This is a genomic window from Candidatus Obscuribacterales bacterium, assembly GCA_019744775.1.
Taxonomy (GTDB): domain Bacteria; phylum Cyanobacteriota; class Vampirovibrionia; order Obscuribacterales; family Obscuribacteraceae; genus SBAT01.
In genome coordinates, this window is the sequence record JAIETZ010000001.1 from 288,358 (window position 1) to 749,730 (window position 461,373).

Sequence of the window (461,373 nt, forward strand, 5' to 3'; positions counted from 1 at the left end):
TTAATACGAAACAACAAAAGTCCCGATATCATCACAGCAGCAAGAACATCAAGCAAAATTCCCATTTCCACGATCATGGGCATACCTTGTGCTTGCGTTAGGGCAAACAAATAAATACCGTTTTCCAAAACAAGAAACCCAATTATTTGACTTAGGGCAATTTTTCTTGTCAGCATAATAAGCACGCCGGTGAAGATGAGCGACATAGCCCCAGTGGCAGCCAGACGACCATCTATGTCACTAGTCATCCCCGGCAACTGCGAGGCTAGAAGATAACTGACGCCTAACATCATAATACCTGCGTGCATGGAAATGGGCGGCGCCATGATACCTGAATCACTGCGTACATCAATACGTTTCATTATCCAATTGAGAAACAGAGGAACGCCAACCACCTTAATGACCAAGATACCAATTGCCACAAAGAATAGATGTACTTCTTTCTGCAGAAAAGAAACGAGAATCGTCTCCAGAACGATCATAAACGTACATAAGGCATAAAAGGCAAGAGCCGGGCGCAAATGGCGCATTCCCAACATCATCACCGCCACTACAGCAGCGCCTAAAGCCAATATTTCATATTCGTCAAGCACCATGGAAAATTACCTACGGTCCTCTACCGATAACCATCAAGACACACAAAAGACTCATCGCCACAGGGTAAGCAATAAACTCGGGAATTCTTGTCCAACGCAACTTAACACTTGTTGCCTCCAAAAGAGCAATTATCGATCCAAGAACAAACACCAAAGCCAGACTTACAATTCCATAAAGCCATCCCCATTGCCAAACTGTGTCTGAGGCAGCAAGAAAGCATTGAGCAGAAATTGCCAATAAAATGAACATCTTCAATTGATGCGCATACTCAACAAAGGCCAAGTTTCTTCCGGAATTTTCTAGAATCATCGCCTCGTGCACCATGGTCAACTCCAAATGCGTAGTCGGATCATCAATCGGCATGCGAGATAATTCCACCAGACTTGCCAAAAACAATGAGAGTCCTGCAGTTACACACAAAACAGGATGCGATACCAGGGCATGATTACCGGCGGAAAAAATTACACTAAGATCAGAGCTTCGGCAAACAACGCCGAGCGATACTAAAGCTAGAATAATTGCCGGCTCAATTAAAAACGACAGCGTTACTTCACGACTCGCTCCGAAACCACCAAAAGCTGATCCAGCATCAAGTGCCGACAGAACCACCATAAATCTGGCAAAAGCAAATAAATAGATAACAAGGAAAACATCTCCTCCTTCAGATACTGGTTTATAGGGGAGGCATGGCGTGGTAAGCGCAATTAGAATGAGCAAAGCCAAATTCATGCTAACACTCGATCGAAAAATCCAGGTCGTAACAGAACTGACCGTTTCACCCTTATTGACCAGTTTAGCCAAATCAAATAGTGGCTGTAATATTGATGCACCAATACGATTTTGCAGGCGAGCTTTGATTTTACGAATTAGCCCCAGCAAAAGTGGCGGCGCAATGACCAAACTTAGAATATAAGGCAGCCAAGCAAGCAAAGCAGCAATCACAAGCGTGTACCTATCCCCAGTAAAATTAATAACGTGAGAAATACATAGAGTAAATGAATATGTATGCTGCCCGTCTGTAATGCCAGCAGACGTCTTGAGAAGCTGGAGGACAAATTTATGATTGGCCGATAAATTCGCTTTTCCAATAGCGAGGTCATACTAATATCAAAATGAATTCGCTCGGGAAAGTGACGCCTATCTTTACCTTCTATCTCGGTTGTTGTCTTTGCTTGCAAAAGAAAACCAAATATTTGCCCGATAGGTTGTGAAAAACTCGAACCTGTTTCTTCAGCGCGCGCAGGTAAGTCACCGAATCCGCAATCCCAAGTTATGTACTGTTTCAATAGAAATCCTCTATTAAGGACAAGGGATGTAACAAGAAAAGCAATACCCACTCCCATCAAAGTGAGAATAGTCAATGGCAGGTTGAAGAATTGCTCAACAGGCACAGTTCTATTGAGCGTCTCAGCGACTATCGGACTAAAAGCAACCAATACCTGCCTGACAGCAATGCCTGCTGCAAAACAAAGCAATGCCAAAACCATCTGTGCTCCTATCATTAAGTAAGATACTTCAGAGGCATGTTCAACAGTTTGACTGCGCGCCCGTCCCAAAAACGTAATTCCAAATGCCTTAGCAAAACAAGCAAGCGATAGCGCACCAACAGCGGACAGCACACCTATTAATATCATCGACACGCACCGCTGCCAATCGGACAAACCCAAATAAGAATACTGGAAGAGACTTTGATAGATGAGCCACTTGCTAGCAAAACCATTTAACGGCGGCATTGCACAAATAGAAAGTGAACCTATAAAAAATGAAACCATTGTCCAAGGCATCTTTTTGCCGAGCCCACCAAGCAAACTCAAATCACGGGTTCCTGTCTGACAATTAACAGCCCCGGCTCCCAGAAATAAAAGACCCTTAAAAAAAGCATGATTGAGTATATGAAAGAGGGCGGCAGAAAAGGCTAGTGACGAAATTACAAAAAGTCCGGATTTGCCGGCCAGAATAGTTATGGCTAAGGCAACAAGAATAAGTCCGACATTTTCCACCGTACTGTAGGCTAAAAGTCGTTTTAAATCGCGCTGCACCAGCGCAAATAGTACGCCCCAACCGGTCGAAACCGCTCCTAAAATCAAAGCCAAACAACCAAGAAGATCCGAGTTGGCACCGCCTTCTATTAGTAGGCGAATCATTCCATAGATAGCCACCTTCACCATTACACCGCTCATTAAGGCCGAAACAGGAGCTGGTGCTTCCGGATGTGCATAAGGCAACCAAATATGAAAAGGCCAAACTCCGGCCTTTATCGCCAGCCCTAAAAAAATGAGAATCACGGGCAGCCATGCGCCGTGATAGCTATAGGACCAGTCAACAAAACTCCACGAGTGGAATCTACTGAAGTTGAGCACAAATCCCAGAGTGAGAAATGCAGTAGAAAATCGCGTAGCTGCCAGATAAATAATTCCTGCTTGTTGCGCTTTATGCTTGGTTGTATCTAGAACTACAAGACATGCTGAGGAAAGTGACATTACTTCCCAAAACAATAAAAATGTAATGGCATTGGCCGCTAAAACAACTTCAGCCATCGAAAACAGAAACAACAAAAGGCAAAGCCAATACATCGGCTCATAAATTTCATGTTCTACATGTTTAAGATAGCCTGGTGAAAAAAGTACTGCTGCAATTCCTACAATTGAAAGCACAATGAGGAAAAATGCAGAGATTGGATCAAAGCGACAAGCCCAGGGAGCTATACCTAAGTAAAACGGTGGCGATGCAGTCCATATAATTGTTTTAGTCCAAGACAAAGCAGTGAGAACCAAAGTCAAGGTTAGGCAAAACAACGTAATAGTGGCAAATATATATCGTCCAAGTTTGACCATTTCAGAGTTATTGTAGAGCATTTCCCAGAACATCAAAAATCCCCATCTAGCTTGAACATTTAATTGTGAGGACTGTATGTTGACTTGTCCTGTTACCATTATTGCTTCAGCAAGAAAAGGTAGTCATGAGTACGAATATGCACTTTACAGGGCAAACAGCAATTATCACCGGTGGCTCAACCGGCTTAGGCAAAGCCATTGCCGAAGAGCTGGGTAAATCGGGCGCACAAGTTGTAATTGCCAGCCGCAACGAGAAGAATTTGTCTTCTGCTAAAGAAGACCTTAAATCCAAAGGAATTGAAGCGACAACAATTCAAACAGACGTTCGCCATCCGGAACAAGTAGAAAAAATGGTGGCACAAACAATGGAGCGTTTTGGCCGCATTGATATGCTCATTAATAACGCTGCCGGCAACTTCGCTGTGCCTTCAGAGGAGCTGACCGTAAATGGCTGGAATGCTGTTGTCGGCATAGTTTTAAACGGCACCTGGTATTGCACAAGCGCTGTGGCAAAAGTCATGCTCGAGCAAAAGAAAGGCACAATACTAAATATTATCGCTACTTACGCCTGGGCAGGCGCCCCAGGCGTCGTACATTCCGCAGCAGCTAAAGCAGGTGTGCTTGCCATGACTCGCACGCTTGCTGTTGAATGGGGTCATCGCGGCATCCGCGTAAATGCATTTGCCCCAGGTCCGATGATTACAGAAGCCGCATCAAAGAATCTATTATTCGACAACGCTGAAGCCAAGCAAAAGGTCATAGACCGCATTCCGGCAAGAAGATTTGCCGAACTTGATGAAATGGCCAAAATTGCCGGCTTCCTTCTCTCAGACCAAGCAGCCTATATAAATGGCGATGTTCTAACAGCGGACGGTGGCGCCTGTCTCGGTCGCGGATTTATGGATTTGATGGAAAATTCACAAAGCCTGCGTGCCAATAAATAATTTCAGAGACTGCAGTTTCTCAATAACTTCAAAAAATTCCAACAAGGCATCTTGTGGATTGCTTGCTTTGCTGTAAGAAATTGCCAGTGTTGCCAAATCAGCATAAGAAGTAGGTGCGCTTTGAGCCTGCTCAATTACGCAAGCAATCCCGGGCGTTACTTCGACATAACGGCCCATATGAGTTTCCGGATCACGATAAACTGCAACCATAATTTCGCGCGGTGTTATATTGCGGGGCATTTCACCGTCACGCAGATATTCAACAATAACCGGTACCTGATAATTGTAGTTACGCAAAGATAGTACCGGATTAACAATAGGTGCCGATTTTTCAAATTGCTCCGGCCGGCTAAGCGGCTCATAAGGTTCAGGACTTGCTTGCCTCTTATCTTCCATTAGTTGCAATTCGATCCATTCATAATCAGCAAGATCGCTTAAGTAGGGAAATGCTTGCAAAAGGTCCGCGCGATTATCTTTCAGGTATTGACTGAAATTGGCTGCAGACATATTCAGGCGGTAATGCTTAGGCGGACAGGTCTCAAAGTAATCGTCTAATGTCTCTTTCCATTTCTTATTGAGCAAGCGCGCACAACCAGGATACACAGAAAGCATTAGGTCATTGCGCCCAATTGCAATGAGTTCTGCATAGGTACGCACGCCACGCTCATCAATTGCCTCTGTAATTGATTTGGAAAATTCCCCATCGGGTAATCGCCCGTCTTTCAAATACTTTGAGCGGGCGGACTCATTTGTCCATAGCACGCTGAGTGTTTTTTCCAAATTAGTGAGCGCGGACAAGTTCATCACCTCTAACTAATTCCGGCTGCGCTTTCTCAGCAACTTTTCTTATCTCGGCAAGCTCCGTCAAAATTTCATCAAAATCAGGGAAATTTTGATCGCGTTCTAAAAGCACACCGCATACAGATGTCTTTCTAAGCACTGTGTCCAAGAGCTTAAAAACAGGCTCTATAACTGGGGCACCGTGAGTATCGATAATTAGTTCCTTGCCCATTTTGTGACCGGCAATATGGATTTGCACAACTCTTTCCAGAGGAAGAGTGTCTAAAAACTTATGAGCGTCAAAGCCGTGATTCACGGCATTGACGTAGACATTGTTTACATCAAGCAGCAAGCCGCAGTCAGCCTGTTCGAGAATTTCTGTTGTGAATTCACCTTCGGTCATGTCTTGACCGGGCAAGTACATGTAATAGGAAATATTTTCCAAAAGAAAGGGACGACCAACAAAATCTTGCACGCGTTTTACGCGCTCAACAATATGTTTAACGGTGCTCTTAGAAAACGGCACCGGCAACAAATCATGCAAGTAACCACCTTCAACACTAGTAAAGCAAAGATGATCGGAAAACCAAGCAATGTTGTATTCATCAAGCAAAGCTTTTAGTTCTTTTAAATAGTCAAAGTTCAACTCATCGGTTGATCCAATGGAAAGATTTACTCCATGAGAGATGAGGGGAAAAGCGGAGGCTGCTTTTGAAAGCACTTCACGCGCTTTGCCCCCCACACCCATGTAGTTTTCCGGAACAAGTTCCAAGAAGCCTATTTGTGCTCTATGCTCAAGTGTTTCTTTGGCCATGTCACGACGTAAGCCCAAGCCGATTCCTAGCTTTGGCAGTTGCCGTTTTAGCTTCAAAAACCCTGTAGGCACAACTACTTCCTATTACTTGCTTTCGCCGCCGTGGCAACCACCTTCACCACCCTTGCAAGCGCCTTCCTTACCCTTGCAGGAGCCTTCTTTGCCCTTCTTCTCTTTCTTTTCCTTTTTGGCGGTCTTTTCCGATTTTTCGCTGGTCTTCTCAGCGTTCTTGTCGGAGCCTTCTGCCTTAGATTCCGTTGTCGATTCGGCTTTCTTCTCCTTCTTGGCAAGCTTCAATGCTGACTTGCTGTGAGAGATTTGTGAAGGTGAGTTCTTCTCGCTTACGCCGAGTCCGGCATTGTCAGCAGCGGAAGCGGAACCTTGCGAAGCAATTCCCAAAGCGGCAACCAACGCTGCAGCAAGTTGAACTTTATTGAGGTTATTCATTCGTTTCTCCTAAATTACCTAATTAGTACACGGTTTCAATTACACCCGGGAGATGACAGATAAGGTCATTCCGCAGGACAAACCACAATACACCATGGAATTAAAAGCTAAAATCCTTTATTACTTCCCTCTTAATAAGCTTAGAAGTCACTGGTAATGACAGCTCCACGTTACCAAGCGGTGATAATCTTGCTGCCGTGGAATATTACTTAGAGATACTGTTCTTAACTTCCAGGAATTACCTTGAGCACAAAAACTAACGAACAAAAGGTAAGCGCTGTCGGTGAAGTGATTTCATCCTCAATTACGGACTTTACTACTGAATTGTGGTCAAAAGACAAAGACGGCAATCAGGTGGAAATGTTGCGTCCAAATTTCGGCAGTTTTTTGCGAGTCGAGTCAATTGAAGACGGGCTTAAATCTTACGCCGTGGTCTATAACATCATTACAGGTCCTTATGACACGCAACATAAACCGTCGGCGCTTGGTTTAAGCCGACAGGAATTAAGAGTCGAACAACCGCATATCTTTTCACTTCTACAAACACAAATTCATGCAAGCATTATTGGTTTTGAACAAGATGGAAATATGCACATGTATCTGCCGCCGAAGCCACCGGATGTGCATGATTTTGTCTATCTTGCTCAAGCAGATGAAGTTGTGCGACTAACAGAAGATCTGACATTTTTGCGCCTGTTAACAAATGTCGTAAGTGTTCCTACTGATGAACTTTTAGCAGCGACGATTAGACAGGCGGAGTTATTTCAAAGCAACTCTCACGCGTTTTTAGTAGAAGCGGGCAAGGCTCTGTCTCACCTCATTCGCGATGACTATGATAGGCTCGTTTCACTTCTAAAAAAAATCAGGCCTTGCTGAAATCCGTATCGGCGTATTTCAAATAAACAAAAACAGCAAAAGCAACAATAATAATGAGCACCGTTGAAACAGCTGAGCCAAAAGCCCAGTCGCGTACGGTTAAAAACTGATTCTGAATAAGATTGCCGATAAACATAGTCTTTGCCCCGCCCAAAAGATCAGGCGTTACATAGTCGCCCAGACTCGGAATGAAAACCATAATCACACCGGCAACTATACCGCGTGCAGACAAGGGCAAGGTTATTTTGCAAAAAGACTGCCATGGTGTAGCTCCTAGATCTGCGCCTGCTTCCAGAAGTTTTAAATCCAATTTTTCAAAGGCGGCAAACACAGGCAGGATCATATACGGCAAATAGTTGTATACCATGCCGAGCATAATTGCCCATGGCGTATAGAGAATAGTAGGCATCTGGATGCCGAATAACAGCCCAAATTCACTCAAGAGTCCAGTCGGTCTCAAGATGATCATCCATGCATAAATCCGCAACAAAAAAGACGTCCACATTGGCATGAGCAACAACATCATGAACAAGTTCTGCCTATTTTTAGGCACACAAAAGGCTAGCCACAAAGAAAGCAAAAATCCCAGAATAAGACAGACAACGGTGGTTGACCCTGCCAATATCAGGGATCGCCACAAAGTACCCAAATAAGGTCCGGCAAAAAAGCGAACGTAATTGGCAAAGCTGAATCCGAGGCAAATTCGTCCAAGTTCATCTCGATAGCCAAGAGAGAATACAAGGAGAATGCAAAGGGGCACAACCATGAAAACCGCCAGGTAAATCCCGGCAGGGACTAGTGTCAAAAGCCCTGGGCGCCACTTGACCTGCAATTAGCTAACTCCTCGCTAATAAGACTGGGGAATCCAGCAGAATAATATAGATAGCGGCGTTTTCATTCGTTAGTATTTTTTGATCATATTCAAATTTAGGCTAAATACAGAAGATAATGGAGCCAGCTCTTCCAGGCCCAGGCCAAGAGTTTCCAATATCCACGGTAGGGTGATAAATGTCGCAAGTGATTACCAAGAAATTTAACGGATTGAATGTTCCAGCCGGTGAAAAAATCGTTTTTGTAAACGGCAAGCCGGTTACACCAGCTAAACCAATCATCCCTTTCATTGAAGGCGATGGCACAGGCGCAGATATCTGGCGCGCCTCCAAGCGTGTGTTTGACGCTGCTGTTGATAAAGCCTACGGCAAAGCCCGCTCGGTTGCCTGGTTTGAAGTTTTTGCCGGTGAAAAGGCTAATGAGAATTTCGGCAACTGGTTGCCTGAAGACACCCTAGCTGCCTTGAAGGAATTCGGTGTCGGGATAAAAGGTCCTTTGACCACACCAGTAGGCGGTGGTATTCGCAGCCTAAACGTAACCTTGCGTCAGATTTTTGACTTGTATTGCTGCGTGCGTCCAGTGCGCTACTTCCAAGGCGTTCCTTCGCCGGTTGTTGCCCCACAAAAACTCGATGTGGTTATCTTCCGTGAAAACACAGAAGACGTTTATGCCGGCATTGAATACCCAATGGGTTCAGAAGAAGCCAAAAAGCTCATCAACTTCATTGAGGGCTTGGGCAAGAAAATTCGCCCGGATTCAGGCATTGGCATCAAGCCCATTTCCAAATTCGGCTCCCAGCGCCTAATTAAGCGTGCCCTCGAATACGCTATCGCCAACAAGCGCAAGAGCGTAACCATGATGCACAAAGGCAACATCATGAAGTTCACCGAAGGTGCTTTCAGAGACTGGGGCTATGAACTGGCTAATGCTGAATTCAAAAACGGCGTCGTTTCCGAAGACACTCTTTGGTCGGAATTTGAAGGCAAAATGCCTGAGAACAAAGTTCTCTTGCAGGACCGCATTGCCGACTCCATGTTCCAGCAAGTGCTCACACGTCCGGATGAGTACTCAGTAATTGCCACAACCAACTTGAACGGCGATTACCTCTCTGATGCTTGTGCCGCCCAAGTAGGCGGATTGGGCATTGCACCAGGAGCCAATATTGGCGACGACTGTGCCATCTTCGAAGCTACTCACGGTACAGCACCAAAGTATGCCGGCAAAGATGTAATCAACCCAGGTTCTGTAATTCTTTCCGGCGCCATGATGTTTGAATACCTCGGTTGGACCGAAGTTCGCGACATCATCCACAACGCTTTCGGCAAGACCATCCAGAAGAAGCTTGTTACTTACGATCTCGAGCGCTTGATGCCTGGTGCAACAAAACTCAAGACATCAGAATTTGCTTCAGCAATTATCGAAAACATGTAAGAAGTCTCGACAAAAGGAATCCCCAATGACACAAACACAGATTGCCAAAGAAAAACTCGTCTACTTGCGCCAATGGGTTGGCGAACGAGTAGTCGTCAGCTCCGTGCAAGACAAAAATTTCACGGGCACTTTGACCAATATTGTTTTTGACGGTACACGCCTTATGTACATAATGATCGATGATCGCGTATGCGTTAACTTCGATCATATTGTCGAAGTCCGCATCGAAAAATAGTGCGCATCATCTTCCTCGGGACGCCTCAGATAGCTGTTCCTACACTAGAAAAGCTAATTGATTGGCCAAAAGGGGAAGTTGTTGCTGTTGTCACACAGCCCGATAAACCATCGGGCCGTGGCAAGCACTTGCACATGCCGCCAACTAAAGTTGTCGCAGAAGAGTTCGGCATACCTGTTTTTCAGCCTACAAAGCTATCCAAATCACCAGAAACGGTGGAAGCCATGAAGGCTCTTAATCCGGAAGTTCTGGTGATGGTTGCTTTTGGGCAAATCCTCAAGCAGCCGGTATTAGAAATGGCTCCTTATGGCGTTGTTAATTTGCACGCTTCACTGTTGCCCAAGCTACGAGGGCCGGCTCCTATTAATTGGGCGATTATAAATGGTGAGTCATCAACAGGTATAACAACCATGTTTACAGACGCCGGAGTAGACACCGGTGATATGCTGCTTAAGCGAGAAGTACCAATTGAAAAAGACATGAATGCCGAAGAATTGGGTACTGTATTAGCAAAAGCCGGAGCAAACTTGATAATTGAAACTCTTGAGCACATGCTTTTAGGCTCCCTGCGCCCGGAAAAACAAGACGACAGTCTATCTACGCACGCGCCAATGATGTCCAAGGAATTAGGCAACATAGACTGGACTAAGCCTGCCCAGGATATTCATAATCTCGTGCGCGGCTTAGTGCCATGGCCTGGTACATCAACAACCTTTCAGGAAAAACCACTAAAAATCATCAAGACCAGACTGCCTTATCGGCTGGTGGATATTGACGAAGTACAAAGAAAGCCCGGTGAGATTGTAAAAATAGACGATGTCTTAACAGTCGCTTGCGGAGACGGCAACGACAGACTGGAAATCCTTGATGTGCAACCTGCAAACAAGGCACGCATGCATGCCAAAGACTGGGCTAACGGCGTACATCTAAAACCCGGTCAGACATTAGGCTAACCATGGCAGAACCTCCATCGAAAGAAAATACAGGACTTGCCTCAAGAAAATTGGCTCTTGAGGCGTTAATCAAAATTGATAGCGAAGGCGCCTATGCCAATCTGGCTCTCAATGCTGCTTTTAAGCGCAAAGCTTTGCCCGAGCGCGACAGAGCCTTTGTGACAGCCCTTGTCCAAGGTGTTACTCGTCATCGCCAAACTATTGATCAAGAAATTTCCAAGCTTTCAAAAAAGCCATTGGAGAAAATGCCTGCTTCTCTACGCAATATATTGCGCCTGTCATTTTTTCAATTGCAATTCATGCCGGATATTCCGGCATCTGCAGTAATTAATACAGCCTGCAACCTGGCTAAAAAAACCGGACACGTAGGGCAAGTCGCCTTTGCCAATGGCATTTTAAGAAACTTCGCCAAACAAGAAAAATCAGATACGCAGGCAGGTGGCAATGTCCCTGAATGGCTTGTAGAAAAATGGCAGAAAAATTGGGGCAATGAAGAAGCAGAAAAACTCATAGCCTATACAACTGAAATCCCAGAATTGACACTAAGAACTTGTGAGATGTCGATCACGCCTGAAGGTCTAATTGAGATTCTCAGAGGTAAGGGCATCGTCTGCAGACAAGGCGAACTTGTGCCTGCTTGCATCATTATTGAAGATCGCGGCAGTATCAAAGGACCCATAAACAAATTGCCTGGTTATAACGAAGGGCTCTTTTCCGTTCAAGACGAAGCAGCGTCCTTTGTCGGATTGGTTGTCGAACCCAAAGCAGGTGAAGTCATCCTTGATCTTTGTGCCGCACCGGGCGGCAAAAGCGTGCACATGGCTGAAATGATGGAAAACAAGGGACGCGTTATCGCCTCTGATAGTCACGCAAATCGCCTGAAGTTGCTCAAAGAAACTCGCAATAGGTTGGGCTTGACCAATATCGAGATACAAACAGCCGACGGCTCAGAACTTACACTAAACGAACGCATAGACAGGATTTTAATAGATGCACCCTGCTCAGGCACAGGCGTAATGAACAGGCGCTCGGATTTGGCATTGCACAGACAAGCACCAGATATGGTGGCACTAACCGATTTGCAAAAAAAACTCATGCAAAACGCCGCAACTCTTCTCAAGCCGGGCGGCATCCTTGTCTATTCCACATGCTCGATAGAGCCCGAGGAAAACGAGGAGCTGATAAAGTGGTTCCTCGAAGCGCACAAAGACTTCGAGCCGGAGGACCTGAGCCGTTTTATTAATCCGAATCTTCTCAAAAAATGGCAGGGCGCCGACAAGGATCTATCGCTAAGTTCAGGTATGTTACAGCTATTGCCCTCAAGACATGGCTTATCCGGTTTCTTCATTGCCCGCCTGCGTAAAAATGTCCATCCGGAATAGACCCGTCAGGGGATAAGAATTAATAACAAATAGCCTGGATTTAGCCTACTGCAACCTGCCGGTGGTACACATAACTTGGCGAGTCTAAGGAGCAGGTTATGTTTGAGTTACTTTCTGTATTAGGAGTTATTGGCGGTCTTATATGCCTATCCGGCATAAAGTTTGTCAAAGAGTATGATCGCTTGGTCGTGTTCAGCTTCGGCAGAGTTACAGGCGTTCGTGGTCCAGGACCTGTAGTAATTATTCCTCTGGTTGAACAAACCAAGAAAGTGGACACAAGAATAATAACCATGGCTATACCGATGCAGGAGATTATCACCAAGGACAATGTCTCAGCCAAAACTGCAGCCGTCTGCTTCTTCCAAGTAGTTGATCCGTATAAAGTCGTCACTAAAGTAGAAGATCCTGTCATGGCAACCAGCCAAATCGCGCAGACAACTTTGCGAAGCGTGCTTGGTCAACATGACCTTGATCACCTGCTTTCCGAACGTGACACCATCAATGCAAAGCTACAAGCAATAATTGACCGTCAAACAGAAGGCTGGGGCATTAAGGTCATAGGCGTTGAAGTTAAGGATGTGGAAATTCCTGAGCAAATGCAGCGGGCAATGGCAAGACAAGCAGAAGCCGAAAGAGAAAGAAGAGCAAAAATTGTTTCTGCCGAAGGTGAATTGCAAGCAGCCGAGAAACTCGCTATGGCAGCTGAGGTAATTTCCAACCAACCAGGAGCTATGCAGTTACGTCAACTGCAAACGATGGTGGAGGTTTCTGCAGAGAAAAATTCAACGCTCATATTTCCAATCCCCATTGAACTCTTGGAACTAGGAAAGAGTCTGGGCAGCACAATTAAGATTCCGCAGAAAGAAAAGCAAAACGAGAAAGCCTAATCAGCTTCTTGCGTTCTCAATTCCCTTCAAGAACTCCAGAAGCGTCAATTCTTTAGGACGGCTGAGTATCCACGTACATGCTTCAACTACAGCATTGCCTAACTCCACATGCGGATCGTCGGCGACATCTGCTGAATAAATGAGCTTGTAGTGCGCTAAATTTTCTCCATACCAGAGAAACACCTGAGGATTATCATCGTTGCCGAAATTCATCAGCAGGTGATCAAGTTCAGCCGGCGGTGACACATCAAAATGGCGCTGATACTCTGTAACCGTATCAAGACCATAAGGCACAGCCAACCCCGCTCTAAATTTGCCCCCGAATAATCCACCCTCGGCAAATGCTTGTCCCCGGCAAATTATTAGGCAGTCGCCATTGCGTTTATAAGTTAGCCAGCCGCGCCAATCTGAGGGCACTTTGTCAGCCAGTGAAACTTCAACTTCCTTAGCCACATATTCAATTAGCTCCTTGCACTCAGGGGACAAAGTCTTAAGTCCCTTGCTGGACTGCTCTTTGGCTATTAACTCTGATTCAAGCTCAAGAAGTTTCAGGTGAAACATAAGCTCAATATTCCCTTAAAGCCGAGCAATTACCCTGAAGTAAAAAGCGAATGAATTTCCTTCAAGGCAAAAACAATTGAGACAACCAATAAGAGGACACCGAAGGCACGTTTTATGACGGAATCCTTCAAACGCAAGGAAATAGATGCGCCAATGCGTGCTCCAGGTATTGATCCCACGATCATAGCTGATGCCACGCCCAAATTCACATGATCATGTATTGCATGAACAATGGCTCCGGGAACTGCAACAGCAGCTACAGTTAGTAATGATGTGCCTATGGCTTCTTTTATTGGTACACGAAAGATATAGACAAAAGCAGGCACCAGAATAAAGCCGCCGCCAATGCCAACGAGTCCGGACAAAAATCCTGTTGTTAGTCCCACGACAGAAGCAACATATGTCAATTTGCCAACAGGAGCCAAGCTGGCCAATTTAGCCTCTTGCTTTTTAAACTTGCCCAAAACCAATCCTACTATTCCAGTTGCAAAATCAAGACCGCTCATAGCTATTAGAAGAGCAACAACCATCATCAAGACATGACCGTTGAGATAACGACAAACGAAAGAACCAATTACCGTGCCGATGATGGCCGGCACTAGGCACGCGCGAGACAAGAATTTTGAATAAATGCCCTCTTTGACGTAACGCATAGCCCCGGAAATTGCTGTGGGTGCAACCAATACAAGGGCCGTCCCTATTGCCTTGTAAGGATCTAGTTGCAGCCACATTCGGGTCATTGGTGTTGCCACCATGCCGCCACCAATACCGAAAGCACCTGAAAGCAGACCTGCCACCACGCCAAGGAAAGTCGCTTTACCTAGATAGACGAAATCCAAGTTCACATGTGACCTGTTATAAACCGTCCAAGATCCGGATTTTCTACAATCATTTGATTGAACATCGGATGCTTGGAAAGAATTCTGGCGATTTTAGGATTCTTCTGCACCGCACGATAAATTCCCTCCGGGTCTCTTGTAATTACAGGACCGGCATTTGGATTTTTCACAAGATAAAGTGTTGCCTTTTTCCATTGAGTAAGGCGACGACAAAGATAAGGATCGGCTTGAGCAATTGCATCAATGTGCGGATGTTTAGCCAACAACTTAGCGGGTCCCGGATGAGCGCAAATAGCCTCAGGCAATCCAGGATCAGCTAAACAAGCTCTATCTATCCAAGGATCTTTGGCCATCCGCCAGGCAATCCATTTATCACGGCGAATTTTTTCCAGATGTATAGTTTGCGTAGTTTGAGTTTCGCTACGTTTTTCATGAGGCGCCGGTTCTGCATGAATGACAGTGGTATCAGTAACAGCTGGCGTCGTAGTGGTTGTTGTTACAGGCGGGCGCAATGACGGCTCTTCTGTTTTAGCCGGCTCAGTTCCCCAGTTGGCATAAGCCGGTTGCGTAACGAGCAAGAGGGCAAAAGCAAATAGCGTTCTTTTCATAGTTTTGCTCTCCTCGGCTTATTAAGCCATCTCCTGACAAGGGTTAAATCCAGCCAAAGCCTCAGCTTGTCAGCGATTCTAACATAAATAGTCCTTAAGGGGAGAGTACAATGGACTAAGGACAATCGGCTTGGAGAGCGCATCGTGTCCAATCCCCATACACCGAAAGATTCACCAGGCGACTTAGGCAAAGACAAGCCGGACGAGGCTGAACAAAAGCCTGATTCACTTTCCTTTTCCGACCTCCTGTCCGATAAGGCGCAACCCGGGGGCGGTTCGGCATCAAGTTCGGCTACGCCGACAAACTTTTCTTACATGGGCGACAAACCCTTTTTCCAGGCGCGCAAATCGGAATTTGCCCACGAGACAAAAGGTGAAATCAAGCCCTTAATTGACAAGTTTCTCAAGGGGACAGAGCCTTCAGACAAGGACGAAATGACCGAAACTGAAAGGCAAGCCATACTCAACACGCGAGAGGATTTGGTGAAGGCGACAACGGCCGCCGACGGCGTCTTACATGCCCTTCATTTAGCCCGACTTTATCAGCAGTTACGGTATATTGAGGAGGCAAAGCAAGCTACACTTTTGTCTTTGGGCTTGAGTCCCGACGACCATTCAAGCAGGGAATTATTTAAGGAATTGGAAAGAATGCATCCACCTGATCTAGCTGTTTCTCAAGCCCGCACAAACTTACATGAGCTTAGCAAAACAAAGCTGCGCGAACGCATCAAACAATTATCTTCAGGGCGTGTAATTGTCTTTGGAGACTTACTAATTGATGAGTACGTTGAAGGAAAACCGGAACGTATTTCTCGCGAAGCACCAGTTCTTATTCTTGAACATGTGGATACTGAACTTATCTTAGGCGGGGCCGCCAACACTGCCAATAATGTCGCAGCTCTTGGGGCAACTTGCCATGCAATTGGCGTCTGCGGTAGAGACGATTACGCAGTCAAATTGACACGCATGTTTGAATCAACTGGTATCACTCACGGCCTCGTGCAAGATGTTTCAAGACCAACACCTGTAAAGACACGAATTCTCTCTAAGTCACATTCGCATCTGCAACAATTGCTTAGAATGGACCGCATTTCACACGAGGAAATTTCCAGTTCGATTGAATCGAAGCTCATTGAAAAGGTCAAACAAGCAGCAGGACAATACCAGGCAATTGTTCTTTCCGATTACCGCGGCGGCATTATGACTTCGGCTGTTATAAAAGCATGCCGTCAAATTGCCCAAGAGAAAAACATTCTCCTTATAGTCGATGCTCAAGATCACTTTGAGCGTTTTCAGGACGTCACACTTATTACACCCAATCAAACAGACACCGAAAAAGCCGTCGGTTTTGCTATAAATTCCACTGAATCTTTGAAAGAAGCCGGCAAAAAGCTCATGCTCATCACAGGCAGCAAAGCATTGCTCATTACTCGCGGTGCAGAGGGCATGGTTCTTTTTGAAAAAGGGCAGGAAATGGTTGAATTGCCGGCCTTCAATGTAAGTGAAGTTTTCGATGTAAGCGGAGCCGGCGACACGGTAGCTGCTACTATGGCGCTGGCCATTGTAACCGGAGCTAGTTTTGTGGAAGCCATGGCTTTAGGTAATTTAGCAGCAAGTATTGTTGTTAAAAAACCAGGCACTGCCGTCACTAGCCAAAAAGAAATGCTGCAGGCACTAGATCACGTGGCGATGCCTGAAGACTAGTACTAAAAATTAGAAGTGCCGTAAAGTAGCTTGGCTTTCTCTTGAACCTGAAGCAAACAGTTTCACCAGCACGACTCCTGCTATGAAACCACCCACGTGCGCCCAAAAGGCTATACCGCCTGTCTTGGCCCCTGCCAAATTCATGCTGGCTAGTGCCGGCAAAAATTGCATCATGAACCAGATGACAATGAAAAATACAGCCGGCACCCAAATACTTGTATAAGTGCCGATATATGTTCTTACTCTAGCACCGGGGAAAAGAATTAAGTACGCACCTAAAACACCTGAAATTGCTCCGCTTGCGCCTATTCCTGGAATAGTTGTGTTTATGTCTGAGTAGACCTGAGCAAGTGAGGCTGCAATGCCACAGATCAAATAGAAAAGCAGATATTTGAAATGTCCCATGCGGTCTTCGACATTGTCGCCAAAAATATGCAAAAACCACATATTGCCTATGAGGTGAGACCAACCGCCATGCAAAAACATGGACGTAAACAAGGTCAGATACTCGCCCGTGCCTGGACTATGCGTCAGCTTCGAAGGAACCGTACCCCAGACATCGAGAAAGCTGTTGAGCGCACCTTCCGGCATCGTCACTTCGTTTACAAAGACAAATACGTTAATGACGATAAGGACCCAGGTGACTATGGGCTTGCTGGAAGATTGATTGTCATCATATACAGGAAACATTGACTCAATTATGCCATTAGCTTAAGACAATAGCTTTTGTCCTGTATTATTGATTTAAATTTGACGCGAGGACTACCAGTGAATAACGAATTCAAGTTGTTTGGACGACTTAATGCAATTGATTCCTGCTTGATTGCCATCATACTCTTGTCAGCCCTCGGTTTTGGCATGGCCAGAGCCGGACATGCCGGAGTAGACAAGGTAATTAAAGGCGTTGAGCAAGTAGCAATTGATGTTTACATAACGGGCTTGAAAACAGAAGATCAAGATCTTTTCAAAGTCGGTGACACAGCCTCCATTACTATTCGCAACCAACCGGTAAAGCCACCAATGGCCATAGCAGCTGTTAAACACTGGGCTAAGCAAGTGTCCTTCATGGCTCCTGATGGAAAAAAAGCTGTTGCTTTTGCTGATCCTGCCCAACCGTTAGCCCATGATTTTCTAGTAACTGTAGTAGATCAGGCTGAAGTAACTGACGACGGTTATGTGATTCGAGGCAACAAAATAAAAGTAGGCAACCAGGTTGAACTGGAATCCTTTAAGTATCGCGCCCAAGGCGTTGTTGTCGACATTCACAAGTACAACAAATAAAAACTAAATGATCACAGCCATACAAAAAAGATGTGATGCCATGGCCTCTATTGTGTCCCTGGAAAAGGCCGATGCCGGCTGGCAGACAACTTTTGAAAATTCGCTTTTCGGAAACCTAATTAAGTCAGTAAATAGTTTTCTTGCCAAACTGACTCAATCCAAATTTCAGTCCTTGGGCACGACTCTTCAATGGTTTAGTTTTCTAGCTGTAATTCTGCTTGCCTTTATGTTGCCCCTGCCGCAGTTTGCCAGCGATAAGGAAGGTCTTGCCGTAATTGTCCTCGCCGCGCTTGCAATGAGAATTTTGGGCACGTTTTTAGGCGGTAAGGAAAAATACTCGGCAACAACGCTCGACGCGCTCATTGTTGCTCTTTTGGCTGCAAATGTCGTAGCGACATTTGCCTCCCGTTACTTTGCAGACAGTGTTATTGGACTTGCTAAAGTAGTCGTCTATACAGCTAGTTATTTTCTTTTTTCCGCAGGTCTTAACAGGCAACCTAAAAAGATAATTTTAGTAATAAGTTCCCTTGTCTTGTCGGGTCTCCTAATTTCACTCTATGGTCTCTACCAGTACAAGATAGGCGTGGCGCCATTAGCTACTTGGGAGGATCCTACTCTCGAGTCAAAAGCAACACGAATTTATGCAACGCTCAACAATCCTAATTTGTTAGCCGGATATTTGGTACCACTATTACCGCTATCCTTTGCCTTAACAGCAGTTTCGATTGCTGCCAGGAAATTCATTCTGGCAATTTTGCCGGCCGGCGCAACAGCAATTATTTTTGCAGCTCTTTTGCTAACAGGAAGCAGGGGAGGCTTCATCGCACTTGGCGCTATTGCCTTTGTCTTAGGCGTCGTTATCTTTGAATGGCTCTTTGTAGAAAAACCAAAAACACGTCTGCTTCTGATGTCCGCGGTAGTTCTTCTTCCCCTAATTGCTTATGCTTCTCTGCAGTTTGTACCGAGTTTCAATCAGCGAATCACTTCTATTTTTGCCGGACGCGAACACTCATCTAATTCGTACCGCATGAATGTCTGGGAGTCTTCCTGGCAAATGTTTTTGGACAACTGGTGGATTGGCATAGGACCCGGCAACAAAACTTTCAGACTTGCTTATGGACTCTATATGCGCAGCGGTTTTGATGCTTTAGGTACCTATTGCGTGCCTTTGGAAGTAGCAGTTGAAACAGGTATCATAGGATTTCTTTTATTTGTTGCAATAATCATTGTTTCCCTGACGCGAGCGCATCTGACTTTTTGGCAAGCAAAAGATGCGTATGTCCGTTGGCTTGCCGCCGGTATCGCTGCAGCAATCGTGGGCGTAATGGCACACGGCTTAGTCGACACAGTCTTTTTCCGCCCGCAAGTACAGTTGATATTTTGGTTCTTGCTTGCTGCTTCCGTTGCGCTAAGACAATACTGCCGGAAATCAGAATCTAATTGAGAAAGTCGTAAGCCGGAAGAGTCGTAAGTCTTGGATCAAATACTGCTTCACCAACGGTGAAGTTATAGACGACTTCTTGCCCATCTGGCAACGGCAAATAAGTGTTTATCTCATCATCAAGGAAGCAGCCAATTCCTGTTGCCTGATAGTTAAGCGCAGTAGAGGCTAAATAAAGCCACTGACCAATAAGACCAGCCTCGTAGTGCGCATAGCGATAACAACGATTACCAAACAACTCATATCCTAAATTGAAGTTGGCTACCATTGAAACAGCAAAACAACCATCGGCTGCAATGTCCTGAAAGCAACTGACAAATTTGGCGACTTGCTTTTGATCGCCTATTGCCAGAGGCTGAAGCTTCTCAGTCTGTCTTCTCCAGTAATAAACACCCGGTGCCAGCCCATCCACGCGGTGAACGTAAAAGTACAAATCAATCAAATGAAAACCACGCTGTCCATTAGTTTGAAAGTCAGCACTAAATCCTCTGCCCAAAGTTTTTAGTATAAGCTCAAATTCAGCTTGGGGCATTGAACGTATTCCGTCCATATCGACAGCCGATCTGCGCATGCGAATTATTTTGTGAACAGACTCATCAAGTTCTTTTGCTACAGCCGCGTCCGTCTTAAATGCCGTTTCCTTCAGATCCTCGAAAATCGCTCCTACAGTCAATTCTGGAAGATCCTGCGCAAATCGGGCGCGCCATGTATTTTTGTCAATTACGGTTGAATCATATACGGCGTCAATTGCAGGATACTTAATTTCCTCTTGAGACAAAACATTAGGCACGCCTCTAAATTCAATGTCATTTACGCAAGGAAAGTCGAAGCTAGAGCAACTAACTTGTTGCTCACCTGCCGGAAAAGCTCCAATAATTAGAAACGGTTTCTCATCGTTGCCTTCTAGTCCCAGCAGTTGAATGACTTCTGCATCAGGAAATTCACCAATTGCATGCACCTTCCAACCAAGAATATTAGCCGACAACATAATTGAAGCCAGCGCATGCCCCAAATCATGATTGCAATAGCGAAATGCGCGACTTTGATACTTCCATGATTCGCGCCAGAATATGGAAGTCAGACAAATTACTAATTTCGGCGAAACGTCTTGACCGCTCACTGCTCGCCAGAGCTGTGGTCCCAAATTGGCTTCAGATCTATGTTCCAGAGAGTGTCGCGGCACGTAGTAGTGATAGGCGCCATCAGGCAGTCCCTCAATGCCGTTTAAAAGCAAATGAGTGTCTGTCGGATGCAAATTACCTGATGATGGATTGACTCTTAACGCCCAACGATGATCGGTGCCTCGTATCTCTTTCCAGGCGCTAATAGCCATTGAGTAAAACAACAGATTAGATACAAAGGTAGAATCCGCCTTGTGTGGCTCAGGATACTTTTCCGAGAAGAGATTGTCCATCGACTCAAAGAACGTCCTAGGCACAACAAGTAACTCGTGCGGCAAGGCAATTTCCGGTGCACCGTCATAAAAACGAAACGGATTAGGCTGATTTGCCCAATCTAGAAAATGTCTATTTGAACTGAGCTTTTCAACAGTATGTTTTGTCTGATGATGGTACTTATAAAATGGCGAATCAATTATCATCATCAAAAATCCAGTAAAAACCCTAGGTTCAATATCGGGAAGAGCGCTTAATGTGAAATTAGTGCGCTGCCCTCACATTTGCTGAGTTGATTAACCATCGGCAGCCACTAAAATTGCGACCTATAGGTCAACAAATCCAACGGCTCGACACGGAGCGGCGCTGGCACCAACTAGTTTCAGGGGGAAAAAGGCGACCTTAAAATTAGAAGCCGGCAGCTTGTCTAAATTGACTAGTTGCTGGACAACATAGACTTCCGCATCACGATAGGCATAGTGCGCATCCCAAATGTGCTTTTTATCTCCTGATGTTTTGTAGTCGTTTACCATGACAGGAAAAGGTCTATCCCAGCCGGTGGCATCCGTGCCGCCAACCTTAATACCTTTTTCGGCCAACCACAAAGCCGACTCTCGTGTAAGTCCGGGATAGAAGTAGCGCATCGGATCATTCAATGCAAATTTGTCATGATCAGTGCGGATCAATGCTGCATCTCCAGGCTTTATCTCATAAGGAATTTTGGCAAGCGCAGCTTTTAGATCATCAATCGATATTCCTTTTCCTGTTCCTTTCAAATGGGAAAGATCAAGGACGACGCCATCACAAAAAAGATCTGACAGCGGAATTTGATCCACAGTTTTAGCAGGGGCACCATTGCAAGTACTGCCATAATGCCACGGTGCATCGACATGCGTGCCCAGATGGCTCGATATGCTGAGGTTGTCTTCCGCCCAACCTTCTCCATTGGGAAGATCTGTTGTCGGACAGGAAAAAATTTCCTGCATGATTTTGGCACCTTGTGCATGATCGACAAAATCTATCTCCGGACAAATGATGCGATAGAGAGGCATCAGCATTGCTGGAAATTCCTTTTTGTCGACGATTTCCAATGGACGAGTGAGATCAATTAGCGTTGTCATCTTTCAAATTCCAGTCAGAGAATGCCTGATAAGGCGCCGTCAGCAAAAGATCTTTACACATTCGCGCAAATTTTGTTGTTGTTTGGTGGCACTTCTCTCTCTGGTTATCAGACCGCCTTGATTACTTGCCTCGTCTCAAACAAGTTCAATATCTCGAGGATTTTCAACGCATTTGTGATTGAAACGCGATAAGCGGGTACAAGAAAAATGTACAGCCTGAAAGGACTATTCAAGAGCCCTTCGCATGAAGCATGCAATCTCAGGACCTGTTACACTGGGTTTTAATGATCGGTATCTATTATAGGTATCATCATGACCCAAACATAGAGGCCTTATATACGCTCATCAGGCTTGTATAAAGCATCTTGATTTCCCCAAATGTGACTCTTAGGTAAAGGTGAACACGCATGAAGAAACAGATAGTAACCAGTATTTGCAGTGCCTTGCTCCTGAGCATGGTAGCAATTACCGGACCGGCTTTCGCTCAGAAGGCAGCCACGCCAACAACAGTGAAGCTCGGCTATTACAACTACAACATGGTCAAGACGTCTTTCCCAGAAGCTGCTGGCTCAGACTCGTTGAGACAACAAGCGGAAAGCCAACTAAGAGCTTTCCAAGAAGATGCCAACAAGCGTCTGCAAAAGGCTCAAGACGATAAGAAGCCCAAAGAAGAAATCGAAAAGCTGAAGAACGAATTGCAAGCTGAATACAATGGCAGATTGCAAGCACTTTCTCAATTGGTTTCAACTCAAGTAGCAATTGCCAACCAGAATATTGCCCAAGCCTTGAACTTAGTAATGAAGGACAAGGGTCTGGATTTGGTAGTTGATACCAGCACAATTTTGGCAGGCGGCGACAAGCTGGTTAATAACGGCATTGACGTTACCGACGAAGTTGTTAAGAAGCTCAATCCAGCACGTGGATTAACGAGCGGTGGCGGCGGTGGTTCTGCTCCAGCACCAAAAACTGGTGCCGGCGGTGGTGCTGCTCCACAGTAATTAATCAACGAACGTAAATTCGTAAATGCAAACAGGCAGGGAGAATTCCCTGCCTGTTTTGTTTTTTGCCTTCGCTGGAACTTGCACTTGCAAAACGAAGTGGTACTATTTCAATACTTAAAAGATATACCCTTTATCAGCCTAATATATCCATTTTGCTGATAACCCAAATAACCAAACTAATTCCGGAACGCACCGGCTAGACAAGGGTCCTAATTGCTTCTTAAAAAGGAGAGCGTCAGCTCCTCCTCACGAGCATTTAGATTGGCCAAGTTGATGGCAGCCTCGCAGGCGCTCGCTTTGGCATTGACCCCTGCTTTGCAGTTGTCTTCTTACGCTCAACCTGGTGCCGGCACCTTTACAGGTATCGAGAACGCCAACATAAGATCCGACGTTCGTGCCTTACCTGGCTCAATTATTCCAACCGATGTGGTACCACTACCGGCTGCTGAAGAACGTTTGTCTTTCGGCGAAAATTTGCAATTGAGAATTTTGCAAAGGCTGCCCGCTCGTCTATATTTCAACGGCTCTTGTGAATCAACGTTCCGTATTGAAACCAACCCGTTTCAGTTTCCCAAGAAATCCACTTTTATAAAAAAGAACTTTCCGCCGCCACCTGTTTTTGCGCAGTTAAACGCATTCCAGCAAAACGACTTTTTCAGGCAGCTTAGTTTCATTAACGCTTTTGACGTTGTTTTCCGTGTCCTGCCCAACGTAACTATAGGTTGGACTTTGACACCACGTACAAGAGTTTTCGGAAACTTCTTTATGATCCGTGACTCGTTGATGCACGAAGTTCGCTTGAACACAACAATATTTTCCGTTGCCTACGGCATTCAGCAAGACGTTCCTATTACCAGACGAGGCAACCTGCAGATAGAGTGCCAAGCCCGTGAGTTAATGCAGCAAAACGGCACGCCTGTATTTGACTTGTTGCCTGCTTTGACTTTCTCCTACATTCTCACTCCCCGCATGGTGCTCTTTGCCAACACGCTTTTGCAGGCAAGAGGCAGAGGCTACTTCAAACCGGCAACACGTGAACTTGATCCGTTCTTTACTTTCGGCGGTCTTTATCAGCGTGGCGGTTGGTCGGTTTCCGCAACAGGTACATATGTACAGAACTGGCGTGAAATGTATGGCGCTAACGCCTCAATTCCTATCAATAACCAATCGTGGATTTGTGACTTTGAAGTAGCAAGAAGACTATTCAAAGAATTATCCGGATTGCAGGCTTTTGTAAGAGCTGAACCAATCTGGAACTTCGGCTCACACAACACTGCCGGACTAGCTGGATTTGACTACCGCTTTTTCTGGGGATTGCGTATGGCAATGGGCAAACCGCCATTGACTGCAGCTCTCAATCAAATTAGACAACAGCTGGAGGAAACAGAGGGCGAACCACCACCACCGTCTGCTCCAGGCACATCACCTGGCGCACCACGTCCTTCTGCTTATCTTATGCCTTACGAGATATCAGCGATAAAGCCGCAACCTATTCACGGCTTCATTTGCAAGGACACAGACAACCTGGCGCCAGTGCATACCATCAAAGACGAAATTGCTAATGTACCAACTAAGTATTTCTTCCCGCCGCAAGTCGATGAAACAATTGGCTACTACGACGACATAACTCCTATTATCGCCGGTGATTTAGAAGCACCTGTAGAGAAAAACGCTGCCTCTTCTATGATGTCGGCGCATCCTGAACTGGCTTCCAACCCTGACATCGACAATGAAGTTATGGATCCATCAGTTGAGTTTGCGGATCAACAATTGCCTGATTCACGTCTTGTTGCCATGCTCACGCCTGACGAACTGGATATAGTCATCCCGGAAGCTGACGGTGGCGCCGCTACAAATCCTGATAGCGAAGATGCCATTGTTGAAAAGGCCGCTCAAAAAGCACAAGCCGGTCAAGACACAAGACGCACTCGAAAAATTGGCAAACCCGCGACTAAACGGATAGCACAAGTACCGACTGACACTAAGGCAAAGAAACACCTGCCCATGGTCATCATGCCTCCTCTACCAAGCGTCAATATTGAATCGGATAATCCGCTTACTGGCACCGGCCTAGATGTAAGCCGTCCGATCATGTTCAACGTAGTGAGATAAAAAGGTCTTTTAAAACTCGGCGACGAGTCCGAAGCAGGCAATCAATACGATGCAGGCAAAGTAAAAGGCGAAGAACCATCCCCAGCGGATGATCATTTCAATTTCGCTTACTTTTGGTTGTGCAGCAGCCATTTACTTAGCCTCCGTTATGCTATTTAGGGTTTGCAGATGTCCGACAAACTCCTTAGCTTCCGAAATAAAACGCTTGGTTTGCAATCTGGATAACCAGAGAGCGACAACACGTCTTCTATCGACAGTTTTCTTCAAACCTGGTGGACGCTCGCCCAAAAGGCGTTCGCGAATCATCTTATTGCCTTCGCGATAATAGCAATCGCCAATCTGGCAGCCACAAACAATTACGCCCTCAGCACCGGCTTTCAGAGCTGCTTCAATCATCAAAGGTTGAATCATGCCGCTGCAGGGGAACTTAATGACCGTAACGTCAGGTGCATCTTTCAGGATACCCTTCTCATCCATCTCGCGATCAAGATCAACTGCTCTTTCACAGATGAGGGTGATTACTGTCTTCTTTTTTGTCTCGACCATGATAAGACCGACTCCTGAAATAACTAAGACTGAGCTGCTGCTTTGATTTGGTTGGAAACATCGCTATCGAGCAAATTGGGTAAATCAATTGCATCGAAGGCACAGGCGCCAACGCAAAGTCCGCAGCCGGAACAACGATATGACTTAACTGTCGCCAGAAGTTTGAAACGACTGCCGGCAGGTGCCGGCACCATATCAATTGCTTCATAGGGGCAATCTTTATCGCAAAGCGAACAACCGGTACATTTTGTAAGGACTACTTCTGCTGTTTCCACAGGCTTGGTTCTTACAAACCAAGGAACTGCCGTGAACAGGATTACACCGCCAATCATCAACGCCCAGAAGAATCCTAAGGACATCTTGGTCATCATCCAGTAAGGCCAGAGGAAGAACCAATCTATTTCAAAGGATGTTGGGGTTTGAGTTAACTGAGCCATTGTTCCGCTTTGAATTGGGAACATGGCGACAACAGCCAGAATAATAGCTACAAGGATGTAGTTAATTACAGGCGGTGGTGTCAAAACCGGACGTGCCATACGCACATAGTGAACCCACAAGCCGAAAAGGAGCATGAAGGACAAACCGATGTGAATAAAGAGGTAGTTGGATAAGGTGAGGTTGGTTATTTCCTTGCCGTTGATAAACCAATCTTTCAATGGCTGACCAATAATAGGCAAAGCCTCAAATGCCGACACTGTCATACGAGTAAGCAAGAGTGAGCGTTCATCCCAAACAAGGTAATAGCCTGTTTGACCAATGAAGAGCACAGCTAATAGAAGAACTACTCCTGATACCCACTGCACCCAACGATACTGTCTATAGCGGTCGGTAAACCAAACTCTTAACACGTGCAAGATGATAGTGAGTACCATAGCGTCACCGGCATAACGGTGCAAACCGCGAAACACAGCTCCAAATGGAATTGTCTTGGTTATGTAATCAACTGATGTCCAAGCGTTAATAAGTCTTTCAGACGCATAAGCATTATCAATGGTTGGAATGTAGTAAGCGAAAAGCAAAAGACCCGACAAAAAGAGCACCCACAGATAAAACTGTGGCAGCGCACCGTGGTAATAAAACGGGTTGTACTTGCTTGTTGCTATAACGTTAGTCCAGTGCTCAAGCCACAAGGTAGCCTTGTTTAGCGGATCTGTGTATAGCTTATGCATCACCATATTGTTTGTTCCTATTTACTTACTCACCAGATAGGCTGAACGCCCCTACAAAACCAAAAATTATTTCAACGGTAGAACTGTTTTTTCCTCTGCGTCTTCACGACCGATTACGGCTATGCCAATCGCAGCAGAAATTAGAGCTAATGCCATGAAAAAGCCGTAGACGTAATATGGAGCATTTACGTCATCTTTGAGATACGAAAAATTGTTGTTCACGAAGGCAATTGCCGGTTGAAGCAGTCCGGAAATTCCCAGGGTATCGGCAAATTGCTTACCCCAATCGGAGCCGGGAATAGATGGAGTCAAAAGTCCGAATTCGGCCCAGGGCATCATAAAGGTCATGCCCAGACAACCGGCGGCGAAGATAAGGACCAAAACTATCGGCAAAAATCTGTCGCGAGCGCTCATCGAATACCTCCGCTAGCCTGACTGTTAACCCGTCTCATTAAACGCACCTGCATTTTCTCGAAAAGCTCGATGCGCTTTTTCAAAGTACCTTTGTCTTTTTCCTCAAAGTAAATCCAGTATGACTGGACACCCAAAAGAAGAATCGTAAACACTGTTCCTGAAGCGAGCAAAAGCCAATCGGCAAATACCGCGGTTTCATGAATTTGTCGCCATCCGGCAAAGAACCAGGAAAGCGTAATGACGGAGGCTACAAAGGCAGTAAGACGAAATGCCCAGTGGACTTTTCGTGGATTTATTGCTTGGACTTCCTTCTGACTCACGATTTCTCCAATTGCAATGCTACGACGCTTGTGCCGAAGCTTGTGTTTGTGTTGCTTGAACCTGACTGGATTTCTTACACCACCACATGGTGCCGAAACCAGCGACCATAACAACAGCGCCGGCAATCATCCAAACCCAATCAAGATCGGGCACCGGCATAGGATATGGCGGGTTGCCTGGAATTGGTTGGGCCAAAACTGACGTGCCGATACCTTCCATGCGATCGACATAAGTGGCGTAGTCAAAACACCAGCGGTTGGAGACCATGAAGTCAATCAAGCCGTTGTACTTGATACCTTCAATAAATGTCGGCGCAGCGGCAAAAATGCCGTCAAGTGGTGTCGACTGTTTGCAGATGTCGGCAATCTTAGTTACAACTGCTGGAATATCTCCACCTTTGGCGATTATTTCGTGGTAGTTCCAGTAAGGAATACTGCCTTTAACTCCTTCACGTACAAGCTCCTCGGCAGCTTTAGCATTGTCGCCCATAAATGGTCTGAATGCTGCGTACGTCCAAGCTTGTGTGATTGGCGACATGAACATTTCTGTTCTCGCCATGAAGAAATAAACAATGGCAACAACAGTCTGAACAAGTCCAACTATGCCCATAACCATGGCAGCAAATGCACCTTTGGCCCTTTGAACCAAATTGGTTTCTTTCCAGATGAGCGCTAATTGCAAAAGAACGCCGATATCGATCATTAGGTAAAGACTGTCACGCCAGTACGGCGGATCATTGTGGATGTTGGCGATGTTGACAATGATGAGGAACGAGAAAACAATCCAGTTAACAAGTCCCATAAGTGCCACCCAGAAAATAACCGGTCGTTTGTTGATGTCCTTTTCCGGTCCTGTCAGCCAAACATCAATGAACGGCAAAAGAACAACAGACAATGGAATTAACATCGTAATTTCTGTAGCTACAACCGGCTCGAGGTACTTATACATTTGATACAAGCCCAAGAAGTACCAGTCAGACAAAATAGGCAATGGCGTTACATCTGGATTGGAACGTCCACCAAGAGCCGCCGGCAAAATAATTGCCACAACCGCAATCATCAAAGTGACAATAATGCGCTTGGTCCAATTGATATTAATACGCTTGTAACCTGTCTTATAGAAATACAGCTCAACAAAGATGAGCGGTATTAATGAGAAGGCTAAGTGCAATGAGAAAAAGCGCGTAATTGTTTCTTGAGTAATAGCGCCGCCGGCACCCAATAGAAATTCAGCCGTATTCCAACCCATGTGCATGGACTTAACCAGAGGCAAGTAGAAATCACCCATGCCCGGGAATTGGTCCATATAGGTTGGGAATGTGGCGAACACTTTTGTAGCCCAAAATGCGCGCTGGTTCCAGATGAGCAGATACCCAGTCAAACCGGAATACATAGATAGTAAGAGCGTTACAAGACCAATAGCAATGTTGAATTCCTTGCCTGGTTTGTAGTCTGCATTGATAAACATACGGAACATACGGATAGTGGCTGCAATAATCATCGCGTCCGCGCCGTATTTGTGCATGCCTCTCACGACGTTACCGAAAAGGATGCCGTGCTGAATGTTCAAGATTGAGTCATAGGCAGCCGCTTTGGTCGGGATGTACCACATAATCAAAACGAGTCCGGTGAACATAACGATCATCCAGACCAGGTAGAAAATTGAACCGATGGCATAAAACGGGTTGGTCTTTGCCTCGAGTTGGTAATGTTCGTCAAAGAGATCAATGTTGGCTATGCGTGTTTTAAGCCAATCGTTGGTTGCAACTAATGCCCCCATTAGCCCCGCATTTTTAGTTGTACTAGGCAATTCCCCCGGCCTCCAGTGATAAGACTGCTATCTTGTCTCCGTCCTTTTTCAGCTCAAAGCGTCTTGGTGGTCTAGGAGCAGGACCCGATACCACCTTGCCGCCCTGGGCAATATCATAAACGCTCAAGTGACACGGACAAGCAAATACTGGTCCGTTTGGCTTATAGTTATAGCCTTTAGCGCACTCTTCAGGATCTTTGACGAAGTTGAACACGCAGCCTAGGTGCGGGCAAATGCGGCTGTAAGCAACCTTTTCACCATCAGGTAGGCTGACGATAAATCCTGGAATCTTACGAACTTCCTGACCTTCCGGGTTGTATTCCTTGTAGGTCTGTTCAAACATGAAGGGGATACATGTCCAAGCATCCGGAAAATCTGAATCCTTGAACTCAACTTCCTTCTTCGGCTTTGGTTGATCGGATGGACCGAGCAAATCCAACGGCTTAATCGTCGGTCTCAAAAAGCGCAATAGCGGTGAAGCTACCAAACCAAAGGTAAATGCCAATGGAATGGCGGCTGCTGTCTTGAGAATAAGTCTTCTTGATGTTCCCTCGGTCATTTTCATCACATCCTTTGAGCACGTTACTATTGCTACTCTATCCCTATTTCTTTTCAATTGCTGATGGGTTCTGCTGCGAAGCCGGCACATTTAAGCCAACCGCTACCGTAGGCTCGTTGGAGCTATGGAAGTGGCGTACAAATTGCACAAGCTTCTTGATGTAAGCCTCATCAAACTTCACGTTCTTGGCTCTGTCTTGCTTATTCAAGAAGTTGGGCATGCCTTCCCATTTAATGCCATTGGCGATGTGATCCCAAAGGACATCATCAGTTCTGTCGAAGAATCTATTGAACTGGTGGAAGTTAGCAGGCACCGGCTGAAGAGCAAAGTTCTTAGTAAGAGGTCCATCTCCGTGTCCACGCTTACCGTGGCAAACGGCACAGTTGGCGCCAAATACTGCGTCCATATCGTCAATTTCTTTCTGAGCCAACGGCGGCACAGCGATTGAACGTGTGTAGAAAACCAAATCCCATACTTGCTTACGCGAACAGGCGTCCTTCAAAGATGGGTGGTTGACCTCATGTCCGGCGACAATTGCCGAACCTTCAGCCATTGGTTTGCCATAAGTCAAGAAATAGTAAAGATCTAAAGGCTTTTGCTTGTGGACCATAACTTCGTTGCTCAAATCAACGGTAGTTTTGTTGGCCACGCCTTTACCGTCAGCCCCATGGCAGGCAGCACACTGTTGTTTTTCATAGACGACCTTACCATCCGGAATGGACGGGTTATCATCCGGGAAAATGACCACATCGGCAGCTTCTGTAACCTGACGGCTGGCAATTTTGTCATCTGCGCCTTTGAGAGTTACTTGTTCAGTACAACTGGACAAGGAAATAGCTGCCGGCAAGGCAACTAAAAGGCTTAGTGTTTTCCACGAAAAGGTCTTGTTCAACATCTTAATATCCAAAGAAAGGTATCCATGAAATAGAAGCCCAAATGACGATGATGGCAAAAGCCACAATCAAGAAGAGAGGCGGTGGTCCTTCGCCGATTCGATATTCGGCGACTTCTTCGTAGTGTTCAGTTGGTTGTACAGCATCTGCTGCTGCGCCTTCTGGCTTTTTCTTTTCTGCCATTTTTTCCCGCCTAGCTACTTAACTGAGTTTGACCATGAGTTGCTGTCGGCTCATCGGTCATCATGTCGTACTTAACTGATTCCATGTCTTCGAACTCGCCGTTACGGAAAGCCCACCACATGGCTGCAATTCCCACCACAAAGAACAAGAAGCAGACGCCAAAGGCCACATAGAGACCTGGTGAAATGCCGACTTGATTCAAGATGCAATTAGGACACATGCTTAGTTACCACCTGAATGAGGTTCCCACTCTTGTTCTGTCAACTTGGGTAAGTGTACTTGTCCAACTTTGTTCAATTGATCAAGTTTGTCGACAGTGATTTCCTGGTTTTGCGGCAGAGTCTTCAAATATGCCACCAGGTACCAGCGCTCTTCTTCAGTCAAAATTTCGTTGAAGCGCGGCATGCGAGTACCAGCCACACCTTCGCTCACGCGATAGAACCAGAACGCATCCGGATACTGCTTGTAAAACGCTCTTGTGAAGTTAGCAGGCTTTTTCTCCAGTGAAATGGAGTTTGGTCCGTTGCCTTCACCTTCAAGTCCGTGGCAAGCAGCGCAGTTTTGCGTGTAGATACCGCGACCGGCATTAGCTGCCGCATCAGAATTGGTATCAACGGTCTTTTTCGGTAAGTAAACAAGTTCGTATTCAGCCGGTGCTTCCACATATGCATGAACTGTTCTCTGGTTACCCAATGTTTGAATGTAGGAAACCAAGTCGTTCATGTCACGATTGGACAAGTGGCTGAAACTCGGCATGATTGAACCGGGCTTAACAGCACGCGGGTTAATCAAGTGAGCCTTTTGCCATTCCGAGGGAAACTTGCCGCCCTCGTTGGTCAGATCCGGACCGGTTCTGGCTGTGCCTAATTGGTGCGGTGTTTCCCACACATAGTCACCAGCTTTAACAAGCGGTCCATATCCTCTATCTTGCAAACGCGTAAATTGCGTGTGGCAATAGAAGCAACCTTCACGCACGTAAATTTGACGACCTCTAGCCGGGTTGACCTCAGAGGTTTTTACGTATTTGTTGTAACTCTTAGACGGTACCGGATTAAAGAGCACCATCGGCAGAAGTACAGTAGCTGTAATAATCGTAAAAAAGGTAATTACGATACCAATTGCACCAAGGCGATAGCCGTTCATTAGGCCTTCACCTCCGCCGTCTTAGCATCGGCTGCTTTTGCTGCCGGTGTGTACAACGACTTGAATGCATTGTAGGCAAATATACATTGTCCGAGCACAATCATGACTCCACTGACTGCTCTTAGTCCCCAGTAAGGACGAATCTGCAGTCCCCATTGATCAACTGGCACACCGAATGCCCAACCTGCTGATTGAATCAAACCGGCAATGGTGAGTGACACCATCATCAGCAAGAATCCTAAAAACTTCAGCCAGTAGTGAGCACGAATAAGACCTTGGCTGTGCCAGTCGCGCCCAGTAATTCTAGGCAGACCGTAATAAATAGCCGAGGTCAAAATAAAGGAAAACGTTCCAAGCAATGCCAAGTGAGCGTGTCCGACTACCCACTGAGTAAAGTGCAGGTACCAGTTGACCCAACGTGTTGCTTGAAATGGTCCTTGCACGCAAGTAACTAAATAGAACATGCAAGAAGTAACGGCAAAACGCAATGGCATATCTGTGACAACCTGTTGCCACTTGCCCTTCATGGTCATGAAGAAGTTTGTCAACACGGTTAAAACAGGTACCAAAAGAAATACCGATGAGATAACGGCAATTGCTTTGAGCCATTCAGGTACAGGCGATTGCAAAATGTGGTGAGTACCAGTCGGTGCATAGAAAAGTGCAATACCCCAGAAGCCCAACATGGAAAGACCGTGGCTATATAAAGGAGCATTGGTCAGTCTTGGCAAGAGGTAATACATCATGCCGACACCAACTGTCGTGAACCACATACCAAGGATGTTGTGTCCGTAGAACCAACCGACAATAGCATCGTTCAAACCAGGCAAGGCAACGAAAGTACGCTGACCGATGATGTAAACCAGTGGAAACCAAAATAGTGCGCCCAGGAAATACCAGAGCGATACATATAGTTTCTTGACCTTTCTGTTTACGACGGTCATATAAACGTTGGCGGCAATTGTGACAAGCGCAATTGCTACAAGCACATCGAGTACGGCGCCTAGTTCGGCGTATTCACGACCTTCTGTCGAACCATTGATCAAAGTACAAAAGGCACCAACCATCACGGCATTCCATGCCCACATAGTAAAGTTGCCCAGGCGCTCCGACCAGAGCTTTGTCTTGGCCAGAGACGGCACCATGTAATACATGGCCCCAACATAACCCATGGACAGCCAGCCTACGGCGACTGCGTTAACGTGCCACATGCGCAAGTGTGGAAAAGACAGTTGTGGAATGTTGTGGATGAGGTCTGGCATGGAGAATTCGAGTCCCCCAAGCATCCCTGCTCCCATTCCTAAAATTGACCACCAGATGGCGGACAGTATGAAGTTTCTGGCAGCGCTGCCTTCACGATTGCTTAAAACGGCGTCTAGTAACATTGTTGCCCCGCTTGGCTTCTTGTTTTATCAACGGCAAATTTTAACGTACTTACAACTATCTAAAAGCGTTGGAAGCTAAGGGCGTTTTTGAAGATTACTCTAAACAAATTGCAAAAACCCTTGTTAAGAGATGAATTCTTTGCATGCGTAATATAAGCAACTGCGCTATCTCAAAACAGCTAGCTTAGCCAACTTGGCCAACTTGCCAGTAGATCCAAAATGCTTTGCCGACAAGGTATCAGCTCGCTTGATTTGAGTGTCGTCAGCTACATCTTTGCAGCAACAAATTGATACAAAAATAACTTACGAGGAGATTATTTTTTCCAGCCTGCAACCCACTCAGATCCATTTCGATATCCACTGAAAATCTCTTTGCTTCTACTGAATTTCAGAGGCAGCCAAATCAAGTCCATTGAATTTGTTGGCTGCTTCCACGGCACCTACTGTCAGCCAACCATTTGCTGCCTGAGCGGCATACTTTATGCAGCGGTTATAAAGATGGGAATTTGGTTCTACTTGCAAAACATATTTGCCGCGCACATCGCCACCAGGGTCAGGTCCAACGCCAACTTTTATTCTGTCAAAACCTTGTCCGCCTAATTGTTGAATTATGGATTCCACTCCATGTTGCCCACCGGCACCACCTTGAGCCTGCACGCGAATGCGACCAAGCGGCAATGAAACATCGTCATGAATAACCAACAAATCCTTTGGTTCAAGCTTGAACCAGTTAAGAACTGCTCGTACCGACTTGCCGGAATCATTCATATAGGTAACTGGTTTAACAAGAAGAACTTCGACTCCTGACAAATCGATTTTGGCCATGTCACAGTACAAATTCTTCTTGTTGGCAAATTGCGCGCCAACTGAATCTTTCAATCGGCCGACTTCATCAATGACGGCAAAACCGGCATTGTGTCTTGTGAAGTAGTATTCAAGCCCTGGATTGCCAAGCCCAACAATAACTTTCATGCGACCATATTATGATGAATGTATGGCTCAAGATAGCTGGTTTCCAAGTTTGATGTAAAAAGAAACTAACGGCGAGCCTACCGCCTAATGTATTAATGTAACTTTGTATTTGGTTTTAGAGATATAGCTAAAAGCTAGGACAACTGAGGACAACAAATGAGTGAGAGCCAGAACGTCCCCTATTTGCCGCACACAACAAAAGATCGGCAAGAAATGCTCAAAACAATTGGCGTTAATAGCTTTGAGGAATTGATAAAACATATTCCCAAAGAAATTCGCATCAAGGAATTGGCTCTTCAAGACAGTCTTTCCGAAATTGAAGTACGCGAAACAATTACTCAGTTAGCTGCTAAAAACACACCAGCATCAAGGCAAGCTTCCTTCCTTGGTGGCGGCTCATACCGCCGTTATACTCCAGCTGCTCTAGAATCAATTGTTTCTCGCTCTGAATTTGCCACTGCTTACACGCCTTACCAACCGGAAGTAAGTCAAGGCACGCTCCAGACAATCTATGAATTTCAAACTGCCATTTGCCTTTTAACAGGAATGGATGTTGCTAACGCTTCATTGTATGACGGACCAACAGCCTGCGCCGAAGCTGCTCTTATGGCTTGCCGTCTAACTGACAGACAGCATATCTATGTTGCTCAATCGGTCAATCCTGAATACCAGAAAGTGACCAAGACTTATGCCCAATCTTGCGGACTGCAGTTTGACACACTTGCGACACCGGATGGCTACTTGTCCGACAAGTTTGAAATTGCTGACGATGCATCCTGCGTGATTGTGCAATACAGCAATTACTTCGGCATTTTGGAAGATCTTCAAGCAATAAGCAAAAAGGCCAAGGAAAAAGGAGCCCTGCTTGTTGTCGTAAGCGAACCAATCTCACTTGGACTTCTGACGCCACCATCAGAGTTTGGTGCCGATATAGTTATTGGCGATGCGCAACCATGCGGTAATTTCTTATCATTTGGCGGTCCGTCTGCCGGATATCTAGCTTGCCGTAAGGATTTTGTCAGACAGCTACCCGGAAGAATTTGCGGCATGACCGTTGATTCGGAAGGAAAGCGCGCTTATACGCTGACATTGCAGACCCGCGAACAACATATTCGCCGTGCTAAGGCAACTTCAAACATTTGCACCAACCAGGCACTAAATGCTCTTTCCATGCTCGTCTATCTTGTCTTGATGGGACCAATTGGACTTAGGCAGTTGTCGGAAATAAGCGTAAGACGCGCGCATTATTTGCAAGAGCTGCTTACAGCAATTGATGGAGTAAAACTTTCTTTTGCCAAACCGTTCTTCAATGAATTTCTCATTGAGACAACAAAACCGGCCACACTAATTCTGCAGCAATTGCAGAAGAAGGGTGTGCTTGGAGGCATTGCCGTAAGCCTAAACTATCCGCATCTGGAAAAGGCAATTCTCATCACTGTCACTGAAATGAATAGCGTAAAAGACTTGCACAAATACGCCGACGCTCTCAAAGAAATCCTGTCCAATGGACAAGACAAAATGATTACAGCCAATAGCGGAAAAACTGCTGCAACCAATTTAACCAAGTAAAACTATCAAAATAACTAGTTGAGGTACAAACTCGTTTTATGGAACCCGTAGAACCAACGGCAAAGACTCAGACCGAATCTCAAAAGGTCTCCAGCCAAAAAATAGAAGCTCGTAAAGCCGGTGGTCTTAAAGGCTTCATCAAGGAAATGGTAGAACTGGTTGTTGTCACCCTTGTTTTGCTCATTGTTATTCGTTGGTTGTTTGCAGAAGCTCGCTACATTCCGTCTTCTTCGATGGAGCCGACCCTGCAAATTGAAGACCGCTTACTTGTGGAAAAACTTTCCGGCCACCTGGGCAAACCAATTCAGCGTGGCGACATTTTGGTTTTCTATCCGCCACCAATTGAAATGGGCGGACGCGATTTAAGTAATGACCCTCGCTATATTCTGGGTCGCTTAACGGGTCTGCCCTTTTTGCCAAACGAGCCGGCTTTTATTAAACGAGTAATTGGTCTGCCGGGAGACAGTTTAAGAATTCAAAGAGGGGTCGGCGTCTTCATTAACGGCGAACTCTTGGATGAGTCGTCTTATATCAAAGAAAAGCCCAATTATGACTTGACGACGATGGAAGACATTGGCGGACGCTCGTCCACAGGTGGTGCAATACGTCCATATGGTCAGAGCAAAGACCAAATTGTCGTGCCTGCCGGCCAACTATTTATGATGGGCGACAACCGCAACAATTCCGAAGACAGCCACGTATGGGGCTTCCTGGATGAAAAGCGGGTGATCGGTCGCGCCTGGCTTCTCTTCTGGCGCCGGCTTGATCTAGGAATTCCGCACTACCCGCGCTTCCCACAAGATGGCGAAGACTAGTCCGGATTAAATCCTGAGTAAAGGCCTGTTCACATTCTTAAAAAAGCGTATATTAGTGGCAACTAAGTTACTTGTATGGGCTTGATAGCCCGCCAAGCCCGCTTAGCCGAGAGTTGAGCACCTGAGAATTCCCCTCTCAGCTTGAGAACTAAGCTCTCACTGGGTATATAGCTCCCAGGGCTAAACCCACTGTATTGGCACTTACTACAGGAAAGCCAAAATGGCCAAAGAGCCTGCCGCTAACGATCCCACAAGAAGACAGGGTCAAAACGCAAACAATCCTGTCAATCTTGATGCGCGTAGGCGTTTGTTTCAGTCTGAGCCCAGACAAGTAAATGAAAAATCCAAGAAAAATAACCGTCCAAAGATAAACGAGGCTCCTGCCGCATCTGACCTTGCCGGGCGCGAAGTGGAATTGATTGAAAGAGAAATCAAAATTCTATCCTTGCAGCAAGAAGTCGAACATTTGCGCCCCGTATCCGGTCTCTACAGACTGGTTAGAGCAATGGCATCCGAGCGCAATCTTGATTCGCTCTTATCTCTCATTAGTCGCGAAACAAAGGCAATTTTGAAATGCGACCGTGCTTCTTTGTATGTTTTAGATAACGAAAATGGTGAACTCTGGACAACACACTACGATGACGGTCCTAACCACGAACCAACTGTAGTTAAGCTGCCTTTGTCCTCGACAAGCGTAGTTGGGCTGTGTGCAAGAAATGCCGAAACGGTAAAAATAGATACGGCATACAGCGACAACCGTTTTGACCCTGAATTTGACAGGCAATCAGGCATGCTTACAAGAAATGTCCTGGCAGTGCCGATGCTCAATCCGGGCGGCGAAGTATTGGGAGTTTTTGAGGCAGTAAACAAAGCAGGCGGTCCTTTCGCTGCAGAAGATTTAGAGTGGTTGCAAGGGCTATCTGTTGTAGCCGGTGGCTTAATTGAACAAACCAAAGCGTACAGTGAAATGGAACGCTTTATGGACAAGACCCTGGAGATGCTGGCACGCACAATTGATAAGCGTGACCCGCTAACAGCCGGACACTCCATGCGTGTCACCAAATACAGCCTATTAATCGCCGAAGCATTAACTATAGGACAACCAAATATTGACGTATTGCGCTATTCAGCAATGATGCATGACTATGGAAAAATTGGTGTGCCGGAGTCAATTTTGTGGAAAAACGGAAGATTGACACCCGAAGAATATTCCTGCGTGCAACAGCATGCCAAATTCACCTACGACCTTTTAATTACTTTGCCATTTACCAAGCGACTGGCTTCAGTTCCTTTTGTAGCCTCCTGCCACCACGAAAAACTTGATGGTTCGGGCTATTACCGTGGACTTAAAGGCGATGAAATTCCTTACCTGACTCGCATCATTACAGTTGCCGATGTCTTCGATGCTCTAACTTCAGTCAGACACTATCGCAATCGCATGGCAATTACCAAAGTTACTGAAATTATGGAATCAGGTCGCGACAATCATTTTGATGCGCAGATGGTCGACACTTTCTATTCCCTGCCTGCTGATTTCGTACTCAAGGTAATGGAGTCAGAGCGCGGTCAAGCACAGCTTGCAGATTTAGATCAGTTCTCGGCTCTAAGCTTAAGGAGACTAGTTGAGTTATGCGCCGGCGCCAAAGGAAGTCCTGAAGAAATAGTACTCAAAGATGCCTTTGAACAGATTTACTATGCCGGGCTGCCTTCTGATTATCAAGCTCTGGATTAGTCGAAAAATTCAAACTAGAAAGTCAATAAATGAGCGAATTTACAACCATGCTTAGAGAGCTGGAAGGCTTCATCAAGGAAGCTGGTTCCAGTGCCTACAAAAAATTCGACAAAGCAACTTACCGCATGCTTATAGATGGGCTGAAAGGCGAAGACCCTGATTCGGTCAAAGTAGTCATTGACCAATTAAAAAATGAAAGACACGCACTTGCCATCCCGCCGATGTTCATCGTCGCTAATGCCCACCCCATCGAATGGGTACGCAAGCAAGCCCAAAACGCACTTTTAGATTTGGCCGGCGCCAACGAAATAGAAGGACTGACAGCCGGTAAAACCTTTAAAGAGCAAGTGCATGTTTTGCTGGAGCACTACGGCAATTACCGCGATTAGCCACCTACTTGTCACTAATACCGTTTTCTATTAAGGTTGTAGGGGCGCATTGCATGCGCCCTTCTGGTAAAGGCCATGGTAATCAACACGCAAAGTGCCAATGAAACTGTCGATGGAAGCGCAATATCAATTGCCGACCTGTCGTTTCAGTATCCTCTAAGGCGTTATCAGCAAGAAATTCTTGAACTGGTCAAAATAAAGCTCAAGCGTGGTGAAAACAAGCTGCACATTGTGGCACCACCAGGAGCCGGCAAAACCATTATTGGCTTGCAGCTTGTCTCCGAGTTTAAGTGTCCCAGTTTGATAGTCAGTCCCAACACCACCATTCAGTCGCAGTGGGGACAAAAACTTGAACTCTTCATGCCACCACATCTAAAGTCTTACGGCCTGGATGATTTGATAGGCACTCATGAAGACATGCCGCTTAAGCCGATAACCACCCTAACCTATCAAGTCTTATCCACTCCCGGTCGCGAACAGGAATATTTAGAGCGCCTGGCACGCAAATCCTGGCTTGAAGAAATCTGCAGGGCTCAAAGTCTTTCAGCAGGGAATGCCGAATTGCGCATGATTGAACTCATGCAAAACAATCCTCGTGAATATCAAAACGAAGTCTCTCGGCACTTAAGCCGTTTAAGAAGACGACTTACAGAAGTGCTGGATTTAAAAGAAGTACTGCACGACAATGCGCTGGAACTTCTGCAATCTTTGCGCCGGCAAAAATTTGCGCTTGTGATTTTTGATGAATGCCACCACTTAACCGACTACTGGGCCGCTGTGATGACGCACTTAGTTAAGCGCCTAGACAATGCCGTCGTCATAGGTCTTACAGGAACTCCGCCTGAAGGCAAATCCAATCAGCAAGAAAATCGCTATCTAACTTTAGTTGGTGAAATTGACTACCAAGTACCCACACCGGCTCTTGTTAAAGAAGGCGGATTGGCTCCCTTTCAGGATCTGGTGCATATTACTCAACCAACAGAAACCGAATATTCATTTTTGGAGTTACAACACGAAGACTTCCATACTCTAGTTGATGAGCTGACAAAGCGAAGAAGCGAGGAAAAACAATCGCCTTTAACTGCTTGGGTTCAAGCAAGGCTGGATGAGTTTTTGTCCTCGGATGAGAAAAATATGCCTGAATGGCAACGAGAACTAACTACTGCCTGCATAAGATATCTCTGGCGTCTGGAGAAGCCCTTACCCAAAGGCATTGAATTGTCCGAACAACTTTGCCAGTCTCCATTACTGGATGACTGGATGAACATCCTGGAAGACTATGCACTGCGCAAATTGAAGATAAGTTCAGAAGCAAGCGACCATGAGATGTACCAGGTAATTAAATCAGCAGTACGCAAACTTGGTTATGCTCTAACAGAACAAGGCATTCGCAAACAAGCATCGCCTGTGGACAGGGTGCTTGCTTTCAGCAAGAACAAGGCTCATGCGGTTGCGGAAATATTGAACCTGGAATACAGAAGTCTGGATGACCGCTTGCGTGCAGCTGTCGTCACTGACTTTGAGCGCATGTCCGCGCTTGAGACAAAGAGTCTAAAAGGCGTCCTCACTGCCGAATCAGGCGGCGCAATCGGTGTCTTCCATGAATTACTCAAGGAGCCTATTGCTGAATTTGTAAATCCTTGTCTGGTTACCGGCTCACTTCTTCTTGTAGATAAGCGTATTGGCGAGCAATTTCTGACAGCAGCTGAGCAATACGTAAAACAAGAAGGTCTTAAACTAGCACTCTCAAAAATAGACAATGATGAATTTGGTTACTGTGAAATAACAGGTAATTCCAGCGCTTGGGAAACAAGGCTTTACGTAGGTCTGGCCACAGAATTGTTTGAGCGTGGATTATCCAAATGTCTTATAGGCACGCGTGGCTTATTTGGCGAAGGATGGGACAGTCAGGCGTTAAATACACTGATTGATCTGACAACAACAACTTCCCCTGTATCAGTCAAACAATTGCGTGGTCGTTCATTGCGTATCAACACTAACGATCCTCTAGGTGGGCGCAAAGTAGCCAACAACTGGGATGTTGTCTGTGTGGCGCCGCAACTGGAAAAAGGACTAAACGACTACAGCCGCTTTGTGCGCAAGCACGATGGCTATTTTGGTATTGCCGACGACGGACAAATTGAATGCGGTGTAGGCCACGTGCATCCGGCATTTTCCGAACTAACACCAGCTGATGTTTTTGCCTCTTCAGAAGAACTAAATACCGAGATGAATTTGCGCGCTCTTGCCCGCGATGGTATTTATGATCTCTGGAAAGTTGGACAACCTTATGCCAACAAATCGCTTGGCTGTGTCGAGCTTACTCGATTGAAGAAAATGGCTCTCACTCCGCCTCACATAAGACAAGACTTGCCCTACAAAGAACACATCAAGTACCTGCGCTCACATTTAAACGGCATCTGGCTGGAATATCTAGGCATTGGCAGCGCAGTCTCCGCTATTCTTGCTTATATGCTTACCTCGTATGGCATTCTTGTGTTTGCCGCCGCCTTGCCTTTAGTCTTTTCTTTGGTAATAGCAATAAGAAAACACTCGTCTTTATACGATAGGCTCAAAGCACAAGTCTGCCAACCAAACACGCAAGAATCTTCTCTTAAGGACATGGCATTAGCTGTATTTTCTGCGCTGCAGCAGATGCGCCTGCTGCCCAATTACCTGGAGCATAAAGCAGTCACAGTCACTAGAAGATCTGACGGCTCGTTTCGCGTATTTTTAGATGAGGCAGAAGAAGTACATGCAGATATTTTCGCCGCTGCATTTGAAGAGACTATGGCACCTCTCAATAATCAGCCTTACATTATGCCCAAATACGAGTACTCACTTGAACCTGTCGAACCAATCGAAGTCCTGGAAAAACAAGAAGAGTCTTCAGATGGAACGAAAGAAATTCCCAAGCCAATTTCCACACAAACAAAGGACCCGGTAGAAAGATTTTTCAAATCATACTTGGCAGGCAAATGCGAGCCCTATATTGCCTCCTACCATGCCATTCCCAAGGTGCTTGCCCGCTCAGAAAAAGGGCGTGAAACCTTTGAAGCAGCCTGGAATAAGTATGTAAGCCCTGGTTTTATCATCGAAACAGAGACAAAGCCGCATCTCTTAAAACGCTATTTCGGCATTGGCCCAAGTCTGGCTCATAAGCTCATCTGGGAGTAGCCACCGAGGCTATTGGTTAAATCAGTCGACTGGATAGCAGCAAATGTCCTTGCTAGGATAAGCCTTCTATCCAAGTGAGGGCGACCATGAACTTTGCAAGCGGCGTAAAAGAAATCTCTGCCAAGGCTCTTCAAGAGCGCATTAAAACCAATCCGGATCTTTTGTTATTGGATGTCCGTGAAGCAAATGAACTTGCCGTCTGCAAACTATCAAATATCAAACATATTCCTCTAGGCGAATTACCTGCCCGAGTAAACGAGTTATCCAACAAAGACTCTGAGATTGTTGTTTATTGCCGCTCAGGCAAGCGCTCAGAACGTGCCTGCCAATTCCTTACTGCCTCCGGCTACAAAGACGTGGCAAACCTAGATGGCGGCATTCTTGCCTGGGCCAAAGACATAGATCCAAGCATGCCGAATTACTAGAATTCTTCCCAGCTGACAGTTGTAAGACCGTTAACTACATAATTGCTACCCGAGCCGCTAGCAGGCACATAGCCAATCGTATTGACTGCAGCATAGGAAGAATCTTTCAAAGCTAGATCAAAATGGATATTGCCATTACCGGAAGAGGTAATTGATTTGCCAACTATCGAGCCATAAACGGTGCCATTTCCGCTCACAGAGATGCTGGCTGATGGCGCATAGATTACACCTTTAAAGTCCGCATTTCCCGATAATGAAACACTTTTGGAACTATTAGTAAATATTTGAAATTTCGCCGGAATATTTGTGGCATTACTCATTCCATTTCCAGCAATCTGAACGACTGTCGAGCCGGCGGAGTTCCCTTCTAAATAAACAACAGTATTGGTTGAGACATTGCTTTCAATTTGCAACTGTCCATTACCAGTAACACTAAATGAACTTGCTTTATATTTGCCAGGCGGGATATAGAGCGTGTTATTAGCACTGACATTAATCGAACTTACCGGCGCAACACCATTTCTTACTATTACTTTCCCATTGCCAGAAATATTAACAGCACCGACATTATATGAACCATCAGGCGAACTAGGAGCTACAGTCAAGCTGACCTGATCCTGACTTAGAGACTTATCAATTGGTGTTGTATAATCACCGCTGCGAGGAGTGCCTGCTTCAAGAGCTTTAACATTATCGCTGCCACCAGGTGCTGGTCCGACAGTGGCTGTAAAACCGCTGGTCATCCCATTAGCCTTGATTTGATTTTCAACAATAGCATTACCGCTTCTAGTTGCAACAGTAGCTGTTGTGCTTCCCTTTGGCAAAGAAGCGACAATCAAATTGCCCCCAATATGGGTATTACCAGACAGATTAACGCTGGTATTAGAACCAACATCACCTAGATAATTATTATGATTACTCGCACCATATGCACCATTTCTAGAATCATAAGCATCCGTAATCATATTACCGGAAGCGCTGAGAGCATTTTGAGAGTAAAGAGCATAGGAAAAAAATGGTGTGGTAGCAGGTACCGTAGTTACTTGTTTCAACATAGGTGCAATGACTATGCGTACGGTTGAAGTCAGCCCAGCATAATTAGAAGTAGCTGCAATCACTCTGAAACAGTTGGTATTTGATACCACATTGCCGGCCAATTGATCATCAAGCTGACTTTTCCAAACAGAGGCCGTAGATGGTGCTCTTACATTATTCACCGACACAGTTACAAGAGCTGCACTACCTACCACACTGGCGGGCACCTGCGATACGTGCGGCGCGCCATCAAGGCTTACATCATCATAGTTTGAAATCGTACCGTTCTTAAATGCGGTATCCAGCTGAGAGACCACGTAATCCAGACCAGCCTCCGCAGAACTCCTAACTATGGACCAATATCCAAGCTCGGATCCCTTCTGATACGTAGGGATAACGATGCTGGCCGTAGCCATTAGCCAGGTGGCTACCACAATAGAAAATACGGACACCGCTACTAAACTATATCCATTCTGAGCCCGTCTATTGCGCCTGTCAAACAAGAACTGCATACGCATATGCCACCGCTTAGTCTGATACAAAAAAATGGCCGGTCGCAACCGCGCACGACCCTTTCATTCAGCCCCTATCTGAATGAAAAACGATTGCGACCGCCTACTTCATCAGTACTTCCAGCATAGATCAGCAGTTCACTGGAAGCGTCCCCCCTAAGAGTTACCACTTGCTTAGATAAGCGGTAATTTAGAACTCTCTGCCTTAGCGCTCTTCCCAACTAACAGTTTTGAGCGAATTCACAAGAGTGGGTGTAGTAGTAGTAATGGTTATCTCTTGACCAGGAATGGTCACGGTGGCACCCAAGTTGTGGGTATTAGCATACGTACCATCAGCTAGAGCTAAATCAAAATGAACAGTGGCATTACCAGTTGATGTAACTTGTTTTCCAACTATTGCGCCATATACGCTACCATTGCCACCTATGGTTATCGGAGAAGAGGGTGCATAAATGACACCACGAAAATCGGCATTGCCGGTGATACTGGTACTTTTGGAGCTATTTGTGACAACTTGAAATTTAGAAGGAATTTGCGTCGCATTAGAAACACCATTACCACCCAGCGAGATAACCGTGCTGCCGGCCGTATTACCTTCGAGGCTAATAACCACATCCGTACTGACATTACTTTCCAACTGAATTTGTCCGTTGCCTGAAATTGACAACGATGTAGCCTTATAGTTACCCGGAGGAATATAAATAGTGTTATTCGCTGACACATTTATTGAACTGACCGGGGCGGCGTTATTGCGAACAATAACCTTGCCGTTACCAGAGACATTGATTGCTCCTACATTGTACGCGCCGGATGGCGCGCTGGGCGCAGGTGACAGGGTAATCTGATTTGAAGTTAAAGACTTATCTATGGGGGTTGTGTAGTCGCCGGATCTTGGTGTGCCAAATTCAAGAGCTTTAACAGTATCACTACCGCCCGGTGTAGGTCCATTTGTACCAGTAAATCCACTTGTAACGCCATTCACCTTCAATTGATTTTGCACCACTGCGTTGGCAGATCTGGTTGCCACGACTGCAGTGGTACTTCCTTTGGGCAATGAGGTGACTACTAAATTGCCGCCAATATTCGAATTAGCACCAATTGTGGCACTTGTGTTGGAGCCTACGTCGCCCCTATAGTTATTTCTATTTGTCCCACCATAGGCCCCGTTTCTTGAGTCGTAAGCATCAGTACTCATATTACCGGAAGCCAACATGGCGCCATCTGAAAAAATCGCATAATTAAAAAACGGCATAGTACTCGTACTCGTAGGACCTGTTGTTGTTGTCGTTGTCGTTGTCGTAGCAGGTAAGCCATTCAAATCAGGTCTGACAATAATTCTCACAGTTGAACTTAATCCAGCATATGTAGCAGTTGATGAAATAACCCTGTACCGGTTCACACTCCCGACAGAATTGTTTGTCAGCGTATCATCAAAAGCAGTATTGTAAACAGACGAAGTCGTCGGTGGTCGCACATTATTGACTGAGACATTTACGGTTGCATATGTTCCAATGACACTTGCCGGCACAGCACTGACTTTGGCCGTACCATCGACAGTGGTATCATCAAACGACGAAACTGTACCTGCTTTGAAATTTGAATCCAATTGAGCAGCTACATAATCCAACCCAGCCTCGGCAGAGCTACGGACAGTTGACCAATAGCGGAATTCTGCCGCTTTTTGTATGACTGGTAATGACACCGACGCAGTCATAAGCATCCACGCACCAGCTACAACGCTAAAAACAGTGACAGCGACTATCGAATAACCGTCATCTCGATTCGAACCTTTCACCCTCTTAGGTTTGGCATTCGGATTATGCTCTGAAGCTTGCATTAAAGCAGAGACCTTTCTACAAATGTCCCCCGCTTTATTATTGAGCCGTTTCAGAACTGTTCTCACCGGTCCCCTCTCCTGGCTTCCCAAGACATCAACCGTCTACTTCCAGCCTATTACACATACCTCTTGTCAACTTATAATTGCTCTCATAATAAGCAAACTATAATGAGCTAGATCCCTGCAGATCGCCTTACTACTGGTTTCAACATCACTAACTGACCCATTTTGTTTGTTATCTCAACCCTCCTAGATTGTTGTAAGAGTGTTGTTGCGCAAGAAAATCTCGCTCTTGATTCCAATCGTGCTTCGATTTCTCGCTTGCACTGACTCATGCCGCCGTAATTCAAAATTGACTATTACTCCTGTGTAATTCGACATTTGATCGGCTAGCACCGTGTCTTGCGGTATACCAGCACTGGTCAAAAACTGAAACGTCTTGGGGGTTTCGGTCGCATTATCCATAGGACCAATTATTCCCCGCAAAAGCGTTCTTGGTGGATTCAACACTGGTCTGGTTGAGTTATTGCCGGGAAAGCTGGCCACCTGCAACATAAACGTGCCTGGATCAGTGCTATCAGGTAAAACTTGATAGACGTAGGTATCCGTATTATCCAGCGTTCCAATTTTTTGGGGAAAACCATTCGAGTCAAAAATTGGAACCTGTATTATCAAACAGGTGTTGGAAATGGTATATGGATGACTGGGCCAAGGCGAGCCTGGCCATCCGCCAGCTGGAGCCTGCCCAGCACCATATATGGGATTACTTGGAGTGGCAGGAAAGTAGCCGACGCTAATTTCCGGATTGTCGCCAGGCTCGCGCGTAATATCACCGATATTGCGGCCCATTCTCACGTCACCAGCAATTCTATCGATAGCTAATCTGGCTGCATTCAGACTGTCCACCTTGTTGAATAATTTCCACGAGCCTTGACTGTTCATGAACAAAAGTTCGGCTGTTCCTGCAGAAATGATGCCAATGATCATTACTGATACCAGCATCTCTACCAGCGAGAGCCCGCTTGTCCTCTGTCTTGCATTATTTAGTGCTAAAAATGTACTCATAAAAACCTCTCAATTATGAATACCGTTTCGCGAGATAAACGTGCTGACTGTATAGGTCTTATTCATCTTAATTTCGGTCCAATTGACCGTAATATCTACTTTGACACCATTAGGAAGAACCGCTCCTGCAGCGTCGGTATAGCTACCCCAACCAGCATTGGTTAGCATTTCTGTTACGGTGCCGACAAACTTGTTATTTTCCGCGTCCGTTGACCAGTCCAAATTAGTCAAGTCCAGCATTAGAGGTCTGGTATTTACCGGATTTCCAGAATTCGAGCTGTTGATATTTAGCGTATAAGTACTGCCAACCAAACCAGACAAAACCGCATAGTCAGTGTTTCTGGCGTTATCTATAAGTTCCTGTCCAATAGCTGCCGCAACAATCTGATTTTGTCCGCTGCTTGTCAGCTTGAGCGTCTGAGACATATTTTCTGCCAGCGCTGCTGCTAATAGGCTTGAAATAAAAACCGCTACTAAAAGCTCAACCAAATAGATACCAGAATTCGACCGGACATTTCCAGCATTCAAACGTACAGACTGTAGATTACGTCCCATACGCATATTCGCCTTAACAATCAAGGTCCGGCGCAACATCCGTACCCCATACCCAATATTCCACAAAATCGCTTGAAAACCATCACGCACAAGGGTTATTGGATTATTATTGAAGGATATTAATCTTTAGGGGATGGAAATCAGACCCTGCTCGCTAACTAGAACATGCTTCGTGGTGAGCCCATGGCGAATTGTAAATGAGACTTGCCCGTCCGGTACCCCTTGCGGATCAATACGAACTGCACCCGACAACGTCAGTCCTTTGGGCATAAATATCCGACTATCACCGCCACTGGGGGGTAAATATCTAACCACGTAGGAAGCTGGAAATCTTTGATCAGGTAATCGAGCTTCTAATATCGCGCAAGTGTTCGTTTTATGCGCCCGTTCTTTTATCTGACGCAAGGTAGCGGCAAGTTTGGCTGATTCGGAAACCATCGCCAATTGAGATGTAATCTCATCACAGGCAGAGTAGACCGCAAATGGGAGAAGCAACAGAACAATCAAAATCATTAACCGCTCAAAATACCAGGTAGTACGCCAGTAATTTAAGGCCTTCTGACGCCAGGTAATTTTGACAATCGGCTTGGCAAGTTTTGTATATGAGCCGCTTTGCCGAATGTCTGTCACTTATCACCTAGGCAGTTGTTACTGAGGCAGCCGATTCCAACTTGAGTTCGGCAATCATCTGATCGCGCATAACAAACTTTTGAATCTTGCCTGTCACAGTCTTGGGATATGAACTGACAAATTTCACATAGCGTGGCACCTTAAAATGGGCAACGCGCGTCTTAAGCCAGGTTTTTATCTCATTTCCCTCAGCAACAACTCCTTCTTTGAGTTGAATCCAGGCGCAGACTTCTTCACCAAAATGCTTGTCCGGCACTCCAAAAATCTGTGCTTGCGCAATCTTTTCATGCACATGCAAGACTTCTTCAATTTCGCGCGGATAGATATTTTCGCCGCCACGAATAATCATATCTTTCTTACGGCCGGTGATGTTCAGATGACCGGCTTCATTGAGCACACCTAAATCACCTGTGTGCAACCAGCGTCCTGCATCTATGGCATCGTCTGTCGCTTGCTTGTTGTGCCAATAACCAAGCATGACGTTATAACCACGTGTGCAAACTTCACCTTGTTGCCCGCGCGGCAATAATGCACCTGTTTCAGCATCGACAACCTTGCACTCAACATGCGGTAAAACGCTGCCCACGGTTGTTGTTCTGACTTCAAGCGAATCAGTAGCCGATGTCACTGTAATTAAGGGCGAAGCTTCTGTCAGTCCGTAGAAGATAACGACTTTCGTCATATGCATTTTGTCGGCAACTTCTTCCATTAGTTTGACTGGGCAAGGAGCCCCTGCCATAAAGCCGCCGACAAGACTAGTTAAATCAAACTGGGTAAACTGCGGATGCTCGAGCTGATCGATGTACATCGTCGGCACACCGCATAAGTGCGTGCATCTTTCAGCAGCTACAGCAGTAAGAGTAGCTTCCGGATCAAAATGTGGATTAGGCACAACTACACAGCCGCCACGAATAAGCGTCATTATGGTGCCTGTAACCATGCCACCACAATGATAAAAAGGCATAGCTACGCAATAGCGAGTTTTGTTGTTTAGCTCCAGTGCGCGGCCTGCAAACCAGGCATTGTTGAGCAAATTATGGTGCGACAGCGTTACACCTTTTGGAAAACCGGTTGTGCCCGATGTGTATTGGATATTGACGGCATCATCGAACTGCAATGACTCACTTCTTGCCTCCAACTCAGCTTGAGGCAAATCTTCGCCAATTTTCAAAACTTCCTCAAAACCAAGCGCCGGTCCTTCTATTTTTTTAGTTGAGCAAATAACAACAACTTGCTCGAGAGGCAGAATATCGTCGGCTTTTTCACTGTCCTGTCCGGCACCTAAAAGAGACGGCTTCAGGGCTTTTACCATCTCTAAATACTCATGGTCTTTAAACCCGGGGCGGCAGATGAGCAACTTCATTTGCGATTGCTTCAAAACATACTGCAATTCTTCTTTGCGGTATGCCGGATTTATATTGACCAGGATGGCTCCGACTTTTGCCAGAGCAAATTGACAGATAACCCATTCGGCACAGTTGGTTGACCAGATGCCGACGCGGTCTCCTTTGGCTATTCCCAGCTTCATAAGTCCACGGGCAAACAGGTCCACTTGAACCTTCAACTGCTTGAAGGTAAAGCGTAAGTCTTGCTTGGGGCTTACTAGAGCCTCACCCTGAGCATTTTCGCAGACTACCTTATCCAGCCAGGCGCCCAAAGTATGTCCAAGCAAGGGCTCATCGCAAGCCCCGTGCTCATAGCTCAATTTCGAATCTGCAATTATGTCCGCCACTTGAATCTTCAGGTCTAATTTCTAAATTACATGGGAAACGCTTCAGCGCCACCCAATATTAATACCTTATCGAGATCCTTGTGCGCCCGCTTGGCAGCTTTGGGCTTACCGGCAACCACTTGGCGACGTACTACTTTCTTATAGGTCTTGTTGTTATAGGTCCCGTTGAGGGTTTCTAATGCCTTGCTCAGTGCCGGGTCAACAATCGACGCCTTACCAACTTCAGCGGAGGCTGCCGTTACGCTTATTAGGCTTAGAGCTATTGCCAGGTTTATTACCTTAATCACAATTTTTCCCCTCGTTGGGTCCAGTTCCGGTAGTCTGTGAGGAGTATAGATTGGAAGCAACCAAAAGAAAAGGGAAAAAACACGTATGCGGCTTAAACAATTTTCCTTAGACTGCCTGTCACACTTCTCCTACCTAGTTGCCGATAATACAGAGGGTATCGCTTGTGTAATTGATCCCCAACGTGATATCGACATTTATCTGGAAGAGGCCCAAAAGGCTAACCTAACTATTAAGTACGTCGTTTTGACCCACTGTCACGCTGACTTTGCTTCCGGTCATCTAGAGCTTGCCGCAAAGACCAAGGCGACTGTCGCCATGGGTGCTAAATCCGACGCAAAGTTCCCATTCCAAGGGCTTTTTGAAGGAAACTTATTGGAATTAGGCAAAAATGTAACACTGAAGGTACTTGAGACACCCGGTCACACCCCTGAATCCATCTGCATTTTGGCTTACGACAAGAGCGAATCAGACAAACCATATGCTGTTTTTACAGGTGACACACTCTTTTTAGGCGATGTAGGCCGTCCGGATTTGCTAGCTTCTAAAGGTCTAAAAGCAGATGATCTAGCTTCAATGCTCTACGATTCATTGCAGACAAAGCTCTTGAATCTGCCTGATGAGACTATCGTCTATCCCGCTCACGGAGCCGGTTCTGCCTGTGGGAAAAATCTGAGCAAGGATTCTTTCTCGACGATGGCTGTGCAGAAACTTACAAACTGGGCACTTAAGGAGAAGAACAAAGACGCCTTCATAAAAGAGCTCGTTAGCTGCCAAACAAGCCCGCCTAAGTACTTCTCTTTCACTGCTTCATACAACAAAACCAATCACGAGCTTTTAGACAACTCATTGGCAGGCAAGCTGAGACCCTTAAGCCTCAAGGAGCTATTAGCTGTAAAAGACGCTCAAATACTCGATGTGCGCACAGCTAATGAATTTGCTCAAGGTCATATAAAGGACAGTATCAATGTCGGACTGGGAGGAAAATACGCCAACTGGTGTGGCGCTATTTTGTCTCCCGAATTACCCATAGTAATAATTGCCAATAAAGGTGATGAGCGGCAAGCCGCCATGCGTCTTGGTCGCATAGGCTTCGACAATGTCGCCGGCTTCTTAAATGACCTATCTGAAATACCGGCAAGTGATGTTTGTCGGTCAGTTACGCGTCTAGGTTCACACGAGCTTCAGCAAGCAGTAGCCGATGGCTCTCATACAGTGCTGGATGTAAGAACTGAATCCGAGTATTACGGTGGTCATATTGAAGGCTCAGTTCATGTCCCCTTAGCCGAACTAAAAGAGCGACTGAGCCATGTCCCCCAAAATAAAAGGCTGGCAGTCGTTTGCGCCGGCGGTTATCGTTCTTCAATAGCAGCCAGTTATCTGCGTAAACACGGCTTCACGCAAATAACCGACTTAATTGGTGGCATGGGCGCCTACGTCAAAGACGTCGGCTTAAGACCAAAGACCTAACCTTGCGGTTTATCCTCTGACTTGACCATTTCTACATCCAGTGTAATCTTCACGTCGTCGCCAACCATAGCTCCGCCGTTATCTAAAGCAGCATTGTAAGAAATTCCGAAGTCCTTACGATTTAGTTTGGCTGTGGCAGATGTTCCGGTGCGAGTTTTGCCGTGCGCATTTACTATGGGACCCATTGCTTCCGCATCAAGTGTCACCTCTTTAGAAACACCATGCATGGTCAAAGTGCCGAGAATTTTGAAACCATCTTTTGTTTGAGTGATTTTCCTCGACTTAAAAGTAATTGTCGGATATTTATCTACTTCAAAAAAATCTTTGCTCTTTAAGTGCTCATCACGTTTCGGCTCGTTGGTATCGATGCTGTTCACGTCAATCACAGCTTCAACAGTGGCTTTCGGCAGGTTCTTTCCATCGTATTGAACATTGCCTGATACTTTGCCGAATGAACCATTGACGTTGGAAATCATCATGTGTTTAATAGAAAATCTTGCCGATGAATGCGCCGGATCAATTGTCCAACCATTCGCTGTGGCAATTTGTTCCTTAGCAGCAACAGGTAGGCTGAGACCTACAAGCATGGCAGAGACAATAAGAGTTCTAGTAATGTTCGTCATTTCATTCTCCAATTAAGTAGTGAGATCGAGATCCTAATTTAGTAATGGGTCACCTAGACTTTTAATAGAGATCTGCCTTCAATAAGTACAGGCAGTCCGCGAATAATACAAAAGACGCACGAAACATAAACAAGTGCCATGGCGATTTCCGGCACGGCAGTTGTCTCACATTTTTCCGTATGGGCGGCAATCACCAAGCAAAAGGCAGCGGCTTTAGCAATTGCATAGCTAAAGCGACTGAAATTAGACGCCACAAGAAACTTGCCTAGACCTGATTGCATCATGGTTGTTTTACCAAATGCAGTAAAGCCTTGTTCGCTTGCTACTTGTCTTATCGCATCGACAAAAGTTCCTCTAATCAAATAGAGCAGTGGCACCCAAACAGGAATCCAGGAAAGCGCAGAAAAGGCTATCCAGTAAGCCATTTCCACAGCCCTGTCGCCGACTATATCAAGCATCGCGCCAAACTTGGATGTTTGATTCAGTTTGCGCGCAAAATAACCATCAAGGCCATCACCCCAAATAACCAATGCCGTCAAAACAAAGGCTATCCACCGCCAAGTATCACCGGGCAGCCAAAGCAAGGCAAGGGTCCCCAGTGCTAAAAACACTCTGGATACTGTTATTACATTGGCTACGTTAATCACGTTTTTTAAACGTCCAGGTTGCCCACTAAGTGCGCATTACGCTCAATGAATTCACGACGCGGTCCTACAGCTTCACCCATCAAAAGGTCAAAGACGTGGTCGGCTTCAGAAGCATCTTCAATGGTTACCTTCTTCAGGGTGCGTGTTTCCGGATTCATTGTTGTATCCCAGAGCTGCTCGGGCATCATTTCGCCCAAACCTTTGAATCGCTGGATAACTGCTTTATCGCCCAACTCAGCTAAAACTGCTTCCAGTTTATGCTCGTTGTAGCAATACTCAATACGCTTACCTTTTTCTACTTTATAGAGTGGCGGCTGGGCGATGTATACATAGCCTTGCTCAACCATCGGCTTGGCATAACGGAAGAAGAATGTCAAAAGCAATGTTCGGATGTGGCTACCGTCGACATCAGCATCGGTCATGATAATCACTTTGTGATATCTGAGCTTGCCGAGATCAAGGTTTTCTGCGTTCGGACGCAAAAGACCGGAACCCTTACCACCACCATTTTCTTCGTCTTCCTTAACGGATAGTCCAAGTCCCTGAATCATCGCTTGCACTTCAGCGTTTTCGTAAATTCTTGTTGGCTGAACACGTTCAACGTTCAAGATTTTGCCGCGCAGAGGAAGAATAGCTTGGAACTGCCTATTGCGACCTTGCTTAGCAGAGCCACCGGCGGAATCACCTTCTACAAGGTAGATTTCACACTTAGCCGGATCTCTGTCTGAACAGTCGGCTAGTTTGCCCGGCAACGAGGAATTTTCCAAAGCCGACTGACGGCGAACAAGAATTTTAGCCTTGTGCGCTGCTTCGCGCGCAGTGCGCGCTTGAATGGCTTTGCCGATAATTTCCTTGCTTTGCTTCGGATTTAATTCCAGCCAATCAGAAAGGTTGTCTGTCGTCACCGATTGAGTAATACCTTGCACTTCTCGGTTGCCCAAACGTTCTTTTGTTTGACCTTCAAATTGTGGTTCAGGCACTTTGACGCTGACGATAGCCGTCAAGCCTTCGCGAACATCTTCACCGCTAAAGTTGGAATCGGATTCTTTAACAAGTCCGCTCTTCCGTGCGTAATCGTTAATGACGCGAGTGAGCGCATTGCGGAAACCGGTTAAGTGCGTGCCACCATCGTGAGTATTGATATTATTCACGAATGTATAAATGGATTCTGAGTACATATCAGTCCATTGCAACGCGCACTCGACGACAACATTGTCTTTGGCAATTTCAAAGTAAACAGGAGGTTTGTGCAATGCGGTACGAGTATCATTGAGGTATTCAACGTAACTGGCAATACCACCTTCGTAGTAGAAGGTATCGCTCTTGTCGGAGCGCTTATCGGAAAGAGTCATGCGCAGTCCCTTGTTAAGGAACGACATTTCCCTAAGACGAGTAACCAACACATCATGGTCCATGACAATTTTTGTGCGCTCGCCTTCTTCATTGACGTCATGGAAAATCTGATCGTCCGGCCAGAAGGTAACTTTGGTGCCTGTCTTATCAGTCGAGCCGATTACTTCCAGTCCGCCGGAAGCATTACCACGCTTGTATTCTTGTCTATAGACTTTGTTGTCGCGTGAAACTTCAACAACAAGACGCTCCGACAACGCGTTTACAACTGAGGCTCCAACGCCGTGCAAACCACCTGATACTTTGTAGACGCCACCGCCGAATTTGCCGCCGGCGTGCAAGACGGTAAATACTGTTTCGACACCGCTCTTGCCTGTCTTTGCTACTTTATCGACAGGGATACCGCGTCCATCGTCGGTTACGGTTACGGAGTTGTCTTCGTTGATTGTGACTTCAATGTTCTTACAAAAACCGGCAAGCGCTTCGTCAACCGAGTTGTCTACAATTTCATAGACAAGGTGGTGCAAGCCACGTGGTCCTGTCGAACCGATGTACATACCAGGACGCTTTCTGACTGCTTCCAAACCTTCCAAAACATCGATTGTAGCGGCTGTATAATCGCCACCACCTTTGCCCTTGGATTTGCTTTCTGTTTCAGCTGCCATATCTTCCACTTCTTTGGTTTTTGCCATTTGAATTTCACACTTGATTCGATAGTCAATTTATGTATTCGCTCAGGGCACATCACGCGCGTTGAGCGCAAACTGGAAACTGCCCTCAAAAAGGGTTCGTCCAGCTCACGGGGATATTTTAACACCAAATGAGTCTAAATTTGAGTCCTAGAAATAGATAGCAGAAACGATATCTACGGATATATAGCCACTGAGATACAATATTAACTTGTCTATAGGTAAAGCCGCCCGACAAGGCGCTGGAAGCCCCAATTCATGGAAGTTTTCTACGATTTTAAACCCGGCCTCATAAAGCAATCGGCACTTGCCTTGGGTTTCTTTGACGGTGTTCATCCAGGACATCAAGTAGTCATCAAAAAAGCCTTAGAAGAAGCACGCCGACTAAAAGTCACGCCGGCAATTGTCACCTTTACCGATCATCCGCGCTCACTGACAACAGGCAGCGCGCCTAAACTTCTCACACTTGTTGAACAAAGGCTGAAATTATTTGAAGAACTGGGAATCGAAGCCGCTTTAGCGCTGACCTTCCGCGAAGAGATATGCAAAATGACGCCTCAAGAATATGTGCAGAAGGTGCTTGTAGAAGCAATGGGTGCCAAGTCAATTTCTGTCGGCGTCAATCATCGTTTCGGACGCAATCGAGAAGGCAACCCGGACTTACTGGCTGAGCTGGGCAAAGTTCACGACTTTTCCGTGCACACTCAGAAGATGGTAATGGAGGACAACCTCGATGTATCCAGCTCGGTAATACGCCAGGCAATCATGGAAGGAAACGTAGAATTGGCGCAAAAACTCATGCAACGCCCGCATGCCATTCTAGCCCAAGTCGTCAGAGGCGATCAAAGAGGCAGACTGCTGGGATTCCCCACAGCCAACTTAGCTGTTTCTGCCGTGCAGGTAATTCCCAAGACAGGTGTTTATGCCGGCTTCTACAAAGACGATTCAGGCATTCATCCCTCAGTCATAAATATCGGCTATCGTCCAACTGTGACAAATGACTCGAAGCTGACAATAGAAGCGCACATTCTTGATTTCGATAAGGATATTTACGACAAGGAAGTTGCCTTTGAGTTTTGTCACCGCTTACGTGACGAAATGAAGTTTAATGGAATTGAAGAGCTTAAGGCTCAGATACAGGCTGACTGTCAAAAGGCACGTCAATTACTCACAACTCAATGCAAGTAAAAGAAGTCACCCTAAATAATTACCGCAACTACAAACAAGTAGAAGTTCAACTTGCCCCCGGCAAGAACATACTTATCGGTGACAATGCGCAAGGCAAAAGCAACTTCCTGGAAGCAATAGAAGTTTCCTCTCGCGGCAAATCCGCGCGAACAAGTGATGACTTTGAACTAATTGCCTGGAAAAAATCGCCCATGCAATTAAAAGTCGTCTTTGAGCGCGGCGGCTATGACGAGGAAATTGCCATTAGCCTAAACAGGCCGGATACGGCAAGCCGTTTGGAAAAGCGCGTCACAATTAACGGAGTCAAGCCTCCTTCAACAAAAGCACTTTTCGGCAAACTTGTAAGCGTGACATTTTCCACGCAAGACTTGTCCATGCTGCGTGACGGTCCCAAATTTCGCCGTGATTGGATTGACACCATTCTCTTCAGCCTGACGCCCAGCTATCAGGACACTTTGAGTAATTATCAAAAGGTAGTCACTCAGCGCAACAGACTGCTTAAGACAATATTTGAAAAAGGCCGTGTCACAGTTTCCGATCAAGATCAATTAATTGTTTGGGACAAGCAGTTAGCTCACTATGGCTCAACTATTATTAGAAGCCGCATAAAGCTTTTAAAAGAACTTTTGCCTCTAGCAGAAAAATACCAGTCACACCTGTCAAAAGAAAGTGAGCTGCTCACAGCCGATTATCTTTCTACGGCTGCTTCTTTTGATGAGTCAAGTGAAGCAGAAATTGCCGATACGTTAATGACTATCTTGAAAAAATGCCGGGCAGAAGAAATTGCCCGCAAGCAAACGGTTGTAGGCCCGCACAGAGACGATATTACATTCAACTTGAACGGCGCGTCAGCCCTTGCCTTTGCCAGCCAAGGACAACAACGAAGCCTCGTGCTTTCCCTTAAACTAGCTGAATTGGATTTGATCAAAAACAAACTAAACGAGTCTCCGGTGCTTTTACTCGATGATGTCCTGGCAGAATTAGACGTTGACCGCCAGGGACTCTTAATGTCGGCGCTTAATGGCGATATGCAGACAATAATTACCACGACCCACTTGTCTAAATTTGAGCCGGAATGGCTTAATGAAGCCAATATCTTCTCTGTTACAGCCGGTCAAGTCGAGAAAGCCCAGGCGATAGTTTAATACGCTGCTCGGGTAAAACCAAGGTAGTTAAAAAGAACCCGATAAGGTAAGATTATCGGCCCTAAAGGGTGTCTTAAGTGCTGGAAGACTTACAAGGACAGTTGACGAAGCGCTGCGTCACTTGCGATCGCAAGTTCAGTGACACGCACGCCAATTGCCCTTCTGACGGCACGGTCCTTATCCCTATAGCCCAGGACCCCTGGGTAGGCAAAAAGCTCACCGAGCACTATGAAGTCTTATCCTTAGTCGGTCATGGTGGCATGGGCGTTGTCTACAAAGCCAAACACGACTTGATGGAAAGATATGTCGCCATCAAAATGCTTTTGGCCCAGCACATAACTGACTCTCAAAGCGTTCGCCGCTTTCAGCATGAAGCAAAAGCAGCCAGCAAGTTAAGTCATCCAAACATCATTACCCTCTATGACTATGGTGTGTCGCCAACCGGTCAACCCTACTTGGTTATGGATTACCTGGAAGGCATAAGTCTTGCCGACATAATAAAGTCCGACGGGCAAATCGGCTGTGAGCGCGGCGTAAAAATCTTTTTGCAGGTTTGCGATGCCCTTGAACACGCTCACAATCAAAAACTTGTGCACCGTGACTTAAAACCGGGCAACGTAATGCTCATCAACAACGAAGACTTGAAAGACTTTGTCAAAGTAGTTGATTTTGGCGTTTCCAAAATAATGGGCAGCGACGAAGCGCAAAGACTTACGCAAACAGGAGAAATTTGCGGCAGCCCCGTATACATGAGTCCTGAGCAGTGCGAGGGCAAAAAACTTGATCCTCGCTCGGATGTTTATTCAATGGGAGTGCTCATGTATGAAGCGCTTACCGGCGAATTGCCTCTTATGGGCAAGACTATGGTTGAAACCATGTCCAAACATTTGGGCGAAAAGCCTCCTCGTTTTGCTTCCGTTAGAGAAGATCTCTACATACCGGAAAGACTGGAAAATGTAGTCTTTCACTGCCTGGAGAAAAACCCCGCCGACCGACCGCAATCAATGGCTGCCCTCAAGGAAGAATTGATCTACTCAATTCCGCAGACAAGACCACCAGGCGAAGAACCACCATCTGTCAGAGACACACCAAGGCTAACTTACGCAATGAGCAAGCCCATTGGAAAAGGTCGCTACATAACCATCTACATTCTTCTTGCGTTGGTTCTTATGGCACTTTGTTTTGCCATTGCACGCTACCAACAAATAAAGCCTCAGAAGAAGCCTACGGTCGCAGCTCCTTTAGTGAAACCTTCTGCGGTCAAGCCAACGGTTGAAAAACCTCCTGCTGCGCCGCCTGAAGTTGTCGCGCCGCCCAAGACCGAAGCGCCAAAGACAGAAATACCCAAGATCGAAGCACCTAAGGCCGAAGCACCCAAGCCGATTAAAACAGCTCGACTAAAAATCAAATCCCCGGTAGCCAAATCCAAAATTAAAAAGCCGGCAGCTAAGCCGGCTGATCCCTGGGGCAACCTGGAATTAGAAAGCAGTGGTCGCAAGTACGCCGATTGATTTACTTTCTCTTTTATTCTTCTTGGTCAGACTGCGTTGGACCTTCAGATGGGTAATCGCCAACCTTTACATTGGCAGGAATTAGTTTTCCGCTTCGTAAAATGAGCATGTTTACTGATTCGCCTACTTTGTGCGCGCGAACTAGACCCTGTACTTCCTTAGATGTTTTAACAGACTGCCCATCAACGCGTTCAATCAGATCACCTTGCTGCAACCCTGCTTGATCAGCAGGTGAATTTGTTGCCACTTGAGCAACAACTACTCCTTGCGCACCGTTTGACAGACCGAGAGAGCGAGCCAATTTTTCATCGAGCTCTTGCATATAGACACCTATATAAGGTCTTTGAATACTGCCTCCTGCCAGAAGTTGGCTTATCACGTCCTTAGCACTGTCGATGGGAATGGCAAAACCAATGTTTTGCGCATCACTGCGAATAGCCGTGTTGATACCAATAACTTCTCCATGAATATTAAGCAATGGGCCACCTGAATTGCCTGGGTTAATGGCGGCATCGGTTTGAATAAGTTCAACATTGTTATTTAAGTCGGCAAGTGAGCGACCAAGAGCCGAAACAATTCCTAATGTCACCGTATGATCCAGTCCCAACGGACTGCCTATGGCAATAGCCCAATCGCCCGGACGCAATGCTTTACTGGAACCAAAGCGCGCAACCGGCAAATCTTGAGCGTCAATTTTAACAAGAGCCAGATCGGTGAAACTATCGCGCCCTACAACTTTGCCTTTAAAGACTTGTTTATCATTAAGCGTCACCTTAATAGCGGTTGCATTTTTTACAACGTGATTATTAGTCAGAATATAACCGTCCTTGCGCACGATCACACCAGAACCTGATCCGCGACTTTCAAAACGTCTGGGTTCCTGGGGCAAACCCTGAAATCCCGGTCCAAAGAAAAATTCAAAATTGCCGAAGCCGCGCCCATTATGAAAAACATCACGCGGCATGGACACAGACATTTGCGTATCGATATTAACGACACTGGGAGCAGCTGACTCAGCGATATCAGCAATGGCGTTGTCACCAATTTTAAGTGTGATAGCCGGTCCGCCTGATTCAGTAACTGTTGCCGATACTTTTGGCGCAGTATTTTTGACACTCTTATTAGGCAAAATAAAATAGCCCAAGCCGATGCCGATTATGAGCGTTAAAAGCACTGTGATAAACCACAAGATAGGACCATTCGATTTGTCAGTCTTATCCATTTCTGTGTTTTCTCCTTAAGACCCGCGGCCGTATAAAAGCCCATCATAGCAATGCTGACAATTTTCAGCATGGCTTTTATAACTTAATGCAAAACCTATTCTTGACATTAACAAAAGACTCAACATTTAGCGCACATATATAATTGCCCTGAACTTGAGGTGAACCATGTCCGGCATACTGAAAATCCTGAACTCGAAAAAACTGGCAATTTGTCTTGTGACACTAGCCTGTTTAGCCCTTTACTTGCCTTTTCTAAATGCGCCGGCACATTTAGACGACCAGTTTCTAATTAACTGGCTCACTCATCTGAAAGATGACGGCTCGGCATTTATGCAATGGGCAGGACCTGATAAGCCTGACGCCTGGGGCCCGTTTATGCACTTTTGGTTTTTCGCCAAAGCTGTCTTTATCAAAAAATCAATTTGGCTGTGGCGTTTTACCGGACTGCTAATACATGTCCTGGCAAGTCTTAGCGTCTATTTAATTGTCAAACGAATAACGAAGGAAAATTCCACACTAGTAGCTATATCGGCCGCACTTTTATTTGCTGTTTATCCTCTGCATCCGGAAGCTGTCTTCTGGATAAGCGGCAAGGCTTCTGAATTAAGTGCTCTGTTTTTCCTCATCTCCACCTATGCTTTTTTGAGAGGGAAGGAAAACAAAATATGGTTGGCAGGCGCGCTTCTCCTCTTAATTTTAGGCTTCACCGCGCAGGCTTATTTTGCCGTTTCCAGCCATGTCTTTTCGTTCAGCGAGTGGTATCAATTACTGCGCAATTTATTTTTCCCGATAAACAATGAAATTGTGCCGAAGTATCCACGCGAATACCGCTTTATGTATTTCCTTATTGCACCGGCACTTGTAGGATTTGTCGCAGCTATTTGGAAAAACAAACGATTCGGCATATATGCACTTATAACATTCATTGTGCTTGTAGTTCTTGTTTTGCCCTATGTAGGTGTTGCTGCCGACCTGCGCAACCTATACGGCAGCCGCTGGCTTTACCTGGCGTCTTTTCCTGCTTGCTTGCTCCTAACCTATATCCTCACAAGCTTTACTTTTATCGCAAAGAAATTTCAGCCCGTGACAGTGACAGTAAGCTCCATCTTTGTTCTCTTGCTTGTCCTATTCTTTTGCCGCCTGACCTGGCAACAAAACTCTTCTTACAGAGCCAATACTCACGTATTGCAAAGCATTCAAAAATCAGTGCAAGTAGTTGTTGCCAAAGAGGGTTCACCCTACGTATTCATCAGGGATTTACCTAGAAATGTATCTGTCGTACCTGCACCGGAAGAATATTCTGTTGCCGCACTTGATGGACAATCAGAATTACTGTCAGCCTGGGTTGTACCTTCTGAAAGACTCAAGCGCAGCCTGCAAGAAGGAAAAAACATTGGCTCAAGTTTGCGCTGGGACAAAGATTTTCTAAGTCTTGTCGGATTCGACTTAACACCTGACAAAAATAGCCTGCAAGAACTCGATGGCCCATCAATTGTGGCGCGCATGATGCCCGGACTAATCTTTTACCGCACAGCTTCTTATGACGAACCAAATAAATTGCTTGTTTTAGAATCCAATTCCACAGTAAGCGGACCTGCCGTAAGGTTGTCTGCAGACGGTCTGAGTCCAATAGACAGCGATGTATTTTACATAGAAGCACGCATCAATGCGCCTGCTGTTTCAGCCAATCAAGAAGTAGAACTTTATTGGACAACAAGATTATTAGATGACTACAACCGACAAGACAGACGGAGTTTTACCCAGGCTTTTACAAATGACGGGCAGTTTCATCGTTACTATCTGCCTTTGAGCGCAGCAGGCTATTTTACTAACGGCACCATAGCAGCTCTCACGCTAGGTTTTCCAGCAGGATCCAAAGTTTGGATTAAGAATATTGGTGTGACCACAACAGAAAAGCTGAAGGCTCAATTGTCCATTGATCCGCTATCTATCAAGCCTGGAGCCGACTTTGTAAGCCCCTATTATAAATATCCGCAAACTGCTGAATTAGGCTTAGTGCAAATTGGTCCGCAAGACGACCTTGTCCTCAATTACTCTGTATCAAACATTGAAGGAGCAACGGGAGCCATAGTTGAAATATCTCAACCCAATGAATTTTTCCAAAACCCCAACGGCAATAAATTATCAGCCGCCTGCTTTAAGCAAATCCCTGTTAGCGGGTTAGAGGGCAAATGGACGCTCAAAAGAAGCGACCTTAAGTCCTCTGGTGTTTACAGTATTCGCTTGATTGCCACAGCCGCCAATAACCTACCGGCAGGCAATTTTTCAGACTCTATTAACTGCCTTGCCAGATAGTTACTAGGCTTGTATTCTCGAGACATGCAACCTGAAATCGACATGAAATATCTCATCTTTGCCTGGCAAGATGAATCACCGGATCACAATTACTACCTGGATATTGAGCTAGGCAGCGTGCAATTCTTGCAACGCGACTTAAAAGACTTGCGGGACCTAACTGATGAGTTGGAAACACATAGCCGACGATTTTTATATCTGCCCAAGCCCAAATTGTCCGAATTAAAAGCCGACATTTCCGATTTTATTGAAACCATGAGCGATACACACTTAAAAAACATCGCTACAATAGCTTTTGAGAGCCCGGATCTTTCAGGAGCCTTTAAGAAGATTCTTGCAAGCAATAAAGACGAACTTAACCGCTGGCTGGAATTTCGAGACAACCGCGTAAGGGAGCGCATTGAAGAGTGGTTAAAAGCAAATTTCGTACAAACGTAATTCTTCTTGTAGGAATGCTGGCAACACTACTAACCGGTTGTGGCGACCTATCGCAGCTGACAGGCGGTCTATTAGGAGGCAATAAAGAGCCGCTGACAGGCGAATGGACTATGGGTTATCAAAACAATGATCAGGTAACAAAGGCCAAAGTCCGCTTGAAGCAGAAAGGCGAAAAGTTTGTCGGCGTCGGACAAGAAGAGCAAGGTCGCAAATTTAAAATCCTCGACGGCTCTATTAATAAAGACGGGCAACTCACCTTCAATAAAGCATACGTTGATCAAAAACCTAGTGAGGTCAATCTGGTTGTCACCTACACAGGCGTAATGCAAATGCTCAACGATCCTGATTACAAAGGACCTTATTTAACTGGTCAATACCAATCAGTCTCGCAAGCAGGAACTCTTTCAGGCGAATGGGAAGCACAACTGACAAATGCACCCAAGGGCGATGCCGCACCGACACCACCTGCCGAGCCCACGCAACAACAAGCACCAGACAGCACCATATCTGATACCAAAGCGCCGGACTTATCCGGCAAATGGAATATTGCTTTCCGCCACAATTTCAAGATTATTAAGTCGACAATGTTCATTGAACAAGACGGAGACAAATTGCATGGACATGGTGTCGATACCAATACCAATGAAAGATTTGTCATAGAAAAGGGCTGGTATAACTTTCCTAAAGTTACGATCGTTAGGAAATATACAAAAGGTAAGGATGCGGCAAGCACGCGCTCCTGGACCTACAAGGGCGAGGTTTCTATTGTTAAGGATGCCGATTATCAAGGCCCTTACATGAAAGGCGAATTTCAGGGTGGCGGCGACTGGGAAGGCCAACAAGTCAAGTGACAGTTTCCAAGAGAAGCGCTGAGAAACCTTTTAGGTCACGCCAAGATCCTGCCATTTGATATCTGCTAACCTAGTTCGGCTGTCAGTAACTACTGGCATCACACAGATGCATGGCTATTGCCTACAGCCAATGCGAGTCATGGATTTTCTTTGGATTTTCAATACATATGCCTTCGGTATCTCGTGCTTTTTTAGCAGTCTCACTTATCTTGTCAGCTTATTTGCCACTGCCGGCTCAATCTGCCGATCCGGCACCGGATGAAAACGGCAATATGCGCATGAGCGGTTTGCTCATGCCTGTTTTTGATCAGCTGGAAGAAGAAAAGACATTACAGACGGCTCAAGCAACACAATCAACGCAAATTAACGACGAAATAGAAGATGTAAACGAAGCAAGTTGTGTCTTCAACTTGCGCGCTATGAAATCTGAGGGTGATTCTCGTTGGTCACTGCCTATTTATGGTCAGTTAAGCAAAGCAACATCGCTTATTCGCACAGCCAAGCGCGTCATTTTAAATGAACCAGCCAAGCAGGAAATTCCGCAACTGGAAATAGGCATATCTCTTTCAGATCAACACACAAAGATAAGCCAGAGTATCGACAACTTACTTGACTGTGCACTCAACAATGACGATAAGACAAGTTCGCTAAATAAGGCTGTCTATCACTACAACAAGCCTTTGCAAAAGGCTTTTGCCGAAGTAAAAGACGGTGCTGACTACTTAGTGCCTTATCGCGGCTTTGGACCGTCTGCTGAAGCCGGCAACATCATCCTTGGTGAGAAGATAAAAGTTAAAAGCCGCGCATCGGCCGAATACGCCAAGCAAAAGCATATCGATGAAAAACATTTGGAAGTAGTAAGCAACATCTCACAAATTGCTATGGGGCTGGGCATGTCCGACAAAGTACGCGGCGCCCAAGTTGTTGAATCCGGAAAGACTTCCCTTGTTGCTTTGGTCGGGCAAGATGAAGCCGACAAGACAATTGCCATGCTCAAGAGTTGGGCAAAAGACATAGATGTGCCTCAAGAAGTATTTGCGCAAGGTCCATGGGACGTACAGGCTCGTCAGGAAAAACTAAAAACTGTTGTCTCGACATCACTAGATAATGATCCTGTTGTCGGCGAAATTAAACGCCGCCTGCACAAATACAATCAGAAAAGCAAATTCTCCATGGTAACTTCGCAAGTTGTGCAGACGACTCTAGGTGTTGCTGCCATGACGCCGACATTTATTGGTCCGGCGGCAAAAGTAGCCTTGCTTTCTTTTGTCATGGCCACAGGCGGTCCTGAGTCTTGCAAGCTAATGAAAGAGCTTTACTTGGACAAGCGCTTTGAAAGCCGCTGCCAGGTCACAACAGAAGAAGCGCATTTGGCAGTGGAAAACTATCACATTGCAGTGCTCACAAAAAATCCTGTCTTGTTGGCATTTTCTGAATCCATGATTGCCGATATGGCAGGGCGTGCCTCAGTCAAGAAAGTCCTTGGCTTGGAAGTACTGGCTTACGCAACTGAAGTCAGTCCGGATAAAGGTCCGGAAATAGTACAATCATCAGCAGTCAAAACCCAATAGAGTCAAGATATGAGTCTTAAAGAACAAATTTCCAGCGATCTAAAACAAGCAATGAAGGATCGCGACCAGTTGCGTATAGACACATTGCGCTCGATTCTTTCAGCCTTTACCTATAAAAGAGTGGAAACGGGCAAAGAAGAGTTAACAGCAGATGAAGAATTGGCTGTCGTCGCCAAGCAAGTAAAGCAGCGTACTGATGCCATTACCGAATTTTCCAAAGCGCAAAGGGCAGATTTGCTCGAAAAAGAGCAGAAGGAAAAGGACATCTTGGTGAAATATCTACCTGCTCAAAAATCCGACGCTGAAATTAGAGAAATAGTACGCGGAATAATTTCGGCAATACCTGAAGGCGAGCGCAATCAAGGCAATGCCATGAAACTAGTCATGCCGCAATTAAAAGGTCTTGCCGACGGCAATTTGGTCAGACAAATAGTAACTGAAGAACTTTCTTAGTCGCGCAAGCGCACAGCGAAAGCCTACATCAGATCGGTGCAAAGATATGAGCCGCCTTTTTGCACTCTTTTAGGTGTGTTAGGTTCATCGGGATCAAGACTTGTTTGAGAACCTTGAGGATTTTTTGCCACAACACCTCTGAATTGCCAGTAAGCCATAGCCATTGGGCTTAAAATTGGCTATAGGAGAACTTGTCACAAAGCCATCTTTAATTGTCTTGCAGCCTGTAGCTTTAACAAAGCGCGAGAACTCGTGACTAGTTACTTCCGTTCCGGTAAAGACTTCTCGTTTGCTCCCATCGTAAACAAGCCGGGCTTAAGCCAAATCATGTCCGAATCTGTCCCAGCTAGAAAACGTATGCAACACAGCAACAACTTCATTTGCGACGCCAAATGGTTGCCAGAGACACAATGTATTGATACTTTCTCTTGTGCTCTCGTATTAGAAGCGGCATGTCTTCTCTATGCACAAGTTCAAAATTTTCTGAGAGCGCTTCTTTTAATGCTTCTTCTGAAAGCTTGGCGTCGCCCTTCTCATCGTAATAGCCACCCAACCAGACATCTTTCGGTGTAAATTGCTCCATCCATGTAAATGGAGTTGTGAGCATAAGCAGTCCGCCTTTGCGCACAACTGCAAGTTCGCCTGCCATGCGCGAAAGCAAAGCACTTGGGCTAGGCAGACGACAAAGGACATTAGCTATGAGAACAGCATCAAAGTCAACATATTCAGGCGGCAAAGAGCAGGCATCCGCACGCCTGAAATTGATATTACGAACCTTGTCTTTTTCTACTTGGGCAGTTCTTTGTTCATATAGCTCGCCCTCTGCCAGCACGCGATAAGCGTAATGCCCCTCACTCTGCAGAATTTTTGCAGTGTCAATAAAGGCTTCGCTTAAATCAATTGCCTCGACATGTTTAAAACTGCGAGCCAAAGCAAATGCCGAACCGCCAACTGCACAACCAATGTCTAAGACCTTGTCGTGAGAAATAGCCAACTTGTCAGTCCACGTCGCTAAAAGGTCAGCACAACGTTTTGGGAAATTCAAAGCTGTCTTAGGTCCTAGTCCAAACGGCATTTGGTCATCATCGTCTCCAAAATGCAAGAGCATGTATTGATCAACAAGCATCTGTGTTTCATATTGGCTGGAAACCGTATTGGCATTTTCAACATGCTGCACTGAACCGTCGTCGCCATCCGGACAATATGCAAGACGGAATCCCGCGTGCTGGAAAAAGTGCGGGCGAAAATGAAAACGCGCCCAAGGCGTATCTTCATCACCCAGGCTGACAAAGGAGCCACCCATGATCATCTTATGCTCACCATCAAAGCAAGGCGTGCTGAAATCATCGTAATAACGATGCACCTTGAAGCCAGGCAATGGATTGAAATCGTCTTCCAGCCATTGCCAGACATTACCAAAAACATCACTACAAGCAAGTCCAAAAGCATCAAGCGCATTAACGGATGACTCTGAGCCGTAATGCAAATTGGTGTTGTGTAACGGAGCAATTGCTAAATGCTCATCTTTGTCATCAATACCTACAAGCTCACGCAAACGATGATGTTCGGCTTCAGTTATTAGCCTATAAGGCACTTTCGTTTTGTCCTTTAGTCCAAGCCAATTGGCATAAGCATGCGCCTCGTGGTAATTGACTATTGCCGGCCATGACCATTGCATAGGCACAAGCTCAAATATTGTGCGCAAGAGATAATCATGTGAACCTGATGGACCATTTTGATACCAAAAGGTCGGCCACTTGGCGTTGCGAAAAACACGCCACTGCCAGCCTTCTGCCGACCAGTATTGTTCATCGGTATAGCCACCATCGGCAACGAATTGCCAGAATTCTCCATTGCTTATTAGATGCTTGGTTGCCTTAAATTGGTGGACGTTGACACTGCGCTTACCATACTCGTTGTCCCAACCATAAGTCGGCCAATCTTTCGGCTTACCGATGTCGACTGAAGCAAAGGGCACATCAATAAATTCATTTGCCGGAAATTGTCTTTCGTAGCCTTCAGCCTCATAACTTTCATGAAAGTCGGGCCACTGCTGAGGTTTATGCACGAGATGCACAGGCAATTCTCTAACTAGAACAGATGAAGTCTCAAAATGAATGCGCTCATGTTCAAAGCCCATAAATAATGCCCACAATGGACTATCTTGATTAATCAAGTCATGACCTGGATTTAGCCCTTCATTTGTTGCAATGACATGCACAACCGTCTTATAGACTTCTTTTCTGTATTGCCACATTTGATCAATTGAAGGCCATTCAATTTCATTTTTAGACATGTCGTCCCACGACATCTCATCAACACCTGTTTCAAACAGTCTTTCGTAGTAGGAGTTAATAGGCTCAGCGATTAGACCGCTTACTTGCAATTTGTTTATATAAAGTGAGGCAGGATGCCCATAATAAAACACCAGCGGATGTCTGAGCCCATGATACGGCGGTCTGTAGAAAGCCTCTTCTCCTAATAGTGATGAAAAGAGCACTTCTGTCAGTGTCCAACCATTATCGAAGTAATCGAGTACTTCTTGTCTTGTGCAAGTTTTCAAATTAGGAATAGGCAGCGCCTTCATTTTGCCATTGGGACAAACTCCCGGACACTGGCCAAAAAGAGGTGGCTTGCCTGTCCACCAGCTTTCTTGACGTGGATAATTCAAATCAATTACAGACTTACCCAAATTAAGCTGCCAGCCCTGTGAGCTGTCTTCGACAGATTTACTCAAAAGCCCTAAATTTGGATTTCTACTTAAGCTCATTAGCTATCATCCTACTTCAATATACTCTAAAGTTGTCTATCAATTGCCGGATAGGCTTTCCTATTCAAAATCTTTCTGACAGATGGACCCGGTCTGGTACCTTCTAAAGCTTGGCGCAGTAATCGCCAATCGGTATTGGTTAAATAAACATCCGAATATTGACGAATAACCTTTTGGGCTCGCACGAATGCCGCTTCCATGATGAAACTAGAAACTGTCTTCTGCTTAATAAGAGCTGCTTGTTCAATAAGAGCCTTCTGCTCTTCGGTAACTCTTAAGCCTATCCGTTCTTTTCTCAATCGAGCCAAAGTAATCTCCTCCAGCTAATCATCCATTGTCGATGGCATACGTCTTACAGCACTCCGCCCTCACTTCGTCATTCTCACATCTCGACTTTGTCATTCTAGCGTCTCGACTTCGCTATCTCGACATCTTTGACCCTTCGACTAATTCCAAGCCCTAGCTGTCAAGCACAAACTTCTCGCTCCAACTACTTTCTGTCCGGAGTATATCTTGCTTTTTCTACTTTTTCTTGTACGTACAATGTACGTACAAGAAAAACATCAAAACAAAAGATAAGCCCCAGCGGTTAATGTGAAACGAATTCGGCCGCGACCCCCATGCTTGAAAAGGCCTCCTAGATCTGTGCTGAATAGGAAAATGGACTGATCGCCACCGATTGCCGCATTGCGAGCACGCAGGTGGCAGACCGGCAGATTCCGAACTACTTAGGTGGGTTCTTTTAGCTTGGTTCTTTCGAATTCAATTGACCGGCGTTCTTTTCTTTCCACCTTTTATATTGATTCTCGTAATGCCTCAGGTACTTTGGATTTGACGGCAATCCACTAAGAACCTGCCAAATGCGGTCAGGGTCAAATTCGCATTCGATCCATTTCTCATTGGCTGAATACACTTTGATACCAGACGCAGCAAAAAGATCTGCCGCCTCATTTAGTGTTGGTGGAACACCCGGGCGTCTCCACCACCTGGCTACCCGAGGTGCAGTAACATTGAATCTACCGGTTTTCCTGTTGAGCAAAGATTTTCTCAGAGATACTTAAATGACAGAAAGTTTTTTGCCGACTTTTTGGAAGGCAGCCAACGCGCGGTCCAATTGTTCTTTTGTGTGCGCTGCGGAAATCTGTACACGTAGTCTGGCTTCGCCTTTTGGTACAACCGGGTACCAGAGACCACGTACATAGACGCCTTCATCTAAAAGCACTCGGCTCATATCTTGTGCAACTGCCGCTTCACCAAGCATTACAGGCACAATTGGATGATCTCCTGGCAATATCGTGAAGCCCAAACGCACTATTTCTTTGCGGAAATAGGCGGTGCTCTCACGTGATTTGGCAACCAAGCTATTGTCTTCTTGCAATAGATTAATAGCTTCAATCGCAGCAGCAACAATTGGTGGTGGAACTGTATTTGAAAATGTGTATGGACGAGATTTTTGTCTCAGATAATCAATCAATTCCTTTTTACCGGCAATATAGCCGCCGGCTGCTCCGCCCAAGGCTTTCCCTAAAGTACCTGTGTAGACATCAATTTGTCCAAATACGCCTTGGTGTTCAGCTGTACCGCGACCAGTTGTGCCAAGCACACCTGTTGAGTGTGAGTCATCAACAAATAGAAGTGCGCCGTATTTCTGAGACAGGGCAATGAGTTCAGGCAATGGCGCTACATCGCCTTCCATGCTGAATACGCCATCAGTGGCAATAACTTTTATGCGATAGTCTTTGCTTGCGTCTTCTTCAAGCATGGCGGTCAGACCATTAATATCATTGTGTTCGTATGGTCTTGCATCAGTTGTTTTAACGGCAATTCGGCTCAAGCGCACGCCATCAATGATGCTTGCATGGTTTAGTTTATCGCTGTAAATTACATCGCGATAATTGGTCATGCCTAGATCGCCTGAGAAAAGCGCTGTAAAAAATGCTTCGTTGGCAGCAAAGCATGACGAGTGCAAAATGGCATCTTCCACACCTAGAAACGCCGCCAGCTTTTCTTCCAATCGTTTGTGGATTGTTTGTGTTCCACAGATAAAACGCACAGATGCCATGCCGAAGCCATATTTATCAAGTCCCTTGCGAGCGGCTTCTCTAATGCGCGGGTGATTGGCCAAGCCCAAATAGTTATTGGAAGCAAGCATCACGACGCGGCGACCGTTAACGGTTACTTCACCGCCTTGTTCGTCCTCAATTGGCACTTCAATTTTGTAAGTCCTTGCTTCCTTGACCTTTTCCAAATCGGCACCAAGGGCTTTGTATAAAGTCTCTTGATTGAGTGATACTGCTGACTTTGTTTGCGCGGTCATGAAAGCTCCTATTTCTTACTTATGGTGTAAATGCCAGATTGTTTATTTGGTTCGGGACAAAAGATGGTGCATACTCTGCCGATGGCTGAAAGACAAGTTTCATTTCCGAGCCTTTGGTTAAAGCATCAAATGCCTCTTCAAATTCTGAAAGTTTGTACTGACGCTCAGCAACAAGTTTTCCTAGTTGTGAGCGCATATCGAATTTGTCAGAATTCAAAAGGCGCAGAAGTGTTTCCCATGTGGAGAACATCTTGCGTCCAAAAATTCCTTGGACGGTAACACCTTTCCAGATAACACCATTAGCAATGTCGAAATTGCTCAGTGGCTGGCGCGGTATACCTAGAAGCACAACTTTGCCGCCGTTACGTACTATCTTGAAAGCGTCTTGATACGCAGTAGGCGAACCGGACATTTCTAATACAACATCTACGCCATTGGCTTGTTTTTCCCATTTCTCAACGGCTGTATAAAGTTCGCTGCCACCTGAGGCAACATCAAAGCAAAGATCAGCACCAAATTCTTGCCCGAGAGCAAATCGACGTTCGATATCAGTAGCTTCTGTCAAATAAATGCGCGTAGCACCAAAAGCTTTGCAGAGAAAAACAGCCATTAGACCCAGTGGTCCTGCTCCTAGAATGGCTACAGACTTGCCTCTTACATCTGCTTCTTCAACGGTATGCACGGCATTACCGAAAGCATCAAGCATGGCGCCAATGCGCGGCGGAATTTTAGATGTATCGCCCTTTTTGCCCAGCATAATTACATTGTGTTGCGGCACAACAACGGATTCGGCAAAGCAGCCATCCAAATGCAGACCCTTCACTTTGAAAGATGTGCAAATGTGTTCGTTGCCTGTGCGACATTGGTAGCAACGCCCGCATCCTAAGTGCATTTCGGCTGTTACATAGTCGCCTTTTTGTAAGCGCAAATGATCCGGCAAATTCTGCCATTCACCTTTGGTGACAGATGCGCCCACTTCTTCGATAATGCCGCAGAATTCATGGCCTATGACCATCGGCTTAAAAGTTTGGCCGGGGGCTAAATAGCGCTGCATCTCGCGCCTTATGCCTTCTGACTTGCCGCTGTTATAAATGCTTTTGTCGGTACCGCAAACAGCCGTTGATAAGACTTTGATTTTGACTTCATCGAAGCCTAGCTCAGGCTCCTTGTAGCTGCTCTTAAAGGACAAGCCGTCCTTATTGACGTCTTCTTTGACTAAGCACTTCATGGCAATGTTTCCAAAAGAAATACAAGAGAACTTTACTAGAATTGCAATTTCAATTTGTTAGCTTTTCTTAAGTTGCCAAGCATGCCAACAACGCCTAAATTCATGGCTGAGAAAAGGCTAGTGAATTGAACTTCGATCCCGATAGTTTTGGTTTAGATTTCCGCCCGCCGCTTCAGAGTCCATCTGTGAGCGGGGCTCCGGCTACTCTTTTGAACGCCATGGCCGAAGAGTCAATAGTCCAGGCAATCACGTCAAAATCTTCAGCTGGACTGCGCATCATTCGCTATCTGATGTCCAGGATGGCAAGTAACAGCCTACCTGATTTCAATAATTCGGAAACCATAAGACTGCTTGCCCGCCAGTTCATTAACGAAGCCGGCAACGGCATGTATGCAATTGAATTTATGAATGCGGCAGACTAAGTAACTTCAGTTACATAGCCATGATGTTGTAGCCGCAGTCAACAAATATTGTCTCGCCGGTAACACCTGAGGAAAGATCGCTCAAGAGATAGAGTGCAGTCTTGCCGACTTCTTCAGCTGTTACGTTACGCTTCAAAGGAGCGCGCGATGCTACAAACTTGAGCATGTCGCGGAACCCGGCAATACCCATAGCAGCGAGTGTTCTTACAGGACCAGCTGAGATGGCGTTGACGCGAATATTCTTTTCACCAAGATCGGCTGCCAAATAACGCACGCTTGATTCAAGTGCTGCTTTTGCTACACCCATAACGTTGTAGTTCGGCAATACTTTGTCGGCGCCGTAATAGGTCATTGTGATGAGGCTACCGCCATTTGGCATAAGTTTGGCTGCTTCGCGAGCAACTGCGGTCATTGTAAAAGCGCTTACATCAAGAGCTTTTTGGAAACCTGTACGCTTGGTGTCGACATAGTGCCCTTCCAAGTCTTCCTTATTAGCAAATGCGACAGCGTGAATTACAAAATCAATTGTGCCGAATTCTTTTTTGACTTTGGCAAAGAATTCTTCAATTGCTTTGTCGTCTGAAAGATCGCATGGTTCGATAATTTTTGCCTTTACCGACTCCGCCAACGGACGGACTCTTCTTTCAAGTACTTCGCCTTGATAATTGAATGCCAGAGAAGCTCCTTGCTCACAAGCCAGCTTGGCACATGCCCAAGCAATGCTGTGATCGTTTGCTACTCCAAAGACAACGCCTTTTTTGCCCAGCAACATATCTTTGCCGGTAAATTGGCTTTTCTCGGAAACTTCTACAGATGCTACTTCCTGAACCATTTCTACACCTTACTTTGCAATTGACAGACGACAAATTATGCCACAGACCACTTACTGTGACCGCGGCTTAGCTAGGCTTAAGCTACATAGTTACATTGGTGTATTTGGTTGCAAGCCGGCAGCTTTGGCTAATTCGGCAGGAAATTCATTAGGCTTGCGATAGCCGTAGAACATGCCTTTTACTTGACCATTGCTATCAAGAACTACGGTACAGGGATACCCACGTATTTCGTGCTTGCGAGCAAACTCTTGCCCTTCGCCACCGTCTTCTGCGTCCATTTTCAACGGCACAAACTGGCTGTCGACATATTGGGCAATTCTGGCATTTGAGTAAACATCTCTATCCAGTCTTTTGCACCAGCCGCACCAATCGGTATAGACATCAATTAAGACTAATTTTTGTTCACGCTTGGCCTTGCTGAGACTTGTGCGCAAATCGTGCTGCCAGGTAAGCCTGGTCATATTGGCAGCCAAGGCAGGCGATCCATCCATAACGTAGCCATTGCCATAAGACTCTTCGTACATTTGAGGCGTTGCCTCAGGCATCTCTAAAGTTTCTTGCCAGTTTGCACCTTCAGCTGGCGGCATCTGTCCTGCAACTGGGACTGCATCCTGGCAGTAACCAAGCGGAGCGAGCCCTGCCAAGCAGATGGTGACCAAAAGAGCTCTTAACATATTGCTTATCCTCTCGCCAAGGTCGAATAATGAGTTGCGCGCACGCTGTTGTCATTCTACTCTGAATGGCTTATTGCAGATGAACCTTAGTTAAATGGAAAGAACAATTATCAACAAGGTAATTAGATCTAAACTATATGCAAATCTAGCGCGAAAGTTTTGGGTATCACCATGGCTGGGCCATACGAAATCTTTGTCCTTATAAAACAAGTACCGGATCAGGGTTCAAAAGCCGGTCTTAATCCGGACGGAACAATTGATCGAGCTAAAGCAAAACGCATGCTCAATCCATTTGACCGCTATGCATTGCAGGCCGCCTTACATGTTAAGCGCACATACGGTGGGCGCGTAACGGCCATATCTATGGGACCACCACCGGCCGTGGAAATCCTTTTAGAAGCCCTTGAACATGGCGTCGACCGGGGCTATTTGCTTTCCGACAGACGCTTGGCTGCTTCCGACACCTTAGCCACGGCTTACGCGCTTTTCAAAACAGTGACGCATGTCGGCAAGTTTGACCTTATTTTCTGCGGACTGCAAACAACAGACGGCGACACTGCCCAAGTCGGCCCGCAACTTGCAGAACGACTCTCCTTGCCGCAAGTTACTTACTGCGAAGACTTCCACTTAGATGATGGTCGTTTGCATGCCAGACGAATAATTGAAGGCGGCGTGCAATTTGTCGACTGTGTTACACCGGCATTAATTACTGTCGCCAACTCCTACCACCCGCTTGCCTATAAGTCATTTAGAGGGGCTTGGCGCGTTCAGCAACTGCAACGCAACCCGGAAGAATTAGGCAAATACATCCGCACTGTCGATCTGGACATAATTCAAGCAGACCCGGAACGCTGTGGTCTTAAGGGTTCACCGACAATTGTTGCCGCGACAGAAAAGGTCGGCGAATTGGGTGGCAATTGCTCCATGTACGAAGGGCACGCACCAGATGAGCTGGTCGGCGAGCTTATTGAAAAAAGCAATCTTAAGGAGTTCTTGGTGGCATGAGCGAGTCAGTTAATTTAGCTCCACCATCAGATGGAGAAGTGTTAGTCATTGCCGAGCAAATTCTCGGTGAATTGCAGCCTGTCACTTTGGAATTGCTTGGTGCCGGTCGCTACTTAGCAGACAAATTGGGCGGCAAATTGTCCACGGTTATTATTGGTCACAATCTAGGCGATATTCCCCAAAAGCTCATTGAATACGGCGCAGATACAGTCTATGTAGCAGACGATCCGGAATTGCAAGATTACAGAACACTTTCCTACAGACGCGTTGTTTGTGATTTGCTGGAGACTTTTAAATTACCACCGCATATTGTCCTTTTAGGCTCAACTACTACAGGACGCGACTTGGCTCCCCGTATTGCCGCCAACTTCGAGACAGGGCTAACAGCTGACTGCACTGAATTAGATATCGGTCCTTACGAGCACAAAAGCAAAGTTGACCCAAGCAAAGTCGGTTTATATGAAGGCTGTCTCTATGCCATTCGTCCAAGTTTTGGCGAAAGCTTGAAGGCACGTATTTTAGGACCGTGGAAAAACCCGCAGATGGCTACAACGCGTCCTGGTCAAATGACACCACTTGCACCAGACGCTAATCGCATAGGCAAGATCGTAAACATTCCAGTTAAACTGCAAAAAGAAGACTTGCGTTTAGTTGTGGCAGAAACAGTGCGCGAAGTATCCAAAGGCGTGCGCCTGGCAGAAGCTGACGTAATTGTCGCGGGTGGTTATGGTTTAGGTTCAAAAGAAGGTTTTGAGCTTATGCATGAGCTGGCTAAATGCTTTGAAAATTCAGCAGTCGGCGCTTCACGTAAAGTAGTTGACTTAGGCTGGATACCCTATGAGCATCAAGTAGGACAAACAGGCAAAACCGTGCGTCCCAAAGTCTACATAGCTTGCGGTATATCAGGAGCCATTCAGCACAGAGTCGGCATGTCCAAATCGGGCACGATAATTGCCATCAACAAAGACCCTGATGCGCCAATTTTCAAGTTTGCTCATCACGGCATAGTCGGTGATGTTTACCAAATCGTTCCTGAACTGATAAGACAGTTCAAGGAGAAATTAACTACCAAGGGAGAAAAGACCGTTGTCCACACGCATTGAGTATGATGTCCTCCTCGTTGGCGGATCGCCTTCCAATTTGACCCTTGCCTATCATCTTCTGGACTTAGCCAAAGCAAGCGGCAAAGAACTTTCCATTTGTATTTTGGAAAAGGGCAAGGAATTCGGCAGCCATGTAATGAGTGGAGCTGTGTCCAATCCCCACGTTTTGCAAAAGATTTGGCCAAACTATAAAGAAATCGGCTTCCCAATTGAAGCTACTTGCACAGAGAGCAATTTCTCAGTGCTCGGCACAAACAAAAAATGGGACATGCCGTCTTTTGCCTATCCAAAGTCTTTGGATAAAACAGGCTATTTAGTTTTGACCTTGAGCTATGTCACCGGCTGGATGGCCATGCAAGTGCAAGAAAAGGCTAAAGAAGTACCAAATGTCACGGTTGACTTATTCACCGGCTTTGCTGCTCACAAAGTAGTCTTTGAAGATGGACGCGTAGCAGGTGTTGCCGTTACCGAAAATCCAAAATCCGAAGAGGATTACGTCTACGGCAAATTCACCACATTTGGCGATAAGGGTTTTATTTCCCGCGATGTAATTGACCACTACAAACTGCGCGACTGTCCGCAAATCTGGTCGGTCGGCGTTAAGGAAGTCTGGCAATGCAATGAGTCATATGAAGGCAAAGTCTGGCACACGCTTGGTTGGCCGCTTTTAGACGGCACCTTTGGTGGCGGCTTTGTCTACGGCATGAAGGACAACAAAATTACTATAGGCATGGTTATCAGCCTCGATAGCCATGACCCGAATATGAACCCGCAGCAGAAATTGCAAGAGTATAAAAAGCATCCCTGGATTCAATCAATGATCAAAGGCGGCAAATTACTCAAGTATGGCGCAGCGCTTTTACCGGAAGGCGGCTATTACAGCTTGCCCAAGAAGTTTGCTGTACCAGGAGCACTATTGTTAGGTGATGCTTTAGGCGTTCTTGATGTAAAACACTTGGCCGGTATCGACCGCTCTATGGAATGCGGCTATGTAGCAGCGGAAGTCCTCCATGATGCCCTGGTCAAAGGTGATTTGAGCGAAGAAGCACTCGCTGCCTATCAGCAAAGACTAACAGACTCTTTTGTCATCAAAGAGTCGTACAACGACAGATATTTCCGTTGGGCTTTCATGGAAAACCCGAGACTCTTGTCGGACTATGTGCCGACAATTGCCAAATCAATCGACAACTCATCTCCGTTTATGGGCATGCTGCAGATTGGCTTAAAAAATCCATTCCGGGCAATTGGCGACGGCATAAAATCGCTTTCTCTAATTGAAGGCATGAAAGACATCGGCCCAATTAAATACAAGCCTGACTACCAGCACATCATTCCTGACTATGTCACACCTAAATATGATGAGCCGCCTTACGACAAGGCAACAATCTATTCGCGCCCTGATGCTGTGTTTTACGCATCAACCAAATACCACGAAGGCAATCAACATATTGATGAATTCAATGCCGACGTTTGCGTAAAGTGCATCGGGAAATACGAAGGCTTAGGAAAAACCACGCCATGCGTAGCTGATTGCACGGCAGAAGTGCACAGAATTGACATCATTGCAGACGTTCGCCGCCACGGCATGTCGCTGGAAAACTGCGTCCACTGCCGCACTTGCGAAATAGTCTGCCCCGAAGTCAACCTGCGCGTCAAACCAACAGAACAAGGCTCCGGCCCCGACTTCATGGGTCTCTAATACGCCCCACTTAGTAAAAACCGCCCAGATGCGCCCACAAAGGCTAGTCTGAGTGGGATTTTTCCCGGCTAAAGCCGTTGTTCCAAAACCCGTTGCGTCATACAATCGTTGTCATGGTAACAACAGCAGACTACGATCAAAAGACAACGCCCTCCTTTAAGTCTCCCTTTCAGGAGCCTATGTGTGCCGGCGTCATAATAAGCAAAGGCAAAAAGCTTCTCTTCAGTCTTGGTGATGAAAACCGCTGGCGCGAAGTAAATGGCGTTCTGCAAATTCCACTTGGTGGCATAGGTGGCGGTCAAGAAATAGACGAAAGCTTTATCGATTGTGCGCTGCGTGAAGCCGCAGAAGCAATTGGCTGCACGGTAAGCCTTTTACATTCACCTGTCACTTACATGCAGGACGAATTAGGCTACATAAGTGAAGCACGATTGGAAGAACTGCCGGCACCACTTTTTTATCATCGCAAGAAAAGAAAATCATCCGAGCCTAACATTTTGCATATTTGTAATTTCCGCGCGCGAGCAATAGGACAACCGGAACCCAAAGATGTGCCGGGCATAGTTTATGTAAGCCCTAAATGTCTTCAGCCTTTTCAAAACGGCATAGCTATTAAAGATTTAGAACAAGTAGAAGCTCTAATTACATTGCGCGACAAAATTTCCGACACCGCTCAATTGGTTATTGATCCGGATAGCCACGAAGAGTTCATCATGAGATGCTACGAACAATTTGCTATTCAATGGTAGGTTCTGGGAACATTTAACGCCTTGAAGCGCTCTTAAGCGCTTTCTCCTTCGGCCATTATGTCTATGGAAGGGAGCCGGCTATGATCCAACAAACGCTACTTACTGTAACCACCTGTATAGCAGTTCTCGTCTTGACGGGCTGCCAAATAGAAAAGGTATCTGATGGTCTCTATCGAGGACCGTACGTAAACAAAAAGCGTCTTGTCGAATTGAAAAAATTAGGCATAAAAACGATCGTCAACGTGCGTCTCAATCCCCACAAAGACAGCGAAAAAATGGCTAAGGAAATGGGCATTAAGTGGGCGCATATTCCCAGTGGCGTTTTCATTGCCCCAAGAGAAAAAGAATGGGATCAGTTTTTAGCCATTATTGAAGATCCCAAAAACCAACCTGTCTACTTAACCTGCACAATTGGTGCAGACAGGACAGGTTTTTATGTTGCTCTATATCGACTTGCAGTACAGCACTGGCAGCGTAATGAAGCAGTTGCTGAATTGCAAAACGGATTTAGCCCGTGGTGGCGAGCTTGGTACGCATTCTATTACTATCCAAAAGAATTAAAGAATTGGGAATTGCTGCAATCTTCAGTAAGCCGGTCCGATATCATCCCAAACGAACGCACAGCTAAAGGCCTCTTTAAATTAAAACCTGGTGTAGATCTTGATACAAAGAGGCTCAGCGTCGACGTTGATTGATTTGGTTTAGTTAGAGCACTCAGCCGGCTGAGCATCCACTTCTCTGACGGCTTCGTCAAGATCGGCATCAGTTTGACCTTTGAAAGCACGCACCAAGCGCACAATGGCATTTCCAACAGCAGCATCGAGTTCATCTACGTCAGATTCTTCGTCGACATTAATGGCATCGCGTAAGTCTTCAACAAGCCATGTACCGGCAATGCAAGCTCTCTTTTCATCAATTGACATTTGATCCCAGCTAAACATAGAGTTCTCCTCTTATAACCTCAATCACTCGGCTTATTTTCGCATAACTAAAACAACCTTTGATGAAAAGTTGGATTCTCAACAAAAAGCGGGCGACGAGTCTCGAACTCGCGACCTATAGCTTGGGAAGCTATCGCTCTACCAACTGAGCTACACCCGCATTTGTTCTACCAGTGACCGCTTGCTTGCACTTTGGCAGCTTGCGTCTTAAGCACTTTAGCTAAGTCTTCTTTGGGCAAGGCTTGAGCAATGTTATAGCGCTTGAACAAGCTGAAGAAGTGATAGGGGAATACTTGCATTTGCATACCGTCAGCCAACTTATGAGAAGAAAGCATTTTGGTGGCAATAGGCAAAGTCTTAGATTCTTTTTCTTCTGCCGGGCGAACTTCGGCAATTTCACCAATACTTACGTATACGGAATGAAATTGACCGGGTTTAGCACCCGGCACATAGGCGGTACAGGCACCACAACAAAGATCTGTCAGATTGGCAATTGTCAGTCTGTTGTCCATCGTTGAAACAAGAGACAAAACATTGCCGTGAATGCGTGTGCGAATTTTCTGGCCACCTACATTTGTAGTGACATAAAAAGGACGATTGCCGGCACGCAGCAAAACAGCGCCATCAGCAAGTTCCAACTCATCCGGTCCAACTTTATGTATATGCGCATTGCTTGTCGGCATGAATGCGGGCTCTTTGCCTTTGGCAGGTACAGTCCTAGCAGTATGCACAACTTTTCCCATATGCAATTGTTCAATCACCGGACGAATAGGCTCATTATCAACAATGCCATCGTTGTCGGCGACTAATTCTTCAGCCGTAAATGTTGTCCACTCACGACCAAAGTCATAGCGCTTATCACGCTCGACCATTTTCATGGCTTCTTTGAAGGAAAGTCCTTCGCCTTGTCCTGGCGCTACAACATTATTACCAAGTCCTTGAGCGCGACCTAAGCCTCCGCCAATACCCGTGGCGTCAGTTGGCAGCATGACACCATTAGGAGGCATCGTCACCGGCAAACGCGCAGAATTCGCCGCGTTATTTATTATGTTGGTAAACAACGTCACTGCCGGATTGATAGGAGCCGGAGCTTGCATAGCCGGCAGACTCATTACAGGAGCTGGAGGAGGCGGCGGCGGAGCCGGTGCAGGCGTTGGTGATGGTCCATGATCGTGACCATGGTGAGCAAAAATAGCCGGACTATTGAGAGCAAAAATAGTAGCCGACAAAAAACTGGCAGCCACAAAGGCCCGCTTACGATTTATGCGCATTGGCTTTTCATCCTTAAAAAGCGTTAATAGAACCATTCTAGCAGAGATGAGACCGCGCTCATATTTGCAGCTTGACATTTCAATGTTAACTTCGGACAGAAGGCTTCAAATCAGGCTGGGTTGGGCTTTTCCAGGGAATTCAGCCAGGACTCGACGTTGTCGCAGTTTTTCGCGTAGTCGAAAAGTACAGTATCGGATTCAGACCTGCTTATACAAGTAACCAGCCAACATTTATCGTTGCCAGTCTTGGGCTCGATCTTTACACGCATCTCCTCGCCTGACGATCGCCAACTTGAACCAATTTTTGCTGTGATTGTACTTTTCGCAACATCATCAGAAACAGCCATTACATAAGGCACGCTCAACAAAGCAAGGCGGCAACGCGTAATAACTTCATGCAAGGTGCCGGTAAGCTCTATATCGCGCCTTTGTTCAAGCTCCCAAATTTCTGCATAGTAATTTTTACCGGCAAACATGTGCGCGGTTAAATCCATCGGTAGTAGAACGCCTAAAAGTAAAACTGCAAATACACTGCCGATAGCAAGTCCGGCATTAATGCCATATTGAAAAGCATGAGGATCGCCCTTAAAAACCAAAGCAATGATCATTACAAGCAAACCAATGCCACCGCCAAAGCCCAGGCAGCTAACAATCAGCGCTCGCATTACACGACCGAAGTATCGGCTCATTCAAGTTCCGGTTCTTGGGCGTCTTTCAAGTACCAGCGTATATAGCGAAAAACAACCAAAACAGGTGGCAAAAATAGTAACAACTGAACAAGTCTGGCAATTACACGAAAGATGTTTGTCATAAGTCCTCATCGCTTAGTGCGTCTAATGATTCTACCGGCTCATCAACAGGGATTCCATCTGTATTTATATCTGCAACTTCTGTAGCTTCCAACTCCAACTCTTCAACATCAATTACTTGAGTCGTCTCGTTATCTAAAGGCGATTCGCTTGTTTCTAATTGCGCCATCTTTGCTTCCTGAGCGGCAATGCGTGCCTTTAATTTTTCTGCTTGAGTGCGCCTGGGATAAAGCCGCGCTCGACACTTAGTGCAAAAGCAAAAGCTGCCTTCAGATAAGTGCGCTAAATCTGCTTGTTTAAAACCTACAGGCAAATATGCACGAGTAGCAACCAGGCGTCTTTCCAATCCCTTCAAGCGACGCTGGATGATTTTTACGTATTCATGCCGGCAAGACTCTGTCTCTGTCATATCGCTCCTTTAACTGCCAAGTCTACCAGCTCTGTCAGCGATACTTAACTACAGGCAACTCTTTTAAAACATGCCCATGCCAACTGATGAGGACAACCAACTGATGATCAGGAGCTACCGTTGTCGGACAGGAGAAATACAAAGTGCGCTCAGTCTGAGAGGGCATCGGCGGGGAATTCACAGTTGCTACAGGCAAGCTGACTGCTCCACAGGAACGCCTGGTTGTCTTATCGAAAAATACAACACTCAAACTTAGATCGGAAGCGGGATTAGCGCTTATGTTTTTGATATTGACTTCCCCTTCCGGCGTCAAGCTTCCTCGGGCAAGCCAGATGCGTGAACTCAAAAGGGCAACTTTTGGTCCTTGCGGATCATTTAAGAACTCAGCAGGTTCTTTTTTTCCTTGGGCTTTTAGAACAAGAGCAATCATTTCGCCTACGCGCTCAGCATGCCCTTTTACTGAAGCTGCTTCATCCACTTTGCCTTGTTGACTTAACTCATGGCTCCAAGACAAAAGCACTTCTTTCAACTTCGACAATAGATGCAAATCATTGTCACGCATCGCACAAGCATCTTCTAAGGCTCGAACTGCTCCTGCTTTGTTGTTCAACTTCAATTGCAGTGCCGCTAGCAATTGGAAATTTTCCACACTTCCTTCTTGCGCGGTCAATTCAATTAAGGCGTCTCTAGCCTTTTCGTAATCCTTGCGAAGTACATACAGCTCCACAAGACGGTGCCGTGCCTCTAGGTTATTGGGATCAGTTGCCACCACATGCCTGTAATTATCTACAGCCAAATCCCACTTCTTCTGACGAACGTAAATGGTCGCTAAATCCATGTGTGTTACCGGATCGTCTTCAGCCTCAAGTGATCTATTGAGAAGAGCGACGGCTTTATCCATATCTTGATCTTTCAATTCGGCATTCGCTGCAAGCTCTCGAAGGTACTCCCCCAGTCGCCTATTGATAAGGTTTTTTCTTTGCTCTTTGAGATTCGGCTCAAGCTTAAGCACGGTTTCCAATCTTTCCACAGCACGTTGCATGTCGCCTCTTACCGCCTCGGCATGAGCCCAACTTATATAAAGTTCTCCGCGCGCATCAGCCAACTCATTGTCGGTTTGAGCATCAGCACCTAAAAGATCAAATAATTTGCCGGCTTCGGCATAGTCATTATGCCGTTTGTAGTATTCCGAAAATGCCAAGATCATCGGAGCCAACTTGTAAGCAGGCAGATGCAAATGCAGAGCGGTATCCAGTGCAGTACGTCCTTCGGCAATACGATCGCAACTTAGATATCCCTGCGCCAACCAAGGTAAAAGCGACGGATCATCGGGATTATTTCTGGCAAGTTCTTCCAGAATAGGTAAAGCTCTTGCCGCTTTACCGGCATGAATGTCCTTGATAGCCTTGTTTAAAGGGGTATCTTGAGCCTTTTGATAAAGGAAAAATAGAACCGCCGCCAATAGCAAAACGATAAGGACTACAGATCCTCCTTTTAGATATGCTTTCTTGGCAGCTAACGGATACACAGAAATTAGATTCCCAAATTTGGTTATAATAACGCTTTGTTATGAAACCTGAAATAAACCTGACACCTACTTGCTCCTTTTTCGAATTGAACCATAAGGATGGTCCAATTACCGGACGAACCTGGGGAACAGCTTCAGACAGCCCGGCAATTGTGCTTTTAGTGCACGGACTGGGTGCGCACAGTGGTTGGTTTGAAGCAATCGGCAGACGCCTGAAAGTCCGCGGCTTGTTTGCCGTCTCTTACGATCAAGTTGGTTTTGGCAAAAGAGCCTCCCAGGAATTTCAAGGTTATGAGCAATGGCTTAACGACTTAGAATTCGTCTACAACCATCTAAGATATCAGCATAAGGACAAGCCAATCTTCATCATGGGTAACAGCATGGGCGGAGTCGTGGCAATGGCCGGCGGCCCCAAACTCAACCCTCAAGGAATAATTCTTGTTGCGCCGGGTTTTGACGGTTATCCGGAAACTTTCAAATTAGGCTTTCGTTTAAAAGCCATGGCGACAGCCCTTTTATCTCCAAATTCGTTAGTGGACTTGCCCTATAGATCAGACCTTGTCGCTCGCGAGGAATCAGCACGTACTTTTATGGACACAGACCCTGATGGTCGTTTTTCGCTACCGGCAAAGATGCTTCTCGGTCTTTTGAAATTGACTATCTACAGCGGTAAAAATGCAAAGTCCTCTCCTGCACCTGTACTTATGCTGACAGCAGGTGTTGATCGCATCGTCAACAACGAAGTCTCGACAAAAGTGTTTGATTCACTTATTGCCCCGGCAAAGAAAAGACGCCACTTCAAAGAAGCCTGGCATGACTTGCTCTTTGATCCTGTTATTGATGAGGTCGCTGACGAGGTGACAAGCTTCGTTAACGCCAATCTTACACAAAGTGCCGTAAGTACTTAAGTCAGCTTTCCAAGGTAGTTATGCCGGCATGCGACTAAAATTTTTATCACAATAGCCATTTAATCGAAAAGCTGTAAATTACCCTGTACTAATTCAGGCAAACATGTATATCTTGGCCCTAGGTCACGGGGCTATAATACCTGTGGGTCAAAACCCCATGCATATGTCACCAGTAGAGGGATCAACGTGCCTCAGAATATTGCCAGCATTTTTTACGAACGGGCCGCCTCGCAAGGCGCCTTGCCTATTGTTCGCTTTAAGGAGGGCAAAGGTCCTTACCGCGACACGAGTTGGGCAGATTTTGCCCGCATGGTCAACGAAATGGCTTTCGGACTTGCTTCCCTTGGTCTTGAATCAAAAACTTCAGCAGCTATATTTTCGCCAACCTCGCACTTGTGGGTGGCAGCCGATATGGCTATTATTTCCAACGGTGCATTCTCCATCCCGCTTTATCCAACTTGTTCGGATGCCGATGCTGAATTCATCCTCAATAATTCAGAAGCTCAGTTTCTGTTTGTAGCCAACGAAAGCTTGCTTAAAAGATCACTGGCGATTCGAGAAAATCTACCGAACCTAAAAAAGGTCATTCTTATGGCGGCACCGTCTCGCGGGCGCTCTCTATCGGACTTGAATTTGTCCGATGAAGACAGAGCCTTAGTGATTGGCTTAGAAGAGCTGCAGGAATTGGGCAGACAGTTAAAGGATGAAAAACCAACGCTTATCGAAGAGCGCATTGCAGCAACCGGTCCAGACGATCTAGCCACAGTTATCTACACATCCGGCACAACCGGCACACCTAAAGGTGCCATGATTACCCACGGTAATATTGCCGCAATTCTGGAAGATCTCAAAGTAATTATTCCAGTAGGCGCTGCTGATGTTTATTTAGCTTACCTGCCGCTTTCACATGTATTTGAGCGCATTTGCGGTGAGTTTTATTGCATGCAGTCAGGAGGGGTTTACTCCTTTGCTGAAGGCATTGAACACATGTCCAAAAATCTCGCCGAAGTACAACCGACAATGGTCCTTGTTGTGCCACGCGTTTTGGAACGCATCTACAACAAGGTAAAAGCCGGAATCGATGCTTCACCCAAAAACAAAAAAGCACTGGCCGAATGGGCAATCAACGTCGGCAAAGAAATGCTTCAATACCGCTCAAACGCTCAAGAGCCAGGTCTCATGCTGAAGGCTAAACACTATGTTGCGACGCGCCTGGTATTAACCAAGATCAAAGAGAAGATAGGCTCGCGTCTGACTTGCATTATCTCTGGTGGAGCACCGGCAACTAAGGAAATCTTGGAATTCTTCAATGCCTTAGGCATCCCCACACTGGAAGGTTATGGTCTAACAGAGACAACAGCACCTTTGACTGTTAACCGCTTCGACAGAATAAAACTAGGCACAGTAGGAACAGCGTTGCCTTGTGTCGAGTTGAAACTTGCCGAAGATGGCGAAATCCTTGCCAAAGGGGCCTCCGTATTCAAAGGCTATTACAGAGCTGAGGAAGCAACCAAAGAAGTCTTCGACGAAGAAGGTTATTTCAGGACAGGTGATATCGGTCAACTTGATGCTGACGGCTATGTAAAAATTACCGACCGCAAGAAGGACATCATCGTCAATTCATCAGGCAAAAACATTGCCCCGCAAAAGATTGAAGCGATGCTGCGCACAATCCCACATGTCAGTCAGGCAGTCATTTTCGGCGACAAGAAAAAGACACTGGTGGCTTTATTGACTTTGGACGAGCAAGCTATAAGCGACTACGGTCGCAACAATGGCTGGCATTTCGTCAACTTTGAACAGTTGTCTAATTTGCCGGAATTGAAAAAATACCTGCGCAAAGAAATTCAGGCACGCTCAAACAAGCTTGCCGACTACGAAAGAGTTCGCAACTTTGCCATACTCAAGCACGACTTTTCCATTGATGGCGGTGAACTGACTGCTTCAATGAAAATCCGCCGCAACGTAGTGCGCGATAAGTACAAGAAAACAATTGAGACCCTGTACAAAGACGAGGCAGAAGATACTGCCTTCTCAACTCCTGCACCAGGCGTAGCAACAGTAGTATAAATTCCACTCTAGCTCAAAGCTGTAGCTGAAGCAGTTCTGTCTGCTTTATCCAAAGCGGCTACACGCAAGACGCGCGAGCGTCCGGCTTCAAGCACGAATAAAGAGCCGTCACCGGCAAAAGCAATGCCTGTCGGATTGATAAGTCCTGATAAAAATGTCTCAGCGCGACCGTCGCGGCTGACTCTATAAACAGCGCCTGCCCGACCGGCTGTTACGTAGATGCGGGCAAAACTGTCCATAGCAAGGTTACCGTCATAACCATCGGCAAAGTTGAAGCTTTCCGGCTCGGTAACCGTGACGCGAGAAATCTCTCTGCCATCAAGCGAGCGTTTAACAACGGCTCCTGTTGCATGTTCAAGAGCCCAGAGGAAACCATCCGGATCAATTAAGAGTCCTTGCGTGCCATGGCCGGGACCACCCACGAGAACTTCATATTCACCCAGGCGATCTATTTTAAATATGCCGCCTGTATTAGATGGGAAATTCGATACGAAAACATCTTCTCTTGTGCCGATCACAACGTCAGCTAAGAATGTGCCGCCGCCTGTAAGCGCTCCATCAACTTGTGAGAGAACTCGACCAGATTTATTAGGATCGATCTTATATACGGTGCCTTGAATGGTCGCCACGTACAAAACGCCTTTGCGATCGAAGCACAATCCGGAAATTGTACTGTTGCCTCTTATGCGAGCATATTCTGTTAAGTGTCCTGATTGATCAACAAACCAAACACTTCCATCAACGGCAAAATAAATGCCTCCCGGGCCGGAACGCATTCGCGAGAAGCGATTGGAATAGGAAGCATTCAACTGAGATAAAACTTTTACTGCATAACCCTTGGGTGCATCCGGCAAATCAATAATATTTGTCGGTTGAATCTTTGCCGGAGCATCTTCTTTGCTGAAGTCCTCTTCGGCTTCTTCCAAAAGGTCGCTTGAGGTAATATCAATATGCAAAATCAGGTGCAGTGGAACAAGCAGTCTTCTGACATGGATTTGTCCGTCACTTTCATGCGAATAGGTCTCAAGATCAATATGATCATGGTCGACGCTTAAAACACGCCCCGTAACGGTATTGTGGCAACCCATGCCATACCAAATTTGAATTTTTTGACGTGTCTCAGAAAACGTTTGAAGTCTTGTTCTAAAGCTCATTATATAAAAACCACGTGATGAGTCTTACCGTTCCCAACTACTTCTATCCACCACAAGTGCTTGATTCCAAAACTGTTCAAGCTTGTAATAATTTCTTTCCTGTTCCTTTAGTACGTGCACAATAATTGATCCAAAATCCAACAACACCCAGCGACCGTCTTTTTTTCCTTCGACTGCTAAAGGTGATTGTCCAAGTTTTGCAAGAGCGTCAACGATTGCATCTGCAATTGCATTTACCTGGTTAACCGAATCGCCTCCTGTAATTACAAAGAAATCGGCCAGTGGTGTTATCTGCCCAACTTCTAAAACCAGGGTGCCGGCTCCCTTTTTTTCCTCCGCTTGTTGAGCAGCCAATTTGGCCATCGAAAATGAATCCAGGTCTTTTGTGCTAGATGCTTTGGAGAATGCTGGCGTTCCCAAGCGGCTTGGACTCCCTTTTCCGGTACTATAGTTGTTCCCAGTTTTGCCAAACTTTCACAGGGCCCTTTCGAGAAATTTTCCTCATACAAAAAACCCCGAAATCAAGCCGGAATCAGGGTTTCCAGGCAATGTCATACACCCGAAAGGCTGTTTCTTGGCAATGGGTGAGGCTTTCGGGCATTTGCAATTCTTTATCAAGTGGCACTTTTTATGCGCGAACCCTTGCCGAAGCCTCACTGGGTGCGCTATTCTAGCCTCTTACGTGGTTTTTACTCGTTTGAAGTCCTTAGGGACAGGAGGAATCTCAGTGAACAAAGCAGAATTAGCTGCCGAAGTAGCCGCCCGCACAAATAACACCAAAAAAGCCGTTGAAGAAATGCTTGCTGCTTTCTGCGATGTAGTTGCCGAAATCGTCTCCAAAGGCGATCGCGTAACATTGGTTGGTTTCGGTACATTTGAGCGTCGTGAGCGCCAAGCACGCGAAACAAACAACCCGCAAAAGCCTGGCCAAAAAATCAAAGTGCCAGCAAAGAAAGTACCAGCTTTCTCAGCCGGTAAAGAATTCAAAGAAAGAGTCGCCAAGAAATAGGCAACTCTTGAAGCTGAGCAAGAGCGCCGATGAGGCGTTCGCCGGCGAAGCGTTCGGCTAATGCTGGATAGCAAGCGAAGGTGTAGCGAAGCGAAACCGGAGCATATAAAAAGGGCGAGTTGTTACTCGCCCTTTTTGTTTAGGGCAATTCCAGATCTTTGCTATTGGCTGCCGGCAAATTGTTCTCTTCCGGCTCAACAACTTTGCCGTCGGGATTATCGGATGTACCTTTTACTCCGGCCAATCCATATGTAGTGACAAAATCTCTGGCCTTTGTTTTGAACTTTTCAGCTTCAACAAGTTGTCCCTGTTTTTCCAAAATAAGTCCATAAATAAGATTGGCTCTTGGATCATCCGTCCGCAGATCCAATGCTTTCCGCACAGCATCTGATCCTTCTTGCCACTTGCCCATGCGTCCATACAACTGAGCAAGTCCAAGATAGCCATCGAAAAATCCTGTGTGAGCAAGACTTCTGTTATAAGACGTGATTGCCTCATCCAATTTGCCAGCACCTTCTTGTGCCAAAGCCAAGTCATAAAAGAAAGTGCCTTGCTGCGGCAAATTATTGCCATAGGTGGCTGAGAAAATTTGTGAGGCTTGTCCTAAATGGTCGGCTGCCATGCCATAGTCGCCCACCAGATATTCGTTCAAGCCAACGTCATATAGCGCATAGGCTCTTCCAAGCGAATTTACATCTTGGAAAAATTGCTTACTAGTATCTACTCCAGGTTCTTTTGCCACCGGCTTTGTTGGAAGCGTTTTCTTCAACCTGCTTGATTTGGTTGAACGCACGTGCGACTTTCCGGCATAAGCTGGAAAGCTTAGGGCATCGACTAAGAGGTTAAAAGCAGCGATGAGAGAAAGGCAGATAATAAATCTGCCCTGGTATGAGCCGAATCTATTTCTCGAACTCTGCACGCTCTTCCGGGCTTACCCCTTTCATGGTCAGGTTGACCCTGCCACGTTCGTCAATTTCGCGCACCTTTACAATTACCTTTTGCCCAACTGAAACCACATCCTCAACCTTTTCCACACGGCGGTTTTCCAGTTGTGAAATATGCACCATGCCTTCTTTGCCTGGCAGGATTTCAACGAAGGCGCCCATGGCAATAATTCTTGTCACGTTACCTTCATATACTCCACCGGATTCGACACGCTTGACCAATTTCAAGATCCAGTCACGAGCAGCTTCCCCACCTTCAGCTTCCACTGAACCAATGAGAATTGTGCCGTCATCGGAAATATCAATTGTGGCCCCTGTCTCTTCAATAATGCGACGAATCATTTTGCCGCCAGGTCCAATTACTGTTCCGATATCGTTAGTATCTATCTGGACGGTCAGAATTCTTGGAGCCCAACGTGAAAGCTCAGGACGTGGAGCTTCCAAGCAAGATTCCATTTTTTCAATAATATGGATGCGACCTTTGCGGGCTTGCTCAAGAGCAACTCTCATAATCTCAAGCGAAATGCCTTCAATTTTGATGTCCATCTGCAAGGCGGTAATGCCGTCCTTGCTGCCTGTGACTTTGAAGTCCATGTCACCCAAGAAGTCTTCCAAACCTTGAATGTCAGACAAGATGGCGAAGCGATCACCCTCAAGAATGAGTCCCATAGCGATACCGCCGACGATTGCCTTAATAGGTACACCGGCATCCATCAAGCACATGGTCGAGCCACAGGTAGAAGCCATTGATGTTGAACCATTAGATTCAAGCACTTCAGACACTACGCGCATAACATAAGGGAACTCTTCCTTCGACGGCAAAACCGGAATTAGAGCACGCTCTGCCAGCGCACCGTGACCAATTTCACGACGTCCTGGTCCGCGGCTTGGCTTTACTTCGCCGACGGAGAATCCAGGGAAATTGTAGTGATGCATGTAAGTCTTTTCTTTTTGCGGATCAATTGCATCCAGCTTCTGAGCATCACCACCTGTACCCAAAGTAGCAATCGAGAGAACTTGCGTTGTGCCGCGGGTAAAGAGACCTGAGCCGTGAGCTCTCGGCAAAATGCCTGCATCAACTGTAATTGGACGAATTTCGTCACAACGTCTGCCATCTGCACGAACACCGGAATCAAGAACTTGTGCGCGCATCAAATCTGCTTCTTTAAGTTCTAGATATTCGCCCAAGTGCTTCTCTGCGTACTTTCTAAACTCATCATCTTCAGGCAACTGTTCAATGGATTCAATAACAGCTGCTTCTGCTTCGTCGAGCAACCTCTGACGTGTGGCTTTATCCTTGACGCCGTTCATCGAAGCTAAAAGTTTGTCGGTTGCTTTTTCTGCAATTAAACCAGCAAGTCTTTCGTTCTTCTCAGGAGCAACGAATTCCCTTTTCTGAATGCCTAGTTCGGCAAGGAATTGTTTTTGTACTTCGCACTGCTTTTTGATTTGCTGGTGAGCGTAATCAATGGCAGCAAGAATGTCTTTTTCGGAGACCAAATCACAGCCCGCTTCAACCATCATGATGGAAGATTCGGTACCGGCAACAACTAGATCGATATCCGATTCTTCCATTTGAGAATAGGTCGGGTTAGCAATCATCTTGCCGGCAATGCGTCCTACGCGCACAGCACCAATTGGTCCAGAGAAAGGCAGTCCACCTATGCCTATTGCAAAAGATGCACCAAGCATAGCCAGCGTGTCCGGTTGATTTTCACCATCGCACGACATGCATGTTGCCACTATTTGCACATCTTGCCTGTAGCCTTCTTTAAAGAGTGGTCTAATTGGTCTATCGATTAATCGGCTAATCAAAATAGCCTTATCTGATGGTTTGGCTTCACGTCTGCCGAAGCTTCCCGGCACGCGTCCTACGGCATAAAGCTTCTCTTCGTAGTCAACCAATAGTGGGAAATAGTCAATTCCTTCTCTGACGTTTTTAGATTCGGTACAAGAAACCAGAACAAAAGTCCCGTCACATATAACTTCAACGGCTCCGCTTGCTTGTTTAGCCAAGCGACCCGTTCTTATGGTTACTGTCTTACCATCAATTTGTAGGCTTATTTCTTTTACGCCTTCTTTCAATTCCGTTTGCATCTTCTTCCTTCTTTCTTACAACTAACTATGAGCCTAAGTAGACCGCAAAGGTCTTACTTGGCAAAACTAAAAAAGAAGGCAGGAAAACCTGCCTTCTTGAAACTACCTTCTTAAACCAAGCTTCTCAATTATTGCGTGGTAGCGCTCCGGACTTTCGTGGTTCAGGTAACGCAATAGTCTGCGTCTTTTACCAACCATCATCAGCAGCCCGCGGCGGCTATGAAAGTCCTTGCTGTGTGTACGCAAATGCTCGGTCAATTGATTGATGCGTTCGGTCAAAAGAGCAATCTGCACTTCTGGCGAACCTGTGTCTTTCGCATGGATTCTGTGCGACTCGACGACTTCTACTTTCTTTTCTTGAACTAGTGACATGTCTTTTCTATATCCGTTTGAGTATTTATCAATTACTTGGTTTGGGGATTAATGATAACACAGATCCTAGGCTGGACGAGCCTTTGCGGTGACTGACAACCTTTATTTAGCTTAGTTTTTGTATACCTTGGGATCCCTAATTTATAGGCAGCCCGCAAATTAAGGCCAATAAGCCGTTTTCGGCATTGCCCCCGTTGTCAGGAAATAGAAAAAGCTGCCCCGAAAGGCAGCTTTTCGCTACAAATTCCGTTACTTGAACGAAAATTAGGACTTTTGAAGCTCAGGCTTCCACTCGTCAAGAATTGCGCCTTCAATTGGGCAAACCGACAAGCAGGCTCCGCAATCGATGCAGGTTGAGTCATCAATATAGGTGAACTTTGTGCCCTTAGTATTGGTTTTGCCTTCGGCCCAATGAATGCACTCTACTGGACATACTGGAATGCAATCGCCAACGCCTTCGCAAATATCGGCAACAATGGTATAGGACATCTCGAACTCCTCATTTAACTAGTAAATTCTGAACTTTTTTCGTAGTGATATTTTCTACTAAATCACTTTCAGTTTCATCGGTCGACACTGTTCAAACTGAATCTCTTAATTCTTAACATATTTACGGCGTAAAACATAGATGATCCAACTAGATTTAGAATTGCTCTGAAAATCAGATACATAGAGGCTTTTAGAAGAGTCCGAATTGAGAAAGATTCTCAATTGCAGAAGTGCAAACCCCTGAAGCAAAAACTGAGGAATCCATAATGATGAGCGAACGAAAAATTGTAGTCCTAACACCTGCCGGAGAAGAAGCAGGTTATTTCGTCGATCCAAAAATAGAGATGATTTTGCCGCACCACTACAAACTAACAGGCACGTTTTACGACCACGATGGTGGCATGCCGCATCGCATAGAATTCAACCCGGAAGTATTGCCTTATCACCTGGATTTAAGTGGTGTTGCTTCCTGCAAACACGAAAAACTAGAATCAGTCTATGTGCAAAGAAGCAGACAACCAGTTGAAATGGTTGGTAAATGCAAAACTCAAGAACTAGTTCTTAATTATTAGGCTCCGGTTGAGCTTCGCTCCACCTTCGCTTGCTATCCAGCTTATCCACGCCTCACAGCGACCTGCTCATCGCAGCTCTTGTTCGGCTGATCATCATTTTTAATAAGGGAAAAAATCTTATTCCAAGACAACTTTGCCGGAGACAAAATCCAAGCTGAGTTTGCGTCCGGATAGGAGTCTTTTGCCTATGAGAGCCGGCTTGGAAATGCCGCCCAATACAACCATGTTTTGCAGATCACTGCCTAGTGCGACCATGCCTATATAGTGATCCATCAAGTGCGTTTGTTCACCGACAACTACGCGACGGGCGCCTAGACAACGCCAGCCTAATTCTTGAGCCAGTGCTTCATCAACTGCAAGCGCGCCGTCAAATTCCAGAGAAAGATGTGCTTCCACTTCGACTTCAAAGCCATCGGAAGCAACCAAGCTTACAGGCAACAGTACGTGTCCTTCCTCATCGATACGACCATTCACAACAACTGCCTGCACGTTTTTCTCCATAATCAGCAAAGATAGTCCACGGCTGGATTTTCACTAAGCCTGTAGGCAAAAAATTGTCCTGAGGGATGTTTTTTCCTGGCACGTGCGAGCACTTCAAGGTCATCCTGACCAAGGAAGTATTCTTGTGTCGTAGGCTCTATCACAACAAGCCAATTGCGATAGCGGTCAATAAGCTCAGTCATCAAGCGTTCAAAGATGGGATAGCATCTCCGATCAAGCTCTTCTCGCGATGAATTGTCAGCCATTTAATCTGTCTCTTGCGCCCGATAATCATGCGTCGGCAAGGAAATTATTCCCCACAATTAAATATTACCCGGCTAAATGGTAAATCCACCACTTGGCGGCTCTTATCCAGTGTGATAGCCTGTGCAGCTAGGCATCCTCCGTAAAGGAGATGCGGCTAATCTCTGTTAGGGTCTTCTGGCAGCAAAGAGCTTTCAAAGGGAACCTGGCGGAACAAATGGCAGTCCAAGAACATGTGCAAGGCATGAATCCAAGCCGTGTAGCGCGTAAATGGATTCAGGGATAGTTAGTGTTAAATCTTCCCCTTAAGTCACCCCCGAAAGGCAGAGAGTTAGACAAACGCCCCAGAAAGGCGTTGTACAGCCTTTTTGTTACTAGGTTCTTGTTGGGTTGGGTTGCCTCAATGGCAATTCTCGTTTTTGTTGCCGCTACAGTCGATATCAACTGGGCTAAGCCCCACATTTCTCAGATGCTCGCTGAAGTTCTGCATCGCAAGGTACAACTAGGCAAGTTGAAATGGCAATTCGGCTTTTCCGGACTAGCAATCTCAACAGACAAAATGAGCATTGTCGAAAAGGATAATCTGCCGCTTTTAACAACCAAACAAAGTGAGATTGGTATCGCCTTTACTCCACTCTTGCAGGGCAAACTTGAGTTTCGCTATCTGAAATTCAAAGAACCCGAACTCTGGGCAATTTATCTGGGCAAAGGTCGTTGGAATTTCACCGATCTTTTGGAGGCGGTAATTGACTTGCACTTGGCGGAAATCAAGAAAGGTCGCATTCACTTCCGTGATTTCTCACAGCCGCTGGTTTTGGTAGACAGACAAGACGACAATTTGTTTGGACCAATGGATTTGGAAAATGTCGAACTAACATTTGTCTTGCCGAGAAAAGGTAAGCGCTGGCCCTTGAACCTATCCTACGAGTTACCTAGAGAAGGCTACCGCACAAAAGTCAAACTAACAGGCGTTGGCAACGGAGCCATGCGCGACTGGGAAACAAGTCATTATCGCTTCGAATTCAATGTGGAGGATTTGAAACCTCGCGATTTGGGTCCAATTATTCGTCTCAAGCCGATGGACGATGCATTAGTTGATTTGAACATCAAACTAGACGGCAGTTTGGCCAAGCTTGTCAAACTCGATACAAAATTTTCTATCTGGGGTATCAAAGCCGGCAATGGACCGAAAGCTGAAAGACTGCCCGCTACAAGCGGTTCCGGTACTTTATTAGTAGATACGAAAAAAGCCAGCTGGAATAATCTGGCAATAAACGTTGGCGATTTGACCTTTAACTCCAAAGGAGAATTGGACAACTGGCGAGGACACTCAGCTGTTTTTGGCGGAGACGCAGAAGGCAGTTTGGGTCCTATTGCACGCTTGTTTGCACGCCATGTTTTAGCTTTAAAGAAAGGTAATGTCGGCTTAAACAAGACCTACACCGTTGATTTAAACGCTGACGGAGCCGGACAAAAGCCCGCAGCCAAAATTGAATTCACAGTTAAACTCAACCCCAAGAGCAAACAAATTCAAGAAATGCTGGCAGATACTCCTTTAGCCGGTTTTCTATCAAAAAACACGCAGACAAGTCTTACTGGACAAATAGTCACAACAGGCGCCAGTCGCATTGAGATACCCAAAGCCCATCTCACAATAAACAATGCCGATGTTACAGTCGGAGGCTTCTTCGATCAAGCAAAACACCAATCGTCAGTCAAGTTTTCTGCTCTGCAATTCCCACTTGCAGGACTCATGCAGAGTCTTAAAAACGAACATCATTTAAAAACCAAATTGCCCGATTTAAAACTATCCGGTTTTGTGGATGTTCAGGGTCAAATCGACTCACAGAACAAAACAAACAAAACTGTAGGCACGATTGTTTTCAAAAATGTCGGTGTGTCATACGGTGACGGACAGCCGCTTTTAAGCAAATTGTACGGTCAGGTTACCTTCGACAATCACTTCTTATCCTTCAACAATTTACATGGTGAAATTGCCGGTGGTCCATTGACCATGGACGGTAAATTGCCCATTGGCTCAGCGCACGGCTCAACCAATGTAAATATAAAAGCATCCCACACCGATTTGGCAAAGGTTATGCAAGCACTGGCCATTATTAATGTCCCACTGCCTAAAGAACTGGCTGATTTAAAACCAACAGGCAGCATAAAAGAAGTAAGAGCCAGTTTGTCCGGTTCTTTGGAAAAACCAACTCTCAGTTTCTATGCCATCCCCGACAAAATAAAACTAACTGCCGGACCTTCAACAGTAATGCAAATTGTTGATGGAAAAGTAGAGCTGAAAGGCAACGCTTTAGCCTTGCAAAATGTCAAAGTGACAACGGGCGACAATCACTTTGATCTTTCACTGACAATTGATGACTGGCAGGATCCTTCAAGTCTGCAAGCTATAAAAGTATCCAGCCCCAATCTGCGTTTGGAAGAGCTCCATTCGATTCTAACCAGCTTGCCTGATACTTCTTTTGCCGAGCGTGCCTACAGGCAGCTACTAGACCAGTACCACATCTCTGAGCTGAAGGGTAACCTTTCCGGCCATCTTGAATGGATTGAGCAGGAAAACAACCTGAATGGCGAAGCAAGCCTGACAGAAGTCGCCTGCAAAATCTACAATGAAGCTATTGAGGATTTTTCGGGCAAATTAGTTGTTTCAAGCGATAAAATAATTCTGGAAAAGGCGTCTGCATTAATTGGCAACAGCCGTTGCACAATAAGCGGACAACTAATTGATCATCAAACTGCCACGCCGCATTGGAATGCATCGCTTAAAGCTAATGCCTATCCGCAAGATTTTCTGCCGATGATGTCCAACTGGGACGGTCCTAGTCGCCCCAACCAAATCTCAATTACATCGGAAGAGCCGATTGGTCTTGTAATTGAAGCGCACGGCAACCAGGCTTCCTGCCAAGTACACATAGCCAGCCACGTTCGTCCTGATGGCGATTTTAAGATCAAGTCCAAGCACTTAACTTGGGTCAAACCACGTCATGAAGCCATCCATATAACAAGCAATATCGCAATGGCCAAAGTTGGCGAAGAAGGCGCTGCCACTGCCGAGTTGAAAGACTTTGAAATACAACTGGGACAATCCAAGATGCACGGCTCAGGCAAATTTCATGGTCTGGAATTTGAAACAACCATTGAAACCGACCAAGATTTCAATGCTCATGATGTGACAAAAACCATTTCATTGAACGATAAATCAATGTCAAAGCTGGAACGCGCCATTAAAGGAACACGTGGCCAATTGCGCGGCATGGTCACGCTTACAGGCTCATTGGACAATTTGCGTATATCAGGACATTTGAACTTCAAGGATATGGACCTGCCACTTATGAGTTTGGCAGACGCAACCGGCTCAGTTAAATCAAGTGGATGGCAATTATTTGCCTATGATCCGGATACTTTGACTCCTGAGGAAAAAGCTTCAACAGCTTCATTGGCTGTGGAGAAGGCTAAGATTGGGCGCGTTGATACCTTTGATGTAGAAGCAGAAATTGCTCAGGCCGGCACCCCAGGCAGCCACAACAATGAGACATGGCTCTTGGTCATTCCAGCTTTGCGAGCCAAATTATCCAACGGTCAATTAAATTTAAGAGGCAGCTTCGAACCATTTACCGGTAAGTTGTTGATGGACACCAAACTTTCAAAGATTGACATCAACAAATTCTTCTATCAGCTAACCGGCAACAAAGACGAAATAACAGGAATAGCATCCGGTCATATCATTTTGGAAAGCGTGTTCGGCAACAACAAAGAATTCCTCAAGCATACAAACGGCTCCGGCGAGATAACCATTGAGAATGGCAAGGTGACTCGCTTCGGCAACCTCCAAGCAAAAATCACACAAGCCAATTTGCTGGCCCAAGGACTTCTGGGTTTCAACTTGAATAATCTTCTCCAAAGCGTGGTCCCGGTTAGGACCGGCGAATTCAAAAAATTCTTCGCCATCTTTGATGTGAAAAATGGCGTCATTGATTTTGACGAATTGCGTTATACCGGAGACGACATGCGCCTTTGGGGAGACGGTGAAATTGATTTACCGAATGAACAGATAAAGCTTTCCATCGCCGGCAACGTACCGCGCGTGTTCTCCAGCGTTATAGGCGGCAAGCTAGGTCAAGTTTCACGAATCATCACTATTCAAAGATTGCTTGATACAGTCACCCTCCACAAGTTTGACGGCATGCCCACATTACCGGTCATTGGCGATATTGCTTCTGATAAACCAAGAGCCTTTTCTTTCCATGTGGTGGCACCTTCAAATCAACCACAAACAATTGCAAAGTCGATTATCAAGTCATTCGGCTGGCTGCAGTCCCAACCAAAAGCCACCGCCCACCCTGTTCCTCAAATTTGATATTGATACATATCGAATAGGGTCTTAATATATAGCCAATGAATATTGGCCAATCTGAACTCAATAATTATCTGCAGTATTTACTGGCAGAGCGCGGACTCTCCGCCAACACTTTGGCGGCGTATCAACGCGACCTGTCAGGCTTTCTTGATTGGCTTAAAAGCAATGGTGAACGCCAGGAAAAAATCATTGAGCGTCAAGACGTAGTGGCCTTCATTACTGAGTTACGCAAACGCGGTAATAAGCCGGCAACAATAACGCGTCAGCTAGCCAGTTTGCGCAGTTTCTTTGCCTTTCTCAAAACCTACACAGGATTCGCCTCAGACCCATTAGACGGCTTCCAAAACCCGCATAAAGCCAAGCGTTTACCACAGACTCTCAGCCCACAAGAAGTGGCAATAATGATTGAAGCGGCAGACAACAGTCGTGATCGTCTTATTATGGAATTGCTCTATGGCTGTGGACTGCGTGTGTCTGAACTTACGAGTCTGAAAATCTCCGATCTCGATTTGAAACAGGGTCTGTTGAAGTGCTTCGGCAAAGGCTCAAAAGAACGCCTTGTGCCGATGGGACAGCCGGCAATGAAAGCTATCGAAGAGTATCTTACAGAAAATCCTCACAAAACAGGATCGCTATTAAGAAGTCGCGAAAACAAGAAACTCTCGCGCCTTGTCGTCTGGCAAGTAGTTAAAAGGCTAGCGGAAAAAGCCGGTATTCAAAAATCACTGTCTCCACATACATTGCGCCATAGTTTCGCCACGCATCTTTTGGAAAATGGTGCGGATCTGCGTTCCGTTCAAGAGCTTTTGGGACATGCCAACGTCGTCACCACACAGCTCTATACTCACATCAGCCGTTCGCATTTGCGCAAAGTCTACGAACAAGCACAAAATTCTTACAGGCAGCAAGAAAGCTAGTTACGCTGTTTCCATCGCATCTTGCTCTGGCTCTGTCTGCCCGTCTTACTTATGTTGCTTCGCAACAGGTATCTTCAAAACGATCTGCTGATTATCTGCTTTGGTAACACCAAAGTTGTATTCTTGTCCCTGGCAAGCAAAAGTTATATGCATTGGTTCAGAAAGACTCGTTGGATCTTCGCGGATAATCAAATAGCCACCATCTTTAGGCATCTTCAAATTGGGCCTAAAACCAGCCTTGCGCCCAAGATGAAGTTCGGCCAATTTTAGAATTCCCGGCTTGTCGTCAGGCATTTCGTATCCGAATCTTTTTGCTAATCGTGCCGCTATATCCCAACAATTGTTTTCCGTTTGCTCATAACGGCCATTTTTTGCCAGTTTTACAAGCCCATCTTTTTCTAAATCTCTGCCTATTTCTGCTTCGGAAGGCATTTTAGGAACAAATGGTTGTGCCGGCTCACCCTCTTCTGGAATTCGTTCTCCTGGTCCGCTGGCAATGGGTTTTTCAAAAGATGTTTTAGTTGTTCCATCCGCCTTAACCAAGACTTTTCTACCGTCCTTATATGTTGTTTCCACTGAACCATCTGCTCTTTCGTGCACTTTTTTGTCAGCTTTGTACTGTGTTACTTTGTTGCCTTCCCATTCCGTAACAGTTTTGTCGACACTCTTTGTCTGAGTGATCTCAACTTCCTTACCAGCTTTCATATCCCTAAACTTACGTTGAATTGATCCATCTGCGAGCTTGGTCTCAATGGCATCGATTTCACGACCACTATTCAGCGTCATCTTCACGGGATGTCCATGCATAGGCTCCACATGAGACGCTGTCTTTAAGAAGGCAAACTGGTTATGCGCTTGCTCTTCCAAGTGACTGACGTTGCTAATTTCCTTTGCTCCACCTAAAGCCTTCAACTCGCCTGCTGCTTTAGCTTTATTTCCGAAGGGCAATTCAAACTGGGTGACAGCGAACAAAATCCCACCAAGAATCGAGCCTAATCCCTCAGGCTTTTTTGCTTGCTCGATAACGTCATGAGCTTTGACTTCAGACATTGCCTGCGCAATTTTAGGTACCGAACCGATAACTTCACCAACAGGCTTCAGCGGGTTAGCATTCTTGAGTGCCAGATCGACATCATGCTTTCTAGCAGCATCCATCTGTTGACCGACAAATTTGATTCCGTCAGTGGCAATTTGTGTTACTGATTCAACTATCTTTCCAACGGAAGCTTTGTAATATACCTGCGCAAATTTTGATTGGCTCTCAACCTGGCGTTTTGTGTCACTTTCCGTTGGATGCACAAAATGCCCAAGCGCATCCTGCCAGTTATTGACGGTTTGTTTTATTTGTTTTTCGAGGTCGGCATGCTCTTTATAGGCGCTTTTAGGATCCTGGTGGAATTTATCTTCCCCAGCAGCCTTTTCCTCACCAGTCTCTTTCTCAATTGAATGGTGCTTCGAATTGTCGATTCCAGCCATAGTCCAACCCAGACTTGCCCATCTCCGATATACCCCAGTAATTGGCTCTTTTGCCGCCCCAGTTTGCTAAATACGCTGAAAGTTCACACAATTCATGACAACCACTGATTAATTTTTAATATGGGAGATGATCGAAAGCCTCGAATCTAACCTAATATTTGGTGTGCATGATTTTGTTTGAAATCATGGCAAACGTGGTGAGTAACAGTTAGACTTACTTTGTCGCCGCTCAATTAAACGACCTGGCAGTCTCAATGAGAAGCCGAGTCAAAGCGAACAGTAAAACTAACTCCACTAGAAAAGACGTGGCGGGTGCCATGTCGTCACAACTAAAGGCAAGAACAACACAATATGAGTAAAACATCCTCCACTGAGGGCACGAAGATTGCCCAAGCAGCAAAGGAATTGAACGTCACTTCAGTAACCATTCGTCGTTACATTGCAGAATTTGATATCGAGACAGAAACAGACGAAAACGGCATCAAAGTATTGCCGGAAGCAGCAATTACCGAATTGCAAGAAATTCGCAAACTCAAGGAAGACGGCACAAGCAATCCACAAGTGATGGAACGCCTTGAAGAATTGCGCACCGAAAGAGGCGCAGTTAAAAAGCCTAAGACCAAAGCCAAAGACGAAGACGAGACATCTGAAGTGTCCACTGAGTCGGAAAGCGAAGGCGAAGAAGAAAAGCCAGCTCGCACAAGAAGACCAAGAAGAGTAGCGAAAAGCGAAGGCGAAGCAGCCGAAGCCGGTGAAGAAACAGTGGAAGTTGCCTCCGAAGAAGCAACTGAAGAAGGTGCCGAAGGACAAGAAGGCGGCGGTCGCGTTAAGCACTCACTGACTTGCCAAACTTGCTCTAAAGTATTCGAACACATGAATCCGCGTTTGCGTGATTGCTTGGAGTGCTACCGCGCCAAGCGCAAAGAGCGCCGTCGTGGTGGTGACAGACAAAAGAATGTCATTCAGCACCCGTTGGCTGCTCAAGTTGCTTCAAAATCAAGTATTACTGCTCAAAGTAGTGCACCGCAGACAATGGTTTCAGAAGTGCGCAAGGCACCTGTACGCAGTTACAGAAAAGCTATTGAAGATACAAGACACATTACATCCAACATCAAGCGCCGCTTAGAGCGTCCTGATTTGGGCGAAGGTGAGCGTCGTTGGCTAGAGCAAATCTATGCCTACCAGCTCATCCTGCACCAAGGATGGCGTCATTTAGCCGAATACAAGTCCGGCAGCAAAGAACAAGCTTCGACAGAAGTCTAATTACGGGCCGACGTTGTAGAAATCGCTCACGACCACATTTGGCGTGTGCGGTCCTGTAATCGAGCCGCCTTGCTCTTGGTCGCGCGAATTGCCTGCTGAGTCTTCTTCATAGCCAACTTCGTAGGTTGAGTCACCCTCTTCCGAGCGAAACTTTGACCTGCCTACAATTCGCATGAGCCAAAGAACAAACAACAAATTCAATGCGCTAAACACATAGAATCCAACTACCCAAAATGTTGTATTGTCTAATAGCATTTAAAAAGGGTCTGAGGTGTCGGACATCATCTGTGGTTTCACAGTCATCGGTTGAGTCGGAGCGGTTGTCATCAACCCAGGTACACCGGAAGATGTGTAATTGGGTTTCCTATTAACAGGTTGATTGCCATAAGGCACCTGCATCTGTCCTGGTCCATGCATTTGGTGCACAGGCTGCTGTCCTTGCGGAATTGGTTCCGGTTGACCATAAGGGACAAGTACAGGCTGTCCATAAGGAATATGTCCATCTGCAGTTGTCTGCGGATTGAGAGCTATCTCAGGTACAACTAGCGTGCGATTGAGACGCACAGGCACAATTTCACCTTTCTCAAGTACATATTCATTACCTTGATTCATCGAACGCATGTAGGCACCTTTGCCCAATGAATAGCCGCCCATTCCCATTGGCAATGAGCCCATCCAACCCATGAATGATCCAGGAACATCACTAAATCCATAACCAGCCTGTTTAACAGGCGGTGGCTCGTTTTGCTCCATATTGTGATTACGAGCTATAAAGCCAAAAAATGGAATATTGGTGCCGTCAGGCAACACTAGTGATTGCAATGATATTTGTATACTGCCGGGATTGCCGTGATTTTGGGTCACAGAGGGAGTGACATTCAAGACTTTGCCGACTATGCGGCATCCTTTTGGCAGAATGACTTTGTTATTTGATGCCACAAAACCATCACTGAGAGTGATGGAAAAGATGTCGCCGACTTTGCTGGACGCAGAAGATATTGTGTCGTCTATGACACCTGTTAAAACCGTCCCGACAGGCACTCTGTCGAGCACATGCTGCCCCTGCCAGAACTCAGGCGTAAAAGACTCCGGTCCTGTGATGCTCATCGCCTTGGGGTTGACGTTGCCCATGTAATTACTGCCCATTGATACAGGAGCAGTCGGCGGTGTGCCGGGCGGATGAGTCATGGCCCATTGCTCGCGGCAGTTGCCTGCAATGTTTGAGCTAAGGGCAAAAGCCACGGCGAGGAGGGTGAAAATGCGGCATTTATGATTAAACATGAGGAATAAATTAACTTTCCCAAGCCATTAATTTGCTCAATGTAACTGTAGGGCAGCCTTTTGCCTATGTGGGGAATACGCAAGTATGCTAATATTTCCAGCCCGGTACCTAATTGGGGTACCGCCCTTGCCTGCTTGCCAGGCCATCCGCCCACGAGGGAGAAAAAATTGGCTACTCTAACAAAAACAAAACTAAAACCCTACGAGACCATGTACATCGTTCGTCCTAACTTGGACGAAGAAGCTACAGATCGCGTCGTTGCTCAAGTCGAAGAGTTCATCAAGACTCACGGCGGGCAAAAGATTACAACCGACAAGAAAGGTCGCAAGCGTCTGGCATATGAAGTCAACAAAATGCGTGACGGCTTCTATGTTTTGACCACATTCGATGCACCGGCCGAATCAGTTGCTCAAATTAAGCGCATGATGACCCTTTCCGAAGACATCATTCGTTCAATTGTGGTAGTTGCTGAGCCCGAGAGTGCTACCTACTAAGCGCTTTCTCTAGCGAGGGTTAAACCATGAGTTTAAGCAAAATAGTCGTTTCAGGACGCGTCATTCGTGAGCCGGAAAAGAGATTCACACCAAATACCAATGTGGCTGTAAGCGAATTTGCTATTGCTGTTGAATCCAACCCCGGTCCTGACGGTAATGCTCAATCAACGCCAGTCAAAATTACGACATGGCGCGATTTAGCAGAGCGTGTCAGCCACGAGATCAAAAAGGGTGACCTGGTAATTGTTGATGGCCGTTTGCAAATCAACAATTTCACTAACTCTGAAGGTCAGAAGCGCCGCGAAGCGGAAATTCAAGCAATTTCAGTCGAGAACGTCGCCAACATTGCCAACAAGCAAAGCCATGCCGGCATTGAAGAAGCTGCCCAGTCCAACCAGAAGGTTGCAGCTGCTGTAGCGAAAGCTCCAAGCAATAGCGAAGATCTCGATGCGATATTTGCAAACGAAGACGAGATTCCATTTTAAGAAATCGTTTTCGCGTTAACGGGCGCAGGCAATGCGCCCCTATAAAAGTCATTATCCAAAACACTTACATTTCCTGGAGGAAACAATGGGTCGCCAAATGAATAACGATGGACCACCAAGACGTCGCAAGAGCTGCATTTTCTGTGCGGACAAGGTGGAGTCTATTGATTACAAGGATCCAAACAAACTCAAGAAATTTGTCACTGAAAGAGGCAAAATTCTTCCACGCCGCATTTCCGGCAGCTGCGCACATCATCAGCGCATTTTGACAACCGCCATCAAGCGTTCGCGCGAAATTGCGCTTATGCCTTATACAGCTGACGGTTAAGAAAAGCCAAGAGCTAGTTATTACGCTGTGCCTATTGTAAAATTCTCATCATCGTGCCGAAGTGGTGAAATGGCAAACACGCTACGTTCAGGTCGTAGTGAGCGCAAGCTCTTGTGGGTTCAACTCCCACCTTCGGCAGATTATCAATCCCAACAGATGAGGAAAGTTTGAGCACACCCATAAAAGGCAATCCAAGCCGCCCCGAACCAAGACGGGACATGCCACTTTTGAATGAGCGTATTCGCGACCGCGAAGTTCGTTTAATTGACGAAGAAGGAGCCCAACTTGGCGTCATGCCTACCAGAGAGGCACTTGCTACTGCCCGTGAAAGAGGATTAGACCTCTTTTTGGTCCAACCGGATTCGAGTCCTCCAGTGGCCCGTATCATGGATTATGGCCGTTTTAAGTTTGAGCAAGAAAAGCGCGCTCGGGAAGCCAAACGCAAGCACCACATAGTCGACGTCAAAGAAATTAAGATGCGCTACAGCATCGAAGTGCACGACTATCAGGTGAAAGTTAAGAGTGCTATCAAATTTCTTAATGAAGGCGACAAAATAAAAGTCCTCACAATCTTAAGAGGACGTGAAGTTCAGCACGCCGATATGGCGCTAAAGCTCATGAATAAGTTCTTTGATGACCTGAAAGATTTAGCAATGATTGAGCGTGAGGCTAGATTGGAAGGGAAGGCTGTTATAATGATTCTTTCGCCGATTCCCGGCAAGGGCAAACCGCCTCTTCCGGATGCTAAAGCTCCGGGTGAAGAATAAGCCCCAGTTAAGAATCGGACGTAGAAGAAGCGAAGCAAGAGTTGCGATAGAGCAATTCGCGGCTGAGCGAACGACGGATGCCGAAAGGCAAGCAAAGGTGGAGCAATGAGAAGACACTAAATGTGTCTTCGAAGCGAAACCGGAGCGTTACGAACGGACATCAACCATGCCTAAAATGAAAACAAATAAGGCTGCTGCCCGCCGCTTCAAGATCACTGCCACAGGCAAAGTCTTGGCGCGTCAAGGTGGTAAGCGTCACATCAACGAATGGAAGGCCGCTAAAGTCAAACGCAAACTTCGTGGATTCAAGGAAGTATCCGATGACCACAAAGCAAGCGTACTCGCTATGTTTCCCTACAAGAAATATTTGCGCTAAACGCATTTAGATCAAACGAAACAAGCCTAAGGGTAATTCTCCTCTCCGATGGCTTTAAGCAAACGACTTTCGCGACTCAAACTCTATAAAGAAGGAGCACTAAAATGCCTAGAGTAAAACGTGGCAACGTTCTTCAAAAACGCCACAAAAAAGTAATCAAATACGCCAAGGGTTTCCGCGGCTCCAAGTCCCGGCTCTTCATAGCCGCCAACCAAGCAGTCATGCGGGCATGGAGAAATGCCTACCGTGATCGTAAGTTCAAGAAGCGTGCATACCGCAGCCTCTGGATTACACGCCTCAACGCTGCTTGCCGCATGAACGGTATTTCGTATAGCCGCTTCATGGATGGCTTGAACAAAGCCGGCATCACACTTAACCGCCAATCACTTTCAGAACTCGCCATCAAAGACAGAGATGCCTTTGGTCGCTTGATCGAAATTGCCAAAGGTAAAGTGGCCGTCAAGGCGTAGTCCATCAAATCATCAAAGGGGCGCATTACATGCGCCCCTTTTTCTTTGCGGTAAAAACCAGTGAAAGTAGACGCAATTACAAGCAATACCAACCCGCTTCTTAAGAAGATAAGGTCTCTGCATCAGCGCAGCTTTCGAGAGAAGTATGCCGCTTACATCCTCGAAGGTGAGCGCCTTCTTGAAGAAGCTCTTCTAAAAGGCGTTGAACTCGAGGAAATAATTGCCAGCGAAACCTTTTTCAAACAGGGCTTGGGCAGACTTTCCGATGCTAATTTAGCGAGGCTTCTAACCGTCCCAGACAAGATTTTTGCCGAGTTGGCGACAACAACCAACCCATCCGGCATTTTAGCTATAGCCAAAATCAAAACCGTAAATCCAAAGAAGTTGTTTTCAGGCACGCCACTTGTAGTAATCGCTGATGCGATTCAAGACCCCGGCAACTTAGGAACCTTGATTCGCACCAGCTTAGCTGCATCCGCCTCCGGTCTAATAATGACAAAAGGAACAGTTGACCCATACAATCCCAAAGTTGTTCGATCAGCCATGGGAGCTAGTTTCCAATTGCCCTGTCTTTGGGATATGGATACCAACGAAGCAATAAAACTCTGCCGAGACAACGGACTGCAAGTAGTTGCTTCAGCCGCTGAAGGCACAAAATATTTCTGGCAAGCAAATATGACTAAACCAACAGCCATCATTGTCGGCAACGAAGGACAAGGACTGTCGCAAAACGTGCTCGACGCGGCTGATGAAATAATTGCGATACCGATGTCTGACAAAAGCGAATCTTTGAATGCAGCTCAGGCTGCGACAATATTCTTGTTCGAAGCAGTCAGACAACGACATCAGTATTAGTCGTCAGTCTCTATTTTTACTGCTGGTTGTTTTACTTCAACAGGTTGCTCAGAATGTATTTCGCCATCCGGTGCAACAGCTGAAGAAACCCGAAAAGCCAAGCCTGGTGGTATTTTTCCAATTTGTTTTAGCAATCAGATAGAATTGCTACAGTAAAGTAAAATTTTCAACCATATGGACACCTTGGACACCAATTTAGAAAATCAAGAAAGCAAACACGACGCAGTCGGCGACGACAAGCTGATGACCGTAGTCGAGCATTTAGACGAATTACGCAATCGCATAATTCGCTGCCTGCTTGTCATTGGTATAGCTTTCCTAATTGCTCTCTGGCTTGCTAAGGACGCGGTGCGCATTCTTGAAGCACCTGCAGGAAATATTACTTTTCAGGCGCTCTCCCTTGAAGAACCATTACTTGTCTACTTCAAAGTAGCGTTTTACATCGCAATTGTTCTTGCCTTGCCCTATGTACTTTTCGAAGCAAGCTTATTCATAGCACCTGGACTTAGAAAAGAAGAGCGCAGAATGCTTGTGCCCATTGTCATAGGCGGGCCTATTTTGTTTGTTGCCGGTGCAGCTTTTGCCTACAATCTTGTATTACCACCAATGCTTCATTTCTTTGGCTCATTCGGACAAGGCATAAGCCCTATCAACCAGAGACTAGATTTCTATGTATCCCTGGTCAGTTCAATACTTTTATATATGGGGCTCTGCTTTCAATTACCAATAGTATTATTCGCACTTTCCTTCACTGGACTAGTTTCATCGAGTCAACTCATAAAAGTCTGGCGCTATGCGATTTTTGCTGCAGCGCTTGTTGCCGCCATCATTACACCTGATCCAACAGCGGTATCGATGCTCATAGTCATGGCCGCCTTGACCGGACTTTATTTCCTTTCAGTTGGACTTCTGAAAGTATTTGGTCGTTGAGATAAAAAATGATATTGCCGTCACTTCAGCTAGATCTTCTAAATTTGATCTATTTGCCTTTGATGGTAATTACCATCAAAGATTTGATAACTAATTGGAAATCTGTTTGGGATGATCATTTAAGTGGAAAAGACAGATTCATTCTGCAGAAGGTGGTCATATTCCTTCTAATGCCTATTGTTGTCTATTGCCATGAAATGGGACACGCATTATCCATTGAATATTTTGGCGGCAAAGTTGCTGAATTCCACTTTGGCTTGTTCTGGGGTTTTGTCGTGCCATCAGGCACATTCACATCAGATCAAACAGTAATTACATACTTAGCCGGCAATGCCGTGCAAATTGCCATTGGACTTTTAGCTGGATTTGCAGCACTCTTTATCTCTTCTCCGCCTGTTGTAGCAATGCTTGTCTATTTGGCTCTCTGGTCAGTCGGAGGCACTGTTGTAATTTACGCACTTATGTCGGCCACAGGCTATTACGGTGACTGGATAGCTATTTACACTGCGCCCACGCCAGTTTTAAAAACAATCATCGGCGCCGTACACGCAGCACTAGTAGTGCTAGTTGCTTACTGTATTTATGGTGCGACACCACGACTGTGGTTTGCCATGCGCACAAAACCTAAATGGGCACAAAGAATAGGTCTGCTTGTCATTCAAGCAGAAGCAGAACCAACTCCAATAAACGCTCTGGCTGTCGCCTGGTGTTATGCAGAAGCGAGTCTCTTTGGTCAATCTGACAAATGGTTGAAAAAAGCCATTACGGTAGGAGCTGCAGCATCCGACGCACAAATGTTGTCCGGCTACATTTCAATGAATAGAGGACAGACTCAAAAAGCAGCGAAGACTTACGACGAAGTTGGTTCAGACGATAACGCGCCGGCGCAAACACGCGTCAAAGCTTACTTAGGACTTGCCGATTGCTACGTCAGACAAAACGATTTTCCAAAAGCTATTGAGACATATACAAAAGCTATCGACATTGATCACAATCTTGGCGATGCTCGCCTTTACAAGCTGCTTCTACTGAAACAGATAGGAAAGAAATTGGAATCAGAAAAGGAACTTTTGGACCTCAAAGAAATCCCGGATGCGCAATGTCACTGGATTGATTCAGCGCTTGACGAGTACTATCAAAAGAACTTCAAAGACGCTTGACAATAAAATCTTTTCACACCGATTACAAACACCGGTAGCAAAGTCCAATTTATAATACTTGTTACTTTCTGTTACAGGGATGTCGGACTATGAATGAGATATACCTCTGGTCTGTGACGGGCATGGCATGCCTCATATCCCTCAACACCATTTGGCGTCTATTCATCGACCGCAGAAGACTCGGTAATGAAGATTTAAACGAATCCGATCGCGCATTTGCTTGGCGGACGGTTGTATTTCTAGTATTTCCGCTTCTCAACTTGCTTGATCTAAAAGCAACCGAGAAAGCAGCTGAATTACTTGGCGGTCATGTAACCAACTGGGCATATGGTCTCTTGTGGTATCACATCCATCCAGTGGGACTAACAAGTCACCTCGACTTGTCTATAACTCTTTTCGCCGGTGTTGTCGCACAAATAGTGCTGGCATTGTTGCTAATACCGGCTCTGGTGTTCCGCCCCCATCCATTCCTCGCGACAGTGCTCGGGTACACCATCAGTTTTATCTTTGCGCTAAATCTAATTTTCGATCCGCTCCTGTCTTTCTTCGGTATGGGTAGCCCACGCTGGCAATTCATATACACAACAGGCTCTCTCGACTCCAAATTATTCGTACTAGCCTTGCACGCCTCAAGCGTCATCGCTTATCTAGCTGTAGTGCTCAACCACAAGTGCCGTCTCTGGTTTTCCGAATTGTCTCGCCCCAAAGCTGCAGACGAACTCAAAGAAGCACTCATCAAAGCCAAAGCACAAACAGACAACGCTCGTCTTGCTTGCAGACTTGGACTACTCTATGACAAAGCAGGCTTAAGACGTCGTGCACGTAAGCAACTCAAAACACTAAAATCCAAGCACCCCCACTCACTCTATTCGTTGCTATTAAGCGCCGTCCTCTACTACCGCAAACACGAATACAAACAAGCACTAACCTCTTTCGCTCAAGCCGCAGAAGCACCAAACGTAATGGGCCAACTAAAAGCCAGCCTATTAGCCGCTGCCGGCTGCGCTGCCTTCGCTGATGGCGAAATCACCAAAGCACTCAACTACTGCGAACGCGCCCTCGAATTCGACGACAACTGCTTAGTTGCCCGCATGGTCAAAGTAGACGTTTTCCTCCACCAGGGAAAGAAAGAAACCGCCGCCGAAGAAATCCTCCAATCAATGCGCCGCGGTCTATCACTCAATTTAGAAAACAAAATCCCAGTCGACTGCGAAGAAGTACTAGAAGCAATCGCCCGCATGGAAGAGACGCAAGTCAAACCTGTGGCAACTTCCGGCAAGTGGCGCAACTAATTTACCTGCCCTTTTGTCAACGAATGATTCCGGATCAGAACAATCCGGTTAAGACCTGGCTGCCTAAGACAATCAGATTCTTTCCGATTAGCCAAGGAAGAGTTATTGCCAAAGTGGCGATGCCTACAAGACGACTATGTCCAGCCCGCAATAGTGACGGCAGACAGAAGAAGCCAAAGTACAAACAAATTAGCCATGCCTCAATAAGAAGTGGTACTACAAAGATATTTGCAGAAGCTTTGAAGTGGGCTAATTGTGCGCATTGTTGCGACAGTACTACTTGATTTACAGATAGTAAAAAGATGCCGGCCCATTGTCCAAATCGACCAAGGGCATAAAATGCACAGACGTTGAAAACATAGGCCACAAGCCACGCTGCAGCAGCCCAGGCAAAGATATCGTAAAAGAAGTCTTCTTCTAGGGCGGTGGAAAATATGGAGCCAATTTCCTCTGTGCGTATGACAAAAGGCGCCACCCAGAATATTGAAACAACGAAGCTAGCTATTGCCATGGCTCCCGTGAAAATTGCCGGACGCCTCAGCGCCATCAGCTGATTCTTAATTTGGTTGTCAATTTGTGTCACAAAAATAAAGCCTTAGTAAGAGTGATCAACAAAGGGCAAATGTTAACAACTTTTCTCTTTTCATCTCTTAGAAAACTATTATTATTTAGTCTGGAAACTGATTTCACGATTACTTTGTACATACCCTTTAAAATACAGGGTTAAGGTGAACATCAAATCGCCACTGCGCTCATTGAAGCGCCTGAATATTCGCTCTCGGCTTTTACTTCTTTGTTTAGCCGTGGCCACTCCGCTTTTAGTCATAAGCGGCTTTACTATACTGCGCGAATATCAGGCTCTAAACAACGAAGCTAAACAGGCTACGACCTTCCAGGCGGCCATTGCTTCTCGGACTTTGGCGCAATGGATTACCGGTCAGGAAGACGCTTTGAAGGCTCTGGCTAATTTGCCGGCTGTCCGAAAGCTAGCTCCCAACGATGTTTACGGCATTTTGAAAACCGCTGTGCAAGCGGAAAAGAATTGGTATGGCGTTGCTCTCGTGAGTCCCGATGGCAAGCTTATAGCTACGGATAAGCCTGCGAATAAGCCGTGTTTGTCGTACTTAAAAACCGAGCCATTCTTCCAGAAGACTCTGCGCTCGCATAAGCCTGTAATGTCCAATTACTCGTATTGCCCGGTTACAGGAAAGCCCTCATTACAAGTAGCTGCGCCGGTTATAGACCAGGGCAAAGTGAAAGCCGTGCTTATTGCCTCCGTCCAGCCTCAAGCAGTCTTATCCCTGTTCTCAGGTCTAGGGCAGATTAAAGGCTCGGTAATAGCCGTTGTAGACGCCAATCACAGGGTATTGGCTCGTACTTTGGACAACACCCACTGGGTAGGCAAAGACTTTTCTAAGGCACGCACGGTAAAAGCGGCAGCTAAACAGTTCCGCGGCACGCTTGAAGCAATCGGCATCGCCGATCCTGTATCGCGTGCATATGCTTTCGATCACGTTCCAGAGACGATGTGGCTTGTAGTAATTGGCGTGCCAACTCAAGCAATTTATGGACCAGCTCAAGAATGGCTGGCGATGATGCTTCTTTTAACAGGCTGCGGAATTGGTTTGTCGATTGTTTTGGCTTACGCAGCAACCGGTCACTTCACCGGACCAATTTACGCGCTAGTGCGTGAAGCTCTTGCAATTGGTCGTGGCGATTTATCGAAGCGAGTTAACGTAAGAAGCGAAGACGAATTAGGTTTGCTTGCTCAATCGTTTAACCAAATGGCGATTAACTTGGAGTTGAATTCCGAACACAACCTCATGGTTGAACGTATTTCCGAGTCGATTCGCCAATCACTCGATATCAACGAAATTCTCAACATCACAGTTTCTGAATTGGGCAAGTCTCTTTCGGCTAACAGATGCTGCTTGGCACTAATCCAGAGCGACAAAGCCGCTAATGAAACAAGTGAGTCTATCAAGACAATTGAATTCGCCTATAGCTGGAACGACGACAAATCAAAAGGCATTCCGCTCACCAACAGATCGCTTGTTGTTACCAAAAACAGCATTTTGAAGCGCATCCTAGAACAAGGTTCGGTAATTGCACTCGATGTGCTTGAGCCGCATACACTTACACCGCTATTTGAAGGTGGCGCATTCGATCCAATTCCTTATGACTGGCAAGCAATTAAGTCACTGATTGCGTGTCCTATCACTATGCACAACAAAGTGCTGGGGCTTATTTTGGTTCAGCAACTAGACCAAGTTCGCACCTGGATCGAGCCTGAATTGAAAATGGTGGAAGCAGTTGCCAGACACGTAGCACTTGCCATGGATCAAGCTCACTTATATGGCATGACCAAACAATTGGCTGAGCAAGAGCTTCTCGTTAACCACATCGTAAAAGCTGTTCGCTCATCGCTTGATTTAGACACGATTCTAACTACCGTCAGCCGTGAGCTGGGTGAAGCAATTGAAGCTGACCGCTGTCAGATTGCCTTGCCTCGTGCTGAAGGTCCTCTTTACGTAAGTCACGAGTTCCACATTGACCAACTAGAGCCAATGAAGGGACTGAATATCTACAGTCAGAAGCTGGACTTCCATCCTGTTGAAACTTACGCTTCCGGATTGCGCTCATTGCTGGGCATTGATCTCACCTCGTTGAATATTGCGGAGCAAGACGAGATGGTTGTTCACGAAACACCGCTTGCAGTAATAACCAATGTTGCTGTTGATGAAAGAGCTAAGCCGTTTACGGACTTCCTGGCGCTCGTGCAGACAAAGTCCTTAATTGCAGCGCCGCTTCTAGAAGACAATCGCTTACTTGGTGTATTGATTGTTCACCAGTGTTTAAACCCACGCCTCTGGTCCGCTAGTGAGCTATCACTTGTTGCTGCGGTTGCCGACCAAGTGGCAGTCGCTATTAGTCACGCACGATTGTTTGCGCAAGTGAAGTACCAGTCAATTACTGATGGTCTGACTGGACTATACAACCACGTATATTTGAAAAACCGACTCACCGAAGAGTTGCGCAAGGCACAAAGAAAAGACGTGCCGTGTTCGCTGCTCATGCTTGATCTTGACTGGTTGAAGCAAATTAACGACAACTTCGGACATCCAGTTGGCGACAACGCAATTCGCCAAGTTGCTTGGACATTGAAGAATCTTCTTCGTTCCGGCGACACTGCCGCTCGTTATGGTGGTGAAGAATTCTCAGTTATTCTTCCTGAGACTCCTTTGTCTGAAGCTCACTTGATCGCTGAGCGTCTCTGCCGCCAGGTCAACAACTGCTTCATCCCCGGACTGGGCAAGATATCAGTTTCGGTTGGATGCGCTACTTATCCAATTCATGCCGATTCGCCAGAATCGCTTATCGACAAAGCCGACAAGGCTCTTTATTCGGCTAAGCGCAATGGTCGTAACCAGGTAGCAATATGGAAAGATGGTGATGGTGAAGTACACTCTCAACCGCAATCGCCTGTATCTGTATTGGACAAATAGTGGCACGTCTAGTTTTATTTGATATCGACGGCACCATACTGAGCACGCAAGGCGTGGGCAGACGAGCGCTTGCACGCGCGGTTTCAGAAGCGTTTGAAATTGCTATCGCCTGCGATCATATGGACTTATCAGGTAAAACAGATCCACAAATATGCCGCGAGATGCTCACCGACTCCGGCTACCTCGACGACATAAATTCCGAGAAACTAGCAAAAGCATTTGAAATTTACCTGCCCATACTAAAAACAGAAATTGAGTTGTGCAAAGAATTCGCACTGCTCAAAGGGATTCACGAGTTGATAGACGCATTGAATAAAACAGGTGATGCCTATTTGGCATTGCTCACCGGCAACATTGAGCCAGGTGCGCGCATCAAGCTAGAGCCTTTCAATCTCAATCAAAGCTTTGCGATAGGTGCATATGGCTCCGACTCCGCCAATCGCATGGAATTGCCGGCAATTGCCAGTCAAAGAGCAACAAAACATTTTGAACGTGCATTTGAGCCTAAAGAAATTGTCGTCATCGGTGACAGCACTCGAGATGTCACTTGCGCTAAAGGCTTTGGCGCAAAAGCCCTGGCAGTTTCAACCGGCAAAACAAGCGTCGCTGAATTGCAGGCAGAAGATCCGGACTTTCTCTTTTCTTCTCTTGAAGACACTGATTCGGTTGTTGAAGCCATCTTCGCCAAATAAAAAAATTCGATAAACTCGCTATAATTGGCAGCTCGTAAGCAGGCTGGTCAACGAGGATGCCAGGTGGCAAGCACTGAGCCAAAAACTGCAAAAACCACTAGAGCCTATGTCGGCATGGGTTCTAATGAGGGCGACAGAGTAGGCTACGTGCAACAAGCCATGCAGTTGCTCAAAGATATTCCCGGCGTAGAAATTGTTGAATGCTCCAGCCTTTACGAAACAGAACCAGTCGGTGGGCAATATAGCCGCTGGTTTGTAAATGCCGTTGCCGCTATCGATACAAGCCTGCAAGCCGTTGATTTATTGGATGTCTGCCGAGACATAGAAGCCAGACTCAATGAAATGCATGGAAATCAAAAGTCACAGCGCGGTTCCAAAGAACGCACGCGGATTATTGATTTGGATATTTTGTTTTACGGCTCCACCGTCGTTAAAGATGATTACCTGGTAGTACCGCACCCTCATTTACATGAGCGGGCGTACGCGCTTGTTCCGTTGCTGGAAATCGCGCCCGATTTTAATCATCCAAGTTTAGACAAAACAATTACGGAACTACACGAAGAATTACCCGAACCTGAACTTGTCTACTTATATGGAACAAGACAAGAAGACGAGGAAGAATCTTAAATCGGTAATGAAAGATGAACTCAACATCCGCGTGGGGACAGACATCTGCTCGGTTAAACGAGTTGCAGAGGCTTATGAGCGTTTTGGTGAGCGATTCCTGGCTCGCATTTTGACGGACGCCGAACGTGAATACGCACTGGCTTCAAGCGCCCACACAGTAGCCCGCATTGCCGGAAGGTTTGCCGTGAAAGAGGCGACATCCAAAGCCCTGGGCGTCGGCTGGCGCGGCTTGAGTTTCAAGGAAATTGAAGTCGTTAAAGATAAGAGTGGTAAACCTGGACTTAAATTTCACGGAAGGGCAGCACAAATTGCCCATGACCAGAATCTCTCGCATTGGGAGATAAGCATTAGTCATGAACATGAATTTGCCGTCGCCTTTGTTCTTGCCCACAATGGAAGATAAACAGACCAAAAATAAAGGGACAGTAAGCCACGACAAAAAATGGCTGTTTCTACTTGTCGTGCTTGGCTTAATCGGCATGATCGCCTACTGCTTTAAAGCAGATGAAGTATTTCCGGCAGCTTCGATTGACTTGCAGTTAGGGCAAAGCAAAGTTCAGGCAATTGCCAAAACTTGGGCGCAAGAAGCCGGTTATATCAAGGAAAAACCAAAAGTCTCAACAGTCTTTGACTACGACAATGAATCAAAGACTTTTCTCGAATATGAGCTCGGCTCCAAAGAAGCCAACAATTTAATGAGAGGCGATCTGCCTGTCTGGTATTGGGCAACGCGTATGTGCGAGCCACTACAGATGGAGCAATTTCTCTGTCAGGTAAGTCCAAGTGGCAAGCTTGTCGCCTTCAACCGCCAATTGCCCAATGACTTTGCCTTACCTTCAATCAGTCACGATGAAGCATTTGCCTTAGCCAAAACTTTTGTCGAAACAAAAGTAGGCATGCCATTAACTAAATTCACCAGAATTAAACATGGCACGACATCGCAAGTTAAGCGATCGGATCATTTCTTCACCTGGGAAAACAAACAAGATAGTTACTCCGGTGCCCATTTAAGAATTGACGTAAATGTTTCCGGAAATCAAGTAACGTCATTCGACAACTACTTGCACGTGCCGGAAGCATGGGAGCGCAAGTTCAGCAAGCTGCGCTCTTACAACGAATTGCTCACCGACGTGGCCAGTGTTTTCCTTTCCATGTTGAATGTTGCAACCGTATTTATATTCCTTTGGGCATTTTCCGGAGGGTTAATCCGTTGGCGCTTTGCTGTTTTTGCCGGACTTTTTGTCAGCCTCGTTAGCCTCGGTGAATCACTCAATTCCTTGCCGCGCGCCATACACAGCTATTCAACAACAATTGCTTACGACGCCTTTCTTACCGATTACTACGTAAATACGCTGACCAGCGCCGCTACTACATTTCTGCAATCTACTGTATTGGCTGGTGCCGCCGAAGCACTTTACCGGCTTAGTTTTCCCAAGGCTATTGCTCTTGAACATCTGTTCACCAAAGCTTCGCTGGCTATGCAGCAGACATTTAGAGGACTTGTTGCCGGTCATGGACTTTTCGGAATACACCTTGGCTGGGTTGTCTTCTACTATTTATTTGGCCGTGGTCTGGGATTTTGGTCACCGCTGGATGTACAAAATGCCGAGACACTTAGCTCGTATTTTCCTTCCTTTTCCGCTGCCTACATAGGTGTATGGGCAGCTTTCACTGAAGAATTTCTCTACCGCATTCTTGGCACAACAATTCTCACCAAAGTCTTCAAGAATTTCTGGATAGCAAATATCCTGCAAGCAGCCGCCTGGGCTTTCATGCACAGCAACTACCCACAAGAGCCGCCATATGCTCGTGGTCTTGAGTTAACGGTTGTAGGCTTCACTTACGGTCTAATTCTCAAATACTTTGGAATATTGCCCTGCCTAATTTCCCACTATGTCTTCGACACTTTCTTAGGTGTCGTACCGCTATTGAGTTCAAGCTTGTTGGCATTGAAGGCACAAGCAGTGATTGTTGTGCTGCCATTTGCCATAGCCCTGGCAGTCAGCGCTTACTTAATGTACAAGGTGGCAAAAGAAGGAAGAGACGTTGACCAGGACAAATTACTAAATGCCGCCATCGAGAAGAAGGAGCAGTCGGTAATCCTCAATGAAATATTGCCTGAATCCAGCTTCAATTACCAACCGCTGAAGCGCGGTACGCGCATCGTGCTCTTTGCACTTTTATCACTATTTACTCTCATCCAATTTTCCTTTTATCCAGTCCAAATAGGCTCAGGAAGCAAACTTTCCATATCACGTGATGAAGCAATAGTAATAGCCCAAGACTATTTGACGAAAAAGAATCTGGACATAACAGGCAGATCCATTGTTGCCTGGGTTGGCGAAGATATAAACGGTCACGAAATGCAGTACGCAATGGAAAAGATCAAATTCCAGAAAACTCTAGATCTTTCGCGAAGCGTATATAAAGGACTGCTCTGGCGCGTGCGTTTCTTCCGTCCTCTAGATCCTCAAGTCTACCTGGTTAGCATCGACGGACAAGGTGATCCTGTCTCATTCTCAGTTGCCCTTGATGAAGACGCTGAAGGACAAAAACTTACTCGCGAGCAAGCACAGAACTTATCCGAGAAATATCTGAAAAGCGAACAACGCGAATACTTGCCTCTAACTCAATTGGATGTATTTGACTCAGCCCGCCCTAAACGCAACGACTACAGCTTGAGATACAAATCGGAAAGACTTTCCTTACCTGACGCCGAATTTCGCATCAACGTCAGTTGTTTGGGCAATCTAGCTTGCAATTTCACAAAAAACTGGCAGTTGCCGGATAAATGGTTATTTGAAAAAGCTCGCCGCACAACAAAAGATCAAATAAGCCAATATCTCGCTATCGGACTGAATCTCATTACCCTTGTATTAGTCATTTGGTGGTTAAAAGGTCTCGCTGCTACAGGTCCAATTCACTGGCGACCAGCCATCCTTCTGTCTGTTCCTATAGTCCTGACTCTCATACCGCAGTCCTTAAATGACTTACCTGAATTGTTTCTGGGTTATGACACAAGCAACCCGGTTGACACTTTCCTCACAGGACAATTCGTCAGGCAAATACTGACCTACATCTCCTGGCTGGCCGTGACTTGCGCAACCGCTGCCTTTTCGCTTGCGGCGTTCCGAATTCTTTCACCACACTCCCCGGTCAACACAATCATCAAAGCAACAATTAGCCAGAAGGAAGACGACCGACCGGGCAATCAAAAAGATCTCTGGATTGATGCCATATTGGTGGGTTACACATTTGGTATCGGCTGGCAGGCATTGGATGTGCTGCGCGTTTATCTTCAAACACTCTTTTCACCTTCCGTCATGATTGCGCCACTCGACGCTTTTACAAAGCTTGCAGGCGTCATAAGTCCATCGATAGAAACAATTACAGACGCCTTTATCACAGGAACATTTACTGCTCTTACAGCCGCCAGTCTGGCAGGACTCTACGCTAAGTATGTGGACAAACGCAGTCACTATTTCATCGCAAGTCTTGCCATTGCTCTTGCCTTGAACGTGAGTTATCGCTACTACCAAGACATAGTCATCGGCACCTTATTCTATTTTGTCGGTGCAATTGTGCTCTGGTTTCTCATTGCACGTTTTGCCAAAACCAACGCTCTTGCTTATTTCTTATTAGGAGCAAGCTACGTCATGTCCTATGCATTAAGGTTGCTCATAGGCTACAGCCCAGGCTTATTCGCCAATGACATAGCAATCATTGCCTTGATATTTTTAAGTCCGGTTATTTACCTACTGTTGCTCAAAGTTAAGCGCAAGAGAAGCAACTAGCCTTCCTGCGTTGCTTCTTCGATATTTACAAGTTCATCAGGCAATACTGGGCGGCCTATGGACATAGCCACCATCAGGCATTGATCCACCTTTTCCATTATGTCCTGGGGAAAGACACCAATTTTGTTTACCAGAAGTGTTTTCGGAATGGTGGCAATAACAGTACAGTCAATTACGCTATCAAGTCGCAGTCCGGCGCTTTGCCCTTCCGGCGTATTCATGCGTACAACAACTTGAGTGGGTTCGCGAGTAGCGCGCGTGGTGTTGCTCGTTAAAGGGACCAACAAGACATCATCAAGGCGCGCATTATTTGCATCAGCAGAAATAATCACAGCAGGTCTTCGCTTAGTCTGCGTCGATCCCTCATCTGTCGTGTAAGGGAATGAAACTAAGACCACATCGCCTTTTCTGTATAACGGCGGTTTGCTGGACATATTTTCTCTAATTCGTGAACTAGTAAGTACTATCCATTATAAAGCTCTTGGAAATGGTCCATCAAAAAGGGCGCATGCAATGCGCCCCTACAAAAAACCAATTCACAAGGTAATTAGGCGTCGTAGACTTCCAACGAGGCGTCATGCTCGGAAAGTCTAACAAGAGCCGCAGTGCCTGCTTGGTGCACAACACGCTGGGCTGCCCGCTTGGAGAACAAACGGTCGACATAAGGCTTAACCCTATGCTGCATAACTGAATTCATAACCAAACCGGCAATCTCAAGCAGTGCAGGTTCTAACGCCTGTACCTTTTGATTAGCCTCGTTGGGCTCGCCTTTCTTTGATCCACGGGACATTTAGCTTCTCCTAACAGCCCCTAATTCAATTAAACGCGAAGTATAACATGGGTTGCAAGTAAGTGACTTATATTTTTAATCTTGGAAATGCCAGATTTTATCTGGCACTGCCTCATTTCCCTATATTCCCCGCCAGTACGGTTTTCAGACAATCAGCTGGTTGAGTTTTCTGTTATTTGTTGTTGTGCTTGGAGTTAAAGCGCTCCTTGAGAAACCCAATAGTCCGCTGGGTTGCTCCACCCGGCACAAATATCTCAAAAACGCCTTGTCTTAAAAGTTCTTGTCTGTCTTCTTCCGGGATAATGCCGCCACCGAATACAACAATGTCATCGGCTCCCTGCTCCTTTAAAAGCTTGACCACTTTAGGGAATACGGTCATATGGGCTCCGGACAACACCGACAGTCCAATCGCATCCACATCTTCCTGAATAGCCGTCTCAACTATCTCTTCAGGAGAGCGGTGCAGCCCCGTGTAAATAACCTCCATGCCCGCATCTCTTAATGCACGGGCCACTACCTTGGCACCTCTATCGTGCCCATCAAGACCTGGCTTGCCAATTAATACACGAATTTTCCCTGACACTGGCTGCATTCCTAATTGATTGCTTACTACTACCATTTCGATATATCCGAAACCTATCTTTTAGCCGAAGAACTTCTCTCGTCCTGTCTTTTCGACAATTTTCTCCACAAGCATATCAAACGGTTGCAGATCCTTCCTATGTAGAAGGTAAATGACATGCTTCTTTCGCAGGATCAAAAACTTAGACCACATGGGCAGACGTACATCGACAATTTCGCCGTAGGGAACTTTTGTCCGCCACAACAGTGTCTTTAAAACCAGCTTGTCGGCTAAGACCCACACTGTGTCTGCTTCAAAGAGCAAGGGCAGAAGAATCGTCAGATCGAAAAAGAAAACTACCAGATATGTGCAAACGACAATCGGCAGCTCCTGGGGTCTACCTTCCAGGTTTTGCGAAACCGTGCCGGCAACTAGGGCAAAGTTCAAAAATGCAAGAAGCAGGAAAATGAACCAGCGAAAGAGAACCTTCCATATCGACAGTTTGAAGGTAAAAGTCTGTTCAGCAAAATTCTCTTTTTTAGGCATGCCAATTCCTTCTAGCGCGCTTATTATAAAGCCTTGGAACCCAAAATCGATTTAGATGTCAGATAGCGTTCAAAACACCGCCAAAACAACAAAAGCCGCGCCACTTGTGGAAGGCAGTCTCTGGCGCGCTATCTGGATTATGTCCTGGCCGCTGATGATTACAACGGTGACTAGCTCTGTTGTCGGTGCAGTCGATATACAAGTAGCCGGCATTTTAGGATCCGCTGCCCAAGCCGCTGTCGGCTTAGCCGAGCAAGTCTTGTTTCTCTTCCAAGTCCTTATTATGTCTGTAGGTGTCGGCACTACAGCCATAGTCTCAAGAGCTATTGGTGCAGGCCAAACCGAAGAAGCGACTATCGCCACAGCTCAGTCTCTAGCGCTATCCGTAATGCTTGGAATAACGCTTGTATTCGTGGCTATCGGCGCCGCCAATTTCTTAGTGCCCTTATTCAGCAATGGTCAGGAAGTTGTCTCAATGGGCCGGACGTATCTGACCATCATTTGTTTTTTGCTTTTCCCTTTCAGTGTCACCGCATTAATCAACGCCACATTTCGAGCCATCGGTGATGCCAAAATACCTTTGATGGTGATGTGCGTAATCGCGGTGATTAACATTGTCGGCGATTACATAACTGTTGTAGGCAACTGGCCGGTACCAGGTCTCGGTATAAAAGGCATAGCTTTATCCGGCGTCATTGCGTCTTGTTTCGGCAGCGTGATTGCCTTATGGGCATTGAAAAGATCAACACTCAAGGAAAGTTTCAAACACTTCTTTCCTCTTTCCGGCAAGCAAATGATGCGCGTGCTGCACATAGGCATTCCTTCGACACTGCAACGCATTAGCTGGATCGGCGGCACATTCGTCCTCTTCCTTATTCTCGCTCGCTGCAATAATCCTACTAATGCATTAGCTTCGTGGAGTATCGGTATGCGCGTGGAAAGCTTTGTTTTTATGCCGTTGATGGCATTATCGATGGCAGTAGCCTCAATCGTTGGTCAGTCACTAGGAGCCAAGGAAATCAAACGGGCTTTTAAGGCGGGATGGCATGTTACCAACTTAGGAATAGGACTTATGTTGTGTCTTGCCACATTGCTATTTGTTTTCGCCAGACCTTTTGCGGAAACCATGAGTCATGATGCCAAAACAATTGAATACACAATTGATTACCTGCGCATCAACGCGATAAGCGAGCCATTCTTATCGGTGGGCATGGTTTTAGCAGGAGCATTGCAAGGGGCTGGTGAGACTCGCGTGCCGATGTGGATTAGCATATTCTGCAGTTGGTGCATTCGCTTGCCGCTAGCGGCGTTTTTAGCACTGGGATTGAATATGGGTCCTGTAGGTATTTGGTGGGCAATGACGAGCTCTGTAATTATCCAAGCGGGATTAATGGCCTGGCGATTTCAATCAGGCACCTGGCTCAAAGTAAGAGTTTAAAATAACACTCTAAATAACCAAAGGCGGCGGTTCAGGATATGCACCGGAGGTCTGCGACAGCCTGCCGCTAGTTAGCCACCAATCACTTTGCCAGCGCTTTTCTTGCCACCATTCACGACTAATCTGCCTTTCGGATAGTGCTCCTTTGTATTGCCCTAAAGCGGTGCCATCCGGCACATAAATTGACGGCTGCCAACCACTTTCTACACTGAGTAATTGATTGGACAATGAATCCGACACGACAGATGGCGCCAACCAGTTGGACCAGAGAACAATATTAGTTGAGTGATCCGGCATGGGCGCCTTGACTAAAGGACAAAGAATAGAAAATTCCGAAACCAACGGCGGGCAAACACCACGCAACGGCGAAGTCTTACATGCCTGACCGTTGTAACTATTCAAATCCATATCAGCGAAGTACGAAGCAGCTTCTTCATCTTGCCCACGCAAATCGGCATCCATACCGGCGAAGTGATTAACATTCATATCGCGAGCTTGAACTTGCCAGCAAATTTTGTAAGCGTTGTTTTTTGTGGCATTGGTAATAAGCGCACAGGTGTTTTGATAATGCACCTGTCCTTTCAATATCGGCACCGACGCATAAGGTGAAGAATCCAGGCGGTGCATAAGTATCTCGCCCTGATAAGGCTTGGACGGCGCTCTTAAATCCAGATGGAAGAGAAACTTATTCCAGTTGGAGTATGCAAGTGATGTGGCGGATGCTTGTTGTAAAAAGTCCGGCTGTCGAATAGAAGAACCTATCTGAACAATCTTTGTATCCGCTATAAAAGTCGGCTTACTGCCGCACCAGTCTCTGTTATTTAGAATTACACCTTGCCCTGTTGCGCAAGGGTTATTCGAAAGCAATTCAGACACGGTAGGTGCTTTAGTTGGCGGGTAAAAATCGGCAGCACCCAGAGCATAGTGGGCGTTGTTAACCTTGCGCAGACCGTTAGCCGTCAGCAGTTTCAAGTTTTTCTTCATCGCTAACGAAACCGCCATGCAGTACTGCGCGTTCTGCAGCGCATTAGCCAAGCGGGGATTCTCTCGAATTACAGCGTTGGTAACAGCAACAGCAGGAGCTTGTTGTTGCTTTAGTGCTTCAAACCTAGATGCCATTTTTTCATCAAGCGCTTTCAGAGTATTGACATACGTCTGCCAGCCAATATGGTTCATGGAAATAATTTCTTTCATGAGACCTTCTGCCTGATCAATGGAATTACCATCGACTGTTGTCACAGATCCGTCGTCATTTATTCTCACGAGCATGGCGTCGCTTGGATAAGCCGACATTGGACCGGCATAACTCCACATGCGAGCTTGTTGGCGCATGTACAAATGTGGATTCTTAGCCCAGTTGGTCAAATTACGTGGATCAGTTTTGCCTGTTGTATCCACATTGAGAATGGCACTGATGATGGAGTCGTTCTCGCCAAATGCGGCGCGAGCGGGTTGTACATCCGGCAACAAAGAGAGACTGGAAAACTCAATTGTTGGATTGTGTCTATAATGCCAGTAAGTGCGTAAATCAAAAGTAAGCGCCTTCACGACAGATTCAACGTTTGGCTTTAGTCCGAGACTGGAAATCCAGTCATAAACGAGAAAAGAAAGTGCCACTGACGGATCGTCACTACTGCGTCCTTTGATGTCTAGATAAGGCTTTTCCACAAGTGCTCCGTTACCAGGCACAGGCCCATTTTGTGCAACGCGCCAGACTCCGGCTGATTCACTGTTCCAATATTTATATGGACTTTTCGACTCAGCACTTTGCGGATCGAGCATCGAGGCATTCATTATGCTTATCAGCGAATAGAAATTGAATGCGCCTTGCTCAGGAACACTGGGAAAGCCCTGAGGAAAAGTCAAAAGAAATGCTCCGGACGGACTTGCTTCCAATTGATTGTTAGCACCGTCGGCTGGTCCTGCAGGTAATTGTGCAGTTGCCTTAAAGTGAGTCTTTGTTGTTTGCGGTTTATCATCTCCGGCAGGAGCAATCACAGTAACTATTTCATCGCCTTCGATTTGCACAGCACAAGGAAAATCATCCGAATTACCTAACGGTAAAAATGTCGCGTTATTGACCAGGCGGGCTTTTGAGCAATCAGGGACAAACTGAACAGTTTCCCCTAAAAGTCCCGGCAATTTGTAGGGTCTATATGCCCTATAAAATCCATCATCGTTTTCAGTTTCCGGATCGCAATCATGCGGTCTAGGTGTCTGCAGTGTATCTATGCTGCTGTTGTGCAGGCTGCTGATTGTCCCCAACTGATAAGTAAGATTTTCCAGTCGGCAATAGATACGTCCTAATTTCTGCTGATTTCTATTGTAAGCATTAACTGCATCGTTTTGGACGTTTAGCTCGTTTCCTGTTTTGTCGTAGACAGGCATTCTGTTGGACAGAGTATTTACAAGTCTGTATTTCAAGGCGTTCATGCTATTGCGAGCCAAATGCAGATCAGCATTCACCCTGTAAGTCATCGTCGTATTTACAATTTCCGGCTGATTGGCAATTAGCGCACGAAGACGAATTTCAGCCAGAAGCGTATTAATGCTCTTTATCTGGCGGACTTCCTCAGCTCTTGGCGAAGCTTTAGGAGTCGCCCCGGAATAAACATCACGATTTGGTATATAAGGTCTTTTTACCGGCAAATCATCGACAAGACTTATTCTGCCTAGTGGTCCATCAACAACAACAGCAGCTAAATCTTTAGCCGCCTGTAAACAGGCAGCCTCAACAGCAGTGTGAGTATCCTGCTCCATACTCATCATGCGAATGTAATTGACGGCAAAAAAGACTACCAAAACAACGATGACGGTAACGCATGCCACCATGCGCACACCAACATTACCCACCTGTTTACTTGAGCCCCTAGCCATTGAGGTCTTTTCGTAGTAAGAAAACGCCTAATTATATTAAATAGCAGGTTAATGGTAACTTACCGAGATCGGTTAGTCAATTTTCAAGGTGCGGTTCTTTCCGGCATACATAGAAAGCAAGAACCATTGAGCCAGGCGGACTTGGGCAGTACCGAAGTTATATTCGAAAAGACCCGATATCAATAAAGCCACAGTAGCCGCAAACAGTCCCAGCAAAAGCGATCGCTCGGGTAATTCGCCACTAGATGTGGTATCACCAAGGGCAAAGTAACTGCGACCCAAACTTACAACAACCCAGAGCCAGAGCAGTAAATAGGCTGCAGTTCCCACTATGCCAAGGCAGGTCAACATCTGGAAGTAGTTGCTGTGAGCGTGATTGAGATCCTTAGAACGCCCGGGCACAATGGCTTCCGGAATATCAAAGCGTGGAAAGTGTGTGATACCCACTCCAAACACCGGAGAGGACTGCCAAACCTCAATTGATTTCTGCCAGATTTGCAGGCGCACTCGCGTGCTTACATCCTGTTGCCAATTAGTAAGAGGAGCAAGTCTTTGTTTAACGACAGGGACAAACATGTAGCTAAGCAGACCAATCAAAGCTACAACCACAGCCGACTTCAAGAAAAAGCGAACAGACTTGAGACTGGCTAAGGAGGCAACGCCGGCAAGAAATCCCAACCAAGCACTTCGCTCTGCGGCAAACAAAACGCCCAAGCAGTTAAAGACGGCTGTGATATACGGATTGAACCAGACTTTCGGCGAAAGCTTCTTTTGATCGACAGCAAATGCAAGCGATACAAGTGCAAATAACTGCATTTGTCCTGCATAAGCCATGGGAGCACTTAAAAAGCCTGTGCCCTGCAACCACTGGTAACCAAAAGGATGAAAATTGAAAAGTTGCTGAATAGCGCTCCAGATTCCAGACACCGCTGTGATTGCCAGCAACACTTTGAGCGAATTGAAGACCAGCTGTCTTCTCGTGCGAAACAGCTGATAGCCCCAGAAGTAGACAATAAGCGATCTCAATGTCCAAACCGACTTGCCTGCTTCACCAATGCCGCCATTTGCTAAGCCCGATACAAATACAGCGGCAATGAAAATCAAAAGCGGAATAGCAAACGGTGCTTCTGGAAGCGAAGACAAAGCCTGCTTGTCTTTACCAATTACGCACTTAGCCAACCAGACAACTAGGCCGATTACAAGAATCACCCAAGAGCCGGATAACGTCAGCGGCAAACTTGCTGCATAAGCGTAAGCCAGCACCGTTTCGACAAGCAGTAAATTGTTCAACATTACTTGTGCCAGTCGACAAGCTTCATTATTTCGCGTACCTCAGCCAATGTTTGCTTCGCTACGAGGCGCGCCTTTTTGTTACCATGCTCTAGTTTTTTGCGTACACCGTCAGGATCTTTGGCAAGTCTTTCTCTCTTTTCTCTTATCGGTGCAAAAAATTCGTTGACCATTTCAGCCAATCTGACTTTGCAGTCTACGCAACCGATGAGGGCATTCTCACACTGTTTTTTGACATCAGACAAAAAGAGTTGAGGATTTTCCATAGACATGTTATTCGCAAACAGATTGTAATAGGGCCATGGCACCTCACACAAATCCGTGTGACCAGGATCAGTCTTCGCTATACGAGTGCGATCCGTAATCATTTGCTTGACTTTCTTGATGGTATCATCTTCGGTATCAGCAATCTTAATGTCATTGTTGTATGACTTGCCCATTTTCTGCCCATCTACACCCTTCAACAACGGAGTTGATGTGTATTTTGGTTGAGGCTCAGGGAAACAATCCACACCGTAAAGCGTGTTAAATTTCCGAGCTACGTCACGAGCAAATTCTAAATGTGACTCTTGATCTTTTCCGACAGGCACAAGGTTGCCCTTCATTGCCAAAATATCGCAAGTCATCAAAACAGGATAACCAATGAGTCCGTAAGTAGCCTTTTGTCTAGCTTCTTCTTCGTCATTGGCCAACATGCGAATCATGTCTTTGAGTCCCGGCTCACCTTCAACCCAGCTTTGCGGACTTATCATCGACAGCAAAACATGCAACTCTGCTATTTCAGGTACTGCAGACTGCACATAGACCGCGGCACGATCAGGGTCGATGCCGCAAGCAAACCAATCAAGGGCAATTTCCCAGATGCTATTTGTAATCTGAGAAGTGTCCTGGTATTTTGTGGTCAATGCATGCCAATCAGCAATCATGAAGAAAGCATCATAGCTTTGCTGCAATTCAAGCCAATTCGTCAAAGCACCAAAATAATGCCCAATGTGCAAGCGTCCTGTTGGACGCATTCCGGACATAATTCTCATTGCCTTCGGTTTAACATCGGCAATGAGACTACCGCCTGAAGCTGGTTCAGGGGCAGTACCCGTGGACGGGTGTAATTTCGTTCGCTGAGTCAATTTGTTTCAACTGCCTACTTGTTTTGAGCTTTGGCGATTTTTTCTCTGACTTCGGCCTTCTGTCTGTCTTTCTTGGCCAAACGGCGGCGTTTTTTCTCGCGAGCATTGTATTTGCGCGTCATAAGAGCTCCTTGCTTCTGTATGGGAAACAACGATTTTACAAGCAATTGCGGCGTTCCAGCCCGCGTGTTAACAAGATGACAATTTACAAACCTTAATCTTTCTCTTGACTGCTAGATACTTGTTTGAAATGGGTAGAAACAATTAGACACCCTCATTAGTAAGGAGCCTTCATGGCTGCACGAGTAACCGAAGAAGTGACCGAGGACTGGTCAGAACAGCCACTCTTTGAAGAGGCTGCGGACGCTGCTGCAGAGGAAGAAGAGGAAACTCCTGAGGTTCCTGAGGCTGCCTTTACCGAGGATTCAGTCAGACTTTATTTGAGAGAAATCGGGCGCGTCAAAATGGTTAAGCCCGATGAAGAGATTGAATTGGCTCGCCAGATTGCCAAGGGCGACGAAAAAGCAAAGAAAAAGCTTATCCAAGCCAATCTTCGTTTGGTCATCTCAATAGCAAAGAAGTACGTCAATCGCGGACTACCTTTCCAAGACCTTATTCAGGAAGGGAATGTCGGCTTAATTCGCGCTGCTGAAAAATTCGACCACACCAAAGGTTTTAAATTCTCGACTTACGCCACCTGGTGGATTCGCCAGGCAATTAGCCGCGGTTTGGCTGATAAATCCAGAACCATCCGCGTACCTGTGCACATGGTTGAATCCATAAATAAGATGAAGAAGACAAGCGCCCGCCTGGCTCAGGAATTGGGACGCAAACCAACAGAGGCTGAGCTGTCTTCCGCCATGGATTTGCCGGTCAACAAAATCAAAGAAATCATCCAGGCAGATAGAGAACCTATCTCCATGGAAATGCCCTTAAATAGGGACGAAGAGACTTATTTAGGTGACCTCATCGAGGACAACGAATCGGCTCGCCCCGATTCGACAACAGAAGAAGAACTCATGCGGCAGGATCTCAATCGCATGCTTTCGCAATTGACTCCTCGTGAACGCGACATTATGCACTTGCGCTATGGCTTGGAAGATGGTCGCCAGAGAACTCTTGAAGAAGTCGGACGCTTATTCAACATTACTCGTGAACGCGTCAGACAAATCGAGCACAAAGCCTTTAGAAAACTGCGCCAGCCGGCCTGGTCATCCAAGCTTGCCGGATATCTCGAAGACTAGTTCGTTTCATGCATTTCACAAGCTAGCAATGCAAGAGCGGCGATGAGCCGGTCGTTAGCATTGCGGTAAGTTGTGCCGGAGGCAAGCAGAGGTGGAGTGAAACGCAACCGGAGCGTTATAATATGACCTTTCGGGTGATAGGCGTTGATAACCGAGCAAACCGAATTGAGTGTCGAAACCATTCGTTCGTTGTTAGAAGCTTCGGACAGGCAGCGGCTTAGGCTGGTTTTGAATGATCAGCACCCAGCTGACATTGCAGTCTTAATAGCAGAATTGAACAAAGAAGAGAGACTTTCTTGTTTCCGCATACTCGACCTTGATAACGCATCTGAAGTCTTGGCCGAATTAGAAGCAGATATATCTCGCGAACTATTGCACGAATTAGGCAATAGAGGCGTTGTACCTATCATCATGCGCATGGCACCTGACGAAGCTGCCGACTTGCTGTCGGAATTGCCGGAAGCGGAAGCAACATCAATCATCAGCCAAATTGGCGATGACGAAAGCGCGCAAGACATCAAAGAGCTTATGTCTTTTGAAGAAGACTCCGCCGGCGGCATCATGTCCAACGACTATCTTGCTTTGGAAAGCTCGATGACTGCAAGTGACGCCTTGGCACGATTACGAGAAACGTACGAAGAACTAGATGAAGAAATTTACGACGTATATGTTGTCGACGAAAACGATCATCTTGTCGGTCGCGTGTCCGTACGCGAACTTTTAACAGCAGATCCGGACATTCCTGTCGAAAGCATCATGGATGCTGATGTATTTTCTGTAAATACCGACACAGACCAAGAAGAAGCTGCCGACAAATTAAGTCACTATGACGTATTGTCACTGCCCGTTGTCGACAAAGAAGGCAAACTCAAAGGTATCATCACCGCAGACGACGTCCTCGACGTTTTAGAAGAAGAAGCAACTGAGGACATTTACGAATCATCCGGTATTAACGTACCCGAGATGGAGACAAGTGAGGCTTTAACCTACAACTTGCCTCTGGCATTTCGCGCTAGGCTGCCTTGGCTTGTCGTTACCTTATTGATTGAAACAGGCTCAGTACTCGTCATCACTCACTTTGATCACATGATTCAACAAACAGTAGCAGCCGCCTCTTTCATGCCACTGCTATCAGGTGTAACCGGTTCAGTTGCCACTCAAAGTACTTGCATCATGATTCGCGGAACGGCAACAGGGCATTTCAACTGGAGCTTAGCCTGGCGAAACACTTGGCACGAAGCCCGTGTGGGTGCGCTTTTAGGCTTAGCTTGCGGATTTATTGCCTGGTCGGTAAGTGTAATTATGCATGCCGGTCATCCAACGGCACTGGGCGTCATAGTCGGTTTTTCGTTGTGCCTAACGATGACAGTTGGCGTGTTAATAGGCACAGTAACGCCGATGATGTTTCACCGCTTAGGCATTGACCCGGCGCATGCATCCGGTCCTCTTATAACCAGTATTCTCGACGTTTGCACAATGACTATTTATTTGAGCATCGTGCACATTTGTCTAACTCAACTCCTCTAAAACAAGCGAGTAAATCATGGAAACGACAAAACTTGAGCCCAACCAAGAATTACTAGAACGCCGCAAGCAGGCGGGGCACATAAGCAAAGAAGCTGAAAAGAAACGCCATCAAGAAGGCAAATTAACAGCGAAGGAACGCATTGAGAAATTGGTTGACCCAGGCTCCTTTGTCGAACTCGATAGATTCGCCGTGCACCAGGCAACGCACTTCGGTATGGAGCGCAAGAAAGCCGTCGGCGACGGAGTAATAACCGGACAAGCAACGATAGACGGACGTCCTGTTTATCTTTTTGCGCACGACTCCACATTTTTAGGTGGAGCATTAGGACAAGCATTTGCCCGCAAAGTCTGCAAAATAATGGATTTGGCGGTACAAGCAGGCGTGCCTGTAATTGGTCTTAATGAAAGCGGCGGCGCGCGCATTCAAGAAGGTGTCGCCAGTCTTGCAGGCTACGCTGATATCTTCTATCGCAATGTGCAAGCCTCCGGAGTCGTACCACAAATATCTGCAATTTACGGCTCGTGTGCAGGCGGCGCTGTCTATAGTCCGGCGGTGACAGATTTCACCCTCATGGTGCGCGATAAAGGCTTTATGTTTATCACCGGCCCGGAAGTCGTCAAAGCTGTTACTGGCGAAGAAGTTACTTTCGAAGAATTAGGTGGAGCACTGGTACACAACACGAAATCAGGTGTTGCACAGTTGCTTGCAGACAACGAGGAAAACTCCTTTTTCCTAATTCGCAAATTGCTTTCCTATTTGCCCAGCAATAACTTAGACAGCCCTCCGGCATTGCCTTTAATAGGCGATGAGACACCGGCAGGGTTGAAAGAGCTGGACAACTTTGTACCGGCGGATACAACCAAGCCTTATGACATGCATGAGGTCATCACAAGAATTTTCGACCGCGGCGAATTTTTCGAAATTGCCCCGCACCACGCCGCAAATATCATTACCGGATTTGCTCGACTGGATGGGCAAGTTGTGGCACTGGTTGCCAATCAACCAAAAGTGCTCGCCGGTACTTTGGATATCGACGCATCAGTAAAAGCTGCCCGCTTTATTCGTTTTTGCGATGCCTTCAACATTCCACTCATTACGTTTGTCGATGTGCCTGGTTATTTGCCTGGCAAAAATCTCGAACACAACGGAATAATTAGACACGGAGCCAAGCTTCTCTACGCTTACTGCGAAGCGACTGTTCCTAAATTGACAGTTATCACTCGCAAAGCATATGGCGGCGCATTCGATGTGATGGGCTCCAAAAATGTCGGCGGAGACTTGAACCTTGCCTGGCCGACTGCAGAGATTGCCGTTATGGGTGCCGATGGCGCAGTCAAAATTCTCTATCGCAAAGAATTGGAGACCGCCGATAAAGGTCGCGCGCAAGAGTTATCCGCACAGTACAAAGCCCGCTTCAACAATCCCTACATCGCCGCTGAATTAGGCTATGTAGATGATGTTTGCTTGCCGTCTGAAACGAGGGACATTTTGATCAAGGCATTATCTGTACAACAAAACAAACGCGCCAAAAGACCCGCCCGGAAGCACGGTAATATACCTTTGTAACGCTCCGGTTTCGCTTCGCTTCACCTTCGCTTGCCGTCCGGCTTCCGCTGCGTGCCTCACTGGCGACCGGCTCAATCGCCGCTCTTGTTCGGCACCGTGTTACTGAACAACCTACGTAAGCGCGTTCTTTTTAGCCGGTTTCACCAAATTCGGGTGAATCAAGTTTGTTTCTGGAATACCTTCAGCACCCAATCTGAATTCAAATAAGTCAATTGGAATAGACAACGGCGCTGGGAGAAGTGACTCATATTTGGCGACGGGGTCTACAGAGTTTGTAGCCTTGCAGATTTTTTCCAGCAAAATAGGCGACATTGCCTGCGGTACAAAAACAGCAAGTCCTGTGACTCCAGGCGTCCTTTTAGCTTTTGCCATTAGTTCTGATAAAGCAAATTCAGCCAACTTCTTCTGATCTCCATTTTGAGCAGCAATTACCGATGCCAAAATAAGCGTCCGCTCTCTAAAGTCAAAGAAGCTTACTTGATACACAGGCACCGGCTTTGGCGAAAATATGCCCGTCGATAGCTGCTCAACAGTCAAATGGCTAATCTTGGACAGCGTCTCCCAAAATGTCAGCTGGCGATTGTAGAGCCCGGTGCGGTGAGCCAAGGCAAAAAAGTCGGTCAACAAATATCTGATCACATGCTCAATAAGAGCCGGACAGTTGTCATTAGCTCTAACTACTGATAAATTGCGCGCCGCCAATTCCAAGTCAGCCGGTTTGGCTGTTCTCGGCGACTCAACAATCTTGTGCAGGGTTGCCCCTTCAGGGTTTGGGCAGGTAACGGTTAGCTTGTAGGGGGTTTGCTCTTTCATGTCTATATTTTAGGCTGCCTTTGCCCGTGGTACATCTAAATTAAGTCTTGAAGTCCTCAATTTACGGCTTTATTTGCCAATTATTGGGGAATAAATAGGTAGACCAGACGGGCTGAGCGGTCATTTTATAAATTCTGTAAACTGAGTTGGGTGGCGTACACATTTAATCTATGGCAATTCTTCCGACACGAGGCTATTCTCCCCAAGCATTGAACGTCTTGACTGAGGTCAAGAAAGGCAATAAGCAAGCGCTTGGCGAATTTGTTTGGCAAAACCAAGAGCGGTTTTTCGCAATTGCACTTATCGCTTCAGGCAATCCTGACGTAGCAGTTGATTTGACTATCAATGCATTCGGCCGAGCCAATCAAGCAATTTCCCATTTAAATCCAAAAAACATGCAGGGTGCAGTTTGGCCCTGGCTATGTCAATTCATCATCGAATCATGCGCTGATTATCATCATCAGATGGGCGGACAGCCTGCAAGAGGCGGACATCCGGATCCAAGCATGGACGGCTCGGGTGATCTCAATTGGATGGAGCAAGCAAACATAAGCTCACAGCGTTTGAAGCGCTGCCTGAGCATGATTCCACAACAAGAACGAAATACATTTATTTTGCGTCAACAACTAGGACTTACGTACGAACAGATAGCAATCGTTTTAAACAGAAGCATGGAAGAAGTTATGGGAGACCTGTTCAGATCAAGGGTTCTCTTATTCAAATGCTTATGCCAGCGTGCATCTTGATGGAAGTGAGAAATAATGGCTTGTGAACAGTTTCGATTTCTAATTCAGCAACAGTTCGATGTTGAACTGCCGCCTCAAGACGAAAACCAGTTGTCTCAACACCTTTCGCAGTGCGAGGCATGTGAGCGCTTTCATTTCCAAATGGACCAAATTATTCGCACGGCATCCGATCTTGATTTGCCTGACGACACAACTCCGGAAAATCTTGAATCACTTGCCCGCATAGTCATCCAGCAATTACCAAAACCCAGTGGCGGCCCACTTTCTTTCATCACGAATTTATTTGGCGGTGGCAAGAAACAAGCAAAAGAGCCTCCGAAAGCGTCGCATACACCAAAGAGCTCAAGTCGCTTTCCTCACGTCAAACGCAATCAGTCAACGACAAATCAAAACATCACTGCTGAAGACAATACAGGTCATGTAGAAGATCACTCACAGTCCATGAGCACGACTTTGAGTGGCCGATTTGGTCGTGCTGTCCCCGAAGCTCCTGCCGAAGAAGGACCTTTGACACTGGCAGATACAATTCGCCGCAAAGTACAAGAAGAAAAGCAAACTCTGGCCCAGCAAGAAACTCCAGAGCCGCCACCACCAACCTCATGGCCGAGCGCTGAAGCAAATGCACCTGCAATGCCTCAAGATCAACAATTTGCACAGCCTAACTTCCAGGAAGACAACCGTTATGCTCCAGCAGGCGGAGCCTGGGAAGAACCAGCGTGGTCTCAACCACCGCCCGTGCCAACAGCGCCTTCAGAGCCTCCAGCGCCTACTCCACTTGCATCAATTGACTTGATGGGACAAACAGCAGATGCACAGTCCAATGCGTGGGGTGCACCTCCGCCACCACCTCCTCCGCCAATGCCGGACGAGAGAGCGCCTAATGATTTGGAAAAAGGATTATGGCAAGCTCAACAAGAGCAAAAAGCATGGAATGAGGAAGCTGAACAATTAGAAACCGGCTTCTGGCAAGCGTTTACTTCAGAGCAAGATAGTGGTCTAAGTGGACCGGGCGGCATGACTCAGCAGCCAGCCCCTACGCAGTCCGCACCTCCACCACCTCTGCCAACAGCAATGCCACCACTTCCTGGTGCGGTGCCACCGCCGCCTCCAATGCCGGAACTGTCAGCACCGCCACCTCCACCGATACCGGCGCTGTCAGTGCCGCCACCTGCACCTCTTGCAGCACCAAGTGCTCCAGCAGCTAACGACGAGCAAGTAATCAGCCGTTTTGACATACCGATTCAAGAGCGCATGGCGATGGCTCAAGCGCCGCAACAACCTGCAGCTCCACCTCCGCCTCCTCCTGTGCCTCAGAGTATAGCTCCGGCACCAGCGCAACCGGCAGAGAGCGATTCAGCCACTGAACCACAGTCGATAATCAGCAGACTATCAAGCATTCTCGGTGATAATCCGGGACAAGCTGCATCACCTCAATTGATGTCTGATCAAAATGCAGACTTGGGTGTTGCTCCAATGGAGCCTCCTATGCCGGTACCTGCTGCTCCTGCTTTTCCTTCGGCTCCGCCTGCTCCAGTTGCACCTCAACAAGTTGCACAACCAGTCGCGGCACCAAGTCCACCTCCAGCACCAATTCCTGTACCGGCTGCTGCTGCACCTCAGCCACAAGCACAACCAGCTGCTGCTCCTGTCGCTGCTTCAAATCCGTCAGGACTATTCAATGTTGATGAAAGTACAATCGACAAAATCTTCTCAGAGAATCTAGGCATTGTTGATGCAGGCACCGCTGTAAATCCAGGGCAAACACCACCAGTTGCTCAAGCGCCACCTGTAATTCAGACGCCACCACCAGCTCCAGCTACTCCTGTGCAGCCTCCACCGGTTCCACAACCGGCAGCTCAAGTACAAACTCCACCATCGCCGCCACCACAACCAGCAAAACAATCAGGTCTCTTTGCTGACATGGATGATGCTGCTATTGATCAACTCTTCTCCAGCAATTTAGGTATAAGCGACAAATCTCCAGTGCAGTCAAACGCACAGCCAATTCCACAACCTATTCCTGCTGCACCGCCTTTGCCACCTCCAGTCCCGCAGCAAGCAGCACCACCGCCGCAACCAATTCCGGTTGCACCGCCACCACCACCTCCTCCACCGGTAGTCGAACCTCCAGTCGTTGAGGCACCACCAGTGCCCCAGGTCATCACGCCACCGCCGCCGCCACCTGTCGTTGCAGAAGCACCTCCGCCAGTTGAATTCCATGCTCCACCGGCACCCGAACCACAGCCAGTGCCAGAGCCAATTGCCGCAGCACCACCAATTCCACAGGCCGCTCCGGCAGCAGCAGCTCCACCACCTGCCAACGACGGCATCTTAAACGTATCGGAGTCCGATCTCGATAAACTCTTCAGCGAAAACTTGGGCGTCAGCGAATCAGCATTATCATCCGCACCAAAAGTCAATTTGACTCAAGCGGTTGAAACAATTCGCCAAGCTACAGGCAGTACACAAGCACCACCACCTAAAATTGAAGGTGTCGGACGCTTATCCAAAAACGTTGACACAACTCAAGACACAACTTCCGGCAAAATTTCCTCGATCGGTAAATTCTTGCTAGATCAAAAAGACTTAGCCAAATTAGGAAAAGTCGCATCCAGCAATCTCTCATCAACAGACATGCGCGTCCTAACAATGGAAGCCGCTCAAGAATTGCAGAATTTGCTTGGACACATAGGCAGCCAACCAGGCGTTGCCGGCTCAGTAATTGTCGGTCACGACGGCATTCTCATTGCCAACAACCTCCCAGCAGGACACGACGCAGAATCAGTCGGCGTCTGGGCATTAGGTATTTTCCTCAACACGGAAAACACCATCAAAATGCTCGGTCACAACCACGTATTCCAAATGGTTGCTAGAACACCACAGGGCTTTTTAGTAATAGCTGATTTCGGCGGCGGCATTCTAGTCACCGTTAGCCAATCAAATCAAACCAATGAACTCATCCCATTGATGAGAACAATTACTCAGTTGGTTGCTCAAACAGCACACTAGTTTTGTGAATTAAGCACGTGATAGCAAAGCGTTCTCACACTGAATGCTGTACCGCCCTTATTACACTCGTCTTTGTCTTTATCTAGCCAGCTTGGACCAGCTACGTCCATGTGTGCCCAAGGACGTGAGTCGACAAATTCCTTGAGGAACATTGCAGCGGATGATGTGCCGGCTTCACCGCGTGATCCGGCATTTTTCAAGTCGGCAATGTCGCTCTTGAGGCTGTCTTTGTATTCGTCGTACATTGGCAATTGCCAGAATTTTTCACCGGCTTCAGCACCACGTGCAATGAGTTTATCGATTAGCTCTTGCGAATTGCCCATGATGCCGGCGGCAACGCGTCCTAAAGCTGTCACGCAAGCACCTGTGAGGGTGGCAACGTCAACAATCTCATCAGCACCTTCTTGCATGGCATAGCAAAGCGCGTCAGCCAAAACAAGACGTCCTTCGGCATCGGTGTTATTTACTTCAATTGTCTTGCCGTTCATTGCTGTGACAACATCGCCTGGATGCAGGGCTTGTCCACCAGGCATGTTTTCAGTGGCACCGACAACAACAAGTACGTTGACCTTTGGTTTCAATCTGGCTAATGCCAACGCGCTGGCGATGACGCAAGCAGCACCGGACATGTCGTATTTCATGTGTTCCATGCTGTTCGCAGGTTTGAGAGACAAGCCGCCTGAATCGAAGGTGATTCCTTTACCGACAAGACCAATAGTCTTTTTAGCTTCGTCATGCTTGTAGCGCATAACAATGAGTCTCGGCAGTTCCTTGGCGCCTTTGGCTACGCCCAAGAAAGAGCCCATTCCCAGCTTTTCAATTTGTGGTTGCTCGAGAATTTCCACAACCAAGCCTAACTCTTGCCCTTTTGTGCGAGCTTCTTCAGCAAGACGAGACGGCGTCAAATGATTGGCAGGTTCAGCGATTAGTTGGCGAGCAAAGTTTACTGATTCAGCAATTGCTTCGCCACGCTCACATGCCTTTTCAAAATCACCGGCACTTAGCTTTGATCCGCCAATGGCAATTTCAGTTAAGCTCGACTGTTTCTTCTCGTCCTTGCCTGATCTGTATTTGTTGAAAGTGTAAGAGCCTAGAATTGCTCCTTCAATAACGGCTTGGACAAAAGTGCGTTCGCCCTCTTTGCTCGGCAAGAAGAAGCATATTTTCTCTGTCTTGGCGTTGACAGAAAAGCGACGAGCAATGTTGGCAGCAAGCTTTCGTGCTTGTTGAATTGAATAATCAGCGGATTTGCCTAGCCCTGCAAATACAAGCTTTCTGGATGGTAATTCGCCATAAGTAGGCAGAATAAGAATCTGGTCGGACGAGCCCTTGAAAGTTTCTTCCTGCGTAGCCTGAGTAATTTTCTCGAGAAACGCCGGCGGAAAATCAGCTTGAAAGGACTTTATCGCATCAGTTATCGACTGGTCTTGAAAAATGCCCAACACTAATAGACCGCTGTCCACTTGAGCCGGCGGTCTCGTCTCTAATTTGTATTCCATTGGAGTTTCCTTTCTCGGATTCTATCTACTTAAATTACTTAATTGTGGAGCGCGTTGCGGCGACGGACTTCTTATCTGCCGGCTCTTCTAATTGATCTGGTTGCAATGATTGAGCAGTCGCTGTTGTCTCTTCGATGTCGGCATTCAAACGAGCAAATGTCGAACGATCAAGGGTCGGCAAATTGCGAGCAAATTTCTGCAATGCCGGATCAGCAGGTGCAACGAAAATTGCTTTTATCACCCATTGAATCTGCTTGGTTCTTGGATCATTTCTGCGACCCACATCGAAAATCAAATCATCTCGTCCGTATGTGACTAGACGAAAACGCTGGCAACCGTTCAATGGATTCGGCATAGCAACCAAGCGCAGCTGTCCGTCTGTGCGTGATTGAAGTCCTATGTATTTCGGAATGCTTGCCAGCTTGGGATCAGTTACCCATGCCTTGGCCATTTCAAGTCGGCCTTCACGCTCAGCTCTAAGGAATTGGAAGATGACGCTATGGATACTGTCATCAACAGCACTGCCTTCCATGACATATTTGCCGCCATTCAGGTGGAAGACTAATTTGTAGGCTGAAGCATCAGGCTTACCATAACTAGTTGTTGTACCAACGCTTGGGGTTACGGTTACAACCAGGTCTGAGCCGGACAAGCTGACTTTTCCTTGAATGCTATTCAAGGAAGCAGGAATACTAGCCATCAAATCAGATGCCGGTACCCAACCAGTGCTGGTGAATTTATAAGAGCTCCACCAAACTGTTTTGGCTGTTTTGTCATTACCTGTTAAGACAAGAAACTTAGTCCCTGGGACTTTCGCTACCGGAGCTGCGGTCTTTGCTGGCGCTTTAGCGCCTTTGGCTACTGCCGGTTTAACAGCTACAGCACCCGTGGGAACGCTTACGACTTTCGCTTCATTGATAAACACATCAGGAATGGTTATCAATTGAGTATGGGCAATTACTGCCTTGGAGGCAACTTTGGCTCCGGCAACCTTAACAGCCTTAACTTCGCGCCACTCAACTATGATTTCGCGGCTCTGAGTAATTTGCGGGAAGCTCCAGATACGTGCTTGTCCGCCATCATATACTTTGAGACCCAACTGGGTCAGCTGAGGTATGAGAGTCTGCAACTTAGTCAAATCAGCTTGAGTTGCTTGCGAATCATTTAGAAGAGACTGTAAGAAAGTTACTACCGGTACCCAAGTTGTATCACTTGGACTAGCCTTGTAGTCATCGATTGCCTTAGCCAAATTGCTTACGAGCACAGGCGGAATTTGATTAGCACTGGTCTCGGCTAATGGCTCTTCCTTCTTACCTGGCACAGCCGGTGTTGCTTGGGCAATGTAGAGAAGCTCTGCCTGACTCGCTTGAGCTTGCGGTTGAGCCTTTGTCACCTTGGCGGCTAAGCCTGGCTGAATCGCAGCCAGAGACAAAATGGACAAGACCGTCAACTTTTGTATTCTCGTCAAACTCATTACGTCTTACCTCTACTTGATTCTAACGTGTATCTAGGAAACAGTTGATGCCAGGCTTAATTGAGGAGCCTTACTCAAAGCCGTTTCGTCCGAAAATAGCTCGTAAATTTTTCTTGTATCCGTCACAATTTTCTCCAGCTCGACTGGAGTAATTGCTTGGGCAGCGTCACTCATTGCGCACGCAGGCTGTGGATGCACTTCGATAATTAGACCATCAGCACCGGCAGCAATTGCCGCTCGCGACATTGAGCGTATAAGGTCTTTTCTGCCTGTGCCGTGACTGGGGTCGACAATCACAGGCAAATTGGTCAGTGTCTTCAAGGCAGCAACAGCGCTTAGGTCAAGCGTGTTGCGCGTGTATGTCTCAAACGTGCGAATACCGCGTTCACAAAGAATGACTTGTGAATTGCCGGCAAGCATGATGTATTCGGCTGCTTGCAATAAATCATTTATGGTGGCAGACATGCCGCGTTTCAAAAGCACCGGCAATTGAGTCTTACCGACAGCACTCAACAGCTCGTAGTTGTACATGTTGCGTGCGCCGATTTGCAGCACATCAACATAGTCCAATGCAATTTCCAACTGCTCAACAGACATAACTTCACTAACAACAGGAAGTCCTGTCTGGCGTCTTGCTTGCGCTAAATACTCGAGAGCCTGTTTTCCAAGTCCGCGGAAATCATAAGGACTTGTCCGTGGCTTGAATGCTCCACCGCGCAACATAACTGCTCCGGCAACTTTTACTGCGTGCGCAGTTTGCAAAAGCATTTCTTCGTTTTCCACTGAGCATGGTCCGGCTATTACGACAGGCTTTGCGCCATAGCCAATTTTTATGTTCCCAACTACGACGGGCTTGCCTTCCGAATTATCCACACGCGGACAAGCCGGACCTAACTTCATGACCTTTTCCACACCGGCAATATTGCTGAACAAGTGCGAAGGCACAACTTTGACGTCGCCTGAGACAAATACCAGCGGATTTGGCTGGTTCAAAACTACTTGCGCAGCAAAACCAAGACGTTCAATTTCCGACACAACGCCGGTAATTTCCGCTTCAGGCAAATTTTTGTTCAAGACCAGAATCACAGAAGATTTCCTTGCCGATGGAAAGCCATTTCTCTTGACTACCTTTTCCGGCTGAGATCAAGACAGAAAATAGTAGCAAATTTTGTCAAGAAGCTGCATTTGGTAAGCTTAGTTTCAAGTTCATTTGTTACCTTCGATTTCCCCTAAAGTTGCCTCGGCGCCTAATCTCAGAGAGCGTGGTCAATGTCACCCAATGATAAATCTCAATTAAGCTCTCCTCTGTCCCTTTTTAGAGACGTAAATTGGTGGAAAACAGCCCTTTCCGACTCTCTGCTGTTCCTGCCTTTTTGCATTTTTCCGGCGTTACTTTTGGCTCTTGCCAATATCACCCTTGTCATTTGTGTGAATACCCTGTCCGACACTTCGGCACTGGAATCAATCACTGTTGACGCTCTTATGCAGAAACTAGCAATTGGTTTGACCACCACTTTTCTTGGTATTGGTCTTACAGTTTGGTCACTTACGATTTGGCTCGACAGACTGGCGGCATTTTGTCGCTTGCGTCTTTCTCAAGACACGCACGATAGAAAGACTCAAGTGCAGTCAGCACTGGCTGCAATTAAAGAAAACAAGAAAACACTATTCAAGTTTTGGTTTATTTTTTCACTCTATCTTTTGATACCAATTAGTCCGCTTACAATTCTCATAAGCGTGCAGACTCTTGCAGCTTCGCCCAGTCTTAAAGCTCTGAATATGGTTGCAATTCCACCAGAGCTGGCTCTTCTCAATAATGTCGGCATTGCAGTTTTCACAGTTATAACTTTAGCTATGACAATGGCAGGTACGGCCGTTGCCGGCAAATTGAGTTCTACCGCTCAAACTATGGCTGCACAATCGGTCAAACTATTTCTCAATCGAGCGCTTGCTCTTTGTCTAATTGCAGCAGCAGTTGTCTTTGTAAACGCAATTGTTTCTGCACCACAGGTCATCCTCACCGGCGGACAAATTGCGGCAAAATCAGATCTACTTCCGGGCATACTTGCACAAGTCTGGCTTTGTCTAACTAGTTCAATTCTATGGACACTTTCACTGTGTCCGGCAGTCGAATACTTACGCCGAGACCTTGTTGCCGCCTGAAGACTTTGCGCGTTGCAGCGCGTGTTTGGCATCGCGAAGAATTGTCTCTGGATTCAAATCTTCCATATTGAATCCGGCGCAACCGATGCTGACAGTTATCTTCGGTCCTTTTTTCTGACCAGGAAGAACAAAATTCATTGTCGGCATCTCCAGACGAATTTTTTCCGCCAGGACTCTTGCACCTGCTAAATCCGCATTCGGCATCACAACTGCAAACTCATCACCACCATATCGAGCAATTAAATCCGAAGCGCGAGTCATCGCAAGCATCTTGTTTGCCATTCTCGACAAAACCAAATCGCCTACTTGATAGCCGAATTCATCATTGATTGCCTTAAGATTATCCACATCGACGATAAGCAGTCCCACAGGGGCTTTTTGTCTATAGGAAAAGAGCAATTGCTGTTGCAAAAATCCGACGAGAAATTCAAGATTGTAGAGCCCGGTTGATGCATCGGTTGATGATCGATACATCTCCTTTTGATACAGCACTTCAATTTCTTGACTGGCCAGCACAAGACGCATGACAGGCAAAATCATCTTGTTGAGATGACGCATGGCCAATTTGCTTGCCTCGTCGAAGCCCTTCTTGTCGGCAGTGCCGAAAATAAGCGCGCCGATATTTGTTTTGTCGGCAACTACAGGCAAAATTTCAAAAGCACCAATGGCATCGCCGCTTGCTTGCACATCACCAAGCAATTCCACTTTTAGATCTTTTGGAGCACCAAGTTGTTTTGCAGCAGTGTCCTTTAGCATCTCCAATGCCTTGCGACTGACCGGCAAGTTGGCTTTTAGGCTGAGCCAAGGATGATTTGAACTTAAAACAGAAATGCCGACCACTTCGCAATCAAATACGTTCGTAAGCAAACGAAAATATTGCTCCAAAAACTGATTGCGCGGTTCGACTATTTCAATAAGCAATCTAGCAATTTGTCCCATCAATCGTTCAATCAACAAATCATCAATGAGGTTGAGGTATTTGTCCGCCGCTTTGTCCGATGGAACAATCGGATACCAATCGGCTGCTTGTGCTTCACCTGACTTTTCGGTTTCATCAATAAGCAAGTTCAATTTAGCAATCAGGTTGTCAACTGAATCTTTTCCATCGGCGAGAGAAATCTTGAGATCTGCCAATTTGGCATTGGTCCAAAACCCCGAATGCCCGTTCTTGCTATCCAGAACTACAACAGGCAATTGTGGATCTTTACTTCCTGACTTAATGAGACAGGCTAGCTGATAACTTTTCAGGTCTTCCAAGTCGGAGCCTACAACAACGGCGCTGGGCTTGGATTTAGCCAGCTCAGCCAGCGTCTCAAAGGCACTACCAGTGACACTTGAGCCAAATCCAGCCTTCTTAAGAGCCGCCTCAATAGGTTCAAGCTGAGCCTTATTACCAGCTAAAAGGACTTGCCTTTTTTTCATTTCTAAGCACCTGAGGGGAGGTCACACTCTTTCAGTACCCAGGATGTATATGTTTTTAGTGCGGGTTTTAGAAAGTTTCACCTTTATTGACGAAGCCAAGCTCCTAAGCTGCAATTGCCCTGGTGCTATGATCTATTCCCGTGTCATGGTGCGGTCTCGAAAGGTTTTGACGTACACAATGATTATGGAAGCCTGTAAGAAAGATAACGAAATTACTTTTGATTTCTCCGAGGAGCAGATCCTCATCAAGGAGATGGTTGCCGACCTAGCGAAGCATGAGTTCGCTCCCAAAGCTGCCGAAATAGACAAGTTGCATCGATTCCCCAAGGAAAACTGGCAGTTGCTCGCCGCATCTGATCTCTGCGGACTTGTTTTTCCGGAAAAATACGGCGGAGCCGGTCTGGATGCCGTGTCTTATGCGATTGTTGTTGAAGAGTTGGCCAAGAATTGTGCCACCACGTCAGTAATGTATTCGGCACACGTTTCGCTTTGCGCCAAGCCAATTTACCTATTTGGTTCAGAAGAGCAGAAGGAAAGAATTTTGACGCCGATGTGCAAAGGCGAAAAAATGGGTGCGTTTGCTTTGTCAGAACCCGGTTCCGGCTCCGATTCTGCTGCCGCTACTTGTACCGCTGTCGACAAAGGCGATCACTTTATTTTGAACGGTTCAAAAAACTGGATCACCAACGGTGTTGAAGCTGACTACTATTTGGTAATTGCGCAAACCGACAAACAATTGAAGCACAAAGGTCTTGTTGCCTTAATCGTAGAAAAAGGGTCGGAAGGCTTCACTTTCGGAAAACTCGAAGATAAGCTTGGAATCAGGGGTTCATCCACCTGCGAGCTCAATTTCGACAACACGAAAGTACCAAAAGCAAATATGCTCGGGCAATTAGGTGAAGGCTTCAAGGTAGCAATGGCTACTCTTGATGGTGGGCGTATTGGTATTGCCGCACAAGCAGTCGGTATTGCTCAAGGCGCTTGGGACCACGCATTTGCTTATTCGAAAGAGCGTGTCGCATTTGGTCAAACAATCAACAAACTGCAAGCCATTCAATTTATGCTCACTGAAATGGCCGTAGAAATTGATACTGCCAGACTTTTGACTCTGCATGCCAGCCGCGCGCAAGACACAGGTAAGCGTTTCACAAAAGAAGCAGCTCACGCCAAGCTCTACGCATCAGAAATGGCTATGCGCTCAACCGTGAAGTGCGTACAAATCTTTGGTGGTTATGGTTACGTGACAGACTACCCAGTCGAGCGTTATATGCGCGATGCGAAAATCACGGAAATATATGAAGGCACTTCAGAAATCCAACGTTTGGTTATTGCAAGCAATCTCCTGAAAGGACAATAAACTATGTCATGGCAGCCGCCACCACCTCCACCCAGACCGCAGCCGGGTCAACAGCCTGGCCAACCCGGAGCACAACCGGCGCAGCCATTAAACGCACAAAACTACTACAAGCTTTTGCAAGTAGATACTGAAGCTCATCCGACAGTAATTCGCTACGCGTACAGATTTTTGGCTGCTCAATATCACCCGGACAATGCCGAATCCGGTGATGCAGAAAAGTTTCGCATGGTCAGTGAAGCATGGCGCACACTTTCCGATAGAGGAAGACGCCAGGCATACGATATGCAATTAGGCGTGCAAAAACAGGCGCAGCCTGCTCAGCCGGGACAAGCAGCCAAACCGGACATTCCTAAGATGTCGCTTTCTTTTTCGGAAGTTGAGTTGCGGCTTGCCGTATTGCAGGTATTGCTCGAAGCACGCAGAAAGCGCCCGCAAACAGGCGGCGCATCAGCCAAAATGCTTATGGATTGCTTGAACTGCAACATGCAAGATATTGAATGGACACTTTGGTATTTGCGCGAAAAAGGCCATATCACAAGAACAGAAGCTGCTTTCATGATTACCGTAGCCGGTGTCGACTACCTGGTTGATGTGCTTTCACGCACGCAGCCAATGACATCAAGAGACGAACCAACAACTCTCGATCACTCAAACTTGCCGGCTACTCTGTAAAAATTACTGGATATGCTCTTCGTCGATTGATCGTGAAGCGGTCTTGTTTTTCGCTTCACGCATTGCTTTCTTCGCTTCGCGCTTTTCTTTGCGACTCAGCTTCTTGCGCTTTGGCTCTTCGCCTTCGACAGTGATGTCTTCATCCTTAACTGGTTTTTGCGCAACAAAAGTGCCACCTGAAAGCACGTTATTGACGTTCGCATCTCCACCCATGCGCTTAATTAGAGAGCGGCTGCACTGCAACAATGCAGGATTCTTTGTCATCAATGACATTTGATAAGACTCAATAGCAATATTGGCCTTTTCGGAAATGGCTTTGCTGCGGCACTCCAGGCTCTTGCCTAAATAGACTTCTTTCAACAATTTATCTTCTTCAGAGCCGCCGGAAGCCATTACCCAGGCGAAAATCGCGGCTTGAGCTGCCGGGGCTACAAGTGTCGGACTCAATGAAGCAAGGCTAAGCGTTGTTCTTACAAGCTTTTGCGAGCCACGGTTCAACTTAGAGACATTATTATATTTATGCAAATAACCTACGATTTGCTGAGACACAGGATCTGTTTCCACCGAAACATCGGCAAGGTATTTTTCTCTGTCAGATTTTTGACTGATACTCCAGGGCTTCTGCTGCCAGGTATCCTCAGCAACAGGATTTTGCTCAACTACCTTTTTCAAAAAATCTACAGTCTCAGCGGTCTTTTGTTCACCCACCAGCTTATTCAAACGATTGCTTGCTGACTTAATTTCCTCAGCGCCTGAGTTTGCATCCGAATTGCCCAAGCCCATAGCCAATTCTAAAACTGCTTTGGTTATATCAATATCGGTTTTATCAATAAGCTTTTGTCTCAAGTACTCAGCAGAGCTGCGGCCTTTAAGCTTTTGTTTTTCATCGAGAATAATATCGCTGGCTTCCGATGACTGCGATACGCCCTTATAAAGGAAGACATAGTTCAAAGCATCTTTAGAGCGGTGGACAAGACTGTGTTTGAATCCCTTGAATCTCTCAACATATTTGTTGATCTTCGCCATATTCTGATCTTGATTGAGTGCAGCATCAGTTAAATCATTGATGTACTTTGTTATCGGATCAGGAGAAGCATCAAGACTGACTTCACCACGCAAAGTGTTAGGTGATGCATCAATAGCCTTTAAAGACGCAGATTCATGAGCAAAAGCAGATACGGAAAGGTAGCACGAAACCGCAATGAGGATACCTACGCGCTGTGCAGATTTCACTCTCATACCAAATTCTCTGCTGCCGCCGCTCGTACCAAGCTCGCATCAAATGCAGGATCGCAAAGTGGAACAGCAGGCATTGTTTTTGTCAGTGACGTATAAACTCGGAATGCTTGTTCTAAAGCTATCTTGTGAATAGCACTTCCCGGCACGATACTTTGAGCCGTTACAACAAATTTTCCAACAAATGGATCGGTCTCTGCTCTTTTACCGAACATGAGGTTGTTGAAAACATTTCCTAGTAAATTTCCGCAATCTTGAGCAATTGAAAACGCATCGTTGACAAGAGACTCGATTAGATCCTGCTCTTGTACGTCTTCGAGCATAAGGGGAACCATCATTATTGGTTCGTCATCGCTCTTCACTACTATGCAGAGATAGTCGCCATCGGCAGGCAATGAACGAGCTATCGATTTAGGCTCTGTCTGATCAGAAAAATATGCCTGCCACTCACTTTCGGTTAGTGGATTAATCGTTGGGTGAAGATCTACGGTCAAGCCATACTGCATGTTTGTGCCACCTTATTTCTGTCGGCCGCTATTCGTGCAATAAAGTCCCCAACCAATTGCGCCACTTTCTCTTTTTTAAGATCCAATGTCAAAACATGGTCGCAATCAGTCAAATACTGGATGACTTTATCTCTACTTTGCAATCTCGAATAAAGCTCCGACGCGTTGTCGATGCTAGTCATTGTATCTTCTAAACTGTGAATAATCACCGTCGGACATGTAACAGCTTGAGCTTTTCTGCGAACTTCATGAACCAAATGGCTCATTTGTCTTACAGAGCCGGCATACGTCCGGAAAAGTCCGAAATCACTTGTCTCACCATTTTTGGCACGCTCAACCGAGCGGGTGATAATGCGTTGCAGCCGCTCATCTTTCAATCCATAAGGCGGACTTTCCGTCCAATAGCAGTTAGTGCCCAGAAATGGAAATATATCGACTAACGGCAGGAGAACTTCTGTTAAAGGCACCGTTTCGCCATCAAATCTAAGCGTTGTAGAAAGCGAAATAAATCCGGCAACTTTTGGATCATCAGCAGCCAAAATACAGGCTATGGAAGAGCCCATCGAAAGTCCACCTACAAATACATGCGCATTACGGCTATGCAAGTCATTAAGAGCACGGCGCGCTCCTGCCACCCAATCTTGCCAGCTTGTGTCCAGTAACTCCTGATGTCCGGCGCCATGTCCTTCCAACATCGGCACTGATACTTCACAGCCGAGTTTTTCCAAATGCTTCGCCAAGGGACGCATTTCCGCCGGCACACCGGTCAAACCATGCAGCAGCAAAACGCCTACATTAGATAGCTGGTTGTTCTCCGAGTCTGACACCTTCTCCACCTTCTTCAAAGCGGTTCAAATTTTCCCCAAACATTTTAGTAAGGGCGGACTGAATTTGATTGAAATCAACAAATTCAATATGAGCAATCTGATTTTCCACGCAGTACTTTACGAGCTTGTTTTTAGCGAACAGAACATCCGCTTTGTTTGCGCAGCAAAAATCACTGCGTCCATCACCAATGAAAATTCTCTTGTCGAGCCCAATATTGGCTTTTCCTTTTTCCAGAATTTCGCATTTACAAACGCCCGACGCACAACCGCCTGTACGAGATGCAAAAGGAAATTCAAGCGAAACCGTGGTGCTGTCTTCTTCCACCAATGCATTGGCCGTAACGGATGTTACTTTTACGCCTTCGCGTGCCATGATGAAATCAATTGTGCGATCAATTCCATCGCTTACAACATGAAGATCAATGCAATTCTCTTCGCACCACAAAGCAAAGTTTTTGAATGTGGGATCGACAACTATGCCGGCGAGTGCTTTTTCCATGGCTGCCCAGCCGCCTTCAAATAAGCGTACTTGTTGCGCCATGCACTCGCGAGAACCAATTTCGCCGCGCTCCCACTTTTCTTCAAGTTGTTTCCAACCTTCGCCTGCAACATGTTCGAGCAAAAAATCAACGCTGTCGCGTGTGGTTATTGTCCCGTCAAAGTCACAATAGATTGAAAGGCGGCCTTTCATCAGTTACTTCTTTTTGCACTCCGTGATCAGCATATCCAGCAATTCATGAGCTAGATCCATCTCTTCTTTGCTTATTTCAAGCGATGGCGCCAATGTCACGACGTTTTTGCAGTAACCGCCGATATCGAGAATGAGACCGACTTGCTTGCCGTTGACTTTGAGATTACCTTCAAGTCCTCTCTGGAACATGCGATCAGCGAGTTCTCTTGATGGTGTATAACCATCGGCTTCGCACATTTCCATTCTCAGAGCCAGACCCAAACCATCAACATCACCAACTTCAGGGTGCTTGCGCTTCAGGTCTTGCAGAATATTGAGGAAGTATTTGCCTTTTTCAGCAACTGTCTTTTCGTAGTTGCCGTCTTCAAATATCTTCATCACTTCCAAGCCGGTTGCAGTACCTAGTGAGTTGGAAGAGAAGGTCGAGTGAGTTGAACCAGGACCGAACTTATCCGGGCTGATTAGATTCTCTTTTGCCCAAATACCGGACAGAGGATTCATACCATTGGTCAATGCCTTACCGAAGACAATGATATCCGGTTTGACATTGAAATGTTCCATCGACCAGAGTTTGCCTGTGCGATAGAAGCCCATTTGGATTTCATCGTCGACCATCATAATGCCGTGGTCTTCGCAAACTTTCGCCAGTCTCTCAAAGTAGCCTTGTGGTGGTATCACATAACCGCCGGTACCTTGAATCGGCTCTACAAAGAATGCGCCGAATTCAGAACGCTTGGATTTTGGATTCCACACACTTGTGTATTCATGCTCGAAGAGTCTTTCAATTTGCTGAACGCAATAGAGTTCGCATGAATCAGGCTTCTTGCCGTAAGGGCAGCGGAAGCAGTAAGGATAAGGAATGAATTGAGCGCGATCACCGAATTCACCGTAGCTTTCGCGATAACGATAAGACGAAGTGATAGATGATGCTGCAAGAGTTCTACCGTGATAGCCGCCTTCAAAAGCAAACATGCGGCTCTTGCCTGTGGTCTTACGTACGAGCTTCAAAGCATCTTCTACAGCTTGTGCGCCGCCGACGTTGAAGTGCACGCGTCCGCCCTGACCAAAACCTTCTTTGACGGATTCAACAATCTTGTCGGCCAATTCAATTTTTTCTTTGTGCAAGTACTGGCAGGCCAATTGCGGCAAAGTGTCGATTTGCTTCTTCAAAGCGTCGTTGACGCGCTGATTGGAATAACCGAGGTTAACGGCCGAATACCACATCTGCAAATCGAGATACGGTGTCTCGTCGCCGTCATAGAGATAGCTGCCGTCGCAGTGAGCGAAAATCTTCGGACGCTCAGCGTAGTGAACGGTATCCCCGTACGAACACACGCGGCTTTCCAACTCCAACAAGGCTTCTTCTTCAGCCAGCCTCGTCTCTCTATCAGCTACGTTTGCAGCAGCAGCTGCGGAAGCGGAATTTGTACCAGCAAAAACATTCGAGCTCATTTCTGTTACCTGCTCAGTCCTATATTAATGGCCAAAGGAATTATATTGAAATTGCCTGGTAAGTTCCTTATAGAAACCTCTCCCTTGGCAACTATTTTCGTTTAGACAAATTCCTCAAAAACCTGGAGCGACCAGCCTTTCAGCAGATCGCTCCAAATGTGGTTTCTCTTATTTGTCTAGCGACGTCTCATTTAGCGAGCGACAAACTTGACAAGCAGAAGGGCTACGATGTTCAAAATCTTGATCATCGGGTTGATAGCCGGACCTGCAGTGTCCTTGTAAGGATCACCAACTGTATCGCCAGTCACGGCCGCTTTGTGGGCTTCAGAACCCTTGCCGCCGTGATGACCTTCTTCAATGTACTTCTTGGCATTATCCCAAGCGCCACCACCCGAGGTCATCGAGATGGCAACGAAGATACCGGTGACAATTGAGCCTACAAGTACGCCGCCCAATAGTTTGGCTGCTGCGTATTCGCCAGGCATCGCATTGCTCAACCAGACAACACCAAGGAAAGCCAAAACGACAGGCGTCAATACTGGAAGAAGCGCCGGCAAAACCATTTGCTTGATGGCGCTGCGTGTAACGATGTCCACGCAAGCGGCATAGTCAGGTTTAGCGGTGCCTTCCATGATGCCTGGAATGGCTTTGAACTGGCGTCTAACTTCTTCAACTACCAAACCACCTGCGCGGCCGACAGCTTCCATAGCTAGAGCACCAAACAAGAACGGAATCAAACCACCAAGGAAGAGTCCAGCCAATACGAATGGATTGGACAAATCAAAAGTGATGATTGCATTGCTGCCTGCTTCAGTAATTGCGTGTTGCAAATCTTGTGTATAAGAGTTGAACAACACAATTGCCGCCAAACCTGCAGATCCAATTGCATAGCCTTTGGTTACAGCTTTGGTTGTATTACCTACAGCATCTAATGGATCTGTAATTGCACGAACTTCTTTTGGCAGTTCGGACATTTCAGCAATACCACCAGCGTTATCTGTAATAGGACCATATGAGTCAATGGCGACGATAATGCCTGCCATAGACAACATGGACATTGCAGCAAGAGCTACACCATAGATATCAGCAAGTGCGTATGAGATAAGGATACCGCCGATGATCACGATTACCGGCAATGCTGTTGAACGCATCGAAACAGCCAAGCCGGCAATGATATTGGTGGCATGTCCTGTTTCAGAAGCTTTCGCAATGCTCTTAACCGGACCGAAAGCGGTCGAAGTGTAGTACTCGGTAATCCATACAAGTAAACCTGTTACACCAAGACCAACCAAGGTCGAGAACCAGAAGTTAATTGGATTGGCTTCAGCACCACGAATGGTCAAGCCGGTCATCATCTGCATTGTGATTGGGTAGAAGATACCTGCAGCCAATACGCCTGCCACCACGAGACCCTTATAGAGAGCACCCATGATGTTTTGGCTCTTGCCCAGCTTCACGAAGAAAGCACCAATTACTGATGTAATGATTGAGACACCGCCTAATACCAGCGGATAAAGCAGGATGGATGTGTGTCCAGCTGCAATTTGTTCCTTGAAGGTAATCGATGCAAGAAGCATTGTAGCGATAGCAGTAACTGCGTAAGTTTCGAACAAGTCGGCAGCCATACCTGCGCAATCACCTACGTTGTCACCGACGTTGTCGGCGATAACTGCGGGGTTGCGTGGATCGTCTTCAGGAATCCCTGCTTCAACTTTACCGACCAAGTCGGCGCCTACGTCAGCAGCTTTGGTGTAGATACCGCCTCCAAGACGGGCAAATACTGAAATCAAACTGGCGCCGAAGCCCAATCCGATAAGAGCATTAACGTCATTGGTTACAGCGTAAAATCCGGCAACTCCTAAAAGTCCCAGACCAACAACCAAAAGACCTGTAACCGAACCGCCTTTGAAAGCAACATCAAGAGCTTTGCTCAAACCTTCAGTTGCAGCTTGAGCAGTACGCACATTGGCTCTCACCGACACAAACATGCCGATATAACCAGCCAATCCGGAAAGAATTGCGCCGGTTGCAAAACCAAATGCTGTTGTCCAGCCAAGCACCAAACCGATGATTACGAAAAGCACCGCACCAACAATTGCCACTGTTGTGTATTGGCGATTCATGTAAGCATTTGCGCCTTCTTGAATGGCGCCGGCGATTGCTTGCATTCTTTCGTTGCCTGCATTGAGTTTCAAAACCCAGAGGCTAACAAATAACCCATAGAGAATGGCGACGAAAGCACATCCAATCGGCACCATGATGTTGTTCAGGTCCACGGTAAAAACTCCCTTTGTATTTACTAACGCTCCGGCTTAAACACAAGCCTTCGCGGCTTCTTGCTAAACACAAGAACTTCAAAATTAAAGATATCGTAGTAGGGAACGTTTTCCCTTATCAAAAGTCAACCTTCTTACAACTCGGCGACCGTGTTAGAATCAAGCCGTTACTAGAAGGTTAAGGTTGCTTCATGTCCAAACTGACAGCAGCATTAGCAATTGCAATTACATTGTCGGCAACACTGTCGATTGGTCCAAGCGCTCACTGCGAGCCGCTTAAGCTCAATCGCGTTGTTTCTGTTGTGCCGGATGCATCAGGAAAATTTCTAGTCATAAACACAAGCTTGCCAAGGCCTATTTCAGCGCCGATTATTCAGTATTTTCCAAGCCCTGACGGCAATACGATTATGGTGGCAGACTTTTTTGGTCTGACTTTTCCGCAGCCCTATGGCGTAATCAATCATCCATCAAGTGACCCGTCTATTAAGCAGATAAGGTACGGACAATTTCAGGAAAACCCGCCGACCTTTCGAATTTCTGTAATTACAAATAATCCAAATATTTTGCGCCAACTGACTTTTAAATCGACTCCGGGTACCTTAATAGTCAAGTGGCCAGGTGCGTCATTGCCGCACAGAGACGTTGCTGCAGCTCCAACAATTGGCACAAGTTTTGGACGCGGCACGAGTCTAAGCACAACGATGCCTCAGCCTGCACCGAATTATCAGACGTCGCATACATCTATATCGCAAATTCCGACGGCACCGCCTTCTGTCAAACCAGTTCAAGTTGCAGTCGCACCACAATCTGCAACTCGCACCACTGCATTGCCACCACTAAAGACACTTACGCAACCAAATAAAAGTCCTGTAGTCGAGGCACCAAAAGTCCCAGAACGAAAAGTTCAAGAAACAAAAACGCCGACAAAAGTTGCACAAACAAAACCGCCCGAGCAAGTAGCAAAACCAGTGGCGGAAATGCCGAATCCGGTTAAGGCTGCCCAGGCAACAACGGCAGCTTCCTTCAATCCCGTATCAAACAATGCGCGCAAGTTGATTTTCACATCGTTATCTCGTCTAAGAGATTTGGACAGCAACGGCAATATACCGATATCACCAGTGGAGGCAACACTTACAGGCAACAGTGCTGTCATCAAAGTGCATGCAAATCCATCCTTAGCTTATCGCGCATTTCGTCTGCATGATCCTGAAAGGTACGTGCTTGATATTGACGGCATGCCGGAATTGCTCACGACAGAAGCACCAATTCTTGATGCCAATCCATTTCTCAATTCCATTCGCGTAGGTGCTCCTTCTACAGGCGAAAATCTGGCAAGAATTGTTCTTGATTTGAGCAATTCTAATGTGACCGTAAAAGAGAAACTTTTCAATGGAGAAAATCTGCTTACACTGACAGTGAGCACGAAAGAAAATCTCATCGATAATTTGTCTGTTGTACCGGGAGCAAAAGTTGTTCTTGATGCCGGTCACGGCGGCACAGATCCGGGAGCACAGAGATCTGCCGTTCAAGAAAAAGAATTGACGTTGGCTATTACCGAAAAACTCAAATCTGCTCTCTTACAAAAAGGCGTCAAAGTAGAAATGACTCGCTCGGATGATACCTTCGTTTCGTTGGAAGACAGAGTAAAAATTACAAATTCCACAAGGCCCGATGCCTTTGTAAGCGTGCATATCAATTCGCTTGAAGCATCATCCAACATTCAAGGAATCGAGACTTACTACCAAACAGAACAAAGCAAGGCTCTAGCCGACGTTGTCCACCATAGCCTTGTCGGGGGTTTACAAGTACCGGACAGGTCGGTTCGTAAAGCTCGTTTTTACGTAATCAATCACACCGATGTACCGGCAGTCCTTGCGGAGGTTGGCTACATCACTAATAAGGATGAGAGAGAAAAATTAATCTCTACTGATTACCAAAATCAAATTGCCGATGCGATAGCAAGAGGTGTTATCCTCTATCTGAATAAACATTATCAGGCAAACGCGGGCGAGAAAGCCGGCAGGCTCAATTAGAGGTAGACATTACTTTGGGTAAACGGCAAACCACCATCGGTCTCTTCGATTCAGGAGTGGGTGGGCTTTCAGTTCTGCGTCAGCTCGAAAGCTACTTTACAACCAGGGGTGAATCGGAATCGTATCGTTTCCTTTATTTAGGCGATACGGCTCGACTTCCGTACGGCAATCGCTCGGCTCAGGAAATCAAAACCTTCGTAGAAGAAATTGTTGCCTGGCTTGTCGGCAAAGGTGCCGATCAAATCATTATGGCTTGCAACACGAGTGCAGCTCTTGCGTATTCAGTTGCTTGCGCGCAGTCAAAAGTACCTGTCTTTGATCTAATTAGACCAACCGCTGAGCACCTTGCAAAATCCGCTAGCGGCAAACAAAAAATCGGTGTTTTAGCTACAAACGCAACAGCGAAATCTCAAGCATTTTCAAAAGCAATCAAAGAATTCGCCAACGACTTGGAAGTTGTTGAAATTGGTTGTCCTGAACTTGTTGGCATTGTTGAATCTGGTGATATAGATTCTGATGCAACAAAGAAGGTTCTCTCGAAATACGCATCACAACTGGAAAAAGCAGGGGTAGATAGCGTTGTTCTTGGTTGTACACATTATCCATTTTTGGCAGGACCACTAAGTTCACTTTTGCCGGAAAATGTACAGCTAGTTGATCCGGCAGCACTTATGGTCAGATCGCTGAGCAAGAACAAAACATCGACTCAATTGCTCGATGATTCAAACGAAGCAGAAATCACAAAAGAGATTTATGTAACTGGTCCGCTGGCGGATTTTGCTGCAAGCGCGCAAGTTTGTTTGGGGCAAGCTCCTGGTACCATATACGGTATCACTGTTCAGGACTTACAGACTGCTCGCGCTGAGGATCTACAACCGGTTTTGCCGGTGGCGGATATATCTACAGCACTGTCCTGATTAGCCTTATCTAATTGACACCCGTGCTAGTATTTTGAGTTGATGAAGGATTCATCGCCTCAAGCAACTTGCGGACCTTAGAAGTCCCTAAGGTGCTTGCAGAAGGATATTATGCCGAGCAAATCAAAAGAAAAATCGACAAATTTGAGCATCTTCGACATTAGCAATAGAGCTGCCGAGCAATTTTCCAGCCTGGAAGAAGTACACAAAGCAGCACTTGCCTGTAAGGCATGCGATCTTTGCCAAACAAGAAACAACGTCGTGTTTTTCGATGGAAATCCAAAAGCCAAGTTGATGATAATTGGTGAAGGGCCTGGTCAAAACGAGGATGAGACCGGCATTCCATTTGTTGGACGTGCAGGAAAATTACTCGACAAAATACTCGAGTCCGTTGAAATAGATCGCAAAAAAGATACATATATCTGCAACATCGTTAAGTGCCGCCCGCCGGCAAATCGTGTGCCCACTCCGGAAGAAAGACAGTTGTGCAGTCGCTTTTTAGAGGCACAAATCGCGTTTGTTAAACCAAAACTCATACTACTTGCCGGAACAACCGCTGTACAAGCCATTCTTAACGTAAAGGATCCGATAAGTAGGTTACGAGGTAAATGGATCGATTGGAAAAACGGTGCTAAAGTAATGCCCGTATTTCATCCTTCGTATCTGCTGCGCAACGACACCAAACAGGTCGGCAGCCCTAAATGGCTTATGTGGCAGGACATCAAAGAAGTTAGAAAACAACTGGACTTACTGAACGCGAAATAGTGTTTCTGAATTCGTAATTCAAGTGGGGTAACAAACAAATGGGTAGAAGAGCTGACGCATTTTTTGACGAAATTCTGGATCAACAACTTGTTGAGGCCGTCAATAATGATTTTGGCAAAGCTATTCAACGCTTGCCGAACCTCGGTCATGGTGAAGTCAGAGACGAAGTATTCGTTTACTTCTCCGCAGTAGCAATGCAACAGATAAATGCATTAGCAGTTAAGCATGGAATAGATGATCCAGTTGCATTGAACGAACTCTATCAACTAACACGTAGCAACCTCATCCACGGTTTCCGCTTAGGCCAAAGCATCAAAAGCGGCACGTGGCAGTGTAGTTAAGTAAACGCACACGCTACAGCGAGAGCGAAAGATTGCGAGGAGCAATCTGAAGCGGAGCGTGTATAGCCAGTAGCAAGCGAAGGTGGAGCGCAGCGTAACCGAAGCGTTACTTTAAGGCCCCTTGTAGATCTATTTGAATCTTCGTTCCAACAGCGGGATGTCCGAATTCGGATGCAGCTGATCCGCCACGCTGGAAAAATTCCCAGAAGCGTCTGTCGTAGCCGGAGCTTCCCGGCGCAAATGCTAAATCGCCTTCCATTACGTTGAAGCTTCCTGTAGCAACAGTTGCTGTTCTCACAACGTGACCAATAACGACTTTTATACGTTCACCAGGCGCAAAGGCTGTAGTTAGCGGATCACCAGATCGAATCGTTGTTTTTAAATTTCCAAAAGAATCGACATAACCAATCACACGCGAAGGTGGTTCCGGAATAAGTTCAATTGGATCAAGTCTGTGCCTTTTGAATGAAAGATCGCGAGCTGCAGCTTGTCCTAAAATACGCGGATAATAGTCGCGTGAGCGAAATTGTGAGCCCTCATTTTTCACATCCACACTCCAGAGTTCATCGAAGTCCGATCTGACAAACGAGAGTGAATAACCGCTGTTAACAGCAATTACTTGGACGCCATTTTTCAAGACGCCATACAAAAGCCCTTCACCTTCATTGTCCGCACGTGCATCGCGCCTATCTTTTCTCGGCGCGCAATTAGCAAACAAAATAAGTTGTTCAGGACGCAATTCTTTGTCCGCGAGACCTAATTGAGCAACTACAAATCCCGTTGCAACAGTTTCGAAAGAACCCACTGTCGTTAAGTGTGTTCGAACCCCATTCGGCAATCTCGCACTCACAGAGGCCATAATTTCAGCCCAAGCCAAATCATTCGGCGCATAATCACAAATCAGATGTACGAGATCGGACATATTTAACGCTCCACTTCCGCTTTTTCGGTAGATCCGACGACACATTTAGTGTCGTCTCCTTACTGCGCATTGCTCCTCGCAACGCTTGCTGCGCTTCTGCAATTACTAATTACCCTTTTGTGTCTTATCTCACACGAAGTTTCCGATAATTGATTAGCAAAACAGCAAAATTCTTGATACGTCTAAAAAAGCGGGTAAAAGTATAGGTAAGGAGACCCGTGCATGACGCTTTATGCGGATTTACATAGACATTTGGGTGGTGCTCTCCACCCACGCATTATCTATAAATTTCTGCAGCGTCAGGACCATCCCGTATTGGGTTATTTCCCGGATTACGAAGGCTTTTACAACTGGTTTACGCGCCCATGTCGAACGTTGGAAGAATTCGTAAAAATCCACACCCTGGTTGAAGAATTACAGTCGGTTGAACACTTACCTTATTTCTGTTTTCGACTTTGCCGCGGTGCTTACACATTTGAAAATTTGCAGTACATGGAAATTCGATACAACCCATATTTCCGTACTGATCACAAACAATCAACCGAGAATCGCCTTGGTCAAATGGACGAAGTTGTAGAAGTAATTACGGCAAATGTGCGTCCAGCAGAATATCCAATTACAGTTCGCCAAATTCTTTGTTTGGATAGACGATTACCAGAAGACTTGAACCGAAAAATATTGGAAGTGGCGAAAAAACACTTAGGTCCGGTAGTTGGAATAGATTTAGCCGGTCCGGAAATTGATCCGGGCAAATGGGAAGTCTGGGTCAAATTAATGGGCGAAGCGCGCGCATCCGGACTAAAAACTACCGCTCATTTGGGCGAAACAAGCATTGAAAACGTCCACTCGCAATATTTTCCAGTGCTTGACCGCATTGGTCACGGTATTCACATTCCTCTTCTCAAACCAGAGCTTTTGCCGGAATTAGCCAAACGACAAATATCGCTTGAAGTATGTCCGACAAGTTACCGCCAAACAGGTGTTTTGCAGGATTTCACTCGCTTAAAAGCGGTCTTTAGCCGATGCAAAGCCGCCGGAGTGCCGATTGCTGTTTGCACAGACAACCCTGGTCGTAATCCGGCACCTTGCACGCTACCTGGAGAATATGAACGGCTAATTGACCATGATGTTATTGAATTTCATGAGCTGAAAGAGATTCAAAACGAAGCATTTCGTTCGGCATTTGGATTTGTCGGCACACCAAGAATCTAATTGCCGTTCAAATTGAAAATGAGTAATTCCGAACGGTCAAAATCCACATAAAAGCTCAAATCCCTGAAGAAATTTAGACCCAATAGCGGCTTATTATGGCTTGGTTTATCGTGAACCTGAGCTTGCACATTGGATTTCTGAATTGGTCCCAATTGAACAGTATCCAGGTTCATCTTCTTGAATTGTGCTTTGCCGACCATTGTGTTGGTCGTGCCAGTAGTCGCTTCTTCAGGAACACTTATTCCCAACATATCCAACTCCGACCGCGTAAAAACAGTCATCGAAGCTCCAAGATCAACGATCATTTCACAAGGAAGCCCATTTACTTTCGCATCAACAATCATCAAGTCATTTTCGGTTAGCCGAAAAGGTATTTTGTAAGAAAAAGACTCCAAATCTTTCTCAAATGACTTATCGCCGCCTCTCTTGACAAAATGGATTCTCTTTCGTCGAGCATCAACCAAAAAGTTGTATCGCGTGATGAAATTCTGCCCAAGGGATGGGTAAAGAGTGGGCATATTCTCGGTAACATACATTCGGAAATTTCGAAAATTTTGCCCATTGATGTCCAAATCAACAGTTATTTTCCAAACCGGATTTTTTCCCAAAACATTGAGCACATAAGCGCTGGTTTCCCAATTTGGAATCGGCAAACCTAATTGACGCAAGTGATTTTTGCCGATCATCGAATGATTTGCGCCGGTATCAAGAATCATCTGCCAATTTTTGTTGTTAATCTCAACAGGAAGGGTCAAATTTCGTTCGTTAAGACAAAAATCGACGCTTAAAGTGTCGTTCGGCAACGAAATCGGCTGACGATTCGCGTTATTTTGGTATTGTCTGCTTTCAATTGCTTCGATGAGCGCAATTGAATCACTTGCATACGAACTCTTTGGGAATTTTTCGACTATTTCTTCGTAAATTGCCTTCGCTTTTACTAAATTGCCGGCCTTTTCGTTGGATTTTGCGGCGAAAAAGAACGCTTCTTTGTCATTTGGGCTTTCGTTTGCACATTGTTCGAAAATTTCTGCTGATTCTTGGTACTTACCATGCAAAAAACACTCCATTCCGAATCCAAAATCAGCGTTTGCACATGCCGGATCACATAAAAAACACGAATAAACGACTATAATTGCTAAAAATATGCGCGAGTCTGCTGATAAAACCACTTGTATTCCGACCTTTTGCAAAAATTTTTTCGTTGCACAAATTCACTGATCAAATGCTATTCCAAATCGTTCAAATACACTCATCATGCAGATTTCAATTAGTATGCACTGCTTGAATCAACTCAATAAATTGCATACCACAGACCCATATATTTAATTCTTCTATTGCATTTTTCGGCAGTTGCCAGTATTCTATCTTGTGTGGTGTGTTAAATGAGAGTATCTCAAAAAACATGCTCTCGTTGGTGGGTAGTGGTGGCATAAGGCTCATCCCTTACAAAAGAGATGGATCTGAGAAAACAAACGTTATTCGAAGATTTGCCCTTGTGAAACCGTTAAATCAATAAGGAGGAACGTAATGGCCACAGTTAAACGCGAGGAGATTGCTGGAATCAATCCCCAAGCAGCTAAAAGAAAGACGGCTAAGAAAAGCGTAGCTAAGAAAGCTCCAGCCAAAAAGGCTCCAGCTAAAAAGCGCACAGCTAAGAAAGCAGTCGCCAAAAAAGCAGTCAAAAAAGCTGCTCCAAAGCGTAAAGTAGCTAAGAAAGCTACAGCTAAAAAGGCTACAGCCAAGAAAACTGTTAAGAAAGCCGCTCCGAAGCGTGCAGCCAAAAAGCGCACAGCTAAGAGAAAGACCAAGAAAAAATAATCGCTCTATAGCGATATGTAATTCGAAGAAGAGCCCCGGAATCCTCTGGGGCTCTTCTTTTACGTGGATTTGCTTGTTTGAATAGTGGTATCGTATTTGATATCACTCATAGTGGCAAAAGCGCCGCATAAGCAGACGCAATTTACGGCACAGAACGCAAGTCAAGTGGGCTATAAAGAACCGCGCTGGATGTCCGATAATAATTACCAATTCAGCACCCGTTTAGGTTTCGGGCGTTATAAATCCATGCTTTATAAGAAATGCTTGGCACATATCCCACATTTGGGGCAGTGGTCCTTGCAATTGATGATCCGAATCAAGCAAATGCAACTCAACGTAGTCAGGATTGATTGACTTGAATGTCTCACTTACTTTTACCGAAACAACGTCATCATTAACGCCATGAAAAACAAGCACTGGAACATTCACTTTCAAGTTGGATGTCTCATATTTTTGACCATCCACAACAAAGTCAAAATTGAATAGCATCTCTCTATTAAATGCGTAATGAAAGACGCTTATCTCGCCGTCAGAGGACCATTTCTCATATCGAGCTTGTCCTCCTACCAATGCATCAAAGTGATTGCCTAGATCGAAGCCTGGAGCAAACAAAACTATTGCCTTAACTCTGGAGTTTTGTTGCGCTTTCAACGTTGCAATCAAACCACCCATACTCGACCCAAATAAAACAACAGGTTTTCCTTCCGGCACACGAGCCAAACACTCATCTACTGCTTTTAGCTGGCTGGATAACGTCATACGCTGAAAATCCGGCGTATTTAAATCAGGAACTTCAACACTTTGTCCGATATCTGCAATTTTTCCGGCAAAAAAACCAGCTTTGCCTGATTGAGGGCTCGATGCAAATCCATGCAAGTAAATGCAGTGGACAGTGTCTTTACGTTTTTCAGTCATCATCTTTTACTCTTGACAAATTTAAATGTGCTTCATCTACAGTTTGATTTATATCAATCGGGGATGTTTCCTTCAAAGTCCAGCGAACTAAAAACTCAATATTGCCCGATGGTCCTTTAATTGGCGAATAAGTAAGCGCATTGGCATACAAGTTGAGTTTTTCAGCATAAGCAATCACCTTCGACAGTATTTCTTTATGCTGATCAGCGGAACGGATAACTCCACCCTTGCCAACATTTTCCTTGCCGGCTTCGAATTGTGGTTTTATCAAGGCAACGATATCCAGATTGTCTTTGTCGAGGACATTCAAACACGACGGAAGAATCTTATCCAATGAGATAAATGACACGTCCATGACGGCCATATCGGCCCATTTGTCCTCTCCATAAATTGCTCCAGCATCTAGATTGCGTGCGTTTATTCTTTCCAGAACAACCACACGCCCATCAGTTCGCAAAGACCAGGCAATTTGTCCATAACCGACATCAACCGCATAAACTTTTGCAGCTCCATGGGTAAGCAAACAATCAGTAAAGCCGCCTGTGGAAGCGCCGACATCCAAGCAAATGCGATTGTTCACATCAATCTGAAATTGCTCAAGCGCCTTTTCCAATTTCAGTCCGCCACGGCTAACATATTTGCGTGGCTGCCAATCAGATGTCACCTCAATTTTGGCATCGGCAGCAATACTTGTGCCGGCTTTTGTTATCTTGTGTCCATTAACGATAATGCCACCATCCATGATGGCAGCTTGCGCAGCTTCCCGCGATGGAAAAAGCCCCTTTTCCACAAGCAGCAAATCTAATCGTTGTCCTTTAGGCATCTTTCATTCTCACCGTGCTTAACAGTAAAGCAGAACCACGCGCAATTTCTGTTAAACGTTTAGTACAATTGTCGGATACGCATCCTATGGCTTGGAGCAGACCTGGCTGGATGAAGAAACCGCCTTGAAAGCGGCTGCCCTGAAAGGGGTTGGGGGTTCGAGTCCCTCCTGCTCCGCCAATTATATATATGAAGGCCTCTTTAGAACCTTGCTCGCTTGGCAGGGTTCTATTTTTTCTTGGGGGTTTTATCGGACACTTACCAAGAGGTCTAAATCCTGCTATAAACAAACCATGCAAATTCGTGTCGGCATAACCACCAATAACCTAAAAGACTGGTTGCATGATTCAGTTTCCGTCTTTTGCCCGCAAGCAATCGTCATCGATCAAGATTCGCAAAAGCAGATGTCTACATCTTCCGAAATTCAGGTACAAGCCAAAGGCAACCAACTGATTTTAAAGACAGAAAATCAAACCCTGCAGGCAAATTCGTTTCTCATCAAATCCAATAACAACGAAACAATTCACATCCGCAGTTTAAGCCGCGAAGGACATCTACAGCCAAATTATCATGGCGAACTAGAACTCATCGCCAAGAAAAACAAGATTCAAGTCCTTGTCCACTGCGATTTGGAGACTTACTTAAGAGGCGTTCTTTCGTCAGAAATTCCTGCCAGCTATAACCTGGAAGCAGTTAAGGCGCAAGCTGTTGCCGCTCGAACTTATGGACTAAAACCACGCATTGACCATACTCCTGATGGTTTCAATGTCTGCGACTCCTATCTTTGTTGCCAGTATTTTGCCGGATACCCGAAAAGTATTGCCGAGCGTCACGAGAGTGCCATAACACAAACAAAAAATCAGATCCTCACTTTCAACAACGAACCAATTCTTGCTTTGTTTAGCGCATGTGCAGGCGGTCATACCGAAAACTACGAGAATTGCTTTTCGGACCCAATAACAGGCGCATTCCCGCCACAGCCACTGCCATATCTAAAAGGTGTTACGGAAGGCAAATTACCGAACGGATATCCTTCCGAAAATGCTCTGCGTGAACTTTATCACGAAACTAAACCGGATACCTGTGACAGCTTCTCTAATAAGTTTCGCTGGCATCTCACCTTTAGTGCAGACCAACTAGAAGCGCACATGCATCATGTCGCCGAAACAATGCTGGATGATAAATTAACCGCACCGTTTATTTTTCCTCCACCCTCTAAAAAATTTGGGCACATCGAAAAATTTGAGATAACAAAGCGCGGCGTTGCCGGAACAGCAATATCAATGACGGTTCACACATCCACAGGTCCCTGGATTATCAAAAAGGAACTTATTATTCGTAGTTTATTCAAGAATCCAGAGCTGAATGTTGCCCGCTTAATGAGTGCACGCATTTTCTTTGACCATAAGCGCAATAATCTAAATCTTCTCACCGACCTAATCGTCTATGGCTTTGGTTGGGGACACGGAGTAGGACTGCAACAAAATGGCGCTCAGGGGTTAGCTTTACAAGGAAAGACATACAAACAAATTCTCGCCCACTATTTTCCAGGCAGCGCCATTAGCGAGGCAAACTAACGAATGAAAGCAATTGTGATTACCAAACCGGGTGGTCCGGAAGTCCTCAAGTATGACAATGTCCCAACTCCAGAGCCGCAAGGCAATGAAGTTCGCATTGCTGTGAAAGCTACAGCAGTAAATCAAGCCGACATCTTGCAGCGCCGTGGACAATATCCTGCACCGCCGACTTGTCCGGCAGATATCCCAGGGTTGGAATATTCCGGCGTCATTGAAAAAATCGGTCCTGATGTCAAAGAATTGGCTATAGGACAAAACGTCTTCGGATTGGTAGCCGGCGGATCATATGCTGAATTCATCATCACTGATGCCCGAACTGTTGCTCCCATGCCTTCCAACTTATCTTTCGAAGAAGCGGCAGCAATTCCTGAAGCGTACATAACCGCTTACGACGCCATGGTTAGTCAATGTAAATTAGCAGCGGGCGAAACAGTACTAATAAACGCCGTGGGCAGCGGTGTCGGCAGTGCTGCCGTGCAAATTGCTTCTGTAATAGGAGCCACATCCATCGGCAGCAGCCGGACAGCAGAGAAACTTGAGCCAGCAATCAAATTAGGCTTGAACAAAGGTATTTTAGTAAAAGACAAATCCCTATCTAAGCTGGTCCTCGAAGCAACTAACAACAAAGGCGTCGATGTTGTCCTGGAATTAGTAGGCGGAGACTATGTCACTGAAGATGTCGCTTGCATGACCTACAAGGGACGCATTGTTGTGGTTGGTCTTTTAGCCGGAGCTAAAGCTGACTTGAATCTTGCAGCATTGTTGAGCAAACGGCTGCAAATTAGAGGAACCACGCTCAGAGCTAGACCATTAGAAGAAAAGATCGAAGTGAATAAGACATTTATCCGTGAGCTAGTGCCACACATAGCAGACGGTTGCTTAAAACCGGTAATTGATTGCATCATGAATCTCGATCAAGCTGCCAAGGCACATGAATATGTAAGCTCAGGCGATCATTTCGGCAAAGTTGTATTGAAAGTCTAAGTTATTCAGCAGGTGCTTTTGAGACATCATCTGTTTTTTCAGTACTTGGCTCAGCGACAGGCTCTGCCGGAGTTTCCGACTCACTTGCTTTTTTCTCAGAAGCCTTACCTTCATGCTGAGTCATGCTATCGATCAACCAGAGACTGGTTCTAAAATCGAAATTGCCTTCCTTAACATAAGGGCGAGCGAAAATCACAATGGCTTTTGTTGAATCCTTCGGATGTCTATAAGCACCGATCAGCATCATCTCATTGATTTTCCTGTCGTCAGCATGAGTGTAGCGACCGACAAACCATTGCATAGTGTCGCTTTCAACATACGACTGTCCTCTTTCAACTTTTACTCTGTCCATTTCCTCCGGAACAACAAAGTCTGCGTAAGGAACTCTTCTCAGCAATAGATTTAGATCCTTTACCGGACCTGTATTGTTCCAGACAACAACCATTACTCTTTGGTTCTGTCGTTGCGAAACTAGAGCAAATGAAGGCAGCGCCCCTGTAATCTTGCTCGTATTTTCAAAAGTAAAACCTGGCGGTGGAAACTTGCTGAAGTTAGCATCGTTTACAGCAATTTCGGCAGCCTTTTTCTCGTCATCTGCAGAATTTGCAACTTCGTCTGTTTTCTGTTCAGTCTGTGCCGGTTCTTCGGTAGCTTGTTTAGGTGCCTCGGACGGCTTCATTGAACCAAAAATCATCATTAGCAAACCAATGAGAGCCAACGCAATTCCACCGATGAGAATTTGCTTCTTGCCTATTTTATTTGGAGCGGACATTCCTCTCAACTTGGAGCCGTCCATCTCCGGCTCATTTATTTGATCCGCATCTTCCGACATGCGCTTGCGCATTGAGCTACGCGCAAGTGCCGCTGTTGGCTCTTTCTCCATAGGTGGAGCTGCTGCAACTTCAACAGGCTCCGGTGGTTCCAGCATTTCCCGCTTTCCACCAATTTCAGCCAGCAAATTAAATGAGGTCATTTGATGCAATTTCATAGGCGGTGGTGCTTGTCCTGGTTGCAGAACCCACACCCCGTTGTGCACACCAACGAGTTTATTGTCTTTCAGTAAAACAGCACCCTGACACCTGTTGGGAAACGCAACCGTATGCAGCATTACTTGTGCATCTTTGAGAGGACTCAAACCAAAGAAATTTCCATCTTGAACTATCGGTCTGCCTGAAAGCGGGTCCAAATAAAAACCAAATATTTGATCCCAAACATTTACGCCAGGTGCGCCTACTAGCGGTGCACCCAATTGACCACTCATACTAAATTGCCGCGCTTGTGTCGGCTGCACATAGACAAGACTGTGCAACTCATGCAATCCCCAAAGCGCAGTATATGTGTCAGACCCAATACGTTCACCAAGTTTGTCGATAGTTATGTAGCTGTCCAACGACTGCCAAATCCTTTCGACAACCCAATGCAAACTCGGGTTTATCCTTCCTGGGTCATATTGTCCCACCGAGCGTATATAGCGAGTCTCAGTGCCACCATGTGCAGAAATAATTTGTGGAAGCTCCTGCGCGCGACGTTTGGCTTCCGCCAACATTGCGTTTGTATCCATCTGAGTATCAGGAATGCCTTCGAAAGGAAAATCGCTTTGAGCTTGGAAGAGAAAACTGCCAGGTCGTCCCCTATAGACAGCCTCAAACAGTCCCATTTCGCCTATCAATTGCTCATAGACAACTTTTTCTATTCGACCAGGAGCATAAAGCAAGCGTGCAATTGGTCTATTGCGCAAATCAAACAAGGTAAGAGTGCCTGTTTTGCCTGTAGCTAAAACAACTTCCAGCACAGAGGCCACATCATTGGGCGAAACTGTCCCCGAGACGTCCGTACCTGTGACCGATAATGGCACAACCAGATTGGAATTAAGTTGCGCCAACTTTTCCGAACTAAACGGCTTAATTTCCGGATCAAGAGTCAAACTTGCTATGTCATTGGGCAATAGCAGCGGCTTGTCTAACGGCAAGCTGGACAACGAAAGATAATTATTATAAGCGTCTCGCTGATTAAAGCCTGGGTGCAAGTGCACAAACTTGACGCCCATTCTTACGCCGGGATGTGGGAATCTGACTTCAAGAGCACCGGGAAAATCCACATACTGAAAAACAGCACCGGCAGAAGTTGCCGCCTGATTCGGCGCGATTAAGCTTATGAGCCCGAGATATTTTTCAGGCTTGGTTGTGCGGTCATAAACAAAACCAACGGAGTCTCTGACAAAATCGAGAATTATCGTTGCTGATTTATCAGTAGCCATGAAAGTCCCTTTCTTGCCACGATATACCACTGAAATTAGATGACATACTGAATTGTAACGGGTATATAGAAATTACCGCCAATATTCCCTTGGAGTTGAGAAATGGGTGAAGGACACGGACAGCAAGTCATTGAAAAAAAGCCTGGCATAGGCGACACAGAGACATATCCGAATTATCGAGTCATTCTACTCAACGATGATCACAATACATTCGAACACGTAGCAAGTTGCCTGATGAAACACATTCCAGCAATGAGCTCTGACAAGGCTTGGGGTCTGACTAATCAAGTCCACTTCGAAGGTGCCGCCACAGTTTGGTGCGGACCAAGAGAAGTTGCCGAACTCTACTATGAATTGCTCAAACAAGAAGGACTAACTGCAACTATTGAGCCGGATGCCTAATTAGGCATCACCTGTGCGCAACCACTTCTTCATCGGTGTTTCAGTAAACTTATCTATAAGTCGTCCCAAGGTGTGACTAGCAACAAGGCTCAAACCTTTGCTCCACCAAGTGTTCAACAGTGGCGCCTTACTCAAGATAATTCTTGGACCCAAAATGTCTGCGACAATGCGCGCTGTTTGAAATTCGTTTTTGTCCAATCCCGTGACTGCGTCAATGCCAATTTCGGTCACGATTGCGCCAGCAGCAAGTGCTGGTGACCAGCTAGCCAAATTGTTGAAGTTTGCCACGAGACCGTTATTTTTCAGCGGAAACACTGGCAACATTGGAAACATGTGCGGCATCTTTGGATATGGATAAAGCTTGTAAGCATTCCAGGCAAATTGAGCAGTATCGATATTGTTATTCCAATAACGACCGGATTCAGCATGCACTTGCGCCGCAGTCGGAAATTCACCGCGCAACGTACTTGGAGTCGAAATAGGCTGATCAAATTTGTTGATCACAGGTCCAGGATGATTGAATTGCTCAGATACATCAAGTCCTTGCTCATTCGGCGCATCCGGAATTTGAGGAAGAACAGTCCTTGGTCGCTCACCTGGATAAAGTGGCTCATGACGGGCATCAAGCGGGTTGTTTGGCTCGCCGTACTGACCGTATCGTCTGGGCACTGACAGTGGCTCATCTTGCGGCCACGGCGATTCGGGCACTTGGCGATACTTGCGCTCGCCCTCACCTGCAGTAATATTCGGTCCGTCACCCATTTGAGCAAGGCTCCATAACTTTATTGGTAATTAGAATATGGCGAGCTGTGCACTTGGTCAATTCGTAAAACTACGATAATCACTCACTAAAAGCCGCCCTTCCAGATGCTTCCAGCGTTTCGGCAAGCACCAGCAACACGGCTTATAGCCGGCTTCTTCCGCTTCTTTTCGATAGTGAAAATTGCGTTTTCGCCGCCAATACATAACCTCAGCAAAGGGGCACGATGGTATATGAAACTTGCTGGAATAGGCATTGCCGACGTACTTCACAGGTAACGGCTCTAAATCCTGCCCATACGCCTGCCCACAGCCATAGAAAGCTGCGAAAAGCCAGATTAAAGCAACCCCAAAACGACTCATACCTTTAATACGGAAAAGACGGCAAAAAGTTCAATAAATAGATTAAATCTGCCCTCTTATCTTCTAAGAGCGACAACCTGACCGGTTGAGCGTTCCATCAGGCGATTTTCAATAGAGCCAACCCAAACTGAAAGTAGCTCAAGGTGTTCAATGCCTCTAAGAGAGAGCTTTTCCTTGTTTTCTTTCAGTTGGCTGTAATACTTAAGCAGCGCAGAAAATAGTCTAAATGCCGCTTCCGGCTCGCTGTCTCCATAGCAATGAAGACCTAGCTCAGGGACACCAACAACGACTTTGCCCTGGACTTTATCCGAGCGCCAAAGCTTCGCAGAGAGAAGCCCCTTACCAAAAGGCAACTCGACTTCTTTGATGAGAGTAAGTCCTGGTTTTGTCATCAGACTATCAACTATTCTCCTGCCAAACCAGAGAAGTATACATCGGAAAACAGTATTGTCTACGCTATCCTACGTGGAAATCCTCAATTAGAACCTAGTCATAATCGGGATTTGACGTAATTCACCACATTCTCTGTCATCTGATTGAAGTCTTCGTCTATAGCAAACCACTTAATTGCTTCATTCGCGCGAAACCAAATAAGTTGCTTGCGCGCAAGCTGACAATTGTGTCGCAATGCTTTTTCCAATGCTTCTTCTTTGGTCATTTCGCCTTTCAAATACAGCATAATTTCACTGTAGTTAACTGTGCTTGTTAGTGCGCGCGCATCGCCCCACTTTGCACGCAAAGCCTCAACTTCTTCCACCATGCCAAGTTTTACTTGCTCGGCAAATCTATCTGTAATTCTCTGATAAAGATTTGCGCGATCATTAGCATTGAGTCCAATCCAGATAGTGTCATAGGGAGGATCGACACGACTTGCTGCCTCTGAAAATGGCTTACCTAATACCTTAAACACCTCAAGCGCACGCACCACGCGAAATCTATCATTAACATTCAACTTCTCCGCTGTCTGCGGATCAACTTCTTTCAGCTTTTCCCAAAGTGCATCGTTGCCTTTGCTCTCAGCAAGCTCGGTCAATTCTTGTCTTAACTCTGACTGCGGTGAGACGTCCGGCATCTCCAGTCCTTCCAAAAGCGCTCGGGCATAAAAACCAGTACCACCACAAACAACAGGCAAGTGACCACGCCGAATGACACCATCCATAATGTCTGCGGCTTCTTGTCTGAATTGAGAGACTGTATATTTGTCGTCCGGATTAACAAGATCAATCATATGATGTCTTGCCTTGGCACACTCTTCAGCTGTCGGCTTAGCAGTACCAATATCCATGTGCTTATATACAGTACGTGAATCACAAGCAATTACTTCAATGGGCATTGCTTCAGCCAATTCCAACGCTAAAGCCGTCTTCCCCGACCCCGTTGGTCCGACGAGCGCCACTAGTTTTTCTTTTTTGGGGAGCAACTCTCTCACGAAATACTTGCCTTCAGGATTTCAGAGACAAATGGCCAAATCCAAAACAATTGCGTAAAGAAGAATAGGCTTGGCACAGCAAAAACCAAGCAGTACATCTCCATACCGCGAAGCTTATATGTCTCTTGGATAGCAATCCATTCAAGCGCAATTACCCAGAGCAAAATAGAAATAGAAAGAACCGGATAGAGAGGCCCAAGAAGCAGTCTATAACAGCCAAGCGGCGCTAGAAGTATCCCCGGTAGAAATGCCCAACCCGTTGTTATCAAACAGACGGCAATACGCGACATATGAGCGCCAAATAGTGTGACTGTCAATGCAGCCAACGCCGCTAAGAAAAACCAACGAGCGAAACCTACTATTAGTGAGACAAAAAGCGAAAAGAACATCCATCCAGGATCAACTACTGACGGAACCGTAAGCCCGTCAATGAGTGAAGCTAGGGTGACAACGGCAACCGCACCCCAAAAATATTGCCTATCGAATTCCGGATGCTCAAGTATTTCGCGAAAGGCTTTCCGGGGTTGAGTAAAGATTCCCCAGATTGTATCTGTAATCAAATCTAGTTGGTTCATTTCTGCTACCAAACTATTGCATGAGCCAAAGCGGTTGCTTTTGATACGAAAAGCGCATCGATTCAGGCATCAGTTGATCAACTAAGGACGTAACACCTGCATTGCTCGATGCTGATTCCATCAGCACCGACAATATTGTCGGCATACGTTTGTCTATTACTTTCAAATCGCCTGAATGACCAAACTTCTGACGGCTCAAATCCTGCAAACTTGCCACGGCTTCTTCATAGCCGCCTAGCTGATCAACAAGACCGGCTGCCAATGCCTGTCTGCCACTGATAATTCTGCCATCGGCAATCTTTTTAACTGCCGCAACATCCATATGACGTCCCTCACTAACAGCAGTGACGAATTGATCATATGTGTCGGCAATAATTCCTTGCAGTAATTCACGTTCTTCAGCCGTCATTGGTCGACTAAATGAGCCGATATCTTTGAATTTTCCGGATTTAACAACATTGGACTCAATGCCCAATTTGTGTTCGGCACCTTCTAAGTTGTACAGATTCATGATCACGCCAATTGAGCCCGTAATAGTCCCTGGTAAAGCAACAATCTTGTCCGCCGCACAAGCGACATAGTAACCGCCGGAAGCGGCTACATCTATCATCGATACAACAATTGGCTTGCCTGATTTACGAAATGCCAAAACCGACTGTTGAATTTCCTGACTTGTCGCAACAGTTCCACCAGGCGAATTTATTCTGAGCAACACACCTTTGACGTGGTTATCCTTCTGCGCCCGTCTCAACTGGCGATTCAACCATCCGGCAGTACCAACTTTTGCAAAAGCGGACTCATCACCACCACTAGCAATCATGCCCTTCAACTCTAATACAAGCAAATGATCAATAACCGGACGAAACGGCGAAGAATCAAACTCCGCATCAGCATTTTTAGATGCTGTCACATATGAACTTATAAGCCCGACTGGAATAGCCAGCAGAGAAAGTCCAACGAGTATCCAAATAATTAGTTGCTTGCTTGGACGAAAAGTCGTCATGGTAATTGATTACATTACCTTTTCTTTTTGAGCATCAACTGGCGGAGAGGCAACTTCTACTGCTTTTTGCTCTTCGTCCAATTGCTTGTCCAATTTGGAGACGGCTTCTGCTCCTGATAGATCTATGAGACTTTGTCTGTGGTGTTTGACGTTATTCGCAACCACATCGACATCACGTTGTGCTTTGCGCAACGTGTATTCCATTTCAATTTGCTTGGCGGCGTCTTGTGTAGCACGCGCTTCGCTGATCATTGCTTGCAAGTCTGACAAATCAGTAAGTGAGCGCGAAAGCGCAATCATGTCTCTTTTGTAGTTGCGATAGTTGTCGACCATTCTGTCTGCAACACCGCGCACCATTTGATAAAGCATGATTTGCTGTTCTTGAGAAATTTGTGCTTTCTTGGCATTTTTTGATTCCATGCCATTGATGAGATTCATCATCATAGAAGCACCAACGCTTGTACCAGCGTAAGTTGCAGCACCCGGCATAACCATGGTTGCGGCATTCATACCACCATATACAAGTGTGGAAAGCATTTTCATCATTACAGTTGCTGCGTGTCCCGGATCGGAACTCGGCATCAACTTTTGAATAACAAATTGAATATCAGGCGATCTGCTAAGCGCTGCTTCCCAAAGATCAGCTAACTGAGTTTTTTCAGCATTCTCAACGAGATCTGTTTTGTCAGCAGTTTCCTCAGCAGAATCCATCAATGGAATCGGCACTAAGTTAACGTCTTTGGCGTCTTTCATTAGACCACGACGCCCAAACCAGCCCTTTTTCTTTCCGCCTTCAGCTGAATTGGTGGCAGTCAAATCATTGAGACTTGCGTCTTTTGTTTGAGAGTCCTGTGTTTTTGGAACAAAGTCTTGTTTGGTAACAGTCGACTTCAAATAATTACCGTCGCTGCCGGTTGACTCAACCGGTGCTGCGCCGTCTAAAGACATTGGTGAAAGATCAACAGGTTTTGAACTCTGTCCTTCCGGAATTTGTGTTTCTGGTTCGCCATCTTCCGACAACTTTTCATTCGGTTGATTAATGAAGTTGCTAAGCACATTTTGCCGGCGCCCCAATCCGAGGGACCAGCAAGGAGATATTTGACTGATAGTCAGGGCTAGAAGAAGCCAGGCTGTGATTCGAACCTTAAACACCTAATGACCTCTAACGCAGATTCTGAGTCAATATACCATGCGGTTGACACTTGCCAAGTTACGTTTTTCAAAATCTCTTTTGAGTCGGATAGTTTATCGCAACTAATATAAGAAAAGCGATCACAACTATGTGCGACAACTCGCCGGCAATGACTGGCGGTGAAAGCATTCCGCCGGCCGCATATTCAGCCATTACCCATAATCTGACGCAGGCTGCCAAAGCTAAAGGCCAAACAAACATACGAATAACGCTTGACATGCCTGCATCTTGGTGCTGTTCGGGCGGAGGAGCATAACGTGAAGATTCGTATTCCTCTTCCTCTTGAGAACCTAATAATGATGATCTCAACCCAGTTGGTCCACCTACGCCCAATTTAGTTGGATGTGGCAATTGACCAACACCTGCTGTTGGAAAACGACTTGCAGATTCAAGCGGTGAAGACAACGGCGTATTCATTGAAGGAGTCTGACTTGGCGCGCTTGGCGTTGGAGTTGCCACGGGCATCGGTGATGATGTTGGTGGCACACTTACTGGAGAACTAATTGGCGGATTCATTGATGCCGGTGGTGCAACAGGTGGAGTCACCGGAGGCGGTGCTGCTGGAGTCGGAGCCGGCGTCTCTTCTTTTGGCTCATGGGAATGTGTGTGCATCGGAACTTTTGCAGCAAGCAAAGGCGAGCGCAAAACGTTTGGATCTTCAACTGTTTCAAAGTCATCGATGAAATCATCATATTCATCATATGTAGAATCCAAAAGCGGTGAATGCAAATGACCCGGCCTTGTATGACTCGGCTCTGCCGCAAAGCGATGTTGCGGTTGCTCAACTTCACTACCACCTAACAATGGAGATCTCAGTCCTTTATGTTTGGAGGCAAACTCATCTTGCTCGGATTCATATTCGTATGATGGTTCTGAGCCACCCAAAATTGGTGATCTTAACGCGCGACCTTTCTTTCCGGTTGTGTGGATTGGTGGCTCCTCTTCTTCTTCGTACTCATCCGGCTTGAGCAAAGGCGAGTGCAATTTCTTCATTGGTTTTGGTGGCGTTGGTCTTTTAGCCTCTTCAATTGCCGATATAGCTTCCGGAGTGACTGCCGGCTGTGTCGGCACAATCTCAGGCGCTGCCTGAACTGGCGGCGGGGCGGCGATTTCCGGCTCTTTTGCCGGCATTTGGGTGGCTACGGGAGCCGGATCAGGCTGAAGGCGCTGCCCACATTCAGCACAAAAACGGGCTGCGTCATCGTTAACCACACTACATATTGGGCAATTAATCACTTTCACTTCTCCGGCTACTGCCAAGTCATCCTACTATCTAGTTTAAACTTGTATTTTTCTTAACGATAGAGGTCTTTTTCAGAAAACGGTAATTTGCTTGCCAATAGGTCACATGTTAAACTGTCGAGTCGCTGGAAAGAGCAGCTCTTGAAAATCACAACAATGAAACTGAAGTCCTTATCTGCACTAGCAAGCGCCCTGGCGGTTTTAGCGACCTGCGCGCCCGGTTACGCCGAAAATGCCCCTGCCAATTCCGGCAATGGGCTTAACTTCAAGTTCTTTACAGAAGAGCCGCCCGAATCCCAAGAATCGACTCAGGCAGCTCCGGCAGCCCCCAGCAATCCGGATAAAGAGACAGAAACTACCGCTGCCACACCTGCCAAAGAAGAAGTAGCTCATTCATCTATTGATGATGAGGCACCTGCCGATGGCACACAAATAGCCAGCCGTAAACTGACAGGTTATATTCGCGTGGTTCCGGTTGGAACAAAAATTCCAATCATTATGGATAGCGCTGTTGACAGTGATACCAGTCAGGAAGGCGATGAATTTACAGCTAGATCATCTGAAGATCTATCAATTGATGGATCAACAGTATTGCCGGCTGGTTCAATCATCAAAGGACGTATCGCTAAAATAAGTCCGCCAAAGACAATGGGCAGATCCGGTGCGGTCAGCCTGAAATTCGACACAGTTACAACTCCAGACGATCGTCAAATTCCAATTGTGGCCAATCTGGTGGCACATGGTGGTGTTGTGCACGCACGTCGTGGATTGAAAGATATTGCTATTGATGGTGCCACCATTACTCTGCCGACGGCAGCCGGTTTAGGAATTGGTCTTCTTGCCGGTGGAACAGGACAAGGACGCGTAAGTCCGGGAGTCGGCGCTGGTATCGGTGCCGGTGTCGGTGTTGCAGTTGGTGCAGCAATTCTTCTAATTAAAAAAGGCAAGCGTGTTGATGTGCGTCCAGGCGACGAGTTAAAAATCGAACTCGGCGAAGACCTGCGCATGCCTGTAATGTAATTTCCAATTGAATCTGCCCTCGTAGGGGCGCATTGCATGCGCCCGCACAAAACCCCAGGGTAAATACTAGTATCCACTCCAGGCAAAGCCCGTCGATACCGCGCATCCTTGACATTACACTTAGCGTACCAGCAACGCAGGTGAATCATGTCGAAATACGATCACGCCGGAAGAGCGGCCTTGTTGTCTTTGATTCCTGGTCTCGGGCATATATATGAAGGACAAAACAGAAAGGGAATTCTATTTCTTGTTGTCGGTGCAATAAATTTTTTGCTCTTTCTAGTCATTGTGCTGAACGATCAAATGATCCTCAACATGACACAACTTGGCGCGGCTTATCACATCGAACCAAATGATCAACTCATCGAAGTGTTGAAACAAGTTACATTCGGCAGCACCGTATCCATTATGTTTGGCGGAATGTTCTTGAGTTTTCTTGCCTACACCATTCAAGATGCATACGATCAAGCTTCCTTCACCAAACGCAGACGCATTTATCCCGAGCACATCTGGGAAATGCCTGAAGCAACTTCAAGCTCTTACATCATTCATTTCGCGCTCATGGCCAGTTGTTTCATTCTGGCAATGTTTTTTCTTGTTCCGCCCAAACCAAAACAACAAGTAACAGACATCATGTTTATTGAAAATTTCAAGAAGGAAAAACCCGTCAAAACAATTACACACATTCAGTCGACAAATGCGTCAAAACCATCAGGCAAACATAATCCCAACAAAGAGATAGCAAAAGCCGGCTCTTCGGCTAGCGCACCATCAAAACCGCAAAAGAAAGTCATGCCGATTGCAAAGCCCAATTTGCCGGTTTACGCTGCTCACGCACCACAACCAGCTTCAAGAACAGTAATGCTCACTTCTGCACCATTACCGGCACAACCGCAATTGGCGCAAAAAGCATCGGTCCCTGTGCCCACACTTTCGCAACATCTAGCATCTACCCCACCAACTCCTATTTCGCGCGTAGGACAAAACAGTCAATTTGTCACAGCTCCGGAAGCAAGACAAGTTAATTTAGCGCCCGAAAATATGGGAACGTCGACAAACTTTGCCAGATCAAATGCGGGCAATGTAAATTCGCATGCGCCACAATCAACATCACCGATTGCATCCGCCAATTCATTTGGTCAAGGAAACTTGCCCATGCCGAAATCCAGCACAAATTTCGGATCAAATGGAGGCGGAACAACTACTGCGCCTCAGCCAATGAGGGCCAATACTGGTGGACCAACAAATGGAAATGGATTTGTTCCTATTGCACCAAGTCTTCCTCTCCCCGGCATAGCACCAGGAATAGGACGCGAAGCTAATTCGGATGCAAATCATTCAGGCGATCGTTCAAGTCCTGGAAGTACTCAAAGTCCGGATTTCGGTCCATATATGGACGAACTACAAAGGAGAATTAAGCGCGCATGGATTCCACCAGTGGATCAAGAAACAAAACGCGTCGTAGTAAATTTCAAGATTCACAGTGACGGACATGTTTCGAATTTGCGAATAGAAAAATCTTCCGGCTCATCGCGTGCCGATCAAGCAGCGCTTGTAGCTGTGGAAAATGCACAACCGTTTAAGCAACTTCCCAAATATGCTCCTAACGATGTCGACATTCAATTCACGTTTGACTACAACGTTTTTGGAGGACATAGACAATAAGACTGATAATTCAGGAAAAACACTAGAGCCCGACGAGTGCGCCTATTTTAAAATCTAATATTAAGTGACTTAACATTTGAATAAAGCAAGTAAAAAGAGCAATAAAAGGCACACGCCGGGTACAACACGATTACAAGGCATAGTTAGGGGGGACGCATTTTCAAATTGGCAAAAGGCGGTACTGGCCAGTGGTAGGCATACGTACTGTGTTATACTTAACACGGCGTTAATAATAAAACTTACTACTCAAAATGACCTGGACCGCTACGCCGAGAACGTCTTTCCATCTTCGTAGCAGCAAGAAATGACTAGTACATCTTTCCGTCCAAGCAATTTTTCACAGCCACCACGCGATCCAAGCGTTGCGGCTATGCTTTCGATCATTCCCGGACTGGGACAGCTGTATAACGGTCAGACACGCAAAGGTTTTCTATTCCTCGGCGTAAGCGCCATCAACTTCATAATTTTCCTGGTGATAATCTTCACCGATCCTATCTTGTCCTTCCTTCTGGGAATGGGACAAAGTTTTCACGTCAAACCAAATCACTTGCTGGTTGAAGTAGTTAGCCAAGCTCACTTCGGCAGCGCAGTGTCCATAATGTTTATCGGACTCGTTTTGAGTTTCATTTCGTTTGCAGTGCGTGATGCTTACGATCACGCAGCAACAATTCAAAGAAAACACATTTATCCTGAGTATGTTGTGGAAATGCCGGAAGCAACTTCCGGTTCGTACATTGTGCACTTCACCATGATGATGACTTGCTTCATCCTGGCGTTTTTCTTCTTAGTGCCACCACCACCAAAAACTCAAGTAACCGATATTGAGTTCATTCAAGATCAGCCGATCACACAGAAAAAGATTCAGTCGAAAAGACGCGCTCAACATGCATCCGAATCATCCGGACAGCATCGCAAAGAGCCCGTTGAAGCTCCATCGCCTGCACCAAAGGCAGCAAGCAAAGCAAATGCACCGTCTGCAAAGCCAAGTCCGGCAAAACCGTCGGAACATAACACACCGACACCAAAACCGGCTCAACCTTCACCGACACCAAGACCAGCTCAGCCGACACCAACTCGTCAGGCTCCGGCTCCAACTCCTACACCGGCTCCGCGTCCATCGCCGACGCCAACACCGCATCCATCTCCGGCGCCAACGCCGACACCTGCAGCGCGTCCAACTCCGACTAGAGCAATGCCGACTCCAACTGCACGTCCGACACCTTCACCGATGGCTCATCCTTCACCAAGTCCATCACCAAGACCGAGTCCATCACCGACTCCTAATCCTTCACCGAGCCCGTCACCTTCTCCTTCGGCGCATCCAAGCCCGAGTCCGGCTCCATTCCCATTGCCATTTTTCAAACCATCAGGCGCACCTTCACCAAGCCCAAGTCCATCGCCTACACCAACTGCTCGTCCAGGCGGTGGAGCACCGATGCCAATGGCTAGATCAGCCGGTGGCCCGGCTGGCGGTGGTGCAGCACCTTCGCCACATCCATCACCAATTTCTTTGTCTCAAGGTGGTGGTGGCATTCCATCATTCTTCCCGGCACCTAAAGCCGGTGGTGGTGGTTCTCAATCAGGTTTTGCTCCAGGATCTACTGCTCCAATGGCTTCCAATAGTCGTGGCGGTGGCGGCGGTTTTGCCGGCAACCCCATGCCTAAGGCTCAAATGGGCGGTGGACCAACCTCTTTAGGTGGCGGCGGCGGTCCTTCAGGCGGCGCACCGGCACCAATTAGAGCCGGAGGCGGTGGCGCTCCAGGCGGATCATCTGGTGGACCAGCTATTGCAGTTGCCCCGTCTATTCCACGCGCTTCAGGCGGTGGAGCCGGTAGTCCGGCAGGTGGGGGCGGCGGCGAAGGTGCTCGCGGCAACCCGGATGCCAATAACAATCCCAACGGACGTCCATCACTTGATGCTCAAAAAGATGTTGACTTCGGTCCTTATATGGCCGATTTGCAAAGACGCATTAAGCGCGCTTGGTTCCCACCAAAAGGTCAAGAATCAAGACGCGTGGTCGTAATTTTCAAGATTCACTCTGACGGATCACTTTCTCACTTGCGCCTGGATCACACGTCTGGCATGGCTATTGCCGACCAGGCTGCGCTAAAGGCTGTGGAAAATGCCGCACCATTTAGACCCTTGCCAGCCGGTGCGCCGACAGATGTCGACATTCAATTTACCTTTGACTACAACGTATTTGGCGGTGGTGGACGTGGAACGTTCCGTCAGTTCTGATACACTCTTGTAGATAATCTTTAAAGTAGCGCTTAGCAGGTTGCCAACTAACCAGGAGAGACCATGGAAAACAAATTCTTCACCTTCTTCATGGAGTTCATGATCCGGGACTGGTTTGCCTCCATTCCCATTACCATTTGCTCCATCTTGACGGTTGCGGTAGTTATCGAGAGATATCTTTACTACCAAAAAAATCGCCGCGATGTATCCGCCTTCATTCACCAACTGCAGCGTGAGCTGGAGCGTGGTCAATTGCAAGCAGCTCAAGCAACTTGCAGCCGCCTCGGTGGTGTAATCGGCGAAGTAGCTGAAGAAGGCGTGCGTTTGATGGCTGAACAGAAGGAAGACTTCTCCAAAGCTTTCGACATTACCGTAGGTCTTGTTACACGCAAACTGGAAAAGAACCTGGCTATTCTTGGAACAATTGGAGCGACTGCACCATTTATTGGATTGTTCGGAACAGTGGTCGGCGTTGTATTTACACTTGACCAATTGGGCGTCGGCGGTGGTGGCACCCCGGTAGTTGTTACCGGTGTGGCTAAAGCGCTTATCGCTACAGGTTACGGTCTTATCGTCGCCATCCTCGCTGTTATTTTCAACAACGTCTACACCAACACAGTGAAGCGTTTTGATGATGACTTCTTGCTCCTCAAGCTCTTGTTCTTGAGCTTCGTCGGAACAGAAGCAGCAGGACACACACGGTAATTTAGGGACTACAAATGGGGCGCATCGCATGCGCCCGGATATTAAGGAAAGGGGGGTGATCGTTTATGGCAATGGGTCAAACAGGCCAGAACTTTGAGGATATAAACGTCACTCCTCTTACCGACGTATTCCTTGTACTTCTGGTAATCATGATCTTGATTGCGCCCCTTATCGACAAATCAGATCTGAAAATCAAACCACCAGAAACTCGCAACGCTAAAAAAGATGATGCGAGCAAAGCTATTTTTATTGACGTGGACAAGACAGGCAAAATTGCTATCAACAGCAAAGAGCTTCCTGCAGGCGCCACCACTGAAGAAATTCAAGCGAAAATAAAAGACTTACAAGTACGCGCCGGTCGTGATGATGTGCCGGTCACAGTCAATGCCGACGGTGATGCTAAACAGCGCGATGTGGTCGCTATCATGACGGCCGCTGCTGCTGCCGGCATCAAACGCATGCGCGTCGCCACTGTACAAGAATCTCAGTACTAAGGACTTCATCATGAAGCAACAGCGAGAATGGAGCATTGCGAGGAGCAATGCAAGGAGACGACACTAAATGTGTCGTCGGGGGAGCGTGGGTAGCCGGAAGGCAAGCAAAGGCACTGGCTCTGCAGCGCCGGAGCGCTAAATATGTCTCGGTACTACCGACTCGGTCTCATTGGGCATCCGGTAGCCCATTCGCTTTCGCCTACGCTGCATAAGGCTGCGCTAGATCACTTCGGATTATCAGGAACGTACGATCTAATAGATATTCGTCCGGAAGATCTCAAAGTTCGAGTCACGGAACTAATCGCAAATGGTTTCATCGGACTCAATGTCACGGTTCCCTACAAGCAAGAGTTGTTCAGTCTCGCTGACAGCCTCACGGAAGAAGCGCAATTAACCAGAGCAATTAATTGCATGAAGGTTTTACCGTCAGGCACTATCGTTGCCCACAATACGGATCTTGGTGGCTTCATGCAGTCTTTAACGACTCTTACTGCCGGTAAGCCAGGACAAGGCAGTGCTTATATTCTTGGCACTGGAGGCGCAGCAAGAGCCGCTGCTCACGGTCTTATTAAGCTTGAATATCCGCAGGTAGTAATTGTCGGACGCAATAAGGAAAAGGCAGAAGAACTCATTCAACAGCTTGGTAAACCCAAGAATGTCTCTATCAGTTTGGTTGACAGTCTTAAGAGCAAAGACAAGCCCTCATTAATCGTTAACGCTACAGATATAGGGGTTAAAGACAAAGAATTGCCCGCTTGGGCAAAAGACCTCATGTCGTTTGCAGCACCCGAAGCGCTTTTATTCGATATGGTCTACGCAAAAGCACCAGATCTGACACCTTTTATGAGACACGCGAAGGTCTTAGGTATGACAGGCATTGACGGACTGGACATGCTCATCGAGCAAGCCGTTTTATCATTCGCTTTTTGGACCGCAATGATCTGCCCGCAGGATATAATGCGAAAAGCGGTGGATGCAAAAATTGTGGGGGATAGGCTATGTTCTGGGACGGATTAACAGCAGTCTTAGCTATTGGACTATTCATTGCCGGCTGGAAGCGCGGATTTCTGGCATCGCTTCCAAGCCCTATCGCAATAGTAGCCGCAACTCTTATCACGCAGCATATTTACATTGACTTTGCGCAATGGCTCTCGCAGCAGTTAAGACTTGATCCGCTACCAGCAGTTGGCACCGGCTACGTAATGTGTTGGTTGACTATTGATACAGCAGTTGAACTAATCATCAGCATGTTTCTCAAAGGAAGATTTGCCGAACATACCCCGATTGTTTTGAATCAAATAGCCGGTGGATTTTGGGGCGTAGCAAAAGCCGCAATTATCATTATTCTTCCCTTGATGGCACTTTCCGTAGACATAAAAATTCCCGTGCCACCAAAAGACGTATCTGGATTAATAGCACCAGAAATTCCCACTCACAGTGATTCCACCGTTATGCCTATACTGCACAAAGCGGCAGAAGCTTTACTGCCCACTGTCGGAAATTATGTGGTATCAACCAACGCTCCAAGTTTCGAACCTAAGTACGAAAATATAGAAGCTAAATAATAGTAAGGACTGTCAGCCTGAACCCATTCGACTAACGCTCAGGGCAGGCTCCGCTAAGAATTTCGTATGTTATAGACGTGAGATTCTACGGCAAGGGCGCATGCAATGCGCCCCTACAAAACAGAATAAAGATACAGACGTCTTAGAACAAGCTTGCTTGTTGTCCGAAGAAAATTGGCACTAATTGCATTGCCAATCCAAGCTCACCATCTATGCTGAGCACACCGGACAAAGCTGCAGTCATAGCTGACATGCGTCCGCTCATGATCATATCGAGATCATAGGCATTAACGGAAATTGTGCAATCCGGCTTAGCCGTTGGCGCGCCATTTACTGGGACGAATTCACAGGTGCCGTTGTTGATCTTGGTCAACCATTGAGTTGCACCGTTGTCGCTTTTGACGGAAAACATAAAAGTAGCCGAGACATCCTTAGCCGCCTGTGGGTTGAATCTCTTCTTGAGTTCTTCAATCATTTTTTCAGCGCTCACTGACATTTCCTCGCGACAGATTTCGAATAAATATATAGAGGGAGATTATAACGCATCAAACTTATGGGCAACTGGAAAGATAAGGATTTCTTCGTTGCTACAAAAGCCTGAATTCATCAGAATATACACAGATTGGTTAGACAAAGAAGTTTTCAAGATAGACCCATGTTCACAGGACCAGGATCAGCCAAACGAAAAGCACTGTCGCGTGTCGACGGCGTCTTGAGCCGAGTCGTGCACAATCTAGGACTAGACAAACGTCTCAAAGAGCGCACCCTGATGGATCTCTGGCCCACGATTGCAGGCGGTGTACTGGGTGAGCGCTCACGCGGACTATTTATTGACTATCAAGGCACTCTGGTCGTCTCGGTAAGAAACGCAGCAACCGGGCATGAATTGTCACTTCTAAAGCCTCAATTGTTCAAGAAAATTCAAGCCGCAGGACGTGGCTTGTCTATCGAGTTGACAGGGCTTCGCTTTGATTTAAAACACTTCCACAAACATGAATCAGATCACACCTTGCTGGAAGCCGCACCACCACTGCCGGAACCAACTCTAGAGGACTTGGCAAACGTGGTTCTTGGCGAAGCGGAATTGAATGAGCTTAAGGAAGCAGTGGCTGAATTTGAGCATTCTCATTCACGGGCGATTCCTGATTTGCCCGCGCGCTTAACGGCACTTTTTGAGAGACAATTAAGACTCAAACAATGGCGAAAAAAGCATGGATATCCTCTATGTCCAAAATGTAAAGACATAGCCGCGCAATTACACGGCACAGACGCACTTTGCAGCGCCTGCTATTTCCAAAGCCAGAAAAGTGTTGCTCAAGACACTGGTGAACAAAATTTCAGCTAAACACTTTTGTCACCTACTGAGGTGCCCTCTCCTGCTGACTTCCATGCTATGATCGAGTGCTCTAAAAGGCTTGCGGTGACCGGCTTCTATGATGTTCCACTACAAAATGACCACAAGCAATAGCGGAGCAAAGAATTGCGATAGAGCAATTCGCAGCGAAGCGTGGTAGAGCTGGATAGCTAGCGAAGACGAGGGCTCGCCATCGCCGGAGCGTTAAGAATGATAAGACTTCAAAACGTCAATAAAGACTACGGCGGCAGACCTGCCCTAGTTAACGCAAATTTGAACATTGGACTCGGTGAGTTCGCGTTTTTAGTTGGTCCTTCCGGCGCGGGCAAGTCTACGCTCATGCGTCTTTTGTATCGTGAAGAAGTTCCATCTTCCGGCAAAGTTTTTATTGGCGGCGTTGATATCACGCGCATTCACGCAAGACAAGTTCCGCTCTTGCGCAGACGTTTGGGAATTGTTTTCCAAGACTATAAATTACTGCCGCGTCAAACAGTATTCGATAACGTTGCTTACATTTTGCGCGCATTAGGTGTTGATCAAAGTTCAATCAACAGACGTGTAACAAGTGCTCTTTGTGTAGTAAATCTAGAAGACAAAGCAAAAGCTTATCCGGATGAATTGTCCGGCGGTGAACAACAGCGTGTTGGCATTGCGCGAGCAATCGTCAACGGACCGCCAGTGCTTCTTGCGGACGAACCAACAGGTAATCTTGATCCACAAACATCGTTGGAAATTGTTCAATTGCTTGAACGTATTTCTTCACGTGGAACAACCGTACTTATTTCCACACACGATCAATTCATCGTCAACTCATTGCGTCGCCGCGTTATTAGTTTGCGCAACGGAGAAATTGTCTCTGACGTAGACAGCGGCACATACGAGATGGAGGTCAAAGTAGCGACTCCATGAGACAGCTTCGTATCCTAGCTAGAGTTGGTATGGAAACAATTTTGGGCATGCGTAAAAGCGGCTGGTCCAACTGGCTCGTCATAGGCATTTTGGCTGTTGCACTCACCATCTTCGGTGGTGTCTTGCAATTGACCATGACCTTAAAAAATGTCGTTAATGCCTGGGGTTCGCAACTGGAAATTTCTGCCTACTTAAAAGATGGCTATGACCCTAAAGCAATTGCTCGCGAGATAAGCCAGTTGCCACAAGTATCGCTGGTAGAAATCGTTCCAAAAGATGTCGCCTGGCGCGATATGCAATCAAGCTTCCGTGTAGCAGGGGTCAACAACCCATTGCCTAATACTTTGCACGTAAGACTCAACTCAATGCAAGTTGTGGAAAAGACCGCCAACAAATTGCAGAAAATCAAAGCCGTTGAGCACGTTCGCTATCCGCTAAAAGTAGCGCGCAACATCAATCGCTTGCGCCACTTCTTGGAATTAGCCGGCATTATCGTGACAGGCGCATTGACCGCTGCCACTCTAATCGTGATAGGCAACACCATTCACCTTGTAATCGAAGCCAGACAGCGTGAAATTGAAATTCTTTCCTTGATGGGCGTAAGTCCCTGGTACATCAAAGGGCCTCTAGTATTGCAAGGCGCAGCCTACGGAATGGGCGCCGCATTTCTTTCATTGATAATTCTCTTCGGCGTCAACATCTATGCCGACTCATACGTCCGCGAGCAGCTGTTGAGCTTCCTGCCTCTTCTGCCCAACAACATGGAATACGGCTTGTTACCGACATTCATCATTCTGCTTCTAGTCGGCGTAGCCGTAGGAGCAGGCGGCAGCGCCTGGACATCCGGACGTTACATCAAGGTTTAGTTAGTCAGCCAGAATAGCGACTATCGTTTCGACGGATTTGGCTTGCATCTCGACTGAAGTCAGGTTGGCAATGCCCGGTACAGGGACTGGCAAGTTGCAGACGGCTGATGTTTTGGCAGAGACCATGCCGGATGAAGGATCGTATTCGAAGTCAAACATCTTCGGTGATGTAAAAATCTGCGATGCTTGTGTGTTTTTGACGATTTCTTCGGCGGACTTTTTAGCTTCGACTGAAGTATCTTTTTCAGAAGCGGCGCGCACGGCGTTTTTGCACATGCGTTCGTTGTTTGTTTGGCAGGTTACAACTGCACCGACGTCGATGAAAAACAGCACTAGAATCACAACGAATACTATGCCCAGCACTGACTCAATTATGCTGGTTCCTTTGGCATCACGCCTGACGCAGTTTCTTGTCACCATTTTCTTATCCCCTGATAAAAACTAATCCAGACCCTTTTCTTCTAAGGGTTGTTCTTCTGTAAAACTAAAAGTCAAATCTGCTCCCAAGCCAGGCACATCGGCAAACGCTTGCATCGGCACTAGTGGTTTGACCTTCACTTCTGAAGTCAAACGCACAAAATCCGGGTTTTGGCTTGGCGTGTATGTCAAATCTTTGTTGGTTACCTTAGTGCTGTAGTTCGCCGGTGTTATACCGATGAGACTTGCCAGTCCGGTATTGGCCCAATTTTGCCCAATTCGATCTTCAGCAGCTTCAACAGCATCTTTATCCTTTGGATTGGTCAATGCTAATTCGCGAACCATGATGTGGTTCAAAAACCAGGAAGCGCCATAAGCACATCCGATGTATGCGAAGTTGATTAGCGGAAATACAATGAGCAGAATGAAAATACCCATTGCCGGTCCGAATTCAGCTAACTGACTGCCTCTTTGTCCCCTGCCATTTCTCATGTTACCTGCGCTCCTTCGACTCGTCGCTTGATTCGTCGACGCCATCAATAGCGACTGCTTTGACGATGCGATACTCGATCATTACAGTTGAGCGCATGTCACCCATACCGGTGGGACTAACGTGCACTCGCACTAAATTGCCGTTTTTCTTCGAGCCGTCAATTCTTCCATTGCCTGCTTTTGTATCAACTACCCATTTCTCGCCACGTAATACATCTGCATACCAGTCATAAACCATTTGTGGTGTCTCACGACACGCAAAGGAAATGCCGTATGTGGCTCCGCCCCATGACTGTGGCATAACCACAGCACGCAGGACTTTGTAATTGCCGGTGTACTGCGGAAAATCAGGCAGCTGAGGCAAGTAATTAATTACCTGGTAGCTTGTTTCTGAATTAGCTGAAGCTGGTATGCTTGCTCCTCCAATTACAAGAGTCATCATCAGCGCTGCGTAAACATATTTTTTAAATGTGCATTTCATTGGACACCCCCGTGCCATCCTAGTTAGGATCAGAAAATACGCCGGTATTAGAACCCGGCACACCACCGAATCCTGCTTGGTGTGACATATTGAGTTCTCCAAGCAAATTATTATGACCTGACGATGGCGTGAAAGTAACTTGGTCATCACCATAAAGCTCCGGCGAAGAGTGCATGTATGGATAGACAGGAGCCCCACCATCACCGGCCGCATCAACTGATCTGAAAAGAGTTGAATAGGTCACATGTGAGAATTGCGGATTGCCATCGGGCACTGCATTACTGTTGACCCATGGCGGCGGAGTTGAGGTCATGGTCAAAGCACCGGCAAGGTTCTTGTAGATGTACATAACTGCACCCATCGGTATTGTTCTGCCGTTCAGCACGCTGTTAATTTCAGCCGCAGTTGCCTCCGGCTTCATCTGGTACATGCGCTGAGCAATTTGCTCCATGATGTTGTTGGCACCAGCTTGCGGCAACAACTGACTCAAAGTGCCTGGTTTGGCAAAATCAGGAATATTGGAATAGGCTTGGTTGTGATTGAAGTATTCCAATCCCGACGGTCCAGGAACGCTAGCCGTAAAGCTGTACCAAGGATCCGTTGGATCGTGAACACGCTTTACGTGTTGGAAAGCGGCCATCACCTGTGTCTTAACGTTTTCAATTGCCATCTGGCTGCTTGAGCTGAATTGCACGCCAGGTGAACTCAAATATTTTGTGCCATAAGTATCAAAGAATTTCGGCAGCATTTGGTTATACAGCGAACTGCCGGCATCCATGTAAGTAAGCATCGTCGCTGCCGACTTAATTGAACTCGGGCTCGCTCCATAAATACCTGCAGATGACGGCGCTGGCCCTGTTGGTTTACCGGCAGCAAGATTTTGATTGTAAGTTAACCACTGGTTGTACTGCGTTGGATTAGTTGTGTAAGCGCGATTACCGGAACCATCGTTTGGTCCAACAAAAATTCCGGTGTTCAACTCTTGAGCAAAGATATTTTGGTTATCACCGAGCGTGCCGGAAAACGAATGACCGCCACCGTTGGAAATTACAATGTAGCCGCGTGGAATGGACGCTGTGTAGTCAGCACCAAGACAACCGACAATGGCACCAGCTGCGGCCGACAAATCCTTAGCTGCACCACTTGCCTTGAAAGCATTTGGTGGAACCGTGCCTAAATTAGCCGGTCTTTCCGATGCAGCATTGAAGTCAGTCATTGAAACTAAGTGCGGAGCACTTCCCGGTCTCAATGGCACAAATGATAACGGGCGACCAATGCCCTGAATATTCATATTCACATAGCCGGACATGTAATTGAATTTACGGGATGACTGTTTGTTTGTAAGTACATTTCCTACAAAAGGAATACGTCTGTTGGTACCTGGATATAAAGGCAAGCAATTTGGATTGCAGTCCACGTTACTGGCCGCACCGGACTTCATATAACCAGTTGCATATTTACCTTCCAAGTGCGACGTGGATGCACCGGCACCCATCATGCGTACGAAGTTAGCGGACGCCACATCGGCAAAGTACTGTCCCATATCAGAACCATTAGAAAGCGATTTGGCCAAGCGTCCGCCGATACTAGCGTCGCCCGTGCAAACCATATCAATTGCTTGTTGCGCATTGGCTAGTGCTCGCGGAGTACCTTCTGTTGAAGCATTCATTGCCACCAACAGTGCTTGTCCGACGCAACGGTTGTATGTAAGAAGATCTACTTGTCCGTTATTAGTCAAACCGCCAAAGTATGTTTGCTCCAATCCATTGAGGGTTACTTTGGGTCTTTTCAAAGCTTGTTTGGCGACGTTAAGTCCGCCGGCATCGGTGGCGTTTTGTAATTCTCTATCACCGCCGATGAGTTTGCCGAATAAGAAGAAAAAGCCTGCCAGCAATGCAAAGACAATAACAAAGGCAAGCGTCAAAGTCAGGACTGCGCCCTTCTCTTTTCTGTTCATGGACTCGGACCCCCTAGTAAGCTGCTGTCAGAGCTTGTCATCCAACGGACAACAATTAACTCACTCTAATGTCAAGATTATAGATTAGCGCAGCTTAATGTCAAGCGGTTTTTAATGATTGACAGATTAAAAGCAGCCTGGGTGCCCAAAAAAGCAGTAGGGGCACATCGAAATGCGCCCCTACATATATAAATGGAAGCAGTTCAGCCTATTTAACAGCTGGCTCCATTACGGTGACCTTGGTCATTTTGTCGCCAGCGCGGAGGCTTTCAACTACCTTCATGCCATCGATAACTTTGCCGAAAACGGCATATTGCATATCGAGGAATGGGGTTGCAGCCAGCGTGAAGTAGAACTGTGAGCTAGCTGAATTAGGATCGTTTGTTCTTGCCATAGCAATAGCACCTGCTTCATGCTTCAAGTTCGGCTTTACTTCCAATGGAATGTTGCGCTCTTTTTTGGTTGTTGGATCGATAAATCCACCGGTGCCGGTTCCCTTCGGGTCGCCACCTTGAATTACAAAGCCCGGCTCATAGCGGTGAAAGCCGAGACCGTTGTAGAAGCCACGCTTCACCAAGTCCAAGAAGTTGTGGCTGGTGATTGGAGCTTCAGCTTCGTAAATCTGAACCTTAATTACACCTTTGTTGGTTTCCATTACGACAACTGGATTGTTCATAGGTTTCTTATTAATACCAATAAGCGTACGGTTATGGTCAGGGGCAGCACCTGCAACTTGACTCAAGCATACGAAGGTAAACAAAACGAGTGCCACCACCGGTAGCATCATGGTCAAAAGCGGGCTGTTAGTCCGATGACAATTGCGCATCACCTTGATATCTCCTCCTTTGTAAGAAGTCTAACCGCATCATTTTAGCAATGATGTCTGAACCTCTACCTGTCCGGCAACTTGATCAGGCGCTTTAGTTACAACAGGTATCGTTATTTTAACGTCCAGGCTGTCAGGCGTAGTTGGCACTGAGAAACAAAGAAGTCCGACAGTCTTATCGCCCGGAAGTAAAATCCGTTTGCCGAGCCGAATTTCTTCAATTTGCAACCTGACTTCATCGTATCCACAGGGTATACCTAAAGCCTCATTCTTCTTGGCTATTTCACTAGCAATAGGTGCTGCCAATCCGGCAGATGCCACACCAACAACAGCAACCATTGCTTTGGCAAATGCTGAGGGATCGCAGCCTGAGCCGTCCGTCAATTCTTTCTGAGTCGCTTGATTGAAAGACTGCGAGCCGGAAACAGCTTGCGCTTGATCGCCATCTACAAGTATCGGCGTAGATAGCTCATTGGATATTTCAACTTTTACGCAACGAAAATTAGTTGGTCTGCACTGCGTAAAAAGCTTAGAGCCAATTGGATTTGCCTTTACGGCGACCTGCTGGAATTCTGCAATTCCACGAAGCTGAGGCTCCTGACTGATTGCAGGCAAAGTCGACATCATAAGAGCAAGAACCAAGCTACCACTATTACGAAATTGCATAGCAGCAGAATAGCACCTTTTCAATGATGGTGTTCACACCTAGCGCGGCGGGAATTGAAAGTCGAATGTGCCGTTGCCGACAGGTATTTGCAAGTCGATATTTTGCGTTTGATTGATATCGAAATACAGGTATCCGCCAAGCGTATGCCCTGGAGCAACAGTTGTTGACCCGAGCATGTGATTACGAATTGCATCGGCATTTTGTCTTGCTTTGCTTGTGATGTCTGCGGCTTTCTGCAATGCACGCTGTTGAGCGGCATAGTCAGGCACTTGCGTTGTAATAGTGCTCATATTGCCGTAGTTGTTGATGATAGGCATTGAGCCGCCGTATCCCCAGACAGGCGGATACCAGCCACCATTTCCCATTACAGTAGTCGTCACTGATTGCGTGGCATTCTGCCCCCAGAATTTCACCCAAGCTGCTTGCCTGTCTCCCTTCTTCTCGATGGTATCTGCCATCTTCGATGGATCAACCATATTGGCATAAAGCATCTTTGGCGACATCGTCATAAATATTGGGGGGCGAGGCAAGAATTGCACTGGATGTCCGCTGTCATTTTTGATAAACAACTCTACACGTACAGCTTTCGGCACATCGGGAGAAGGCGGCAAAATTGAAGCTGCTACAGTCAATCCATCAGCAGAAGTGATGAGCTGATCTTGTCCCTGATTATTCCGACGCATGCAGTTTGGTGCGCCGTTGTAGAAGCTATAAATTACATCTTGCCAATATGGATGCGGCGCGTATGGCGAAGCTGGTCCTCGGAAATTAGCTTTAACTTGCAGTGCTTCTTGAAAGAGCCCTGCTGCTTCCTGTTGCTTTCCTTGACGCCAGTAGATTGAAGCTAGCTGCTCAACAGTGTCAGCCACGTTCAAGTCACGCCTTTTCGCATCCTGTCCTATTTTAAGTAATGCTTGCTTGTATAAATTAGCCGCTTCTTCAAGGCGTCCATTTTGGTCAACCAAATAAGCCAAGTGAGTCATACTGGCGATAAGATCGGAGTCATCATCATCCTTTTGCTCAGCACGGATATTGAGCGCGTCTTTGCAGTACTGCTCAGCATCGCTCAGATTGCCCTTAGCCTGGCTAAGCCACGAAAGATCATCGAGCAGTTGAGACTGCAGTCTTGGATTCTGCACTGACTTGCTTATACTTTGCGCTTTAGCAAATTCCTTAGCGGCTTTGTCATTCTTGCCCTGCCAAAGAAGTGCTTCGCCAAGTCCTATGTGCAAAGCCATATCGTCATCGGAATTTTTAGCCGCAGACCCAAGAGCTGCGCTGTATATTGACTCGGCGCGGGCATAGTCGCCTATATCGAGAGCATTTTGTCCATCAGGGTTAGCGACATGGTAGCTGACCGTGCCGGCCATCCCAGGCTGTGCGTCGCAATAGCCAGGCAACCCAATAAGAGCCGTTAGTACTAACGAAAGGCTTGCAGCGCGAATCATATTTGTCTCCTAATAATGCTCAATAATTTTCCGCTATCGGCCATAATCCTGTCATCGGGATTTCCCACACTGAAGCCTATAAAACGAGAAATTAGCGAGATTAAAGTGAAGAGGGGGAAGCTTTAGCCTCCCCCTCTGTCATTTACTTACTTGCGGTCTGTTTTATCTTGGTCCCTTTGGCGACTCCTGTAGCAGCGTCCTTCTTATAAAGACGCTTGCCCATCACCCAGGTCTCATCAATTGCACGATCATCGCCAACTGCCATGACGCCGAAGAGCAATTGCTCTGCTTGCTTCATGTTTGTTGGTTTGTCGCAAATCAATGATTGGTGCCAGGCTGTAGCCATTGGTCCACCATTCCAATCGATGACAACAAAGTCAGCTTCTTTGCCAGGCTTGAAATTGCCGATTAATTCGTCAAGATAAAGTCCCTGAGCGCCGCCTAGTGTCAACGAATAGAAAGCGCGATAAGCATTGAGCTTGTTGCGCTCGGATTGAGCTTCATCATGCCAACGCGGATCGATACTACCGTCAAGCATCGTGTTGTTGCACATGCCGACTTTGTATGCCTGATTCAATACGTTGATCATGGAGAAGCTGTTACCGCCACCCATGTCTGATCCGAAGGTCATGCGAACACGATTGATGGGATCGGTTGCTTTACCCAGACGGAAGAGTCCACTACCAAGGAATGTATTGGAATTCGGACAGAACGAAATTGAAGCACCTGCTTTAGACAGACGTTCCATTTCGCCGTCAGACAACCACACACCGTGTCCGGCAGTAAACTTCGGACCAACCAAGCCGTACTTTTCATAACAACCTAGGTAGTCGGCACAATCATGCTCTCTAGCAGCATTTCTTGTCTCTGTCGGATTTTCCGAAACGTGAGTGTTAATCCAGCAATCCGGAAATTCTTTGTGCAACTGTTGGCACTTCTCCAACAAATCAGCCGAATCACCATAAGCAAATCTTGGTGTGATGGCAAAAAGATTTCTGCCCTTGCGGTGATACTTCTGAATTAGTCTCTTGCATTCAGAATAGAACTGATCTGGCGGTGTTGCAAAATCTTTCGGCACATTGCGATCGATACCTGCAATACCACAAATCACGCGCATGTTGCGAGCACTTGCTTCATCGAAAAATGCTTCAACAGCAGATGACGATGATGTGCCGAAATCTTGCACGGTTGTTGTTCCATTAGCCAACAAGTTATCGAAATAGCGTCTCACGCCTTCACGTGCATATTCCGGATTTTTGTATTTAATTTCTTCAGGGAATATCCACTCTTGCAACCAAGGCAACAATTGCAAACCGTATTCACCCAACACACGTGTTTGTGGGAAGTGAACGTGTCCGTCAACAAAACCCGGCATAATAATGCGGTTTTGAATTGTTGTAGTTGCAATACCTGGATATTTTGAAGCGAGATCGGCATATGGTCCGAAATCTACAATGGTGCCTTTGTCCATAACGAGAAGTCCATCAGGCAAAAAGCGAGCTGATTCTTCTTCGTGTCCAACGTGTTTCCAGGGATCATCGACGAAGTCGAAGAATGTCCCTCTAACAGCGGTCATCTTATTATCAGCAGCCATAGACGGCAAACTGCCTGTTGACAAACAAGCAATGAGACCGAGCATGGATGCTATTAGTTTTTTGGCGCTATTGCGCTTTAGCATGTGTTGTCTCCTCAGAGTAATTGAAGGCAAGTTCACTTTACCCTGTGGATCTTGCTAAAAACCAAGGAGGCATATTAAACGCGTCATTTGTGAACACATGGTTACAACATCTTCAATCTTGCGGCCCATCAGACTCATTAGCGGACACAACAGACGGTTGCAAGTATTTAGCAAACCAATTGGCAGCGTATTCACTAACCAAATCAAGAGCACCTGCTTCTTCAAATAAATGTGTTGCACCAGGCACAACTATTAGTTCGCTTTTGCAACGCATTTTTTCCATTGCTACTTTGTTCAGATCAATTACCGCCAAGTCTGCTTCACCAACAATGAGTAAAGTTGGTGCGCGTAAAAGATTTAGATGCGAACAAGCCAAATCCGGTCTGCCACCGCGCGAGACTACAGCTTTTACAACATTTTGTTTTACCGCGCCGGCAATAATTGCGGAAGCACCGCCAGTGCTGGCACCAAATAGTCCTATAGGAAGCGAGCATGTCGCGCTATTTTTCTGCGACCAATCAATTGCAATTAGTAGCCGTCTGGACAAAAGACCAATATCAAATCGAAACTGTCGCGTAAATTGATCAAGCTCTTCTTCTTTGTCCGTCAACAGGTCAATGAGCAGTGCGGCCAAACTTGATTTATTCAATCGGCTTGCAACGAATTGATTACGCGGACTGAAACGACTGCTACCACTTCCGTGCGCAAAGAGCACCAGTCCGGCAGGATTTGCCAACATGGTTAGATCGCCAATTAGGGAACCAGCCGCCCCTAAGTCAATGGCAATGGATTGGGAGTCTTGCAGCATGACTAGCCCACCTTAGTAGAAATATTAAAGACAAAGTTTTCGCCGAGAAAGCATCACAAAGCAAGATGCACTATTTGAGGAATGGTTCCCGAAAAGCGCGTCTACACCAAGGTAGAGGCGAATAGTGTTGCCCATTGTCCACCGAAATTTGCAGGGTGACATTCTGTAATGAACCGGTCATAGAACCGGTCTTTTTATCGGTCTTTTTATCAACAAAATGGCTTAAACTAGTGGTATAGTAAGGCTTATGGCAAATAAGAAACCGGACAATAAAGCGGACTTTTTAACGGACTCAGATGGAGGTGAGAACTCCAACCTGATGGAGCCGCTGCTCCTAGCTTCAGATTCACGTCACAGACCGGCAATAACCGATTTAGCAATCTCGCTAGCAGCAAAATCGTCAGCCTTACGCAGCAGCCTACCAATTGGCATACGGACAGCACTGGCAGCATTGGTTCGCAATATGAATTGCTATTACAGCAATTTGATTGAGGGGCACAATACTCATCCAATTGATATTGAACGTGCACTGAATAATGACTACAGCAAAGACGCAACGAAGCGCAATCTTCAGTTAGAAGCCAAAGCACATGTACAAGTACAAAGCTGGATAGACCAAGGCGGACTATCTACAGCCGCAAATACAAAAGAAGCACTGCTGACCATTCACCGAAAGTTTTGTGAGCACTTGCCTGCCGAATTGCTCGCCTTGGAAGGCGTACCGATAATTCCAGGAGAGATACGTAGGCACGCCGTTGGAGTTGGCAGCCATATTCCTATTAGTCCAGGAGCCGTGAGTCGCTTCTTGGATCGCTATGAGGAAGTCTATGCAAGTCTCGGATCCAGCGAATCACTTATTGCAGCTGCTGCTGCGCATCACCGATTACTATGGATACACCCCTTTATCGACGCCAACGGGCGCGTTGCCCGCCTAGTATCACATGCGCAGTTATTGAATACACTAGACACCCAAAGCATCTGGTCAATTGCCCGCGGTTTAGCCAGAAACGAACAAGCCTACAAGCAACATCTTGCGGCCTGCGATCAAACACGCAGGAATAGCCTCGATGGACGGGGCAATCTAAGCGAAGAAGCTCTGGCTGAATTCACCAAATTCTTTTTGCGAGTTTGCATAGATCAAGTAGAGTTTATGGAAAGTCTCGTACAACCCGAAAAGCTGCGCGGACGAATTTTGTCTTGGGCGCACAGCGAAACAAACAAGGACAAGTTATTGCCTAATTCAGGAGCTATTTTGGAGGCAATCTTGTACAGAGGGGAATTACCCAGGAGTGATGTACCAAGAATCCTCGGACTTGGCGATCGTCAAGCAAGAAGGGTTGTATCCGGATTAGCAAATGAAGGCGTTCTCGTTTCTCAAAGCGACCGCGCTCCACTACATTTGGCTTTCCCCGCCGCACTTGCTCCAAGCTGGATGCCGGGACTCTTCCCGGATAGACCGACAGACTAATTCCAGGGTCGGGCTTAAAAAAAGCGCTGCCTCTGTGATTCTCTGACTATAGTTAGCGATTAACACCTTGTTTAAGGTGCCTGGCAAGGTAAGGAGCAGTGCAGCTTTGGCGCGACTTTGCCACCTTGTCCGGTGTTCCGGCGGCAATAACCAGACCGCCCTTTGATCCTGCTCCTGGACCAAGGTCGATTATCCAGTCCGAGCGCGTAAGTACGTCCATGTCGTGTTCGACGACAATTACCGTGTTTCCGGATTCGACAAGAGCGTGCAAGAGTAGCATGAGCTTCTCCACGTCCTGCGGGTGCAGTCCTGTAGTTGGTTCGTCGAGAATATAGATGGTCTCTCCATGTTGTTCTCGTTGTAATTCCGTGGCAAGTTTTATGCGCTGCGCTTCACCACCAGAAAGCTCTGTGGCAGGCTGACCCAGGTGCAAATAACCAAGCCCGACGCTTTGCAGAGTCTCCAGCGCGCGATAAGCAGAAGGAAGTTCGCGAAAAAAGTCACATGCAGCATCTACCGTCATATCGAGCACTTGAGCTATGTTCTTTTTACGATAGGTAACTTCAAGTGTTTCTGCATTATACCGATCACCATGACAGGCAGAACAAGGTGCGTATACACTGGGCAAGAAGAGCAATTCGATGGATACCTGTCCCTCGCCTTCGCAGGTTGTGCAGCGACCACCTGCCACGTTGAAGGAAAAACGCCCGGCGTTATAACCACGCTTTTTGGCCTCGGCTGTTGCCGCAAAGCACTTGCGAATGGAATCGAACAAGCCAGTATAAGTAGCAAGATTGGATCGCGGCGTTCTGCCGATTGGCTTTTGATCCACACATACAAGTCGTTTAATTGAATCGATTCCTGCCAGTGATACCAGTTCCTTTCCATTCGACTGATACTCCTCGGAATCTTCACTAGTGTCTTCTTCCTCTTCTGCTTCTTGCGTTTTCACCCCTAACCTTTCTTTCACAGCATCGGCAAGCACCTGGCCTATCAAAGTTGATTTGCCTGATCCGGAAACACCCGAAACGGACGTAAGAACAGCCAGCGGAATATCTACATCTAAGTTGTTGAGATTGTGTTTACTCACTCCTTGCAGGCTGAGCCATGCTGACGGTTTGCGCCGTTTGTGGTCAAGAATTTTATTTGTGCAATTATCGTCAAACAGAAAACGACGCGTTGCCGAATCCTCGACACCGGACAGTCCTTGTACCGGACCGCTATAGAGGAGTGTGCCGCCGCCTTCTCCTGCGCCCGGACCTATATCAACTACCCAGTCAGCCTGGCGGACCAAATCCATTTCGTGCTCGACTACAAACAATGTGTTGCCTGAGTCTTTTAGTTTATTGAGCACGGCAAACAAGGCTTCCATATCTGCCGGGTGCAGTCCGGCCGATGGTTCATCTAACACGTAGATGACACCAAAAAGACCGGATCTCAATTGATTGGTTAGGCGCAGTCGCTGCAATTCTCCTGCAGAAAGAGTCTGAACGGAGCGATCTAAGCTGAGATATTCCAAACCAAGCTCGCGAATAAGATCAATGCGGGCGACCAAATCACCAGTGATAAGGCAGGTGGCCTCAGCTTTGACAGTTGCCTTATCCGGATTGCTGCTCTTGCTGAAATTTTCGTCATGTGCTTTACGAAGAAGAGCACCAAGTTCAAAGAGCGGCATTTCCGACAGCTCGGCAATGTCACAACCGGCAAATTTCACGGCCAGAGATTCTGCTTTCAGGCGTTTACCGTTGCAATCGGAACAGTCTGCCCTGTCCATGAATTTAAGAACGCGCTTGCGCAGTGTAGGACTTTCCGTGGTGGCAAAAGTATGACGCACGTAAGCCGATGCGCTCATGTAAGTCCCCTGATAGGGACGCTGGATGCGGTGCGCTTCTCTTTGCGCTTGTACGGTGACCACTGGCTTTTCGTCAGTGAATAGAATCCATTTCCTATCTTTTGCTCGAAGATCCTTCCATGGCTTGTCCACATCATAGCCAAGCGCGTCTAGGATATCCCGGTAATTCTTGCCTTGCCAGGCTCCCGGCCAAGCGGCAACGGCGCCTTCTCGAATACTAAGCGTGGAATCGGGAACGAGCGAGTCTTCACTTACAGTGTGCACGACTCCCATTCCATGACAGGTTGGGCAGGCACCCTCCGGATTATTTGGAGAAAAGGCGTCCGAATCAAGAACGGCTGCACCTTTCGGATAGTTACCGGCACGCGAAAATAGCATACGCAATAGATTTGAAATTGTAGTTAGCGTACCCACCGTAGAGCGGGCAGTCGGTTCGCCACGCCGCTGCTGCAAAGCAACAGCTGGCGGCAACCCAGTTATTTCATTTACGTGAGGTGCCGGCAATTGCGTGATCAAACGCCTGGCATAGGGAGCTACAGATTCAAAATAACGACGCTGCGCTTCTGCATAAATTGTCCCGAAAGCAATTGAAGACTTGCCGGAACCGGATACGCCGGTAAAAGCGACAAAAGCATTGCGAGGCAAATCCACGTCGATGTTACGCAGATTATTCTGCCGTGCCCCGCGCACTCCTACAAAGCCGTCTTTAAGTACCTTTGCCACGGAAAAAACCCTGATCTAAATCGACATCATTGAGAGCGATAACATTCGAGAGACATACCTTCCAACACTATTTGATCCTCCAAACAGAAATCAGGAACCCAATACTTTACCTAAATCACGTTTTCCATGCACAATCCGAACTATAACCAACTCATCCTCATGAAACAACCTGTAAAAAATGACATATTTGCCTTCAGTTACACTTCGATAACCCCTTCGAACCTCATCTCGTTTTCTGCCGACAGCGGGAAACGGTAACAAGTCCGCACAGCGCTGCCGCAGTCGCTCAACGAAATCAATGGCGGCATCGAGGTTGTCCTTAGCTATGAAGTCAGCGATCTCTCTTAGATCTTCTTCTGCTTGCGGAGAGATAGATATCCGCATTATGGCGATTGCTTCCTGCTCTCATAGCGATCTTTCAGTTCGGAGAAGACCTCATCTACTGGTCTGGCTCCATATTGGTTTATGGATTGCTCCCCATCTTCAAGTGCATGGCGCAACCATTTCAGCTTCATCTCTTCCATAAGCTGGTCCTGTTCCCGGGGGGAAAGCTGATTGACCAGCTTTAATACCTGCTCAAGATTGACTTTGTCTTCGGGTTTCTGCTGAGCCATAATTCTATTGACCTCTGAATTCAATTATAGCGAATCCAGAAAACGCTCTACAGTCCTGAAAAAATTGGTGGCTCCAACTGGATTCGAACTTGTTTGGAATAATTCCTCAAAAGCCCTACCAGTCGGCTTTTTCGGCGATTTTTTGACTTTTTGAAATCGTTTTCAGATTGCCGTCCCTTGGCGGTTTCCAGCCTCGCTTGACAATGCATTTGCCGCGGTTTTGCCGCGGTTGTCATTCGGCTCTTTTTTGCAAAAGCTGTAAGGCAATCCATTGGAACAAAACTCATCGCCTTTCGTCCCCAGATTCAATAAAACACAGTCCGAGTAAAGGAGACATTTTGATAGAGGTATCCACACTTATATGCACAAACAACGCCCAAACCAAACAGGAGAGGCAGAGCCGCCTTACTATTTCACCGTTAACGAATTGTCCGAATATTCACGCATCGGCATAAATACTCTATACAGAGCAATGCGGAACAGAGAACTTAAGCACTCTTCTGTCGGACAAAAGAAAATCATTGCCCGTAAGGACTTCGAGTCCTGGCTCAAGAAAAGAACAAAAAACAGCACCGAAGACTTTACACCAACGCCATTCTCAGTAACGACTGCACCTACGACAAGTCAGTTTGTTTTATAGCCATCCTTAGCTGAAGGAACTGGATAAGAACATCCCGATCAATGACACTCTAAAGGTAATCTTCCACGAGGAGACCGAATGTCGAACCTTCATTCGTGGATTATAATTGTGCATGGTAGAACGTGTGCAACTAACCGTATTTCAAGCGCGATAAAGGAAGTTTAGAGTGGCAACATACAAATACGAGAAATATCTCAAAAAGGTCGATGAAAAGGCATTCGATAGTCTCTTCAAACCTGGTGAAACTTGCATAAATTCTGGAATTTATACGTGTGAAGGGTGTGGCGATGAAATCGCATCGAACAAAAACAATCCGTTTCCACCACAAAACCACCATCAGCACAAAGACACAGCTGTTCCGATTCAATGGAAACTAATTGTGTTTGCCCAGCAGAAAAAGTAAGCTGGAAACTTTGGCAACTCTTACATTGACCGAACTTAGTGCTTCCTATCTGACAAGTTTTTAAATGCGGTTCGGACAGGGTCCAAATTGGGCTAGCAGAAGCTCAATTTGACGGCCGTCCTGCCCCCGCCAAATTTCTATTAAGCGGGTGTCCGTTTTGCTATACCGAGACGATAAGTACTCTTGATATTTCATGGTAAGTAAACGGTCCTCAGGCGGTGTTACTGTTGTCAGAGCAAAGTCTGTTTTGCATGTGCCTTCTTCCCAACCACGTGGAGTTAGGTGCCATTCAGTCCATTCATTGCTAGCCGACATTATTTACCGTCCTCTTCCCAGTGAAACTTTCATACGATCCGTTTTCGGCACACCCATGAAATCAAACGCTGTCGTTATTGCAGGCTTTGTCGCAGAGCCGGTCTTGCGAACAGCAAGCTGTACTGCCACCATATGCAATATCAGTTTGCGGGAAGCTTCGTAGCCTTGCTTGTTTAAGAATCGGTCACACAAAACGATTCTCTTGCGGTCAAAGTCAGGATATGCATAAATTTTTGGCTTTCCTTCGGAAAGCTCAAAATCCCAACCGTCGCCGAGAAATTTACGTACTATGCTAGATAACTCTTCCGTCTCCTGTGGCTGTAACTCTATTTTCGTCGACGTCATGACCGATCCTCCAATTTCGCTAACAGTTCCTGTAGTTTCTCAATGTCTGCCTTCAACATCTTGATTGCACAGTCTCTACAGAAGTGTTCATCAGAACGATCCTCCGTGACCTTCAACCGAGTTTGTCCTTTGAATACTTCATGACACTTATTGTGATGACATTGATGTTTCCTGCCAGCGGTGTCAATCTCCAGGCGCAGTGTTGTTGACTTAAGAGGCGGCATTGACTACCTCGTTAACAGCTTCATCCAAGATGCCAGGTAGCGCTTGCTTGATTTGTTCCAGTTCTTGCATTGAATATTCATGGCGCTGTCCGCGCTCACGGCCAATTAAGGTAAAAATCTTGGTATCAACGGCTGCCTTGATTAGTTGCCAGTTTGTACGACCGATCCTCTTTTTGTCTAAATCCTTGCCGACTGGGTTTAACCCACGGTCATGTAGAATCTTGCCTATCGAGTTTTTCACCCGATCGTCAAGCCATTCGCGGGCCGCCTGTCTTTTATGTAGCTTTGTAGATACGACAGGTCTGAGGATGGCTTCTGCGTACTGTTCTGCCGTCAATCCTTTACTCCGCAAAAGTTCGATGGCTGCTGCGGCTTCCTCATCATTTTCTAGAAGCGGAATGGTTTCCGCACTCAGTCCGGTCTGCTGAGTAACTTGCACCATCTCTGGTGTTGTGTCGCCCGTTCCGGGATCTAAGTCTCTGCACGGCTCGTCGCCAAGATCAATGCCTTCGATTGGCAACAATTTAGCATAAAAGTCCTGGTCCCGAACGCTAAACCGCTGAAAGTCGGACCATCTGCTATGAATGTTTGTTCCAGCATGGAAAATTACAACGCCTTGATTATTGAGACTCGCAGGGTTTCGCTCGTCAACAACTCGCATGATGCGGCCAACAAACTGCACAAATGGCGATAAGGCGGTGAATACGCTGAATATAGCTGCCACCGACAAATGCCGGTGATTAAAGCCTTCTCCGAGTTTACGCACTTGCACAATCACATCAAGGTCGTGATTCTTCAGACGTTCGAGGGTAGCATCATCTCGCTCAGACTCCCGGCTGTGAATATATTCAACTCTAAGACCTTTAGCTGCGTATGCCTCCTTAACCTGAATGCAATGTTCGTAGTTAAGACAGCAAGCGATGATCTTATGACGATCATCGCTACTTTCCTGTCTAATCCTGCGCATTTCATTAATCGAAGCGTCAACAATAGTTTGAAGAGTCTCTGTAGCTGTGACAATGCTGCGCCGGAAACCAGCGTCCTGCTCACCCAGCCTTACCACTTCGTCCAAACTAACTTCGACTTCCTGATTGTCCTCTCGCCGTATATATTTCAATGTTCGTGGATTGAGTACAACCGCTTTCAGGCGTTTACAGAAGCCTTCTCTAATGGCTTCCTGGACGGGAAAGTTATAGATAATATCGCCGGCCATGCGCCCACCATCAGCTCTTTCAGGTGTTGCGCTGAAATTGACAATTCGCGCTTGAGGAAACTTCTCACGTAGAATTTGCCAACTGTTTGCGGTGTTGTGGTGCCCTTCATCGAAGATGATCAAATCGAAGAAATCATCCGGCAATTGCTCCAGCCAACGGTTTTCCTCTCCCTGTAACTGATGGATATTTGTAATTGCTACATCAGCTTCTTCCAAGTCTGCGCGGTTGCTAGTACGCCCTCTAATCGGAGCTGGCTCAGGATAAGGCTCGCCAGGCAATACATCGCACATCATGTAAAAGCAAGTCTGACTGTTACCCGGTGTGAAGTCATTCACTAGCTGCTTTGCTATCTTTACGCCCGGAGCAACTACCAACGCCCTTTTCGACTGAAAGGCAAACGGTGTGAGAGTAATCAATCCACTTTTTCCGCAGCCAACTGGCAGAATCAAGCCAATCTCGCGCTGATCGCCATCATAATTGACAAGAGCCTCAAAGCCTTCAATTTGTGGTCTTCGGATCTTATCGTTGCCAATGATGTTTGGTTGAATGTCTTGGTAAACGCGTTGTGCTACTGCACGATCAGGGCTGGGGTTTTGCATCGGTTACACTCCATTTTCGTCCTCTTCTTGAATGCTAATGCAGCTTGTAATCAACGGTCGAAATTTGAACAAAATGATCACATGCTTGTCGCTTGGCATGGGCTTTCCAAGAGAGGTGCGGACGCTTAGCTTCCCAGGTGACCACGTTGGAGTTTTAGATTCACACTAAGTCTCGTACACGTGCAGTGGCACCCGAAAAACCCACGTAGACATAGATTCAAATCTTGGCAAAGCCAGAGAAGGTTCGCGCAACTAGAGTTCTATTTCCAATGGCTGCTTAAAAGCCCTTTGCCTTGCATCTGCGGTGAATCGTCTTCAGCCGATGCTGCCGGAGATTTAGCAGATACATTTGTCTTTACCTGTGTTCTTTATGCGTTGTTACCAAGAATGACTCAGCTTACTAAATGAGCAATCTCTAGGGCTTCGGCTTTTCAATAATGTCAATCATTTTTGAGTACGCGCTTTCCGCTTCGGCACTTCGTCCGGTCAACTTAAGCAGTTGGCTATAAGCTTCAAGCGGACGAACACTCAAGTACGAGTCAGACTCGTGCCAATCATTCAACATTTGAAATATTCGCTGAAACAACTGCTCTGCCTTTCCAAATTGCTTCGTCTTGATATAGGCAGATGCAAGTTTCGTTTGGGTGTCAACCCAGCTAGATCGAATCGTCGAATCGGTTGGATTTGAAATGAGCTTTTTGTCGAGATCCTGTGTCAAAATTTCCAGCTCACCAAGGCTTGGCTCAGGAGCGTTTTGTTTCTTATCAAAAGTTCCTACGTATGGGACATATGACACGGCGGATGCAACGGTCGATACAGGCTTCTGCTGTGCAATTTTCTTCATTTGGTCCAATGCGTTCTTTGCCTTGTCCTTCTGTCCTGTCTTTTCATAATACTGAGCCAGATCTACCAGTATTGGTATTTCAGTAACTGCAGAGGCAAGCAAAGGACTGCTTTGACTTGTTACCTTGGTGACAATGGCAACAGCTCGCTTAACTGCTTCGTCCGCCTCTGTATATTTTTTCAAGTTCGCATTGCTATTCGCATACGAATTCAAAACATAAGCGACCTGCAATGATTCAGGACCATAGTTCTTTTCGTAGATCGGAAGAGCACGCTTAATAGAAACTGCGGCCTTATCATATTGCTGCGCATGATCCTGCAGCCAAGCAAGAAGCAAGAGTCCTCTTGCTGTTTCTATCGAATCCTGATTGGCATCAATCCAATTGCCTACAATCCCAAGAGCACGCGTGTATGCCTGGCGTTCTATCTCACCCTTATCTGGATCTATGCTGCCGATAGACATGAATACTGGGACCAAACAAACATCCTTGGGTCCAAATATATCTGGTGCCTTTTGCAGAAAGTTATCGATTTGCGTTTTGGTTGCAGCCTTTGGCCAACCTTCAGGCAAATCACGAATAGCACTCCAATCAATATGTTCCTTCGCAGCCGATTTTGTTTCAATGACAGAGCTATCTCTAGCAAGCTTCGCCTCTGCGTTTGCCACATCCCCCTTTTGTGCCAAGAGTAGCCCTACAAGAAATTCGTTGGCAATATCAGATTTGTTTTCCGCCTCGATCTTTTTTACGACTGCGACCGCAGACTCAGTCAGATCCTGATTCATCGGTTGGGTTTTGGCAGAATTTATTGCAAGAGCAATAGGAACAAGTTCGTACACCTCAGACTGATCAACTGCTGTAGATTTGTTCAATTGTGCAAAACGTTTAGCGACCAACTGTTTTAGACGATCAGAGCCGCCTGCCCACTCTTCAAAAGTAATTGGTCCAAAGAATCCCCAGAACATGAGACGAGAGAGCACCATCGTCAGTTCAGTATCGGGAAGTCCAACACTACCGGCATAGGCTTGACTCGCTTGCTTGCGGTAGGTGGCAGCAGATGTTGAATTTCCGTGAAGACTGTCAATTAGGGCAAGAATTGAAGCTATACGTCCGATTGCAACGCCATCATTTGGCCAATGCTCCTTTGTAGACGCCAGCGTTTGCTTAAGCACTTGTCGCGCCTTCTGTGTATTGCCCGAGGACTCATACCTGCAAGCGATATCGATTAGAACGTCCCTGACATCTTGGGTGCCTGGTGTAATCTTCGATCCAGCACTCAGAGCACGTTGATAGGCATCCTCAGCAGCAAAATATTTCTTGTCGTCTACCGATTTCGCATCTGAAGGTATTATCTGTGATGCGGCGATATCAGATGGTTTGCTTTCGACTGCGACTGAATTACAGATGAGCATCGAGACAGCGGCAAACATCGGTGAACCATTGAGCAAGAATTTCCTGAGCGCAAATTGCTTGATACGCATAAATCAATATTCCTCAGTCAATCGGTAGCAGTCTGGATATACCCGCCTATGGACAAGACGGATAGGTCGCCGTTTATAGGGTTACGTTAGTTTACGGACTGCCGCATCTGCCCGTTTACTAGATAGACCGGGAGTTTGTGAACATAATCACGGTTCCGTTTGCAAAACGTATCACTTTATGATATATTATGCACACGGAACCGTTTTCATTAAAGATCATTATTTGATACTTTCTGCGCACGGAACGGGGAAATGCCCAAAGAGACCATAGCCAAATACATCGACCAGTTGCCCTCAAGCGGGCGATATACGTTTACCCGCTCTGAACTGGCGAAGAAATTTCAAAAGTCCGACGCCGCCATAAGGCTAGCCCTGCATAGGCTTCAGAAAAATGGACGAATCAAATGCCCACGGCGTGGATTCTATGTGATTGTACCTGAGGAATATAGGCAAACCGGGGCACCACCTCCTGAATGGTTTATTGACGCACTGATGAAAGATTGGCAATCACAATATTACGTCGGGCTCCTGAGCGCAGCAGAAATCTATGGAGCAGCACACCAGCGCCCACAAGAGTTTCAGGTAGTTTGCGACAAGGCGCATCGGGCAATTGAGATTTCACGTTACCGAATCCACTTCTTCAAAAAGTGGAATCTGAAAGATACGCCAATTACAGAACAAAAAACCCCCATCGGATATATGAAAGTATCTAGCCCGGAAGCCACGGCTCTGGATTTAGTTCGGTATTACGAAGACGTTGGCTATTACAGCAATGTTGTAACTGTTCTATCCGATCTGGCATCTTCAATGAATGCTCAAAAACTCATTGCCGCCGCAGACACCGGTGTCGAGTTAGCAGTAGTACAAAGACTTGGTTACTTTATGGAACTAGTCGAGAAATCAAAACTTGTGGAACCATTGCACGAATGGCTAGTTGCGAAATCGCCACGGACGATTGCACTGAGATCAGATTTGGACTTTGACAAAGCAGCCTTGAACAGACGATGGTCCATATATATTAACGAAGAAGTAGAGGCAGACGAACAATGATACCGCGTACAACAATAACGATGTGGCGAGAACATCATGCTCCGTGGTCAGGAGATGATCAAGTTGAACAAGACTTAGTGATTTCTAGAGCCCTAATTGAACTTTACTCGGACGAATTGATATCCAAAAACCTAGCTTTTCGTGGCGGCACAGCATTGAACAAGCTAATTTTGCCAACGATGAGCCGTTATTCTGAGGACATCGATCTAGTTCAAACGCTGGCTCAGCCAATTGGTCCAGTGTTGGACAGAATCAAAGAAATCTTGACCCCATGGCTTGGGAAAGCAACATATAAACAAACCAACAGGGGTACGACACTCTATTTTTCGTACAAGTCCGAGCCGCCACTAGAAAAGCCCATGAAACTCAAGGTCTCGTTAAATACGAGAGAAAGTTTCAGCGTCTTCGGCTATGAAAATCGTTCAATTACAATAATATCTGAATGGTTTTCAGGACAAGCCAACATCAAAACTTTTGCCATTGACGAACTACTTGGCACCAAGTTGCGGGCTCTTTATCAGAGAAAGCAGGGGCGTGACTTATTCGATCTGTGGTTGTGCTGCACTACTCTAACAGTAGATCCCGACAAAGTAATTAATTGCTTTCTTGAATATATGAAGCACAATGGCTTGAAAGTATCCCAAGCAGAATTTGAAAACAACCTACAGGAAAAACTTAAGGACCCAGCATTCCGCAATGACATAGTGCCTCTAATTCGTCCAGGCGTTAACTACGATGTGGATCAGGCAGCACAGTTAATTTCCAAAGAGATAATCGCAAAGTTACCAGTCCGTTAGCAATCAACTTGGAAAAACAATTGAAAAACAAAGACCAGCTACAGCGTAACTGGTCTTTGCATTATTTCTGGCTATCCGCTAACCTTACGTTCCTCCAAATGCTGGCATATTCTTAAGCATCACCTCACAGTTAATTGCCTCCGAAAGGGCTGCCTTAGCCTTCTCAATCCAACGGTTGAGGTAGCCACGCTCTTTATCCAGATCTTCTTGAATAATTTGAATGGTTGGAATTTCCGTTGGTAGCTCATCGGCGCCGCAATAGAATCGCGTTACCGAATCACCTGCATTAACTGCTTCTCTAGCGTAGTAGGCTTCTACTTTATGGATCATTTCCTGGCAGAAAATAATCAGATTTTCGAAGTCACCCAGGTCTTCATATAGGATGCGCAGAATGAAGAATTGAAAGGCTTCTTCATGGTATTCCTGATCTTTCAATCGATCTGACAGCAACTTTATGCAGACTCGTGCTTCCAGATATCTTCCTGACCGGTAATATGATCGGGCAAGAGATGCCACAACATCAGCGAGATAAATCTCTGAAAGAGAGTTATTCGGATCGAACTTATCAAAATACTCAAAGGCTTGAGTCTTGATAATTTCCTCGTTAGGGCGCTTTTTGCAGTTTTCATGCATTACTTGATCATATGGATCATTTGATTTTTTAGTCATATAAGGAACTCCTTAAAATAGATTAGATGTGACAACGGTAAAAGCCGGATTCAGGTCCTCCGGCATCGTGACCAAAGCGATGAGAAGCCTGTTGGCTCGGTGCCATGGCTTCTTCGGCTCGCTGCTTATACCGAGCAATGCGCTCCCGGAACATTTCCAGGTCGGCCCGATGAATATCAGCAAGCACTCTATGTTTGGTCGGCTTACCATTAACGTACGTCGCCGGAACAGTTATTCCTTGCGTTTCGCGAATTTTCTGCGCGTAATATGCTTCCGTAATTGGCAACACATCAACGCAGTATCTGTAGAGACCTTGATAGTCATCAAGATCAACGAAACGCTGAAACAACCAGGCAACTTGCGGCCCATTTTCAGGAGACGCCTTTCTTACAAGGTTGTATAGGACCTTGAAACACTTGCGCGCTTTTTCAAATTGATTAATGCGCAAATACGATCCAACAAGAATATCCATAGCTTGAGCTACATCGTATTCAGCCAGGTAGTCAGCCGGGTGAACAATTTTCACCAGCTCCTCTACCGCCCTTTCGATGACAGCATGTTTTGGATATGCTTTCATGTCTTCAGTTTTGATTAAAGACATAAGTTCCTCGGGGCTCTCCCCGGGGTTTATCATTGTTTCCATATTTTTTACTCCAATTTAAAACAATGAGTAGGTAAAAAAGCCTTGCCGCTAGGCTATCGCCTGCCAGGCTTCCCCGCCCGGCAGGATTCTCCTGCCGGTGCCTGCCGATAAGCAGGCGATAGGGATCCTGGAGGCAAGGCTGTACAAGTCCTTACTGCATAGAAGACGAGTCAGTAAGGACAAAGCCACTGTCACTGTGGCTAATAGCTGCGTGCGTGGCAGACACTGAGTCTGAGTCATTGTTGCCTCCACACAGCTAAATCTATAGGCATAAGCCGCAAACACATCTGATTGACAGCAAATGCAAATCATATTCATGACAAAGCTCCCAACTGCTTGGTCAAGACTTTACGCCAATAAGCCAAGCGAGGATGCTTGGAGTGAATTGATTCAAATATTTCCAATCCACTGCGCAACTTCTCTGCCGCCAATTGCAAGCGCTCAGCGGCACGGGGAAAAGTAATTTTCTTAAGGGCTGATTTAATTGCGGATATTGTATTTTTATTGGATTCAACGTAATCAACGTTGGGATCGACACTGGTTACCACAATGCGATAAGCTTGCGCTTCGAGATCGGTACTTTGTTCAAACAATGCATGTGCGAATCTTTCCTGAGTAGATCCACAAGGCAAAGGCGGACTTGAGCAATCTAAAGGCACTTGGTCCCAAAGCAGTATCGATGTAGTTTTCGTCAAACCAGGTGCAGGTCCAGGACCAGACGGAATGAAATTCATCTGACTCGTATCCACTTGCGGTGCAAGTTGCGGATTGCCACTGAGCCAAGTAGGTATTGGCAATGCAGGCAAGTACTGCCAGTAAAGACTGGCATATTGCAGGTTCTTTCTCACGCAAGGATCAAAATTCCACTTGAGCCAATTCCTGAAGTCCTTGTCGTCAAATAGCGGTAAAGCGTGATTAGCTTTGGATAGGTTTAACAAGGCATTTGCGCACATCATCTTTGTATAGAAGATGCGCTCCCTTCTTATTGAAGGCGGAATATATGCAAGCAGGTTTTCACATTCAACCAATAAGTGCTCATAACGCTTATTCTGAAAATGATTAGCGGCATAGGCATAGCCAACATCCCAATCATCATAGGTTTGATAACCAATTTGGATTGATGGCGAAATACCAGATTTATTTATTGAGTCAACCAATTGAATAAGACTCTGCACAGACTGCAATGCCTGAGTTTGTTCTTTGGGATTGGCAATAGCGATTGCATCCTTAAGAGCCAAGGCTGATTCTATTTCAGCAAGATCTATATTGTTCGCTGCAAGTGCGTTCTGCGCCTTACATAAATGTTCGTTCCATGTCATAGGTTACATCTCCCATTCTTTGTGCCGAGGGTTAGATAGCGGATTTTTCTAAAGGATAGCCCTGGCCTAAAGCCAGGGCATTTCCGCTTGTTACTCAGAAGACGTACTGCCCCTAATCGACGAGAACCGGTCAAGAATGTTCCAAAGCGAAAAGAAAGACCCAGATCGCACACTGGGACTCGGTTTCAGAACGAATGGCTAAGAACAAATATCTAAGATCAAATAAGAAACTAGTCTGTGCCGACATTTATGAAATCCGACAATTGCCAGGAACAAGTTCAGCAAGTCTCCGTCATGCTCACTCAAGCAATCAGTACGAATTGAATGAACAGAAGTTTGGCGAATGGATAAGTTCACCAAACAGGGCAGACTTGTGCGTTAGTTAATTTCAGTCTTTATATAAAGAACAGCGCAAAAGTCTCGACAGCAAATAAGTACACAACACAAACAATACAAGGAATGAACCAATGAAGAACAATTGGCAGGATCGCTTACAACTAGCTGCAGAAGCAGTAGCAATAAATGATTTTGACGCTGCAAAGATCGAACTAGACATAGCCCATGGTCAAGCACTAGGCAGCGGCAGCGCAGAAGCAATAGAAAAGGTAAAAGCCTTTTACAACTTTATGCAATTGGAGTTGAGCAAATATGTAACAACAAAGAATCTAGAAGAAAAACAACGAGATACGCCAAGCAAAGAGAAGTCACTATCGATAAGTGACGGCATGCTTGGAGGCGCAGTAATAGGTGGTGTTCTAGGAACAATAGTGATCGCGTGTTTTGTTTTTTCAATGATCTGCGACATGGCACAAGGAAGAGGCGGATCATTCTTTGGAAACGAACATAATTTTGGGGACTTGTTGCAATACCTCTTCGTCCTCCTTCAGATTGGATCCGGAATAACTATTGTTGGAGCCATTCTTGGCGCCTTATACGCTCATGAGACTGGCCGAGCAATCGTAATGAAAGCAGATCAGGAAGAAGAAGCACGCAAAAAAGCGCTTCTTCATGATCGTTTTTATAGAGGAAAAACACTGGAGGAAACCTGGAAGTTATTGACCAAGTATTTTTCAAACGAGGCACCCGATCACATTCGAACCTGGACAATAAAAACGCCAGACACCGACTCCGGCGATATGGTTGTGCACTGGGGACGAAATATAGAAACGACCCAAGTGTATACGGAGAATCCGTACTCAAAGCATCCAAGATACAAAAATGTTACTGCCGATATCCACATCAAAGGTCACATTTTGGTAAGAGAGCTTCAGGGGGGCACACGAGTCTTGTTCTATTGGAACTACTCATGGGAACCGAAAGGGATGACTCTTGATGAAGAACGAACAGAATGGATGATTCAGTATTTCGAAAGTATCTGGATGCGTGTTTACAACGAGCTTGATCAACATATGAGATGCCCTGCCGAGATTGGTGTATTTCAAACCGATGCCTCAGGAACTAACGAGACAACACCAATCAACGACGACATAGGTGAAGCAATTCGCCAAAAGCGTCTAGACAGTTAATCGATGGAGATATTTTTATGCCCAAGACACAACAGTTACCACAACTAGCAACGAGACTATCAAGTCCTGATCTACAGAGATTCGATAGGTTAGCCGAAGAAAAAGGCTGGACAAAGGCAGAACTTGCTCGTGAGGCAATTCGCTGGTATCTCGATCATCAAGACGATGTACAAAGCAGTAAACGTGACGGTGTATATGCGAAAGAAATTCGCAAAATGACCGACCGTCTGGTTGCCTTCCTGGTGCCGATGCGGCGCGAAATCTCAGCACTGGTACATCTCAGTTATTACAACATCGAAGACAAACGGCAACTGAAGTCAGCCCTTAAATTCGCCTTCGATCAAATGCGCAAGCAATTGCCTGCAGAAGAACGAGCCATTGCCGATAAATTCAGGCAACAACTAGAACAAATGGCGGTACCTGATGAAAGCGGGCAAAGAAGCAATTCATGATACCTATTCATACATTTATCTCTGCCAAAGTCAGATTGCGCCAATCTGGTGGGAAGTGGGCGGTTGCCAAATCAAAAGCCGTAGGGGCGGCAATTGCGCACGTGAAATATATAGGCAACCGTCCAGGTCAGGACCTAGAACCAGGTGGCAGGAAATTCTTCGACGATGAGAAAGACAGCATCGATGGCAAAGACATCCGGGAATGGGTCAAAGACCAATATCCCGGAGGAAATGTTGTTGTTCACAAACTAACCATAGCCCCAGAAATAAACCTGGAACCAGAAGATGAAAAGATCTATGCAAGAACAATAATGCAAGAGTTGTCGAACAAACTTGGCCAAGATATCGATTGGAAAGGAGTTCAACATAACAACACCGACAATCACCACGTGCATTGTCTGGTTGCCGCCAAAGACAAGAGCGGACGAGACGTAAGAATTTCTTTGGATGACTGTGAAGCCTTGAAGCGTGCCTCCGATGAATTTCTATCCAGAGAATATCCGCGAATCTGGGAACTAGTAGTAGAGCCCAAGAGGAATGAACGTGAGTTACCTGTTGTCGAATTGATCAAGGAAGAGAAAGCACATCCGAGTCTGCCCGCGCCAAAAGAACGCGAACGATTGCCATTTTTAGGGGCAAAGAAGAAAGCAATTGTAAAAGAACTTCTCATGCCCTATGGGAAGTGGAAAGAGTTGAACAAAGGACCTGAAGATATAGATAGCTTCAAAACCGACGCAATTGTCTATGAAGGCCGGGAATATACCTATGCCACAGATCTAGACAAATTAAAGAGTCTTGACAGTAGCTTATGGGAAAGACCGCCTGATGAATGGTTGCCTAGAGATGAATACATCAAATTACGAGCCTGGATTCATGGCAGGGAGGACAATCCCGATTGGAAACCAAAATACAACTACCTAAAACCTTCCCTCGATCCTGATAAATTCCGTTTTGACGGACAGGAATACACAAAAGACACTGACCGCCTGGCATTTCGCGATTTAGCCAAAAAACTCTATCAATTAAATAAGGCAGAACGAGAAGCCGGCGAATCCATTACTAGATTGGCTCCTGAAGACAATGCCAAATTCCAATACTGGAAAGAGGACAAAGACCGCCTTTGGGGTCAAGAAATAGTACGCGACATGCGTTCCGTAAGAGACGAAGACAGACCATATGTATCCTCCAAGAAAAAACTGATTCTAAAAGAACTGCAGTGTCCCTTTCAAGAATGGATAAAAGAACATCCCGGTCCAGAACCAGTGAACGAGGAAGAGGTTGAGGCAAATGCACATCGGTACAACTATTTAGAACATTCAAGCCCTGATTCAGATGGGTTTATTTTCAAATATGGCAATTACACAAAAGAATATACAAAGGAAAGTTACCTCTGGGAATTCAAAGATCTGGCAAAGACCTTATACGAAATCAACCAACAAGAAAGAGAAAACAACTACCCACTGACTAGGCTTCACCCTGAAGACGACGCCAAATTCAAATACTGGAAAGAACTAAAAGAGCGCCAGTGGGGAGAGCGCTTTCTTAAAGAACTAAAGGAGAAAAGATTCGACCTGCCCACCGCCGAAGAACAACAATTGGAGTTGCAAGAAAGGACAATGGGCGATGCCGGTCACGGACCTACCGCTTCCATTATTTTGCAGGATAGTAAACGTGGCAACGAACAGTCCACGGCAAAACTGATTGAACTGCCACACGATGAACTGGAACAAATTGACAAATATCTAGAGGAGTTAAGCCAAAGCAAATATCAAGACTGGCTCGTCCGCAAGGGACCCGATATGCAGAAACTTAGACTTGATGATGACCGCGCAATCTATGAAATTGCGGACACAAGAAGCCAAGTAAAGGATGTACGAAAAACTCGCGACCGCGAATTGGAGAAACAGCGTCGAATGAAGGAGGCACTAATGCTTGGTCTTGAAGCCTATGAACTAGGTCAACAAAGACTGGACGACGACCTTGAACGATAAAAGGTCATATTCAACTAATTTACAGCAACAGATTTAAGAGAGAAATACCATGCCATCAGAATATAAGACTTCATTTTTTCTACCATTGCCACAACATCATTTTGTTGAGGCCGTTACACAAGGGCTTAAGGAAATTGGTTTCCATCAGCCAACCAACAGCACCACCTTTCGTCGATTGTCGGCAACTTTAAAAATCCACGAACGACCGTTCGAATATGAGTTTGCCGCCAGTGTCAGTTGGTCACCAGCCAATGGAGGCATAGAGGCAATATTGACTATAAGCGAAGCCAAGCAAGGTGACATGGCGCACCGCTGCAAAGCCCGATGCGAGCAATTCATGAAGATAATTGAGCCAATGGTCAAAGGTGTGGAGGATATTTCGACACAGCCAGTCTCAAACAGATATGGTTCGGCTCGTTGGGCAGTCATACCTGATGATCTTGAGGCAAATGACTTTCTAACTACATATGCAGCCAATGACAGATTTCTATTGGCAAAACTAAACGGCAAATACGTAACAGTTCCGCCAAAAATAACAGATGCCCATGCAGCAATTATTGGACCGGCCGGTTCGGGCAAATCCACTGGGTTCCTTATCCCAAATCTTATCGAGCGATATGCCACAAGCATGATCGTTACTGAAGCCACCAACAACGAAGAAGAACAAGCCGACATATTTAACAAGACCGCAGGATTTAGAAGAGATATGGGTCAAGAAATCTATTGGTTTAATCCAACACTTTTGAACTCAACAAGAATCAATCCCCTTGATTCAATTACAGATGCACCAGCGGAAAAACGTCTATTTGAGGCTCAAAAACTTGCACACCTAATTATTCAAAACAGCCAAGACAGGTATAAGAAGGACGACCACTGGGACAAATCAGCCTATTTGTTGTTGATAGCCCTCTTCATGCAAGTGGTCGAAGGCATTGACGATCGCAAATACAAACACTTCGGCACTCTGCTTGAACTTTTACGGTTGGGACCGGATGGCTTAAGTGAGTACATATCCAAAAGTCAGTCCGAAAGTGCCAGACAACGCTATGAGGTGTTTTACAACAACTCAGGTCCTGGACACTCCAGAGGAGTCATATCAACTCTTGTGCCGAAACTGGACTCATGGATTACGCCACAGGTAATTACATTGACATCGAAGACAGACGTCTCCTTAGAACAACTAAGCAAGCAACTCTTCACATTCTATCTCTCCGTCCCATCGACACGGGATGACCTTAAACCACTCACCGCCATGATCTTCAACTACCTTTTGGGAATTCTTAGGTACAGGCCATTTAAGCAGCCATTGGCCTTCTTACTTGATGAGTTCTCCAACTTCGGTTACATCCCGTCGTTTCACAGCATCTACACAACCATAAGAAAAAGCGGCGTTCCGTTTGTATTGGGGTTTCAAGATCAGGCGCAATTAGAAGATGTGTATAACCGCAATAAAAGCCGCATTATCCTAAACAATACCGCCACCAAGATTTACTTAACTCCTTCGCCTAACGACAATATCCAAGGAAGGCTCATATCAGAAGCCCTGGACAAGAAGACGGAAGTGGAAATAGTCACGTCGCCAACAGGACACACAACAACGCGCGAATACGGTCGGTTCCTAATGACCACCGGCGAAGTCCTATCCATGGGCAAAGAATACGCCCTTGTATTTTCGACCAGCACAACGGGCAACCTGCCACCGATGAAACTAACCAAATTCCATCCTGCCGAATATGAATGGGCAGAGAAACAAAGTACGGCTCCCACACGAGCTGATCATGTGTTTGGAGACATAACGTTTCCACTGCCCAAGGTAAAGAAAACGGCAGGCATGCAAGGTCTAAATCAAGGTGGTTTTAATAAGTCCTTCAAAGGCGAGACACCAAGAAAAAGGACACAGGTGCCGTTAAGCAAAAAAACCACCAACGAATTCAAAGAATCGTCCACTTCGGAATGTGACATTCCGCCCCATAAAAGAGATCTGGATAGAGAAGGGTACGGTGAAATGCCCGATGATTTCTTTACCTAGATCGACTCAAAGTTTTGCGGGTTCATGGTCCTCGAAATAGCCAGCATTGTGACCGAGTCACACAAATATCCATGTTCCAAGACAAGATTACAACCTTTCAATGCCGATCCTGTTGTGCAAACATCATCGATCAATACAAATGTCGGAAAAAATTCTTGAACAACATTGTTATCGACTACTTGGATTGAATCAGCATGTTGTTTTGGTGCCCATTTTTCTTTCGGCTTTTTCCCTTTTATACGCCTCAGAATATCTGCAACTACAAATCGCTTGTCGAGTTTGGCCAATTCGCGACAAAACAGTAAATTGCGGTTATCTCTGTTTCGTGGGCTTGTGTTACTTCTGGGCTCTGTTGAAAAGTTCTTTGAATTGAATGCTGTAGATGACGGCACCGGCACCAAATAGACTGTGGAGATTTTCTTCTTTTTGAGAGCATACTGTATTAGTTGTACAAAAGGCGCCGCAAAATATTGTATGTCCTTTAGCTTTCCTTCTTTGTAATTTAGGACCTCCGGGGAGTAACTGCCACTTTTCCAGTCTGCTTTGTCGATAGTCTCTTCTTTTACAGCATCATAGGGATAGTAATAAACCAGGTATCCCATACCGGCATTATCATCGTAAAACGCATGAGGATAACGGTCTATGTTTACGGTCATCTAAGTATGCTTTTGAGCTCGTCAGCATTTTCCACAACTATGGCGCCATTATTAATAAAGCCGGGCACCCAGGACAATGATTGGTTAGTGGCAAGCGACTTCAGAAAAATCAATTTTCTGCCTTGTTTTAAGCATTCCGATGCTTGGTGGATCACCCCAGAGGTCGGTCCAGCCTCTATGACAATTGTTGCCACAGACAGTTTGGCCATCAATCGATTTCTTCTGGGAAAGAGAAACTTGCCATGTTCTTCCTCCGGTGTACTTGTACTTACAAGTAGCCCTTTGTCGGCAATCTCGGCGGCCAAAGCTTTGTTTTCAGCCGGATAAATCTTGTGTATTGGTGTTCCCAAAACCGCAATTGTTGCCCCACCTGCGGACAAGGCGGCTTTGTGGGCAACGGTGTCGATGCCTTTGGCCAAACCGGACATAACAGGAATGTCCAACTCGCACAAAACAGAACTGACCTTTTTGGCCCGCAAAATTCCTTCTTCCGATGGGTTCCTTGTACCGACCACGGAAACCACATTTAACTTCAGGAGATCTAGGTTGCCCTTAAAAAACAAGTGTTCGTAGTCTGAACCTAAGTGCGGGAGTTGACGCTGCAATACTGTCTTTGCCAGTAGTCCCGCATTCCACTTCTTTAAATAGTCAGCGAATTGATTGGTCAATTGCATATCCTGAATCATATCAATTCCGGGGAGACCTAATTGATATCCGACATTTATCACAGGTGGCCAATCCTTCTTACTTATGTCCGAATTCTCCGATACCGAAAAGTATAACGGTAGAAAAACGACTTTTCACAAGAATCGGAGTAACTTTTCAACCTATACCCTCTGACCCTGGAACGCCCTGCAAGGCTTGCCCATGCTGTCCATTTGTCATTTCGGCGGTTGTCAACAAGCCATTCGTTCGGAAATTAATCTCACATAAAGTAGTTCCACGAGGTCGAAATAGCAAGTCTATAGAGAGAAATAGAGTTGAACTAGTTCGATTACGAAGGCAGGTCAAAAATGGCTTAGTGAAGCCATTTTTGACCGCGTAGGTATGACGAAGAAAATGAGTTGATAGAGCAGGCATGGTAAAAATGGCTCAACAGAGCCATTTTTACATACTTAGGCAATCCCCTTCACCTTGCGCATTACCTCCTGCGGAGGGTAACGCGGCGCCAAAGGCGACTCGTTGCCCGCAGCATGATGGTAAACCTTATGAAGCGCTGCGGGCATTCCCCCAGCGCCATTGCGTGGCGTGTGCCGAAGGCACACATCGTGCCACGCAACTCCTGCGACCGGACCCATGACACTAACAACTGCTTCGCAAGGCGAAGAAAAAAAAACGGGCTAAGGCATGGATGCGCTTAGCCCATTTTTTCACAGTTGACTAGCAGACTGTTTGTTGTATAAATCTCCTTGCTTTGAAATATTCGGGAAAGGTCTGTTTGACTATTGCACTATCATCGTCTTCTTCATACCAGCCATAGAACCCGAGTTGGAGCCAAGTGGATTCCTTAATATCAGTCGAAATTTTGGCATTGAACTCCGGACTCAAATAGTAGCCCCCGTGACAGTGAGTTGAATAATATGTGATCCCGGGTGCAATCGCCCGGAAGCGTTGAGCAATACCCCAGGGTGTTTGAATAATCGTTTTAATGTTTTCAAGTTTCGTATCAAACCTCTGTTGTATTTGGTCCGTGTAATTCAGTGCTCCACAAATGTGTTTAATGATTCGCGGTAGCGCTAAACCTAATGCAACACATGGAATTATCATTAGCAGTTCCATAAGTACTACCTCCAGAATGAGCGTGTCTTTGGCGTCACACTACTGGAGCACGGTTTACGTCAAGCAGCCACCGGAGGTGGCAGTGAGGAATAAATGGAGGGGACCCGCTTGCGGGGAGTCGCCGTTTATGCCGGAGCGGTGCTTGATGTGTTTGTGCGTAAGTAAACTTAAGACAAAAGGCGAGCCTACGATCCTTAGTGAATGCGATGAGCTTCAATGTCCTTGCAGCACATCGAAAGGGCAATAAAAAAAGCGGCCAAGTCCTAAGACCTGACCGCTTTAAACTAACAACCGATATAGACCCCGAAGAGCCCTGGACGATCCTCTACATAATCATAGAGGTCATAGTCAAAGTCCGGTTCTACTGGATCAGCAAAGTCGTTCCATTCACTATCGACAATGCCGGTCATGATGAATTCACGGTCCGCCGGATCCAGATCGGGCATGACCTTTTGGATTAGTTCGCCTGCTTGCCAGCGATGCAATTGTTCCTCAGTCACCGCCATTTCAAGCGTCCGCTCGATACCGCTTATCATTGAAGTGCGTGTAATTTGCATAGTCTATACCTCATGGTTTAGTGCGCCTTGGCGGCGTCAACCTCTCTCCACCGGAGCGCTAGTTTGCGTCAAGCAGACCCGCAGGGTCAGCGAGGATTAAATGGGGGGACCCGCTTGCGGGGGGCACCGTTTATGCCGCAGCGGTGCTTGATGCGCCTGCGCGTAGGTAAAATAAAAAGACCCGCCCCGCAATAGCAAAGCGAGGGTGCAGCATGCACGCTCGCTTTGCGCCTGAAGTCACCGAGTTCTTACACCGCGCATTCAGCGCGGACCTTGCGCGCAAGCGCCTATATGTATCCCAGCCGAAGGCTGGGTTGTTGGGCAGCACCCTGCCATCATCTCTAGATAAACGGTCGGGATTTAAGAAAGGAAGAATTGAGGCAATCACAAGGACAATAGATGTTGAATACTTCTTCTAAATGATTAATGGAGGCAACGACTCTACCCAATTGACACTAGAATCTTTGCCGAACATTCAGTCCTAATCAACTGATACACTTTTGACAAAAGTTCAGGTGCAAGCCAGAAAAGTTGCCCAAGTCAAACGGAGCTCAACAACAAATGGCTGTGAAGATCAAAAAGCAACTATATGTTATAAAGCCAAACTATATAGTATAAGAATAGCAGAAGAACCCGCACCAGTCATAGAATGCAGGGAAATAATGAGGAAAGCTAGGTCAGATAGAGAATTAGTAAGTAGGTTGAGGCAGGATTGAAATCCTGCCTCAACCTTATTTTAGGCGGCAGCCGTTTTAGATGGTTTTCTCCTTTGTCGATTGGTTGAGTTTTCAGCAGACTTCGGTCTTGCACCACAAACATCAAACTTATTCAGTTTCACAACTGGTTTCGTATGGATTTTTCCATCTTTTTTCGACTCGTACTCTTCAATTGCCAAATCGCCTTGGACGATGACTTCTCGTCCGGCAGTGATTATGGAAACCACAAGTTCAGCAAGTGCGCCCCATGCTTCAATATTGATCCACATTGGTGGCTCTGTTGGTCTGTAATGATTTTTCACCGCGAGTGAAAATCGGCAGACTTTTGAGCCAGAGTCAAAATCTGTAATCTGGGGTGTTTGACCTACATGACCGGATAAAGTGACGTTGTTCATTTGAAATCTCCTTAGAGGGTAGTCCTTACGCGGTTAAGGAACCACCGATATCAACTCTTTCTAGGGGTGCCGGAGGCATACATCTTGCCCCTAGAAAGATAAGTTGGTATCTGTGGTAGCTTGGGCGTAATAGGACTAACCCGGAGAGATTTAAAATGCAATCTCGCACAGAGGCAATTGGCAAACAACCCACGAACAGATGCTGATTGGTTAGTGTCCCGTGATAACGTGGTGAACAATTCCAGTCCACAGCAATGTCTTAGATGAAGCTGGGCAAAGTTTGCTACATGATGGCTCCTAATAGTGCAAGTGAGAAGTCACTGAAAGAAACGGGATCTAGTAAAAGGCAAGTTCCAGACAGAACCTACCCTAAATGGAAACTAGTCAATTAATTTGGTCAGTTGCCGACGAGCATTGTGAATACGACTTCTGGCGGTTCCTAATGGTATATCTAAGCGTTCGGCTATCTCCTTGTACCTGAAACCTTGAGCCACAAGCAATAAGATTTCTCGATAAATCGGATCTAGTTTGTTCAGGGCCTTAATAGCAGCACCTATCTCTTCGCGCATGACAGCATAGTCATTTCGTTGCGATGGGTAATGAACTGTTGTCTCTCGTACCTGTACGCACGAAGTTACTGGATCAAATGAATACTGCGGATTGACCAATTGATTGTAATTATTTTGCCGGCTATAAAAGTCATAAGCGGTATTTCTTACTGCCGTCCTCAAATATGCCCGGCATCGCATTGCAGCAGCCATTGCCTTTTTGTGACGGCAGAAATTCAAAAGTGTTGTTTGAGCAATGTCTTCAGCATCATGAGATGAGGAAGCGAATTCCGAAGCAAGAAAATGGACTTGCTTGAATATTAGATTGAATGTTCTGGAAACGAGCATAGTTGTCCTCCTACGTGTTGAAAGAAACAACGCAGAGGACACAGGGGCGGCTCTGCCAGTCAAGCCTGTACTTGCTTGACGGGCGGTGGTGCTGCCCCTGTAAAATAGAAAAATCTTTGGATCTTGTTTTAGATCAGTAACATACCGAATTCATCAGATTGATATGTCGTAATGTATACATTAGTGCAACACGTTCTTGCTGCTGGGGTAGATAGTTAGATTCTTAATTCAAAAGATTGAGTCGGACTAGGAATATAATCATGGATACAACCGAAAAATCACATATTCATCAACTGACGGATCTCTTTTTGGCTGTGATCAGACAACCAGAAAACGTGTTGGATCTGGTTGGTTTTCTGAACAAGTTTCTTGCTGAAGAAGTAGTCGGCATCATTATTTACGGGTCCCGCGCAAAAGGCACCCAATCCGAAGCGAGTGACTTGGATGCCTTAGTCACTATTGCTGAAGGCAATAGCACTGGTATTTGGGATGACAGTACCGCCATAGCATTGGACATTTATGTAGAGCCTCAAGACAAGGTTCTGGACTCTCCACGAACTAGTTGGAATCACCTGGCTGGTGGAGAATTGTTGTTCGATAAATCAGGCAAGTTGACTCCATTCCTGTCTGAGCTTAATGAACTGCTTCCTCCTCCGCCAATTTCATCAGAGGAACGAGTTCGTCTACAAGTTTGGAGCCGTCGAATGCTACGCCGAATAAGGTTGGCACTTGAGCAGCAGGATCGGACACTGGCACACTTTTATGTGGCACAACTCCAAACCCAACTCATTCCACTGTACTTCCAGTTGCGCGGCAAGTGGTTTAGATCATCCAAAGAAGCATTTACATACCTGCAGCAAAACGAACCACAATTATCACAGGCAATGGAGCTGCTCACACTTTGTGTGCAGGAAACTGAAATCGTCAATCAGTCGCTGGAAAAAGTCGTGGAGATTACCTTCAGCGAAAATCTCAATTAATTGGAGCCTATTCCAAATTCTAATAAAAGAGTTCTTATGTATCAATAATCTGTTTAGTATGTCCATAACATCAGCATTCTAGAATCCATAATGTGGATTCAAAATATGGAGTCAAAGTCAGCTTACAGAAATCCCCACTTAATGCCGATTTGGAGTTATCATGGAGAGTGGTTGCAAAGAAGCGATACTTGCATCCTTTGACCATTTATGAGATAACCTGATTCCTCAAATTAAGATCGATGGGATATGAAAACGAAATCTGTTTTCGCATTACTGCTAACCCTACTTATCTGCTTTGGTGCCGAGTTTACCAAAGCGCCATTTGAGTTGTGCATATGTCCAAGTGAAGTGGTAGCTTCAGAAAGTACACAATCGAAGATCTTAAATGTTGTAAAAGATTTATGTAGCGACTGCGGACATACAACCAATTGTTGCTTTAGTCATACTGATGTTCCATTCATCAGCTCAATAACCCTCAGTCAATTAAATGCGCCGACGGCATTTGCGCTTGTCTCCACCGATAATTTTGTTTGCACCTTCGCATGTTCTACTATGCTGGCGCAAAGCGGTATCAATAAGGCGCCGCTGCGAAATACTGCACAAACGCTAGTTTCTCTGCACCAGCAACTCCTAATCTAAACTCAGAAATAACAGATTCCGACGCGACGGCTTTTGCCGTGGCGCATCTTTTGTTTTGTCTGCTTTTCAGTAAGGAGAACTCATGCAACCGCCTGAGGAATTACACCCATCATCTACGTCCAATGCATCACGCAATGCAACACGTGCATGGATGGTTACAGCAATAGTAATTGCTGTAACTGGGGTCCTTTGTTTAGGACTTTGGTTTGTGCTAAACAATCGCGCACCGAAAGAATCCAACAAAGTAGAGGAGAAAACCGACGCACTTGATATTGATCGCAAAGCAGCCGGAATAAAACTTGCTACGGTCACTCGCCAGACTCCGACCGAAACGTTTTCCGTCGCCGGCACCGTAGAACCAAATCAACAACAATTGCAACAGGTGACACCACTGGTCAGCGGCCGTGTTCAAAGGATATTTGTGTCTCTGGGAGATACTGTCAAGCCAGGGACAGTACTTATTGAAATCGATAGCCCCCAAGTAGCCGAGATGCATGGAAAACTACACGAAGCAGAGACCAGACTTCGTTTATCCAAAATAAATCTCGATAGAGTGCAACAGTCAGCCAATCGCGTTTCCGTCTTAAAATCAAAAGCCAGCCTCGATGAGGCAGAATCCAATCTCAAGCGAACCAAACTGCTTGTCTCAGAAGGACTGACTGCACGCAAAGACTTAGTAGCTACGGAGTCGGAATATGATCGAGCCAAAGCCGAATATAACTTCCAAAAAGACATCACATTAAATAGGGAAGTGACTCAAGCCAAAGCAGAAGTTCAGACTGCCGAAACAGAAACAGAACATATTCGCGATGCACTACGAGCCTTGGATGCTCATCTGGGATCGGAAACCGGTGTCGAACACAATATCTCACAAATCGAGTTACGTTCACCTATAGCCGGCACAATTATTGAACGTTTCGTCAATCCCGGATCCGGTTTTGAACAAGGCAAGCCTCTTCTGACAATAGCAAATACAAATATTCTCTGGGTCATAGCAAATGTACCTGAAACCCAGATGACCGGCATTCACATAGGCAGCCCAGCCAATGTCAAACTGGGTAATCGTTTAGTTACCGGTGCTGTGAGTTATATAGATCCACGTCTCAATGAAGACACTCGTACATCGAGAGTCCGCATTGAAATAGCAAATCCAGCACACAAGATCCAAGTCGGATCCTTTGCACAAGTAGAATTCACTACTCAGGCAACCATGCAGAACGTTCCGTTTGTTCCACAAGCAGCAGTACAGACAGTTGATGGCAAGCCGGTTGTCTTCGTCAAAGATAGAACATCAGAACAATTTCGTGTTCGCAATGTCCAAATCGGAACAGCCACATCCGGGGTCGTGCCCATTCTTAGCGGACTTGAAGTTGGTGAACAAGTAGCAGCAGATGGTTCTTTTGTCCTGAAGTCGAAACTTCTTAAAGAACAGTTTGGAGAAGAGTAATGATTGACGCAATTATTCGTTTCTCCATAAAACAACCGCTGCTCATCATTATGATGGTCATATTTTTAATAGGTGCTGGCTGGTATAGCCTGCAGAAACTGCCTATTGATGCAGTACCGGACATTACCAATGTGCAAGTTCAAGTATTAACAGCCGCTCCGTCACTTGCACCGCTTGAAGTAGAGCGCCAAATAACTTTTCCAATTGAAATTGCAATGAGTGGTCTACCAGGCGTAAGTCAAGTACGATCCGTCTCCAAGTTCGGTCTTTCTGCAGTTACTATCGTCTTTGATGATGCTGTCGATACATATTTTGCCCGTCAGCTTGTGTTGGAAAGACTGACTCAGGTAAGACAACAAATTCCGGAATCCATTGGGTCACCTGAAATGGGTCCAATATCAACTGGACTTGGCGAAATCTATCAGTACGAAGTTCGTCCCGGTCAGGGAACTTTAAGAGATCCTATCGCATTGCGCACCATACAAGACTGGATAGTTCGTCGTCAGCTTATGGGTACACAAGGTGTTGCCGAAGTAAACAGTTATGGTGGACAGAAAAAGCAATACCAAATTCGTGTTGATCCATCCAGATTACAAGCTTACGGTCTTACTCTAAAAGAAATATTGTCCGCCGTTGTTGCCAACAATGAAAATGTAGGGGGTGCCTACATTGAACACTCAGGCGAGCAATATGTGCTGCGTGGAATAGGACTCACTCAAACAACCCAACAAATAGCCAACATCGTTGTCAAAACAGGCGCTGAGGGTGTTCCAATTTTTGTACGCGATGTAGCCACAGTTGATGTTGGCTCAGAAGTCAGACAAGGAGCCGTTCTGGCAGACGGAAAAGGTGAGATTGTTGCAGGCATAGTAATGATGCTCAAAGGAGAGAATTCTCGTACAGTCGTAGAAAATGCCAAGAAGCGAGTTGCTCAAATCAAGAAATCACTACCACCAGGGGTAGAGCTGGTTCCATTTTACGACCGCTCTGAACTTGTTGATAGAACCATCCATACAGTGGAGTCGAATCTATTTGAAGGGGCAATACTGGTCATTGTAGTGCTGCTTGTAGTACTCGGTAATTGGCGAGGCGCATTACTTGTTGCCAGCGTCATTCCCCTGTCCATGTTATTTGCTGCCATCTGCATGAATATCTTCAAAGTGTCAGGCAATCTCATGAGCCTTGGTGCTATCGACTTTGGACTTATTGTCGATGGTGCAGTTGTTATGGTTGAAAATGCCGTGCGTAGGCTGGCTGAAGCACAGCACGAAAAGCTGAATGAAGATCGCAAAACCACGATATTGAAAGCTTGTCTTGAGGTGGGACGCCCTGTTGTGTTTGCTGTTGCCATAATTGCCATCGTTTATCTGCCTATATTTAGTTTGAGCGGCATTGAAGGCAAGATGTTCAAACCGATGTCTATGACTATTGTTTTTGCATTGGCTGGATCTCTATTGCTGTCTCTCACCTATGTCCCAGCACTTCTCACAATCATCATGACCGGTCCGGTCAAAGAAGAAGAAAGTTGGCTTCTACGGATAGTTAAACCGCTCTATAAGCGTGCTCTTGCACTGGCTTGGAATTTCAGACCACAAACATTTGCCGTTGCTGCGAGCTTACTTGTTTTCAGCGCAATCACATTTCCTATGCTCGGCTCTGAATTCATTCCTCGTCTTGATGAAGGTGCCCTGGCCATTCAGATGCAACAACTTCCAAGCGTATCTCTTACACAATCAATTGCCACTGCAACACAAGCCGAGCAAGTCTTGATGTCGTTTCCGGAAGTCGTAAAAACGGTGAGTAAAATAGGCCGCGCTGAAGTCGCCACAGATCCGATGGGAGTAGAAAGTGTCGACATGTACGTGGCACTCAAGCCCATTGGCGAATGGAAATCTGCCCATAGCCGCGAAGAGTTAATCAATAAGATGTCCAAAGCACTTGAGAACAAAGTGCCACAGGCAGTTTTTAGTTTTTCTCAACCGATTGAACTTCGTACCGCAGAATTAATAGCAGGCGTCCGGTCTGACATTGCAGTAAAAGTCTTTGGCGATGACCTCAATACGCTTCGTCAAGTCGCGGAGAAAATAGCCAAGGTAATTTCGAAAGTTCCTGGAGCAGCCGATGTAAAACTTGAACAAACTGCCGGTCTTCCACAACTATCTATTGAAGCCGACAGAGATGCAATTGCCAGATATGGAATAAATGTTCAAGACGTCAACAACATTGTCCAGTCAATCATAGCCGGACAACCCGCCGGGATTGTCTATGAGGGCGAGCAGCGCTTCGACATGATAGTGCGCCTGACTGAAGGCAGCGCCCAGGATATCGAAGCAATTAAGAAACTGCTTGTCTCTGCACCGGCACTTACTGCCGGAAATTCCGGTGCGTTAATACCACTTTCTGCTCTGTCCAAAATAACTGTCGAAGAAGGACCTGCGCAAATCTCACGCGAAGATCGAAGAAGACGTATTGTTGTCGAATTGAACGTTCGCGGCCGCGACATTGGAAGCTTTGTCAAAGACGCTCAAGCTGAAATCGATAAGAACATAAAATTGCCAGAAGGCTATTACATCACCTGGGGCGGGCAATTTGAAAATCTACAACGGGCAACTCTGATGTTGTCCATTGTGGTACCCGTTGCTCTCTTACTTATTTTCATACTGTTGTTCATGACTTTCGGTTCGGTCAGCGAGGCGCTGCTTATTTACACCGGTATTCCGTTTGCCATAGTGGGTGGTGTTTTTGCTCTTGCTATACGGGGAATGCCATTTTCAATTTCGGCAGGTGTCGGATTCATTGCCTTATCCGGAGTTGCTGTTCTCAATGGAGTCGTAATGGTCAGCTATATAAATAGCTTGAAGGAACATATGGACACAGAAGCAGCGGTTATTCAAGGGGCCCTCACAAGGCTTCGCCCTGTGCTTATGACCGCTCTTGTTGCCAGCCTTGGCTTTTTCCCAATGGCATTTTCAAGTTCCGCTGGTGCTGAGGTGCAACGCCCATTAGCAACAGTTGTAATTGGCGGTCTTATCACATCAAGCCTTCTTACACTTCTACTATTGCCCAATCTCTTCATATGGTTCGAAAAAACCGCTAAGCGAATCTCCCAACGTATGTCCAACAAACGTGATACTGAAAAATCATCCACATATCCGACACTGAAGGGAGATGCTCCAACCAAATGAGTGCCCGGTACAAACCACTGTTACTTGCTGTTTGCTGTGTCTTTGGCACAGTGATGCCTACCCACGCTGCCTCTGTTGATCCAGCGTTACTAAATGTGCCTCAAGAATCCAATCGGCAACAATTCACCCCACTGTCAGCTGTTTTTGATGAATCTCTAGTTAACAGTCCAAGAGCGGCAAACATTCGAGCACAATTAGGGATATCCAGAGCAGCCTACGCGCAAGCTCTTACCTTACCGAACCCTTCAATTTTTGTTCTGAATGACACTGCACAGTTAGCCAAACAAGTTGGTGCCATAGTGCCGATCGAGCCGCCATGGAAACTTGCCTTCAGATTGTTATTGGCTCGTTCTCAGGTAAAGCAAGTTGATTTTGAAATTCAGCGTAATTTGTGGCAATTAAGAAGTACCGTTCGCCGTGCCTATCTGGATGTGGTCATGGCTATTGAAAGTCGTCAAACATACGAAGATTTGCGGCAACTTTCTGAAGGTCTGGTAAGTATCGCTCAAAAACGATTCGCAGCAGACGACGTCGCTGCCTTCGATGTTAATCGCGCCGAATTGGCAGCCTTTCAAGCTGAAGCTGACTTACTTCAGAGCGAGAAAAAACTGGATCAGACTAAACAACGACTAAGCGTCATTGCAGGAAGAGACTACAAGAACAGCATATCGGTCCAACACCTTCCGCAGTTTCAATTGAGAGCAGAAGTCAATGAACTATTGCCCGACTTCAGCAAAGATCTGCCTACTTTAGACAGTCTTATTGCAGATGCTCTCAAAAATCGTCTTGATCTCAAAGTCGTCAGGCAAACTCTTGCCGTAAATCAAGCTGGCATGAGAACAGCCTTAGGCAATATCGTTCCTAACACCCAGTTAAGTGCAGGTAGTTCATACTCCGGAAATCCTCCTGAAGGTCCGGCCACAAGGGGCTATTTCATAGCTGTCACTCAAGAATTGCCAGTATTTAATTTTCAACAAGGCGAACTGGCTAGATTGAAAGCGCAAAACATTCAAATAAAGCGAGAATTCGAATCAACCAAAAACGTTGTCACTGAAGAAGTGATATCTGCATACCAGCAGCTTTCTGCCGCACGCCAAAGAGTTGCCTATTTCCAAGAAAAAATACTCCCTACATCGGAAAAGGTAGCCAGAATGGCAAGACGCGGATACGAAGTTGGTCAAAACGATATTACTGCAACATTGGCTGCACAACAAGCAAATGTGCAAACCAAAGCCTCCTATCTTGAAGCCGTCCGCAGTTACCAGCAGTCCTTAACGGACCTGGAACAAGCAATCGGACATCCACTCTAAATTAATCACAAACTCATAGCCCTCAACAACCCAAACAGAACAAAGAAAATGACACGAGACGAACAAAAACTAGAAATTGATCTTCAACTACTGTTACCACATGTGGACAATGAGCGTGATCACTGTATCCAGTCGTTGGAGCGCCAGTTACAAGCAACTCGTGGTATCACCCAAGCTCACATCAAAGCACAGGAGAAACAACATACTCTCTGCTTGCACTATGATCCAACTTTGCTTCAACTGACAAATGTACAACGACTGGCATCGCACGCTGGTGCTGCCATATCCAATCGATACCAGCATCAACTCCTGCCGATCATTGGTATGGATTGCTCCGATTGCACAATGGTTGTAGAGCACGGAATCAAGCGCATAGATGGTGTCCTAAGTGTTTCCGTGAGCTACGTTTCAAACACTCTGAAAGTCGAGTTCGACAGTTTCAAAACAAACACTGCTGAAATCAAAGAACGTATTAAGGGACTTGGCTATGAAGTGCCGGAAACAGGGCTTAGAGCCGTTTTCGCCGAACGCCGGGAACTTATCTTCTCATTGATTTGTGGTCTAACTATGGCAATTGCTTGGTTGACACCGAAGCTGTCACTACCCATGGAAGTTGCTTATCCATTTTTTGCGGCCGCATATATTTTCGGTGGATATGATATCGCCCGCCATGCCTGGCATTCTATTAAGGAAAGACAATTCGATACGGACTTACTGATGGTATTTGCGGCAGTCGGAGCAGCCATTCTTGGACAGTTTTCCGAAGGAGCACTTTTGCTTTTCCTGTTTAGCTTTGGACACGCTCTTGAAGAACTTGCTCTCGATAAAGCTCGCGACGCAGTTTCTAAACTTGGACAACTTACACCCAACACTGCTTTCGTAGTTCGCAACACTCAACAAATCGAAGTTTCGGTTGATGAGATCCAAATTGATGAAATTGTTATCGTAAAACCAGGTGTACGAATACCGGTGGATGGCACAGTATCTCACGGACAGTCATCCGTCGACCAATCTCCGATCACAGGAGAGAGTGTGCCCGTTGAAAAAGATAAAGGTGACAAGGTCTTTGCCGGCTCAATAAATGGCAACGGACAACTACTTATCAAAGTCACTAAGCTTGCCAAAGACAATACTCTATCTAGGGTTATGCAACTTGTGGAGGAGTCCCAAACTCAAAAGACTAAGACGCAACAGGTTACTGAAAAATTCACTTCATGGTTCGTCCCAGCCGTGCTTGTCTTGGACTTATTGCTTATCGTAGTGCCACCACTACTAGGTGTGCCTTTCAAAACTGCATTCTTGCGAGCAATGACGCTTTTAGTAGGCGTTTCTCCTTGTGCACTGGCGCTTGGCGCACCATCGGCTGCTCTTGCAGGAATCGCTCAAGCAGCAAGAAATGGCGTCCTCGTAAAAGGTGGCGTACATTTGGAGACTTTGGGACAGTTAAATGCAATTGCTTTCGACAAGACAGGCACACTAACACACGGCAAGCCAAAGGTTACCGACATCATAGTCAACGGAAGCATGTCCGAAAACGATGTGTTAGCACTGACCGCTGCCTGCGAAGCACGCTCTGGTCATCCACTAGCCTCTGCAATTGTTGCTGAAGCCAAATCTCGCAATCTATCGCTTCCTGAACCAACCGAGCTTCGGTCAATTGACGGACGAGGACTTGTAGCAAAAATCGATAATCACCGAATCGTTATCGGCAATTTACGGCTTATGCAATCGAACGGCATTGAGCTGGTACCGGAACATACCGAACAACTAGAGGCTGTCGAATCTGAAGGCAAGACAAGTATTTCCATTGCTATTGATGGAAAGATGGCTGCAATCATCGCTCTTGCAGATACTCCACGTAACGAGGCAAAAGCCTCACTAGCAAAGCTTCGTAAACTCGGACTTCAGCATTTGTTCCTATTATCTGGAGACAATATTCGTGTTGCAAGCAAGTTGGCTACTGACTTGGGAATAGACCAGGTCAAAGCAGGTCTGATGCCTGAAGACAAAGTCGAACAGATGAAGGAGTTAGCCGCCAACAAAGTTGTAGCAATGGTTGGCGACGGTGTAAACGATGCGCCAGCATTAGCCGCCGCGAGCGTCGGTATAGCCATGGGAGGGGCTGCTACAGACGTAGCCTTGGAAACTGCTGATGTTGCATTAATGGGAGATGATCTTGCTAGATTGCCCTTTGTGATAAGCCTTGGGCGGGCCACGCGCACCGTTATTCAACAAAATTTGGCCGTTTCTATCATTACCATTCTTGGACTTGCCAGTACAGCAGTTCTAGGACTAACAAATATTGGTTGGGCAATTCTATTCCACGAAGGAAGCACCATACTTGTCGTTGCCAATTCACTGCGCCTACTTGCTCATAGAACACTACTTCCGTCCGAAAAGGCGGCGTCCCTCAAATGAAAAACCCCCATTTACTGATTGCAGTTGACGAGCCCTCTTTGCCGACGGTAAGGTCAGCCCTCCTATCCTATGATCTGCTTGTTGCCCGCAATACCGCAGAAGTCACTCAACTTATGCAGGAAAAGTTGGTTGACTTGTTCCTTATTGATATTCATTTTGACGATTCAAGTGCTCTGAGACTTGTTGCTGATATTCGCAAAAACTCCTTGTACGGAAACACCCCGATCTTACTCTTCCGCCACCGTCCATCTGAAAATGCCAAAATGCTGCACTCAACAGTTTTGCAAGTAATTGTTCTCTACAAGATCGGACTTTATATGGAACTTGAAGATTCAGATGATCCAGCATCCGAAATTCGAATCATGGTGGATAAGTTCTTGAACAATTATAGGTAACTGAAGATGAATGCTAGTCAACAAATAAAAACCCACTATCTAACACGTTCTAGACAGTTTTTCGATCATTGTCATCCTGGGCGATTTCTCCTCTGGAAACTCCTCTTTGCAGTCGGTGTATATACAACCATCATTTGCTGGATTGACTTGCATGGTTTTCCTGCAAGCAAGATTATGGAGGCAAATGCGGCCATCTCTATCAGTGCTGTAATTGGACTATTACTAATCTTCCGCAACAACAGTGCTTACGAACGCTGGTGGGAAGCGCGCAAACTTTGGGGACAACTTGTTAACGAAAGCCGGAATTTAGCAATTAAGACACGCAGCTATGCCGATGAACTGTCAGATGCTGAGCGCACCGAAGTTGCTCAATTGATTGCTGGTTTTGCCGTTGCCCTAAAAGATCTGCTAAGGGAAAAACGCGACAAAGAGATACTGTCCAAGCTTTCAATACCTGAATCAAGCAATCATCCACCTTCGGCAATTGCTTTGCACATCTACAAAAAGCTTAAACGCTGGCGTAGTACAGGTATTGTGGATCAGTGGGAACAACTTCAACTTGATCAACATGCAAAGGTTCTGATGGATATCTGTGGAGGCACAGAGCGCATTTTAAAGTCTCCTATTGCCGGATCCTACAAACTACTTTTGTGGTCCGGATTGCTTCTTAATGCTGTCTGTGTGCCCTGGTTCATCGTGCCGAGTTTCCATTGGTGGTCAGTTGTAATCATGCTCGTCACCTCCTATTTTGTCTTTGGACTTGAGCTTCTTGCTGAAGAAGTTGAAAGACCCTTTGATGACCTTCCAAATGATCTGCCACTCGATTCCATATGCGAAACAATTCGGATATCAGCAGAAGAATCCTTGGAAGTAGCCCAAGGTTCCTGTAGTTCACTACCGAATGGAGGGTCCGACTAATGGATTGGCAGCTTGAATTGGTGATGGCAATGCGTGCATTACTGGCGGCATTTCTTGGCGGACTAGTGGGAGCAGAACGCGAACGTCACGGTCAGGATGCCGGTATTCGCACTTACGGAGCGGTCTCATTAGGAGCATGCGTGTTTGGATTGGTATCCATGCATGCCCTTGGCGCTGGTGGCATCGACACCAGAATTGCTGCTCAAGTGGTTACTGGAGTGGGTTTCTTAGGTGCCGGTGTAATCATGCGCGAACACGGCAAAACTACTGGACTGACCACTGCCGCCACAGTTTGGGCAACTGCGGCAACGGGACTGGCAATTGCCTTCGGAATGTATTTGCTTGGCACTTTGACCGCAACAATAATATTCTTTCTCCTTGCCTCGCACCACTTGCCCGGTTGGAAAATGCTTTCTAGCAATAGTCATGTTGCTACTTCGTCCGCACATCAAGAACATAGAGATAAAGAGGAGTAAATGTTGGTCTATCAAAACAGGCGCAAAAGTTCACACCGCCTGTTGATACTTAATTGCGCCAAGGCATTTTCATCATACAAACAATTCGATGTATCAAGGAGAGTTAAAGAAACATATGCCAATTACGGATATAGAAAAGGAAAAAATTAAGGCGCGTCTGGGTAAGGCAAGCGGTCATCTCAAACATGTCTATCAAATGGTCGATGACAAAAAGTATTGCATTGACGTACTCCAACAGTTAAAGGCTGTGCAAGCAGCCTTGGACAAAGTTGGGGAAATTATCCTTAGACAACACCTTCAGACTTGCGTTGTGGAGGCAATTCAGAAGCAAGACTCTAATAGCGTTATCGAGGAACTTGTCCAAGTGTTTCGCCACGCACCCACTCTCTATCAATACGAGGACGAAACAACTGAACTTCCCTCTTCAAGTTCCAACAGAGACTGTTGTCATTGATTTTCATCTGTTTCTCATACCGATCAGAGAGGGCAAACTGCATTTCTGATCGCTAAAGCAATCGCACACTTTTACTGTCCGTCTGTCGAACCAATTTTGTCTCTACCATCCCCACCCACCGGTTAGCTTGCTGTTCTTTGCAAAGCACTCTAGACTGGCTAATGTGTATCTGGGCTATTTATGAAAAAAATAACAACAGCTTTGTTCCTAACACTAGCGGTCTCCACTGTCGCCTTTGCCGATCATAGCGTCGAGCATCCTGAGCCACCCGTTGTAACTACTCCAGAGCACCATGAAACACCGGCAATAACTCCTCCGGTATATCAGCCGCCACCGACAGTAACGCCTCTAGTCACATCCCCAGTGATGCAGTCGCCAGCAACTTTCCAGTTACCGGCTGCTGCATCACCTACTACTATCCTGCCAACAGATGTTTCCGGCTTCCATGTAAATAGCATTAACCAACAAGCACCGATTGACAAAGCAGTCTTAATGGCTAAAGATGCGCGGTTCCAATTTACCGGTCAGTGGTTGCCATTTGATATTAAAGTGTCAGGTGCCGTGCCGACAAAATCGCCCTATCGACTGGTGTCGTTTGTCGAGGACAATACCAAACAAGGACATATTGAACACGTTGAAACTTCCAGCAACGATGCTGCTTTCATGCCTACTGTCAATGCGTCATTTGAGCGAGTCGATGATCGGCATTTACGATTAATTGAGGGTGCCGTCATTGTACGTGGAGCCATTCAGCCAATAATGGTTTCAACAAAACTGTGTGATGAAAACGTAGTTGCTCAAATTGGTGGCAATGCATTAACTTTGATATCAGCTTTTGATGGCAGACCAACCATTCTGAATCTGGTTGGTTCATCAGCCAACGCAGTCTCACTTTACGTTCCGATAGGACCGACACAGAGCCATCTGCTTAATCTTAAACCCGGTCAAATTGCTGAGGCTTACAAATTGGATAACACGCCAACCAGCAACCTTGTCGCAAAGAAGATAATTATCAATCAACGCATAGGACCTCATTGCGGACTGCTTGTCAGCCAGTGCCATTACGTGCGAGCCATGCGCAAATTCAACTTGGTTGCCTCATTACCAAGTGATCAATACCAGCGCGTACTCAAAACAGCAGCATCTCTAGAACACATGCGCCGCTAATCTTTTTTTTCGAATAAGTATGAACAAAGACTACTCAAATTAATGCAGCATACGTTGGTATGGTGTACGCTCTGTGAATAACTCTCATCGATAAGAAGTCTTTATCCATGCCGCAGAACAACCCTAGTAAATTGACACAAATACAGCTCAATAGACTTATTACACACGAGTCTTCAGCGGTTAAGTCCCGGATTGAAGCACTGCCTGAAAAGATCAATCCGATTCTTGTCAAGCCGTTACAAGAAGGCGATCTATTCTACGTAATTAACGGTACCAATCGTGTTTGTAAAGCACAGCAAGCAGGACAGAAAAGTATAAGTTGTATTGTCGCAACGCCCGACTTTTCATCTCGAATGGAGAAAATCGCGCGCGCGCGGCTTGGCTCGGACCGCACGATTCCAATTGCCGAAACTGATACAGACCGCCAACATCAGTTTTACTTAGACACCGACCATTTTACTTCTCGGGTATCTACAAAATCCGATCGTGGAACCATCGTTAGGGCGATGTTGGAAATTCAAATAGGCGATCAAATCTATTCACATTTTTCGCTCCCTCTAAAGGGGAGTCTTGGCGGCATAGTGTTCGATCCAACTGAATTCTTGAAACATTGCAATGCCCAATTTATTGATTCGGATAAGCTCTTGAGTTGTTGGGGTGATGACAATAAATACGACCCCCGCGTATTGCCATCTTATCTGGAAATCTCTGACTGTGCCTCCGATATATCTGCCGGCGGCTTCTTATTGCGACAAGCATTTTGGAAGGAGAAGTATGCGAATCTGGAGAGTAATACACCTATTGAGAGAGGACAAGTCCAGACGGTTTCACTTTTGGTAATTTATCCTAATGGTTTAGTGTGGGAAGGTCCCATTAACTATAAGGTCGGGGAGACATATGCAGTTTTATGGTCGGATCATTTACTTCGTGCAATGAAGGATCCAAATCTGATTCAGCAATTGACTGCCGAACCGCATTGGTGGAAGAAACCACCATACATCGTTTTGAATAAGGATTAACAAGAAGATGGTGGGCACACCATTTGGACACACTCCGGTACAAAGTCTAAGCTTCTTATTTGATCGGGAACAACTTTGAAAGACCATTACTTATTACGGAACAGCAAGAAGTTAAATTCTCTGCACGAAGGAAATTTGTGAATGAAAGCCGACGAGCACCTGCACAATAGCCCAAGCACATGGAAAATAGCTAGTGCAATTCTGAGTGCAATATGCATAGTTCTTGGGTTTTTACTCTGGCAAGAACATAAACAACAGATGATGCAAGCCCACGAACCAAGTGCGGACTTTGATCGATCTTTTATCGATATGATGATCCCGCATAATCAACAAGCTATTGACGAAGCCAAAAGAGCGCTTGCACAAGCTAAGCACGAAGATCTCAAGGAACTAGCGATAAAAATTGTGAGCACACGAGAACTAGAAATGGACCAAATGCAATATTGGCGGAAACTATGGTTCGGTGCTCACGAATAAGACTGATACAAGAGTATTCTATTAAAAGTGGGCGACTTCCATCTCGCCGATTAATTCGACAAAAGAACTTGTTCATCAGCGTCAGTAATTCCTGTGTAGTCATTTGGACGCTTACACTTCATTTTTCCGGCACTGGTCCAGCGTGTAAGATCCAAATCGCTATTCTTAGTTCCCATCGTTACCATGTTGAATCCAGCATTTTGAACAAGATAGTTCGCCGCCTGCTGGTAAATGCTGGCAACTGCATCTGTTCTGGCGGCAATCTTATGCCGTTGACCTTCTATGTTGTCAAAACATACCCCACCGGCATCGTTTTTCCAGGTAAATGATTGTCCTAAGATCTCCCCTGTATTTTCATTCTCAACCACAAAGAACCCGGCATTTGGAGATTCTTGTCCGTAATCCGCACACCCACTGCCCTCACCATCTGGATGTTGGCAGCAATACGTATACTGCCCTAAAAACATTCCCCGAACATCATCCCGCGGCAAGAACCTGCCAACCAGTCCGGACTCTGTCCAAACTTGCCCCAGTGGGAAAGGAGAGGGGACAGACTGAGACCGTAAGTAAAGTCTCTCCAATTCCGGATAGTCTCTTTCATCCGTGCCCCATTTCGCAGCTTCACGCGCAAAGTGCGGCGCTTTTGCATTTACATACGTTTTATTGATGGACTCTTCCAACAATTTATCAAATGAAAGCTTGCGTTCTTCCAGAGAGAGTTTCGGCCAGCATTTTGCAATAAGACCAAGATGCACACGATTCCTGTCCCTGTTTGCCATCAGGAAATTGCCTAATCCCTTTAGTTCAAAGGCGGGTTTTAACGGGAGCCAGTAGGTTGCATCATGTAAACTTATCTGTTTTTCTGCCTGTTTGGACAGCCATATCTCACTTTGGTTGCCGAACGTATTTACTAAGCGTACATAATTGGTCCACCTAGGATCGTATGGGCTGGCGTTGCGATCTTCCGCCTCCATGTTGTCGAAGCTATATTCTTGGCGCAAGTCTTCGTATACTTTCGCGAAATCCAAATCCGTTTCCAAAGAAAGGGGTCGGATTGAACTAAAGAATTCAGCACTGGCAAGGTCCCTAACTGCCCTATATTGCTCATAGGCAGGATCAATGATTGCGTGATATTCCTTTGAGGCTTCATCTTCGATAGCACAATATTTTTTATTGGGTGCATCGCTTATCTGTTCATACTGTTTCCAAGCTTGCTCTGTTTCCTTCAGAGAAGTTTTCCAAGCTCGATCATGTATTGGTTCCAGTTTTTTAATTGCTTGCTTTCGCAAAGTCTCATATTGGATAAGAGCAGGTTCGCTCACCAATTGCAACTGCTGCCAAGCTTGAGACTTTATTGCTTTGTATGCTTCTCGACTGTCCTTGTTTGTCGGATCAAGTTTTTCACGGGCTTGTTGCTTTGTTTGCATGTACTGTTTGAAAGCAGGATCGAATACTTGCCTGTATTGTTCCCAGGCTTGATTCTTTATCTCTTCATACTCAGCTCTAGCTTGCCTGCAAGTGACTTTCTGTTGCATTTCAGCCGATTCGCGTATTGCGTGGTACTGTTTGCTGGCAGGTTCGTAAATTGCATGGTACTCGCTAGAGGCAGTTTCCGTTAGATTGCGGTACCTCTCGCGGGCTGGAGCATCTATTTGCTCGTAATCATTCCAAGCACGTTCTTGAACGGCATTGTATTTTTCAAAAGCTGGCTCAAACTGAGAAAGATCCACCGACTCATTTGCAAATTCTCTTAGCGATTTCATCCATTCTCCAGCATCGCGATGAGGATGCAACTGCCAGCACTTGTCCACCAGTGCTTTCGAAACGAGTTTGGTGAATACGTCACCTTTTAACCCCAGAAGAAGACTCGCATTGTCTCCTCTCTTCTGCCCACGCCTACCTTCACGTTGAGTCCATGCCATTACCGAGTCGTGTAAAATCTCCTTGGAGAAGGCGGGCATCGATGGAAACAAGTAGTCGATTGTTCCTTTTACATCGTTTTTTGCAACTAACTCCTTCAGCCTATCCGAGATATAGTCATGTTCATTTACCCTTCTGTCAGAATTCATCTGATCAAATTCTGTTGCAAATATTCTTCTGTAGAAAGGGTCCTCTGCAATCAACCCTGGGTGCATATCCTGAGAGTTCTTCTTTGCACCTAATTCTTTTTGTATCGTAGCTTCAGTAGTCCTTGCCCGTAGTTCTTCTGCCATCCTAATAGCAATGTAGGCTTCCTCTGCTTCCGCGAATCTATTTTCTCTTAGTAGCTTTCTAACCCCATTCATTCCTGCATCAGTACTATTTCTGATTGCTTTGTCCTTATATTTCGAAAGGTGCTCAAGCTCATGTCCCAAGACATCTAAACTTACCAACTTTGGCACAAGTATCGTGTTTTCTGTATGCAAGGCTTTAGCAATTGTATCGTCAGTTACCTTCACTCTAACAAGGGGATTGTTTCTGACCAAATTGTCAAAAGTACTTGACCGATTAAGAAGACCATTCTTTTGGACATATCCATCCAGTGTTGTTCCGCGTCCCATGAAGGCATTGCCCAAATCGGCAGCGCGAGTCAAGCCGTTGTGCACCATAGGCAACACCACGTTCATAGCGGCGCCAGTGACTCTATTTTCGTATTTGACCTCCGGTTCCTCGGTATCCGATTTATGAGAAATGCTGTTCGCCAAGAAGTGATGAGTATCGGCCGCGCAAACACCAACTGAAGCGCGGCCCAATGCCCGAACTAGTCCGGTGCCGATGCCAAATCTACTTTTTGCAACCAGACTGTTGCCCAATTCGAGGACCGCAAAACTTCCTGCACCCGAAATCCCATTGCCAGCCCTTGTGTCCCCTTCTGCCAAGGGCCTCAAACTGTCATAGACACCGACACCTAATACTTGCGCTACTCTATTGTTGGCGGCAAAGCGAGATACGACAAGGCTAGTCCTTTCCAGCCTGAACGCTCCGGCAACGTTTCGCAAAATGCCACCGGTAAATCCCCCGGCCAACCCATACGTTACAGCACACCCCAGTCCGGCTGAGATATTTTGAAGCCACCATTCGGTACTACCTAGATTGGACTTTGTCACTGGCAATGCTGCTGCATAATCAATAGCATCGGACTTCTTATCGGCAGTCCCTGAAAGTAGCTTTCCCGACTCGATTGCCACGTTACAAACATCTACAACACTGGCATTCAAAAACGGATTAATGACATTTCCTGCAAACCATTCCGCATCCCATGGGCGGGGTGCATCTGATCCTTCGAGGTGTCTGCGCCCTTCCGAACCAGTCTCAGCAAATGAATGTCTTTCAGGTGAAGAAGTCACTATAAGTCACTCTGTATACTCGCACAGAATGGATTTTATTGCAGTCAGGTATTTGCAGCCATGGTAAAAATACGAGGCAATCAACGGAGTTAAACTGGAATAGAAGCCATTGAAGTTGAACTACTAAGCGAATTAATGCTAACGCTACGAAACAGCTCAAATCATCAGTAAACGCACGATTAGGGGCGCATAGTTTTTTGCCTGATAGCACACCCAAAATACTACCATTTTTGGGCACGAACAATCTTGGATAGCAACCAGTCAGCCTCCGCTTGCCTTTCTGAAGTCCAGATACCGTGTATTCCTCTCATCCAATCAGTATAATCGTTGCCGTTTTCTCCGCGATAGTATGCCTCACTGCCCTCAACAACATACCGTTGCGCCCCCTGGGTGCGCCTCAATTCACCAATCTTGGATTCCGAAAAAGGTTTACCCTCTTTGGCAGCAACAGCTAAATCACCCGGTTGAGCACCATCATAACCAAATTTCTTAGAGCCTTTTAGAGCAGTGTACATTAACACATCACCCGGCTTACCAAGCGTATCGGAACTGCAACCTACCAGAAGTTGCCTACCAACTTCAGCCGGAGTAGCCCCTTCTGGAACGGTAATTCCAACAATACGATTACTTTTATCAAAAGTATACCCAGCCGGACCTTTACTTGAGCGGATCACTGATATTTCACCATTCACACATTCGTCTAGGAAGGTATCACGAGCATGTTCAAATGATCGTCGCATCTGAGATGCATTGAACAATTCGCATTCCTCTTCAGAAATTGCTTTCTGCCATGAAGGCTCATGGTTTACAGCTGCAGATGTCTCTTCACAATGCGTTGCGAACCTATCGGCATTTTTGTTGTGTCTTAGCACTTGAAACTCTTTATGCTTGGCATAAAAGTCCATGTCAACAGACTTAGCTGAAGTCTTAGGAGACGGCATAAAGACGTTTTCAAATATTCGCTTTGTGAAACCAGGAGTAATTTTCGATGTCACTGTATAACCATATTCACGTCCTACGGCCATTCCTAAGCCACCAGTAAGCCCGACAAGACCAAGGTTGAAACCTTCTTCTCCTAACTGCTTATTCGCCGTATGTATTTGCTTGCTAAATGTATTCAAGTCGCTATTTTTATAAACAGCATCAAGTGCTGTGGATAATTCTTGATCTTTACTATACTTTTTCCACGCATCAACACCGTACGCTAAAGCACCAATTGAGCCCAGAAGCTGCACCGCTGTTTTCAGACTCGAATTTCTGCTGGTTAAAATAGTGCCAATCACGCTGCCCACCAATAGCGACGCGCCGGCCTTTTCAGCCGTTTCGACTTTCCACTCTTTGGCTATGTCGGTAATTCCACCAAAAATAAGTCCTTCGCCTACAAGTGCTGTCTGCCTCAATCGACCCATGGGATTGTTAATAGTGCCAACAATAAATTCGTTGAAATCATTCTGCCAGTTCTCAACCATTCTTTCACGCGAATTATCTACTTGTTCCTGATGGCGCCCAATATCGCCCTTAGAACCACCATCTGCCATTAGTCGTCACCCCACTAAAATTTCATAGCTACTGCTTTCTGTAAGCATCCTATAGCTGCTTGCTAGTCATGTAATTGGGGAAATTCCCACGTCTGCGTATATTTCCCCCATCGGCAAATACGACTTAAAGATTTAGAGACTTCAGACATTCTTAGGGCAGAGAGGGTATGTGCAAAGTCATTCGCACGAGGAGATGAAGAGCGGACATAAACGGACATATATGAATAGGTGATGGGAAAAATACGGTAAACCTTGGTGGTTTCCCCAGTGATCAGCGCCATTACGAATAGTATGGTGCTACCTACATGAATTTGAGCCACGGAGATATACATATGGCAGACGGTATTAGGGAATTACAACATCAAGATGAACTCTACAACCACCTTGTAGGTCCAGCAAAGATTGAAAAAACCACAGGATTTGATGGTTTCGTCAATGATTTTTGGCGCGGCATGGAGGACAATGTTCTTCCAGGTAAGTTTATTAAAGATACGACTCGTCCTGTAGCCGAAGCTATCGGTATGACATACGATGATGCCGTACTGTCTTATAGTAAATGGTCTCAGCGCCCCGAATTAATTGCACAGCACGCAGCTCAGTTACATCGTGAAGCGCGTACCGAGACAGCATACGGCGACAACATGGCAGCATGGAGTGTCATGCACCGTGAACTTCGTTTCTTAAGGAAGGGATTTGGTAATGAGTCGCAAAGTTTGACGACTCAAGCAGTCGCATTGGATAAAGGCAGGTTAGGTATCAGAATCATGGCCGCTACAGGTCTAGTTCCACCAGGACTACGTGTGACAGCAGATAGCGTTGCGGATGCCGACAATCTTAAAGCCAATCCAGATCAATTGAAAGACTATCAGTTTTAGAAAGGGGTACTACCAAGGTACCCATGAAACGCGTTCCAGGAAAAAACAGTGGACGTAAACTACAGTGGCTGTTCAGGTCATAATTTCCCTATCTTATTATGGAGCTTCAATAATGTCTGATTTTCTGTATGAGTCAAAGACAAACCGTCTTTCGTCAGATGAGAACAGTGTCGGTAATATCTTTCATAGAGAAATGGAATTATTGAGTTCTGTTCCTCAGACTGTCTTTACCGGGCTTTGTGAAAGAGTCAATGAAATTAGGGAAAATCCATTTTCAGCTGTTGGTATGCAAGTCATTGCATCTGCAGCAATCGGGGCCGGTTTAGCAGTGATAACTAAGAATCCCAAAGCGTTTGTCGAACCATTCATAGGACATAACTCAGATAAATTCATAGCTGGCGCAAAGAAGTTATTGCCGGTAGCAGGGACTTTAATGCTTGTCGGAGATGTCAGCATGCGAACAGCTCCAGTTATGTGGGACACAGCCACAAATGCTAATCATTTGGAAGCAAACAAAAAACTGCTTGGTTACAATCTCGGTTCTATGGCAATTGATTATCCTCTCACAGGTTTAGCTGGCACAGGTGGCGCTTTGGCTGTGGATGTAGCCGGCACATTGCGCCCAGGGTTAGCAATGTCGTCCAAAGTCATGCAATCTTCACTGATGAAAGGAGCAGACTTCAATAGTTTGCGTCCTGCCTATGCCGGCGGAGTTGGAGAGGAAGTAATTTCCAAGCAAGCAGGTGAAGGTCTTGCCGATTCGACAGTGTTTTTTAAGAAGCGAGAATGGAATTTGCCTACTGGAGAAAAAATTGAACTGCATGATGATGGGAATGCCATTCTTCATAAAGGCTCATCGAGTTCCAACTATAAGTACAAACCAGTGGACAATAGACTAGAGCTTTTGTACAAACCGTTCGAAGACATAGGACAAATGCTTAATAGCATAATCATTGCCGATTCCACGTCGCTTGAACCGTTCTATATGGTGCGTGATTTGCTGAATGGTAAGTCATTTGCCGGAATACTAAAACATTTTCAGGGGAAGTGGGAACCAGAGTACTCAACTAATACTTGCATAGAACTGCGTTCAAATTACACCGGTGAAATTGCCAATTTGAAGAAGGACTATGGTTCTAAGAATTCCCCATTGGTTATTCAGCCCCTGGAAAAAATAGAATTGCCAAACTGCAGCATTGAGAAGTTGCCTGAATTCACAAGGCCCTATCAACAGTGGAATTCCGATTGGAAATATTTCTATGAGAATGTGTATCCATCTGAATTTAAACCCTTAGCAAAGACCTTGCAAGGCACGGGATTCAGGTGCGACAACGCTGATCCTTTACTATGGGGACAACTAAAAAACGGTTGGAAAGTCATTCTAGATCCACGAAAAGTTTATACGAAAGAGTACCCAGGCGCATGGGAAGAAATTGATCACCAAAGTGCCGTTCGACTATATTCGGCCGGACTGCGTAATCTGACAAGCATATACGGGGAAACGAACCCCGCGATTGGTAAATTCAAGGAACGCCTTGGAAATCACTTTGCAGCATTGGGACAAAATGATAAAGCCCGACGTTTGTTTGAAGAAACCTTGCAGGTTCAGCAGCAGTCCGGCGATCTAAATGGCGCCCACAATACAGCAAAGAGTTTATTTTATCTATTTAGGAACATGAGTGACTATGGAGAGAAGACATGGGCGATCAATAAGGCTGAATACTACGCAAAACTATCAAGCGAACTATACCAAAAGTGGGCAACTAGTCGCTTAGATCGTTCCACGACACGAACGCCGCTTCAGACGTCTTAACACCTGAAATTACTGCAGATTTGTGGTGATTCCCCGGCTAACAGAAGCAGCTTATCTTGTTGCTCAGTTATGGATTTTTGAGCAGCAAGACACCTAATCATGCTTCACAGCCATGAGACTAGCTATCTGAGCCGATGCTGACTTGTAGGTTGGATCAATCTCCAAAACTTTCTTGCAGTCAGCTATGGCTTCTGAAAATTTGCCCAACTCTTTATAATTCTGGGCACGATTCCAGTACGGTCCAGGTCTTTGTGATTGCATCATTTGAATCGATTTAGTGCAATCATCAACTGCATCTTCGTACCTTCCCATTGCGGCAAAAACAAGTGCGCGGTTCTGGTAAATTTCGTACTGTGGAAAGAGATTATGCAAGTTATTGAATTCTTGCACAGCCTGCTCATATCTGCCATCTTCTAGGTATGCCAAGGCTAAGTTATTGCGCGGTCCGGGGCGTTGTGGTTCAAGTTCAACAACACGTTGAAAATCAGCAATCGCCAAGTCATATTGCTGCAAGGTTTCATAGGCGCCGGCCCTACCAGAAATTGCGCGACTGTCTTGCGGATCAATGCTTATCAACCGAGTAAAGTAGGTAACAGTCCGTTGTAATTCCTTGTGATCTAATTTTGGTGGAAACAAAGTAGATTCGCCCATCGCATAAAGCATCGTATTTAGCGCCTGCATACTGAACGAGGTTTTCTTTCCTCGCATAAGATTTGCAATGTCAACTTCATTTGCATCAAGATAAGCGGCCGCCTTTGCATAAGACCAAGCACGCTCATCAATCGACTGAGCCAATCTAATAGTTGCGCGCTTCGCATGTTCGCTGCTCTGAAACTGAGCAGAGTCAAGCAAATAACGTCCGGCATTTGGTGCTGAGATTGAATTCGTCTCTGGCTTTGGCGAAAAGTGCCACATTGTACACAGTGCAAGAATTACCACAATGCCACCACACACCATACCGGAATGCTTCCAATTACTTAGAAATCTTGGACTCTTATTGATGTCGGGGCGCCTATGATTTAATTCTGTGCAGGCGCGGAGCCAGTCCGATTCGGGAGCAAATGGATATTTAGCAAGTTCAATTAGCTCAATATCAGACAAACTTGAATGTGGTTGTGATTCATGAACATCGCCGGAGCCTTGTTCTTGCAAGGAGACGGTTTGGGACTCTTGCTGTACCGTTGTAGCCGAGGGGATTCTGTCAGTTTCAGGCGTTGATAGAGTCGGGATCTGTGCCGACGAATCATTCAGAGCTTCAACAAGAATCACTTCCGATTGGCTTTCTAGCTTTATGCGCTCTTCCTCAGGCATGTCACGACCTCCTAACGGTTAAATGGATGTTCGTTTATCCAATGAAATCCACGACTTGTAAGTCTGAAATCTTGGTTGTTACCCCGATGCAATATGGCATGAATTCTCTGCTTACAAAAAACACCGTCTAATACAAGGCGTTGACCATCTAGCTTCTTATACCTGAACTCCGCTTTCCAGTTAGGAATTTCGGTTGGCAAAGCAATTGTCTCTTTCTTGGCATCGAGCTTGAGGTGGTATGTTTGCCGACTTCCATCAGCATGCTGAACGGTAAACATATCGTAAATATCAAAAGCGACTCGGCGCCAGCAAGTCTCATCCGTCACAAGCGGTGGAAGCACTTTTCCATCAACCTCAAACTCATCGACCAACCAGATGCCGTAAAAGGGACTCTTTAGAGATGAGTTATACATAGTTTTGGCAGATTCATAACCAGCATAGAGTGGCGCACCAAGAAAATAGCCTCCGATGCACAATTGCACCACAAGCAAACCACGATTAAGCCAGGGACGCTGAAACAGTTGAGCATCGCTAGACAGTGCGACTTTACGATTCAAGAGAAAGAAATCTATCAACTTCTTAAAATCGGGCATCAGCAGGAAAACTGCCATAAGCAAAAGATGAAACGAGTACAGTTTTACCGGCACGTCATAGCACATGTTGAGCATAAAAATGTTCGTTAAGACAGCAAAACATACTAGCGCCCCTAAAACTGTCAGCCGCGGAACAATAAGTAGCAAACCGGCAAATACTTCAGCCAGCCCCCCAAACATCGTGTATCCCTTCGATGATCCCATAAACGTCCATAACAGCCCCATTGGTGAAGATTCACCGTAGGTTTCCAGAAGTCTCCAGAAAAAGGGCGCAGGAAACTGTGTGTTAAAAACTTTGCAGGCGCCATAGGTAAACATTGCATTGGCTAACACGAACCGAATATACAGCCTGAGCCACTGATGTAGTTCAATATAATTAGTTCTCTTGCGATCTGCGATAGACCAGATCAGGGTAACCAGCGCGGACAGAGCCAAAAAGCACAACACCTGGACATAGTTGAAAGTAGTATCACCACTGCCGGTTTGCAGTACAGCAATATCTTTGCTGAGGTGCAAAATATGCTTGCCTATCCAAGGAATTATTGTTTTCCAGACATCCAGATACTTTTCGCCAGGATACTCGGTGAAAGGAAGTGCCCCTAGAGGGAATGGCAAGTTGTACAAGATGAGGTAGGCACAAACGAACCGAAAAGCGGTGCACTGCAAAACACTCCAGCTTCTGTCTTCAACCAGCGGTTCAGTCGTGGATTTATCAATCGTCAACATTACCTGACATTACATCGAGTATCAGGAACCAGTCAAATGAATCCAGTCATGGGCAAATATATGACAACTGCGATTTTTAGTGTTGCCGTGATCTCGCCTTCGTCAGCATTAACTTTCCTGCTTTGCCAGCAGCAGCGTCCGTTGCTGGCTGTACATTGATACTAGTCGATGCACCTACATCAGCTATACCGGACACAGAATGGACGTATACGTCCAATTTGCCTGCTTTGTCAGTCGCTTTAAATTGCCACTTGACGTTACCGGCACTGTCAGCCAATTTCGGCACAAGATCAGTTCCAATAAGTTCCTGATCTCCGCTGGCGACAGTGATAATGCACTTTGCATTCGCATTGGTAATAGCTTCCAAGATAATGTCTTCACCTGCATTTACTTCTTTTGGCAGACTTACTATCTTCAAATGATTGGTTCTTGCAAGCGGCATGGTTCCATCTTCTGCCAGCGCTTCAGGTAAAAGGACAAAAACTGCCAAGATAGCGCTCGGCAATACTAATTGAATATTTCTGAACATTATTCCTCCGCTGTAACCTACGAAATTCAGTACTTAAATTGTACATTCAGAGGGTAGACAGAAAATTAATTCCACGGCAAGCGGAGTCGTCACCGGGTTTTCTCTATGTGCACAATGCCGTTTCGTATTAGTATTTCAATCCGTGAAGTAGTATGGCGGTGCCATTCATGTCTATAAGTTCTTCACCATCAATCGTGCAGTCAAACAGCCAATCGTTATCTATTGCAAGGTGGGCAGCCAAGCGTTTCAATTTGTAAGCGTCCTCGAACGGTCTAGTAGTGCCGGCAGGAAGCCTAATCTTTGCCATTACCGCAGGTTGTCCAAATGCCTCCTCAGGTATTGAGATCGCCCGGTCAACTTTTACACCCGGGACAAGTTCTTGAGCATGGAGAATAAATGTCTGTAGCATCGAGAATTCGTGAGCAGTGGGCTCCAGAAGAAGTCTGCCAGCCTCATCCAGTCCGGGTGTAGGACCGTCTACGATGTCAGGTTTTAAGAGCGTTTCGGCGCCATTGGACAAGGCTTGCCGGTAGGACCAATATTTCATCGCGCCTTTTGCACCAATACCGCCGACGATAGTTGCTGGTACGGACAACCCCCAATTGAAGCCGTCTGGTCCGCACTCGGCTTCAGCAATCTGTTTGCCGGCGGCAACGGCTTCAGGCTTGTTCCAAGCAGCTTCCAGAGCCGATTTAAGTTTGGGCTTAGAATGAAGATCGACGGCTGTGGCCGCAATGGCACCTACACCCATGCCTAAGCCAAGCCATTTGGCACCTGTAGAGAGAAATTTAGTCTTCGAATCAATAAGTAAACTGAAGGCAGCGCCAATGGCTCCAGCAACACCCATCTTAGTTGCAGTTTCCCCAGCGTGATTTAGGATTTGGTTCGGTATTTCCTTAATGCCACCGACGATAAGACCATGAGTCAGAACATCGGCTTGCCTTATGCGTTTGTCCGGGTGCATTGCCGACTGCACACAAAAGTCCATAGTTTCATAAATGGCGGAGGCGCAAAATCCAAGGGGATTTGCGTATTTGTGATCGAGTTCATCTGTAGGATGCGACATAATCTCATTCCTAATGGCTGCCCAAAAGCGTACCTTTAGCTGAACTATTAGTCTGTGGGGAAAATACGAACGTAATGAAGATATTTCCATCTCTTCCTTGCTGGTACAAGCTCACCATCAGGATTCTCAAGGTTTCATTGGGTGTTTGCCCGATTACTGCTCAGGAATTCTCTCCAGTTGTCACAAGCCTTCTCAAAGATTACAATTACAGAAAATGTGAGAGGACGTTTCCATGAAAGCTTTGCTGCTATCTTTGATTTTGATGTTTATAGTAATTCCAGCCAAGGCAGACAACGCTATACCCAGTTTCACAGGTTATCTTGTGGACAGAGATGCGGTGCGAATGACCAACAAAAATATCGACATGAAGTCGACACAAGCCGCCTATAGTCGGCAACTTGCGTTGCGCTCTGACGCGGTTTTCGCGTTAGTCAGCAATGGCAAACTGTACGAACTTGATACAGCAGGCAATAAACTTGCGAAATCACTTATCACTAATTCCCATAATGATCAGCCGCTATTCGTTATGATTCGCGGACAATTGGCAGATGAAAAAATCGCAGTAGAGCAACTTTCCGATATTTCCGTCCAGAACTTTTGAGAAACCTTATGCAAGGCACGATCAACTACAACGTCTGTTTGATTGGACTCATGAGTTTCTTCACTCTTGTCACTACGCAGGTAGATGCTAAAGCTGATTTTGCCAGCCCAGTATCAACAGAAGACATCAAGCCCGGCCAATCTATTGCAATTGAGAATTCGACACATATACCAATAAGCATCGTTAAAGTACTTAGGGATTGCAGAATAGTCTGCATAGGCGAATTCCACGGTTCAAAAGAAATTCCAGAATTCGTTGACAGTCTTGCAGGTCAACTATCAGATGATGGCTCCGATCTCATCGTTGGACTTGAATTACCAAGGGATCATCAAAAATTTATTGATGAATACATGAAAACTGGTGACGAAGAAATATTGAAGTCAATGCCGATATTCAACTGTCCAGTGCAGGATGGACGGGGGAGTACTGCGATGGCAAGCTTAATTAAGCATTTGCGGACTATGCCAGCGATCAAGGTCATTGCTTTTGATCCTATTTCGGCGAAAAACCCACAAGACCGCGACAACAGCATGGCAGAATTTTTGGCAAAACAATTACAATCCGCACCGAACAAGCGTCTCTTAATTCTATGCGGAAATGTCCACGCGGCTAATCGTGTCGGAATGTCGTTTGATCGTACATTTTGCCCAATGGCCAATCACTTAGCACAATTGCGCCCAGATGACAGGATTTACACCATCGTTGCTAAGTTTCAGAACGGAACTACGTGGTCACTGACGCCAAACAATAAAGGTGGACCGGTAGTGCATAAGAGGAAGCCTTGCTCGATTGAACACGGAGCCTCAGATTGTTATTTTCTGCCATATAAACAGTCTACTAATGGGTACAATGCAGAGTTGTTTATCCGCACTTTAAGCCTGTCTGAACCGTATTGGCTCTCACGCAGCGAGGATGCCCAAGCCCCAGAAGATGGTATTCAAGGTTACAATCGACATCTCGAACGAGTGACACCACCAGCGGTGCCTCCACTACAATCGGTCACCGCTAAGCACGCCACTGCGCAACAATCATTGCATCAGTTATATCGTGACGACCAAGAGTCCCGCAAACAATTCCAAACGACCACGAGTTTCACCAAAGAAAACCCCAACAAAAGCAACGATCAATCAAAACCATAAATGACCCTTTGTCCAAGCTGTCACAAGTGTTCCCAAAGATTACAATTACGGATAATATGAGAGGGGGTTTCCATGAGAGCATTGCTGTTATTTTTGATCTTGCTGTTTATAGTAATTCCGACTCGCGCAGAGAACGCCATATCCAGCTTCACAGGTTATCTTGTGGACAAAGGTGCTGTGCGAATGACAAACAAAAAATCGACGTAAAGCTGACACGAGCCACCTATAGTCGGCAACATGCATTGCGCTCTGACGCCGTTTTCGCGTTAATCAGCAATGGCAAACTGTACGAACTTGATACATCAGGCAACAAACTTGCGAAATCACTTATCACTAATTCGCACAACGATCAGGCGCTATTCGTTATGATTCGCGGACGATTGGCGAATGAACAAACCGCTGTAGAGAAACTTTCTGATATTTCCGTCCAGAAAAATATTGACCGATCCTATAGATGAAATCACGATCAACAGCATTGAGATACTTAAACATGCGAATCAGAAGGAATAATTGTGCCATTTAAGATAGACATTCTGTTAGTGGTGACAACTATCCTATCAATCTCCTCAGGGTCATTGCTAATAGCATACGCAGCAGAAACTGAAGACCAGAGTCATTCAACAACATCTAATTTTCAAAATAGAAACGACCATACAAAGCCGTCTTCTACGTCAGATACCAGCGAAATGCAATCAGGAAATGGACAGCCATCACCTGCCTCCGGGATAACAGTGAGTGATCCCCTTACCGGTGGTTCACTCACTGGTGTCGGCATGACGTTGGGAAAACAAGGCAAGAAGATAGTTGTAATGCAATTTATAACAGGTGGAGTTGCAGAGGCAGCAGGTATTCAGAAGGGCGATGAAATAATAAGTGTGGACGGTAGATCCATCGGCTCTAACCCCACTATTAACGGAGTCGTAAAATTAATACGCGGACCAGTAGATTCAAAGGTCAGCATTTTAGTTCAGAGAGGCACAACCCGCCAGTCTTTTACTATGACCCGGGTTCTATTTAGAACACCTATTGATGGTTTTTGCCCGGCGAGATAGGTTCTTTCGCACTGGAGCTTCTCGTAAACAGCTTCTGGCTTTTACGCACCGAGTACTACAAAACCAGTTACGTGCCAGGCTTCAGTCAGAACGTAAGTATATGTTCACACGACAGAGACGGTATTTATATAGGCAGTAAACCACTCCAGATTCATCACTCACTACTGGTTTCAGAGACTCTTCTAGTTCAAAGGGGAAATCGTGCATCGCTAGGATTAACTCCATTCATATTCTAGGCTTTTCAAATAGCACCCGTATTTTCCCCAATTACAAGTAAGTCTTTGATTGATAAATTAATCTTCTGAAGGAAGACAGCAGGACCAGAAGTGGGCAGGGCAGTAGTTGATTAATCGAGAAATAGCGCCACTTAGAGAGGGAGACAAAGCGGAAGTACCGCTTAGCTGCCTCACTATTGTCGAGGATTTTGGCAGAGCATTTGTGCAATCAGCGGTAATTGCTCCATTGTGGAATGGCTTGGGGCAATTAGTCACTGGAGGTCATTTACCACATGTCTCAATAGTAAATGAGAAGAATGCCGAGGGTAATTTGACAGACTCCTGGGCACAAAAATTTGGCGGTGCCATAGGGATGGCAGTGGACTTTAACTTATTGGGCAAGCTAAAGCTGGGCCCATTTCGGCAGGTGGAGACGGCCAATACTTTGTCACTTACGCAAAGATGCGGACAGCATTTTATGAGAAGCGCCAAACAAGGAGCCGTGTATGGGGCGGTATTCACGGAATCGGACCCAAGTAATAATTTTCTCTCTGGCAGAGTAGCCAATGCAGGCTCGCAGGCCCTTACATTCGGGCTTTTAGGAGCTGGTTCAGAAGCATTGTCGGGATTGAAGGTAGCGGCAAAGGTAAAGCCAGGGACATTCAAGAATGCATTGTCTGATATGACGATAGCCGGAGTTGCAGGAGTGCCGGCCGGGGCAGTAGGAGCGGTAGCAGATGCTTCTTTCAATGGGCGCACACTGGAAGCGAAGAATATACAGAATGCAGCAATTGATTTTGGAATAATAGGATTTGCGCTAGCTGGAATCAATCAAGGAGTAACAGCACTAAGCACTCGCCATGCGCAGATGGGTAAGCATCTAAAGTCGGCAATTGAAAATGCTGAGTCTTTAGAGAAGGCAAGTCCGTCAACGCAAGCACCATCACTGATGGCTAATGATATCTTAGATACGAGACAGGAAAGTGCTACTGATAGTACCCGTTCGACAGAAAAACGTACACTTGACGACTCCCTTGCTTCCGAAAAACGAGAAGTCCGTAAATTGTTGGTTGAATGTTTGTCTAAAGGAAGCATTGTCAATGCAGAGAGAATAATTAAGGACAATTCTGTTACAGAAGAAGATCTGCAGCAAGAAGACATTCGAGAAGCGACGCGCCAAGGGTTGGTTACTTGCTTGTCTGGTAAATACATTGAGACCGCAGAGAGAATAATAAAGAGCAAGTTAGTTCCGGAGGAAGCGATTCAAGGAGCAGTGCGTCAAGCTTTGGTTAATTGCTTTAGAGATGGGCGGATTGACATTATCGAGAAACTAATTGAACGCAAGTTGGTCACAAATGAAAATCTGAAAACAAGCGAGATTCAAAAAGCCGTTCAGCTAAGGTTGGCCAAGTGCTTATATCAAGGATCTATTACTGAGGTCGAGAAATTACTTGAAAGAAAGTTTGCCACAGATGAAAATCTGAAAACAGTAAAGGTCCGAGAAGCCGCTGTTAAAAGCTTAATCAAAAGCTTGTCTGAAGGATGCATTGACGATGCTGAAAAAATAATTGAACTCAAGTTAGTTGAAAACAAAGAAATATCTGATGCAGTGCAGCAAGCTTTGAATCGCTGTTTGACCGGTGGACATATTGAGACAGCGAAGAGAATAATAGAGCACAAGTTAATCACTGACGAAGATATTCAGGAAGCCGTACGAGAGGGATTGGCTGATTCATTGTCTAGTGGATGGCTGGTTTCAGCAGGAAAAATCGTAGAGAGCAGGCTGATTGAGGAAAAGGAAATCCATAAAGCTGTGCGTCAAGGACTGATTGAGTGCTTGTCCGCTGGACGAATTCATCATGCTGAAAAAATGATTCAGAGCAACTGGGCCACAGAAGAAGATCTGAAAGCAGATGAGATACGAGAAGCAGCGCGTCTTGGATTGGTTAAGTGCTTGTCTAATGGATTGATTCAAGCTGCTGAGAAAATAATTGCCCGCAAGTTGGTTGAGCCTAACACACTTGATGAAGTTTTCAGGCAATCAGTGCAGTCAAGACATATCACAAACGTAGTTAGAACTGGGCTTAGCATCGGCAAGGACTTCAATACAATCGCTAAAGAATATCTCGGCATATCCAAGTTGACTGACGAGGAAGCCGGCAGATTATTTGAAAGAACGAGAAACAGAGTCGCTCCTTGGGAAGTAGATGCCGATGGAAATTCTTTTCAAGCCGGTAGCCGGATATTTGGTACAGCAAGAATGCTGCGATACATATTCAAAACAAATGCCGACCCACACGAAGTTCTTGACGGATTTGACGGTGTTATCAAAATGTTCCAAGGTTCAAGACTGGGTGCTGATGACTTTTACAACAATGTGCTGAGACAGGTAAATAGGGACAGTGGTGTTGATGAAATTGGGCATTCCTGCGCACGACTCAAGAGCATAGCAAACGACTATCACGATAATTTCGATCATGTGGTGGAGAAGATAAAAGAATATCCCGGCATTGTCACAATCCAAGACTTGGCAGCTAGATTTCCAGATCAAGCTAGTGTTTTTTCTTCATGGACTAAGTTACAACAGTACAGCAAGTTAGTTCATTTTATTAATAGTAGTGAGCTGCTGCCAAAAATTCAGGAATTAAGATCATCTGGGCAGTTAAAGCGTGCAAAATGGGTGGAGGCGTTAGCGTTTCATGCGGACAGCAAGGTGGCAAAAGAACCAATTGAGGATTTTTTGCTGAATAATCCAACGGATTTTCTTGAGCGAGGCGACAAACATTCTTCAGAATTGCACGAGCATTTGAAGCCATCAAACTATGTTGAGAAACCACATTTGGATCTTAAAGCAGAGGAACTCAGAGATGCGATAATTGATGGCAGTCTTGACAGACTACAGTCCTTTACACCGATGAGGGTGGAGTATGAGGTAGGTTGTGTAGATCTGGCAAGTGAACTCAAGCGTGCCCTGGGATCTAGAAAGAAGGGGCAGCGTGGTGAAGCACAGAGCCCGAAGAAATTGTTCAAGAAAGTGAATGACTTTCTGGAGCAAGATAATTTGACTATTGCTAAAGTTTTGCAAGGGGCTGAGTTGTCACAAGATTTGTCTGTAAAGATAACAGGTTTGTTGTACAACAAAGAGATTGGATTGTCACGACCACCAGGTAGTTTTAAGCTCGTTGCAGAAATACACAAGAAGAGTGATCCATTGGCGGTGGTGGCTGGTGACGATACTGCTTCGTGTATGGAATTTGGATCCGGAAAAAACAATGTCTACATGTTCAATCCAAATAATGCGTTGTTTACGATACGTCTAGAGCGTCCCGATGGCACACAACGAACAATTGCCCAAAGCGTACTTACAAAGGATCTAGACGTGAGAGAGCTAGTGCCGTCAATTGTGGAAAAGATGAGGAAGGGAGAGCCGGTGCTCAATATTTTCCCAGAGGAAGGATTGCGCAATGGCAAAGCAGTGATAGCCGCCGACAATGTTGAAGTGCATCCAAATTACAAGTCTGAGACCTACAAAACTGCGCTAGAAGCAGTGTATAGAGATTTCTTCGGTCGCTATATGGAGCTGTATGGAGAAAAGGAAAATCTACAGAGTGACAAAATAATAGTAGGACTTGGTCATGGAGATGCCTTGGAGTCCTTGCCAAAAGAAGAAAATACCTATCTGCCGCAAGCCCCAGTAGCATACAGTGATAAGATTCATGACAAGGTGTCTAGACTGTCGTTAATTGCTCCGCAAACAAATGCAGTAAAAGCAAGTGTGCCGGCACAGATGGTTCGCTCTATAACATCAAATAGCAAAGAACAAGCAATAACGGAATTGACTTTTCAAGACACACTGCCACTTTCACATCTGGAGAGCAAGATCTACCAGGAAGTACCGACGTTGACTCAGGGTTTAATTGACTTAGAGAATACCCTTATTGCTAAAGACATCAATAATGTTGCAAAAGGAAGACCAAATCTGAGCTTTAAATACACGGACAAAGCGGGCAAGATAAGGGGATATTTGCTGGCATATGAAGGCAAAGTAGAAATGTATGGTAGTGAGAAGCCTGCAATTTATATCGAAGACTTTGCCAGCGATAGTTATTTGGAGCCGACTAAGCAAGGAGAGCCTGATGGTGTCGGCGGCAAAATGTTGCTTAGGTTTATCAAGTCCTACAAGCAAAATTATCTAGATAAAGGCAATATGATGCCTTTATTCATGAACGCACGCGGCACCACATCCTATGCACTATTGATGAAGCACATAGGTTCGTTTGGAAGAAAATACGGATATAGCTTTGAGATGAAGGAAGCGGATACGCGTGAGAATGGCTCAAATACGATGCATGATGTGTTAATAACGCCGAAGCGGATAGAAGTACAGGCAGAGTGAGGTATAGGAGACGAATCACAGAATCGGACTGTACACAAAGTCGCTCTAAAGTCACTTGAGCAGATTGGTCTAGGCAGTTTTATAGCTTGTTATTTGGATTTGTGTCAGAGATCAGAAGATCGCTTCCAATCTTTCGCAGTAGATGATAATCATCTACTGAAAAACGAATACGTCTCCGACGTAAATCAGTGGGCATGATGACCATGTGTACATGCGGATCATCCGTATTGTTATGGCAGACCGCATACCACTCAAGGTTCCAGTTTTTCTGTTGGCAAAATTGATGCATCAAAGCACGTACAAAAGCTGGTCGATCCACATTCGACGTTTCGAAGGCGACTAGTAGTTTATGTATAGCAACATAGCGATCCGTTTGGCGATCAATAGCTTCGTGGGCAACTGTAGAGTGCACGTTCCCTGTTGCGTTGAAAAAACTTCTTCGGCGATTGTCCGTTATATCTTCACCGCTTCGAAATTGTAAATACTTCAAGTGCGCGTGCGCGCGAGGTTTTGGTTTAACCTTGGTGTCGATATAGCTGTGCTTAACTACAATTCCCATGATGTGCGCAAAGTTCCAGTCGAAGCCTTACCAGGCTCCAGGTTGTCCCACCATGATCGTTGCGGTAGGCTTATCACTGCGCGGCGGCGTTTCAGCTCCGGGACCAGGCATCGTTCTCGATCCCATAACAAGCCAGTGCATAGCTAAGCCAGCATGTTCGCGAGTGTCGCCTTTCCGCTTGTTGTAAAGTCCAATTGAATATCCAGCATTACGAATTAAAGATAACGCCACGGCACCTTCGGTGAGAATTCCTATTTTGCCGTTCTCTAGCGGAAAGCCTTTGGCCAATTCAATTATCTTATTGCGAATGCGGTTCGCCACTGCCGCAGGATGATTTGTCAGCCAAGGTCCTGCATAATCACGGTCGTACTCCTCGTTCGATTGACGGAAAAGCCTCCAGTTGTCTCTGTCTACAGAGGGATCGATGTAGGCTATTGCCTCATATAGGTCATTAACATAGTTGACCAGCGGATTCGACAAAACAAGATAGTCAACATCATCACTGAGCAAGATCGTGCCAGGTAAAGTATCTGGGAGAATTCTGGATAGAAACCCAGATTGTCTAAGTGCAAACTCACCTGCTAGCCAGCTGGTCGCAGCAATGAAATCATCAAACCTAGTGCTTACAGCTGTGGACAGCCCTGATTCCAGAACTTTTTTGAATTTGTTCTGTACCTCAGCACGATCATGCTGGCTAAAGTCACCAGATTTGTCAGACATATGGTTACCCCCCAGTATTCATGGTTATTATGTGCATTCAATTGCATTATGTCATTGGGAAAAGCCCCAATTGAATCCAAAGGTATTCAGACCCAATATTGTGCAAATTCAAGGCGATACGAATGCAAAGGAGGCAAATTCCGAAACTAGGTCTGGAAGAGTATCCAGCAGCAAAAACCGGAACGGCAAATGCAGCCGGGATTTAAAAGGAGGTCCAGGACGATCCCCGAAACCCCTATCCCAATGGCACCGCCCAAGAGTTTGGAACTCCCGACACCCTCATTAGGACCGGATGACGGTACGCCTAGGAACAGACCGCCTAGCAAGACGTCTAGTCGTCTATTAGCTATGTGGTATTTGGCAGAACCTCAAAAGCCTAGTAAAATGTTGTCAAGGTGAAAAAGCAGGATATGAGCAAACCGCCCAAACTTGGTGAAATGCGGAACGGAATATGGCATCGGTATCCGAATGTCTATATCGTCGCAACGACCATAGACGGAAAGCGCCACCAACGCTCTTTCGGCAACGACTATGAAGCTGCTGTCCTGTATATGGATCGCCTGAATCAAGAGAGGCGTCTGAAGAAACTTCGTGGAGAAAATCCAGTCCTAGATCAAATTGCACACAGCAAATCGGGAATCTCCGTTAAGGAGGTTCTCTTAAACTATTGCCGAACAAGAGAGCAGTTTTTAAAGCAAGGAACTATTGAGTCCTACAAATACTTGCTCAATCGATTAGCGCCTTTATGGAAGGTTGAAGCGGAAAGTCTAAGCGTTGCCGAAATCTCAAAATTCATAAGCTCTCTGAAGAGCGCTGGACTAAGCAATAAGACTATCCGAGAACTTATTATGCTGTGCAGATCAGCATTTAATATGGCAATAGATCACGACCTAATTGCTGCACACCGAAATGCATTTGCAAAAATCAAAGCTCCGGTCATAGAAAAACATGAACCACAACCGTTCAGTGAGGAAGAGATTGAAGCAATTTTCGAAGAACTTAATCCTAGGCTTCGACTGATGTTTTGGGTTCAATTTTCCACTGGCTTACGCACCGGTGAACTAATTGCATTACGGTTTGGTGATGTAGATTTCCAGCGGAACAGAATCAACGTCCAGAGAACCCGCAGACACGGCTTAGAAAACGCGCCAAAAACTAAAAGTTCTCTGCGTCAAGTATTTATGCCTCCAGATGTCAGAGCTGCTCTTCTAGAACTGAAGACTGTACGAAAGGCAAAGAAAGATGACTATCTATTTTTGACTCAGTACGGATTACCTTATGCAGATGTGCCGGTTGAGGCTTGGAAAGATGCAGTCGAGAGAGCCGGTGTTGAATACAGAAGGTGTTACACACTTCGGCACAGCTTCGCCTCTCATGCTCTAAGCAACAACGTGCGTCTGTCGTATGTATCGGAAGCCCTTGGGCATAGTTCCGTCAACGTCACTGCGCAGAAATATATACGGCACATTCCTGATGCAAACTCGGAAGACGAGAGCAAACTTGCCAAATTATCGAAGAAGTCAGGTACTAAATTATCTTCTTCTTGCCGCGGTTTTGCCGCGGTCGCCAAGAAGAAGGCTTGAAACGCTCACCAGGCTTGAAAAAATTATGGCTCCAACTGGATTCGAACCAGTAACCAAGCGATTATGAGTCGCCTGCTCCACCATTGAGCTATGGAGCCATTACCCCATATTGTAGATCAACCTACTTAACTTCAGAAGCAACTTTCTTCTTGTCTTCTTTCGGAAGCATGTGTTGTTCAATAAAGTCGGTACTGACTTCTCCGCGCATGAAATACGGGTTGGCAAGCACTTTCTGATGGAAAGGTATTGTTGTTTTGATGCCGGTGATGGCATATTCATCTAATGCTCTGTGCATACGGCGAATTGCTTCATCGCGATCTTGCCCCCAGACAATTAATTTGCCGACCAAAGAATCATAAAACGGTGGAATGTTGTAACCAGGATAGACATGGCTATCTACACGCACCCACGGACCACCTGGAGCAACGTATGCATCCACGCGACCGGCTGACGGCAAGAAATTACGATCAGGATCTTCGGCATTGATACGGCATTCAATTGCATGCCCACGCAATACGATGTCTTCTTGCTTGAATGGCAGCTTCATACCGGAGGCAATCTTCACTTGTTCCTTAATAAGGTCAATTCCAACAAGCATTTCCGTCACAGGATGCTCAACTTGAATACGCGTATTCATTTCCATGAAGTAGAACTGATCACCGGCAAGAATAAATTCAATTGTGCCGGCGCCTTCATAGCCAATCTCGCGAGCAGCTAGTACCGCGGCAGCTCCCATCTTGGAACGCAACTCAGGCGTTAGCGCAGGGCTAGGAGCCTCTTCAATAAGCTTTTGGTGTCGTCTTTGAATAGAGCAATCACGCTCACCCATGTGCACAACATTTCCGTGACCATCAGCTAATACCTGAATTTCTACGTGACGAATAGGCTTCAAGTATTTTTCGAGATAGACGCCGCCTTCGCCAAACGCTGCGGTTGCTTCACTACGAGCAGCAGCTATTGCGCGACTTAGTTGAGCTGAGTCGGCAGCAACACGCATACCGCGTCCGCCACCACCGGCAGTTGCTTTTACAATAACCGGATAACCAATTTCGTCAGCCAATTTATGCGCGTCTGCTTCATTCGTAATTAGTCCGACAGATCCAGGCACAACAGGAACACCTGCTTTACGCATGGTGTCCTTAGCAGATGACTTATCACCCATGCCGCGAATTGCAGCAGGCGATGGTCCGATGAATTTGATTCTGTGGTCGTTGCAAATTTCAGCAAAGTTGGCATTCTCAGATAAGAAGCCATAGCCTGGGTGAATACCATCTGCACCAGTTACTACTGCGGTACTGATGATTGCTGGAATATGCAAATAGCTGCGTTCACCAACGGGTGGTCCGATGCAATATGCTTCGTCAGCTAATTTGACGTGCAAGGACTCAGCATCTGCTTGTGAATAAACAGCAACTGTGCGTATGCCAAGTTCTCTACAAGCTCTGATGACTCTCAGAGCAATTTCGCCGCGGTTAGCGATCAATACTTTTTCTAGCATCACTTATCCTCTTGGATCAACCAAGAAGAGTGGCTGACCGTATTCAACGGTTGTTCCGTTTTCAACACAAACTTTGACTACACGTCCTGAGATTTCAGACGGCAGATCGTTCATCAACTTCATTGCTTCGATAATGCAGACCGTTTGGCCAATTGTGACACTGTCACCAATATCCACAAAGGAAGGTGCAGATGGCGATGGCGATCTATAGAAGGTGCCGACCATTGGCGACGTAATTGGCAGAAGACCGTTTGTCTCATTGCCTTTTATGTCGGACGGAGCGTCAGGCGCAGCATTAATCAGTTCCGGCGCTGGTCTAGCAGTCGGTGCTACAGCAACGAGCTGACCGGCAGGACCGGACTTCTTAACGGTGACGCGTTCTTCACCGGACTCAATGGTGAGTTCAGTGATGTCGGTCTCCGATACGACCGTCAATAGCTCACGAATTTGTTCAAAATCAATCTTCACTTTTACATTGCCTCGATCTTAGACTCTAGTTAGATACTTGCGTGTGCGCGTATCAACACGAATTTTTTCACCCTGCTTCAGGTGGAATGGGACTGTGATAATAGCTCCTGTTTCCAAAGTAGCCGGTTTGCCGCCGCCGGAGCTTGTATCACCACGCTCATCGGGAACGGTTTCCGTAACAATTAATTCCACTGTGTTCGGCAGTTCAACACCAATAATTCTGCCTTGATACTTAAGGACTTGAATGCCTTCAAGACCTTCTTTGAGAAACTCAACACCTTCACCGATTTCTTTCTCAGTGAGTTCAATTTGCTCGTAGTTTTCTTGATCCATCATGGTGTATGAATCACCACCCTTGAACAAGAATTGCATTTGCGATTTTTCCACAACTGCCGATGGTACTTTTTCTGCGGCGCGGAAAGTTGTTTCCATTACGTTGCCGGTTTCCACATTCCGCATCTTTGTGCGGACGAAGGCTGCGCCTTTTCCTGGTTTAACGTGCATGGCTTCAACAATTTGCCAAACACCGTTGTTGTACTCGATGGTTACGCCCGGACGAAAGTCATTACTGGAAATCATTTTGGAACCTTAGATTCAGATTAGGTGAAACGGAAGTCAAGCAGCCGTTAGGGCTGTCTTGGGCCAGGGGGAATTCTATCACCGACACAGGGGCGCGCTTGCTATAAAGTATTAGTCTAAGCTTGATATAATCAGCTTTCCTGCACTTAGTGCCTCCGGCACGTCCTTTGGAATTTTTTCAAAATGTTAGAAACAAAAACCGCCTATAGCCCTAAAGAAGTCGAGGAAAAGTGGACCAAGACCTGGTTTAGCAACGATGTCTACAACCTGGAAGTGCACGCCGACAGACCGTGTTTTTCCATCGCTTTGCCTCCGCCAAACATTACGGGCAATTTACACATGGGGCATGCCTTGAACGGCACCTTGCAAGACATTTTGATTCGCTGGCATCGCATGCAGGGCTACAACGTCCTCTGGCAGCCAGGCACAGACCACGCCGGAATAGCCACTCAGATGGTTGTTGAGCGCAAGCTGAAAAAAGAAGGACTTAATCGTCATAAACTTGGTCGCGAAAAATTCCTAGAACACGTATGGGAGTGGCGTGATCAATACGGCAACCAGATATATGAGCAATACAAAAGCCTAGGCGTTGCCTTCACATGGAATCGCGCAGCTTTCACAATGGACGAGACTTATGTGAGAGCAATTAAACGCGCGTTCGTTACATTATTCAATGAAGGATATATCTATCGCGGCAATCGCGTAACAAATTGGTGTCCACGTTGCCAAACAAGTTTGTCTGATTTGGAAGTTGAACACAAAGATACAAAAGGTCATCTCTATCACATCAAGTACTTGCTGAAAGATGGCTCAGGCGAATTAGTTGTAGCCACAACAAGACCTGAATCAATGTTTGGTGATGTGGCTGTGGCAGTGCATCCAGATGATGCTCGCTATAAGAATTACATCGGCAAAGAAGTATTGCTTCCTTTGACCAAGCGTCCAATTCCAATAATTGCCGATCAATATGTTGATCGGCAATTCGGTACGGGTGCTCTAAAAATTACTCCGGCCCATGATGCTAACGACTGGGAAGTTGGTCAGCGCCATAATCTGGAACAACCAACCGTCATTGATGCGCATGGCAAATTGATGGTTTGCGATTTTGTGCCGAAAAATCTTCATGGCATTGAACGCTTTGAAGCACGCAAAACAATTGTTGCCGAATTAGAAGAAACAGGACTTTTAGTCGAAGCCAAAGATTACGATCATGGTGTCGCTATCTGCGAACGCTGTCACGAAGTACTAGAACCACGTCTATCTGATCAGTGGTATCTAAAAATGAAGGAGCTTGCTGAGCCGGCAATTAAGGTCGTCGAAGAAGATCGCGTTGTATTTATTCCGGATCGTTATGCAGCAACATATTTAGATTGGATGAAAAACATTCGTGACTGGTGTATTAGTCGCCAGCTCTGGTGGGGACACCGTATTCCAATCTGGACTTGTGCAGACTGCAACCATCAGGGAGCATTTGAAGAAGATCCAACAAAATGTCCTCAATGCGGCAGCGCCAAATTTATACAAGATGAAGACGTGTTAGACACTTGGTTTTCTTCAGCACTTTGGCCATTTGCTACTTTAGGCTGGCCGGAAAAGACAGGCGAAATGTCTGTCTTCTATCCGACGACTGTTCTCTCTACAGCCCGCGAAATCATCAACCTCTGGGTTGCCCGCATGATTTTCATGAGTTTGAAATTCCTAGGAACAATTCCTTTCAAGCACGTGCTTATCCATCCGGTAGTGCAGACTCCTGACGGCAAGCGCATGTCCAAATCAAAAGGCAATGCCATTGATCCATTGGATATGATCGCCAAATACGGCGCAGATGCCAACCGCTTCTTCTTCGCTTCCGGCGGCGTTAAGGGCGACCAAGACGTCCGCTTCCGCGAAGACCGCGTTGAGGAATACCGCCGCTTCGCTAACAAGTTATGGAATGCCGGTAGATTTACTTTGACGCAATTGGAAGGCTATAAACTAGACTTCGCTAAACCAAAAAATCTCACACTTGCAGACAGATGGATTCTGGATCGCTATCAACACATGTTGAAAGCTGTTCATGAGGGTCTGCGCGACTATGACTTCGCTGAAGTTAGCCGTCAAATCTATGACTTCACGTGGGATTACTTCTGCGACTGGTATTTGGAAATTGCCAAAATTCAGTTAGCCAATGAAGAAACAAAGCAACAAACCCAGTGGGTATTGCATGCAATATTTGAAGGTTTGATGCGTGCAATGCACCCAATCATGCCATTCATTACAGAAGAACTCTGGAGCAAGATTCCTAAGTCAGCCTTCTTGTCAGACTTAGATTCAATTATGTTTGCTCCATATCCACGACCGGATGAACAATACTTCGATGCTGAAGCCGACGAAAAAATGCAGCTATTAATGCGGACAATAAGATCAATCCGCAACATTCGCCAAACATACAATGTCCCAGCATCTGCCGAAGCCGAAGTGCTAATTAGTTCCTCCAACGATGAACTCAAGTCCTTCAAAGACGGTCAGGATTACATCAAGCGCCTAGCTCGCGTCAATCCACTAACAATTGACAAAGAAGTGAAAGCTCCTGCCCAAGCCGCCAGCGAAGTAATTGGCACTACCAAAATTTTTGTACCTTTGGGCAACTTGATTGACATGGAAAAGGCCAAAGAGAAACTCACTCTTCGCCAAGATTCTTTAACCAAGGAATTGGCAAAAGTCAAAGTCGTCATAGACAACCCAGACTTCAAAGCCAGAGCACCCAAAGAAAAGGTCGAAACCATAGAAGCCCAAGTAAAAGACCTGGAAACTCAGCTTCAATCAGTAGCCGCTCAAATAAAAGTACTCGAGACTTAGAAACGGGCGCATGCAATGCGCCCCTACGAAAACCCAAGTCCTCTTTGTCATTTCGACCGAAGCGCGCTTTGCGCGCGAAGTGGAGAAATCTTCCGTAGCTCACGATGAAACGACTTTGTAGAAAAGCATTCTCTCTCCTTTTCGTGTTGGCACTCACGACACCCGTCGCACTCGCCTCCGATGCCTGGACCGCCTACATCAACGCCGGCGACCACCAATTCCAAGACAACAAGCTCGACGACGCCGAAAAATCCTACCAAGATGCCCTCACCGACATCGAAGTCGAAGGCGGCATCAAACTTGCCTACACCCTTAATCGTCTCGCCACCATCCACCGCCTCCAGCACAAGTGGCAAGAAGCACTCGAAGAATCCCGCAGTGCCTTAACCATCTGGAATCAAAAACGCGGCGCTGCCTCACTTGAATCCGGGCGCACCATGACCGACTACGCCGAAGCATCGCTAAATTTGGGTCTACCTGCCGATACCGAAAACTACCTGCGCCAAGCGCTTGTTATAGCTTGCCGCCCCAAAAACACGTCCATGCTCGGCTCCCAATTCCAAGGTCGCAATCAATACGTCAATAACTTGATAAACGACCCATCAACAATCCCCGGCTCACCCGACGCAGCACGCGTCCTCAATGGCTGGGTGAATTACTATCTGGCTGGCGATCACTACGCCGAAGCAGAATCTCTACAAAAGCGCTCCATCGAAATGCTCAATCAATCATCCGGCTACGACAACTCTGCTATTTTCAGTCCACCCAGTGAATTTATTCCCTGGGGTGGCTCACCGGATTTAGCAGACGCCTACCTTAAACTTGCCGAAATCTATTGCATACAAAGCCGCTCGGATCTAGCCGACCCGTTTTTTACCAAAGCAATTGATCTACTAATCGACAAGCTGGGAGAGTCAGACAAACGCACCCAGGAAGCAATAGCAAAACGTCTGAAATGTCGCTAGACTAGAAAACCGACAGGTCCGTTACTAAATAATTTGCTGAACCGCAATAAGTACTAGTTTGTGGTTTAATGTCCGGATTGTCGATGCGGGTATTTAGTCATGTCCTATGCCAAGAATCTAGTTCAATTCGTTGAAAAGGAATTGAATGCAAAGCGCAATTCCACAAAAGCTAAAGAAATGGCCGCTTACATGAAGACGGACATGCCCTTTTATGGCGTCCAGAAACCAGAGCGCGAGCTTATCTACAAGCGGATCAAAAAAGAATTCAAACCGGCAAATTTCAAAGACTATGAGCAAGGTGTCCGGGCTCTCTGGAAATTAAAGCACCGCGAAGAGAAGTACACAGCACTTACCCTTGCCTGCCAAAATGACGAATTCATCACATCCAAATCAATGCCCTTGTTCGAAGACTTAATTCGCGAAGGCTCCTGGTGGGACTTTGTCGACGTTATTGCCGTCGATCTTGTCGGACGTGCATTACTCAAGGAACGCCAATCACTAAAGCCACTCATGTACGACTGGATAGAAGATGACGATTTCTGGATTAGACGTACGGCAATAATTTCTCAAAACAAGCACAAAAAAGAAACCGACGAAAAACAACTATTTGAATTTTGCCTTGCACAAACACACGAAAAAGAATTCTTCATTCGCAAAGCAATTGGTTGGGCACTGCGTCAGTACAGCTACAGCCAGCCACAAAGCGTGAAGAAGTTTCTGCAAGTCAACAAGCAAAAGCTATCGCCACTTAGCTATCGCGAAGGAGCTAAGCAACTAGTTCGTATTGGCACAATGAAGTAGGTTCCATTGTAATTAGAATCCGCTTCCGCTACTGCTTTCCGGTATTAGATCCGCGCGATTACGAGCTAAAAGAAAGTCTCTGAACATGTCTTTTACATCACGACCATTCATACTTATTACAGGCTCAAAACCAGAAATTCGATCCAAATACTGTGTGTTTTTATCAAGTGTTTTCGGTTTGCCGTTTTCATCGAATGCCTTCGCCGAAATTTCAACCTTCAGCCGAGTCGGTCCAACCTGTGTGTAGGTTTGCAAAAATTCGGATTGTATAGTCCATTCGATTTTTTCAGTCTTTCTATTTATAAATATGGATGTTATTCGAAACCGCAGAACAACACTATCATTTGTAATCTTTACAGGAGTTCTCTCTTTGCATAATTGAATTTCAAAAAGCGTATCGCGATCAACTTCCTCCCTGTAAGGAGCGCTATCGTACTGCCAAATGCCGCCCAGTCTATCTTGTTGCCAGCCCCATATTTCCGTCCGTCTGAGTACAGACGTATTTCTTGTCAAATCTGTTTGTCCAGTGCGATAATCATAACGATAGTAGCGCGTGATACTTTCAGTTTTGTATTTACCGGCAAACCATTGTGGTATCCAAAACCAATTGTTAGCTGTTTTATACTCGGGAAGAGCTTTGGCATCAAAAGTGGCACCCGCTGAAAAGCGAGAGTCTTCCGCCGGTAAGGATTCGCTATGCTCGGCAGAACCTTGCAACATTTGTGGTTTAGCCTGACGCAAATTACCCGAAAATTGCGAAGACGGCACAGAAGGCACATAGGTATCCATCTGCGCACCGGACATTGGCTTTAGTGAAGCCGGCTTGCTTTTCTTTGCAGCTGGAGGAGATACTTTTACCGGTGTCTTAGCAGCAACACCCGAAGAAAACAGAAACGGAATGATTACCAAACCAAGGCAAATGTACCTAATTATTCTCAACATTGAGTTTGGCACGTAATTCCTTGGCTCGTTCATGAAGCTTTTCTGCCTCGCTCGTCTGTTTCAAATCCATGAGAGTCTGAGCATAATCTTCCAGTGTATCAATCAACACTTCTTGTTTGCGCGGACCTTCGGCTTTTTCTACATCAGCCAGGGCAGTCTTAAACAAGGTAACCGCATCCTTTTGCTTGCCTTGCTTGGCATAACATTCAGCCAATTCGGATTGTGCCTCAGCTTTAATTACTTTGTCCGGATTAGTCAGCTTAGATTCCAAATCCAAGACTCGCTTATATGTTTTTTCCGCATCAGCAAATTTGCCTTCGGCGCGATAGTTGTCCGCAACCGACAATAAGACAGAAACCCAATTCTCAAAATCCGGGCTCAACTTGCCGGACTTCACCATATCTGTGCCCACTTTGGATTCCAAAAGTTGAGCAGCCCGCAAATAATGAGGCTCGGCTTCGGCATATTTGTTTTGCGCCGAATAGCATTTCCCCAAGGACTTCAAGCCTTCAATAAGATTGGACTCGCCTTGTCCCTTGTGATATTCCTGCTCGGCAAAATCTACCGCCCGCAGATATCCTCTTTCAGCAGAATCATATTGCTTGTCTTTAAAAGCCTGATCGCCAGCCGTGCTTGCAACTTCATAACCGTCCGGTTGCATGCAGCCGGCCAAAGTGGCAGAGATTGCCAGCATCACTCCCAAGCTGCGCAAGCCCTTAAATGCCCCCATGTGCCCTCACCTTTCTAACCGCCGACGACCCAATTCTATAGGTCTTATCGCCAATTGCCTACAGTTGCGGTTGTTTTACTACAGATGGATTGAGTCCGGGATAAATCCAGGGCGCGTCATAACCAGACATCACTTGCTTGGATGGGTCCGACCAATTCGGGAAAGTGGCTAAAAGGGCGCCAAACATAAACGCCAGCCAAATGGTGCGAGGCAAATTCGTGCTCATAGTAATCTCCTGGGGCTCTAGCAGAGCTATACCCAGGCGATATACGCGTTAACTACTTGATATCCGCGAGCTCTTCGGCTGTTGGCGGCCAGGCAAATGTAGCTTTCATTGAATTGACAAGCTTGGACCAAATGGATTTGCTGGACTGATGATCAGGCAACAGTCTGCCTTTCATGGCAGTTTCCAACTGACCTTCCAGATAGCCGATACGGAAGCTGGCGGCTTCTAACTTTGCCTGCTGTTCTTCCATCCGTGCCGTTGTCTCATTGACAAGCTTCAAAAGCGCGTCATATTTGGAATCTTCTTTAGACTCTTGGCTAGAGATCGATACCTGAGGAACTACCTCAATTACCTCGACAACCTCAGCTGTTATTACTTCTTCAACAACCGGCGATGAACCAAAAAACTGGTCGAGCCCATCGGTTGAAACTCTTGCCTTCAGCTCCGCTTGAGCCTGGGCGGCAAGTTGCCTGACCTTGACACCCATGTCTGCGCAACAGACGCAGCCGAAGGTTGAATGTGCTGGTTGTGCCATGCAGGCACTCTCCTTAGTAAGTCCTGACCCAAAATAGGTAAAGGAATTATGAAACATAAAGTAAAAACTGTCCAGAAATGTGTTTTTTATCTCTCTTGACTTGCCCATATACCAAGGGCGTGAGATACTAGTTCGGGGTCCGTAATGAGTGGACTACCCGGTGTCTAAATTTTGGTCCGCGACACTGACGATCTCTAATCAAGGTACGAATGAACACGAAACTATTTATAGGTAACCTAGCCTTCTCCGTAAGCGAAGCCCAACTTAAGGAAATTTTTTCCCAAGCTGGAACCGTTGTATCCGTTGCTATTCCAGTTGATCGCCAAACCGGCAGAAAGCGTGGTTTTGCCTTTGTTGAAATGAGCAGCCAAGAAGAAGCTGAAGCAGCAATCAGCCAATTCAATGGTCAAGCTATCGAGGGTCGTCAGGTCGCTGTTAACCCATCGCAGCCACGTGAAGCTGGCGTCGGCGGTGGCGGACGCAGTGGCGGTGGTGGTGGCGGTAAATTCCGTCGCGATCGCTACTAAAACCTAGCAATTCGAATTCAAGACTCAGGGACTGAAATTTACAATCCCTGGGTCTTATTCGTTAATAAGGTCGCCAATGGTCCAAGTACTCGTTTTAGACAATAAGGGCGCAAACACAAAACTGGCCAAGGAATTGCTTACTCCACTTGGTCATCAAGTGATTCCTGTCATCGGATCGTCCCTTGCTCTTTTCCTGGCGCACAAGAACTTGCCGGAGCTGATACTTTCTGACGCCGAATCATCTGACGGAACAGGTTTTGATTTCATTCGCGCCGTCAAATCAGATCCGGAACTAAGCGCAATTCCATTTGTGTTTCTTGTAAGCCAAAACGATTCATCACTGGAAGCTCAGGCACTAAAACTTGGAGCCGAAAAATTCTTGAAGCAACCAATGAAAGCAAATGAGCTTCTTCAAGAGATCCAACCTTATTTAAAGGAACGCAAATCCCTCCGCCCACCCGAAACCCCGGAATAAACTTCTTTTTTTTGTCATTCTGAGCGAAGCGAAGAATCTGCCGCAAAAAATCAGAGTCCAAGTTCAATAATCACAATCGAGTTAAATCCATGTCCCTAAACAAACTAATCGGCAAATCAATCAAATCAGCCAACAGCAGCCTAAACTCCTTCACCATCGAATTCACTGACGGTCAAGGCGCAGCACTTTCGCCCGAAGGCAGCGTCATTGATCCACAAGTTGCCCTCTCAGTTGTCCCAGCCGACAATCTTCCAAAGTCCAGCGAAGCAGTTTGCTCCGTCGACTGGAGTTGGATCTACGGCTCAACCATCGAGTCGGCCACAAGTGTAGACAGACGCATCCACCTAAGACTAAACCCAGCCGGACCACTCAATATCTGGTCCGCATTCTGGCAAGGCAAGCCCTTTCTGGCTTTCCAGCCACATAGCAAACCATAGAATTTATTTTCCCAATGGGAATTACCCCATTGAGGACGCCATTGTTTCGCACTATAGTCTTTTCCGTATAAAGAATAGATAGTGGCGCCGAAACATCTCTTCGGCAGCTACGCATTGTGTCGAACAGATGGCATCCGAATTTTCCGACAAGAGTAACCATCAGCAAGAAAGCGCCTTAGCCGGCATTTCCGACTCAATACTGCGCGGACTAACCACACCTGCTGAATTGTTCACACCATCTGCAAAACAAGACTTGTCCAACTTCCGAGAAAGCGCGCGCGACTACCTGAAGGACGGGCTAAAAACAGCCGCCATGTTCATGCGCGGAAAGACCGGTCTCATTTCCACTATCGCAACGCATTCACTCGATGAATGGAAACCAGCCGACAAAGAGCATCAAGGAGTCGATCTTGCCTTAGGTGCACTGAAGGGCGCTGCTCTCACTTACATTTTTCGGCGCACCGGCCAAACCGATTCAAGTATAAAATTCCTGCCTGAAAAATTATTGCCTAATCCAGCTTTGCATATTCCATTGCAGGCAGCAAAGCTAGGCCTATTTACCAGAATTCCGTCTGTTGGTCTTTCACGCTCAACATATTTTGATGACAACGACAAATTTGATCTTGCTCGAACAAGCAACATCCTATGCTCCAGCGCAGCGTCAATTCCATTTGACGTGACTGCAGGTATATTTACCCACGGGCTTGTAAAAGGCACAAACAAGCTAACTACAGACGCAGTGGCGCGCAGTCCAATGCTATCTACGATGCTCGTTGGTTCCGGCTACGGCATGTCAAATGGAGCAGCCAATGAAATTCTTCGTCAACAATCAGAGCAGCAACATTTCGACTTAACTAAATTCGACTACGCCAAAATTGCCAAGTCTGCATTGCTTCAGGGAGCAATCGACTCAGTAGCTGCAATTCCTGGTGGACATCAAGCCGAGCGAGAGGCACTCAAAACCTATCATCAGATGGACGCTGCAGAGCAAAAGGCAAAGGTTGTTCCGGCAGTTGAGAGGAATAGAACTCAAAAAGAAGAACCCTCGAACAACTACGAGGCAAAAAACATTGATTCTGATCGCTGCTGCATGCGCCAGAGAAAAGACAAAATAAAACCGGTAAGTTTCACACCGATTACAGAATCTCTGGAAAGTTTATCCAAAAGAATCGTTGACATTACCAAGGAACAAAGACCACTCAGGTATTATCACGAAAAATCCAATGAGCTGAAATACCGGTACCAGTACTTCGTTGTTCATCACTTGAAAGATCACACCACTGAGATTTGTGTGCCATCTACATTCAATATCAAGCTTCAAGATGTGCGACTCATGCGCCGCATTGAGGAAAAGGGCAGCCCAACAGCAACTCATAGTGACTCCAAAGCGTTACCGGAAGACTTGATTCCACATCTCGATGGGCTACCTAATAGTACGCTAGTAAAGGAAATGCGTTTACTTGATATGCCTTGTCCGGAAGAGCTGCAACAAGCCCACAGCATCTATGGTCCGGCTCTTGCAAGTGCAGACTCAAATGGAGTCATTGAATTGTACCGGCAAAACAACAATCCAGAGGTACTTCGCTCCATAACCAATCACGAGTATGCACATCTAGTCTCACATGCATTCGAAAGAGCTTATGATGCTTATGCATGCGCCTGCAGATTGGAACAGGCTCTTAGATATAAGATTGTAAATCACCGTGACTATGCCCAAAAGAGCGCAGAGGAGAATTTTGCCGTACATTTCGGTGAAGTACTAATCGATCCATCAGCACAAAACATGCTAAAGGCATTTCATTACGCCCCTTACCGCATGGCAGTATTGAGCAAAGCGCTTCATTGGACTCTCAATGAATTGCCTGAAGCAAAGGTAAGCAAATATCGCGAGTATTTCAAAGCAAGAGTCGACTTACTTGAAAAGCGTCTTGTGCCTGCAGTAATAAAACACCTTAGAAAGGAAATCAAAGAAAATGAACCGACAGCTCAGCAATTGAGACTGTTGGCATTTCTTGGCGGAGAAAAGGAAATCAAGTCCGTAGTAGACAGAAAAATTGGACTCAACGAGTTGTCGGATTATCTGATGGACGAAGGAAAATTCAGCGAAGCCGAACCTTTTCTAAAGGAAGAGCTGGAAATCTCAGAAAAGATCAATGGCATGTCCCATCCTATAACCAGAAGCACACTGGATACACTTGTCTCCAACCTTTGCATTCAAGGCAAACAGGTAGAAGCAATTCCCTATCTAGTGCGTCAATGGAAAATGGATTCGGAAAAAATGACTCCACAAAACTGGGAAAAAATCACATTCACACTGGACGAACTCCTCAGTGCCTATGAAGAACTGAATCACACAAAGGGACAAATCCATTGGCTTCGCCAACTCTTTTCTCATTTAAATACATCCTTTGATGCTCCTACAGCGATACATCAAAGAGAAGTTATTCAGAAACTGTTGAACCTGCTTCCGGAATCAGCGCAAAAGGAAAGAAGAAGGCTAAAGGATCAGGACAAAGTATTAGACATAATGTTCGAAGCAATGGGAATCAGCAATGCGCGAGGCTGATGTCTTGATCATTGGTGCAGGCGCTGCCGGCATGATGTGCGCCATCCAGGCTGGTCAGCGTGGACGAAATGTTGTCCTGCTTGATCACGCATCTAAGATTGGCAAGAAGATCTTCATTTCGGGCGGCGGACGCTGCAATTTTACAAACGTAAACACTAAGCCTGAATCTTTTGTGTCTCAAAATCCACACTTCTGCAAATCTGCCCTCTCACGCTTTACTCCCAGTGACTTCATCGCAATGGTAAAGAAGCATCGCATTGCCTTTCACGAGAAAAAGCTCGGACAGCTCTTTTGCGACGGCTCTGCACAGAACATAATTGACATGCTGGTAAGCGAATGTGAAGATGCCGGATGTCATTTTCAATTGGACTGCCGAGTCGAAAGCGTAAAGAAAGAAGACTCTTTTGTAATAACAACAAATAAAGGGACATTCACATCCGAATCCTTAGTCATTGCCACAGGCGGACTCTCCATCCCACAAATTGGCGCAACCGGATTTGGATACGATGTAGCCCGCCAATTTGGTTTGAAAATTGTCGAAACAAGACCTGCGCTCGACGGTTTCAATTTTGCTGACGAAGACATACGCGAAATGACCGAATTGACCGGTCTATCAATTGATACCGTCGTATCAGCAAACGGCGCTTCTTTCCGCGAAAACATCTTATTTACGCACACTGGTCTATCCGGGCCAGCCAGCTTGCAAGCATCGCTCTATTGGAACCCCGGCAAATTCCTCAGTATAAATCTATTACCGGGAATGGACGCCGAAGAATGGCTTTTAGAAACACGTCGCAGTGGTTCAAAAGTAGAACTAAAAAACATTCTGGCTGAACATCTACCCAAAAGATTTGCTGAAAAGTTCTGCAAACTCTATCAACCATCGGTACCAATATCTCAATTGTCCGATCAGAAGTTAACCGAACTGGCACAACTCTTACACGACTGGAAAGTAAAACCCGCACGCACCGTCGGCTACAAGAAAGCTGAAGTCACTCGGGGCGGAGTCGACACAAATGAATTATCATCAAAAACAATGGAAGCAAAGAAAATGCCCGGACTCTACTTTGTCGGCGAAGTCGTCGACGTCACCGGACAATTAGGCGGCTACAACTTCCAATGGGCATGGGCATCCGGCTACGCTGCCGGACAATACGTATAGATCGTCATTCTGTTTTGTAGGGGCGCTTTGCATGCGCCCTTTCTGATATTAATAGCCCATACTGGAAGCAGCACCAATACCGTCTTCCAGCAAGCCTTTTAAAAAACCAAACTTCGATTGCGGTTGCTGCAATTGCTGACTTGGTTGTATAGCACCACCGGCGTTTTGCTGCGCCTCTGCCAAATCAGATGGCGCCGGTCCACCTGCATACATCTGTCCTTGTGGCGTTATCGTTACATAAATTGCCTGACCAGTGCTCAAGTTAGTCAAGGTATACTGACCTGGTGGCATCGACGACATTCCCGGTTGTGACGGGTCAACAGGCCGCTGATTGGGAAAGTAAGGCGAGTATTGTTGATATTGCTGCGACGGAGCAACAGGAACAAACTGTGGTCTTCCATTCTGATACCCCTGGTAAGGCAAACTCGCTTGATACGGGTACTGTGCAATCGCCGGCGCGCAGACTATCAGCGACAGCAAAGTCAAAAGAACAAATTTCATTCGGCTTTCCTTTCCTTAGAATTCCAGCTTCCTTTCTTGTGCACCACCGTGCTCACCAACGTATGTATTCAATACAGTCATATTGGTGTTCACGCCGATCTTCTTGAGTTCAGCCATAGTTCTCGTGGCCATGTCTACTATTTGTTTCTCGCTAAGTCCGAGCTCTTTGGCGATCTTTTCAATTTTCTTCAATCCGTCTGCAGTTCCAAGAACAGCTTCGGTCATCATCGCCTTCATAAGATCATTGCTAAATGGATCTTTGATCCCAGATTCAAAACCATTGACCTTGTCCATTAACTGAGCCGAATCACCCTGATAAATTGTCGGACTAATTTCTGAAGCACCTTTACCCCAGCGCAATTGTTCTTCCATATTCAAAGACTGCAATGCATCCACTCTCAAAGCATCACGCTGATTCTCAACACGCAGCCTTTGATTCATTTCTGCTTCTTCCGAGGGTGAAATAAAACCCATACCATGTTTGGGTTCACTTCCTTCATACTCGTCACGCATTCTTTGTGTCATGTCAGCATAGTCTGAGGGTGAAATGAATCCCATACCATGTTTGGGTTCATCTCCATGCTTGTCATATTTGACTGGCTCTACAGTAAGTTGGTCGTCTTGAACATGTGGTTTTGAATGAGAATCCTTAGCGGCCGATTCTTTCAGCATGTTTTGAAAATCTTTGTACAACTCATCGGCGCTCGGTTGCTTAGTATGTTCAGCCTTGTCGATTGGCTTTGGACCCTCAACCTTATCCGACTTGCTGTGTTTATCCCCAACCATTATGAAAAGCCCCCGTGCTTGCCACTCATACTGGAATATACCCAGGTTGGCGCCCGATTGGACAGCGTTTAATGTTTCTCGAAAGCCGCTTTATCTTCCAGCGAAAGCATGCGCAGTGCGGGATCCGAGAGGAATCGTACAGGCATAATCGGGTCGAAAATAGTCGAGCCCAATCCAAGCAACCCTGTGCCATACTGATTGGTTTTAATGCCCAGTCTCCGATAAAGCTCTAAGCAAGCTCCAATACAGGTCCAGTGCTCTTTTGCTAGGCGACCAAAAAACAAGCCGAGCCAGTCGTAACCACTGGCTTTTGTTTTGGCCAATAGCCAATCTTTGGTGGATTGAGGTAACGGCAGATTAGTAATGAACTTAGTACGTTTTGCATTTCTTGCATCCCGCCAATGAGCATTTTCCAATAGCATCTCGTGAGCAATTGCAGCAGCTTGGTCCTTTTGTTCTTTCGTCCAGGCAGTGTTCAGTCGCAAGATAATGTAATAACCGGATTCTGCCGATGCACACGCAATTTCATTCAGAGGATTGAGCACAAGCCCGTCTTTCATGTACGAGCTAAAAGACTTCATGTCACCATTGGGTTCCTCAATAACCATTTCGCCGTGTCCTACACTTTCATGTAAGTTGGCGGCTACTCGTCCGCTAGTCAACATGAGATCACCAGCAACAAGTGCTTCAGCAGGTGGACTCAACCAGCAACCTAGGGGCAGAGGACCATGCCCTTGTTTTTCGTATTTAGCTCTATTGCGCCGATACTGAATAGCTACAACAGTCCAAGCGACAAATTCCAGTGCAGCAATTACCTTTACTTGTTCGTACATAGCTGCAAATACGGCAGCACCGGCAAGAAACATCCCCATGACCAGTGGAATTTCAACTTCTAGTCTGGACAAAATATCGTAATAAGTTTCAAGCAAATGCCCGATTTGCATTCTTGTCACGACAAGCCATGCGCCACTGACAATCACCGCGCCCAAACCAAAGCGCACATCCAAGCCGCCATCAAAAAATAGCCAAGTCAGGACAAGCAAACTCAGATAAATTACTGTTGTGGCAGATTTAACCAGCCGGTAACGCATTCTCAGACTCTAATTGGGATCCATGCAAAATGATATCCTGTAAGAGAGCATTTTGAGGAGTCTAAATATGCCAAGTTTAGATTGGATGTACCACCGCCGTGGTTGAATGACCTGCACGCGGGCGCAAGAGTTTCTTGCGCGAAACAAGGTGGAAGCAAAAGAGATAGTGGATGCCGGCAAGAAACTGGGCGAGCAAGAAGCCCTGAAGCTGGCCAAACAAGCAGATCATATATACGCTTCAAAAGGGACAAAAACCGTTCATTTTGATATGAAAGCTGACAAGCCAAGCAACGCTGACCTTCTGGCAGTAATGCTTGGACCGACAGGCAACTTGCGCGCGCCAACAATTCGCAAAGGTCGCACCCTCTTGATAGGCTTCAACCAGGACAACTACAAGAAGGTTCTTACATAGCTTTCAGATACGTTTACATGTCTTGTGTGCCGTTGTCCATGCGGCATACAATATTGGCGTGCATCGTCGGCGCTTACAGCAAAGGATAAGACCATGGAAGCTTTACGTTCCAGGATCCAAAGAGATGGCAAGCATTTAGGCAACGGCATTTTAAAAGTCGACTCGTTTATGAATCACCAAATTGACCCTATTCTCATGCGCGAGATAGGACAAGAATTCGCCAAACGATTTAAGCACTTAAAGCCAACAAGAATTTTGACTGCCGAAACAAGTGGTATCGCGCCAGCACTGTCAGCAGCGATGTCGCTGGAAATTCCTGTCGTATTTGCGCGCAAGCACAAGCCGGTAACAATGGGAGCACATCCATTTCGTCAATCGGCCGAATCACACACTCACGGTCGTCGTGTTGAATTACTTGTCTCACCTGAATACCTGACGCCTGATGATCGTATTTTGCTTCTAGATGACTTCCTCGCCACCGCCAGAACAATCAAGGCTCTCGTCAGACTAATCCAAGAAAGCGGTGCAACACTTGTAGGAATAGGCGCTGTAATAGAAAAATCATTTGAAGGTGGCCGTGCCGAACTGGCTGACCTCAACATTCCTGTTGAATCACTTGCTGTAATCGAAAAATTCGATGGCGATCAAATCATTCTGTCTAACTTGAGGAATTAAATCATGCAGTCACTTAAGCTAAAAACAGTAATTATTTCCGGACTGCTTGTAATTTTTCAACTAGCTCTGCCAATGATACCTGCCTCTTATGGCAAGAAGGTGACAGCTCATACAAAGCACAAAATCATAGAAGCAAATGATCGGCTGGGGCGAATACCGGCAGAAACCTGGAGAGATTCCGCAGTTCCACAACGAGCAATTCTATTGTGCATTCACGGTATGGGTCTTAACAGTCTAAGTTACGAAGCTTTTGCCCGCGAAATTGCTCAATACGGTATTGCCACTTATGCAATAGATGTTAGAGGCTTTGGCAAATATCTTGATCCCAAAGGTATGGGGCAAGTAGATTTTCAACAAAGTCTATTGGACATTCAAGAAGCGCTCAAAGATATCAATAATGATGAGCCGAACATGCCAATTATTATTCTTGGTGAATCCATGGGCGGCGCTATGGCGTTACAAGCAGCAGCCATTTATCCAGCGTTAGTGGATGGGCTAATCACATCCGTACCAAGCCACAAACGTTACAAAGAAAAACGCACAGCGGCAAAAGTTGTTGCCGGTGCTTTGCGCGGACCAAATAAAGCGATAGACATAGGCAAGACTATGGTCAAACAAGCAACTCAGGACGAAGATCTGCAAGTCGCTTGGACTGAGGACAGCACAAAAAGAACTCTTTTGACGCCAAAAGAACTTTTGTCGTTTCAGAAATTCATGAGCCAAAATCCAACAATGGCAAAAAGAATTACAACGACACCAGTGCTTATGCTTGTCGGCGTTCAAGATCAATTAGTCAAACAAGGTGGCAACGTAGACTTGTTCAACGCGATTGGCAGCAAAGACAAAAATCTCCTGATGATTGGCAACTCCGAACATTTGATGTTCGAGGAAGGCCAATTCAACGACGATGTGGTTGATTCGGTTGTTAACTGGATAAAAAAACATTGTCCGCAGCGCAGTAAAGCACTTGATTCTTAAAAGCAATCCTAATTAACGCAAGGAAATCACAATGAAACATTTGATATTCTCCGCTTTAGTAGCCCTCGGTGCGTTAAGCGGTCAGGCTATTATTCAGCCCGGAACCAATCTAGTCGGCGAAGGGATTCCACCAATAACTCAAGAATTGGCAAATTCCGTCGACAGCTACAGCCAGTTTCGCATGTCCAATTTGACAAGCTGGCATCCGACAAAACGCGAGTGTTTAATGGGGACCCGCTTTGGTGATACCACGCAAGTGCATTTATTGAAAATGCCCGGCGGCGCAAGAAAGCAGTTGACATTTTTTAGAGATGCTGTAAGTGGGGGATGGTTTGAGCCTACCAAAGGCGATTTCTTTATCTATTCCAAAGACTCCGGCGGCGATGAATTCTTTCAACTCTATCGATATGATCTAAACAGCCTTGAGATCACATTGCTGACAGACGGCAAGTCTCGCAACACAGGATGTTCATGGCAAAAGTCAGGCAAAGAAATTGCCTACGGCAGCACGCGCCGTAATGGTAATGACGTAGACATTTACGTTATGGATCCACGCAATCCAAAAACCAATCATATGGTGGCACAATTGGAAGGCGGCGGCTGGAGCGCCTCAGGGTGGTCCGACGACGGTCAGAAGATCGTTCTTGATGAAACCATCTCAGTGAATGAATCATATTTGTGGTCACTTGATCTCAAAACTGGCGAGAAAAAACTTCTCACCCCAGGAAAGAATCAAGATAAAGCTGCTTATGAAGGTGGACTGTTTAGTCTTGATGGCAAGACAATCTATACGGCAACTGATAGAAATTCCGAATTTGTCAGGCTAACTGCAATTGATGTTGCAACCGGCAAACACACTCCATTAACCTCCCACATAAACTGGGACGTAGATGGTTATACATTGTCTGATGACGGCAAACACATCGCTTACACGACGAATGAAGACGGTATCAGTGCATTGCATATTTTGGAATTAGCCACAGGCACCGACAAAAAGATCAATGAATTACCAATTGGCATGATTGGTGGTCTCGAGTGGCACCGAAACAATTACGAGCTTGGTTTTAATATCAACACGACCAAGGCGCCCACAAATATTTATTCTCTCGATATTAATAGCGGCAAAATTGAAAAATGGACCGACAGTGAAACCGGCACCATGAAGACCTGGGACTTTGCCGAGCCGGAGCTTGTTAAATGGAAAAGCTTTGATGGCAAGACTATTTCTGGTTTTCTATACAAGCCGCCGGCCAAGTTTCAAGGCAAGCGTCCTGTCGTAGTAAACATTCACGGTGGACCAGAGGGACAATTCCGACCATTTTTCCTTGGGCGAATCAATTACTACATCAACGAACTTGGAGTTGCCTACATATTCCCCAATATCCGCGGATCTTCCGGTTATGGGAAATCTTTTCTCAAGTTGGACAACGGCTACTTGCGACCAAACTCCTACAAGGACATTGATGCGTTGCTTGATTGGATAGCTGCCCGTCCCGACCTCGATGCCGATAGAATCATGGTCACAGGTGGAAGTTATGGCGGTCACATGACTTTGGCAATTGCCACCTTCTACCCGGATAAGATTCGTTGCGCTGAAGATATTGTTGGCCCCTCAAATCTCGTTACTTTCTTAACGAACACACAGGGTTACAGACGAGATCTTCGTCGCGTTGAGTATGGAGATGAACGTGATCCTAAAATGCGCGCCTTCCTGGAGAAAATTGCCCCAACCAATAACATCGACAAAATAAAAAAGCCTTTGTTTGTTGTACAGGGCAAGAACGATCCACGCGTGCCTGCCAGCGAGTCTTTACAGATGGTCTCGGCACTCAAAAAAAATGGCACTCCCATCTGGTTTCTGATGGCGGAGGACGAAGGACATGGCTTTGCCAAAAAGAACAACCAAGACTATCTCTCCTACGCAACAGCCGCCTTCATCAAGCAGTTTCTGCTCAACTAGCACAAAACTTACAGACGAATAATTCACCCTGCAGTCTGTGAGACTTGCGTGTGGCGCGACTTGCGTTATGCTTATAGCCATGCAGGTTCCAGTAAAAACACCTTCAAACCTGGGGAGCTACCTGCGCCAGCTCCGCTTGGCGCGCGGTTTTGATAGCGTAAGTGACTACTTACGCCGCTATCCTATGCCCATCACGGATACCTATTACAGAGATCTTGAAAACAGACGAAAGACAGTAAGCATCGAGACTTCAGAGCAGATCTGTAGCGCTCTCGAAGCAGACATTCATTCGTTTTATTACTATTATCTAAAGGACTTTCTGCCCGAAAACATCGTCGCTACGCTCTCGCCGCCTGCCAAAGCGCTGAGCGAACTGGCCGACACGCAGCCTGATAGTTGGTTTTATTTATATCTTCCCAACCAATTCCATGTGCTTGATGAGCGAACTAATCAGTTTTTCTCAGAGCGTTTAGACCTGTTTTCAGCCTTGCTCTTCATAGCTTGTAACAGTCCAGCCGGTGTCACCGATAAACAGCTAGCGTATTTTTTGACTACGAGTTCTATCGAGACTCCAGTAGACGAAGTGCTCCAACTCTTCGAAGACCTCAAGCTGATATCCATTTCAAAAACTACTCCAAGACGAATCACAAGCGCCAGAGTGCTGTTGCCCAAAGACTTGAATAAAGGACTGCGCAACAAATGGTTATTGGCGGAAACTGAGAACTCACTCAACAAATTACAAAATCCTGCGTCAAGGAAAGACGTCACTCTTCTGCGATTTGGTGTCAAGAAAATCCGCAAAGACAAATACAAAGCAGTATTATCCAGAGTTGCCGCCTTGATGAATGAAATACGTTTATCTAATTCCGGCATGAATGAAAACAGTCAGGCTTATTCATCTCAAATAGTTATCTCATCCAGAGTAGAGGCAGGCGACTAATGAAACATTCAGTTTCCTCTCACCTCGGTAAATTCTTGCTTGATCTGCGCCTTACACGTGGGCACCACAATATCAAAGCATACGTTCAAGAATACAAAGTCCCCATCAGCAGTACCTACTATCGGGATCTTGAATTAGGAAAAAAACAAGTAAGCACGGAAACTGCAAAGATTCTTTGTGACGCTCTTCAAGCTGACGAAAGTAGTTTTTACAACTCAATGCTGAAGGATATTATCCCAGCCAAAGCACTAAGCATGCTGACTGCCGCATCGATAACTGAACACGACGAGCTTGAAAAGCCTGACGTGTATGTTGAGAAGAATGTGGATAAGGCTCAGGTATTGGCCGAAGCACAAAAGTCATTTGATTTGCCGGTACACCCCGACGGGCTACACGAAGGCTGCACTCTGAGTCTCTATTCAGTTGGAGGCATCGATCGTCAAAATCTTCGATCTGTTCGCGACAGAATTACTCAACTTTGGCAAGAGCTGGAAGAATGTGATGCAGAGGAAGAAGAAGGAGATCCATTCTTCTGCATGGTTATTCTTTCAGCTAGACCTGAATACTCGCCTTCATAATTTAGGTTCAACAATTTCCACATGATCACCGATGGTAATTTTGCCTTCGCTTGCATGTGTAAGATTCTGTCCAAAGAGCACTTTGCCATCGCTGCGTCTAAAACCAGCAAGCGTTCTAAGTGGTTCTGCACCAGCTATTCCGCTGTCTTGATTTACCGTCGTAATAACGCAACGCGCGCATGGCTTAACGACATCAAACTCAATACCGTTAATCGCGATCTTTTTCCAGGTATCTTCCGCAAAAGGCTCCGTGCCGGACAAAACAATATTGGGTCGAAAGCGATTCATCGGTAACTCTTCGCTCAAACGTTGATTTAAGTCAGAAAGGCTCGCCTCTGTCAAAAGTAGAAATGGGAAACCGTCGGCAAAGCCCACTTGATCGTCAGCACGTTTCGCATATTTCCGGCTGACTTGCCTTGTGAATTCGGCATCGAATTTTACAAGGCGGACTTTTATATCGAGGAATTTGGAAAACCATCCAGCAGCTTCATCACCTTGATCAAGGGCGGTGCAATTATCATTCCAAACTCTAACCGGCACTCTTTGCCCACTTGCATCCAGACTCAAAGCAAATTCCATCATAGCCGGGGCATTTAATCTAATTTTCCCGGTCTGCTCATCAATGAGAGGTTTAATTAATGCCATTCTGGACAGTTCGCGTTGCGTCAAAAAATCACCGGCTTCATCAACAACCATCCATTGTCGGTCATATTTAATCCCGCGCGGACCAATCTCAGCCACTCTCAGTGAAGTACCGGCGCAGGACTTGACCGGATAGAAATAGAGCTGAGAAACAACAATTGCCATTGCTCAATTGTAGCCAACCAATCAGACAACGATTAACTTGACAACCATCCTTTAGATCTTTAGAGTACTCGGTCAGGGGTTTATCAATTTACACGGTCTATCAGCAATGGATTTGCTGGTCGGTCTTCTGCTATGCAACGGGAGAAAACGATGATTAAGCGAGCAAGAGTCTGGTCACTGTGGTCGGTTTTAACCTTCAGCCTTATTTCGCTGTTTACCTCACAGCCAGGATTCTGTCAGAGTTCGGAAAAGTTTGAGCTCAAGTTGCCGCAACAACTTCCAACGCAACGAGCACAGCAAACTGCCTCATACGAAGATGACTTAATCATGATCTCTCCAAATCCTGGAGCAGACAAGGATGATATTTCAGATGCTTTGAAAGAAGTGCACGGCACGATAGTCCACACTTTTGGCGCTGACGGACACATAGTGTATGTAGTGAAAACAGAAAAAGGCAAATTAGCCGAAACAGAAAAGACTCTAGGAAAAGACAAGAATTTTCACGGCATGCAGCGCTGCTATCGCAATGTGCTTCACGCAGTTTCAGTCCTACCGGCACCCAATGATCCTGTCTATGCTCAGGAATGGCATTTAAGGGCCATGCAAGCAATTACTGCTTGGAATATAAGCCAGGGTGCCGGACAAATCATTGGCGTTATCGACACGGGCGTCAACGCTTCAGGAAGAGATCTTTCCGGCAAAGTCTATCAGGGCTTTAACGGAATAACGTACTCAACGAATACAACGGACAATCATGGGCACGGCACTATGGTGTCAACAACCGCAGCGGCAATCACCAATAATGGTTTTGGTATTGCCTCACCTGCTTGCCGCAGTTATATTTACCCAACCTGTATTGCCATGGGCAATTACATTTCTGAAATTGCTATCGTCAATTCAATTTACAACGCTGGTTCACGCGGAGTAAAAATACTCAATATCAGCGCCGGTCCGTCAGACGGATCGTTTGGTGACAAGTCGAAACATCCTGCCTTACATGAAGCGTTGCAATGGTTCTACAGCACCAAAGGTGGCTTGTGCTTTATTGCCTCCGGTAATTCCGGTTATGCCGATCGTTATCCAAGACAGCCTTACATGATGCTTGTTAGCGCAATAGACAGCACCGGTATGCTTTCGTCGTTTTCCAATTACGGTAATACCACTTGGTTTACCGCACCTGGACGTGACATATTCTGCATCGACAACAAAGACAGACAAGTAGTTGTCGCCGGTACATCGTTTTCAGCACCACTTTGTGCGGCAGCGGCTGCCATGGTCTGGAGCGTCAATCCCAGGCTAAAAAATTATGACGTGCAAAACATTCTCACCAGCACCTGCTTGAAAGCGGCAAACTCACCCTCATGGAATATTTACTATGGATTCGGACTGCCGAACATTGACGCCGCAGTTGCCAAAGCCCGTCTATATTGACAAAGCCTGACCAGTAAATCTGTTATGATAGCCGGATATGACAATTCGGCGCTGTCTTAGTGTCTTAATTTCGTTATCAGCCTTGCTTGTGCATCCAGCTCCGGCACTAGCCACAGATGACGCGTCCAAGGAGACGCCAACTCCTACCGGTCTATACAAGCAAGCTTGGACGCTTGTCCATGACAGCTATTATGATCCAACCTACAATGGTCAAAACTGGGACAGATGGCAACATCGTTATGACGGCAAATTGAAAACGATGGAAGACTCTTACAAGGCGACAGAAACAATGCTGTCCAGCCTTAACGATCAATACACTCGCTTTCTGCAGCCGTCCGCATTTAAAGACGAGACAAATGCTATTGCCGCCAAAATGTACGGCATTGGATTGCAAATAGCACCGGATCAATCACAAAAGATAATCGTCGTAGCTCCCATGGAAGGAACACCGGCAGAACAAGCCGGCTTCATGCCACTGGATGAAATTATCGAAGTTGACGGCAAACCAACAAAAGGATTGTCAGCCAATGCGGTATCGCAAATGATCCGCGGTCCAATGGATACGCAAGTGACGCTGAAGATATTACGCAACGGCAAGGACTTCAAAACAATTACGCTCACACGCGCGGAAATCCACGTCAAGTCAGTGCAAACAGCAAAAATGCTCGACAGTGAAATAGGTTATTTCCGACTAAGCACCTTCATGTCGGAAACTGCCGGACAAGAAGTACGCGACGCCATTTCAAAATTATCGCCGGCAAGAGGTATCATTTTTGATTTGCGAGGCGATCCCGGCGGACTTGTCACCAATGCTTTAGATGTCTGCAACAACTTCCTCTTTGGCGGCATCATTGTCTCTACGGTTGATCGCAACAGCAAAATCAACTCCGCATTTTCGCAAGGTCATCCTTTTTACACCAAACCAATTATCATCTTAATAAACCATGGCTCTGCCAGCGCATCAGAAATTACAAGTGGCGCACTACGCGACAATCAACGCGCAGAACTTGTCGGCGAAACCAGCTTCGGCAAAGGACTCATGCAATCCGTTAACAAGTTGCCGGGCGGCTCAGGAATTCACATCACCATTGCTCGCTATTTGACTCCCAATGGAACAGACATAAACAAAAAGGGTATTACGCCTGATTACGAAGTAAAACTAAAACCGGATGACTATCGCCAAGGCAAAGGTCCCTGGTGGACAGATCCGGGAGGTCCGCTTGCCAAAAGAAGCCCTGAAGATCTCAAAGATATTCAGTTGCAAAAAGCTGTTGAAGTCTTGCGTGACAAACTTGACAGCAAACCAAGTGAATTTCCCCCAGTACCTGCCTTCTAGAGGAAATAACATGATTCGCAGACAATTTGGCCAATGCCGGAGCAGTCCATCTCGTATTGGATACGTCTGACATCAAATTGATAGATGCGAATTTTCCCGCACTTGATCACGACAAGCCGCCGGCTACTTTATAAACCACTCTAGCTAAAATTGCAGCCAAGTTTCGTCCCATTGAAATATCGTCTGAGGACAGCTGTCTGAATTGAAAATCTCAGATGGAAAGTTCTTTTTTGTTGGTGGCAAATCAGCCTGTGCAAAAAACTTTAACTCCAAACTTTCATCATCATTGATCTGCAAAGTGCCACCAACGATTTCACAAGTAAAGACAGCCACCATGTATTCAACAACATCACCGCTCGGATATGTATGCCTGAAGCCATCGGCACCACCAAACAGCCCGATTAATTTCGTTGGACGAACACGCAAGCCCGTTTCTTCATAGACCTCGCGTGCCAATGCTTGAGCCGGCTTTTCTCCAGGATCGACGCTGCCCGCAGGCAAACCCCACCAGCCGTCGTCTGCGCGACGCTGCATCAATATTTCACCTTTGTCATTGCGAATGACGCCGGCTACTCCCGGCATCAATAAAAGCGCATGCCCAACATGCTTCCGAACGCCCGCTAAATATTCAGATATCGGCACTGCCCGGCTCCTTCCAGGACCCAATTTCGGCAATTATACAGCCTTCACATGGGGGGATTTCCCATGACGATGCCCTTTCCTAAGTATTTCTGCCACAGACAGCGCCAAGAGCAGCTCCTAGACTAAGAAATCATGTTTGAAACGCTGAACCACCTATTGCACGATCTGCTCCACATACCGGATGCACAAGAAAGTCATCAAAAATTGCTTGATGACGCTGGGCATCGCTTGGAGAGGCGCGATCATATAATTCACTTCGGCAAGAGCGGTGACAGAATACCCGATGAATTCATTGTAGTCATCGATTCAAAATACGACCCCAGTTTAGTATTGAAAGACCTTGGTCTGGACAAATTGTCAGCCAACAGCAACCGTCATTTGAAAATTTATCGTCATGCCTTAAATGGCTTCGCCTGCCGTCTTACAGCAGAAGAGAAGCAATTGTTGAGGCATGATCCACGCATTCGCTACATGGAAGCGAACCAAGTAATTAAGTTAAACAAGAACGAACAATCTACTTGGACGACTCAAGATGACGAACAACCGCCACAAATAATTCCTCCAGGTATTGCTCGAATCGGCAAAACATTCAGCGGTCCGCCACACGACAAAGACGTCGACATCGCCATCATCGACACCGGCATTGAAAAGAATCATCCAGACTTAAATGTTTATAGAGATGTCACATTTGTTGAACGCACAACTAGTGGTAATGATGATCAAGGGCACGGCACTCGTTGCGCCGGAATTGCCGCAGCAAAAAATAACGAGATAGGCACAGCCGGTGTAGCCGAAGGCGCGCGATTGTGGGCAGTGAAAGTTGTCGATGCTACGGGTTCCGGAACGGTCGCCGATGTAATTTCCGGTATCGACTATGTAACCGAGCAAGTTGACGAAATTGAAGCGACAAACTTGAGTTTAGGTCTAAAGAAAGAGCACAAGGCATTTGCCGAAGCAATTAACAACTCTGTAGAAAAAGGCATGTGTTTCGGAGTTGCAGCCGGCAACAATAAGGAAGCAACCTATACCTGGACACCAGCTAATTTGCCGTCCGTATTGACGGTAACTTCCTACTGCGCCAGTGGTGAAAGACGCGGCAAAGGTCCGAAGGAAACCTGCGCGTACGATCCAACCGACACATTTGCCACAGACTTCTCTAATCACGATCCAAAAATTAAAGGCAATCCCGATATTGGTGTTGAGATAACAGCGCCAGGAAGTTGCATCTATTCAACAGAGCTCGGTCAAAGATACGGCACCGGAAGCGGCACCTCATTCTCAGCACCGGCAGCGACCGCTGCATTGGCATTAATTCGCGGCAAGCATCCTGATTGGAAACCCAGAGAGATCTATGCCGAAATCATACGAACAGGAAAGCCTCAAGATGACCCCGAATGGGGCATTACAGGTGATCCTGACGACATGCGCGAAAAATTATTGCATGTAGACGAATAACTTGATTAGCGAAAAGTAACTGGAGCCTATAGAGCTTTTCAGTCAAGCTTTTTACGTCGATTCAGGTAGAAACCATGACCGCACCGCCGACAACAGAGCTGCGCGATGCAATTGCCCATCACTGGGGAATTCATGAATTACGCCCCCTTCAGGAGCCGGCAATGCAGGCTGTCTTGGCAGGCAGGGACTCACTTGTCGTGATGCCAACAGGTGGCGGCAAGTCACTCTGCTATCAGGCGCCGGCAATCTTGCGCGAAGGACTTACCGTAGTTGTTTCACCACTTATAGCCCTCATGAAAGACCAGGTAGACGGTCTTATTTCATGCGGCATCAATGCCGTGCAATATGACAGCTCAAAGTCATTACAAGATCGCCTTGCACACGAGCAAGAAATTCGCCAGGGAAAAGTGCGCCTGCTTTTCGTATCACCGGAGCGGCTCGCGCAACCAGGATTTATAAGCTTGCTTGAATCCGTGACAGTAAATGCATTTGCAATCGATGAAGCGCACTGCGTAAGTCACTGGGGTCACGACTTTCGTCCGGAATACCGACAGCTAAAGGGACTGCAATACCATTTCCCTAACGCATCCTTCCATGCTTACACGGCAACTGCAACCGAGCAAGTGCGCCAAGATATTATCGAGCAGTTAGGCTTGCGCAACCCGGCAATTCTCATTGGTGATTTCGACAGACCAAATCTTACCTACAGAGTATTACCAAGATTTGGTTCTGTAACAGAACAGGCTTTGTCAGTCATCAATCGCCATCAAGAAGAAGGCGGCATTATTTACTGCCTAAGACGAGCGGACGTTGACAGTTTGTGCCAATCACTGAAAGAGGAAGGCGTAAAAGCTCTACCCTATCACGCCGGCATGGACGGGACTGATAGAGCCAAAACGCAAGAAGCTTTTATTGAGGAACGTTGCGACGTCGTTGTGGCAACGGTTGCCTTTGGCATGGGAATTGATCGCTCCAATGTGCGATATGTACTTCACACAGCCATGCCCAAATCTCTGGAACATTACCAACAGGAAGCAGGACGCGCCGGACGTGACGGCTTACCGGCTGAATGTGTTCTTCTCCATTCAGGAAGTGATTTCTTCTCCTGGAAATCCATGATTGAAAAATCCGCCTCTGAATCCGGCATGGACTCAATCTACTTGCAGAATGCAATTAAGCATCTAAACTCGATGGACAATTACTGCCGAATTGCCAATTGCCGTCACGGAATGCTCGTTAAGTATTTTGGACAAGATTTCGAAAAGAAGAATTGTAATTCTTGCGACATCTGCCTTGGTGAAACAGTTGCCGTAGAGAACGCGACCGAAGTAGCACAAAAGATCCTTTCGTGCGTTGCCAGGCTTAATGAGCGCTTCGGCGTAGGCTATGTAATTTCGATTCTGCGTGGCGAGAATTTGAAATCAATTCGCGAGAAAGGTCACGAAACACTCAGTACTTATGGTCTTCTAAAAGGTCACAGCCCGGATGAACTGCGTGACTGGATCTATCAACTTATCTTTCAAGATGCTCTTGCTCAAGAAGAAAAAGCAAACCTTGAAGGACGTACATTCAGTATTCTGCGCTTAACAAGAACTTCCTGGGAAGTTATGCGCGGCAATACGTCCGTCAACTTATCCAAATCAACAGTCGAGCGCAAATCGTCTGCAAAACAGAAGAAGGAAAAAGGCAGTCTTTCTTCAAGCGGACCAGATCAACAACTTTTCGAAGTATTACGCCAACTTCGTCGTCAGTTAGCAGACGAGCGCAATGTTCCTCCATATATCGTATTCAGCGATGCTACACTGCATGAGCTTGTGCGCATAAAGCCGAAGACCCTTTCGCAGATGCGCAGCATCTACGGTATAGGCGACAACAAACTTCAGCAATACGGCCGACAATTCATGGATGCAATCACAAATAATGGCTAGATGCATTTACCGGCAGACTAATTTTGTGCAAGCATTTAGCGGCACAAATATGTCGGTTTCGTGATCCATAGCTGAAATCCATTCAACTTCCGGCTCATAAATCCAGGCATGAATCTCCAGGTCTGCTCTATCTAAATTCTCTGCCCAGATTTTCAACCGTCTGACCATTTTGCTCAGCCAGTTCTGTTGTAAAAGACCTAATTTATATTTTGGTTTCCAATCGCTTTCATCTTCCTCATATTCACCGGCATCATCACCACCTTGGCTAGGTGAAGAACAGCCAAAATGCTCACAAAGACTATGTGCGCAGATAACCAGATGTTTGATGTTCCGGTTGTCTTGCAGCAGTCGGGCAAGAATCTGCCCATCGCTGGAGTTAGAGATGTCCGGGATTGCTCCCGGTGATCGCATTGCCACAAAGGGTCCCAGAAAATAATTGACTGTCTTAGTCGGCAATTCATCTAGTTGTGTACAAGTAACTATCAGTGTATTCACGGGGCTGCCTGAATATCCAGGAAGCTCCACATGCCCGCAGCATTTTCTCATTGGTAGAACCTCTACTTATTTGAACCATTCCTACAGGACCCGTCTGCACTAGTCCAGTGGGACTAGAAACGAATCCACGGCACCATTAGAGATTTGAATGGATCAAATAAGTAGACTGCAGTACAAAAAACAGAGCGGTAAATTGTAATAAGACTCATTGGCGCCGACAAGGTTATCGGGCAACTGAATTAGCTTAACCAGCGGCACAATCCATTGTTTGGCAATAGTTGCCGATACAGCAGGACGTGGGCTTAACTGGTTTTTGTTATGCGAGGTGTGCGGTAAAGCTTGTTCTAAGTCTTCTCGATCGCTTCTCTCCTGCTTATCAAGCGACTCGTTCTCTTGAATTACGGCAGTGAGCTCCAACTGCTCGATTGGCTCAGATAGTAATGCAGCAACAAGCTGGGCATTGCTGGACTCTATTTCAAGCGAGGTAAAAATGCACAAAAATGCTGATACAGCGACAAGGACAAGCGTCCAGTATCCACTAACAGTCCTTTTGGATAGATTTCTTGAGGGGATACGCATTTCCAACACTCTGAGGACTAACTAATGTCATGCTAACACATCAGGATATCGCAATATGTTAATAACTACTAGTTGTGAGCCCGATTATAATGTCAAGCCTGTCTATCCTTACGGCTTCTTGTGCCTTTGGGTGGGCTCTTTTGAATGGCATCCTGGCTCCACAGGTTGGCTGCTAATTCAATGGCATCAAGCATTCTGGCAGATTCAACTTTATCCGGACTTACAAAAGTCAGGCACTGTTTAATAATGTCGGCCAGCTGGCTGTGGCGTAAGTGATAGTGAACATGTTTGCCTTGGCGCCGCTCAATAACCATACGATTGGCGCGCAAAACACCCAAATGCTGTGAGACCAGGGCGTGAGGAACTCCAAGAGCCGCTTGCAATTCATTAACCGTCAATTCGCGGTCACGCAACTCTTCTACAATCTGTACACGAAGCGGGTTTGAAAGCGCTCCAAAAAATTTCGCTAGTTCAGTGGCTACCAGCCGTCTTTCAGTCATCACATTAAATTAATTAGTCTTCGACGTCATTGTATCAGGTCATTCTTTTTAGGTAACAGGGCAAAAGCGCCAGAAACCCAGCCCGGAGAGCCATTGAGCACTATTGATGCATCTTGATGCAAAACACCGACTGTGGTATATATCGTCATATGGCAATCTTGCAATATTTTGATTATTGAATCCACTGCTCGGAGGTAATAGCCATGATTGGTGTGCACATTGATGATAGATCGATCAAAGACCCTCTGACTAAAACCGGCAAAAATGTTTGCGCAATTATCTTAAGCGAAGCGCAGGATGGGGGCGCCCGGCTAGCCAACTGGCTTACCAATCAAGATAATTCCAAGATCGACAGACTAATTTTAGCTTCCGCTGTCAACGAGCCATGGCATTCATCTATCCCTCAGTCAACGCTAAAAGCACAGAAACAAGTCTACGAACACCATATTGCCTTCGGCAAAAAGCACATAGAACTTGAGAAGCTGAAAGCCGAACTCACGTGCCGGTTTCCTGAAATACCAATTGAAGTTTTCTTGCAATCAGGAAGTATCCAAAATCTAGCATCGGAGATTGGCAAAAAATATAAATCCCTGCAAATTCTAGTCGACAGCGATACATCTCTTTTAGCCACCATTGCAAACAAAACAAAGGCAACCAGTGTGGTGCTTTTGTAGACCAAAATTAGTTAAGTCAAAGTCTGGAAATATCGTGAATAGCCAAATAAATACAACAAAAAACAACCTCATGGAAAAGAAAAACAGCAACGTATTTCAAGACGCTGCTGCGAGGTTTATTCAATTCAACAAAGTTTTCGATAGTCGATTTGAGGACTTTAGTGGTGCAAACAAATGGAGCATTCTCTATCGGGACATGAGCGCCGGGCTGGTTGTGGCGCTTACAGCGATTCCGTTGGCGATGGGTTTTGCCATGGCTATGGGACTGAGACCGGAGCAAGGAATTATTGCCGGAGCTTTGGCTTGCCTTGTCGGAAGAACCTGGGGCGGCTCTAAGTATCAAGTCTATGGACCAACCGCCGCATTTATTCCAGTAATTGCCGGGCTGATGAGCAAGTACGGGCATCCGGCAAATGGCGGCAGTTTCAATGAAGCCCATGGAATGCTGATCTTCTGCAGCATGATAGCCGGTGTTCTGCTTCTTGCAATGGGTTTGACCGGAATGGGCAAGTATGTCAAAGCCATCCCAAATTCTATTGTAGTCGGGTTTACCGTGGGTATCGCCATAGTAATTGGTCTCTCAAATTTTGGCGAAGTACTCGGATTGCAAACGGCAATTCGGGGAGATTCTTTTGAAAAGGCCAAATTGATTGCTACCCATATCGGCCAATTTAATGGCTATGCGTTTTTCTTGGCAATGCTAACCTTTCTCATCACCCGTGTATTACTTAAAATATCCGTATTTATTCCTGCTCCTCTAATTGCCTTGGTGGTGTGTACAATTCTTGCAGAAACTGTATTTAGTACTTACGGAATAGCAACGATTGGTGAAAAGTTCGGCAGCATTCCTTCAAACTTCTTTTTCTTCACACCGCCAACATTGCCACCATTGACCAATCAAGTTTTATGGGACTGTACTTATTTCGTTGTGGCAATATTGTTCGTATCAGCAATTGAAAGCCTTCTCTGCTCATCTATGGCTGATCGTTTATCCAACAACAAGAAAACACCATTTAATCCCGACAAAGAACTCTGGGGGCAAGGCTTGGTACAGATCTTTGTACCGATTTTCAATGGTTTTCCCTGTACGGGAGCTTTGGCAAGAACAGCAACAAGCATCAAAGCCGGTGCTGTTACTCCTTTTGCCGGATACTTCAAGGGAATATTCAAAATCACCTTAGCACTGTTTCTGGCTCCCTGGCTGGAAATGGTACCAATGGCATGCATTGGTGGAATTTTGATTTGGGTAGCCACCAACATGGTTAAACCGGCAGAAATTAAGGAGGTGCGCGCAACCGGATTACTAAATACCTTTTTGATGATTTATACCGCAGCAATGGTACCTTTGACCGACTTCCTCACCGGGGTATTGTCGGCCATGGCTATTTATGGTGTCACCAGATTGGTCATGAATACACAAGCCAGCAAAGCAATGTATACCAAGCTTAGAACCTCTAATAGTCCCGAAGCGATAGTCGAAGTGATCACAAACCAATAATTATAATCAACAGAAATTCTCGTTATCGGGTGCCTTGTATGCTAAACTATCAATATATTCATCTATTTGAATATATTGATAGTTTCAATGAGTGGTCACAATGCCTTACAGGATACTAGTTGCTAAAGAACTAAGCGAGCTATTCGGCGTGCTGTCCCATCCAATTCGAATTCGCATAGTCGAGGAGTTAGGGGACGGAGAAATGGATGTTAAAACGCTTGTCGACATTGTCAACACAAGTCAGTCGGGCGTCTCTCAACATCTTGCACTCTTGCGCACACACCGGGTAGTACTGGAAAGACGGGAAGGACGAAATGTCTATTACCGTTTGCGGGATGAATCCTTAGCCAACTGGGTTTTGGACGGACTGCAATTTATTGAACCCGACAAACAGGAGACCAGGGAATTTCACTCAGCCATTAAAAAGGCCAAAAGCATCTGGTCACAACAGTAGGGCGTTAGCGAGGAAGGACACATGCATAAGCTTATTCAGGGACTGCATCACTTTCAATCTTATGTTTTCGAATCACGAAAATCCTTATTTGAACGACTAGACAAAGGGCAACATCCGGAAGTCCTCTTTATCACTTGCTCCGACTCAAGGATTGATCCCAACTTAATCACCAACACCGACCCCGGTGACTTATTTGTCCTACGCAATGCCGGCAACATCATTCCACCATACGGTGCAATCAACAGCGGTGAAGCTGCCACTATTGAATTCGCCGTATCCGCACTTAAGGTAAAAGACATTATTGTTTGCGGACATTCATCATGCGGTGCTATTAAAGGACTTCTTGAGCCACAGCTACTGGAGGACCTGCCTACGGTCAAATCGTGGCTTTCGCACGCGGAGGCAACCAGACGTATCATAAAAGAGAATTATGGCGACTTGGATGAAGATAAAAAATTGAACGTTGCCATTCAAGAAAATGTGCTTGTTCAAATTGAAAATTTACGCACACACCCATCAGTAGCTTCGCGTTTATCAGGTGGACACTTACGCATCCACGCATGGACATACAAATTTCAAACTGGAGAAGTTTTCAGCTACAGCGAAAATGGACAGTTCTTGCCGGCAACGGAGGTTGTAAATGAAATCGACAAATCAAGACCAAGGCTTACTAGCGCAAGTGCTTGATAGCCGTACTTCAACATACTGGCAGCACGCCTTTGCCCTTGATGGCTCCATAACCCCTCACGTGATTCCAAACGTGTGTATTATGGGGCTAGTAGCATTGGCTATTTGTTCCCTATCAGGGCTTCTGGCAAAATCAACGGGAATAGATCTTGGTTTACCGGTAGCACCTTATGAATTCATTGGTGCAGCCTTGGGTTTACTACTCGTATTGCGAACAAACTCCGGATATGAACGCTGGTGGGAAGCACGCAAACTCTGGGGTGGAATCGTCAACCAAGCACGAAACATCGCCATCAGCGGACTTACATACGGTCCAAGAGACCCTGTCTGGCAGAATGAATTCATCGCCTGGGTGGCAGCCTTTCCTTTTGCTTGTTGCGCGTCATTACGAAATTCAGACTACATGTCAAAATTCGAGCAACTACTTGGACGGAAATCTTCAACTGAATTACACAATGCTGAACATATGCCTACCTGTGTAGCGCAAAATCTAGCATCACTATTAAGACAAGCCTATGAACGTGGAGACATGGATAGATTTGCATTTATGCAAATTGATCGTGAACGTGCGCTGCTGATTGATCACATAGGCGCATGCGAGCGCATTATGAATACTCCGCTTGCACTTGCATATTCAATTAAAATTCGTAGATTCATCATAATTTTCTTGCTCACGCTTCCCTTTGCCTTAATTCACATCGTTGGGCACAATTGGTTGGTCCCTGCACTCACAATGCTGGTTGCTTATCCACTATTTTCACTTGACCAACTTGGCTGCGAGTTGCAGAACCCATTTTCAGTAGACAACTTAAGCCACCTTCCGCTCGATGAAATTTCCGCTGCAATAGAACGGAATGTGCTGGCGCTTCAGAAACCTAGCACAAAATCGATGCATAGCGAACTCAAGTGCAGCCCAGAGGCAATCTCAAGCAGCCTTAGTCGCTAAGTACCACTTTCGGCAACTTCAGTCCTTTATCCATACACCCAACGCCGAAGGCAAAATCTCGTCAGTTGGTTTTGGGCAGGTACTATGGTGTCCAAAACACCCAAAATTAACATCACCATCGTTTTGCACTTCAACAATGCCTTACTAGAATATTCAACAATTATCTGTCTAACTCAACAATTGCTGAGCTTACTTTTCGTAAGTGGTCGTCAATTTGAGTTAAGCCATTTTCAAGTTCGGCAGCGCGCATTTTCATCTTGTTAATGCGCTCATAAGTCCTATTGAGTTTCAGTTGAATTTGAGACTTCGCTTCGCGCAAGTAAGTCTCGCGCTTAAGCAATTCATCACGCTGGCAGGACGACGAAGTATCGCCTTGCCCGAAGCAAGCAATTCCTATCATTGCTTGTAATACAAGAACAGTCCCCATTATTCGGTAGAACATTTCCCGTCTCATATGAAGCAACCTTCCTCACAAACTTGACCCGAGTATACCTGCCGAGATCAAAAATGCAAGGATTTATAGCAAGCCAGATTGACTTACGCTTTCATGCTTTAAAAACTAAAAAATGGGGCAAGCGAGGGGACTTGAACCCCCGAATACCGGAACCACAATCCGGGGCCTTAACCACTTGGCGACGCCTGCCACAAGTAGCGGTAATTATATCATGCAGCCAGAGGTGAGGCTTTCGGGGCTTTTTCTACGCGTGAAAATACGCAAAGATGGTCGGCAAAACTTCCGCCAAAAGTCCGCCTATGGCAAAGGCACATAACCAGGAGCCTACCCAAATAGTCAGGGCTACCTTCGGCCCTCTTTCCTTAATCATGACGCCGACTGTGGCAATACATGGCACGAATAACGTAATAACGATCATGGCGACTACTGCTTGCACTGCTGTTAACGAGACGTCAGTTAAGCCAAAGGCAGCGAAGTCGCGGCGCACGATTCCTAATATGAACGTCGTAGCAATACGCGGGTCATTGGGTAGTTTCAACCAATTGACGACAATCGGCTGCAAGAGATTGATAAACCAATCCAATAATCCGGCGACTTGCGCAAACGTAACAACCAGTCCTGCTAAAGCAAACATCGGCACGGACTCACGGAAGAAATTCCACGACTTCTTCCATGTCTTTTTCAATACGTTGCTCATACGAGGCAGACGCATTGGTGGCAAGTCAATTACTAGTGCACCGGATTGACCAGGCATCACCATATTCAGCAAAAGACCAGTCAAAGCTAAAATGCCGAAGACGACTGTTCCATAGACTGACCAGGCGATAGGTCCTCCTGATTTGGCTAGTGTGCCGGAGACAACACCAAGTTGCGCTGAACAGGGAATTGCCACACCAAGAAGTGCAGTTGCAATTATTTTTTCTCTGCGCGTAGTTAAAAGTCTTGTCGTGATTGTTGCCATTGTCACGCAACCCAAACCAAGAATAAGGGGAATAATAGCGCGACCATTTAGCCCGATCTTTGTCATCAGACGATCAACAATTACTGCTAGCCTAGGCAGATAACCAGAGTCTTCTAAGAGAGAGAGTCCCAAGTAAAAGCCCAGGACAAGCGGCATCAACAAACCAATTAGATAAGTCACTGTAAGAGTCAAAACACCATAGTCACCAACTAAAGCATTGCCGAGAAATTCTAGAATTCCAGCTTTTGGCCAGAAATTCCATTTCACATCATCAGCAGGCGTGCTTGTCATTTCCGCATCCATTAGACCAGCTTGATCCGGCACAGAAAAAGTCCCATTGGGATAAGCATAAGTTGTGTTTCCCACAGTTATGACTGACGGAAATACATTTGCACAAATACGGCGTACTGCAGGTTCATAAAAAACGCGCATGCCTTTCTTCTCGGTGATATCCACTATATTGCCGGCGATAAAAACACCAAGGAATTGGTAGAAAATGAAATAGCAAACAAGTATTGCAACAACATTGCCGTAAATTGGATGCAATAAAAGGCGACCAAGCTTTATTAACAATGACTCTCGGCTTTTTGCAACTGATACCACTTGCGCAACAATGTCGTTAACGCGCTTGCGGCGTTCTTTATAAATTTCTGATCGCCACTTGCCGGCTGTTAGGTTGTGCATCGATGCGGTTGGTTCATCACCTTCAATTACTAAAAGTGCTTCTGAAGGTGAAAGGCCATGCGCAAGTAGTGGTTTGACGAGATCCGTAATCAAGGCGCTTACATTTCCCACGCATGCATTTTTGATGTTGGATTTGATTTCTTCAATTCCCTGACCTTTCACGGCAACGCAGGTTAACACCGGTATGCCCAGCAATTGCACCAGTTTGTCTATATCGATAGTGACACCACGCGCAATTGCTTCGTCAAATTGATTGAGCACGAGAAGCATAGGCTTTTGCATATCAATCAATTGCTGTGTCAAAAAGAGATCACGATCAAGACTCAAGGCGGAGGCTACATTTACAACGAGATCTGCCTCTAAGATCATGCGTCTTGCCGCGCGTTCTTCATCGTTGAAGCTGGAGACACCATAAACGCCCGGCGTATCTGCCAGATGATAGTCGCCCATTTTTCCAGAGGCGATGTCAATAGTTGTGCCTGGGTAGTTGGAAACATCAGCTTGGGCGCCTGTCAAAGCATTAAAAATTACAGATTTTCCAACGTTGGGGTTGCCGGCAAGAACAATCGTATCCAATTGCAAAGTAGTGCTTTTACCTGCATCGACTCCAATGCTGGCGGTCTTTTCAGGATAAACAACTACCGGCGTCAACTGCCAATTTCCTCGGAAAATGCCCTAGTTGAGAAATATTATCAATTAGAAAGTTTCCGTTCAATGGCTATGCACTAAACCTATACAATGAAGTTTTTAATAAGGCGACACCAAATGCTCACTTTGAACATCGGCATTCAAAAAGCGCTCGCAGTACTGTGCGTTTTGTGTTTGGCATTCATTCAGACAACATCTGTTGCACTGGCTGAGACTTCTGAAGACAACAAAACAACCGCACCGGCATATTTAGAATTACCAAACGGACTCAAAGTCATTTTGATTGAGACACCGGCGTTTCCGGTTGTTTCATGCTTGATGTGGTATCACACAGCAGCAAGCAACGATCCATTAGGCAAAACAGGGACCGCCCACGTTTTAGAACACCTACTATTCGGCAATATCGGTAGTTTCAAGAAAGACGACCTAGCTTCAGCAATTGTGCGCAATGGTGGGCAATTCAACGGCTACACATCAGACGACTTCATTACCTTTTTCGAGACTCTGCCATCCAACAAATTAGAGTTGGCGCTGAAGATTGAGTCAGAGCGCATGCGCAACGCTAATTTCACCGAAGACGACCTACGCAATGCCATTGAAGAAGTCAACGATGAGCTTGACGACAAAACCAAAGACCCCCTAGATATTCTCTCAAGAGAAGTGCGGTCACTGGCTTTCGTGAGGCACCCATATCGCAATCCTTCGATTGGCTGGAAGTCTGACCTGGATAATTTGAAAGTTGCCGACGTAAAAGAATTCTATGACCACTATTTCTGGCCCAATAATGCCACTCTGGTAATTGCCGGTGATATTCAGAAAGAAGCAGCCCAGGGGATGGTCAAAAAGTATTTTGGCAGCATACCGATTTCAGCAAGCCCGATCCCAACAGTCTCCATTGTAGAGCCGGCTCAACGCGGCGAGCGCCAAGTAACGATGGTGCACGCAACAAAGCAAGACGCTATTCAGATTGCTTATCACTGCCCAGGTGTTGATGAAGAAGACGCTCCGGCTTTCGTCGTACTTGAGCAATTGCTCAACGCGACCTATTCCGGACGCCTAAAGTTAAAAATCAATCCGACAACCAAGCTATTCACATCTGCAGCTTCTTACTACGAAGCTCACAAAGATCCCAGCTTGTTTACATTGACTTGCCAGGCAAATCCCGGCAGCAATTTGAAGAAACTGCTTGAAGGCTTAGATCTGATAATCAATCAGCTGAAGACACAACTTGTGTCGGAGAGCGATTTGAAGCGCGCGCGACTATTGGCAGAATTTGCATTTCATAATGAATGTGACAGCCCTTACGAGCTAGGTTTTCACACTGGCTTCTTTGATGTTATTTCCAACAAGCGCACAGCAAAAGACTGGGCTATTCGCTTGCATTCAGTTTCATCAGGAGACCTGCAACGCGTTGCTCGTCTATATTTGGTTCCAGAAAATCGTGTAATTGGTTATTTGGAGTCGCCGGTAGCTCCGAAATCTGTGCCGAATAAAGCTGTTCAAGAAAGTCCCAAGCCAGCTACAAAGTCAGAGCCGAGAATACCCAACTCCAAGCCTCTCGATCATGTCCCGCTTATGGGCTTCAAGATTAACGATATGGCGCTGCATCCCATCAAAAGGTTGAGAGCAGCCACATCAGACAAACCAGCGGCAGAGCAAGAGCCGGATACATCTGAAGTCAAGTCTTCGGTCGAAAAAACCGAACCGCGTAAGCCGCGCATCTACGAACGCATTACTCCAAGAAGAACATATCTAAGACCCAAATCAGCTCCGGTAAAAGCGACAACGCCTCCACCAACAGAAAAGGCACCAGCGATGTCGACACCGGCACCAATTACGACCGACGTATCGCCGGATGCAATACCTGTGCCACCTGCTGAACCGGCAAAACCAAAGATGCCGGCGGTTACAGAAAACTGGCTCAACCGTCTGAAGTACAAGACTTTGTCCAACGGATTGCGAATTGCAGTTTTGGAAAGTCATATCAGCCCGATTGTACAAATCCGTGGCGCCGTTCGCGCAGGCGAAATTTATGATCCGAACAACAAAAAAGGTCTGGCCGAAGTTGTAGCTGAATCACTCAACTATGGCAGCACAAAACACAACCAACAACAGTTGAGAATTGCTCAAGAAGATCTTGGACTACAACCAAATTCAATGCTGCGCTTTGACTGCCAGACAGAAACAATCGAGTTTGAAACAGCTTGCTTGTCCAACAATTTGTCATCACAACTGGCAATTGTTGCTGAATCCCTCATTACGCCGTCTTTCCTTGAATTGGATGTAGAGAAAGCAAAGCAAGACGTAATTAGCTTGGTTCGCCAAAATGAAGGTTCTCTGCCGTCAAGAATTGAACGCACGGCAATGCGCAATTTGATAGCCGCAAATACGGCCTATTACCCGGAAGATCCCCTGTCTCTCGTGCGCACGATACCGACATATAGATCCGCCGATGTTAAAGCGTTCCACAAAGAGCACATAACACCTAATCAAACTGTCATTGTTTTTGCCGGTGATACCACTCTGGATGAAGCAAGTACGTTGGTTGAGCGCATGTTCCAACCATGGTCATCGGTGAAGTCCGCAGCCAAGCCTCTGGTCAAACCGGCAAGTCGTCGCGTTCTGAGGACGACAATACCGACGACTGAAAAAGATGATGCTCGGATTTGTTTGGCAAAATTGCTGGAGTTTTCCGAGGGAAATAGTGATTATCCATATTTGCTTTTAGCCGATTGCGCGCTCGCTAGCCATCCACTGATATCACGTTTGGTTTTGGCGTTGAGCAAAGACACGAAGTTGGGACAAATCGTCAATTCCGGAACTCTGGAATCCAAACTTGATCCGTTGTCGGATGCCACTGCCTGGTCGCTATCAGTTTCGGTACCAGCGCAAGCCGCAGCTCAGCTGGTAACGACAGTAAGAAGTGAGATAGATACTTTCTCCAAAGGTCCATTAGGTCCAATGGAATTAAGCGAGTGCAAGCGCTATTTGTTGGGCTCTATACCGGTGCGCTCGATGAGCAGCATGTCCACAATGGCTTCCACTATTTGCGAGAGCCTAATTCAAGACTGCGAACCGAACTACGTCAGTCAATTACTTGCCACCATTCGCTCGGCAAATGTAGATACAGTCGGCAAATTCATTCGCACTAACTTCAAACCAAATCAAGCGACATTGATAATGACAGGCAATAGTGACGCTATCAAAGCGGTAAGCGCAGCCACAAAAGTTGTCAATAATTAATCTCGTGACGATCACGCTTAATCTAGCCAATTATTCGATATGCCGCCAATGGTAATACCAATGAGGCTATACACGATATACGCTTGATCCTAAACCGCAGTTAATGAATTTGACTTTGGAGTGACAATTCCTAATAATATGTCAGGCGGGTTAGAAGCCCATTTATCGGCACTAGCTGTGCCTTTCGTATGTCGGGAGACTTAATGGTGATTAACTGCGATACAGAAAAAACAGAGCGCGAAAAACTAGATTTCGATTCTCTGCCGGAATTCATACGCGAGCCATACACCTCGGTGAAAAACTCTTACACGACTGCTCCTGCTCGTTCAGAGCGTTTCTACGAGCGCTATCGTGAAGATGATTCGCAACTGGTCAAACCAAACGAATACGCAGCCAGCTATCCACCTACATACGGTGAATCTTCTTTAGGCACCAAGTCGGCCGAATTAGAAACTCTCTGGCCTGGTCATCACCAAAATGACATGCACCACAACGAATTTCTGCCACCGGCTAAGCGCTCCGCCAGCATGTACCTCACTGTTGGTTTCATGGCAGGTGCTGTTGTTTCGTTGATTGTTGTTTGGGCAATTTCGCTCTTCAATCATGCAGAAGCGCCAACCGTTGCACAATCAACACCATCAACTCCTGCAAGCAAAAAAATTGTTGTTGCTACAACTACCAATAGAGCAGCTACACCAGCTCCCGCTGTAGCTCCCAAGCTGCCGACTATTGCGCTTCCAACAATTTCAGTCAGCAAGCCAACCACTCCGGCTGTTGCACAAAAGCCGGCAGAAGATGTAATTCCTGAACTCATTATTCCGACACAAGCAACTTACACCGTACAAAACGGCGATACGCTTGCAGGTATTGTCTACAAAACATACAAGCGCGTCAGCCCACGTTTGCTTGACACCATTTGCAAGCACAATGGCATGCGCAGCGCCGATGTTCTGGAATTAGGTCAGACACTTAAGCTTCCGCACTATCGTCCAATTCGCATTCAAGTTGCTACCCGCGCCAACAGTAACATGTAGGTGTTGGTCGATTCGGACAGGACCAGCAACGGCAGTCATCTAAGCGTAGAAGATGTCTTCTCGCTTCTAGGTGAACATTTGCCCGGTTATGAATATCGCTCCGAACAATTGAAGCTGGCACATCTTATTGACCGTGGCTTTGTCACGGGTCAAGTAGGATTGTTTGAAGCTGGAACGGGTACAGGTAAAAGTTTGGCTGCTCTTATACCAGCAGCACTTTCCGGCAAGCGTGTGGTCATATCGACAGCCACAATTGCTCTGCAAGAACAATACATCAACAAAGACATTCCGACGCTACAGGACATTTTGCCATTTCCTTTAAGAGCCGCACTAGTAAAAGGTCGCGGCAATTATTTGGGTATGCGCCGCTTTGAAGATCACTTAAAAGAAGCTGCCGTAGATGAGCGCCTAGAAGATTGGGCTAATGACACCACCACAGGCGACTTTTCAGAACTTGATTTTGTGCCGGCGAAAGACACCTGGATGGAAATCAATTCCGATTCGGATGATTGCTTGCGCAACAAGTGTCCAAAGTTCAACGATTGCTACTACTTCAGAGCAAGAGAATTTGCCGAAGATGCGCATTTGCTGGTCGTCAACCACGCACTACTATTAGCAGATGCAGCTTCCGACGGCAGTATTTTGCCCACTTATGATTACTTGATTGTTGACGAGGCTCAACATCTACCTTCAATTGCAACGGATGCTTTTTCTTCCACGATAAGCAACCGCGGCATAAAAGTCCTCTGCAGTAAATCCGTCAACAAGCTGCAAGCGCCCGTTCAAATAGTCAAAGACTTGGAAGTTGAGGCAGAAGGCTTCTTTATCAACCTCGAACAAATGTGCACCGGCGCCAAAACTCGTTTCCGTCAAAGCGTAGATGGCTCACAATATTTGCACCAGGCACTAACAGCTCTCAAAACCTGGCTTGAAGAAGCAACCTTTGAAAATATTCTCGATGTAGAAATGGCACGTGAAAAAGCCAAACTCAAAGCACGGGGATTAATCGCAACCATAAATGGTTATTTGCACTGCCTAGATCTACTAATCGAGCCGGATGCTGCTTATGTTGTCTGGGCGGAGCGTGATTTCAAAAAGCAAAAGCTGGAAGTCATTGCCGCACCACTAGATGTTTCAGAGATGCTCAATCAAAAGATCTTTAAAAAATCCGGGCTGGTTTCTTCGGTATGGATGTCGGCCACACTAGCAACAGGTGGTGCTAATCCTTTTGGATTTTTTAAACGGCAAGTGGGCGCTCCATCAGAAGTAGTGGAAGCAAAAGTTTCGAGCCCATTTGACTACAAGCGTCAGTCTGTTTTGTATTTGCCAGGCAAGTTACCTGAGCCAAATCATCCTGAGTTCTTTTTGAAAGCATCCGACGAAATTGAGAAAATCTTGCACCTAAGCGATGGTCGGGCCTTTGTGTTGTTCACTAGTTATTCAGGCATGAATAATGCGTTCAGTATACTCAATGACCGTTTGCCATTTCCTTGTAAGCGACAAGGTGAAGTGCCACGAAAGAAATTGCTGGATTGGTTCCGCGAGACACCACAGGCTGTCTTATTCGGTACTGCTAGTTTTTGGGAAGGAGTTTCGATTGACGGTAACCAATTGAGTTGCGTCATTATCGATCGCATTCCCTTCCAGGCACCCGATGATCCTGTATATGAAGCGCGCTGTGAGGCATTGCAGAAAGACGGACAAAACAGCTGGTTCGGAGACCTGGCGTTGCCTCACGCCACCATGCGCCTCAAACAAGGTGTCGGTCGCCTTATCCGCACGGCTACAGACACAGGCATCGTGGCAATTCTGGATCCACGACTCACAACAAAGCACTACGGTCGCTCTATCTTGCAAGCGCTGCCACCAATGAGCATAGTAAAGAGCCTTAACGGCTACAACACCCTGGACGACGTGCTCGAATCTATAAATTAAGCTTGACGCGCTTCTACTGGTTCCAGGTAGTCGGGTTCTGTGTAGACCCAGAGATCGCCTGGTCTCCATGGCAATGGATGCCTGAGCAGGTACTTGTAAACCAAAAGATTGCGAATGATTCGTCTGGCAGCCGGGTTATCTTCGCCGCGCCTGTCGTTGGCCAGCTTGGTTCTAAGCTGTATGGCTTCGCGCTTAGACCAGCAGTATGCCGGTCCCGGGCTGGTTCCACGCGATCGACAAAGGATTGCCACCTTACCCGTTGGCTGAGGCCAACCCAATACGTAATAGATCTCTTCAGTCATATACGGTGGGTGCCTTCCTGTCTCTCTTTTGCCAATGTTTCAGTCAATTAATTCAAGCGTACCATTGACTGGTATCAATAACATTTAACCATGATAAGTCAAAAACAAGCTAAATAACTTACCGGTTAAACTAATAGCTCACCTGCAGTCATGCATGAAGCCCTAGGTATGGGCGACAACCGAGGCAAACCGGCTATGGGACAGGGATTTAAGAATATAGCGATTATACATCCAGCCGCTATCGGCGATGTCATGTTCGGAACGCCTGTGGCTGGCGCGCTCAAAGAAAACTTTCCCGATGCTCGCTTGACATACTGGACTCACGAGAGCCTGTTTAGCCTGCTTGAACTATGCCCGTCAATTGATGCGATGACACCATTCAATCGCAAGGCCGGAATATTTGCGCAGCGCGGTCAGTTGGCTCAATTCAACGCCGACTTAATTGTGGACTTAGTCGGTTCGACTCGCACAAAGTTGATAACGTTATTCAACAAAGCAACTGTCCTTACTCACAACAAGCGTCAATTCAAACAACGTACAAACTTACACATCGTTGATAGTTTGTTTTCAACACTCGCTCCATTAAAATTGAACGCTCGCAAAAATAAATATCCAACCCTTAAAACGGACAAGCTTTCCTTGCAAGCAATTTCAGAACCACTCTATTCAACCATGGCAGCAGGCAAACAGCTTGTTGCCTTGGTGCCGTCTGTAGGTACACTTCGTCCACATAGAGCGTGGCCCGTTGAAAATTGGATTGCATTAGTCGAGAAATTGAAAACGAAACCCAACGTCTATCCACTTTTAGTCGGCGGCAAGGAGGACATGGAAATCTGTCAAAAAATTTCTACCGCCTTCGATGGGCAAGTAATTTCATTAGCAGGAAATTTATCCCTTCCCCAAACTGCTACTGTTTTAGCTTCATGCAGTCTTGTTGTATCAGCCGACACAGGCCCTGCGCATTTAGCAGTTGCTGTCGGCACTCCTGTTATTGGAATATATGGACCCACCCTGCCTGCTCGCAATGGACCATATACAAATATCGGCCAAGCAATTGATAATTGCTCTAAATGCAAATGCCGGAATTCAAAGTTTTGCTTGCTGACTCCGGAGCCGGGACCAGGTGCCTGCATGCAAGAAATACAATGCGATACAGTGTGGGCAAGAGTTACGGAGACTCTTTAGCCTCATCGTTGGACTGTATCTTGTATTCCTTGTCTCTATCAAGTACTGATTTCACACGGTGTTTATCAAATTCCACAACCAACCTATTAGTTAGGCGCTCATAGTCGTATTCAGGGGTGCCTTGTTTGCTTTTGTAGTCATGATCATTTTGACGTACTAGGATCATATCCCCACTCGGTTTGAGAAACACGTGTACATCATTGGAAAAAATCCTTTCTCTAAGCATCGTCTTCTGTTCCGGATGTTTCGGATCAAGTGATTGAGGAGTTTCCTTTGAATAGGACCCTCCCTTCCATCGGATGGCCTCCACCTGACCGCCATTCTCATCCTTCATAGTCCATTCGCCCTTATCATTCATAATGAGTTTGTCTTGGATAAGAGTCTCTGCGCCTCTTTCCTGGACAATTTCCAACTGGTGCTTTTCGTTAACCCTAACACCGGACATAGTCACTGGTTTGGTTATCCTGGGCATCGTCAATTCCCAGTGATGCTCATAAATATCCAATGAGCAGCGATCATTAATAGGCAGATGCTGCACAAGCGCGTCGACTGGTTTACCGGACTTTTGCTCTTTTGCGTCTTTGGTCGTGTCTTTAGCAGTTGAATTGTCGGCAGCTTTACCGTCAGCTATAGCAGGTGCTCCCCAAGCTTGCTGGCTCAATTTATTTCCGTCGGTCGAATTCTCGCGACCGTCTTTCTTTGCTGCCAAATCTTCCAACATATTCCAGTGACCTCACCAAATAGGAGCTTAAGCCAACTTTAATGTCAAAGCTCTAAGTCTCCTAGACGGAAAACCCCACTGTCAGCGCATGCTGCCCATCACCTTTAATGTCACAGACTTTCTTAAAACGCTCAGCTTCAATTGGGCTCGGCAGCCAAATAACGTCGCCTGCAGCGAGTCTCAAGACTGCTTGTCCGCCCTCTTTGGCGACATTTAGGCGGTGAAGGTTAATCGTGCGGATGAGTTCTGCTAAGCGCTCATCCCCCCAACGCTTCCGGGCGATTGATTCAAGCGAATCGCCTTGCTTGATGGTATAGGCGCTGCGACGTGGAGTATAGCCAAAGCCGAGGTCTTTTTGGGTTGCGGCTTCAGGCTGGCTTTGCGCAATTTGTTCGACTTTGTCCGAAGCTGTTTTAGTGTCTTTGATAGGAGGCGTTGCTCCACCGAAATTTCCACCTGGTCCAACGGGCAAAATCGCGTTATCGCGAATAGCGCCACCGGCAGTACTTGTCGTAGCATCTGCAGACTTAACCGCCTGAACTCCCTGGATTCTTTTGCCATCATCTACAACATCGTTGCCTGATTTAACTCCCTGGTTGTTTTTGGTGGGCTCAATCTTCTTACCGCCATCAACAGGATTGCCTTCAATTTTCTTGCCACCATTTAGTCTTGATCCTTCAACGGATTTGACTCCCTGCACACCTTTGCCGCCGTCCGCCATGTTGCTGCCGCCTCCATCTTGCTTGGTGCCCAACCTGGAACCTTCTGCGCGAGCGCCAGTTGAAGCTCCAGCTCCGCCAACTCTACCTGAAATTGGAATAAACGGTCCGGCATCACCACCAGCAGCATGTCCACCGCCACCAGCAATTGCCTTAACAGGCGTCCACTTGTCCGTCACTCTTGTATGAGTAGCGGGTGCATTGTCAGAGATTAGATTCGGACGACTATGACCACCCAAAATGTTTTTACCCGTTGCTTTGGTAGTGTCTTGCATTTCAGTTAGACTCTTACCAAAACTATTGAGTGCACCATTGGCAGTCTTATTCAATTGGTTAAAGGATCCTGGATTTGTATAACGCAAAGCCTGGTATGGAGCAGCTAGATTTGGCTTGGCGAGCGGATCTGCGCTTGTAATACTCTGTTTTGCAAAGGAGTTATATGGTTGTGGCTGTTGTTGATTCGGCAAAGCAATTTGCTTGAGCAAAGGACTTGCTGGATTATTCATAATCGAATTTTTCAGAATGCTATTGAGTCCTGGTTGAGACATCAATGGTTGTTGTTGTGAAAGCGGTAGTTGCAGCTTGGCTGCATCTGCCAGATGTGTTGCAGATATTGGCGTCAACTTCTGGACAGCCTGCTCACGCCCCGCGTTAGCTTGCATCATCTTATAGTAGTTTTGAGCAGTATTAACTGCTGAGATTGATTCAGCTGCAGCTTGCCTTGCCGATATTGGCATATCAGCCGATCTAACCAAGGGTGAAAGATTTGAAGAACTTATTTGCTGAACGGCAGGTTGAATCACTCTTTCCGTTATTTGTTGCTGCGCCGGCAGCCCTGTTTGCGAAATACTTTGCTCGGCAGCTCTTGCAACTGCGGTATTGGAACGATTATCTTCCCAACGCGCAAGAGCAGAAACATCACCACGCGTCACTGCTGCTCCGCCGCTTCTTTCAGCAACCTGGCTTGTCGAACCACTTGCTTGTTCTCTACCGGAACCGTAAGTAGAACCCGAACCACGTGGAATACTTCCACCCCAGTTATCTCCACGTGAACTAACGGGCCTTGGTTGATCACCTGGATTTCCTTTTCCATCACCGCCGCCACAGTGACCCGATCCCGGCAATCCAGCCTCACTGGTCTTCCGCTGCAACTCTGCCATCGACTTTACATTTTCGGCATATCGGTTCATAGCCTTTTGATCGCCGGCTCCATCAAATGATACTGCAGCCCCATGACTTTCTATAGACGCATCCAGAGTTTTCCCACATCCACCGCCTAGTTGAATAATAGGATTTTTCGAATCCGTGCATGGCTCATTAGGATCGACCTTTTGTAGTGCTCCGTCTTTAAACACATATGACTCACGGGTTGCCGCACTACCGATTACCCTATCAACTTTGTCGCGCGTTTCAACTAATTGCCCGTCTTTCACGCTGTAGCTGACCTTGCCTTCAGGAGTTTTGAAAGTCAATTTATTACTGCTGCTTTTAACATCAAAGTTGCCGTTTGCAGTTTCAAATTTCAAGCGAGCGGAGTTTGTCGACAAGTCAATCTTGCCGCACTCAATCCCTTTTTTAATATCGGCAGTCGCTGCAACTGTCCTTGCGTCAATAGTTTTACCCAATGCGTCCATTCTTGAAGACATGTCCTTAAGAACTTTCTCGGTCAGCCTAGCCATTTCCCTTTTCTCTTCAGCCGATTTTGCCTCATCCATGCGCGCATGCAAACACTTAAGCATTTTTGATTGAGTCAGTACTAAGCGCCGCAAATCCTCAGACGAACCTTTCTCGAGCAATTCGCGAAACTTTTCTTCAGACATCTGAGAACGGGTATCTTTTGCTGTATCTTTTCTCGGTTCTTTGCAGTCGCTCTTTGCCGGCGAGTAGCATTCTTGAACGAAACCGGTTACACCACTTTGTTGTGGTGTAACCGGCTCCTTTATCGCCTCTTGCGGCATATACAAGTCGTATGAGACTGAAGCTGACAGCACTATGGGCTTGGCTTCGACTTCTTGTTTTTTAGTCTCAACTGGAATATCACCAGACACAGACAGCTTCCTTTCCTAGTAAGAGTGGTTGGGGTCTCTCCGCTTCCGCTTCCACGACCGTCAACCACAGGGTTCAAATAGATCTATCCGTGCACCTTTCAGATTGGACAAAAGGCGCAAGGAAAATTTGTTTTGTAGATTAAATTAGGGCTTAGCCGGCGGCAGGTCAGCCTTTGCAAAAGCGTCTTTATCTAGCTCTTCAGCGGCCTTTTTATGAAATTCAGCCTGCGCACCCTCACCCAACTGCTTTTCCGCAAACGAAAGCAGGGCGAGGATTTCCGGGTTTTTCTCATCTTTCTTGAGGGATTCTTTTAACAAGGTCTCTGCCTTATCGTATTGACCAGCCCAAATGAGCACCCTGGGCACCGCTGTTTTTGCTCTGGGAGACTTATCAATTTTTTCGGCCATCAGTGCCGCTCTATAAGCTTCATCGCCAGAGCCCATCGCAATCGCTGCCCGAGACAAAGGCTCCCATGCTTCGGCAAGTGCGGGATTTAATTTAACGGCATTCTGCAACTCAAAATATGCCAGATGAAACTGCCTGGCTTGCAACATACAGTTGCCGACGATGTAATGCACTCTTGGATTATTCGGATCAGTTTCTTCTGCTAGTTGTGCGTAAGACATGGCATTTTGTCCCTTGCCCAAGCGCATCAATGATTCAGCTGCACCTGATGCCGCAGTACCTACTATTTCCGGAGATAGCTTTTGCTTTTGCGCCAACTCAACGGCATGCGCAAATTGTTCGCTGGCACCCTGATAGTCCTTGCTATTAAGCAAAGTAGCCGCAACAGCAAGCGTTGCCGGAACAGTACCCGGACTTAATTGCAGAGCTTGCTTTGATTCCATAACTGCCTTTTCAGTCTTGCCATTTTGAATTAGAGACAGGGCATACATAGCATGCGCTCTACCGCTATTTGCGTTGGCCGCGATTGCCGATTGCCACAAAGCTTCGTTAGATGACCAACTGTAATTGCGCCACATCGTCAATCCAATTAAAACAAGCAATGCAGATGCAGTGACAATAAGTGTCTTTTGCCAGTTTGTCATTGCTAGTTTCGCCAATGCCCAACCAGCAAGTATCGACAGTCCAGCCAGCGATAGATAAATCCGTCTATCAGCTACGTACTCAGGTTGAAGTAATGCGATACTGGGGACAAGCCCGGCAATAAATAAGTAGAAACCAAAAGAGATCATTGGGCGGCTTCTGAAAAACCAAATACAGAAAATTGCACCCAATAAAACAACACCGCCAAGTATGGCTAAAGGATCAGCAAAATCGTTAGCCAAAACACAAGGTGGATCCACAGTCAATCCAATTGGAATTAAGAACCCACGCAAATAGTAAGTAACAACAGCCTTTAGTTGAGTGGCGTAGTAGGAAACTGCCGGCAAAAGTTGCAATCCATTACCGTTACCAGATGGCACGCTGACACCCAACAATGCTAGATACGGAAGAGTTCCTGCCAACACAATAAGAGTACAAAGCACCCATACTTTGCGAGTTGCCCACTCTGTCCATTTGATGCCAGGTTGTTTTATTATCAATGCAATCATGATCATAGTCAGCGGCAATAACAGAGCTTCGTTGCTAACCAGTATTGCATTTACAACAAAGATAGCTGAAAAAATATAACCCCAAATTCTAAGTGCTCTGGACTTTGCCAATTGCGAAAGCAAAAAGCAATTAAGCGCTAAGAAATAGTTGGCAGCCATAAGTGGTGCCACGCGTCCGGAAATGTATCCAACTGCTTCTGATGTAAATGGATGGCAGGCAAAAATAGCGGCAGAGGCAAAAGCAAGCATGTAAGGATCTACATCCAATCTTCCTTGGTGTTTCAAGCGCCACGACATGGTAAACACGAGAATGAACAAATAACCGCTTGCCACCAAATGCAAACCAAGATTGACAATATGGTGCCAGACAACGCTAAATCCTGCTGCCTCGTAATCCCAAGCATAAGTTGCCTTCAAATATTGTTGAGTCAGGGGGGTCTTAAAAGCTTGTGTCCACAACCCTGACCAAAATGTATGGCTGTCCTGCACAGTAGATAAAAACTTGAGGGTCTCAAGGTCGTTAAAAACAAGGCCACCCCAAAGACCACTTAAGTGGGCGGCAAACACAATGACAACAATCGAGGACAAGAGCATGTAGAAGAACTTCCAATTGATCTTGTCCTGATGGGATTCTGCTTCTGTTTTGTGAACAGGAATTCCCTTCTTGTGCGACTTACTCTTGTCTACTGAACCTTTTTGCTTTGCCATATGCCATTTTCCGCCGACAACCAATCATCCTAGATTGTACTAATCTTTTGGCTAAGAAAGGTTTCTTTCCATGCGAGCTAATAGTCGGCTGAAAATGCGCGGTGAAGCAAAACCTTGATCGTACATCAACGCCATTTGCCCACTCGATTGACTGACCGACACCATTTGTTTGTCCAAAAGCAAAACAGACTCATAGAGATCAGCTATACCAATTTCATGCTCTCCCTTTTGCATAGCACGAGCTTTGCCGTAGATAAGGCTCACGAGCGCCGTTGCCACTAAGTGATTAAACCCAGCGACGACAGAAAGACCGCCCATAGCCGAACCAAAGTAAGTCTTACCAAAGAGTTTCAAGTATAAATATTGGCGCATAAAATGATCTATTTCCGGACTTAATGCATCAAATTTCTCGGCAAATGATTTTTCTATGCTTACCAATCCGCAATTCGGAAACTCCATTTTCTTGGTTATTAAAACTCCTACGACATAACGCAAAATATCCAGTCGCGATGCAGGTTTTAGATTACTTTGAATACGACGTCTTTTGATCAATGGCCAGGTCAGTCCGCGAAAGCAGAGTAGTGTAAACATGAGATTTTCAAACGATGTTGGGACTCTGTCCTGCCAAATACTCAAATTTGGTTTAAATTGGCTAATAAGACTGATGTCTTGCTCAGTTGATTTAAGCCGAATTGCCTCAGCAAGAATTTCACCGGCAGATAGCCACATCTGGCAAGTATCTCCAAACGGTTCTTGCCTGGTAAGGTTCAGCATCCTTTCTTCTATCAGGAAATATTCATCCCAAGAAATAGGTATACCAGGCGCCAGATTCAACGACGACATAGAAACATTGTCGTCTGTTTTACCGGCTTCTTTTTTCAATTGGGCTTGCAGTTGTTTGTTTAACTCAAGCATTCCTTCAAGCATTTCACGCTGTTCTACAAGTGGTCTGCCCAAATTTCTCACGGAAGCCATACTGCTATGGGACACACCGGCAAAGACTCCTTTTGGGGTACCTACAAATGTGTAAGGAAACATTTGGCAAATAGTTGGTTTTTCACTTTCACCCAACGTGCCGTGAATGAAGCAAAGGTTATCGACTAGAAATGGACAAGCACCATCTGCGTGAGCCTTGGTATAGATAGGAAAAGGAGATAGTCCTTCGGAAAATTCCTTTTCCCTATGGGCGAATAATTCGATTCCAGCCAACTGCGGATGCATTGAAGCCCAATCGACATCTTTGACTTTGTCGTAATCCTTCAATGTCAGTCCAACTGCAAATCCGGAACAACAACGACCACATCCCTGGCAGTTGTAGGAGATGCCTTCTGGAATTTGTAATGGCTTTTTTTCTTCAGTCATAAATGCGCTCTTATATCAAGGCTAGCATTTAAAACTCCGGCTTGCCTCTGCCCAACCACTCGGTGTATGTCGGCGGTTCGCTGCTCTCATCACCGAAGCTGCCGTTACCTGCTCGCGAGAAGTAATCAGCTAAAAGGCGATTGTAGCGAGTTAAGTCTGTTCCATTGCCCTTACTTGTAACTACATGACTTGGCTTTACAGCAGCCCTTGCAGCCGGCGCTGCTTTAATAGCGGTAGAAGATGCTTGCCAAACTGTTCTTGCTCTTGCATTACTTGCGTCGCTTGTGGATTTCGGCAGCACGGATTCCGGTGCAATTGCCGGTTTAGCAGGAACAGCTTTTGCAACCGGCTTCGCCTGGACTTTCGCCGGAGCTAAAGAGGAAACTGGTTTAGTTGGTTTTGCAACAGGCACAGTCGGATGCACCGAAACTGATTTCACTGGAACAATTGTCTTAGCCGGCGCCGGTGTAGTTACCGCTGTTGGTTCAGGCAACTTCGTCTCAGCAACAGGCTCAATGACTGGTGTCTCCACCGCTTTTGATTCTTGAGGTGCAGTAGGTGCAGCAGGAGCAACGATAGTCTGCTTCGCAGCAGTTGTCTCCGGTTTGAGAATCGTCATTTTGACAATATCAAACAAACAATAAATAAGTATGCCTGCTAAGAAGCAAACACACAGCCAAAGAATGTTCGTGATTTTGATCTTGTGAACAACTTCTTCCGGCGACTTTCTATTTTGAACATCATCACTTACTCGCGGTCTCAATAGTGGAGACTCAAGAGCAGTCCATCTGGCCTTGAGAATTGAGTCATCAACATCTTCTTCTATCTTCTCGAAATCGACTACTTTTGGAATCGCTTTAATTTCAACCAATTTGCTTTCAGTAGGTTCTTTTACTTCCGGCTTCGTGACGACCGGCTCAATTTTCTTGGGCTCGGGTGGTGCAACAGGTTTAACTGGTGGCACAATTGGTGGTGACACCGCTTCTGGTGGCACAGGTGGTGGCGGCAGTTTTACCTCTACTGGTTTTTCAACTTTCAGTTCCGGTTTTGGTTCCACCTTCGGCGCTTCTGGTGTCACAGGCGTCGTATTAATTGGCACTGCAGGTTGCACCGGCAGAGACTGCGAAGATATCGACTGCTCGGATGCAGACTGCACAAAAGATCTAATTGGAGTTTCAACCGGTTTTGCCCAATTCGACTCAGGCTTTTTCCAGGATGGCGCGATCGGCTCGCGATCTTCTCGACTCCACGATGGTCCGCTTGGGGCTTTCCGCCATTGCGTATCACGCTGAGACAACATCGATGTGCGCACACCGCACTCTTGACAATAATTGTCGTCGTGCCAAATCTCAGACCTGCACTCAGTGCAATTAGCCGATTCAAGAACCATGAATTTTCCTCGTCCACCTTTGTTCTCTTGCAAACCCATAAACCTAATATAAGTAAGCAAGGTCTAAATAAGGATAGCTTCAAAAAGCTTAATTGCAATTAAATTTTCTCGGGATGGTAACATTGTTGAGTCAGATAAACGGGCGCATGCAATGCGCCCCTACAGAGGTCCTTTGAAACCATGAACGAAGTTGATAGAGCTGAGCTCATTCAATCGGTAAAAGCTTTTGCCATCCCCGCCTCACTATTTTTGTCGTGCGTCATTCTTGCCGGCGGCGTTTTCCTTATTTACAACGGCTACGCACTCGGTTGGGCATTTGCCGCCACGTCAGCCATCATTCAAATAACCGCTTTTACAGCCTTTATACGCTTCCAGAACAAGCTCAGAGTGGCAGGACGTATTCCTGAAGAAAAGCCACGCGCAGAAGCTCAAAGCAATTAAACAGGTAACCCATGCGAGTTCTATTAACAGGTGGCTCAGGCGACCTTGGACAGGTATTGGCGAAACAGCTGATTGAGAAGGGGCATACGCCCGCAGCTTTAGATATTCAGCCGGCTAAAACACTTCATGGCGAATTTATCCAGGGATCCATTCTCGACAGAGACAAATTGCCGGGTATCTTTTCTGGATGCGATTGCATTGTGCACATTGCGGACTGGCATGGCATTCACGAATTCCAGCAGAATAAAGATGCCTACGACTTTTTCGATCTCAATGTGAAAGGAACATTTGAGGTATTCCAGGCTGCAGTCGCAGCACGCGTGAAAAATGTCGTCTTCATTTCCACGACTAGCGTGGATGAACCGGATAGCTATTATGGAATGAGCAAAATTCTGGCTGAACAAATAGCTGATTTCTATTTCCGCAAACACAATTTGAACGTCGTGACTCTTCGCCCACGTGCCTTTATTCCGCACTGGAATCGCGCCGTGTACAAATCATACGTTGAATGGGCCAAATGGTTCTGGGGCGGTGCTGTGCACATTGATGATGTAGCTCAAGCCGTCCTCAAGTCAATTGACTTTGTCAGTTCAAATAGTGAACTCAAAGAACACCTTATCCTTCCCATTGACGGAGCCTATGAATACACCGACAGCGAACTCGCTAATTGGGATAAGGAAGGACCAGGTTCAACCTTTAGGAATCACTACGAGAAATACCTCGAGCTGGTCCAATCAAAAGGTCTTGATCCCGCTCTCAAACCGCGCAAGTTAGATATCTCGCAAACGAATAAGCACTTAGGCTACGAGCCCACATATAGCCTCGGCAGCCTCTTGCGAGAACTCTCCGAACAAAATGACTAAATAAAAAGGGCAGGTGTAGCACCTGCCCTTTTCGTATTGCTTTTCTTTAGCGCTTGGAGAACTGGAAGCGCTTACGGGCTTTCTTGCGTCCGTACTTTTTACGTTCTTTGACGCGTGAATCACGAGTCAATAAGCCTTGTGTGCGCAGAATTGGACGGTTCTGCGGAGCAGCTTCGCCGAGGGCTCTTGAGATACCGTGGCAAATAGCACCTGCTTGGCTAACGATACCGCCACCACAGGTGGTTGCGATTACGTCAAAGCGTCCTTGTGCTTCAGCTACAGCAAAAGGGGTGTGGATTACTTTGGCAAGACCAGGACGTCCACCAACGAAGTCTTCCATTGGACGACCGTTGATTGTCACTACTCCGGTTCCTGGTACCAGGCGTACACGTGCGGTGGCAGTCTTACGACGACCTGTTCCGTTGTACTGAATCACGCTTGTCATTTAAATCTCGTCCTCTGTTTCTTTGAATGAATTACTTACGCGCCGACTCTGGCTTTTAGATCCAATGCTGTCGGATTCTGAGCAGCATGCGGATGCTCGCTGCCTTCGTAAACCTTCAGCTTGGTGTACTGGTGATCACCGAGTCTGGTGTGCGGCAACATGCCACGAACAGCCTTCTCAATGATTGCCACTGGGCGTCTTGCACGAAGAGATTTCAATGTCTCTTCCTTGAAGCCGCCTGGAAAACCACTGTGGTGGCGATAAACTTTTTGGGTTTCTTTTCTGCCGGTGACATTGATCTTCTCGGCATTGATCACAATGACGAAATCGCCACAATCAGCATGTGGAGTAAATGTTGGCTTGGTCTTACCACGCAGTAAGTCAGCAACTTTAGTCGCCAGACGGCCGAGTGTTTGACCTTCAGCGTCAACTACGTACCACTGACCTTGAAGATCTCCAGCCTTGGGAAAATAACTGTTCACGTCTCTATCTCCATTTAACGCTCCGGCTTCGTTTCACTCTGCCTTCGCTAGCCTTCCGGCTACATTTGTTCGCTCGTCGGCGACCGCTTCCTCAGCGCTCTTGCCTCGCTTCTCTTTCAACGAAAAGAGGGTAAAGGCTTCTGGGTAGGTGACCGTTTTCAGACACAATCCCCAAGGGGGTGCTGTCGGTCCAGCGAGGCTGCGATCTTTGCCCTTTAGAGCAATTTCGAGGCTCTCCGGCGACTTCTTCCCGAAACCAATCTCTATGAGGGTCCCGACAATGATTCGCACCATATTGTACACGAAGTGGTTGGCTTCTATCCAGAATTCAAGCTGTCCTTCACCTAAATTCAACAATTCTGCAAAGTGCACCTGGCACTGGCTTGTAACCGTGTCGGCATTAGTCGATTTGAAAGCAGCGAAGTCATGATCGCCAATAAGGGCGGGAATCGCCTGCATCATTTTTTCAACATTGAGCGGGTGCGAGAGCCAATAGTGAGTATCTCTTAAACTAGCAGAGCGCTGAGGTCGGTTTAAAACCCTATAAACATAGCGCCTGGCAGTGGCACTGAAGCGAGCGTGAAAATTCGGATCGACAAATTGAGCCGAAACTACAGCCATGTCCTTCGGCAAAATGCCATTTAGTCCCCAAGCTAATTCCCAGAGGTTAGGCTCTCCCTTGGGATCTTCTTTCGGAATGTCGAAGTGAACTACTTGCCCATCGGCATGTACACCGGCGTCTGTACGCCCAGCAAAAACGACTCCTATTTGGCGTCTCAGATACGTTGAGAGCGCCGATTCGAGTTCGCCTTGTACCGTACGCACCCCAACCTGATATTGCGAACCGGAAAACTTGCCACCACAATACTCGACAAGCAACGCGATCCTTTTATGTAACGCTCCGCCCGACGACACATTTAGTGTCGTCTCCTTGCCTTCGGCTACACCTTCGCTAGCTTCGCTTTTCCGACGCTCCGCTGCGACCGGCTCCTCGCCGCTCTTGCTGCGCTGTTGTTCGTTACTGAAGTCACTAAATTGAAAGGACAATCTAAACTAACTGAATTATGGCCATTGGGGCGTTGTCGCCGCGACGGTAGCCGTCTTTGATAATACGTGTGTAGCCACCCTTGCGATCTTTGTAGCGAGGAGCCGTCTCTTCAAATACTTTCTTCACGACAGCTTTGTCCAAAAGAACAGAAGCTACCTGACGACGGATATGGAGAGCTGAAGCAACTGTCTTTGCTGCTTCTTTATCGCGCTCACGAGCCTTCTTCACGACAGACGGATAGTCAGCGACTTGTCCGCGCTTAGCCAAGGTGATCATGCGCTCGGCTTCGCCGCGTACGGCTTTAGCTTTGGACAATGTCGTCTTGATCTCATCATGACGGAGAAGCTCGGTGGCCAATGTGCGCAAAAGAGCTTTGCGTTGATCGGCTGGGCGGCTTAGGCGATTACCTGGTTTTGCGTGACGCATGATTCTAGGTCCTTTAGTTCAACTCAGTTACTTTAGTTCTTTTGGTGTATCAGCAAGGGTCAAGCCAAATGAGCGAAGACGTTCGATGACTTCGTCGGCTGACTTCTTACCGAAGTTTTTGATGTTCATCAAATCATCATAGGAAAGCTTCAAGAGCTCGCCCAAGGAGTTGATGTTGGCACGCTTCAAGCAGTTGTAGGCTCTTACGGACAATTCGAGCTCTTCAATGGAGATTGAAGAATGCTTACTGTCTGTTGGAGCTGGAGCTTGAGCAACCGGCACAACTGGCTTGCCGGAAAGTTCGGCGATTGGCACCAGGTGTTCGATTACTTGGCGGGCAGCTTGAGAAATAGCTTCTGTGGCATCCAATGAACCATTGGTCCAGATGTCCATTGTCAGCTTATCGAAATCTGTTGATTCACCAACGCGTGTACCTTCAACGTTGTAGCTTACGCGACGGACAGGCATGAATACGCCGTCGATCGGCAGCACATCAATTGCTTGCTTGAAGTGGCTGTGCGAGTCAGCGGCAACATAGCCACGACCGCGCTCAACGGTAATTTCAGCACGCACTCTACCTTCTTCAGACAATGTGCAGAGCTGCCAATCCGGATTGATGATAGCTACATCCGGTGGGCATACGATGTCGTGACCGGTAATTGGGCCCGGACGGCTAACATCAATGCGCAGATACTGTGGTTCGTTGCTGAAAGACTTAACGACAAGACCCTTCAGGTTGAGCATCACATCAACTACGTCTTCAACAACACCCGGGATGGTGGTGAATTCGTGAGTGACACCTTCAACGCGTACTGCTGTGACAGCAGCGCCATCGAGAGAGGAGAGAAGCACGCGACGCAGACTGTTACCGAGAGTGGTACCATAACCACGCTCTAGAGGCTCTATTACGAACTTGCCGTAGATAGAACCATCGGCACCGGTCTTATTTTCCAAGCACTTGATCTTCAGAGGTTCCATAGTTGCTCCGTCGTAAGCATTTGAGGTTGGTGGGATATGTCTGCCAATCATTTGATTCATTGTTTTATGCCATTCTGTTGATGGGATTACCAGTAGTGACTATCAGGTCGATTATCTCGAGTAGTGTTCTACGATTAGAGCTTCTTTGATAGTCGGATCAAGATCTTCTCTTGCCGGAAGGTTAGCTAGTGATGCGGTAAGACCTTCCTTGTCTACGTTCATCCAACCTGGATGTGTAGCAACGGGGCTAGCTTCCTGCAGTCCTTTAATGAGCTTCTTGCTGTCTTCAGCAACTGATACCACTTGTCCTGGCTTCAATTGATACGAAGGAATAGCAACTTTCTTGCCGTCAACCAAGAAGTGTCCGTGAAGGATAAGCTGTCTTGCTTGTGCCCTTGAAGGAACCATTCCGGAGCGGTGCACGAGGTTATCGAGACGCGACTCAAGGATTTGCAGAAGTTTGAGACCTGTTGGAACTTTCTTCTGACGGTTAGCTGTATCGAAGTAGCCGGCGAATTGCTTCTCAGCAACTGTGTAGAAGCGACGTACTTTTTGTTTTTCGCGCAACTGAATGGCGAATTCCGACTGCTTCTTGCGCTCTTGACCGTGTTGTCCTGATGGATAACGACGTCTTTCGATGGCGCATTTGGTTGTGTAGCAGCGTGTACCCTTCAAAAAGAGCTTGACGCCTTCATTACGGCAAAGTTTGCAAACTGAATCTGTATATCTGGACAAGGAAGTATCTCCTATTACACGCGACGACGCTTAGGTGGGCGACATCCGTTATGTGGGATTGGGGTAACATCTTTGATGAGGGTTATATCCAAGCCAGCAGCCTGCAATGCACGGATAGCGGTTTCACGACCAGCACCTGGTCCTTTTACGTACACTTCGACTTGGCGCATGCCCTGGTCCATCGAGCGACGAGCAACTGCTTCAGCAGCTTGCTGGGCAGCAAATGGCGTGCCCTTCTTAGCGCCCTTGAAACCAACTGTACCGGCAGACGACCAAGCAATAACTTGACCTTGTGGATCGGTTGAGGAAACGATCGTGTTGTTGAAAGTCGATTGAATATGCACTACGCCTTGCAATACGTAGCGACGTTCCTTTTTTTTGCCTCGGGATTTAGCTGTCTTAGCCATGACTTATTTCCTTAACCTTTAGATGGTGCTGCTTTCTTGCCGGCTACGGTGCCGCGCTTGCGACCACGACGTGTTCTGGCATTTGTCTTTGTACGCTGACCGCGCGTCGGCAAACCTCTGCGATGACGTTGACCGCGATAGCAATTGATTTCAATCAAACGCTTCACATTCAAACCTTCAACACGACGCAGGTCGCCTTCGACTTGATAGTTTTTGTCCAGCTCTTCGCGGATGCGGTTGACTTCATCTTCAGTCAAGTCCTGCACACGTCTGGTGTCTGGGATTGATAGTTTTTCGCAAATCGCCACTGCAGCTGTTTTGCCTATTCCATAAAGGTAGGTCAAAGCAATTACCGTTCTTTTGTTACGTGGCAGATCAACGCCCGCAATTCGAGCCATTCTGAGATTCTCCTAACCTTGTCTTTGCTTATGCTTGGGATTTTCGCAAATAATAGCTACACGTCCCTTGCGGCGTATAACCTTGCACTTTTCACAAATTTTCTTAACTGATGCTCTAACTTTCATTGTTCGCGCTCTTTGTTTCTTCTGTTCAGTTTCTGTTGGGCGCCCCGAAAGGCACTTAGACAGGTGGGTTTACTCACCTGTGTCACTGACTGCTTAAAGACATTTCGTATATCTAATAGCAGTACCGGACGAATAGCGAATTATACACTATTCTTTGACTCTATAGGTGATTCGTCCACGCGTTAAATCATACGGGGTGAGCTCTACACGCACTCTATCCCCTGGAAGAATCTTAATGAAATTTTTGCGAATCTTGCCGGAAATGTGGGCCAAGACCTTATGTCCATTGTCTAGTTCTACTCTAAACATGGCATTGGGTAAGGATTCTTTTATAATCCCTTCAAATTCGATGACACCCTGCTTAGTCATTCAATTACCTCTGACGGTCTCTTGGTCAGGACTTCCGGAGCCCCTTCGGTTATAAGAAGTGAATGTTCAAAATGTGCCGAAGGTTTGTAATCCTTGGTTACAACTGTCCATCCATCTTGCTTCAGGCGCACATGATCGCCGCCTTGATTAAACATTGGTTCAATCGCTATTACCATACCAGGTTTCAGCTTGAAGCGGTTGCCTGAGCGATAGTTGAGGATAAATGGGTCTTCATGGTAGTTAAAACCTATCCCATGTCCACCATATTCCCTCACAATTCCATATCCGTTAGCTTTGGCCACATCTTCAATGGCTCCGCCAACCTCATCAAGGGTGGCTCCGGCAATAGCCTTTGCCATTCCCCTATATAAAGAATCACGGGTATCATCGAGTAGCTTCTTGACCCTTGGGCTAACCTCGCCGACGGCAACGGTTAGCGCAGTATCCCCAATGAAGTCCTGATTCTTGCCATTAACGACTCGGCGAATGGTGGCTCCAAGATCCAAAGAAATAACGTCGCCATCCTTCAAGATCTTCTGCTTGTTGGGAATTCCATGAACCACTTCCTCATTAATGGAAGCACAAACCGTGTTCGGAAAGCCTCTATAACCCTTGAATGTGGGCAGTGCTCCGTGCTCTCTGACCATCGCTTCGGCAAACTCGTCCAATTCCCAGGTGCTCACACCCGGCACTGCCTTTTTAGCAGTGGCTTCCAATACAAGACCGGCTATTTTGCCTGCCTTGCGGATAAGTTCCAAATCTTCAGCGTCTTTGAGAATCATGCCAAAACCTTGATTGTCTTCAAAATGTCAGCGAAAATCTCTTCTACTTCACCATCTCCATCGATAGTGCGCAGAGAGAGATTCTTATCGTAATAGTTGATCAATGGTGCTGTTTGCTTTTCATAGACGGAAAGTCTTTGGGCAACAACATCTTCTTTGTCATCCGATCGCTGAATCAACTCTGATGAGCACAGGTCACAGACGTTTTCTTTTTTCGGCGGCACAAACTTCACGTGATAAGTCGCACCACACTCCTTGTTGGAACAAGTGCGACGTCCAGTGATGCGCTCAAGAAGCAAGTTCGGATTTACTTGAACATTCACAACAACAGTCAAATTCTTATTAAGTTCTTCCAGCAACTTATCCAGTGCTTCTGCCTGGACAACAGTACGCGGGAACCCATCAAGAATAAATCCACGATCGCATTCCTGCTGAGTTAGCTTGTCACGGAACATAGCGATAAGAACTTCATCTGGCACCAGCTGTCCTTTGTCCATATAAGACTTAGCAGCTAATCCAGTTGGGGTGCCGGCTTTTACAGCTTGTCTCAAAAGATCGCCTGAGGACAGGTGAATGAGATTGAGATGTTTAGCCAGACGAGCACACTGTGTACCTTTACCGGCGCCAGGGGCTCCAAGAAACAAAATTTGCATCATCAAATTTCCTTCTTATCTGTTGGGTTACGGAATAGTCCGCGCGCTTGATAGCGAGCCGACAGTGCATGGGTCAAGATTTGTCTTTGCGTATCAATTGCCACACCGACCAAGATGATGAGCGATGTCGAGCCCAAGCCCTGCAGAGTCTGTACATACGTAACTTGCTCTACGTGAATCGGTACAATGGCAATAATGGCAATAGCTGAAGCACCGATAAAAATGAGTCGGTTCAACAGCTTCTCCAAAAACTCCGCTGTCGGTCTTCCTGGACGAATACCCTGAATTGCTCGTCCTGAACGTCTCAAGTTTTCAGCCATGTCACGCACAGGCAAGACAATTGAGGCGTAGAAGAAAGCAAAGAAAAGGATGAGCAAGAAGTAGATAAGCGAGTGTTCCCAGTGGGCGTACGAGAACATGAATGTTGTCTCTTGCCCGATAAACTCCCAAACATTTAGTGCGATGGGATGTTTGGAAAGCGTATCGAAGTAGGTTCCCACAAAGGGTGCCGACTTCAACATATCAACAATTGCCTGTCCAGGATTGGCATTTCTTTGACCAAAGAAAGACATGACTGTTGTAGGGAACATCAAAAGCGACGAAGCGAAAATGATTGCCATAACGCCTGATGGGTTAACAGGCAAATACAAGTAATCGTCAGGAGCAGCAAATACTTGCCGTCCCACGTTTCGCCTCGCCCCTAAAACCATTATTTTCCTAACGCCTTGTTGCAGACATACGATGAGTGCAATTAAGAGCAAGAAAGTCAAAACAAGAATTACCACACCCCAAACCGGCGATTGTCCTGTCTGCACAGCTTCATAAGTATTTTTGATCATCACGGGTAATCGCGAAGCAATACCCAAGAAGATAAGCATGGATGCACCATTGCCAACGCCGCGTTCCGTGATTAGTTCACCCAACCACATAATGAATACAGCAGATGCTGTAAGAATTACTGTTGTATTGATCAAGAAACCAATACCCGGAGTGATAACGACACTTGGGTTGTGAATATTAGTCAACAACTTTGCCAGCATGAATGACTGAAAGCCGGCAAGAATAACCGTTGCATAGCGAGTAAATTGCTGTAGTTGTTTTCTGCCCTGCTCACCGGAATGCTTCTGCATCTCTTCAAGCTTTGGGATTACTACAGACATCAACTGCATAATAATTGAAGCAGTAATGTAAGGTCCAATACCCATGGAGAATATGGACAACTTATTCAAAGCGCCGCCTGTGAAAAGATCAATCATGCCGAGCAAACTTTGGGCAAGCTCCGGGTGGCGCATGAATGCTGAAGGATCAACACCTGGAATTGGAATATGTACGCCTATGCGATAGAGCGCAATGATTCCGAGAGTAAAGAAGATTCTCTCTTTCAGTCCGGCTGCCGAAAGCATCTTCATCATGTCTTCCGGAGATCCGATTTTTCCACCGCGACGAGCAACGCCTTGTGACATATTTGCCTCTTAAAAAGTGAACCCCGTACCACTTCCGAAAACGAAATGGGTGGGGTTCAGTGTAGTTCCTATAATCACCGATTAGCTCTTTCTGGAAGGCATGGGTCCGATGATTTCAACCGAGCCGCCGGCTGCTTCAATTTTTGCTTTGGCTCCGGCTGAGATGTGGTGAGCCTTAACAACAAGCTTTACCTTCAATTCGCCGTTGCCGAGAATGCGCAGGCTGTCGGTTGGCTTTCTGAGCAGACCTTTGTCGAACAAGCTATCAGGAGTAACTTCAAAGTTGCCGTTCAAGACATTCAATGCGCCGACATTTACTTCTACCCAGTCACGACCAGGAATCTGATCAAAGTTGTGGATTTTCGGCAGTCTACGGAACATTGGTGTTTGACCACCTTCAAATCCGAAGCGCTTACCTTCACCGGATCTTTGACCTTGTCCGTTATGTCCGCGGGTGGATGTCTTACCGTGACCGGAAGAACGACCACGACCTACACGCTTGGTCTTGCGACGAGCACCTTCGTTTGGTCTGATATCTGTAAGTTGCATGTTTATCTATCTCCTTTGCCTTGCGCCATGCGGTTCAATAAACCGCCTAACTCGGCAGATTCTAGTTTTATGCTCCGGTTTCGCTTCGCTACACCTTCGCTAGCTTCGCCGCTCCACGCATCGCTGCGGATTGCTCTGTCGCAATCCTTTGCTCTGCTGAAGCAAGCTACTTCCTTGGCTGAGATTCCTTTTTAGGAGGCTTAGCCTTGGTTTCTTTTTTAGCATCAGCCGCTTCAACTTTTAAAAGATGGCTGATTTTGTTCACCATGCCACGGATGGTTGGTGAATCGTGATGAACGACCGACGAGCCGAATTTACCCAAGCCCAGAGCCGTTACTACACGACGCTGCTCTTTGGTTTTACCAACTAGTCCTTTGTTCAATGTGATCTTCAACATGGAATTTCAAAGCTCCTAAGCTGTAGCTTGTTTGCCGGCAAGCATTTGACGCAAGCTGATGCCGCGCAATCTTGCTACTTCTTCAAATGTACGCAGTTGCGACAAACCATTGATGGTGGCACGAGCCACGTTCAATGGAGCGCGCGAACCCAAGGACTTGGCCAATACGTCGCCAACGCCGGCCAGTTCCAATATTGAACGAGCTGCACCGCCGGCGATGATACCAGTACCTTGGGAGGCCGGCTTCATCAGAATACGGCTGGCACCTTGCTGTCCGGTGATTGGGTGAGGAATTGTTGCTCCAACCATACGAACGCTGACGAGGCTCTTTTTAGCATCGACAACACCCTTTTGTATGGCACCTACAACTTCAGCAGCCTTGCCGACGCCAACGCCGACTTGACCCTTCTTATTGCCGACTGCAACGACAGCGCGGAAAGAGAGCTTTTTGCCACCCTTAACCACTTTGGTTACGCGGCGCACTTGGAGGATTTTCTCTTCCCATTCGGATTGTTCGCGTGTGCGCTCTTCACCACGACGACTATCACGACCGCCACGACGCTTGCGTTGACCGCCTTCGCCTTGTCCGCCTTCTTCGGGAGTTTGTAATCTATCTTCCTTTGCCATTATCGACAATTTCCTTTTTTGTATGCTCCGGTTTCGCTTTGCTACACCTTCGCTTGCCTTCCGGCTTACCATTTTCGCTTCGCGGCGACCTGCTCATCGCAGCTCTTGCTCAGCTACCCGTCTTTTTAGAAGTTGAGTCCTGCTTTGCGCGCAGCTTCGGCTACTGCCGCTACACGTCCGTGGAAGATATATCCGCCACGATCAAAAACTACTGTGTCAACACCTTTGCCTTTGGCTCTGGCTGCAACCAGTTCGCCAACTGCTGAAGCGCCATCTTTGTCCCAGCTCTTCTTCACTTTGCCCTTGAGTTCAGGATCAAGTGTCGATGCACAAGCGATGGTTACCTTTTGGGCATCATCGATGATTTGAGCATAGATATGCTTGTTGGAACGATATACACAAAGGCGCGGACGCTCAGTGGTGCCCTCTAATCCTCTGCGAATTCTCATGTGCCTTTTGTGGCGCGTTTCTTTTCTATTCTTCTTGGTTATCATTTAACGCGAGCCCCCTACTTCTTCTTAGCAGCGGCTTTACCAGCCTTGCGACGGATTACTTCGCCTTCGTAGCGAATGCCTTTACCTTTATATACTTCCGGTAAACGCCAGGCACGGATAAACGAAGCGAGATCACCAACAGCTTGCTTATCGGCACCTTTTACAGCCAACTTGGTGTTGGCTGTAACGGTTATCTCCAGACCGGCCGGTGGATCAACTTCCACGGGGTGAGAATAGCCAAGCTGCATAACCAGCTTTTTGCCTTCCATAGCGGCACGATAACCTACACCGATAATTTCCAGGCGCTGCTCGAAGCCTTCCGTCACTCCCTTCACCATGTTGGCGATAAGAGTTCTGGATAGACCGTGGAGAGCACGTGATGATCTGTCATCAGCTTTCCTGGCGACGACTACACTGCCGTCTTCTTGCTTGATGGCAATTTCCGGGCGGATTGTCCTGCTCAAATTTCCTTTCGGACCTTTGACCGCGACATCCTGACCGTTAATGGTGATAGTGACACCATTAGGGACTGGAATTGCTAATTTGCCAATACGGGACATGGCTTTTTCCTCTTCGTTATCTGGTTGCTTTGTTACCAGACGTAAGCTACAACTTCACCACCGGTGTTGTTAGTACGAGCTTGGCGATCTGTCATCAGACCACGGCTTGTGCTAACGATAGCCATTCCCAGGCCACCATAGACACGCGGTACTTTCTTAGAAGCACGGTACACCTTCAAGCCTGGACGGCTGATGCGCTTTATCCCTTGGATGACCTTTTCACCCTTAGGACCGTACTTAAGTACGATTCGCATTTTTTGAGCTGGCGTTCCCAATGCCTTGGTTTCAAAGGACGAGATGAAGCCTTCATTGCGCAGAAGTTCGGCAATTGCCAATTTCTGCTTGGAAGCAGGCATCTCTACTGTCGGCGCGGCAACGCGCACGGCATTCCTTATGCAGGTCAACATATCTGAAATAGGATCTGTAACTGGCATGTACTTATATCCCCTCCTACCAGCTTGATTTGGTGAGACCAGGAATCAAGCCGTCATGAGCCATCTTACGAAGGCACAAACGGCAGAGCCCGAAGTCACGATAATAACCACGTGGGCGACCGCAAATTCGGCAGCGGTTATGCAACCGAACAGCTGGGTACTTGCCTTTGGCAGCTAATACCCTGCGCTTCATTTCTTTATCGACTAACGATGTCTTGGCCACTTTTTGAGTTCCTCTTTCTCACCACTTGTAGTGCGCGTGTATAAACCTATTGCTGTCCTTGCTTACGGAACGGCATTCCCAGAGCGGCAAGCAAAGCTTGTCCTTCCTGGTCCGTCTTAGCCGTGGTGACGATGGCTATATCCATGCCACGCACTTGGTCAACATTTTCGTAGTTGATTTCCGGAAAAATCAATTGCTCTTTGACGCCTAATGAATAATTGCCGCGTCCATCAAATGCCTTACCGGATACGCCACGGAAGTCGCGAATACGGGGAAGAGCAATGTTGATGAGCTTCGACAAGAAGTCATACATGCGAGCACCACGCAGGGTTACCGAAATACCAACCGGCATGCCCTGGCGAACTTTGAAAGTCGCGATGGACTTACGAGCACGGTTAACAACCGGTTTTTGACCGACAATGGCAGTCAAATCTTTGATGCCGGCATCAATAGCTTTTTGGGTGCCGGTGGCTTCACCAATACCCATGTTGATGACGACTTTTTCAAGTCTCGGCACTTGAAGATCGTTCTTGTAATTGAACTGCTTCTTCAGATGCGCAACTACTTCTTTGTTATAGCGTTCTTGGAGTTTCATGCGTCGAAAGCCTCGCTGCAGTGCTTACAGATGCGGGTCTTTTTGCCGTTATCTGCAACCTTGTGCTTGATACGTGTTGGCTTTTTGCAGGCTGTGCAATAAAGCATCACGCGACTGGCAAAAATTGGAGCTTCTTTTTTGATAAGTCCACTTTGACCAGTAACACTCTTTTGTCTGGTGGCGCGGGTAACCACATTTATACCTTCAACAATGATTTTGCCTGTTTTCGGGAATACGTTGGCTACTTTGCCGGTCTTGCCGCGGCCGATCTTTTCAGAACCGGTCATCAGCATGACCATGTCGCCTTTTTTGACATGTACTTTTGGAGTTAGATTCGTAGCGCCTTGCTTAACAAGAGCGTTGGATACAACGGTCTTGCCGCCGAATTTCACTTGCTTGGAAATTGGAGCATTGGCGTAACGAACATTTTTTCTATGTTTGGTGGGTTGCATGATTACATGACCTCCGGAGCCAATGAAAGAATCTTGGTGAAGTTCTTGTCGCGCAACTCACGAGCGATTGGTCCAAAAACACGGGTACCTTTCGGGTTGTTGTCTTTTTGGATAATCACCGCAGCATTGTCATCGAAGCGGATGGTTGTGCCATCAGCGCGTCTTACGTGATTGCGCACGCGGACAACAACGCAACGAACTACTTCAGATTTTTTGACCGGCATGTTTGGCAGGGCATCTTTAACGACGCCAATGATTACATCGCCAACAGTGGCATAACGCTTGTTGGAGCCACCCATGACACGAATGCACATGAGCTCACGTGCGCCCGTGTTATCGGCGCAGGTCAAACGTGTTTGGGCTTGGATCATTTCTCCTCCTGCTCGACGGCCGATTCAGCATGACCGACGGTATCAATCACCAGCCAACGCTTGGTCTTGGACAAAGGTCTGCACTCACGGATGCGAACGACATCGCCAATCTGGCAAGAGTTGTTCTCATCATGCGCTTTGAACTTGTTTGTCTGTGCGATGACTTTCTCGTATTTTGGGTGAGAAGTATGGTTCTGCACAGCGACTGTGACTGTGCGGTCCATCTTGTTGGATATAACTTCTCCGACCAATTCTTTACGTGGCATTTTTATATCCTCACTTTGCCTTGGCTGCCAGTTGCTTTTCGTGGCCGATGGTTATCAGCCTGGCCAAGCGCTTACGGACTTGCGAAATCTTGGCTGTGTTTTCCAGCTTGCGCAGAGCGTGCTGGAAGCGCAATTCAACTATTTCCTTGCGGGCTTCGTCGATGCGGGCAGATACTTCATCTGCGCTTAGTTCTCTAATTTCACGTACTCTCATCGAGCGCCTCCTGCATGTCTGTCAACAATGCGACACTTAACGGGCAATTTTTGAGCTGCCAAACGCAAAGCTTCATGAGCTGTTTTGGCGTCAATACCTGCCATTTCAAACATGACACGACCTGGCTTTACCACAGCAACCCAGAATTCAGGGTTGCCTTTGCCGGATCCCATACGGGTTTCTGCCGGCTTCTTGGTGCAAGGCTTGTCTGGGAAAACACGAATCCAGAGCTGACCGCCACGGCGTACCGAACGAGTCATGGCTTTTCTTGCTGCTTCAATTTGGCGGGAGTTGATCCAACATGGCTCAAGAGCCTGCAGACCATATTCACCAAACTGCACTTCAACACCACGTGTTTCGCAGCCGGTCATACGACCACGCATTTGTTTGCGATATTTTGTTCTCTTCGGCATCAGCATGTGTCTGTACCCGTTTTATCCTTTTACGTAATTACTGTTGTTCTTCAGTGGGGAGAGCTGTGGTGGTTGTAGGACCGGATCTCTTGCCTCTACGTCCGCCTTTGCCTCTGTCGCCGCGCTCGCCGCGTTCACGATCAGAACGATTTTGTGCATCTTGCGGTCTTTCGGTTTGAGCCTTGATGTTTGGCGGTGACATTTGACCTCTGTCTAATTCACCTCTGAATACCCAAACCTTGCAGCCTATCTTGCCCATCGTTGTATTGGCTTCAGCAAAGCCGTAGTCGATATCAGCTCTTAATGTCTGCAATGGAATACGTCCATCCTTGGACCATTCGGTACGAGCAATTTCAGCTCCGCCCAAGCGACCGGCAACCATGACTTTGACGCCATGTGCACCAGCACGCATACAACGTTGCATTGCTTGCTTCATTGCGCGTCTGAAAGCAACACGCTTTTCCAACTGCTGGGCAATTGATTCAGCAACAAGTTGTGATTCCAAATCAACGCGGTTAACTTCAAGGACGTTGATCTTCACATCGAGTCCGGTGCGCTGCAGCATACCCTTAATCTTCTGACTCAAGGTATCGAGGCCCTGTCCACCTTTACCAACTACGACGCCCGGGCGTGCAGTGTAGATGTCCAGTTGAATGTGATCTGCCTTGCGGCTTATCTCAACTCTGGAAACACCGGCGTTGGACAACTCTTTCTTGACAAATGTTCGGATGCGGAAATCTTCTTCCACCAATTGGCCCGGCAAACCTTTGGCCATCTCTTTAGTAGAGAACAACCAGTTGGACTGCCATCCTTTGTGGACGCCAAGCCGAAAACCATTCGGATTTACTTTCTGACCCACGAAATGCTCCTTTATACGTCAGACAGAGTGACGGTGATGTGACTTGTACGCTTCATAATGGGGAATGCTCTTCCTCTAGCGTGCGGTTGGCTGCGCTTAAGGGTTGGTCCCCCATCAGCATGTGCTTCGACAACCTTCATATCCATTACTTCAGCTTCGGACACGGGACGCTTTGGCGAATTGATAAGGTTGAACATTGCGGAACGCAATACCTTATGCACTTCACGAGCAGCCGTGTACGGCATAAATCTCAAAATGGTGTCAGCTTCACCAACAGATTTGCCGCGGATCTCATTGACCACACGACGCACCTTTCTCGGTGACATTCTCACCCACTTAGCTTGTGCTCTACTCAACATGATTAGCCAGCCCTCTTTACTGTTTTGTCGGCTGCACCCGAGTGTCCTTTGAATTGACGTGTCGGGGCAAACTCTCCAAGTCTATGTCCAATCATTTGCTCGGTTACGTAAACCGGCACATGCTTCTTACCGTTATAAACAGCAATGGTGTGACCGATCATCTCAGGAATAATCATCGATGCGCGTGCCCACACTTTGACGACTTTTTTCTCGCCTTTGCGGTTCATTTCTTCGATTTTCTTTTGCAGTGAAGGGTGTACATATGGTCCCTTCTTAAGCGAACGTGCCATTATGCAACTCCTTTATTTCTTACGACGCTGGACGATGTACTTGCTAGATGTCTTGTGCTTACCGCGACGGGTCTTGTAACCCATAGCTGGTTTGCCCCAAGGTGTTTGTGGCTTACCGCCGATTGGCGATTTACCTTCACCACCACCGTGTGGGTGATCAACTGCGTTCATCACGACACCGCGGTTAGCTGGCTTAATACCCATCCAACGCTTACGGCCGGCTTTACCAATGCGGATGTTTTTAGCATCCGTATTGCCCAACTGACCGATTGTAGCCATACAGTCAACATGAACCATGCGCATTTCACCTGACGGTAAACGCAACGTAGCCATCTTGCCTTCTTTGGCCAATACTTGTATTTGAGCTCCGGCGGATCTGCCCATTTGTCCGCCCTTGCCTTTGGTCATTTCCACGTTGTGAACCATGGTACCCAAAGGTATCAAGCGCAAAGGAAGAGCATTGCCATCTCGTACTTCAGCAGCCGGACCGCTCATCAATTTATCGCCAACCTTGACGCCAATTGGAGCCAGGATGTAGCGCTTTTCACCATCTTTGTAGAACAACAAACAAATACGGCAATTGCGGTTTGGATCGTATTCGATTGTTTTTACTGTCGCTTCGATGTGCTCTTTGTCACGCTTGAAGTCGATAATACGGTAATTCTGTTTGTGACCGCCGCCTTTGTGGCGAACTGTCAATCGTCCTTGGTTGTTGTGACCGGAGTGCTTTTTCAAAGGCACGATCAACGATTTTTCCGGACGTGAAGTCGTCAGATCGGAGAAGTCATTTAATGACATATTCCGTCTGCCGGCTGATGTTGGATTTACTTTACGAGGAGGCATTTTCTAATTTCCTTTTCCGCTTTTGCGATAACTGGAAGTACTTTATGTACTCTTGCTGGCGCTTATGCGCTGAACAGCTCGAGTGCATCTCCCTCGATGGTGACAATTGCCTTTTTGCCATCACGTGGAGTTGGGGTTGTGCGACGCGAACGACGCAATCTGTCACGAATAGGAGCGGTGTTGACCGATACTACCGTTGACTTGTTTTTCGGGTAAAGCTCTTTGATGAGCTCTTCAACTGCACGAGCAATTTCTATCTTGTTAGCATCTTTCGATACTTCAAAAACGTATTTGTTCATGCCGGAAAGCATGGTTGTTTTTTCGTTGATAATTGGGCGCTTAATTATCTGCGCTGCACGTCTTTCCATTATTGTTTAACCCTCTTTTTTAGCTTTCTTGGCTTTGGTCGCGCCTTTGCCTTCAGCTTCTACGGAATTGCTCTTCAGACGCTCGCCAATTGCTTTGACGGTACGCTCTGTTGTAACAATCTTGCCGGCTTCAATGATGTCCTTGACGGAAAGATTGTCGGAAGAGACAACCTTGACGCCTTTGATATTGCTGGCGGCGCGCTTGATCGTTACGCAACCATCGCATGCAAAATCGAGAACAATCAAAATCTTTTGTCCGGAAATCTTCAAATCATCAAAGATAGCTGCGACTTCTTTAGTCTTCGGCTCTTTGATGGAGAAGTCCTTTAGAACAACCATATCTTCGCGCTTGGCGGACAAGGCTGAACGAACAGCCAAGGCGCGCATCTTCTTAGGCAAAGACATGCTGTAATCGCGTGGCTTTGGTCCGAAGGTGACACCGCCACCTGCCCACAATGGCGAACGGATAGAACCGGCGCGAGCGCGACCAGTTCCCTTTTGACGCCATGGCTTACGTCCACCACCGGACACTTCGCTGCGTGTCTTGGTGTTGGCTGAGCCCGAGCGAGCGTTAGCCAATTGGCGGTTCAAGGCTGTGTGCATCAAATCAACGTTTGGCTCAACACCAAATACAGTTGCTTCGAGGCTAACCTCGCCAACTTGCTTACCTTTTGTATCTAATAGAACTGCAGATGTCATATTTTTACCTTTTCCGCTCCGGTTCCGCTTCGCTTCACCTTCGCTTGCCTTCCGGCTTATCCGTCTTCGCTTCGCTGCGCATTGCTCATCGCAACGCTTGCTTCGCTTCTCCTTCTGCCCTACTTCTTAGCCGGTGTGCTAGTTGCATTCCAAGTTGTTTTGGAAGGCGAAATAACAACTAAGCCACCTTCGGAGCCAGGGATACCACCCCGAACCAAAAGCAGCTTTTTCTCGGCATCGACACGTACAACTGTCAGCTTACGTGCGCATACATTTTCATTGCCCATGTCCCCAGGCATGTGAACGCCTTTATAGACACGTCCCGGTGTTGTACCGGCGCCAATGGAACCCATCGAGCGGTGGAACTTGGAACCGTGAGCCATTGGTCCACGACCATGGTTATAACGCTTAATGGTGCCCTGGAAGCCCTTACCGATGGAGCGTCCGCGCACATCGATGAGCATTCCTTCTTTGAGGATTTCTTCCGGCTTCAAAGCTTCGCCGACATTGTAGGCGGATGTATCATCCAGGCGGAATTCCTTTAATGGCTTCAAGGCTTGGATTTGCTTTTTAGCAAACATGCCTTTGACTGGCTTAGTGACGTGCTTGTCCTTTACAGGGAAGCCGCCAACTTGCACAGCAGTGTAGCCATGGGTTTCCTTCGTCATCTTTTCAGTAACGATGTTTTCGCCAAGGGCAATAGCAGTTACCGGAATTACCAGTCCTTCTTGATCGAAGATCTGGGTCATACCGATTTTCTTGCCTAAAAGGCCGATTATATTTTTAGCCGACATTTCTAATTAGTTCCTTGAGGAGTCTTAGAGCTTCACTTCGATGTCTACACCGGCCGGCAGATCGAGACGCATGAGGGCGTCAGCTGTCGTTGGTGTCGGATCGTTGATATCGATCAAACGCTTGTGGATACGTGTCTCAAAATGCTCTCTTGATTTTTTGTCCACGTGTGGTGAACGCAATACACAGTACACACGCTTGCGGGTTGGGAGCGGTACCGGGCCAGTTACGCTGGCGCCTGTACGGCGTGCACAATCCACAATTTGCTCGGCGGACTTATCTAGTAGTTTATGGTCGTATGACCGAAGACGTATGCGGATTCTCGGCCCACGAGCATGTGAGGCACCGGCATCTGTTTTCTGTGTTTTGGCTTTCGCCATTTACTTTCTCTCCGTAAAAAAGAGTACTCACAAAAGAGTCATCGCATTGCTGTCTAGTGCAACCACATTAACCGGCTCTTATAAATGAATCGGTCACGCAGTCATAGACACAGGACATGCGAACCAAATATTCTAGCGCTATATATATGGAATAGTTGTAGAAATTTATTTCAGCATAAGAATTGAGGCGAATTTCCGCGAATCCTTGTTGCAATCGTTCACATACGCCAATTTGTGATCGGGGGCTCATCTGATTTTGATCAATATATTCAAAGAAAAGCGGGTGACCGAAGCCACCCGCTTTTCGTTACTTGTTCAGTCGTTGGACTAGGCGATGATGCTAGCAACAACACCTGAGCCGACGGTACGACCACCCTCACGGATAGCGAAGCGCATTTGCTCTTCAACAGCTACCGGTTGGATGAGTTCAACTTCCATGTCGACGTTGTCGCCTGGCATAACCATCTCAACGCCTTCCGGCAATTTGATGGAACCAGTTACGTCTGTCGTACGGATGTAGAACTGTGGTCTGTAACCTGGGAAGAATGGGGTGTGACGTCCACCTTCTTCTTTGCTCAATACGTACACGCGAGCTTTGAACTTGGTGTGCGGCTTGATGGAACCAGGCTTGGCGATAACTTGACCGCGCATGATCTGGCTCTTGTCGATACCACGAACCAAGATACCGACGTTGTCACCGGCAATACCGGAATCCAAAGTCTTCTGATACATTTCAACGCCTGTGACTGTCGTCTTCAATGTGTCAGCCAAACCGATGATTTCAACTTCGTCGCCGACTTTGATTTGACCACGCTCGATTCTGCCTGTAGCAACGGTGCCACGACCGGTGATGGAGAACACGTCTTCAACAGCGAGCAAGAACGGTTTGTCGATTTCACGCTCTGGAGTTGGGATGTATTCATCAACAGCCTTCATCAACTCAGTGATTTTGGCTTCCATAGCTGCATCGCCTTCGAGAGCTTTCAAGGCTGAACCACGGATGAATGGAATTGTGTCGCCTGGGAATTCGTACTTACTGAGCAATTCACGAGCTTCCATTTCAACGAGGTCGAGCAATTCCGGATCGTCAACCATGTCGCACTTGTTGAGGAACACAACGATGTAAGGAACACCTACCTGGCGAGCGAGCAGGATGTGCTCACGGGTCTGAGGCATTGGACCATCGGAAGCTGAGATAACGAGGATTGCTCCGTCCATCTGAGCAGCACCGGTGATCATGTTTTTGATGTAGTCGGCGTGTCCAGGGCAGTCAACGTGACTGTAGTGACGAGCTTCTGTTTCGTACTCAACGTGAGCTGTGTTAATCGTGATACCACGAGCCTTCTCTTCTGGAGCGGCATCGATTTCGTCGTACTTTTTGAACTTAGCTTTACCCTGCTTTGACAAAACTAAGGTAATGGCGGCGGTCAAACTTGTCTTACCGTGGTCAACGTGACCAATAGTTCCAACGTTTACGTTGGGCTTGTTTCTTTCGTACTTCTGGCGGGCCATCGAATTAGTTCTCCTTAGTCATATGTTTTTTGAAACACGTAATTGAATAGGTTACTACCTTGATATATATGTAGGCTCTATTTGAACCTGAAATATTAACAATGAGACAAGAAATATGGAGCCCAAGACGAGAATTGAACTCGTGACCTCCCCCTTACCAAGGGGGTGCACTACCTCTGTGCTACTTGGGCAGGGGTTGCGGGAGCAACCTTGCTAAGCATTGTCTTTCAACTTTGCCTCGCGCCTTGTCTCAATTGTATCCACCACTACCACAGAAAAAAAATTTGGGCGGCGCTGGGTTCGAACCAGCGTAGGCTTACGCCAACGAGTTTACAGCCCGTCTCCTTTAGCCACTCGGACAGCCGCCCATAAGCCGGTGATGGGAATCGAACCCGCAACCTACGGTTTACAAAACCGTTGCTCTGCCATTGAGCTACACCGGCGCATTTTGGCGAACGTGAATTTTACGGCAACAAGAAACCTAGTGTCAAATTTGCGGCTTCTTGAAACGTTTACCGGAAACACCACTTGGCATGTTTTGCCGGACGACTTCATAGAAAAGTATGCCCGCTGCAACGGACGCATTCAAAGATTCGACCTTGCCAAGCATTGGTAATCTTACCAAAAAGTCACAATGCTCCTTCATCAAACGTGACATTCCCTGTCCTTCCGATCCAATGACTACCGCCAAAGGACGTTTTAAATCCGATTCGCAATACATCTCTTCGGCATAAACATCCAAGCCGACAACCCAGAAACCGAACTTCTTCAAAGTCTCCATGGCGAAAACTAAATTCGAGACTCGGACGACAGGCAATGAGGCAATAGCTCCCGCACTTATTTTGGCCACAGTAGAAGTCAATCCGGTAGCGCGTCTCTGGGGAACCAGAAGTGCTTTCACTCCGGCAGCTTCTGCTGTACGAATAATTGCGCCCAAGTTATGTGGGTCTTCGATGCCATCTGCGACGGCAACCATGTAACCATCAAGATTCTTGCCGGCGAGTTCTGCCTCTTGCCGATCAAGTTCTAGCTTCACGAGAAACGCTTCAAGCGGCCACATCTCGGCGGCACTAATTAGTGCCAATACGCCTTGATGTCTCTTGTCCGGCCCGACTAATTGATCCAGTTTGCGTTTCTCGCAAAATTGAACCGGGACCCTTTGTGATTTTGCCAGATCCTTGATGCTATCAATGCGACCGTCATGAGCCATACCATTTTGAATGAGGATCTTATTGATTTTGATCCCCGATAAACGCTTGAGCTCCCTCAAGTCCGGCAGCTTGATGGACTCGCCACCGCTTGCCACCTTTAGGCTGCTCAAAGCACTTAGAACTTGCCCTTCATCCGCAAAAGTCTGAAGCGGACCCTTCTCACCATCACGAGCAGACTCAGCCTGCTCCAAAAAAGATAGAACGGCATTTTTGCCAAAAATCATTTCGTCCGAGTTGATCATATTTATATGGTTGGTCCGGCCCTAAATAGATATCTGATAGCTTACAAGGCTGAAGCAGCATTAATCAAATGGGCAAATCCCCATGGACACGGTCCTTACAAGGGTTTTATGCTGCGTATTGCACACTTAACCCGCCCAAAATCATGCTTTTTGACGTATTTTTCCTAGGTTTGCCCATTATGTTTGGACTCATGTTCGGCTACTACGCCGTAAAAGAGGCATCCATCAAATTTTGGCGCCCGACCTTCTGTATCGTCGCCTATTCGGCCTATTACCTGGCCGGCGGGCGCGAAGTCGTTCTTTACTTCACCACGGCCGCGATGATGTCGTTCGGCTGGGTGTCCGTTTTGTAATTAAGTAAATCTCGGTTAACCAATCACTAGGCACCTTGTAAAATGACAAGATGCCGAAATTACCACTACAAGTTTGGTTCGGGCTGGTACTTGCTGTCGTGCTGGATACTGCAGTTCAAATCAGCTGGAAAGCAGCTGAGATGAATATCCCCAGCTCTGCAACTGCATTTGAAACTATTCTTGCCACCCTGATGCAGCCCTTGTTTTACGGCGCAGCATTGATGTTTGTCGTTCAATATGTAAATTGGATGAATGTACTGAAGCACGTCGATTTGAGTTTTGCTCAACCAATCACTTCACTGAGTAACGTCACGATTCTGCTTCTATCAGCATCATTGCTGCACGAAGACGTGACACTCACGCGTTGGGCAGGAGTCGCTCTAATTCTTGCAGGCGTCTGGTTCATCAGTACTACAAAGCACAAAACAAACCTCGACGATTTAACTCACGAAGTGGAAAAAGAATTGTCCGTGTCACAGTCGAGGAGTAACTAATGCAGTTAATTGGTTTACTCCTGGTACTTTGCACAGTGGCACTCGAGTCCTGCTGCCAGTTTTGCTTCAAAAAAGGCGCCACAGCAGAAAACGGCAAGCCCTGGGTAATGGCGGCAATCAGCATTTATGTCGTGCAAGTCATGCTTTGGTCCTGTGTATTGCACATGGTTGATATCAGTATCGCCCATCCGATGTGCAGTCTTAGTCTTGTAGTTGTAGCCTTGATGTCACTTTTCTTTTTGAAAGAAAAACTCACGACACAAAGATGGATGGGCATCGTTCTTATTATTGGCGGCACCACATTGGTAGGACTTAGGTAATGCAAAATATAATCACTATCAACTGGTATGACCGAGCCGATGAGATTGACGAAAATCTCTGGCGCGAATGTTTTCCTGCTCCGCTGGAAGGCTCCTGGTGGTACAAAACACTGGACGACAGCAAATTAAATGACCAGTTTGAATTTTCCTATGGCGTTATTTCCATAGATGATTTTGCAGTAGGCATTGCACCTATCTTTTCCATGAAGGTGCCGATTGATTTAGTAATGCCACAAGGAATTTCATTCGTGCTCAAAGCATTGAGCGTCTTCAAAGAAAGTCTTGCCTATCAGCACACTGTCTTTATAGGTTCGCCATGCGCTGAAGAAGGAACTGTAGGTCTTGTACCTGGTGTTCACTTATCGCAAGTCGCCAAAGCGCTTTTCATTGCGGTTCAAGATAAAGCTGCCTTGCTCAAAGCTCCTATGATTGTCTGGAAAGACATGAATGAACAAGATGCAGAAACCCTTGATCAACTGACTGAAGAATTAGGCATGTTCCGCATGGTCAGCTTCCCCGGCACGCTCATTAATCTCTCAAGCGATCGCATGGAGGATTACTACAAAAACCTCAAAGGTTCTAGACGTCACAATCTCAAGAAAAAGCTTAAGCGCAGCCAACAGTTAATTGCACTCGATACAGAAGTTATTCAAAATCCAAATCCGGAAGTGCTCGAGGAAATTCTCGGACTCTTCTACCAGACTTACAATCGCGCAACGACAAAGTTTGAAAAACTCACACCGGAATTCTTTAAATCAATTGCCAGTTGGGATACATCGCATTTTGTACTTTTGCGTTCTAGCGAAACCAAGCAACTGGTGTCATTCATGTTACTTTTCCGTTTTGAAGATCGCATAATCAACAAATTCCTAGGGATTGATTACAACCAACCGGATACATACCACCTCTACTTCCGTCTCTGGGACGCAGCACTTGCGTGGGTTTTAAAATCCGGTGCCAAAGAATTCCAGAGTGGACAAACAGGCTATAGAGCCAAACTTGATGTTGGTCACAAGCTGGTTCCCCTAACCAATTACTGCAGGCACAGCAACCCGCTTATAAATAAAGTATTTGCGACAATCGCCAAAGACATTTCTTGGAGTTCCCTGGACAACGATCTTGATACTTACCTGAAGTCGCAAGCAGTAAAAGCCACTCTCGAGAAACAACCCGAGTTAGTCACCAACAAGTAATGCACAAGATAGAACTCGTCGAGAATGGCAAAGAAAAGTTCGCCGAGAACATTCTTCGCCAGTTACCTGATTGGTTCGGCATCGAAGAATCAATTCTGAATTACCTTTCAGATATCGGTAAAATGCCAACTTACTTCGCCAGCAACGAAGCCGGTGACAAAACTGGTTTTGCCACAATTCACTTCCACAATGCCTCCACAGCTGAAATCCATGTAATGGGCATCCTGCCTCAGTTCCACGGACAGGGCATAGGCAGACAACTTGTTGAAAAATTGGCACAGTCAGCAAGAGACAAAGGCTGCACGTACCTGATGGTCAAAACTCTTGGCGCATCGCATCCTGACAAAAACTACTCTCGCACTCGACAGTTCTACTTAAGCGCAGGCTTTCTGCCTCTTGAAGAGTCCACAAAGATTTGGAACAGCATGCCGTGCTTGATCATGGTAAAGAGCCTGGTCTAGAAAAGGGCGCATGCAATGCGCCCCTACGAAAAACCGCTACAAAGTCTCTACGAAATCTATACAAACGCAACCTAAACAAACGCTAATAACGAATTTGGTATGTTGTTATTAGGAGGGTACTTATCGCTTTGGGAGCCAGTTTCCAGAAACCTTTGCAGAGAAGGCGAAGCAGTGCCAAACAGTTCACAACTAAAACAATTCCTCAAAATCTGTTCGCTATCCCTGAGCGTTACTGCTACAGTCATAGCGACAATGGTTTTGTTGGCTTATTCCGGACTGATACTACCCATTCCGACAGCTCTAATTACCAACATCGCCGGTAGCGAAGAAGCGATATCCGTCATTCTCTTAAGCGTGGCGACTATCTTACTTACCAAAGCCAAAAGCGTGAAGCTTTTGCGCTGCCTTGGCATATCACTTTCCATATGCTTGCTTGCTGCAGGCATAATGGGTCTTGTTGGTTGCAACCTAAACCTTGCCTGCACGACGGATCAAACAGGCAAAGTTGCCGTTCAACTGACAGCAGGACAAATTCACCAACCCAGCCTCAACCTGTATTATTTGGAGCTGGTACTGTCAGGCATTTCGCTCTTGCTACTGCGGGCGACGAAGCACAACCTAGATCAAGTCTGGCACTTCACTAGCCAGCTTCTACTTCTGCCACCATTTATATCAATTGCCAGCCAGGTCATCGATTTCAGTCCAATACAAAATTTCGTTCATTTCAGTTTCATGTCCACCAGTACTGCATTTCTTTATTTATTAGCTATTACTGCAATAACTCTTTCTCGCTTTGATGTCGGTCTCGGTCATCTACTGAGCAATCGCAAGATAACCGGCATGGTTACTAGAAGAGTTTATCCAACAATGCTTGTACTGTTAGTCTGGCTAGCGCTTGTCGAACCGGGCGGCTTAACCTCAGGCTTCTTTCTAACTTCACTCAGCTTGGCAATATTTGCAATCTGCCTCATTTGCTCATACTTGCTTGCCATAGTTGCGTGGAGTAATGAAGCAATGAATAGCCTGAAGAAAAAGCACGCCCTTGCTCAGGAGCAAATGCTTATTGAACTTGCTCAAGCTCGAGATCAAGCGCTAGCTGCGTCCCGGCTCAAGTCGGAATTTCTCGCCAATATGTCTCATGAAATTCGCACGCCTTTGAATGCTGTTATAGGCATGAGTGATTTGCTTTCCCGCACAAAGCTCAGCTATGAGCAATTGCAATATGTCAACATCGTCAATCACGCAGGCGAAGCTTTGTTGGAGTTGATAAACGATATTCTGGATTTCTCCAAAATAGAAGCCGGCAAACTTGGATTGGAAATAGTGGACTTCGATGTTATGTCGGTTGTCGAAGGCACAGCCGAAATGCTCGCCAATAAATCACGAGAAAAGAATATCTCATTGATGACATTTATTTCGCCGGATATTCCTCCTGTCGTTTCAGGTGATCCATCCCGCATAAGACAAGTTCTGATGAACCTTGTAAGCAACAGTGTGAAGTTTACGGAGCAAGGCGAAGTAACTGTACGCGCAACAGTTAGCGGGTTTCAAGATGATGACGTACTTGTACGCTTCAGCGTCAGTGATACAGGAATAGGCATCGAAGAAAATGAACTGGACAACTTATTTGAACCATTCACCCAAGCCAATCAGTCCATTGCCAGACAATATGGAGGCACCGGACTAGGGCTATCTATTTCGAAACGATTGGTTGAATTGATGGGCGGTCAGATGGAGTTGACCAGTCAGGCACACAAAGGTTCGACGTTCTGGTTTACTGTGCCACTAAAAATAGTCCAGCCGGTGAACCAAGAGGACACCGAAAAATTTCGGTTGGAAAACACACGCCTTCTGGTAATCGAAGGACTTAGTGGTGCTAATGAGATAGTGGAATCGTACGCCAAATCCTGGAGAATGCGCGCGTATTCAGTGAAGAACGGCAGCGACGCACTTACAACGCTCATAAGCACACCAAAATCCGATCCTTTTCACATAGCTATTGTCGATGGCTCAATGGGACAAGACTTGGCTCTACAGTTGTCTAAATCGCTGAAGGAAATCGAGGAGCTGGGAGGTTTGAAACTAGTCTTGATGAGCGCATCAGAAGATCAATCCCTTGGTCAAAGAGCACTTGAAGCTGGATATTCCGCCTATTTGCAAAAACCAATTAAACAATCACAACTGTTTGATTGCATTGCCAATGTTTTGGTAGGACTACCTAAGAAAGGCACGATTGCAACTGAAAGCACCGACAATGCGAAGATTCAAAAAGGATCAGGAAAATCAATTCTTGTCGTGGAAGACAACCCAATAAATCAAAAGGTTGTGCTAATGATGCTGAAAGAGCTAGGCTATGCTGCTCATGCAGTAGGCAACGGCAAAGAAGCACTGCAGGCTGTAACTAGAACACATTACGGTCTTGTTCTCATGGATTGCCAAATGCCTGAGATGAACGGCTTTGAAGCAACAGCCGCCATTCGCAAACTCGATGCGCTAACAGGTAGACACACCCCAATCGTTGCCTTAACAGCCCATGCTATGTCTCAGGATCGCGAAGAGTGTTTATCATCCGGCATGGATGACTACATCAGCAAACCGGTCACGGCAAAAAGACTAGGAGAAGTTCTCACTCGCTGGTTGGATCAAACCGGACCAGAGAAGTTCATGAAGAAATTGTCTGAGGTAACTCCAGTCGCCGAAGGCGCAAAGCTGGTTCCGGTGCCAATAGATCTCGAAGTATTTGAGGAAACCTATGGACACAAGGCAGGCGGTGAATTACTGAAAGAATTCGTTGAGTCTACAACAACCATGCTAGGCCAAATTGCTTTGAGTCTGGACCACAAAGATTTGAACTCATTGCGATTTTTCGTGCACAAGCTGAAGGGTTCATGTGCGGCAGTCTATGCCACAGAAATGGTCCTCATAAGCCGCGACATTGAAGAAGCGATAAAAGGAGAAGACTGGACTGAGCTTGAAAAACAAAACCGATCACTGAACTCTTCATTTGGCCATCTTTGCTCTTATCTACAGCAAAGAATTTTGACCAGCAAAGAATCTTGACATCAACTATTGCCGTGTCTTAGCTGTTGAGCTTCAGCCAGAGAACGCATGGATATCTTGTGCTTTTTGAGCCAGCGGGAAATTGTATTGGGATCGCACCAACGATTTTCTGTCTCGCGATAGATGCGGGCAATTTCAACCGTGCTCAGCTTTTCCTTAACATACTTCTGGTAAAGCCAGTCGCGGTCTTGATATAGTGTCGTGCTGCGTAAGCTTTTGCCCATCCTCTACCCCAGCTCTAACCTGCTAGTGAATATAGTCATAATTTCATTGTGTTACGTTTAAGAGCTTCTGACAAGAGATAATCGATGAATTATCATGTATTTCCATGAAGAAACCTGAACCCAAACAACATATACCCCAGGTCGATAAGGTCCTACGCCATCCGGCTATCACTGAGACTTGCGAATATGTGCGCCGCGAGATTCTCACACGTCTGGTCAGGATAGAGCTTCAGGACCTGCGCGATGGCAAAAGCGACATCTATGAAGTTGGAGAAATCGCCGATAAAGTGCGCCGGAAGGCACTTTCCCTACTTGAGCCGCGCCTCAAACGTGTACTTAACGGCACCGGCGTTGTATTAAATACAAATCTCGGCCGAGCGCCTCTACCAAAGCAAGCCCTGGAAAATCTTCTTGAGACCGGACAACATTATTGCAATCTTGAATTTGACCTGGAGGCAGGACAAAGAGGGGAGCGTGCTAGTTACATTGAAGAGTTACTCAGACTTTTAACCGGATGTGAATCTGCAATTGTCGTCAACAATAATGCTGCTGCTGTTTTGCTCGCCGTAAATTCACTGGCACAAAAACGTGAAGTGATTGTTTCGCGCGGCGAATTAATAGAAATTGGCGGCAGTTTTCGTTTGCCGGAAGTAATTGAATCTGCCGGCGGCAAACTAAAGGAAGTGGGCACGACAAACAAGACTCGCGTTAAAGATTATCAGCATGCTCTCTCAAATAAGACGGGAATTCTGTTGCGTTGCCATCGATCCAATTTTGCAATTTCCGGTTTTTGTGAAGAAGCCAGTCGCGAGGAGTTAGTTGAACTTTCTCTCAAGAGCAAAATCCCACTTTTTGAAGATCTTGGATCTGGAGCACTAACAAGCTTCTACGAGAATATCGGCTCGCGCGAACCAATGGTCGCTGAAGTAATTCAAAAAGGCGTCAACTTAGTATCGATTTCGGCCGACAAACTTTTAGGCGGTCCTCAGGCAGGCATCGTGCTCGGTGATCGCAAATTGATTAAGCTATTGAGAAAGAATCCTCTCTATCGCTGCCTGCGTCCGGACAAACTGGTCGTTTCAATGCTTGAGTCTCTACTTGCCGATTATCTGACACCGAACTATGAAGATACAATTCCTGTTTTAGCGATGACGAAAGCAACCGCTCAAGACATTAAAGGAAGAGTAGAAGCCTTTATTCAGAACAACTCTGAGTTGGAAAATCTGAAATTGACTATCAAGCAAACCTCCTCAAAAGCAGGCGGTGGCAGTCTTCCCGAGACTGATATAGTCAGTTTTGCATTAGTCATTGATGCACCGGTTTCAGCGTCCAAATTAGCCAAGTTACTGCGCAACTCTTCAACTCCAATCATTCCTTTAATTGTGGATGAGCAGGTAATAATAGATTTCAGAACCATTACAAAGGGCGATGAAAGAGTTTTATTAGACTGTCTCAGGTGTATAGATCAGGTAGCTTTTCTACCACAAGATATAAGACCAGAAAATGGAGCTATAATCTCAAGGTCAGGGAAACACTCGAAATCCATCATAAGAGAGGAAATATGAGTCAAGAAGGTAATGTGTCTGAGCAACTCAGCGCTTTGTCCAAGAAGATTGAAGATCAATCACGCTTTACCAGAGTATTGGTTCTCATGTGCACAAGCGCAATAGCAGCGATCATGTTCTACCTCACAACAGAAGTTGTCTCGAGTTTGCCGATGTTGCAACTGTCTGTTGACCAGCTTCAAGCCATTTACGCGAAGAAAACCGGCACAGCTGTTGGTGTACCGGCTCCTCCGTCCAAATAGAATCGCGCCAATCTCGCAAAAGATTTTTTAAAGTGCCGCCGTTTAACGGTGGCACTCTTTGGCGTTCCTTTTCTAGATAGTTTCTATTCCTGACTCATTTATTCAACAAAGCCTGGCGGCGCTTAACTTCCGCTTCCACTTCTTCAGGACTAATGTTGTTCACCTGCATTGGTCCCGCGCAAATTTCGCGCCAATGAGCCCCAGCCAATGCTTGTCTTACTATTACTTCGAAAACTTGAGCACGCACGCCTGAACCATAGCTTCCTGGACCGGATGTAAGTCCTGTTGTTGGTGCGCCTGGCACAGAAGCTGGTGCGGCAGGTGCCTGTTGTACAGGAGCCGGAGCCGGTTGCGGCGCCGGTTGTGCTGGAGCTTGAGCCTGTGGTTGAGCGGGTGCCGGAGCTGGTGCTTGAGCCTGTGGTTGAGCTGGTGCCGGAGTAGGAGCGGCTTGCTGCGCTGCCTGTTTAGTAGCAATTTCGCGTTCGGAAACCGACACAGCAGGCTCGAATGTAGAATTCGGCTTAGGTGGCGCCGGTGCCGTATCAAAGAAGCTGGAAGATTGCCCCTTGGGAGCCGGCTCTGCGGAAGGCTTGCTGTCCTGTTTTACCTTTTTTATCTCCATCAACTGAGTTTGCATATCCTTGACCATAAGCTCAGTTTCAGCTCTCAACTCTTCAATTTGATGACGAAGCATTGCCGCTTCCGATTCTTTTTCCGTGAGCGCCATTTCTTTATTAGTCAAAAGCGATTGATATTCACCCTCGCGCTGTTCAGCTTCTTTTGCTACTTCCTCATAACGCTCGGCAAATTCTTCATAGCGCGTTTTCAATTCATCTTTTTCTTGTTGATTTGCTTGCAAGAGCTGTTCAAATTCTTGCTCGCGCTCTTCCATTGCTCGTTGCAATTCTTCGTTTGCCGCGTGCAAAGCTTCCAACTGAGCGGCAATTTCCTCATTCTCAACAGCAATTAGCTCTTCTAAAACATTATCACTGGCGCGACTGCCGCCGGCAGCCAGAGGAGCGCGCTTAGGAGGATTAGGAGCTTGCACTGCCTCGTAAGCAGCTCTGAATAAGTCTTCTGTAAGTCGCTGTGTTCCTAGAAGTTCGACAAGTCTGCGCAATAAATCCGCAGGGTGGTCTTCCGGGAAAATCGCCATGTAGGCGCATTTAAATGTCCATGAATCAATTGTTCCATTGGCTAATTGATCAGCCAAATTCATAACCAATTGATCTGATGTAATTTCGCCGGCCATGCGCTGTTCGCGATCTTGCATGGTGGCAACCATTTGATCAAGAACATCAATCAAATCAGCCAAAGCCTTTGTCGGCTCCATTGCTTGCTGGATCGTATCCGATAAACCGTTGAGCTTAATGCCTACTTCGTAGAATGTTTGATTTGCTAAAGTGTCTTTCAACTCTTTCAATGTCTCAAGCTGTTCTTGAGCCAGCCCCTGCACTGCGGCAACGTTGGTCGCACATACATTCAATAACTCATCGAGACTAGCTGGATCAATCGTCTCAACTTTGCCTGCCATTTGTCCCAGAGATTTCTCCACATTACGAAGTACATCTATGAGTCCTGAAGGATCAAAGTCTGAAGGAAGTGTCGCTTGTTGTCCAGGCACCATTGCCGGTATCACACCTGACTGTGAGCCTGTTGGTTGTAAATCTTGTTCGGCCATAGCCTTTATATTTTCACTTGTGCTTGCCTGCCCCAAAGAGCCACGCAATCTGGCTCTGCGGGAAGCGGATCCCTCAGCCGGCTGATTAGCCGCGCCTTCCGGAATGTCCGGATAACTACTCTTTTCCTCACTAGCCATTCGCTACAGCCTTCCTAATTGGGCAGCAATTTAACAAATCATGGTCGACCATCATATTGATCAATTAAAGCTTTCCCCAAAGCCACGGCTATTTAACGCCAGTCGCTGATTATCAGCTCGATCCGGCATTCTTAGCTGTCCCCAGTATAGATCCGATAATGGTTAAAAGCTCCATGCAGACTGCATTTCAGGCTTGACAAGCGGTTTTTCTGCACTAAATTAGTAATTAACGCTATTATCGAAGTACAGGCGTCTTACTATTCTAGGGAGTTTCCCTTTATTGGACATTCTTGTCTGTCAAAGCTGCGGTTCCTTTATCCGGGGCAGAGCAAAATTCTGCACCGGCTGTGGCTCCTATGTCACCAAATTTTCGCCGACAAGTCTTCCTATAGTCGCGCAGTCTTCGCTGCCCCTTGTAGTTGCTCTAAGCCCTGATCCGTTAGTCTTGGAGAAGGCGCTTATAGAGCAAAAATTCGGTCAATACAATGGCGACAACGGCGGAAATGGAGATCACGGAGGCAACGGCGATTATCAGCCGTCGCCGGTCATGGAAGATCCATCTGCTGGAATAAGCATTCCTGATATTCCAGATTCACCTACGCCGGACGAATTTATGACGCCGACTCCGGAACCCAATTTCGCAGCTGAAGCAGAGGCATCTTTCAATGCTTCGCACTTAAGCAACATTATCGCTTCGGCAGGCACAAGAACGCCGACATCGAAGACGGCAGATGCTCAAAAGATATTCGACCTATTGGGACCGGAACCGGAGCCGGAGCCGGAACCAGAACCGGAGCCGGAACCAGAGCCACAAGAATTTACACCCACGCAGTCTCCTCAAGTATCTGTGCAACCGTTTCACCCGGGCGCTCAACCCGACCAAAATTTCGCACAGGAATTTATGGCTGAGCCACCTCCGCCTCCAGCTTCCGCTGCAGGTATGCCCCCCCAAGATTTTTCGCAAGCCCCGCAGATACCACAACCTCCGGCGCCGCCTATGCCACCTGCGCCTACCGCCGCACCATCATTTAGTCCAATGGCACCAGCTAGCGGCTTTTCAGCAGTCCCGACAGCAGATACATTTAGTCCGGCTGCGCGCGAAACTACATACGAAGAAACGCCTAAACCGCAAGCTGCTGAGCCGGCAACTAATCCATTTGCAAAAGAATCTTTCGAACCATCGCCTGGAGTGCCACTGCCTCCGCCATGGGGCAATGATCCAAGCAAAGCTGCTCCGGCAGAACCATCTTATGCCGAAAATAAAACAGTCGAATCGGACAATTCTTCGTCGTCCAAAGAATCAGCGTCACAAGCTCAACAAGTGCGTGGGCTATTAGCCAGACGTGCAAGTAATCGCGCCAAAGAGGACGACTTAGATGACAAGGAAATGAAGGAAGGCAAACCAACGCCTTGGAAAATGCTCACTGAACCAGTAGAAATTGCTGGTCGTTCTATTCCCAAAGGAGCCTTGATAGTTGCAGGAATTATTGCTCTGTTCCTTGGGCTGAGACTACTTGGACCAATAACAGGATTTGTTGGTGGCGCATTCGGTGATTTGATTGCCGGCGCCAAGATAAATGATGCTCCGCAATTAAGCGGCGATTGGCGCAATCGATACCAATACGACAAGAAAACGTATACGGGCAAGATGCACGTTGAACAAAACGGCACAAAACTCCAGGGTGAAGGCTATGATCCCGATCACTTTGTTATAGGGGGCGTCTATCATCCACCAAACGTTTCATTTCAAAAGACGTATTTAAAATCGGACGGCACCGCGCAAAGCGGTAAGCCGATACTGTGCACCGGAACTGTCCAATTAACAGATGACGGTAAAACCGGAATGGTCGGCACCTATAAGAAACAGATCGGCATTGGTCAGTTTATACACCGCCGAATAGTCAATGTTGAAGGTCCGTGGGAAGCTGTTTTAGTACATTCAACAGCTCCGGAGAAATCAGACGGACTGGAATTACCGCAAATGCCTGGTGAAGGTCCAAGTCTTAGCGACGATCCAACGCAAGGTCCGCGTGACTTCTTCACAAAAATAGCCTTGGGCATAGTTGTATTCTGCGTCCTTCTCGCCATGTTATCACTCAAAGTATTCGGTCCATCCGGCTTACTAAACATTTGGGGCAAGAAGGAATATATTCCGTCCCAATTCCGCTCACAACACAATAAAATGCTCAAGGAAATGGGCAAACCATTGAAGAAGGGCGGTCTGCCTCTGGGCAAACGTCTTGATTGGAATATTCTGCAGTTCGACAAGCCGCAAAATTTGGTTTTGCCGCCAAACATGCGTGATTCAAACCCACATATTCTAGTGATAGGTGCCGGTCAAAAAGGCAAAACCAGATTGATGGCGAATATGATCTGCAACGACATTGTCAGCGCAGACAGAGCTGTTGTTGTTATCGATTCTGATGGAAGCCTGGTCGACTTAGTCGTTAATTGGATAGCCGCTCATCCCAAGGGTGAAAAGCTTGCCGAGCGCGTCATAATTATGGACCCGACTCACAAAGGTGGCTGTCCTGCATACAACCCACTGGAGATGCCGGAAAACGGCGATCTACAGGGAGCCGCCTCGGCTGTGGTTTATGGATTCAAAGCCATTTACACGGAGCCGCCAGGTTCACAATCTCAATGGAATCAACAGACTGCAAATATTGTCCGTAACTCTGCTCTCTTGCTGATGGCTAACGGCAAGACGTTGACCGACATGGAAAAACTCTTGAGCAGTGACAACGATTTCCGTGATGTGCTCTTGGAAAAAATCGAACGCCAGAAAAACGAGCGAGTTGAGTACAACACCTTGCTTCAACAGTGGGACAACTACAAGCGACTAGCTCGTTCTGATCAGTGGATTACCTGGACGGAACCAATTCGCAACCGCATTGCCGCAACACTTTCAGACCCGCGTATTCAGCCGATTTTGACGAAAGCAAAAGGTGATTTAAACCTCGTTGATGTCGTCAATCAGAAGAAGGTGCTGCTTGTAAAAGTGCCACAAAGTTCGTTCGATGATAATGCCAATTTGCTTGGAAGCTTGATTGTCACCGGCTTGAAGCAAGCAACACTTTCAGGAATACCAGGCAAATCCGCTAAGCGTCCGTCTACACTTTATTTGGATGAATTCGATAACTTCATCGAAAAAGACACCATCGATACTATTACATCGGAAACAAAGACATTCCAGATTGGCTTGGTTGGCGCATGCAAGACGTTGCAGCACTTACCGGAAGATGCTCGCAACCAGATGGCCATTCACATGGGCACTATCTGCGCATTCTCCTTAGCCAAGAAAGATGCTGATATGTTGGGACCGCAGATGTTCCGCGTGGACGGCAGAAAAATTAAGCACCAGACGATTCAGAACGTCTTTAATAAAGTAAACACAACTCCCCAGTTCGAATTAATATCTGACGAAGAGAAGCTCAACATCGACCGCGTGGTGGGTCAAGAAGAGCGCACATTCTTCTGTTATCGCGTAGGCACCGTAGCCGGCGTCTTCCATTTGAAGGCTCCGGATTTCAAAGACGTTCCGGAAAAGGATATCAATTGGGCTCTCGTGGAACAAATGTATGGGAAGGCCTAATTACTGATGGAATCAACAGGCGGAAACCGGAATATTTGGGAAGAGCGTATCGCTGAACTTAGGCGATACGATCTCGACATCTTGGAAACTGAACCCCCAAATCCTATGGAGGTTCAGAGTTGGCCTATTCCGGGTCTGACTTTTGTGCGCATCGACGGCATTTTGAGATCTTGGGATATCGAGCGCGAAAAGCAGCAGCAGAATCAGAACAACCAACCCAAGAACGACCCGAATCAACTTCCTCAACGCATGTACCTTATGGAAGATGCGCTGGCGGGTCTGCACAGTCAAAAGTCCAACTTGGGATTTTTGATTCTGGGCAGCAAAACAGGCGTCAATTACTACATGGGCATGTCTGTGCCGACATCAGGCGAAACCAGCAATGGTGAAGACGCCGCGCAAATATCCTATACGACTGTTAAGTCCATTCTGCACAGCGTTTACAACGGCGTTGATATCTATAAAGAGCCGTTCTCCAGCGATCAAATAAAGCAGATGATCACGCCGTTGACCGCCCATGTTGGTATCACAACAGGAATTCCAGCGCTCAAAAGCACGACCGGCGACACAATGGAATCCGAGCAGATAGAGCGTATTGCCAACGGTCTGCAGGGTCATGAGTTCGGCATACTTGTTCTTGCATTCCCAATACCTTCGCAGTACATAAGCAAGGAAGAATTCACTGTCGTTGATCAAATTCAACGCGCGCAAGAGAGTGAAGATCCGGAGAAGAAGAAAAAGATCAAGTACTACCTTGAACTACAAGATGCTTATCTCAAGCACTTGCAATTAGGTACCGCTATCGGCAGTTGGCAAACAGGCGTCTACTTCTTTGCTCCTGACAGATCTGTGTTTGTGCGCTTGCAGTCACTAATTCGTGCAACTTACGTCGATGAGACAAGCCGTCCGACTCCTCTGCGCACACATGAATTTTCCGGTTTGAAACCACATTCAGAGCAATTCGGACTATTGTCTAATACACGCTCTGGAGAAAATGTCTCACAGTTGCTTGGCTATCGCTTTGTCACGCCTTTAAATTCGCGCATGCTTTCGGCTTACATTCACTTACCCAAGCGCGAGATGCCTGGATTTCGAGTGCGACGTTCAGCCGAATTTAGTTTGGCCGAAGTGCCACCTAAGAATCCGGAGCGTGTGATAGCTGTCGGCAATATTCTGGATAGGGGCGTAGATACCGGCAACTTGTACAACGTCGATGTGGACGCACTTCAAAAACACACAATTGTCTGCGGAGTAACAGGGGGCGGTAAAACAAACACTTGTTTCTATTTGCTCAACCAGTTGTGGCGATACAAAGTCCCCTTCATGGTTATCGAGCCTGCCAAATCTGAGTACCGGCACATGATGCTCATGTCGGAAACATTCAAGGGTGTTGGTCAAGCGTTCTCCCTGGGTGACGAAACTGTATCTCCTTTCAGACTGAACCCGTTTGAAATCATGAAAGGCGTCAAAGTACAGACACACTTAGACGCCTTGAAGTCGGTATTCAACGCCAGTTTTGAAATGTACGCACCTATGCCTCAGGTTTTAGAAAAAGCCTTGAACGCAATTTACAACGTGCGCGGCTGGGACCTGGTGCAGAACTGCAACAGGCGCCTACCCCCGGGTGTAAATCCTGGTGATCCTGATTGCCCGCCGGAAATTTATCCGACGATGAAGGATCTTTTTGAAATCATCGATCCTATTACTGAAAGCTTCGGCTATTCGGAAAGAATTGGTCCTGACGTACAGGCCGCCTTGAAAGCTCGTATTGGTTCTCTACTCATCGGCGGTAAAGGACAGATGCTCAATACCAGGCGTTCAATTCCGCCAGAAATTCTCTTCGGTCGCCCCACTGTCGTTGAATTGAAGATGGTTTCAGAAGATAGCGAAAAATCATTCCTCATGGGTATGCTACTCGTCTTTTTATACGAATATCGCGAATCATTAGGACCACACGACAATCTGCAACACGTAATGCTTGTAGAAGAGGCTCACCGCCTGTTGAAAAACATTCCAACAGGTCAAAGCTCGGAGTCCGCCAACCCAGCCGGTAAAGCCGTTGAATTCTTCACCAACATGTTGGCTGAAATTCGTTCGTATGGACAAGGCTTTATCATTGCCGACCAAATTCCAAATAAACTCGCTCCGGAAGCGTTGAAAAACACAAACTTGAAAATCATGCACCGCATCGTGGCAACAGACGACCGCGACTCCATGGGCGGCGCCATGAATTTGGACGATATTCAAAAGCGTCACGTCACAGCTTTAGGAACAGGACGAGCAATTGTCTATGCCGAGCGCATGGAGCAGCCTTATCACTTAGCGATCATGTACGACAAAACAGCTTCTGTGCCGCCTCCGGAAACGCCTGAAGAATCAGATACCGTTGTGCGCGAAGCGATGAAAGAAATGAAGATCGTCGAGAATTTCGACAAACACTTGGGCTGCCGCTTCTGCCTGCATCGCTGCGATTCACAAATTTTCGATACTGCTGTGCCGGTAGCTGACGATCCACAATTCCGTCAAGTCTTCAACAGATATGTACTTTCTACAATCAAAGATCTCACACAACTTGTTCAATTCCGGCCAAAGATAATTAGCGAAATCCAGCGTGTAATTGGTGGTCGTGCCAGATCCGGTAATTTGCCCGGCATAACCTGGTGCGTACTTACACAAGCCTCGGAGCGATACTTCGAACGCAAGGGCGAGGAAAATTATTGGTACTACGATCAAGTACGTGAACAACACATGCGCTGGTTGAATTTATTAAGACCGGCATTCCAGCCAACAGAAGTTAACCGCCGCATTGACATGAGTGTGCTTCGCCAGTGGCGAGAAGATTTCCTTGAACTGCACAAACGCGATCAAGGTCCGCTGCCCACTTGCGGCCCCTGTACATCGAAATGTCTCTATCGTTTTGAAGTTAACGAAGTTGTCCGAGATCCCAAAATCAAATACGACTTCAACACTTCAATTAACCGCAAAGACACCTCAGCATCGGACGCAGCGGCGTGGTTCTGCCGCCTGCTTTCCGAGCGTCTTGTCGGTCAATTAGATGTAGATCTGGCATTCTGCCTGGCAGTGCATTTAATCAAAGAACAACAACTCTCCACAGATGCGCAAATAGTTCTCTTGCATAAAGTCCGCCAGGCTCTTGAGGGTTTCCTCAACGAAGGCGAAGAAGAAATGCAAGAACCGCAACAAGAATAAAATCGAAGAAAGGACAATCAATGAAAGCAGCAAGTCTTGCGGCAATTGCTCTAGTGCTTGGTTCGAGCTTGGCATGTTATGCCGAGACGCCACAACAAGTTTGGGATCGGCTGAAAGAAGGCAACAAACGCTATCTTGGCGGCAAAAGTATTCATCCGCGTTTTGATGCTGCTAAACGACAACAAACAGCTCTTAATGGTCAAAAACCAATTGCTACCATTTTAGGATGCGCCGATGCACGCGTGCCTCCAGAAGTAGTTTTCGACCAAGGTTTTGGAGACCTGTTTGTCGTCAGAGTTGCCGGCAATGTCTGTGCAATAGCTGAATTAGCCTCGATTGAATATGGCGTCAAATACGTAAAAACGCCTCTAGTTGTTGTTTTAGGACATACGCAATGTGGTGCTGTAGATGGTGCAGTAAGGGGAGCAGAATTGAAGGGAAGCTTACCGAAACTGATGGCTCTGATAACACCGACAACCGACAAAACCAAAAAGAATCATCCGGAACTAAAAGGCAAAGACCTTCTCAACGCCGCAATCGAAGACAATGTGCGTAACTCCATTTCCGAGATCAAGAAAAACAGCCCAGGATTGACAGACTTGGTCAAGCAAAAGAAACTGCTAATCGTCGGCGGCATCCGCAACATTGAAAATGGCACAATACGCTGGTTGGATGCAAAGCAGTAGTTACTGCAAAACTGATACTGGTCGCACGCGAGACATCATAGGAGTTCCAGCATAAGCGCTATCAGCCGGCGGCGGGAACATGTCCGCCATTGCATTCATTACATTCGGCGAAATCACGAGAGTAAAGTCTGTATAAGAGCGCGATTCCGGATTGACGACGGTCGGCCATTTCTCCATTTGCGGAAGAACTTTTCTCAGTTCGTTGGTATTTTCCTGGCTGGCACGCGAGCTGTGCGCAATTATCTCTTCGTGACGGCACTCTATTTCATCGACACGCCATTTATACCGGACCTTGTATCCGGCTTCAGTCAACTTTGTCTCAAAATAGTCAGCCACCTTCTCGCAGCCACGCGGATAACGAATAGAAACACGAATTGGTTTATTGGTGACAACTTCTGCCGGACTTGTCTCTGTTGCAAGAGCTTGCTCGTTGGTACCTACTAATCTATCTATAGCAATGCGACTGGCTTTCATATCCGGCAACCAATAGCTAATACCGCCAATCATGGCGCCTTCACCGGGCAATGTAGCAGTGACAATTTGATGCGGTTCAATTTCTCTGCCGAAAGAAAGCAGGCGAGCCATTTGATCGAGTGAAAGATCCGTAGATACAAATTCATTGGCTAATCCCATTAGCTCAGGCAGGCGCAATAGTACTTGCGGCTCTTTAAGTTTGTGTGCCACTTGTCTCAAAAACCACTGCTGGCGCTCCATGCGTCCGATATCACCACGAGGATCATGACGAAAACGCACATACTCTTCCATTTCTACCGGGCTGAGGGTATGCAATCCGGGCTTCAAATCCACATTGAGTTTGGCTGTGTGATCGACATAGTGCATTTCCTTTTCAACCAGCACTTCGCATGGTCCCAAGAATTCGCAGACCTTTTTCAAGCCAACAGTATCGATGACCACATAGTGATCAATATTGACGTCGAAGTTTTGGCTGACTGCTTCCATGGCAAGCGTCGGTCCACCCAAGGCATGCGCCGAGTTTATTTTGCTGAAGCCATGTCCTCTTGGAATAATCACACGACTATCTCTAGGGATACTGATAAGTCCGACTTGTTTAGTAGCGGGGTCAATGCTTGCCAGCATCATCGTGTCTGAACGAGTGCCGACATATCTTTGGGAATTAGGACCATTTGAATCAACACCCATAAGCAGAATGACCATCCGCTTGTCAAGACTGGGCAAAATTGGAATGGAGGGAGGCGCGGGCTTAGCCGCAAGCGCTTCTTTGATTGGTATGGGAAGATGAGGAAGAGCTGCGCGAGCATGACTGGACAGATTGAAGAGCAAAGCGCCCGTCAAGATGCCCATCAGCACTGCCATTAGTGCTTGCCAGAGGAAAAATGGAGGCGAAGTAGGATCGCTGACTCTCAAATTACACCTGCGTCATAAAATTAGTCTCCATGTCAATCTTATCCCCCGGACATGACTGAACTACCCCTTCCGGGTTAAGATTTAAACGACAATTTACCTGGTTAATACGTTGTAAAAGAGGTGCATTACCGTGCTGTTATTTCTAGACACTGCCAACATCAACGAAATCAAAGAAATCAACCAATGGGGTTGCTTGAACGGCATTACCACCAACCCATCGCTCGTCGTCAAAGAGGGCGGAGACTTCAAGAGTCTTGTAAAAGAAATCTGCTCGATAGTCAAAGGTCCAGTATCTGCCGAAGTTGTTTCAACAGACACTGAGGGCATGGTCAAAGAAGGACGTGATATTGCCACCTGGGCCGAAAATGTCATGGTCAAATGCCCTTTAACTCCTGCTGGTTTGGCTGCCACAAGCATCCTCAACAACGAAGGCATAAAGGTAAACGTCACACTTTGCTTTTCAGTCAACCAAGCAATTTTGGCAGCCCGCGCCGGTGCCACATTTGTCAGCCCATTCTTGGGCAGACTGGATGACATCAACGAAGACGGCATCAGACTAATTGAGGACATCGTGGAAGTCTTCCGCATTCACGACCTGAAGACAAAAGTTTTGGCAGCCAGTATTCGCCACCCTGTGCACATCACTAAAGTAGCCCTGGCTGGTGCTGATATTGCCACAATGCCTTACAAGGTCTTCAAGCAACTAGTTCATCACCCGCTAACAGACACCGGCTTGCAGCTATTCCTCAACGACTGGAACAAGGCTAAAGTAGCCGTTTCGTCAAAGTAGTAATGCAACGTGTCTAGAGAGCGTGCTGCTCAAGTAGTTAAAACAAACGGCCCGAGTGGGTTTATCGAACTACCTGGGCAAATGCTTGTTGTCGACTACGGCAAAATCTACCACAACGGTCAGCCTGTGGGGTTTCTGCATGAAAATGGTCTGGTCTGGTCCGAGTCGCCTATAGTCGGCTCATTTGAAGGACTTCAACCAATTGAAACCATTCCTGGTGCAAAGTTCCGTGGCATAGACCAGAATGGTTTTGAACTTGAATTGCCTGGAGAGAACAAGGGACCGACAGGCACTCTCGTATACAACAACATACATCTGGCGGCAATCAACGGGCGGCTAGCAACTTCAGACCACCAGTTAATCGGCGAAATAGATGACGCCGGCTGCATTTACTTGCGCGACAAAGAAAAAAAAGAAGTACGGCGTAAACTGGACGAAAACAGCCAACTATCAACAATTGGTCAAGGTATCGATAGCAAAGGACAAAAGTGGCAAGTTGAAATAACTCGTCCGCTTTATCGCAAAGACAAACCCTATTTTGAAAACGAAATCATTCGCTATTTCGAAGACTTCGACAAACTGACGGCCCCGCAGAAAAAATATGTCAAAGACACAATGAAGTTCTGGGCGGTGTCAGGACTATTGCAAATCGTCCGCAAATCAGAAGGCACTGCAGCATTAGGCAATGTCAAACACGGAACTGCAGGTGTTACAGGAGTTCGCACAGGATTCGTCACTTTGGATAGAGAAGAGTTTGAAAAAGAAGTCAAACTCTACAAGCAATATGGATGTTTCTGGGTAGTAGCGCGACCACAGCTAGAAGTTAGACTCAACCAAGTAGTTGCACACGAATTTGGCCACCAATTAGAATTTGTTTTGTCTCAAGCCGCACAAGAAAGAATTCAAAACCTTTACGAAAAGCGCCTTAAAGCTTGTGTTAAGTTGCACCCGTCACCAAAAGGCGTAGATGCTGAAACGGAATTTGTAGTGCCGGAGCGCATCGACAAGCGTTGTTTTATTTCAGGTTACGCCAAATCCAGTGCCCATGAGTATTTTGCTGAAGCCGTTGCTGCCTTTGCCGTGATTGCCGGACGGCAGGAACTTTTGAAAATTGATCCGGATATGCACGCCATACTCTGCGAACTTGTCACAACACCAGAGACACTTGTGCGTCCAGTCTTTGTTGAAACGGCTCTAGCATTACAAGCCAGCCTGCGCATCGGCGGCGAATTAGAGTCAAATATTTTGTCCACGTAAACGAAGGCATTTGCTCGTTGGATTCAAATATTTGTCCGCGTAAACGGGGGCATTTTGTTCGTTGTAGGGGCGCATTGCATGCGCCCGCATCGCGGTTAAATTGGTCACCAAACTGGGTAACTAGTAGGTGGGGTTAGAACCATGGCCAGTTGGACTTTCCGGAATTTAGCTCTAAGCTTGGCAGCCTTTGTCCTGGCGAGTTCAACAGCGCTTGCCGCAAATCCGTCGGCGACTACGACAAAGCCGAAACCCATACCACAGTTAAAAGCCATAAGTCCGAGTCAGGCTAAAACAGACACAGTTAGGCGCACATTACCGGTCGGTGTCGATCCCGGTGCAATGGACAATGCCGGCGGTCCTTCACAATCAGTAATGGACGATCTCAGCGATGCACCGCCTCCTAATCTGCCTGCAGCCCAACCCTGGACTGATACACCGAAGCAGCAACCGCAATGGCAAACAAATGTGCCAACCCAAAACGCGGCGCCAACAAAGCCATCAACAGCATTTCCCTCTGAAGATATGATCCCAGACTTCAATAAGCCCTTTCCATCTGCTGCCAATCAAGCAATGCAAGCGCAACCAGCACATCCGCCACAGCCTGTTTATCCGCAGTTTCAACAACTGCCACCGGAACAACCAGCTTATCCTCAATATCAACAAGTGCCGCAGCAGTCGGTCTATCCTCAATTCACTCAGCCACAGCAACCCATGCAATTTATGCAAGCCGGGCAACAACCAATGTATCCGCAGTTTCAACAACAAATGCCGATGCAACCACCTGCATATCCCCAATATCAACAGCCCTATCCACAGTATGCGCAGCAAATGCCTATGCAACAAATTCCAGCACAGCAAGGATATCCACAGTTTCAACAGCAGATGCCGATGCAAACTTCCTATCCACAGTTTCAACAACAAGCTCCGGCACAGCCCGTCTATCCACAATTCCAACAACAGGTACCGGCACAACCAATCTATCCCCAGTTTCAGCAACAACAAGTGCCGCAAGGATATCCCCAATTTCCGTCACAATTTGCCAAACCAGCAGCACAAAGTGCAGTGCCGGCAAAGAAACCAACAACTGCCGCTGTCAAAAAAACAGTCAGCGATGCGGAGCGAGTGTCTCGCATGGAAAAAATTGCCTTCGGTAAAGTGTATTCACAAGAAGAAGTAGCCGATCGCGTGGACAGACTAGAGACAAAGGTTTTCGGAAAGCCTAAAGATGGTGCGGTACATCAGCGCATTTCAGGTTTGGAAAAAGCCTTAAAAGTGGGATACTAAGCCTGTGGAAACAGCCTTACTTCTAGCTTTGCTCTATTTGGTTTTATCGCCAAAAATTGCGCAGTCTTTTTACAACTGCATGCTCTTCTACCCTGACAAAGAGCAAGAAGATCTCTACAGCGTCACACAGGTTGCCGGTATCACTATTGAAAATCAAACATTCAATTCCCAAAGCGGTATGGAACTGCATGGCTGGCTATTGAAAAATCCGAATTCAGAAAGGCTTATTCTCGTCAGTCACGGAAATGCCGGCAACATCAGTCATCGTGCATGGCTTGCGAAGTTGCTTATTGAATCTGGCAGTTCGGTTTTCCTGTATGACTATCAAGGTTATGGTCGAAGTAAAGGCAGTCCATCAATTGTTGGTATCACTCAAGATGGACTGGCTGCCTTTGATTTCGTTGCCGACAAATTAGGTTACAAGCCGGAAAACATCGTTATATTCGGCGAATCGTTAGGTTCAGGAGTTGCCTGCCATATCGCATCGGCAAGACCTAGCAGAGGACTCATACTGCAGTCACCCTTCAGCTCTCTCCGGCATATTGCCTGTGAAAAGTTGCCTTGGCTGAGACTTTATCCAAACCCTTTAATGGTTACTCCCGATCTGGATAACTTGACTGTACTCAAAAGCTATAAACAACCTGTTTTGATAATTCACGGCAAACTAGACAAAACAGTCCCTCACGACCATGGTGAGCGCCTCTTTCAAATTGCCGGGGAAAGCAAAAAATTCATTAGTCTGCCGTCAGCCAGTCACAATGATGTTTACGACGTAGATCCACCAACCTACACTGAAACAATCAAAACTTTTCTAAGCGGACTCTAGAATGGCATAAATGATTTGGCTAATTCGACGTCCCTAGGAATGCCTGCCAGTCCGTAATGAGTGGGCAAATACCAGCGCAACATGGAAAGCACCGCGCCGTATTCATTCTCGTTGGCAAATTGATCCGGGAATATGGAAAACACCATGGCTTGCGGTGGTTCCGCAGCTGGATCCATCAGCAAAAATGCCCGCAGACTAGTCATATTGAGTCTTTGCGTGGCGAAGTTGCGAATGGCGGTGCGCACATAGCCGGGAAGATATTCTTCCGAAGGTTGTCCGACCATTACCTGACGGCTTTCCTCGACAACTTCTCTCGATAATTTGCCGGCAGCTGTTTCATTAATAAGTTCGCCTCTAATTCTTTCTTCAATGGGAATTTCCAATTTGCCGAATTCTTTGAAGCACCAGAGCATGCCGAATGGAAAAACCCATTCCGGTTTGCTCATGTCACCACGGGCAATAACCAGACCCAGTCCATTTTCCAGGCAGTGGCTCAAGACGGTAGTTAGACTATAGCTGTGATATTGCTGCCCAGGCTCCGGAATATTGAGTAAGAGATAGGGAAAACCGTCAGGCCCGACAAAAACATTTTCGTCCGGCAAGGACAAACTTGCCGTATCAACGACTTTGTAGAATTTCTCTTTCCACTCTTCGTTGCGCTCAGCAAGCGGTACGGACAATAATCTGTCTATTTCTTCTGTTTTGCTTACGTCAGCTTCTTGGGTCATGACAGTTCCGTTGACTTACAGACCATAACTTTATCAATTCTATAGCCATCCATGTCAACGACTTCCAAACAAAGCCCATTCCAAGTGACCTTTTCAGCAACTTGAGGAATGTGATCAAGCTGATGGACTATAAGTCCAGCCAATGTTTCAAAATCTGCTTTTTCCGAGGCCATTTCGGCAACTTTGAAAAAGCGCATAAATTCGTCTGTCGGAGTCAACCCATCGACAAGACAGGTGCCATCCTTGCGATCAACAATTTGCCAACGCGGCTTTTCATCACCAACATGCGTCTCGCCCATGATTGCTCTGACGACATCGGTAATCGTAACCATTCCTTCAAGAGCGCCATATTCATCCATGACTAAAGCCACATCAGTGCCGGCTTTTTTGAAAGACTTAAGGACATCCATAACCGATTGAGAGCTTGGAAGAATTAAAGGCTGCGTCATCAAAGCCTTCAAGTCAAACGTCTTATCGATAGTCCAACGAACTAATAATTCCTTTGAACTAACTATGCCGATTACATTTTCCAACGAACTTTCACCTACAGGAAATCGAGAATGCGGATTGGCAATCACTGATTCCATCAAGACCTTCGGACTATCAGTTGCTTTCAGCCAAACAATTTTTGTCATTGGAGTCATGACGGCGCTGACCTTCTTCTCGTTGAGATCGAAAATTCCGGACAGCATTTTGTATTCCATCGTCTGTAATATGCCGACTTGTTTGCCCTCATCAATCATTACTTCCAGTTCTTGTTCGGTGACAGCCGGCTCTTTTTGTATTTTGATCGGTAATAGTGCAAAGACAAAATCTGTGGAAACGGTCAATAACCTAACGACAGGTCCTGCTAAATGAGCAAGTCTCTTCATTGCCGGGGCAAGCGCACTGCCGATTCGCTCCGGGTCAGCCAGGGCAAGTCTTTTCGGTACAAGCTCACCCAGGATGAGCGTAAAATAGGTGATTAAGACAACAACCACAGTCATGCCGATGGCATCAGCATATGGTTTTATCGGTGGAATTAAGGCAAGAATATCGGATAGATTCTGGGCAATTGTTGCTCCCCCGAAGGCACCGGATAATATCCCAACTCCTGTCACACCAGCCTGAATGGTAGATAAAAACTGATTGGGTGAATTCGACAACTCTAAAGCTACCTTGGCGCCCATGTTGCCTTTCTTAATCAAACCCTGCAGGCGGGCTTTACGCGAAGAAACAATGGACATCTCAGCCAAGGAAAGTAAGCCGTTAGCCAAGACTAACAGCACGATAAACAAAATCCATGCGCTTGTGGAAACCATCGACCTCTAGAGGACGCAACAACCTATGCTGGTATATTCCCGGCCAAGCCAACCAATGAACGGTTTTGCCCTAATACTTAATCATTCTCTGTATCTGAATCTCGGCATTTAAGTCCGAGCTTATAGATATCGGATCGCCTTCTATTCAATTCCTGAGCCAGTTCTTGGGAAACTTCCTTCAACCCTCGCCCTGACTTTAGACGTTCGGCAATTTCGGACAACAACTCTTCTTCTGTAAGTTCAATTTCGGGCGGAGCCTCGGCACCGGCAATTACCAGCACATACTCGCCTTTGACGCCACGCTCATTTACCTGGCTAATAATCTCAGACATTGTGCCGCGAATGAATTCTTCGTGGAGCTTGGTCAGCTCTCTAGCAAGACATGCTTGTCTATCTCCCATAATCGAATGAACCAGCTCAAGAGCGTTAACAAGATCATGCGGCGCTACGTAAAAAATTAGCGTGCGCCTTTCATCCTTCATGCTCTCCAGCTTCTTGCGTCTAGTCTTTTGTCTATCCGGCAAAAAGCCCTCAAATACAAATCGGTCGCAAGGCAACGCACTGCCAATTAGCGCCAACAAAAAGGCGCTTGGACCTGGAATGGGAACAACCTGCATTCCACATTCAATTGCCGCCTGCACTATTTGATAGCCGGGGTCAGAGACAAGTGGCGTACCGGCATCCGAAACTACAGCGACACTGGCGTCTCTGGATGCCATTTCGGCCATTAGTTTTGCCCGGCTGGCTTCGTTGTATTCGTGGCAGCTGGTCAGCTTCTTCTTTAAGCCAAGGTGGTTAATGAGCTTGATGGTGACGCGTGTGTCTTCAACCAGGATTAGATCTGCTGATGCAAGAGCCTGTTTGGCCCGCTCGGTAAGGTCACCGAGATTACCAACAGGTGTAGCGATAATGAACAATCTTCCTGACAACAGACACGTCCTTGTATATGTTTTCTAATCCTCGAAAGTATCTACCACACATGCATACAAAAATTCCTCTAATCAAACAAAAGGTCTTCACGACTCTTGAGATCTCAAGTTATCTACAGGTTTCCTACACCTGTAAGTTATTTAATCGATGGATTAAACGGATCGATCTTGTCTTAGATCGGAAAATTCTGCTCAACACACTGGCCCTTATATTTGACGATCCGAGATCTTCAGCGACTATTTAGAAATGGCTTCACAGGCTGATTTCGAAAAGCAAATAGTGCAAAAGCCACATCTATTCTGCTTCAAGCAATTTCAATGACAATTTGTCGTGCTGGTTTATTCGCAATTGCACAATACTTCGTTACAATCGCAATAAGCCTCACCTACTAAGCGATATACAGGTTGTCATCGATCGCATCAGCATATAGGTTGGGTGTGTTTTCGCAGTAATAATCATCCAAAACCACCCAAATACATATCGATCAATCACCACTTCCATAAGGTATTGGATCCTTCCTGCATTGCTTTATCAGAGACAGCCAATGCCCCACCATATTCAGTCGCTATACAAGTCGATCCGAGTTACTTAAAAACGCTCATCTTCGAGCTTAAATCCAATGAAAATTTTCGGCCACGCTTAAATTGCATAAAAACATATTGGACATAAGCTATTAATTGTCGTAACTTTTATCGGAACTGGAGTTATATCTCCTTTGCCGGAGCAAAAATGTTCGCGCTCTTATCAGCCAACTATTTTCGTTTTGCCGTCAGTCTTACCCTGGCTATAACCTGTGCTGCCTCCTTTGAGCAGCCATCGTGCGCACTTTTGCCGGGCAGAGCAAAGGACAAGACTACTCCGCCGGCAAAACCACAACCCAAGCCGACAGCCAAAAGCGCATTTGATGTGCCTGGACCAATACGGGACAAATGGGCAATTGTTATAGGAATAGGGTCATTTCATGATCAAACAATTGAACCTCTGCGCTGCGCCGTCAAAAACGCCACCGATCTTGCAGGTATTTTGAAAGATCCAAGTTGTGGTCACTTTGCTCCAGATCACGTGAGTGTTCTTAAGGAACTGAAGACAACAAAATACGGTATTGAAAACGTGCTGAGTTCAACATGGCTTGGCACAAAAGCATTGCCCAACGACATGGTCGTACTTTACGTCTGCACGCGAACTGTCCCTTCCAAAGAAGGCGACGACATAATTTTGTTGTGCGCGGACAGCGAAGCAAGCGATGCGGCCGAAACAGGCATTCCATTGAAAGCAATGCTTACAGATTTACGGCGTCGCCTGCAGTCACGCAATATTCTCTGTGTACTGGATACATCGCCCGCATCCGAAAGCGCATACAACCCGGAAATTCCGATGCAGCCAAGCATTGAGGAAATCTGCAAGGAGACTGGTGTCTCAATTCTTTCGGCCAATTTACCTGAATTACCGAGTTACGAAAGCACACTCACTCCCAATAGTTTTTTCTGTAGCTTTTTCAGTCTTGGTCTGCAAGTAGCAAATGGATTGACTCCAGTCATCACGCTTGGCGAGTATGTCAAACAAGGCGTTTCAGAGCTTGTCGACGTACAGATAGGCAAGAAAGAAACCCCTATTTTGGCCCTTGCCGAATACACCACCCTTGGTGGCACTCCCATTGGAACGGTTGTTAAAAGCTCCACACCAAAGAGCATTAAGTTTGGTCATCCAATTGACCAATTAGCAATGAAACGACCTGATTTAGCCAGTCGCCAACGGCACCCTGAAGATGCTCAAGACTCAGATGATGACGAAGATGAAGATGCAAAGCCAAAGGCACCATTAGATTTTGGCACTTACATGTCCAAAATGAAGCAACAGATTCAAGCAAAATGGCAGCCGCCCAAGGGCATGGAAAATAGAAAAATTGCTGTCATATTCACCATCAAACGAGATGGCTCAATTATCGAACCACAAATCGTTGAATCTAGCGGTGAGCCGAAAGCCGATGCTGCGGCTATGGAAGCATTAACCGCGGCATCGCCTCTTGAGCCACTTCCTTTAGGCGCCCCTAAATCAGTGCAAATCCGCTACCAGTTTACCTGGCGCATCTCACGGTCAGACGATTCTGCCAAGTAGGGCGTGGAGCATAGGGTAAACTAGGTAAATATGCCTAGTCATCCAGCCAAGAAGCCCAATTTAGAGCAAGAAGCGCAACAAGAATTGCGCTTTTGGACAACTAGTCTCAAGACGCAGATGATGCAGCCGAATAAGTATTATGCGCAGCGGCAGCCAAAGCTAGACAACAGACGTACTTGGATAAGAACTGTTATCTGGTCTTTGATCCCCATTCTAATTTTCTCGGTATTGTTCTCCGTCATAGAAAAGCGCTACATGCTGATTCCGGCTTATGTCGTCTTGGCTTATGCAGGAATGGCATTATGGGCTTACGTGCAGAGTTTTCTCTTGAGAAAATTATTCGATCGGGAATTCAATTTCCGTCAATGTTTTGATCTCGCACTAACAGCAGCACCAGCTCTGGCAATTGCCTGGATACCAACAGCCGGTGTCGTAGCATCCAGCATCCTAGCTTGCTTTTGGAATTATGCCGGGTTAGTAAATCAATTCAAAATCGACAAAGGAGCAGGACTTGCCGCTGCTACGTTGCCTGTCGTAATTGCCGGAGCAGCAATTATTTTGCTTGGGTATTTTGCAATCGTATTTCTCTACGTCGGCAACAAATAATTCCGTTATTGTAGTCTTCCGCCCAATTGTGCAGCAACGTCAGCACCAGACGCGTTTGTAGTCTGCGCCGGACCCGTCGGACCTTGGTAATTAGATTGTCCAAGTCTCGGGTCTACATAGGTAGTTGTCGAACCACCATCTGTGTAGGTACCGGCACGCCCTGGTCCCATATAAGCATGATTGCCATCATATCCACGCATATGACCAGAAGTTGAATCAGTCTGTCCCAAAGAATTTTTAAACGTGTTCCACTCGTTATTTTTGCCTTTTTGATCAGGATTGGCAGTTTGAATCGGAGGGCATAGCCCCTGATTTATCATGTCCTGCATTTGCTTCTGTCGCTGCTTTTCTGCGTCGGTTTGTTCTTTTGCTTTCTGAAGCGGTCTTTTATTCCAATTCAATGGCGAATTATTTACCGGAGGAGGAGGTGGTGGTGGATTATTCTCCCAAGGCCACTTGAATCCTTGATCCCAAGGCATCTTAGTTTGCGCCTGCACCTGCGGACAGTAGATGCTGCAAGTCAATAGAATAAGACAGCTCCATGTCGTCAAAAGAGTCTTTCTTGTTGTCGGGGACTCAATCCTTGAAAGCACAATGCGACTCCAATCTGACGCTCCAGATAGCAATGTACCCAGAAAATTACCTTAATCACATTAATGTCCCAGAACGTCCAAGCTGCCCATTTTTAGATAAGAACTGAATAAGTGGGTATAAAACGTACGTTAGCTTTCTTGATCTTGGAGATCTTATGAGCCGCATAAGTCTGTTACTGGTCCAATTTCTTACGTCCTGTCTTCTCATTTTTTCAATCACGGCCCTGCCGGCGTTCTCATCTCATTATGAGCCCGACATACTTCTAGCCGCAGTGGATACTGATGAGAATATGAAGACACTGCTGGAGACTATCAGTGCAGCCGGCGCTAAACTTGAGCGAGTATATGGTCTGACGTATTGCCATCTACTTCGCATCCGAACGCAGCCTGGAAAGCTACATCAAACAGCGCTAGCCCTGTCTAAAACCAAAATGTTTGCCGGCATGCAACCAAACTTTCACCACATGTGGTGCGACGAAAACAGCAAAGATGAACAACCAAAAGCACAAGCTCCTGTGTCAAATGATCCGTTGCTACCCAACCAATGGAACCTTATGTACACACATACGCCCGAAGCTTGGAAGGCTACAAAACTGACAGGTCACTGGGTAGCTGTGCTAGATTCCGGTGTCAATCCGGTAGGTGACTTAGCAAAAAAAGTTGGAGAAGGTGAATCATACGTTGGTAGCTTCAATGACTCATCAGACGCTATTGGTCACGGCACTAAAGTTGCATCCGTGATAGCGGCAGCTACAAATAATGGCGATGAAATTGCCGGCGTAGATCCAACAGCATTTATTTACCCCATAAAAATCGGCGACAGCAATGGCACTGACGATGAGCGTGTCATTTTGGGATTAGCAGCATGCATGGAGAGGGGCATTAGAATAGCCGTTGTTGGTGCAGCACCAGTGGATGCTGAAGCGTCTCTTTTGGATAGCCCACTGGTATTTGGCACATTAGTGTTATATCGAAATAAGGGTGGAATTGTAATTGCACCAGCCGGCAATTCAGGCACAAAACTTGGTGGACGCGTAGAACGAACCTTGATTGTAACCGCCGCATCAGATCGTAATGGTGATCTCTGCGACTTTTCAAGCTATGGTGGTCCTGTATGGTTTGCAGCCCCCGGCAAAGATGTTCCCACTCTTAATGCTGCAGGAGTACCTATGGTTTCAAATGGTACGTCCTTTTCAGCTGCGCTTGTAGCTGGAGTTATAAGCATGATTGCCAATACAAATCCAAGTTATACAGTGGACCAGATATTGACAGATTTGATTAATACCACTTTTGAAGACAGCAAAAATAAAGGTGGAATAGGCTATGGAATTGTGAATGCCGAACTCGCTGTAAAAAATGCAGCCATGTCTGCCATGGCGGCACCAGCAGCGCCTGGCGGAGGAGGCGGTAACGCTGGCTCAGCATATGGCGGTAGTGGAGGAGGCGTTAGCGGAGGCGGCGGCACTAGCGGCTTCGCCGGTGGCGGTGGTGGTGGCAGTGGTGGTGGTAGCAGCGGCGGTGGTAGCGGCGGCGGTGGCGGCGGTGGCGGTGGCGGTGGTGGCGGCGGTGGCGGCGGCGGTGGCAGCGGCAGCTCCGGAGGTGGCGGCTTCGGCGGCGGCAGTGGCGGCTTCGGAGGAGGCGGCGGCAGTTCTTCTAGTGCAGGTTCGAGTTCGCTGGGCGGCAATAAAGGCATTTGGAGTCCGGGCGGCGAACGCAAAGTCAGACCAGCCAACAACAGACGCCCAGCAGGCGGCTCAAGTGTTCAGAGCCAGGGCTCAGGGTCAGTTGACCATTCAACGACCAACAGTAAGGGTATCTGGCGCCCAGGACAGTAATTAATCTTTCAGATAGCGTAGGAGCGCATTACATGCGCCTTTTACTTGGGCTCCTTAAGGTGGACTACGTAGAATCCACATTGACGACGCTTGCCCGCAAAGGTAACCTGGTCTTGAAAAGGGGAGACCGGAAAGCGACCCGACTAAGTTATTTGAAGGAATCACTTAAGGAGTAACCAACGAAGGCAATGGGAATGGACAGAGTATCTGAACAACAAGAAAATTTTGATTCGAAAGCCTCCCAGCTGTTGAGCCAAGAGGCCAACAAGCAAGGCGATGCAGTCATGAAGTCCACCGACAAAGTGACTCCGGTTGTTGAGTTGGTAGCCGGTACGGCCGACACAGCCAAAGCATTTGGCGCCAGCAGCATAAATATGCGTGATACCCTCAATGCGCAAGCCGCAGGGTCTCAAGAAGCTGTACTTGGTCAATTCCAAGAAACTATGATTACTGCTGAAGACGTAGCCTTTTTAGAACAGAAGTTTGGCAGACCATTAGAGACCTTACGTGTAATGAGCACGTTCTCTGAAGTTGCAGAAAACCCAATTAAGGCAATGAGCGAGCTCAATCGCATGATCCTGGACGCTCAGAAGTCGTAGATTAGCTAAAGCTCACGGGCAAAAGCTTAAACCTAGATGTCGAAAGAGCCATGCAGGCACGCTGTCATGTGCTAGAATTTGAGATTCGTTTTCCCGTGCACGTCTCAATGACGCACGAGGATTCTCAAGACTAGGGAAGGGTTTGTCGTGCCAAGAATTAAGTCAGCTAAAAAGCGTGTAGAAGTTGCCGAGCGCAACCGCGAGCGTAATCGCTCCTGGAAAGCAGCCGTTAGAACCGCTGCCACTCAAGTAGAAAAGTCAGCCGATGACAAGAAAGCTGGTCAGACAGCTCTCACAAGCGCTTACAGCGTTATTGACCGCGCAGTTAGCAAGGGCATCTTGCATAAGAACACAGCAGCCAGAAAGAAGTCTCAACTGGCTAAAAAAATCGCCCCGTAAGCTAATTCCAGCAGTAAATTCGTTACGATTCAGTTATATTAATGTGCAGTAAGGAAAGCTGCGCATTTTCAAGCAGCCTGAATCTTGGATAACGGTTTACTACGGATTTACTACGAGGGTCCCCCGTGAACGTCAAATCGACTACGCACTTGGTTGAAGCTCAAACCCTGAATTTGGAAACAATCACCGGCTGTGTCCACCTGGTTGGCATAGGCGGCATAGGCATGTCGGCAATAGCGCGCCTGCTCCTGGCTAAAGGAATAAAAGTATCCGGCTCGGACAAAGAAAAAAGTGCGATTACCGACGAACTGGAAAAGCTCGGTGCCCGTATTTGCCTTGGGCACAAGGCAGAAAATATCGACGGCGTTGATCTTGTTGTTGTCTCAACTGCCATCAACACAGAAAATCCGGAATTGTCCCTTGCCCTCAAAAAGAATCTTCCTGTTTGGCACCGCTCGAAGCTGCTTGCTTATCTAGGCAAAGACAGCCGCGTCATCGCCATCTCCGGCACTCACGGTAAAACAAGCACTACAGGCATGGTCGCTCAAGTGCTTCTCCATGGAAAGCTTGATCCTACTGTTGTCGTCGGCGGCATTTTTTCCAAGATTGGTTCAAACGCTTGCTTAGGCAAGGGTGATTATCTGGTTGAAGAATGCGACGAATCAGATGGCACGCACGCAAAGACAGATTCATATCTTTCCCTCATCACAAACATCGAAGCCGATCATTTGGAAAACTATCCTGGCGGAATAGAACAAATCCGTGAGGAAATGGTGACCTTCGCCAACAAAAGTAGTTTCGCCACAATACTCTGCCAGGATGATGCCGGGTGTCGCCTTATTCGCGACCGCATCAACGGCAAAGTAATTACTTACGGTAGCGCTAAATTCTCTCGTGATGCAGACTACCGCTATGAGAGCCTGCCTGGATTTGGTCTCAAGGTTTGGCACAAATCAAAAGAACTTGGCGAAATAAATCTGCAAGTGCCTGGCGAACACAACAAACTAAACGCACTTTCTGCAGTGGTTGTCGGTAATGAATTAGGCATTCCTTTTGCATTGATTGCAGAAGCGCTGGGAAGCTTTACCGGTGTCGGCAGAAGATTTCAGATAATCGGCTCGACAAACGAAGTAATCGTCATAGACGACTACGCCCATCACCCAACAGAAGTTGTGGCAACTCTACAAGCAGCTCGCTCGTACAAATTATTGGCACACCAAAATGCTGCACCAAAAGGACGTATCGTCGCTGTCTTCCAGCCGCACCAGCCAGGACGTCTTCGCGATTTCTGGAATGAGTTTTGTCAGGCATTTGAATTTGCCGACCTGGTCTTGATATCTGATGTTTACATTGCACGTGGCGGAGCCATTGAAGGTATCAACTCTGAAAAGCTTGCAGCATCAATAACACATCCTCATGTCTTCTACCTGCCAGGGGCAACAAATAGCCTTGCTCAACAAATTGTTCCTCATCTTATGCCTGGAGATTTGGTAATAACCATGGGCGCCGGTGATATAACTAAGGTGGGTTCCGAGATCCTGGCACTGGCCAGGCAGGGTCTTGTTCATGGAAGAAGTAACTAACGCACCGCTATACCGCTTTACGACACTAAAAATTGGTGGCGAAGCTGGGCGCCTGTGCAATCCCTCAAGCATTGAAGAAACAATTGAATTGCTTGATCGCTTGCGCAAAACAGGCGAACCCTGGCACGTAATTGGCGGCGGCTCCAACTTACTAGTCTCATCCGAGGGTGTTGAAGGTACTGTCATTCGCACAGCACTTATCACCGAAATAAAACAGCTTGACGATACTCTTATTGAAGCCGGGGCGGGCGCAAGACTACCGCACTTAGCAAAGCATGCAGCAAAGCTTGGACTGTCAGGTCTGGAATTTGCCGTAGGCATCCCCGGCACCGTCGGCGGCGCTGTCGTCATGAATGCTGGAGCTCATGGAAGTTGCACAGCGAATATACTTGAGTCAGTGACTGTTTTCGATACTAAGAAATGGCAGCTGGTCACATTGAGCAATGCCGACTTGAATTTTGCCTATCGCAAATCTGAGATTGATCCTGAGTCGCAAATTGTATTGTCCGCACGTTTTCGCCTACCAAAAGGTGAAGCAGCGGCCATTATTGAACAGACTCAACACAACGAAGATTACCGATGGAAAACGCAACCTCTTTCGTGGCCAAACGGTGGAAGCACATTCACTAATCCGCTTCCAGACAAAACTGCCGGCTACCTATTGGAACAAGTAGGCGCAAAGGAATTCCGCGAAGGTGCAGCTGCTGTCTCGGAAATCCATGCCAACTTCATCATCAACCTAGGCGGAGCAACATCAAAAGAAGTAACTAATTTACTCATGCGCATGCAAGACTCCGTATACAATAAATTCGACATTCGCCTGCATCCTGAATGGAAGCGCTTGGGCAAATTCACTAAACAAGAACTTGGCATTTGGAACGGTACACACTAATAAAGGAAATGATATGAGCAAGTTGCGAGTGGCGGTATTATTCGGTGGCAGATCTGCAGAGCACGAAGTATCTTTGCAGTCAGCAAAGAGCATCATTGAAGCACTCGACAAAAACAAATACGAAGTTGTCCTCATTGGCATTAACAAAGAAGGACAATGGTTTCTCAATGAAAGCTCGCATTTTCTCTTGAATGCCGACAATCCAAAACTGATCAAACTAAATGGCGCCAACAAAGCTGTCACTCTTGTTCCTTATCAAAAAGATCAGCCGTTAATTGGCATAGGCGACGAAACAGCCAAAGCAGTTGATGTTGTCTTCCCAGTTTTGCACGGACCCTATGGCGAAGACGGCACTATTCAAGGACTACTCAAACTAGCGAATATTCCTTATGTCGGTCCGGATGTCTTAGGCTCAGCAATAGGCATGGACAAAGACGTCACCAAGCGCTTGTTGCGTGACGCTGGAATTCCAATCGGCAAATTCCTGACTTTCACGAAATCACAAGCTGATTCCCTACATTTCCAAGACATCGTCAAAGATCTTGGTCTGCCGCTATTCATCAAACCGGCAAATCTCGGCTCCTCCGTCGGAGTGCACAAAGTAAAGACAGAAGACCAATTCAAGCTCGCAGTAAAAGATGCGTGGAGCTACGATAACAAAATAATCATCGAAGAATTCATCAAGGGTCGTGAAATAGAGTGCTCCGTACTGGGCAACAGCGACCCAATCGCTTCATTGCCTGGAGAAGTAATTCCACAAACGGACTTCTATTCTTACGAAGCTAAATACATTGACGAAAAAGGTGCCATTCTAAAAATTCCAGCCGAGCTCCCACCAGAGATAGTCAAGAAAGTTCAGAAGCTGACTGTTGAGACCTTCAAGGCATTGTGCTGCGAAGGAATGTCGCGTGTAGACTTCTTCCTCACAGAAGACAATCGCTTGCTGGTCAATGAAATCAACACAATCCCAGGCTTCACCAAAGTAAGTCAGTATCCCAAGCTCTGGGAAGCAACAGGAATTCCATACAGCGAACTTCTGGACATGCTTATTCAACTTGCCCTTGAACGCGCCAAAAGAGACAACAAGCAAATTGCTGTCAAAGCCTGATTAGTTATTCGCCGATGTTTTGAACGGGCCGGACTTAGACGGCAACATAGTCAAAATAACAGCTTGCTTGATCATACGCTGCACCAGCCTTCTATCATCCGGGTTGTCAGAGGAAAGCATGCGCTTCACAGGCTGAACGCTCATCATTACAGAAGGCAGCGAAAAGTCAGCTGAATAGGCGCGAATGTCGCTTGCCACCATATGTGCGCGTGCATTTTTGTAACCTATTAACTTTGATGGATTCACACGATCAAAATCCGCATCAAGCTGCCTGGTCAACACTACTTGCCTGCCTGGCGACAAGGTAATTACTTTATTGCCTGACTTTACACGCACACGGGCATGCGGCCCATCATTGATATCAAAGACCGCAACATCATGTCCGGTTTCCATTACAAGCACCGACGCACCGTTAGGCACTTGGACTTCGCCCTCTTGAACTTGTACATTGATGTCGTTTTGAGGCTGGAAGAAAAAATTACCCTTTTGTAAAACGCATAAATTGGCCGTGCTTTGTGAGCCGAGAATAGCTCCATGTGAGTGCATTTCATTTACGACGTCAGAATTAAAATCACTGGCATTGCAATAAGCAAAGCTCTGCCCAAGCGCTTCACTGTCTAAGGGAGGGGTCGACTGCGGGTTTAAACTATTAGCAGTAAGATCTTCTATATCGATATTATTCAAAGAATTGCGTGACGCCCATTTAACATCTTGGTTGATCTGCGAACCTGCCTGAAAGAAATTTATGTTCGAATTTTGTACCTGCTGAATGGCACTACTGTCCTGTCCATTAAGCACGTTCAAGTCCGAATTTGCAAACGAAACTAACGCGAAAGGATTCGTCGTCATAGCAGGAACCCCAGGAATCGAAGGCGCAGGAGGAGTCGGCGGCGGACCATTGACGATGAAATTCGGATTGGTAGCACTAAGGCTCGGCGTATAGAGATAAATCGGACTATTGCTTGCCCCTATCGTTCCTCCCGGAGCAGAAAGTATAATATTGCTAGCGATAAGCGAAGACATACCGGAATGTGCCGGCAAATTTACAATATTTTGCGCCGACAAGTTAATACTTTGCCCAGGCGTTCCAATAGTCGAGCTTGAGTTGGAAACAAGGCCATTCAGGAAAAGAGTTCCCGATCCATTAACTGAAATATTCAGCTGAGTAGAATCACCAATAACCGAAGAATCAAGTATTAGATCACCTTGCTGCAATAAGTATACATTTCCATTGGTGGCAAAATGAAGATGAGATGCTTCAATGCTTAAGGCAATGCCACCGGACACCGGATCAGAGCCAATATTGCCTGCAGTTGTTATAAGTGTTATTGATGGGCTTAGCAGTGTTACCAATGAGGACGTTGCTCTAATGTCCCCCCCTGCGCTCAATGTAACTGCGCCGCCTAAACCTGCGTCGTAAGCCTTAACATTGCCACCAAGCGTAATCACTCCATAAGCCGAAATGAATACATTGCCTGCCGCGCCACCGTTGGCAGAGGTGTCAATCGCGCCAACCGTAACAGAGCTGTTGCTAGACAGTAGAAAGACTGTACCGCCTGCGCCTGTGCCGGTGTTAGAAGTGTCGATTGTTTGTGTACTCAAAGATTCATAAGCCGCAATAGTTACATTACCTGCTGCGGCGGCTCCGCCCGCGACAGAGGTATCAATCCCGCCAGTGGTGACAGAGCCATTGGTTGATATTAGAGTAACCGTGCCGCCTGATCCTGTGCCTGAGTTAGAAGCGTTAATAGTTCCGCCGGCAGTGATATCTCCATAAAACGAAATGCTGACATTGCCGGCCGCCCCTGCACCACTGCTGTATGTGTCAACACGTTGCATGGATATTGGGCCATCCTCAGAGACCAAATTAACATTGCCACCACTGATACTGCCATGAGTATCAACGCCGATAGTATGGGTGAGCGTCAAACTTGCGAATGTCACAAGTGCCACACCATCAGCATTAGTGCCACTAGATGACTTTATAGCCCCTATTGTAATTGGAAGAAAAGCAGTCACAAAAAGCGGTGCTATCATTGATGAATTGCCGCCACTATCAATGGTCAGGACAGTGTCGCTGCCGGTTATCGATCCGTATCCCTTCGGATTATAATTTGATGTTGGCCCTGAAATTCCAGTTACCGACACATTTATTGTTGTCGATGAACTTATCGACATTGGACCACTTGTATAGTTCGGATTTACCGATGCTTGATTTCCCAAGCCCACATAGTTTGTTGAATATGTCCCCTGAGGGATATTAGATCCTTGAGCGGTTATTGTTCCATTGGTTGTAATTGTTCCTGGTGATATCAGTATTACTTGCCCGGTCGCTGACCCATTACTACTGTTGTAAGCATTAATACTACCTGCAGTAATCGAGCTAGCTGTTTTCTTACCGGATGATAAAAATACTGACCCGGATTGTGCACCACTGCTTGCAACTGCAGCTGTGTTGGTCGTGTTTATGTTACCTACAACCAACGTCCCTAGAGAGGCTATCCCTACCGAGCCGCCTACTCCACTTTTCCCTGACGCGGTCGTTGTGATGGCTCCAATACTTGTAAGCGCGTTTGCAAAATCATCTGACACTACTAATACAGACCCACCAGCAGTTGACCCAGAAGTGTTCAAGTTTCCCATTTCAATGGAATAGTGTCCATTATCAAAGGAAGAGGCAGCAACAATATTACCGCCAATAAAACCAGCACTTGAGGTGTCGACATCGTCGGTCTTCATTGCTACTGCCCTCAATAAGGTAACGTTGCCGCCTGAGCCTGCGCCATGGTGATAAGCTTTAATCTTTCCCGTAAAAATATATTTATAGGCCGAGATTGCCACATTGCCTGCCGGCGCCGAACCGCTTGTGGCATAGGTGTCGATCTCGCCGATTGTAATATCAGCAGCATTTGCTGTTAAGGTAACTGAGCCGCCTAAGCCTGCGCCGGCGTTAGAAGCATTAATTGCTTGCCCGTTCGTACTGATACCTGAGGCGGCCAATATATTTACATTGCCCGCTGCTGCAAATGAGTTCGCGCTGCCAACGTCGGTGCGGATCCCGCCAGTTTTGATAGATCCAGTACCTGATGATGTTAGGGTAACTGTGCCGCCTGCACCTATGCCGCCGTTATAAGCATTTACCATATGCTGATTCGTACTGATAGCTCCATAAGCCGAAATAGTTACATTACCTGCGGCCGCCAAACCGCGTGTGACATGGGTGTCGATCTCACCAGTTGTAACAGAACCAGTGAGTGACAAAAGTGTGGCATTGCCGGCCTTCGTGCTATTGGAATTAAAAGTATTAATTGTGCCAGTGCCAATAGATTGAATGGATGTGACATTCAGGTTTGCACCATTTGTATTAATATCACTCAAGCTCACTTGATTAGCAATCATGGTTATACTTCCAGTTTTGCTGGTGTAAGTGGTGGCACTGTTCACTGATACTGTCTTTGTGATCAAGAAAAAATTGGCTCGACCCGTGCTGTCATTAATTGTCCCCAGGGAGCTGACGGCACCGTGCACTACAACAGGTACAAGATCACTGAAGGCAATGACATTTCCACTGGTGCCTGCGTCATTGGCAAGTGTTACTGTGCCGCTATTTTTAAACGACGCAAATCCGCCGCCTGGAATCATTGCCGGTGTAATTGTGGCTGTTGCACTGTTGGTAAAGGACTGCGGCAATATATTAACGGCACTTGTGTAGGTTCCAGTTGCATAAATGTGCCCGTTATCCACTGAAAGCGTGCCACCATCTGTAAATGATTGGACCGTAATAATTCCACTGGTTGCCGCTGTTGCTAACAAAGCACCACCGCCTAGGTTTATCGCACCTGTTGCTATTGCCCCGGTACCGGTATTGCCTGAGCTCAAAAATACTGACCCGCTGAGAGTGCCAGAGGTTGTGGCAGAAGTTATGATAGTACCCAAACCAATAGTGTTACCACTAATCAAAGCAACAGAGCCACCGGCACCAGTACCTGTGTTATCAGTGGCAATGGCACCAGTTACAGTAATAGCTCCGGAAGCCAAGACAATTACATTACCGGCAGGTGCCGAGCCGCCACTGACACTGGTGTCGATCCCGCCAATTGATGCAGAGCCATTAATTGTTGTTAGAGTGACCGCGCCACCTGCTCCGGTGCCACCGTTAGAGGAATTAATCGCTGCGCCGACAGTAATAGATCCATTAGCCTGGATAGTCACAGTGCCGGATACCGCCGACCCGCCGCTAACATAGGTGTCGATCCCGCCAGTAGCAACAGAACCATTGCTAGAAATTAGAAAAACTGTGCCGCCTATGCCTGTGCCACCGTTATGAGCATTAATTGCATTGTTATTCGTGTTAATGGCTCCGTTAGTTGAGATAATCACATTACCGGCTGCCCCCGAACCACTTGTGACATATGTATCAATTTCATGGGTTGTAACTGACCCAGTGTTTGCTGTTAGAGTAACTGTGCCGCCCACGCCTGTACCGCTGTTAGAAGCGTTAATCGTTCCGCCGGCGGCAATAGTTCCATAAGCCGAGATAGATACAGCACCTACTGCTGTCGAACCGCCACTTACATGGGTGTTGACCTCACCGGTTGTAACTGACCCAGTGCTGGATGCTAAAGTAACCGTGCCGCCGTTAGTAGCCTCAATCTTGCCCGCATTAACGGCTCCGTAAGCGTAGAGATTTACATTCCCCGATATCGTCGAACCAACACTGACATTGGCGTCGATCTCGCCAGTCGTAATTAAGGCACCTGATAACAGCGTGACCATGCTCCCTGCGCCTGCGCCGGCGTTAGAAGCCTTAATGTCTCCGGTAGTAATAGATCCATAGGTCGAGATAGTTACATAGCCGGCTGTCAGCAAATTGCTGGTGAAATCGGTGTTGATCTCACCGGTTATAACTGAGCCATTACTGGATGTTAGAGTGGCTATGCCGCCTGTGCCATGGCCTGCGTTAGAAGCATTGATCTTTCCTAAGACAGCAATAGTTCCTGAAGCCGTAATAACGACATTACCGGCTGCCGCTAATGATGACGCATTCTGGACGTTCGTATCTATTTCTCCGGTTATAACAGAACTATTGCTTGACGTTAGAGTAACCGTACCGCCTAAACCTGTGCCACTGTTGCTAGCTACAATGGGACCCGCGCTCGTGTTAACAGCTCCAAAAGCCGAGATAGTTACACTGCCTGCTGCTGCCGAACCGCCACTGACGGAGGTGTTGATGGTGGGGACCAAGCTGAGAAATCCGCCAGTTGTAACGGAGCTACTGTTTGAAATTAGAGTGACTGTGCCGCCTGAACCCGTCCCTGAGTTAGAAGCGTTAATCGTTCCACCGACAGTAATAGCTCCATTACTCGCCATACTAACAGAACCTGCCGCCCCTGCACCACTGCTTTCTGTCTCAATACCGACAAGAGATATCTGTCCGGCAACAGCGAGCAAATTAATATTGCCACCACTGGTAGTGCCAACCGTGTTGACACCAACAGCTCCACTCAGCGCTATATCTCCAAACGCTACCAATGCCACCCCATCAGCCTGGGTGCCACTATTTGAATTTATAGACGCAATTGAAACATCTCCCAGACAAAGAAGCGGTGCTAACAATGATGAATTGCCGCCACTATTAATGGTCAATTGAGTGCTGCCGCCACTCATTGATGAATAGCCTTGCGGGTTATAATTTGAGAATAACCCTGATATTCCGGTTACCGATACATTTATGGTTGTAGATGAACTTATCGATGTCGTAAAACTTATATGAATCGGATTTACAGAGCTGTTGCCCGCAGAAGTCGTTATTGTGCCTGGAATAATACCTCCTGATGCGATAAGTATTACTTGTCCTGACGCTGATCCATTTAAATTGTACGCTTTAATATCGCCTGCTAAAATCGCATCGATAGCAGTGCTGCCGGATGACAAAAATACCGACCCTGATTGTGCGCCACTGCTTGCAATTGCAGCTGTGTTGGTCGTGTCAATGTTGCCTACCTCCAACGCCCCTAGTGTAGCTATCCCTACTGATCCGCCTACTCCACTTTGTCCTGAAGCTTGCGTTGTGATGGTACCAATAGCTGTCCCCATAGAATTTTTGGATACTACTAATACAGATCCGCCAGCAGCTGACCCCGAAGTATTCAGGTTTTCCATTGCTATGGAATATAAGCCATTATCACCACCAGCAGCAACAGCAATAGTGCCGCCAACAAAACCAGCACTTGAGGTGTCGACGTCGCCTATGAGAGTCACTGCTCCTGCACGACTCAATAAGGCAACATTCCCGCCTGAGCCTGTGCCTTTGCTGGAAGCATCAATCGCTTTGGTTTCCAAAAGTAGTCCAGCGATACTAATAGATCCATAGGCTGAAATATCTACATCGCCTGCTGCCACCGAACCTAAACCGACATGGGTGTCGATCCCACCGGTTGAAATACTACCTCCAGCCGATGTTAAGGACACTGTGCCAGCGCTGCCTGTGCCCTGGTTAAAAGCTTGAATTGGCCACAGGTTCGTAGTAATATCTCCAGCAGCTGAAATAATTACATCACCTGCCTCCACAGTGTTGCCGACACCCGTGAAAAGCCATGCAGCTGACACAGCGCCATGGCTTGATATAAGAGTAATTGTGCCACCTGTGCCTGGCCCGGCATTGTATGTCCAAATTGGCTGGTCGTTCATATTAATATCGCCGTAAGCTGAGATAGTTACATTACTGGTTGCTATCAAACCACCGTAGGCAGTAGCGATGATACCATTAGTAGAGACAGAGCCATTGCTTGATGTTAATGCAACCGCACCGCTTGTACCTGTGCCGCCGTTGGAAGTATCAATGGCTTTGCTTATATTAATAGCTCCATAAGCCGAAATAGTTACATCGCCGCCGTTTCCTGCACCACCCACGACATGTGTATCGATTGTGCCGGTTGAGATAGAGATAGAGCTAGTGCTTGACGTTACAGTAACCGCGCCGCCTGTGCCTGAGCCTTGACCGGTGTTATAAGCCTTAATGCCTCCGGCAGTGATAGATCTATAGGCCGAGATAGTTACATTACCTGCTCCTGGAGCGCTTTCGACATAGGTGTCGATCTCGCCAGTCGTAATAGAGCTGTTGCTAGACGTTAAAAGGACCGTGCCGCCTGCACCAACGCCTGTGCCTAAGTTAGAAGCATTAATGGCATTAATGCTCATAGCTCCGAAAGTTGCGATAGTTACACTACCTGCTGCAGCTGTTGCACCAGCGACAGTGGTGTTGATCCCGCCAGTTGCAATAGAATTATCAGTTGAAGCGAGGAAGACTGTGCCGCCTGCACCTGTGCCTGAGTTAGAAGCGTTAATTGTTCCTGTGACAGGAATAGCTGCCCAAGCGGAGATATTGATAGAGCCTGCCGCCCCAGAGCCACTGCTATTTGTGGCAATACTTGTAATGGATATTTGTCCAGCCGAAGACTGCATAGTGACATTGCCACCACTGGTGCTGCCGGCTGCGTTGATGCCTACCGTGTCGCTGAGCGTCAAATTTCCAAATACCAACAGTGCTATGCCATCAGCCGCAGTATGACTTTTTGAATTTATAGACTTTATTGTCATTGGAACAAAAGCAGTAAAGACAAGCGGTGCTAACAACGATGAATTGCCGCCACTATCAATGGTCAACACAGTGTCGTTACCGCTTAGAGCTGCATATCCACTCGGATTATAATTTGACGACGGCCCTGATATTCCAGTTACCGACACATTTATGGTTGTAGATGAAGTTATTGATAATAAATTGTTCGTATAATTCGGGTTCACCGATGCAACACTCCCGCTCACGACATTTGATGAAAATGTCTGCGCAGAGATTGTGCCAGCTGAAGTAGTTATGGCGCCATAAGTTGTAATAGTTCCTGATGCGATGAGTATTACTTGTCCGGTCGCTGATCCATTTGCTGAGTTGTATGCGTTGATGACGTCTGCAGCAATCGCGTTATTGTTTTTGCTACCGGATGATAAAAATACCGACCCTGATTGTGCTCCACTGCTTGTAACTGCAGCCGTGTTGGTCGTGTCTATGGCCCCGACTGCCACGGTCCCTAGTCCGGATATTCCTACTGCTCCACCAACTCCATTTGGTCCTGTCGCTTGCGCTGTGATGGTACCAACAAGCAGAGGCTTCGCCCCAAAATCATCACCAACTAACATGATGGAGCCGGCAGTCGTGAACCCAGAAGTTTTCAAATCTCCCATTACAAGGGTATAGACACCATTATCACCGACAGCTCCGGCAATAATAGAGCCGCCGGCAGAGCCCGTACTTGAGGTGTCGATATTTGCCGTACCCATTGCTGCCGCTCTTACCAAGGTAACACTGCCACCTGTGCCTGAGCCTGCATGAGAGGCGTTAATGTTGCCCGTATTGATTAATTGCAAAGCCGAAATAAACACATTGCCGGCCGGTGCCGAGCCACTTGCTACATGCGTGTCGATATCATTAGTTATAATCGAAAAGGTCTCTGAAGTTAGCATCAAGGTGCCGCCTCCGCCTGTGCCTGAGTTAGAAGCGCTAATTACTTGCCCGTTAGTTCTTATAGCTGAGGCAGACAAGATAGTTATATTGCCTGCGAATGCATTCGACGACGTGTTGTTGATGCTGGTTGAGATCTGTCCGGTTTCAACAGAGCCATTGCCGGAAATTGTTATATTAACCGTGCCGCCTATTCCTGTGCCTGAGTTAGACGCGTTAATGGCTTGATAATTCACACTTTGATTATTCGTACTAATAGTTCCGTAAGCCGAGATAATTACATTGCCTGAGCCTCTCGAGCCACTTGTGACATTGGTATTCACCGCGTCAGTTGTAACAGAGCCAATGACTGACAAAAGCGAGGCGCTGCCGGCAACCGTGCCACCAGAATTAACCGTGTTAATTGTGGTGGTAGTAATACCTTGAAGGGACGTCAGGTTTAAGTTTGCACCATTTGTATTGATGGCAGCCAAGCTCATTTGACTAGCAAGCATGTTTAGACTTCCTGATGCACTCGTGTAAGTGGTAGCACTGCTTACTGATACTGTTGGTGCCATCACGAAAAAATTAGCCTGACCAGTGCTGTCGTTAATTGTCCCCAGGGAGGTGACAGCACCTTGCACATAAACAGGCAAAAAGTCGCGGAAGGTAATGACATTACCGCTAGCGCCTACGTCATCAGCAAGTGTGACTGTGCCGGTATTGCTAAATGATGTAAACCCGCCACCGGGAATCATTGCCGGTGTAATTGTAACGGTTGCACTATTGGTGAAGGCAAGCGGCAGTATATTAATGTTGCTTGTGTACGTGCCGGTTGCAAAAATCTGTCCGGCATTCACTGAAAGCGTGTTGCCATTTGCAAAAGATTGGACCGCGATGCTACCAGCGGTTGCCGCTGTTGCCAACAACGCGCCACCAGCTAAGGTAATTGCACCTGTCACTATTGCCCCCGTGCCGGCATGGCCGCTGCTCAAAAATACCGACCCGCTTGGCGCCCCAGAGGTTGTGGCAGAAGTTATGATAGTACTCAAACCGATAGTGCCTTGAGTAATCAGAGCAACAGAGCCACCGGCGCCTGCACCAGTATTATTGGTGGCAATGGAACCAGTTGCAGAAATTGCTCCGGGAGCAGCAATAATTACATTACCTGCTGCCGCAGAGCCGCCGCCAACGTTAGTTTGGATTCCAGTAATTGAGACTGACCCATTGCCTGATGTTAGTGCAACCTCGCCGCCTGAGCCTGTGCCGGCATTAGAAGTGTTAATTGCTCCACTGGCGGAAATATTTCCATTAGCCAATATAGTCACATCGCCGGCCGGCGCCGAGCCGCCGCTAACGTTGGTGCTGATGCCGCCTGTCGAAACAGAACCAGTGCTTGACATAAGCGTAACTGTACCGGCAGAGCCTGCACCACCTGCGCCTATGCCTCCATTAGAAGTATTGATTGTTCCGCCACCGCCATTAATAAGTCCATAAGCCAAAATGCTGACACCGCCTGCCAGTGCCGAACTGCTCTGGACATGCGTATCGATGTCGCTGACTGTGACAGAATTACCGCTTGACGTTAGAGTGACTGCGCCACCGCCACCGGTGCCGTTATTGGAAGCATCAATCTTGGCGCCAACAGTAATAAATTGGGGTGCTGAGATAGACACATCGCCTGCTAGTGCTGCCGAACCAGCATCGACACTGATGTTGATGCCGCCGGTTGTAACTGAGCTGGTGTGTGATAGCAGAGTAACTCCGCCGTCGATTGGGCGCGTGCCGCCGTTTTTAGCCTGAATAGTGCCTGCGCTCGTATTAATAGCTCCGGTAGCCTCGATATTTACATTCCCCGCTACAATCGAAGCGGTACTAACATTCACATTGATGCCACCTGTGGTAACTGAGCCATTGCCTGAAAGTAGATTGATTGTGCTGCCTGAGCCACTACCTGTATTGGAAGCATTAAGCACTCCATTGAGATTAATAGCCCCATAAGACGAGAAAGTTACATCGGCTGCTTTCGCCGAGCCACTGGTAACATGGCTATCAATCGCGCCGGTCGCAATAGTGCTATTGCTCGAAATTAGAATGACGTTGCCGCTTGCACCGGGGCCTGCGTTGTAAGCAGCAATTGCTTTGTTATTCGTATCAATTTCTCCGTAAGCTGCGATAAAGACATTGCCGGCTGCTGCCGAACTGCTAACTACATACGTATCGATCTCGTCAGTCAAGACAGAGCCATTGCTCGACACTAGATAGACCGTGCCACCTGAACCTGTGTCGGGTGTAAATGCGTGACTGTTATAAGCTTTAATTGCACTGCTATTTGTATTAATGTCTCCGTAAGCTGAGATAATGACAGAGCCGGCCGCTGCCGTCCAGCCGTGTACATAGGTGTCAATCTCGTGAACTGAAACAGAGCTGGTGCTCGATACTAGAGTGACCGTGCCGCCCGCGCCTAAGCTTGAGTTAAACGCGCTAATATTTCCGCCGATATTGATAGATCCAGAAGCGAACACACTAACATTACCAGCAGCCTCTCCACCATTGCTTATTGTGGTAATATTGTCAACGGATATTTGCCCGGCAATAGAGAGCAAATTAACATTGCCACCACCAGTAGTGCCAACCGTATTGACGCCACCCGCTCCGCTGACAGTGATATTTCCAGATGCTACCAATGCTACCCCAGCACCATTAGTTGACTTTGCAGACCCTATTGAAACATCACCCAGACAAAGAAGCGGCACTAACATTGATAATTTTTGTGCACTATCAATAGTCAATTTAGTGCTTGCACCACCACTTATTGACGAATAACCTTGTGGATTATAATTTGAGAAGGATGTTATTCCATATACAGATACATCTATGGTGGTAGATGAGCTTATCGATGTCGTAGGACTCGTATAATTTGGATTGACCGAGCTGCTGTACGCAGCAATCGTTATTGTGCCGGCAGTTATGCCTCCTGATGCTATCAGTATTAACTTTCCTGTCGCTGATCCATTTGTTGAGTTGTACGCATTGATGGAGCTTGCAGTAATCGCGTTGCTAGCAGTGCTACCGGATGATAAAAATACCGACCCTGATTGTGCCCAACTGCTTGTGCCTGTATAAGTACTGGTCGTATCTATGGCCCCTACCGCCAGCACACCTAGCGTAGCTATCCCTATTGCTCCGCCTACTCCACTTTGTCCTGACGCTTGCGCTGTGATAGTACCAATAGTATTGGGCTTCTGCAAAAGATCAGTGGATACTATTTCTACAGAGCCGGCAGCAAGTGACCCCGAAGTTTTTAGGTTTCCCATTACAATGGAATGACTTCCATTATCACCGCCAGCGGCAGCAGTAATTGATCCGCCAAGCGAGCCACTGGTTGAGGTATCGATGTCGCCGACAGTCAATGAACCTAGTGTCAATAAGGTAACTGAGCCGCCTGTGCTTGGACCGGCGTTGGAAGCATCAATCTTGCCGCCTATAGTAATATCTCCATATGCTGAGAGTGTTACGTTCCCTGCCGGCACTAAACCTAATTGGGTATTGACGGCGATCTCGCCGGTTGAAATGGCACCATTGCTTGATTTAAAATTCACTGTGCCGCCTCCACCCGTGCCGACGTTAAAAGCATAAATTTTGTCCGTAGTAATATTTCCATAAGCCGAGATAACTACATTGCCTGCCGCCACTGTATCGCCGACACCAGTCAGCAGAACGCCGGTTGATACAGAGCCAGTGGTTGATGTGAGCGTTATTGTGCCACCTGCGCCTGATCCCCCCTGGAATGCATAGATGAAGTGCCCATTGGTAGTAATATTTCCATAAGCCGAGATAGTTACATTGGCTGCTGCTATCCAACCACTGTAGACAAATGAGTCGATCTCGCCAGTTGAGACAGAGCCATTGCTTGAAGTTATTATGACCTCGCCGGCCGCGCCAACGCCGTTGTTTATCGTTGCAATGGTGCCCGCACTCGTATCGATATCACCGTAAGCCTTGATGGTGACATCGCCTCCTTTTTGCGAGCCGCCAGCGACATCAGTGTTGATGGCACCCGTTGAAATGCCGGCTTGTGCCAGGGTTGCTCCGGGTTGAATAGTGTTACCACTGGTTATGACAGCATGCGCATCAAGAACCAGTGGCTGCAAATCAGATGTAACAGCCTGAGTTGTCTGCAATATGACGGACCCTGAGTTGAGTGTTCCATTACTCGTAGTGGCAATCTGGTTGATGTTGATTGATGTAACCGGCGACAAGGAACTAGCACCGGCATAAATTGTCACACTACCCCCACCACCAGCACCACCTCCTACTGTATTAATCTCTCCGATGCAATTACCGAGGAGGCAGAAAGTATTCAATTTAACTGTTCCCTTTGAGCCAAATGCATCTGCCAGGGCAACCATTTTGACATTGCCGCCTGCGCTATTCTTTGATGATGTGTCAATTACTTTTTGCTCCAAACTACCGCTTAAATCAATATTGCCGCCTGAGCCACCAGTTAGGCTAACGGTAACGCCCCCCTCGGCAAGTCCTAATGTGGGTGTCAGTCCGCCTGATGTGGGACCAACCAGTCCCGGTCCTGGCTGCGTGCAACCGGCACAGGTGCTTGTTATGTTTGCTCCGGCAATCATCAAAAGGTTATGCCCATTGGTGACAATTTGACCGTTGATATCTGCTGTGATATCACCTCCGGCTACGATAGCTAAATCCTCATCGGATGACACTGTTCCCACAATCTCAATACCACCCGTGTTGTAATAAGTAGGGTCGCCTGAGATGTTGTTGCCTAATTTCAAAAGTGTTGTATCAGCAGTTATATGTTCCGCACCGGCATACGTATTAACAACTCCTGCGATTTGCCCGACACTAACCGTTGCCGTGCCTGTTCCTGCATAGAGATTGAGTTGCCGGGAAAGGTAATCCCCGCCCAAGAGACTTATATTGGCAGAACCGCTATATGATGAGTCGCGAAAGTTTATATTGCCATTGAGCGCTTGCATCATGCCGCCGATGTTGTTGACGGCCAGATTCTGTGCCATCTGCGAGGCAATGTTGAGGTTGCCTGTGAGGGCTGCAATGGTTCCACTGTTAACGATGTTGTTTGCCACCATGCTGATATTGTTAGCCTGCATCATAGCCATCATTGCCGCAGAGGAGGCATTGACGATGGAATTTCCGGCAGTCAAATTCAAGTTGCCGGAACTCGAGATCGTCCCAGCATTGACTATGTTATTAATGGCATTGAGGTTGAGATTGGCCAGCGTGGAGGAAATTAATCCACTTGCGTTGTTGTATATATTAGTAGCATTGACAGAAGCTGCGTTTACAGCTGGATTGGTGGAGTAAACGCTAAATGTGCCGGCATTGGTAAAATTGCCGGTCAGATTCAAATTTTGCATCAGCGCGGCATTTTGTGATGCATGTACCCCGGCAGGAATAACTAGATTACTGAGACCATCGGCAACATGGTAGTTGAGCCTGAGTCCTCCACCGACAGCAACACCAAGCTCGTTTAACTGCAGATACTGGTGTCCGGCATTTAGCACTTGCCTGACAGCCACCATCTCTGCAGCAGTAAGCATATCGGTCGGGCTGACGGTTCTGCTTACACCAGCCAAATTTATGGTTGCTGCGCCGGCATTTGACATAACAGAAGCAGCAGAAACTGATCTTTCCGTTGAGGACAGATCAAGATTTGCAGAAGGGGACACAGTCGAACTTGCTGCATCTGCAACTGATCCTGCCTCCTGAGCGTACGCCGACCAAGGCAATATTAGCTGGATAGCGAGCACAATAATAATTTTTCGTACAAACGCCATTGTTAAAGCACCACCCATTCTTGGTGCCCGCACACTAGTTATGTGTCCGCTAGCTTTCTAGACATGGTCAAATTGACCATAGCTATAGTTAGCTAACGGCTCGCCCCCTACATTTCATACCCAGCCGATTGGCTCACAAAACCTTTCCGGGACTGAATTCACGAACCATTAACCTTCGCAGCAGCTAAATTCCTAGCCAACCACGAATTTTTTTCCAGATTTTTGGCTTGGCAGAAGGATCTTGGAAATCGGTAAAGGATGTATTGGCTGCATCACTTGCAGTGTGCGTCTTCGCTTGCGTATCCGGAGCGGCATTTATTTCTATAGGCGGAATGACATATTCCGGATGCATTTCCTTATAAATCTGATGAAGCTCGTACTTAACAATGGTAGCTGACTCCGGACGCATGTTTGGCTCGTAAGTCGTCAACTGCCTAACCAAAGCATCAAGACGGCGATTGACCTTCTGATTTAAATGCAACGGTGCATAGCTTGATAGTGGCTTGGGTCTCATGCCAGTTAGCAAATGCCCCATAGTTTGTCCCAGCGAATACAAATCCGAACGTACTTCTGGTTTGCCTAAGTACTGCTCCGGCGGTGAGTATCCCGCAGTCACCACTCGCGTAGCAGCTTCTTTGGGCATAAATGTTCTTGCAATACCAAAGTCTACAAAAACAACTTTTCCCTCTGGCGTAAGCATAAGATTACTCGGCTTCAAATCACGATAAATAATCGGTGGTTCTTGCCTGTGCAAATACTCAAGAATCTCCGCACATTGAATAGCAATCCATGTGACGTGATTGGAATCAAAAGGACCACCTGTCTTAAGCATCACTTCCAGGTTATTGCCCGGAACCAAATCCATTACTAGGAAGTAACGCCCATCGTCAGTAGCATGGTCGTCAAACACCCTTACAATGCCGGGGTGATTTAAGTTGCGCAGGATAGCCACTTCCCTTTTAAACAGCCTTATAGCCTCCTGGTGGACCGCAGGGTCGGCGTATTTGTTAGTCAGCTGCTTGATGACACATTGCCTATTGCCTTCGGTCTTATCCTCGGCAAGATATACAGTACCCATACCGCCTTGCCCCAAAGGCTGGCGAAACTTGTATCGTTCAAACCAGTTTATAGTCGCTCCGGCTTCGCTCACGCTTCGCCTCCGCTTGCCGTCCGGCATACCGCGTTCGCTCTGCGGCGGAGGATCCGAAGGCACTCCTGTGCCTTCTCCTCTCCTCGCAATCCTTGCTTCGCTTCGGGGGATTCATTGCGTGAATTCACTTGTATCGAAACCTATAGTTGGGTTTTTACCAATTGTCGGCGCAGATGAGCCCTAGCACATTAAATCTTGTACCCGGAAACCCAGTGTCGGCCACACGAGTGCCACCAGTGCCCAAATTCCGATCATTGACTGACGTATGTATGGTATGCTACTTTACTAGCATCTCCCCACTATTCAATTCTTGTAGGCGCCGAAAGGGCGTCTGCCTTGGAGGTGCGTATGAGCTTAGCCAGTGTTTCAATCGTGGGGAATTTGGTCCGTGCGCCGGAGCAAATGTGCTTTCCATCCGGTCGCGTTAAAACAACAATGGTGGTTGCCATCAACAATCGCCAAAAGGCCAAAAATAACAGCAAGCCAACTGAAACCACAGACTTTTACAAAGTAGAGACCTGGGGCAAGTTAGCGGAACTGTCATCCAAATTCCTCGCCAAAGGCTATCAGGTGACCGTCACCGGTCGTTTGGTAATGGACCATTGGACAGACAGACACGGTAAATCCCGCGTCACTCCAGTCGTCGAGGCAACCCAAGTTGCTTTTCCACCAAAACTTCGCGTCTTAGACACACCGGCGGGAACTTCTGCCGATACAACACAGACTGTAAATCCAATAGGAGGTGAATTAGTCATGTCAGATGAAGATGATGAAATCGAATACGAAGATGACGAAGATGAGGACGACGACGATGATGACTACTCAGGTGGTTATCCCAATTCGAAGTCAAGCTATAAAGCTGCTCCTCAGCGTGGAGGACCAAAATCAAAAATCCACGCAAAGTTGGCATGACGTCGCCGACTAAATAAAGGATGTTCTCCTCCTTACCCACGCCAACACCACACACCTTGCGTGCCAAGAGAACCACAAAGGACGGGATTCCAGCCCGTCCTTTGTTTTTGGGTTAGATTGACCGATGTATTTGTTTGTATTACAATCAAATACATCAAGGATATTCCTTGATGATTTCGTACAAGAAAGACAATTTACAACGTCACAACGTGACCGTGACTGAAGTAGATGAAGTGCTGAATGGCACTGAGTCAATTTGGTTGGACCTTGGAGTAAGTATCAGCGGAAACGATCGATTGATGTTCGTCGGTTTCACTAAGTCTGGACGAATCCTTGAAGTTGGAGTCGAGTTGGTTGGCGATGACGAAATCGTATTTCATGCAATGAATGCCGGAAAGAAGTATCTGGAGGAGTTTACCGATGCCCAAAAGAGAAACTAACCAAGAACGTTATGACAGGCTTTCCAAACGTGCAGAAAAAATTCGTCGCGAAGCAGGCGAACGACTTCCGAAGGATGCCGTCATACAATGCCGAGTAGAATCGTCTCAAATGGGAGAGCTCCAGTCCATCGCACAAGCCAAAGGTCTATCCGTAAGCGCTCTCACGAGAATGTGGCTATTAGAACGCTTACTTGCAGAAAAATCCGCGTAACGAAAGTGCCCTCTAGAACTTCCATCTGACAGAATTAAGTGACTCTTGGAAAAGAGGGAGCGCAGCTTGATACTCCTCGTCTTCGTCAGCTTCCATGTAGATGTGCTGTGCATCGGCCTTTTTGTCATTAGGCGTAGCGTCAATTGAAAGCACCCAACTGCGTGTGCCGTGTGAGCGGTTGTCTCTATCTTGATACCAGCCTTTGTAAGACAACACAGACTGACCGCCTATTGTTATCACTTCGACAGTCTGCAAATGAAAGTTATGAATCGTATAGCCCTTCTGTACTTCTAACGCATGTTTAGACACCTGATTATTTGCAGCGTTACCCAAAACCTCATCCAGACTTTGCATGGTTTTTTCGTCAGCCTCAGTTACTGGATTTGCGTCGGTGTAAATAAGGTGAGGACCTTGCTTGAGAATTTCACGAAAAGCATTGCTGGACGCATCCGTAATCATCGGCAATTCCAAACTCATGACACCAATTTTGGTGTCATCATCATCCGGACTATGGTACTTAATCGAATAACCAGGCAATGCCCCATATCCTGGTCCTGTCGGCTCGGGAGTCTTTTCCCAACCTGCAGGCATTTGAATTGCAGCCAGACGCTGGAAGTTTTCTATCATTGCCCCAGATCCGGAAGGCTTACCTTGCATTGCTTGCAGCCCTTGCGCGAATAATGGAGCTGTAGTTACCTGCGATGCTGCTAGTATCACAGCAAACGAAACAGCGTCCACAAAGCGCTTCGAAATGAATTTTTCTGTCATACGCCCCTACCTTTGCATATGTCTTTTCTTCGATTATATCGACGGGTTTTGCTATGGGACGTCACTGCGTCCTATAATCGGCAAGCTGTAACATTACAAATACTTGTACTACTTCTTATCTGCGCTGCCGGCTAATTCAGCGCTTCTGGTGTGGTCATACGCTTTTACAATTCCAGCGATTTGATCAAGACGCTTATCCAACTGTTCGCAGCGTTTGTTTATAACGTGCAATTCCTTTGCCAGAGCAGTTCTAGAAGATTTGTCATTCTTCCAAGCTTCTATGAGTCTGTTGCAGCTGTTCACCATGTCATCGATGGCTACTGTGGTCTGTCGCCATGGCTCGGCAACTTCTTTGTCCAGTCCAACAGGCCAATTATTTAGAATAAGTACTTTCCTACGCAAATCTACAACTTGCTCTCTTAAATCGGTTAAAAGCTTGTGAAAGATTGGTTTTGAAATTGGCTTCAAATCACCCATTCTCATCGAGCCATCAGGCATCGGTGCAGGCGGCAAAATAATCTGCGTGGTAGCTGAGCCAATCACGTTAGGGCTTACTGCATTCTGTATATTCTGACGCACCAACTGATATGCAAGTGCCTGACTGTCCTTGTTAATCTTCGCCTCTAATGCTTCCATCTGAACCAGAGTATCCTCAACCTGAAGCATGTTTATCTTCACATTGCCTTGCAGTGGTATCGGCGACTGGTCCTGCGCAAAGCTACCGCCCGCTGCAAAAAAGAGCATCATCGTCAAAACCGTTAGTTTGCTTTTCTCGCCCATAATTGACTCGCCTACAGGTCTCACTAAATCAAATGGTAGCTGGTATCTGTTTTCATACTAGCACCGACATAGAGGTCAGCGGCTTCCGGTCCTAAAATTCTGGATTGATCACTAGAATGGCGTCGAATTTTAAGGTAAAGGTTAAACACTTGTGCGTAGAACCCCCAGTGGCATGTAACGGCGGTTGTCCTATGCTGGGGTTCAACTTCAGCCATCTAAGGGGATTAAGAGGCATGGATTCGTATAAATTGTCGGACAAACAGGCACGGGAACTAGCAAGGGAAGAAGCAAATCTTTTCAGTGACTATGTGTCAGTTAGGGCTAATACAAGTGCTAGCACTGTCCAAGGCGCTCAAATACTCACAGACAAGGTCAAAATTGATAACAAGCTATTCGGTGCAAACAGCAACCACGTAAGAACCGATTACAAGGCGATGGACCGCGACTTCACGGAGTCCGGAGTGTCCAACCGGCAGTCTGCATCGCGTGACAAATACACTGAGTCCATGAAGAAGCAAGCAGCAATCGCGCACGAAAGAGCCAAAGAAACAACGACACTGGCTCAAGACAAAGTATTGTCTATTAAACCAGAACATCTAAAAACATACGTCAGTCTTTTCGATGAGTATGCCCAAGCTCGAGCCAATAAGGATTCGGGCAAGTGTGCAAAGATTCTCACTGACAAACTTGAACTTGATGAAAGAGTCTTCGGCAAGGAATCAATAAATGCTCTTAAGGACTTCGAAGCCATCGGGCGCGACAATGAAGAAGCAGGCAATCACAAACAAGCCGGAACGGCTTACTTTATGGCGAGACTGGGTTATCGAAGAAAGAACGATGACATTTTTGCGACTTTGGCTGGACTGCACGCAGCTAGAAATTATGCCAAAGCCAACGTGAACGAGCTTGCCATACCGCTCTTCGCATCAGGATTATCCTTCTACGACAAACTTGAGCAGAAATTAGACAAGCCTGGTTCAGTCAAGCAGAGTTCACCATACATTCGCGCAGAATTGGGGCATTGCTACCTAAAGGAAGGCGACTTGGATCTCGCAGAAAAAGAATTGACCAAATCACTCGACGACAGCCGAATTGGATTTGATGAAATTATTCCTCAGGGATCTATTAAAACGCTAAGAGATTTGGTGACTGTTAAGACCTTAAAGAACAAGCTGGACGAAGCTGCTAAGTATGCAAAGCTGCTTCAAGAGACTGAAAAGCGCTACCAGCACTAAGAAATTGTGGGAAACAAAACAGCATAAACTGCATCGTTAATTCGATGACAAAAAATGCATTGATAGTTTATAAACCCAAAGGCAAGTCCACGCCGGAAACCGACCTTTGGATTGGCAAGGTTGCTCATGAATTGGCCGAAAAGGGTGATTACCTCACAACAATTCTTACTCTTCCTGACCAAAAAGATGAAATTATCTCGCATCTGAAACCTCCGCTAGACCTGGTTATTGCCGCTGGCGGTGATGGCACAGTTAGGAGAGTCTTATCTGCTCTGTCACAAGCAAAATCAGACATTCCCGCAGCAATTCTTCCTTTGGGAACCTTTAACGTTATGGCACGCAATCTCGGGATTGTAGAAGAACGATTTTTTGCCCTGCCACCCGAACATGCCGTGGACACAATACTTGAAGGAAAGCCGATCCTAATCGATTTAGGACAAGCTAATGACAATCACTTCTGTGTAGCAGCTGGAGTAGGTCCCATGTCAGATGCCTTTTTCATTCCTAAACGTAAAGCAAAACGCAAATTCAAGCTAGCCGCCTATGCCGGATCTTTGCTTGCTTCCATAGCCGCCCCACCAATAAAATTCCGCATTACCACAGAAAAGACTAGTTTCGAGGTGATTTCAGCAGGGATTTTAATAACGAATATTCATGATTTGGGCTTAGGTAAACCTAGCGACATTGGCGCTCTTGCTGATGGTCTTTTGAGAGTAAATGTACTCTGCCCTAAAACTCTAAGAGACTATGTTGCCATAGTTCTACATTATGCCAGTGGACTCAATCCCTCTAATATGCCCAGTTACACATTCGAGGCAAAAAAAGTCCTTATAGAAGTAGTTGCCACACACTGTCGATTATCTCCATGGCAATGGTTTTTCTACAAAGCAGCCATGACACTAAAAGGAAATCCGCTAGCTCAGCCAAAACTATTACGAGAAGTACCAATAATGATCGACGGCAAAGAAGGAAGGACCACTCCTTTAAATGTCAAAGTGGTACCAGAGTCGGTCCGAGTAATCGCTGCTCCAGATAGAGTATCGCAAATGAAGGCTAAAGCGGAAATTTCTAAACTTCGCTAGTGAGCTTACTCTCTATACTTTTGCTCAGTTTTTCGAATAGGACTCGACTACGAGTATGCAATTTACCAATGTCGGCATTGCCGTCATCCTTCTTCTCTAAGAACCTTTCGGACCGATGAATTTAATTGCCTATGGTCATTTACAACTTACACACTGCTCACTTCTTAGATAAACAATCCTCACGCTGAGGAATGTTCTTGATCAACGGCAATTCTGCTTTAGCAAAAACACTGCCACCAACCCAGCGAGGATCTTCGGCATAACGCCATTCAGCAGGTCGAATAGCATCGACACCGTTCCAGTGACTTTCGACTTGCTGATGCTGCAAACAATTGAGAGCAAGTCTTATCGCAGTGCGACAATTAAGTAAATCTTGTCGAACTAATTCTTTTAAACGATTTTCCTTGCATACTACAGGGTTTCGTAATCCTTCAGTTAGGGGACGGGCAATACAAGCAGGCACAGGTGTGACAAGATGAATCCAATATGAACTCAACCTCGGCGTAAAGAAGGGAACAGGTATCACATACCGCTTTTGAAGTCCGGCTTCTTCTGCATAAATGTCCATTAAGCGCTGGTAACTGAAAACATCCGGTCCTCCAATATCAAAAACTTGTCCAGTGGTGTCATCTTGTTCCAAGCAACCAATTAGATAATTGAGCACGTTGCGGACAGCAATTGGCTGGCAGGGCGTACGCACCCAAGCTGGCGTTATCATCAATGGCAACCGCTCTACAAGATGACGTAGGATCTCAAAGGAAGCGCTTCCGGAGCCAATTATCATTGCAGCCCTGAGTGCAGTTACAGAGATAGGACCACTACGCAGGATTTGCAACACCTCATCGCGAGAGCGCAAGTGTTCGCTCAAATTATCGTTTCTATCACCCAAGCCACCTAAATATATAATCCGTTTTATATCGGCTGTTTGTGCTGCAGCTACCATATTGTGGGCAGCACGGCGATCTGCCTCCGCAAAATTTCTATGCTGTGAATTCATGGAATGTACAAAGTAGTAAGCAAGCTCGCAGCCATGCATTGCCTGATTCAATTCTTGCAGGTTCATCACGTCACAGGACACAAGTTCAAGATTTTCATGACCTGCCCAGGTGCATCGCAACAGCTTGTCCAGAGAGCGCGACGCGGCCCTTACTCTGTAACCGGCATTGAGCAATCGAGGCACCAAACGCGCCCCTATATAACCTGTAGCACCAATTACCAAAACGGTCTTGGACTTATCCATTCGACACCTCCTTTCATACTACCCTTTAACCTCCGCAAAAGCAGCCAGTGCTCGGTTGCGAGCCCAGGCATGATCAATTATATTTTTGGGATATGTGCTTCCTAATTTGACACCGGCTCTCTCCAATTCGTGTTTCGGCGCCAACCAGGGCCGATGAATCCATTCATCCGGTAGCCTGGATAATTCGGGCAGCCATTGACGCACGTAGGCACCTTTGGGATCAAATTTTTCCCCTTGCAAAACAGGATTAAAAATTCTGAAATATGGCGCGGCATCAGCACCACAGCCCGCTGTCCATTGCCAGCCAAAGGTGTTACTTGCCAAATCGGCATCGACCAGAGTGTCCCAGAACCACTGGGCGCCGTGCTTCCAGGACACTAGCAGGTCTTTGGTCAAAAAAGAGGCGACAATCATGCGTACGCGATTATGCATCCAGCCAATTTTCCAAAGCTGCCGCATGCCGGCATCAACGATTGGAAAGCCAGTCTGTCCGTACTTCCAACGCTCAAAAGCGTGATCATTGTCGCACCAAGGAAAATCTTGAAACTGTCGGCGCAGTGGCAACTCGCTGGTTTCCGGAAAATTAAAGAGCACATGATGAGCAAATTCCCGCCAACCTAATTCTTTTAAATACGTTGCCACATTTATTTTTGCCTGAAGATGTTTTCCAGCTACGGTAATTGCGTGCCATATTTGCCGTGGACCAATTTCGCCGAAATGTAAATGCGGCGACATCATTGAGACGCCGTCTTGGTCTGGTCTGTTTCTTCCTGTGGCGTAATGACTTAATCCTTTGCTCGTGAAATTGACTAACCTCAAAAAAGCCCCTGTTTCACCCGGTTTCCATGTTGAACTCATTCCGGAGGTCCAATTAATTCGAGGCTCCAGTTCAAGTGCTTCCAGTGGCAGCGACGCAATTTCAATTTCAGGAAATGAAAGTCGCTGCGGGGCGCCAATAGGGAGTGACCGTTCACTTCCGGCAATCAAATTATTCCAGAATTGAGTAAATACGCGAAAAGGATTTCCGCTCTGAGTGCGCACCATATGTGGTTCATGCAACAAGCTGCTGTTGAATGACTCAACTGATACACCACGACTGCGCAGAACAGCCTCGACCTTGATGTCACGGGCCCATGCATATGGGGCATAGAGCCTGTTATAGAATACTGAGTCAGCCCCGGTTATCTTGATGATGGAAAGTAGCGAGGCAATAGAATCACCGTTGCAAATAATCAGTCTCGAACCCAATTTTCTAAGCTCCCGATCCAAACTCGACAGGGATTGGTGCAGCCACCAGCAACTGGCGGCTCCGGCGGACCAACTACCATCCTCTTTCGGCGCGTGAATATATACCGGTATCACATGACGTGAGACCAAAGCAGCTGCAGTCAGCGCCGGATTATCCGAAAGCCTTAGATCAAGCCTAAACCAAACTATACTTACAGAGGACATACATGTCTCCTGCCAAATTGCTTTTCTTCATCTTGAACAAGCTGGGTGAACCGAGGGTGAACAATCACTCAGGCGCACTAAGTCGATATCCCCTATGCCTTTCCGATTCAATAAGAGATGGCGAGCCTTGTACATCTATGGCTCTTCGTAATAACTTTATATGCGTCTTCACTGTCTCGAGCGAAACTAGAGCCTCGTCGTGCCATACCCGCTTCAACAAAGCGTCGGCTGTAAAAAATTGCCCCTGATGTCTGATGAGGAATTCAAACAGCTTAGCCACCATTGGTCGCAAGTGCAACTCCTTTCCCGAACGCGAAGCCATTCGAGTAGCCGGGTTCCAAGTTATGTCACCAATCGTCATAACAGGGTCTAGACAAACCGGCGGCCGGCGAAGAAGCGCACGAAGTCTAGCGGCAAGAATTTTGTTCTCAAATGGTTTAGTTAAATAATCATCGGCGCCTACATCCAGACCTGCTTCAATATCTTCATCAGAGGTCCTTGCTGTCAGCATAAGAATAGGTGTCGAGTTGCCGTGAGCTCTCAATCGACGGCAAACATCAACCCCACTAAGTCCGGGCATCATCCAATCCAAAATGATTGCGTCGTATTTATTTACTCTTAGTAGATCAAGCGCTGCTTGTCCGTCTCTTACCGACTGCACAAGAAAGCCGCGATTAGCCAAAGTAAGTTCAAGTATTTCCGATAACTCGCAGTCATCTTCAACTAATAGAACTTTAGACATAATAATACTTAGATCTCTCAGACAACACCCGCATATTGAGTATTCTACATCGAGAGCTTCATGTCAGTTGTTCCAATTCGAACCAAAAAGTACTTCCTTCGCCCAGCCTGCTGAAAACACCGACTTTGCCACCATGAGCTTCCACTATTGCCTTACAAACAGCCAGTCCCAAACCGGTGCCACCACGGCTCCGGCTATCGGGAGATTCTAGTTGTTGAAACTTGTCGAAAAGTTTATTTATATCTGAATCTGCTATTCCCGGACCAAAATCAGTCACTTCCACACGCGCCCATTTATCATGCGAAGTCAACCTGACATCGACCTGAGCACCCGGTTCTGAAAATTTCACGGCATTACTTAGCAAATTCTCCAACACTTGAACTATCCGTTGCCCGTCGGCGTTTACTGTCGGATTTACCTGGCACTGACAACAAATGGTAATTGATGCAGTTTCAGCAACCGGCTGAAACTCCGCTACTGTACTGTCAACCAATTGCGCCAGCGACAAGCGCTGACACAAGAAGCGAAATTTGCCGGATTCCAATTTTTTGAAATCCAAAATATTTTCAATCAATCTCCAGAGGCTATCAGCCGCATTTGCTGAAATGCTGATGAACCGTTTTACCGACTCATTTATTGGACCTGCTTCACCGTCGGCGATAACCGACAGCGAACTTTTGATTTTAGCAATAGGCGTTCGCAACTCATGTGAAACAACAGAATAAAAATCGGAAATCCTCTCCTCTGCTTCAACGCGTCGCGTAATGTCATGCTGAATACCGACAAAAGCAACCAACCTATTTTCGCTATCACGCACCGGTGAAATTGTCAGCTCATTGAAAAATCTCTTACCATCCTTTCTGTAATTGCGCAAAACCGCAGAGACCGGTCGTGCCTGTTCTAGAGCCAGGCGGATTTCATTTAGCGCAGGTTGATTTCTGTCATCTGCCTGCAAGAAGCGGCAATTGCGTCCTAATATTTCCTCAGCTTGGTAACCGGTAATTTCGGTAAAAGCAGGGTTTGTATAAATAATCGGGTTGTCTGCACGATTAGGATCGGTAATAACCACGCCATTGCGCGCTGCCTCTACAGCCTGAAACATCAAGGTCAGCTGGCGGGAATCATCAAAGTGATCTTTGAGAAACATAAACTCCGTCTATCGATTACTAACTAGACAAAATCTACCCAGCCCGGAGCTAATGCAAGCACTTGGTTAACCAATGTTATTTGCCTGCCGAAATCAATTCGAGGGTTTTAGAAGGACAATAATACGATTGACTAATCACCATCAAATAGGTGCAAAAGGCACAAGCTTACGTTGCGCTTGGATTAGTTTAGATTCCGTGCGCCCTGGACTAGGTTCTATGTCCTCTGTCGATTGAGTGAGGGTAAACAACTCAAGTAAAGGGCATAAGGCAGAAGCAGCGGTATTGCATGCCGTTCATATGCCCAACCAAAAATATACGGCAAAGAATACGCAGCAACCAGTCCGAAAAAGTTAACGGCTGCTTGCCTGGTTGCAGGCTGTCCCCACAATTGGAAAGTCAATATGAGAGCCGCCAGTTGAATTGATCGATTGGCAAGCATGAATGTGACACATGTCCATGCCATCCATCCAGATGGATTCATATCGCCGTTTTTCGTTGGCGTGTTGCGCACCTCGCCAAAGAGAATCCAGGACCGGCGAATAAGCAACTCCAAAAAGTTCTTGGGGTGAGTAGTTATCCAGCTGAGACCAAGCTTCATGAAGTGTGAATCGCGCTCCCATTCGTTTTTGAAATTATTTGCTTCAGCTGTAGCATCAATATATGGCGGAGCCATTGGCACCCTGTCGACACTTAGTGCCGGGTAATTGACGTAATTCCAATTGTTCTCTGCTCGCCAACAATAAATTCCGGTCAAGGAAGTTCCGATATTAAATGTCCCAGTGAATTCGTTATCCCCCAACAAAGCACGGACAGCATGGTTGGCACAGCTGTTACTAAAGCGACCTTCAAAGATTTTTCTGAAATGCCACGAGCTATTGCAATCCAAACGGCAACAAAAACCATGCTGCTTTTGATCAGATACTCGACTGCCGCCAATACCGACAGAAGATAAGGGTGTTTATCATTGGCTTTCGTTTCTACAAGGAGAAGCGCTGTGGTTACCGCAATAAGTTGAATTAGATAACCTTCTTCATAATCAACTGAACCGGAGTGAAAAACGGTCTGTGGTGTCAAGAGCGCTATGGCTATTATCAACAGCCCAAGCTTTCCGATTTGATGGCGTTTAACAAACATCGTGATTGTTGAAAACAAAATTGCATTTAGCACTATGTTTTTTATGCACATCGCTAATGCAAGACTGTCACTCAACCGATAAATGATTGCTAGAAAGATTGGAATTAGCGGCATACGACTAGCCGATGCATGTAAATAATCAGTCCATGGATCAAACGCTATTTTGAAAGAGCCGGACTCAGCTAAATGCGTCGCCACTGGACCAAAACCAAAGCCGATATCGAATATCGTGCCCGATAGGCTTTTGCCATGGCAGTAGTAAATGACCATTTGCAAAAGCCAATAGAAGATTGTCACCGACAAAGTAAGCATCTTCCTATCCTACCCGTTCACAACTCCACTATGGTCACCACAACACTAAACTCCGAAACCTTCTTGAATGGTCTAAGACATAGTTATAGTCTTGCCCCAAACGGGTTGTCGAGTGTCCACAACATTTTCTCCTCTAGATGAATATAGCCGAGATCATACTGCATAAAGCTAACTCAAATACCCTCATCCTGTAGACGCGACATAGATCTCGTGTGGTCGTTCGTCGTTGAGTTTTTCTACCAACACGTCAAACTTTGCTTGTTGTTGAAAGAGATTACCTCCTTTTGGGGCGCGTAGCTTCCTTCTTCAGCGTTAAGTACATTTGCTCATGTCCGTCATTTTGCTGTGGGTTTCCGGGCTTAATGCGTTCGATGCTAATGCCCAAACGCAACCACCAAAAGGAGAATGGGGAAGTTTTCATCTGACCATGCCAATCAAGGAATATTGCAATAAGATTGGGGAGTGCAGCCAGTGCAGATCATTATTGAAGTTTGGTGAGACTCAGTAATTGCTCGGGATTCCAGAATTTCTAAATCCAGCGGACGAGACGTCGAGTTGCCGAAACCTTTCCTTTATTTCAGGTATAACGGCCCAGGCGGCTTTCTCTCCTGCATTAATGGCTTGCCTGGCATCTTTGACTTTTGTAGAAATCAGACCGATGCCATCAACATTTGGGTGAATGACAAAATCTGCTTTCTCGAGCTGGACCGCGTCACTCGAGGCAAGTTGCAGGGTTACCAGTCGCTTAGCCACACTGCCAACTGCCTTGAAGCTCTCAAGCGGCACCGTGCCGAATCGTTCATCGACATTTACTGCGATGACTATATCAGCTCCCATCGCTCTGGCTACATCAACAGGTATATTGTCGACAACACCGCCATCAACGAACAGTTGATTGCCAATCTGTACCGGTTCCCGCAAACCTGGCACCGCGGAGCTGGCCTGCAAGGCATAACCAAGGTTACCCCGGTTCAGCACCCAAGGCTTGCCATCAACGAGATTCAGCGCAACGGCAGCAAAAGGAATTCTCAAATGTTCGATATTGTGTTGGTACTCCGGCACAATTCGGTCCAAATATTTTCTTAACGCAGCGCCATTGTAGAGACCGTCGTATTGGTTGTGAGCAACAGTGCGAGGCAAAACGCGCACAGGTGCAGTGGCTAGAGACAGCGTTAAAGGAACATTCATGACGGATCTCATTAGAGATCCGTCTTCAAACATGTTTTGTAGAGAGTCGGGACTTATTCCAGCACTAAATAACCCCCCAATTATTGCACCCATACTGGTTCCGACAATCATGTCAATTTGAACGCCAGCCCTCGTCAGGGCACGCAATGCGCCAACATGTGCCGCCCCCCTTGTGCCACCACCTCCCAACACTAATGCGACCCTTGGTCCGCTGCGAAGGAAAGGCGTATTACCGATTTTCCGCAAGTCTGAGATTGGAACACCTGCCGGATCAATTGATTGTCCTGCACAGGCAAGTTGCATCAAGCTGACTGAGGAAATTGCGGCAATGATAGCGACAAAACGGACTAGGCGCCGATTCAATCTAGATTGTTCCCCATCCCTCAGGCTCATAGTATCCATATTCTACTCCGGTATCGACCAGAGCTTAAACTTAAAATGTGACAGCCAGTTAATTGACCGACCGTTCGGACAATGATTTAATAAAACAAGTAACCCGCTGGAGGATCGACAAATGGCTCAAGATGAGCGCTATTCCAAGCAAAACGTGGCAGTTTCAGAATCTTCAATAGTGCCCTCGCCGACAGTTCAAACACACATGCCAAGTCCTGAGCAAATTCTTGCCGACACGGAAGCGGCACCGAAAATTCTGGATAGATTGAATATCTTTCCATTTGACTGGCGTGTAGAAACTCCTCGCTTGATGGAAATCTATGAAAGCTCACGTGACCCAGGCTGGTCGCCAAGCAAACTACCGTGGGACACCCTTGATGTCAGCAAATTTACACTAGATCAGCGCTACGCAATAGCTTACTGGTGGACTCTACTATCCGTATTCGACGCCTCAGGTCCGGCAGTGTTTGCCCGAGCCATGATTCATGCCTACGAAGTGCATGAAGAAGATGCCATACGCAAATGCTTCTTTGCAGTAACCCGCGATGAAATGAATCACGAAGAAGTTTGTGGACGCGCCATTACACTAATGACACAAAATGGTCCTTTAGGATACGAACCGGAAACGCTACTCGGCAAATTGGCTCGCAATAACATTGAATGGCTCTATCACAATGGCGCTCGTTATTGGACCGGCTACAAAAAGGCTGTTGAACATTACCCAATGCCGATTCTTTTCAGCTCCTTCTTATTTGGTGAAGTAGCGTCATCGACTCTCTTCCACAGCATGTACGAAAGCACTGATATTCCCGTATTCAAAGAAGCTTTCAAAAATATCGGCCGCGACGAAGGTCGACACTTGAGTTTCTGTCTTGCTCTTCTAAAAGAAATTCTTCCTCGATTGAGCGAAGAAGACAAAGACATGATCACCAAGCAATTCCGTGCCGGCTTCATATTCCTGTCAGGGATTCTCTACGAGCCTCCAAAAGAATTTTGGCAATTGCCTGATACGTTTCTTCCCGCTCAGCGCTTATTGGAGGAGAAAGCACGCGAGGCAGGCTTCAACATCTTGACACTCGAACAACGCCGCGAGAATTGGCGAACTGCTGTGGTCAGACTTAAGACTATCGTCGAGCCTTACGGCATTAAGTTTCCTGCCTTACCGGAAGTAGGCATTGATGGCGAAGACGTGGCGTTTGATGCAGACAAGATAGTTCCTATCTTTTAAATATGGTTAGACCTCGCGCTGACAATTATGATGAGCGGCGGCAATCCATTCTCGATGGCGCAGCAGAAATGTTCGCCCAGCATGGTTATGACGGCACTTCCATTGCCACCATCGCTCGCCACTTAGGTGTGTCAAAGGCGCTTCTTTATCACTACTACCAGTCAAAAGAGGCTTTGCTTTTCGACATTCTCAACTTGCATTGCGAATTGCTAGCCGACACAGCGGTTAGTGCTGTAAAAACAGAGACGGTCCCCGAGAAACAATTGCAGGCAGTCGTTCGAGCATTGATGCGTCTGTATGCAACATCTAGAGATAAACACGTCGTGCTCTTGAATAACTTGCATTGCCTATCATTGCCGCAACAAAAGCAAATTAAAGACCTAGAGAAGAAAGTAGTACAGGTAATCAAAGACCTGCTTGCCAAATTGCAGCCACAATTGAAGCCTACTGAAAGATCAGCAATGGCCATGTATCTGATGGGAGCAATCAACTGGACCTATACTTGGTTTCAGTCCCGTGGCGCCGTATCGGAAAAAGAATTTGCTGATCTGGCTACGTCATTGTTTCTCAATGGTATAAACAATTCATCGGCATAGGGCATTTAACTTGAGGGAATTCACGGAAGTCCCTCAAGGATACAAGGACGACAGAATGGAAGAAGCCTTTGAAACCCGTGACCGGCAGCGACCGTTGAAGGTGTACGTCACCCCAACGGAGCGCCAGGGATGGCAGCCCGTCACCCGCTCCCTGTGCGCCTGGGGCCTGGTGCTAAGCCTGAGCACCGGCGCCTCGCAGTCCGTTTGGTCAGCCGACACCCCGACCGAAGGCTGCGGGTCCCCGGTGCTGCACGGCACCGTTATCCAGACCGAATGCAACCGTCCGCAAAGCCCGAGCGTCAACAAGGCGGATGTGTGTGTGGTGACCCCGGGCACGGTGTTGGAACTGGTTCTTTCCACCGAGATTGCCGCCGACGAGACCGTGGAAGGCGATCAGTTCTTCGGCAAAATCAGCAAGGACGTGCTGGTGGATGGCCGGTTGGTGATACCCAAGGGCACAGTGGCGCACGGGGTGCTGAGCACTCTTGAAGGGCCGAAGCGAGCCGGACGCAATGGCTACATCAACGCGCGCTTTGATTATTTAATAACGCCTGACGGGCGTGAAGTCCCGATTGAGGGCAACAGCACCACTCGGGACTCCAAAGGCACGGCCGCAGCCAAAGTTGTCGGACGCGCGGCGGGCTATACCGCCATTGGTGGCGTGGTAGGCACAGTGATGGTGCTGCAATATGGTGGTCTGGCGGCGGCGGTGGCCAGCCACGGGTACGACCTGGCGGGTGGAGCGGCCATTGGTGGTGCTGCCGGGCTGACAATCGCCATGCTGACCAAGGGTAAAAGCGTCATGCTCCAGCCCGGCGCTGAAATGCACGTCATACTCAGCGAGCCGCTGCAACTGCCCACCATGAACATGCCCGATGAGACGGCGGAAGATTACAGCATCCCTGGTCTGAAGGTGAAGGTGGCGGGTATGCGCATTGACCGGCGCCCGTGCGGCGGAGTGGGCGAAATTACGCTGACGCTGGACATTTTGAATCAAAGCGAAAATACGTTCTCCGCATTTGATATCGGACTGGAGGACGAGCGGGGCAACGTGTTCTTCCCCTCTCCCATTGGCGATACGAGCATGTGGTCCAGCAAAATCAAGCCCAGAGGTCACCTCAAAAACAACATCACCTTCAGCGTGGACAACGTCAAAAGCCGCCACAAGCTGGTGTTTTTCAAGCCGTATTCCCGTGAACCGCTGGCAGAATTCGCCCTGACCGATGCCATGCTGGCAAGCGGCAAAGTCAGCTCCAAAGTCCACTGAAGCGCGCTGGCGACTGGCGTTGCCAGTAGGAACCCACAAATTCCCCACAATGTTTCTGTAACCTGACGGTGAAAGTAACAAACAATGGATGATGAAACTGTTTAAAACACTGACACTGTGTTGCAGCGCCTCACTGCTCGTACTGTCTATATCAGGCTGTCAGGTGGTGCCTGACAGCAAAGAAGCATCGCATACAACTGTCAAAGACCTTGCGCTGAATGATGAAGAAGCATCGCATACGACTTACCAGGTCAGTAAACCCCTTGTCAAAGACCTAACGATGAATGATGAATATGTCTGTCAGATTAGAGCCATACAGCATATTGAAATTCGTTCATTAGAGAAGGGATACCTGCAAAATGTCCTGGTAGACGAAGGAGAAGCTGTTCGTCAGGGACAATTGCTTTTTCAAATAAAGCCTAGTGTCTACAAAGCCGATGTTCAAAAATCAGAAGCAGAGGTTGAACTTTCCAAAATTGAGCTGAAGAATAACCAGGCACTTGTTGAAAAAGATATTATTTCTGACACTGAAGCCGCCATGTCTGCCGCCAAGCTGGCTAAGGTTCAAGCAGAACTAGAGCTAGCCAAAACGCATTTAGGCTTTACTGAAATTCGAGCCCCGTTTGACGGGCTGATAGGCCGCTTCGGTGATATCAGGGTGGGCAGCCTGCTGGAAGAAAACCAACTGCTGACGACCTTAAGCGATACCCATCGACTTTGGGTGTACTTCAATGTGCCCGAAGCTAAGTACCTGGACTACATGAAAAACAGCGGGAAGGGTGTTTCTCAGAACGTTCAATTGGAACTCGCCAACAAGGAAATTTATTCTGAAACTGGAACGATAGAAAACATTCAGTCGGACTTTAGTAGCACCTCAGGCAATATTGCCTTTCGAGCGAGCTTTAGTAACCCACAGGGACTGCTGCGTTACGGACAAACAGGCAAAATACTATGGCCCAAGAAGATCAATCAGGCGGTCATTGTGCCCCAAAAATCCACGTTTGAAATTTTAGATAAGCGCTTTATTTTTGTTGTCGATAAAGCAGGGGTGATTCACGAACGTGAGATTAAAGTGGCCCATGAGGCACCCAACATTTACATTGTCGCCTCTGGAATAACCCCTGATGAGATGTACCTGCTTGAGCGGCAGAACAAGCTGGATAAAGGCGACAAAATCCGTTACCAGCTGATTGATCCCCAACGTGCTATTGAGGACTTAAAACTGTATGCAGAGTAGTTTAGGTTGGGCAAGCTATGTTTCGTAACATTCTTAAACGGCCGGTACTCGGGATTGTTATCTCAGTTTTAATCGTTTTCCTCGGCTGTTTGGCCGTCGTGCAACTTCCTATCTCACAGTTCCCCCAAATTGCGCCAACCGTCGTCGAAGTCTATATTGCCTACCCCGGTGCCAGTGCCGATGTGCTTACAAATTCGACGCTGGTACCACTGGAAGCGTCCATTAACGGGGTGCCGGGCATGCGCTATATGGCCTCTGATGCAACCAGCGCCGGTGAGGCCACCATCCGTGTGATATTTGAACCAGGTACAGACCCCAATCAGGCGGTGGTTAGTGTCAAAATCCGGGTGGATCAGGTGCTGAATCAATTACCTCCTCTCGTTCAGCGAGAGGGTGTCATCGTTTTGCCCATCCAGTCTTCCATGCTGATGTATGTGAATTTATATTCCGACACCGACTCCTTTAAAGAGCAGTACCTTTTTAATTACGCCTATACCAAGCTGATACCGGAAATTCAACGGATTCCAGGGGTTGCGAAAGCAACCTTATTGGGCACCAGAACGTATGCCATGAGGCTGTGGCTTAAACCTGATCGCATGCGAGCCTACAACATCTCTGCTGAAGAAGTGGTCGAGGCCGTTAAAGACCAGAGTCTTATTGCCCGCCCTGGCCGGCTCGGGCGCAGCTCGGGGAAAAAATCCCAGTCTACTGAATATGTGCTCAATTATCTCGGCCGCTATTCCGAGCCTGAGCAGTACGAAAATATTATTATCAAAAGCTCCGGGTTTGGTGAAATGGTCAAGCTTAAAGACATTGCCTCCGTGGAGCTGGGCAGTGAGTTTTATGATATTTACACCAATCTGGATGGAAAGCCCTGTGCGTCTTTGGTGCTGAAACAGACGGCCAATAGCAATGGCAGGGAAGTCATCAAAATGGTCAAAGACAAAATCAAAGAACTCTCCAAGGCGTTTCCAGACGGCATACACGTCGAGTACGCCTACGATGTCTCTAAGTTTTTAGACGCCTCGATTGAGCAGGTAATCGACACCATCCGAGATGCCTTTATTCTGGTCACGCTCGTCGTCTTTCTGTTTCTGGGGGACTGGCGTTCCACCGTCATTCCTGTCATTGCCGTACCTATTTCATTAATAGGTCCCTTTTTGGTGCTCTCGATGTTTGGTATGTCCATTAACCTGATTACCTTATTTGCTTTGGTACTGGCCATCGGCATTGTGGTAGATGATGCCATTGTGGTGGTTGAAGCCGTCCACAGCAATATGGAGAAAAACCCGTCGCTATCGCCTTATGCGGCAACACAAAAAGCCATGAGCGAACTGGGAAGCGCTATTCTGGCCATCACGCTGGTGATGATTTCGGTGTTTGTGCCAATAGCCTTCATTCCCGGCCCGGTGGGTGTATTTTACCGGCAGTTTTCCATCACTATGTCTAGCGCCATTATAATTTCGGCGTTGGTGGCATTAACGCTAACGCCTGTTTTATGCGCCATGTTTCTTAAAAACCATGCCGGTCACAAGCCCTCTTTTAACGTATTTCAATGGTTTATTGGGCAATTCAATGCCCTTTTCGAAGCATTCACCCGTGGCTACTTGGGGCTGTTAAATCGTATCGTCACAAAAAAAATAATGTGCCTGGGGGTCATCCTATTATTTGCTGCCGGCATTTTTTATATGAGCCAAAATGTTTCCTCCGGCTTTGTCCCGAATGAAGACCAGGGCACCATCTACGCTATTGTTCAAACACCACCGGGGTCTACGCTGGAGTATACAAACAAAGTAATGCGCCAGCTGGAAAAAATGTGCAAAGTGGTTGACGGGGTCGACTCGGTGACGTCGATGGCGGGCTTCGAAATCATGACAGAAGGCAGAGGCTCCAATGCGGGGACCTGTCTTATCAACCTCAAAAACTGGGAAGACCGCAAACAAAACGTCCTTGAAATTATTGAGGAATTAGAGCATAAAGCTGTTGGGTTGGGAGGCAGGGTTGAATTTTTTGAGCCGCCGGCCATTCCCGGCTTTGGCACTTCCGGCGGATTTTCCTTGCGGTTACTGGATAAAACCGGCGATCTCCGCTATCAGGAGCTGCAAGTGGCTACTCAGAACTTTATGCAGGCCCTGAGCAAACGCAAAGAGATTTCAGGGCTGTTTACCTTCTACAATGCGTCCTACCCGCAATATGAAATCAAGATCGATAACCAGTCGGCCATGCAGAAGGGGGTTTCCATAAAAACGGCTATGGAAAACCTGGATGTTCTAATCAGCGGCTCTTATGAGCAAGGTTTTGTTAAATTTGGCCGGTTTTTTAAGGTCTTTACCATGGCAGCCCCTGAATACACAAGAAATCTGGATGATTTGAAGACCCTGTTTGTCAAAAATGAGCAAGGGGAAATGGTGCCCTACACGTCGTTTATGACCCTGGAAAAAACAAGAGGGGCCAATGAAATTACGCGCTATAACATGTACAACTCTGCTGCCATTCGGGGATTCCCGGCAAAAGGGTATACGTCTGGCGACGCCATTCAGGCTATCCGCGACGTGGCTAAAAACACCCTGTCCCGCGAGTTCGACATTGCCTGGGAAGACCTGTCCTTCGACCAAGCGAAACAAGGTAATGAATTTGTTGTTATTTCCGTGATTGTTGTGCTTTTTGTCTATTTAGTGCTGGCGGCCCAGTACGAAAGCTTTGCACTACCTTTGGCTGTACTCTTTTCCTTGCCCGTCGGTATTTTTGGCTCCTTCTCAATGCTCAAACTGATGGGCCTGGCCAACGATGTGTATGCACAAATTGCCATTATTACCCTGATTGGACTCTTGGGTAAAAATGCTGTATTAATCGTCGAGTTTGCGGTTCAAAAACGCAATGAAGGTTTATCGTTGCGAGACGCTGCACTGGAAGGCGCCAGAATGCGGTTTCGACCTATCCTGATGACGTCCTTTGCCTTTGTCGCAGGGCTTATCCCCCTTGTGTTGTCTGAAGGCGCAGGCGCAGTCGGGAATAGAACCCTTGGTTCATCTGCCATGGGTGGGATGATGACAGGCACCATCATCGGCGTGTTGATTATTCCGGGGCTCTACTTTGTTTTCGCCACCCTGGTTGATGGCAAAAACCTGCTGAAAGATGAAGTACATACCAGTATCACGGACGCCATTGCAGGGATTCAAAAGAACCGTTGGGAAATACACAGACATCTAAAAGGACAACTTAAATTACTGATCAAAAAAATGAAGCCTAAGAATTAGTCAGTCAACCATGAGCGGAATAAACAGAAAAAAAATTGTTAGTCTTTTAACACCCATAGCTCTTATGGGAGTCCTGCAAGCACCTGTTTTTGCAAAATCATGGATTCATCCGCTTAGTCTGTTGGAAAGAAAGCCGACATTCAACGTACCAAAGAAGTATGACACTCCGCTGCTGAAGGGCTCTGTTGAAGTTGATAGCGCGGCTACTATTAGCTGGCGGCATTTTTTTTCTGATCCTTATCTTGTCTCCCTGATTGAAACAGCCCTGGCAAATAACCAAGAATTCAATATTGCAATACAGGATATTGAAATTGCTGCCAATGAAGTGAAAGAAAAACGAGCTGAGTATTGGCCTAAAGTCGGCTTGGGGTTTGGCGCAAGTTACATTAAGCCATCCGAAAACACCCAGGAAGGCGTGTTGGATAAAATTATTGTTGAGAGAGGTATTATTAATAACCCGGATTTTAACCTGAATCTGGGTCCGTCGCTGAGCTGGGAAGTGGATATCTGGAAAAAATTCAGAAATGCCAAAGAGGCAGCCAGACTGCGTATGGTGGCACAATATGAGGTCCGCAATTTTCTTATTTCCAGGCTCGTTACTGAAATAGCACGCAACTATTATGAATTAATGGCTCTGGATACGTCTTTGAAGATACTGGATGCAAACATCAGCATCCAGGAAGCGGCTTTCCTTAAAATGCAGACCTTGAAGCGTTATGCCAAAGCGAACCAATTAGGGGTCAATCGGTTTGAAGCCCAGTTAAACAACACTAAAAGCCAGCGGTTTGAAACCAGTCAAAGAATTGTTGAAAAAGAGAATCGTCTGAAGTTCCTCTCCGGTATCTATAATGAAGCGCCAATATTGAGACACTCTGACCAGTTTATGGCGATTCCGGTGGATGAATTGCAGACGGGTGTGCCTGCTCAGCTTTTGGAAAACAGAGCCGATATTCGTCAGGCTGAAGCGGCGATTAAGGCGGCAAAGCTCGATTTAAAAAGTGCCAAGGCCCAGCTATACCCCAACGTGACGATTAGGGCAGGTACTGGCTTTTCGGGGTTTGATCCTCAACTGCTGTTTCAACCACAGTCGTTGTTATACAATGCAATGGGTGACTTAATGCTTCCATTGATCAACCGAAACGCAATCCTTGCACGAATACAGACAGCCGATGCCCACCAAACCCAAGCGGTTTTGACTTATGAGCAGACTTTACTAAAAGCCTACACCGACGTTCTTAATCAGGTGTCAAATATAAGAAATATGCAGCAGGCTTTTGATAAAAAAAACCGAGAAGTCGTATTGCTTGAGCAGTCTATCGGTACGGCAAACATGCTGTTTAAGTACGCCAAGGCGACTTACATCGAAGTGCTGCTCGTCCAGGAAGAGGCACTGGAAGCCGAAAAAGAACTGGTTGAAGTGAAAATGAACCTGGTCGGGTCCAGAGTTGACCTCTATCGAGCACTAGGGGGCGGCTGGAAGTAAGTAGTAGACCTATACTTGGTTTCAGTCCCGTGGCGCCGTATCGGAAAAAGAATTTGCCGATCTCGCCACATCACTCTTTCTTAATGGTATAAACAATTCACCCGCATAAGAGGTTTTCTATTGTGAGTTCAAGAACGCCGTTGCTACTCTCTACGCTCTGCTTGTTGTTACTTAGTAGCACGTCTGGTGCACTCGCCGACGAAACCGAATCATTTTTAAGAGGCGGGGTTGCTAGTAGTCCGTCCGAACTCACAGTTCCTGCAACATTTAAGGTCGTCTTTTTTGAGCCGCTTGATCTTCATAAAATGCATACAGGCACAGAAATAAGCGGTCGTCTAAAAGAAGATTTGAAAGTTAACAAGAATGTTGTTGCCCCTGCCGGCTCCATTGTTACCGGCTACGTTCAAATGGTAGATAAGAAAGGTAGCGATGCTGTCGGCATAACAGAGGAAAAGCGAAAGCATTCGGGCTACAGACTTGTCTTTGACGAAATTATTCTCAGTAACAAAGAGCGACTGAAAGTACAGGCGTTGCCTATTGAAACTATCTCAGTCTTCAACAACAAAGGTGAATTTCGCTCGATAACAGTAGGACCTGGTGGAGTAATTAAAAAAGTTGAGTCGCTAGATGTAGTCGAATCTGTACTTGATATAGTGGTTTCACGTTCAATGGTTGAACGTGGAATGTACTTCAAGAGAAACGATGAAATTGAAGTTAGGCACAATTATTTAGGTTCCGAAAGAGTTGCAAGCAAGGCAGAAAAGAGCAGACGAAGACAAACTGCTATCAAGAAACAGATAACACTCTAAGAATTCTGCACCGTATTTGCACTCAAAAAAACTGAGGGTTCCCACAAACCCCAAAGCCCTCACAAAATGGCGCCTTCGGAGAGATTCGAACTGCCAGCACCAAACAGTAAAAGCTCGATAGTCAAAATCACACTAAACTCTGAAGGTCGGATGCCGGCTCAAAGAGAACCCCACGCTCACTAGGTCGCAACAAATTCCTGATGAATTGTTGTTCTCGCTTATCTTTCCTTACGGGAATAACAACATGATCTTGTCTACTTTCCTTATGTATTGTCCACATTTCAGACTGTGTGGGCGCCCGTTCTGCCACCGCGGACACTATTGGGAAAGCAAAGATACACATGCTTCCCCATAAACAAGATTTGGCAAAACTGGCCGACAATGATTTCATGGTGACCACCTCCTGCCTACAAGTTAAATGTCAGAAGTCATTACTTTATGACTTTATGCAAAACGCTGGCGATTCAAGCCGGGCCACATATACAACCGGTTGGGTTCCGCGGGCTCGGGCGTGAGTAATCCTAGAGCCTGCATTGTCTTCCTTGCCCGACAGCTTACATACGGATTGCTATCCTCCAATAACACTTTCAAAATTTCACAAGGCGTATTTGGATCTTCCGCCAACCCATGTCTCACTGTCGGATCAGTGTCATGAGCCAGCATACGGATCATTTCCAAGGAGGAATTGGAATTGGTTGCAACCGCTAACCGAACATCCGAATTCTCGTCCTTAGATAGATATTCCAGAACTTCTATCGGTGTTCCGGAATTTTCGGCAATCCGCATTCTTATCTTGTGATCTTTATTGTGAGCCAGGAGTGCCAACTCATCCAACGGCGTTTCCGGACACCCAGCTTTGAGATAATCTTCAATCCAATTCATACCTAACATCGAAATCACCTCCGCGCCTCCATAGTGGAATGATTTTGTTGTTTGTGTATTTCGTAAATTAATTCGCTAATCAGAAAGCACCTTTCTCTGAGGCGGCAGTACCTTTGTACTGCCGCCCGATCCGTGCTTTAAGGCCAGCCTGACGGGCCGGCAAGTTGTATAAACAGTATTCAGATTTTCAAACCGATCAAGTAGGGTAAACCAACCTCCTTCAAATAGTCATGAAAATGGTGATTCAACTAACTCAAACGGAAGGAAACTGAAGCCTTCCAAGAATTTTTATAGCAAAAACCTTTTTACCGGTCAAGAGTTTTCAGCATTTTTTTGTGCCGCCTGAAACCCAGTCCACCAGCGAATATTTTTCATGGCAGGTTTAAAAAAAAGTGTATTTTCAAAGCCGGGTGCATCGCAATCAGTAAATTATTTAGTGGATACGAAATCCAATTTTATGACAGCGTTATATAGAAGGAGGCGTAAGTTATGTTGCTACAGAGAATTGCAGACACGGATCTGTTCAGCTCTCTTAGAGACATGCAGCGGCTTCAGCAACAGTTAAGTCGCTTAATGTCGGTAGAGAAATGGCCATCGACTCAAGAATTCCCACCTATTAATGTATGGACTTCCGAAAACGGAGCGATCGCCCGCACGGAAATCCCGGGGATAGATCCAAACGATATTGAGATTTCGCTAGTTAATGACTCTCTTACAATTAAGGGATCTAGAAATCCCGAAATCGTCCAAGAGGGACAAACATATCATCGCCAAGAGCGTGGACACGGTCAATTTACCCGCTCGCTCCAACTTCCATTTAGGGTGGAAGCTGATGAAGTGCAGGCTCATTTTATTAATGGTGTTTTGGAAATCACCTTGCCGCGGGCCAAAGCCGACCAGCCACGGAAAATTGGCGTCATATCAGAATAGTATTTCTTCTCTAACAAAGGAGGATTGTTATGCCTACTGAATTAATGGAGACAAACAAAGTCGAAGCCGTGCAAAATGGCACAGAGCAGACCAGAACAAATAAGGTGTTCATTCCAAGAACAGACATATATGAATCCAAAGATCATTTGCTACTTATGGCGGATATGCCTGGCGTGAAACAAGACGCAGTCGATATCACACTTGAGCACAATATACTCACAATCTACGGTCGAGTAGAACCGCCAAAGGTTGAAGAATTTGGCTTAACTTATGCCGAGTATGGCATTGGTGACTATCGGCGCGTTTTTACTTTGTCAAATGAAATTGACAGAGATGGAATTCAAGCATCAGTGAAAAACGGCGTACTCAAATTGGTACTGCCCAAGAGTAAAAACGCCATCCCGAGAAAAATTACTGTGCAAACCGCATAAAAGCCGGTTTCAATCTACACAACGAGCTTTTGAGAAGGAGGTTTCGATGAGTTACATTTCGAAGTATCCAGAATCTTTTGCCGTTCACTGGGCAAAATTCGGTTTACTTATATTATTGCTGGCCTTATCTCTTTTTTTGGCCAGTGGTCAGATGCTACATTCTTACGCGGCAGACAGTGGCAATACTAATAACATCACCAAAGATAAATCCGGCGAGCCCGTGCGTATCCACTCGGGCAAATCAAAGCATGACCAAAGGCCGTTGGATCTGGATTCCACTATTAACAAGATGCGTGAGTCGGCATCGAAATTGAGTTTACCATCCAGCATGTTTGAGCCGTGGTGGCGGACAATGTTGCATGATCCGGACGCTGATTGGCTTATGAGAAATTTTGATGTGATGTCATCAAATCCGGATAAGAACTGGGCATTTCCAGTTGGCTTGGGTGCATACATTCCACGACTCGATACTTCTGAAACCGCCGATACAATTGAGATCACCGCTGAAGTTCCTGGTATCGATGAAAAGAACCTCGATGTGACCGTAACTGACGACTTGGTCACAATAAAAGGAGACAAGAAATCAGAAACTACACAAAAGGCGTTGAAGGACGGCAGCGGATTTCAGGCTATAGAAAGAGCCTATGGGTCTTTTGAACGGACTGTTGCTCTTCCCTGCAAAGTACAGAGTGAAAATGCTCAAGCTAGTCTAAAAAATGGTATCTTGACCATTATGATACCCAAAAAACACGCCCCCAAAAGCGAGGGCAAGAAACTAACCATCAAAAGCGAATAAGATGATTAGATTCAACCGCTAAATAATTCCCACTATGAAACTTGACTTACGGCAATACCATTGCGTACAAGACCTCCTTCCTTCCCTTGTAGTGTTTCTTGTCGCCTTGCCTCTGTGCATGGGTGTCGCCATAGCATCGGGCATGCCTCCTGCCGCTGGACTAATTGCTGGTATCATCGGTGGTATCGCGGTAGGCATGACGTCCAGCTCACCATTTCAAGTGAGCGGTCCTACCGTCGGTCTTGCCATGATTGTCTGGGATATTGTGAATCAGCATGGAGTAGGTGCTCTAGGGCTAGTTGTGTTCTTTGCAGGGCTTTTACAACTTTGCTTTGGAGCACTTAGACTGGGACGTGTATTTCGAGCTATTTCTCCAGCTGTAGTTCAAGGAATGATCTCCGGTATAGGTCTTTTGATTTTAGTAAGTCAGTTTCATTTAATGCTTGATGATAAACCAAAAGGAAGCGGACTCGCCAATTTAATTGCTCTGCCAGAGTTGTTATTTAAAGTGCTTACTTTTAACGATGGCGTCCACGAAGCAGCTGCTTTGATTGGTCTTTTAACCATCGCAACTATTTTGATCTGGGAAAAACTACCGATCGAAAAGTTGCGCAGTGCCTTTCCGCCAACCCTACTTGCCATTATCCTTTCGACCGCTGCTGCAACAGCACTCGGACTAAATGTACTTCGTGTACAATTGCCGGATAGTATATGGTTAGCTTTGAAGCCCCTGGAACTCTCCGCTGTCGGACAATACGGCTGGTTTTTACTGCAACAGGCACTTGTTGTAGCCCTTGTCGGAGGCGCTGAGACTCTCCTTACAGCCAATGCGCTCGACAGGATGCTGCCTGGACACAAGAGTAAATACGATCAAGAACTAATCGCCCAAGGAGTAGGTAATACTATTTGTGGTGCAATTGGTGCCTTACCCGTAGCCTCTGTCATCGTCCGCAGCTCAGTTAACGTGAAAGCCGGCGCTCAAACTAAAGCATCCACGATTCTACATGGCGTTTGGCTCTTGCTCTTCACATTGTGCTTTCCAAAGCTGCTCAGCCTTATTCCAGCCGCCTCTCTTGCCGCCATCTTAGTTTATGCAGGTTACAAGCTTATAGATATCCGAGCGGTAAATCGAATTGCCGACCATGGGCGTTCTGAATTACTTATCTTCAGTGTTACAACACTTGCGATCTTAACAACAGATCTTCTGACTGGTGTACTTTTGGGAGTAGCAATGAGCGCGGCAAAACTTCTGTACGTGTTCTGCAAGCTTGATATCGTTAAGACACAAACCAACGGACGCATCACACTCCAACTGATTGGTGCTGCTACTTTTTTGAGCTTGCCAAAACTTTCTGACGTTCTCGAAAATCTGCCCTTAGATACCGAGCTTCACGTCGATTTCTCTCGCTTGGCGTACATCGATCACGCCTCGCTCGACCTTCTTATGAAATGGGAAGAGCAATACAAAAGTGAAGGAGGCACACTTACAATCGATTGGGGTTCGCTTCAAGCGAAATTCAACTCAAAAACACCGCCTGTATCAACAGCTGAACAAGCAACGGACACATTTCCAAATGTTACTAAGGGTTAACTCACCCAGATGGCACCCGCGAAGAGACTCGAACTCGCGACACCCTCGGCAGGACCAAAAACACCATTGCTTCTCTCTTCATTTGCAATTCACGCCGGCGAGTGGTAGGTTTGATGAATGTCTATTTGGTTTTCATCCGATCATCACTTCGGACACGCAAACATCATCAAATATTGCGCTCGCCCATTCAATAATACCCATGAGATGAATGTGGCGATGGAAGCTGCTTGGAACCGAGTTGTCCAGCCGGAAGATATTGTTTATTACATTGGTGATTTTGCCATGAACATGCATTTTGTGCCGTCGTGGTCAGGCAGGTTGCACGGCAGGAAAATTCTCATTGCCGGCAACCACGATAAATGCTGGAAGAAGCTAATTGGTACGCGCTGAGGCGGAAGAAAAGCAACCAGAATTCTTTGCCATTCAAGTAAAGGAAAAGTTTGGCGGACTCCGCTTCTATCTAAGTGGAACCACAAAGGAAATGCTGGATGCAACTCAGGAAGCGCAAAGATGCAGTTATGAGATCTGCGAAAAATGTGGGGCTGCGGGTTGCCTGCGCGAAGGCAATTGGTTGAGAGTGTTATGTGATAGCTGTACCGGGAAAGCTGCGTAAATGAATTGAATCGAGTAACGGAGCAACTCAATTCTACTTTAGCTTCTTCTGCTTTCTAATTTTTACAATCCTACCACTACCACCGGTGCCACCATTTCCGCTGTCGCCACCAATGCCACTCAGCTTGGAAGCATTGCCACCTGGACCGCTATCGCCTCCGGCACCGCCGGGGATATGGCAAGAACCGTTTGCTCCATTCCCCCCATCGCCACCGCTCCCTCCATGCCCTCCTGGTTCATTTGCATCTCCGCCGGGACCACCTTTCCCACCAGTCTGTCCAGCACTGAAAGCATTACCGCCGGTGCCACCTTTTCCGCCTTTGGTACCTCCTAGTCCGCCTGGTCCGCCTTTTCCTGGCACCATCGTTGGGGTACCTGGTCCGCCATTACCTCCTGGTCCTCCTCTCAAGAACCCTCCACCACCTCTGCCACCATTTTGTCCAGGACAACCATCCCCACCACGGCCTCCTTCTCCCATTCGGGCAGGATGTGGATATGGGCTATAAACCAGTTTGTTGCCAACTCGAGCGTAATTGTCGAGGACCCAGTCGTTACCAACCGGCTTGAACTCGATCAGGGTGCGTTCCGGCGTACTCAATGGCGACTGAGCATAAACTAGTTGTCTGGTACGTTTATCTGCTTTTGTGAAAACCAAATAGGGGGCGTTGTCCGGGGACAAAGTCTTCTTTAATTCACCGATAGTGAAGGCGACTTGCATAGGTGTGGAATATACAGGAAACGTTTTCGATGTGCACAAACAAGTGATGTCAGACGTCATCATCCAAATTGGCACTTCGTTTAGCGACCCATCTGTAACAAGATGTGGAGCTACTTCCGCCTCTTCGGCGAAGAACCTGACCACACATGGAAATAATTTTGCTTCCGCTCTCAGGCTGAAAAATGCGGACGTTAGTATCAATCCCAAAACAATAATCAAAAAACGTTTTTCATCAATAAGGAACATGAGAAGTAGTTATTCCTCTGATCACTCAATTAGAACGGCATCGCCACCGTCTCCGCCTTTTCCAGAAGAACCATTCATTAAACCACCGGTCCCGGGCTTGGCAGCATTACCACCTGCACCACCAATGTTTTCACCGTCAATTTTGATTGTAGTTTCTGAAATACCCGTTTGTGAGGTTTTCTTTGACTTACTGAGTAAGACATCTCCGCGCTTTACATGAACAGCTTTGCCGCCATTACCTGGTTGTGCGCCTTCGCCTCCAGAACCGCCTATGTTTCGTCCAGAAATTTGAATAGTCAATCGCTGGCTGTCTTGGTCCGATAGGGGAGTCATATAGTCAGCCCTTCGCACTGCTTTCGAGCTTACGTCGGACTGATCGGATGAGCTTGTGGCGACGCGTGACGAGGCTAGTGGTATCACATTATTTATTATGGTCGGATTGGCTGATTGTGTTACCGTAACGGCAGGAGTTTCTTTTGCTCCAATTGATGGACACACAAACTTGATCCAGGATTGTGTTTCAGCCGGATGAGTAAAGAGAAAACTACCTAAAGCAACAAATGCGGTTAGCACAAATCCAAGCAATCCTTGTTTGACTAACTTGTTACTGTTGCTGCTGGTCTTTTTCTTATTCTTGTTCATATTGATCCTCTTGCTTATGGCTGGCAAAATTTGAGGCAAGCCACTACGGTATTCGTCTCCAAAGTTTGCTGTTTCGATCTAATATCTCGACAAAGCTTGTCCCTTTTAGCAGTCCGGTCCAGATTACTAGGTTGACTTGACCGACAACTTGAGCAGAGGGAAATCTGATTGCTTGAAAGCGGTCTGTTGCAAAGGCAGCTTCGGCAAGCAAATGAGTAGGAACCACATCGCTGTTCAACATTTGCATTTGCCAGGATGAAGTTAACTCCGTCAAATCGGTACCAAGGAGTTGCTGAATGTTCTGCTGTGTAATGTCTAGAACATTTTCCAGGCTCACTTGAATCGGCAAAGCTACCAATGGGGACAGAGTTGATTCATTGGTTATTGTCGAAAACAGTCCTCTAGCCTCAGAAAGCGCAGTCTGCTCGGTTTCTGAAACATATAGGCAATCGGGTCCACCTGGCGGCGTGTATCTCTGCCCCTTCTCTCTCGCTCCTCCAGACCAAAGTGCATTCGGTGGATTCCTGCTCATAAGCGCGTCAAAATTAACCGCACGAAAAACCATGCCAGTAATCGACTGGATGGGAAGTGATTGCAGAACATCGGAAAGGATTTGTGGGGAATGCATTTACCTTGGTTGTCCCAATAAAGCATCCTCTACGATGTCGGCGAGCAACTCAAGTTTGCCCTTTTGTAAAAATTCAACCGGACAAGTCTTATCAAAATGCGGATTAGGCGTATTGAGCCACGAACGCAATGATTTCACTGAACCCGTAGCGCGCGTTATTCCAGAAGCAATTCGTTCAAAGTGAAATAGTCCGGATTGAATCGATTGCGAATCAGGAGTCTTATGAATAGCTTGCGGTGTTTTGCCAATGCATCTAGCGATATCGGCCATTGTGATACCAAAAGTCTTACTGATCAATTCCGCGTCGAGACGACCACTAGTGTCATTGCGTAACTCTTGAATCATCGGTACAAGTATTTTGTTCACCGGCTGCGAATCAAAATCGCGCATGAGTTTAAAAATGCGCCAAAGCAATTCGTTGGCATCAATAGGGGTTCTCACAAAGTCAATGCGAATATCATGGGTCTGTTCCAGATCTTCAATTGGAGCACTGCCGAGAAATATTACTGGACCTGACCAATGTTGGCTCCTCATTTGTCTCAAGAGCTCAAAGCCAGATAGGTTAGGCAACTCAACGTCTAGAACGACCAGGTCTGGTTGTTTGGTTGCGAAAGAGGCGTGCCACTGCTCTATAGACTGGGCCCGATCAAATTCCAATCCTAGATGGTTTGACAAAGCGACCTGAACGTCCTGTCGGAGACACGCATCCGGATCAAAAACTAGAGTTCTTTGTAAGTTCATGCCTGTTACCCAAATAGTGAGGAGCGACGAGTTTAGATAAACCCATTATAAACCATTTATCAACCAAAAATCAACCCTCCACTCTTGCCGCATACAGACATTGACAGTTTTAGAAGTTTGCGTACATAATGATAATGTACGAGGTTATTTAATACATATGAGACAAAAAGATCGAGATAAATTCGTAAAGTTAGCGAATCAACGCGTAAACAGGGTTATTAAAGGACTGCAGTTGATCGGCAACCTGGCAAACAGGTCCAACTACTCCTATACAGAAGAGGACATAAGGCAAATCTTTCAGACCCTGAAAGCTGAAATGAAACGCTCCGAAGATCGCTTCCTGGCTATGAACGCAAGGGAAACAGAACGATTTCGCCTGGAATAGGCAAAATCGAGCACACCGTCTCGCATCGGGACTGGAATAACAACTAACATTAATCGAAGGGTGACAGAGATCGCGTGCCACTTCGTTTGCGTTCGGTCATGCCTGCTCAAATTCATTGTTGAGCAGGCATGACGTCCTTGCCAGGGAACATCTGAAAAATGGCATCGTCATTTACCGTCTAAGTACGTCAACTCAATCCGCGGCAGCGTGAATCATCCCAGAAAGTAACAGATTCAAAGCCAGATTGGAAAAAGAGCTAAGCAAATGGAAAGCAGTGTCAGCTAGTCCCGGTAATCCAACACATCTGGCTGATTTAAGTATGAACGTTGATGGTTTTCCCAACAGAAGCGTTCTTTATTGATCACTAACCTATTTTTTAAATTGGAGTACAAACTATGAAAACCGCACTTGCAGCGGCCGATGCCCCTGAGACACTAATGGCTTCAATCAAAGCTGAAGATGAAAAAGAAATCCCTGATTACAAGCGTCTGGAAAAGCTTGTCGGCAACTTTGTTGAAACTGCCGACCCGGATACTTATTGCATCGACTTTTATGTCGCCGAGGCAATGTACATCCTTACCAGAGCTTACATCTTAAATAATGAACAAGGCAAAGCAAAAACAACTCTTGCCCAGCTCTACGACTTTGTTCGAAACGCCGAGTCAGAAAACAGTCCGCAGGCAACTTACCTCTATCACTTGTTCGATCAGCTTCACGACTACTCGGGGCTAATTGAATACTGTGATTACTTGTTGCCGGTTGTTGAGAAATACTACGCCACCGAGATCAAGGAACGTGGTGGTGTCATCTACAAAATCGGCATGCCGCCACATCAGAAGGAGCGACTCCGGGCTGATGTACTCACCGCCGATTTGGAAATAATGAAGGAACGCATTGCACGTTTTCGGAATAAGGCACAACAAGCCATCAACGAAATACAAGCTGCCGAAAATTTGATCCGCGGCTGCACCATACCAAGCACATCTCTTACTAAAGAGAAGACTGCCATTTAATTACTTATTTTGCGTCTCCGCTGGGCTTCGCCGGCGGAGACAGAGGAAAACACTATGTACAGAGAAAGAGCTAATGATGCTCCATCCACAGAGCTACCGTTTTATCACAAAGAGTCCGCCGGAGTTGTTAACTCCTATTTGCTGAAGGCACCAGATGCAGCTGCTTATCTTGGAGTCAGCCTAAGCTGGCTAAAACAAAAAGGTAAAAGCATCCCCTACGTCAGGATTGGGATCAAAAACAAAAGATGGCGCATTCAAGATCTTGACGCCTTCATTGCGAAGAACGTTCGTAACGCACAATAAGCAGGAGAGGGCTTTTCAATCGAATTCAAGCAGGGTTACAAAAGCACTCATCGAAAAGTTGAAGGCTTTGATATCACTTCCTCCACTTTCACCGCAAAACTCTGTCAACCGATAAGGCAACACAGACTTTCTGTCTATGCCTGTGCACTCTTCTTATCAATTTCCCGTTTGTCAATTTGTCGAGCAGTATTTATGATAATAGGCAGCTTTGTACATGTAGAATCGTACAGTGAAGCGAAAAACAATCCAAGAGGAAAAAATGTCAGACGATGATCGATTTGACGAAGATAAACAAGATGGAGACGAAGCTGGATACAGCCTCCCGAACACCTTCAAATCTGCTAACACCAACTCTCAGTGGCATCTGACTCCAAAACAACTCCTGAGAATATTTGGAGTCGTTATCTTCGCTACACTATTTGTGATCTCGCTTCCTTTCCTGTATTTTGGGGGACAGATTTTTTGGGAGTACAATCGTCAGCATATTGCTCCTATTCCATTCGACCGACAAACCTGGCTCAAATCGGGATCCACGAGCAGCATGCGTCAAAGAATGATCAACGATCTTACTGAAAAGTACAGACTTGAAGGACTGAGCAAGGAACAAGTCGTTGAGCTATTGGGTCCCTATCAAAAATTCGGCAATAGTGCCGACTGGGGCGATATGGTTTACCCTATCGGGTCATTTGGAATGGATACGATGTGGCTTTCCATTTGGCTTCACGAAAACAAAGTTGACAAGCACCGGATTCAACCAGATTAATTGAAGCACCTTTTACCCAAAACGATAATGCGCCGTGCCATTGATAGTTAATTCTGAGAGCGACAGATGAATCCAGGAACCGTTCGTATCGGACTGCGTGCGAAACCAACATTTTCCCACTGAAAAATCCTGAAGAATCGGTAAAAGTAATATAGTAAGCAAGAAAGGGTGCATTGGTGTTAGAGAAATTCCCGATTACTGCCGCATTTGTTTTGCTGTTTCTGATTGCAAACTCGTTTTGTGCTTGTTGTGGACCGGGTAGCATTATTCTCTTTTGGTTTTCGCATCTCCTTCTGTTCTTCGTTGCTCTAATAACGATACCGATTGATATAACAATGCATAAGCGAAAACGAAGTGATGATACCACAGCCCAACAACAACGCCCGTTCAATCCTGTTTGGATTTTAATTTGCTTCTTAAGTGTCCCCACGTTGATTATATATTTGCAAGTGGTTATAGCATTTTTGGCAAGAAAGTAACGTTACGGCCCAAAATCCAGCGAAGGCAAGCAAACCTTGCTCCATAACATTTGCGACCTGGCAAGTTGTGAGATACTTGATATAAAAGATCAGCACAATTTCCAAAGGATCAGAGTCCAAAATGAATGTATGTAAGTCATGGTGGCAAATAGTTGACGAACTTCCCCCGAAGAAGAGGAGCTTTACCTATGGCATACTGGTCGGGGCGATAGTCAGCCTCCTTATTCAATCTCCGCTCATAATACAGCAGACCCTTCTCTACTTGGAACGCCATCGACTCTTATCCTTAATCATTGTTCTTGGCGCAATTGTCTTGATTAGCTCATTTATTGCAGTGATGTTCGGACTTCTTGCTGCTGCTGCAACAAAGAGCGAGCCAAGTGAGCAATAGAGTCATAAAACGATCTCCGATTAACGTTAACCGTATAATTTTGATGGTACATAGAAAGCTTATAGAAAAGTAGACGTGATGGAATATTGCCTGAATGACCACAGCCCCCGACCCCGGATGTAACTATATGCCCTTAGTAGATGATCTAAATTTGTTCTTTGAAGATCCCTTGCTACCGCTAGACCAGGCAGGCGTTCCTGACACAAATCCGAGCTTGTTAGGAGGAACTTGCAGAAAATACAGCACCTTATATCTTTTGCGCCGAGATATAGGACGGTGCTTCGGCGCAACACCCCCGATTTACTGGCCAGGCACCATGGCAGTTCTGGCGGGTGTTGATTTGTTGGCAAAGCTGTACGCTGGTAACGATGCCACCTCTGGTGGTGCCATTGGTCAACGCTTTAGGACCTTCGCGGATCAACGTATGAGTGGAGGAGACGGGGCGAGTTTGTGGCAATTGAGAAATGCTGTTTTACACTCCTATGGAGTTTATTTCGAAGAACCAGCACCGGCGCCTCCGGGTGGTCGCGGCGGATCGTCACTTTTGCCATCCGTTCCAAAGAAATTTAGGCTTTCGGCAACGGTCAACTCACTGATAACGCCAATTGCGGGTTCTCTATTTGCAAATTTGCCAAACGATATTATTGAGATCGATGTTAATGAACTGAAAGCATCATTTGATGCAGCCATCGCTAATTATGAAACGTATATTAGGGGCAATGCAACAGAACAAATCTCTCATTTCGAACCGATGTTCAAGAAGTATGGTTGGCTATACATTTGCGAAGAAACCATTACAGGCTCAGGACTTCTACTGACCAAAGGCGCTTCTGGAGGATGACACCATGTTTATAGAACTCAATAGGTTGTTGGTCATAACGATCCGAGAGCGAATCTGCACTATTCAATTGCTCCAGCATCTTTCAGCATTTGAATAATTTCTGGTTTGGTTCAGGAATTATATACTGCAGCTTTCTTGAGCGACGTCCCATTACTCTCAAAGAAAGCGCTATTAACCTCGACACCATCGTCAATAAATAGTTTGACCATTTCTGGACTATTTACATCAATTGCCGCACCAAGAACCTCTTTGCCAGTTCTGCCCTCAATTGTCCAATTTAGCTCCCATCCAGAGCAATCGCTTAGCAAGTTTCACATCACGCGAACGGCCTGCACAAGACAATTAGGTGACCGAGTGTCATTGTTGTTAACTGCAGTCCGATTCATGACACTGCAAAATGTCATAGACTCGTCAGAAGCAAGATGCGCAAGGATTGAAGCCCTTGTCCTGCTGAGGAGATTGGTTGATTGTCTTCTACCTGCCAACTCATTTTGCAAGCTCTAGAGACTTGGGTTCAACGAACAGTTCGCAGCGCTTTGCATACAAGTCTTGCTCATCGGAAAGAACAGCAAGTCTGCGCAGACCGCCAGCAATGAAAACTCGCCCGTCATTCAAGACAGTGGCCGTTTGCCATAGCCTAGGCAGGATCATAGATTTCGCAATGAACTTGTTATTGATAGCATCGAAAAGCTCAGCTTGGTCTGAGGCAAATTGTCCTACACCCATCACTAACACGTTCCCAGAAGGCAATAAGACCGTCTGGCAACGAAGCCTCCAAGTTGACATTGGAATCAACGGTCCAAAAGAATTAGTCTTTGGATCGTAAATTTCTGCAGTGTGTGTAAAATCAGCTTTTCCCGCGGTACCACTCAAACCGCCAATAACCAATACTCGACCATCAGCTAGCACTATTGTCCTATGCCTACTTCTAGAAACCTTCATGAGTGGTCCATTAGTAAATCTTCTGGTACGAGGATTGTAGATCTCTGTTGAACGGAGGTAAGTAATCTTTCTGGACATTCTAGAATCTTCTGGAATGCCAGGATCCACGAGATCACCTCCAGTGAAAAGAATGCGTCCATCTTTCAATACTGCGGGTGCAGCATTGCCCCTCGCCACATTTAATCGACCCACTAATATTTGTTTGTTCGTTGCTGCGTCGTAAAGTACTACCTTTGTAATGGTGTCACTACATGTATCCAGCATGTCCCTGCCTCGAGTCGAACCTCCAGCCAACAATATTTGTTCATGAGGGAGAGACACGATATCCGGTTGCCAGTCTTTCAGTATCGGTGTTTTAGATAATGCACGGAACACCAACTTATTTCTAGATTCCGCTGTATCCGCAAGTCCATGGCCGCCTATAGACATTAACCCAGATGCTGACTTAGTAATTTCACAGCCATATTCATCAGGTGCGAGTGTGATGGTGTCTTGCATTGGATCAAATAGCTGTACCTTCAGCTCATTTCGAGGATCACGACCTACCAACAGAACTTTCCCATCTTGTAATAGGTATGCCTCATGACTGCGTAATTCAGCACACAGTGGCGCGGCTGGAGCGAAATCCCCTGAATTAGACTTGGTCCGTGTTGCGGCACTTTTGACAATTGATTCTTCCGATACAGGTCGTGTACCCACGACCCACGCGCCTAAACATGCCACAAATCCGACGAATATCAGCGCTCCCAGTAACAGCACAACTGCTATCGTCCCAACAAGCGTGGACAAAAGAACTCTCAGTGTGGCCTTCATGTTACTAATCATTCGTCCTACCGAAAATTGTTACACAAGCCCTTTTTGCACTCACACCTATCGCACTTGCTCAAATAAAGCATTCATACGTCTGAATCAACCATGCTATTTCTGCAAACAATATTCCCAGTGGTTAAGTAGATAAAGCACAACATCGGCGGCAGAAGAACTCGAACCGCTAATCCCTTCGCTTACAACTACGAGGCCGGCACGCGGCAGGCATATCCGTGTAAGGCGCGAAAACGCCCTAAATCAACATTGATTTCGCACCCTATTTGCACCCGGAAAGAAAAGTGAGGGCTGGGGCGATCCCCGAAACCCTCACCCAGATGGCACCCGCGGAGAGACTCGAACTCCCGACACCCTCCTTAGGACGGAGGTGTTCTATCCACTGAACTACGCGGGCTAAGTTATAAGAATATTAGTCTACCACTACCCAATAACGACTTTTCAGGGTTCATTTTGGGCATATTAGCGTTGGGAGTAGAGAGATTATCATGCGTTTGGAACCAACAATTACTGCATTAATGGCAACCTGGCTTGTGTTTACGCCTTGCTGCCGGGCCGAATTCACCCTTGAGATGGGCAATGAAGGCAAGGAAGCAACCCAGGAGCCTGCCGAGGGAGCCTGTTCAGAAATTCCGCAGAGGAAAAGCTCCTGTCAAATGTCAGAGCCAAATGTGCAGGCACCGTCATTGCCGGAACCTAATCGTAATGTCGAGTCTTATATGAATGTTGATGGCTCACAACAATATGTGAAGGGTGACGATGGACGACTTCGATCAGTCGGTCAAGCTGCAGTTGAATTAAACAACGAAGCTGTAAGACGCATGAACGAAGGCAGACACGACGAAGCCAGACCATTATTTGAAAAAGCTCGCGAAATTATGGGCGAAGCACCGGAAGGTCCTTGCGTTGAAGAAACTCAACTAGAGAAATTCAATCGCAACGTCATCAATCAAAATAACGACACAGTATTTAAATACGACGCCAGCAGATACGACAAATCCGCCGATCGACCTTCAGTACAAGATGTTTTAAATGCAGTTGAACCTAGCAGCGATACCACACATGACTCAGGCTACTAGACCCGACGAAGCGAAAAGCGCAAAAGCAGCAAAAGAACAATTAGTGCCACGATTGCCATCTTAATACCATCGCTCAGGCTATCGGGATCGTATCTCAACTCGACAGTGTGCAATCCGCCAGTAACATGGACAGCCATAAGTACACCATTTGCTCTATGAATTACTGCCGGCTTGCCGTCAATCAGACATTTCCAGCCAGGATAGTAGTGATTGGAAATTAGAAGCATGCCTGGAATTGGTGTGGCGATGGAAAGTTTCAATTTGCCGGCAGAATTTTCAAAAACATTTACAAGCAAATTCTTCTTCAGATCACCCACCATAAAGTCGGGCATTGGCAGGGGACACATAACACCCGGCTGTTGATCAATGAGAGTGGACACCCAGGGGTTGTAGCCGGACACATGGGCGTTGGCGATAAGCCCCAGCGCTAACTTTTGCGTCGGTACGACGTACCATTTGTAGGTGAAGTGTACGTTTGGCAACGGCCTATCTACTTTGTAAACACGTAAATTCCATTTTTCATCAGAGTGGACAAGGGAGAAAAAGCGCCCGTCCAACAGCGGAATTTCCAGCTTCTTGCCTTTATAAGTGCGAATCATTTGCGTACAAACAAACTCAGTTGAAGTTATTTGGCAGAATCTATAGAGAGGCACATCCGTCCTCTTACTCAAATCAGGCGGCGGCATCAGCTTGTTAAAACTAGCCCTGCACTTCCTTAAAGCGCCTATGAAAAGCCTTCTATAATCGAGCGTTTCTGCTGCCTCATATCCGAACGAAGATGGAATTGCCGCGTCGATATTTGTATTGGGCAAAAGCATTTGCCGCCCAAACTGATAAAAACTATACGTTCTTTGCCTGTTGGTTCCTCTGCCGGCATTAAATTCCGAACCCGGATCATCAGGTCGCGCTAGTGGATCAGAATACAAAGGCAACACACGTCTACCAATAAAACTCTGCGAATTCTTTTGCATTGTCTCTCGTATCACATCAGCAACATGGCTATCCCGATAAAAGAAATCCGGAGGTGCATCATGCCGCGAATAGACAAAAGCATGAACAACAAGGCTCGCCACAAGAGAAGACAAAGTGATGACGATGAAATTTCTGCTAGTGAGTTTATCTCGACTATAAAGCCAAGTCACAAGAACAATTGCCAGACCAATGCCGGCAGCAATAACGCCGGCACGACCAAGAAGGTAAAATGCCGGCGTCAGCAAATCAACATGCACTCCTCGCTTAACGAAAAACGCCCAGTTGCCGGCAATGACAGCCAAATTCTTCCAGGCAAGCAACGTCAAACCGGCAATTCCTAAAAGTGACCAAAGTGCAATAGACAAAGCCTGCGCAATTTTGGAAACCCGCTTTTCGATTGCCATTCTAAATCCACAAGCAGCAAATATTGCCAGACACCAAACAGGGAAATAGAGAAGCTTCACCGGATAGCGAAATATATTGAGGTAAGGCAAGTGACTAATGAGCCATGGCGCAACAACTGTACCGTTGCCTAAAGCCATAATTAGACTGCCCACAAGAATAGCCAGCAGCACAAATCGCCACTTCCATGATTTATCAAAGAGCCCCCAGAGAGCAAATGTCACGACGATAGGGCCGACAAAAGCTGAGGCTAGATAAGGAATATATGTAGCACGTCCAGCGGCAACTGAAAGAAATCTTGTCCCTTGTAAATGAAAGTCACCCAATGGCTGCGGCAAAACAAGACACAGCATGTCGTACCAATTGGCAGACCAAATGAAAATCTCAGACAAGCCGAGTCCAAGCGCACGAGGAGAAATTGGTTTCCATTCAATAACAGGTAGCAGTCCGGGAAAGGCAATACAAAGGCCAAGCACGAGCGCCACACCCCGCCAGAACAATTGACGAAAAGCATCACTTTTGCCTTTTGCTCCGTCAACAAATATTGCCACTATCAAATACAACCCCAGAATCATAAGCGCCGGCTGGAAAATTTCTGGTCGCCCGGCAAGCACAAGCATTCCGGTGGCAATACTTGCAGCAATCACATAGAGCATGTTTGACCGAGTGTAGCAGCTGGTTATCTTGGTCAAGAAAAACAACGCCAAAGGCAACCAGGCAGCCGACGCCATGAGCGTGTAATTGGCTTCCAGTGAAAACATGTAAGCCGACAGCGCTGCAACTAAACCGGCAAGCCAAGCTGGTCCTAGCCCCCAACCAACACCGGCGACCAAAAGAAAATTGCCAATGCCGGCAATCAGCTGATGCAAAGCAAGGTTCATTGCAAAAGCCGAATCAAAAGGCAGGACAGCAAACAACCAATTCAACGGATAGAAAACACCCGGTGAAGGAATAGCTACCTGCGACATTCCGCAATAGCAGTAGGGATTCCACAAAGGCAATTCGCCTTTGCGCAAAGATTCACCTATGAAACGCAGGAAAGGCTCAAAGTAGTAGGTAATATCCGAGAGGAAAAATGACCGCTGCCCTGTCAGCCATGGGGAATAAAATCCCGCAAGAATTACAAACAGAACAAGTGCAAACGCAGCTAAGTCTTTTAAGCCCTTGCGCAACAAATCAATTGGTATGGCTCGGGAGAGAACCCAATGTCGGCGGCGCAGCCATTGTATTTACTGCAGCGCGCGAAATGTCCATTACCGAATCAACTTTAAAGCTGCCGAATGTAATGCCAATCAAGCAAAGAATCATTGCTGCATAAACCCAGTTGTTACCGGGCATAGCAACTTCCTTGTCTGGCATTGCCAAGACTTTTTCTGAGGGCTCGCGAACAACCATCTTAATTACCACACGTGTGTAGTAGTAGATGGCCGGTACGGAAGTCACAAGAGCTGTTGCTACAAGCGCCCAACCAAGTGTGGTTTGCAAATTGACTGCTGACCAGAAGACAAACACTTTGGCAAAGAAACCTGCCGGAGGAATTGGCAATCCTGCCAAATTGACCAAACAGATAGCCAAGCCAGTAGCCAACACCGGACGCTTGCGGATAAGTCCGGCAAAGTCGTTGATATTGTCCGAGCCTGTTTCATTTTCAAATATGATTGCGCCGGCAAATGCACCCAGGTTCATAAAGCCATAGACGATCAAGTAGAACATTACTGCCGGCAGTCCATCTTTTGGATCAGCAATTAAGCCAAGCAAGATATAACCGACGTGAGCAATTGATGAATAAGCAAGCATTCTCTTAAACGAGGTCTGCGCCAAAGCAATTAAATTGCCGGCAATCATTGAAAGAATTGCCAGCGTGCCGACAATTAGACTCCAATCTAAGTAAGCGCTGCCGAACACTAAAACAAGCAGTCTTATTGCCACAACAAATCCACCAAGCTTAGAACCAATAGCCAAGAAAGCTGTCACTGGTGTTGGTGCACCTTCGTACACATCAGGCGCCCACATATGGAATGGCACGGCAGCCAGCTTGAAGCCAATTCCGCTCAAAACAAACATCAAACCAAGCATGACGAGCAGCGATGGTGTCTGTGTCAATGCAGCCAGTTTCAAATGCAATTCGTAGTAGTTGGTCGAACCGGTCAAGCCATAGATGAAAGAGAAGCCATACAGCAATGTTGCCGTAGTTGCTGCTGTGGACAAAAGATATTTAAGTGCAGCTTCGTTGCTTTTGCGATCTTGCTTCATTACACCGGACAGAAGTACACAGCACAAGCTAAGTGTTTCTAGTCCAACGAAGAGCATAACGATGTCAGTCGCACCACCCAATAGGCAAACTGCCAAAACAGCCGTGACGATAAGCACGTAATACTCGCCTTGGTTGCGACCAAAGTGCTTTTCATAACCCATGGACATCATGACGATAATGGCGCCAATGATGGTTGCGATAAATCCTGTCGCCACCGATAAGTTATCGACGGTATAAAGGCTACCGAACAAATAAGTCGGTGCAACCGGGAATTGGGACCAAAAACTTATAGCGGACGCTATCAAGACCAACAAACAAATCCTTGGGGTCCAGTTTTTCGCTTCCGGAAAAAACAAGTTCCAAAGAGAAGAGAAGATAATAGCCACAAGCAAAAAGGTGGCTGGTAGTAACATCGTCGTCGCTGTTAAATAGTCCTGAATACTGTTCATGGAAAAGTGGCGTCCTTCAAAGGCGTGCGGTCTTGATTAATCGGGCAATATTCTACATTAACTACTAATTTTTACCTGGCAACGCCTTAAACTTCGGCCCTTTTTAAACGGAACAAAACCACGCAACGCAAGACGAATTGACCTTTTCGGGCTAATATAGAAATTGCAAAACGTAGTTTAATCCAACTTTTCAAGTGTTGTTTCGGTAAAGAGGCGAAGCAAGGGTTGTGATGAACAATCCGCCAGCGAAGCAAACCCGTTATGCCGGATGGCAAGCGAAGGTATAGTAAAACGGAACCGGAGCGTTATTTATGTCCCAATCAAAAAACGAACCATCCTCCAAACCTTGTCTCTTGGCATTGGAGGACGGCACTACTCACCTGGGCAAATCCTTCGGGGCATCCGGCACAACAGTCGGCGAGCTGGTTTTCAACACAAGCCTCACTGGCTATCAGGAGATAATGACCGACCCTAGCTACGCTGGGCAAGTGGTAACTCTCACATATCCCGAAATAGGCAATTACGGCTGCAACGACAGCGATGTCGAGTCCCACAAGATTTTCGCAAGAGCGCTTGTGGTCAGGCATTTGAGCCGCAGGCATTCTTCTTGGCGAGCCGAGTCATCGCTCTCCTCGTTCCTGGAAAATCAGAGTATTATGGGAATAGAGGGAATCGACACGCGTGCAGTCACGCGTCATATCAGGGAAAAGGGAGCGATGCGATGCGCGCTCTCTACTGAGGTCCTCCAAGAAGACAAGCTAGTTGAAATAGCCCGCACGTCACCCGAAATGACAGGGGCTGATTTCACTTCCGAGGTAACGACGAAAAAGCAATACAAATTAGGAAACCAGGGTATCAAGGTAGCAGTTATGGACTTCGGCATTAAGCGCAATATTCTCAATAGCCTTGTAAATCAGAACATGGCGCTGACCGTATATCCAGCCGACACCCTCGCTGACGAGATTTTAAAGGACAAGCCCGAGGCTATCTTCCTATCTAATGGACCAGGCGACCCCGCTGCCTGCTCAGGGGTTTTGGCTGAATTGCCCAAGTTAATCGACTCGGGATTGCCTATTTTCGGCATCTGCCTGGGTCACCAGCTCTTAGCAATAGCCATGGGTGCCAAAACATTTAAACTTAAATTCGGGCACCGAGGCGGGAACCAACCCGTCAAAGATCTCACCACTGGGAAAGTAGAAATTACCAGTCAAAACCATGGCTTTGCTGTTGACAGCCAAAGCCTACCTAAAGACCTCGAATTGACTCACGTCAATTTAAATGACAACTCTGTGGAGGGTTTCAAACACCGTACAAAACCAATCTTTTGTGTTCAGTACCATCCAGAGGCAAGCCCAGGACCTCATGACTCACATTACTTGTTCGAGAGGTTTGCCCAATTAATTCAGAAAACAGGACGGTGATTCCAACTTGTATAAACTCATAATTTTTGACTTTGACGGAACTCTGGTTGACTCGGCTCCAGGCATAGTCGACGTAATGCATCAAGTAGTAGATGAATACCTTTTGTCAAAGCAGATCCTGGAGAAATGGGAACCATTAGTGGGAATTCCATTGATGGCTCAAATGGAAGTGATATTTCCAGACAAAGGTATCGATTATCACGAAACCGTGGCTAATCGCTACAGAGCAATTTACGACACTAAAGCAATCGAGATTTGCCCGTTGTTTCCCAACTTGCTGCAAATCTTGAAAAAATTGCAGGATAGCAAAATTGACTTGGCTATTGTGTCGTCAAAACGCCGCAATCTCGTAGAGCTAGTTTTAGACCACCACGATCTAGGCAAATACTTCCGTGTGGTTATGGGACAACAGGATGTGCAAAATCACAAGCCACATCCAGAACCCGTGCACAGCACACTGAAGAAACTCAATCACATTCACAAACATTCAGTGGTTATCGGTGACAGCACCTATGACTTAGACATGGCACGCAATGCCGGTGTCGATGCCATTGGTGTAACAACCGGTATTCACACGCGTGAAATTCTGCAAGGCTCCAAGCCGGCGCACATCGTGGATGCGCTCGACGACATATTGCCGCTCATTCTCAAGAACGGAAATGGCAATGGAAATGGGAATGGCAAAAACGGCAATGGAAATGGTAACGGCAACGGACACAACGGCAGGCATTAAGTCCGCCTGTTAGGGCGATTCAAAAACCAAATATGTCACGAGTTCCAAGAAATGTGGTCTCCTTTGTTGTGTGCTATTTATTTAGCCTACTAGCGCCTGCATTCGCAAAGGATTATTCCTATCCGGACTACAGTTACTATTTTGAACGCATTGTTTCCAGTCAACTATCGGGAAAAACCCAGTCCGAAAAGACTGCCATCCTTGAAGGCAACAAGGACTTGGATGGGCTTTGGCTTCCTGATCCGACTTTGGAAGATCTAGCTGCAGTATCACGACTTCCAAAATTGAAAAGGTTGAGCTTACAGCTTCATTCATTGTCAACTGAGACTCTTAATGAGCTAAGAAAATGTCCAGTTCTTGAAAAACTCAACATCTCGACAGGTTTCGATGACGCCCATCCATTACCTCGTGCGCTCAACTTACCAAAAGTTCGAGAAATCACTATTCGAATCATACCAAGCTGGATTCTACCGGAGCCAACTGATTACCGCCGTTCTTTTGGACTCACTCAAATACAGCCGCAATCTATAGATTGTGAATTGATCCCGCATGATCCAAACATTGTCGAACTACTAGTTGTTGGATCATCGCTTAAGCATGGAAAAGCACTTTCAAGCTTTAACCATCTTAAGTACTTATGCCTAAACGCAAACAATATTTCTGCCGATGCTTTTCCAACCATAGGTGAACTCAAAAACTTGAAAGAGGTCGGTCTTTTTACTACTAGTGAAATTAGCAGGGACCAATTGAACCTCGTACTAGCTAACAAAACCTTAGAAAGAATTTCAATCATCAACCCTTCAAGTGACAATCTGGAATCAATTTGCACCTGGGACCAGCCGAAGCAATTAGTTGGAAGATTGCAATCCGGTCCGAACGAACCAGAACTGATTCAAGCCAAAAAAAATGAGTCCATAACAATTACGGAAAATAGAGATGGACAAGGTTTTTCTATCGCAACGTGCCTGAAATTTACTCCAACACTAAAAAGGTTTGCTTGGCATACAGGCTTTCTTGGTCCACAAGACCAAATTCGGTTTTATTTGTGGGCACCCTTACTCAACAGCCTTGAGTCACTGGAAGAAATAGACTTCGCGGGTCAGCCCCTATATGTAACACCGGATAATGCAACTTGGCTATCGAAACTGACACGGGTGAAAAAAATTTGGATTTGCCCTCCTCCAGAAGGTGCTCCTGAACGACTAAAAAGGTTAGCTCCCATGCAGGGAATTACTTGGTTGGACCTTGGACAAACAGACATTGCCAAAGATCCAACCGCACTTCTATGTTTTCCAAACATTAGATCATTAGACCTGAGCTATTGCGAGTTGTCTCCGCAACTTCTAACTACCTTAGCAAATCTGCCAAACCTCACTTCACTCGACCTTAGCGAATCGTCGCTAAAAGACTCCGATGTTAAACTGCTGGCGAGCTTGGCAGAACTAAAGAACCTGAACTTAAGTGGTACACAACTGACCGATGCTGCGCTAGGCGTCATTGGTACATTCAAAAACCTTGAAAGTATCGATTTGTCGTCTACCCATGTCACAGGCAAAGGACTAGCCAAACTGTCAGGACTTCGCAGTCTAACCACAGCCAACTTTCATGGATGCAAGTTATCCCGGCTTACCGATGAATTCTTTTCAAAGTGCAGGAATCTAAAATCTCTCGATCTTTCTAACACCAGTCTCACGAACCTGGACCTGCCAAAGATTTTGAAAGCTAATCTAAGCAATTTGAATCTATCTCTCAACTGGATATCGACCAATCAAATCGCCCGGCTCAATAACATGCCCGACCTAAAAGAGTTAAATACTACAGGCACAGCTACCGCCCGGTCCCTAAAGGGTCGCTTCGTCGCTCCCGTCAAAGTGATTAGCTGGGACGATCCATATACCAACACAGATCTAGCTGCTTTATCCAGCAGAAAACCAGGTTACGCGTGGAAGCCACACATTTATTGGATAGAAAAGGATTGGATCCATGTTATTCAATCTCTTCGACCATTACAACAACCGCACAAGGTAAAGACACGCATGACACACTGGTGCGGGACCGGTGCAATGATGCAGCACCAGGAAAAAGTCAAAGACTCATATCTACGAGGTACGTCCTACTTGGGACTGCAAGACTATCCAAACGCATTTAAATCGCTCAACGAACTTGTGCTAAACGCACCGAACTCCGCACTCGCCCACGCATATCGCGGATTATGTCTACTGAAACAAAAAGACTACGAGAGAGCAGGCTGTGATCTCGATTTCGCAATCGAGTTAGATCCAAAGCTTTCTATTTCCTACGCCTATCGAGCAAAACTATATCAACAGATTGGACAACTTCAAAAATCAGAACAGGACATGCAGAAGGCTTCGCAACTAGGGTACAATCCAAGTTCGGCAATTATAAAACCTTAGATTGAAATATGGCTTCTGTAGAACACAAAGACAGCGCATTCATAAAACGACGGGTCATAGAACCCACTAAAGAAGGACAACTTTCCAGGTTGACTTTTGCAGTCAAGGATCTGATCGATACCGCAGGAGATGTCACCACCTGCGGCAATCCTGATTGGGCAGCAACGCATGCACCAGCCAAAGACAATGCATCATGCGTACAAAAGCTCTTGGACTCAGGCGCACAGTGCGTCGGCAAAACAGTAACCGACGAGCTTGCCTTTAGTCTCATTGGTGAAAATTATTTCTACGGCACGCCACTCAATCCAAAATCTCCTAAAAGAGTTCCAGGCGGATCATCTTCAGGATCTGCGTCTGCTGTTGCCTGTAATCTCGTTGACTTTGCTCTCGGCACAGACACTGGCGGATCAGTGCGAGTGCCTGCAAGCAATTGCGGGCTTTTCGGGCTTCGCCCGTCACATGGAATCATTTCCATGGATGGCATCATGCCCTTTGCACCGAGTCTTGATACGGTCGGGATATTTGCACGCTCTATGAATGTTTTGAAAAATGTTGCTTCGATTCTTTTGCAATTAGAAGATCAGGAGGTACAACTTCCGTCAAAAATCTATGTTCTTGAAGAAGCGTTTGATTTAGCAAATGACGATGTGCAAGAAACAGCAATGTCAGCGCTGACAAATTTGTGCGAACAGCTGGAAACTTCGTTCGAAACCCTATCCATAAGATCAATTGATGCAGAGACCGTAAACAAAGGGCTCATCAATTGGCTGAGCACTTACAACACAATTCAGAGAGCAGAGATTTGGGATTCGCTCGGCAACTGGATTGAGTCCACTAGCCCCAAACTTGGACCGGCTACGAAAATCAACTTTGAACACTGCAAAGACTTAAATCGCAAGAAGTTGCCCGATTGTCATAACAAACGAGAGCTGTATGCGAAAAACATCAATGGCATACTTTCCGACAACGCACTAATTTGCATTCCGACTACACCAAGCCCTGCTCCACTTAAAGGCACCATCGGTACAGATAGGGACACTGACACATATTACCCTCGTGCACTTTCACTTACATCAATAGCAGGACTTTGTCGCTTGCCCCAATTGACTGTGCCAATTCTGGAAGTCGATGATGCCCCAGTCGGATTGTCGCTAATTGCCGCCCATAGCAATGATAGTCTATTGCTCAACTTACCCTTATGGGGATAAGAGTAGTCATCGCCAGTTCTCAATCTTGAGTTTATCTACCCGCTTAAATTCACGAGTGTTGGATGTAACGAGAATAGAATTGCTTGCTAAAGCAGTGGCTGCGATCAAAAGATCGAATGAACCAATCGGAGTTCCTTGAACTTTGAGCTTTGCCCGAACAACAGAAGCCGCTTCCGCTGCTGCCTGGTCAAATGGCAAAATTTGAACGGATGCACAAAGGCTTCCAAATGCAGTCGAAAACTTTTTTGCTATTGCAAGATTAAGCTCAAAACCATAAAGAATTTCCATAATAGTGACAGTTGAAAGTGCCACACTGGAGGGAGACATAGCGCCTAACTTCTGCTTGGTATTGCCATTACCGGCAAAAAAATCACTAAGAGTACAAGTATCCAAAAGATAGAGACTCACTTCTTCCGCCTTTGGAAAATATCGTCACGATCGGCAGACAATTCACTACGCAGAGACTCAAATGGGACGAGACGAGGTTCCGGCTTGAAATTGAAAACAGCCGCAGGCCATGCTTTGTTTAAGTGTTTTTCGAGGTAATCACGTAATGCTTCACGCACCAAGCTATTTCGCTTGCGGCCAGTCTGCTTAATCAAAATCTCAATCCCGGACTCTAATTCCGGCTCTAGGTAAACGTGGAAAGACATAGCAAAACCTCAATATATATTATATTATAACATGTTATATAGGATCTGTCCATCTATCACTGAGTGCTATGATTCCTTTCCTAGCCCTTATTCTCACTGGAGTGGAATTGACCAAGCCCGTACACAAGCGCATAGAAATGATTCGGGAGACAACTCTTCTGGATGTTAGCCCAAGCAAGTTTGAGGTCAAAGACCTCACGCCTAGTGATGGCGACAAACTGGGACGACTTCTATACATTGCCTACAAAGGGACAATCGATGATGAAGGCGGTTCAGAGACTGACGCCATAACTGAAGCAACAGAGACACTAGGCGGCAGATATGGGAATGTAATTTGGTCGGCATCGAAGATTATGCAAGATGGCGACAAATTCATAAGCGCAACAGTGATTACTAATTGGCCGAAATTGAATCCGCTTTTGGCCTTTGCAGCTACTAATCCGGACTATCAAAGACAGGGATTGTCGGCGCAACTTATTCAAATGAGCCTGGATAGTCTTCACAAACTCAATATTCCAGTTTTGCACTTGGTCGTCACTGAAGGAAATGAGCATGCAATCAGGCTGTACAAAAGACTAGGATTCCAAGAGGATCTTGCTTGTCAGAAAGCATAAGCCACTTCTGCAAAACTTTCTAATGTCAGTAGCGGGTTCCATTGGCAACCGTATATCGTCTGCTATCATATGGCGAGGTTTATATGAGGTGAATGCACGTGGACAAGTTACGTTGTTCAGTTCAGGATTTGTTTGTTTCCTCACAGAAGACCAGCGCAGTTGCGTTGGTTTCTCTAATTGCGTCAGGACAAATTTGTCTGGCTGCAACAAGCACAAGCACTGACCCGGCTACACAAACAAGCCAGCAGGCTTCCACAACTACGCAAGCAACTCCAGCTCCGGCAGCAGATGCAGATGCTGATGCAGTTGTTTCAACAACACTTGAGACAAGTGCTAACCAAGACGAATTAGTCACAACAGACGATGTACCGCTTGCACGCAAGCAAGTTGAAAGTTATCCGGACAATCCGGAAGCGCACTTCATCTTAGCTGTCGCTCTGACGCGTACAAGTCATGTCGAAGAAGCACTGCAAGAAGTTCGCTTGTCGCGCAAACTCGCTCAATCAAAAGGTGGCGCTGAATATTTCAATCAACTAATTGCCACTTACGAAAAGATGCTCACTTATACGCCGAATGAAAATCGCGTGCGTTACAGCCTGTCCTGGGCTTATTACATGAAGGCTTATTTGCTTGCACAACAATCAGAAAAGCTCACACGTGATAAAGCTACCTGGGCAATGGTGCAGACACTGCAAGCAGCAAAAGTTCCAGTCAATGAAATTCAGCAAGCAGCAATGCAAGTTCAATCAGGCAGAATGGATCCCGATGTTGTGTTGGCAAATTTAAAAGCCGGCAGACCGTTAGTTGATACATCCAAGAATAAGCAAATCAATATAGATAACGTTGGAAAGACACTCGCTGCACAAGCTGGTATCGCCAATGTGCCAACTGCGATAAAGCCAATTCAAGGCGCATTGGACAAAGCAGATCCATCAATGGCTCCGGAGATCAAAAAATATTTCGAGTCTGCACTCAAGCAACTCGATGAAATTATTGCTCAACAGCCAAATGATATTTGGGCTCGTGTTTATCGCGCTCACTTGAAAGCCGAATACACAGGCAATCTTGAAGAAGCCATGAACACTTGGCGTCAATGCCAAAAGATGGCGGCTGATAATCCGGCACCATACTTCTTTTTAGGAGAAGGTTATCTCAAGCAAGGAAATTTAAAGGAGAGTGTTAACAACATCTCCAAAGCCGTTGCTTTACGCGCTCTAGGGAAGTAGCCTACAAAACACGACATGGCAATCATCAACGCACGAGTTATCAAGCTTATAGTTGCAATTGCAATTCCAGCCGGTATGGTCTGGGGTTTCATGTCTGCGCAAAAACACGCAGACAAGGAGATCGCAGAATTCCACACTAATCAAACAGCAGATCCAACAAAGCAAAACGTTGAGATCAAGGGTTATGAACTGAAAGAAGTTGATGACCAAAACAACGTTCGTTGGCAATTGAAGGCTGACCTAGGAACTAGAGACAACAACACTCACATGGTTAACCTCACAGGCATAACCGTTGAATACTACAAAGACGGCCAAGTCAAAATGAAATTGTCTGCTCCTACAGGCGAAGCCAACGAACAGACAAATCACGTCAAACTAGCCTCCAGTAGTGGACACCGCGTTGTTGCTGAAGGCGACGGCGGCAAAACCCACATGGAGACAAGCTCACTGGAATTAAGTAAAAACAATCAGTTCATTGCCACAGATGGTGTTAACATCAATCTCCCCGGAGTAGCCAAGATATCCGGCAACCGGGCCGAAGGCAATATCAATATCAGTGAGCTGAACAACTTCAAAATCATCGGCAATACGCACGCGGAGATAGTTGTCAACTGAGTTTAATCACGACGATAACGATATATTGTCAAGCGGAGACAAATGATAATGAGCAAATACTTAGCGAAAACAACCAAAGCAATTTTGACACCAGCATTACTGGTTTCACTTGCTGCCACATTCTCGCTTAATCCCGCCAACAGCCAGGATATGCCAGGCGCAGGAATTTCCGGTCCTGTCGACATTCAAGCGCAAGAGCAAGAATTTGCTCAAGACCACGTTGTCGCCAAAGGTGCTGTAAGAGTTGTCTACAAAGAAAGCGTTATTAATGCGCCACAAGCTGTTCTATATAAAGATGCTGCCGGCAATTTGCGCAGTGCAGTATTTACCGGGCATCCAAATTTAGTGCAAGGCACAAGCAAGCTTGATGCCGACACTATTACTTTTGAAATGTTGTCGCAAAAGGTCCTCGCTGAAGGTCATGCTCACTCTGAAGTAATAAGCTCTGGCGATTCAAAAAAAGAAGGCAAGCCGGAAACCAACAAGAATTTGACTCCAAATTTGGCCGGTGGCAAACCAGCAGAAAAGCCTTCCGGCACTGTTGAGAAAATCATCACTGATTCAGACAAGCAAGAATACGATCAGGGATCAGGCAAGTTTATTGCCATCGGACATGTGAAAGTGAAAAACGGCGACATCACTGCTTCGGCAGATAAGCTGCAATTGATGTACGGCACCGACAAAAAGCCTGAGACCGCAATATTCACAGGCAATGCAGTTGCTACACAAAATCGCAACAGCACATCAGCCGACAACATTACGTACTTCATGTCGACAAAGAGATTGCAAGCGACAGGTCACGTGAAATCACAGGTAATTCAACCAAAAAAGGCGGAAGCCCCTAAAAAAGGGGCTCCAACCAACCAAAAACTTGGTTCTCTACCAATGCCGAATTTAGTTGCTGCCGGTAACAGTGCTGTTGAAGCAGTTCAAGAAGAGCCCATTATTATCACGTCAGACAGCCAAGACTTAAGCCAGGACAATGGGCGTATCACGGCAAACGGCAATGTGCATGTTTTCTATGAAGACACTACAGGCATAGGTCCAAAAATCGTTGTCTTGCGTACACCGGAAGGTAAAGCTGAAAAAGTCTACTTTGTAGGACGCTCACAAGTAAGCCAAGCCGGCAGACGCTGGATAGGAGACAGAATTACTATGACCGTTGCCACCAAGAAGGTTCTTGCTCAGGGCAACACCAAGGCATATATCATCAACACTCCACAAAAGGTTCCTTCAATTCAACAAATTGAAACCCAATTGGCAGCAAGCAAAATCGAGAGGCCGCAATGAGCATCGTTGTAGAACATATTCAAAAAACATACGGCGGCAGACGTGTCGTAGACAACGTCAGCTTCCATGTTAATCCAGGCGAAGTTGTAGGACTCCTGGGTCGTAACGGTGCCGGCAAAACGACATCATTCGATATGGTGCTCGGTCTTGTTAAACCGGAAAAAGGCAAGATAAGCCTCGGCAGTCATGATCTAACAAAATTGCCAATTCACAAAAGAGCCAAGCTTGGAATTGGTTACTTGCCTCAAGAAGCATCTAACTTCCGTAAGCTTACTTGCGGCGACAACTTGCGCTTGATTCTGGAATTGAGAAATTTCAATCGTCGCCAGATAGAAGACAGAACTCGCTCGCTACTGGAACAATTTGGATTACTGCACTTGATAGACATTCAGTCTATTCAGCTGTCCGGCGGTGAAAGAAGACGTCTGGAAATTGCTCGCTGTTTGGCATGCGAACCAAAATTCATTCTTCTTGACGAACCATTTACCGGCGTTGACCCAATTTCAATCAACGACATTCAAAATCTTGTGCGTCGCTTAAGAGACGATTGGGGCTTGGGCGTTTTGGTCACAGACCACAACCCACGAGCCACGCTAAAAATATGCGACCGCTCCTATTTAATTGATCAAGGCAAAATTCTGGTTGCCGGCACAAACTTCGAAGTTGCCGCTTCCCCAATTGCCCGCAAACACTATCTCGGTGAGGACTTCTCAATATGACCTTCGGCGTCAAGATGCTAGATCGCTACATTGCCAATGAATTTTGGCAACCATTATTGTTTGGTATCGGCATCGTAACAGGTGTCTGGTTCGGTGCTGAACAGCTCCGCACAATCTTCAATTTGATCATGAAGTCCGGCGTGCCAATCACAATGGCATTCGAGATCTTAGGCTTGCACATGCCTGCAGTTATCGTCATGACCATCCCAATTGGTGTGTTGTTGGGAACATTGCTTGTCTTCAACCGCTTATCAGGCGATTCAGAAATTATTGCCTTGCGCACATCAGGTGTTAGCTTCTACCGAATAATGGTCGCTCCACTTTTGTTTGGATTGATAACAAGCGCTGCCAGCTTCTTCATCAGTGAATTAGTTGTACCGGCTGCCAACCAAACATCCAAGAAGTTGGAATTTTTAGCACTCTATAAGAGTGAATTGCCAAAAGGACAAGCCAACTTTACCTACATGGAACGCGGTAAAGATCTCAACCTTGATCGTGTTTTCTATGTGGGCTATTCAAACGGCAAAGAAATCTACAACGTCATCGTTCTTGATTTCACTAGAGACAAGCTAGTGCAGATTATTGCTGCATCATCCGGTCTCTGGAATAACGGTGAGTGGCTCTTGAATAAAGGACGGACTTACGTTTTAGGTGGCACGAGTGATATCACTCGCATCATGCGCTTTGACCAATTAACATTGCCTGGCGTTCAAAACGTACAAAAGGCCATGGATACCGGCAAAGTTGCGCCTAAGGATATGAATTTGTGGGAGCTTGGCCGTTACATCGACATGCTCAAGCAGTCCAATGCCGTGAGCAACGACATTTTGGTGCACTACTACCAGAAATTCTCCAATCCGTTAGCCTGTTTAATCGTAGCTCTAGCCGGTGCGCCACTTGGTCTTTTGGCTCGCCGTTCACGCAACAACATTGGTTTCATCTATTCAGCCGCAATTGTGTTTATTTATTACGTGCTGCAGTCGACATCCGGTGCCATGGGTGAAGCGGGTCGTATCGATCCTCTACTTGCCGCCTGGTTGCCTAATATCGTCATCGGCACTTTAGGCGCGGTCATCCTATATTTCAAAGCCAAATAACGCCTTCATTGGTGTTAATACGAATTGACTAAGCTTAGATATGTTGTAGCCTAGCCTACAACTAACCATTTGCACCTGGTCTTCAAGGCAGCATATTTTGACCTCGCAAACTCAGACTAGAAATAATTCGCAGGAATCCCGGCAAAAGTCGCGACTACTTATCGTATTTGCCTTTGCTCTGCTTTTGGCCAGCGTACCTGTTTTGCCTCTGAAATTCCTAGGCATCCCAGGACCGGATGGCGACCTTAATCTAGCAAGCATAGGTTCCTTGCCGTGGATTCAGAACCTATTTAACAAACCAAAAACAGCCAAACGCGCAGCAGCAGCAATCGCACCAGCAAAGCCTGCCAGCGAAGTTGAATTGTTGGATCAAGCAGCCAAGCAGTTAGCTGTAGAAATTTCACGTTCACCATCTGACCCGGCGCTCTACAATCGCCTCGGTCTTATTTACTCAGGACTTGGCGAGCTTGATGCGGCCGAAGCCCAATTCCAAAAAGCAGTTGAATTAGGCAGACAAAAACTTGCCAATGCATCAACAACTCTAAAGAGCCAACTGGCGCAAAATAAAAGGCAAGAAGCTTCCGAAACGCTCATTGAACAATCAAGCACTAACGTTGAGCTGGCAGCCGCACACAGTAATTTGGCACGCATCTACGAAAAACTCGGTGAGCAAGACAAGGTTGTATCCGAACTCAATCAGCTCAATGCACTGACACCGGTTGCTGAACAAGCAAATATTCACAACAAGTTAACCGCCGGCATGAACGCTTCAACCTCACGCTTGTTTATGAATGCACAGACTCTTATGGCATCAGGATTTCTCCCTGAGGCAATCAAGAAATATCAACAAGCAGAACTTGTTAGCCCCAATGTGCCAATCATTCATCAACAGCTGGGTCTGGCAAATCTATTGATCCAAAACCACGCCGAAGCTGCCCGCGAATTAGAAAAGGCTGCCGGACTCGATCCAAGAAATGCCGACATACACAACAATTTAGGGCTTGCCTATGAAGCGCAGGGCTACACGGGCAAAGCTCGTCACGAATTTGAAACAGCGCTCAAACTAAAACCCAAACTGGCTACAGCCGCACTAAATCTAGGCAATATCAATTCAGCAGGCGGACAGTGGTCGGCAGCAGAAACAGCCTACAGAAGAGCAATTGCCGCCGACGCGCATTCAGCTGTAGCGCACAATAATTTGGCGGCCATTTATTCCATGGAAGGGCGCTACGCCAAAACCATTGAAGAATTCCAAAAGGCCATTGCAATAGAGCCTAAGATGGCATCTGCCCACTATGGTCTAGGTCTTGCTTATTACAATAGCGGAAAATATATAGCTTCAATTCCAGAATTCCGTCAGGCAGCCGCCTTGAACCCCAGCTTGAGCGATGCTCAGGCTAAAATAGATGCGGCAGTTAGAAAGTCCGGACAGAACTCGCTTTAATGAAAAACATCGTCCTTATAGGTCCACCTGGCGCAGGAAAGACAAGCTGCGGCAAAATTCTTGCCGAACTTTTGAACAGGTCGTTTTATGACACAGATGCGCTTATTGAAAGGCAAGCCGGAAAAAGCGTCAGGGAAATTTTCAGCCAGGATGGTGAGGAGCATTTCCGACAACTTGAGACGAATCTGCTCGACACCCTGATTAATGAGCCGGCAAAGATTTTGCCGTCAGTCAAAACCTTTGTGCTTTCCACAGGTGGCGGCACGCCAATTCGGGCAGGCAATTTTGCCAAACTTAACAAGATCGGCGATGTTATCCTCGTCGAGGCCGGCTTAGACGCTCTAACAGAAAGGGTCTGCCAAGTAAGCGGCAGCCGTCCATTATTATCCGACAGTTCGGCAGACACCCCTCAAACAGCAGCCAGGATGCGATTGACGCAGCTTCTAGCTGACCGAAACCCGATTTATCAGCAAGCTGGTTACAAGATTGATACAACTCAATTGAGCCCGCAGGCAACAGCCCTTAGAGTAATTGACCTTCTCAAGCTAGATGCCTGAAAAATCCGGGCATAATACAATGACGTAGGTTGTTTTTCCATTGGTGGGAAAGGAGTGCATGTGTCAGTTTCGCGTGATGAACTGATGTACCTTCAATCCCAGCTGGAAGGTCTAGAGTCAATTTTCCTGGAGCTCATGCCGTTTGGCATTGGGCTCAAGCGCCATGACGTCCAAGAGTTTTATAACAAGCGCCTGGATCATGCAACCAAACCAACTGCCTGCGTTGCTGAAGGAGAACTTAGACGCCAGTTCAACACCAAAGCCAATCAGGTACGCAACCTTGTCGACAGCGCTGAATCATTAGGTGATGTGACCAACAAACTCAATCTCATTCGCGCAGCAGCCAGTTTGCCCGACGATCGCAAACAACCACTTAAGGGCGGTGTCGGTGACTTCTGTCAAAAACTTATCAATGAAGAAACAGCCGATATGGCTGTGCTGGACTCCATACTAAACAATAATGAAATTGGTTCAGTAGAAGCACGTGTCTTACTAGCATCGGCAATGTTTTTAATTACTGATGAAGTAAACTGCAATGGCGGCAAGATGCCCGTGGCAGACTTGCTCAATAAGTTGCTGGACAGAACATCCAAAAATCTTTTATCACGCAATGATCCATTTTTGGTGGAAGCACAGTGTGCGGTAGAAGCTCTGCAAGACGAGGAATCATAAGATGAAAATACTCGTCATCAATGGACCCAATATCAACATGCTCGGCGTGCGCGAAACTGCTGTTTACGGGCGCCTTGTTTGGTCGCAGATAGAAGACAAATTAAAGCGTCTAGCAGATGAACAAGGAATAGACATTCAGATTGTTCAATCCAATCATGAAGGCGCATTGATCGATACTATTCAGGACGCACCAGGAAAAGGCTTTCAGGGCATCCTCATTAATCCCGCCGGCTATGGTCATACATCCATCGCTCTAAGAGATGCACTGTTGGCTGTGAATCTTCCCTTTATCGAAGTGCATATTTCCAATATTTTTGCTCGTGAAGAATTTCGCCACAAGACTTACATCTCAGATATAGCTAAAGGTGTCGTCGTCGGACTGGGCGCCGATAGTTATTTGCTTGGACTGCGCGGACTAAAAGACATCCTTAGTCATAAGCCTTAGACTACTTGCATTTTTCGGCGGAAACTCTTTATCCAGTCTCTTGTCACGCTCTGTTCTGTAAATGGGCTCGCCGGTCTTTGTATTTGTCTTAGGTGGAGTATTATCAATAAAGGCTTGTATGGCCATGCATTCGCCTTCAACATCTTCCGGAATGTTTGCCACGTTAGCCTTGCGCAAATAAGACTCACATCCACCCCAGCCATATTGATTGGCAACGTCTGCAACTTGAGCAATGAAGCGTGTTGAGTGGTGGGCATATTTATCCGCTAAGATGATTGCTCGACGAACATTGTTGCGTACAAGTTCGTCTTGGACGTGACAGAAAAGGTCGTCACGCAGTGCTTCCTTTAAGCACCTCATCATATCTTTTGCTTCGTCAGTATCATCTGTAAACGGATACTCACGCACTGATTTTTCATCCAAGAGAGTCTGGCTATGAACGCCGAAAATTCTCTCGAAACGATTGGGTTCAACCGCAGGTCCGAATTTGACAGGCGGATCTTGAAGATTAGATTCAGCGGCTTTTCTCCAGCCTTTGAAGAGTTCCGGTAATTGTCCTTCTCGCTCAGCTTCAGAGGCGTCAAACCAAGCTTTAAGCAGTTTGGGTAATTCACCCTTTTTCTGATTCCACTGAGCAATACCTACCGAAATTCCGTAACCGTTATCGTTAAGCGCGATAGTGGTGTAGCCGCCCTCATTTCTGCTGATTAGCTTCTTCACGCGGTCAATAAATTTGGCACGTTGATCATCAGGCATCTGATCCACGCGATCATACTCACCGCATTGTCTTCCTTCAGCAGAATCAAATAGATGCCATTGTGGTTTTTCCCAAATATGTATCCTTGCATCTACTTTTGGTAGTTTTGGCCATTCAGTTATGTCAGTTGAAACATTGGTCTCATCAGTGTTTGGTTCAGAAAATACTGCCGACAGAATACGTTTTTGAGGATCCTGCGTGCATTCATCGAGCGGCAAATCTACAGACCAATTTGCTTGGACATAGGAGATAAGTTGCCTGAGTGCCGCCTTTTGCTTCTCACTGTAAGCATTGCCTTCACCCAAAGAGCCATTCATCATCTCAATCGACAGCACTGAGTCACTGTCAGTCATTTTTTTAGAGGGGTCTCGAATTTCTTTTATCGTCCCGTCAGAGTCAATGCGAAAGTTTGCCGGAATACTGTCCTTACAGTTAGAAGACTCCCTGATTACCAGGCTTTTCACTTCGTCTTTTGCCCGTTCTAGAGGCTGCTCAAGACGTTCCGAGAGGTCGAATACGCCGGCAGCGCCAAGTTCAGCACAATCAACTGATCGGCTGTCACAAAGATAAAATGCCTCCGGAGCAGTCACCGGTCCTGGTTTTGACTTGCCGCAAGACAATTCTTTGCTGCATGCATGCATATCGCCGGCAAGCTCCGCAAAGCCCGGCAAATGCCTCTCCGTGACGCTTTCAGGCATCCGGACTGCTAATTCTATGCTGTCAAAATCGCGATTTGTGGGCATATATTCAGGTGGAGGGGTTACAAATGCCTATATTGGCTTAAATGGAGATTAATTAAGATGGGAAAATCCGCATGATTTTTCGTATTTTCCCCAGGGTAAAAATGCCCATCTCTAACTAGAATTGCAAGACTATGGTAGCCAACTCAGACAAACCGCTAAACGCCAAAGACCAAGCCGAGCACTTGCTGGACAAACAGCATGACCACTCGGTGCTTTCGCGCGACATTCATCATGCATCGTTCAAAGAACAGCAAGAAAACCAGAAGGCGGCCCTGAAGGCGAATGAAGTTTTGGAAAAGCCGAAAGCCAAAGGTGTTGATCTAAGCGAAGCGCAAGTCGATCAATACGGTCATGTTATTAGCGGCAAGATAAAGCTGCCTGGCGGCGACAGTTATGAGAGCACCGATGGCGGAAAGACCTGGCAGTGGCATACCATGAAAAACGGTGAGCCACGTACCTACAAAATAGTGGGCATGAAAGACGCTGTAATGGATACAGACGGCAAATTCACCATGCGCTTTGCCGATGGCAGAAGACACGAAATAGACAAAAACGGCAAATTCACCTCCTTTGATGACACAGTGAGAATAGTTTACAAAGACGGGCGTCCTGCTGAATATTTCAACAGAGATGAAGTAGCCAATACTGTACCTGCCGGTGCAATACGTGAAGACAGACATCACGATGCCGAAGGTTTCATCACCAAGATTGATGCAACCAACGACGCAGGACAACTTGTTACCAGAACCACTTTTAGCTACGACGAAAACGATCAACTAAACGGCATGCGCGAAGAAGACATGCTGACTCATCAAGTAAAACTGCGCCAGAAAAAAGACGGCGAATGGTTCTACGTCGATGAACAAGGGAACACTCTTGAATCGTCAGATGAAAATGGTCAAAGAAGTGCTTCCCGCATCCCAATGGATTTTCAACTCAATCAACAAACTGGAGAGTTGGAAGCCAGACACTCCAACGATTGGGATCTAGACCTCGCCAGCGGCAAGAAAAAAGGTTGGCTATCTGCAAAATTTGAAGCAAATGGTGATCCTGGCAAAATCAATATGGATCCCAACAGAGCCAGCGGCTGGGATTATGGTCCATGGCAAATGAATCAGGGTGCCGGAACTCCTCAGAGATTTACTGAGTGGACAAAGAAACACGCCCCGGACGTTTACGAAAAACTAGGACCTCACACAAGCTCCGTGGGACAAGGAACCAATGGCGAATTTGGTCAAGCCTGGAAAGAAGTGGCTGCCAGCGACCATGACCGATTCCTTGAACTACAAAGACAGTTTATGTTGCAGAGCTACTTGGGTCCACTGCTGTCAGGATTTGGCAGCCGTCTAAGAGACAACGAGATTTTGCAGGAGCACGCCTACGCCATGGCAGTGCAGTTTGGACCACAAGGCGCTAGTCGCTTAATGAGACGTGCAGGTGCTCTAGACTCAAGCATCTCCGATGTGGAATACACAAAGAATCTAGTTGCCGAAGCTTCATCGGCTTATTCCAAGAACAGCAGCCGCTATAGAAAAGAAGGACAAATCGTCATCGACAAATTGACGTAGTCTTAACTTATAGCTTTTTGTAAGAGACTTCTACGACACCAGTTCGAATCATGTCGATTTTGCGTGCTGCCCCTTCTGAAAGATCAATTACACGATTACCGTGATAAGGTCCTCTATCGGTAATAGTCACAACAGTGCTCTTGCCATTTTTCAAATTGGTAACTTCCAGCTTGGTACCAAACGGTAGCGTTTTATGAGCTGCTGTCGCCCCGTCCTTATCAAATCGTTTGCCGGAAGAGGTTAGACGACCATGAAACTTTCCACCGTACCAGGAGGCTTTTCCCGTGTGGGCTTCTTCGACAACATGATTGGGACCATGGTTCAACTCGACATTAGGCAATGACACACTTGCTTTGTCGAGCTGAGTCTCGCTAACATGTTTGAGATCTTTTGCAGCCCCGCTCTTGTCAGGTTGATCTTTGTCGTGTTTTTGGGCCTTCAAAGTCGGATCATGATATTCACCGCTAGCTGAAAGACTCTTTTTAACGCCACCAATTGTCCAGGTAAGATTTTTGTCTTCGTCGATTTTGACATTGGACATCTCAACATTTTTGCCAATCAGTTTTCCTTGATAGCTTATGTTCCAATGCTTCTTATCTTTGCGTGTCCAGATTTGACCATCTGCGTGCACGATTTTCGAAATCGCGCCATTTTTCATTTCCCAACTACGTTGGCGACCGTCATTGTAGATAGCCACGTTGGGCAAAATGTCTTGCATAGCAGAAACATCTTTGTTCGCCCGAGAAGTGTTTAGATCTTGAAGGTAGAGCTTATATTGATCTTCGGCCGAGCCTAAAAGCGAAGCAGTCTGGCTATATGCAATGCCATCAGTACTTATATGCTTTTGGTTTCCGGCATCACTGCCGGAGTATCTATGACCCATTAATGTTTCCGATTAGTAAGGGGCTGCCACGCCTGAAATTCAGCGTAGGCAGGAGTATAAGGGTGGTTTTAACCCATGTCAAGATGAAAACCCATTAAAAATGCCAGCGAAAATCCCCAAAACCAGCTAAAATCGGCAATTGTCGCCATTTTGGTGGCCGTTCCTTAGGGTTTTAGACCCTGTTTTTACGAGAAAGAGAAACCATGTCGCTTAATGCCAAATTTGCCCTCAGCGCCCTGGCAGCAGCCTTAATTCTAAATATCCCGGTTGCAGCTCAAGAGAGCGCCAAGCCAACAGCTGCCCCTGCGCCGGAAGCAGAAGCCTCCACCGCTGAACCGGGCAAGAAAAAGCGCTACAACGCAATGGCAATTAAGCATTACAATCGCGGCGTAGAGCTTCACCAAACCGGTTTTCTCAATCAAGCCGTCGAAGAGTACAAAGCGGCAATCGAATCCGACCCAACTCTACTTGAGGCTTACACCAACCTCGGTCTTATATATTCATTTCAACGCAGTTATGCAAAAGCAATTGAGGCTTTCAACAAAGCTCTTGAGTTAAAGTCTAAAGATACAACTGCACTAAATGGCTTAGCGACAGTTCTCTATGCACGCGGTCGCGTTGACGAAGCAATGGCAAAATGGAAAGAAGCAATAGATATAAATCCACGTTTTGCATCTGCTTACTGCAATATGGGCACAGCATTAGAAAACGAAAAGGACTACAGCAAAGCACTTGGTTGTTTTGTCAAAGCCTTGAGAATAAATCCAAAGATGGCAGATGCGTACTATTCCATCGGCAACATCTATTACAAAGACAAGCATCCGGCGCAAGCTTACTTATTCCTATCAAAAGCAATAGTGCTTTCTCCTGAAGCGGAGTTTGTACGCGAAGCCAAACATCAAATTTCCACTATAGATGGACAATTAGGCAAAGATGAGCCGGCAATTTCCCCTGACCTGAGAATGAATTTGATTCCGCCGCAGGAACAACAACAAAATCAGCAGAACCAACAGAATTAAGCTCCATGAGCAGCAAAGAAACAGACGCAAGAGCAGCCGCCATCGCTAAAATAATTGACGGTCGCAGAGTTGAGGACAACCGTCCGTTAGAAGTATGCGTTAAAGGTTCCGTCCTTGGTTTCCCTGCATCAATTGAAGCAATCAATGCAAACTGGCCGTTTGGTGTCACATACAACTTAGACACAAAAATTGTCATTGATCCGGGAAAGCAACAAGGCAATGTACCTCTGAAAATGACCATCACACCGAGATCGGTGAAGGGAATTGCATCAGTTTTTGCTCGCCTGTTTTTGTTTGAAGCAAAAGGTATGCCTGTAGGCGACAAGCGTTTTGAATCGCGCTACATCATAAGCTACAACAATGTGCGCCTGGCAGAACGGTTTGGCCGTTATCCAGGAGTGTTTGAAAACATCGTCAAACTAGAACAATTTTGCAAATTCAGCGAACTGCACATTTTGTCGGACGCCGGCATTTCATTAAACCAGCCACGGGCTTTCAACAGTCTTGACCTCGATATATGCCGTGAGACCTTCCGAATCATGGGTGAACTCGGGCAGGTGCTCTTTGATGCCTTCTAGCCGGCCTCTGAGACGTTGGCAATTGTTAAGGAATACAGGCAATTTAGATATATAATGATATAAAAAAGTAGGATAAATAACGTAGCTCTCATTAGGGCGCGTCTCTTTTACAAGGAACATAGCCATGACAGAAACAACTGCCAACACAGAAGTCGTAAGCATCACCGAAAACGCAGCCCAAGAAGTTAAAAAGCTGTTGGCCAACGAGCCTGGCATGACCGGTCTACGCGTCGGCGTACGCGGCGGCGGTTGCTCCGGATTCTCCTATGGTCTGGGTTTTGACAATCAGCGTGACGGCGATCAAATAACAGAGCTTCACGGCGTCAAAGTATTCATCGACCCGAAAAGCGCCATTTACCTAAAGGGTGCTGTAGTTGATTTTGAAGCCGGCTTGGAAGGCAAAGGCTTCACCATCAAAAATCCACAAGCTAAAAGCTCTTGCGGATGCGGCGAATCCTTCACCGTTTAATTAGGCGGTAATGCATCTGAAAACAGGCGCGGTTACGCGCCTGTTTTGCTTTAATGACATTAAGAGTAGTGACTGGTCAAGAGCGTAGACTAATACATCGTGAAAAGCGAGACATTAGCAACACTGAGAGAAGTAGGCGGGTTTGCCGCTCTAGATGACTGGTCACTTATCGCCGTGACCGGAGTCGACGCGCAGCAATTTTTACAAGCGCGAGTGACAAGTGATGTCAAAGCGCTTAAGCCAGGAGACGGACAAGAAAGTGCCTTGCTTGATAGAAAGGCGCATTTAGTCGCCTACTTTTCTCTCTATTTCCTGGATAACTCTTATTGGATAGTCTGCACAAGCAATCAGGTAACAACTATTCTCAAAGAACTGGAGACTTACTTATTTGCTGAGAAAGTTTCATTCAAAGATGAATCAGCAAACAAAATCTTTTTTGCAGTTCAGGGCGCTTATTCACAAAAACTCTTATCCGAGCTAATTGCCCAAGACAATCAAATTGGTCAAACCGCAGTAGATGGTCATTCAATAATTTGGATACGCAAATCCATAACGGGCGAACTGGGATATTTTCTAGTCATAGACAAAAAAGACAGTTCGCTAATTGCCAGGTTCGAAAAAAGCGCTGAAGAAATAGGCATGGCACCTTTATCAAAAGAGATTCTCAATACTGCGCGCATTGAAGCCGGGTTACCCCAAGTCGGCATCGATGTCGGCTTGGACAATCTTTTACCAGAAACAAGTCTTGATGCCCATTGCGTAAGCTATACAAAAGGCTGTTATCTAGGACAAGAAGTGATTGCTCGCGTGAAAGCACAAGGTGCACCAAGGCGTGGCTTGATGGGTCTTGTTTTTGAAAAGAAAACACCAGACTTCGCAGTTAATACTGAAGTATTAGTTGACGACAAATCAATTGGACAACTGAAGAGTAATGTGTTTTCACCAACTCTAGGCAAGTCAATTGCTTTGATACTGATCACTCGCGAGTATCGCGTACCAGATAGTGACCTCAGCGTAGATATAGACGGCACCAACTACAAAGCACGCGTAATAAGTTTGCCATTCATTATTGCCAAGGAAAATAATGAGCGGGCTCAAGCCATATACGAATTAGCCCTTTCACTTTACACAAAAGACGACGAAGACAAGGCAATTGAACTCTTGCGCCAGGCAATAAGCCTCCATCCGACGCATGCGGATTCTTATGAAATGCTTGGTGTAATGCTCGGCAAACGCGGTCAATTAGATGAAGCTATTAGCTTGATGAAAAAGCTCGAGCACATTGACCCCGAATCCGTCATGGCTCACGCCAACCTTTCTCTCTTCTACGTGCAACAAGGTGATAAGGAAAAAGCCGAAGAAGAAAAAGCCCTCGCCATGAATTTGCGCATGCAACAGGCCACTCGTGAACTTGGCCAACAACAAGAAAAGCAAGACGAGAGAAAACGCAAAGCAGAAGAAGCTCAGCAGCGCATGGGAATGTTCAAGCAAGTAATTGCTATTGACGCAGAGGATCTTTTAGCCAATTTTGGCCTAGGAAATTTATATGTCGAGCTTGAACAATATGAGCCGGCAGTGCCGCTACTTAAAAAAGCCATTGCCGTAAAACCTGATTACACTGCCGCATTTCTTGCTCTTGGACAAGCGCTTGCAGGAACTAAGAAATATACGGAAGCCATGGATATCTACAGGCAAGGCATCGCTGTCGCCAGCAAGCGTGGCGATTTCGAGCCAATGAACAAAATGAAAGAGAAGCTTGCAGCTTTAGAAGCACGTGAAGTTTCCACCGGTGCAAACTAATGCTGGGCAAACCAAAGTGGCTTACAGCAATAGCTTTTATGGTGTATGCCTTCATGTACATACCCATAATTGTTCTCGTGGCGTATTCTTTTGAAAACTCGCGCTTGGCTGTTCATTGGACTGGCTTTACGCTCAAGTGGTACCAAGCTGTGTTTGCCGATGCAGCTATAGGCAATGCTTTATTCAACAGTCTTACAGTAGCCGGCATTGCTGTCTTCGTTGCAGCAATTATGGGCACGCTAGCTGCTGTTGGTCTCAGTCGTTTTCGCTTCAAAGGTCAAAAAATATATCAAGGCGCAATTATTCTGCCGATTATCGTGCCGGAAATTGCCATGGCGGTATCTGCATTGTCGCTCTTCGTGGCTTTAGGGCTTAACCTGTCACTTGCCACCATTATTGTTTCGCACATTGTCTTTTGCACCGCCTACGTTGCATTGACTGTCATGGGCAGACTGCAAGGTTTAGATCCACGACTCGAAGAAGCAGCGCAGGATTTAGGGGCTTCGCCGATTGAAGCATTTTGCAAAGTCACTTTACCCTTGCTGATGCCGGGCATTGTCGCCGGTTGTCTTCTAGCCTTTGTAATGTCGCTTGATGATTTCATCATCACGCAGTTTACAGCAGGCGTAGGAGCAACTACTTTGCCTCTTAGAATTTACAGTCTAGTTAAGTTTGGTGTCAGCCCTGAGATTAACGCTCTGTCGACGCTAATGCTCGCAGGCACCGCCAGTCTGACGCTTGTCGCTGAACTCATAAGACGGCGCCAACCCGGGACTCCAAGCGGTCATTAACTAGTCTGCCGACTAAATGACAAGTAACAAGTTATAATTAGCCAGTTGTCCTATTGGTATTTTTACCAGGCAGGGACTTTATTTACGCTGCTTAATATTGAGATGGCTAACTACTTACTGGAAATTGGAACTGAAGAACTCCCGGCAGATCACGTGGGCGAAGCGCTTGAACGCTTGGAAACACTGCTTGGCGATGCCCTTAGGCAAGCCAATCTTAGCTTTCAAGGGATTAAGACTTACGGCACCCCACGCCGATTAGCCGTCATCGTCACAGGACTGCCGGACAAGCAGGAAACCATCCACAAGAAGGTCAAGGGACCACCTGTTAAGTCCTCACTCGATGCCAGTGGTAAACCACTTCCGCCGGCACAGGGGTTTGCCGCCAAGCAAGGTCTCAAATTCGAAGACCTCCAACAAGAAGAAGTGGGTGGTGTCACTTATCTCATGGCAAATGTCACTATTGCCGGTCAGTCATCATCCAACGTAATAGCCGAAATAATACCTACGATAATCGGGCAACTTTCAGGCGAGCGTCTCATGCGCTGGGCGGATTTGGAATTCAAATTCTCACGTCCAATTCGCTGGATAGTTTCGTTGATGGACAAAAACGTAGTGCCGTTTTCGCTGGCAAATTTAACCGCCGGTCGCAACTCTTTTGGTCATCGCATTTTGGCTCCAGGAACAATTGAAATTACTTCCCCGGAAACTTACATCGAGCAACTGAAAACAAAGAAAGTGCTCGTTGATAAAGAAGACAGACAGAAAGTAGTTGCCGAGCAAGTAGTTGCACGGTGCAAGGAATTAAAGGGCCAACCAAGACAATTGAAAGGCTCATTGCTTTCAGAAGTAACTAATATCACCGAATGGCCATCAGCCGTCATTGGGTCCTTTGCTGTCGAGTACTTGGATCTTCCAGATACTCTTATTGAAACTATTATGGTGCACCACCAGCGCTATTTCCCTGTTGAAGATACAAGCGGCAAACTCTTGCCCAACTTCATTTCCATCGCCAATAACGACTTGAAAGAAGCCGAACCTCAAATACGTGCCGGCAACGAAAGAGTGCTTCGCGCCAGACTGGCTGACGGACGCTTTTTCTACTTTGACGATCAAAAGGTCAAACTAAGCGATCACAAAAATGATCTTGGTCAACTGACTTTCCATGAAGGACTAGGCAGTTATTCAGACAAACAACAAAGATTGGTTGATGCAGCCAAACTTTTAGGCGGCGAAATATCGCTTAACGCCGAACAAAAGATTTGCTTAGAACGCACGATGGAATTATGCAAGCTCGACTTGGTTACAAGTCTTGTTCGTGAATTACCGGAGTTACAAGGCTTTGTCGGCTCCTGGTATGCCCTCAAACAATCAGAGCCACCACAGGTAGCGGCAGCTATTGCCTCGCATTATGCTCCTCGCTCAACTGATGACAGCATCCCTGCCGATGTAGTCGGGCGCCTGGCGGCAGTATTGGACAAGCTGGATAACTTAACCGGCGTCTTTTTACTGGGCAAACGTGCGACAGGCTCAAGCGACCCATATATTTTGCGCCGCCAAGCACAAGGATTGATTGACATTCTGGTTGAGGAAAAACAATACCGTATCAACACGTCGAAGCTTATGGATTGGTTGTCGACACAGTTCTATCCGTATATAGAAACTGCCAAAAGACAAAAACGATCCAAAAAGAATAATGATCTCATAGAGGTAAACGCTGGGGACCAAATTCTAGACACTCAAATAAAAAAGGATGTTAGCGATCTTCGTGAATTTCTTTTGGTTAGATTAAAAACCAAACTTACAGACAAAGGATTTAAGCGCGAAGCAATTGAGGCAGTTTTAGCTTCCGGCGATCCCTTGTCCGATGTAACGGACGTCATTGAAAGACTGTCATGCCTTGAAGAAGTTATGGGCGAAAACGGCGGAATAGCAGTCGTGCGTGCCGGCGTGCGTGTCGGCAATATCATTTCGGCCGATTCGCCGGAAACAGTCAATGAAGGACTCTTTGGCGAAGAATCGGAAAAGGCATTGTGGCAATCGTTCAACAAAGAAGTTGTCTCCGTATGGGGCAATGGAGCCACATTGAAAAAACCCGCCAACAAAGATGAATATCGACAGTTGATGAATCTTTTGTCCAAAATAGCTCAGCCCATCGACAGATTATTCGATGAAGTACTAGTCAATGATCCGGACAAGGCTAAGCGCGACAACAGGCATGCTCTTTTGAAAAATGTGGACAGATATTTCAAAACAGTTGCCGATTTCCCCAAACTACAACCACTTCTATGATTTTAGACAGCGTTTTCAACAAAAAATTTGCAGCAGGCGCAACCACGCTTGCCTTGTTGTTTAGTTGTACGCTTCCGGCAGTTGCCGCAACAGCTGCACCAATTCCAAAGCCAAAGCTAAAAATCCCTGAGTTGGTCAAAGAAGTTTCCATAAGCACTTATGTACCGTCATCAGTAGCTCCGGGCAAAGGACTTGCGGTCAATGTAATTTATCCGGAATCGCCGCGCTATTCAGAAGGTGCACCTATTGCCGTAGTCGTACCAGGCGGCCAACGTTCTGACGGGCTGGCGACAACCACGCACACCGCCCAACAAGGTTTTGCTGAAGTTCGCTTTGCATTTCCCGGCGGCGGCACTGAGGCTTTTAGGTCGACAGGCGACTATGACAGCCGTGGTCCAATTTGCCAGATAGCTTTGAAAGATGTTCTACTGTTTGCCTTAGGAAAAACAAGCGATTACCAGGGAAGAACAATCAAGCAGTTGGTACCTTCGCCTGTAACGACTAACAATGTCGGCATTCTTGGTTGGTCCAATGGTGGCAACATTGCTCTAGTGACGATGGGCAAGTACGCAAAAGAGCTAAAAGATCTGGCTTGGATTTGTTTGTTTGAGAGTCCTGTAGGTCCGCTCTTCTACCCAGGCAATTTAGGCAGCGCGCTAGATCAATTTATCAATAAACACTATCGTGAGGGCAGCTCCGCCACCGGACAACCTCTTGTCGATTGGCGAAAGATTGCCTATCAGGCAAACGCGCAAAAAATGCCCGGCGAGCATAAAAAAGTCGGCGAACCGGAAATTGAAGGCGTTGCTTTCTTCGATGACAACAAAAACGGCATCTGGGATGAAACAACAGAGTTTGCTCTAAGTTATGCAACAGATTCAGGTGTAGACAAACAGTTTTACCCACCGGAAGCTACAAAAGCATTTTTGCGCTTCCACGTAGATCCAGGTGGCTGGTTGCACGTCGCTAACCCTGAAGAAGCAGAAAATTACTTCAACGAGCGCGATGGTTCGCTCTACATAAATGACATTTGTGAAGCGTATCCAAATTTGCTCGTGACCTTAGTCGGCACGCAAATTGATCACTACCAGAGACAAAACGACCATCCGCATATCGGCTATCTCTACAATGCCTTCCTCACAAAGAAAATTCGTTTTCTTTGTTTAAATCCTGATCCACGTTATGTGGCTAAGATTGCCAACATGAATGTCGGCAACTTTGTCGACAACAAAGTATCAACTCCATTGGATGCCTCCGACATGGATGCACATATGGAACCGGAAGGCATAGTTCCGGACTATGTTTATACAGAAGCAGCCGTTGCCGAACTTGCTGACCGCAAGCGCAACAGCTCCTACGCCGAGTTGGCAAAAGCACCGCTTATTCCATATCCCAACAATGGTACGGAGGCTCCGCCGCCGCCAAGCGCGTCAATGCCAAAACTGTCTCCTGTTATCCGCACACATAACGAGACCCCAGAACAAGCTCCATCTCTTGATGAGTCGTTGGAAGCCAACTTAGAACCCTCTTCCAGGGTACCTATTCATGCTCCCCAAAGCCTGCCTAGAATTATTCCCAAGCAAGCTCCGGCTATCTCGGCCCCCGTGCCGTCACTGGCTCCAGCCAAGCAGCCTGCAGCTCCTGTGTCTACAGTCCCGACGCCGGCAGCCCAAAAGGACGAAGAAGGGCAACTGGACGACCTTTTTCAAGACCCTTAATGACCAGTGTGTTACGATCTATTAGGTAAAGGACAGAGAGGCCCAGAACATGCTTAACAGCCCAGTAGACATTGCACTTCTTTTCGGCGTCGCGCTCTTAATCTTCGGACCTAAGAAGTTACCGGAAATTGGCAAAGCCTTGGGACAGGGGATTGGCAACTTCAAACGCTCAATGACGGAAGCAAAAGACGAAGTCACTCATGCACTAAAGGCAGAGGACAGCAAAAATCCTCCGACAGGCTCACCAGTAGAGCCGGAGACATCAACCCCGGCAGGGACCTCTGACGCTAATCGATAGCGACAGCAATAAATGGCCAAATTTGAAGTAATCTCAAAGTTCACGCCATCCGGAGATCAGCCAAAAGCTATAAGCGAGCTATCTGCAGGGATAGCAAAAGGTGCTCGCTTTCAGACGCTACTTGGTGTAACCGGTTCAGGCAAAACAATGACAATGGCGCATGTCATCAAAGAGACCCAAATGCCTGCTCTTATTTTGGCGCACAACAAGACTTTGGCGGCACAACTCGTTAATGAGATGCGCGATTTTTTCCCAAATAACTCTGTCGAATACTTCATAAGCTACTACGACTATTACCAACCGGAATCGTACATTCCTTCAACCGATACTTTCATTGAGAAAGAAGCCAATATCAATGAAGAGATAGACAGACTGCGTCACTCAACCACACGGTCGCTTTGGGAAAGAGATGACGTAATTGTTGTTGCTTCAATAAGCTGTATATACGGTCTTGGAGTACCTGAGCGATATTTGTCGGCAGCCGTTGAGATCAAGAAGGGGCAGAACCTCGATCGCAATGATTTATTGAAACAATTGGTAGGCATTTACTATGAACGCAATGACATCGTCGTTGAGCGTGCGCGCTTTAGAGCGCGTGGGGAGATAGTCGAAGTTTATCCCGCTCACGAAGAAAGAATAATTCGTGTTGAATTTTTTGGCGATGAAGTCGAGCGCCTTGCATTTGTTAACCCGGTTACCGGCGAGATTGAAGAATTGCCGGATGTTGTACGCATATATCCAGCCAAGCACTATGTAGCAGACGAGTTGGAATTAGATAGAGCAATTGAACAAATAGAATTGGAATTGAACGAGCGCCTTGGAGAACTCGTCAGCGAGAATAAATTAGTTGAAGCTCAACGCCTGAAACAACGTACTCGCTTCGATATCGAAATGCTCAAAGAAGTAGGCTATTGCAACGGCATTGAGAACTACTCGCGTATTCTTGAAGGTCGCACTCCCGGCGATCCTCCGCAGACTTTAGTTGATTATTTTGTGCGCAAGTTCGGACAAGACGGCTTCCTTACCTTTATAGACGAGTCTCACGTGACTTTGCCGCAATTGCAGGGCATGTACCACGGCGATAGATCACGCAAGGATGTCCTTATCGAATATGGATTCCGTTTACCTTGCGCCCGCGATAACAGGCCACTAACCTCAGAAGAATTTTGGAACAAAGTCGGCAAGACAATATTTGTTTCCGCAACACCAGGCGATCGCGAATTAGGCGTCAGCCAAAACGTAGTTGAGCAAGTAATTAGGCCCACAGGCTTAGTAGACCCGGAAGTCGAAGTACGTCCTATCCAAGGTCAAATCGATGATTTGATCAAAGAAATAAAAACCCGTTCGGCCAAAGGTGAAAGAGTACTTGTAACTACTTTGACCAAGCGCATGGCAGAAGACTTAACAGAATATCTACAAGAGCTTGGTATTAGGGTGCGTTGGTTGCACAGCGATGTAAAAGCTTTAGAACGCATTGAATTGCTTCGTGATTTACGATTGGGTACTTTTGACGTGTTAGTTGGCGTCAACCTATTGAGAGAGGGTTTGGACTTGCCGGAAGTTTCCCTTGTGGCAATTATGGAAGCAGACAAAGAAGGCTTCCTACGCGCAGAAAGATCACTAATTCAAACTATAGGCCGCGCCGCACGTAATGCCGCCGGACAAGTTGTCTTATATGCCGACCGCATGACGGACTCCATGGACAAAGCAATTACAGAAACTAGAAGACGGCGTGAAAGACAAACTGCCTACAATATAGAACACAACATAACACCGCAGACAATCGTCAAAGAAACAACCAATAGCTTGTTGGAGACACTGCGCGGCAGGGAAATCCTGCCCAAACCGATCAATAAGGAAGCGCTTGAAGCTCAAGCTGACGAATTGGGCAAAGACCTAGCCAAGGCCATCAAGAAGATGGAAGAGCAAATGAAGCAAGCAGCACGGGATTTGGACTTTGAAACTGCCGCCCAGCTGCGCGATCAATTAAAAGTATTACAGGAACTAGCAGCCAAAAAACGTCGAAAGGGCGGCAATTAAGGTATACAGGCCCTATTTCACTAGTGGAAATACGCTGTCAACTGTTTAAACTACCTTAACGAGGCGCGCATAGACAGAAAAGCGCACTTATACTACTCTCGCCAGCGTTGCCAAGCAACCACTTTTAGCAACGCTACGGCTTAGATTCCCTAATAGCCCAAGAGAGGAAATAATGGCCAAAGCAAAGTCTCTTGATAGCGACAGATCAATGAACAACCTCCTAGTAGAGGACGAGAACATTGCGAAGCGCAACGAACTCGAAGAACTTGATCTCGATGACAACGATGATTTCACTATTATCGATGACATGGACGATTCCATGGAAGACGACGACGAACCAGTCGAGCTTCCAACAACACGTGAACTTGCAACAGAAGATTCCGTCCGCCTCTACTTAAGAGAGATTGGCCGCATTCAACTTTTGAAGCCGGACGAAGAAATTGAACTCGCCCGTAAGATTCTGCAAGGCGACATGATTGCTAAGCGTAAATTGGTGCAAGCCAACCTGCGTCTTGTGGTATCAATCGCCAAGAAATACATCGGTCGTGGTTTGTCCTTCCTGGACTTGATTCAAGAAGGTAATTTGGGACTTATTCGCGCCTCTGAAAAATTCGATCACGAGCGTGGTTATAAGTTCTCCACATACGCCACATGGTGGATCCGCCAAGCCATCACCCGCGCTTTGGCTGACAAATCAAGAACCATTCGTGTACCTGTACACATGGTTGAAACAATCAACAAACTGAAGAAAGTAACAAGACAACTGGCACAAGAACTAAATAGAAAGCCAACTGAACAAGAATTGGCTCATGCTATGGATGTATCTATTGCCAAGTTGCACGAAATAATCAAGGCTGCCAAAGAGCCTATCTCCCTTGAAACACCAATTGGTAAGGAAGAAGATTCCCGCCTCGGTGATTTCATCGAAGATGCTGAAACCGACAGACCGGAAACAACAGTCACTCATGAACTTCTTCGCCAGGACTTGGCAAAGATGCTCAATGAACTGACACCACGCGAAAGAGATGTTTTGCGTCTGCGTTTTGGTTTGGATGATGGTCGTCAGCGTACATTAGAAGAAGTCGGTCAGTTGTTTGCCGTAACACGCGAACGCGTCCGCCAGATTGAATTCAAGGCCCTCAGAAAGCTAAGACAACCAGGACGTTCTTCACGCTTGCGCGAATATCTCTAATAGATATATCGTCAAAAACCGTAAATTAAGAAAGGGGCGCCACAAGCGCCCCTTTTGTTCACTCTATTAACCTGCTATTCTTGCCTTGATTTAATAAGTTAAGGTCACAGGAGAAAGGTTCCTAATGAGCACAACAGATGGTCAAGGATCTTCAGCCGCCCCGTTTTCAGGCGACGAATCAGGAAGCATTTTCAACACTCCCGACGTTGTCAGCGAGTCGCCGACAACAGCCGAGCGTGTAGTTGATACCCAATCAGGCTTCTTGCTCATCGTCCGCCGCGCACAAGAGCGTCTGGCACTTTCTTTAAAGCGCCGCATCGGCACTCCGCCAACTTCAGCCATTCTTTTGACGCCGGATGAATCTCTTCAGCTCTCAAAAATTCTTGGTGACGCCTGGAAACCGGCAAAAGGCAGCACGCTTTCAAGTGATGCGGAAAATCTCGTTTCAAACATGGGTCGCGGAAATCTTCGCGGAATTGCTCGTGGTGACTACGGCACAAAAGTAAATCAGGGCATGAGACCAGTCGTTATGGTCATGGTTGTTTTGGCTCTGTTCAACTTTGCTGCTGGATCATTTGCCGGCTATTTTGCTCACTCAAGCACTCCTGCAAAAACTGTGGCAACAACAACAGTCACATCCGATGCGCTTAATTTATTCTCTCGTCAGTTTGTAGCAAATCTATTAGATTTCAATGCCGACACTTACAAGATGTCCCAAATTCGCGCGATGGCTCAAATGACTCCAGAGCTGATGAACAATTACTGGACAGATACCGAATTTCCATTGTCCAAAGACAAACTTGGCGGCAATACAAAACTGGAAATCGCCAAAGTTGACTGCCAAAAGCTTGATGCACACAATGCAATCACCGATGTTAAAGGAGCCATGGTTCCGGCAAGTGGTGGCAAAGGAACGCCGGTGCATCTAATGCTTAAACTGACAATCGACGATGAAAATCAAATTCACGTTGTCGAACAAAATGACTTAGCTGCCAGTGACGGAGCTGAGAAGACGTCTGCCGAAACCACTCAACAAGATGGGCAGTCCGAGGCTAATACCCAAGCAGTCAACTGAGACATCAAACAGCGTAGCGCTTCTACCGGGTACATAAAACTGGTGGCATTCGTCGCCTATGGCGTAGAAAACTGCCACGGCTGCTGCAAGGAATGCAACTTTGCCTAGCTTCAGGTTTTCATCTGTCGATTTAAGAGCCCAACACAGAAGCAAAAACAAAATCGTGTATTCGCTTACGTGCCCAAATTTTCTCATCAGCATATTGAAGTCGCCGAAGAACTGTTGCGTAATTGCTCCTGAATGCGGTTGAGCGGAAAAGCACCAGATAACAATCATCCACACGGCAACTGCCAGCCATGGCAATATTTTTCGCACCTATTTTCTCCTTGCCGAGTAAGACTTGTGAACGTGCTTTTTGCCGGACACAGCCGGATGGTCTTTAACATAAAATCGCCAGAGTCTATCTTGCGCCGACGATATTCCTATCCGGGGAGACACAGCAATTTCAGAATCTTTTAGAGGTGTTGACGGGCATATCCATAAGTCTGACCCGGGCTCAATGAGGCTTGAGCCGTTATGCTTAACATCAATTTCCCACTCACGGCAAAGCTTACCAGGTCCATTTGTGCCCTCGGCGCCAACGGCTCGAATTAGAACCGCTCCTGGAGTACCGTCTGGCTCCGTGACGACATTAAGGCAATGATACATCCCATAGATGAAGTAAACGTAAGCATGCCCCGGAGGACCGAACATGACTTCACAGCGCTTGGTCTTTCCTCGAGAGGCATGGCAAGCAGGATCATCTGCCGTATATGCCTCCACCTCTACGATAGGACCACTGAGGACGGTCTTAAGACCTATTTTGCGGCATAATTGGGCGCCAAGAAGGTCCCGTGCCACAAGCAAGGTGGAACGGCGATAGAAGTCGTCAGTATAGGACCGAAGCAAACTGGTCATAGTTTTTTAGTTTAACATCGCCTTCAAATTGAGCCTCAAACCGAGACTGAATCCTGCTTTTACAAGTATAATCTCGCATTGAAAGTTAATGCGCCAGAAGCGAGGCAAGAGCGCCGATGAGGCGGTCGCCGCCGAGCGAAGATGGGGAGCCGGAGGCAAGCGAAGGCGAAACGCAGTGCAGCCGGAGCGTTAAATAATGTGTGGCATAGTTGGTTATTTCAACTTAAACGGAAGTCCCATTGGTCCTGACCAAGGGACGCTTCAAGCTATGTGCCAGACCATCCACCACCGTGGGCCGGATGAGCGTGGCATGACCACAGTAGGTCCAGCCGCTCTAGGCATGACACGCCTTTCTATCATCGACCTGGCAACTGGACAGCAGCCAATTTCCAATGAAGATGATTCTGTCTGGATTGTTTTTAACGGCGAAATTTACAACTTTCAAGAGTTGCAAAAGAAAGTTGTTGCAGCTGGTCACAAGTTAAAAACGCATTCCGATACAGAAACAATTGTCCACTTGTACGAAGACTACGGCATTGATTGTCTGCAGTTTTTGGAAGGCATGTTTGCTTTCGCCATCTACGACAAAAACAAAGATCGCTTGTTCATTGCTCGTGATCGCATGGGCGAAAAGCCGCTTCACTGGGGCGTTTTTGATGGTCAACTAATTTTTGCTTCCGAACTAAAAGCAATACTTGCCCATCCAAAATCAAAGAAGCAACTAAACAGCGAAGCTCTGCAAAAATATCTCGCTCTTGAGTATGTGCCTGCACCACTGAGCATGTTTGAAGGTATTCACAAGTTGATGCCTGGTCATTACATGGTCGTAGAAAATGGACAAGTAACAACCAAGCGTTATTGGCTCGGTAAACCTGAACAGCAGCTCGAGAACATTTCCGAGAAAGAAGCAGAAGCT

The 461,373-nt window shown here is 46.5% G+C and carries 426 protein-coding genes and 9 tRNA genes (2 of these 435 cut by a window edge); 215 read left to right on the forward strand and 220 right to left on the reverse strand.

The genetic code is table 11. The features are described from left to right. The 3 genes in view from K2Y22_01145 to K2Y22_01155 are tightly spaced (at most 10 nt apart) and all read right to left on the reverse strand, a layout consistent with a single transcriptional unit that may run on beyond the window. Window positions 1–596, reverse strand: partial view of a hypothetical protein gene (locus K2Y22_01145; GenBank protein ID MBX9877038.1) — the 5' portion only. It extends 55 nt beyond the left edge of the window; the window shows 596 of its 651 coding nt (coding positions 1–596); the start codon lies at window positions 594–596; its stop codon lies beyond the left edge, outside the window. Between the two features lie 10 nt (window positions 597–606). Then, window positions 607–1,539, reverse strand: coding sequence for an NADH-quinone oxidoreductase subunit H (locus K2Y22_01150; GenBank protein ID MBX9877039.1), 933 nt, complete (start codon window positions 1,537–1,539; stop codon window positions 607–609). After that, complete coding sequence (locus K2Y22_01155; protein MBX9877040.1) at window positions 1,536–3,464, reverse strand: hypothetical protein; 1,929 nt, start codon at window positions 3,462–3,464, stop codon at window positions 1,536–1,538. The genes K2Y22_01150 and K2Y22_01155 overlap by 4 nt, the downstream gene beginning before the upstream one ends. Window positions 3,465–3,556: 92 nt before the next feature. Between K2Y22_01155 and fadH the strand changes: the two genes are divergently transcribed. After that, a complete protein-coding gene (fadH, locus tag K2Y22_01160) occupies window positions 3,557–4,375 on the forward strand; it encodes a 2,4-dienoyl-CoA reductase (GenBank protein ID MBX9877041.1) in 819 nt (272 codons plus the stop codon). Here the strand turns inward: fadH and K2Y22_01165 are convergent. From K2Y22_01165 to K2Y22_01175, 3 genes are read right to left on the reverse strand one after another with little or no spacing between them, the layout of a single operon-like run. Next, the gene (locus tag K2Y22_01165; GenBank protein ID MBX9877042.1) at window positions 4,349–5,173 is read right to left on the reverse strand and encodes a DNA-binding domain-containing protein; all 825 of its coding nucleotides are present in this window, start codon (window positions 5,171–5,173) and stop codon (window positions 4,349–4,351) included. The two genes, fadH and K2Y22_01165, sit on opposite strands and share 27 nt — an antisense overlap. After that, a complete protein-coding gene (locus tag K2Y22_01170; protein MBX9877043.1) occupies window positions 5,157–6,041 on the reverse strand; it encodes a DUF692 domain-containing protein in 885 nt (294 codons plus the stop codon). Before K2Y22_01170 ends, K2Y22_01165 begins: the two co-directional genes overlap by 17 nt. A gap of 12 nt (window positions 6,042–6,053) precedes the next feature. Continuing rightward, window positions 6,054–6,416: a hypothetical protein gene (locus tag K2Y22_01175; protein MBX9877044.1), complete on the reverse strand. Its 363-nt coding sequence runs from the start codon at window positions 6,414–6,416 to the stop codon at window positions 6,054–6,056. A gap of 243 nt (window positions 6,417–6,659) precedes the next feature. Here K2Y22_01175 and K2Y22_01180 point away from each other — a divergent pair, with 243 nt between their 5' ends. After that, window positions 6,660–7,292, forward strand: coding sequence for a hypothetical protein (locus K2Y22_01180; GenBank protein MBX9877045.1), 633 nt, complete (start codon window positions 6,660–6,662; stop codon window positions 7,290–7,292). On the opposite strand, the gene K2Y22_01185 is transcribed toward K2Y22_01180, so the two are convergent. Further along, on the reverse strand, window positions 7,279–8,124 hold the full coding sequence (locus K2Y22_01185; GenBank protein MBX9877046.1) for an ABC transporter permease: 846 nt from the start codon (window positions 8,122–8,124) through the stop codon (window positions 7,279–7,281). The two genes, K2Y22_01180 and K2Y22_01185, sit on opposite strands and share 14 nt — an antisense overlap. A 176-nt stretch (window positions 8,125–8,300) precedes the next feature. Here K2Y22_01185 and icd point away from each other — a divergent pair, with 176 nt between their 5' ends. The 5 genes from icd to K2Y22_01210 all read left to right on the forward strand — a co-directional run bounded on the left by icd (window position 8,301) and on the right by K2Y22_01210 (window position 13,011). Next, window positions 8,301–9,554, forward strand: a complete 1,254-nt coding sequence (gene icd / locus K2Y22_01190) for an isocitrate dehydrogenase (NADP(+)) (protein ID MBX9877047.1) — start codon at window positions 8,301–8,303, stop codon at window positions 9,552–9,554. A 25-nt stretch (window positions 9,555–9,579) separates the two neighbouring features. Next, window positions 9,580–9,789 carry a hypothetical protein gene (locus K2Y22_01195; protein ID MBX9877048.1) on the forward strand — a complete coding sequence of 70 codons (210 nt, stop codon included), beginning with the start codon at window positions 9,580–9,582 and terminating at the stop codon, window positions 9,787–9,789. Then, a complete protein-coding gene (gene fmt, locus K2Y22_01200; protein ID MBX9877049.1) occupies window positions 9,789–10,742 on the forward strand; it encodes a methionyl-tRNA formyltransferase in 954 nt (317 codons plus the stop codon). The genes K2Y22_01195 and fmt overlap by 1 nt, the downstream gene beginning before the upstream one ends. A gap of 2 nt (window positions 10,743–10,744) precedes the next feature. Further along, window positions 10,745–12,124: a 16S rRNA (cytosine(967)-C(5))-methyltransferase RsmB gene (gene rsmB / locus K2Y22_01205; GenBank protein ID MBX9877050.1), complete on the forward strand. Its 1,380-nt coding sequence runs from the start codon at window positions 10,745–10,747 to the stop codon at window positions 12,122–12,124. Between the two features lie 98 nt (window positions 12,125–12,222). Then, complete coding sequence (locus K2Y22_01210) at window positions 12,223–13,011, forward strand: slipin family protein (GenBank protein MBX9877051.1); 789 nt, start codon at window positions 12,223–12,225, stop codon at window positions 13,009–13,011. On the opposite strand, the gene K2Y22_01215 is transcribed toward K2Y22_01210, so the two are convergent. From K2Y22_01215 to K2Y22_01225, 3 genes are read right to left on the reverse strand one after another with little or no spacing between them, the layout of a single operon-like run. Beyond that, window positions 13,012–13,572 (reverse strand): hypothetical protein, encoded by a 561-nt coding sequence (locus tag K2Y22_01215; protein MBX9877052.1) that lies wholly within the window; start codon window positions 13,570–13,572, stop codon window positions 13,012–13,014. Between the two features lie 29 nt (window positions 13,573–13,601). Further along, window positions 13,602–14,417, reverse strand: a complete 816-nt coding sequence (locus K2Y22_01220) for a sulfite exporter TauE/SafE family protein (GenBank protein ID MBX9877053.1) — start codon at window positions 14,415–14,417, stop codon at window positions 13,602–13,604. Then, the gene (locus K2Y22_01225) at window positions 14,414–15,019 is read right to left on the reverse strand and encodes a hypothetical protein (protein MBX9877054.1); all 606 of its coding nucleotides are present in this window, start codon (window positions 15,017–15,019) and stop codon (window positions 14,414–14,416) included. Before K2Y22_01225 ends, K2Y22_01220 begins: the two co-directional genes overlap by 4 nt. 144 nt (window positions 15,020–15,163) lie before the next feature. Here K2Y22_01225 and K2Y22_01230 point away from each other — a divergent pair, with 144 nt between their 5' ends. Further along, window positions 15,164–16,723, forward strand: coding sequence for a bifunctional hydroxymethylpyrimidine kinase/phosphomethylpyrimidine kinase (locus K2Y22_01230; GenBank protein ID MBX9877055.1), 1,560 nt, complete (start codon window positions 15,164–15,166; stop codon window positions 16,721–16,723). A 9-nt stretch (window positions 16,724–16,732) separates the two neighbouring features. On the opposite strand, the gene K2Y22_01235 is transcribed toward K2Y22_01230, so the two are convergent. Next, a complete protein-coding gene (locus K2Y22_01235; protein ID MBX9877056.1) occupies window positions 16,733–17,413 on the reverse strand; it encodes a rhomboid family intramembrane serine protease in 681 nt (226 codons plus the stop codon). Window positions 17,414–17,491: 78 nt separating this feature from the next. Here K2Y22_01235 and K2Y22_01240 point away from each other — a divergent pair, with 78 nt between their 5' ends. Further along, window positions 17,492–18,004, forward strand: a complete 513-nt coding sequence (locus K2Y22_01240; protein MBX9877057.1) for a DUF4330 domain-containing protein — start codon at window positions 17,492–17,494, stop codon at window positions 18,002–18,004. A 40-nt stretch (window positions 18,005–18,044) separates the two neighbouring features. Continuing rightward, window positions 18,045–19,448 (forward strand): O-antigen ligase family protein, encoded by a 1,404-nt coding sequence (locus K2Y22_01245; protein MBX9877058.1) that lies wholly within the window; start codon window positions 18,045–18,047, stop codon window positions 19,446–19,448. Here K2Y22_01245 and K2Y22_01250 read toward each other — a convergent pair. Together K2Y22_01250 and K2Y22_01255 are read right to left on the reverse strand one after the other, a co-directional pair. After that, a complete protein-coding gene (locus tag K2Y22_01250) occupies window positions 19,441–21,048 on the reverse strand; it encodes a SagB/ThcOx family dehydrogenase (protein ID MBX9877059.1) in 1,608 nt (535 codons plus the stop codon). The two genes, K2Y22_01245 and K2Y22_01250, sit on opposite strands and share 8 nt — an antisense overlap. 117 nt (window positions 21,049–21,165) lie before the next feature. After that, the gene (locus K2Y22_01255) at window positions 21,166–21,960 is read right to left on the reverse strand and encodes a cyclase family protein (protein MBX9877060.1); all 795 of its coding nucleotides are present in this window, start codon (window positions 21,958–21,960) and stop codon (window positions 21,166–21,168) included. Window positions 21,961–22,367: 407 nt separating this feature from the next. Here K2Y22_01255 and K2Y22_01260 point away from each other — a divergent pair, with 407 nt between their 5' ends. After that, window positions 22,368–22,958 (forward strand): OmpH family outer membrane protein, encoded by a 591-nt coding sequence (locus K2Y22_01260; protein MBX9877061.1) that lies wholly within the window; start codon window positions 22,368–22,370, stop codon window positions 22,956–22,958. A gap of 276 nt (window positions 22,959–23,234) precedes the next feature. After that, complete coding sequence (locus tag K2Y22_01265; protein MBX9877062.1) at window positions 23,235–25,073, forward strand: hypothetical protein; 1,839 nt, start codon at window positions 23,235–23,237, stop codon at window positions 25,071–25,073. A 132-nt stretch (window positions 25,074–25,205) separates the two neighbouring features. On the opposite strand, the gene K2Y22_01270 is transcribed toward K2Y22_01265, so the two are convergent. The 12 genes from K2Y22_01270 to pth form a co-directional block, all read right to left on the reverse strand. Beyond that, complete coding sequence (locus tag K2Y22_01270) at window positions 25,206–25,619, reverse strand: hydrogenase iron-sulfur subunit (GenBank protein ID MBX9877063.1); 414 nt, start codon at window positions 25,617–25,619, stop codon at window positions 25,206–25,208. 23 nt (window positions 25,620–25,642) lie between these two features. Then, window positions 25,643–26,794: a cytochrome b N-terminal domain-containing protein gene (locus K2Y22_01275; protein ID MBX9877064.1), complete on the reverse strand. Its 1,152-nt coding sequence runs from the start codon at window positions 26,792–26,794 to the stop codon at window positions 25,643–25,645. A gap of 60 nt (window positions 26,795–26,854) precedes the next feature. Next, window positions 26,855–27,202 (reverse strand): hypothetical protein, encoded by a 348-nt coding sequence (locus K2Y22_01280; protein ID MBX9877065.1) that lies wholly within the window; start codon window positions 27,200–27,202, stop codon window positions 26,855–26,857. Then, on the reverse strand, window positions 27,199–27,522 hold the full coding sequence (locus K2Y22_01285; protein ID MBX9877066.1) for a hypothetical protein: 324 nt from the start codon (window positions 27,520–27,522) through the stop codon (window positions 27,199–27,201). The genes K2Y22_01280 and K2Y22_01285 overlap by 4 nt, the downstream gene beginning before the upstream one ends. Before the next feature lie 19 nt (window positions 27,523–27,541). Beyond that, window positions 27,542–29,332 (reverse strand): cytochrome b N-terminal domain-containing protein, encoded by a 1,791-nt coding sequence (locus K2Y22_01290; GenBank protein MBX9877067.1) that lies wholly within the window; start codon window positions 29,330–29,332, stop codon window positions 27,542–27,544. Next, window positions 29,325–29,891 carry a ubiquinol-cytochrome c reductase iron-sulfur subunit gene (locus K2Y22_01295; protein ID MBX9877068.1) on the reverse strand — a complete coding sequence of 189 codons (567 nt, stop codon included), beginning with the start codon at window positions 29,889–29,891 and terminating at the stop codon, window positions 29,325–29,327. The genes K2Y22_01290 and K2Y22_01295 overlap by 8 nt, the downstream gene beginning before the upstream one ends. A gap of 43 nt (window positions 29,892–29,934) precedes the next feature. After that, the gene (locus K2Y22_01300; protein MBX9877069.1) at window positions 29,935–30,786 is read right to left on the reverse strand and encodes a c-type cytochrome; all 852 of its coding nucleotides are present in this window, start codon (window positions 30,784–30,786) and stop codon (window positions 29,935–29,937) included. A 1-nt stretch (window position 30,787) separates the two neighbouring features. After that, window positions 30,788–30,967 carry a hypothetical protein gene (locus tag K2Y22_01305; protein MBX9877070.1) on the reverse strand — a complete coding sequence of 60 codons (180 nt, stop codon included), beginning with the start codon at window positions 30,965–30,967 and terminating at the stop codon, window positions 30,788–30,790. 10 nt (window positions 30,968–30,977) lie between these two features. Beyond that, window positions 30,978–31,187, reverse strand: a complete 210-nt coding sequence (locus K2Y22_01310; GenBank protein MBX9877071.1) for a cbb3-type cytochrome oxidase assembly protein — start codon at window positions 31,185–31,187, stop codon at window positions 30,978–30,980. Window positions 31,188–31,189: 2 nt separating this feature from the next. Further along, window positions 31,190–32,110, reverse strand: coding sequence for a cbb3-type cytochrome c oxidase subunit II (locus tag K2Y22_01315; protein MBX9877072.1), 921 nt, complete (start codon window positions 32,108–32,110; stop codon window positions 31,190–31,192). After that, a complete protein-coding gene (locus tag K2Y22_01320) occupies window positions 32,110–33,495 on the reverse strand; it encodes a cbb3-type cytochrome c oxidase subunit I (GenBank protein MBX9877073.1) in 1,386 nt (461 codons plus the stop codon). The genes K2Y22_01315 and K2Y22_01320 overlap by 1 nt, the downstream gene beginning before the upstream one ends. Window positions 33,496–33,873: 378 nt before the next feature. Beyond that, a complete protein-coding gene (pth, locus tag K2Y22_01325; GenBank protein ID MBX9877074.1) occupies window positions 33,874–34,467 on the reverse strand; it encodes an aminoacyl-tRNA hydrolase in 594 nt (197 codons plus the stop codon). Between the two features lie 156 nt (window positions 34,468–34,623). Here pth and gcvPA point away from each other — a divergent pair, with 156 nt between their 5' ends. From gcvPA to K2Y22_01355, 6 genes are all read left to right on the forward strand, one after another. Beyond that, window positions 34,624–36,036: an aminomethyl-transferring glycine dehydrogenase subunit GcvPA gene (gene gcvPA, locus K2Y22_01330; GenBank protein ID MBX9877075.1), complete on the forward strand. Its 1,413-nt coding sequence runs from the start codon at window positions 34,624–34,626 to the stop codon at window positions 36,034–36,036. A gap of 38 nt (window positions 36,037–36,074) precedes the next feature. Further along, window positions 36,075–36,851, forward strand: coding sequence for a signal peptidase I (gene lepB, locus K2Y22_01335; GenBank protein MBX9877076.1), 777 nt, complete (start codon window positions 36,075–36,077; stop codon window positions 36,849–36,851). 220 nt (window positions 36,852–37,071) lie between these two features. Then, a complete protein-coding gene (locus tag K2Y22_01340) occupies window positions 37,072–38,583 on the forward strand; it encodes a GAF domain-containing protein (GenBank protein ID MBX9877077.1) in 1,512 nt (503 codons plus the stop codon). Window positions 38,584–38,612: 29 nt separating this feature from the next. Next, on the forward strand, window positions 38,613–38,972 hold the full coding sequence (locus tag K2Y22_01345) for a hypothetical protein (GenBank protein ID MBX9877078.1): 360 nt from the start codon (window positions 38,613–38,615) through the stop codon (window positions 38,970–38,972). A 75-nt stretch (window positions 38,973–39,047) separates the two neighbouring features. Beyond that, window positions 39,048–42,149, forward strand: a complete 3,102-nt coding sequence (locus K2Y22_01350) for a DEAD/DEAH box helicase family protein (GenBank protein ID MBX9877079.1) — start codon at window positions 39,048–39,050, stop codon at window positions 42,147–42,149. Between the two features lie 86 nt (window positions 42,150–42,235). Continuing rightward, the gene (locus K2Y22_01355) at window positions 42,236–42,574 is read left to right on the forward strand and encodes a sulfurtransferase (GenBank protein MBX9877080.1); all 339 of its coding nucleotides are present in this window, start codon (window positions 42,236–42,238) and stop codon (window positions 42,572–42,574) included. On the opposite strand, the gene K2Y22_01360 is transcribed toward K2Y22_01355, so the two are convergent. The 7 genes from K2Y22_01360 to K2Y22_01390 all read right to left on the reverse strand — a co-directional run bounded on the left by K2Y22_01360 (window position 42,571) and on the right by K2Y22_01390 (window position 50,227). Then, window positions 42,571–44,025 carry a hypothetical protein gene (locus tag K2Y22_01360; protein ID MBX9877081.1) on the reverse strand — a complete coding sequence of 485 codons (1,455 nt, stop codon included), beginning with the start codon at window positions 44,023–44,025 and terminating at the stop codon, window positions 42,571–42,573. The two genes, K2Y22_01355 and K2Y22_01360, sit on opposite strands and share 4 nt — an antisense overlap. Window positions 44,026–44,326: 301 nt before the next feature. Then, window positions 44,327–45,958 carry a hypothetical protein gene (locus tag K2Y22_01365; GenBank protein ID MBX9877082.1) on the reverse strand — a complete coding sequence of 544 codons (1,632 nt, stop codon included), beginning with the start codon at window positions 45,956–45,958 and terminating at the stop codon, window positions 44,327–44,329. Between the two features lie 249 nt (window positions 45,959–46,207). Next, window positions 46,208–47,023, reverse strand: a complete 816-nt coding sequence (locus K2Y22_01370) for a prepilin-type N-terminal cleavage/methylation domain-containing protein (protein ID MBX9877083.1) — start codon at window positions 47,021–47,023, stop codon at window positions 46,208–46,210. A 9-nt stretch (window positions 47,024–47,032) separates the two neighbouring features. After that, window positions 47,033–47,578: a type II secretion system GspH family protein gene (locus K2Y22_01375; protein MBX9877084.1), complete on the reverse strand. Its 546-nt coding sequence runs from the start codon at window positions 47,576–47,578 to the stop codon at window positions 47,033–47,035. Window positions 47,579–47,704: 126 nt separating this feature from the next. Beyond that, window positions 47,705–48,208, reverse strand: a complete 504-nt coding sequence (locus K2Y22_01380; protein MBX9877085.1) for a hypothetical protein — start codon at window positions 48,206–48,208, stop codon at window positions 47,705–47,707. 7 nt (window positions 48,209–48,215) lie between these two features. Next, entirely contained in the window at window positions 48,216–49,940 is a 1,725-nt protein-coding gene (locus K2Y22_01385) for an AMP-binding protein (protein MBX9877086.1), read from the reverse strand. A 26-nt stretch (window positions 49,941–49,966) separates the two neighbouring features. Then, window positions 49,967–50,227 (reverse strand): hypothetical protein, encoded by a 261-nt coding sequence (locus K2Y22_01390; GenBank protein MBX9877087.1) that lies wholly within the window; start codon window positions 50,225–50,227, stop codon window positions 49,967–49,969. A gap of 85 nt (window positions 50,228–50,312) precedes the next feature. Here K2Y22_01390 and K2Y22_01395 point away from each other — a divergent pair, with 85 nt between their 5' ends. Continuing rightward, complete coding sequence (locus K2Y22_01395; GenBank protein ID MBX9877088.1) at window positions 50,313–51,695, forward strand: MBL fold metallo-hydrolase; 1,383 nt, start codon at window positions 50,313–50,315, stop codon at window positions 51,693–51,695. On the opposite strand, the gene K2Y22_01400 is transcribed toward K2Y22_01395, so the two are convergent. The 3 genes from K2Y22_01400 to gyrB are packed head-to-tail and all read right to left on the reverse strand — an operon-like array spanning window position 51,692 to window position 54,980. Beyond that, entirely contained in the window at window positions 51,692–52,318 is a 627-nt protein-coding gene (locus K2Y22_01400; GenBank protein MBX9877089.1) for a YceI family protein, read from the reverse strand. The genes K2Y22_01395 and K2Y22_01400 overlap by 4 nt on opposite strands. Window positions 52,319–52,371: 53 nt before the next feature. Continuing rightward, complete coding sequence (locus K2Y22_01405; protein MBX9877090.1) at window positions 52,372–52,965, reverse strand: CDP-alcohol phosphatidyltransferase family protein; 594 nt, start codon at window positions 52,963–52,965, stop codon at window positions 52,372–52,374. A 5-nt stretch (window positions 52,966–52,970) separates the two neighbouring features. Next, window positions 52,971–54,980 (reverse strand): DNA topoisomerase (ATP-hydrolyzing) subunit B, encoded by a 2,010-nt coding sequence (gene gyrB, locus K2Y22_01410; protein ID MBX9877091.1) that lies wholly within the window; start codon window positions 54,978–54,980, stop codon window positions 52,971–52,973. Window positions 54,981–55,262: 282 nt separating this feature from the next. On the opposite strand from gyrB, the gene K2Y22_01415 reads away from it, so the two are divergent. The 3 genes from K2Y22_01415 (at window position 55,263) to K2Y22_01425 (ending at window position 58,848) form a co-directional block, all read left to right on the forward strand. Then, window positions 55,263–56,192, forward strand: coding sequence for a bifunctional riboflavin kinase/FAD synthetase (locus K2Y22_01415; protein MBX9877092.1), 930 nt, complete (start codon window positions 55,263–55,265; stop codon window positions 56,190–56,192). Further along, window positions 56,183–57,337, forward strand: coding sequence for a DNA replication/repair protein RecF (gene recF / locus K2Y22_01420; protein MBX9877093.1), 1,155 nt, complete (start codon window positions 56,183–56,185; stop codon window positions 57,335–57,337). Before K2Y22_01415 ends, recF begins: the two co-directional genes overlap by 10 nt. A gap of 77 nt (window positions 57,338–57,414) precedes the next feature. Beyond that, on the forward strand, window positions 57,415–58,848 hold the full coding sequence (locus K2Y22_01425; GenBank protein ID MBX9877094.1) for a protein kinase: 1,434 nt from the start codon (window positions 57,415–57,417) through the stop codon (window positions 58,846–58,848). Window positions 58,849–58,861: 13 nt separating this feature from the next. Here the strand turns inward: K2Y22_01425 and K2Y22_01430 are convergent, their stop codons facing one another. Next, on the reverse strand, window positions 58,862–60,070 hold the full coding sequence (locus tag K2Y22_01430; protein MBX9877095.1) for a trypsin-like peptidase domain-containing protein: 1,209 nt from the start codon (window positions 60,068–60,070) through the stop codon (window positions 58,862–58,864). Between the two features lie 166 nt (window positions 60,071–60,236). Between K2Y22_01430 and K2Y22_01435 the strand changes: the two genes are divergently transcribed. The 5 genes from K2Y22_01435 to K2Y22_01455 all read left to right on the forward strand — a co-directional run bounded on the left by K2Y22_01435 (window position 60,237) and on the right by K2Y22_01455 (window position 65,700). After that, window positions 60,237–62,387, forward strand: coding sequence for a hypothetical protein (locus K2Y22_01435; GenBank protein ID MBX9877096.1), 2,151 nt, complete (start codon window positions 60,237–60,239; stop codon window positions 62,385–62,387). Between the two features lie 24 nt (window positions 62,388–62,411). Beyond that, window positions 62,412–62,825, forward strand: a complete 414-nt coding sequence (locus K2Y22_01440) for a UPF0158 family protein (GenBank protein MBX9877097.1) — start codon at window positions 62,412–62,414, stop codon at window positions 62,823–62,825. Continuing rightward, the gene (locus K2Y22_01445; GenBank protein MBX9877098.1) at window positions 62,795–63,676 is read left to right on the forward strand and encodes a hypothetical protein; all 882 of its coding nucleotides are present in this window, start codon (window positions 62,795–62,797) and stop codon (window positions 63,674–63,676) included. Before K2Y22_01440 ends, K2Y22_01445 begins: the two co-directional genes overlap by 31 nt. Window positions 63,677–63,843: 167 nt before the next feature. Next, window positions 63,844–65,247 (forward strand): hypothetical protein, encoded by a 1,404-nt coding sequence (locus tag K2Y22_01450; protein ID MBX9877099.1) that lies wholly within the window; start codon window positions 63,844–63,846, stop codon window positions 65,245–65,247. 9 nt (window positions 65,248–65,256) lie between these two features. Then, on the forward strand, window positions 65,257–65,700 hold the full coding sequence (locus K2Y22_01455) for a GatB/YqeY domain-containing protein (GenBank protein MBX9877100.1): 444 nt from the start codon (window positions 65,257–65,259) through the stop codon (window positions 65,698–65,700). Between the two features lie 376 nt (window positions 65,701–66,076). Here K2Y22_01455 and ovoA read toward each other — a convergent pair whose 3' ends face one another. The 4 genes from ovoA to K2Y22_01475 form a co-directional block, all read right to left on the reverse strand. Further along, window positions 66,077–68,470 (reverse strand): 5-histidylcysteine sulfoxide synthase, encoded by a 2,394-nt coding sequence (gene ovoA, locus K2Y22_01460; GenBank protein MBX9877101.1) that lies wholly within the window; start codon window positions 68,468–68,470, stop codon window positions 66,077–66,079. Between the two features lie 26 nt (window positions 68,471–68,496). Continuing rightward, a complete protein-coding gene (locus K2Y22_01465; GenBank protein ID MBX9877102.1) occupies window positions 68,497–68,778 on the reverse strand; it encodes a DUF1778 domain-containing protein in 282 nt (93 codons plus the stop codon). A gap of 749 nt (window positions 68,779–69,527) precedes the next feature. Beyond that, on the reverse strand, window positions 69,528–70,787 hold the full coding sequence (locus K2Y22_01470; GenBank protein ID MBX9877103.1) for a glycine C-acetyltransferase: 1,260 nt from the start codon (window positions 70,785–70,787) through the stop codon (window positions 69,528–69,530). 19 nt (window positions 70,788–70,806) lie between these two features. Beyond that, entirely contained in the window at window positions 70,807–72,015 is a 1,209-nt protein-coding gene (locus K2Y22_01475; GenBank protein MBX9877104.1) for an alcohol dehydrogenase catalytic domain-containing protein, read from the reverse strand. Between the two features lie 125 nt (window positions 72,016–72,140). Here K2Y22_01475 and K2Y22_01480 point away from each other — a divergent pair, with 125 nt between their 5' ends. After that, window positions 72,141–72,437, forward strand: a complete 297-nt coding sequence (locus K2Y22_01480) for a hypothetical protein (protein MBX9877105.1) — start codon at window positions 72,141–72,143, stop codon at window positions 72,435–72,437. 10 nt (window positions 72,438–72,447) lie between these two features. Here the strand turns inward: K2Y22_01480 and K2Y22_01485 are convergent, their stop codons facing one another. Both K2Y22_01485 and K2Y22_01490 read right to left on the reverse strand, forming a co-directional pair. Further along, window positions 72,448–73,269, reverse strand: a complete 822-nt coding sequence (locus tag K2Y22_01485; protein MBX9877106.1) for an enoyl-ACP reductase — start codon at window positions 73,267–73,269, stop codon at window positions 72,448–72,450. A gap of 90 nt (window positions 73,270–73,359) precedes the next feature. Continuing rightward, window positions 73,360–73,944 carry a thioredoxin family protein gene (locus K2Y22_01490; protein MBX9877107.1) on the reverse strand — a complete coding sequence of 195 codons (585 nt, stop codon included), beginning with the start codon at window positions 73,942–73,944 and terminating at the stop codon, window positions 73,360–73,362. 171 nt (window positions 73,945–74,115) lie between these two features. Here K2Y22_01490 and K2Y22_01495 point away from each other — a divergent pair, with 171 nt between their 5' ends. The 5 genes from K2Y22_01495 to K2Y22_01515 all read left to right on the forward strand — a co-directional run bounded on the left by K2Y22_01495 (window position 74,116) and on the right by K2Y22_01515 (window position 79,195). Beyond that, on the forward strand, window positions 74,116–74,949 hold the full coding sequence (locus tag K2Y22_01495; GenBank protein ID MBX9877108.1) for an electron transfer flavoprotein subunit beta/FixA family protein: 834 nt from the start codon (window positions 74,116–74,118) through the stop codon (window positions 74,947–74,949). Beyond that, window positions 74,946–76,052 carry an electron transfer flavoprotein subunit alpha/FixB family protein gene (locus K2Y22_01500; protein ID MBX9877109.1) on the forward strand — a complete coding sequence of 369 codons (1,107 nt, stop codon included), beginning with the start codon at window positions 74,946–74,948 and terminating at the stop codon, window positions 76,050–76,052. Before K2Y22_01495 ends, K2Y22_01500 begins: the two co-directional genes overlap by 4 nt. Continuing rightward, window positions 76,036–77,751 carry an electron transfer flavoprotein-ubiquinone oxidoreductase gene (locus tag K2Y22_01505; GenBank protein MBX9877110.1) on the forward strand — a complete coding sequence of 572 codons (1,716 nt, stop codon included), beginning with the start codon at window positions 76,036–76,038 and terminating at the stop codon, window positions 77,749–77,751. Before K2Y22_01500 ends, K2Y22_01505 begins: the two co-directional genes overlap by 17 nt. 113 nt (window positions 77,752–77,864) lie before the next feature. Further along, the gene (locus tag K2Y22_01510; protein ID MBX9877111.1) at window positions 77,865–78,500 is read left to right on the forward strand and encodes an NUDIX hydrolase; all 636 of its coding nucleotides are present in this window, start codon (window positions 77,865–77,867) and stop codon (window positions 78,498–78,500) included. An 80-nt stretch (window positions 78,501–78,580) separates the two neighbouring features. After that, a complete protein-coding gene (locus tag K2Y22_01515) occupies window positions 78,581–79,195 on the forward strand; it encodes a tyrosine-protein phosphatase (GenBank protein MBX9877112.1) in 615 nt (204 codons plus the stop codon). 6 nt (window positions 79,196–79,201) lie between these two features. On the opposite strand, the gene K2Y22_01520 is transcribed toward K2Y22_01515, so the two are convergent. From K2Y22_01520 to K2Y22_01545, 6 genes are all read right to left on the reverse strand, one after another. Continuing rightward, window positions 79,202–79,441, reverse strand: coding sequence for a hypothetical protein (locus K2Y22_01520; protein MBX9877113.1), 240 nt, complete (start codon window positions 79,439–79,441; stop codon window positions 79,202–79,204). A gap of 87 nt (window positions 79,442–79,528) precedes the next feature. Then, a tRNA-Gly gene (locus K2Y22_01525) sits at window positions 79,529–79,601 on the reverse strand. Between the two features lie 7 nt (window positions 79,602–79,608). Continuing rightward, entirely contained in the window at window positions 79,609–80,712 is a 1,104-nt protein-coding gene (locus K2Y22_01530; GenBank protein ID MBX9877114.1) for a hypothetical protein, read from the reverse strand. Window positions 80,713–80,822: 110 nt separating this feature from the next. After that, a complete protein-coding gene (locus K2Y22_01535; protein MBX9877115.1) occupies window positions 80,823–81,401 on the reverse strand; it encodes a hypothetical protein in 579 nt (192 codons plus the stop codon). A gap of 118 nt (window positions 81,402–81,519) precedes the next feature. Beyond that, entirely contained in the window at window positions 81,520–81,930 is a 411-nt protein-coding gene (locus tag K2Y22_01540; protein MBX9877116.1) for a hypothetical protein, read from the reverse strand. Window positions 81,931–81,964: 34 nt separating this feature from the next. Beyond that, window positions 81,965–83,458, reverse strand: a complete 1,494-nt coding sequence (locus tag K2Y22_01545; GenBank protein MBX9877117.1) for a tetratricopeptide repeat protein — start codon at window positions 83,456–83,458, stop codon at window positions 81,965–81,967. A 41-nt stretch (window positions 83,459–83,499) separates the two neighbouring features. On the opposite strand from K2Y22_01545, the gene K2Y22_01550 reads away from it, so the two are divergent. Continuing rightward, window positions 83,500–84,366, forward strand: coding sequence for a lysophospholipase (locus K2Y22_01550; GenBank protein MBX9877118.1), 867 nt, complete (start codon window positions 83,500–83,502; stop codon window positions 84,364–84,366). Window positions 84,367–84,552: 186 nt separating this feature from the next. Next, complete coding sequence (locus K2Y22_01555) at window positions 84,553–86,436, forward strand: long-chain fatty acid--CoA ligase (GenBank protein MBX9877119.1); 1,884 nt, start codon at window positions 84,553–84,555, stop codon at window positions 86,434–86,436. A gap of 8 nt (window positions 86,437–86,444) precedes the next feature. Here the strand turns inward: K2Y22_01555 and K2Y22_01560 are convergent, their stop codons facing one another. After that, window positions 86,445–87,590 (reverse strand): hypothetical protein, encoded by a 1,146-nt coding sequence (locus K2Y22_01560; GenBank protein ID MBX9877120.1) that lies wholly within the window; start codon window positions 87,588–87,590, stop codon window positions 86,445–86,447. A 24-nt stretch (window positions 87,591–87,614) separates the two neighbouring features. Continuing rightward, a complete protein-coding gene (rsfS, locus tag K2Y22_01565) occupies window positions 87,615–87,953 on the reverse strand; it encodes a ribosome silencing factor (protein MBX9877121.1) in 339 nt (112 codons plus the stop codon). A 364-nt stretch (window positions 87,954–88,317) separates the two neighbouring features. Here rsfS and K2Y22_01570 point away from each other — a divergent pair, with 364 nt between their 5' ends. After that, complete coding sequence (locus K2Y22_01570; GenBank protein ID MBX9877122.1) at window positions 88,318–88,599, forward strand: HU family DNA-binding protein; 282 nt, start codon at window positions 88,318–88,320, stop codon at window positions 88,597–88,599. Between the two features lie 139 nt (window positions 88,600–88,738). Here K2Y22_01570 and K2Y22_01575 read toward each other — a convergent pair whose 3' ends face one another. The 4 genes from K2Y22_01575 to K2Y22_01590 form a co-directional block, all read right to left on the reverse strand. Further along, on the reverse strand, window positions 88,739–89,518 hold the full coding sequence (locus tag K2Y22_01575; protein MBX9877123.1) for a tetratricopeptide repeat protein: 780 nt from the start codon (window positions 89,516–89,518) through the stop codon (window positions 88,739–88,741). Then, complete coding sequence (gene pnp / locus K2Y22_01580; GenBank protein ID MBX9877124.1) at window positions 89,499–91,640, reverse strand: polyribonucleotide nucleotidyltransferase; 2,142 nt, start codon at window positions 91,638–91,640, stop codon at window positions 89,499–89,501. The genes K2Y22_01575 and pnp overlap by 20 nt, the downstream gene beginning before the upstream one ends. Window positions 91,641–91,742: 102 nt before the next feature. Further along, window positions 91,743–92,012, reverse strand: coding sequence for a 30S ribosomal protein S15 (rpsO, locus tag K2Y22_01585; protein MBX9877125.1), 270 nt, complete (start codon window positions 92,010–92,012; stop codon window positions 91,743–91,745). A 264-nt stretch (window positions 92,013–92,276) separates the two neighbouring features. After that, entirely contained in the window at window positions 92,277–92,501 is a 225-nt protein-coding gene (locus K2Y22_01590; GenBank protein ID MBX9877126.1) for a ferredoxin family protein, read from the reverse strand. Window positions 92,502–92,767: 266 nt separating this feature from the next. On the opposite strand from K2Y22_01590, the gene K2Y22_01595 reads away from it, so the two are divergent. After that, on the forward strand, window positions 92,768–93,073 hold the full coding sequence (locus tag K2Y22_01595) for a hypothetical protein (GenBank protein MBX9877127.1): 306 nt from the start codon (window positions 92,768–92,770) through the stop codon (window positions 93,071–93,073). Between the two features lie 117 nt (window positions 93,074–93,190). Here the strand turns inward: K2Y22_01595 and K2Y22_01600 are convergent, their stop codons facing one another. Further along, window positions 93,191–93,562, reverse strand: coding sequence for a hypothetical protein (locus tag K2Y22_01600; protein MBX9877128.1), 372 nt, complete (start codon window positions 93,560–93,562; stop codon window positions 93,191–93,193). Between the two features lie 14 nt (window positions 93,563–93,576). Further along, a complete protein-coding gene (locus K2Y22_01605; GenBank protein ID MBX9877129.1) occupies window positions 93,577–93,819 on the reverse strand; it encodes a hypothetical protein in 243 nt (80 codons plus the stop codon). Between the two features lie 401 nt (window positions 93,820–94,220). Here K2Y22_01605 and K2Y22_01610 point away from each other — a divergent pair, with 401 nt between their 5' ends. Both K2Y22_01610 and K2Y22_01615 read left to right on the forward strand, forming a co-directional pair. Beyond that, entirely contained in the window at window positions 94,221–98,195 is a 3,975-nt protein-coding gene (locus K2Y22_01610; protein ID MBX9877130.1) for a hypothetical protein, read from the forward strand. Window positions 98,196–98,233: 38 nt separating this feature from the next. Then, entirely contained in the window at window positions 98,234–99,112 is an 879-nt protein-coding gene (locus K2Y22_01615; GenBank protein MBX9877131.1) for a tyrosine recombinase XerD, read from the forward strand. Window positions 99,113–99,157: 45 nt separating this feature from the next. Here K2Y22_01615 and K2Y22_01620 read toward each other — a convergent pair whose 3' ends face one another. Then, window positions 99,158–100,588, reverse strand: a complete 1,431-nt coding sequence (locus tag K2Y22_01620) for a hypothetical protein (GenBank protein ID MBX9877132.1) — start codon at window positions 100,586–100,588, stop codon at window positions 99,158–99,160. A 351-nt stretch (window positions 100,589–100,939) separates the two neighbouring features. Between K2Y22_01620 and K2Y22_01625 the strand changes: the two genes are divergently transcribed. Next, complete coding sequence (locus K2Y22_01625; GenBank protein MBX9877133.1) at window positions 100,940–101,851, forward strand: MerR family transcriptional regulator; 912 nt, start codon at window positions 100,940–100,942, stop codon at window positions 101,849–101,851. Here K2Y22_01625 and K2Y22_01630 read toward each other — a convergent pair whose 3' ends face one another. Together K2Y22_01630 and K2Y22_01635 are read right to left on the reverse strand one after the other, a co-directional pair. Then, window positions 101,852–102,106 carry a hypothetical protein gene (locus K2Y22_01630; protein MBX9877134.1) on the reverse strand — a complete coding sequence of 85 codons (255 nt, stop codon included), beginning with the start codon at window positions 102,104–102,106 and terminating at the stop codon, window positions 101,852–101,854. After that, a complete protein-coding gene (locus K2Y22_01635) occupies window positions 102,107–103,039 on the reverse strand; it encodes a hypothetical protein (GenBank protein MBX9877135.1) in 933 nt (310 codons plus the stop codon). A 261-nt stretch (window positions 103,040–103,300) separates the two neighbouring features. Between K2Y22_01635 and rpsF the strand changes: the two genes are divergently transcribed. The 11 genes from rpsF to K2Y22_01690 all read left to right on the forward strand — a co-directional run bounded on the left by rpsF (window position 103,301) and on the right by K2Y22_01690 (window position 110,290). Then, window positions 103,301–103,627: a 30S ribosomal protein S6 gene (gene rpsF / locus K2Y22_01640; protein ID MBX9877136.1), complete on the forward strand. Its 327-nt coding sequence runs from the start codon at window positions 103,301–103,303 to the stop codon at window positions 103,625–103,627. A gap of 26 nt (window positions 103,628–103,653) precedes the next feature. Further along, window positions 103,654–104,112: a single-stranded DNA-binding protein gene (locus tag K2Y22_01645; GenBank protein MBX9877137.1), complete on the forward strand. Its 459-nt coding sequence runs from the start codon at window positions 103,654–103,656 to the stop codon at window positions 104,110–104,112. Window positions 104,113–104,209: 97 nt separating this feature from the next. Continuing rightward, on the forward strand, window positions 104,210–104,440 hold the full coding sequence (gene rpsR, locus K2Y22_01650; GenBank protein MBX9877138.1) for a 30S ribosomal protein S18: 231 nt from the start codon (window positions 104,210–104,212) through the stop codon (window positions 104,438–104,440). 55 nt (window positions 104,441–104,495) lie between these two features. After that, a tRNA-Leu gene (locus tag K2Y22_01655) sits at window positions 104,496–104,578 on the forward strand. Between the two features lie 29 nt (window positions 104,579–104,607). Then, a complete protein-coding gene (gene infC / locus K2Y22_01660; GenBank protein MBX9877139.1) occupies window positions 104,608–105,207 on the forward strand; it encodes a translation initiation factor IF-3 in 600 nt (199 codons plus the stop codon). A 166-nt stretch (window positions 105,208–105,373) separates the two neighbouring features. Then, window positions 105,374–105,583, forward strand: coding sequence for a 50S ribosomal protein L35 (gene rpmI, locus K2Y22_01665; protein ID MBX9877140.1), 210 nt, complete (start codon window positions 105,374–105,376; stop codon window positions 105,581–105,583). A gap of 104 nt (window positions 105,584–105,687) precedes the next feature. Continuing rightward, complete coding sequence (rplT, locus tag K2Y22_01670; protein ID MBX9877141.1) at window positions 105,688–106,053, forward strand: 50S ribosomal protein L20; 366 nt, start codon at window positions 105,688–105,690, stop codon at window positions 106,051–106,053. A 60-nt stretch (window positions 106,054–106,113) separates the two neighbouring features. After that, entirely contained in the window at window positions 106,114–106,908 is a 795-nt protein-coding gene (locus K2Y22_01675) for an RNA methyltransferase (protein MBX9877142.1), read from the forward strand. A 174-nt stretch (window positions 106,909–107,082) separates the two neighbouring features. Then, window positions 107,083–107,838, forward strand: a complete 756-nt coding sequence (tatC, locus tag K2Y22_01680) for a twin-arginine translocase subunit TatC (GenBank protein ID MBX9877143.1) — start codon at window positions 107,083–107,085, stop codon at window positions 107,836–107,838. Between the two features lie 8 nt (window positions 107,839–107,846). Beyond that, window positions 107,847–108,998: a tetratricopeptide repeat protein gene (locus K2Y22_01685; protein ID MBX9877144.1), complete on the forward strand. Its 1,152-nt coding sequence runs from the start codon at window positions 107,847–107,849 to the stop codon at window positions 108,996–108,998. A gap of 89 nt (window positions 108,999–109,087) precedes the next feature. Then, window positions 109,088–110,290, forward strand: coding sequence for a hypothetical protein (locus tag K2Y22_01690; GenBank protein MBX9877145.1), 1,203 nt, complete (start codon window positions 109,088–109,090; stop codon window positions 110,288–110,290). A 34-nt stretch (window positions 110,291–110,324) separates the two neighbouring features. Here K2Y22_01690 and K2Y22_01695 read toward each other — a convergent pair whose 3' ends face one another. After that, complete coding sequence (locus K2Y22_01695) at window positions 110,325–110,873, reverse strand: hypothetical protein (protein MBX9877146.1); 549 nt, start codon at window positions 110,871–110,873, stop codon at window positions 110,325–110,327. 145 nt (window positions 110,874–111,018) lie between these two features. Here K2Y22_01695 and K2Y22_01700 point away from each other — a divergent pair, with 145 nt between their 5' ends. The 5 genes from K2Y22_01700 to K2Y22_01720 all read left to right on the forward strand — a co-directional run bounded on the left by K2Y22_01700 (window position 111,019) and on the right by K2Y22_01720 (window position 118,909). Beyond that, window positions 111,019–113,796, forward strand: coding sequence for a diguanylate cyclase (locus K2Y22_01700; GenBank protein MBX9877147.1), 2,778 nt, complete (start codon window positions 111,019–111,021; stop codon window positions 113,794–113,796). Continuing rightward, entirely contained in the window at window positions 113,796–114,488 is a 693-nt protein-coding gene (locus K2Y22_01705; GenBank protein MBX9877148.1) for an HAD hydrolase-like protein, read from the forward strand. The genes K2Y22_01700 and K2Y22_01705 overlap by 1 nt, the downstream gene beginning before the upstream one ends. 63 nt (window positions 114,489–114,551) lie before the next feature. Beyond that, window positions 114,552–115,115, forward strand: coding sequence for a 2-amino-4-hydroxy-6-hydroxymethyldihydropteridine diphosphokinase (folK, locus tag K2Y22_01710; protein ID MBX9877149.1), 564 nt, complete (start codon window positions 114,552–114,554; stop codon window positions 115,113–115,115). A gap of 7 nt (window positions 115,116–115,122) precedes the next feature. Continuing rightward, window positions 115,123–115,518: a holo-ACP synthase gene (gene acpS / locus K2Y22_01715; protein MBX9877150.1), complete on the forward strand. Its 396-nt coding sequence runs from the start codon at window positions 115,123–115,125 to the stop codon at window positions 115,516–115,518. Beyond that, on the forward strand, window positions 115,469–118,909 hold the full coding sequence (locus tag K2Y22_01720) for a CPBP family intramembrane metalloprotease (protein ID MBX9877151.1): 3,441 nt from the start codon (window positions 115,469–115,471) through the stop codon (window positions 118,907–118,909). Before acpS ends, K2Y22_01720 begins: the two co-directional genes overlap by 50 nt. Here K2Y22_01720 and K2Y22_01725 read toward each other — a convergent pair. The 4 genes from K2Y22_01725 to K2Y22_01740 form a co-directional block, all read right to left on the reverse strand. Further along, window positions 118,906–119,343 (reverse strand): type II toxin-antitoxin system PemK/MazF family toxin, encoded by a 438-nt coding sequence (locus K2Y22_01725; GenBank protein ID MBX9877152.1) that lies wholly within the window; start codon window positions 119,341–119,343, stop codon window positions 118,906–118,908. The two genes, K2Y22_01720 and K2Y22_01725, sit on opposite strands and share 4 nt — an antisense overlap. A 113-nt stretch (window positions 119,344–119,456) precedes the next feature. After that, window positions 119,457–119,699, reverse strand: a complete 243-nt coding sequence (locus tag K2Y22_01730) for a hypothetical protein (protein MBX9877153.1) — start codon at window positions 119,697–119,699, stop codon at window positions 119,457–119,459. A gap of 172 nt (window positions 119,700–119,871) precedes the next feature. Next, a complete protein-coding gene (locus tag K2Y22_01735; GenBank protein ID MBX9877154.1) occupies window positions 119,872–120,318 on the reverse strand; it encodes a cobalamin B12-binding domain-containing protein in 447 nt (148 codons plus the stop codon). 24 nt (window positions 120,319–120,342) lie between these two features. After that, window positions 120,343–120,807: a hypothetical protein gene (locus K2Y22_01740; GenBank protein MBX9877155.1), complete on the reverse strand. Its 465-nt coding sequence runs from the start codon at window positions 120,805–120,807 to the stop codon at window positions 120,343–120,345. Window positions 120,808–120,862: 55 nt separating this feature from the next. Here K2Y22_01740 and K2Y22_01745 point away from each other — a divergent pair, with 55 nt between their 5' ends. Continuing rightward, entirely contained in the window at window positions 120,863–122,245 is a 1,383-nt protein-coding gene (locus tag K2Y22_01745; protein ID MBX9877156.1) for an MATE family efflux transporter, read from the forward strand. A gap of 9 nt (window positions 122,246–122,254) precedes the next feature. On the opposite strand, the gene K2Y22_01750 is transcribed toward K2Y22_01745, so the two are convergent. From K2Y22_01750 to trpS, 3 genes are all read right to left on the reverse strand, one after another. Further along, window positions 122,255–125,122: a hypothetical protein gene (locus K2Y22_01750; GenBank protein ID MBX9877157.1), complete on the reverse strand. Its 2,868-nt coding sequence runs from the start codon at window positions 125,120–125,122 to the stop codon at window positions 122,255–122,257. Window positions 125,123–125,194: 72 nt separating this feature from the next. Beyond that, window positions 125,195–126,415 carry an O-antigen ligase family protein gene (locus tag K2Y22_01755; protein MBX9877158.1) on the reverse strand — a complete coding sequence of 407 codons (1,221 nt, stop codon included), beginning with the start codon at window positions 126,413–126,415 and terminating at the stop codon, window positions 125,195–125,197. Next, window positions 126,415–127,539 (reverse strand): tryptophan--tRNA ligase, encoded by a 1,125-nt coding sequence (trpS, locus tag K2Y22_01760; GenBank protein MBX9877159.1) that lies wholly within the window; start codon window positions 127,537–127,539, stop codon window positions 126,415–126,417. The genes K2Y22_01755 and trpS overlap by 1 nt, the downstream gene beginning before the upstream one ends. A gap of 293 nt (window positions 127,540–127,832) precedes the next feature. Between trpS and K2Y22_01765 the strand changes: the two genes are divergently transcribed. The 3 genes from K2Y22_01765 to K2Y22_01775 all read left to right on the forward strand — a co-directional run bounded on the left by K2Y22_01765 (window position 127,833) and on the right by K2Y22_01775 (window position 131,877). Continuing rightward, on the forward strand, window positions 127,833–128,783 hold the full coding sequence (locus K2Y22_01765) for a sigma-70 family RNA polymerase sigma factor (protein MBX9877160.1): 951 nt from the start codon (window positions 127,833–127,835) through the stop codon (window positions 128,781–128,783). A gap of 144 nt (window positions 128,784–128,927) precedes the next feature. Then, window positions 128,928–130,310, forward strand: coding sequence for a magnesium transporter (mgtE, locus tag K2Y22_01770; GenBank protein MBX9877161.1), 1,383 nt, complete (start codon window positions 128,928–128,930; stop codon window positions 130,308–130,310). A gap of 16 nt (window positions 130,311–130,326) precedes the next feature. Beyond that, window positions 130,327–131,877 (forward strand): acyl-CoA carboxylase subunit beta, encoded by a 1,551-nt coding sequence (locus K2Y22_01775; GenBank protein MBX9877162.1) that lies wholly within the window; start codon window positions 130,327–130,329, stop codon window positions 131,875–131,877. A 111-nt stretch (window positions 131,878–131,988) separates the two neighbouring features. Here K2Y22_01775 and K2Y22_01780 read toward each other — a convergent pair whose 3' ends face one another. Beyond that, complete coding sequence (locus tag K2Y22_01780; protein ID MBX9877163.1) at window positions 131,989–132,690, reverse strand: hypothetical protein; 702 nt, start codon at window positions 132,688–132,690, stop codon at window positions 131,989–131,991. 170 nt (window positions 132,691–132,860) lie between these two features. Here K2Y22_01780 and K2Y22_01785 point away from each other — a divergent pair, with 170 nt between their 5' ends. Both K2Y22_01785 and K2Y22_01790 read left to right on the forward strand, forming a co-directional pair. After that, window positions 132,861–133,436 (forward strand): sigma-70 family RNA polymerase sigma factor, encoded by a 576-nt coding sequence (locus tag K2Y22_01785; protein ID MBX9877164.1) that lies wholly within the window; start codon window positions 132,861–132,863, stop codon window positions 133,434–133,436. A 15-nt stretch (window positions 133,437–133,451) separates the two neighbouring features. After that, window positions 133,452–136,445: a roadblock/LC7 domain-containing protein gene (locus K2Y22_01790; GenBank protein ID MBX9877165.1), complete on the forward strand. Its 2,994-nt coding sequence runs from the start codon at window positions 133,452–133,454 to the stop codon at window positions 136,443–136,445. Here K2Y22_01790 and K2Y22_01795 read toward each other — a convergent pair. Genes K2Y22_01795 through aroF form a run of 3 tightly spaced genes read right to left on the reverse strand, consistent with a single transcriptional unit; the run spans window position 136,442 to window position 140,504 of the window. Continuing rightward, window positions 136,442–137,944: a leucyl aminopeptidase gene (locus tag K2Y22_01795; protein ID MBX9877166.1), complete on the reverse strand. Its 1,503-nt coding sequence runs from the start codon at window positions 137,942–137,944 to the stop codon at window positions 136,442–136,444. The two genes, K2Y22_01790 and K2Y22_01795, sit on opposite strands and share 4 nt — an antisense overlap. 34 nt (window positions 137,945–137,978) lie before the next feature. Further along, window positions 137,979–139,418 carry a hypothetical protein gene (locus tag K2Y22_01800; GenBank protein MBX9877167.1) on the reverse strand — a complete coding sequence of 480 codons (1,440 nt, stop codon included), beginning with the start codon at window positions 139,416–139,418 and terminating at the stop codon, window positions 137,979–137,981. Between the two features lie 33 nt (window positions 139,419–139,451). Continuing rightward, complete coding sequence (gene aroF / locus K2Y22_01805; protein MBX9877168.1) at window positions 139,452–140,504, reverse strand: 3-deoxy-7-phosphoheptulonate synthase; 1,053 nt, start codon at window positions 140,502–140,504, stop codon at window positions 139,452–139,454. 309 nt (window positions 140,505–140,813) lie between these two features. Between aroF and K2Y22_01810 the strand changes: the two genes are divergently transcribed. After that, window positions 140,814–141,581, forward strand: a complete 768-nt coding sequence (locus tag K2Y22_01810; GenBank protein ID MBX9877169.1) for a hypothetical protein — start codon at window positions 140,814–140,816, stop codon at window positions 141,579–141,581. On the opposite strand, the gene K2Y22_01815 is transcribed toward K2Y22_01810, so the two are convergent. Continuing rightward, window positions 141,555–143,003 carry a diguanylate cyclase gene (locus K2Y22_01815; protein ID MBX9877170.1) on the reverse strand — a complete coding sequence of 483 codons (1,449 nt, stop codon included), beginning with the start codon at window positions 143,001–143,003 and terminating at the stop codon, window positions 141,555–141,557. The genes K2Y22_01810 and K2Y22_01815 overlap by 27 nt on opposite strands. A gap of 211 nt (window positions 143,004–143,214) precedes the next feature. Between K2Y22_01815 and K2Y22_01820 the strand changes: the two genes are divergently transcribed. Then, window positions 143,215–144,360, forward strand: a complete 1,146-nt coding sequence (locus K2Y22_01820; GenBank protein MBX9877171.1) for an acyl-CoA dehydrogenase — start codon at window positions 143,215–143,217, stop codon at window positions 144,358–144,360. A 3-nt stretch (window positions 144,361–144,363) separates the two neighbouring features. Then, complete coding sequence (locus K2Y22_01825; GenBank protein ID MBX9877172.1) at window positions 144,364–145,032, forward strand: J domain-containing protein; 669 nt, start codon at window positions 144,364–144,366, stop codon at window positions 145,030–145,032. Between the two features lie 3 nt (window positions 145,033–145,035). Here the strand turns inward: K2Y22_01825 and K2Y22_01830 are convergent, their stop codons facing one another. From K2Y22_01830 to K2Y22_01855, 6 genes are all read right to left on the reverse strand, one after another. Then, window positions 145,036–146,271, reverse strand: a complete 1,236-nt coding sequence (locus K2Y22_01830; GenBank protein ID MBX9877173.1) for a hypothetical protein — start codon at window positions 146,269–146,271, stop codon at window positions 145,036–145,038. Next, window positions 146,268–146,774, reverse strand: coding sequence for a hypothetical protein (locus K2Y22_01835; protein ID MBX9877174.1), 507 nt, complete (start codon window positions 146,772–146,774; stop codon window positions 146,268–146,270). Before K2Y22_01835 ends, K2Y22_01830 begins: the two co-directional genes overlap by 4 nt. After that, window positions 146,759–147,601 (reverse strand): alpha/beta fold hydrolase, encoded by an 843-nt coding sequence (locus tag K2Y22_01840; protein ID MBX9877175.1) that lies wholly within the window; start codon window positions 147,599–147,601, stop codon window positions 146,759–146,761. The genes K2Y22_01835 and K2Y22_01840 overlap by 16 nt, the downstream gene beginning before the upstream one ends. Next, the gene (locus K2Y22_01845; protein MBX9877176.1) at window positions 147,570–148,292 is read right to left on the reverse strand and encodes an MtnX-like HAD-IB family phosphatase; all 723 of its coding nucleotides are present in this window, start codon (window positions 148,290–148,292) and stop codon (window positions 147,570–147,572) included. The genes K2Y22_01840 and K2Y22_01845 overlap by 32 nt, the downstream gene beginning before the upstream one ends. A 3-nt stretch (window positions 148,293–148,295) precedes the next feature. Then, window positions 148,296–149,744 (reverse strand): aminotransferase class III-fold pyridoxal phosphate-dependent enzyme, encoded by a 1,449-nt coding sequence (locus K2Y22_01850; GenBank protein ID MBX9877177.1) that lies wholly within the window; start codon window positions 149,742–149,744, stop codon window positions 148,296–148,298. A 191-nt stretch (window positions 149,745–149,935) separates the two neighbouring features. Continuing rightward, on the reverse strand, window positions 149,936–152,020 hold the full coding sequence (locus K2Y22_01855) for a sodium-translocating pyrophosphatase (protein MBX9877178.1): 2,085 nt from the start codon (window positions 152,018–152,020) through the stop codon (window positions 149,936–149,938). A 191-nt stretch (window positions 152,021–152,211) separates the two neighbouring features. Between K2Y22_01855 and K2Y22_01860 the strand changes: the two genes are divergently transcribed. The 4 genes from K2Y22_01860 (at window position 152,212) to K2Y22_01875 (ending at window position 156,076) form a co-directional block, all read left to right on the forward strand. Then, entirely contained in the window at window positions 152,212–154,053 is a 1,842-nt protein-coding gene (locus K2Y22_01860; protein ID MBX9877179.1) for an N-acetylmuramoyl-L-alanine amidase, read from the forward strand. A gap of 14 nt (window positions 154,054–154,067) precedes the next feature. Next, complete coding sequence (murI, locus tag K2Y22_01865) at window positions 154,068–154,970, forward strand: glutamate racemase (protein ID MBX9877180.1); 903 nt, start codon at window positions 154,068–154,070, stop codon at window positions 154,968–154,970. 111 nt (window positions 154,971–155,081) lie between these two features. Beyond that, window positions 155,082–155,735, forward strand: coding sequence for a uracil-DNA glycosylase (locus K2Y22_01870; protein ID MBX9877181.1), 654 nt, complete (start codon window positions 155,082–155,084; stop codon window positions 155,733–155,735). 38 nt (window positions 155,736–155,773) lie between these two features. Then, entirely contained in the window at window positions 155,774–156,076 is a 303-nt protein-coding gene (locus tag K2Y22_01875) for a hypothetical protein (protein ID MBX9877182.1), read from the forward strand. Between the two features lie 106 nt (window positions 156,077–156,182). On the opposite strand, the gene K2Y22_01880 is transcribed toward K2Y22_01875, so the two are convergent. Continuing rightward, window positions 156,183–156,998, reverse strand: a complete 816-nt coding sequence (locus K2Y22_01880; protein ID MBX9877183.1) for a hypothetical protein — start codon at window positions 156,996–156,998, stop codon at window positions 156,183–156,185. Window positions 156,999–157,220: 222 nt separating this feature from the next. Between K2Y22_01880 and K2Y22_01885 the strand changes: the two genes are divergently transcribed. After that, window positions 157,221–158,210, forward strand: a complete 990-nt coding sequence (locus K2Y22_01885; GenBank protein ID MBX9877184.1) for a hypothetical protein — start codon at window positions 157,221–157,223, stop codon at window positions 158,208–158,210. On the opposite strand, the gene K2Y22_01890 is transcribed toward K2Y22_01885, so the two are convergent. After that, window positions 158,207–159,265 (reverse strand): TIGR02281 family clan AA aspartic protease, encoded by a 1,059-nt coding sequence (locus K2Y22_01890; protein ID MBX9877185.1) that lies wholly within the window; start codon window positions 159,263–159,265, stop codon window positions 158,207–158,209. The genes K2Y22_01885 and K2Y22_01890 overlap by 4 nt on opposite strands. A gap of 472 nt (window positions 159,266–159,737) precedes the next feature. On the opposite strand from K2Y22_01890, the gene K2Y22_01895 reads away from it, so the two are divergent. Then, complete coding sequence (locus tag K2Y22_01895; GenBank protein MBX9877186.1) at window positions 159,738–160,028, forward strand: hypothetical protein; 291 nt, start codon at window positions 159,738–159,740, stop codon at window positions 160,026–160,028. Between the two features lie 222 nt (window positions 160,029–160,250). Here K2Y22_01895 and K2Y22_01900 read toward each other — a convergent pair whose 3' ends face one another. Together K2Y22_01900 and K2Y22_01905 are read right to left on the reverse strand one after the other, a co-directional pair. Next, window positions 160,251–160,946, reverse strand: coding sequence for an alpha/beta hydrolase (locus K2Y22_01900; protein ID MBX9877187.1), 696 nt, complete (start codon window positions 160,944–160,946; stop codon window positions 160,251–160,253). Continuing rightward, complete coding sequence (locus tag K2Y22_01905; protein ID MBX9877188.1) at window positions 160,936–161,766, reverse strand: TlyA family RNA methyltransferase; 831 nt, start codon at window positions 161,764–161,766, stop codon at window positions 160,936–160,938. The genes K2Y22_01900 and K2Y22_01905 overlap by 11 nt, the downstream gene beginning before the upstream one ends. 93 nt (window positions 161,767–161,859) lie before the next feature. Between K2Y22_01905 and K2Y22_01910 the strand changes: the two genes are divergently transcribed. The 3 genes from K2Y22_01910 to K2Y22_01920 all read left to right on the forward strand — a co-directional run bounded on the left by K2Y22_01910 (window position 161,860) and on the right by K2Y22_01920 (window position 164,326). Beyond that, window positions 161,860–161,945, forward strand: a tRNA-Ser gene (locus K2Y22_01910). A 113-nt stretch (window positions 161,946–162,058) separates the two neighbouring features. Beyond that, the gene (locus K2Y22_01915) at window positions 162,059–163,342 is read left to right on the forward strand and encodes a SpoIID/LytB domain-containing protein (protein ID MBX9877189.1); all 1,284 of its coding nucleotides are present in this window, start codon (window positions 162,059–162,061) and stop codon (window positions 163,340–163,342) included. A gap of 3 nt (window positions 163,343–163,345) precedes the next feature. Continuing rightward, the gene (locus K2Y22_01920) at window positions 163,346–164,326 is read left to right on the forward strand and encodes an NAD(P)H-quinone oxidoreductase (protein ID MBX9877190.1); all 981 of its coding nucleotides are present in this window, start codon (window positions 163,346–163,348) and stop codon (window positions 164,324–164,326) included. A gap of 1 nt (window position 164,327) precedes the next feature. Here the strand turns inward: K2Y22_01920 and K2Y22_01925 are convergent, their stop codons facing one another. Then, on the reverse strand, window positions 164,328–166,583 hold the full coding sequence (locus K2Y22_01925) for a DUF4388 domain-containing protein (protein MBX9877191.1): 2,256 nt from the start codon (window positions 166,581–166,583) through the stop codon (window positions 164,328–164,330). 102 nt (window positions 166,584–166,685) lie between these two features. Between K2Y22_01925 and clpS the strand changes: the two genes are divergently transcribed. Beyond that, window positions 166,686–166,985 carry an ATP-dependent Clp protease adapter ClpS gene (clpS, locus tag K2Y22_01930; GenBank protein MBX9877192.1) on the forward strand — a complete coding sequence of 100 codons (300 nt, stop codon included), beginning with the start codon at window positions 166,686–166,688 and terminating at the stop codon, window positions 166,983–166,985. Here clpS and K2Y22_01935 read toward each other — a convergent pair whose 3' ends face one another. The 7 genes from K2Y22_01935 to K2Y22_01965 form a co-directional block, all read right to left on the reverse strand. Then, a complete protein-coding gene (locus K2Y22_01935) occupies window positions 166,986–167,747 on the reverse strand; it encodes a hypothetical protein (GenBank protein ID MBX9877193.1) in 762 nt (253 codons plus the stop codon). Between the two features lie 416 nt (window positions 167,748–168,163). After that, window positions 168,164–168,499: a hypothetical protein gene (locus K2Y22_01940; GenBank protein ID MBX9877194.1), complete on the reverse strand. Its 336-nt coding sequence runs from the start codon at window positions 168,497–168,499 to the stop codon at window positions 168,164–168,166. A 98-nt stretch (window positions 168,500–168,597) separates the two neighbouring features. Next, the gene (gene miaA / locus K2Y22_01945; protein ID MBX9877195.1) at window positions 168,598–169,536 is read right to left on the reverse strand and encodes a tRNA (adenosine(37)-N6)-dimethylallyltransferase MiaA; all 939 of its coding nucleotides are present in this window, start codon (window positions 169,534–169,536) and stop codon (window positions 168,598–168,600) included. Continuing rightward, window positions 169,533–170,111 (reverse strand): YIP1 family protein, encoded by a 579-nt coding sequence (locus K2Y22_01950; protein MBX9877196.1) that lies wholly within the window; start codon window positions 170,109–170,111, stop codon window positions 169,533–169,535. The genes miaA and K2Y22_01950 overlap by 4 nt, the downstream gene beginning before the upstream one ends. A gap of 13 nt (window positions 170,112–170,124) precedes the next feature. Continuing rightward, window positions 170,125–171,114, reverse strand: coding sequence for a signal peptide peptidase SppA (gene sppA / locus K2Y22_01955; GenBank protein MBX9877197.1), 990 nt, complete (start codon window positions 171,112–171,114; stop codon window positions 170,125–170,127). A gap of 9 nt (window positions 171,115–171,123) precedes the next feature. Next, window positions 171,124–172,266: a hypothetical protein gene (locus K2Y22_01960; protein ID MBX9877198.1), complete on the reverse strand. Its 1,143-nt coding sequence runs from the start codon at window positions 172,264–172,266 to the stop codon at window positions 171,124–171,126. 67 nt (window positions 172,267–172,333) lie between these two features. Further along, window positions 172,334–173,542, reverse strand: coding sequence for a zinc ribbon domain-containing protein (locus K2Y22_01965; GenBank protein ID MBX9877199.1), 1,209 nt, complete (start codon window positions 173,540–173,542; stop codon window positions 172,334–172,336). Window positions 173,543–173,689: 147 nt separating this feature from the next. On the opposite strand from K2Y22_01965, the gene K2Y22_01970 reads away from it, so the two are divergent. The 7 genes from K2Y22_01970 (at window position 173,690) to K2Y22_02000 (ending at window position 181,236) form a co-directional block, all read left to right on the forward strand. Further along, entirely contained in the window at window positions 173,690–174,568 is an 879-nt protein-coding gene (locus K2Y22_01970) for a TrbI/VirB10 family protein (protein MBX9877200.1), read from the forward strand. A 147-nt stretch (window positions 174,569–174,715) separates the two neighbouring features. After that, window positions 174,716–176,233, forward strand: a complete 1,518-nt coding sequence (locus K2Y22_01975) for a TonB family protein (protein MBX9877201.1) — start codon at window positions 174,716–174,718, stop codon at window positions 176,231–176,233. Between the two features lie 304 nt (window positions 176,234–176,537). After that, on the forward strand, window positions 176,538–178,472 hold the full coding sequence (locus K2Y22_01980) for a TonB family protein (protein MBX9877202.1): 1,935 nt from the start codon (window positions 176,538–176,540) through the stop codon (window positions 178,470–178,472). A gap of 63 nt (window positions 178,473–178,535) precedes the next feature. Then, window positions 178,536–179,177: a MotA/TolQ/ExbB proton channel family protein gene (locus tag K2Y22_01985; protein MBX9877203.1), complete on the forward strand. Its 642-nt coding sequence runs from the start codon at window positions 178,536–178,538 to the stop codon at window positions 179,175–179,177. A 65-nt stretch (window positions 179,178–179,242) separates the two neighbouring features. Continuing rightward, window positions 179,243–179,671 (forward strand): biopolymer transporter ExbD, encoded by a 429-nt coding sequence (locus K2Y22_01990; protein ID MBX9877204.1) that lies wholly within the window; start codon window positions 179,243–179,245, stop codon window positions 179,669–179,671. Between the two features lie 141 nt (window positions 179,672–179,812). Further along, a complete protein-coding gene (gene aroE, locus K2Y22_01995) occupies window positions 179,813–180,688 on the forward strand; it encodes a shikimate dehydrogenase (GenBank protein ID MBX9877205.1) in 876 nt (291 codons plus the stop codon). Next, window positions 180,670–181,236 (forward strand): CvpA family protein, encoded by a 567-nt coding sequence (locus K2Y22_02000; GenBank protein MBX9877206.1) that lies wholly within the window; start codon window positions 180,670–180,672, stop codon window positions 181,234–181,236. Before aroE ends, K2Y22_02000 begins: the two co-directional genes overlap by 19 nt. A 142-nt stretch (window positions 181,237–181,378) precedes the next feature. On the opposite strand, the gene K2Y22_02005 is transcribed toward K2Y22_02000, so the two are convergent. Then, window positions 181,379–181,726, reverse strand: coding sequence for an SCP2 sterol-binding domain-containing protein (locus K2Y22_02005; protein MBX9877207.1), 348 nt, complete (start codon window positions 181,724–181,726; stop codon window positions 181,379–181,381). A gap of 165 nt (window positions 181,727–181,891) precedes the next feature. Here K2Y22_02005 and K2Y22_02010 point away from each other — a divergent pair, with 165 nt between their 5' ends. The 3 genes from K2Y22_02010 (at window position 181,892) to K2Y22_02020 (ending at window position 184,365) form a co-directional block, all read left to right on the forward strand. Beyond that, on the forward strand, window positions 181,892–182,581 hold the full coding sequence (locus K2Y22_02010; protein MBX9877208.1) for a DUF721 domain-containing protein: 690 nt from the start codon (window positions 181,892–181,894) through the stop codon (window positions 182,579–182,581). 219 nt (window positions 182,582–182,800) lie between these two features. Further along, window positions 182,801–183,499, forward strand: a complete 699-nt coding sequence (ftsE, locus tag K2Y22_02015) for a cell division ATP-binding protein FtsE (protein MBX9877209.1) — start codon at window positions 182,801–182,803, stop codon at window positions 183,497–183,499. After that, entirely contained in the window at window positions 183,496–184,365 is an 870-nt protein-coding gene (locus K2Y22_02020) for a permease-like cell division protein FtsX (protein ID MBX9877210.1), read from the forward strand. Before ftsE ends, K2Y22_02020 begins: the two co-directional genes overlap by 4 nt. On the opposite strand, the gene K2Y22_02025 is transcribed toward K2Y22_02020, so the two are convergent. The 9 genes from K2Y22_02025 to K2Y22_02065 all read right to left on the reverse strand — a co-directional run bounded on the left by K2Y22_02025 (window position 184,366) and on the right by K2Y22_02065 (window position 193,139). Then, the gene (locus K2Y22_02025; protein MBX9877211.1) at window positions 184,366–184,785 is read right to left on the reverse strand and encodes a hypothetical protein; all 420 of its coding nucleotides are present in this window, start codon (window positions 184,783–184,785) and stop codon (window positions 184,366–184,368) included. 21 nt (window positions 184,786–184,806) lie between these two features. Then, a complete protein-coding gene (locus K2Y22_02030; protein ID MBX9877212.1) occupies window positions 184,807–185,274 on the reverse strand; it encodes a hypothetical protein in 468 nt (155 codons plus the stop codon). 1 nt (window position 185,275) lies between these two features. Then, on the reverse strand, window positions 185,276–185,755 hold the full coding sequence (locus tag K2Y22_02035) for a hypothetical protein (protein MBX9877213.1): 480 nt from the start codon (window positions 185,753–185,755) through the stop codon (window positions 185,276–185,278). 19 nt (window positions 185,756–185,774) lie between these two features. Continuing rightward, entirely contained in the window at window positions 185,775–187,712 is a 1,938-nt protein-coding gene (locus tag K2Y22_02040; GenBank protein ID MBX9877214.1) for a hypothetical protein, read from the reverse strand. A 208-nt stretch (window positions 187,713–187,920) separates the two neighbouring features. Beyond that, window positions 187,921–188,538 (reverse strand): peptidylprolyl isomerase, encoded by a 618-nt coding sequence (locus tag K2Y22_02045; protein ID MBX9877215.1) that lies wholly within the window; start codon window positions 188,536–188,538, stop codon window positions 187,921–187,923. A 39-nt stretch (window positions 188,539–188,577) separates the two neighbouring features. Beyond that, window positions 188,578–189,204, reverse strand: coding sequence for a hypothetical protein (locus K2Y22_02050; protein MBX9877216.1), 627 nt, complete (start codon window positions 189,202–189,204; stop codon window positions 188,578–188,580). Between the two features lie 39 nt (window positions 189,205–189,243). Continuing rightward, the gene (locus tag K2Y22_02055; protein MBX9877217.1) at window positions 189,244–190,653 is read right to left on the reverse strand and encodes a tetratricopeptide repeat protein; all 1,410 of its coding nucleotides are present in this window, start codon (window positions 190,651–190,653) and stop codon (window positions 189,244–189,246) included. Window positions 190,654–190,795: 142 nt separating this feature from the next. Continuing rightward, window positions 190,796–192,331, reverse strand: coding sequence for a guanine deaminase (gene guaD / locus K2Y22_02060; protein ID MBX9877218.1), 1,536 nt, complete (start codon window positions 192,329–192,331; stop codon window positions 190,796–190,798). Window positions 192,332–192,443: 112 nt separating this feature from the next. Then, a complete protein-coding gene (locus K2Y22_02065) occupies window positions 192,444–193,139 on the reverse strand; it encodes a dienelactone hydrolase family protein (protein MBX9877219.1) in 696 nt (231 codons plus the stop codon). Between the two features lie 247 nt (window positions 193,140–193,386). Here K2Y22_02065 and K2Y22_02070 point away from each other — a divergent pair, with 247 nt between their 5' ends. Further along, complete coding sequence (locus K2Y22_02070; protein ID MBX9877220.1) at window positions 193,387–194,607, forward strand: Fic family protein; 1,221 nt, start codon at window positions 193,387–193,389, stop codon at window positions 194,605–194,607. A 52-nt stretch (window positions 194,608–194,659) separates the two neighbouring features. On the opposite strand, the gene uvrA is transcribed toward K2Y22_02070, so the two are convergent. The 3 genes from uvrA to K2Y22_02085 all read right to left on the reverse strand — a co-directional run bounded on the left by uvrA (window position 194,660) and on the right by K2Y22_02085 (window position 197,796). Then, complete coding sequence (gene uvrA / locus K2Y22_02075) at window positions 194,660–197,182, reverse strand: excinuclease ABC subunit UvrA (protein ID MBX9877221.1); 2,523 nt, start codon at window positions 197,180–197,182, stop codon at window positions 194,660–194,662. A gap of 90 nt (window positions 197,183–197,272) precedes the next feature. Further along, the gene (locus K2Y22_02080; protein MBX9877222.1) at window positions 197,273–197,566 is read right to left on the reverse strand and encodes a type II toxin-antitoxin system RelE/ParE family toxin; all 294 of its coding nucleotides are present in this window, start codon (window positions 197,564–197,566) and stop codon (window positions 197,273–197,275) included. Next, entirely contained in the window at window positions 197,566–197,796 is a 231-nt protein-coding gene (locus tag K2Y22_02085; GenBank protein MBX9877223.1) for a hypothetical protein, read from the reverse strand. The genes K2Y22_02080 and K2Y22_02085 overlap by 1 nt, the downstream gene beginning before the upstream one ends. Before the next feature lie 361 nt (window positions 197,797–198,157). Here K2Y22_02085 and K2Y22_02090 point away from each other — a divergent pair, with 361 nt between their 5' ends. Next, a complete protein-coding gene (locus K2Y22_02090; GenBank protein MBX9877224.1) occupies window positions 198,158–198,436 on the forward strand; it encodes a helix-turn-helix domain-containing protein in 279 nt (92 codons plus the stop codon). Window positions 198,437–198,602: 166 nt separating this feature from the next. Next, window positions 198,603–198,839, forward strand: a complete 237-nt coding sequence (locus tag K2Y22_02095; GenBank protein MBX9877225.1) for a hypothetical protein — start codon at window positions 198,603–198,605, stop codon at window positions 198,837–198,839. 318 nt (window positions 198,840–199,157) lie between these two features. On the opposite strand, the gene K2Y22_02100 is transcribed toward K2Y22_02095, so the two are convergent. From K2Y22_02100 to K2Y22_02110, 3 genes are all read right to left on the reverse strand, one after another. Continuing rightward, complete coding sequence (locus K2Y22_02100) at window positions 199,158–199,499, reverse strand: hypothetical protein (protein MBX9877226.1); 342 nt, start codon at window positions 199,497–199,499, stop codon at window positions 199,158–199,160. Window positions 199,500–199,709: 210 nt separating this feature from the next. After that, on the reverse strand, window positions 199,710–201,536 hold the full coding sequence (locus K2Y22_02105; protein ID MBX9877227.1) for a DEAD/DEAH box helicase family protein: 1,827 nt from the start codon (window positions 201,534–201,536) through the stop codon (window positions 199,710–199,712). A gap of 415 nt (window positions 201,537–201,951) precedes the next feature. Continuing rightward, window positions 201,952–203,859, reverse strand: a complete 1,908-nt coding sequence (locus tag K2Y22_02110; protein MBX9877228.1) for a tetratricopeptide repeat protein — start codon at window positions 203,857–203,859, stop codon at window positions 201,952–201,954. 252 nt (window positions 203,860–204,111) lie between these two features. On the opposite strand from K2Y22_02110, the gene K2Y22_02115 reads away from it, so the two are divergent. Further along, a complete protein-coding gene (locus K2Y22_02115) occupies window positions 204,112–204,909 on the forward strand; it encodes a type IV toxin-antitoxin system AbiEi family antitoxin (GenBank protein ID MBX9877229.1) in 798 nt (265 codons plus the stop codon). After that, entirely contained in the window at window positions 204,906–205,706 is an 801-nt protein-coding gene (locus K2Y22_02120) for a nucleotidyl transferase AbiEii/AbiGii toxin family protein (GenBank protein ID MBX9877230.1), read from the forward strand. Before K2Y22_02115 ends, K2Y22_02120 begins: the two co-directional genes overlap by 4 nt. 84 nt (window positions 205,707–205,790) lie before the next feature. Here the strand turns inward: K2Y22_02120 and K2Y22_02125 are convergent, their stop codons facing one another. The 4 genes from K2Y22_02125 to K2Y22_02140 form a co-directional block, all read right to left on the reverse strand. After that, window positions 205,791–206,375, reverse strand: coding sequence for a hypothetical protein (locus K2Y22_02125; GenBank protein ID MBX9877231.1), 585 nt, complete (start codon window positions 206,373–206,375; stop codon window positions 205,791–205,793). Window positions 206,376–206,397: 22 nt separating this feature from the next. Further along, window positions 206,398–206,976 carry a hypothetical protein gene (locus K2Y22_02130; protein MBX9877232.1) on the reverse strand — a complete coding sequence of 193 codons (579 nt, stop codon included), beginning with the start codon at window positions 206,974–206,976 and terminating at the stop codon, window positions 206,398–206,400. Between the two features lie 90 nt (window positions 206,977–207,066). Next, on the reverse strand, window positions 207,067–207,258 hold the full coding sequence (locus tag K2Y22_02135) for a hypothetical protein (GenBank protein MBX9877233.1): 192 nt from the start codon (window positions 207,256–207,258) through the stop codon (window positions 207,067–207,069). A 74-nt stretch (window positions 207,259–207,332) separates the two neighbouring features. Next, window positions 207,333–208,337 (reverse strand): hypothetical protein, encoded by a 1,005-nt coding sequence (locus K2Y22_02140; protein MBX9877234.1) that lies wholly within the window; start codon window positions 208,335–208,337, stop codon window positions 207,333–207,335. A 194-nt stretch (window positions 208,338–208,531) separates the two neighbouring features. Here K2Y22_02140 and K2Y22_02145 point away from each other — a divergent pair, with 194 nt between their 5' ends. From K2Y22_02145 to K2Y22_02165, 5 genes are all read left to right on the forward strand, one after another. Then, a complete protein-coding gene (locus K2Y22_02145) occupies window positions 208,532–208,723 on the forward strand; it encodes a hypothetical protein (GenBank protein ID MBX9877235.1) in 192 nt (63 codons plus the stop codon). 81 nt (window positions 208,724–208,804) lie between these two features. Further along, window positions 208,805–209,863, forward strand: a complete 1,059-nt coding sequence (locus tag K2Y22_02150) for a hypothetical protein (protein MBX9877236.1) — start codon at window positions 208,805–208,807, stop codon at window positions 209,861–209,863. Window positions 209,864–209,880: 17 nt separating this feature from the next. Continuing rightward, the gene (locus K2Y22_02155) at window positions 209,881–210,315 is read left to right on the forward strand and encodes a hypothetical protein (GenBank protein ID MBX9877237.1); all 435 of its coding nucleotides are present in this window, start codon (window positions 209,881–209,883) and stop codon (window positions 210,313–210,315) included. Continuing rightward, window positions 210,312–212,306, forward strand: a complete 1,995-nt coding sequence (locus tag K2Y22_02160) for a hypothetical protein (protein ID MBX9877238.1) — start codon at window positions 210,312–210,314, stop codon at window positions 212,304–212,306. The genes K2Y22_02155 and K2Y22_02160 overlap by 4 nt, the downstream gene beginning before the upstream one ends. Before the next feature lie 49 nt (window positions 212,307–212,355). Further along, window positions 212,356–214,335 (forward strand): type IV secretory system conjugative DNA transfer family protein, encoded by a 1,980-nt coding sequence (locus K2Y22_02165; protein ID MBX9877239.1) that lies wholly within the window; start codon window positions 212,356–212,358, stop codon window positions 214,333–214,335. Here K2Y22_02165 and K2Y22_02170 read toward each other — a convergent pair. The 5 genes from K2Y22_02170 to K2Y22_02190 all read right to left on the reverse strand — a co-directional run bounded on the left by K2Y22_02170 (window position 214,332) and on the right by K2Y22_02190 (window position 219,334). Further along, entirely contained in the window at window positions 214,332–214,991 is a 660-nt protein-coding gene (locus tag K2Y22_02170; GenBank protein ID MBX9877240.1) for a hypothetical protein, read from the reverse strand. The two genes, K2Y22_02165 and K2Y22_02170, sit on opposite strands and share 4 nt — an antisense overlap. After that, window positions 214,988–215,719, reverse strand: coding sequence for a DNA-protecting protein DprA (locus tag K2Y22_02175; protein MBX9877241.1), 732 nt, complete (start codon window positions 215,717–215,719; stop codon window positions 214,988–214,990). Before K2Y22_02175 ends, K2Y22_02170 begins: the two co-directional genes overlap by 4 nt. 1,335 nt (window positions 215,720–217,054) lie before the next feature. Continuing rightward, on the reverse strand, window positions 217,055–217,327 hold the full coding sequence (locus tag K2Y22_02180) for a hypothetical protein (protein MBX9877242.1): 273 nt from the start codon (window positions 217,325–217,327) through the stop codon (window positions 217,055–217,057). A gap of 736 nt (window positions 217,328–218,063) precedes the next feature. Continuing rightward, window positions 218,064–218,438, reverse strand: coding sequence for a single-stranded DNA-binding protein (ssb, locus tag K2Y22_02185; GenBank protein MBX9877243.1), 375 nt, complete (start codon window positions 218,436–218,438; stop codon window positions 218,064–218,066). A gap of 380 nt (window positions 218,439–218,818) precedes the next feature. Beyond that, complete coding sequence (locus K2Y22_02190) at window positions 218,819–219,334, reverse strand: RNA polymerase sigma factor (protein ID MBX9877244.1); 516 nt, start codon at window positions 219,332–219,334, stop codon at window positions 218,819–218,821. Window positions 219,335–219,594: 260 nt separating this feature from the next. Here K2Y22_02190 and K2Y22_02195 point away from each other — a divergent pair, with 260 nt between their 5' ends. From K2Y22_02195 to K2Y22_02250, 12 genes are all read left to right on the forward strand, one after another. Continuing rightward, entirely contained in the window at window positions 219,595–220,314 is a 720-nt protein-coding gene (locus K2Y22_02195) for a nucleotidyltransferase domain-containing protein (GenBank protein ID MBX9877245.1), read from the forward strand. Between the two features lie 721 nt (window positions 220,315–221,035). Continuing rightward, a complete protein-coding gene (locus tag K2Y22_02200; GenBank protein MBX9877246.1) occupies window positions 221,036–222,400 on the forward strand; it encodes an efflux RND transporter periplasmic adaptor subunit in 1,365 nt (454 codons plus the stop codon). Then, window positions 222,400–225,585, forward strand: coding sequence for a CusA/CzcA family heavy metal efflux RND transporter (locus K2Y22_02205; GenBank protein MBX9877247.1), 3,186 nt, complete (start codon window positions 222,400–222,402; stop codon window positions 225,583–225,585). Before K2Y22_02200 ends, K2Y22_02205 begins: the two co-directional genes overlap by 1 nt. Next, window positions 225,582–226,895 (forward strand): TolC family protein, encoded by a 1,314-nt coding sequence (locus tag K2Y22_02210; GenBank protein ID MBX9877248.1) that lies wholly within the window; start codon window positions 225,582–225,584, stop codon window positions 226,893–226,895. The genes K2Y22_02205 and K2Y22_02210 overlap by 4 nt, the downstream gene beginning before the upstream one ends. 48 nt (window positions 226,896–226,943) lie before the next feature. Continuing rightward, window positions 226,944–229,313, forward strand: a complete 2,370-nt coding sequence (locus K2Y22_02215; protein ID MBX9877249.1) for a cation-translocating P-type ATPase — start codon at window positions 226,944–226,946, stop codon at window positions 229,311–229,313. Continuing rightward, the gene (locus K2Y22_02220) at window positions 229,310–229,708 is read left to right on the forward strand and encodes a hypothetical protein (protein ID MBX9877250.1); all 399 of its coding nucleotides are present in this window, start codon (window positions 229,310–229,312) and stop codon (window positions 229,706–229,708) included. The genes K2Y22_02215 and K2Y22_02220 overlap by 4 nt, the downstream gene beginning before the upstream one ends. A 6-nt stretch (window positions 229,709–229,714) precedes the next feature. Next, entirely contained in the window at window positions 229,715–230,626 is a 912-nt protein-coding gene (locus K2Y22_02225; protein ID MBX9877251.1) for a hypothetical protein, read from the forward strand. Then, window positions 230,626–231,102: an MgtC/SapB family protein gene (locus tag K2Y22_02230; GenBank protein MBX9877252.1), complete on the forward strand. Its 477-nt coding sequence runs from the start codon at window positions 230,626–230,628 to the stop codon at window positions 231,100–231,102. The genes K2Y22_02225 and K2Y22_02230 overlap by 1 nt, the downstream gene beginning before the upstream one ends. A 115-nt stretch (window positions 231,103–231,217) precedes the next feature. Continuing rightward, window positions 231,218–231,556, forward strand: coding sequence for a metal-sensitive transcriptional regulator (locus K2Y22_02235; protein MBX9877253.1), 339 nt, complete (start codon window positions 231,218–231,220; stop codon window positions 231,554–231,556). A gap of 180 nt (window positions 231,557–231,736) precedes the next feature. Continuing rightward, on the forward strand, window positions 231,737–232,723 hold the full coding sequence (locus K2Y22_02240) for a hypothetical protein (GenBank protein ID MBX9877254.1): 987 nt from the start codon (window positions 231,737–231,739) through the stop codon (window positions 232,721–232,723). A 107-nt stretch (window positions 232,724–232,830) separates the two neighbouring features. Continuing rightward, complete coding sequence (locus K2Y22_02245) at window positions 232,831–233,742, forward strand: hypothetical protein (protein ID MBX9877255.1); 912 nt, start codon at window positions 232,831–232,833, stop codon at window positions 233,740–233,742. A 141-nt stretch (window positions 233,743–233,883) separates the two neighbouring features. Then, window positions 233,884–234,219: a DUF305 domain-containing protein gene (locus tag K2Y22_02250; GenBank protein MBX9877256.1), complete on the forward strand. Its 336-nt coding sequence runs from the start codon at window positions 233,884–233,886 to the stop codon at window positions 234,217–234,219. 50 nt (window positions 234,220–234,269) lie between these two features. On the opposite strand, the gene K2Y22_02255 is transcribed toward K2Y22_02250, so the two are convergent. Both K2Y22_02255 and K2Y22_02260 read right to left on the reverse strand, forming a co-directional pair. Continuing rightward, the gene (locus K2Y22_02255) at window positions 234,270–237,011 is read right to left on the reverse strand and encodes a hypothetical protein (protein ID MBX9877257.1); all 2,742 of its coding nucleotides are present in this window, start codon (window positions 237,009–237,011) and stop codon (window positions 234,270–234,272) included. Window positions 237,012–237,766: 755 nt separating this feature from the next. Next, a complete protein-coding gene (locus K2Y22_02260) occupies window positions 237,767–239,083 on the reverse strand; it encodes a hypothetical protein (protein MBX9877258.1) in 1,317 nt (438 codons plus the stop codon). A 332-nt stretch (window positions 239,084–239,415) separates the two neighbouring features. Here K2Y22_02260 and K2Y22_02265 point away from each other — a divergent pair, with 332 nt between their 5' ends. Together K2Y22_02265 and K2Y22_02270 are read left to right on the forward strand one after the other, a co-directional pair. Next, window positions 239,416–239,958 carry a hypothetical protein gene (locus K2Y22_02265; GenBank protein MBX9877259.1) on the forward strand — a complete coding sequence of 181 codons (543 nt, stop codon included), beginning with the start codon at window positions 239,416–239,418 and terminating at the stop codon, window positions 239,956–239,958. 112 nt (window positions 239,959–240,070) lie between these two features. Further along, on the forward strand, window positions 240,071–241,771 hold the full coding sequence (locus K2Y22_02270; protein MBX9877260.1) for a tetratricopeptide repeat protein: 1,701 nt from the start codon (window positions 240,071–240,073) through the stop codon (window positions 241,769–241,771). A 93-nt stretch (window positions 241,772–241,864) separates the two neighbouring features. Here K2Y22_02270 and K2Y22_02275 read toward each other — a convergent pair whose 3' ends face one another. The 4 genes from K2Y22_02275 to K2Y22_02290 all read right to left on the reverse strand — a co-directional run bounded on the left by K2Y22_02275 (window position 241,865) and on the right by K2Y22_02290 (window position 245,996). After that, entirely contained in the window at window positions 241,865–243,082 is a 1,218-nt protein-coding gene (locus K2Y22_02275) for a tetratricopeptide repeat protein (GenBank protein MBX9877261.1), read from the reverse strand. Window positions 243,083–243,093: 11 nt separating this feature from the next. Continuing rightward, window positions 243,094–244,398, reverse strand: a complete 1,305-nt coding sequence (locus tag K2Y22_02280) for a hypothetical protein (GenBank protein MBX9877262.1) — start codon at window positions 244,396–244,398, stop codon at window positions 243,094–243,096. 79 nt (window positions 244,399–244,477) lie between these two features. Further along, window positions 244,478–244,930, reverse strand: a complete 453-nt coding sequence (locus K2Y22_02285; GenBank protein MBX9877263.1) for a hypothetical protein — start codon at window positions 244,928–244,930, stop codon at window positions 244,478–244,480. A gap of 127 nt (window positions 244,931–245,057) precedes the next feature. After that, a complete protein-coding gene (locus K2Y22_02290) occupies window positions 245,058–245,996 on the reverse strand; it encodes a hypothetical protein (protein MBX9877264.1) in 939 nt (312 codons plus the stop codon). Between the two features lie 232 nt (window positions 245,997–246,228). On the opposite strand from K2Y22_02290, the gene K2Y22_02295 reads away from it, so the two are divergent. From K2Y22_02295 to K2Y22_02310, 4 genes are all read left to right on the forward strand, one after another. Next, window positions 246,229–246,597: a hypothetical protein gene (locus K2Y22_02295; protein MBX9877265.1), complete on the forward strand. Its 369-nt coding sequence runs from the start codon at window positions 246,229–246,231 to the stop codon at window positions 246,595–246,597. An 8-nt stretch (window positions 246,598–246,605) separates the two neighbouring features. Continuing rightward, window positions 246,606–247,736: a hypothetical protein gene (locus K2Y22_02300; protein MBX9877266.1), complete on the forward strand. Its 1,131-nt coding sequence runs from the start codon at window positions 246,606–246,608 to the stop codon at window positions 247,734–247,736. 512 nt (window positions 247,737–248,248) lie between these two features. Next, on the forward strand, window positions 248,249–248,788 hold the full coding sequence (locus tag K2Y22_02305; GenBank protein ID MBX9877267.1) for a PDZ domain-containing protein: 540 nt from the start codon (window positions 248,249–248,251) through the stop codon (window positions 248,786–248,788). Window positions 248,789–249,130: 342 nt separating this feature from the next. After that, window positions 249,131–253,399 carry a hypothetical protein gene (locus K2Y22_02310; protein ID MBX9877268.1) on the forward strand — a complete coding sequence of 1,423 codons (4,269 nt, stop codon included), beginning with the start codon at window positions 249,131–249,133 and terminating at the stop codon, window positions 253,397–253,399. A gap of 79 nt (window positions 253,400–253,478) precedes the next feature. On the opposite strand, the gene K2Y22_02315 is transcribed toward K2Y22_02310, so the two are convergent. Together K2Y22_02315 and K2Y22_02320 are read right to left on the reverse strand one after the other, a co-directional pair. Beyond that, entirely contained in the window at window positions 253,479–253,958 is a 480-nt protein-coding gene (locus K2Y22_02315) for a hypothetical protein (protein ID MBX9877269.1), read from the reverse strand. Window positions 253,959–253,985: 27 nt separating this feature from the next. Beyond that, window positions 253,986–254,678, reverse strand: coding sequence for a hypothetical protein (locus K2Y22_02320; GenBank protein MBX9877270.1), 693 nt, complete (start codon window positions 254,676–254,678; stop codon window positions 253,986–253,988). Between the two features lie 410 nt (window positions 254,679–255,088). Here K2Y22_02320 and K2Y22_02325 point away from each other — a divergent pair, with 410 nt between their 5' ends. Further along, window positions 255,089–256,261: a site-specific integrase gene (locus K2Y22_02325; protein ID MBX9877271.1), complete on the forward strand. Its 1,173-nt coding sequence runs from the start codon at window positions 255,089–255,091 to the stop codon at window positions 256,259–256,261. A gap of 26 nt (window positions 256,262–256,287) precedes the next feature. Here the strand turns inward: K2Y22_02325 and K2Y22_02330 are convergent. From K2Y22_02330 to efp, 4 genes are all read right to left on the reverse strand, one after another. Then, window positions 256,288–256,359 (reverse strand) — tRNA-Ile (locus K2Y22_02330). Window positions 256,360–256,382: 23 nt separating this feature from the next. Further along, window positions 256,383–257,759: an acetyl-CoA carboxylase biotin carboxylase subunit gene (gene accC / locus K2Y22_02335; GenBank protein ID MBX9877272.1), complete on the reverse strand. Its 1,377-nt coding sequence runs from the start codon at window positions 257,757–257,759 to the stop codon at window positions 256,383–256,385. A 3-nt stretch (window positions 257,760–257,762) separates the two neighbouring features. After that, window positions 257,763–258,227, reverse strand: a complete 465-nt coding sequence (gene accB / locus K2Y22_02340; GenBank protein MBX9877273.1) for an acetyl-CoA carboxylase biotin carboxyl carrier protein — start codon at window positions 258,225–258,227, stop codon at window positions 257,763–257,765. An 18-nt stretch (window positions 258,228–258,245) separates the two neighbouring features. After that, window positions 258,246–258,806 carry an elongation factor P gene (gene efp, locus K2Y22_02345; protein ID MBX9877274.1) on the reverse strand — a complete coding sequence of 187 codons (561 nt, stop codon included), beginning with the start codon at window positions 258,804–258,806 and terminating at the stop codon, window positions 258,246–258,248. 183 nt (window positions 258,807–258,989) lie between these two features. Here efp and K2Y22_02350 point away from each other — a divergent pair, with 183 nt between their 5' ends. The 3 genes from K2Y22_02350 (at window position 258,990) to K2Y22_02360 (ending at window position 263,410) form a co-directional block, all read left to right on the forward strand. Continuing rightward, window positions 258,990–261,644 carry a valine--tRNA ligase gene (locus K2Y22_02350; GenBank protein ID MBX9877275.1) on the forward strand — a complete coding sequence of 885 codons (2,655 nt, stop codon included), beginning with the start codon at window positions 258,990–258,992 and terminating at the stop codon, window positions 261,642–261,644. Between the two features lie 104 nt (window positions 261,645–261,748). Then, window positions 261,749–262,609, forward strand: a complete 861-nt coding sequence (locus K2Y22_02355; GenBank protein MBX9877276.1) for a tetratricopeptide repeat protein — start codon at window positions 261,749–261,751, stop codon at window positions 262,607–262,609. A gap of 99 nt (window positions 262,610–262,708) precedes the next feature. Continuing rightward, on the forward strand, window positions 262,709–263,410 hold the full coding sequence (locus tag K2Y22_02360) for a DNA alkylation repair protein (GenBank protein ID MBX9877277.1): 702 nt from the start codon (window positions 262,709–262,711) through the stop codon (window positions 263,408–263,410). Window positions 263,411–263,422: 12 nt separating this feature from the next. On the opposite strand, the gene K2Y22_02365 is transcribed toward K2Y22_02360, so the two are convergent. Genes K2Y22_02365 through K2Y22_02380 form a run of 4 tightly spaced genes read right to left on the reverse strand, consistent with a single transcriptional unit; the run spans window position 263,423 to window position 265,843 of the window. Beyond that, window positions 263,423–264,385 carry a hypothetical protein gene (locus K2Y22_02365; GenBank protein MBX9877278.1) on the reverse strand — a complete coding sequence of 321 codons (963 nt, stop codon included), beginning with the start codon at window positions 264,383–264,385 and terminating at the stop codon, window positions 263,423–263,425. Further along, entirely contained in the window at window positions 264,336–265,082 is a 747-nt protein-coding gene (locus K2Y22_02370; protein ID MBX9877279.1) for a tetratricopeptide repeat protein, read from the reverse strand. Before K2Y22_02370 ends, K2Y22_02365 begins: the two co-directional genes overlap by 50 nt. A 58-nt stretch (window positions 265,083–265,140) precedes the next feature. Then, window positions 265,141–265,308 carry a hypothetical protein gene (locus K2Y22_02375; GenBank protein MBX9877280.1) on the reverse strand — a complete coding sequence of 56 codons (168 nt, stop codon included), beginning with the start codon at window positions 265,306–265,308 and terminating at the stop codon, window positions 265,141–265,143. A 52-nt stretch (window positions 265,309–265,360) separates the two neighbouring features. Beyond that, window positions 265,361–265,843: a hypothetical protein gene (locus tag K2Y22_02380; protein MBX9877281.1), complete on the reverse strand. Its 483-nt coding sequence runs from the start codon at window positions 265,841–265,843 to the stop codon at window positions 265,361–265,363. 209 nt (window positions 265,844–266,052) lie between these two features. On the opposite strand from K2Y22_02380, the gene K2Y22_02385 reads away from it, so the two are divergent. From K2Y22_02385 to K2Y22_02405, 5 genes are all read left to right on the forward strand, one after another. Beyond that, complete coding sequence (locus K2Y22_02385) at window positions 266,053–266,370, forward strand: RNA-binding protein (GenBank protein ID MBX9877282.1); 318 nt, start codon at window positions 266,053–266,055, stop codon at window positions 266,368–266,370. Between the two features lie 76 nt (window positions 266,371–266,446). Further along, a complete protein-coding gene (locus tag K2Y22_02390) occupies window positions 266,447–266,845 on the forward strand; it encodes a response regulator (GenBank protein ID MBX9877283.1) in 399 nt (132 codons plus the stop codon). Window positions 266,846–266,934: 89 nt separating this feature from the next. Next, window positions 266,935–267,282: a hypothetical protein gene (locus K2Y22_02395; protein ID MBX9877284.1), complete on the forward strand. Its 348-nt coding sequence runs from the start codon at window positions 266,935–266,937 to the stop codon at window positions 267,280–267,282. 127 nt (window positions 267,283–267,409) lie between these two features. Further along, on the forward strand, window positions 267,410–269,848 hold the full coding sequence (locus K2Y22_02400; protein MBX9877285.1) for a tetratricopeptide repeat protein: 2,439 nt from the start codon (window positions 267,410–267,412) through the stop codon (window positions 269,846–269,848). Next, entirely contained in the window at window positions 269,835–271,010 is a 1,176-nt protein-coding gene (locus K2Y22_02405) for an NAD(P)/FAD-dependent oxidoreductase (GenBank protein ID MBX9877286.1), read from the forward strand. The genes K2Y22_02400 and K2Y22_02405 overlap by 14 nt, the downstream gene beginning before the upstream one ends. 48 nt (window positions 271,011–271,058) lie before the next feature. Here the strand turns inward: K2Y22_02405 and K2Y22_02410 are convergent, their stop codons facing one another. The 3 genes from K2Y22_02410 to K2Y22_02420 form a co-directional block, all read right to left on the reverse strand. After that, a complete protein-coding gene (locus K2Y22_02410; protein ID MBX9877287.1) occupies window positions 271,059–271,511 on the reverse strand; it encodes a hypothetical protein in 453 nt (150 codons plus the stop codon). Between the two features lie 15 nt (window positions 271,512–271,526). Then, window positions 271,527–272,297 carry a hypothetical protein gene (locus tag K2Y22_02415; protein ID MBX9877288.1) on the reverse strand — a complete coding sequence of 257 codons (771 nt, stop codon included), beginning with the start codon at window positions 272,295–272,297 and terminating at the stop codon, window positions 271,527–271,529. Between the two features lie 68 nt (window positions 272,298–272,365). Then, the gene (locus K2Y22_02420) at window positions 272,366–273,388 is read right to left on the reverse strand and encodes a hypothetical protein (protein ID MBX9877289.1); all 1,023 of its coding nucleotides are present in this window, start codon (window positions 273,386–273,388) and stop codon (window positions 272,366–272,368) included. Between the two features lie 106 nt (window positions 273,389–273,494). Here K2Y22_02420 and K2Y22_02425 point away from each other — a divergent pair, with 106 nt between their 5' ends. The 6 genes from K2Y22_02425 to K2Y22_02450 all read left to right on the forward strand — a co-directional run bounded on the left by K2Y22_02425 (window position 273,495) and on the right by K2Y22_02450 (window position 278,931). Further along, window positions 273,495–273,800, forward strand: a complete 306-nt coding sequence (locus K2Y22_02425) for a hypothetical protein (GenBank protein ID MBX9877290.1) — start codon at window positions 273,495–273,497, stop codon at window positions 273,798–273,800. A 93-nt stretch (window positions 273,801–273,893) separates the two neighbouring features. Further along, window positions 273,894–274,475: a xanthine phosphoribosyltransferase gene (xpt, locus tag K2Y22_02430; GenBank protein ID MBX9877291.1), complete on the forward strand. Its 582-nt coding sequence runs from the start codon at window positions 273,894–273,896 to the stop codon at window positions 274,473–274,475. Between the two features lie 3 nt (window positions 274,476–274,478). Next, window positions 274,479–275,453 (forward strand): lysophospholipase, encoded by a 975-nt coding sequence (locus K2Y22_02435; protein ID MBX9877292.1) that lies wholly within the window; start codon window positions 274,479–274,481, stop codon window positions 275,451–275,453. Between the two features lie 31 nt (window positions 275,454–275,484). Beyond that, window positions 275,485–277,413, forward strand: a complete 1,929-nt coding sequence (locus tag K2Y22_02440) for a S9 family peptidase (GenBank protein MBX9877293.1) — start codon at window positions 275,485–275,487, stop codon at window positions 277,411–277,413. 184 nt (window positions 277,414–277,597) lie between these two features. After that, window positions 277,598–278,353, forward strand: coding sequence for a hypothetical protein (locus K2Y22_02445; GenBank protein ID MBX9877294.1), 756 nt, complete (start codon window positions 277,598–277,600; stop codon window positions 278,351–278,353). Beyond that, window positions 278,353–278,931: a hypothetical protein gene (locus K2Y22_02450; protein MBX9877295.1), complete on the forward strand. Its 579-nt coding sequence runs from the start codon at window positions 278,353–278,355 to the stop codon at window positions 278,929–278,931. The genes K2Y22_02445 and K2Y22_02450 overlap by 1 nt, the downstream gene beginning before the upstream one ends. Here the strand turns inward: K2Y22_02450 and K2Y22_02455 are convergent. After that, entirely contained in the window at window positions 278,926–279,738 is an 813-nt protein-coding gene (locus K2Y22_02455; GenBank protein ID MBX9877296.1) for an MOSC domain-containing protein, read from the reverse strand. The two genes, K2Y22_02450 and K2Y22_02455, sit on opposite strands and share 6 nt — an antisense overlap. A gap of 150 nt (window positions 279,739–279,888) precedes the next feature. Between K2Y22_02455 and K2Y22_02460 the strand changes: the two genes are divergently transcribed. Both K2Y22_02460 and K2Y22_02465 read left to right on the forward strand, forming a co-directional pair. Then, window positions 279,889–281,169, forward strand: a complete 1,281-nt coding sequence (locus tag K2Y22_02460; protein ID MBX9877297.1) for a S8 family serine peptidase — start codon at window positions 279,889–279,891, stop codon at window positions 281,167–281,169. Window positions 281,170–281,206: 37 nt separating this feature from the next. Next, window positions 281,207–282,505, forward strand: a complete 1,299-nt coding sequence (locus tag K2Y22_02465; protein MBX9877298.1) for a S41 family peptidase — start codon at window positions 281,207–281,209, stop codon at window positions 282,503–282,505. A 144-nt stretch (window positions 282,506–282,649) separates the two neighbouring features. Here the strand turns inward: K2Y22_02465 and K2Y22_02470 are convergent, their stop codons facing one another. Continuing rightward, a complete protein-coding gene (locus K2Y22_02470) occupies window positions 282,650–283,147 on the reverse strand; it encodes an NUDIX domain-containing protein (protein MBX9877299.1) in 498 nt (165 codons plus the stop codon). 132 nt (window positions 283,148–283,279) lie between these two features. Between K2Y22_02470 and K2Y22_02475 the strand changes: the two genes are divergently transcribed. Then, a complete protein-coding gene (locus K2Y22_02475; GenBank protein MBX9877300.1) occupies window positions 283,280–284,602 on the forward strand; it encodes a S8 family serine peptidase in 1,323 nt (440 codons plus the stop codon). A 74-nt stretch (window positions 284,603–284,676) separates the two neighbouring features. After that, on the forward strand, window positions 284,677–286,530 hold the full coding sequence (gene recQ, locus K2Y22_02480) for a DNA helicase RecQ (protein MBX9877301.1): 1,854 nt from the start codon (window positions 284,677–284,679) through the stop codon (window positions 286,528–286,530). 6 nt (window positions 286,531–286,536) lie between these two features. Here the strand turns inward: recQ and K2Y22_02485 are convergent, their stop codons facing one another. From K2Y22_02485 to K2Y22_02495, 3 genes are all read right to left on the reverse strand, one after another. Continuing rightward, window positions 286,537–287,025 carry a hypothetical protein gene (locus tag K2Y22_02485; GenBank protein MBX9877302.1) on the reverse strand — a complete coding sequence of 163 codons (489 nt, stop codon included), beginning with the start codon at window positions 287,023–287,025 and terminating at the stop codon, window positions 286,537–286,539. A gap of 153 nt (window positions 287,026–287,178) precedes the next feature. Next, window positions 287,179–287,604, reverse strand: a complete 426-nt coding sequence (locus K2Y22_02490; GenBank protein ID MBX9877303.1) for a hypothetical protein — start codon at window positions 287,602–287,604, stop codon at window positions 287,179–287,181. 92 nt (window positions 287,605–287,696) lie between these two features. Continuing rightward, on the reverse strand, window positions 287,697–288,107 hold the full coding sequence (locus tag K2Y22_02495) for a metalloregulator ArsR/SmtB family transcription factor (protein MBX9877304.1): 411 nt from the start codon (window positions 288,105–288,107) through the stop codon (window positions 287,697–287,699). A 200-nt stretch (window positions 288,108–288,307) separates the two neighbouring features. Between K2Y22_02495 and K2Y22_02500 the strand changes: the two genes are divergently transcribed. The 5 genes from K2Y22_02500 (at window position 288,308) to K2Y22_02520 (ending at window position 292,363) form a co-directional block, all read left to right on the forward strand. Further along, window positions 288,308–288,778, forward strand: a complete 471-nt coding sequence (locus K2Y22_02500; GenBank protein MBX9877305.1) for a hypothetical protein — start codon at window positions 288,308–288,310, stop codon at window positions 288,776–288,778. A gap of 34 nt (window positions 288,779–288,812) precedes the next feature. Further along, entirely contained in the window at window positions 288,813–290,276 is a 1,464-nt protein-coding gene (locus K2Y22_02505; GenBank protein MBX9877306.1) for a hypothetical protein, read from the forward strand. A gap of 100 nt (window positions 290,277–290,376) precedes the next feature. Then, window positions 290,377–290,730, forward strand: a complete 354-nt coding sequence (locus tag K2Y22_02510) for a metalloregulator ArsR/SmtB family transcription factor (GenBank protein ID MBX9877307.1) — start codon at window positions 290,377–290,379, stop codon at window positions 290,728–290,730. Between the two features lie 21 nt (window positions 290,731–290,751). After that, a complete protein-coding gene (locus tag K2Y22_02515; GenBank protein ID MBX9877308.1) occupies window positions 290,752–291,417 on the forward strand; it encodes a carbonic anhydrase in 666 nt (221 codons plus the stop codon). Further along, window positions 291,371–292,363 (forward strand): hypothetical protein, encoded by a 993-nt coding sequence (locus K2Y22_02520; protein MBX9877309.1) that lies wholly within the window; start codon window positions 291,371–291,373, stop codon window positions 292,361–292,363. The genes K2Y22_02515 and K2Y22_02520 overlap by 47 nt, the downstream gene beginning before the upstream one ends. Before the next feature lie 160 nt (window positions 292,364–292,523). Here the strand turns inward: K2Y22_02520 and K2Y22_02525 are convergent, their stop codons facing one another. The 3 genes from K2Y22_02525 to feoB form a co-directional block, all read right to left on the reverse strand. Next, the gene (locus tag K2Y22_02525) at window positions 292,524–292,805 is read right to left on the reverse strand and encodes a hypothetical protein (protein ID MBX9877310.1); all 282 of its coding nucleotides are present in this window, start codon (window positions 292,803–292,805) and stop codon (window positions 292,524–292,526) included. Window positions 292,806–292,930: 125 nt separating this feature from the next. Continuing rightward, window positions 292,931–293,006, reverse strand: a tRNA-His gene (locus K2Y22_02530). 55 nt (window positions 293,007–293,061) lie between these two features. Then, window positions 293,062–295,113 carry a ferrous iron transport protein B gene (gene feoB, locus K2Y22_02535; protein MBX9877311.1) on the reverse strand — a complete coding sequence of 684 codons (2,052 nt, stop codon included), beginning with the start codon at window positions 295,111–295,113 and terminating at the stop codon, window positions 293,062–293,064. A gap of 114 nt (window positions 295,114–295,227) precedes the next feature. Between feoB and K2Y22_02540 the strand changes: the two genes are divergently transcribed. The 3 genes from K2Y22_02540 (at window position 295,228) to K2Y22_02550 (ending at window position 301,322) form a co-directional block, all read left to right on the forward strand. Then, entirely contained in the window at window positions 295,228–298,353 is a 3,126-nt protein-coding gene (locus K2Y22_02540; protein MBX9877312.1) for an insulinase family protein, read from the forward strand. Window positions 298,354–298,556: 203 nt separating this feature from the next. After that, window positions 298,557–299,387: a LysM peptidoglycan-binding domain-containing protein gene (locus tag K2Y22_02545; protein MBX9877313.1), complete on the forward strand. Its 831-nt coding sequence runs from the start codon at window positions 298,557–298,559 to the stop codon at window positions 299,385–299,387. Next, window positions 299,388–301,322, forward strand: a complete 1,935-nt coding sequence (locus K2Y22_02550; protein MBX9877314.1) for a hypothetical protein — start codon at window positions 299,388–299,390, stop codon at window positions 301,320–301,322. Here K2Y22_02550 and K2Y22_02555 read toward each other — a convergent pair. Beyond that, a complete protein-coding gene (locus tag K2Y22_02555) occupies window positions 301,319–301,624 on the reverse strand; it encodes a hypothetical protein (GenBank protein ID MBX9877315.1) in 306 nt (101 codons plus the stop codon). The two genes, K2Y22_02550 and K2Y22_02555, sit on opposite strands and share 4 nt — an antisense overlap. A gap of 168 nt (window positions 301,625–301,792) precedes the next feature. Between K2Y22_02555 and K2Y22_02560 the strand changes: the two genes are divergently transcribed. Next, window positions 301,793–302,809, forward strand: coding sequence for a glycosyltransferase family 9 protein (locus K2Y22_02560; GenBank protein MBX9877316.1), 1,017 nt, complete (start codon window positions 301,793–301,795; stop codon window positions 302,807–302,809). Here the strand turns inward: K2Y22_02560 and K2Y22_02565 are convergent. The 5 genes from K2Y22_02565 to K2Y22_02585 all read right to left on the reverse strand — a co-directional run bounded on the left by K2Y22_02565 (window position 302,793) and on the right by K2Y22_02585 (window position 311,314). Then, entirely contained in the window at window positions 302,793–303,530 is a 738-nt protein-coding gene (locus K2Y22_02565; GenBank protein ID MBX9877317.1) for a hypothetical protein, read from the reverse strand. The two genes, K2Y22_02560 and K2Y22_02565, sit on opposite strands and share 17 nt — an antisense overlap. A 61-nt stretch (window positions 303,531–303,591) precedes the next feature. Continuing rightward, window positions 303,592–306,297, reverse strand: a complete 2,706-nt coding sequence (locus K2Y22_02570; protein ID MBX9877318.1) for a hypothetical protein — start codon at window positions 306,295–306,297, stop codon at window positions 303,592–303,594. 144 nt (window positions 306,298–306,441) lie between these two features. Then, window positions 306,442–308,562: a hypothetical protein gene (locus K2Y22_02575; protein MBX9877319.1), complete on the reverse strand. Its 2,121-nt coding sequence runs from the start codon at window positions 308,560–308,562 to the stop codon at window positions 306,442–306,444. A gap of 51 nt (window positions 308,563–308,613) precedes the next feature. Then, window positions 308,614–309,924 carry a YkgJ family cysteine cluster protein gene (locus tag K2Y22_02580; GenBank protein ID MBX9877320.1) on the reverse strand — a complete coding sequence of 437 codons (1,311 nt, stop codon included), beginning with the start codon at window positions 309,922–309,924 and terminating at the stop codon, window positions 308,614–308,616. 28 nt (window positions 309,925–309,952) lie between these two features. Beyond that, window positions 309,953–311,314, reverse strand: coding sequence for a hypothetical protein (locus K2Y22_02585; GenBank protein MBX9877321.1), 1,362 nt, complete (start codon window positions 311,312–311,314; stop codon window positions 309,953–309,955). A gap of 180 nt (window positions 311,315–311,494) precedes the next feature. Here K2Y22_02585 and K2Y22_02590 point away from each other — a divergent pair, with 180 nt between their 5' ends. Both K2Y22_02590 and K2Y22_02595 read left to right on the forward strand, forming a co-directional pair. Beyond that, the gene (locus K2Y22_02590; protein ID MBX9877322.1) at window positions 311,495–311,755 is read left to right on the forward strand and encodes a hypothetical protein; all 261 of its coding nucleotides are present in this window, start codon (window positions 311,495–311,497) and stop codon (window positions 311,753–311,755) included. Window positions 311,756–311,766: 11 nt separating this feature from the next. After that, the gene (locus K2Y22_02595; GenBank protein MBX9877323.1) at window positions 311,767–312,618 is read left to right on the forward strand and encodes an NAD(P)-dependent oxidoreductase; all 852 of its coding nucleotides are present in this window, start codon (window positions 311,767–311,769) and stop codon (window positions 312,616–312,618) included. Between the two features lie 46 nt (window positions 312,619–312,664). On the opposite strand, the gene rpsI is transcribed toward K2Y22_02595, so the two are convergent. From rpsI to rlmB, 39 genes are all read right to left on the reverse strand, one after another. After that, complete coding sequence (rpsI, locus tag K2Y22_02600) at window positions 312,665–313,063, reverse strand: 30S ribosomal protein S9 (protein MBX9877324.1); 399 nt, start codon at window positions 313,061–313,063, stop codon at window positions 312,665–312,667. A gap of 35 nt (window positions 313,064–313,098) precedes the next feature. Beyond that, window positions 313,099–313,545 carry a 50S ribosomal protein L13 gene (gene rplM, locus K2Y22_02605; protein ID MBX9877325.1) on the reverse strand — a complete coding sequence of 149 codons (447 nt, stop codon included), beginning with the start codon at window positions 313,543–313,545 and terminating at the stop codon, window positions 313,099–313,101. Window positions 313,546–313,578: 33 nt separating this feature from the next. Further along, window positions 313,579–314,592: a tRNA pseudouridine(38-40) synthase TruA gene (gene truA / locus K2Y22_02610; GenBank protein ID MBX9877326.1), complete on the reverse strand. Its 1,014-nt coding sequence runs from the start codon at window positions 314,590–314,592 to the stop codon at window positions 313,579–313,581. Between the two features lies 1 nt (window position 314,593). Next, entirely contained in the window at window positions 314,594–315,019 is a 426-nt protein-coding gene (rplQ, locus tag K2Y22_02615; protein ID MBX9877327.1) for a 50S ribosomal protein L17, read from the reverse strand. Between the two features lie 27 nt (window positions 315,020–315,046). Next, on the reverse strand, window positions 315,047–315,997 hold the full coding sequence (locus K2Y22_02620; GenBank protein MBX9877328.1) for a DNA-directed RNA polymerase subunit alpha: 951 nt from the start codon (window positions 315,995–315,997) through the stop codon (window positions 315,047–315,049). Window positions 315,998–316,108: 111 nt separating this feature from the next. Then, window positions 316,109–316,732: a 30S ribosomal protein S4 gene (rpsD, locus tag K2Y22_02625; protein ID MBX9877329.1), complete on the reverse strand. Its 624-nt coding sequence runs from the start codon at window positions 316,730–316,732 to the stop codon at window positions 316,109–316,111. Between the two features lie 14 nt (window positions 316,733–316,746). Then, the gene (rpsK, locus tag K2Y22_02630; GenBank protein MBX9877330.1) at window positions 316,747–317,139 is read right to left on the reverse strand and encodes a 30S ribosomal protein S11; all 393 of its coding nucleotides are present in this window, start codon (window positions 317,137–317,139) and stop codon (window positions 316,747–316,749) included. A gap of 11 nt (window positions 317,140–317,150) precedes the next feature. After that, entirely contained in the window at window positions 317,151–317,537 is a 387-nt protein-coding gene (gene rpsM, locus K2Y22_02635; protein ID MBX9877331.1) for a 30S ribosomal protein S13, read from the reverse strand. Between the two features lie 12 nt (window positions 317,538–317,549). Next, the gene (gene rpmJ / locus K2Y22_02640) at window positions 317,550–317,663 is read right to left on the reverse strand and encodes a 50S ribosomal protein L36 (protein ID MBX9877332.1); all 114 of its coding nucleotides are present in this window, start codon (window positions 317,661–317,663) and stop codon (window positions 317,550–317,552) included. 147 nt (window positions 317,664–317,810) lie between these two features. Beyond that, window positions 317,811–318,032 (reverse strand): translation initiation factor IF-1, encoded by a 222-nt coding sequence (gene infA / locus K2Y22_02645; protein MBX9877333.1) that lies wholly within the window; start codon window positions 318,030–318,032, stop codon window positions 317,811–317,813. Then, window positions 318,029–318,814, reverse strand: a complete 786-nt coding sequence (gene map / locus K2Y22_02650) for a type I methionyl aminopeptidase (protein MBX9877334.1) — start codon at window positions 318,812–318,814, stop codon at window positions 318,029–318,031. The genes infA and map overlap by 4 nt, the downstream gene beginning before the upstream one ends. Further along, a complete protein-coding gene (locus tag K2Y22_02655; GenBank protein ID MBX9877335.1) occupies window positions 318,811–319,470 on the reverse strand; it encodes an adenylate kinase in 660 nt (219 codons plus the stop codon). Before K2Y22_02655 ends, map begins: the two co-directional genes overlap by 4 nt. Next, window positions 319,470–320,930 carry a preprotein translocase subunit SecY gene (gene secY / locus K2Y22_02660; protein ID MBX9877336.1) on the reverse strand — a complete coding sequence of 487 codons (1,461 nt, stop codon included), beginning with the start codon at window positions 320,928–320,930 and terminating at the stop codon, window positions 319,470–319,472. The genes K2Y22_02655 and secY overlap by 1 nt, the downstream gene beginning before the upstream one ends. Window positions 320,931–321,011: 81 nt before the next feature. Beyond that, a complete protein-coding gene (gene rplO / locus K2Y22_02665; GenBank protein ID MBX9877337.1) occupies window positions 321,012–321,479 on the reverse strand; it encodes a 50S ribosomal protein L15 in 468 nt (155 codons plus the stop codon). Window positions 321,480–321,645: 166 nt separating this feature from the next. Further along, the gene (rpmD, locus tag K2Y22_02670) at window positions 321,646–321,876 is read right to left on the reverse strand and encodes a 50S ribosomal protein L30 (protein MBX9877338.1); all 231 of its coding nucleotides are present in this window, start codon (window positions 321,874–321,876) and stop codon (window positions 321,646–321,648) included. A gap of 15 nt (window positions 321,877–321,891) precedes the next feature. Further along, on the reverse strand, window positions 321,892–322,503 hold the full coding sequence (gene rpsE, locus K2Y22_02675) for a 30S ribosomal protein S5 (protein MBX9877339.1): 612 nt from the start codon (window positions 322,501–322,503) through the stop codon (window positions 321,892–321,894). A gap of 125 nt (window positions 322,504–322,628) precedes the next feature. Next, the gene (gene rplR / locus K2Y22_02680) at window positions 322,629–322,997 is read right to left on the reverse strand and encodes a 50S ribosomal protein L18 (GenBank protein MBX9877340.1); all 369 of its coding nucleotides are present in this window, start codon (window positions 322,995–322,997) and stop codon (window positions 322,629–322,631) included. Between the two features lie 14 nt (window positions 322,998–323,011). Next, the gene (gene rplF, locus K2Y22_02685; GenBank protein ID MBX9877341.1) at window positions 323,012–323,557 is read right to left on the reverse strand and encodes a 50S ribosomal protein L6; all 546 of its coding nucleotides are present in this window, start codon (window positions 323,555–323,557) and stop codon (window positions 323,012–323,014) included. 32 nt (window positions 323,558–323,589) lie between these two features. Continuing rightward, window positions 323,590–323,991 carry a 30S ribosomal protein S8 gene (gene rpsH, locus K2Y22_02690; GenBank protein MBX9877342.1) on the reverse strand — a complete coding sequence of 134 codons (402 nt, stop codon included), beginning with the start codon at window positions 323,989–323,991 and terminating at the stop codon, window positions 323,590–323,592. Between the two features lie 16 nt (window positions 323,992–324,007). After that, window positions 324,008–324,214: a type Z 30S ribosomal protein S14 gene (locus K2Y22_02695; GenBank protein ID MBX9877343.1), complete on the reverse strand. Its 207-nt coding sequence runs from the start codon at window positions 324,212–324,214 to the stop codon at window positions 324,008–324,010. Between the two features lie 46 nt (window positions 324,215–324,260). Next, on the reverse strand, window positions 324,261–324,809 hold the full coding sequence (gene rplE, locus K2Y22_02700; GenBank protein MBX9877344.1) for a 50S ribosomal protein L5: 549 nt from the start codon (window positions 324,807–324,809) through the stop codon (window positions 324,261–324,263). Further along, entirely contained in the window at window positions 324,806–325,261 is a 456-nt protein-coding gene (gene rplX, locus K2Y22_02705; protein ID MBX9877345.1) for a 50S ribosomal protein L24, read from the reverse strand. The genes rplE and rplX overlap by 4 nt, the downstream gene beginning before the upstream one ends. 2 nt (window positions 325,262–325,263) lie before the next feature. Next, window positions 325,264–325,632: a 50S ribosomal protein L14 gene (gene rplN, locus K2Y22_02710; protein ID MBX9877346.1), complete on the reverse strand. Its 369-nt coding sequence runs from the start codon at window positions 325,630–325,632 to the stop codon at window positions 325,264–325,266. After that, window positions 325,629–325,898, reverse strand: a complete 270-nt coding sequence (gene rpsQ, locus K2Y22_02715) for a 30S ribosomal protein S17 (protein MBX9877347.1) — start codon at window positions 325,896–325,898, stop codon at window positions 325,629–325,631. The genes rplN and rpsQ overlap by 4 nt, the downstream gene beginning before the upstream one ends. A gap of 10 nt (window positions 325,899–325,908) precedes the next feature. Then, complete coding sequence (gene rpmC / locus K2Y22_02720; protein ID MBX9877348.1) at window positions 325,909–326,112, reverse strand: 50S ribosomal protein L29; 204 nt, start codon at window positions 326,110–326,112, stop codon at window positions 325,909–325,911. Next, complete coding sequence (rplP, locus tag K2Y22_02725; protein ID MBX9877349.1) at window positions 326,109–326,531, reverse strand: 50S ribosomal protein L16; 423 nt, start codon at window positions 326,529–326,531, stop codon at window positions 326,109–326,111. Before rplP ends, rpmC begins: the two co-directional genes overlap by 4 nt. A gap of 31 nt (window positions 326,532–326,562) precedes the next feature. Continuing rightward, on the reverse strand, window positions 326,563–327,384 hold the full coding sequence (gene rpsC / locus K2Y22_02730) for a 30S ribosomal protein S3 (GenBank protein ID MBX9877350.1): 822 nt from the start codon (window positions 327,382–327,384) through the stop codon (window positions 326,563–326,565). Between the two features lie 11 nt (window positions 327,385–327,395). Then, the gene (gene rplV / locus K2Y22_02735; protein MBX9877351.1) at window positions 327,396–327,743 is read right to left on the reverse strand and encodes a 50S ribosomal protein L22; all 348 of its coding nucleotides are present in this window, start codon (window positions 327,741–327,743) and stop codon (window positions 327,396–327,398) included. A gap of 2 nt (window positions 327,744–327,745) precedes the next feature. Continuing rightward, window positions 327,746–328,033: a 30S ribosomal protein S19 gene (gene rpsS, locus K2Y22_02740; GenBank protein ID MBX9877352.1), complete on the reverse strand. Its 288-nt coding sequence runs from the start codon at window positions 328,031–328,033 to the stop codon at window positions 327,746–327,748. A 12-nt stretch (window positions 328,034–328,045) separates the two neighbouring features. Then, window positions 328,046–328,876, reverse strand: a complete 831-nt coding sequence (gene rplB, locus K2Y22_02745) for a 50S ribosomal protein L2 (protein ID MBX9877353.1) — start codon at window positions 328,874–328,876, stop codon at window positions 328,046–328,048. Between the two features lie 62 nt (window positions 328,877–328,938). After that, window positions 328,939–329,244: a 50S ribosomal protein L23 gene (gene rplW / locus K2Y22_02750; protein MBX9877354.1), complete on the reverse strand. Its 306-nt coding sequence runs from the start codon at window positions 329,242–329,244 to the stop codon at window positions 328,939–328,941. 6 nt (window positions 329,245–329,250) lie between these two features. After that, window positions 329,251–329,943 (reverse strand): 50S ribosomal protein L4, encoded by a 693-nt coding sequence (rplD, locus tag K2Y22_02755; protein MBX9877355.1) that lies wholly within the window; start codon window positions 329,941–329,943, stop codon window positions 329,251–329,253. A gap of 119 nt (window positions 329,944–330,062) precedes the next feature. Then, a complete protein-coding gene (gene rplC, locus K2Y22_02760; GenBank protein MBX9877356.1) occupies window positions 330,063–330,737 on the reverse strand; it encodes a 50S ribosomal protein L3 in 675 nt (224 codons plus the stop codon). A 24-nt stretch (window positions 330,738–330,761) separates the two neighbouring features. Then, window positions 330,762–331,115, reverse strand: a complete 354-nt coding sequence (gene rpsJ / locus K2Y22_02765; protein MBX9877357.1) for a 30S ribosomal protein S10 — start codon at window positions 331,113–331,115, stop codon at window positions 330,762–330,764. Window positions 331,116–331,442: 327 nt separating this feature from the next. Continuing rightward, window positions 331,443–332,627, reverse strand: coding sequence for an elongation factor Tu (gene tuf, locus K2Y22_02770; protein ID MBX9877358.1), 1,185 nt, complete (start codon window positions 332,625–332,627; stop codon window positions 331,443–331,445). Between the two features lie 116 nt (window positions 332,628–332,743). Next, window positions 332,744–332,818 (reverse strand) — tRNA-Thr (locus tag K2Y22_02775). A 94-nt stretch (window positions 332,819–332,912) separates the two neighbouring features. Beyond that, window positions 332,913–332,995: transfer RNA gene (locus K2Y22_02780), tRNA-Tyr, on the reverse strand. Between the two features lie 3 nt (window positions 332,996–332,998). Beyond that, window positions 332,999–333,070: transfer RNA gene (locus K2Y22_02785), tRNA-Thr, on the reverse strand. Between the two features lie 44 nt (window positions 333,071–333,114). Further along, window positions 333,115–334,080 carry a 23S rRNA (guanosine(2251)-2'-O)-methyltransferase RlmB gene (gene rlmB, locus K2Y22_02790; protein ID MBX9877359.1) on the reverse strand — a complete coding sequence of 322 codons (966 nt, stop codon included), beginning with the start codon at window positions 334,078–334,080 and terminating at the stop codon, window positions 333,115–333,117. 179 nt (window positions 334,081–334,259) lie between these two features. Between rlmB and K2Y22_02795 the strand changes: the two genes are divergently transcribed. From K2Y22_02795 to K2Y22_02820, 6 genes are all read left to right on the forward strand, one after another. Beyond that, a complete protein-coding gene (locus K2Y22_02795) occupies window positions 334,260–334,433 on the forward strand; it encodes a hypothetical protein (GenBank protein MBX9877360.1) in 174 nt (57 codons plus the stop codon). Window positions 334,434–334,483: 50 nt separating this feature from the next. Then, a complete protein-coding gene (locus K2Y22_02800; protein MBX9877361.1) occupies window positions 334,484–334,927 on the forward strand; it encodes an EamA family transporter in 444 nt (147 codons plus the stop codon). Further along, window positions 334,927–335,247: an EamA family transporter gene (locus K2Y22_02805; protein MBX9877362.1), complete on the forward strand. Its 321-nt coding sequence runs from the start codon at window positions 334,927–334,929 to the stop codon at window positions 335,245–335,247. The genes K2Y22_02800 and K2Y22_02805 overlap by 1 nt, the downstream gene beginning before the upstream one ends. Beyond that, the gene (locus tag K2Y22_02810) at window positions 335,247–336,440 is read left to right on the forward strand and encodes a GNAT family N-acetyltransferase (GenBank protein MBX9877363.1); all 1,194 of its coding nucleotides are present in this window, start codon (window positions 335,247–335,249) and stop codon (window positions 336,438–336,440) included. Before K2Y22_02805 ends, K2Y22_02810 begins: the two co-directional genes overlap by 1 nt. Then, window positions 336,440–336,901, forward strand: a complete 462-nt coding sequence (locus tag K2Y22_02815) for a GNAT family N-acetyltransferase (protein ID MBX9877364.1) — start codon at window positions 336,440–336,442, stop codon at window positions 336,899–336,901. Before K2Y22_02810 ends, K2Y22_02815 begins: the two co-directional genes overlap by 1 nt. Before the next feature lie 171 nt (window positions 336,902–337,072). Further along, on the forward strand, window positions 337,073–339,961 hold the full coding sequence (locus K2Y22_02820) for a response regulator (GenBank protein MBX9877365.1): 2,889 nt from the start codon (window positions 337,073–337,075) through the stop codon (window positions 339,959–339,961). A gap of 2 nt (window positions 339,962–339,963) precedes the next feature. Here K2Y22_02820 and K2Y22_02825 read toward each other — a convergent pair whose 3' ends face one another. Next, window positions 339,964–340,185, reverse strand: coding sequence for a hypothetical protein (locus K2Y22_02825; protein ID MBX9877366.1), 222 nt, complete (start codon window positions 340,183–340,185; stop codon window positions 339,964–339,966). A gap of 104 nt (window positions 340,186–340,289) precedes the next feature. Between K2Y22_02825 and selA the strand changes: the two genes are divergently transcribed. Together selA and K2Y22_02835 are read left to right on the forward strand one after the other, a co-directional pair. Next, window positions 340,290–341,750, forward strand: coding sequence for an L-seryl-tRNA(Sec) selenium transferase (gene selA / locus K2Y22_02830; GenBank protein MBX9877367.1), 1,461 nt, complete (start codon window positions 340,290–340,292; stop codon window positions 341,748–341,750). Continuing rightward, on the forward strand, window positions 341,747–341,992 hold the full coding sequence (locus K2Y22_02835; protein MBX9877368.1) for a hypothetical protein: 246 nt from the start codon (window positions 341,747–341,749) through the stop codon (window positions 341,990–341,992). Before selA ends, K2Y22_02835 begins: the two co-directional genes overlap by 4 nt. A gap of 94 nt (window positions 341,993–342,086) precedes the next feature. Here the strand turns inward: K2Y22_02835 and K2Y22_02840 are convergent, their stop codons facing one another. Continuing rightward, window positions 342,087–343,811, reverse strand: coding sequence for a hypothetical protein (locus K2Y22_02840; protein MBX9877369.1), 1,725 nt, complete (start codon window positions 343,809–343,811; stop codon window positions 342,087–342,089). Window positions 343,812–344,091: 280 nt separating this feature from the next. Here K2Y22_02840 and K2Y22_02845 point away from each other — a divergent pair, with 280 nt between their 5' ends. The 3 genes from K2Y22_02845 to K2Y22_02855 are packed head-to-tail and all read left to right on the forward strand — an operon-like array spanning window position 344,092 to window position 351,302. Next, complete coding sequence (locus K2Y22_02845) at window positions 344,092–347,406, forward strand: hypothetical protein (GenBank protein MBX9877370.1); 3,315 nt, start codon at window positions 344,092–344,094, stop codon at window positions 347,404–347,406. A 6-nt stretch (window positions 347,407–347,412) separates the two neighbouring features. Further along, a complete protein-coding gene (locus K2Y22_02850; GenBank protein ID MBX9877371.1) occupies window positions 347,413–350,616 on the forward strand; it encodes a DUF87 domain-containing protein in 3,204 nt (1,067 codons plus the stop codon). Between the two features lie 20 nt (window positions 350,617–350,636). After that, entirely contained in the window at window positions 350,637–351,302 is a 666-nt protein-coding gene (locus K2Y22_02855) for a carbonic anhydrase (GenBank protein ID MBX9877372.1), read from the forward strand. On the opposite strand, the gene K2Y22_02860 is transcribed toward K2Y22_02855, so the two are convergent. Then, window positions 351,303–352,688 (reverse strand): LCP family protein, encoded by a 1,386-nt coding sequence (locus K2Y22_02860; protein ID MBX9877373.1) that lies wholly within the window; start codon window positions 352,686–352,688, stop codon window positions 351,303–351,305. Between the two features lie 130 nt (window positions 352,689–352,818). On the opposite strand from K2Y22_02860, the gene fsa reads away from it, so the two are divergent. From fsa to K2Y22_02880, 4 genes are all read left to right on the forward strand, one after another. Next, the gene (fsa, locus tag K2Y22_02865) at window positions 352,819–353,478 is read left to right on the forward strand and encodes a fructose-6-phosphate aldolase (GenBank protein MBX9877374.1); all 660 of its coding nucleotides are present in this window, start codon (window positions 352,819–352,821) and stop codon (window positions 353,476–353,478) included. 9 nt (window positions 353,479–353,487) lie between these two features. Continuing rightward, complete coding sequence (locus K2Y22_02870) at window positions 353,488–354,735, forward strand: hypothetical protein (GenBank protein ID MBX9877375.1); 1,248 nt, start codon at window positions 353,488–353,490, stop codon at window positions 354,733–354,735. A 141-nt stretch (window positions 354,736–354,876) separates the two neighbouring features. Next, entirely contained in the window at window positions 354,877–356,019 is a 1,143-nt protein-coding gene (locus K2Y22_02875) for a hypothetical protein (GenBank protein MBX9877376.1), read from the forward strand. A gap of 4 nt (window positions 356,020–356,023) precedes the next feature. Further along, on the forward strand, window positions 356,024–356,845 hold the full coding sequence (locus tag K2Y22_02880) for an alpha/beta hydrolase (protein MBX9877377.1): 822 nt from the start codon (window positions 356,024–356,026) through the stop codon (window positions 356,843–356,845). Here the strand turns inward: K2Y22_02880 and K2Y22_02885 are convergent. From K2Y22_02885 to rsmI, 3 genes are all read right to left on the reverse strand, one after another. Further along, the gene (locus tag K2Y22_02885) at window positions 356,842–357,573 is read right to left on the reverse strand and encodes a hypothetical protein (protein MBX9877378.1); all 732 of its coding nucleotides are present in this window, start codon (window positions 357,571–357,573) and stop codon (window positions 356,842–356,844) included. The two genes, K2Y22_02880 and K2Y22_02885, sit on opposite strands and share 4 nt — an antisense overlap. Further along, window positions 357,570–358,874 carry a hemolysin family protein gene (locus tag K2Y22_02890; protein MBX9877379.1) on the reverse strand — a complete coding sequence of 435 codons (1,305 nt, stop codon included), beginning with the start codon at window positions 358,872–358,874 and terminating at the stop codon, window positions 357,570–357,572. The genes K2Y22_02885 and K2Y22_02890 overlap by 4 nt, the downstream gene beginning before the upstream one ends. A gap of 77 nt (window positions 358,875–358,951) precedes the next feature. Then, on the reverse strand, window positions 358,952–359,803 hold the full coding sequence (rsmI, locus tag K2Y22_02895; protein MBX9877380.1) for a 16S rRNA (cytidine(1402)-2'-O)-methyltransferase: 852 nt from the start codon (window positions 359,801–359,803) through the stop codon (window positions 358,952–358,954). Window positions 359,804–360,533: 730 nt separating this feature from the next. Between rsmI and K2Y22_02900 the strand changes: the two genes are divergently transcribed. Both K2Y22_02900 and K2Y22_02905 read left to right on the forward strand, forming a co-directional pair. Further along, window positions 360,534–361,919 (forward strand): TonB C-terminal domain-containing protein, encoded by a 1,386-nt coding sequence (locus K2Y22_02900; GenBank protein ID MBX9877381.1) that lies wholly within the window; start codon window positions 360,534–360,536, stop codon window positions 361,917–361,919. 30 nt (window positions 361,920–361,949) lie between these two features. Next, window positions 361,950–362,525, forward strand: a complete 576-nt coding sequence (locus K2Y22_02905) for a hypothetical protein (protein ID MBX9877382.1) — start codon at window positions 361,950–361,952, stop codon at window positions 362,523–362,525. 5 nt (window positions 362,526–362,530) lie between these two features. Here the strand turns inward: K2Y22_02905 and K2Y22_02910 are convergent, their stop codons facing one another. Continuing rightward, window positions 362,531–363,004, reverse strand: a complete 474-nt coding sequence (locus tag K2Y22_02910) for a hypothetical protein (GenBank protein MBX9877383.1) — start codon at window positions 363,002–363,004, stop codon at window positions 362,531–362,533. A 404-nt stretch (window positions 363,005–363,408) separates the two neighbouring features. Between K2Y22_02910 and K2Y22_02915 the strand changes: the two genes are divergently transcribed. The 6 genes from K2Y22_02915 to ddlA all read left to right on the forward strand — a co-directional run bounded on the left by K2Y22_02915 (window position 363,409) and on the right by ddlA (window position 369,534). After that, the gene (locus tag K2Y22_02915) at window positions 363,409–364,953 is read left to right on the forward strand and encodes a S8 family serine peptidase (GenBank protein ID MBX9877384.1); all 1,545 of its coding nucleotides are present in this window, start codon (window positions 363,409–363,411) and stop codon (window positions 364,951–364,953) included. Window positions 364,954–365,147: 194 nt separating this feature from the next. Further along, window positions 365,148–365,552 carry a hypothetical protein gene (locus tag K2Y22_02920; protein MBX9877385.1) on the forward strand — a complete coding sequence of 135 codons (405 nt, stop codon included), beginning with the start codon at window positions 365,148–365,150 and terminating at the stop codon, window positions 365,550–365,552. Window positions 365,553–365,699: 147 nt separating this feature from the next. Then, window positions 365,700–365,951 (forward strand): 30S ribosomal protein S20, encoded by a 252-nt coding sequence (gene rpsT, locus K2Y22_02925; protein MBX9877386.1) that lies wholly within the window; start codon window positions 365,700–365,702, stop codon window positions 365,949–365,951. Window positions 365,952–366,076: 125 nt separating this feature from the next. Next, window positions 366,077–367,534 (forward strand): UDP-N-acetylmuramate--L-alanine ligase, encoded by a 1,458-nt coding sequence (gene murC / locus K2Y22_02930; protein ID MBX9877387.1) that lies wholly within the window; start codon window positions 366,077–366,079, stop codon window positions 367,532–367,534. Further along, entirely contained in the window at window positions 367,518–368,426 is a 909-nt protein-coding gene (gene murB, locus K2Y22_02935; protein MBX9877388.1) for a UDP-N-acetylmuramate dehydrogenase, read from the forward strand. Before murC ends, murB begins: the two co-directional genes overlap by 17 nt. Window positions 368,427–368,439: 13 nt before the next feature. After that, window positions 368,440–369,534: a D-alanine--D-alanine ligase gene (gene ddlA / locus K2Y22_02940; protein MBX9877389.1), complete on the forward strand. Its 1,095-nt coding sequence runs from the start codon at window positions 368,440–368,442 to the stop codon at window positions 369,532–369,534. On the opposite strand, the gene K2Y22_02945 is transcribed toward ddlA, so the two are convergent. Both K2Y22_02945 and K2Y22_02950 read right to left on the reverse strand, forming a co-directional pair. After that, the gene (locus K2Y22_02945) at window positions 369,535–383,889 is read right to left on the reverse strand and encodes a hypothetical protein (protein ID MBX9877390.1); all 14,355 of its coding nucleotides are present in this window, start codon (window positions 383,887–383,889) and stop codon (window positions 369,535–369,537) included. Between the two features lie 151 nt (window positions 383,890–384,040). Further along, window positions 384,041–385,069, reverse strand: coding sequence for a serine/threonine protein kinase (locus K2Y22_02950; protein ID MBX9877391.1), 1,029 nt, complete (start codon window positions 385,067–385,069; stop codon window positions 384,041–384,043). A 285-nt stretch (window positions 385,070–385,354) separates the two neighbouring features. Between K2Y22_02950 and K2Y22_02955 the strand changes: the two genes are divergently transcribed. The 3 genes from K2Y22_02955 (at window position 385,355) to K2Y22_02965 (ending at window position 386,569) form a co-directional block, all read left to right on the forward strand. Further along, window positions 385,355–385,918 (forward strand): single-stranded DNA-binding protein, encoded by a 564-nt coding sequence (locus K2Y22_02955; GenBank protein ID MBX9877392.1) that lies wholly within the window; start codon window positions 385,355–385,357, stop codon window positions 385,916–385,918. 170 nt (window positions 385,919–386,088) lie between these two features. Beyond that, a complete protein-coding gene (locus K2Y22_02960) occupies window positions 386,089–386,358 on the forward strand; it encodes a hypothetical protein (protein ID MBX9877393.1) in 270 nt (89 codons plus the stop codon). Beyond that, window positions 386,339–386,569, forward strand: coding sequence for a hypothetical protein (locus K2Y22_02965; GenBank protein MBX9877394.1), 231 nt, complete (start codon window positions 386,339–386,341; stop codon window positions 386,567–386,569). The genes K2Y22_02960 and K2Y22_02965 overlap by 20 nt, the downstream gene beginning before the upstream one ends. A gap of 12 nt (window positions 386,570–386,581) precedes the next feature. Here the strand turns inward: K2Y22_02965 and K2Y22_02970 are convergent, their stop codons facing one another. Next, a complete protein-coding gene (locus K2Y22_02970) occupies window positions 386,582–387,337 on the reverse strand; it encodes a hypothetical protein (GenBank protein ID MBX9877395.1) in 756 nt (251 codons plus the stop codon). A 108-nt stretch (window positions 387,338–387,445) separates the two neighbouring features. Next, entirely contained in the window at window positions 387,446–388,117 is a 672-nt protein-coding gene (locus K2Y22_02975) for a hypothetical protein (protein MBX9877396.1), read from the reverse strand. Between the two features lie 233 nt (window positions 388,118–388,350). Between K2Y22_02975 and K2Y22_02980 the strand changes: the two genes are divergently transcribed. Both K2Y22_02980 and K2Y22_02985 read left to right on the forward strand, forming a co-directional pair. Further along, window positions 388,351–389,352 (forward strand): hypothetical protein, encoded by a 1,002-nt coding sequence (locus tag K2Y22_02980; protein ID MBX9877397.1) that lies wholly within the window; start codon window positions 388,351–388,353, stop codon window positions 389,350–389,352. Between the two features lie 44 nt (window positions 389,353–389,396). Beyond that, entirely contained in the window at window positions 389,397–390,434 is a 1,038-nt protein-coding gene (locus K2Y22_02985; protein ID MBX9877398.1) for a hypothetical protein, read from the forward strand. Between the two features lie 157 nt (window positions 390,435–390,591). Here K2Y22_02985 and K2Y22_02990 read toward each other — a convergent pair whose 3' ends face one another. The 7 genes from K2Y22_02990 to K2Y22_03020 form a co-directional block, all read right to left on the reverse strand. After that, on the reverse strand, window positions 390,592–391,674 hold the full coding sequence (locus K2Y22_02990) for an NAD(P)H-binding protein (GenBank protein ID MBX9877399.1): 1,083 nt from the start codon (window positions 391,672–391,674) through the stop codon (window positions 390,592–390,594). 18 nt (window positions 391,675–391,692) lie between these two features. Then, window positions 391,693–393,126, reverse strand: a complete 1,434-nt coding sequence (locus tag K2Y22_02995; protein ID MBX9877400.1) for a DNA photolyase family protein — start codon at window positions 393,124–393,126, stop codon at window positions 391,693–391,695. 64 nt (window positions 393,127–393,190) lie between these two features. Beyond that, window positions 393,191–393,868 carry a response regulator transcription factor gene (locus K2Y22_03000; GenBank protein ID MBX9877401.1) on the reverse strand — a complete coding sequence of 226 codons (678 nt, stop codon included), beginning with the start codon at window positions 393,866–393,868 and terminating at the stop codon, window positions 393,191–393,193. A gap of 58 nt (window positions 393,869–393,926) precedes the next feature. Further along, window positions 393,927–395,015: a PAS domain S-box protein gene (locus K2Y22_03005; GenBank protein ID MBX9877402.1), complete on the reverse strand. Its 1,089-nt coding sequence runs from the start codon at window positions 395,013–395,015 to the stop codon at window positions 393,927–393,929. Between the two features lie 215 nt (window positions 395,016–395,230). Then, on the reverse strand, window positions 395,231–395,770 hold the full coding sequence (locus tag K2Y22_03010) for a hypothetical protein (protein MBX9877403.1): 540 nt from the start codon (window positions 395,768–395,770) through the stop codon (window positions 395,231–395,233). Continuing rightward, window positions 395,767–396,462, reverse strand: a complete 696-nt coding sequence (locus K2Y22_03015) for a hypothetical protein (protein MBX9877404.1) — start codon at window positions 396,460–396,462, stop codon at window positions 395,767–395,769. The genes K2Y22_03010 and K2Y22_03015 overlap by 4 nt, the downstream gene beginning before the upstream one ends. Window positions 396,463–396,963: 501 nt before the next feature. Next, the gene (locus K2Y22_03020; GenBank protein ID MBX9877405.1) at window positions 396,964–398,013 is read right to left on the reverse strand and encodes a patatin-like phospholipase family protein; all 1,050 of its coding nucleotides are present in this window, start codon (window positions 398,011–398,013) and stop codon (window positions 396,964–396,966) included. 151 nt (window positions 398,014–398,164) lie between these two features. Between K2Y22_03020 and K2Y22_03025 the strand changes: the two genes are divergently transcribed. The 7 genes from K2Y22_03025 (at window position 398,165) to K2Y22_03055 (ending at window position 407,920) form a co-directional block, all read left to right on the forward strand. Beyond that, window positions 398,165–399,271 (forward strand): hypothetical protein, encoded by a 1,107-nt coding sequence (locus K2Y22_03025; protein ID MBX9877406.1) that lies wholly within the window; start codon window positions 398,165–398,167, stop codon window positions 399,269–399,271. 2 nt (window positions 399,272–399,273) lie between these two features. Further along, window positions 399,274–399,867 carry a TetR/AcrR family transcriptional regulator gene (locus K2Y22_03030; GenBank protein MBX9877407.1) on the forward strand — a complete coding sequence of 198 codons (594 nt, stop codon included), beginning with the start codon at window positions 399,274–399,276 and terminating at the stop codon, window positions 399,865–399,867. A gap of 55 nt (window positions 399,868–399,922) precedes the next feature. Continuing rightward, window positions 399,923–401,134 (forward strand): TrbI/VirB10 family protein, encoded by a 1,212-nt coding sequence (locus K2Y22_03035; GenBank protein MBX9877408.1) that lies wholly within the window; start codon window positions 399,923–399,925, stop codon window positions 401,132–401,134. A gap of 166 nt (window positions 401,135–401,300) precedes the next feature. Then, window positions 401,301–402,371, forward strand: coding sequence for an efflux RND transporter periplasmic adaptor subunit (locus tag K2Y22_03040; protein MBX9877409.1), 1,071 nt, complete (start codon window positions 401,301–401,303; stop codon window positions 402,369–402,371). Window positions 402,372–402,388: 17 nt separating this feature from the next. After that, window positions 402,389–405,628 (forward strand): efflux RND transporter permease subunit, encoded by a 3,240-nt coding sequence (locus tag K2Y22_03045; protein MBX9877410.1) that lies wholly within the window; start codon window positions 402,389–402,391, stop codon window positions 405,626–405,628. Window positions 405,629–405,638: 10 nt separating this feature from the next. After that, window positions 405,639–407,111, forward strand: a complete 1,473-nt coding sequence (locus tag K2Y22_03050) for a TolC family protein (GenBank protein MBX9877411.1) — start codon at window positions 405,639–405,641, stop codon at window positions 407,109–407,111. Between the two features lie 122 nt (window positions 407,112–407,233). Continuing rightward, window positions 407,234–407,920 (forward strand): hypothetical protein, encoded by a 687-nt coding sequence (locus tag K2Y22_03055; protein MBX9877412.1) that lies wholly within the window; start codon window positions 407,234–407,236, stop codon window positions 407,918–407,920. Between the two features lie 444 nt (window positions 407,921–408,364). Here K2Y22_03055 and K2Y22_03060 read toward each other — a convergent pair whose 3' ends face one another. After that, complete coding sequence (locus K2Y22_03060; protein MBX9877413.1) at window positions 408,365–408,802, reverse strand: HEAT repeat domain-containing protein; 438 nt, start codon at window positions 408,800–408,802, stop codon at window positions 408,365–408,367. A 489-nt stretch (window positions 408,803–409,291) separates the two neighbouring features. Between K2Y22_03060 and K2Y22_03065 the strand changes: the two genes are divergently transcribed. From K2Y22_03065 to K2Y22_03085, 5 genes are all read left to right on the forward strand, one after another. Then, window positions 409,292–409,732: an Hsp20/alpha crystallin family protein gene (locus K2Y22_03065; GenBank protein MBX9877414.1), complete on the forward strand. Its 441-nt coding sequence runs from the start codon at window positions 409,292–409,294 to the stop codon at window positions 409,730–409,732. Window positions 409,733–409,761: 29 nt separating this feature from the next. Next, the gene (locus tag K2Y22_03070; GenBank protein ID MBX9877415.1) at window positions 409,762–410,163 is read left to right on the forward strand and encodes an Hsp20/alpha crystallin family protein; all 402 of its coding nucleotides are present in this window, start codon (window positions 409,762–409,764) and stop codon (window positions 410,161–410,163) included. Window positions 410,164–410,209: 46 nt separating this feature from the next. After that, on the forward strand, window positions 410,210–410,959 hold the full coding sequence (locus K2Y22_03075) for an Hsp20/alpha crystallin family protein (protein MBX9877416.1): 750 nt from the start codon (window positions 410,210–410,212) through the stop codon (window positions 410,957–410,959). A 34-nt stretch (window positions 410,960–410,993) separates the two neighbouring features. Then, window positions 410,994–412,550 carry an STAS domain-containing protein gene (locus K2Y22_03080; protein ID MBX9877417.1) on the forward strand — a complete coding sequence of 519 codons (1,557 nt, stop codon included), beginning with the start codon at window positions 410,994–410,996 and terminating at the stop codon, window positions 412,548–412,550. A gap of 117 nt (window positions 412,551–412,667) precedes the next feature. Continuing rightward, the gene (locus K2Y22_03085) at window positions 412,668–412,940 is read left to right on the forward strand and encodes a hypothetical protein (GenBank protein MBX9877418.1); all 273 of its coding nucleotides are present in this window, start codon (window positions 412,668–412,670) and stop codon (window positions 412,938–412,940) included. Window positions 412,941–413,196: 256 nt separating this feature from the next. Here the strand turns inward: K2Y22_03085 and K2Y22_03090 are convergent, their stop codons facing one another. From K2Y22_03090 to K2Y22_03105, 4 genes are read right to left on the reverse strand one after another with little or no spacing between them, the layout of a single operon-like run. After that, a complete protein-coding gene (locus tag K2Y22_03090) occupies window positions 413,197–414,126 on the reverse strand; it encodes a hypothetical protein (protein ID MBX9877419.1) in 930 nt (309 codons plus the stop codon). A 21-nt stretch (window positions 414,127–414,147) separates the two neighbouring features. Continuing rightward, the gene (locus K2Y22_03095; GenBank protein MBX9877420.1) at window positions 414,148–414,768 is read right to left on the reverse strand and encodes a hypothetical protein; all 621 of its coding nucleotides are present in this window, start codon (window positions 414,766–414,768) and stop codon (window positions 414,148–414,150) included. Window positions 414,769–414,811: 43 nt separating this feature from the next. Further along, window positions 414,812–415,396 carry an RES family NAD+ phosphorylase gene (locus K2Y22_03100; protein ID MBX9877421.1) on the reverse strand — a complete coding sequence of 195 codons (585 nt, stop codon included), beginning with the start codon at window positions 415,394–415,396 and terminating at the stop codon, window positions 414,812–414,814. After that, the gene (locus K2Y22_03105) at window positions 415,397–416,137 is read right to left on the reverse strand and encodes a response regulator (protein ID MBX9877422.1); all 741 of its coding nucleotides are present in this window, start codon (window positions 416,135–416,137) and stop codon (window positions 415,397–415,399) included. Window positions 416,138–416,917: 780 nt separating this feature from the next. On the opposite strand from K2Y22_03105, the gene K2Y22_03110 reads away from it, so the two are divergent. The 4 genes from K2Y22_03110 (at window position 416,918) to K2Y22_03125 (ending at window position 420,312) form a co-directional block, all read left to right on the forward strand. Next, window positions 416,918–417,535: a hypothetical protein gene (locus tag K2Y22_03110; protein MBX9877423.1), complete on the forward strand. Its 618-nt coding sequence runs from the start codon at window positions 416,918–416,920 to the stop codon at window positions 417,533–417,535. A 54-nt stretch (window positions 417,536–417,589) separates the two neighbouring features. After that, on the forward strand, window positions 417,590–417,838 hold the full coding sequence (locus K2Y22_03115) for a helix-turn-helix domain-containing protein (GenBank protein ID MBX9877424.1): 249 nt from the start codon (window positions 417,590–417,592) through the stop codon (window positions 417,836–417,838). A 259-nt stretch (window positions 417,839–418,097) separates the two neighbouring features. Then, entirely contained in the window at window positions 418,098–418,601 is a 504-nt protein-coding gene (locus K2Y22_03120) for a hypothetical protein (protein ID MBX9877425.1), read from the forward strand. 1,186 nt (window positions 418,602–419,787) lie between these two features. Continuing rightward, a complete protein-coding gene (locus tag K2Y22_03125; GenBank protein ID MBX9877426.1) occupies window positions 419,788–420,312 on the forward strand; it encodes a hypothetical protein in 525 nt (174 codons plus the stop codon). Between the two features lie 486 nt (window positions 420,313–420,798). Here the strand turns inward: K2Y22_03125 and K2Y22_03130 are convergent, their stop codons facing one another. Next, complete coding sequence (locus K2Y22_03130; GenBank protein ID MBX9877427.1) at window positions 420,799–422,079, reverse strand: hypothetical protein; 1,281 nt, start codon at window positions 422,077–422,079, stop codon at window positions 420,799–420,801. A 318-nt stretch (window positions 422,080–422,397) separates the two neighbouring features. Then, window positions 422,398–422,473 (reverse strand) — tRNA-Arg (locus K2Y22_03135). A 91-nt stretch (window positions 422,474–422,564) separates the two neighbouring features. Here K2Y22_03135 and K2Y22_03140 point away from each other — a divergent pair. Next, window positions 422,565–423,155 (forward strand): hypothetical protein, encoded by a 591-nt coding sequence (locus tag K2Y22_03140; protein MBX9877428.1) that lies wholly within the window; start codon window positions 422,565–422,567, stop codon window positions 423,153–423,155. Here K2Y22_03140 and K2Y22_03145 read toward each other — a convergent pair. Both K2Y22_03145 and nuoN read right to left on the reverse strand, forming a co-directional pair. Beyond that, entirely contained in the window at window positions 423,152–425,545 is a 2,394-nt protein-coding gene (locus tag K2Y22_03145) for a YfhO family protein (GenBank protein MBX9877429.1), read from the reverse strand. The genes K2Y22_03140 and K2Y22_03145 overlap by 4 nt on opposite strands. Window positions 425,546–425,705: 160 nt before the next feature. Next, window positions 425,706–427,232 (reverse strand): NADH-quinone oxidoreductase subunit NuoN, encoded by a 1,527-nt coding sequence (gene nuoN, locus K2Y22_03150; protein ID MBX9877430.1) that lies wholly within the window; start codon window positions 427,230–427,232, stop codon window positions 425,706–425,708. A gap of 311 nt (window positions 427,233–427,543) precedes the next feature. On the opposite strand from nuoN, the gene carA reads away from it, so the two are divergent. Genes carA through K2Y22_03170 form a run of 4 tightly spaced genes read left to right on the forward strand, consistent with a single transcriptional unit; the run spans window position 427,544 to window position 433,008 of the window. Further along, window positions 427,544–428,653, forward strand: a complete 1,110-nt coding sequence (gene carA / locus K2Y22_03155; protein MBX9877431.1) for a glutamine-hydrolyzing carbamoyl-phosphate synthase small subunit — start codon at window positions 427,544–427,546, stop codon at window positions 428,651–428,653. A 7-nt stretch (window positions 428,654–428,660) separates the two neighbouring features. Next, window positions 428,661–429,386: an HAD family hydrolase gene (locus tag K2Y22_03160; protein ID MBX9877432.1), complete on the forward strand. Its 726-nt coding sequence runs from the start codon at window positions 428,661–428,663 to the stop codon at window positions 429,384–429,386. 32 nt (window positions 429,387–429,418) lie between these two features. After that, on the forward strand, window positions 429,419–431,800 hold the full coding sequence (locus K2Y22_03165) for a hypothetical protein (GenBank protein ID MBX9877433.1): 2,382 nt from the start codon (window positions 429,419–429,421) through the stop codon (window positions 431,798–431,800). An 8-nt stretch (window positions 431,801–431,808) separates the two neighbouring features. Next, the gene (locus K2Y22_03170) at window positions 431,809–433,008 is read left to right on the forward strand and encodes an amidase (GenBank protein ID MBX9877434.1); all 1,200 of its coding nucleotides are present in this window, start codon (window positions 431,809–431,811) and stop codon (window positions 433,006–433,008) included. A 6-nt stretch (window positions 433,009–433,014) separates the two neighbouring features. Here the strand turns inward: K2Y22_03170 and K2Y22_03175 are convergent, their stop codons facing one another. Continuing rightward, window positions 433,015–433,416 carry a PIN domain-containing protein gene (locus tag K2Y22_03175; GenBank protein MBX9877435.1) on the reverse strand — a complete coding sequence of 134 codons (402 nt, stop codon included), beginning with the start codon at window positions 433,414–433,416 and terminating at the stop codon, window positions 433,015–433,017. After that, complete coding sequence (locus tag K2Y22_03180) at window positions 433,413–433,661, reverse strand: hypothetical protein (protein MBX9877436.1); 249 nt, start codon at window positions 433,659–433,661, stop codon at window positions 433,413–433,415. Before K2Y22_03180 ends, K2Y22_03175 begins: the two co-directional genes overlap by 4 nt. A gap of 107 nt (window positions 433,662–433,768) precedes the next feature. On the opposite strand from K2Y22_03180, the gene K2Y22_03185 reads away from it, so the two are divergent. The 10 genes from K2Y22_03185 to aroQ all read left to right on the forward strand — a co-directional run bounded on the left by K2Y22_03185 (window position 433,769) and on the right by aroQ (window position 442,340). Next, window positions 433,769–434,275, forward strand: coding sequence for a GNAT family N-acetyltransferase (locus K2Y22_03185; protein MBX9877437.1), 507 nt, complete (start codon window positions 433,769–433,771; stop codon window positions 434,273–434,275). A gap of 98 nt (window positions 434,276–434,373) precedes the next feature. Continuing rightward, complete coding sequence (locus K2Y22_03190) at window positions 434,374–435,501, forward strand: hypothetical protein (GenBank protein ID MBX9877438.1); 1,128 nt, start codon at window positions 434,374–434,376, stop codon at window positions 435,499–435,501. A 15-nt stretch (window positions 435,502–435,516) separates the two neighbouring features. Continuing rightward, window positions 435,517–436,116: an LPS export ABC transporter periplasmic protein LptC gene (lptC, locus tag K2Y22_03195; GenBank protein ID MBX9877439.1), complete on the forward strand. Its 600-nt coding sequence runs from the start codon at window positions 435,517–435,519 to the stop codon at window positions 436,114–436,116. Window positions 436,117–436,164: 48 nt separating this feature from the next. Continuing rightward, the gene (locus tag K2Y22_03200) at window positions 436,165–437,406 is read left to right on the forward strand and encodes a hypothetical protein (protein ID MBX9877440.1); all 1,242 of its coding nucleotides are present in this window, start codon (window positions 436,165–436,167) and stop codon (window positions 437,404–437,406) included. Continuing rightward, window positions 437,403–438,125, forward strand: a complete 723-nt coding sequence (gene lptB / locus K2Y22_03205; protein MBX9877441.1) for an LPS export ABC transporter ATP-binding protein — start codon at window positions 437,403–437,405, stop codon at window positions 438,123–438,125. The genes K2Y22_03200 and lptB overlap by 4 nt, the downstream gene beginning before the upstream one ends. Next, window positions 438,122–439,222 (forward strand): LptF/LptG family permease, encoded by a 1,101-nt coding sequence (locus K2Y22_03210; protein ID MBX9877442.1) that lies wholly within the window; start codon window positions 438,122–438,124, stop codon window positions 439,220–439,222. Before lptB ends, K2Y22_03210 begins: the two co-directional genes overlap by 4 nt. Window positions 439,223–439,319: 97 nt before the next feature. After that, window positions 439,320–440,666: a tetratricopeptide repeat protein gene (locus tag K2Y22_03215; protein MBX9877443.1), complete on the forward strand. Its 1,347-nt coding sequence runs from the start codon at window positions 439,320–439,322 to the stop codon at window positions 440,664–440,666. Beyond that, on the forward strand, window positions 440,666–441,223 hold the full coding sequence (locus tag K2Y22_03220) for a shikimate kinase (protein MBX9877444.1): 558 nt from the start codon (window positions 440,666–440,668) through the stop codon (window positions 441,221–441,223). The genes K2Y22_03215 and K2Y22_03220 overlap by 1 nt, the downstream gene beginning before the upstream one ends. Before the next feature lie 60 nt (window positions 441,224–441,283). Further along, on the forward strand, window positions 441,284–441,895 hold the full coding sequence (locus K2Y22_03225) for a hypothetical protein (protein MBX9877445.1): 612 nt from the start codon (window positions 441,284–441,286) through the stop codon (window positions 441,893–441,895). A gap of 1 nt (window position 441,896) precedes the next feature. Next, on the forward strand, window positions 441,897–442,340 hold the full coding sequence (gene aroQ, locus K2Y22_03230; GenBank protein MBX9877446.1) for a type II 3-dehydroquinate dehydratase: 444 nt from the start codon (window positions 441,897–441,899) through the stop codon (window positions 442,338–442,340). Here aroQ and K2Y22_03235 read toward each other — a convergent pair. Beyond that, entirely contained in the window at window positions 442,311–443,795 is a 1,485-nt protein-coding gene (locus K2Y22_03235; protein MBX9877447.1) for a hypothetical protein, read from the reverse strand. The genes aroQ and K2Y22_03235 overlap by 30 nt on opposite strands. A 176-nt stretch (window positions 443,796–443,971) precedes the next feature. On the opposite strand from K2Y22_03235, the gene K2Y22_03240 reads away from it, so the two are divergent. Next, window positions 443,972–445,408, forward strand: a complete 1,437-nt coding sequence (locus K2Y22_03240) for a hypothetical protein (GenBank protein ID MBX9877448.1) — start codon at window positions 443,972–443,974, stop codon at window positions 445,406–445,408. Window positions 445,409–445,415: 7 nt separating this feature from the next. Here K2Y22_03240 and K2Y22_03245 read toward each other — a convergent pair whose 3' ends face one another. Then, window positions 445,416–446,291: a septal ring lytic transglycosylase RlpA family protein gene (locus tag K2Y22_03245; GenBank protein ID MBX9877449.1), complete on the reverse strand. Its 876-nt coding sequence runs from the start codon at window positions 446,289–446,291 to the stop codon at window positions 445,416–445,418. Window positions 446,292–446,494: 203 nt separating this feature from the next. Here K2Y22_03245 and K2Y22_03250 point away from each other — a divergent pair, with 203 nt between their 5' ends. From K2Y22_03250 to K2Y22_03300, 11 genes are all read left to right on the forward strand, one after another. After that, the gene (locus K2Y22_03250) at window positions 446,495–447,310 is read left to right on the forward strand and encodes a tetratricopeptide repeat protein (GenBank protein MBX9877450.1); all 816 of its coding nucleotides are present in this window, start codon (window positions 446,495–446,497) and stop codon (window positions 447,308–447,310) included. A 5-nt stretch (window positions 447,311–447,315) separates the two neighbouring features. Beyond that, a complete protein-coding gene (locus K2Y22_03255; GenBank protein MBX9877451.1) occupies window positions 447,316–447,888 on the forward strand; it encodes a hypothetical protein in 573 nt (190 codons plus the stop codon). A 124-nt stretch (window positions 447,889–448,012) separates the two neighbouring features. Continuing rightward, window positions 448,013–448,357: an iron-sulfur cluster assembly accessory protein gene (locus K2Y22_03260; GenBank protein MBX9877452.1), complete on the forward strand. Its 345-nt coding sequence runs from the start codon at window positions 448,013–448,015 to the stop codon at window positions 448,355–448,357. Window positions 448,358–448,456: 99 nt separating this feature from the next. Further along, window positions 448,457–450,157: a tetratricopeptide repeat protein gene (locus tag K2Y22_03265; GenBank protein ID MBX9877453.1), complete on the forward strand. Its 1,701-nt coding sequence runs from the start codon at window positions 448,457–448,459 to the stop codon at window positions 450,155–450,157. Next, entirely contained in the window at window positions 450,157–450,948 is a 792-nt protein-coding gene (locus K2Y22_03270) for an ABC transporter permease (GenBank protein ID MBX9877454.1), read from the forward strand. The genes K2Y22_03265 and K2Y22_03270 overlap by 1 nt, the downstream gene beginning before the upstream one ends. Window positions 450,949–451,050: 102 nt before the next feature. Continuing rightward, window positions 451,051–453,237 carry a glycine--tRNA ligase subunit beta gene (glyS, locus tag K2Y22_03275; protein MBX9877455.1) on the forward strand — a complete coding sequence of 729 codons (2,187 nt, stop codon included), beginning with the start codon at window positions 451,051–451,053 and terminating at the stop codon, window positions 453,235–453,237. Next, window positions 453,234–454,955, forward strand: a complete 1,722-nt coding sequence (locus tag K2Y22_03280) for a hypothetical protein (protein ID MBX9877456.1) — start codon at window positions 453,234–453,236, stop codon at window positions 454,953–454,955. Before glyS ends, K2Y22_03280 begins: the two co-directional genes overlap by 4 nt. Window positions 454,956–455,004: 49 nt before the next feature. Continuing rightward, entirely contained in the window at window positions 455,005–455,253 is a 249-nt protein-coding gene (locus tag K2Y22_03285) for a twin-arginine translocase TatA/TatE family subunit (protein ID MBX9877457.1), read from the forward strand. 12 nt (window positions 455,254–455,265) lie between these two features. After that, complete coding sequence (uvrB, locus tag K2Y22_03290; protein ID MBX9877458.1) at window positions 455,266–457,293, forward strand: excinuclease ABC subunit UvrB; 2,028 nt, start codon at window positions 455,266–455,268, stop codon at window positions 457,291–457,293. Window positions 457,294–457,465: 172 nt separating this feature from the next. Further along, entirely contained in the window at window positions 457,466–458,485 is a 1,020-nt protein-coding gene (gene rpoD, locus K2Y22_03295) for an RNA polymerase sigma factor RpoD (protein MBX9877459.1), read from the forward strand. 124 nt (window positions 458,486–458,609) lie between these two features. After that, window positions 458,610–459,560, forward strand: a complete 951-nt coding sequence (locus tag K2Y22_03300) for a hypothetical protein (GenBank protein MBX9877460.1) — start codon at window positions 458,610–458,612, stop codon at window positions 459,558–459,560. On the opposite strand, the gene K2Y22_03305 is transcribed toward K2Y22_03300, so the two are convergent. Together K2Y22_03305 and K2Y22_03310 are read right to left on the reverse strand one after the other, a co-directional pair. Then, a complete protein-coding gene (locus K2Y22_03305) occupies window positions 459,471–459,875 on the reverse strand; it encodes a VanZ family protein (protein ID MBX9877461.1) in 405 nt (134 codons plus the stop codon). The genes K2Y22_03300 and K2Y22_03305 overlap by 90 nt on opposite strands. After that, window positions 459,876–460,457: a DNA-3-methyladenine glycosylase gene (locus K2Y22_03310; protein MBX9877462.1), complete on the reverse strand. Its 582-nt coding sequence runs from the start codon at window positions 460,455–460,457 to the stop codon at window positions 459,876–459,878. 196 nt (window positions 460,458–460,653) lie between these two features. On the opposite strand from K2Y22_03310, the gene asnB reads away from it, so the two are divergent. Further along, a protein-coding gene (gene asnB / locus K2Y22_03315) for an asparagine synthase (glutamine-hydrolyzing) (protein ID MBX9877463.1) crosses the window boundary here: on the forward strand, window positions 460,654–461,373 show its 5' portion. 1,185 nt of this gene lie beyond the right edge of the window; the window shows 720 of its 1,905 coding nt (coding positions 1–720); it begins with the start codon at window positions 460,654–460,656; the stop codon falls past the right edge of the window.

Bases quoted from the DNA above. Each gene is read 5' to 3' on its own strand.
- rplB (MBX9877353.1), bottom strand. From the start codon at position 328,876: ATGCCTCCTCGTAAAGTAAATCCAACATCAGCCGGCAGACGGAATATG.
- guaD (MBX9877218.1), bottom strand. From the start codon at position 192,331: ATGCTAAAGCGCAATAGCGCCAAAAAACTAATAGCATCCATGCTCGGT.
- K2Y22_03070 (MBX9877415.1), top strand. From the start codon at position 409,762: ATGCCTACTGAATTAATGGAGACAAACAAAGTCGAAGCCGTGCAAAAT.
- K2Y22_03260 (MBX9877452.1), top strand. From the start codon at position 448,013: ATGACAGAAACAACTGCCAACACAGAAGTCGTAAGCATCACCGAAAAC.
- K2Y22_03030 (MBX9877407.1), top strand. From the start codon at position 399,274: ATGGTTAGACCTCGCGCTGACAATTATGATGAGCGGCGGCAATCCATT.
- K2Y22_03075 (MBX9877416.1), top strand. From the start codon at position 410,210: ATGAGTTACATTTCGAAGTATCCAGAATCTTTTGCCGTTCACTGGGCA.
- gyrB (MBX9877091.1), bottom strand. From the start codon at position 54,980: ATGGCAGCTGAAACAGAAAGCAAATCCAAGGGCAAAGGTGGTGGCGAT.
- K2Y22_01530 (MBX9877114.1), bottom strand. From the start codon at position 80,712: ATGCGCATAAATCGTAAGCGGGCCTTTGTGGCTGCCAGTTTTTTGTCG.
- K2Y22_01490 (MBX9877107.1), bottom strand. From the start codon at position 73,944: ATGTTAAGAGCTCTTTTGGTCACCATCTGCTTGGCAGGGCTCGCTCCG.
- K2Y22_02965 (MBX9877394.1), top strand. From the start codon at position 386,339: ATGCCCAAAAGAGAAACTAACCAAGAACGTTATGACAGGCTTTCCAAA.
- K2Y22_01485 (MBX9877106.1), bottom strand. From the start codon at position 73,269: ATGGTTCAGGAAGTAGCATCTGTAGAAGTTTCCGAGAAAAGCCAATTT.
- K2Y22_02445 (MBX9877294.1), top strand. From the start codon at position 277,598: ATGCCCATCACGGATACCTATTACAGAGATCTTGAAAACAGACGAAAG.
- K2Y22_02800 (MBX9877361.1), top strand. From the start codon at position 334,484: ATGCCGAAATTACCACTACAAGTTTGGTTCGGGCTGGTACTTGCTGTC.
- K2Y22_01745 (MBX9877156.1), top strand. From the start codon at position 120,863: ATGTCAGATAGCGTTCAAAACACCGCCAAAACAACAAAAGCCGCGCCA.
- K2Y22_03180 (MBX9877436.1), bottom strand. From the start codon at position 433,661: ATGTCTTTCCACGTTTACCTAGAGCCGGAATTAGAGTCCGGGATTGAG.
- K2Y22_01845 (MBX9877176.1), bottom strand. From the start codon at position 148,292: ATGAAAGGCCGCCTTTCAATCTATTGTGACTTTGACGGGACAATAACC.
- icd (MBX9877047.1), top strand. From the start codon at position 8,301: ATGTCGCAAGTGATTACCAAGAAATTTAACGGATTGAATGTTCCAGCC.
- K2Y22_01835 (MBX9877174.1), bottom strand. From the start codon at position 146,774: ATGCAGTATGGCTTGACCGTAGATCTTCACCCAACGATTAATCCACTA.
- rplX (MBX9877345.1), bottom strand. From the start codon at position 325,261: ATGCAACCCACCAAACATAGAAAAAATGTTCGTTACGCCAATGCTCCA.
- K2Y22_03200 (MBX9877440.1), top strand. From the start codon at position 436,165: ATGAGCAAATACTTAGCGAAAACAACCAAAGCAATTTTGACACCAGCA.
- rpsK (MBX9877330.1), bottom strand. From the start codon at position 317,139: ATGGCTAAGACAGCTAAATCCCGAGGCAAAAAAAAGGAACGTCGCTAC.
- K2Y22_03250 (MBX9877450.1), top strand. From the start codon at position 446,495: ATGTCGCTTAATGCCAAATTTGCCCTCAGCGCCCTGGCAGCAGCCTTA.
- K2Y22_02475 (MBX9877300.1), top strand. From the start codon at position 283,280: ATGTTTGAAACGCTGAACCACCTATTGCACGATCTGCTCCACATACCG.
- K2Y22_02105 (MBX9877227.1), bottom strand. From the start codon at position 201,536: ATGCAAAACCCCAGCCCTGATCGTGCAGTAGCACAACGCGTTTACCAA.
- K2Y22_01645 (MBX9877137.1), top strand. From the start codon at position 103,654: ATGAGTTTAAGCAAAATAGTCGTTTCAGGACGCGTCATTCGTGAGCCG.
- K2Y22_02855 (MBX9877372.1), top strand. From the start codon at position 350,637: ATGAAAGCAGCAAGTCTTGCGGCAATTGCTCTAGTGCTTGGTTCGAGC.
- K2Y22_01635 (MBX9877135.1), bottom strand. From the start codon at position 103,039: ATGACTCATCCGCCCGGCACACCGCCGACTGCTCCTGTATCAATGGGC.
- K2Y22_02210 (MBX9877248.1), top strand. From the start codon at position 225,582: ATGAGTGCCCGGTACAAACCACTGTTACTTGCTGTTTGCTGTGTCTTT.
- K2Y22_01620 (MBX9877132.1), bottom strand. From the start codon at position 100,588: ATGGCTGGAATCGACAATTCGAAGCACCATTCAATTGAGAAAGAGACT.
- rplR (MBX9877340.1), bottom strand. From the start codon at position 322,997: ATGATAACCAAGAAGAATAGAAAAGAAACGCGCCACAAAAGGCACATG.
- K2Y22_03060 (MBX9877413.1), bottom strand. From the start codon at position 408,802: ATGAATTGGATTGAAGATTATCTCAAAGCTGGGTGTCCGGAAACGCCG.
- rpmI (MBX9877140.1), top strand. From the start codon at position 105,374: ATGCCTAAAATGAAAACAAATAAGGCTGCTGCCCGCCGCTTCAAGATC.
- rplQ (MBX9877327.1), bottom strand. From the start codon at position 315,019: ATGCGTCACGCAAAACCAGGTAATCGCCTAAGCCGCCCAGCCGATCAA.
- rplV (MBX9877351.1), bottom strand. From the start codon at position 327,743: ATGTTGAGTAGAGCACAAGCTAAGTGGGTGAGAATGTCACCGAGAAAG.
- K2Y22_03130 (MBX9877427.1), bottom strand. From the start codon at position 422,079: ATGATTAGTAACATGAAGGCCACACTGAGAGTTCTTTTGTCCACGCTT.
- K2Y22_02040 (MBX9877214.1), bottom strand. From the start codon at position 187,712: ATGAACAGAAAAGAGAAGGGCGCAGTCCTGACTTTGACGCTTGCCTTT.
- K2Y22_02170 (MBX9877240.1), bottom strand. From the start codon at position 214,991: ATGACCGTAAACATAGACCGTTATCCTCATGCGTTTTACGATGATAAT.
- K2Y22_01720 (MBX9877151.1), top strand. From the start codon at position 115,469: ATGAACATGAATTTGCCGTCGCCTTTGTTCTTGCCCACAATGGAAGAT.
- K2Y22_01950 (MBX9877196.1), bottom strand. From the start codon at position 170,111: ATGAACCAACTAGATTTGATTACAGATACAATCTGGGGAATCTTTACT.
- K2Y22_02900 (MBX9877381.1), top strand. From the start codon at position 360,534: ATGTTCGCGCTCTTATCAGCCAACTATTTTCGTTTTGCCGTCAGTCTT.
- K2Y22_01475 (MBX9877104.1), bottom strand. From the start codon at position 72,015: ATGAAGTGCTTAGTCAAAGAAGACGTCAATAAGGACGGCTTGTCCTTT.
- K2Y22_02195 (MBX9877245.1), top strand. From the start codon at position 219,595: ATGGATACAACCGAAAAATCACATATTCATCAACTGACGGATCTCTTT.
- K2Y22_03210 (MBX9877442.1), top strand. From the start codon at position 438,122: ATGACCTTCGGCGTCAAGATGCTAGATCGCTACATTGCCAATGAATTT.
- K2Y22_02810 (MBX9877363.1), top strand. From the start codon at position 335,247: ATGCAAAATATAATCACTATCAACTGGTATGACCGAGCCGATGAGATT.
- K2Y22_01630 (MBX9877134.1), bottom strand. From the start codon at position 102,106: ATGCTATTAGACAATACAACATTTTGGGTAGTTGGATTCTATGTGTTT.
- K2Y22_03090 (MBX9877419.1), bottom strand. From the start codon at position 414,126: ATGTTCCTTATTGATGAAAAACGTTTTTTGATTATTGTTTTGGGATTG.
- nuoN (MBX9877430.1), bottom strand. From the start codon at position 427,232: ATGAACAGTATTCAGGACTATTTAACAGCGACGACGATGTTACTACCA.
- rplD (MBX9877355.1), bottom strand. From the start codon at position 329,943: ATGACATCTGCAGTTCTATTAGATACAAAAGGTAAGCAAGTTGGCGAG.
- K2Y22_02055 (MBX9877217.1), bottom strand. From the start codon at position 190,653: ATGATTCGCGCTGCAAGCCTTTCGTTAGTACTAACGGCTCTTATTGGG.
- K2Y22_01685 (MBX9877144.1), top strand. From the start codon at position 107,847: ATGATATTGCCGTCACTTCAGCTAGATCTTCTAAATTTGATCTATTTG.
- K2Y22_01830 (MBX9877173.1), bottom strand. From the start codon at position 146,271: ATGAGAGTGAAATCTGCACAGCGCGTAGGTATCCTCATTGCGGTTTCG.
- clpS (MBX9877192.1), top strand. From the start codon at position 166,686: ATGGGTGAAGGACACGGACAGCAAGTCATTGAAAAAAAGCCTGGCATA.
- K2Y22_01920 (MBX9877190.1), top strand. From the start codon at position 163,346: ATGAAAGCAATTGTGATTACCAAACCGGGTGGTCCGGAAGTCCTCAAG.
- rpoD (MBX9877459.1), top strand. From the start codon at position 457,466: ATGGCCAAAGCAAAGTCTCTTGATAGCGACAGATCAATGAACAACCTC.
- rlmB (MBX9877359.1), bottom strand. From the start codon at position 334,080: ATGATCAACTCGGACGAAATGATTTTTGGCAAAAATGCCGTTCTATCT.
- K2Y22_01175 (MBX9877044.1), bottom strand. From the start codon at position 6,416: ATGAATAACCTCAATAAAGTTCAACTTGCTGCAGCGTTGGTTGCCGCT.
- K2Y22_01250 (MBX9877059.1), bottom strand. From the start codon at position 21,048: ATGATGATAATTGATTCGCCATTTTATAAGTACCATCATCAGACAAAA.
- lptC (MBX9877439.1), top strand. From the start codon at position 435,517: ATGGCAATCATCAACGCACGAGTTATCAAGCTTATAGTTGCAATTGCA.
- K2Y22_02955 (MBX9877392.1), top strand. From the start codon at position 385,355: ATGAGCTTAGCCAGTGTTTCAATCGTGGGGAATTTGGTCCGTGCGCCG.
- K2Y22_01265 (MBX9877062.1), top strand. From the start codon at position 23,235: ATGGCAGCCTCGCAGGCGCTCGCTTTGGCATTGACCCCTGCTTTGCAG.
- K2Y22_01735 (MBX9877154.1), bottom strand. From the start codon at position 120,318: ATGGTAGTAGTAAGCAATCAATTAGGAATGCAGCCAGTGTCAGGGAAA.
- K2Y22_03300 (MBX9877460.1), top strand. From the start codon at position 458,610: ATGAGCACAACAGATGGTCAAGGATCTTCAGCCGCCCCGTTTTCAGGC.
- murB (MBX9877388.1), top strand. From the start codon at position 367,518: ATGGAAGAAGTAACTAACGCACCGCTATACCGCTTTACGACACTAAAA.
- K2Y22_02375 (MBX9877280.1), bottom strand. From the start codon at position 265,308: ATGAGCACGAATTTGCCTCGCACCATTTGGCTGGCGTTTATGTTTGGC.
- K2Y22_02515 (MBX9877308.1), top strand. From the start codon at position 290,752: ATGCATAAGCTTATTCAGGGACTGCATCACTTTCAATCTTATGTTTTC.
- K2Y22_01895 (MBX9877186.1), top strand. From the start codon at position 159,738: ATGGCCACAGTTAAACGCGAGGAGATTGCTGGAATCAATCCCCAAGCA.
- K2Y22_01725 (MBX9877152.1), bottom strand. From the start codon at position 119,343: ATGTCCAGCAAACCGCCGTTATACAGAAAAGGCGATGTGGTCTTAGTT.
- K2Y22_02035 (MBX9877213.1), bottom strand. From the start codon at position 185,755: ATGAAATGCACATTTAAAAAATATGTTTACGCAGCGCTGATGATGACT.
- K2Y22_02325 (MBX9877271.1), top strand. From the start codon at position 255,089: ATGAGCAAACCGCCCAAACTTGGTGAAATGCGGAACGGAATATGGCAT.
- K2Y22_01235 (MBX9877056.1), bottom strand. From the start codon at position 17,413: ATGTTTCCTGTATATGATGACAATCAATCTTCCAGCAAGCCCATAGTC.
- recF (MBX9877093.1), top strand. From the start codon at position 56,183: ATGCAAGTAAAAGAAGTCACCCTAAATAATTACCGCAACTACAAACAA.
- K2Y22_02560 (MBX9877316.1), top strand. From the start codon at position 301,793: ATGGGCGACAACCGAGGCAAACCGGCTATGGGACAGGGATTTAAGAAT.
- K2Y22_01260 (MBX9877061.1), top strand. From the start codon at position 22,368: ATGAAGAAACAGATAGTAACCAGTATTTGCAGTGCCTTGCTCCTGAGC.
- K2Y22_02580 (MBX9877320.1), bottom strand. From the start codon at position 309,924: ATGACTGAAGAAAAAAAGCCATTACAAATTCCAGAAGGCATCTCCTAC.
- K2Y22_01780 (MBX9877163.1), bottom strand. From the start codon at position 132,690: ATGAAAGAGCAAACCCCCTACAAGCTAACCGTTACCTGCCCAAACCCT.
- rpsJ (MBX9877357.1), bottom strand. From the start codon at position 331,115: ATGGCGAAAGCCAAAACACAGAAAACAGATGCCGGTGCCTCACATGCT.
- K2Y22_02110 (MBX9877228.1), bottom strand. From the start codon at position 203,859: ATGCGTATCAAGCAATTTGCGCTCAGGAAATTCTTGCTCAATGGTTCA.
- K2Y22_01300 (MBX9877069.1), bottom strand. From the start codon at position 30,786: ATGTTGAACAAGACCTTTTCGTGGAAAACACTAAGCCTTTTAGTTGCC.
- K2Y22_02980 (MBX9877397.1), top strand. From the start codon at position 388,351: ATGGATTCGTATAAATTGTCGGACAAACAGGCACGGGAACTAGCAAGG.
- K2Y22_01595 (MBX9877127.1), top strand. From the start codon at position 92,768: ATGATGAGCGAACGAAAAATTGTAGTCCTAACACCTGCCGGAGAAGAA.
- rplP (MBX9877349.1), bottom strand. From the start codon at position 326,531: ATGCTGATGCCGAAGAGAACAAAATATCGCAAACAAATGCGTGGTCGT.
- K2Y22_01870 (MBX9877181.1), top strand. From the start codon at position 155,082: ATGCCGAGCAAATCAAAAGAAAAATCGACAAATTTGAGCATCTTCGAC.
- K2Y22_02020 (MBX9877210.1), top strand. From the start codon at position 183,496: ATGAGACAGCTTCGTATCCTAGCTAGAGTTGGTATGGAAACAATTTTG.
- K2Y22_02435 (MBX9877292.1), top strand. From the start codon at position 274,479: ATGCAGTCACTTAAGCTAAAAACAGTAATTATTTCCGGACTGCTTGTA.
- K2Y22_02240 (MBX9877254.1), top strand. From the start codon at position 231,737: ATGAAAAAAATAACAACAGCTTTGTTCCTAACACTAGCGGTCTCCACT.
- K2Y22_02885 (MBX9877378.1), bottom strand. From the start codon at position 357,573: ATGACCCAAGAAGCTGACGTAAGCAAAACAGAAGAAATAGACAGATTA.
- K2Y22_02100 (MBX9877226.1), bottom strand. From the start codon at position 199,499: ATGACGTCGACGAAAATAGAGTTACAGCCACAGGAGACGGAAGAGTTA.
- K2Y22_01815 (MBX9877170.1), bottom strand. From the start codon at position 143,003: ATGAAAAAAAGGCAAGTCCTTTTAGCTGGTAATAAGGCTCAGCTTGAA.
- K2Y22_01210 (MBX9877051.1), top strand. From the start codon at position 12,223: ATGTTTGAGTTACTTTCTGTATTAGGAGTTATTGGCGGTCTTATATGC.
- K2Y22_03025 (MBX9877406.1), top strand. From the start codon at position 398,165: ATGGCTCAAGATGAGCGCTATTCCAAGCAAAACGTGGCAGTTTCAGAA.
- K2Y22_01495 (MBX9877108.1), top strand. From the start codon at position 74,116: ATGGCTGGGCCATACGAAATCTTTGTCCTTATAAAACAAGTACCGGAT.
- K2Y22_01360 (MBX9877081.1), bottom strand. From the start codon at position 44,025: ATGGCTACGGCCAGCATCGTTATCCCTACGTATCAGAAGGGATCCGAG.
- aroQ (MBX9877446.1), top strand. From the start codon at position 441,897: ATGAAAATACTCGTCATCAATGGACCCAATATCAACATGCTCGGCGTG.
- rpmC (MBX9877348.1), bottom strand. From the start codon at position 326,112: ATGAGAGTACGTGAAATTAGAGAACTAAGCGCAGATGAAGTATCTGCC.
- K2Y22_02360 (MBX9877277.1), top strand. From the start codon at position 262,709: ATGTCCTATGCCAAGAATCTAGTTCAATTCGTTGAAAAGGAATTGAAT.
- rpsH (MBX9877342.1), bottom strand. From the start codon at position 323,991: ATGCCAGTTACAGATCCTATTTCAGATATGTTGACCTGCATAAGGAAT.
- K2Y22_03115 (MBX9877424.1), top strand. From the start codon at position 417,590: ATGTACAGAGAAAGAGCTAATGATGCTCCATCCACAGAGCTACCGTTT.
- K2Y22_02415 (MBX9877288.1), bottom strand. From the start codon at position 272,297: ATGGTTGGGGATAAACACAGCAAGTCGGATAAGGTTGAGGGTCCAAAG.
- K2Y22_02975 (MBX9877396.1), bottom strand. From the start codon at position 388,117: ATGGGCGAGAAAAGCAAACTAACGGTTTTGACGATGATGCTCTTTTTT.
- K2Y22_01940 (MBX9877194.1), bottom strand. From the start codon at position 168,499: ATGACAAAACCAGGACTTACTCTCATCAAAGAAGTCGAGTTGCCTTTT.
- K2Y22_03235 (MBX9877447.1), bottom strand. From the start codon at position 443,795: ATGCCTGAAAGCGTCACGGAGAGGCATTTGCCGGGCTTTGCGGAGCTT.
- K2Y22_01295 (MBX9877068.1), bottom strand. From the start codon at position 29,891: ATGACCGAGGGAACATCAAGAAGACTTATTCTCAAGACAGCAGCCGCC.
- ovoA (MBX9877101.1), bottom strand. From the start codon at position 68,470: ATGAGCTTAAGTAGAAATCCAAATTTAGGGCTTTTGAGTAAATCTGTC.
- K2Y22_02155 (MBX9877237.1), top strand. From the start codon at position 209,881: ATGCCCAAGACACAACAGTTACCACAACTAGCAACGAGACTATCAAGT.
- K2Y22_02260 (MBX9877258.1), bottom strand. From the start codon at position 239,083: ATGGCAGATGGTGGTTCTAAGGGCGATATTGGGCGCCATCAGGAACAA.
- K2Y22_02270 (MBX9877260.1), top strand. From the start codon at position 240,071: ATGTCTGATTTTCTGTATGAGTCAAAGACAAACCGTCTTTCGTCAGAT.
- K2Y22_01225 (MBX9877054.1), bottom strand. From the start codon at position 15,019: ATGAAAAGAACGCTATTTGCTTTTGCCCTCTTGCTCGTTACGCAACCG.
- K2Y22_01535 (MBX9877115.1), bottom strand. From the start codon at position 81,401: ATGAGCCGATACTTCGGTCGTGTAATGCGAGCGCTGATTGTTAGCTGC.
- K2Y22_02425 (MBX9877290.1), top strand. From the start codon at position 273,495: ATGACCTGCACGCGGGCGCAAGAGTTTCTTGCGCGAAACAAGGTGGAA.
- K2Y22_02300 (MBX9877266.1), top strand. From the start codon at position 246,606: ATGCAAGGCACGATCAACTACAACGTCTGTTTGATTGGACTCATGAGT.
- K2Y22_03125 (MBX9877426.1), top strand. From the start codon at position 419,788: ATGGCAGTTCTGGCGGGTGTTGATTTGTTGGCAAAGCTGTACGCTGGT.
- K2Y22_02555 (MBX9877315.1), bottom strand. From the start codon at position 301,624: ATGACTGAAGAGATCTATTACGTATTGGGTTGGCCTCAGCCAACGGGT.
- K2Y22_01795 (MBX9877166.1), bottom strand. From the start codon at position 137,944: ATGGAATACAAATTAGAGACGAGACCGCCGGCTCAAGTGGACAGCGGT.
- rpsM (MBX9877331.1), bottom strand. From the start codon at position 317,537: ATGGCTCGAATTGCGGGCGTTGATCTGCCACGTAACAAAAGAACGGTA.
- K2Y22_01540 (MBX9877116.1), bottom strand. From the start codon at position 81,930: ATGACAGAGACAGAGTCTTGCCGGCATGAATACGTAAAAATCATCCAG.
- K2Y22_01510 (MBX9877111.1), top strand. From the start codon at position 77,865: ATGGTAACAACAGCAGACTACGATCAAAAGACAACGCCCTCCTTTAAG.
- K2Y22_03255 (MBX9877451.1), top strand. From the start codon at position 447,316: ATGAGCAGCAAAGAAACAGACGCAAGAGCAGCCGCCATCGCTAAAATA.
- K2Y22_02050 (MBX9877216.1), bottom strand. From the start codon at position 189,204: ATGCAATTTCGTAATAGTGGTAGCTTGGTTCTTGCTCTTATGATGTCG.
- K2Y22_02970 (MBX9877395.1), bottom strand. From the start codon at position 387,337: ATGACAGAAAAATTCATTTCGAAGCGCTTTGTGGACGCTGTTTCGTTT.
- selA (MBX9877367.1), top strand. From the start codon at position 340,290: ATGAAGAAACCTGAACCCAAACAACATATACCCCAGGTCGATAAGGTC.
- K2Y22_01990 (MBX9877204.1), top strand. From the start codon at position 179,243: ATGGCAATGGGTCAAACAGGCCAGAACTTTGAGGATATAAACGTCACT.
- K2Y22_02825 (MBX9877366.1), bottom strand. From the start codon at position 340,185: ATGGGCAAAAGCTTACGCAGCACGACACTATATCAAGACCGCGACTGG.
- K2Y22_02190 (MBX9877244.1), bottom strand. From the start codon at position 219,334: ATGCTCGTTTCCAGAACATTCAATCTAATATTCAAGCAAGTCCATTTT.
- K2Y22_03080 (MBX9877417.1), top strand. From the start codon at position 410,994: ATGAAACTTGACTTACGGCAATACCATTGCGTACAAGACCTCCTTCCT.
- K2Y22_03270 (MBX9877454.1), top strand. From the start codon at position 450,157: ATGCTGGGCAAACCAAAGTGGCTTACAGCAATAGCTTTTATGGTGTAT.
- K2Y22_01825 (MBX9877172.1), top strand. From the start codon at position 144,364: ATGTCATGGCAGCCGCCACCACCTCCACCCAGACCGCAGCCGGGTCAA.
- K2Y22_02295 (MBX9877265.1), top strand. From the start codon at position 246,229: ATGAAAGCTTTGCTGCTATCTTTGATTTTGATGTTTATAGTAATTCCA.
- K2Y22_02275 (MBX9877261.1), bottom strand. From the start codon at position 243,082: ATGCCTGAGGAAGAGCGCATAAAGCTAGAAAGCCAATCGGAAGTGATT.
- K2Y22_02620 (MBX9877328.1), bottom strand. From the start codon at position 315,997: ATGGAACCTCTGAAGATCAAGTGCTTGGAAAATAAGACCGGTGCCGAT.
- infA (MBX9877333.1), bottom strand. From the start codon at position 318,032: ATGACTAAGCAGGGTGTCATCGAATTTGAAGGGATTATAAAAGAATCC.
- K2Y22_01395 (MBX9877088.1), top strand. From the start codon at position 50,313: ATGCGGCTTAAACAATTTTCCTTAGACTGCCTGTCACACTTCTCCTAC.
- K2Y22_03240 (MBX9877448.1), top strand. From the start codon at position 443,972: ATGGTAGCCAACTCAGACAAACCGCTAAACGCCAAAGACCAAGCCGAG.
- K2Y22_02285 (MBX9877263.1), bottom strand. From the start codon at position 244,930: ATGTTCAGAAATATTCAATTAGTATTGCCGAGCGCTATCTTGGCAGTT.
- K2Y22_03280 (MBX9877456.1), top strand. From the start codon at position 453,234: ATGATTTTAGACAGCGTTTTCAACAAAAAATTTGCAGCAGGCGCAACC.
- K2Y22_02410 (MBX9877287.1), bottom strand. From the start codon at position 271,511: ATGAAATTTGTTCTTTTGACTTTGCTGTCGCTGATAGTCTGCGCGCCG.
- K2Y22_01440 (MBX9877097.1), top strand. From the start codon at position 62,412: ATGCAACCTGAAATCGACATGAAATATCTCATCTTTGCCTGGCAAGAT.
- lptB (MBX9877441.1), top strand. From the start codon at position 437,403: ATGAGCATCGTTGTAGAACATATTCAAAAAACATACGGCGGCAGACGT.
- K2Y22_01615 (MBX9877131.1), top strand. From the start codon at position 98,234: ATGAATATTGGCCAATCTGAACTCAATAATTATCTGCAGTATTTACTG.
- K2Y22_03100 (MBX9877421.1), bottom strand. From the start codon at position 415,396: ATGCATTCCCCACAAATCCTTTCCGATGTTCTGCAATCACTTCCCATC.
- K2Y22_02150 (MBX9877236.1), top strand. From the start codon at position 208,805: ATGAAGAACAATTGGCAGGATCGCTTACAACTAGCTGCAGAAGCAGTA.
- K2Y22_01775 (MBX9877162.1), top strand. From the start codon at position 130,327: ATGGAAACGACAAAACTTGAGCCCAACCAAGAATTACTAGAACGCCGC.
- glyS (MBX9877455.1), top strand. From the start codon at position 451,051: ATGGCTAACTACTTACTGGAAATTGGAACTGAAGAACTCCCGGCAGAT.
- K2Y22_02380 (MBX9877281.1), bottom strand. From the start codon at position 265,843: ATGGCACAACCAGCACATTCAACCTTCGGCTGCGTCTGTTGCGCAGAC.
- rpsQ (MBX9877347.1), bottom strand. From the start codon at position 325,898: ATGCCACGTAAAGAATTGGTCGGAGAAGTTATATCCAACAAGATGGAC.
- K2Y22_01755 (MBX9877158.1), bottom strand. From the start codon at position 126,415: ATGTTGAACAATTTACTGCTTGTCGAAACGGTGCTGGCTTACGCTTAT.
- K2Y22_01860 (MBX9877179.1), top strand. From the start codon at position 152,212: ATGTCCAAACTGACAGCAGCATTAGCAATTGCAATTACATTGTCGGCA.
- K2Y22_03065 (MBX9877414.1), top strand. From the start codon at position 409,292: ATGTTGCTACAGAGAATTGCAGACACGGATCTGTTCAGCTCTCTTAGA.
- K2Y22_01875 (MBX9877182.1), top strand. From the start codon at position 155,774: ATGGGTAGAAGAGCTGACGCATTTTTTGACGAAATTCTGGATCAACAA.
- K2Y22_01215 (MBX9877052.1), bottom strand. From the start codon at position 13,572: ATGTTTCACCTGAAACTTCTTGAGCTTGAATCAGAGTTAATAGCCAAA.
- K2Y22_02080 (MBX9877222.1), bottom strand. From the start codon at position 197,566: ATGCGGATATCTATCTCTCCGCAAGCAGAAGAAGATCTAAGAGAGATC.
- K2Y22_02455 (MBX9877296.1), bottom strand. From the start codon at position 279,738: ATGGCAATTGTTGTTTCTCAGCTCTATTTCTATCCGGTCAAGTCCTGC.
- K2Y22_02140 (MBX9877234.1), bottom strand. From the start codon at position 208,337: ATGACATGGAACGAACATTTATGTAAGGCGCAGAACGCACTTGCAGCG.
- rplW (MBX9877354.1), bottom strand. From the start codon at position 329,244: ATGGAAAGACGTGCAGCGCAGATAATTAAGCGCCCAATTATCAACGAA.
- K2Y22_01310 (MBX9877071.1), bottom strand. From the start codon at position 31,187: ATGTGTCCTAATTGCATCTTGAATCAAGTCGGCATTTCACCAGGTCTC.
- K2Y22_02815 (MBX9877364.1), top strand. From the start codon at position 336,440: ATGCACAAGATAGAACTCGTCGAGAATGGCAAAGAAAAGTTCGCCGAG.
- K2Y22_02120 (MBX9877230.1), top strand. From the start codon at position 204,906: ATGATACCGCGTACAACAATAACGATGTGGCGAGAACATCATGCTCCG.
- K2Y22_03015 (MBX9877404.1), bottom strand. From the start codon at position 396,462: ATGCTTACTTTGTCGGTGACAATCTTCTATTGGCTTTTGCAAATGGTC.
- K2Y22_01365 (MBX9877082.1), bottom strand. From the start codon at position 45,958: ATGCAAGCTTCAGAGCATAATCCGAATGCCAAACCTAAGAGGGTGAAA.
- K2Y22_02655 (MBX9877335.1), bottom strand. From the start codon at position 319,470: ATGATGCAAATTTTGTTTCTTGGAGCCCCTGGCGCCGGTAAAGGTACA.
- K2Y22_02890 (MBX9877379.1), bottom strand. From the start codon at position 358,874: ATGGTTTCCACAAGCGCATGGATTTTGTTTATCGTGCTGTTAGTCTTG.
- K2Y22_01280 (MBX9877065.1), bottom strand. From the start codon at position 27,202: ATGAGCGCTCGCGACAGATTTTTGCCGATAGTTTTGGTCCTTATCTTC.
- K2Y22_01750 (MBX9877157.1), bottom strand. From the start codon at position 125,122: ATGGCTAGGGGCTCAAGTAAACAGGTGGGTAATGTTGGTGTGCGCATG.
- K2Y22_02915 (MBX9877384.1), top strand. From the start codon at position 363,409: ATGAAGACACTGCTGGAGACTATCAGTGCAGCCGGCGCTAAACTTGAG.
- xpt (MBX9877291.1), top strand. From the start codon at position 273,894: ATGGAAGCTTTACGTTCCAGGATCCAAAGAGATGGCAAGCATTTAGGC.
- K2Y22_02575 (MBX9877319.1), bottom strand. From the start codon at position 308,562: ATGGCAAAGCAAAAAGGTTCAGTAGACAAGAGTAAGTCGCACAAGAAG.
- K2Y22_03110 (MBX9877423.1), top strand. From the start codon at position 416,918: ATGAAAACCGCACTTGCAGCGGCCGATGCCCCTGAGACACTAATGGCT.
- K2Y22_01885 (MBX9877184.1), top strand. From the start codon at position 157,221: ATGACGCTTTATGCGGATTTACATAGACATTTGGGTGGTGCTCTCCAC.
- K2Y22_01450 (MBX9877099.1), top strand. From the start codon at position 63,844: ATGCCTTCGGTATCTCGTGCTTTTTTAGCAGTCTCACTTATCTTGTCA.
- K2Y22_01730 (MBX9877153.1), bottom strand. From the start codon at position 119,699: ATGTCCCGTGGATCAAAGAAAGGCGAGCCCAACGAGGCTAATCAAAAG.
- K2Y22_02500 (MBX9877305.1), top strand. From the start codon at position 288,308: ATGATTGGTGTGCACATTGATGATAGATCGATCAAAGACCCTCTGACT.
- gcvPA (MBX9877075.1), top strand. From the start codon at position 34,624: ATGAGTGAGAGCCAGAACGTCCCCTATTTGCCGCACACAACAAAAGAT.
- K2Y22_02070 (MBX9877220.1), top strand. From the start codon at position 193,387: ATGGCAAATAAGAAACCGGACAATAAAGCGGACTTTTTAACGGACTCA.
- K2Y22_01765 (MBX9877160.1), top strand. From the start codon at position 127,833: ATGGCTGCACGAGTAACCGAAGAAGTGACCGAGGACTGGTCAGAACAG.
- K2Y22_03245 (MBX9877449.1), bottom strand. From the start codon at position 446,291: ATGGGTCATAGATACTCCGGCAGTGATGCCGGAAACCAAAAGCATATA.
- K2Y22_01470 (MBX9877103.1), bottom strand. From the start codon at position 70,787: ATGACCGCGCAAACAAAGTCAGCAGTATCACTCAATCAAGAGACTTTA.
- K2Y22_01455 (MBX9877100.1), top strand. From the start codon at position 65,257: ATGAGTCTTAAAGAACAAATTTCCAGCGATCTAAAACAAGCAATGAAG.
- K2Y22_02350 (MBX9877275.1), top strand. From the start codon at position 258,990: ATGTTAGAAACAAAAACCGCCTATAGCCCTAAAGAAGTCGAGGAAAAG.
- K2Y22_02390 (MBX9877283.1), top strand. From the start codon at position 266,447: ATGGTCCAAGTACTCGTTTTAGACAATAAGGGCGCAAACACAAAACTG.
- rplO (MBX9877337.1), bottom strand. From the start codon at position 321,479: ATGCAACTTACAGATATCAGACCAAACGAAGGTGCTCGTCGCAAGACC.
- sppA (MBX9877197.1), bottom strand. From the start codon at position 171,114: ATGACGACTTTTCGTCCAAGCAAGCAACTAATTATTTGGATACTCGTT.
- K2Y22_02905 (MBX9877382.1), top strand. From the start codon at position 361,950: ATGCCTAGTCATCCAGCCAAGAAGCCCAATTTAGAGCAAGAAGCGCAA.
- rsmB (MBX9877050.1), top strand. From the start codon at position 10,745: ATGGCAGAACCTCCATCGAAAGAAAATACAGGACTTGCCTCAAGAAAA.
- K2Y22_01610 (MBX9877130.1), top strand. From the start codon at position 94,221: ATGGCAATTCTCGTTTTTGTTGCCGCTACAGTCGATATCAACTGGGCT.
- secY (MBX9877336.1), bottom strand. From the start codon at position 320,930: ATGTCACAAGGCGTTGCTCGTCGCGGTGGAAAAATCGGATCTCCGGAA.
- K2Y22_03035 (MBX9877408.1), top strand. From the start codon at position 399,923: ATGGAAGAAGCCTTTGAAACCCGTGACCGGCAGCGACCGTTGAAGGTG.
- K2Y22_01925 (MBX9877191.1), bottom strand. From the start codon at position 166,583: ATGGCTACTGATAAATCAGCAACGATAATTCTCGATTTTGTCAGAGAC.
- K2Y22_03140 (MBX9877428.1), top strand. From the start codon at position 422,565: ATGCGTTTGGAACCAACAATTACTGCATTAATGGCAACCTGGCTTGTG.
- K2Y22_02920 (MBX9877385.1), top strand. From the start codon at position 365,148: ATGGACAGAGTATCTGAACAACAAGAAAATTTTGATTCGAAAGCCTCC.
- rpsO (MBX9877125.1), bottom strand. From the start codon at position 92,012: ATGTCACTAGTTCAAGAAAAGAAAGTAGAAGTCGTCGAGTCGCACAGA.
- K2Y22_02160 (MBX9877238.1), top strand. From the start codon at position 210,312: ATGATACCTATTCATACATTTATCTCTGCCAAAGTCAGATTGCGCCAA.
- K2Y22_02265 (MBX9877259.1), top strand. From the start codon at position 239,416: ATGGCAGACGGTATTAGGGAATTACAACATCAAGATGAACTCTACAAC.
- K2Y22_01800 (MBX9877167.1), bottom strand. From the start codon at position 139,418: ATGAGTTTGACGAGAATACAAAAGTTGACGGTCTTGTCCATTTTGTCT.
- K2Y22_02315 (MBX9877269.1), bottom strand. From the start codon at position 253,958: ATGGGAATTGTAGTTAAGCACAGCTATATCGACACCAAGGTTAAACCA.
- K2Y22_01270 (MBX9877063.1), bottom strand. From the start codon at position 25,619: ATGGTCGAGACAAAAAAGAAGACAGTAATCACCCTCATCTGTGAAAGA.
- K2Y22_02990 (MBX9877399.1), bottom strand. From the start codon at position 391,674: ATGGATAAGTCCAAGACCGTTTTGGTAATTGGTGCTACAGGTTATATA.
- K2Y22_02875 (MBX9877376.1), top strand. From the start codon at position 354,877: ATGGCCAGTTGGACTTTCCGGAATTTAGCTCTAAGCTTGGCAGCCTTT.
- K2Y22_02985 (MBX9877398.1), top strand. From the start codon at position 389,397: ATGACAAAAAATGCATTGATAGTTTATAAACCCAAAGGCAAGTCCACG.
- K2Y22_02045 (MBX9877215.1), bottom strand. From the start codon at position 188,538: ATGCGCAATTGTCATCGGACTAACAGCCCGCTTTTGACCATGATGCTA.
- K2Y22_03220 (MBX9877444.1), top strand. From the start codon at position 440,666: ATGAAAAACATCGTCCTTATAGGTCCACCTGGCGCAGGAAAGACAAGC.
- K2Y22_02520 (MBX9877309.1), top strand. From the start codon at position 291,371: ATGAAATCGACAAATCAAGACCAAGGCTTACTAGCGCAAGTGCTTGAT.
- K2Y22_02960 (MBX9877393.1), top strand. From the start codon at position 386,089: ATGATTTCGTACAAGAAAGACAATTTACAACGTCACAACGTGACCGTG.
- pnp (MBX9877124.1), bottom strand. From the start codon at position 91,640: ATGCAAACGGAATTGAAAGAAGGCGTAAAAGAAATAAGCCTACAAATT.
- K2Y22_01435 (MBX9877096.1), top strand. From the start codon at position 60,237: ATGTCCGGCATACTGAAAATCCTGAACTCGAAAAAACTGGCAATTTGT.
- K2Y22_01415 (MBX9877092.1), top strand. From the start codon at position 55,263: ATGGAAGTTTTCTACGATTTTAAACCCGGCCTCATAAAGCAATCGGCA.
- rplE (MBX9877344.1), bottom strand. From the start codon at position 324,809: ATGAAACTCCAAGAACGCTATAACAAAGAAGTAGTTGCGCATCTGAAG.
- rpsI (MBX9877324.1), bottom strand. From the start codon at position 313,063: ATGACAAGCGTGATTCAGTACAACGGAACAGGTCGTCGTAAGACTGCC.
- ddlA (MBX9877389.1), top strand. From the start codon at position 368,440: ATGAGCAAGTTGCGAGTGGCGGTATTATTCGGTGGCAGATCTGCAGAG.
- K2Y22_01590 (MBX9877126.1), bottom strand. From the start codon at position 92,501: ATGTCCTATACCATTGTTGCCGATATTTGCGAAGGCGTTGGCGATTGC.
- K2Y22_01155 (MBX9877040.1), bottom strand. From the start codon at position 3,464: ATGTTCTGGGAAATGCTCTACAATAACTCTGAAATGGTCAAACTTGGA.
- K2Y22_01375 (MBX9877084.1), bottom strand. From the start codon at position 47,578: ATGGGACGTAATCTACAGTCTGTACGTTTGAATGCTGGAAATGTCCGG.
- K2Y22_01915 (MBX9877189.1), top strand. From the start codon at position 162,059: ATGCAAATTCGTGTCGGCATAACCACCAATAACCTAAAAGACTGGTTG.
- K2Y22_01355 (MBX9877080.1), top strand. From the start codon at position 42,236: ATGAACTTTGCAAGCGGCGTAAAAGAAATCTCTGCCAAGGCTCTTCAA.
- K2Y22_02215 (MBX9877249.1), top strand. From the start codon at position 226,944: ATGACACGAGACGAACAAAAACTAGAAATTGATCTTCAACTACTGTTA.
- K2Y22_01350 (MBX9877079.1), top strand. From the start codon at position 39,048: ATGGTAATCAACACGCAAAGTGCCAATGAAACTGTCGATGGAAGCGCA.
- K2Y22_01305 (MBX9877070.1), bottom strand. From the start codon at position 30,967: ATGGCAGAAAAGAAAAAGCCAGAAGGCGCAGCAGCAGATGCTGTACAA.
- K2Y22_02400 (MBX9877285.1), top strand. From the start codon at position 267,410: ATGGCATCCGAATTTTCCGACAAGAGTAACCATCAGCAAGAAAGCGCC.
- K2Y22_02840 (MBX9877369.1), bottom strand. From the start codon at position 343,811: ATGGCTAGTGAGGAAAAGAGTAGTTATCCGGACATTCCGGAAGGCGCG.
- K2Y22_02165 (MBX9877239.1), top strand. From the start codon at position 212,356: ATGCCATCAGAATATAAGACTTCATTTTTTCTACCATTGCCACAACAT.
- map (MBX9877334.1), bottom strand. From the start codon at position 318,814: ATGATTCTCAAAGACGCTGAAGATTTGGAACTTATCCGCAAGGCAGGC.
- acpS (MBX9877150.1), top strand. From the start codon at position 115,123: ATGAAAGATGAACTCAACATCCGCGTGGGGACAGACATCTGCTCGGTT.
- K2Y22_02910 (MBX9877383.1), bottom strand. From the start codon at position 363,004: ATGCCTTGGGATCAAGGATTCAAGTGGCCTTGGGAGAATAATCCACCA.
- K2Y22_03285 (MBX9877457.1), top strand. From the start codon at position 455,005: ATGCTTAACAGCCCAGTAGACATTGCACTTCTTTTCGGCGTCGCGCTC.
- K2Y22_01245 (MBX9877058.1), top strand. From the start codon at position 18,045: ATGGCCTCTATTGTGTCCCTGGAAAAGGCCGATGCCGGCTGGCAGACA.
- K2Y22_02250 (MBX9877256.1), top strand. From the start codon at position 233,884: ATGAAAGCCGACGAGCACCTGCACAATAGCCCAAGCACATGGAAAATA.
- K2Y22_02355 (MBX9877276.1), top strand. From the start codon at position 261,749: ATGAAACGACTTTGTAGAAAAGCATTCTCTCTCCTTTTCGTGTTGGCA.
- K2Y22_03310 (MBX9877462.1), bottom strand. From the start codon at position 460,457: ATGACCAGTTTGCTTCGGTCCTATACTGACGACTTCTATCGCCGTTCC.
- K2Y22_01520 (MBX9877113.1), bottom strand. From the start codon at position 79,441: ATGTTTAGCTGGGATCAAATGTCAATTGATGAAAAGAGAGCTTGCATT.
- K2Y22_01370 (MBX9877083.1), bottom strand. From the start codon at position 47,023: ATGAGTACATTTTTAGCACTAAATAATGCAAGACAGAGGACAAGCGGG.
- K2Y22_02510 (MBX9877307.1), top strand. From the start codon at position 290,377: ATGCCTTACAGGATACTAGTTGCTAAAGAACTAAGCGAGCTATTCGGC.
- K2Y22_01275 (MBX9877064.1), bottom strand. From the start codon at position 26,794: ATGGTGATGCATAAGCTATACACAGATCCGCTAAACAAGGCTACCTTG.
- rsfS (MBX9877121.1), bottom strand. From the start codon at position 87,953: ATGGCCAAATTGGCTGCTCAACAAGCGGAGGAAAAAAAGGGAGCCGGC.
- fadH (MBX9877041.1), top strand. From the start codon at position 3,557: ATGAGTACGAATATGCACTTTACAGGGCAAACAGCAATTATCACCGGT.
- K2Y22_01690 (MBX9877145.1), top strand. From the start codon at position 109,088: ATGAATGAGATATACCTCTGGTCTGTGACGGGCATGGCATGCCTCATA.
- rplN (MBX9877346.1), bottom strand. From the start codon at position 325,632: ATGATCCAAGCCCAAACACGTTTGACCTGCGCCGATAACACGGGCGCA.
- K2Y22_02125 (MBX9877231.1), bottom strand. From the start codon at position 206,375: ATGACTAAAAAATCAAATGATCCATATGATCAAGTAATGCATGAAAAC.
- K2Y22_02490 (MBX9877303.1), bottom strand. From the start codon at position 287,604: ATGCGTATCCCCTCAAGAAATCTATCCAAAAGGACTGTTAGTGGATAC.
- aroE (MBX9877205.1), top strand. From the start codon at position 179,813: ATGTCTCGGTACTACCGACTCGGTCTCATTGGGCATCCGGTAGCCCAT.
- K2Y22_02565 (MBX9877317.1), bottom strand. From the start codon at position 303,530: ATGTTGGAAGATTTGGCAGCAAAGAAAGACGGTCGCGAGAATTCGACC.
- K2Y22_02320 (MBX9877270.1), bottom strand. From the start codon at position 254,678: ATGTCTGACAAATCTGGTGACTTTAGCCAGCATGATCGTGCTGAGGTA.
- ftsE (MBX9877209.1), top strand. From the start codon at position 182,801: ATGATAAGACTTCAAAACGTCAATAAAGACTACGGCGGCAGACCTGCC.
- recQ (MBX9877301.1), top strand. From the start codon at position 284,677: ATGACCGCACCGCCGACAACAGAGCTGCGCGATGCAATTGCCCATCAC.
- accC (MBX9877272.1), bottom strand. From the start codon at position 257,759: ATGCTAGAAAAAGTATTGATCGCTAACCGCGGCGAAATTGCTCTGAGA.
- carA (MBX9877431.1), top strand. From the start codon at position 427,544: ATGTCCCAATCAAAAAACGAACCATCCTCCAAACCTTGTCTCTTGGCA.
- pth (MBX9877074.1), bottom strand. From the start codon at position 34,467: ATGAAAGTTATTGTTGGGCTTGGCAATCCAGGGCTTGAATACTACTTC.
- K2Y22_02540 (MBX9877312.1), top strand. From the start codon at position 295,228: ATGCTCACTTTGAACATCGGCATTCAAAAAGCGCTCGCAGTACTGTGC.
- K2Y22_01935 (MBX9877193.1), bottom strand. From the start codon at position 167,747: ATGGGTGACGGACCGAATATTACTGCAGGTGAGGGCGAGCGCAAGTAT.
- K2Y22_01255 (MBX9877060.1), bottom strand. From the start codon at position 21,960: ATGACAACGCTAATTGATCTCACTCGTCCATTGGAAATCGTCGACAAA.
- K2Y22_03085 (MBX9877418.1), top strand. From the start codon at position 412,668: ATGTCTATTTGGTTTTCATCCGATCATCACTTCGGACACGCAAACATC.
- K2Y22_01560 (MBX9877120.1), bottom strand. From the start codon at position 87,590: ATGAGCTTTAGAACAAGACTTCAAACGTTTTCTGAGACACGTCAAAAA.
- K2Y22_02450 (MBX9877295.1), top strand. From the start codon at position 278,353: ATGAAACATTCAGTTTCCTCTCACCTCGGTAAATTCTTGCTTGATCTG.
- K2Y22_01880 (MBX9877183.1), bottom strand. From the start codon at position 156,998: ATGTCCGATCTCGTACATCTGATTTGTGATTATGCGCCGAATGATTTG.
- K2Y22_02205 (MBX9877247.1), top strand. From the start codon at position 222,400: ATGATTGACGCAATTATTCGTTTCTCCATAAAACAACCGCTGCTCATC.
- K2Y22_02085 (MBX9877223.1), bottom strand. From the start codon at position 197,796: ATGGCTCAGCAGAAACCCGAAGACAAAGTCAATCTTGAGCAGGTATTA.
- K2Y22_01320 (MBX9877073.1), bottom strand. From the start codon at position 33,495: ATGTTACTAGACGCCGTTTTAAGCAATCGTGAAGGCAGCGCTGCCAGA.
- K2Y22_02460 (MBX9877297.1), top strand. From the start codon at position 279,889: ATGATTAAGCGAGCAAGAGTCTGGTCACTGTGGTCGGTTTTAACCTTC.
- K2Y22_01900 (MBX9877187.1), bottom strand. From the start codon at position 160,946: ATGATGACTGAAAAACGTAAAGACACTGTCCACTGCATTTACTTGCAT.
- K2Y22_02525 (MBX9877310.1), bottom strand. From the start codon at position 292,805: ATGTTCTACCGAATAATGGGGACTGTTCTTGTATTACAAGCAATGATA.
- rpsS (MBX9877352.1), bottom strand. From the start codon at position 328,033: ATGGCACGTTCGCTTAAGAAGGGACCATATGTACACCCTTCACTGCAA.
- rpsE (MBX9877339.1), bottom strand. From the start codon at position 322,503: ATGGCAAAGGAAGATAGATTACAAACTCCCGAAGAAGGCGGACAAGGC.
- uvrB (MBX9877458.1), top strand. From the start codon at position 455,266: ATGGCCAAATTTGAAGTAATCTCAAAGTTCACGCCATCCGGAGATCAG.
- K2Y22_02000 (MBX9877206.1), top strand. From the start codon at position 180,670: ATGTTCTGGGACGGATTAACAGCAGTCTTAGCTATTGGACTATTCATT.
- K2Y22_02135 (MBX9877233.1), bottom strand. From the start codon at position 207,258: ATGACTCAGACTCAGTGTCTGCCACGCACGCAGCTATTAGCCACAGTG.
- rpsR (MBX9877138.1), top strand. From the start codon at position 104,210: ATGAATAACGATGGACCACCAAGACGTCGCAAGAGCTGCATTTTCTGT.
- K2Y22_02365 (MBX9877278.1), bottom strand. From the start codon at position 264,385: ATGAACGAGCCAAGGAATTACGTGCCAAACTCAATGTTGAGAATAATT.
- ssb (MBX9877243.1), bottom strand. From the start codon at position 218,438: ATGAACAACGTCACTTTATCCGGTCATGTAGGTCAAACACCCCAGATT.
- K2Y22_02115 (MBX9877229.1), top strand. From the start codon at position 204,112: ATGCCCAAAGAGACCATAGCCAAATACATCGACCAGTTGCCCTCAAGC.
- K2Y22_01905 (MBX9877188.1), bottom strand. From the start codon at position 161,766: ATGCCTAAAGGACAACGATTAGATTTGCTGCTTGTGGAAAAGGGGCTT.
- K2Y22_02465 (MBX9877298.1), top strand. From the start codon at position 281,207: ATGACAATTCGGCGCTGTCTTAGTGTCTTAATTTCGTTATCAGCCTTG.
- K2Y22_02385 (MBX9877282.1), top strand. From the start codon at position 266,053: ATGAACACGAAACTATTTATAGGTAACCTAGCCTTCTCCGTAAGCGAA.
- rplT (MBX9877141.1), top strand. From the start codon at position 105,688: ATGCCTAGAGTAAAACGTGGCAACGTTCTTCAAAAACGCCACAAAAAA.
- tatC (MBX9877143.1), top strand. From the start codon at position 107,083: ATGGACACCTTGGACACCAATTTAGAAAATCAAGAAAGCAAACACGAC.
- K2Y22_02835 (MBX9877368.1), top strand. From the start codon at position 341,747: ATGAGTCAAGAAGGTAATGTGTCTGAGCAACTCAGCGCTTTGTCCAAG.
- K2Y22_01980 (MBX9877202.1), top strand. From the start codon at position 176,538: ATGACTAGTACATCTTTCCGTCCAAGCAATTTTTCACAGCCACCACGC.
- K2Y22_02290 (MBX9877264.1), bottom strand. From the start codon at position 245,996: ATGTCGCATCCTACAGATGAACTCGATCACAAATACGCAAATCCCCTT.
- K2Y22_01785 (MBX9877164.1), top strand. From the start codon at position 132,861: ATGGCAATTCTTCCGACACGAGGCTATTCTCCCCAAGCATTGAACGTC.
- K2Y22_01315 (MBX9877072.1), bottom strand. From the start codon at position 32,110: ATGAACGGCTATCGCCTTGGTGCAATTGGTATCGTAATTACCTTTTTT.
- K2Y22_02230 (MBX9877252.1), top strand. From the start codon at position 230,626: ATGGATTGGCAGCTTGAATTGGTGATGGCAATGCGTGCATTACTGGCG.
- K2Y22_02420 (MBX9877289.1), bottom strand. From the start codon at position 273,388: ATGCGTTACCGGCTGGTTAAATCTGCCACAACAGTAATTTATCTGAGT.
- rplC (MBX9877356.1), bottom strand. From the start codon at position 330,737: ATGTCGGCTAAAAATATAATCGGCCTTTTAGGCAAGAAAATCGGTATG.
- K2Y22_03120 (MBX9877425.1), top strand. From the start codon at position 418,098: ATGTCAGACGATGATCGATTTGACGAAGATAAACAAGATGGAGACGAA.
- K2Y22_01625 (MBX9877133.1), top strand. From the start codon at position 100,940: ATGAGTAAAACATCCTCCACTGAGGGCACGAAGATTGCCCAAGCAGCA.
- K2Y22_01345 (MBX9877078.1), top strand. From the start codon at position 38,613: ATGAGCGAATTTACAACCATGCTTAGAGAGCTGGAAGGCTTCATCAAG.
- K2Y22_02440 (MBX9877293.1), top strand. From the start codon at position 275,485: ATGAAACATTTGATATTCTCCGCTTTAGTAGCCCTCGGTGCGTTAAGC.
- K2Y22_03095 (MBX9877420.1), bottom strand. From the start codon at position 414,768: ATGAACAAGAATAAGAAAAAGACCAGCAGCAACAGTAACAAGTTAGTC.
- K2Y22_02025 (MBX9877211.1), bottom strand. From the start codon at position 184,785: ATGGTGACAAGAAACTGCGTCAGGCGTGATGCCAAAGGAACCAGCATA.
- K2Y22_02590 (MBX9877322.1), top strand. From the start codon at position 311,495: ATGAACGAAGTTGATAGAGCTGAGCTCATTCAATCGGTAAAAGCTTTT.
- K2Y22_02245 (MBX9877255.1), top strand. From the start codon at position 232,831: ATGCCGCAGAACAACCCTAGTAAATTGACACAAATACAGCTCAATAGA.
- K2Y22_02010 (MBX9877208.1), top strand. From the start codon at position 181,892: ATGTTCACAGGACCAGGATCAGCCAAACGAAAAGCACTGTCGCGTGTC.
- K2Y22_03170 (MBX9877434.1), top strand. From the start codon at position 431,809: ATGGCTTCTGTAGAACACAAAGACAGCGCATTCATAAAACGACGGGTC.
- K2Y22_02130 (MBX9877232.1), bottom strand. From the start codon at position 206,976: ATGTCTTTAATCAAAACTGAAGACATGAAAGCATATCCAAAACATGCT.
- K2Y22_02595 (MBX9877323.1), top strand. From the start codon at position 311,767: ATGCGAGTTCTATTAACAGGTGGCTCAGGCGACCTTGGACAGGTATTG.
- efp (MBX9877274.1), bottom strand. From the start codon at position 258,806: ATGATTTCCAGTAATGACTTTCGTCCGGGCGTAACCATCGAGTACAAC.
- K2Y22_02995 (MBX9877400.1), bottom strand. From the start codon at position 393,126: ATGTCCTCTGTAAGTATAGTTTGGTTTAGGCTTGATCTAAGGCTTTCG.
- K2Y22_01430 (MBX9877095.1), bottom strand. From the start codon at position 60,070: ATGGATAAGACTGACAAATCGAATGGTCCTATCTTGTGGTTTATCACA.
- K2Y22_01850 (MBX9877177.1), bottom strand. From the start codon at position 149,744: ATGAGCTCGAATGTTTTTGCTGGTACAAATTCCGCTTCCGCAGCTGCT.
- K2Y22_02180 (MBX9877242.1), bottom strand. From the start codon at position 217,327: ATGCAAATTACACGCACTTCAATGATAAGCGGTATCGAGCGGACGCTT.
- K2Y22_01195 (MBX9877048.1), top strand. From the start codon at position 9,580: ATGACACAAACACAGATTGCCAAAGAAAAACTCGTCTACTTGCGCCAA.
- K2Y22_02235 (MBX9877253.1), top strand. From the start codon at position 231,218: ATGCCAATTACGGATATAGAAAAGGAAAAAATTAAGGCGCGTCTGGGT.
- K2Y22_02405 (MBX9877286.1), top strand. From the start codon at position 269,835: ATGCGCGAGGCTGATGTCTTGATCATTGGTGCAGGCGCTGCCGGCATG.
- rplF (MBX9877341.1), bottom strand. From the start codon at position 323,557: ATGTCCCGTATTGGCAAATTAGCAATTCCAGTCCCTAATGGTGTCACT.
- K2Y22_03050 (MBX9877411.1), top strand. From the start codon at position 405,639: ATGAGCGGAATAAACAGAAAAAAAATTGTTAGTCTTTTAACACCCATA.
- K2Y22_02370 (MBX9877279.1), bottom strand. From the start codon at position 265,082: ATGGGGGCATTTAAGGGCTTGCGCAGCTTGGGAGTGATGCTGGCAATC.
- K2Y22_01740 (MBX9877155.1), bottom strand. From the start codon at position 120,807: ATGCCTAAAAAAGAGAATTTTGCTGAACAGACTTTTACCTTCAAACTG.
- lepB (MBX9877076.1), top strand. From the start codon at position 36,075: ATGGAACCCGTAGAACCAACGGCAAAGACTCAGACCGAATCTCAAAAG.
- K2Y22_01985 (MBX9877203.1), top strand. From the start codon at position 178,536: ATGGAAAACAAATTCTTCACCTTCTTCATGGAGTTCATGATCCGGGAC.
- K2Y22_01550 (MBX9877118.1), top strand. From the start codon at position 83,500: ATGAAACCTGAAATAAACCTGACACCTACTTGCTCCTTTTTCGAATTG.
- K2Y22_01500 (MBX9877109.1), top strand. From the start codon at position 74,946: ATGAGCGAGTCAGTTAATTTAGCTCCACCATCAGATGGAGAAGTGTTA.
- K2Y22_02585 (MBX9877321.1), bottom strand. From the start codon at position 311,314: ATGGTTCTTGAATCGGCTAATTGCACTGAGTGCAGGTCTGAGATTTGG.
- K2Y22_03105 (MBX9877422.1), bottom strand. From the start codon at position 416,137: ATGAACTTACAAAGAACTCTAGTTTTTGATCCGGATGCGTGTCTCCGA.
- K2Y22_03005 (MBX9877402.1), bottom strand. From the start codon at position 395,015: ATGTTTCTCAAAGATCACTTTGATGATTCCCGCCAGCTGACCTTGATG.
- K2Y22_02090 (MBX9877224.1), top strand. From the start codon at position 198,158: ATGCACAAACAACGCCCAAACCAAACAGGAGAGGCAGAGCCGCCTTAC.
- K2Y22_02805 (MBX9877362.1), top strand. From the start codon at position 334,927: ATGCAGTTAATTGGTTTACTCCTGGTACTTTGCACAGTGGCACTCGAG.
- K2Y22_01340 (MBX9877077.1), top strand. From the start codon at position 37,072: ATGGCCAAAGAGCCTGCCGCTAACGATCCCACAAGAAGACAGGGTCAA.
- K2Y22_02795 (MBX9877360.1), top strand. From the start codon at position 334,260: ATGTTTGGACTCATGTTCGGCTACTACGCCGTAAAAGAGGCATCCATC.
- K2Y22_02145 (MBX9877235.1), top strand. From the start codon at position 208,532: ATGGCTAAGAACAAATATCTAAGATCAAATAAGAAACTAGTCTGTGCC.
- K2Y22_02545 (MBX9877313.1), top strand. From the start codon at position 298,557: ATGGTGATTAACTGCGATACAGAAAAAACAGAGCGCGAAAAACTAGAT.
- K2Y22_02850 (MBX9877371.1), top strand. From the start codon at position 347,413: ATGGAATCAACAGGCGGAAACCGGAATATTTGGGAAGAGCGTATCGCT.
- K2Y22_02200 (MBX9877246.1), top strand. From the start codon at position 221,036: ATGCAACCGCCTGAGGAATTACACCCATCATCTACGTCCAATGCATCA.
- rpmJ (MBX9877332.1), bottom strand. From the start codon at position 317,663: ATGAAAGTTAGAGCATCAGTTAAGAAAATTTGTGAAAAGTGCAAGGTT.
- K2Y22_01975 (MBX9877201.1), top strand. From the start codon at position 174,716: ATGTCGAAATACGATCACGCCGGAAGAGCGGCCTTGTTGTCTTTGATT.
- K2Y22_01400 (MBX9877089.1), bottom strand. From the start codon at position 52,318: ATGACGAACATTACTAGAACTCTTATTGTCTCTGCCATGCTTGTAGGT.
- rpmD (MBX9877338.1), bottom strand. From the start codon at position 321,876: ATGTTGAAGATCACATTGAACAAAGGACTAGTTGGTAAAACCAAAGAG.
- K2Y22_03000 (MBX9877401.1), bottom strand. From the start codon at position 393,868: ATGTCTAAAGTTCTATTAGTTGAAGATGACTGCGAGTTATCGGAAATA.
- K2Y22_02225 (MBX9877251.1), top strand. From the start codon at position 229,715: ATGAATGCTAGTCAACAAATAAAAACCCACTATCTAACACGTTCTAGA.
- K2Y22_02395 (MBX9877284.1), top strand. From the start codon at position 266,935: ATGTCCCTAAACAAACTAATCGGCAAATCAATCAAATCAGCCAACAGC.
- K2Y22_03045 (MBX9877410.1), top strand. From the start codon at position 402,389: ATGTTTCGTAACATTCTTAAACGGCCGGTACTCGGGATTGTTATCTCA.
- K2Y22_01790 (MBX9877165.1), top strand. From the start codon at position 133,452: ATGGCTTGTGAACAGTTTCGATTTCTAATTCAGCAACAGTTCGATGTT.
- K2Y22_02030 (MBX9877212.1), bottom strand. From the start codon at position 185,274: ATGAGAAATGGCAGGGGACAAAGAGGCAGTCAGTTAGCTGAATTCGGA.
- K2Y22_02220 (MBX9877250.1), top strand. From the start codon at position 229,310: ATGAAAAACCCCCATTTACTGATTGCAGTTGACGAGCCCTCTTTGCCG.
- K2Y22_01605 (MBX9877129.1), bottom strand. From the start codon at position 93,819: ATGGCTGACAATTCATCGCGAGAAGAGCTTGATCGGAGATGCTATCCC.
- K2Y22_03165 (MBX9877433.1), top strand. From the start codon at position 429,419: ATGTCACGAGTTCCAAGAAATGTGGTCTCCTTTGTTGTGTGCTATTTA.
- tuf (MBX9877358.1), bottom strand. From the start codon at position 332,627: ATGGCCCGCCAGAAGTACGAAAGAAACAAGCCCAACGTAAACGTTGGA.
- K2Y22_01515 (MBX9877112.1), top strand. From the start codon at position 78,581: ATGATCCAACAAACGCTACTTACTGTAACCACCTGTATAGCAGTTCTC.
- K2Y22_02065 (MBX9877219.1), bottom strand. From the start codon at position 193,139: ATGCTGCAAGACTCCCAATCCATTGCCATTGACTTAGGGGCGGCTGGT.